At 67.7% G+C, this 453612-nt stretch carries 394 protein-coding genes, 3 tRNA genes and 7 pseudogenes; 188 read left to right on the top strand and 216 right to left on the bottom strand.

All coding sequences use genetic code 11. The features are described from left to right. Positions 1–28 precede the first annotated feature (28 nt). Positions 29–760 carry a hypothetical protein gene (locus ACZ5PO_RS25060; RefSeq protein WP_464184670.1) on the bottom strand — a complete coding sequence of 244 codons (732 nt, stop codon included), beginning with the start codon at positions 758–760 and terminating at the stop codon, positions 29–31. 217 nt (positions 761–977) lie between these two features. Here ACZ5PO_RS25060 and ACZ5PO_RS25055 point away from each other — a divergent pair, with 217 nt between their 5' ends. Continuing rightward, positions 978–2078: an extensin-like domain-containing protein gene (locus ACZ5PO_RS25055; RefSeq protein ID WP_464184669.1), complete on the top strand. Its 1101-nt coding sequence runs from the start codon at positions 978–980 to the stop codon at positions 2076–2078. Between the two features lie 70 nt (positions 2079–2148). Here the strand turns inward: ACZ5PO_RS25055 and ACZ5PO_RS25050 are convergent, their stop codons facing one another. From ACZ5PO_RS25050 to ACZ5PO_RS25035, 4 genes are all read right to left on the bottom strand, one after another. Beyond that, positions 2149–3645 (bottom strand): arylsulfatase, encoded by a 1497-nt coding sequence (locus ACZ5PO_RS25050; RefSeq protein ID WP_464184668.1) that lies wholly within the window; start codon positions 3643–3645, stop codon positions 2149–2151. A 62-nt stretch (positions 3646–3707) separates the two neighbouring features. Continuing rightward, the gene (locus ACZ5PO_RS25045) at positions 3708–4169 is read right to left on the bottom strand and encodes a YidH family protein (protein WP_464184666.1); all 462 of its coding nucleotides are present in this window, start codon (positions 4167–4169) and stop codon (positions 3708–3710) included. Beyond that, positions 4166–4687 (bottom strand): hypothetical protein, encoded by a 522-nt coding sequence (locus tag ACZ5PO_RS25040; protein WP_464184665.1) that lies wholly within the window; start codon positions 4685–4687, stop codon positions 4166–4168. Before ACZ5PO_RS25040 ends, ACZ5PO_RS25045 begins: the two co-directional genes overlap by 4 nt. A 109-nt stretch (positions 4688–4796) precedes the next feature. Continuing rightward, complete coding sequence (locus tag ACZ5PO_RS25035) at positions 4797–5777, bottom strand: IS481 family transposase (RefSeq protein WP_464197032.1); 981 nt, start codon at positions 5775–5777, stop codon at positions 4797–4799. A gap of 685 nt (positions 5778–6462) precedes the next feature. On the opposite strand from ACZ5PO_RS25035, the gene ACZ5PO_RS25030 reads away from it, so the two are divergent. The 5 genes from ACZ5PO_RS25030 (at position 6463) to ACZ5PO_RS25010 (ending at position 12927) form a co-directional block, all read left to right on the top strand. Then, on the top strand, positions 6463–7626 hold the full coding sequence (locus ACZ5PO_RS25030; RefSeq protein WP_464184663.1) for an acyl-CoA dehydrogenase family protein: 1164 nt from the start codon (positions 6463–6465) through the stop codon (positions 7624–7626). A gap of 111 nt (positions 7627–7737) precedes the next feature. After that, a complete protein-coding gene (locus ACZ5PO_RS25025; RefSeq protein WP_464184661.1) occupies positions 7738–9369 on the top strand; it encodes a long-chain fatty acid--CoA ligase in 1632 nt (543 codons plus the stop codon). Positions 9370–9381: 12 nt separating this feature from the next. After that, a complete protein-coding gene (locus tag ACZ5PO_RS25020; protein ID WP_464184659.1) occupies positions 9382–10590 on the top strand; it encodes an acyl-CoA dehydrogenase family protein in 1209 nt (402 codons plus the stop codon). Positions 10591–10597: 7 nt separating this feature from the next. Then, positions 10598–11380 (top strand): glucose 1-dehydrogenase, encoded by a 783-nt coding sequence (locus ACZ5PO_RS25015; RefSeq protein ID WP_464184656.1) that lies wholly within the window; start codon positions 10598–10600, stop codon positions 11378–11380. A gap of 92 nt (positions 11381–11472) precedes the next feature. Further along, positions 11473–12927, top strand: a complete 1455-nt coding sequence (locus tag ACZ5PO_RS25010; RefSeq protein WP_464184654.1) for an amidase — start codon at positions 11473–11475, stop codon at positions 12925–12927. Positions 12928–13006: 79 nt separating this feature from the next. On the opposite strand, the gene ybaL is transcribed toward ACZ5PO_RS25010, so the two are convergent. From ybaL to ACZ5PO_RS24970, 8 genes are all read right to left on the bottom strand, one after another. Beyond that, positions 13007–14734, bottom strand: a complete 1728-nt coding sequence (gene ybaL / locus ACZ5PO_RS25005; RefSeq protein ID WP_464197030.1) for a YbaL family putative K(+) efflux transporter — start codon at positions 14732–14734, stop codon at positions 13007–13009. 260 nt (positions 14735–14994) lie between these two features. Next, a complete protein-coding gene (locus tag ACZ5PO_RS25000) occupies positions 14995–16230 on the bottom strand; it encodes an acetyl-CoA C-acetyltransferase (RefSeq protein ID WP_464184653.1) in 1236 nt (411 codons plus the stop codon). Positions 16231–16333: 103 nt separating this feature from the next. Next, on the bottom strand, positions 16334–16999 hold the full coding sequence (locus tag ACZ5PO_RS24995) for a glutathione S-transferase family protein (protein ID WP_464184652.1): 666 nt from the start codon (positions 16997–16999) through the stop codon (positions 16334–16336). Positions 17000–17193: 194 nt separating this feature from the next. Then, on the bottom strand, positions 17194–19008 hold the full coding sequence (locus tag ACZ5PO_RS24990; protein ID WP_464184650.1) for an acyclic terpene utilization AtuA family protein: 1815 nt from the start codon (positions 19006–19008) through the stop codon (positions 17194–17196). 11 nt (positions 19009–19019) lie between these two features. Continuing rightward, entirely contained in the window at positions 19020–19841 is an 822-nt protein-coding gene (locus ACZ5PO_RS24985; protein WP_464184648.1) for an enoyl-CoA hydratase/isomerase family protein, read from the bottom strand. A gap of 7 nt (positions 19842–19848) precedes the next feature. After that, positions 19849–21000 (bottom strand): acyl-CoA dehydrogenase family protein, encoded by a 1152-nt coding sequence (locus tag ACZ5PO_RS24980; protein ID WP_464184646.1) that lies wholly within the window; start codon positions 20998–21000, stop codon positions 19849–19851. Positions 21001–21055: 55 nt separating this feature from the next. Continuing rightward, positions 21056–23053: an acetyl/propionyl/methylcrotonyl-CoA carboxylase subunit alpha gene (locus ACZ5PO_RS24975; RefSeq protein WP_464184645.1), complete on the bottom strand. Its 1998-nt coding sequence runs from the start codon at positions 23051–23053 to the stop codon at positions 21056–21058. A 53-nt stretch (positions 23054–23106) separates the two neighbouring features. Then, a complete protein-coding gene (locus ACZ5PO_RS24970; protein ID WP_464184643.1) occupies positions 23107–24720 on the bottom strand; it encodes an acyl-CoA carboxylase subunit beta in 1614 nt (537 codons plus the stop codon). Positions 24721–25005: 285 nt separating this feature from the next. Between ACZ5PO_RS24970 and ACZ5PO_RS24965 the strand changes: the two genes are divergently transcribed. Together ACZ5PO_RS24965 and ACZ5PO_RS24960 are read left to right on the top strand one after the other, a co-directional pair. After that, positions 25006–25605 (top strand): TetR/AcrR family transcriptional regulator, encoded by a 600-nt coding sequence (locus tag ACZ5PO_RS24965; RefSeq protein WP_464197028.1) that lies wholly within the window; start codon positions 25006–25008, stop codon positions 25603–25605. A gap of 158 nt (positions 25606–25763) precedes the next feature. Further along, positions 25764–27035 (top strand): acyl-CoA dehydrogenase family protein, encoded by a 1272-nt coding sequence (locus ACZ5PO_RS24960; protein WP_464184641.1) that lies wholly within the window; start codon positions 25764–25766, stop codon positions 27033–27035. A gap of 76 nt (positions 27036–27111) precedes the next feature. On the opposite strand, the gene ACZ5PO_RS24955 is transcribed toward ACZ5PO_RS24960, so the two are convergent. From ACZ5PO_RS24955 to ACZ5PO_RS24915, 9 genes are all read right to left on the bottom strand, one after another. After that, complete coding sequence (locus ACZ5PO_RS24955) at positions 27112–29013, bottom strand: c-type cytochrome (RefSeq protein ID WP_464184638.1); 1902 nt, start codon at positions 29011–29013, stop codon at positions 27112–27114. A 271-nt stretch (positions 29014–29284) separates the two neighbouring features. Then, positions 29285–30022 (bottom strand): proteasome-type protease, encoded by a 738-nt coding sequence (locus ACZ5PO_RS24950; protein ID WP_464197026.1) that lies wholly within the window; start codon positions 30020–30022, stop codon positions 29285–29287. A gap of 239 nt (positions 30023–30261) precedes the next feature. Beyond that, the gene (locus tag ACZ5PO_RS24945; RefSeq protein ID WP_464184637.1) at positions 30262–31080 is read right to left on the bottom strand and encodes a transglutaminase family protein; all 819 of its coding nucleotides are present in this window, start codon (positions 31078–31080) and stop codon (positions 30262–30264) included. A 2-nt stretch (positions 31081–31082) separates the two neighbouring features. Continuing rightward, the gene (locus ACZ5PO_RS24940) at positions 31083–32012 is read right to left on the bottom strand and encodes an alpha-E domain-containing protein (RefSeq protein WP_464197024.1); all 930 of its coding nucleotides are present in this window, start codon (positions 32010–32012) and stop codon (positions 31083–31085) included. Between the two features lie 13 nt (positions 32013–32025). After that, positions 32026–33444 carry a circularly permuted type 2 ATP-grasp protein gene (locus tag ACZ5PO_RS24935; protein ID WP_464184635.1) on the bottom strand — a complete coding sequence of 473 codons (1419 nt, stop codon included), beginning with the start codon at positions 33442–33444 and terminating at the stop codon, positions 32026–32028. A 206-nt stretch (positions 33445–33650) separates the two neighbouring features. After that, positions 33651–34394: an ABC transporter ATP-binding protein gene (locus ACZ5PO_RS24930; protein WP_464184634.1), complete on the bottom strand. Its 744-nt coding sequence runs from the start codon at positions 34392–34394 to the stop codon at positions 33651–33653. Further along, on the bottom strand, positions 34391–36166 hold the full coding sequence (locus tag ACZ5PO_RS24925) for a branched-chain amino acid ABC transporter ATP-binding protein/permease (protein WP_464184633.1): 1776 nt from the start codon (positions 36164–36166) through the stop codon (positions 34391–34393). The genes ACZ5PO_RS24930 and ACZ5PO_RS24925 overlap by 4 nt, the downstream gene beginning before the upstream one ends. Further along, positions 36166–37203 (bottom strand): branched-chain amino acid ABC transporter permease, encoded by a 1038-nt coding sequence (locus ACZ5PO_RS24920; RefSeq protein WP_464184632.1) that lies wholly within the window; start codon positions 37201–37203, stop codon positions 36166–36168. Before ACZ5PO_RS24920 ends, ACZ5PO_RS24925 begins: the two co-directional genes overlap by 1 nt. 248 nt (positions 37204–37451) lie before the next feature. Further along, entirely contained in the window at positions 37452–38621 is a 1170-nt protein-coding gene (locus ACZ5PO_RS24915; RefSeq protein WP_464184631.1) for an ABC transporter substrate-binding protein, read from the bottom strand. A 344-nt stretch (positions 38622–38965) separates the two neighbouring features. Here ACZ5PO_RS24915 and ACZ5PO_RS24910 point away from each other — a divergent pair, with 344 nt between their 5' ends. The 4 genes from ACZ5PO_RS24910 to ACZ5PO_RS24895 all read left to right on the top strand — a co-directional run bounded on the left by ACZ5PO_RS24910 (position 38966) and on the right by ACZ5PO_RS24895 (position 42580). Next, positions 38966–39682, top strand: coding sequence for a DUF7986 domain-containing protein (locus ACZ5PO_RS24910; RefSeq protein ID WP_464184630.1), 717 nt, complete (start codon positions 38966–38968; stop codon positions 39680–39682). A gap of 133 nt (positions 39683–39815) precedes the next feature. Further along, a tRNA-Phe gene (locus ACZ5PO_RS24905) sits at positions 39816–39891 on the top strand. 147 nt (positions 39892–40038) lie between these two features. Then, entirely contained in the window at positions 40039–40557 is a 519-nt protein-coding gene (locus ACZ5PO_RS24900; RefSeq protein WP_464184628.1) for a hypothetical protein, read from the top strand. A 469-nt stretch (positions 40558–41026) separates the two neighbouring features. Next, complete coding sequence (locus ACZ5PO_RS24895; protein WP_464184626.1) at positions 41027–42580, top strand: P-loop ATPase, Sll1717 family; 1554 nt, start codon at positions 41027–41029, stop codon at positions 42578–42580. On the opposite strand, the gene ACZ5PO_RS24890 is transcribed toward ACZ5PO_RS24895, so the two are convergent. Further along, on the bottom strand, positions 42577–42795 hold the full coding sequence (locus ACZ5PO_RS24890; protein WP_464197022.1) for a BrnA antitoxin family protein: 219 nt from the start codon (positions 42793–42795) through the stop codon (positions 42577–42579). The two genes, ACZ5PO_RS24895 and ACZ5PO_RS24890, sit on opposite strands and share 4 nt — an antisense overlap. 686 nt (positions 42796–43481) lie before the next feature. Between ACZ5PO_RS24890 and ACZ5PO_RS24885 the strand changes: the two genes are divergently transcribed. From ACZ5PO_RS24885 to ACZ5PO_RS24865, 5 genes are all read left to right on the top strand, one after another. After that, positions 43482–43991: a DUF4365 domain-containing protein gene (locus ACZ5PO_RS24885; protein ID WP_464184625.1), complete on the top strand. Its 510-nt coding sequence runs from the start codon at positions 43482–43484 to the stop codon at positions 43989–43991. Beyond that, positions 43988–45115, top strand: coding sequence for a hypothetical protein (locus tag ACZ5PO_RS24880; RefSeq protein WP_464184624.1), 1128 nt, complete (start codon positions 43988–43990; stop codon positions 45113–45115). The genes ACZ5PO_RS24885 and ACZ5PO_RS24880 overlap by 4 nt, the downstream gene beginning before the upstream one ends. 841 nt (positions 45116–45956) lie before the next feature. Beyond that, entirely contained in the window at positions 45957–46163 is a 207-nt protein-coding gene (locus tag ACZ5PO_RS24875) for a hypothetical protein (protein ID WP_464184621.1), read from the top strand. A gap of 499 nt (positions 46164–46662) precedes the next feature. Next, positions 46663–46854 carry a hypothetical protein gene (locus ACZ5PO_RS24870; RefSeq protein ID WP_464184620.1) on the top strand — a complete coding sequence of 64 codons (192 nt, stop codon included), beginning with the start codon at positions 46663–46665 and terminating at the stop codon, positions 46852–46854. Between the two features lie 147 nt (positions 46855–47001). Next, positions 47002–48039, top strand: coding sequence for an amidohydrolase family protein (locus tag ACZ5PO_RS24865; RefSeq protein WP_464184617.1), 1038 nt, complete (start codon positions 47002–47004; stop codon positions 48037–48039). Between the two features lie 112 nt (positions 48040–48151). Here ACZ5PO_RS24865 and ACZ5PO_RS24860 read toward each other — a convergent pair whose 3' ends face one another. Continuing rightward, on the bottom strand, positions 48152–48535 hold the full coding sequence (locus ACZ5PO_RS24860; RefSeq protein WP_464184616.1) for a nucleotidyltransferase family protein: 384 nt from the start codon (positions 48533–48535) through the stop codon (positions 48152–48154). 512 nt (positions 48536–49047) lie between these two features. Here ACZ5PO_RS24860 and ACZ5PO_RS24855 point away from each other — a divergent pair. Together ACZ5PO_RS24855 and ACZ5PO_RS24850 are read left to right on the top strand one after the other, a co-directional pair. Continuing rightward, on the top strand, positions 49048–51099 hold the full coding sequence (locus ACZ5PO_RS24855; protein ID WP_464184615.1) for a Hint domain-containing protein: 2052 nt from the start codon (positions 49048–49050) through the stop codon (positions 51097–51099). Between the two features lie 80 nt (positions 51100–51179). Further along, positions 51180–51773, top strand: a complete 594-nt coding sequence (locus tag ACZ5PO_RS24850; RefSeq protein WP_464184614.1) for a dioxygenase family protein — start codon at positions 51180–51182, stop codon at positions 51771–51773. 718 nt (positions 51774–52491) lie between these two features. Here the strand turns inward: ACZ5PO_RS24850 and ilvD are convergent. Beyond that, complete coding sequence (ilvD, locus tag ACZ5PO_RS24845; protein ID WP_464184613.1) at positions 52492–54330, bottom strand: dihydroxy-acid dehydratase; 1839 nt, start codon at positions 54328–54330, stop codon at positions 52492–52494. A gap of 776 nt (positions 54331–55106) precedes the next feature. On the opposite strand from ilvD, the gene ACZ5PO_RS24840 reads away from it, so the two are divergent. The 4 genes from ACZ5PO_RS24840 (at position 55107) to ACZ5PO_RS24825 (ending at position 59768) form a co-directional block, all read left to right on the top strand. Next, the gene (locus tag ACZ5PO_RS24840; RefSeq protein WP_464184612.1) at positions 55107–55760 is read left to right on the top strand and encodes a response regulator transcription factor; all 654 of its coding nucleotides are present in this window, start codon (positions 55107–55109) and stop codon (positions 55758–55760) included. 866 nt (positions 55761–56626) lie between these two features. Continuing rightward, the gene (locus tag ACZ5PO_RS24835; RefSeq protein ID WP_464184610.1) at positions 56627–56908 is read left to right on the top strand and encodes a hypothetical protein; all 282 of its coding nucleotides are present in this window, start codon (positions 56627–56629) and stop codon (positions 56906–56908) included. Positions 56909–57291: 383 nt separating this feature from the next. Beyond that, the gene (locus tag ACZ5PO_RS24830) at positions 57292–57714 is read left to right on the top strand and encodes a hypothetical protein (RefSeq protein ID WP_464184609.1); all 423 of its coding nucleotides are present in this window, start codon (positions 57292–57294) and stop codon (positions 57712–57714) included. 605 nt (positions 57715–58319) lie between these two features. Further along, positions 58320–59768, top strand: a complete 1449-nt coding sequence (locus ACZ5PO_RS24825) for a mannose-1-phosphate guanylyltransferase/mannose-6-phosphate isomerase (RefSeq protein WP_464197020.1) — start codon at positions 58320–58322, stop codon at positions 59766–59768. A gap of 289 nt (positions 59769–60057) precedes the next feature. Here ACZ5PO_RS24825 and ACZ5PO_RS24820 read toward each other — a convergent pair whose 3' ends face one another. After that, positions 60058–60810 (bottom strand): LuxR C-terminal-related transcriptional regulator, encoded by a 753-nt coding sequence (locus ACZ5PO_RS24820; RefSeq protein ID WP_464184607.1) that lies wholly within the window; start codon positions 60808–60810, stop codon positions 60058–60060. Between the two features lie 518 nt (positions 60811–61328). On the opposite strand from ACZ5PO_RS24820, the gene ACZ5PO_RS24815 reads away from it, so the two are divergent. The 3 genes from ACZ5PO_RS24815 (at position 61329) to ACZ5PO_RS24805 (ending at position 66839) form a co-directional block, all read left to right on the top strand. Next, positions 61329–63155 (top strand): AAA family ATPase, encoded by a 1827-nt coding sequence (locus ACZ5PO_RS24815; RefSeq protein ID WP_464184606.1) that lies wholly within the window; start codon positions 61329–61331, stop codon positions 63153–63155. Positions 63156–63792: 637 nt separating this feature from the next. Further along, positions 63793–65313, top strand: coding sequence for a phosphomannomutase/phosphoglucomutase (locus tag ACZ5PO_RS24810; RefSeq protein ID WP_464197018.1), 1521 nt, complete (start codon positions 63793–63795; stop codon positions 65311–65313). Beyond that, positions 65298–66839 (top strand): oligosaccharide flippase family protein, encoded by a 1542-nt coding sequence (locus tag ACZ5PO_RS24805; protein WP_464184605.1) that lies wholly within the window; start codon positions 65298–65300, stop codon positions 66837–66839. The genes ACZ5PO_RS24810 and ACZ5PO_RS24805 overlap by 16 nt, the downstream gene beginning before the upstream one ends. A 163-nt stretch (positions 66840–67002) precedes the next feature. Here the strand turns inward: ACZ5PO_RS24805 and ACZ5PO_RS24800 are convergent, their stop codons facing one another. From ACZ5PO_RS24800 to ACZ5PO_RS24785, 4 genes are read right to left on the bottom strand one after another with little or no spacing between them, the layout of a single operon-like run. Further along, complete coding sequence (locus ACZ5PO_RS24800) at positions 67003–67641, bottom strand: acetyltransferase (RefSeq protein ID WP_464184603.1); 639 nt, start codon at positions 67639–67641, stop codon at positions 67003–67005. Beyond that, positions 67638–68783: a DegT/DnrJ/EryC1/StrS family aminotransferase gene (locus ACZ5PO_RS24795; protein WP_464184602.1), complete on the bottom strand. Its 1146-nt coding sequence runs from the start codon at positions 68781–68783 to the stop codon at positions 67638–67640. The genes ACZ5PO_RS24800 and ACZ5PO_RS24795 overlap by 4 nt, the downstream gene beginning before the upstream one ends. Continuing rightward, a complete protein-coding gene (locus ACZ5PO_RS24790; RefSeq protein ID WP_464197016.1) occupies positions 68783–69769 on the bottom strand; it encodes an NAD-dependent epimerase/dehydratase family protein in 987 nt (328 codons plus the stop codon). Before ACZ5PO_RS24790 ends, ACZ5PO_RS24795 begins: the two co-directional genes overlap by 1 nt. 8 nt (positions 69770–69777) lie before the next feature. Continuing rightward, positions 69778–70830, bottom strand: a complete 1053-nt coding sequence (locus tag ACZ5PO_RS24785) for a Gfo/Idh/MocA family protein (protein WP_464184601.1) — start codon at positions 70828–70830, stop codon at positions 69778–69780. A 691-nt stretch (positions 70831–71521) separates the two neighbouring features. Here ACZ5PO_RS24785 and ACZ5PO_RS24780 point away from each other — a divergent pair. The 5 genes from ACZ5PO_RS24780 (at position 71522) to ACZ5PO_RS24760 (ending at position 76873) form a co-directional block, all read left to right on the top strand. Continuing rightward, the gene (locus ACZ5PO_RS24780) at positions 71522–72646 is read left to right on the top strand and encodes a DegT/DnrJ/EryC1/StrS family aminotransferase (RefSeq protein ID WP_464184599.1); all 1125 of its coding nucleotides are present in this window, start codon (positions 71522–71524) and stop codon (positions 72644–72646) included. A 29-nt stretch (positions 72647–72675) separates the two neighbouring features. Then, the gene (locus ACZ5PO_RS24775; RefSeq protein WP_464184597.1) at positions 72676–73176 is read left to right on the top strand and encodes an acyltransferase; all 501 of its coding nucleotides are present in this window, start codon (positions 72676–72678) and stop codon (positions 73174–73176) included. A 3-nt stretch (positions 73177–73179) separates the two neighbouring features. Next, positions 73180–74685, top strand: coding sequence for an O-antigen translocase (locus tag ACZ5PO_RS24770; RefSeq protein WP_464184596.1), 1506 nt, complete (start codon positions 73180–73182; stop codon positions 74683–74685). Between the two features lie 45 nt (positions 74686–74730). Further along, positions 74731–75738, top strand: coding sequence for a glycosyltransferase family 2 protein (locus ACZ5PO_RS24765; protein ID WP_464184593.1), 1008 nt, complete (start codon positions 74731–74733; stop codon positions 75736–75738). Positions 75739–75877: 139 nt separating this feature from the next. Then, complete coding sequence (locus ACZ5PO_RS24760; RefSeq protein WP_464184592.1) at positions 75878–76873, top strand: glycosyltransferase family 8 protein; 996 nt, start codon at positions 75878–75880, stop codon at positions 76871–76873. A gap of 553 nt (positions 76874–77426) precedes the next feature. On the opposite strand, the gene ACZ5PO_RS24755 is transcribed toward ACZ5PO_RS24760, so the two are convergent. After that, positions 77427–78383: a glycosyltransferase family 8 protein gene (locus ACZ5PO_RS24755; RefSeq protein ID WP_464184591.1), complete on the bottom strand. Its 957-nt coding sequence runs from the start codon at positions 78381–78383 to the stop codon at positions 77427–77429. 136 nt (positions 78384–78519) lie between these two features. After that, on the bottom strand, positions 78520–79533 hold the full coding sequence (locus ACZ5PO_RS24750) for a hypothetical protein (RefSeq protein WP_464184589.1): 1014 nt from the start codon (positions 79531–79533) through the stop codon (positions 78520–78522). Positions 79534–80914: 1381 nt separating this feature from the next. Between ACZ5PO_RS24750 and ACZ5PO_RS24745 the strand changes: the two genes are divergently transcribed. Next, entirely contained in the window at positions 80915–83458 is a 2544-nt protein-coding gene (locus ACZ5PO_RS24745) for a condensation domain-containing protein (protein ID WP_464184587.1), read from the top strand. Between the two features lie 95 nt (positions 83459–83553). After that, a complete protein-coding gene (locus ACZ5PO_RS24740) occupies positions 83554–84633 on the top strand; it encodes an alpha/beta hydrolase (protein WP_464184586.1) in 1080 nt (359 codons plus the stop codon). Here the strand turns inward: ACZ5PO_RS24740 and ACZ5PO_RS24735 are convergent. From ACZ5PO_RS24735 to ACZ5PO_RS24725, 3 genes are all read right to left on the bottom strand, one after another. Then, positions 84567–85250, bottom strand: a complete 684-nt coding sequence (locus tag ACZ5PO_RS24735; protein WP_464184585.1) for a 4'-phosphopantetheinyl transferase family protein — start codon at positions 85248–85250, stop codon at positions 84567–84569. The two genes, ACZ5PO_RS24740 and ACZ5PO_RS24735, sit on opposite strands and share 67 nt — an antisense overlap. 442 nt (positions 85251–85692) lie before the next feature. Beyond that, positions 85693–93795, bottom strand: coding sequence for an amino acid adenylation domain-containing protein (locus tag ACZ5PO_RS24730; protein ID WP_464184583.1), 8103 nt, complete (start codon positions 93793–93795; stop codon positions 85693–85695). Continuing rightward, entirely contained in the window at positions 93792–95648 is a 1857-nt protein-coding gene (locus tag ACZ5PO_RS24725) for an amino acid adenylation domain-containing protein (protein WP_464184582.1), read from the bottom strand. The genes ACZ5PO_RS24730 and ACZ5PO_RS24725 overlap by 4 nt, the downstream gene beginning before the upstream one ends. 451 nt (positions 95649–96099) lie before the next feature. Here ACZ5PO_RS24725 and ACZ5PO_RS24720 point away from each other — a divergent pair, with 451 nt between their 5' ends. From ACZ5PO_RS24720 to ACZ5PO_RS24695, 6 genes are all read left to right on the top strand, one after another. Beyond that, a complete protein-coding gene (locus tag ACZ5PO_RS24720) occupies positions 96100–97233 on the top strand; it encodes a hypothetical protein (RefSeq protein ID WP_464184580.1) in 1134 nt (377 codons plus the stop codon). 41 nt (positions 97234–97274) lie between these two features. Next, positions 97275–97811, top strand: a complete 537-nt coding sequence (locus tag ACZ5PO_RS24715; RefSeq protein ID WP_464184578.1) for a DUF6798 domain-containing protein — start codon at positions 97275–97277, stop codon at positions 97809–97811. A 70-nt stretch (positions 97812–97881) separates the two neighbouring features. Beyond that, complete coding sequence (locus ACZ5PO_RS24710) at positions 97882–99327, top strand: UbiA family prenyltransferase (RefSeq protein ID WP_464184576.1); 1446 nt, start codon at positions 97882–97884, stop codon at positions 99325–99327. Positions 99328–99365: 38 nt separating this feature from the next. Beyond that, on the top strand, positions 99366–99743 hold the full coding sequence (locus tag ACZ5PO_RS24705; protein ID WP_464184575.1) for an SMR family transporter: 378 nt from the start codon (positions 99366–99368) through the stop codon (positions 99741–99743). 220 nt (positions 99744–99963) lie between these two features. After that, positions 99964–100977 carry a hypothetical protein gene (locus ACZ5PO_RS24700; RefSeq protein WP_464184574.1) on the top strand — a complete coding sequence of 338 codons (1014 nt, stop codon included), beginning with the start codon at positions 99964–99966 and terminating at the stop codon, positions 100975–100977. 192 nt (positions 100978–101169) lie between these two features. Beyond that, entirely contained in the window at positions 101170–101841 is a 672-nt protein-coding gene (locus ACZ5PO_RS24695) for a sugar transferase (protein WP_464184571.1), read from the top strand. A gap of 465 nt (positions 101842–102306) precedes the next feature. Here the strand turns inward: ACZ5PO_RS24695 and ACZ5PO_RS24690 are convergent, their stop codons facing one another. Next, positions 102307–102543: a hypothetical protein gene (locus ACZ5PO_RS24690; RefSeq protein ID WP_464184570.1), complete on the bottom strand. Its 237-nt coding sequence runs from the start codon at positions 102541–102543 to the stop codon at positions 102307–102309. Positions 102544–102605: 62 nt separating this feature from the next. Here ACZ5PO_RS24690 and ACZ5PO_RS24685 point away from each other — a divergent pair, with 62 nt between their 5' ends. Beyond that, the gene (locus ACZ5PO_RS24685) at positions 102606–104069 is read left to right on the top strand and encodes a hypothetical protein (protein ID WP_464184568.1); all 1464 of its coding nucleotides are present in this window, start codon (positions 102606–102608) and stop codon (positions 104067–104069) included. A gap of 311 nt (positions 104070–104380) precedes the next feature. Here the strand turns inward: ACZ5PO_RS24685 and ACZ5PO_RS24680 are convergent, their stop codons facing one another. Together ACZ5PO_RS24680 and ACZ5PO_RS24675 are read right to left on the bottom strand one after the other, a co-directional pair. Then, complete coding sequence (locus ACZ5PO_RS24680) at positions 104381–105562, bottom strand: glycosyltransferase family 4 protein (protein WP_464184567.1); 1182 nt, start codon at positions 105560–105562, stop codon at positions 104381–104383. An 83-nt stretch (positions 105563–105645) separates the two neighbouring features. Next, complete coding sequence (locus tag ACZ5PO_RS24675) at positions 105646–106011, bottom strand: hypothetical protein (RefSeq protein ID WP_464184566.1); 366 nt, start codon at positions 106009–106011, stop codon at positions 105646–105648. Positions 106012–106026: 15 nt separating this feature from the next. Between ACZ5PO_RS24675 and ACZ5PO_RS24670 the strand changes: the two genes are divergently transcribed. Then, positions 106027–107007 carry a glycosyltransferase family 4 protein gene (locus tag ACZ5PO_RS24670; RefSeq protein ID WP_464197014.1) on the top strand — a complete coding sequence of 327 codons (981 nt, stop codon included), beginning with the start codon at positions 106027–106029 and terminating at the stop codon, positions 107005–107007. 116 nt (positions 107008–107123) lie between these two features. Here the strand turns inward: ACZ5PO_RS24670 and ACZ5PO_RS24665 are convergent, their stop codons facing one another. Further along, positions 107124–108344, bottom strand: coding sequence for a glycosyltransferase (locus ACZ5PO_RS24665; protein WP_464184563.1), 1221 nt, complete (start codon positions 108342–108344; stop codon positions 107124–107126). 257 nt (positions 108345–108601) lie between these two features. Between ACZ5PO_RS24665 and ACZ5PO_RS24660 the strand changes: the two genes are divergently transcribed. Both ACZ5PO_RS24660 and ACZ5PO_RS24655 read left to right on the top strand, forming a co-directional pair. Beyond that, positions 108602–109474, top strand: a complete 873-nt coding sequence (locus tag ACZ5PO_RS24660; RefSeq protein WP_464184562.1) for a glycosyltransferase family 2 protein — start codon at positions 108602–108604, stop codon at positions 109472–109474. A 10-nt stretch (positions 109475–109484) separates the two neighbouring features. Next, on the top strand, positions 109485–110786 hold the full coding sequence (locus ACZ5PO_RS24655) for a polysaccharide biosynthesis/export family protein (protein WP_464184561.1): 1302 nt from the start codon (positions 109485–109487) through the stop codon (positions 110784–110786). A gap of 237 nt (positions 110787–111023) precedes the next feature. Here the strand turns inward: ACZ5PO_RS24655 and ACZ5PO_RS24650 are convergent, their stop codons facing one another. From ACZ5PO_RS24650 to ACZ5PO_RS24615, 8 genes and pseudogenes are all read right to left on the bottom strand, one after another. After that, positions 111024–111644, bottom strand: coding sequence for a response regulator transcription factor (locus ACZ5PO_RS24650; protein WP_464184559.1), 621 nt, complete (start codon positions 111642–111644; stop codon positions 111024–111026). A gap of 1133 nt (positions 111645–112777) precedes the next feature. Next, entirely contained in the window at positions 112778–113140 is a 363-nt protein-coding gene (locus ACZ5PO_RS24645) for a nuclear transport factor 2 family protein (RefSeq protein WP_464184557.1), read from the bottom strand. Beyond that, entirely contained in the window at positions 113137–113769 is a 633-nt protein-coding gene (gene pncA / locus ACZ5PO_RS24640; protein WP_464184556.1) for a bifunctional nicotinamidase/pyrazinamidase, read from the bottom strand. The genes ACZ5PO_RS24645 and pncA overlap by 4 nt, the downstream gene beginning before the upstream one ends. Before the next feature lie 188 nt (positions 113770–113957). Next, the gene (locus ACZ5PO_RS24635; RefSeq protein WP_464184554.1) at positions 113958–115223 is read right to left on the bottom strand and encodes a DUF763 domain-containing protein; all 1266 of its coding nucleotides are present in this window, start codon (positions 115221–115223) and stop codon (positions 113958–113960) included. 90 nt (positions 115224–115313) lie between these two features. Beyond that, complete coding sequence (locus ACZ5PO_RS24630; protein WP_464184552.1) at positions 115314–115811, bottom strand: hypothetical protein; 498 nt, start codon at positions 115809–115811, stop codon at positions 115314–115316. Between the two features lie 77 nt (positions 115812–115888). Then, on the bottom strand, positions 115889–119062 hold the full coding sequence (locus ACZ5PO_RS24625; RefSeq protein ID WP_464184550.1) for a multidrug efflux RND transporter permease subunit: 3174 nt from the start codon (positions 119060–119062) through the stop codon (positions 115889–115891). Positions 119063–119215: 153 nt separating this feature from the next. After that, a pseudogene (locus tag ACZ5PO_RS24620) lies at positions 119216–120447 on the bottom strand (efflux RND transporter periplasmic adaptor subunit). A 154-nt stretch (positions 120448–120601) separates the two neighbouring features. Beyond that, positions 120602–120952, bottom strand: coding sequence for a hypothetical protein (locus ACZ5PO_RS24615; RefSeq protein ID WP_464184548.1), 351 nt, complete (start codon positions 120950–120952; stop codon positions 120602–120604). 324 nt (positions 120953–121276) lie between these two features. Between ACZ5PO_RS24615 and ACZ5PO_RS24610 the strand changes: the two genes are divergently transcribed. The 7 genes from ACZ5PO_RS24610 to ACZ5PO_RS24580 all read left to right on the top strand — a co-directional run bounded on the left by ACZ5PO_RS24610 (position 121277) and on the right by ACZ5PO_RS24580 (position 125679). Then, on the top strand, positions 121277–121612 hold the full coding sequence (locus ACZ5PO_RS24610) for a hypothetical protein (protein WP_464184547.1): 336 nt from the start codon (positions 121277–121279) through the stop codon (positions 121610–121612). A 164-nt stretch (positions 121613–121776) separates the two neighbouring features. Beyond that, a complete protein-coding gene (locus ACZ5PO_RS24605; protein WP_464184546.1) occupies positions 121777–122052 on the top strand; it encodes a hypothetical protein in 276 nt (91 codons plus the stop codon). A gap of 195 nt (positions 122053–122247) precedes the next feature. Beyond that, the gene (locus ACZ5PO_RS24600; RefSeq protein ID WP_464184545.1) at positions 122248–122583 is read left to right on the top strand and encodes an alpha/beta family hydrolase; all 336 of its coding nucleotides are present in this window, start codon (positions 122248–122250) and stop codon (positions 122581–122583) included. Next, the gene (locus ACZ5PO_RS24595; protein ID WP_464184544.1) at positions 122580–122921 is read left to right on the top strand and encodes an alpha/beta family hydrolase; all 342 of its coding nucleotides are present in this window, start codon (positions 122580–122582) and stop codon (positions 122919–122921) included. The genes ACZ5PO_RS24600 and ACZ5PO_RS24595 overlap by 4 nt, the downstream gene beginning before the upstream one ends. Before the next feature lie 81 nt (positions 122922–123002). Beyond that, entirely contained in the window at positions 123003–123284 is a 282-nt protein-coding gene (locus ACZ5PO_RS24590) for a hypothetical protein (protein WP_464184543.1), read from the top strand. Then, complete coding sequence (locus tag ACZ5PO_RS24585; RefSeq protein ID WP_464184542.1) at positions 123281–124465, top strand: acyl-CoA dehydrogenase family protein; 1185 nt, start codon at positions 123281–123283, stop codon at positions 124463–124465. The genes ACZ5PO_RS24590 and ACZ5PO_RS24585 overlap by 4 nt, the downstream gene beginning before the upstream one ends. Positions 124466–124542: 77 nt before the next feature. Continuing rightward, positions 124543–125679 carry an acyl-CoA dehydrogenase family protein gene (locus ACZ5PO_RS24580; protein WP_464184541.1) on the top strand — a complete coding sequence of 379 codons (1137 nt, stop codon included), beginning with the start codon at positions 124543–124545 and terminating at the stop codon, positions 125677–125679. Between the two features lie 38 nt (positions 125680–125717). On the opposite strand, the gene ACZ5PO_RS24575 is transcribed toward ACZ5PO_RS24580, so the two are convergent. Then, complete coding sequence (locus ACZ5PO_RS24575; protein WP_464184540.1) at positions 125718–126902, bottom strand: ABC transporter substrate-binding protein; 1185 nt, start codon at positions 126900–126902, stop codon at positions 125718–125720. 540 nt (positions 126903–127442) lie between these two features. Here ACZ5PO_RS24575 and ACZ5PO_RS24570 point away from each other — a divergent pair. Both ACZ5PO_RS24570 and ACZ5PO_RS24565 read left to right on the top strand, forming a co-directional pair. Then, positions 127443–128426, top strand: a complete 984-nt coding sequence (locus ACZ5PO_RS24570) for an NADP-dependent oxidoreductase (RefSeq protein WP_464184538.1) — start codon at positions 127443–127445, stop codon at positions 128424–128426. A 98-nt stretch (positions 128427–128524) separates the two neighbouring features. Continuing rightward, positions 128525–130189, top strand: coding sequence for a class I adenylate-forming enzyme family protein (locus tag ACZ5PO_RS24565; RefSeq protein WP_464197012.1), 1665 nt, complete (start codon positions 128525–128527; stop codon positions 130187–130189). Here ACZ5PO_RS24565 and ACZ5PO_RS24560 read toward each other — a convergent pair. Next, complete coding sequence (locus ACZ5PO_RS24560) at positions 130151–130717, bottom strand: metallophosphoesterase family protein (protein WP_464184537.1); 567 nt, start codon at positions 130715–130717, stop codon at positions 130151–130153. The genes ACZ5PO_RS24565 and ACZ5PO_RS24560 overlap by 39 nt on opposite strands. Positions 130718–130834: 117 nt before the next feature. Then, positions 130835–131188: an ArsC family reductase gene (locus ACZ5PO_RS24555; protein ID WP_464184536.1), complete on the bottom strand. Its 354-nt coding sequence runs from the start codon at positions 131186–131188 to the stop codon at positions 130835–130837. A gap of 20 nt (positions 131189–131208) precedes the next feature. Between ACZ5PO_RS24555 and ACZ5PO_RS24550 the strand changes: the two genes are divergently transcribed. Continuing rightward, positions 131209–131430, top strand: a complete 222-nt coding sequence (locus ACZ5PO_RS24550) for a hypothetical protein (RefSeq protein ID WP_464184535.1) — start codon at positions 131209–131211, stop codon at positions 131428–131430. 107 nt (positions 131431–131537) lie between these two features. Beyond that, positions 131538–132764 carry an LLM class flavin-dependent oxidoreductase gene (locus ACZ5PO_RS24545; protein ID WP_464184534.1) on the top strand — a complete coding sequence of 409 codons (1227 nt, stop codon included), beginning with the start codon at positions 131538–131540 and terminating at the stop codon, positions 132762–132764. A 170-nt stretch (positions 132765–132934) separates the two neighbouring features. Here ACZ5PO_RS24545 and ACZ5PO_RS24540 read toward each other — a convergent pair whose 3' ends face one another. The 9 genes and pseudogenes from ACZ5PO_RS24540 to ACZ5PO_RS24500 form a co-directional block, all read right to left on the bottom strand. After that, positions 132935–133762, bottom strand: coding sequence for a toll/interleukin-1 receptor domain-containing protein (locus ACZ5PO_RS24540; RefSeq protein ID WP_464184533.1), 828 nt, complete (start codon positions 133760–133762; stop codon positions 132935–132937). Positions 133763–133917: 155 nt separating this feature from the next. After that, positions 133918–134553, bottom strand: a complete 636-nt coding sequence (locus ACZ5PO_RS24535) for a glutathione S-transferase family protein (RefSeq protein WP_464184532.1) — start codon at positions 134551–134553, stop codon at positions 133918–133920. An 86-nt stretch (positions 134554–134639) separates the two neighbouring features. Next, positions 134640–135255 (bottom strand): annotated as a pseudogene (locus ACZ5PO_RS24530) (trimeric intracellular cation channel family protein). 152 nt (positions 135256–135407) lie between these two features. Beyond that, positions 135408–136406, bottom strand: a complete 999-nt coding sequence (locus ACZ5PO_RS24525; protein ID WP_464184530.1) for a hypothetical protein — start codon at positions 136404–136406, stop codon at positions 135408–135410. Beyond that, complete coding sequence (locus ACZ5PO_RS24520; RefSeq protein WP_464184529.1) at positions 136403–137377, bottom strand: antibiotic biosynthesis monooxygenase; 975 nt, start codon at positions 137375–137377, stop codon at positions 136403–136405. Before ACZ5PO_RS24520 ends, ACZ5PO_RS24525 begins: the two co-directional genes overlap by 4 nt. Continuing rightward, positions 137374–140109 carry a molybdopterin-dependent oxidoreductase gene (locus ACZ5PO_RS24515; protein ID WP_464184528.1) on the bottom strand — a complete coding sequence of 912 codons (2736 nt, stop codon included), beginning with the start codon at positions 140107–140109 and terminating at the stop codon, positions 137374–137376. The genes ACZ5PO_RS24520 and ACZ5PO_RS24515 overlap by 4 nt, the downstream gene beginning before the upstream one ends. Then, positions 140106–140936, bottom strand: coding sequence for an FAD binding domain-containing protein (locus ACZ5PO_RS24510; RefSeq protein WP_464184527.1), 831 nt, complete (start codon positions 140934–140936; stop codon positions 140106–140108). Before ACZ5PO_RS24510 ends, ACZ5PO_RS24515 begins: the two co-directional genes overlap by 4 nt. A gap of 419 nt (positions 140937–141355) precedes the next feature. Next, entirely contained in the window at positions 141356–142393 is a 1038-nt protein-coding gene (locus ACZ5PO_RS24505) for a helix-turn-helix domain-containing protein (RefSeq protein WP_464184526.1), read from the bottom strand. Between the two features lie 366 nt (positions 142394–142759). Next, positions 142760–143332, bottom strand: a complete 573-nt coding sequence (locus ACZ5PO_RS24500; protein WP_464184524.1) for a hypothetical protein — start codon at positions 143330–143332, stop codon at positions 142760–142762. Positions 143333–143691: 359 nt separating this feature from the next. Here ACZ5PO_RS24500 and ACZ5PO_RS24495 point away from each other — a divergent pair, with 359 nt between their 5' ends. Then, positions 143692–144759, top strand: coding sequence for a DMT family transporter (locus ACZ5PO_RS24495; RefSeq protein WP_464184522.1), 1068 nt, complete (start codon positions 143692–143694; stop codon positions 144757–144759). 103 nt (positions 144760–144862) lie between these two features. Here the strand turns inward: ACZ5PO_RS24495 and ACZ5PO_RS24490 are convergent, their stop codons facing one another. Next, positions 144863–146443 (bottom strand): class I adenylate-forming enzyme family protein, encoded by a 1581-nt coding sequence (locus ACZ5PO_RS24490; RefSeq protein ID WP_464184521.1) that lies wholly within the window; start codon positions 146441–146443, stop codon positions 144863–144865. Positions 146444–146749: 306 nt separating this feature from the next. On the opposite strand from ACZ5PO_RS24490, the gene ACZ5PO_RS24485 reads away from it, so the two are divergent. After that, positions 146750–147976, top strand: a complete 1227-nt coding sequence (locus ACZ5PO_RS24485) for an ABC transporter substrate-binding protein (RefSeq protein ID WP_464184520.1) — start codon at positions 146750–146752, stop codon at positions 147974–147976. Positions 147977–148070: 94 nt separating this feature from the next. Here the strand turns inward: ACZ5PO_RS24485 and ACZ5PO_RS24480 are convergent, their stop codons facing one another. Then, complete coding sequence (locus ACZ5PO_RS24480) at positions 148071–149078, bottom strand: NAD(P)H-quinone oxidoreductase (protein ID WP_464184519.1); 1008 nt, start codon at positions 149076–149078, stop codon at positions 148071–148073. A 209-nt stretch (positions 149079–149287) separates the two neighbouring features. Between ACZ5PO_RS24480 and ACZ5PO_RS24475 the strand changes: the two genes are divergently transcribed. Further along, entirely contained in the window at positions 149288–149500 is a 213-nt protein-coding gene (locus tag ACZ5PO_RS24475; protein WP_464184518.1) for a dodecin, read from the top strand. Between the two features lie 65 nt (positions 149501–149565). Here ACZ5PO_RS24475 and ACZ5PO_RS24470 read toward each other — a convergent pair whose 3' ends face one another. Then, positions 149566–150651: an SDR family oxidoreductase gene (locus ACZ5PO_RS24470; RefSeq protein ID WP_464184516.1), complete on the bottom strand. Its 1086-nt coding sequence runs from the start codon at positions 150649–150651 to the stop codon at positions 149566–149568. A 79-nt stretch (positions 150652–150730) separates the two neighbouring features. After that, complete coding sequence (locus ACZ5PO_RS24465; RefSeq protein ID WP_464184515.1) at positions 150731–151483, bottom strand: TetR/AcrR family transcriptional regulator; 753 nt, start codon at positions 151481–151483, stop codon at positions 150731–150733. A gap of 201 nt (positions 151484–151684) precedes the next feature. Here ACZ5PO_RS24465 and ACZ5PO_RS24460 point away from each other — a divergent pair, with 201 nt between their 5' ends. From ACZ5PO_RS24460 to ACZ5PO_RS24450, 3 genes are all read left to right on the top strand, one after another. After that, positions 151685–152293: an NADPH-dependent FMN reductase gene (locus ACZ5PO_RS24460; RefSeq protein WP_464184514.1), complete on the top strand. Its 609-nt coding sequence runs from the start codon at positions 151685–151687 to the stop codon at positions 152291–152293. A 43-nt stretch (positions 152294–152336) separates the two neighbouring features. After that, on the top strand, positions 152337–153785 hold the full coding sequence (locus ACZ5PO_RS24455; protein WP_464184512.1) for a 4-hydroxyphenylacetate 3-hydroxylase N-terminal domain-containing protein: 1449 nt from the start codon (positions 152337–152339) through the stop codon (positions 153783–153785). Between the two features lie 320 nt (positions 153786–154105). Further along, complete coding sequence (locus ACZ5PO_RS24450) at positions 154106–156424, top strand: acyl-CoA dehydrogenase family protein (protein WP_464184511.1); 2319 nt, start codon at positions 154106–154108, stop codon at positions 156422–156424. A 62-nt stretch (positions 156425–156486) separates the two neighbouring features. On the opposite strand, the gene ACZ5PO_RS24445 is transcribed toward ACZ5PO_RS24450, so the two are convergent. Further along, positions 156487–156867, bottom strand: a complete 381-nt coding sequence (locus ACZ5PO_RS24445) for a hypothetical protein (RefSeq protein WP_464184510.1) — start codon at positions 156865–156867, stop codon at positions 156487–156489. 175 nt (positions 156868–157042) lie between these two features. On the opposite strand from ACZ5PO_RS24445, the gene ACZ5PO_RS24440 reads away from it, so the two are divergent. Then, positions 157043–158038, top strand: coding sequence for an LLM class flavin-dependent oxidoreductase (locus ACZ5PO_RS24440; RefSeq protein WP_464184508.1), 996 nt, complete (start codon positions 157043–157045; stop codon positions 158036–158038). 53 nt (positions 158039–158091) lie between these two features. Here ACZ5PO_RS24440 and ACZ5PO_RS24435 read toward each other — a convergent pair whose 3' ends face one another. Together ACZ5PO_RS24435 and ACZ5PO_RS24430 are read right to left on the bottom strand one after the other, a co-directional pair. After that, positions 158092–159237, bottom strand: a complete 1146-nt coding sequence (locus tag ACZ5PO_RS24435) for an acyltransferase family protein (RefSeq protein ID WP_464184507.1) — start codon at positions 159235–159237, stop codon at positions 158092–158094. Between the two features lie 180 nt (positions 159238–159417). Then, a pseudogene (locus ACZ5PO_RS24430) lies at positions 159418–159513 on the bottom strand (3-hydroxyacyl-CoA dehydrogenase); the annotation flags it as partial. Between the two features lie 666 nt (positions 159514–160179). Here ACZ5PO_RS24430 and ACZ5PO_RS24425 point away from each other — a divergent pair. Together ACZ5PO_RS24425 and ACZ5PO_RS24420 are read left to right on the top strand one after the other, a co-directional pair. Then, positions 160180–160437 carry a DUF6157 family protein gene (locus ACZ5PO_RS24425; protein ID WP_464184506.1) on the top strand — a complete coding sequence of 86 codons (258 nt, stop codon included), beginning with the start codon at positions 160180–160182 and terminating at the stop codon, positions 160435–160437. Beyond that, positions 160374–160733 carry a DUF6157 family protein gene (locus ACZ5PO_RS24420; protein WP_464184505.1) on the top strand — a complete coding sequence of 120 codons (360 nt, stop codon included), beginning with the start codon at positions 160374–160376 and terminating at the stop codon, positions 160731–160733. The genes ACZ5PO_RS24425 and ACZ5PO_RS24420 overlap by 64 nt, the downstream gene beginning before the upstream one ends. Positions 160734–160784: 51 nt before the next feature. Here ACZ5PO_RS24420 and ACZ5PO_RS24415 read toward each other — a convergent pair whose 3' ends face one another. The 9 genes from ACZ5PO_RS24415 to ACZ5PO_RS24375 all read right to left on the bottom strand — a co-directional run bounded on the left by ACZ5PO_RS24415 (position 160785) and on the right by ACZ5PO_RS24375 (position 170242). Next, the gene (locus ACZ5PO_RS24415; RefSeq protein ID WP_464184504.1) at positions 160785–161549 is read right to left on the bottom strand and encodes an SDR family NAD(P)-dependent oxidoreductase; all 765 of its coding nucleotides are present in this window, start codon (positions 161547–161549) and stop codon (positions 160785–160787) included. Positions 161550–161721: 172 nt separating this feature from the next. Continuing rightward, entirely contained in the window at positions 161722–162534 is an 813-nt protein-coding gene (locus ACZ5PO_RS24410) for an SDR family NAD(P)-dependent oxidoreductase (protein ID WP_464184503.1), read from the bottom strand. A gap of 290 nt (positions 162535–162824) precedes the next feature. Continuing rightward, complete coding sequence (locus ACZ5PO_RS24405) at positions 162825–163844, bottom strand: glycoside hydrolase family 5 protein (protein WP_464184502.1); 1020 nt, start codon at positions 163842–163844, stop codon at positions 162825–162827. 194 nt (positions 163845–164038) lie between these two features. Beyond that, positions 164039–164266, bottom strand: coding sequence for a DNA gyrase inhibitor YacG (yacG, locus tag ACZ5PO_RS24400; protein ID WP_464184501.1), 228 nt, complete (start codon positions 164264–164266; stop codon positions 164039–164041). 33 nt (positions 164267–164299) lie between these two features. Further along, positions 164300–164959, bottom strand: coding sequence for a Maf-like protein (locus ACZ5PO_RS24395; protein ID WP_464197010.1), 660 nt, complete (start codon positions 164957–164959; stop codon positions 164300–164302). 133 nt (positions 164960–165092) lie between these two features. Next, positions 165093–166073 (bottom strand): CDP-diacylglycerol--serine O-phosphatidyltransferase, encoded by a 981-nt coding sequence (gene pssA / locus ACZ5PO_RS24390; RefSeq protein ID WP_464184499.1) that lies wholly within the window; start codon positions 166071–166073, stop codon positions 165093–165095. A 7-nt stretch (positions 166074–166080) separates the two neighbouring features. Beyond that, the gene (locus tag ACZ5PO_RS24385; RefSeq protein WP_464184498.1) at positions 166081–166848 is read right to left on the bottom strand and encodes a phosphatidylserine decarboxylase; all 768 of its coding nucleotides are present in this window, start codon (positions 166846–166848) and stop codon (positions 166081–166083) included. 154 nt (positions 166849–167002) lie between these two features. After that, a complete protein-coding gene (locus ACZ5PO_RS24380; RefSeq protein WP_464184496.1) occupies positions 167003–168973 on the bottom strand; it encodes an ABCB family ABC transporter ATP-binding protein/permease in 1971 nt (656 codons plus the stop codon). A gap of 120 nt (positions 168974–169093) precedes the next feature. Continuing rightward, the gene (locus tag ACZ5PO_RS24375; RefSeq protein ID WP_464184495.1) at positions 169094–170242 is read right to left on the bottom strand and encodes a LysM peptidoglycan-binding domain-containing protein; all 1149 of its coding nucleotides are present in this window, start codon (positions 170240–170242) and stop codon (positions 169094–169096) included. A gap of 474 nt (positions 170243–170716) precedes the next feature. Between ACZ5PO_RS24375 and ACZ5PO_RS24370 the strand changes: the two genes are divergently transcribed. After that, entirely contained in the window at positions 170717–171265 is a 549-nt protein-coding gene (locus ACZ5PO_RS24370) for an LOG family protein (RefSeq protein ID WP_464184494.1), read from the top strand. Between the two features lie 257 nt (positions 171266–171522). Further along, on the top strand, positions 171523–172779 hold the full coding sequence (locus ACZ5PO_RS24365; RefSeq protein WP_464184492.1) for an ABC transporter substrate-binding protein: 1257 nt from the start codon (positions 171523–171525) through the stop codon (positions 172777–172779). Between the two features lie 64 nt (positions 172780–172843). Here ACZ5PO_RS24365 and cimA read toward each other — a convergent pair whose 3' ends face one another. Genes cimA through cysS form a run of 3 tightly spaced genes read right to left on the bottom strand, consistent with a single transcriptional unit; the run spans position 172844 to position 176432 of the window. Continuing rightward, positions 172844–174439, bottom strand: a complete 1596-nt coding sequence (cimA, locus tag ACZ5PO_RS24360; protein WP_464184490.1) for a citramalate synthase — start codon at positions 174437–174439, stop codon at positions 172844–172846. Next, entirely contained in the window at positions 174436–174945 is a 510-nt protein-coding gene (locus ACZ5PO_RS24355) for a GNAT family N-acetyltransferase (RefSeq protein ID WP_464184489.1), read from the bottom strand. The genes cimA and ACZ5PO_RS24355 overlap by 4 nt, the downstream gene beginning before the upstream one ends. Beyond that, on the bottom strand, positions 174945–176432 hold the full coding sequence (cysS, locus tag ACZ5PO_RS24350) for a cysteine--tRNA ligase (protein ID WP_464184487.1): 1488 nt from the start codon (positions 176430–176432) through the stop codon (positions 174945–174947). The genes ACZ5PO_RS24355 and cysS overlap by 1 nt, the downstream gene beginning before the upstream one ends. Before the next feature lie 430 nt (positions 176433–176862). Between cysS and ACZ5PO_RS24345 the strand changes: the two genes are divergently transcribed. Then, a complete protein-coding gene (locus ACZ5PO_RS24345) occupies positions 176863–177183 on the top strand; it encodes a hypothetical protein (RefSeq protein WP_464184485.1) in 321 nt (106 codons plus the stop codon). 109 nt (positions 177184–177292) lie between these two features. On the opposite strand, the gene ACZ5PO_RS24340 is transcribed toward ACZ5PO_RS24345, so the two are convergent. After that, complete coding sequence (locus ACZ5PO_RS24340) at positions 177293–177808, bottom strand: CreA family protein (RefSeq protein WP_464184483.1); 516 nt, start codon at positions 177806–177808, stop codon at positions 177293–177295. Positions 177809–178090: 282 nt separating this feature from the next. Between ACZ5PO_RS24340 and ACZ5PO_RS24335 the strand changes: the two genes are divergently transcribed. Continuing rightward, entirely contained in the window at positions 178091–179275 is a 1185-nt protein-coding gene (locus ACZ5PO_RS24335) for a DUF2865 domain-containing protein (RefSeq protein ID WP_464184481.1), read from the top strand. Positions 179276–179293: 18 nt separating this feature from the next. Here ACZ5PO_RS24335 and gltX read toward each other — a convergent pair whose 3' ends face one another. The 5 genes from gltX to ACZ5PO_RS24310 form a co-directional block, all read right to left on the bottom strand. Continuing rightward, positions 179294–180634: a glutamate--tRNA ligase gene (gene gltX / locus ACZ5PO_RS24330; RefSeq protein ID WP_464184479.1), complete on the bottom strand. Its 1341-nt coding sequence runs from the start codon at positions 180632–180634 to the stop codon at positions 179294–179296. 281 nt (positions 180635–180915) lie between these two features. Beyond that, positions 180916–182301 carry a class II 3-deoxy-7-phosphoheptulonate synthase gene (locus ACZ5PO_RS24325; RefSeq protein ID WP_464184477.1) on the bottom strand — a complete coding sequence of 462 codons (1386 nt, stop codon included), beginning with the start codon at positions 182299–182301 and terminating at the stop codon, positions 180916–180918. Between the two features lie 291 nt (positions 182302–182592). After that, positions 182593–183714 (bottom strand): hypothetical protein, encoded by a 1122-nt coding sequence (locus tag ACZ5PO_RS24320; RefSeq protein ID WP_464184476.1) that lies wholly within the window; start codon positions 183712–183714, stop codon positions 182593–182595. After that, positions 183711–185087, bottom strand: a complete 1377-nt coding sequence (gene gor / locus ACZ5PO_RS24315) for a glutathione-disulfide reductase (RefSeq protein WP_464184475.1) — start codon at positions 185085–185087, stop codon at positions 183711–183713. The genes ACZ5PO_RS24320 and gor overlap by 4 nt, the downstream gene beginning before the upstream one ends. Then, the gene (locus ACZ5PO_RS24310; protein WP_464184474.1) at positions 185084–186265 is read right to left on the bottom strand and encodes an O-antigen ligase family protein; all 1182 of its coding nucleotides are present in this window, start codon (positions 186263–186265) and stop codon (positions 185084–185086) included. The genes gor and ACZ5PO_RS24310 overlap by 4 nt, the downstream gene beginning before the upstream one ends. A gap of 245 nt (positions 186266–186510) precedes the next feature. On the opposite strand from ACZ5PO_RS24310, the gene ACZ5PO_RS24305 reads away from it, so the two are divergent. From ACZ5PO_RS24305 to groL, 4 genes are all read left to right on the top strand, one after another. Next, on the top strand, positions 186511–187548 hold the full coding sequence (locus ACZ5PO_RS24305) for a Bug family tripartite tricarboxylate transporter substrate binding protein (protein ID WP_464184472.1): 1038 nt from the start codon (positions 186511–186513) through the stop codon (positions 187546–187548). Between the two features lie 288 nt (positions 187549–187836). Beyond that, positions 187837–188811, top strand: coding sequence for a quinone oxidoreductase family protein (locus ACZ5PO_RS24300; RefSeq protein ID WP_464184471.1), 975 nt, complete (start codon positions 187837–187839; stop codon positions 188809–188811). 219 nt (positions 188812–189030) lie between these two features. Continuing rightward, positions 189031–189318: a co-chaperone GroES gene (groES, locus tag ACZ5PO_RS24295; protein ID WP_464184470.1), complete on the top strand. Its 288-nt coding sequence runs from the start codon at positions 189031–189033 to the stop codon at positions 189316–189318. A 179-nt stretch (positions 189319–189497) separates the two neighbouring features. Continuing rightward, complete coding sequence (gene groL, locus ACZ5PO_RS24290) at positions 189498–191123, top strand: chaperonin GroEL (RefSeq protein WP_464184468.1); 1626 nt, start codon at positions 189498–189500, stop codon at positions 191121–191123. Positions 191124–191289: 166 nt separating this feature from the next. Here the strand turns inward: groL and ACZ5PO_RS24285 are convergent, their stop codons facing one another. The 5 genes from ACZ5PO_RS24285 to ACZ5PO_RS24265 all read right to left on the bottom strand — a co-directional run bounded on the left by ACZ5PO_RS24285 (position 191290) and on the right by ACZ5PO_RS24265 (position 195043). Beyond that, positions 191290–191790: a DUF2059 domain-containing protein gene (locus ACZ5PO_RS24285; protein WP_464184467.1), complete on the bottom strand. Its 501-nt coding sequence runs from the start codon at positions 191788–191790 to the stop codon at positions 191290–191292. A 72-nt stretch (positions 191791–191862) separates the two neighbouring features. Continuing rightward, positions 191863–192444: a GNAT family N-acetyltransferase gene (locus tag ACZ5PO_RS24280; protein ID WP_464184466.1), complete on the bottom strand. Its 582-nt coding sequence runs from the start codon at positions 192442–192444 to the stop codon at positions 191863–191865. A gap of 31 nt (positions 192445–192475) precedes the next feature. Further along, entirely contained in the window at positions 192476–193171 is a 696-nt protein-coding gene (gene rpiA, locus ACZ5PO_RS24275; RefSeq protein WP_464184465.1) for a ribose-5-phosphate isomerase RpiA, read from the bottom strand. Next, entirely contained in the window at positions 193168–194616 is a 1449-nt protein-coding gene (locus ACZ5PO_RS24270) for an NAD-dependent succinate-semialdehyde dehydrogenase (RefSeq protein WP_464184463.1), read from the bottom strand. The genes rpiA and ACZ5PO_RS24270 overlap by 4 nt, the downstream gene beginning before the upstream one ends. Positions 194617–194683: 67 nt before the next feature. After that, positions 194684–195043, bottom strand: coding sequence for a hypothetical protein (locus ACZ5PO_RS24265; RefSeq protein ID WP_464184462.1), 360 nt, complete (start codon positions 195041–195043; stop codon positions 194684–194686). A 126-nt stretch (positions 195044–195169) separates the two neighbouring features. Between ACZ5PO_RS24265 and gph the strand changes: the two genes are divergently transcribed. From gph to ACZ5PO_RS24240, 5 genes are all read left to right on the top strand, one after another. Beyond that, on the top strand, positions 195170–195868 hold the full coding sequence (gene gph / locus ACZ5PO_RS24260) for a phosphoglycolate phosphatase (protein WP_464184461.1): 699 nt from the start codon (positions 195170–195172) through the stop codon (positions 195866–195868). Between the two features lie 81 nt (positions 195869–195949). Beyond that, a complete protein-coding gene (locus ACZ5PO_RS24255) occupies positions 195950–196777 on the top strand; it encodes an enoyl-CoA hydratase/isomerase family protein (protein ID WP_464184460.1) in 828 nt (275 codons plus the stop codon). A 122-nt stretch (positions 196778–196899) separates the two neighbouring features. Beyond that, entirely contained in the window at positions 196900–198114 is a 1215-nt protein-coding gene (locus ACZ5PO_RS24250) for an ABC transporter substrate-binding protein (RefSeq protein ID WP_464184459.1), read from the top strand. A gap of 99 nt (positions 198115–198213) precedes the next feature. Continuing rightward, a complete protein-coding gene (locus tag ACZ5PO_RS24245; protein ID WP_464184457.1) occupies positions 198214–198891 on the top strand; it encodes a MarC family protein in 678 nt (225 codons plus the stop codon). A 120-nt stretch (positions 198892–199011) separates the two neighbouring features. After that, positions 199012–199911 (top strand): metallophosphoesterase family protein, encoded by a 900-nt coding sequence (locus tag ACZ5PO_RS24240; protein ID WP_464184456.1) that lies wholly within the window; start codon positions 199012–199014, stop codon positions 199909–199911. A 27-nt stretch (positions 199912–199938) separates the two neighbouring features. Here the strand turns inward: ACZ5PO_RS24240 and ACZ5PO_RS24235 are convergent. Continuing rightward, positions 199939–200013 (bottom strand) — tRNA-Val (locus ACZ5PO_RS24235). Positions 200014–200309: 296 nt separating this feature from the next. On the opposite strand from ACZ5PO_RS24235, the gene ACZ5PO_RS24230 reads away from it, so the two are divergent. Further along, the gene (locus tag ACZ5PO_RS24230) at positions 200310–200897 is read left to right on the top strand and encodes a L,D-transpeptidase (RefSeq protein ID WP_464184454.1); all 588 of its coding nucleotides are present in this window, start codon (positions 200310–200312) and stop codon (positions 200895–200897) included. A gap of 74 nt (positions 200898–200971) precedes the next feature. Here ACZ5PO_RS24230 and ACZ5PO_RS24225 read toward each other — a convergent pair whose 3' ends face one another. Beyond that, positions 200972–201343, bottom strand: a complete 372-nt coding sequence (locus ACZ5PO_RS24225; protein WP_464184453.1) for a gamma-butyrobetaine hydroxylase family protein — start codon at positions 201341–201343, stop codon at positions 200972–200974. Positions 201344–201491: 148 nt separating this feature from the next. Between ACZ5PO_RS24225 and moaA the strand changes: the two genes are divergently transcribed. Beyond that, on the top strand, positions 201492–202538 hold the full coding sequence (moaA, locus tag ACZ5PO_RS24220) for a GTP 3',8-cyclase MoaA (protein WP_464184451.1): 1047 nt from the start codon (positions 201492–201494) through the stop codon (positions 202536–202538). A 73-nt stretch (positions 202539–202611) separates the two neighbouring features. On the opposite strand, the gene ACZ5PO_RS24215 is transcribed toward moaA, so the two are convergent. Together ACZ5PO_RS24215 and apbC are read right to left on the bottom strand one after the other, a co-directional pair. Beyond that, entirely contained in the window at positions 202612–203700 is a 1089-nt protein-coding gene (locus ACZ5PO_RS24215) for a TRAP transporter substrate-binding protein (RefSeq protein ID WP_464184450.1), read from the bottom strand. Between the two features lie 161 nt (positions 203701–203861). After that, positions 203862–205004 (bottom strand): iron-sulfur cluster carrier protein ApbC, encoded by a 1143-nt coding sequence (gene apbC, locus ACZ5PO_RS24210; RefSeq protein ID WP_464184449.1) that lies wholly within the window; start codon positions 205002–205004, stop codon positions 203862–203864. A gap of 300 nt (positions 205005–205304) precedes the next feature. Here apbC and ACZ5PO_RS24205 point away from each other — a divergent pair, with 300 nt between their 5' ends. After that, complete coding sequence (locus ACZ5PO_RS24205) at positions 205305–206174, top strand: NAD(P)-dependent oxidoreductase (protein ID WP_464184448.1); 870 nt, start codon at positions 205305–205307, stop codon at positions 206172–206174. A 75-nt stretch (positions 206175–206249) separates the two neighbouring features. On the opposite strand, the gene ACZ5PO_RS24200 is transcribed toward ACZ5PO_RS24205, so the two are convergent. The 5 genes and pseudogenes from ACZ5PO_RS24200 to ACZ5PO_RS24180 form a co-directional block, all read right to left on the bottom strand. After that, positions 206250–206993 carry an MBL fold metallo-hydrolase gene (locus ACZ5PO_RS24200; protein ID WP_464184447.1) on the bottom strand — a complete coding sequence of 248 codons (744 nt, stop codon included), beginning with the start codon at positions 206991–206993 and terminating at the stop codon, positions 206250–206252. 221 nt (positions 206994–207214) lie between these two features. Then, complete coding sequence (locus ACZ5PO_RS24195; RefSeq protein WP_464184446.1) at positions 207215–207829, bottom strand: glutathione S-transferase family protein; 615 nt, start codon at positions 207827–207829, stop codon at positions 207215–207217. Between the two features lie 290 nt (positions 207830–208119). Further along, positions 208120–208692, bottom strand: a complete 573-nt coding sequence (locus ACZ5PO_RS24190; protein WP_464184445.1) for a thermonuclease family protein — start codon at positions 208690–208692, stop codon at positions 208120–208122. After that, positions 208689–209731: pseudogene (cobT, locus tag ACZ5PO_RS24185) on the bottom strand (nicotinate-nucleotide--dimethylbenzimidazole phosphoribosyltransferase). The gene ACZ5PO_RS24190 and the pseudogene cobT overlap by 4 nt, the downstream one beginning before the upstream one ends. Before the next feature lie 127 nt (positions 209732–209858). Continuing rightward, positions 209859–210437 carry a carboxymuconolactone decarboxylase family protein gene (locus ACZ5PO_RS24180; RefSeq protein ID WP_464184444.1) on the bottom strand — a complete coding sequence of 193 codons (579 nt, stop codon included), beginning with the start codon at positions 210435–210437 and terminating at the stop codon, positions 209859–209861. A 134-nt stretch (positions 210438–210571) separates the two neighbouring features. Here ACZ5PO_RS24180 and ACZ5PO_RS24175 point away from each other — a divergent pair, with 134 nt between their 5' ends. From ACZ5PO_RS24175 to ACZ5PO_RS24165, 3 genes are all read left to right on the top strand, one after another. Further along, entirely contained in the window at positions 210572–210970 is a 399-nt protein-coding gene (locus tag ACZ5PO_RS24175; protein WP_464184443.1) for a winged helix-turn-helix transcriptional regulator, read from the top strand. Positions 210971–211063: 93 nt separating this feature from the next. Then, positions 211064–211264, top strand: coding sequence for a DUF1289 domain-containing protein (locus ACZ5PO_RS24170; protein WP_464184442.1), 201 nt, complete (start codon positions 211064–211066; stop codon positions 211262–211264). Beyond that, the gene (locus tag ACZ5PO_RS24165) at positions 211264–211983 is read left to right on the top strand and encodes a retropepsin-like aspartic protease family protein (RefSeq protein WP_464184441.1); all 720 of its coding nucleotides are present in this window, start codon (positions 211264–211266) and stop codon (positions 211981–211983) included. Before ACZ5PO_RS24170 ends, ACZ5PO_RS24165 begins: the two co-directional genes overlap by 1 nt. A 12-nt stretch (positions 211984–211995) precedes the next feature. Here the strand turns inward: ACZ5PO_RS24165 and ACZ5PO_RS24160 are convergent, their stop codons facing one another. The 9 genes from ACZ5PO_RS24160 to ACZ5PO_RS24120 form a co-directional block, all read right to left on the bottom strand. Continuing rightward, a complete protein-coding gene (locus ACZ5PO_RS24160) occupies positions 211996–212487 on the bottom strand; it encodes a MaoC family dehydratase (protein ID WP_464184440.1) in 492 nt (163 codons plus the stop codon). Between the two features lie 199 nt (positions 212488–212686). Beyond that, entirely contained in the window at positions 212687–213085 is a 399-nt protein-coding gene (locus ACZ5PO_RS24155) for a Rid family hydrolase (RefSeq protein ID WP_464184439.1), read from the bottom strand. A gap of 84 nt (positions 213086–213169) precedes the next feature. Next, the gene (locus tag ACZ5PO_RS24150; protein ID WP_464184438.1) at positions 213170–214108 is read right to left on the bottom strand and encodes an ABC transporter permease; all 939 of its coding nucleotides are present in this window, start codon (positions 214106–214108) and stop codon (positions 213170–213172) included. Then, positions 214090–215193 carry an ABC transporter permease gene (locus ACZ5PO_RS24145; protein WP_464184437.1) on the bottom strand — a complete coding sequence of 368 codons (1104 nt, stop codon included), beginning with the start codon at positions 215191–215193 and terminating at the stop codon, positions 214090–214092. The genes ACZ5PO_RS24150 and ACZ5PO_RS24145 overlap by 19 nt, the downstream gene beginning before the upstream one ends. After that, positions 215190–216713, bottom strand: a complete 1524-nt coding sequence (locus ACZ5PO_RS24140; RefSeq protein ID WP_464184436.1) for an ABC transporter ATP-binding protein — start codon at positions 216711–216713, stop codon at positions 215190–215192. Before ACZ5PO_RS24140 ends, ACZ5PO_RS24145 begins: the two co-directional genes overlap by 4 nt. A 2-nt stretch (positions 216714–216715) precedes the next feature. Beyond that, positions 216716–217696 (bottom strand): BMP family protein, encoded by a 981-nt coding sequence (locus tag ACZ5PO_RS24135; RefSeq protein WP_464184435.1) that lies wholly within the window; start codon positions 217694–217696, stop codon positions 216716–216718. A gap of 169 nt (positions 217697–217865) precedes the next feature. Then, the gene (locus ACZ5PO_RS24130) at positions 217866–218252 is read right to left on the bottom strand and encodes a RidA family protein (RefSeq protein ID WP_464184434.1); all 387 of its coding nucleotides are present in this window, start codon (positions 218250–218252) and stop codon (positions 217866–217868) included. Then, the gene (locus ACZ5PO_RS24125; RefSeq protein WP_464184433.1) at positions 218225–219367 is read right to left on the bottom strand and encodes an LLM class flavin-dependent oxidoreductase; all 1143 of its coding nucleotides are present in this window, start codon (positions 219365–219367) and stop codon (positions 218225–218227) included. The genes ACZ5PO_RS24130 and ACZ5PO_RS24125 overlap by 28 nt, the downstream gene beginning before the upstream one ends. 158 nt (positions 219368–219525) lie before the next feature. Further along, entirely contained in the window at positions 219526–220434 is a 909-nt protein-coding gene (locus ACZ5PO_RS24120) for a LysR family transcriptional regulator (protein WP_464184432.1), read from the bottom strand. A gap of 385 nt (positions 220435–220819) precedes the next feature. Here ACZ5PO_RS24120 and ACZ5PO_RS24115 point away from each other — a divergent pair, with 385 nt between their 5' ends. Continuing rightward, the gene (locus ACZ5PO_RS24115) at positions 220820–221641 is read left to right on the top strand and encodes an alpha/beta fold hydrolase (protein ID WP_464184431.1); all 822 of its coding nucleotides are present in this window, start codon (positions 220820–220822) and stop codon (positions 221639–221641) included. Positions 221642–221771: 130 nt separating this feature from the next. Further along, positions 221772–222314 (top strand): amino acid synthesis family protein, encoded by a 543-nt coding sequence (locus tag ACZ5PO_RS24110; RefSeq protein WP_464184430.1) that lies wholly within the window; start codon positions 221772–221774, stop codon positions 222312–222314. Positions 222315–222373: 59 nt separating this feature from the next. On the opposite strand, the gene dusA is transcribed toward ACZ5PO_RS24110, so the two are convergent. Further along, entirely contained in the window at positions 222374–223363 is a 990-nt protein-coding gene (gene dusA, locus ACZ5PO_RS24105; protein ID WP_464184429.1) for a tRNA dihydrouridine(20/20a) synthase DusA, read from the bottom strand. Positions 223364–223450: 87 nt separating this feature from the next. Here dusA and ACZ5PO_RS24100 point away from each other — a divergent pair, with 87 nt between their 5' ends. Together ACZ5PO_RS24100 and ACZ5PO_RS24095 are read left to right on the top strand one after the other, a co-directional pair. Next, positions 223451–224695, top strand: coding sequence for an MFS transporter (locus ACZ5PO_RS24100; protein WP_464184428.1), 1245 nt, complete (start codon positions 223451–223453; stop codon positions 224693–224695). A 321-nt stretch (positions 224696–225016) separates the two neighbouring features. Further along, positions 225017–225265 (top strand): annotated as a pseudogene (locus tag ACZ5PO_RS24095) (con-10 family general stress protein); the annotation flags it as partial. Positions 225266–225354: 89 nt separating this feature from the next. Here ACZ5PO_RS24095 and ACZ5PO_RS24090 read toward each other — a convergent pair. After that, complete coding sequence (locus ACZ5PO_RS24090; protein WP_464184426.1) at positions 225355–225945, bottom strand: methylated-DNA--[protein]-cysteine S-methyltransferase; 591 nt, start codon at positions 225943–225945, stop codon at positions 225355–225357. A gap of 146 nt (positions 225946–226091) precedes the next feature. On the opposite strand from ACZ5PO_RS24090, the gene ACZ5PO_RS24085 reads away from it, so the two are divergent. Next, positions 226092–228140, top strand: a complete 2049-nt coding sequence (locus ACZ5PO_RS24085) for an NAD(+) synthase (protein WP_464184425.1) — start codon at positions 226092–226094, stop codon at positions 228138–228140. Between the two features lie 85 nt (positions 228141–228225). Beyond that, positions 228226–229338 carry an S-(hydroxymethyl)glutathione dehydrogenase/class III alcohol dehydrogenase gene (locus ACZ5PO_RS24080; protein ID WP_464184424.1) on the top strand — a complete coding sequence of 371 codons (1113 nt, stop codon included), beginning with the start codon at positions 228226–228228 and terminating at the stop codon, positions 229336–229338. A 217-nt stretch (positions 229339–229555) separates the two neighbouring features. Here ACZ5PO_RS24080 and folB read toward each other — a convergent pair whose 3' ends face one another. Further along, complete coding sequence (folB, locus tag ACZ5PO_RS24075; RefSeq protein WP_464184422.1) at positions 229556–229930, bottom strand: dihydroneopterin aldolase; 375 nt, start codon at positions 229928–229930, stop codon at positions 229556–229558. Between the two features lie 119 nt (positions 229931–230049). On the opposite strand from folB, the gene ACZ5PO_RS24070 reads away from it, so the two are divergent. Beyond that, on the top strand, positions 230050–230619 hold the full coding sequence (locus ACZ5PO_RS24070) for a hydrolase (RefSeq protein ID WP_464184421.1): 570 nt from the start codon (positions 230050–230052) through the stop codon (positions 230617–230619). Positions 230620–230635: 16 nt separating this feature from the next. After that, entirely contained in the window at positions 230636–231004 is a 369-nt protein-coding gene (locus tag ACZ5PO_RS24065) for a 4a-hydroxytetrahydrobiopterin dehydratase (protein ID WP_464184420.1), read from the top strand. A gap of 10 nt (positions 231005–231014) precedes the next feature. Here ACZ5PO_RS24065 and ACZ5PO_RS24060 read toward each other — a convergent pair whose 3' ends face one another. Next, entirely contained in the window at positions 231015–232070 is a 1056-nt protein-coding gene (locus tag ACZ5PO_RS24060) for a histone deacetylase family protein (protein ID WP_464184419.1), read from the bottom strand. 416 nt (positions 232071–232486) lie between these two features. On the opposite strand from ACZ5PO_RS24060, the gene ACZ5PO_RS24055 reads away from it, so the two are divergent. Continuing rightward, complete coding sequence (locus ACZ5PO_RS24055; RefSeq protein ID WP_464184418.1) at positions 232487–233572, top strand: glycosyltransferase family 4 protein; 1086 nt, start codon at positions 232487–232489, stop codon at positions 233570–233572. A gap of 67 nt (positions 233573–233639) precedes the next feature. Here the strand turns inward: ACZ5PO_RS24055 and ACZ5PO_RS24050 are convergent, their stop codons facing one another. Continuing rightward, positions 233640–235451, bottom strand: a complete 1812-nt coding sequence (locus ACZ5PO_RS24050; protein WP_464184417.1) for a hypothetical protein — start codon at positions 235449–235451, stop codon at positions 233640–233642. Positions 235452–235835: 384 nt separating this feature from the next. On the opposite strand from ACZ5PO_RS24050, the gene ACZ5PO_RS24045 reads away from it, so the two are divergent. Further along, positions 235836–237194, top strand: coding sequence for a malonyl-CoA decarboxylase (locus ACZ5PO_RS24045; RefSeq protein ID WP_464184416.1), 1359 nt, complete (start codon positions 235836–235838; stop codon positions 237192–237194). After that, entirely contained in the window at positions 237191–238702 is a 1512-nt protein-coding gene (locus tag ACZ5PO_RS24040) for a malonate--CoA ligase (RefSeq protein WP_464184414.1), read from the top strand. Before ACZ5PO_RS24045 ends, ACZ5PO_RS24040 begins: the two co-directional genes overlap by 4 nt. 130 nt (positions 238703–238832) lie before the next feature. On the opposite strand, the gene ACZ5PO_RS24035 is transcribed toward ACZ5PO_RS24040, so the two are convergent. Further along, entirely contained in the window at positions 238833–239189 is a 357-nt protein-coding gene (locus ACZ5PO_RS24035; RefSeq protein WP_464184413.1) for a ComEA family DNA-binding protein, read from the bottom strand. A 383-nt stretch (positions 239190–239572) separates the two neighbouring features. Here ACZ5PO_RS24035 and cysG point away from each other — a divergent pair, with 383 nt between their 5' ends. Beyond that, complete coding sequence (gene cysG / locus ACZ5PO_RS24030; RefSeq protein ID WP_464184412.1) at positions 239573–241033, top strand: siroheme synthase CysG; 1461 nt, start codon at positions 239573–239575, stop codon at positions 241031–241033. A 97-nt stretch (positions 241034–241130) separates the two neighbouring features. On the opposite strand, the gene ACZ5PO_RS24025 is transcribed toward cysG, so the two are convergent. From ACZ5PO_RS24025 to ACZ5PO_RS24010, 4 genes are all read right to left on the bottom strand, one after another. After that, on the bottom strand, positions 241131–242087 hold the full coding sequence (locus tag ACZ5PO_RS24025) for a PfkB family carbohydrate kinase (RefSeq protein ID WP_464184410.1): 957 nt from the start codon (positions 242085–242087) through the stop codon (positions 241131–241133). 4 nt (positions 242088–242091) lie between these two features. Further along, positions 242092–242532, bottom strand: coding sequence for a VOC family protein (locus ACZ5PO_RS24020; protein ID WP_464184409.1), 441 nt, complete (start codon positions 242530–242532; stop codon positions 242092–242094). Positions 242533–242674: 142 nt separating this feature from the next. After that, on the bottom strand, positions 242675–244666 hold the full coding sequence (locus ACZ5PO_RS24015; protein WP_464184408.1) for a glycosyltransferase: 1992 nt from the start codon (positions 244664–244666) through the stop codon (positions 242675–242677). A 125-nt stretch (positions 244667–244791) separates the two neighbouring features. Next, positions 244792–245373: a hypothetical protein gene (locus tag ACZ5PO_RS24010; protein WP_464184407.1), complete on the bottom strand. Its 582-nt coding sequence runs from the start codon at positions 245371–245373 to the stop codon at positions 244792–244794. Between the two features lie 1117 nt (positions 245374–246490). Between ACZ5PO_RS24010 and ACZ5PO_RS24005 the strand changes: the two genes are divergently transcribed. The 4 genes from ACZ5PO_RS24005 (at position 246491) to ACZ5PO_RS23990 (ending at position 253889) form a co-directional block, all read left to right on the top strand. Next, positions 246491–247789 (top strand): MFS transporter, encoded by a 1299-nt coding sequence (locus ACZ5PO_RS24005; protein WP_464184406.1) that lies wholly within the window; start codon positions 246491–246493, stop codon positions 247787–247789. Between the two features lie 125 nt (positions 247790–247914). Beyond that, positions 247915–250563, top strand: a complete 2649-nt coding sequence (gene pepN / locus ACZ5PO_RS24000; RefSeq protein WP_464184405.1) for an aminopeptidase N — start codon at positions 247915–247917, stop codon at positions 250561–250563. A gap of 238 nt (positions 250564–250801) precedes the next feature. Further along, on the top strand, positions 250802–253123 hold the full coding sequence (locus ACZ5PO_RS23995; protein WP_464184403.1) for a PAS domain-containing sensor histidine kinase: 2322 nt from the start codon (positions 250802–250804) through the stop codon (positions 253121–253123). A 163-nt stretch (positions 253124–253286) separates the two neighbouring features. Continuing rightward, a complete protein-coding gene (locus tag ACZ5PO_RS23990; RefSeq protein WP_464184401.1) occupies positions 253287–253889 on the top strand; it encodes an MSMEG_1061 family FMN-dependent PPOX-type flavoprotein in 603 nt (200 codons plus the stop codon). A 9-nt stretch (positions 253890–253898) separates the two neighbouring features. Here the strand turns inward: ACZ5PO_RS23990 and ACZ5PO_RS23985 are convergent, their stop codons facing one another. From ACZ5PO_RS23985 to ACZ5PO_RS23970, 4 genes are all read right to left on the bottom strand, one after another. Then, entirely contained in the window at positions 253899–256847 is a 2949-nt protein-coding gene (locus ACZ5PO_RS23985; RefSeq protein ID WP_464184399.1) for a bifunctional [glutamine synthetase] adenylyltransferase/[glutamine synthetase]-adenylyl-L-tyrosine phosphorylase, read from the bottom strand. Beyond that, complete coding sequence (locus tag ACZ5PO_RS23980) at positions 256844–258313, bottom strand: ATP-binding protein (protein ID WP_464184396.1); 1470 nt, start codon at positions 258311–258313, stop codon at positions 256844–256846. Before ACZ5PO_RS23980 ends, ACZ5PO_RS23985 begins: the two co-directional genes overlap by 4 nt. Next, positions 258297–258980 (bottom strand): response regulator transcription factor, encoded by a 684-nt coding sequence (locus tag ACZ5PO_RS23975; protein WP_464197008.1) that lies wholly within the window; start codon positions 258978–258980, stop codon positions 258297–258299. Before ACZ5PO_RS23975 ends, ACZ5PO_RS23980 begins: the two co-directional genes overlap by 17 nt. 144 nt (positions 258981–259124) lie before the next feature. Then, the gene (locus ACZ5PO_RS23970; RefSeq protein WP_464184395.1) at positions 259125–260753 is read right to left on the bottom strand and encodes a Do family serine endopeptidase; all 1629 of its coding nucleotides are present in this window, start codon (positions 260751–260753) and stop codon (positions 259125–259127) included. 569 nt (positions 260754–261322) lie between these two features. Between ACZ5PO_RS23970 and ACZ5PO_RS23965 the strand changes: the two genes are divergently transcribed. After that, a complete protein-coding gene (locus ACZ5PO_RS23965; protein ID WP_464184394.1) occupies positions 261323–262450 on the top strand; it encodes a hypothetical protein in 1128 nt (375 codons plus the stop codon). A gap of 307 nt (positions 262451–262757) precedes the next feature. Here ACZ5PO_RS23965 and ACZ5PO_RS23960 read toward each other — a convergent pair whose 3' ends face one another. The 7 genes from ACZ5PO_RS23960 to ACZ5PO_RS23930 form a co-directional block, all read right to left on the bottom strand. Next, positions 262758–263186: a cytochrome c-type biogenesis protein gene (locus ACZ5PO_RS23960; protein WP_464197006.1), complete on the bottom strand. Its 429-nt coding sequence runs from the start codon at positions 263184–263186 to the stop codon at positions 262758–262760. Positions 263187–263236: 50 nt separating this feature from the next. After that, a complete protein-coding gene (locus ACZ5PO_RS23955; RefSeq protein ID WP_464184393.1) occupies positions 263237–265231 on the bottom strand; it encodes a heme lyase CcmF/NrfE family subunit in 1995 nt (664 codons plus the stop codon). After that, positions 265228–265701, bottom strand: coding sequence for a cytochrome c maturation protein CcmE (ccmE, locus tag ACZ5PO_RS23950; protein ID WP_464184391.1), 474 nt, complete (start codon positions 265699–265701; stop codon positions 265228–265230). Before ccmE ends, ACZ5PO_RS23955 begins: the two co-directional genes overlap by 4 nt. Before the next feature lie 16 nt (positions 265702–265717). After that, entirely contained in the window at positions 265718–266827 is a 1110-nt protein-coding gene (gene ccmI / locus ACZ5PO_RS23945; protein ID WP_464184390.1) for a c-type cytochrome biogenesis protein CcmI, read from the bottom strand. A gap of 74 nt (positions 266828–266901) precedes the next feature. After that, positions 266902–268302 (bottom strand): sensor histidine kinase, encoded by a 1401-nt coding sequence (locus tag ACZ5PO_RS23940; protein ID WP_464184387.1) that lies wholly within the window; start codon positions 268300–268302, stop codon positions 266902–266904. A 1-nt stretch (position 268303) separates the two neighbouring features. Then, positions 268304–268975, bottom strand: coding sequence for a response regulator transcription factor (locus ACZ5PO_RS23935; RefSeq protein ID WP_464184386.1), 672 nt, complete (start codon positions 268973–268975; stop codon positions 268304–268306). A gap of 53 nt (positions 268976–269028) precedes the next feature. Further along, complete coding sequence (locus tag ACZ5PO_RS23930) at positions 269029–269364, bottom strand: PepSY domain-containing protein (protein ID WP_464184385.1); 336 nt, start codon at positions 269362–269364, stop codon at positions 269029–269031. 211 nt (positions 269365–269575) lie between these two features. Here ACZ5PO_RS23930 and ACZ5PO_RS23925 point away from each other — a divergent pair, with 211 nt between their 5' ends. Continuing rightward, positions 269576–270331: a trypsin-like serine protease gene (locus ACZ5PO_RS23925; protein WP_464184384.1), complete on the top strand. Its 756-nt coding sequence runs from the start codon at positions 269576–269578 to the stop codon at positions 270329–270331. 37 nt (positions 270332–270368) lie between these two features. On the opposite strand, the gene ACZ5PO_RS23920 is transcribed toward ACZ5PO_RS23925, so the two are convergent. Continuing rightward, on the bottom strand, positions 270369–271208 hold the full coding sequence (locus tag ACZ5PO_RS23920) for a lytic murein transglycosylase (RefSeq protein WP_464184383.1): 840 nt from the start codon (positions 271206–271208) through the stop codon (positions 270369–270371). A gap of 199 nt (positions 271209–271407) precedes the next feature. After that, positions 271408–272091 (bottom strand): transglutaminase-like domain-containing protein, encoded by a 684-nt coding sequence (locus tag ACZ5PO_RS23915; protein ID WP_464184381.1) that lies wholly within the window; start codon positions 272089–272091, stop codon positions 271408–271410. A gap of 241 nt (positions 272092–272332) precedes the next feature. On the opposite strand from ACZ5PO_RS23915, the gene ACZ5PO_RS23910 reads away from it, so the two are divergent. Next, positions 272333–272713 (top strand): tautomerase family protein, encoded by a 381-nt coding sequence (locus ACZ5PO_RS23910; protein ID WP_464184379.1) that lies wholly within the window; start codon positions 272333–272335, stop codon positions 272711–272713. Between the two features lie 176 nt (positions 272714–272889). Further along, a complete protein-coding gene (locus ACZ5PO_RS23905) occupies positions 272890–273672 on the top strand; it encodes a L,D-transpeptidase (protein ID WP_464184378.1) in 783 nt (260 codons plus the stop codon). A gap of 109 nt (positions 273673–273781) precedes the next feature. Here the strand turns inward: ACZ5PO_RS23905 and ACZ5PO_RS23900 are convergent, their stop codons facing one another. After that, positions 273782–274285, bottom strand: coding sequence for a YcgN family cysteine cluster protein (locus tag ACZ5PO_RS23900; RefSeq protein ID WP_464184376.1), 504 nt, complete (start codon positions 274283–274285; stop codon positions 273782–273784). Between the two features lie 215 nt (positions 274286–274500). On the opposite strand from ACZ5PO_RS23900, the gene ACZ5PO_RS23895 reads away from it, so the two are divergent. From ACZ5PO_RS23895 to ACZ5PO_RS23885, 3 genes are read left to right on the top strand one after another with little or no spacing between them, the layout of a single operon-like run. After that, the gene (locus ACZ5PO_RS23895) at positions 274501–276717 is read left to right on the top strand and encodes a transglycosylase domain-containing protein (protein WP_464184375.1); all 2217 of its coding nucleotides are present in this window, start codon (positions 274501–274503) and stop codon (positions 276715–276717) included. A gap of 21 nt (positions 276718–276738) precedes the next feature. Then, positions 276739–277317 carry a DUF1214 domain-containing protein gene (locus ACZ5PO_RS23890; protein ID WP_464184374.1) on the top strand — a complete coding sequence of 193 codons (579 nt, stop codon included), beginning with the start codon at positions 276739–276741 and terminating at the stop codon, positions 277315–277317. Positions 277318–277338: 21 nt separating this feature from the next. Then, positions 277339–277923, top strand: a complete 585-nt coding sequence (locus ACZ5PO_RS23885; RefSeq protein ID WP_464184373.1) for a DUF1254 domain-containing protein — start codon at positions 277339–277341, stop codon at positions 277921–277923. 10 nt (positions 277924–277933) lie between these two features. On the opposite strand, the gene ACZ5PO_RS23880 is transcribed toward ACZ5PO_RS23885, so the two are convergent. The 3 genes from ACZ5PO_RS23880 to ACZ5PO_RS23870 are packed head-to-tail and all read right to left on the bottom strand — an operon-like array spanning position 277934 to position 279824. After that, positions 277934–278281 (bottom strand): DUF1491 family protein, encoded by a 348-nt coding sequence (locus ACZ5PO_RS23880; protein WP_464184372.1) that lies wholly within the window; start codon positions 278279–278281, stop codon positions 277934–277936. 33 nt (positions 278282–278314) lie between these two features. After that, on the bottom strand, positions 278315–278980 hold the full coding sequence (locus tag ACZ5PO_RS23875) for a peptidoglycan-binding domain-containing protein (RefSeq protein ID WP_464184371.1): 666 nt from the start codon (positions 278978–278980) through the stop codon (positions 278315–278317). Beyond that, entirely contained in the window at positions 278973–279824 is an 852-nt protein-coding gene (locus ACZ5PO_RS23870; protein WP_464184369.1) for a sensor histidine kinase, read from the bottom strand. The genes ACZ5PO_RS23875 and ACZ5PO_RS23870 overlap by 8 nt, the downstream gene beginning before the upstream one ends. A 223-nt stretch (positions 279825–280047) precedes the next feature. Here ACZ5PO_RS23870 and ACZ5PO_RS23865 point away from each other — a divergent pair, with 223 nt between their 5' ends. The 3 genes from ACZ5PO_RS23865 (at position 280048) to ACZ5PO_RS23855 (ending at position 283118) form a co-directional block, all read left to right on the top strand. Further along, positions 280048–280401 carry a hypothetical protein gene (locus ACZ5PO_RS23865; protein ID WP_464184368.1) on the top strand — a complete coding sequence of 118 codons (354 nt, stop codon included), beginning with the start codon at positions 280048–280050 and terminating at the stop codon, positions 280399–280401. A gap of 61 nt (positions 280402–280462) precedes the next feature. Further along, positions 280463–280903: a SufE family protein gene (locus ACZ5PO_RS23860; RefSeq protein ID WP_464184367.1), complete on the top strand. Its 441-nt coding sequence runs from the start codon at positions 280463–280465 to the stop codon at positions 280901–280903. 106 nt (positions 280904–281009) lie between these two features. Further along, on the top strand, positions 281010–283118 hold the full coding sequence (locus tag ACZ5PO_RS23855) for a S9 family peptidase (RefSeq protein ID WP_464184366.1): 2109 nt from the start codon (positions 281010–281012) through the stop codon (positions 283116–283118). A gap of 43 nt (positions 283119–283161) precedes the next feature. On the opposite strand, the gene ACZ5PO_RS23850 is transcribed toward ACZ5PO_RS23855, so the two are convergent. Continuing rightward, positions 283162–284190 (bottom strand): hypothetical protein, encoded by a 1029-nt coding sequence (locus ACZ5PO_RS23850; protein ID WP_464184364.1) that lies wholly within the window; start codon positions 284188–284190, stop codon positions 283162–283164. Positions 284191–284400: 210 nt separating this feature from the next. Between ACZ5PO_RS23850 and ACZ5PO_RS23845 the strand changes: the two genes are divergently transcribed. Beyond that, on the top strand, positions 284401–284994 hold the full coding sequence (locus ACZ5PO_RS23845) for a superoxide dismutase (RefSeq protein WP_464184363.1): 594 nt from the start codon (positions 284401–284403) through the stop codon (positions 284992–284994). A gap of 15 nt (positions 284995–285009) precedes the next feature. Here the strand turns inward: ACZ5PO_RS23845 and ACZ5PO_RS23840 are convergent, their stop codons facing one another. Further along, on the bottom strand, positions 285010–285855 hold the full coding sequence (locus ACZ5PO_RS23840) for a ChbG/HpnK family deacetylase (RefSeq protein ID WP_464184361.1): 846 nt from the start codon (positions 285853–285855) through the stop codon (positions 285010–285012). Positions 285856–286133: 278 nt separating this feature from the next. On the opposite strand from ACZ5PO_RS23840, the gene ACZ5PO_RS23835 reads away from it, so the two are divergent. Then, the gene (locus ACZ5PO_RS23835; RefSeq protein ID WP_464184359.1) at positions 286134–287150 is read left to right on the top strand and encodes a glycosyltransferase family 2 protein; all 1017 of its coding nucleotides are present in this window, start codon (positions 286134–286136) and stop codon (positions 287148–287150) included. A gap of 97 nt (positions 287151–287247) precedes the next feature. After that, positions 287248–288777, top strand: coding sequence for a murein biosynthesis integral membrane protein MurJ (gene murJ / locus ACZ5PO_RS23830; protein ID WP_464184358.1), 1530 nt, complete (start codon positions 287248–287250; stop codon positions 288775–288777). 72 nt (positions 288778–288849) lie between these two features. Here the strand turns inward: murJ and ACZ5PO_RS23825 are convergent, their stop codons facing one another. The 3 genes from ACZ5PO_RS23825 to ACZ5PO_RS23815 all read right to left on the bottom strand — a co-directional run bounded on the left by ACZ5PO_RS23825 (position 288850) and on the right by ACZ5PO_RS23815 (position 292351). After that, complete coding sequence (locus ACZ5PO_RS23825) at positions 288850–289311, bottom strand: nuclear transport factor 2 family protein (RefSeq protein ID WP_464184355.1); 462 nt, start codon at positions 289309–289311, stop codon at positions 288850–288852. Between the two features lie 87 nt (positions 289312–289398). Next, on the bottom strand, positions 289399–290784 hold the full coding sequence (locus tag ACZ5PO_RS23820; RefSeq protein ID WP_464184354.1) for a M20/M25/M40 family metallo-hydrolase: 1386 nt from the start codon (positions 290782–290784) through the stop codon (positions 289399–289401). 43 nt (positions 290785–290827) lie between these two features. Continuing rightward, positions 290828–292351, bottom strand: coding sequence for a helicase HerA-like domain-containing protein (locus ACZ5PO_RS23815; protein ID WP_464184353.1), 1524 nt, complete (start codon positions 292349–292351; stop codon positions 290828–290830). Between the two features lie 395 nt (positions 292352–292746). On the opposite strand from ACZ5PO_RS23815, the gene ACZ5PO_RS23810 reads away from it, so the two are divergent. Continuing rightward, on the top strand, positions 292747–294687 hold the full coding sequence (locus ACZ5PO_RS23810) for a methylmalonyl-CoA mutase family protein (RefSeq protein ID WP_464184351.1): 1941 nt from the start codon (positions 292747–292749) through the stop codon (positions 294685–294687). Positions 294688–294786: 99 nt separating this feature from the next. After that, positions 294787–296949: a methylmalonyl-CoA mutase gene (gene scpA / locus ACZ5PO_RS23805; RefSeq protein ID WP_464184350.1), complete on the top strand. Its 2163-nt coding sequence runs from the start codon at positions 294787–294789 to the stop codon at positions 296947–296949. 6 nt (positions 296950–296955) lie between these two features. Here the strand turns inward: scpA and ACZ5PO_RS23800 are convergent, their stop codons facing one another. Together ACZ5PO_RS23800 and ACZ5PO_RS23795 are read right to left on the bottom strand one after the other, a co-directional pair. Continuing rightward, positions 296956–297384 (bottom strand): anthrone oxygenase family protein, encoded by a 429-nt coding sequence (locus ACZ5PO_RS23800; protein WP_464197004.1) that lies wholly within the window; start codon positions 297382–297384, stop codon positions 296956–296958. An 83-nt stretch (positions 297385–297467) separates the two neighbouring features. Then, a complete protein-coding gene (locus ACZ5PO_RS23795; RefSeq protein ID WP_464184349.1) occupies positions 297468–297641 on the bottom strand; it encodes a hypothetical protein in 174 nt (57 codons plus the stop codon). 84 nt (positions 297642–297725) lie between these two features. Here ACZ5PO_RS23795 and ACZ5PO_RS23790 point away from each other — a divergent pair, with 84 nt between their 5' ends. Further along, positions 297726–299102: a cytochrome P450 gene (locus tag ACZ5PO_RS23790; RefSeq protein WP_464184348.1), complete on the top strand. Its 1377-nt coding sequence runs from the start codon at positions 297726–297728 to the stop codon at positions 299100–299102. Positions 299103–299136: 34 nt separating this feature from the next. Here the strand turns inward: ACZ5PO_RS23790 and ACZ5PO_RS23785 are convergent, their stop codons facing one another. Beyond that, complete coding sequence (locus ACZ5PO_RS23785; RefSeq protein ID WP_464184346.1) at positions 299137–300153, bottom strand: alpha/beta hydrolase; 1017 nt, start codon at positions 300151–300153, stop codon at positions 299137–299139. 211 nt (positions 300154–300364) lie between these two features. On the opposite strand from ACZ5PO_RS23785, the gene meaB reads away from it, so the two are divergent. After that, the gene (gene meaB / locus ACZ5PO_RS23780) at positions 300365–301375 is read left to right on the top strand and encodes a methylmalonyl Co-A mutase-associated GTPase MeaB (RefSeq protein WP_464184345.1); all 1011 of its coding nucleotides are present in this window, start codon (positions 300365–300367) and stop codon (positions 301373–301375) included. Positions 301376–301388: 13 nt separating this feature from the next. Beyond that, complete coding sequence (locus tag ACZ5PO_RS23775; protein WP_464184344.1) at positions 301389–302087, top strand: pyroglutamyl-peptidase I; 699 nt, start codon at positions 301389–301391, stop codon at positions 302085–302087. On the opposite strand, the gene ACZ5PO_RS23770 is transcribed toward ACZ5PO_RS23775, so the two are convergent. Then, positions 302047–302817 carry an SDR family NAD(P)-dependent oxidoreductase gene (locus ACZ5PO_RS23770; protein WP_464184343.1) on the bottom strand — a complete coding sequence of 257 codons (771 nt, stop codon included), beginning with the start codon at positions 302815–302817 and terminating at the stop codon, positions 302047–302049. The two genes, ACZ5PO_RS23775 and ACZ5PO_RS23770, sit on opposite strands and share 41 nt — an antisense overlap. A gap of 119 nt (positions 302818–302936) precedes the next feature. Between ACZ5PO_RS23770 and ACZ5PO_RS23765 the strand changes: the two genes are divergently transcribed. Further along, the gene (locus ACZ5PO_RS23765) at positions 302937–303725 is read left to right on the top strand and encodes an FkbM family methyltransferase (protein WP_464184342.1); all 789 of its coding nucleotides are present in this window, start codon (positions 302937–302939) and stop codon (positions 303723–303725) included. Here ACZ5PO_RS23765 and ACZ5PO_RS23760 read toward each other — a convergent pair. The 9 genes and pseudogenes from ACZ5PO_RS23760 to ACZ5PO_RS23720 form a co-directional block, all read right to left on the bottom strand. Continuing rightward, complete coding sequence (locus ACZ5PO_RS23760; protein WP_464184341.1) at positions 303709–305043, bottom strand: adenylate/guanylate cyclase domain-containing protein; 1335 nt, start codon at positions 305041–305043, stop codon at positions 303709–303711. The two genes, ACZ5PO_RS23765 and ACZ5PO_RS23760, sit on opposite strands and share 17 nt — an antisense overlap. Positions 305044–306049: 1006 nt before the next feature. After that, positions 306050–306457, bottom strand: a pseudogene (locus ACZ5PO_RS23755) (Ros/MucR family transcriptional regulator); the annotation flags it as partial. A 1053-nt stretch (positions 306458–307510) separates the two neighbouring features. Continuing rightward, positions 307511–307588 (bottom strand) — tRNA-Pro (locus ACZ5PO_RS23750). 231 nt (positions 307589–307819) lie between these two features. Next, positions 307820–308596: a MerR family transcriptional regulator gene (locus ACZ5PO_RS23745; RefSeq protein WP_464184340.1), complete on the bottom strand. Its 777-nt coding sequence runs from the start codon at positions 308594–308596 to the stop codon at positions 307820–307822. Between the two features lie 346 nt (positions 308597–308942). Then, positions 308943–309254, bottom strand: coding sequence for an integration host factor subunit alpha (locus tag ACZ5PO_RS23740; RefSeq protein ID WP_464184339.1), 312 nt, complete (start codon positions 309252–309254; stop codon positions 308943–308945). Positions 309255–309354: 100 nt separating this feature from the next. Further along, positions 309355–310332 carry a beta-ketoacyl-ACP synthase III gene (locus tag ACZ5PO_RS23735; RefSeq protein ID WP_464184338.1) on the bottom strand — a complete coding sequence of 326 codons (978 nt, stop codon included), beginning with the start codon at positions 310330–310332 and terminating at the stop codon, positions 309355–309357. A gap of 13 nt (positions 310333–310345) precedes the next feature. After that, on the bottom strand, positions 310346–311392 hold the full coding sequence (gene plsX, locus ACZ5PO_RS23730; RefSeq protein ID WP_464184337.1) for a phosphate acyltransferase PlsX: 1047 nt from the start codon (positions 311390–311392) through the stop codon (positions 310346–310348). 291 nt (positions 311393–311683) lie between these two features. Next, entirely contained in the window at positions 311684–312226 is a 543-nt protein-coding gene (locus ACZ5PO_RS23725) for a YceD family protein (protein WP_464184335.1), read from the bottom strand. Beyond that, a complete protein-coding gene (locus ACZ5PO_RS23720) occupies positions 312223–312792 on the bottom strand; it encodes a ubiquinol-cytochrome C chaperone family protein (RefSeq protein ID WP_464184333.1) in 570 nt (189 codons plus the stop codon). Before ACZ5PO_RS23720 ends, ACZ5PO_RS23725 begins: the two co-directional genes overlap by 4 nt. Before the next feature lie 159 nt (positions 312793–312951). Here ACZ5PO_RS23720 and ACZ5PO_RS23715 point away from each other — a divergent pair, with 159 nt between their 5' ends. Next, positions 312952–313413, top strand: coding sequence for an outer membrane protein assembly factor BamE (locus tag ACZ5PO_RS23715; RefSeq protein ID WP_464184332.1), 462 nt, complete (start codon positions 312952–312954; stop codon positions 313411–313413). Positions 313414–313546: 133 nt separating this feature from the next. Here the strand turns inward: ACZ5PO_RS23715 and ACZ5PO_RS23710 are convergent, their stop codons facing one another. From ACZ5PO_RS23710 to ACZ5PO_RS23660, 11 genes are all read right to left on the bottom strand, one after another. Continuing rightward, positions 313547–315685, bottom strand: a complete 2139-nt coding sequence (locus tag ACZ5PO_RS23710; protein WP_464184331.1) for a sodium-translocating pyrophosphatase — start codon at positions 315683–315685, stop codon at positions 313547–313549. A gap of 247 nt (positions 315686–315932) precedes the next feature. Then, positions 315933–316937 (bottom strand): thiamine-phosphate kinase, encoded by a 1005-nt coding sequence (gene thiL / locus ACZ5PO_RS23705; protein ID WP_464184330.1) that lies wholly within the window; start codon positions 316935–316937, stop codon positions 315933–315935. Between the two features lie 57 nt (positions 316938–316994). Then, complete coding sequence (gene nusB / locus ACZ5PO_RS23700) at positions 316995–317459, bottom strand: transcription antitermination factor NusB (protein ID WP_464197002.1); 465 nt, start codon at positions 317457–317459, stop codon at positions 316995–316997. A 1-nt stretch (position 317460) separates the two neighbouring features. Further along, positions 317461–317949: a 6,7-dimethyl-8-ribityllumazine synthase gene (gene ribH, locus ACZ5PO_RS23695; RefSeq protein WP_464184329.1), complete on the bottom strand. Its 489-nt coding sequence runs from the start codon at positions 317947–317949 to the stop codon at positions 317461–317463. A gap of 214 nt (positions 317950–318163) precedes the next feature. Then, a complete protein-coding gene (locus tag ACZ5PO_RS23690) occupies positions 318164–318802 on the bottom strand; it encodes a riboflavin synthase (RefSeq protein ID WP_464184328.1) in 639 nt (212 codons plus the stop codon). Then, on the bottom strand, positions 318802–319977 hold the full coding sequence (gene ribD, locus ACZ5PO_RS23685; protein ID WP_464184326.1) for a bifunctional diaminohydroxyphosphoribosylaminopyrimidine deaminase/5-amino-6-(5-phosphoribosylamino)uracil reductase RibD: 1176 nt from the start codon (positions 319975–319977) through the stop codon (positions 318802–318804). Before ribD ends, ACZ5PO_RS23690 begins: the two co-directional genes overlap by 1 nt. Next, complete coding sequence (gene nrdR / locus ACZ5PO_RS23680; protein WP_464184324.1) at positions 319977–320459, bottom strand: transcriptional regulator NrdR; 483 nt, start codon at positions 320457–320459, stop codon at positions 319977–319979. The genes ribD and nrdR overlap by 1 nt, the downstream gene beginning before the upstream one ends. 27 nt (positions 320460–320486) lie before the next feature. Then, positions 320487–321788 (bottom strand): serine hydroxymethyltransferase, encoded by a 1302-nt coding sequence (gene glyA, locus ACZ5PO_RS23675; RefSeq protein ID WP_464184323.1) that lies wholly within the window; start codon positions 321786–321788, stop codon positions 320487–320489. Between the two features lie 306 nt (positions 321789–322094). Next, entirely contained in the window at positions 322095–323369 is a 1275-nt protein-coding gene (locus ACZ5PO_RS23670; protein WP_464197000.1) for a L,D-transpeptidase family protein, read from the bottom strand. A 279-nt stretch (positions 323370–323648) separates the two neighbouring features. Beyond that, the gene (locus ACZ5PO_RS23665; RefSeq protein WP_464184321.1) at positions 323649–324119 is read right to left on the bottom strand and encodes a DUF6163 family protein; all 471 of its coding nucleotides are present in this window, start codon (positions 324117–324119) and stop codon (positions 323649–323651) included. 36 nt (positions 324120–324155) lie between these two features. Then, entirely contained in the window at positions 324156–325262 is a 1107-nt protein-coding gene (locus ACZ5PO_RS23660; protein WP_464184319.1) for an enoyl-CoA hydratase/isomerase family protein, read from the bottom strand. Between the two features lie 258 nt (positions 325263–325520). Here ACZ5PO_RS23660 and hemB point away from each other — a divergent pair, with 258 nt between their 5' ends. From hemB to ACZ5PO_RS23635, 5 genes are all read left to right on the top strand, one after another. Next, positions 325521–326582, top strand: a complete 1062-nt coding sequence (hemB, locus tag ACZ5PO_RS23655; RefSeq protein WP_464184318.1) for a porphobilinogen synthase — start codon at positions 325521–325523, stop codon at positions 326580–326582. Next, a complete protein-coding gene (locus ACZ5PO_RS23650; RefSeq protein WP_464184317.1) occupies positions 326575–327069 on the top strand; it encodes a hypothetical protein in 495 nt (164 codons plus the stop codon). Before hemB ends, ACZ5PO_RS23650 begins: the two co-directional genes overlap by 8 nt. A gap of 77 nt (positions 327070–327146) precedes the next feature. After that, the gene (locus ACZ5PO_RS23645; protein WP_464184315.1) at positions 327147–327605 is read left to right on the top strand and encodes an RDD family protein; all 459 of its coding nucleotides are present in this window, start codon (positions 327147–327149) and stop codon (positions 327603–327605) included. 132 nt (positions 327606–327737) lie between these two features. Further along, positions 327738–328484 (top strand): arginyltransferase, encoded by a 747-nt coding sequence (locus tag ACZ5PO_RS23640; protein ID WP_464196998.1) that lies wholly within the window; start codon positions 327738–327740, stop codon positions 328482–328484. A 65-nt stretch (positions 328485–328549) separates the two neighbouring features. Further along, positions 328550–329533, top strand: a complete 984-nt coding sequence (locus ACZ5PO_RS23635) for a heparan-alpha-glucosaminide N-acetyltransferase (RefSeq protein ID WP_464184313.1) — start codon at positions 328550–328552, stop codon at positions 329531–329533. 99 nt (positions 329534–329632) lie between these two features. On the opposite strand, the gene ACZ5PO_RS23630 is transcribed toward ACZ5PO_RS23635, so the two are convergent. The 3 genes from ACZ5PO_RS23630 to ACZ5PO_RS23620 are packed head-to-tail and all read right to left on the bottom strand — an operon-like array spanning position 329633 to position 332851. Beyond that, positions 329633–330829 carry an acyl-CoA dehydrogenase family protein gene (locus tag ACZ5PO_RS23630; protein ID WP_464184311.1) on the bottom strand — a complete coding sequence of 399 codons (1197 nt, stop codon included), beginning with the start codon at positions 330827–330829 and terminating at the stop codon, positions 329633–329635. A 16-nt stretch (positions 330830–330845) separates the two neighbouring features. Beyond that, a complete protein-coding gene (locus tag ACZ5PO_RS23625; RefSeq protein WP_464184310.1) occupies positions 330846–332000 on the bottom strand; it encodes an acyl-CoA dehydrogenase family protein in 1155 nt (384 codons plus the stop codon). A 2-nt stretch (positions 332001–332002) separates the two neighbouring features. Then, positions 332003–332851 (bottom strand): enoyl-CoA hydratase, encoded by an 849-nt coding sequence (locus ACZ5PO_RS23620; protein ID WP_464184309.1) that lies wholly within the window; start codon positions 332849–332851, stop codon positions 332003–332005. Between the two features lie 349 nt (positions 332852–333200). Between ACZ5PO_RS23620 and ACZ5PO_RS23615 the strand changes: the two genes are divergently transcribed. After that, on the top strand, positions 333201–333641 hold the full coding sequence (locus ACZ5PO_RS23615; protein ID WP_464184307.1) for a hypothetical protein: 441 nt from the start codon (positions 333201–333203) through the stop codon (positions 333639–333641). Here the strand turns inward: ACZ5PO_RS23615 and ACZ5PO_RS23610 are convergent. From ACZ5PO_RS23610 to ACZ5PO_RS23555, 12 genes are all read right to left on the bottom strand, one after another. Beyond that, complete coding sequence (locus ACZ5PO_RS23610) at positions 333614–334207, bottom strand: GNAT family N-acetyltransferase (RefSeq protein WP_464184306.1); 594 nt, start codon at positions 334205–334207, stop codon at positions 333614–333616. The two genes, ACZ5PO_RS23615 and ACZ5PO_RS23610, sit on opposite strands and share 28 nt — an antisense overlap. Positions 334208–334306: 99 nt before the next feature. Further along, positions 334307–336550, bottom strand: coding sequence for a DNA topoisomerase IV subunit A (gene parC / locus ACZ5PO_RS23605; protein WP_464184305.1), 2244 nt, complete (start codon positions 336548–336550; stop codon positions 334307–334309). A gap of 62 nt (positions 336551–336612) precedes the next feature. Further along, the gene (locus tag ACZ5PO_RS23600) at positions 336613–337926 is read right to left on the bottom strand and encodes an MFS transporter (protein ID WP_464184304.1); all 1314 of its coding nucleotides are present in this window, start codon (positions 337924–337926) and stop codon (positions 336613–336615) included. A gap of 149 nt (positions 337927–338075) precedes the next feature. Beyond that, the gene (gene recO / locus ACZ5PO_RS23595; protein ID WP_464184303.1) at positions 338076–338864 is read right to left on the bottom strand and encodes a DNA repair protein RecO; all 789 of its coding nucleotides are present in this window, start codon (positions 338862–338864) and stop codon (positions 338076–338078) included. Between the two features lie 108 nt (positions 338865–338972). Continuing rightward, positions 338973–339728, bottom strand: coding sequence for an anti-sigma factor (locus ACZ5PO_RS23590; RefSeq protein ID WP_464184301.1), 756 nt, complete (start codon positions 339726–339728; stop codon positions 338973–338975). Continuing rightward, the gene (locus tag ACZ5PO_RS23585) at positions 339725–340348 is read right to left on the bottom strand and encodes a sigma-70 family RNA polymerase sigma factor (protein ID WP_464184300.1); all 624 of its coding nucleotides are present in this window, start codon (positions 340346–340348) and stop codon (positions 339725–339727) included. The genes ACZ5PO_RS23590 and ACZ5PO_RS23585 overlap by 4 nt, the downstream gene beginning before the upstream one ends. 182 nt (positions 340349–340530) lie before the next feature. Beyond that, a complete protein-coding gene (gene era, locus ACZ5PO_RS23580; RefSeq protein WP_464184299.1) occupies positions 340531–341463 on the bottom strand; it encodes a GTPase Era in 933 nt (310 codons plus the stop codon). Beyond that, a complete protein-coding gene (gene rnc, locus ACZ5PO_RS23575) occupies positions 341460–342170 on the bottom strand; it encodes a ribonuclease III (RefSeq protein ID WP_464184298.1) in 711 nt (236 codons plus the stop codon). The genes era and rnc overlap by 4 nt, the downstream gene beginning before the upstream one ends. Positions 342171–342180: 10 nt before the next feature. Beyond that, positions 342181–342951, bottom strand: a complete 771-nt coding sequence (gene lepB / locus ACZ5PO_RS23570; RefSeq protein WP_464184297.1) for a signal peptidase I — start codon at positions 342949–342951, stop codon at positions 342181–342183. Between the two features lie 257 nt (positions 342952–343208). Next, complete coding sequence (acpS, locus tag ACZ5PO_RS23565) at positions 343209–343625, bottom strand: holo-ACP synthase (protein WP_464184296.1); 417 nt, start codon at positions 343623–343625, stop codon at positions 343209–343211. Positions 343626–343798: 173 nt separating this feature from the next. Next, the gene (aqpZ, locus tag ACZ5PO_RS23560; RefSeq protein WP_464184295.1) at positions 343799–344509 is read right to left on the bottom strand and encodes an aquaporin Z; all 711 of its coding nucleotides are present in this window, start codon (positions 344507–344509) and stop codon (positions 343799–343801) included. Between the two features lie 558 nt (positions 344510–345067). After that, a complete protein-coding gene (locus ACZ5PO_RS23555) occupies positions 345068–345814 on the bottom strand; it encodes a pyridoxine 5'-phosphate synthase (protein ID WP_464184294.1) in 747 nt (248 codons plus the stop codon). 223 nt (positions 345815–346037) lie between these two features. Here ACZ5PO_RS23555 and ACZ5PO_RS23550 point away from each other — a divergent pair, with 223 nt between their 5' ends. After that, the gene (locus ACZ5PO_RS23550) at positions 346038–346724 is read left to right on the top strand and encodes a dienelactone hydrolase family protein (protein WP_464184293.1); all 687 of its coding nucleotides are present in this window, start codon (positions 346038–346040) and stop codon (positions 346722–346724) included. Positions 346725–346825: 101 nt separating this feature from the next. On the opposite strand, the gene ACZ5PO_RS23545 is transcribed toward ACZ5PO_RS23550, so the two are convergent. Together ACZ5PO_RS23545 and ACZ5PO_RS23540 are read right to left on the bottom strand one after the other, a co-directional pair. After that, positions 346826–348058, bottom strand: coding sequence for a GGDEF domain-containing protein (locus ACZ5PO_RS23545; RefSeq protein ID WP_464184292.1), 1233 nt, complete (start codon positions 348056–348058; stop codon positions 346826–346828). Between the two features lie 50 nt (positions 348059–348108). After that, entirely contained in the window at positions 348109–348378 is a 270-nt protein-coding gene (locus ACZ5PO_RS23540; protein WP_464184290.1) for a hypothetical protein, read from the bottom strand. A gap of 203 nt (positions 348379–348581) precedes the next feature. Here ACZ5PO_RS23540 and rpsF point away from each other — a divergent pair, with 203 nt between their 5' ends. The 6 genes from rpsF to alr all read left to right on the top strand — a co-directional run bounded on the left by rpsF (position 348582) and on the right by alr (position 354300). Next, entirely contained in the window at positions 348582–349073 is a 492-nt protein-coding gene (gene rpsF / locus ACZ5PO_RS23535; protein WP_464196996.1) for a 30S ribosomal protein S6, read from the top strand. Continuing rightward, on the top strand, positions 349070–349312 hold the full coding sequence (gene rpsR, locus ACZ5PO_RS23530) for a 30S ribosomal protein S18 (protein WP_188610746.1): 243 nt from the start codon (positions 349070–349072) through the stop codon (positions 349310–349312). The genes rpsF and rpsR overlap by 4 nt, the downstream gene beginning before the upstream one ends. 159 nt (positions 349313–349471) lie before the next feature. Next, complete coding sequence (locus ACZ5PO_RS23525) at positions 349472–350425, top strand: DUF2232 domain-containing protein (protein ID WP_464184289.1); 954 nt, start codon at positions 349472–349474, stop codon at positions 350423–350425. 28 nt (positions 350426–350453) lie between these two features. Continuing rightward, positions 350454–351020 (top strand): 50S ribosomal protein L9, encoded by a 567-nt coding sequence (gene rplI / locus ACZ5PO_RS23520; protein ID WP_464184288.1) that lies wholly within the window; start codon positions 350454–350456, stop codon positions 351018–351020. 383 nt (positions 351021–351403) lie between these two features. Then, a complete protein-coding gene (locus tag ACZ5PO_RS23515) occupies positions 351404–352897 on the top strand; it encodes a replicative DNA helicase (RefSeq protein WP_464184287.1) in 1494 nt (497 codons plus the stop codon). A 251-nt stretch (positions 352898–353148) separates the two neighbouring features. Further along, positions 353149–354300 (top strand): alanine racemase, encoded by a 1152-nt coding sequence (gene alr, locus ACZ5PO_RS23510; RefSeq protein ID WP_464184286.1) that lies wholly within the window; start codon positions 353149–353151, stop codon positions 354298–354300. 37 nt (positions 354301–354337) lie between these two features. Here alr and ACZ5PO_RS23505 read toward each other — a convergent pair whose 3' ends face one another. Together ACZ5PO_RS23505 and ACZ5PO_RS23500 are read right to left on the bottom strand one after the other, a co-directional pair. Further along, positions 354338–355552 carry a cytochrome P450 gene (locus ACZ5PO_RS23505; RefSeq protein WP_464184285.1) on the bottom strand — a complete coding sequence of 405 codons (1215 nt, stop codon included), beginning with the start codon at positions 355550–355552 and terminating at the stop codon, positions 354338–354340. Next, positions 355549–355770 carry a ferredoxin gene (locus tag ACZ5PO_RS23500; RefSeq protein ID WP_464184284.1) on the bottom strand — a complete coding sequence of 74 codons (222 nt, stop codon included), beginning with the start codon at positions 355768–355770 and terminating at the stop codon, positions 355549–355551. Before ACZ5PO_RS23500 ends, ACZ5PO_RS23505 begins: the two co-directional genes overlap by 4 nt. Positions 355771–355974: 204 nt before the next feature. Here ACZ5PO_RS23500 and radA point away from each other — a divergent pair, with 204 nt between their 5' ends. The 4 genes from radA (at position 355975) to ACZ5PO_RS23480 (ending at position 360742) form a co-directional block, all read left to right on the top strand. After that, complete coding sequence (radA, locus tag ACZ5PO_RS23495) at positions 355975–357381, top strand: DNA repair protein RadA (RefSeq protein WP_464184283.1); 1407 nt, start codon at positions 355975–355977, stop codon at positions 357379–357381. A 74-nt stretch (positions 357382–357455) separates the two neighbouring features. Further along, complete coding sequence (locus ACZ5PO_RS23490) at positions 357456–358070, top strand: CvpA family protein (RefSeq protein WP_464184282.1); 615 nt, start codon at positions 357456–357458, stop codon at positions 358068–358070. A 397-nt stretch (positions 358071–358467) separates the two neighbouring features. Continuing rightward, positions 358468–360000 (top strand): amidophosphoribosyltransferase, encoded by a 1533-nt coding sequence (purF, locus tag ACZ5PO_RS23485; RefSeq protein ID WP_464184281.1) that lies wholly within the window; start codon positions 358468–358470, stop codon positions 359998–360000. A gap of 1 nt (position 360001) precedes the next feature. Beyond that, positions 360002–360742, top strand: a complete 741-nt coding sequence (locus ACZ5PO_RS23480) for an SDR family NAD(P)-dependent oxidoreductase (RefSeq protein ID WP_464184279.1) — start codon at positions 360002–360004, stop codon at positions 360740–360742. A gap of 107 nt (positions 360743–360849) precedes the next feature. On the opposite strand, the gene ACZ5PO_RS23475 is transcribed toward ACZ5PO_RS23480, so the two are convergent. Further along, positions 360850–361425 (bottom strand): FMN-dependent NADH-azoreductase, encoded by a 576-nt coding sequence (locus ACZ5PO_RS23475; protein WP_464184278.1) that lies wholly within the window; start codon positions 361423–361425, stop codon positions 360850–360852. A 128-nt stretch (positions 361426–361553) separates the two neighbouring features. Between ACZ5PO_RS23475 and ACZ5PO_RS23470 the strand changes: the two genes are divergently transcribed. Beyond that, positions 361554–361904: a winged helix-turn-helix transcriptional regulator gene (locus ACZ5PO_RS23470; protein ID WP_464184277.1), complete on the top strand. Its 351-nt coding sequence runs from the start codon at positions 361554–361556 to the stop codon at positions 361902–361904. A gap of 76 nt (positions 361905–361980) precedes the next feature. Next, complete coding sequence (locus ACZ5PO_RS23465; RefSeq protein ID WP_464184275.1) at positions 361981–362820, top strand: PhzF family phenazine biosynthesis protein; 840 nt, start codon at positions 361981–361983, stop codon at positions 362818–362820. A 93-nt stretch (positions 362821–362913) separates the two neighbouring features. Here the strand turns inward: ACZ5PO_RS23465 and der are convergent, their stop codons facing one another. From der to ACZ5PO_RS23420, 9 genes are all read right to left on the bottom strand, one after another. After that, entirely contained in the window at positions 362914–364290 is a 1377-nt protein-coding gene (gene der / locus ACZ5PO_RS23460; protein ID WP_464184274.1) for a ribosome biogenesis GTPase Der, read from the bottom strand. A 7-nt stretch (positions 364291–364297) separates the two neighbouring features. Then, on the bottom strand, positions 364298–365089 hold the full coding sequence (locus tag ACZ5PO_RS23455) for a tetratricopeptide repeat protein (protein WP_464184273.1): 792 nt from the start codon (positions 365087–365089) through the stop codon (positions 364298–364300). 290 nt (positions 365090–365379) lie between these two features. Beyond that, on the bottom strand, positions 365380–366207 hold the full coding sequence (gene panB, locus ACZ5PO_RS23450; protein WP_464184272.1) for a 3-methyl-2-oxobutanoate hydroxymethyltransferase: 828 nt from the start codon (positions 366205–366207) through the stop codon (positions 365380–365382). 236 nt (positions 366208–366443) lie between these two features. Beyond that, entirely contained in the window at positions 366444–367016 is a 573-nt protein-coding gene (locus ACZ5PO_RS23445) for an NnrU family protein (protein ID WP_464184271.1), read from the bottom strand. A gap of 140 nt (positions 367017–367156) precedes the next feature. Beyond that, complete coding sequence (locus tag ACZ5PO_RS23440) at positions 367157–370330, bottom strand: efflux RND transporter permease subunit (RefSeq protein ID WP_464184270.1); 3174 nt, start codon at positions 370328–370330, stop codon at positions 367157–367159. A 32-nt stretch (positions 370331–370362) separates the two neighbouring features. Further along, positions 370363–371532, bottom strand: a complete 1170-nt coding sequence (locus ACZ5PO_RS23435; RefSeq protein ID WP_464184267.1) for an efflux RND transporter periplasmic adaptor subunit — start codon at positions 371530–371532, stop codon at positions 370363–370365. Positions 371533–371752: 220 nt separating this feature from the next. After that, positions 371753–373198: a UdgX family uracil-DNA binding protein gene (locus ACZ5PO_RS23430; RefSeq protein WP_464184266.1), complete on the bottom strand. Its 1446-nt coding sequence runs from the start codon at positions 373196–373198 to the stop codon at positions 371753–371755. Continuing rightward, positions 373198–374409: a putative DNA modification/repair radical SAM protein gene (locus ACZ5PO_RS23425; protein ID WP_464184265.1), complete on the bottom strand. Its 1212-nt coding sequence runs from the start codon at positions 374407–374409 to the stop codon at positions 373198–373200. The genes ACZ5PO_RS23430 and ACZ5PO_RS23425 overlap by 1 nt, the downstream gene beginning before the upstream one ends. A gap of 77 nt (positions 374410–374486) precedes the next feature. Next, entirely contained in the window at positions 374487–375161 is a 675-nt protein-coding gene (locus tag ACZ5PO_RS23420) for a GntR family transcriptional regulator (RefSeq protein ID WP_464184264.1), read from the bottom strand. 162 nt (positions 375162–375323) lie between these two features. Here ACZ5PO_RS23420 and ACZ5PO_RS23415 point away from each other — a divergent pair, with 162 nt between their 5' ends. The 10 genes from ACZ5PO_RS23415 to atzF all read left to right on the top strand — a co-directional run bounded on the left by ACZ5PO_RS23415 (position 375324) and on the right by atzF (position 386995). Then, entirely contained in the window at positions 375324–376949 is a 1626-nt protein-coding gene (locus ACZ5PO_RS23415; RefSeq protein ID WP_464184263.1) for an ABC transporter substrate-binding protein, read from the top strand. A gap of 236 nt (positions 376950–377185) precedes the next feature. Next, the gene (locus ACZ5PO_RS23410; protein WP_464184262.1) at positions 377186–378199 is read left to right on the top strand and encodes an ABC transporter permease; all 1014 of its coding nucleotides are present in this window, start codon (positions 377186–377188) and stop codon (positions 378197–378199) included. Next, positions 378196–379104 carry an ABC transporter permease gene (locus ACZ5PO_RS23405; protein WP_464184261.1) on the top strand — a complete coding sequence of 303 codons (909 nt, stop codon included), beginning with the start codon at positions 378196–378198 and terminating at the stop codon, positions 379102–379104. The genes ACZ5PO_RS23410 and ACZ5PO_RS23405 overlap by 4 nt, the downstream gene beginning before the upstream one ends. Before the next feature lie 10 nt (positions 379105–379114). Further along, positions 379115–380812, top strand: a complete 1698-nt coding sequence (locus ACZ5PO_RS23400) for a dipeptide ABC transporter ATP-binding protein (RefSeq protein WP_464184260.1) — start codon at positions 379115–379117, stop codon at positions 380810–380812. Next, entirely contained in the window at positions 380805–381020 is a 216-nt protein-coding gene (locus ACZ5PO_RS23395) for a DUF4089 domain-containing protein (RefSeq protein WP_464184259.1), read from the top strand. Before ACZ5PO_RS23400 ends, ACZ5PO_RS23395 begins: the two co-directional genes overlap by 8 nt. Positions 381021–381027: 7 nt before the next feature. Next, positions 381028–382395, top strand: a complete 1368-nt coding sequence (locus ACZ5PO_RS23390; RefSeq protein WP_464184258.1) for an AtzE family amidohydrolase — start codon at positions 381028–381030, stop codon at positions 382393–382395. A gap of 13 nt (positions 382396–382408) precedes the next feature. Further along, complete coding sequence (locus tag ACZ5PO_RS23385; protein ID WP_464184257.1) at positions 382409–383077, top strand: cysteine hydrolase family protein; 669 nt, start codon at positions 382409–382411, stop codon at positions 383075–383077. A 26-nt stretch (positions 383078–383103) separates the two neighbouring features. Further along, a complete protein-coding gene (locus tag ACZ5PO_RS23380; protein ID WP_464184255.1) occupies positions 383104–384714 on the top strand; it encodes a regulator in 1611 nt (536 codons plus the stop codon). 91 nt (positions 384715–384805) lie between these two features. Then, positions 384806–385189, top strand: coding sequence for an oxalurate catabolism protein HpxZ (hpxZ, locus tag ACZ5PO_RS23375; RefSeq protein WP_464184254.1), 384 nt, complete (start codon positions 384806–384808; stop codon positions 385187–385189). A 15-nt stretch (positions 385190–385204) separates the two neighbouring features. Further along, positions 385205–386995 carry an allophanate hydrolase gene (gene atzF / locus ACZ5PO_RS23370; protein WP_464184253.1) on the top strand — a complete coding sequence of 597 codons (1791 nt, stop codon included), beginning with the start codon at positions 385205–385207 and terminating at the stop codon, positions 386993–386995. A 30-nt stretch (positions 386996–387025) separates the two neighbouring features. Here the strand turns inward: atzF and ACZ5PO_RS23365 are convergent, their stop codons facing one another. After that, a complete protein-coding gene (locus ACZ5PO_RS23365; RefSeq protein ID WP_464184251.1) occupies positions 387026–387844 on the bottom strand; it encodes a hypothetical protein in 819 nt (272 codons plus the stop codon). Positions 387845–388157: 313 nt separating this feature from the next. On the opposite strand from ACZ5PO_RS23365, the gene ACZ5PO_RS23360 reads away from it, so the two are divergent. Then, entirely contained in the window at positions 388158–388970 is an 813-nt protein-coding gene (locus ACZ5PO_RS23360) for a hypothetical protein (RefSeq protein WP_464184250.1), read from the top strand. Positions 388971–389027: 57 nt separating this feature from the next. On the opposite strand, the gene ACZ5PO_RS23355 is transcribed toward ACZ5PO_RS23360, so the two are convergent. Both ACZ5PO_RS23355 and ACZ5PO_RS23350 read right to left on the bottom strand, forming a co-directional pair. Next, complete coding sequence (locus tag ACZ5PO_RS23355) at positions 389028–389531, bottom strand: flavin reductase family protein (RefSeq protein WP_464184249.1); 504 nt, start codon at positions 389529–389531, stop codon at positions 389028–389030. 19 nt (positions 389532–389550) lie between these two features. Next, positions 389551–391041: a 4-hydroxyphenylacetate 3-hydroxylase family protein gene (locus tag ACZ5PO_RS23350; protein WP_464184248.1), complete on the bottom strand. Its 1491-nt coding sequence runs from the start codon at positions 391039–391041 to the stop codon at positions 389551–389553. Positions 391042–391176: 135 nt separating this feature from the next. Between ACZ5PO_RS23350 and ACZ5PO_RS23345 the strand changes: the two genes are divergently transcribed. The 6 genes from ACZ5PO_RS23345 to ACZ5PO_RS23320 are packed head-to-tail and all read left to right on the top strand — an operon-like array spanning position 391177 to position 396678. Then, positions 391177–392115, top strand: coding sequence for an FAD binding domain-containing protein (locus tag ACZ5PO_RS23345; protein WP_464184247.1), 939 nt, complete (start codon positions 391177–391179; stop codon positions 392113–392115). After that, positions 392112–392615: a (2Fe-2S)-binding protein gene (locus ACZ5PO_RS23340; protein WP_464184246.1), complete on the top strand. Its 504-nt coding sequence runs from the start codon at positions 392112–392114 to the stop codon at positions 392613–392615. Before ACZ5PO_RS23345 ends, ACZ5PO_RS23340 begins: the two co-directional genes overlap by 4 nt. 11 nt (positions 392616–392626) lie before the next feature. After that, the gene (locus ACZ5PO_RS23335) at positions 392627–394987 is read left to right on the top strand and encodes a xanthine dehydrogenase family protein molybdopterin-binding subunit (RefSeq protein WP_464184245.1); all 2361 of its coding nucleotides are present in this window, start codon (positions 392627–392629) and stop codon (positions 394985–394987) included. Then, entirely contained in the window at positions 394965–395897 is a 933-nt protein-coding gene (locus ACZ5PO_RS23330) for a polysaccharide deacetylase family protein (RefSeq protein ID WP_464184244.1), read from the top strand. Before ACZ5PO_RS23335 ends, ACZ5PO_RS23330 begins: the two co-directional genes overlap by 23 nt. Before the next feature lie 53 nt (positions 395898–395950). Then, positions 395951–396304: a toxin-antitoxin system TumE family protein gene (locus ACZ5PO_RS23325; RefSeq protein ID WP_464184243.1), complete on the top strand. Its 354-nt coding sequence runs from the start codon at positions 395951–395953 to the stop codon at positions 396302–396304. Beyond that, the gene (locus ACZ5PO_RS23320) at positions 396301–396678 is read left to right on the top strand and encodes an HVO_A0114 family putative DNA-binding protein (RefSeq protein WP_464184242.1); all 378 of its coding nucleotides are present in this window, start codon (positions 396301–396303) and stop codon (positions 396676–396678) included. The genes ACZ5PO_RS23325 and ACZ5PO_RS23320 overlap by 4 nt, the downstream gene beginning before the upstream one ends. Here the strand turns inward: ACZ5PO_RS23320 and ACZ5PO_RS23315 are convergent. Beyond that, on the bottom strand, positions 396675–397406 hold the full coding sequence (locus tag ACZ5PO_RS23315; protein WP_464184241.1) for an ABC transporter ATP-binding protein: 732 nt from the start codon (positions 397404–397406) through the stop codon (positions 396675–396677). The two genes, ACZ5PO_RS23320 and ACZ5PO_RS23315, sit on opposite strands and share 4 nt — an antisense overlap. A gap of 99 nt (positions 397407–397505) precedes the next feature. Next, positions 397506–398111: a cupin domain-containing protein gene (locus tag ACZ5PO_RS23310; RefSeq protein WP_464184240.1), complete on the bottom strand. Its 606-nt coding sequence runs from the start codon at positions 398109–398111 to the stop codon at positions 397506–397508. A 204-nt stretch (positions 398112–398315) separates the two neighbouring features. Between ACZ5PO_RS23310 and ACZ5PO_RS23305 the strand changes: the two genes are divergently transcribed. From ACZ5PO_RS23305 to ACZ5PO_RS23290, 4 genes are read left to right on the top strand one after another with little or no spacing between them, the layout of a single operon-like run. After that, positions 398316–399512, top strand: a complete 1197-nt coding sequence (locus tag ACZ5PO_RS23305) for an ABC transporter substrate-binding protein (RefSeq protein ID WP_464184239.1) — start codon at positions 398316–398318, stop codon at positions 399510–399512. Beyond that, a complete protein-coding gene (locus tag ACZ5PO_RS23300) occupies positions 399509–400279 on the top strand; it encodes an ABC transporter ATP-binding protein (RefSeq protein ID WP_464184238.1) in 771 nt (256 codons plus the stop codon). The genes ACZ5PO_RS23305 and ACZ5PO_RS23300 overlap by 4 nt, the downstream gene beginning before the upstream one ends. A gap of 24 nt (positions 400280–400303) precedes the next feature. Next, positions 400304–401206, top strand: a complete 903-nt coding sequence (locus tag ACZ5PO_RS23295) for a branched-chain amino acid ABC transporter permease (RefSeq protein WP_464184237.1) — start codon at positions 400304–400306, stop codon at positions 401204–401206. A gap of 10 nt (positions 401207–401216) precedes the next feature. After that, a complete protein-coding gene (locus ACZ5PO_RS23290; RefSeq protein WP_464184236.1) occupies positions 401217–402314 on the top strand; it encodes a branched-chain amino acid ABC transporter permease in 1098 nt (365 codons plus the stop codon). A 9-nt stretch (positions 402315–402323) separates the two neighbouring features. On the opposite strand, the gene ACZ5PO_RS23285 is transcribed toward ACZ5PO_RS23290, so the two are convergent. The 5 genes from ACZ5PO_RS23285 to ACZ5PO_RS23265 form a co-directional block, all read right to left on the bottom strand. Further along, a complete protein-coding gene (locus tag ACZ5PO_RS23285; RefSeq protein WP_464184235.1) occupies positions 402324–403157 on the bottom strand; it encodes an enoyl-CoA hydratase/isomerase family protein in 834 nt (277 codons plus the stop codon). A gap of 11 nt (positions 403158–403168) precedes the next feature. Then, complete coding sequence (locus ACZ5PO_RS23280; protein ID WP_464184234.1) at positions 403169–403594, bottom strand: VOC family protein; 426 nt, start codon at positions 403592–403594, stop codon at positions 403169–403171. An 85-nt stretch (positions 403595–403679) separates the two neighbouring features. Further along, positions 403680–405287, bottom strand: coding sequence for an AMP-binding protein (locus ACZ5PO_RS23275; RefSeq protein ID WP_464184233.1), 1608 nt, complete (start codon positions 405285–405287; stop codon positions 403680–403682). 46 nt (positions 405288–405333) lie between these two features. Then, complete coding sequence (locus tag ACZ5PO_RS23270) at positions 405334–408621, bottom strand: acetyl-CoA carboxylase family protein (protein WP_464184232.1); 3288 nt, start codon at positions 408619–408621, stop codon at positions 405334–405336. Positions 408622–408693: 72 nt separating this feature from the next. Then, a complete protein-coding gene (locus tag ACZ5PO_RS23265) occupies positions 408694–409914 on the bottom strand; it encodes an ABC transporter substrate-binding protein (protein ID WP_464184231.1) in 1221 nt (406 codons plus the stop codon). Between the two features lie 179 nt (positions 409915–410093). Here ACZ5PO_RS23265 and ACZ5PO_RS23260 point away from each other — a divergent pair, with 179 nt between their 5' ends. The 11 genes from ACZ5PO_RS23260 to ACZ5PO_RS23210 all read left to right on the top strand — a co-directional run bounded on the left by ACZ5PO_RS23260 (position 410094) and on the right by ACZ5PO_RS23210 (position 421916). Beyond that, the gene (locus ACZ5PO_RS23260) at positions 410094–410789 is read left to right on the top strand and encodes a TetR/AcrR family transcriptional regulator (RefSeq protein WP_464184230.1); all 696 of its coding nucleotides are present in this window, start codon (positions 410094–410096) and stop codon (positions 410787–410789) included. A gap of 869 nt (positions 410790–411658) precedes the next feature. Next, positions 411659–412966 carry a transporter substrate-binding domain-containing protein gene (locus ACZ5PO_RS23255; protein ID WP_464184229.1) on the top strand — a complete coding sequence of 436 codons (1308 nt, stop codon included), beginning with the start codon at positions 411659–411661 and terminating at the stop codon, positions 412964–412966. 102 nt (positions 412967–413068) lie between these two features. Continuing rightward, the gene (gene urtB / locus ACZ5PO_RS23250) at positions 413069–413944 is read left to right on the top strand and encodes an urea ABC transporter permease subunit UrtB (protein ID WP_464184228.1); all 876 of its coding nucleotides are present in this window, start codon (positions 413069–413071) and stop codon (positions 413942–413944) included. Positions 413945–413961: 17 nt separating this feature from the next. After that, positions 413962–415065 carry an urea ABC transporter permease subunit UrtC gene (gene urtC, locus ACZ5PO_RS23245; protein ID WP_464184227.1) on the top strand — a complete coding sequence of 368 codons (1104 nt, stop codon included), beginning with the start codon at positions 413962–413964 and terminating at the stop codon, positions 415063–415065. A 1-nt stretch (position 415066) separates the two neighbouring features. Continuing rightward, on the top strand, positions 415067–415810 hold the full coding sequence (gene urtD, locus ACZ5PO_RS23240; RefSeq protein ID WP_464184226.1) for an urea ABC transporter ATP-binding protein UrtD: 744 nt from the start codon (positions 415067–415069) through the stop codon (positions 415808–415810). A 3-nt stretch (positions 415811–415813) separates the two neighbouring features. Next, positions 415814–416512 carry an urea ABC transporter ATP-binding subunit UrtE gene (gene urtE / locus ACZ5PO_RS23235; RefSeq protein WP_464184225.1) on the top strand — a complete coding sequence of 233 codons (699 nt, stop codon included), beginning with the start codon at positions 415814–415816 and terminating at the stop codon, positions 416510–416512. 59 nt (positions 416513–416571) lie between these two features. Continuing rightward, on the top strand, positions 416572–417012 hold the full coding sequence (locus ACZ5PO_RS23230; RefSeq protein ID WP_464184224.1) for a N,N-dimethylformamidase, small subunit: 441 nt from the start codon (positions 416572–416574) through the stop codon (positions 417010–417012). A gap of 244 nt (positions 417013–417256) precedes the next feature. After that, positions 417257–419641, top strand: coding sequence for a N,N-dimethylformamidase beta subunit family domain-containing protein (locus tag ACZ5PO_RS23225; RefSeq protein ID WP_464184223.1), 2385 nt, complete (start codon positions 417257–417259; stop codon positions 419639–419641). A 73-nt stretch (positions 419642–419714) separates the two neighbouring features. After that, positions 419715–420815: a ring-hydroxylating oxygenase subunit alpha gene (locus ACZ5PO_RS23220; RefSeq protein WP_464184222.1), complete on the top strand. Its 1101-nt coding sequence runs from the start codon at positions 419715–419717 to the stop codon at positions 420813–420815. After that, positions 420812–421519, top strand: coding sequence for a tetratricopeptide repeat protein (locus tag ACZ5PO_RS23215; protein ID WP_464184221.1), 708 nt, complete (start codon positions 420812–420814; stop codon positions 421517–421519). The genes ACZ5PO_RS23220 and ACZ5PO_RS23215 overlap by 4 nt, the downstream gene beginning before the upstream one ends. Before the next feature lie 4 nt (positions 421520–421523). Beyond that, positions 421524–421916: a hypothetical protein gene (locus ACZ5PO_RS23210; protein ID WP_464184220.1), complete on the top strand. Its 393-nt coding sequence runs from the start codon at positions 421524–421526 to the stop codon at positions 421914–421916. On the opposite strand, the gene ACZ5PO_RS23205 is transcribed toward ACZ5PO_RS23210, so the two are convergent. Continuing rightward, on the bottom strand, positions 421818–422024 hold the full coding sequence (locus ACZ5PO_RS23205; protein WP_464184219.1) for a LysR substrate-binding domain-containing protein: 207 nt from the start codon (positions 422022–422024) through the stop codon (positions 421818–421820). The two genes, ACZ5PO_RS23210 and ACZ5PO_RS23205, sit on opposite strands and share 99 nt — an antisense overlap. Positions 422025–422116: 92 nt before the next feature. Continuing rightward, positions 422117–422716: pseudogene (locus tag ACZ5PO_RS23200) on the bottom strand (LysR family transcriptional regulator); the annotation flags it as partial. Positions 422717–422840: 124 nt separating this feature from the next. Between ACZ5PO_RS23200 and ACZ5PO_RS23195 the strand changes: the two are divergent. Genes ACZ5PO_RS23195 through ACZ5PO_RS23175 form a run of 5 tightly spaced genes read left to right on the top strand, consistent with a single transcriptional unit; the run spans position 422841 to position 426076 of the window. After that, positions 422841–423866 carry an ABC transporter substrate-binding protein gene (locus tag ACZ5PO_RS23195; RefSeq protein ID WP_464184218.1) on the top strand — a complete coding sequence of 342 codons (1026 nt, stop codon included), beginning with the start codon at positions 422841–422843 and terminating at the stop codon, positions 423864–423866. Continuing rightward, positions 423863–424642, top strand: coding sequence for an ABC transporter permease (locus ACZ5PO_RS23190; RefSeq protein WP_464184217.1), 780 nt, complete (start codon positions 423863–423865; stop codon positions 424640–424642). The genes ACZ5PO_RS23195 and ACZ5PO_RS23190 overlap by 4 nt, the downstream gene beginning before the upstream one ends. Continuing rightward, positions 424639–425421 (top strand): ABC transporter ATP-binding protein, encoded by a 783-nt coding sequence (locus ACZ5PO_RS23185; protein ID WP_464184216.1) that lies wholly within the window; start codon positions 424639–424641, stop codon positions 425419–425421. Before ACZ5PO_RS23190 ends, ACZ5PO_RS23185 begins: the two co-directional genes overlap by 4 nt. Beyond that, positions 425418–425732 (top strand): DJ-1/PfpI family protein, encoded by a 315-nt coding sequence (locus ACZ5PO_RS23180; RefSeq protein WP_464184215.1) that lies wholly within the window; start codon positions 425418–425420, stop codon positions 425730–425732. The genes ACZ5PO_RS23185 and ACZ5PO_RS23180 overlap by 4 nt, the downstream gene beginning before the upstream one ends. 35 nt (positions 425733–425767) lie before the next feature. After that, on the top strand, positions 425768–426076 hold the full coding sequence (locus ACZ5PO_RS23175; protein WP_464184214.1) for a type 1 glutamine amidotransferase family protein: 309 nt from the start codon (positions 425768–425770) through the stop codon (positions 426074–426076). Positions 426077–426212: 136 nt separating this feature from the next. Here the strand turns inward: ACZ5PO_RS23175 and ACZ5PO_RS23170 are convergent, their stop codons facing one another. Together ACZ5PO_RS23170 and ACZ5PO_RS23165 are read right to left on the bottom strand one after the other, a co-directional pair. Beyond that, a complete protein-coding gene (locus ACZ5PO_RS23170; protein ID WP_464184213.1) occupies positions 426213–427112 on the bottom strand; it encodes a beta-keto acid cleavage family enzyme in 900 nt (299 codons plus the stop codon). Between the two features lie 35 nt (positions 427113–427147). After that, positions 427148–428080, bottom strand: coding sequence for a 3-hydroxyacyl-CoA dehydrogenase NAD-binding domain-containing protein (locus ACZ5PO_RS23165; RefSeq protein WP_464184212.1), 933 nt, complete (start codon positions 428078–428080; stop codon positions 427148–427150). A 132-nt stretch (positions 428081–428212) separates the two neighbouring features. Here ACZ5PO_RS23165 and ACZ5PO_RS23160 point away from each other — a divergent pair, with 132 nt between their 5' ends. The 4 genes from ACZ5PO_RS23160 (at position 428213) to ACZ5PO_RS23145 (ending at position 432619) form a co-directional block, all read left to right on the top strand. Continuing rightward, the gene (locus ACZ5PO_RS23160; RefSeq protein ID WP_464184211.1) at positions 428213–429004 is read left to right on the top strand and encodes a crotonase/enoyl-CoA hydratase family protein; all 792 of its coding nucleotides are present in this window, start codon (positions 428213–428215) and stop codon (positions 429002–429004) included. A 70-nt stretch (positions 429005–429074) separates the two neighbouring features. Continuing rightward, entirely contained in the window at positions 429075–430298 is a 1224-nt protein-coding gene (locus ACZ5PO_RS23155) for an ABC transporter substrate-binding protein (RefSeq protein ID WP_464184210.1), read from the top strand. Positions 430299–430301: 3 nt separating this feature from the next. Beyond that, entirely contained in the window at positions 430302–432218 is a 1917-nt protein-coding gene (locus ACZ5PO_RS23150; RefSeq protein WP_464184208.1) for a feruloyl-CoA synthase, read from the top strand. Further along, entirely contained in the window at positions 432185–432619 is a 435-nt protein-coding gene (locus tag ACZ5PO_RS23145; RefSeq protein ID WP_464184207.1) for an acyl-CoA thioesterase, read from the top strand. The genes ACZ5PO_RS23150 and ACZ5PO_RS23145 overlap by 34 nt, the downstream gene beginning before the upstream one ends. A 4-nt stretch (positions 432620–432623) precedes the next feature. Here ACZ5PO_RS23145 and ACZ5PO_RS23140 read toward each other — a convergent pair whose 3' ends face one another. The 8 genes from ACZ5PO_RS23140 to ACZ5PO_RS23105 form a co-directional block, all read right to left on the bottom strand. Next, the gene (locus ACZ5PO_RS23140; RefSeq protein ID WP_464184206.1) at positions 432624–433145 is read right to left on the bottom strand and encodes a MarR family winged helix-turn-helix transcriptional regulator; all 522 of its coding nucleotides are present in this window, start codon (positions 433143–433145) and stop codon (positions 432624–432626) included. 111 nt (positions 433146–433256) lie between these two features. Then, positions 433257–434321, bottom strand: coding sequence for an ABC transporter ATP-binding protein (locus tag ACZ5PO_RS23135; protein WP_464184205.1), 1065 nt, complete (start codon positions 434319–434321; stop codon positions 433257–433259). 1 nt (position 434322) lies between these two features. Continuing rightward, entirely contained in the window at positions 434323–435120 is a 798-nt protein-coding gene (locus ACZ5PO_RS23130) for an ABC transporter permease (RefSeq protein ID WP_464184204.1), read from the bottom strand. Then, positions 435117–436040, bottom strand: a complete 924-nt coding sequence (locus tag ACZ5PO_RS23125; RefSeq protein ID WP_464184203.1) for an ABC transporter permease — start codon at positions 436038–436040, stop codon at positions 435117–435119. The genes ACZ5PO_RS23130 and ACZ5PO_RS23125 overlap by 4 nt, the downstream gene beginning before the upstream one ends. Positions 436041–436083: 43 nt before the next feature. After that, positions 436084–437259 carry a cysteine hydrolase family protein gene (locus ACZ5PO_RS23120; RefSeq protein WP_464184202.1) on the bottom strand — a complete coding sequence of 392 codons (1176 nt, stop codon included), beginning with the start codon at positions 437257–437259 and terminating at the stop codon, positions 436084–436086. Positions 437260–437300: 41 nt separating this feature from the next. Next, positions 437301–438362 carry an ABC transporter substrate-binding protein gene (locus ACZ5PO_RS23115; RefSeq protein WP_464184201.1) on the bottom strand — a complete coding sequence of 354 codons (1062 nt, stop codon included), beginning with the start codon at positions 438360–438362 and terminating at the stop codon, positions 437301–437303. A 500-nt stretch (positions 438363–438862) separates the two neighbouring features. Continuing rightward, positions 438863–439447, bottom strand: a complete 585-nt coding sequence (gene ssuE, locus ACZ5PO_RS23110; protein WP_464184200.1) for an NADPH-dependent FMN reductase — start codon at positions 439445–439447, stop codon at positions 438863–438865. Between the two features lie 20 nt (positions 439448–439467). Beyond that, positions 439468–440793, bottom strand: coding sequence for an LLM class flavin-dependent oxidoreductase (locus ACZ5PO_RS23105; RefSeq protein WP_464184199.1), 1326 nt, complete (start codon positions 440791–440793; stop codon positions 439468–439470). Positions 440794–441106: 313 nt separating this feature from the next. Here ACZ5PO_RS23105 and ACZ5PO_RS23100 point away from each other — a divergent pair, with 313 nt between their 5' ends. The 4 genes from ACZ5PO_RS23100 to ACZ5PO_RS23085 are packed head-to-tail and all read left to right on the top strand — an operon-like array spanning position 441107 to position 447038. Then, complete coding sequence (locus tag ACZ5PO_RS23100) at positions 441107–441961, top strand: FAD binding domain-containing protein (RefSeq protein WP_464184197.1); 855 nt, start codon at positions 441107–441109, stop codon at positions 441959–441961. Next, positions 441958–444264: a xanthine dehydrogenase family protein molybdopterin-binding subunit gene (locus ACZ5PO_RS23095; protein WP_464184195.1), complete on the top strand. Its 2307-nt coding sequence runs from the start codon at positions 441958–441960 to the stop codon at positions 444262–444264. The genes ACZ5PO_RS23100 and ACZ5PO_RS23095 overlap by 4 nt, the downstream gene beginning before the upstream one ends. 3 nt (positions 444265–444267) lie before the next feature. Then, positions 444268–444744: a (2Fe-2S)-binding protein gene (locus tag ACZ5PO_RS23090; protein ID WP_464184193.1), complete on the top strand. Its 477-nt coding sequence runs from the start codon at positions 444268–444270 to the stop codon at positions 444742–444744. Continuing rightward, positions 444741–447038 (top strand): xanthine dehydrogenase family protein molybdopterin-binding subunit, encoded by a 2298-nt coding sequence (locus tag ACZ5PO_RS23085; RefSeq protein ID WP_464184191.1) that lies wholly within the window; start codon positions 444741–444743, stop codon positions 447036–447038. Before ACZ5PO_RS23090 ends, ACZ5PO_RS23085 begins: the two co-directional genes overlap by 4 nt. Here ACZ5PO_RS23085 and ACZ5PO_RS23080 read toward each other — a convergent pair. Beyond that, entirely contained in the window at positions 447026–447625 is a 600-nt protein-coding gene (locus ACZ5PO_RS23080; protein WP_464184190.1) for a cupin domain-containing protein, read from the bottom strand. The genes ACZ5PO_RS23085 and ACZ5PO_RS23080 overlap by 13 nt on opposite strands. Before the next feature lie 144 nt (positions 447626–447769). On the opposite strand from ACZ5PO_RS23080, the gene ACZ5PO_RS23075 reads away from it, so the two are divergent. The 6 genes from ACZ5PO_RS23075 (at position 447770) to ACZ5PO_RS23050 (ending at position 451725) form a co-directional block, all read left to right on the top strand. Then, on the top strand, positions 447770–448177 hold the full coding sequence (locus ACZ5PO_RS23075) for a hypothetical protein (protein ID WP_464184189.1): 408 nt from the start codon (positions 447770–447772) through the stop codon (positions 448175–448177). Between the two features lie 3 nt (positions 448178–448180). Next, on the top strand, positions 448181–448579 hold the full coding sequence (locus tag ACZ5PO_RS23070) for a cupin domain-containing protein (RefSeq protein WP_464184188.1): 399 nt from the start codon (positions 448181–448183) through the stop codon (positions 448577–448579). Beyond that, positions 448576–449424 (top strand): nitrilase-related carbon-nitrogen hydrolase, encoded by an 849-nt coding sequence (locus tag ACZ5PO_RS23065; RefSeq protein ID WP_464184187.1) that lies wholly within the window; start codon positions 448576–448578, stop codon positions 449422–449424. The genes ACZ5PO_RS23070 and ACZ5PO_RS23065 overlap by 4 nt, the downstream gene beginning before the upstream one ends. Positions 449425–449463: 39 nt before the next feature. After that, positions 449464–450069 (top strand): SRPBCC family protein, encoded by a 606-nt coding sequence (locus tag ACZ5PO_RS23060; protein WP_464184186.1) that lies wholly within the window; start codon positions 449464–449466, stop codon positions 450067–450069. A 34-nt stretch (positions 450070–450103) separates the two neighbouring features. Then, a complete protein-coding gene (locus ACZ5PO_RS23055) occupies positions 450104–450994 on the top strand; it encodes a cyclase family protein (RefSeq protein ID WP_464184185.1) in 891 nt (296 codons plus the stop codon). A gap of 194 nt (positions 450995–451188) precedes the next feature. Next, the gene (locus ACZ5PO_RS23050; protein WP_464184184.1) at positions 451189–451725 is read left to right on the top strand and encodes a carboxymuconolactone decarboxylase family protein; all 537 of its coding nucleotides are present in this window, start codon (positions 451189–451191) and stop codon (positions 451723–451725) included. A gap of 170 nt (positions 451726–451895) precedes the next feature. Here the strand turns inward: ACZ5PO_RS23050 and ACZ5PO_RS23045 are convergent, their stop codons facing one another. After that, positions 451896–452687, bottom strand: a complete 792-nt coding sequence (locus tag ACZ5PO_RS23045; protein ID WP_464184183.1) for a Crp/Fnr family transcriptional regulator — start codon at positions 452685–452687, stop codon at positions 451896–451898. Between the last annotated feature and the right edge of the window lie 925 nt (positions 452688–453612).

Raw genomic sequence — 453612 nt, 5'->3', positions numbered from 1 at the left:
GGGCGAAGCTGGCCGATCGGGACGCGCCTCAGGGCTTCGGGAGCGCGACCAGCGGCGCAGGCTGCTCCTCGGGCTTCGGCTCCACCGCCGTGCTCAGCACTTCACGCGTGAAGGTCTCGAGCGTCAAGGACATCGGATGGAGGCCCTCGTTCCGCAGCACCGTGCGATGCTCGAACACCCGCCAGGGGACCACCAGGGGCCGGAGGGTCGACCCGTGGCCCGCGACGGGGCCCGCGGCCGGCGGAGCAAGATGCTCGGCGGACCTGAACGGTGCCCAGAGCAGCGTGTTCTGCACGCCGATGCGCACCGGCCGCATCGGCTCCGCCGCCTGCTCGAACAGCACGTCGGCAGCCAGGCTCTCGCCGAGGCCCGCCGGCAGGCGACGGGGGACATACCAGGTGTTCGCCCAGCCGAGGAGCAGTTCTCCGCACCTCATCTCGACGCGGCGGTAGGAAGCGGACGCCTCGTCCTCCACCTCCAGGTGGCTCCGCACCTCCTCGGTGAACGGCTCGGTCGCCCCGGGAACGAGGTGCAACGCGAGCGTCGGATCGGCGGCGAGCTTGTGCTCGCGGCACCAAGTCTGCAGAGCCGCTGCGGTGCCGGAACGAACCATCGTGCCGCTCAACCGTTGCAGCGCCGAGAAGGCTTGCACCTTCCCCATCCACGTGTCGGGGAAGCGGCATGTGAAGAGGTGGTCCCCTTCCGGCTTGTAGCCGAAGCCGTGCGGAACCAATGCGTCCGACGGTGTGTCCACACTCATCGTCGATCTTCTCCTGCTGTTGACCGGAGCATTTTCGCAATCGGCTGAAATGCGCCGGGCGGCCGGCCGTCCTGCGACCCCGCCAGCAAGCTATGCACGCGGTGCGGCCAAACCAAGGGCGGCGTGGGTTGTCCAGCGGCCGAAGGCTGGTGTAAGTCGTCCGCTTATGACGTTTGTCAGCACGGCCCGCTACCCGGCCGGGTCGGCGCTGAGGCGCTTGTCCTGTACCGCTCTCGCCACCATTCTCGTTCTCGGCCCGCTCCCCGAATCACTCCGTACCGGAACAGCGCTCGCCGCTCAGACCAGGTTGCCTGGCACCGGGCCGTTGCCCCCGGCCCGCCCCGACCGGCTCGGCGGCGCGGCGGATGCCCCATCGCAGTACGAGTCGGCACCTCCGACGCAAGACCCTTCGACCGCCCAGCCCGGCGATGCCGGCGGCGCCCCCGGCGCCGCACCGGCCCGCAAGCTGGTGCCGGCGTGGGGGCCGTCGGAGGCTGACGAGGAGCCGGACCTGCCGGGCCGCGCGCCGCTGCCGCCGCCGCGCCCCGCCTTTCGCGGCGATCCGGCCGCCCCGCCCGGCCCCGAGGCGCTGCCGGAAACGACCCTGCCGCCGGACGCACAGCCTAAAAGCGAGCAGCCGCCCGGGCTGCCGTCATGGTGGCCGTTCGGCCGCCAGACTCCCCCCGCCCCGGGCCAGGAGGCGGAGCCGACCCCGAGCCCCGGCGAGCCGACGCCCCGCCGCCGCGGCAAGCGCCAGCGCATCATCCCCACTGACGCAGAGGTCAACCAATGCGTCGCCCGCCTCCGCGCCAAAGGCGCCGACGTGGAGCGGATCGCCCCCATCGTCAGCGGCGGCTGCGGCATACCGCTCGGCGTCCGGCTGTCACGCCTGCCAGGCGATCTGCCGCTCAGCATCCCCGCCAACATGACCTGCGCCCTGGCCGAGAAGGTGGAGGAATGGGTGGCGACCGTGGTGCGTCCGACGGCGAAAGCCAGGTTCGCCTCGCGGCCGACAAAGCTGCTGGTCGGCCCGACCTACCAGTGCCGGACCATGAATCATCAGCCGGGTGCCAAACTGAGCGAGCACGCCTTCGGCAACGCCATGGACGTCGCCGGTTTCGAATTCGACGCCCATGCCACGTTCAAGGTCGGCTTCAAGGCGGCTCGCTCCGAGGACGGCGCCTTCCAGGCCGAGATCCGCGGCCACGCCTGCGAGCTGTTCGACACCGTGCTGGGCCCCGGCGCCGACCCCTTCCACTCCACGCATCTGCACGTCGACCTGCGCAATCGTGGCCCGGGCCGCCACATCTGCCGATAGCCCGGGCGCGGCTCCACCGGACAACGCCGCTTTGCCAACGGATGGTTCATCCGATGGCAAAGCGCTTTAGCTAGCGGTTGCCGCTGCTCGATGCTTCCTGGATATGCCGGAGCACCGCGTCGAGGTTGAACGAGGCCGGCTTCTGACGCGGCGGAAATTTCTCGAACGCCTCGATCTGCTGCGCGACCACGGCCTGCATCCCATACAGCAAGTAGGCGTGTGAGATCACCCAGTCCCAGTACGTGTTGGAATTCTCGTCGGCGCGCTCGAACGGATCGCGGCGCAGATTGAACATCTTCGGCGCCCGCAGCTTCACGAACGGCTCGAACCAGCACATGAGCTGGTGCGCCCGCTGCTCCATCAGGACCATCTTCCAGTCGTTGACCCGGATGGCCAGAATGTCGCCGTCGTCGCTGATGTAGAAAAAGAACTTTCGCGGCCCCTCCTTCGCCTCGCCGGACAGGTAAGGGGTCATATTGTAGCCGTCGAGATGTACCTTATAGGTCCTGTCGCCGACCGTGTGGCCGGTGAGCAGCTTTTTACCGATATCCGCCTCGCCCGCGGCCGCAAGGAATGTCGGCAGCCAATCCTGATGGCTGACGATATCGTTGAACACCGAGCCTGGCTTGATCGTGCCCGGCCAGCGCACGAAGGTCGGGACCCGCCAGCCGCCTTCCCAGTTGGTGTTCTTCTCGCTGCGGTAGGGCGTGATCCCGGCATCCGGCCAGCTATTGTAGTGCGGGCCATTATCCGTCGAATACATCACGATGGTGTTGTCGGCGATGCCGAGCTCGTCGAGCTTGTCCAGCAGCGTGCCGATATGCTCGTCGTGCGCCACCATCACGTCATTGTAGTCGCCCTGGCCGCCGCTCTTGCCCTTGTGCTTTTCGGCGCAATGGGTGCGGAAATGCATGGCCGTCGTGTTGTACCAGACGAAGAACGGCTTGCCGGCCTTGTGACTCTCGTCGATGAACGCCAGGGTGCGCGCGGTGGTCTCGTCGTCGATGGTTTCCATCCGCTTCTTGGTCAGCGGACCGGTGTCCTCGATCGTCTGGCCACCCTTCCCATCGGACAGGCAGTGCAACACGCCGCGCGGTCCGAAGCGCTTCTTGAACTCGGGGTCCTTGGGATAGTCAGGGTCCTCGGGCTCCTCCTCGGCATTCAAGTGGTAGAGGTTGCCAAAGAATTCGTCGAACCCGTGCAGCGTCGGCAGGCACTCGTCCTTGTCGCCGAGATGGTTCTTGCCGAACTGGCCGGTGACGTAGCCCAGCGGTTTCAGCAGGCTGGCAATGGTCGGATCCTCCGCCTTGATGCCGACATCGGCGCCCGGCATGCCGACCTTTGTCAGGCCCGTGCGGATCGGGTTCTGGCCGGTGATGAAGGCGGCGCGGCCGGCGGTGCAGCTCTGCTGGCCATAGTAGTCCGTGAAGGCGGCGCCTTCATTGGCGATGCGGTCGATGTTGGGCGTGCGGTAGCCCATCTGGCCGCGGCTGTTGTAGCTGATGTTCCACCAGCCGATGTCGTCGCCCCACAGGATGAGAATGTTCGGCTTGTCGGTCTTGGCCATGTCAGTTTCCTTTCCCCGGCCCTACAGAACACTTTCGCGACTGTGCCTCGGTGAGAAACTCTTTAGATCAGACGGAATAGCACTGCGAAGAAAGCAAAGAGGCCGATGAGGATCAGCAGCACGCAAATCCCGACGACCGGCGTCTGCAAACCTTCCTTTGTCATTCCGGCAATCTGAGCGAAGTTGCCGCCCCACAAGTAGCGCAGCGTCCACCAGTACTGCCAGAGTGAGACGATCAGCCCCACGATACCGCAGAAGATCAGCGCCAGGCCCAGATAGCGAGGCGCCTCCGGCAGACGGGCCGGGTGAGCGCCGGGCAGATCTCGCAAACGCTCGAAGAACTGCACGATGGTGAAGCCAAACCCGATCAGCGACACCGCCGTCCGCACCCACGACATTAACGTTCGCTCGACGGACAGTCTTGTGCGGATCCAGCCAAAGTGAGTGTCCGCCGTGACTCGGACCGCGAAGCGGTCCGTGCCGGTTTCTGCGGCCTGGTCAACGGGCCTCGTCGGATCGCTCACTCCGGCCCCCCTGGCAATGGGCCGCGCCGTTGGCCCGCAATCCGCGCCACGGGGCCGCGCACCAGCACGTACGGAACAAAGGCGAGCAGCACCGCCACGACGACCGCTTCAGCCGGATAGAACGTTCTGAACACCAGAACCTGGTAGATCAGGTCCATCACAAGCCCGAGCAGGATGATCCTGGCGGTCGCCGTCAGTCCCTCGCGCAGCCGCTCGGTGCGCTCCCGCGGATGGTACAGCACGGCCGGCAGAAACGGCAGGCGGTTGCTCCGCGCGTCCTTCCGTCCGTCATGGATCGCGGCGAGGATCGCCATCGCCGGCTGCAGGATGAAGCGGAATTTCAGTGGTCCATCGGGCCTGATCAGCAATTCGTGCCACAGACGCTGAAGCACCTGCGTACTCAGTCCGTTGATGAAGATGCCGGCAAGAACCAGCAGAACGAGAAGTGTCAACACCAACCGGGGCAGCGCGCCGAGGCGGGGAGCTGCGTGGAGCTGCGGCGGGTCGGTGTTGATCATCGCAGTGCCTCACAACACCGGTACATGGGCGATCGCTCCATCGCGCACGTCGACGACGACAGCAGCATCCCGCATCGTGGCCGCGCCAACAAGCTCGACATTTGGATGGCTAGATGTGGAGCCTCAACAGGTTGTTCTCGGTCCAGCCGAGGCGGCTGATGGGTGTCTGAGATTTAATCCCGCCATGGGGTCGATGCCAGTTGTATCGGTGCAGCCACGGCGCCAGCGCGGCGGCGCGCTGATCTGAGGTCTGGTAGGGCTGGGCATAGGCCCACTCTCGCAAGGATGTCTGGACGAAGCGCTCGGCCTTGCCGTTGGTCTTGGGCGTGTAGGGTTTGGTGCGGATGTGCTTGAGGCCCAGGTCCCGGCACAGGTCGCGGAAGGCGTGGGATTTGTCGCAGGCGCCGTTGTCGGTCATGACGCCGGTCACGGCGACGCCGAGGCTGGCGTAGTAAGCGATTGCGGCCTTCAGGAAGGCCGTGGCGCTTTGTTTCTTCTCATCCGGCCGCACCTGGTTGAAGGCGATGCGCGAGGCGTCGTCTATGCAGACATGGACGTACTCCCAGCCTGCGCCCCAGCTCTTGCCGCTGCGCCGGCCCCGGGTGCTGCTCTGGCGCGTTCGATCACCGGTGATGCGGTGGCCGACCTGATCGAAGCGGCCGAGCTTCTTGATGTCGATGTGGATCAGCTCTCCGGGCGTCTGGCGCTCGTAGCGCACAATCGGCGCCGGCGGCTCCAGGTCCCTGATCCGGCTCAACCTGGCGCGCCGCAGGATGCGGCTGACCGTGGCGGGCGAGACCTTGGTCTGCTTGGCGATCTGCTGGCCCGTCCAGCGCTGACGACGCAGCGCGACAATCCAGTCAGCGATCTCAACGGGTGTTGGCTGACGCACCGCCTTGGGCCGCGAGGAGCGATCGACCAAGCCCGCCGCCCCTTGGGAGCGAAACCGCTCGACCCACTTCCTGACCGTCTTGGCGTCGACGCCGAACGCCGTGGCCACCGCCTTCGGCGTCTGGCCTTCATCCAACACGCGCCGCACCAACTCGGCTCGACTGAGCGGTGTCAGCCGGGCATTCTTATGCACGTTCATCCGGTCCTCCGGGGCTCTGAAGCTTCGCAACCTCAGCTTCCACGGACAGGACCGGATGGACAACCTATTGAGAGCTCACAGCTAGAGCGCTTCGCGCTTGGGCGGACTCGCCCAATCGCAAAAGAAGCGCTCCAGATGCATAAAGTTAGGAGCATTTCTTGCAGTTGGGTGATCCCATCCAATGGCGAAATGCTCTAGCACGAGCTAGGATTTGCCATTGTTCACTGATGGATATTTTGCAGCGCAAGGCGAGACACGCAGCACTGTTCGAGCAAGTTGCGTCGGAGATCGGCTTGCCTCACTCGATCGATCCTCGCAGGCGCCCTTGAACGCAAGATGACTGAGAACCGTCGTTGCGCGTTGGGGAGGTGGCCGCCGTTCGCCGCGACAGGCGATCTCCGCCAGGCCATCCCGAGCTGCGGCTGTGGTGCGGCCAAAAAAGAGCTTTTCCATCGCGTCGGCGGCGCTACAATGCGCTTCAGTACCGATGAGTACCGCCACGCGTCGTATCAGTACTGCCCGGTCCGCTCGGGCCAGGCTCGAAAGCGCGGCCGCCGGACGTCGTCCGATCGCGACGCGCCCCGACACTAAGAGTGCCTCCCCCAGCCGGTTCGCTGAGGGCGGCGCAGCGGAAGAGATCGGCAAGAGCATACCGCGACCATCTCGGGCGCGACCGGAGGAAACGATGATCTACACCGAGCAGCATCACGAGCTGATGCGCAGCGTCACCAAATTCGTCGAAACGGAGATCGATCCGCACGCCGAGGAGTGGGAGCGCGACGGCATCTTCCCGGCTCACGAGCTGTTCAAGAAGATGGGCCAGCAGGGGCTGCTCGGCATCGACAAGCCGGAGCAATTCGGCGGTCTCGGTCTCGACTACAGCTATGAGCTCGCCTTCTGCGAAGCCCTCGGCGCCACCAAGTGCGCCTCGATCGGCATGGCGGTCGGCGTGCAGACGGACATGGCGACGCCGGCGCTGGCCAAGCATGGCTCCGACGCGCTCAGGGCCGAGTTCCTCGCCCCGTCGATCGCCGGCGACTACGTCGCCTGCCTCGGCGTGTCCGAGGTCGGCGCGGGCTCCGACGTCGCATCCCTCAAGACCACGGCCCGCAAGGACGGCGACGACTACGTAATCAACGGCGGCAAGATGTGGACGACCAACGGCACCCAGGCCGACTGGATCTGCCTGCTCGCCAACACGTCGGACGGCCAGGTCCACCGCAACAAGAGCCTGATCTGCGTGCCGATGAAGACCAAGGGGGTCCAGATCGCGCGCAAGCTCGACAAGATGGGCATGCGGGCTTCCGACACGGCCCAGATCTATTTCGACGATGTGCGGGTGCCGCAGCGCAATCGCATCGGCGAGGAAGGCAAGGGCTTCACCTACCAGATGGAGCAGTTCCAGATCGAGCGGCTGTGGGGCGCCGCCGGCCACCTCGTCGGGATGGAACGAGCGATCGCCATGACCATCGAGTACACCGCCAACCGCCACGCCTTCGGCAAGTCGGTGCTCGACAACCAGGTGGTCCACTTCAAGATGGCCGAGCTGCAGACCAAGGTGGAGGCGCTGCGCTCGCTCGTCTACCGCGCCGCCGCCGGCTATGTCGCCGGCCAGGAGGTCACACAGCTCGCCTCCATGGCCAAGCTGACGGCCGGCCGGCTGGCCCGCGAGGTCACCGACAGCTGCCTGCAATACTGGGGCGGCATGGGATTCATGACCGAGAGCGAGATCTCGCGCATGTACCGCGACTCGCGGCTCACCTCGATCGGCGGCGGCGCCGACGAGGTCATGCTGACGATCATCTGCAAGGGCATGGGCATCCTGCCGGGCCAGCGCGCCAACCACTGACGGCGAGCGCGGCAGGGCCGGCCCGTCGGCCGGCCCTGCGCCATTTCTGAGCCAACAGATCGAAACGGACCGGTGCAGCAAACGCCGGCCGCCATCCGGAGGGTTACGACCATGCGCGGGCTGATGATGGACATGCCGCTGCTGCTGTCCGGCTTCGTCGAGTATGCCGGCAGGTATCACGGCGACGTCGAGGTCGTCGCCCGCGAGATCGAGGGCGACATCCACCGCTACACCTACGCGGACGCCCTGCAGCGCATCAAGCGTGTCGCCAAGGCGCTCAAGCGGCTGGGGGCCGATGAAGGCACCGTCGTCGGGACGCTCGCCTGGAACACCCACCGCCATTTCGAGATGTTCTACGCAGCGCCGGGCATCGGCGCCGTGCTGCACACGGTCAATCCGCGGCTGTTCGCCGACCAGATCGTCTACATCGTCAATCATGCGGAAGACCGCTTCCTCTTCGTCGACAAGCTGACCCTGCCGATCATCGAGGAGATCGCACCGCGGCTGACGACGGTCGAGGCGATCATCGTCATGGCCGCGGCCGACCGCATGCCGGAGACCAAGCTCACCAACGTGCACTGCTACGAGACGCTGATCGCCGGGGAGACCGACGACGATTTCCGCTGGCCGGTGTTCGACGAGAACACGGCGTCGACGATCTGCTACACCTCGGGCACGACGGGTGACCCCAAGGGCGTCGTCTATTCCCACCGCGCCGCGGTGCTGCAGACCCTGTCCGGGGCCAACTTCACCTTCCTGCCCGGCCACAGGAGCGGCCAGCTCGAGGTGATGATGCCGATGGCGCCCATGTTCCACGGCAACGCCTGGAACATGCCGTTCCTGGCCTGCTACACCGGCTCCAAGCTCGTCCTGCCAGGCCGCAACTATGAGCCGGACAAGCTCTATGAGCTGTTCGAAGGCGAGAAGGTGACGCTCACCGCCGGCGTGCCCAGCTTCTGGCTGATCCTGCTCGACTGGCTGAAACGCACCGGCAACAAGTTCTCGACGCTCCGGCTGTCGCTCTCTAGCGGCTCGGCGCCGCCGCGCAGCATGGTCGAGACGCTGGACCGCGACTACGGCGTCGAATACGTGCAGGCCTGGGGCATGACCGAAGCCCTCATGGCCACCATGCCGACGCCCAAGCCCCGCAAGGTCGAGCCCACGTTCAGCCAGCGCATCGACGATCGCATGAAGTCGGGCCGCGTCGCCTTCGGCGTGCAGGCGCGCATCGTCAACGACGACGGCGAGGAGCTGCCGCATGACGGCGTCACCTTCGGGCATCTGCGCGTGCGCGCGCCCTGGATCGCCTCCGCCTACCACAAGGGCATCCAGGCGTTGGACGACGACGGCTATCTGATGACCGGCGACATGGCCGTCATCGATGCGGACGGCTACATCACGCTGACCGACCGCTCCAAGGACGTGATCAAGTCGGGCGGCGAATGGATCAGCTCGATCCAGCTGGAGGACGCGGCGGCCAGCCACCCGGACGTGCTGCAATGCGCCGTCATCGCCATTCCCCACGAGAAATGGCAGGAGCGCCCGCTCCTGCTCGTGGTCCGGCGCCAGGGCGCGACGCTCGACGGCCCCACCCTGCTCGCGCACATGGCGCCGCGGGTGGCTAAATGGTGGCTGCCCGACGCGGTCGAGTTCCTCGACGCCTTCCCCATGACGGCGACGGGCAAGGTGCACAAACTCACCCTGCGCGGGCAGTTCAAGGACTACAAAGCCGTAGCCGGCTAAGGGAGGTCGACCATGAATCTCGAACCGAGCACCCGGGCGCGCGAGCTCGAAGCCAAGCTGTCCGCCTTCATGACCCGGCACGTCTATCCGGCGGAGCATCTCTACGACGAGCAGGTCGAGGCCGGCCATCGCGACCGTCGTCCGCCGATCCTGGAGGAGCTGAAGAAGCTGGCCCGGGCCGAGGGGCTGTGGAACCTGTTCCTGCCCGGCGACCACGGCGCCGGCCTCACCAACCTCGATTACGCGCCGCTGGCCGAGATCATGGGCCGCATCTCGTGGGCGTCCGAGATCTTCAACTGCTCGGCGCCGGACACCGGCAACATGGAGGTGCTGGCGCTCTACGGCACGCCCGCGCAGCAGAAGCAGTGGCTCGAGCCGCTGCTGGCCGGCGAGATCCGCTCGGCCTTCTCCATGACCGAGCCGGAAGTGGCCTCGAGCGATGCCACCAACATCCGCTGCAGCATCCTGCGCGACGGCGACCACTACGTCGTCAACGGCCGCAAATGGTTCACCTCCGGCGCCATGAGCGAAGACTGCAAGCTGCTCATCGTCATGGGAAAATCCGATCCGGACAATCCCAACAAGCACCAGCAGCAGTCGATGATCCTGGTGCCGCGCGACACGCCCGGCGTCCGCATCGTCCGCGACATGCGCGTGTTCGGCTACGACCACGCCCCCGTCGGCCATCCGGAGATCGTGTACGAGAACGTCCGCGTTCCGGCAGCCAACATGCTCCTCGGCGAGGGCCGCGGCTTCGAGATCGCGCAGGGGCGCCTTGGGCCGGGCCGCATCCACCATTGCATGCGGCTGATCGGCGTCGCGCAGCGGGCGCTGGAGCTGATGTGCAGGCGGGCGCAGAGCCGCATCGCCTTCGGCAAGGCGCTCGGCGACCAAGGCTCGGTGCGCGAGGACATCGCCAATTCGTGGTGCGAGATCGAGCAGGCGCGCCTGCTCACCCTGCGCGCCGCGGCGAAGATGGACCAGGACGGCAACAAGGCCGCCCGCGACCTCATCGCCGCCGCCAAGGTCGTGGTGCCGCGCATGGCCGTGGCGGTGATCGACCGCGCCATCCAGATCCACGGCGGGGCCGGCGTCTCCCAGGACACGTTCCTGGCCGAGGCCTACACCTACGCGCGCTTCATGCGCATCGGCGACGGGCCCGATCAGGTGCACCTCTCCCAGCTCGGGCGCACCCTGCTCAAGCGCTACGGCGAAGCGTGAGGCCGCGATGACCGCCGCGGCAAGCCGGCCAGCCGGGCCCTTCGACCTCACCGGCAAGGTCGCGCTGGTCACCGGGTCGACCATGGGCATCGGCGAGGGCATTGCACGGACGCTGGCTCGCGCCGGCGCCCACGTGGTCATCAGCAGCCGCAAGGCGGACGACTGCGCCCGCGTGGCGCAGGCGTTCCGCGACGAGGGGCTGAGCGCCGAGCCGCGGGCGTGCCACATCGGGCGCATGGAGGACATCGCCGCCATGGCCGCGCACCTGAGCGATAGCCACGGCGGCCTCGACATCCTCGTGAACAATGCGGTGCTCAGCCCGTGGCGGACGATCGACGACACCGATCCGCCGCTGTTCACCAAGGCGGTCGAGGTCAACCTGCGCGGCAACTGGTACCTCTCTGTGGAGGCGACCAAGCTGATGAAGCCGCGCGGCGGCGGCTCGATCGTCAACATCGCCTCGGTGGCAGCGCTGCACCCCGACAAGATGCTGGCCCTCTACTCGACGCTGAAGACCGCGATGATCGGCATGAGCCGCTCGTTTGCGCTCGAATACGGGCCGTTCGGCATCCGCGTGAACACGATCCTGCCCGGCGTGATCGAGACCAAGCTCTCGGCGGTGTTCGACGACGAGGCGCGTAAGAGCCTTCTCGCCGGCACCCCGCTCGGCCGGACGGGCCTGCCGGAGGAGATCGGCTACGCCGTCCTCTACCTCAGCGCCGCCAGCGGCGCCTTCGTCACAGGCGCAAGCCTCGTCATCGACGGCGGCCTGTCGATCACCTCGCACTGACGCGTCACGTCGGCAGCCGCGCGTCGAAACGCTGCAGCCGTCCGCTCCACCTGAGCCTGGACGCGGCGGCGAGGCTGCGCCCACAATGGCCCATGTCCATGCTACCCGCCTCGATCGTCGACCTCGACGCCACTGCCCTCGCCCAGGCCATCAGGGACAAGTCGGTCTCCTGCGTCGAAGCGATGGGCGCCTACCTCGATCAGATCGACCGCTACAATCCGGCGGTCAACGCCATCGTCGCCCTGGAGCCGCGCGACCGCCTGATGGCCGAGGCGCGGCGGGCCGATGCCGAGCTGGCCGCCGGCGCCATCCGCGGCCCGCTGCACGGCCTGCCCTGGGCGGTGAAGGACCTGGCCCATACCAAGGGGATCCGCACGACCTACGGCTCGCCCCTGTTCAAGGACTTCATCCCGGACGAGGACGGGCTGGCCGTGGCGCGGGTGCGCGCCGCCGGCGCCATCTTCATCGGCAAGACCAACGTGCCCGAGTTCGGCCTCGGCTCGCAGACCTACAACCCGGTCTACGGCACCACCGGCAACGCCTACGATCCAGCCAAGACCTCGGGCGGATCGAGCGGCGGCGCAGCCGTCGCTCTGGCCTTGCGCATGCTGCCGGCCGCCGACGGCAGCGACATGATGGGCTCGCTACGCAATCCGGCGGCCTTCAACAACGTCCTCGGCTTCCGGCCCTCCTTCGGCCGCGTGCCGTTCAGCCCGGCCGAGGACGTGTTCTTCGCGCAACTCGCCTACGAGGGGCCGATGGGGCGCAGCGTGCGCGACGTGGCGCTGCTGCTTTCGATCCAGGCGGGTTACGACCCGCGCTCGCCCCTGGCCATCCGTCAGGATCCGGCCGCCTTCGTCGGTCCGCCCACGCGAGACGTCTCGGGGACCCGCATCGGCTGGGTCGGCGACTTCGGCGGTTACCTCGCCGTGCAGCCGGGCATCCTCGATACCTGCGAAGCGTCCCTGCGCGCGTTCGAAACGCTCGGCTGTGCCGTCGAGAGGGTGGATATCCGTTACCCGCTGGAGGAGGTCTGGGACAGCTGGGTCAAGCTGCGCCACACCTGGGCCGGCGGGCGCAAGCTGGCCGCCTACCACGACCCGGCGCAGCGGGCCCAGATGAAGCCCGAGCTGATCTGGGAGATCGAGGGGGCCCTGACGCTGTCCGCCCTCGACATCTACCAGGCGAGCGTCGCGCGCTCGAGCTGGTATGCCCACCTCGCGACGCTGTTCACGCGCTACGACGTGCTGCTGGCGCCCACCGTCCAGGTCTTTCCCTTCGACAAGGAGGTGCATTGGCCGAGCAGCGTCGGCGGCCGGGCCATGGACACCTACCATCGATGGATGGAATCCACGAGCATCTGGTCGATCACCGGCCTTCCGGCGATGGCCATCCCCTCCGGCTTCGGGCCACAGGGGCTGCCGACAGGGGTGCAGATCATCGGCCCCAACCACGCCGACCTCGCCGTGCTGCAGCTCGCCGCCGCCTACGAGGCGGCGGTGCCGCTGGTCGCGCAGGCGCGGCCGCCGATGCTCGGCGGAGCCTGACCGGCGCCGTCAGCGCCGTTGACCAGAGGGCCGCTCGCGGCATGGCCGGCCGATAACGACCGGCCATGCCCCGCAAGGGCTACGCGGCAGCTTCGTCCGTCACCCGTGTGGTGTGGGCGCCGATCCGTCCCAGGATGTGGTCGCTGATGCCGCGCGCGATCTCCCGCTCGCCCATGATGATGAAGCTGGCGCCCATCCGGGTGAGATGTTCCACCTCCTCATCGGAGTGGGCGCGCGCGATGATCTCAAGGCCTGGGTTGGCCGCGCGCGCGAGCTCGATCAGGTTGCCGTTCTCGAACGGGTTCGGAATGGCGCTGATGAACCATTTCGCCGCCGGCAGGTTGGCGGCCGCCAGCACCGCCGGCTGGATGGCATTGCCGGTGATGGCCTCGATGCCTTCCTCGCGAAGCTTGTCGACGACCTCCTGCCGCTCCTCGATGACGAACAGCGGCTGGCGCTGCTCCTGCAGCGTGCGCGCGACGCCGCTGCCGACACGACCGAAGCCGACGAGCACCGCGTGGCCCGTCAGCGTCGTCGGCGTGATCTCGCCGGCGGCGGCGGCCTCGTCGTCGGTGCCCGCCGCCTCCAATGAATCGAGCCACGGCCCGAGGCGATCCAGCAGCTGGAACAGCAGCGGGTTGAGGATGATCGACAGCATGGCGCCGGCCAGGATGAAGTCGCGCCCGGTCGTCGGCAGAAGGCCGAGCTTGATGCCCAGCACCGCCAGGATGAATGAGAACTCGCCGATCTGAGCGAGACTGACCGAGATGGTGAAAGCCGTCCGCAGCGGGTAGCCGAAGGCGCGCACCATCGCCAGCGCGGCGATCGACTTGCCGACGATGATGATCAGGAACGTCGCCAGGGCCGCCAGCGGCTCGCTCCAGAGCACGGACGGGTCGAACAGCATCCCGACCGAGACGAAGAACAGCACTGCGAATGCATCGCGCAGCGGCAGGATCTCCTGCGCGGCCCGGTGGCTCAGCTCCGACTCGGCCAGGATCATGCCGGCGAAGAAGGCGCCCAGGGCGAAGGAGACGCCGAACAGCTCGGCCGAGCCGAAGGCCACGCCGAGCGCGATCGCCAGCACCGCCAGGCGGAACAGCTCGCGCGAGCCCGTGTGCGCCACGTAGTGCAGTGCCCACGGAATGACGCGGCGCCCGACCACCAGCATCACCACGACGAAGGCCGCCACCTTGGCGCAGGTAAGCGCCAGGGTGACCCACAGCGACTGCAGGCCGAACGAGCCGACGAGGCCGCCCCCCTGCTCGACCACCTTGCCGCCGAGCATCCCCGACAGCGCCGGCAGCAGCACCAGCGCCAGCACCATCGCCAGATCCTCGACGATGAGCCAGCCCACGGCGATGCGGCCACGCTCCGTCTCGATCAGACGGCGCTCCTGCAGCGCCCGCAGCAGCACGACCGTGCTGGCGACGGACAGCGCCAGGCCGAACACCAGGCCGGCGCCGAGCGACCAGCCCATGGTCCAGGCCAGCCCCATGCCGAGCAAGGTGGCGATGGCCATCTGGCCGATCGCGCCCGGAATGGCGATGCCTCTGACGGCGAGAAGATCCTTGACCGAGAAATGCAGGCCGACGCCGAACATGAGCAGGATCACACCGACCTCGGCCAGCTCGAGGGCCAAGCCCTGATCGGCGACGAAGCCCGGGGTGAACGGCCCGATCAGCACCCCCGCCAGCAGATAGCCGACCAGCGGCGACAGGCGCAGCCGCTGTGCCACGACGCCAAAGAGGAAGGCGACCCCAAGTCCGGCCACGAGGATGCTGATCAGGGGCGTGCTGTGCGACATGGGCTCCCGGCAATGGTTCGGCTCGATGGCGGGCGCCCGGCGCAGCTGCGCGAACGATCCGATCACCTGATGATGGGCATGATCTCCCTCAATTGACATCGAATGCCGCTCACGCAAGGCGCGAGCTGCACATCAGGGCAGAAAATGTCGGCAGATCGTGCCCAAACCCTGGCCGTGCGCGCAAACGACAAACGCCCGGCACTGGGCCGGGCGTCTGCTCGCAGGGCAAGGTCCGGGCCGCCGGGCCCGGCCGAAGCGGTTCAGATGCGCTCGATGATGATGGCCGGAGCCATGCCGCCCGCCGCGCAGAGCGTGGCAAGGCCGGTCGACAGGTTGCGGCGCTCCAGTTCGTCGAGCAGCGTGCCGATGATGATGGCGCCGGTCGCACCGATCGGGTGGCCGAGCGCGATGGCGCCTCCGTTGACGTTCACCTTCGCCGGGTCGATCTCGAGGTCACGCATGAACTTTAGCGGGACGACCGCGAAGGCCTCGTTGATCTCGATGAGATCGATGTCGGACAGGTTCATGCCGGCCTTCGCCAGCGCCTTCTTGGCGGCGGGCCCGGGGGCGTTGAGCATCAGCTCCGGCGAGTTGCCGGCCGTCGCGACGGCGCGGATGCGGGCGCGCGGCTTGAGGCCGTGGGCGCGCGCGTAGTCCGGCGAGGCGACGAGCACGGCGCCGGCACCGTCGACGACGCCCGACGAGTTGCCGGCGTGGTGGACGTGGTTGATCTTGACGCCCGGGTAGGTCTTCTCGACCAGCGCCTTGTAGGTCAGCCCTTCCTCGTTCAGGGGGGCCTGGTACATCACCTCGAAGGCCGGCTTCAGGCTGGCGAGGCCTTCCATCGTGGTGCCGGGGCGCGGAAACTCGTCACGATCGAGCGCCACCGAGCCGTCGTCCTTGTAGACGGTCACCAGGCTCTTGCCGAAATGGCCGTTGGCGATGGCATGGGCGGCGCGCTGCTGGCTCTCCAGGGCGAGCCTGTCGACGTCCTCACGGCTGAAGCCCTCAAGGGTGGCGATCAGGTCGCCGCAGACGCCCTGGTGCGGCTGCGGATGGATGGCGCGCAGATGCTCGTTGCGGCTGTCGATGACGCCGTCGTTGACCCTCGGCAAGGTGGAGGCATGCGACATGGACTCCACGCCGCCGGCGATGACGAGGTCCTGGGCGCCGGACATGACACCCATGGCGGCGAGGTTCACCGCGGTCATGGCCGAGCCGCAGAAGCGGTCGATCGACATGCCGGTCGCATTGTTGTCGAAGCCGGCGTCGAGGGCCGCCATGCGGGCGATGCACGAGCCCTGCTTGCCGTACTGCGTGCCGCAGCCGGCGATCACGTCGTCGATCTCGGCGGTGTTGAGGTTGTTGCGCTCGGCCAGTGCCTTGAGCACGGTCGACAGGATGCGCTGGGGATGCACGTCGGAGAGCGCCCCCTTGCCGAACTTGCCGACGCCGCGCGGCGTACGTGCCGCGTCGATGATCCAAGCCTCTGACATGGTTGATCCTTCCCTGAGCCTATCAAACGGCTGATAGATTGATTGATGGGCTATGGCCAGTGCTTTTTCAATACCCCCGGCATGGGCTGAACGACGTGCGAGATCAGCCTGCAGAGCGGGTCATCGGCGGCTCGACCAGCCCCTGCTCGGCCGCCGCCTTCTCCTGCGAGGCGAGCGCGCGCTTGTAGCCGTCGCGCTGGGTCAGCCGCTGCCAATAGGCGCGGACCGGGTCGGAGAAGACATGGTCGATCTGCAGGCGCTCGGCCAGCATCAGCGCGTAGCCGACGCAGATGTCGGCAATGGTGAAACGGCCGGAGCAGTAATACTCGTTGTCGGCGACCACGGCCGTGGCGGCGCGCAAGCGCGCGCCGAACCACTTGACGTAGTCGGTCGCGGCGCCGTCCAGCCCCCGGTCCGGCTCCTGCAAGGTGTAGCGGAGGAAGATGGTCTGCGGAAACGTCAGCGTCGCCTCACCATAGAGCAAGGCATTGAGGAACCTGCCGTAGTCCGGCTCGTCGACGCCGACGGCGAGCGGCGTCGGGCCGTACTTGCTGACCAGGTAAAGCGGGATGGCGCAGGACTCGGTCATGCGTGTCTCGCCGTCGACGAAGAACGGAATGGTGCCGAGCGGGTTGATGCCGAGGTAGTCCTTCTTGAAGACGCGCGGCGGGAACGGCAGCATCTTCAGCTCGTAGTCGAGCCCCATCTCCTCCATGGTCCACAGCGGCCTGAACGAGCGCGCGCTCGTGCAGTGATAGAGCGTGAACATAGATAAACCCTCCCAGCGTCATGGCCGGGCTTGACCCGGCCATCCATCCTCTAGGGAAATACTATAGACAGCCCTGTCGGGCTGAAGTCTCTCGAATCGATGGCTGGCCGGGTCAAGCCCGGCCATGACGCGGTTGGGGCGCCGCGTCATGCCTGCAACGGCATCGAAGGGCTCGCCTCGGCGAACCGCTTCCCCTAAGCCGCCGCGGCCGGAAAGCGCGCCGCGACGTCGGCGACGGTCGCGGCGATCTCCGGCGTCACCGGCACGGGATAATCCATCAGGATCTGCGCGTAGGCCTTGGCCTGCGGATCATTGCGCAGCGAGGCGATGCCGCCGCCGCCCAGCACGTCGTGTAGCAGGAAGTTGAGCGCGTGCGTGCCGGGCAGCTCGAAGCGCTCCACGCCCCCCTTCAGGTGGTGGCCGAAATAGGCCGCCACAGCGCGCTCGGTCAGCGCCGCACGGATGTAGGGCAGGTACTCCGGCTTACGGGCGATGATGCCGATGTTGGCCTTGTCGCCCTTGTCGCCGCTGCGGCCCCAGGCGAGCGCGATCAGCGGCACCACGGCACCGCCCGCCGGCGCCTGGGCCGCCGCGCCGGCCTTGTCGGCACCGAGGGACGCCGGGTCGAAGCCGCCGGCCAGGCTCTCGGGTGCATCGACCTCCTTGCCGGCGACCTCGACGGTCGTCTTCACCGCCGATTTGCCGACCAAGCAGGAGAACAGGCGCACCACCGGCATCACCTTGGGCCGGTTGCCGCCCATGCCGCTGATGCCCGGCGACATGGAGGTGCCCGACGAGGTGAGCTCCCGCACCAGGATCTCCAGCGCCTTGGCATCCGGATGCTTGGCCGCCAGCTTGAGGATGACCTCTCGCGCCGACCGGGCCCGCGAATGGGGGCCGTAGGACGCCTCCGCGCCGATCACCTCGACGCTGGTCTCGGTGAACGGCGCCAGGTTCATGGCCTTGTAGATCCCCTCGCAGCGGCGGATCACCGAGTCCGCCACCTTCTCGGCCTTGCGGGCCGCATCCAGGCCGCCGATGGTGATGTACATGCCGACGCGGAAGCCGTCCTGGTAGGTGGCCGACACCTTGTAGCTGTCGGTCGGCGGCAGGCCCTTGGCGTTGGACACCTTCACCAGGTCCGGCCCGACCTCCTCGATATGCACCTGCGTGAAGTCGCACGTCACGTCCGGCAGCAGATAGGCCCGCGGATCGCCGATCTCGTAGAGCATCTGCTCGGCGACGGTGGCGAAGCTGATGAGCCCGCCGGTGCCGGCCGGCTTGGAGACGACGAAGGAGCCGTCGGCCGCCACCTCGGCCACCGGATAGCCGATGTTCGACCAGTCGCCGGTCGCCTCCCAGTCCGTATGCAGGCCGCCGGTCGCCTGGGCGCCGCACTCGATGATGTGGCCGGCGAGCGAGGCGCCGGCCAGCTTGTCGAAGTCCCGCTCGGTCCAGCCGAAGGCATGGATGGCGGCGCCGAGCGTCACCGCGCTGTCGACGCAGCGGCCGGTGATGACGATGTCGGCGCCGGCGTCGAGGGCTGCGGCGATCGGCCGGCCGCCGAGGTAGGCGTTCATGCTCCACAGCTTGGCCGGCATCGCCTGGCCGGAGAACATCTCCTTGGTCGCCTTGAACTCGTCGGCCCGCCCGAGCAGGTCGTCGCCGCCGACGACGCCGACCTTCAGGTCGTAGCCGGCTTCAGCGATCTTCGCCTCCAGCGCGCGGGCGCAGGCGAGCGGATTGACGCCGCCGGCGTTGGCGATGACCTTGATCTTCTTCGCCGACAGCGTGCGCAGCTCGCGGGCGATGGCGCCGACGAAGTCGTGGGCATAGCCGGCGGACGGGTCCTTGGCCCGGGCGCGGGCCATGATCGACATGGTGATCTCGGCCAGGTAGTCGAAGACGAGATAGTCGAGGTTGCCGCCCTTCAGGAGTTGCGGCGTCGAGATGGCCGTGTCGCCCCAGAACCCCGAGGCGCCGCCGATGCGGATGGTCTTTGCGCTCATCTCGTCCTCCCTCAAATCTTTTCCACCCAGCGGGCCGGGCGCTTCTCGGCGAAGGCGCGCACGCCCTCCTGCCCCTCCTCGCCCCTGAGGCAGCCGGCAAAGGCGCGCGCCGCCTCGTCTCGATAGGCTGCCGGCGTGAGCGAGCCGACGCTGAGGAACAGCCGCTTGGTCACGGCGTTGGCGCCGGGCGCGCAGCGGCCGATGTCGTTCAGCACCTTTGTCAGCGTCGTCTCGAGACTGTCGGCCGTTTCGCAATAGAAGTCGACCAGGCCGATGTCGTGCGCCTGGGCGCCGTCGAGGCGCGCGCCGGTGAGCCCCAGGCGCCGCGCCATGCGCAGGCCAATGCGGCCGACGACATAGGGGGCGATCTGCGCCGGCGGAATGCCGAGACCGGTCTCCGACAGGGCAAAGCGCGCCCGCGGCGTCGCCAGCACGATATCGGCGCAGCAGGCCATGCCGAAGCCGCCGCCGAAGGCCGGGCCGTCGACCACGGCGATGACCGTCAACGGATGGTCGTTCAGCTTGGCGAACAGCTCACCGCCCGAGCGGTTCTGGGCCTCGAGCGGGTCGAGCTCGCCCGGCCCCGGCGCCGACGCCAGCGCCCTGTTGGTGCCCTTGAGATCGGCGCCGGCGCAGAAGGCGCCGTCGGCCCCTTGCAAGATCAGCGTGCGCAGGGAGCGGTCGTCCTCGGTGGCGTTCAGCACCGCCCACAGGTCCTCGACCAGAGCCGCGGTCATGGCGTTGCGGGTGGCCGGATCGGCGATGGTGGCGTAGAGGCGCGTGCCCTGGCGGTCGAGCTTCAGGACGGTCGTGGCCGGCAAAGGGGCGGTCATGGCTTCCTCAATATCCGAGCTGACGGGCGGCGAGATCGCGCATGATCTCCTCGGCGCCGCCGCCGATGGCGTTGACGCGCACCTCGCGATAGATGCGCTCGACCTTGGCGCCGCGCATGAAGCCGGCGCCGCCGAAGATCTGCACCGCCTCGCGGGCACAGAATTCCATGGTCAAGGTCGCCTGGTTCTTCAGCAGGCAGATGTCCGCCACCGGGCTGTCGCCGCGCATCACCTGCCAGGTGAGCGTATCCAGATAGGCCTGGGAGGCGTTTACCCGCATGGTCATGTCGGCCAGCTTGTGGCGGATGACCTGATGCTGGCTGAGCGGCTTGCCGAAGGTCTGCCGCTCCTGGGCGTAGTTCACCGCCTCCTCCAGGCACACCCGCGCCATGGCGATGCAGCCGGCCGCCATGCCCAGACGCTCGCGGTTGAAGTTCTTCATGATGATGGCGAAGCCCTTGTGCTCTTCGCCGAGCAGGTGGCCTGCCGGCACGCGGACGTCGTCGAAATGCAGCGTCGCGGTGTCGGAGGCCCACCAGCCCATCTTCTTGAGCGGGGTGCGGCTGAAGCCGGGCGTGTCCGTTTCCACCAGGATGAGCGAGACGCCGCCGCGGCCGCCCTCGCCCGTGCGCACGGCGACGGTGATGAAGTCGGCCCGCATGCCCGAGGTGATGAAGGTCTTCTCGCCGTTGATGACGTAGCTGTCGCCGTCGCGCCGCGCCGTGGTCTTGAGGTTGGCGACGTCGGAGCCGCCCGACGGCTCGGTGATGGCGAGCGCGGCGATCTTCTTGCCCGCCAGCACGTCGGGCAGCACCTTGGCCTTGAGCGCATCGGAACCGGCGATGGCGACCGGCGGGGCGCCGATGGTGTGGCTCATCAGCGAGGCGGAGATGCCGCCGGCGCCGGCCCGGGCCAGCTCCTGGCTGGCGATGTTGCCATAGAACGGATCGCACTCGACGCCGCCGTAGGCCTCGGGGAAGCCGAGCTGCAGCAGGCCGACCTCGGAGGCCTTGCGATAGAGTTCGCGCGGGAAGCCGCCCTCCTCGTCCCACTGGGTCGCGAAGGGCTCGATCTCATTGGCGACGAAGCGGCGCATGACGTCGCGAAACGCCAGGTGCTCCTCGGTGAGGTGCGGGTTGGGGCCCGGCTCGATGATCATGCGCACTCCCTGTCATTGAGCCGCTTCTGCGAGCGGCTTTCGTCGTGGCGTACGGTTAATCGACGATCTCGGCCATGATCTGGCCCGGCGTCACCTGATCGCCCACGGCGACCGTGACGCTGGCGAGCGTGCCGGCCCGCGGGGCGATGATGGCATGCTCCATCTTCATCGCCTCCAGCGCCAGGACCGTCTGCCCGCGCTCGACCGTGGCGCCGGCTTCGACGGCCACGCTGACCACGCGGCCGTTCATCGGCGCCCGCAGCACGCCGTCGGCGCCGGCGTCCGCCGCTCGCGCCGTGCTGACCCGGTTATTGGGGGCGAAGGCGAAGTCGCTGGAGCCGAGCTTGAGCCACAGCTCCTCCCCCACCCAGGCGAAGCGGTAGGCGACCGGCACGCCGTCGACGACGGCTTCGCCCTCGGCGGTTTCAGCCGCCGGCCGGCCGACGATGGCGACCGTCGCGCCGTCCACGGTGACGGCCGCGCCGTCCCGACCCGCCTCCACATGGCCGCGGCGCTCAGCCGGATCGTCCTCGACGGCGAGGTTGGCCGGCGCCTGCCAGGTGATGCGCCACGGCTGCGGCAGCGGCCTGACGTTGCTCCAGCCGCGCCATTCCGCCCCCCAGGCGGCCGCCCGCGGCGTCGCCGCCGCGCTCAGCCAGGCCGCCAGCGCCCAGGCCGTCCGATCCGGGCGGCTGGCGCGGCTGGCGTTGGTCGGGAAGTGCTCGGGAATGAAGGCGGTCGAGACCTTGTCGCCGGCGATGAAGGCCGGGTGGCTGAGCAGCCCGATCAGGAACTCGCGATTCGAGGTGATGCCGAGCAGCGCCGTCGCCTTCAGGCCGTGCACCAGCTTCTCGATGGCCTCGGTGCGCGTGGCGCCATGGGCGATCAGCTTGCCGAGCATGGAATCGTAATAGGGGCTGACGACGAGCCCGTCCGCGAGGCCGGCGTCGGTCCGGACCGCCCGGCTCGGATCCCACAGCGCCACCGTGCCGGTGCGCGGCAGGAAGTCGTCGGCCGGGTCCTCGGCGCACAGCCGCACCTCGATGGCGTGGCCGCGCAGCGGGATATCGGCCTGCGCCAGCGGCAGCTGCTCGCCATGGGCGACGCGCAGCTGCCATTCGACCAGGTCGAGACCGGTGACCATCTCGGTCACGGGATGCTCCACCTGGAGGCGGGTGTTCATCTCCATGAAGTAGAAGTGGCCGGCGCGGTCGAGCAGGAATTCCACCGTGCCGGCGCCGACATAGCCGATCTCCCGCGCCACGGCGGTCGCGGCATCACCCATGCGGCCGCGCAGGCGCTCGTCGAGGGCCGGCGACGGGGCCTCCTCCACCACCTTCTGGTGGCGGCGCTGCACCGAGCAGTCGCGCTCGCCCAGGTGCACGGCGTGGCCGTGCTCGTCGGCGAACACCTGGATCTCCACGTGGCGCGGCTCGATCACCGCCCGCTCGAGGATGAGGCGGCCGTCGCCGAACGCCTTCTGCGCCTCGGAGGCTGCCGCCTTCAGCGCCGCAGGCATGGCGGCGGCCTCGTCGATGCGCCGCATGCCGCGGCCGCCGCCGCCGGCCGACGCCTTGATCATGATCGGGAAGCCAATGCGCTCGGCCTCGGCCAGGAGCTTCGCCTCGGACTGGTCCTCCTCGTCGTAGCCGGGCACGACGGGAATGCCGGCGGCGGCCATGCGGCGCCGAGCGCGGGCCTTGTCGCCCATGGCCTCGATCGCCTTGGCCGGCGGGCCGACGAAGATCAGCCCCTCGCGCGCCACACGCTCGGCGAAGCCGGCGTTCTCGGAGAGGAAGCCGTAGCCCGGGTGGATCGCCTCGGCGCCGGCGCGCCGCGCGGCGGCGATGATCTTGTCGGCGACGAGATAGCTCTCGGCCGGCGTCAGGCCGCCGATGCCGATGGCCACGTCGCAGGCCTTCACGTGCGGCGCGCCGGCGTCCGCGTCCGAATAGACGGCGACCGTGCCGATGCCGAGGCGGCGGGCGGTACGGGCGACGCGGATGGCGATCTCGCCACGGTTGGCGATCAGCAGGGTGGAGATGGTTTTCATCGGTGCACTCGGAGCGGGTGAGAGCGGAGCAGCGGACGAAATCGGCGGCACGCTTACATGCGCCCGACACCGAAGCTCAGCGGCTTCACCTTGCGCTCGCGTCCGGACAGGCACACCGACAGCGCCATGGCGAGCACGTTGCGGGTGTCGCGCGGGTCGATGACGCCGTCGTCGAGCACGGCGCCCGAGGTGTAGAAGGCCGACATCTGGCTCTCGAAGGTCTGGATGATCTTCTCCTTCATGCTGTCGATGGCGGCGGTGTCGACGGGCAGGCCGCGCAGCTTGGCCCCATCCTCCATGACGATGGCCATGGTCAGCGCCGCCTGCTCGGCCCCCATCACCGCGGTACGCGCGGTGGGCCACGAGAAGGCGAAGTCCGGTGAGAAGCCGCGGCCGCACATGCCGTAGTTGCCGGCGCCGTAGGAGGCGCCGCACATCAGGGTGAGCTGCGGCACGCTGGCGTTGGCGACCGCCTGGATCATCTTGGAGCCGATCTTGATCATGCCGGCCCGCTCCGATTCCGTGCCGACGATGTAGCCGGTGGTGTTCTGGAGGTAGATCAGCGGCGTGTCGGTCTGGCAGCAGGCCTGGATGAACTGCGTCGCCTTGTTGGCGCCGGCGGGATCGAGCGGGCCGTTGTTGGTGATGATGCCGACCGGCATGCCGGCGAGCTTGGCGTGTGCGCACACCGTCTGCGGGCCGTACAGCGGCTTGTATTCCAGCATCTCGGAGCCGTCGACGATGCGGGCGATCACCTCGCGCATGTCGACCGGCTTCTTCCCGTCTTTCGGGAACAGGCCCAGCAGCTCCTCCGGGTCGAGACGCGGCGGCACCCCGCTCGACAGCTCGTTGCCCTGGCTCCAGCCCAGGCTGGCGACGAGATCGCGCAGGATGCGAATGCCGTCCACGTCGTCCTCGGCCAGGTATTCGGCAAGACCGGAGACGGTGGCGTGCATCAACGCGCCGCCCAGCTCCTCGTCGGTCGCGATCTCGCCGGTGGCGGCCTTCAGCAGCGGCGGGCCGGCCAGGAAGGCCTTGGCGCGGTCGCGCACCATGATGACGTAGTCGGCCAAGCCGGTCATGTAGGCGCCGCCCGCCGTCGACGAGCCGTGGGTGAGCGCGATCACCGGCAGGCCGGCGGCCGACAGGCGGGCGAGGCCGGCGAAGATGCCGCCGCCGACGACGAAATCCTCGACCTTGTAGCCGAGCAGGTTGGCGCCGGCCGACTCGACCAGATGGATGAACGGCAGCCTGTTCTTGAGCGCGATGGCCTCGAGCCGCAGGAACTTGTCGCCGCCCATGGGCTGGGCGGACCCGGCGGCGATGCCGGAATCGTCCGCCACGATCAGGCAGCGCACACCGGAGATGTAGCCGATACCGGCGATGCCCGAGCACCCCGGCACCGACTTCGCCGGATCCTTGGTGTCGCGGAGGTAGCCGGCGAGCGAGCAGAGCTCCAGGAACGGCGCACCCTCATCGAGCGCCAGCACCAGCCGCTCGCGCGGCAAGAGCTGGCCGCGCCGGGCGAAGCGCGCGCCCGAGGCGGCCGAGGCGTCGCGGGCGCGCCGCTGGAGCGCGTGCAACTCGTCGATCGCGGCGAGCAGATAGGTCCGGTTCTCCTCGTAGGCGGGACCGGCCGCAACGACTCGCGATTCGAAGGCGGGCATGGCGCTCTCCCAAGCGTGGTTCCGGCCTAGGGCGGCCGTCTCGTTTGAAGCGTCCGTGCGGTCAAAAGAGCCGAGACGGACCGTTCTGGTAATGGTACTATCCGGTACGCAGACGTCAAGGGCGCCGTGTGGCTTTGCCGGAGCTCCGTCGAGACCTGGAGTTTGCCGGACCTTGAGTTTGAGCGATGGCGTGCGCAGCATGGGCAGTTGCGCCCGTGTTGCGGGGCGGACGCCGAAGCGAGGGCGCCGGAGGGAGCGCACCTGGAGTTCGAGATAACCGTGTCGATGATGAAAGAGGATGTGGCGCAGTACAAGAAGGAGCTCATCCTGCGAGCGGCGGGCGAGCTGTTCTTCCAGCATGGCTACACCGCGACCACGACGGACGCGCTGACTGAGCGGCTGTCCATCTCGAAGACGATGATCTACCAGCACTTCCGCAGCAAGCTGGAGATGCTCAGCATCATCTGCGAGCGGGCGGTGAGCGAATCCGTCGCCGTCGCCGCCCAGGCGGCGATGCTGCCGGGCCCGGCCGATGAACGCCTCACGCGCCTGGTGCACGATTTCGCGCTGGTGGTGATCGAGCACCACCAGTGGATCGCCATCTCCTACCGCGAGCTCAACACGCCGCCCGACGACGTGCGCCGGCGCATCATCGCCAAGCAGGAGGAGTTCGACCGCATCGCCCGCACGCTGATCGAGGACGGCGTCCGCGACGGCATTTTCCGGGTGGCCGATCCCGCGGCGACGGCCCTGGCCATCGCCGGGATGATCATCTGGGTGCACACGTGGTACCGTGCCACCGGCCGGCTCGAGCCCGAGGAGATCGCCGCCACCCTGGCGGAATCGGCGCTTCGCATGGTCGGCGCCGATTCCGGGCATCGGTAGCTCGCCCCCATCCGACGCGGCTGCGGGCGCAAGCCGGATCAATTCGCCGAGCGCATGACCCGTCATGCGCTCTTTGGATTTCTCCGCCGGTTTGCGACGCCCTATGATCCGCCCGAACCAAGGATCTTGATGATGGGCAGCCAGGGAGGCAACCACCCATGAACATCGACGTCAAATCAAGCACTTCATTCGGGCTCAATCCAGGCGACGAGCTGAACGACCTGCGCATGTCCGACGCCGCGCGGCCGCTGCTCGATCACGTGCGGAAGTTCATCAAGGACACGGTCGAGCCGATGTCCGTGGAATTTCATCGGCTGGGCGAGGGGCACCGCGATCGCTGGAGCTTCGCGCCGGGCCAGCTCGAGGTGCTCGAAACGGCAAAGAACAAGGCCAAGGCCGAAGGCCTCTGGAACTTCTTCCTGCCCGACGCCGAGACCGGGGATGGGCTGAGCAACCTGGATTACGCCTACATCGCCGCCGAGCTGGGCAAGAGCCCGCTGGCCTCCGAGACGATGAACTGCTCGGCGCCGGACACCGGCAACATGGAGGTGCTGGAGCGCGTCGGCACGCCTGAGCAGAAGGAGCGCTGGCTGAAGCCGCTGCTCAACGGCGAGATCCGCTCGGCCTATGCCATGACGGAGCCGAACGTCGCCTCCTCCGACGCCAAGAACATCAGCACGCGCGCCGAGCTCGTCGGCGACGAATGGGTCATCAACGGCGAGAAGTACTACATTTCCGGCGCCGGCGATCCGCGCTGCAAGATCATGATCTGCATGGTCAAGACCAGCCCCGACGCGCCAGCCAGCCGCCAGCAGTCGCAGATCCTCGTGCCCATGGACACCCCCGGCGTCGAAGTCGTCGGCCCCATGCACGTGTTCGGGCACGACCATGCGCCGCGCGGCCACATGCACATCCGCTTCACCGACGTGCGCGTGCCCAAGGACAACATCCTGCTCGGCGAAGGGCGCGGCTTCGAGATCTCCCAGGTCCGCCTCGGCCCGGGCCGCATCCACCACTGCATGCGGACCATCGGCAAGGCCGAGCGCGCCCTCGATCTCATGGTCGAGCGCGGCATGTCGCGCGAGGCCTTCGGCAGGAAGCTCGCCATGCTCGGCGGCAACCTCGAGACCATCTCGCGCGCCCGCATCGAGATCGAAGCGATGCGCCTGATGGTGCTCAAGGCGGCCAAGGCCATGGACGTCCTCGGCAACCGCGAGGCGCGCGTCTGGGTCAGCATGGTCAAGGCGATGGTGCCGGAAAAGGCGGCCCAGATCATCGACCAGGCCATCCAGATCCACGGCGCCACCGGCATCTCCCAGTGGACGCCGCTGGCCGAGATGTACACCGACGTGCGCCACCTGCGCTTCGCCGACGGGCCCGACGAGGTCCACCACATGGTGGTCGGCCGCAACGAGGTGATGAATCGCTGAGGCGCTTGTCAAAGGTGTTCGCTGAATAGACGAATGGCCGGGCTCGACCCGGCCATTTACATTTTGGACCGAGGCGTTACTTCGCCTGCGCCACCGTCCTGGTCTGCAAGGTCTCGATGACCTGCTCGCCAAAGCCCTCCACCCAGTTGCGCTGCAGAGCGATGGTCGCCCCCGTCGCCGCCTTGGCGACCGGACAGAACGCTGCGATCAACGCGTTGGCCACGTCGGACGGACGCGCCTTGGGGTTCTTGGTCATGAGCTCGGCCGCCAGGCTCGCCGCCGTGTCACCGGGGACCGGCGTCGTCGGGGTGCCCAACAGCGTGGCCGCCTGATTGACCAGATCCATCGGGACCATCTTGCCGTCGTTGGTGGGGCAGTTCAGCCGCGCGGGATCTCCATCGGGCTCGCGCGCCACCAGGGAGCGGCCGGCCGGAGCCGCCCAGATGAAGTCGAGCGGCGGGAATTTGACCGCCGCCGTCTGCGGCGCCAGCGCCGCCGAGACCTTCAAGGCGAACTGCTTCAGCTCCGCATTCTTCTGCCAATCCGGGATCGTCTTGCCCGCCACGACAGGGCAATAGGCGGTGACCAGGGCGTTGACCGTATTGGAGATGTCGTCGTCGGAGGCGGTATTGCGGTAGAGCGTCGCCAGCTCATCGATGTGGTTGTTGCCGGCCGCCAGCATGTTGGAAAGGGCCGCGACCGCCGCTGGGTCCGGGCCGGCCTGCCCCGGGCCGCCGCCGACCTTGGGGCAGTTGAAGGCCGAGGCCGCCTGCGTGCCGTAGTCCGGCACCGCCGCCGTGGTGCGCCACGCCGCCACCATCTCCGCCGTGACGTTCGGCGCAGCCTCGTTGCCCCAGCTGGTGCGGATGTAGTTGGCGAGATCGGCGATCTGGCTGTCGCCGAGGCGGCCGGCGAAGCTCGGCATGGCGCCATAGGCGCCGTCGGCGGGCAAGCCCCCGAGGGTCGCCATCAGGATGTTGTAGGGCTCGGCCGCCGTCACCGCCGGGTTACCGGCCAGATTGGGGGCGACACTCGGCTTGCCGGCGCCGTGCGGCTGGTGGCACTCCATGCAATTGTCGACGTAGATCTGCCCGGCGCGCGCCACCACCTCGGGCGCCAGCGGCGAATCGGCCTGTGGCGCCGGCCGCTGCTGGGGCGACGGCGCGTCGAAGAGATAGGTCGCCATCGCCTTGAGGTCGGCGTCCGTCCAGCCCGACGTGCTGTTGCGGATGACCTCGGCCATGGGGCCGAACACGGCGGTCTTGCCCGGCGCGCTGCCGGTCTTGAAGAATTGCTGCAGTGTATCGGGCGTCCAGCCGGCCTTGGTCAGCGTGCCCGCATCGATCGCCGGCGCGTAGAAGCCGTCGATCTCGGTGCCGGTGAACTGCGCCTTGCCCTTGATCGCGCCCATGATGTTGCGCGGGGAATGGCAGTCGGAGCAGTGGCCGAGCGCCTCGACCAGATAGGCGCCGCGGTTCCATTCGTCGCTCTTGCCCGCCGTCGGCTTGAAGTAAGCCGGCGAGAAGAACAATTCGCGCCAGGCCAGCATGCCCATGCGCACGTTGAACGGGAACCCCAGCGTGTTGTCGGGCTTCGTCGCCTGGACGGCCGGGATGCGGCGGACATAGGCCCACAGCGCCTTGAGGTCGTCCTCGGTGATGGCCGCGTAGGCGTCGAAGGGCATGGCCGGGTAGAGGTAGGCGCCGTCCCTGCGGATACCGTCATGGACGGCATTCTTGAAGTCGGCGAACGTCCAGCTGCCGATGCCGGTGGCGGAATCAGAGGTGATGTTGGCCGAGTAGATGGTTCCGAACGGCGTCGCGAGCCCCAGGCCGCCAGCGTAGGGCTTCGCCTTGTCTCCCGTATGGCAGGGCATGCAATCGCCAAGACGCGCCACGTATTCACCGCGGGCGACGAGGGACGCGTCGTCGAGCGGCTCTGCCGCGCCACGGCTCGGCGCGCCAGGCGCGGGTGTCACCGGCGGGCTCGCGGAAGGCGCATTCTGGGCCGATGCCGGGCCCGCTGCCGCCAGGGCCGCTGCCAAGGCCAGAGCGGCGGTGCCGACAGCCCACGGACGAACGCTCGCTTGCTCGGACTGACCCGACCCCATGGTACCCCCCGCCGTTGTTCAGAACGTCTCTAAGCTCCCTTCCGGAAGGTTGCATGACAACGGCCATGTGCCCAGCCCGGGCGCCATGGCCGGCTAACCTTTTCCGATCAATTCAGGCGGAGCGGGGGATGGAGCGGAGCTATTCGAACCAGGGCGGCTGCGGAATGGCCAGGTGCGCCTGCCGCAGCGCCTGGGACCAGCGCTCGCGCAGGTCGGCAAAATAGGGCTCGCCGGGCTCGATGCGAAAGCGCGACGCCGCGGCCAAGGTGCCGGCCTTGTAGCTCATCAGGTCGATCGGCAGGCCGACGCTCAGGTTGGAGCGCAGCGTCGAATCCATGGAAATCAGCCCAAGCTTCAGGGCATCCGGCAGGCTGGTGCCGTAGGAGATCGAGCGATCCAGGATCGGCTTGCCGTACTTGTGCTCGCCGACCTGCAGGTACGGGGTGTCCGTGGTGGCCTCGATGAAATTGCCGGCGGAGTAGACCTGGAACAGCCGCACCGGCTTGGACCCGATCTGGCCGCCGAGCAGGAACATGGGATCGAAGCGCAGCTTGTGCTTCTCGAACGCTTCGCCGTCCGCATCGTAGACCATGCGAACGGCGCGGCCGACGAGCTGGGCCGCCTCGAACATGCTCGCCGCCGACATCAGCGTCTCGCGCTCGCCGCCGGGCGTCTCGATCCCCTCCGCCAGAATGGAGAGCACCGATTGGGAGATCGCCAGATTGCCCGACGTGGCGAGCCCGATGACCCGGTCGCCCTCCCGCTCGAACAGATACAGCTTGCGGAAGGTGGCGATGTTGTCGATCCCCGCGCTGGTGCGCGTGTCGGCGATCATCACCAGGCCGTCGCGCACCAGTATGCCGACGCAATAGGTCATGGGCTCTTCACTCTCTTCCCCGGCGCCACCGCGCGCCGGCCGCGCCGTGGCGTGCGGCAGCGCGCTCCGGCCCGGCGCATACATGCTCCAGGCCTCGGGGTCACCATCGTGGGGCATCTCGCCGCCGGCATGCGCAGCGCGCGGCGTGTGTGGAGCGGACGGATCCGGGCCCGGCGTCATGGTTCTACGGCGCTCCCCCGGCCTTCGGCGCTTCGCTGCGGCGCAATGGCCGCACCCGCTCAGCTCTGTGTCTGAGACATCGCCTCTGCCGCACGGACGGTGACATTGACCGTCTGGTCGCCGCCGGAGCGGGCCCCGACCACCGGAGCGGCCCCGTAGTAGTCGGCCGCCGCCGCGACCCGCACGTAGCGGTCGGTCGGGCAGAGGTCATAGGCCGAATCGAAGCCGATCCAGCCATAGCCGGTCACCATCACCTCCGCCCATTCGTGCATGGCGTGCGCCGCCTGGCCGTCGGCGTCGTCGAGCCGATAGCCGGAGACGAAGCGAGCCGGCCAGTCCAGGCTGCGGGCCGCGCCGACGAAGATGTGGGCATGGTCGCGGGCGGCCGCCGACTTCTCCTCGAACGCGGCCTGCGCCGTCGCCTTGGGTTCGGCCGCGGCCAGCGGCAGCCGCTGGTGCAGCGCGCGCATCAGCGCATGCAGCGCGCTCAGCTGGTCACCTGCGCCGGTCGCCGCGACGTCCAGTGCGAAGGCGCGGATGTCGGCATCAGGCTCCGTCGCGGGTGTCTGGCGCAGGAAGACCGCCGCCGGCAGACGCTCCGAGGCGTTACGCACCACGCCGGCCTGATCGAAGGTCTCGACCTCGCCGGAGACGCTGATCTGCGCTCGCTCCAGCGGCCCGTCGCCGCTGAAGATATGGACGTGATTGCCGAAGGCGTCCTCGGCGGCGCGGAGCCGGCCCGCATCGCCGCATTCGATGCGCCAACGGAGCACGTGCTGAGCATCGAACCGGCTGGGCATCAGGCGCAGCAGCAATAGCGGCGACCTGGCCGTCGGCTCGCACGGATAGGTCGCTTCGTGCGTGATCGAAATGTGCATCGTCAGCTCAGGTACTGCTCGGAGATCGCCGCTCCGAGCTGGTCGTTGGCACCAATGAACTCCTCGATGAACTCGTGCAAGCCCGACTGGAAGATGGACTCGATGCGGCCGTTGCGCAGCTTGCCGTACGAGGTGCGCGCCAGCTTCTGGCTCGGCCCCTGCCGGCCATAGGCCATCGACAGCCGGTCCAAGTAGTTGGTGATGTTGGAATAACAGCTGGCGAGCGAGCGCGGCATGTCCTCCTTCAGCACCAGGAGATCGGCGACCAGCCAGGGCTTGACGCTGTCACGATACACCCAGCGGTAGCTCGTCAGGGCCGAGACGGAGCGCAGGATCGAGGCCCATTGGTAATAGTCGAGCCCACCGCCGACCTCGGCATGCTTGGGCAGCAGGACATGGTACTTGACGTCGAGGATGCGCGCCGTGTTGTCGGCGCGCTCGATGAACAGGCCGAGCTGCGTGAACCAGAAGGCGTCGTTGCGCAGCATCGTCCGATAGGCGGTGCCGTCGAAGCGCAGCGACGCTTCCTTGACGAAGTTGATGAAGCGCTGGGTATCGCCCGCGGCTTCGATCTCGTGCATCTCCAGATAGGCGCCGTTGATCGTCGCCCACATTTCGGAGGTCAGCGCCGTGCGCTCGGCCCGCGCGTTGTGCCGGGCGCGCTCCAGGCAGTTGCGGATACTGGCGGGCGCCTCGCGCGAGAAGGCGAGATAGTGGATTACCGCTTCGGGCGTCACCTCCTGGTGGGTCGCCATGAAGTCGTCTTCGACGCCGGCGGTCTTGATGGCGGATTCCCATTCGGTGAGCCCGCCGCCGTAGGCCGTCGGCAGCGAGGAGAGCCGGTAGGCCGCATCCAGGATGCGCGCCAGGCTCTCGGCGCGCTCCATGTAGCGGGACATCCAGTAGAGGTTTTCGGCAGTCCGGGAGAGCAGCGTCATGGCTCGATCAATCTCCCAGAACCCAGGTGTCCTTGGTGCCGCCGCCCTGGCTCGAATTGACCACCAGCGATCCCTCCTTGAGCGCGACCCGCGTGAGGCCGCCAGGCACGATGCGCACGCGGTCGGCCCCGGTCAGGACGAAGGGCCTGAGGTCGACGTGGCGTGGCGCGATACCGCTTTCGACCAGCGTGGGCGACGTGGACAGCGCCAGTGTCGGCTGGGCAATGAAATGGTCGGGCGCATGCTTGAGCTTCTCGGCGAAGGCCTCACGCGTCGCCTTGTCGGCATGGGGGCCGATCAGCATGCCGTAGCCGCCGGAACCGTGCACCTCCTTGACCACCAGCTCGTCGAGGTGCTCGAGCACGTAGGCGAGCGCCTGCGGCTCCCGGCAGCGCCACGTCGGCACGTTCTTCAGCATCGGCTCTTCGCCGAGGTAGAACGTCAGGATCTCCGGCATGTAGCTGTAGATCGCCTTGTCGTCGGCGATGCCCGTGCCGACGGCGTTGGCCAGCGTCACGTTGCCAGCCTGGTAGGCCAGCATCAGGCCGGGCACGCCGAGCATCGAGTCCGGCCGGAAGGCGAGAGGATCGAGGAACTCGTCGTCGATGCGCCGGTAGATGACGTCGACGCGCTTCGGCCCCTCCGTCGTGCGCATATAGACGTAGTCGTCCTTGACGAAGAGGTCCCGCCCCTCGACGAGCTCGACGCCCAGCCGGTCGGCCAGGAAGGAATGCTCGTAATAGGCGCTGTTGTAGGGGCCCGGCGTCATCAGCACGACGGTCGGCTCGCCTGCCGCCCGCGGCGCCACCGAGCGCAGCGAGGCGAGCAGCTCGTCGGTGTAGCCGTCGACCGGGGCGACGCGGTGGCGGCCGAACAGCTCGGGGAAGAGGCGCATCATCGCCTCGCGGTTCTCCAGCATGTAGGATACGCCCGACGGCGCCCGGGCATTGTCCTCCAGCACGTAGAAGGTATCGGCGTCGACCCGCACCACGTCGATGCCGGCGATGTGGATATAGACGTCACCGGCCGGCCGGAACTGGGTCATCTCCGGCTTGAAGAAGGCGTTGCCCAGGATCATCGCCTCGGGCACCACGCCCGCCCGGATGATCTCGCGCGGGCCGTAGATGTCCTTCAGGAAGGCGTTGAGCGCCCGCACCCGCTGCTCGAGCCCGGCCGCCAGCTGGGTCCACTCCTCCGCGGCGAGGATGCGGGGAACGATGTCGAACGGAATGATCCGCTCTTCTGCTTCGGTGTCTCCATAGACGGCAAAGGTGATGCCCATGCGGCGGAACAGCAGCTCCGCTTCGGTCCGGCGTTGCGCGAGCAACTCCCTCGGGACCTGGCCGAGCCACGCTTGCAGTCTTTCGTAGGCGGGCCGACAGCTGTCGCCGAAGCTCGACATCTCGTCGAAGGCGCGCAACGCCATGTTTTCAGCCTCTTTTGCTCTGGTTCTTTGAGCCAACGAAGACACAAGTAACGTGCCAACGATTGTGGCACGCCGTTACCGCGGCGGTCGAGGCGCAGAGCGAGTACAGGCGCATTTTTAGGCGGCAAGGATGCACACTTGCTCGCCATCTGCCGCCGCTGGCGTCACATCACGGCGCGGCGGCGGACAACGACGTCTGCGGCGGGTCAGGCCGGCGTCGATTCGGCCGCCTGACTCAGGCCGAGATAGGTCTCGACGATGCGCGAATCCGCCTGCAGCCGAGCGCTCGGCCCCTCCAGCACCACGGTGCCGTTCTCCAGCACGTAGCCGTAGTCGGCGACCTTGAGCGCGGCGCGAGCATTCTGCTCGACCAGCAGGATGGCGACGCCGGCGCTGCGCAGCTCGACGACGATCCTGAAGATGTCGCGGACGATCAGCGGCGCGAGCCCGAGGCTCGGCTCGTCGAGCATCAGCAGTCGTGGCCGCCCCATCAGGGCACGCCCCATGGCCAGCATCTGCCGCTCGCCGCCGGAGAGCGTGCCCGCCAGCTGCCGCCGGCGCTCGGCGAGCCTGGGGAACAGCCCGTAGATCCGGTCCAACGATGCGGCGGCGGCGGCCCGTCCCTCGGCGCGCAGGCGGAAGCGGCCGAGCTGCAGGTTGTCCTCGACGCTCATGGAGGTGAACAGCTCACGCTTCTCGGGCACCAGGGCGATGCCACGGTCGAAGCGCCCCTCGACCGCCAGATGCTGCACCGGCTCGCCGGCGACCGATATGGCGCCGCGCGCCGGCAGGATGCCCATGACCGCGTTGAGCAGCGTCGACTTGCCGGCACCGTTGGCGCCGATGACGGTGACGATGGCGCCGGCCTCGACCGTGAGCGCCGTCGGGTGCACCGCGGGAACGCCGTTGTAGGCGACGGCGAGGTCGCGCACGGCCAGCAGCGCGCTCATACGACGCCGCCGAGATAGGCGTCGATCACCGCCGGGTTGGCGCGCACGGCGGCAGGATCGCCCTCCGCCAGCTTGGTGCCGAACTCCATGACGACGAGGCGGTCGGTGAGGCCCATGACGAAGTCCATGTCGTGCTCGACCAGCAGGATGGAGAGCCCCTCCCCCTTCAGTTGCCGCAGCAAGTCTGCCAGATCCGCCTTCTCGCGGTGGCGCAGGCCGGCCGCCGGCTCGTCGAGCAGCAGCAGCACCGGATCGAGGCAGAGCGCACGGGCGATCTCGACGATGCGCTGCTGGCCGAGCGCCAGGCTGGTCGCTGGCCTGTCCGCCATCCCGGCCAGGCCGACGCGGCCGAGCTGGCGCGCCGCCTCGGCGAAGATGCGGCGCTCCTCGGCCTGGTCGAGCCGCGCGATGCCGGCGAGCGCCCCGGCCCGGCCGCGCAGATGGGCGCCGAGCGCCACGTTCTCGATCACCGTCATCGACGGCACCAGCCTGACGTGCTGGAAGGTGCGGGCGATGCCGCGCCGGGCGGCAGCGCGGGAGCGCTGGCCGGCGATGGCCTCGCCGCCGAAGCGGACCTCGCCGGCGGTCGGCATGGTGATGCCGGTGATGAGATCGAAGGTGGTGCTCTTGCCGGCGCCGTTGGGGCCGATCAGGCCGACGATCTCACCCTTGCCCACGGCGAAGCTCACGTCGTTCACCGCGACCAATCCACCGAAGACCTTGCGCAGGCCGATCACCTCGAGCAGAGGCACGGCCGCCTTGGGCGGCGGGCGCTCGCACGTGGCCAGCTCGCCGGCGGCCGCATGGCTGCGGACGGCCGGCTTCACCCAGGTGGCCAGGCGCGCGATGTGCGGCCACAGCCCCTCGCGGGCCGTTTGCAGGATGGCCACGAGAATGATGCCGAAGGCGATGGTCTCGAAATTGCCCTGGGCGCCGATCAGCCGCGGCAGGACGTCCTGCAGCTGGTCGCGAATGACGGTGACCAGGCCGGCGCCGAGGATGGCGCCCCACACCGACCCGGCGCCGCCGACGACGGCCATCAGCAGGTATTCGATGCTGGCGCTCAGGTTGAACGGCGTCGGATTGACGGCTCGCTGGAGGTGCGCGTAGAGCCAGCCCGACACGGCGGCGAGCAGGGCGGCATAGACGAAGGCCAGCATCTTGGCCCGCGCGGTGTCGACGCCGAACGCCTCGGCCGCGATGACGCCGCCCCGCAGCGCCCGGATGGCCCGGCCGACGCGCGACGCCAGCAGGTTCTGGGTGGCCACGATCATCAGCGCCAGCGTCAGCCAGATCAGATAGTACATGGAGGCGCCGTCGGCGAAGACGACGCGGCCGATCGCCAGCGGCGGGATGCCCGAGATGCCGTCGTAGCGGGCGAAAAAGTCGAGATTGCCGAAGATGTAGAACAGGCTGACGTTCCAGGCGAGCGTGCCGAGCGGCAGGTAGTGACCGGACAGCCGCAGCGTGATGACGCCGATGATCCAGGCGCTCACCCCGGTCGTCAGCATGGCCAGCGGCAGGCTGAGCCAGGGGGAGAGCCCGAAGCGCGTCGTCGCGATGGCGGTGGTGTAGGCGCCGATGCCGACGAACATGGCCTGCCCGAACGAGGTCATGCCGCCGACGCCGGTGAGCACCACCAGCCCGAGCGCCACCATGGCGTAGAGGCCGATGTAGTTGAGCAGCGTGATCCAGAACGACGGCAGGCCGGGCACCAGCGGCACGGCAAGGCACAGCGCGAGCGCGGCCAGCTGGAGCAGGCGGGCGCTCATCACTCCTCCTCCTCGATCACCGGGGCCCGCCACGAGCGCCACAGCAGCACCGGGATGATCACCAGGAAGACGATCACCTCCTTGAAGGCCGAAGCCCAGTAGGACGACAGCGCCTCGACGATGCCGACGAGGATGGCCGCCGCTCCGGCGAGCGGATAGCTCGCCAGCCCGGCGATGATGGCGGCGACGAAGCCCTTGAGACCGACGATGAAGCCGGTGTCGTAGTAGATGGTGGTAATCGGCGAGACGAGGACGCCCGACAGCGCCCCGAGGAAGGCCGCCAGCGTGAAGGCGATGGCGCCGGAGAGCGCCGGCGCGATGCCGACGAGGCGCGCGCCGAGCCGGTTGACCGCCGTGGCGCGCAGCGCCTTGCCGAGCAGCGTCAGCTCGAAGAAGGCCGCGAGCGCGCCGATGAGGCCCAGCGTGATGCCGACGATCCACAGCGACTGGCCGCTGACCATCAGCTGGCCCACATCGAACGTGGCGCTCGAGAAGCCGTCGGTGCGCGAGCCCTCGGCGCCGAAGAACACCAGGCCGAGCCCGGTGAGCGCCAGATGCACGCCGATCGAGGCGATGAGCAGCACCAGCACCGACGCTCCGGCGAGCGGCTGATAGGCCACCCGGTAGAGGTAGGCGCCGATCGGCGTGATGATCGCCAGCGCCAGCAGGATCTGGACGACGACGCCGGGCTTCAGCGGCGCGAGCCACAGCGTCAGCGCGCCGATCAGGATCGGCAGCACGATGTCGATGCTGAGGATGCGCGCCACCAGCCGCGGGGACAGCTGCCGGCGCGCCTGCACGAGCTCGAAGATCGCGGCGGCGACGCCGAGGCCGAACAGCAGAAACAGCGTGCCGGGCGCCTGGCCCCGCTCCAGCGCCGCCAGCGTGAGCGCGCCGAAGCTCACGAACTCGCCCTGCGGGATGAAGATCACGCGCGTGACCGTGAACACCAGCACCAGCGACAGCGCCAGCAAGGCGTAGATGGCGCCGTTGATGATGCCGTCCTGAACGAGGATCAGGACAATCGACAGGTCCACGTCGAGCCTTTCGTCATCGCGCCTGGTAGCTCTGCACGGAGATCGTAACCGTTTGCGCCACGGCAGCCCGGTTGGGCTTCTAAGAGGATGGATGGTCGGGTCAAGCCCGACCATGACGTTGAAAATAAAGGGGTTGCCCCCTCAAACCGTCATGGTCGGGCTTGACCCGACCATCCATCCATTGAAAACGACAACGGGCGGCCCGCGCCGGGCCGCCCCCATTCATCTGTCCTACTGCCCGGCGGCGTTCAGTTGGTCGCCGGCAACAGCTTCCACTGGCCGCCTTCGATCACCACCATGACGCGGGCGCGCTCATCCTGGCCCACGTGATCCTGCGGCGTCATGTTGACCACGCCCTGGCTGTAGACCACCTCCTTGGCGCCTTCGATGGCGTCGCGCAGGGCGGCGCGGAACTCCGGCGTGCCCGGCTTGGCGGTCTTCAACGCGACGGGAAGAGCGGCGGCGAGCAAAATCCCGGCATCGTTCATGTGGGCGCCGAAGGTCGACACCGAGCCGGCGCCGTACTTGGCCTCGTAGTCCTTGACGTACTGGACGGCGACCTTCTTCACCGGATTGGCGTCGGGCAGCTGGCTCGCCACCAGCACCGGGCCGGCCGGCAGGATGGTGCCCTCCACGTCCTTGCCGCCGACGCGAAGGAAGTCGTTATTCGCGGCCCCGTGGGTCTGATAGATGGTGCCCTTGTAGCCGCGCTCCTTCAGGGCCTTGGCGGGCAGCGCCGCCGGCGTGCCGGCGCCGGCGACGAGGATGGCGTCCGGCTTGGCGCCGATCAGCTTCAGCGTCTGGCCGGTGACGCTGGTGTCGGTGCGGGCGTAGCGCTCGGTCGCCACCAGCTCGATGCCCTTGTCCTTCAGCGCAGGCGTGATCTCCGCCAGCCAGCCGTCGCCGTAGGCGTCGTTGAAGCCGATGAAGCCCACCTTCTTCACGCCGGCCTTGGCCATGGTGTCGGCGATCGCCTTGGCCATCAGCGTGTCGTTCTGCGGGGTCTTGAAGGCCCACCTGCGCTTGTCGTCGACGGGACCGACGATCTTGGCGGACGCGGCAAGCGAGACGAGCGGCACCTTGGCTTCGGCCGCCACTTCGACCATGGCCAGCGACACCGGCGTGATCGAGGAGCCGATGACGGCGTCGACCTTGTCGTCGCCGATCAGCTTGCGCATGTTGGCGACGCCCTTGGTGGTGTCGCTGCCGTCGTCGAGCACGACGTATTCGATCGGCGTGCCCGCCACCTCCTTGGGCAGCAGGGCCACCGTGTTGGCCTCCGGAATGCCGAGCGAGGCGGCCGGGCCGGTCGAGGATACGCTCACCCCCACCTTGATGGGATCGGCAGCCAGCGCCGGTATCGCCATAGCTGATGCGAGGGCCGCCGCGGCCGCGGCGAGCGTCAGGATGCGTCTCATCTCGTTCCCTCCCCGAGCGGTCGCGCCCGACACGGGCAAGCCGTGCCGGCAAACTGATCGCCGCTCTCTGTCGTTCGCCGGGCCTGCGGTGGCGGATGCGCCCGCCGCCGTTGCCCAATCGCGCACGAAACCCACGTGGAGCGGCCTTGAGACGCCGCTCCACACCTAGAATGGGGCTAGCGAGCGGCCGGAAGCGAGTCAAGAAACGGGAGCGCGGAACAGGCCCGTATCCGACCAAAGACCGAGATAGCGGCAGGCTGGCGCGCCCACGCATGTCGCTCGCTTGGGTTTGGTATTCTGGCAGGGTCCGCTGATTCCGCCGACGATTCCCAAGGAGCAAGACGATGATCCGCGACGAGGCGCTTGCCGCCTACCGGCCCATGCGGGCCGCCGTCCCCGGCGTGCTCGGGATCGCCACCGGCTCCTGCGGCCGCGCGGATATCATGAGGGCCGCCAAGCAGATCGGACTGTGGACCGAGGACGGGGCGATCACGGAGCTGCCCGGGGCCATCGAGATGCTGAGCGACGTTGTCCTGTTCGAGCCGAACCAGCGCGGCCAGCGCCGCTACGATCACTTCTTGTCAAAGCAGGTGCCCCAGCTCGGCGCGGCCGAGCGCGCGCTGGCGGAGCGCATGGGCGGCGCCTTCTTCTCGTTGTTCCGCCACGGGGGCCGGCATGATGCAGCGGGCATCTGGGTCGAGGATCTCCTGGCCGGGGACCGTCGCCTCTGGCTGATGGACGAGGCGATCGAGACCGCCCTGACGGGTGATGAGATCGTGGGCATGCGCGTGTTCGACGCGGGGCCGTTCCATGCCGGGTTCGGCATCGTCGTACGCCCCGACGAGGAAACCATCGACACGTGCAGGCACGTGAGAACCCGTGACGGGCGGCTGGCGTTTCGCCACTCGCTCGCGGCAACGCTGTACGGCGACGCGCTACGCCCCAGCCTGCCGCTGGGCGAGGAGCAGATGCAGATCATCGAAGCCCTGCTCCAAGGCGTCGACGCGGGCGGCGACAGCACACGCCACGGCGCCACCAGCCGCAAACGCGCTGCACGCTGAGACGATCGCGGCGGCCGCCGCCCACGGACGAAGCTGGATCGCAAAGTCCGCTGGCAAGCCTCTGGACACCCGGGGCCAGCGCCTCTATAAGGCGCCCTCGCTGTCCGCAGCCGGCCCGTCCGTAGCGCCAGCCGCCCAGGTAGCTCAGTTGGTAGAGCATGCGACTGAAAATCGCAGTGTCGGTGGTTCGATTCCGCCCCTGGGCACCATTTTCCTAAATCGCCGTTCATGTGTCTGGGCTTTTAGCGATTGTGTCCTGCCGAAATAGCGAGGTGGGACGTTGTTGCGTTCACCGGACCTGATCATCGAACTGCGAAACAGCTTCGTCCGGGCATATCCGCCTCGGAGATAATTTTATGGCTGATTCGGACGCGACAATGGACGCCAGGATCGAGGCTGTTCGTCAGATCCTGTGGCAGGCCTTCTCAATCAAACGGACCGACCCCACCATCAGTGTTTCCCCAATCGTCCGGCAAACGATCTTCTACATCTACGAGGGCGGCGAGCCGGGAAAATGGAGGGAACATCGTCCCCACTCGGCGGCGGCGCGTGATTGTCGACGGGCCGGCGCCGGCAGGTTTCCATCGAAGGATGAGCCTATGAGGTATGACCACGCGATCCCGCCGGTGCGGCTTCAGCGCGGCCTCGAGAAGGCGACGGCATCGTTGGAGGCCATGCGAAGCTTCTTGCACCGCTTCGTCCAGGGGGTCATCATCACCCGCGAAGAGAACGAGCGACTTGATAAAGCGCGGCTGACCACCGCCATGCCGGACGGTGCCTCGGCACACGACATGCTGGCGAGGTATCGCGCCGTTGGCATCGCGTTCGAACCTGCCGACGAGGAGATCCTGACGCGCGCCGGCTCGGCTCGGTGAAAGAAGAATTGCGAAGTTCGGTGACGGATTACGAGTCTCAGCCGCGCGCTTCTGCTCGGCAACCTTACGAACTTCGTACCCACGTTGGGTTTGACAGCTGAGCAGGCTTCCGAAGCCACGAAGGAAATCGTCGCCACTGTCTAGGAATTGATCAAGGCCGCGGACACGGGCAACGAGAAAGCTCACGAGGCCGGCCTGCCGCGTGGTTTCCCGACGCGATGAGGCGGGGAACCAGCCCACCGGCCGCAGCCGATGCCGCCGAGAGGCAGGAGCGCACTGGGCCGCAACAGCTGAAGCAGGGACTGCGGCCGGCCGCTGGAGCGAGATTCTGCCCGGCGCGGGGCACCTGCTGACGGCTGACAACGAGCGGAACTCCTCAATGGGTACGGCTACTGCGGACCCATCGGATGACTCTATCATGAAACGATGCTTTCATCGGCGCCGAGCGGCACGGCGAGGGGGCGTCGATATGGCTGTAACTGAGAAGACCGAAGTCTTGCGGCATCTGAGCTTCGGCAACCAAGTGGCGGAGGAGGAGCGCGACGCCCTGAAGGGATATTTCGTGCGAACGCAAGCATGGGAAAGAATTTATAAGGGCGAGATTGATGTTGTTTATGGCCCAAAAGGGTCTGGCAAGAGCGCAATTTATGTCCTTATTAATGACTACTCTGACGACCTCTTCGATGCAGGAATTCTGCTTATAGTTGCCGAAAATCCTCAGGGCGCGCCAGCCTTCAAAGATATTGAGAGAAACCCGCCGTCGACCGAACGCGAATTCATCGGAATTTGGAAACTGTATTTCGCTACCCTCCTGGGACGCCTAATAAAAGATTACGAAATAAAAGGAGAATATGCCGATTTACTTATAAATAATTTAGAAGACAACAATCTTCTTCCTCAAAGAAGTACCGCTCTTGGAGTTATATTGACAGCTGTTCGGCGATATGTTTCAAAGTTCTTCAATCCAAAATCGATCGAAGGCGGCATGTCGGTGGACCCAGTCACCCTTATCCCATCCGGAGTGACTGGTAAGATCGTCTTCGAAGACCCAGACATTGCAGCCCAAAAGAGAGGTGTCCTATCAGTCGACGACCTTCTCAAAGCCGCCGATGAAGCGCTGGAACAGGCCAATTTTGATGCCTGGATCATGCTCGATCGATTGGATGTTGCATTCGATGAATCGACTGATTTGGAGCGGAACGCATTAAGAGCCTTGTTTCGCGCCTATCGCGATATTCGAGCCTTCAGGAGAATTAAACCAAAGATATTCTTGAGAACGGATATCTGGAAGAGAATAACGGAGGGCGGCTTCCGGGAGGCTACTCACGTGTCAAGGGATTTTCAGTTGCGCTGGGATAAACCGGAGTTAAAGAACTTGATTGTTCGCAGGCTCGCCAGCAACAAGAGGGCAATTGAGTACTACGGTGTCGACTATGACAACTTGATGTCTTCGTCTGTTCTCCAGGATGGGTTCTTCCAGAGAGTGTTTCCGCCGCAGGTTGAAGTCGGCGAAAAGCAATCTCTGACAATAGATTGGATAATTCGGCGGACCGCGGATGGGACAAATAGCACTCAACCGAGAGATGTAATATTATTCTTGAACAAGCTTTGCGAAGTTCAGAACAGACGATTGGAAAGAGGCGAGGCAGAGCCTCCCAATGAGTGGCTGTTTGAGAGAACCGCATTCAAGGAAGCGATGCCTGCTCTGTCGGAATATCGGGTCACAAAGGTGTTATTTGCGGAGTATCCGCATCTTCGCCAATTCATCGAGGCGCTTAGAGAACAGAAGACAGAGCATAATATAAATTCATTGTCGGCTTTATGGAGTACGGCAGATGATATCACCGTTGCTACAGCTAGGCAGTTAAGAGACGTAGGGTTCTTCGAAGAACGAACATCAAAGGGAGAGACCACGTTCTGGGTGCCATTTGTGTACCGATCTTATCTCTCCATGTCCCAAGGCAAGGTCGCTGACCTTTCGTTGGGCGCCTCGGATGATGACGATTTTTTTGGCGATAGCTAACTAAGATTCGTCAGGTGCGGCGCACTTTCGTTGGCCGCCGCTGCGCGCCCTGCGTAACGGTTGTTGGCCGCGAGTGGGCGCGACGTTTTTTTAACGCAGCCGCTGCAGCCGGCACCGGCGGCGCGAAGCCACCCAAGCACGTCGGCGTCGAGCCGCAGCGTCGCTTCGCGCTTGGGCTCGTCGACCTTCGGCTGGCCACCCCGGTTCCTAGTCAGGGTGCCTTAGGCCCACCGGATAACCTCGTCGCCGCGGACGAACTCGGCCCGAGCGTCCTGCTCGTCGGTTTGCAAGGAGTAGTGCCTCAGGCGAGCATGGCACACACCATCAACCGGCGCTCTACCGTCGTTGGGCTAGTCACGGCGGTCCCGACGGGGCTGTTGTTCGGTGCCGCTGCACCCCTGCCGGGGACCGATCCTATCCTAGGCATCGCCGCCGCACTCGCCGCGCACCGCGGGACGATCGACGACATCTACTCCGAGGACGGCGATGCCGTTGGAGCCTTCACGGTCCGCGAGTACGGCTTGCACCTCTGGGCGGACCTCTCCGCGTTCAACGGCATCGAAGCGGACCAGAAGATCGGCTTCCTCAACGCCGTCGATGCCACCCGCGCGCTGCTGGGGTGATCTGACGCGGCCACTCTTCTATCGCGCCCTTCCCCGGGCCGCGCTAGGGGGTGACGCAGGCCGCACGCTCGCCCATCTAACGGGGGCACGACGCTGCCGGCCGTCGAGCGCTACGCCCCAGCCCTGCCGATGTCTGAGAACGATTGCCCCGGCGCCGCGAGGTAGCCTGGGCTTTCGAGGAGAGGTCGGCATCTAAACAAGTTTCACAGCTTTGGGCTGCATGCTAAGCGGAACTGTCAGCTGGTTGCACTGGAGGCCAGCACGCCGGGGCTTCGCAGTTGATCACTCGTGAGCACACTCAGGAGTGCCTCTCGCAGGCGTTCGTCCACGCGCTGGCGGGCGTGGCCGGCCTCAATCTCGCGATTCGCACGATCTACGACTACGGCATCGACGGTGCGTTTCATCCGATTCGCATCGTGAACGGGGCCAGGGTGCCATCGGCATTCCCGGTCGAATATCAAATGAAGGCCACCACGGACTGGCAGCACGAAGGCGAATTCGTCGTCTATGACCTTGAGGCGCGCGCGCACCGGACTCTGACAGACCGAGAGCCCCGCCAAGCAATGGCCATCCTCATCCTGCTGTGCCTCCCGAAGGACGAAACACATTGGATCGATGGTTGCGAAGAGCACCTTCGGCTAAGGAACTGCTGTTATTGGTTTCGCCCGGACGGGCCGCCGACGAGCAACGTGTCAACGGTCCGCATCCGGATTCCCCGAGCCCATGTGCTGACGCCTGACGCATTGAAGAGCATCATGGCGGACGCTCGCGCCGAGGGCATGCGATGACCGAACCGGCTGATCCAATCGCTGGCGTCCCACTTCACTCGCTAAAGCGATACCTCATCGCGACCGGTTGGAAGAGACGCGACTTGCCGAACGGCAACATACTCTTTTCGATCGTTCCGGACGGGGAGGATGTCGAGATACTTCTGCCGGAGACATCCCACGTCAAGCACCTCCGCGGCTCCGTCGAAGCCGCCGTGATGACGCTGTCGGCACTTGAGCGCAAGGCCGCGGTGGACGTTGTGGCTGCCGTCCGCGCTATAAGCTTCGACCTAGTGCGATCCCGGCTGCCGGTCACAGCGATCCGCCACGACACTATCACACTCGGGGCCGCCGAGGAGTTCATACGGCGGATGACGAAGATCTTGGCGGCGGCTGCGCATGCCGAGCTTCACATCGGGCCGTTCGCGCAGCGGCTCAGCAGTACGGCGACGGCCTATGCGGGCGAGTGCCGGTTCGGTCACACGTTCCGAGGTAGCTTCGGCTTCACTGTCGAGTCTCCAGTCGGCCCAAACACTTTGGGTCTCGGGGAGGTCTCGCCTGCCCCTCCGTTGGAACGACGGGTCATCCTGCGGCTCGCTCGCGGCTTGCGTATCGTCGAGGGGGCGATCGATCACGAGGATCCATCCGCAATCGTGAGGGCATATGACAAAGGTCTGAATGCGAATGCGTGCGAGGATCTCGCAGCGATGGTTGAGGCACCGCAGCTAGGAGAGATTAGGTTCGACATCGCCTTCTCGCCCGAGTGGGGCGTGCCCAACGACATCGGTGCGCACCCCTCGGCCGTCATCGGACGGCCTCGCGGTGCTGAGGTGATCCGCGAGGCTGTGAAGGAACTGCGGGCTGTCAACTATGAGAAGCGGCGAACTATTGTCGGAAGGGTGCGCACGCTGCATTCGATGGAGGACACCCCCTCGGACTTCTTCACCATCTCGGGGCTCCAGGACATCATGGTAGAATGGGACAGTGAGGAGTTCGGAAGACTGAAGGTCCGGGTATCACTAGGTCCCGAGGAGTATCTGTTGGCGGTGAAGGCACATGAGGCAGGGCGCTCTGTCTCAATGTTCGGGGAACTTGAGCAGCATCCTTGGCGCCTTGAGAACGCCCGGGACTTCAAGGTCATCTAGTCGTTCGCGGCCTTGACTTCGGCGACAGGCCGATGGGATCATCGGACGGGCATCGGCCGCCAGCGTGCGGGCGCTTCATCCCAAGGCGATTGCCCATCGCCGGAGGAGTGCGCCACGTGGCTGGCCGCGCCAGCGCCGGTCGCACCGGAACTCCACTGGCCGCCGGATGGCGTGCTTCGGATCGTGGCGCGGGGCGAGAAGCAGGACCCGCCGACGGCCGAGCTCGCCGTCATCCCACACCCCCTTGAACCCGCGGCTGCCATCGCGCGCCGCGGTGCTCGATCTCCAACCGCAGCTCCCGGCCGGGCCCAGATGATGCTTTGCCTTGATGCCGGCGACCGCCGGCCGATCAACCTTCAGGTCCTCCAGCTACCGCTTGAGGTCGGCCGCCGCGATGACGTCGAGCCCCGACCCAGCGCGGCCGACGGCGACGGGTTGGCCGTGGTGCTCTTCGGCGATCCGGAGACTGCCGAGCCGATTCGTGCCCGGCGTCAGTTTGTAGCCGTGCAGCGCTCGACGCACTTGGCCTTGACCCCGTCCGCGGCCGCCCAATCTCATAGGGACGCGTCGCGGTAGTGCGGCTGTGCGCTGTCTCGGCCGCTGGCGCGGCGCGCTGCGGGGGAGCGGGGCTTGTGGGGCGGAGCGGCCATGGCGAGAGCATCGCACCGACAGGTTAGGAATCGATTCGCACGGGTTGAGTGCGGCTTTCCCACTTCTCACTCGGATGCGGGAGGACTATAGGAGTGCGGCCCGCGGGTGCGCCACCCGGCCCCCGCTGACGGTTCTCCTCGTTGCAAAAGTCATGACAAGTTCATGCCGTTCAGCCCCTCCGCGCGAGCCGGTGGTCCGCTTCGCCGTCGACCCCAGCGATGTGCCGCCCGAGAAGGCGGCGCGGCGCCTCCACCTGACGGCAGGCGAATTCCGCGACGCGCTGCCGAAGCTGCTCGCCCGCGGCGTTCCGGCGCCCAACCTGACCACCGGCATGTTCGACCTCGCGGCAATTGACCGCTGGCGCCACGCGCGCCACGTCCGCCTTTTCCCGAGTTGACGGTGGACTGATGCGTGAGGCCCGGGAGCGCCGGGCGCTGGAGATGAAAGGCGGCGCACGGCGCTGGGTGGGCTAGGGGAAGCTAAGACGCAAGCCACAGCGCCGGATCACCTCTGCCAAATGACGCACACGCCCCGCCCGCCATCGGGCCTAAGCGGCGCCGCGTGTTGGTACCGGTGTTAGTATGCATTCCGCCCCTGGGCACCATTTGGCCGTTCGCCGACGGTCGCGGCTGTTCAAGCTCCCTGACAAATCAACGACGATCGCAGTGGCAGTGGCTGTTCGCGCCTGAACGTTGGTGTTCGCGAATTTGCCGGCGCCGGCTTATCCCGCGGCAAAGCGGCTCGCGGCAACGACTCGTTTAAAGACGCGCGAGCGCGCCGGCGATCGAGGATCCGCCAGCACGACCGCGCCCCCCTCACAATTGCGCGGGGCATGAACCAGGCGGGTCGTCATAGGCATCCCCACGACGCTATATGTCGTTGCGTAAGGGGGCCGCATGCATATCGAAGTCGACTTTCCTCCAGCGCTCGTCGAAGCCCTGGACAGGTTTATCGACGAGCAGTCCGTCTCGATCGGGAGGCCGGACGCCGTCGTGCTGATCGTCCGGGATTGGCTGGTCCACAACGCCGGCCAAGGCCGGGCGACCACCCGCGACGGCGATCAGGGGCCGACGCGAGCCGCCGGATAGTATCCCTGCACGCGCATCGAGATCGAGCTCGCACGCTACCCATCGAGGCGCCCACCGCCAACGTCATGGCTGCCAAGCTACCGGCCGTTGGCTCCCCCGCCCTGCCCCGGCGTATGCTGGCCGAAACGATAGGGATGGGAGACGCCAATGGCCGAACGCGATCATTTTTCCGGCACCGTCGACGAGGCCTGGCTCGCCGGTTACACGGAGGAGATCCTCGAGCCCGGCCTGCCGATCGTCGATCCGCACCATCACCTCTGGCAGCGGCCCGGCAGCAATTACATGTTCCCTGAGCTGCTCGCCGATCTCGCGTCCGGCCACAATGTGCGGGCGACAGTGTTCGAGGAGTGCAGCTCGATGTACCGGGCCGACGGGCCGCCGGAGCTGCGCTCACTCGGCGAGACGGAATTCGTGACCGGGGTCGCCGCGATGAGCGCCAGCGGCGAGTTCGGGCCGACGCGGACCTGCGCTGCCATGGTCGGCAACATCGACCTCATGCTCGGCGAGGCGGTGGACCGCCTGCTCGACCTGCACCTGGCGTCGAGCGGCGGCCGCTTCTCGGCCATCCGCTATTCGACCGCCTGGCATCCCAGCGACCTCGTGCCCAAGCCGGCGGCCGGGCCACACCTCCTCGCTGACGCGCGCGTGCGGGCCGGCATGGCTTGCCTGGCCCGCCGCGGCCTGAGCTTCGACGCCTGGGTCTACCACGATCAGATCGGCGAGGTCGGCGAGCTCGCGGCCGCATTCCCCGCGATGCCGATCGTGCTCTGCCACTTCGGTAGCCCGATCCTCGGCGGCCCGAACGCCCACCGCCAGCCCGAGGTGTTCGACGAGTGGCGCACGGCGATGGTGGCGCTCGCCCGCCACGACAACGTGCACGTCAAGCTCGGCGCTCTACCCGTGCGCCGCCGAGGCCCGGGGCGCGAGGGCGGCGGGCCGCCGCTCGCGTCCATCGACATCGCCGCCGCCTGGCGGCCGTTCGTCGACGTGTGCCTCGAGCGGTTCGGAGCCGGTCGCTGCATGTTCGAGAGCAACTTCCCGGTCCAGAAGCGCTGGTGCAGCTACGCCGTGTTGTGGAACGCTTGCAAGCGGCTGGCCGCCGGCGCTTCGGCCGACGAGAAGGCGGCCCTGTTCGCAGGCACGGCCGCCCGTGTCTACCGCCTGGCCGACGGGCTGCCTGACTAACGTTGCGATGGATCAAGATCGCACGGCCGACAGGGCGCGGTGCGGCCCCTCGCCCCGCTCGTCGGATCGGCGTGCAGCTTCGGCGCCTTGCCCAGCACGCCGGGATGGCGACTTACGGCTCCCCTTCGCGCTTCACGGCAGGGCACGCCGATGTGTCGTAGATCAGGATGTCGCCGCACTCGGCGCAGGACCGCCGGACGCGGCAGGGATGGGCGAGATCCGTGATCCGGAGGTCGGCGCGGAGCCCGAGCAGGGCCGTGAGCTCCGAGCGCCACTTCGGCACCTCGGTAAACCACACCGTCGCCCGGGTGATGCGCCGGTCGTCGGAGATCGTCAGAGCAATATCCAGATCGCTGTCGGGTCGGTGGGTGCCCTTGCAGCGGCTCCCGAACAACCGGACCTGCTCCACCCGACGCTTCGCGCGGGCCCAGGCGCGGATGGTCTCGATCTGCTTGTCGGAAACCGAAAAACCCGACGGGCGAGAGGTGCAATGCATGATCGGTACGAGCTTCTAGATCCGCGCCACCTGCCCCGCCCACGTCATCCGACGCAATCGACGCCGCGCCCATGGCGACCTCCGTGGCGCCCGTTGTCAAGCCGGCTTCGCACGTCAGACTCGGTTGCGCCAGGAGGCTCGGCATCCCATGCCGGCGCGCCGAGGGGTCCGCGTGTGCCGCCGGCGCCGCCTCACGACCCACGCCGCGGCGCGATTGCCCGCCAGCTCACCGTCATCGTCGCCGCCCTTGCGCCGCTCCCACAGTGGGCGCCAGCCACGGGCACGATTTCGTCAGCCCCGGCACGCCTAAACGGCGACGCGCCCCCAGCTCCCGACCCAACGAAGCCAAGTATAGCCGTCCGCACTGCCCCGGCGTCTTCTGTGCTCGTCACCGTGCATCGCCATAGGCCGGGCGGCCGAAGCCGGGTAACGCCATCATTGTCATTGGCCCTTCGCAGATCGACCGCGTTATAGCCGCGTCGGGGGGCGGCACGTGTGGGAGCTTGCCGGGAATGGCCAACAAATTTTGGGTGGGTGACGCCCACGGAAACGGCAATTGGGCCGATGCCGCCAACTGGAACCCGCCGGGGGTGCCGGGCGCGGACGACGCCGTATTCATCAACACCGGCGCGCCCGAGATCAGCGGCGACGTCGGATCCGTCGGCTCCATGGTCATCGCGTCGCCGTTGACGCTGGACGGCGGCGTCCTCCAGGTCTCCGGCCCGGTCGTCAACCTGACCCAACTGACCCTCAGCAACGGCTCGAACCTGGGCTGTGCCGTGTTGGGCAATAGCGGCAGCATCGTCATCGGCAACAGCTCGACGCTCTATTCGGCCAACGTGATCAACGATGGCAATACCCGTATCGACGATGGCGGCGTCCTCTATGCCGATGGAGGCTTCAGCAATAACGGCGGCATCGACGTGCAGACCGGCGGCCTGCTGCAGTTCGAAGACCTGACGCTCACCTGGCAGCAGCTCACAGCGGACAACATCGCCAACAACGGCACGGTCGCCATCGGCGTCGGCGCGCGGCTCGACCTGAGTGATCCGATACCCAACCAGATGCTCGATCTAGCGAGCGTCGGCGCCCTCACCGTCAACGGCGGCACCATTGCCAACGGCATCATCCTCGACAACGGCACCACGACGCTGACCCTGGCGGGCGCCACCTTCGAGTCCATCGACTACGAGGGTGATCTCGATATCAATTTCGGCAGCCTCACCGTCATCGGCGGCCTCTCCGTCTACGACCAGGCCGGCACGGGGCCGGGCACGATCAACGTCAACGGAGGCTCGATCGTCGTCGACGGCCAGACCCTCGACGACATGACCATCAACCTGTTCAACTCCGGTCTCTTCGCCCTCAATGATCCGGCGGTGCTCGCCTCCGGCGTGGCCCTCAGCATTCCGACCGGCTCCGGCTCCTTTCTCGCCGGCGATTTCGTCAACCAGGGCCAGATCGACGCTCTCAGCAGCAGCTTCTTCTCCTTTGAGACGCTCGACAACCAGGGCGACATCGTCGTCGGCTCGAGCGCCACCTTCACCGGCAACGCCCTGGACAACGACGGCACCATCGCCGTGCAGGGCGGCAGCCTCTCGGTGAGCGGCGACCTGAGCGGCACCGGCACCCTGACGCTCTCGGGCGCCGCGACCGTCACCCTCTATGCGGGAACCGACGCGGAGCAGACCGTAGCGCTGGTCAGCGGCGTGCTGCGGCTGCTGACGCCCACTGCGTTCGCCGGCGTGATCGACGACTTCAACGATGCGGGCGACACCATCGACCTGCTCGGCGTGCATTTCGACGCCGGCGACACGGTGACCCTGCTGTCCGGCAACCTGCTGCAGATCGTCCAGACCGCCGACGAGGGCGGCGGCGTCATCACGCTGCGGCTGGACCCGGCGGAAGACTACACCGGCGCCTCCTTCCACCTCGCCGACAATGGTGCCGGCGGCACCGACGTCACCGTCGCCGTCTGCTTCTGCGCCGGCACCTTGATCGCAACGCCTGACGGCGAGAGGCCGGTGGAGACGCTGAGCGCCGGCGATCCGGTCACCACCGCCGCCGGCGAGACGCGGCCTGTCCGCTGGATCGGCCGCCAGACGGTGGCAGCGGCCTTTGCGGATCCGCTCCGCCTGGCGCCCATCCGCATCTCGGCCGGCGCCTTCGACGAGAACGTGCCGGTGCGCGACCTTCAGGTTTCGCCTGACCATGCCCTGCTCGTCGACGGCGTGCTGGCGCAGGCCGGCGCGCTGGTCAACGGCACCACGGTCCGGCGCCTGCCGATGACTGCGGAGACCTTCGTCTACTACCACATCGAGCTCGACGACCATGCCCTGGTGCTGGCGGAGGGCGCGCCGGCCGAGACCTTCGTCGACAACGTCACCCGCCGCCGCTTCGACAATCACGCGGAGTACGAGGCGCTGTTCGGGCACCAGGCGCGTATTGCCGAGCTGGCGTTGCCCCGCGCCAAGTCACCCCGCCAATTGCCGCGGGCCGTGCGCGAGCGGCTCGGCCGGCGCGCCGCCGCGCTCGGCTTTGGGACCGCACGCACGGCTGTCTGAGGCGCCGGCCAGTTCGCCGCCTCGGGTCGCCGGCGGCGCAAGGCGTGGTACAATGCGTCCGTTCGAGGAAAGGGCGTCCGATGACTGCCACGCGCCGCGATCTCGTTTCCGGCTTCCTTGCGGCTCCGGCCTTTGCTGTCCTGTCGACGTCGCAGGCGCTCGCACAAGCAGCGGAACTTCAGCTGCGTCTCACCCCGTCTTGTGACGACGGCCATGAAGCCACGCCCGCCTCGACCGAGGGACCATTCTACACGCCGAACAGTCCGCTTCGCGAGGATGTGACGTCCGGCCATTCGGGCGGCACGCGCTTGAGCGTCGGCGGCCACGTGGTCGACCGCTCCTGCCGTCCCCTCCCCGGCGCGCTCGTTGAGCTCTGGCAGGCCGACGACCAGGGGCGGTACGACAACTCCGGCTACCGGCTGCGGGGCCATCGGATGACGGATGCGCAGGGAAGATGGTCATTCCGCACCATCGTTCCAGGCGCGTATCCCGGCCGCACCCGTCACCTTCACCTCAAGGTCCAGCGCGCCGGCGGCCCGATCCTCACGACGCAGCTCTTCTTTCCCGACGAGCCCGGCAATACGAGGGACGCCCTGTTCGACCGGCGGCTCGTGCTCGCCATCGACACGAATGGAACCGGGCGCGTTGGCCGGTACGACTTCGTGATCACGTAGCGCCAAACGTGTTTTTCGGCGCCATTGGATGAGCAGATCCCGGGCAAGATCCATGCGTGCCGCTCGGCAACGGGGGCCCTAGTCGGAGCGTGATATCCCGCCGCCCTGCACTGGAACGTTGCGCCCTTGACCGATGAATCTCACGCCGAGAGCCGATCCGGTCTGACTACAGGCCCAATCAGACCTTACGAGGTGTGCCTGCCCTTCGCGGGCGGTAGCGAAGGGCTAGAGCGCTTCGCGATTGGGTGGACTCACCCAATCGCAAAGGAAGCGCTCCAGATTCAAAAGGTTATGAGCATTTCCCTGTCATTGGATGATCCCATCCAATGACGAAATGCTCTAGCCAGAGCAAATAGAAAAGGCGCAGCATCAACGCATATTCGATTGGGGACGATCGCTGCCCCCTTAAGCCGCCCTCAGGACGAAATCGACATGTACGGCGTCGTAGGGAAAGCACGCACCTTTCAGCGACTACATAGGCAAGAGCGTACTTATACAAGAGCGTACTTGTAGGCGTGACGAGAACCACGAGCCGAATGCGGAATGCGCGATATCCGCAATTCGACGAACGAGTTGATTGTGAGCTGCTGGCGCTCGCGCAGCAGCTCGGCTTTCATGCTGGAGATTCTGCCAACACGTCTCGTGTTGGCAATAACCCCAACACGCGACAAGGACCAGAGCCGCGCGGCGCGCGGCCCAGCCCATTCAGACGAACCTCCTAATCCTCCGGCGCCGTCTGCACGGCGCCCTTGGCCGCGCTGGTGGCGAAGGCAGCGTAGCGGCGCAGCGCCTTGGTCACGTTGCGCTTGCGCGGCTCGGCCGGCTTCCAGCCATTGGCATCCTGCTCGGTCCGCCGTGCGGCGAGCTCGGCTTCGCCGACAGCCAGGCTGATCGTCCGGTTGGGGATGTCGATCTCGATGATGTCGCCTTCGCGCACCAGGCCGATGGCGCCGCCCTCGGCCGCCTCCGGCGAGACGTGGCCGATGGAGAGGCCCGAGGTGCCGCCCGAGAAGCGCCCGTCCGTCAGCAGCGCGCAGGCTTTGCCGAGCCCCCGCGACTTCAGGTAGCTGGTCGGATAGAGCATCTCCTGCATGCCCGGCCCGCCGCGCGGGCCTTCGTAGCGGATGACGACGACGTCGCCGGCCTTGACGCCCCCGCTCAGGATGCCCTTCACCGCGGCGTCCTGGCTCTCGAACACCTTGGCCGGGCCGGCGAACTTGAGGATGCTCTCGTCGACGCCGGCGGTCTTCACCACGCAGCCGTCGAGGGCGATATTGCCCTTCAGCACGGCGAGGCCGCCGTCCTTCGAGAACGGATGCCGGGCATCGCGAATGACGCCGGTCTCGCGGTCGAGATCGAGGTCGTCCCACCGCCGGTTCTGGCTGAACGCCACCTGGGTCGGCACGCCGCCCGGTGCGGCCAGGAAGAAATCACGCACCTTCGACGAGGTGGTGCGGCTGATGTCCCAATGCTCGATGGCCTGGCCGATGGTGGCCGTATGCACGGTCGGCTGCTCGCGGTGGATGAGGCCCGCGCTGTCCAGCTGGCCGAGGATGGCCATGATGCCGCCGGCGCGGTGCACATCCTCCATGTGCACGTCGCTCTTGGCCGGAGCCACCTTGCAGAGCACGGGCACGCGCCGCGACAGCGCGTCGATGTCGTCCATGGTGAAGTCGACGCCGCCCTCGTGCGCCGCCGCCAGGATGTGCAGCACGGTGTTGGTGGAGCCGCCCATGGCGATATCGAGCGCCATGGCATTCTCGAAGGCCGGCTTCGCCGCGATCGTGCGCGGCAGGACGGTCTCGTCGTCCTGCTCGTACCAGCGCCGGGCGAGATCGACGATCAGGTGGCCGGCCTCGACGAAGAGGCGCTGGCGATCGGCGTGGGTGGCGAGCGTCGAGCCGTTGCCGGGGAGTGACAGGCCCAGCGCCTCGGTCAGGCAGTTCATCGAATTGGCGGTGAACATGCCGGAGCACGAGCCGCAGGTCGGGCAGGCCGAGCGCTCGATGGCCTTGACGTCGTCGTCGGACACCTTGTCGTCGGCGGCGGCGACCATGGCATCGACGAGATCCATGGCGTGCGTCTTGCCGGCGAGCACCACCTTGCCGGCTTCCATGGGGCCGCCGGACACGAACACCGCAGGTATGTTGAGCCGCATCGCGGCCATCAGCATGCCCGGCGTGATCTTGTCGCAATTGGAGATGCACACCATGGCGTCGGCGCAGTGCGCGTTGACCATGTACTCCACGCTGTCCGCGATCAGCTCGCGCGAGGGCAGCGAGTAGAGCATGCCGTCGTGGCCCATGGCGATGCCGTCATCCACGGCGATGGTGTTGAACTCCTTGGCGACGCCGCCCGCCGCCTCGATCTCGCGCGCCACCAGCTGGCCCAGGTCCTTCAGGTGGACATGGCCTGGCACGAATTGCGTGAAGGAGTTGACCACAGCGATGATCGGCTTGCCAAAGTCGCTGTCCGTCATGCCCGTGGCGCGCCACAGGCCGCGGGCGCCGGCCATGTTGCGGCCGTGGGTGGTGGTCCGGGAGCGATAGGCTGGCATTCGTCCATCCCTGTCGGCGTACGCGATCGCCCCAGCGGCCGCGCCCACGAAGAGGCGCGCGCGTGCGGATCGCTTCATTTGCCGAGCTACTATCGAAAACTGGCGGTTCCGTCACTGCCCAAACGCGCGCGCTGGCTCGGCACACATTTTCGCGAGGGCACTCGCAAACCCATACATGGGGGTCGCGGAGCAAGACCGCGCGACCCGCAGCATGCGGCATGTCGACAGCGGCCGGGCACGGCCACGACGCGCACGTCGACCGGGAGAACCTCCCGGACTGCAAACGTCCTTGCGCATTCGGATCGTCCGCGAGAGCTGCTACTTTTCGCAGGGCCTTGACGCCGTCTTCGAGGCAGGAACGAAACGAAGGGCCGCCGGTTTAGCTTCGTCGCGCCGACGCTCGCCAAGGTGGTTCCGAGCCACACCGGCAGACTGCGTCATTCGACCGCACCCGCGTGAACATAGGAAATCCATTTGGCGACGTAGCTGACGGTAGGTAAGGCTGGAGGACGAGGCCGCGGCACCGGGGCGCAGCCGGCTCGAAGATGCGCGCTCGCGCTCACCCGTCGGGAACCAGTCCGGACGGGCGGCGTCGACCGGCGGGGGACGTCCGATCCGGATAGACAAGCAGGCTTTTGCGCGGCTCGTGCTGCGCATGGTCCAACAGGGGGGCTAAGTTGGATACCGCACCTTCGGCAAGCGGCCAGCACGGGAGATCGGGTCGTTCCGACCCGGGTGGTGGCGCGCCTCCGACGGTGCCCGGCCCACCTTGCACGGTGCTGATCGAAGACCGGACCTTCTTCCGCGAATGCGTGCTGGCGTCGCTGCGCACGACGGAGCCCGATCATGATTTCCAGGCCTTCGAAAGCGTAGCCGCCTGGGAGAAGAGCTCCGTGGCGGGCAGGACCTCGCTGCTCATCCTGTGGATGTCCGCGCCGTCCATGCGGCCGGAGGCCGACGGCGTCTTTGCCGACCGGCTAAGGCAGGTGCTGCGGTTGCCCGCGCCGCCGCCAGTCGTCGTGATGTCCGACCACGAGAGCGCCGATAGCATCGCCCAAGTCATGGGCAAGGGCGCGCGCGCCTTCCTGCCCACGAGCATGGGCGTGGAAGTGACGGCTAAGATTCTGGCCATCGTGCGCGCTGGCGGAACCTTCATTCCGGCGAGCACCCTCTCGGCGATGCCACGCGACGGCAGTGCCGCGCCGCGGGCGCCGGACCTGACGACGCTGCTGTCGCCGCGGCAGCTGGCCGTGGCCCGGGCCATGCGCAAGGGGTTGCCGAACAAGGTGATCGCCTACGAACTGGCCATGAGCGAGAGCACCGTCAAGGTTCACGTCCGAACCATCATGCGCAAGCTCAACGCCCGCAACCGAACGGAAGTCGCGGTCTTGACGCGGGAGCTCGATGCCGATCTGCTGCGACGACGGTGACGTGGGCGGCCTGTTTCGCTCCCGTCGCGCGGCATATGGAGCGAGCGCTGGCATCGTTCCCCCCGGCTCGCCAGGTCACACGCCACGCTCTATGGCTTGCGACTGAGGTGGCGGCGCGCTACGAAGGTATTAATGCGAAGATGCCGCCTGTGGTACTGGCCGGGTCCAGGCTCACGAGGCTGATTAGTTCGTAGGCGAGAGGGAGGCGAACGCCACCGGCGGTGTGCGGAGCGAGCGCCGCTGCGAGCTTGATCCCCGCTCCCGTGGATCGGCTGGTCGATGCCATCGAGCTTCAGGACGCTTTTGGGCGATCCGGCTCCGCCTAAATTGGTATGCTCGACGTGCGCTAGAACTACGCGCCGATATTCCGCGCGGCGGCGTCGGCGGTGCCGTCCGTTAAACCTGTGGATATCGCCGCCGATCGGCTTTATCTGAAGCAACGACAGTCGACCGTGGCGCCATTCCGTTCGAAGTTCAGCACGTTGTGGAGCGACGCTGGCGAGCGCCTAGAACCGGAAGCTGCGCCGAGGACGCGTTTGCGATTTTGGCAAATACCGGGCAAAACTTCGTACCGCCCGCGATTTACCGATTGAAGCGCATGAACGTCGATGTCATGAGAAGGACGGAACTTCAAGCTCACACACGTGTCCGGTCCTTTCCCCGTGCCTTCCGGCAGGGCAGTCTGGGTTTGGGCTCTCCGGCAATCGCCCGCGCGGGCGGCTGCCCGCGAGGCCTCTCTGCGGGACTGTTACGAAAAGGATACCGTTGGGATGTAGTTCAGACATGTGCCGGCAACGCGTCGGGACGACACGGTATGGTTCCCGCGATCCCTATCGAGCGGCTTGCCTCGTGCTTCGAATGAGACATTGGAAGGCGGACAGAACGTGAGTTCCATCTCGAAAAAGATCTACGAGACTCTGGCCCGCAGGCCTCACTATCTGCGGATAGCGGCCCGCGGCGGAGCGGAATTTGTCGTTCCCACGGACAATATGCGCCTCACCGGCGGCAAGGTGTTCTGGGAGGACGATATGGGGCTGTGGTGTCTGCCGATCGAGGCGATCACGCGTGTTGTCGGCGACTTCTGGAACGCCGGCCCTCCCGGTGCGCTCATGAACGCGCCCACGTATTGGGCCGCCGGCCGCGCCTGAGCGGCCGAGCTCAGGGAACGGATGCAGATGCCGGTGGCGATCCGGCCAACGAGCGTCCACCTCATCAAAGCGCTCGCCTCATCAAATTGAACAATTTGGATGAGATGCCGCTTACCACTTTTTGCTTATAGGCGGGCGCGCAGTATCTACATGTGATGGGAATTCGACGTAGCTCTAGCTCCAATGGCCCATGTTGAGCCTTTTCCGAGCGCGGCCTAGGCTCCTTCAGCCGCTGATTTCGACCCCCAAGTGAACAGCGGTGAGAGCCGGGCGACCGAACCCCCTTCGGTGCCCGGCTCGCCTATTTTTGGAGCGGATTGCTGTCCTCAGGCGCCATCCCGATCGTCTCGCTCCGTACACAAACACGGTGGCTGGCCGGATATATGGGTCTTGTCGAGCGCCAGGCTCAGCCGCAGCGCGATACCGCGGAGCAGATGAACACGAAAACTCTCGCGAGGCTGGCGGCCTGGCTGTTGTTGCTGGCAATCGTTTTCACCACCTTGGCGCCGATCGAACTACGGCCCATCGTCTCATCGTCACCCAACCTCGAGCGCCTTTGTGCCTTCGGCCTTGTCGGTCTGGCCTTCGGTCTCGCCTACCCCAAGCATCGCTTCATGCTGTTTCTGGCCATTGTGGTCGGGGCCGGCGCCCTGGAAGCCGCGCAGAATTTCACGCTCACCCGTCACGGCCGGCTTCCGGATTTCGAGATCAAAGGGATTGGCACCGCCCTAGGGGTCCTCGTCTCCTGCATTCCGGACAGATGGGTGCAGCAGCGCTCGGCGCGCGCGGACCATCGGCAGCTCTGAGCGCACCCACCTCGCGCCCGTCCCGATCGGCGCACTGATCGGGTCGCAACGCGCCCGAAACGCTGCCGATGCACCAGCCCTGCGCGCGCCGGGCTCGATCGCGGCGAGCACGAGAGCGCCGCGCGATCGACCGGCCTCGCCCAGTCACTGGGACGTAGCCCAAATTCAAAGAACTGGAGCATGTCGCTGCAATCGGGCGATGGCAGCCGATGGCCAAGCGCGCTCGTATCCGACCGGATAATCCACCCGATCGAAAAGCTCTCCCGTTGTTGCAGCCCCCGGACATCGGGCCGCCGCACGGCGCAGACCGGACCACCGATGCCCGCGCACGTCGCTTGAACAAGGTTGATGGTTGCCTTGCGCGAAAGGCGTAGATCGGCTGATCGGAAGGAGTGCGGGCTCACCGTTCTGGCACCTTGTTCGCACCCCACGAACTCATACGATGACCAACATGAACACCGCCGCATCTGGGTGCCGGCGTCGCATCGGCGTCGCCGAGGCTGGAGGATTCGGCAGCCTCCACCGGCTGCACCACCAAGTCTGAGGACGTCGTTCCAGCATCCGGTTGAAGCATCCCGCCCGGCAGGACGACGGATTTGGAAATCGTGCAACAAAATGCACAGGAGGGTACGAGTATAATGTCCAAAATTGTTCCAGTGATCTTGTGCGGCGGCGGCGGCAAGCGCCTTTGGCCGATTTCGCGAGGGTCCTTTCCGAAGCAGTTTCTGAAGTTCGACAACGAGCCGAGCCTGTTCCAGCAGACCGTGCTACGCGTCAGCGACGCCAGCCGCTTCGCCAGCCCCGTGGTCGTCGCCAACGAGGATTTCCGCTTCATCGTGGCGGAGCAGCTGGAGGAGATCCGGGTTTCGCCCCGCTCCATCCTGCTCGAGCCGGCCAACCGCAATACGGCCCCCGCTCTGGCCGTCGCCAGCATGCATATTGCCGATGAAGCGCCGGACGCAAGGATGCTCGTTCTGCCGTCCGATCACGTGATGGTGCAAACCGATGCGTTCGCCACCGCGATCGCCACCGCGCTCCTCGTCGGCAACGAGAAGCTCGTGGCCTTCGGCATCAAGCCGACGGCGCCCGACACCGGCTACGGCTATATTCAGGCCGGTGCGCCCCTGCCTGCGGCCGACGGCGTGCTGACCATCAGCTCGTTCGTCGAAAAGCCCGACCTGGCGACCGCCCAGAAATTTCTGGCGAGGCCGGAGTACAGCTGGAACTCCGGCATCTACCTCTTTCCGGTGCAGCGACTCATCGAAGAGCTCGAGCGCTTCGAACCCGAGCTGGTGGCCAAGACGCGAGCGGCGGTCCGGACCGGAGAGCAGGACTCCAACTTCCTGCATCTCGGCAAGAGCTTCAGCGAGGCGCCGACCATCTCCATCGATCATGCCGTCATGGAGCGCACCGAGCGCGCCGCGGTCGTCCCCACCGATATGAGCTGGGCCGATGTGGGATCGTGGAACGCGCTCTGGAACGTGACGCCCAAGGACGACAACGGCAATGCCGTTGCGGGCGACGCGATCCTCCTGGATTGCAAGAATAACTACGTTCGATCGACCGGCCCGATGGTTGCGCTTCTCAACCTGTCCGATCTTGTCGTCGTGGTCACCGACGATGCGGTCCTGGTGGCCCCGCGCGCCGACAGCCAGAGGGTGAAGGACGTCGTCGACAAACTGGGGGAGCTCAACCGGCCTCAGAAGGACTACTCGACCATCGTTTACCGGCCCTGGGGGCACTACGAAAGCGTGCAGGCCGGGGAGCGGTATCAGGTCAAGCGCATCATGGTGAAACCGGGTGCGCAGCTATCCCTGCAAAAGCACTTTCACAGGGCCGAGCACTGGGTCGTCGTCAACGGCACGGCCATCGTCACGCGCGATAACGAGGAGATCATCCTGCGCGAGAACGAGTCGACGTATCTCCCGCTCGGCTGTGTTCACCGCCTGGCCAATCCCGGCAAGATCCCGCTGACGCTGATCGAGGTACAGTCGGGCGCCTATCTCGGCGAAGACGACATCGTCAGGTTCGAAGACATCTACAACAGGGTTTGAGCGTGCTTTGCGCAGCTCTGCCGGCCCCGTGTCGGCAGAGCTGCGCCGACGCGCCGGGATCGGCGATCACAGCGGTCGCCCCAGAGCATTTCGTCATTGGATGGGATCATCCAATGACGGAGAAATGCTCATAACCTTTTGAATCTGGAGCGGGGCGATGCCGGGCAGATTTCCTGGTCCGCCTGCAGCTGAAACTGAAACGGCGACCGCTCCGATCTCGTGGAAGGCCGCCGTTTCAGTTTTCAGTTCTGGTAGAGGATCAGATAACGCGTCGATCGACCTAACTAATTCAATCTTGCGGAAACAGCCGTTGCGTAAGAAATGCGACCTCGGTGCGATTCTTGGCTTTGAGCTTCTTCATGATGTTGCGGACGTGCACCTTCACGGTGCTCTCGCACATGGCCAGCTCGTACGCGATGATCTTGTTGGGCATGCCCTTGCGCATGGCCCTGGCCACCGCCAGTTGCCGCGGCGAGAACAGCCCGGCGAGATCCGCCGGCGCCGGCACGCTGCGCGCGCCGTCGTTCGACATGGCGGCGAGGCAGGTTGCGGGGATGAACGTTCCGCCGGCCCGAACCAGGTGCAGCGCCTTGACGATCACGTCGAGACTCAGGCTCGTCGGCAGAAAGGCGCGGGCGCCCCCCGCCATCAGCTCGACGATCGCCTCGGGATTCTCCTGATCCGACATCACGGCGAAGGGGATCTCGAGAGACAGCGACTTCAGCTCCGACAGTTGCTGCTCGAGCTCGGACGTCGAGCTCAGCTGATTGGCCCAGAAGAGCAGCAGCGAGGTACGAGCGGACAATCCGCTCTTCTGCCATTCCTGGACGTTGTCGAACGTCAAACAGTCGCTCTCCGCATCGGCGGCCTGAAGCGACGACGACAGACAGTCGCGCACGAAGGTGCGGCTGTCGATCAGCACCGTGAGCGGCCTGGCAGTTGCGCCATATGCCGCGGGATCGTTGAGGAGCGTGGCGACAGGAGCGTCGCTCACCGGCCCCAGGTAGGCACCGCCTGCGCGTGGCTCGCTATGCACATCCATTCCGGACCTGACCTTTCGAATAGACAGAGCAATGATGCCTCCTTGAACCACGTTGTTTTGGTGTGGGACTAGACCCCTATTAGGGCACGATAACGCTCAAAGGGTGTAACAGACCGCGTCGGCGCTGAGCGTATTCGTGTTCCCTTCGCGCTCATTCATACCTCGTCCGACGTACGCGACCGGTCAGATCTCGACCGTTCGACGGATGGTGCATCGACCGGGACGGGTACGGCATCAGCCCAGACGCACGATGCCTGAGGCCATCCGGCCCGCTCGTCGCCCGCGCCGCCAACCGGCGGGCGCGCCCCATTGCGCCGGGCAGAGCCCGCGGCGGCGCCGGCCGCATGATAGGTCGGGCGCGCCATGGCAGATCCTTTAGGGTGTGAGACTTACCAATTTTGGGGACATTTTTGCGGTGCGAAACCCGGACTACAAAGAAGGGCGGCACACCTTGAGCACGTTTGCATGGTGCTGCCGGATACGCTGTTGTCCACGCCCGTGAGGTCACAGGTCAGATTATGAGCCTAACCAGGCGCGGCGCGCCACACGTTGTCCCCACGACGATTGGCGAATCGCATGCTGATTGGTCGAACGCCGACCTCCCGCCCGACCTCGTCGCGGTGCCGGAGCTGTCGGTCTTTGTTCTGCGCCACTTCCTGATCGTCCTCGCCGCCATCGCGATCGGCGTTGGCGGGGCCGCCGCCTATGTGAAGATGACGACGCCCACCTATACGGCGCGTGCGCAACTGCTCATCGATCCGAAGTCCTCCCAGCTCACGCGGGACGAGGTGCAATCGAGCACGGTCGATAGCGCCCAGATCGAAAGCCAGATGACGGTCCTTCGGTCCGACCGCATCGCCGTGGCGGTCATCCAGGAGCTGGGCCTGCTCAAGAATCCCATGTTCGCCAGGCCGAACGCGGGCGAGCTTCCCGAAGGAGCGGCGCTACAGCATGCCGTCGCCATATTCGGGAGCGGGCTCGACGTGCGCCGCTCCGGGCTCTCCTATGTGATCGACCTGGCGTTCACGGCGCCGGACCCGAAGCTGGCGGCGAAGGTGGCCAATGCCGCCGCGGATGCCTACATCCGCGACCAGCTCGAATCGCGCACCGCCTCCGCACGCGTCGGCTCCGAGTGGCTCGAGCGCCGCGTGGCGCAGCTGCGCGAACAGATGAACGCGGCCGCGCTATCGCTGCAAGAGTTCAAAGCCGGCCGCGACTATCGCATTTTCCGGGACCAGCAAAGGGCCGATACCAGCTCCGCCCCGGCCGAGTCGGGCCAGGGCACGGCGGCCAAGGACAGAAACACCCTCGAAGAGCTCGAGAGCACGGCCCAAGCATACAAGAAGATTTATGAGAGTGCCCTGCAAGGGTACGCGGAGGCGGTTCAGCGGCAGTCCAATCCGCTCGTCGAAACGCGTCTGCTTTCGAAGGCCACCACGCCGCTCAACAGAAGCCACCCGCGGACCTCCCTGATCCTGGCTTTCGGCATCCTGTTGGGCGGTTTGGTTGGCGTCGGCGCCGCCATCTTGAGGGAAAACCTCGACAGCAGCATCCGTTCGGTGCGCAGCGCCAAGCAGAGGCTTGGACTGGCCTGTCTCGGCGCCCTTCCGCTGATCCGCCGCACGTCCCGAGCCGGGTGGTCCGTCCGCCGCTCGGTCGGTCGGCGCATGGGAGCGTTTCTGGCTCGGCTCAAGCGCCGCTACGGCAAGCCGTCGCTCGAGTGCTTCACCGCGACCGACGAGCTCGGCAAGGATCCGTTCCTCCACGCTCTTGCCCAGGTGAGCACGACCCTCGCCGCCACCGAGCGGCGACGGTCGCTACGGGCCATCGGCATCACATCCGCCCTAAGCGGTGAAGGAAAGACCACCATCGCCGGGAACCTGGCGTGCCTGCTCGCCGCCTCCGGCGTCCGGGTGCTCGTCATCGACGCGGATCTTCAAGGCTGCGCCATGACGCAAGCCGTGACCACGGCGGGTCAGCCTGGGCTGGTGCAGATTCTGCTCGAGGACTGCCGCGTCAGCGAATGTTCGATTCCGGTGCCGCGCACCGACGTTGAACTGCTGCCGACCAAGAAGTTCGCGTCGGTCGTATCCGATGCGCTTCTCGGCTCCAGCTCGATGATGCGCTGCCTCAGCGAAGCGCTGTCGACGTACGATGTCGTCGTCGTCGACCTTCCGCCGCTGGACCAGAGCTCCGGCGCGATTGCCATGGGTCCGCTCCTGGATGGCCTTCTGATCGCGGTGGAATGGGGGCGTACCCCCGCCCCCCTCGTCATCGATGCCGTCGAACGGCTTCAGTCGACCGGCAGCCGCCTGCTGGGGACGATCCTGAACAAGGCGGCCTGACAAGCGACGGCCGGCGCCGAGATGCAGGGCTCATCCACGCAACGGCCATGCTGCGTCGGCCGCAGGCTTTTTGAATAAATCACTCGCTTCAAATACGCTATCTCGTAACGGAAGATCGGCGCGCCCCGGGGCATTGCTTGGCCGGCGTAAATTGCTTCCAGCCGATGGCCGACGCATCCTTTTCGCTTTCTAGAGCACTTGGCGATTGAATGATCTCGTCGAGTTTCGAAATGCTCTATACTGCAAGCGATAGCTGCTTCGGTGCCATTCCATCATGAATATTGGCCGATCGCGTAAGCCGAAGGGGGTATATTCTCGTTTCACGAGACGATGATAGGTTCGATTCGTCGGTTTCGTTCGCAAGTTCGGGACTGGCAAGGCTGAACGCTTAAGCGATCGCAAGCTGAACTCAACCACCAGATGGCGGTCAGGCGACCGGACGCGTTCGCTGCGACTAGTCCTTTCGGGAAGATGGGGTCTGCCGGCGAGGCGTCGGCCGGGCCGAGCGGCGAGAAGGTGCACCCTCCCGCTCGGCTTCTCTTTCATGGCTGCAATTCAGGATTAGGTCATCGGAATGCCCGTGTCTGCTCGCAATTGGAACCAGGCCTTCGAGCCCATCCGGGCTCAGCCTTCCTTTGTGCTTCCTCAGCCCGAGCCTGCGCTGTCGCGCAACAGCTATGCGTATGAGACGCGGCCGCTGGTGAAGCCGACGGGGTTCCGCGAGTACGACGCGCGCTGGCTGTTCGAGCGCGAGATCAACCTGATGGGCGTGCAGGCGCTGGGGCTGGGCCTCGGCACGCTGCTGGCCGAGCTCGGGGTCAAGCCCGAGATCGTCGTCGGCCACGATTTCCGCAGCTATTCGGCGGCGATCAAGTATGCCCTGGTCACCGGCCTGATGGCCGCCGGCGTGACGGTGCGCGACATCGGCCTGGCGACCACGCCGATGGCCTATTTCGGCCAGTTCGCCCTCGACACCGCGGCGGTGGCCATGGTCACCGCCTCCCACAACGACAACGGCTGGACCGGGGTCAAGATGGGGGCTCACCGCCCGGTCACCTTCGGGCCCGAGGAGATGGGCCGGCTCAAGGAGATCGTGCTCTCCGGCGCGGGCCGGACCGCGCCGGGCGGCGCCTACGCGTTCATCGCCGACTTTCCCGCCCGCTACATCGCCGAGCTGACCGACCGGCCGCGGCTCACCCGCAAGCTGCGGGTGGTCGCCGCCTGCGGCAACGGCACCGCCGGCGCCTTTGCCCAGCAGATCCTGGAGCGCATCGGCTGCGAGGTGATCCCGCTCGACACCGAGCTCGATTTCACCTTCCCCCGCTACAACCCCAACCCCGAGGACATGGAGATGCTCCATGCCATGGCGGCCAAGGTGCGGGAGAGCGGGGCCGACGTGGCGCTGGGCTTCGACGGCGACGGCGACCGCTGCGGCGTGGTCGACAACGACGGCCACGAGATCTTCGCCGACAAGATCGGGGTGATGCTGGCGCGCGACCTCAGCGCCCGCCACCCGGGCGCCCGCTTCGTCGTCGACGTCAAGTCGACCGGGCTGTTCGCCACCGACCCGGTGTTGAAGGCGAACGGTGTCGAGACGGACTACTGGAAGACCGGGCACAGCTACATCAAGCGGCGGGTGGCGGAGCTCGGGGCGCTGGCGGGGTTCGAGAAGTCGGGGCACTTCTTCTTCAACGCGCCGGTGGGGCGCGGCTACGATGACGGCTTCGTCACGGCGCTGGCCATCTGCGACATGCTCGACCGCAACCCGGGCCGGTCGCTGGCGGAGCTCTATGCGGCGCTGCCGCGGACCTGGGGCTCGCCGACCATGTCGCCGCACTGCGCCGACGAGGAGAAGTACGCGGTGGTGGAGCGGGTGATCGCGCGCTTTGCGGCGCTGAAGGCGGCGGGCACGCCGGTGGGCGGCCACGCCATCCGCGACCTGGTGACGGTGAACGGGGTGCGGGTGGTGACCGACGACGGCACCTGGGGGCTGGTGCGGGCCTCGTCCAACAAGCCCGAGCTGGTGGTGGTGGTGGAAAGCCCCGTATCCGAGGCACGCCTGCACGAGATGTTCCTGGCCGTCGACGCCGTCCTCCGCGAGAACCCCGAGGTCGGCCCCTACAACCAGACGCTCGACCAGGCGTGCTCCGCATCGTGATCGCCGGCGCTCGCTCACTGGAGAGCGTTTCGCTCCACAAGCCGGAGCGGACGCCCGAGCCGGCGGCCGCGCTGGCCACGCCCACCGCCGACGCCGGCGTGGCCAACGTGGTCATGCGCAGCATGCTCTGGCTCTTCGGCCAGACCGCCGCATCGCGGGCCGTGCAGGCCGCATCGCAGATCGCGCTCGCCTGGCTACTGCAGCCCGCCGATTTCGGACAGATCAGCCTGGCCCTGATGGTTTCCGGCATCGCTAGCACTGCCTTCCAGTTCGGCCTGGACGACGTCGTCGTTCAGCGCGGCCACAAAATGCCCTTGTGGTTCGGCACGCTCTTTTGGTTGAGCGTCGGGCCCGCCCTCCTGTGCGCTCTTGCGCTCGTCGCCGTGGCGCCTCTGGCGGCCCACATCTATCATCAGCCGCAGCTCGTCGGCATGCTGGCCGTTATCGCAGCGTCGATACCGCTGCGCGCGTTCAGCGCCATTCCCAGCGCCATCATCCGCTCACAGCTGAACTTCCGACTGCTGTCGATGCTCACGCTGGCGGAGGCGATTGGCGTCAGCGTAGCGACCCTCGCGCTGGCCGCTGCCGGTTTCGGCGCCTACAGCTTCGTCCTGCCGATCCCGATCTTCGCGGCAGCCTACAGCGCCGTGTCGTGGTGGCTGACCAAGGCAACGTTTCCAAGGCGCCGCAGCAACTTCCGCTGGACCGCCCTGCTGTCGAGCTCAACGGCCGTCAGCCTCTCGCGCCTGCTCAACGTCCTTGTCGGCCACGGCAACTACATGGTCCTCGGCCTCGTCGCCGGCGACGTGCGCGTCGGGCTTTACTTCTTTGCCTACCGCATCGCCGGTCAGCCGGTGCGGCTGCTGGCTGGCAGCATCACCAATGTCCTGTTCCCGGCGATCGTCCGCCTCGGCGACGACCCCCTCCGGCAACGGGACGCGGTCCTGCTCGCCTCCCACGTTCTGGCGATCGTCATCATGCCCATCTGCTTTCTTCAGGCGGCGCTGGCCCGACCGTTTCTGGAGTATTTCTTCCAGCCGCAATGGTCCGATGCCGCGTTCTATATCCAGCTGCTGAGCATCGGCTTTGCCTTCGACGCGGTCTCATGGACCGTTGGCGCGCTTCTTCCCGCCCGCGGCGAGTTCAACCGCGCCCTTCGTTATGTTTCGGTGACGACGGGGCTATTCTTCGTCTTCATCATCGTAGGGGCGCTGCTCGACGCCGACTACGGCGTTGCCATCGGCGCGACGGCCTTCTACGTAATCGTGCAGCCGATTTATTGCTACGTTGTGCTGAGTGCAATCGGCAACATCTCCATGGCTCAAGTGGCCGGCATCTATGTCGTGCCAGCGACGCTCGGCGCAATCACCGCGTTCGGGAGCGCGAGTCTGTTCACCCACTCCGGGCAGCTCGTCATCGCGCCCCTACTTGCCCTCGCCGTCTACGCGATCTGCGCCCGCTACCTGGCGCCGCGGCCGTCCAAGTATATCATCACGCGCCTGCGCGCCCTGCTCTCGCGCGCATGAGCAAAGTCGACCATGTCCGATGCTCTGCGGCAAAGAGGCATTGCCGACGGTCCGGCTCCGCCCGGTTCGCGTCCCATGTCGGACGCACCACCACAACCGTGTTCGCGTCATGCGGAATGAAGGACTGCGCCTCGCGGACGACTGCTGACGAGAAGCGGAACGTTCATTCACGAACCGTCAATCGCCGGGCGGGCACCCCGGCCCAGGTCTGGTGGTCGGGAATATCGTGCAGCACCACGGCGCCCATGCCGACAGTTGCGCCGGCGCCGACTGAGATGCCCGGCTTCACCGACGCGTTCATGCCGAGGTACGCGGCACGTCCCACCCGCACGCCACCTCCGAGGGAGACGCCAGCGGCGAAGGTCGCGTAGTCGGCGACCAGGCAGTCGTGCGTGATCGTGACCCGGGGCATGGCGACCACGTGGAGGCCGAGCCGTGCATCGGCGGTGATCGTCACGCCGGCGAGCAGGATCGAGCCGGCGCCCACCGGCGAGCCGCCGGGGTTGCGCACCGACGGGTCGATGAGCGTCGCGTAGCGAGAAACGTCGACACCGAGGCCCCGCAGCCGGCCGACCAGACGCTCGCGACCGAGCCCCGAGCCGACGCACACCAGCAGGTCTGCGCCGTCGTGCCGCCTGACGCTGTCGATACCGCCAAGCACCGGAACGTCGCCAATGGTCGGGGGTAGTTCCGCGCAGCGGTCGTCGAGCAGGCCGAGCACCTCACGGCCGGTCTCATGCAGCACCGGCAGCGCCTCGCGGGCGAGGCCGCTCGCGGCAATCAGCAGGACCGGTCGGATCACGCCGGCACGCACGCCAGGGCAAAGCGGACGACGTCGATGACGCGGTCCTGCTCAGACTCCTCGAGCTGGTGGTAGAGCGGCAGAATGAGGGTGTTGTCGGTCAGCCGCTCGGTCACCGGAAGTGGCGCGCGGCCGGTGTCGCGGCCTTGGTAGGCGGGCTGGCGGTGGGCGGCCATGATGCCTCGGCGTGCCGATATGTCCTCCTCGGCGAGGGCGACAAGCAGCCCCTCCCGATCGACTGGGGACTCTGGCAGCACTTCGACCCAGCAGGACTGGAAGTTGCTGGTGCCCCAGTCCGGGTCAGCGACGATGCGCAGCGGCAGGCCGCGGAACGCTTCGGCATAGCGGGCGGCAAGGCGGCGGCGGCGGGCGACGACCTGCGGCAGGCGGCCGAGCTGCACGATGCCGACTGCAGCCTGCAGGTCCGTCATCCGATAGTTGAAGCCGATTTCCGCGTATTCCTCGGCGGGAGGCAGCACCGAATGGTGTCGCTCCACCGCGGAAACACTCATGGCGTGCTCGCGCAGGCGCCGAGCGCGGGACGCATGCTCGGCGCTCACTGCCGTGAGCATCCCGCCCTCGCCGGTCGTGAGCACCTTGCGCGGGTGGAACGACCATGCGGTCAGCTCGGCTCCGGCGCCGACCGGCCGGCCGCGGTAGGTCGACCCGGCGCCGCAGGCCGCGTCTTCGATGACGGCAATACCCCGCGGATCGAGCAGCGCCCGGATCGGGGCGAGGTTGGCGGGGACACCGCCCTGATCCACGACGATGACCGCGCGGGTGCGGTCCGTGAGTGCCTGATCGATGGTTGCCTCCGTGACGTTGCCGTCCACGGGATCGACATCGGCGAACACCGGCCGCGCGCCGACGTAGGTCGGCGCGTTGGCGGTGGCGATGAAGGAGAAGGACGGCACGACGACGTCATCTCCGGGACCGACTCCGGCGACGATCAGGGCAAGGTGCAGCGCCGTCGTGCAGTTGGACGTCGCCACCGCGTGGGGCGCCTGCATCGCCTCGGCGAAACGTTCCTCGAATTCGGCGACCCGCGGCCCCTGGGCGACCCAGCCGGAGTCGATCGCCCGTGTGACGGCGGCGACTTCGTCAGCGCCCATCCACGGTTTCATGACGTTGATGCGTGCCATCACGCCGCCACCTTTGCGCGCCCGGCCCCGATCTCATCGCGTAGCGGTCGCCACCAGTCCACCAGCAGCTGGAGGCCCTCCTCGATGCCGATCCGCGCCTCGAAGCCGAAGTCGCGCTTCGCCGCCGACGTGTCGGCGAGCCGGCGCACCACGCCGTTCACGGCGCGCGCGGGGCCATGTTCGACACCGAGGTCGGAGCCCATCACCCGAAGCAGCGCCCGGGCGAGCTCGAGCAAGCTGGTCTCGGTGCCGCTCGCGATGTTGTACTCGCCCTCGACAACGTCGCTCGCCGCCGCCAGCACGTTGGCACGGGCGATGTCGGGCACGCACACGAAGTCCATGGTCTGACGGCCGTCGCCGAAGATAAGCGGCTGCCTGCCGTCGGCGATACGTTCCATCCAGCGCACCAGAACCTCGGTGTAGAGGCCGTGCACATCCATCCGCGGACCATAAACGTTGAAGTAGCGCAGGGACGCATAGTCGAGGCCCTTCATGGCGCGGAAGCTGCGAAGCAGCCCCTCGCCGAACGACTTCGCGGCGCCATACAGCGTGTCGTTGTTGCTGTGGTGGTGGCGCTCGGTGGTCGGGAACTGCTCTGCCATGCCGTATACGGACGCACTGGACGCCGAGATCAGCTTTGAGACCTTGTGCTCGGCGGCCGCCTCGACGACGTTGAAGGTGCCGTCGACCAGGACCTCGAGGGCGAGCCGCGGCTCCTCGGCGCACTGGGTGATGCGAATCGCCGCCTGGTGGAACACCAGGTCCTTGCCGTGGGTGACATCGTGCACCAGGTCGCGGTCGCGAATGTCGCCCTCCACCAGCCTCACCTTGCCGGTCGCGAGCGCGGCCTCCAGATTCGCGCGCCGGCCGCGCACCAGGTTGTCGAGCACATCGACGTGGGCGACGCCCGCCTCGACGAGCTGATCGACCAGCGTGGACGCAATCGTGCCGGCGCCGCCGGTGACCAGGACGCTTGCACCGTGCAGGGCGCTCATCATGCATACTCCAGGTTCTGCTCGACAGCTTTCGGGGCACCGGCTGCGGCGAGGCTGCGGCTCGTCGCCTCCAGCACGGAGAGCACCCGCACGCCCGCGTCGCCGTCGGTGCGCGGCGAGCGGCCCTCGCGGATGCTCGTGGCGAATTCGGCGACCATCGCACCGAGCGCCTCGCGCTCCGGCAGCGCCGGTGACCAGGTGTCGCCGATCCGGTAGGACACGCGCGCAGCCCGCACGTCCGGCGCCGTCTCGGCGCGCTGCTCGTTCAGATCGACGCCGCGGTCGTAGACGCTGACCCTCTGTTGCGGGTTGAGGTCATCCCACACCAGGGTTCGGCGGGTGCCGCCGATGACGAACTGCCGGATCTTGGTGGGGCTGAGCCAGTTGACGTGCACATGCGCGATGGCCCCGCCCGGCAACGGAATGGTGAGGTAGCCGACACACGCCTTGCCGGCGCCGAGAGGGTCAGCCCCCTGCGCCGCCACGGTTTGCGCCCGGAGCCCTCCGGGAAGCACGAAGTCGATGATCGAGAGGTCGTGCGGCGCGAGGTCCCAGAACACATCGACGTCCGGCTGGATGAGGCCGAGGTTGATGCGGACGGAGTCGACGAACAGGATCTCACCGAGCTCGCCCGCCGCGATCAGTTCCCTGATCTTCAGAACCGCCGGAGTATAGCAGAAGGTGTGATCGGTCATCAGCACGAGGCCGCGGCGGCGCGCCTCGTCTACCATTTCGGTTGCCTTCTCGCGGGTGTCGGCGATCGGCTTCTCGACGACCACGTGCTTGCCGGCGCGGAGCGCGGCGAGCGCGATCGGATGGTGGGCTCTCGCCGGGGTTGCTACCGCGACGGCGTCCACGGTCGGGTCCGCGAGGACATCGTAGAGGTCGGTGAAATGGGGAACCGCCAGGGCGTTCGCGAGCTTGCAGGCTCGCGCCTCATCGAGGTCGCAGATGCCTGCGAGCTCCCAATCAGGACTCGTCCGGAAGTTGCGGCCCAGATTGGGGCCCCAGTATCCAGCGCCAACGACGACGGCACGCAGCTTGTCACGCATGGCTTCTTGATCCCACTCCGCGGTGTCACCCGGCGGGGACGAGCAAGGTCTGCCGTCCGGCCGTGGGCGAACGTGTCGTTGTCGGGCATCTCGATGTCTCGCCCGGTCCGCTGTGCGTTCCGGGTTTGAGCAATAACCGTTGTCGAGCGTCCAGGCTCGATCAACAAGCTCACCAAACGGTCATACAGCAAGTGCACAGCTCCGCGTGCGGTACAACTTACCACCTGCTTGCCCGATAGGCGTAGCTATGCCGCCTTGGACGTGCTCGCATGGCCGAATGTGCGAGGGCACCATACCATCCGGCCACTTTGTGGTAGGCCCTATGCTTGGTATCAGTGGTTTGCTGACGGCGTATCCAATGCGCGGGAGAACCGTCCCGGTCGCCTATCGTCAGCAGTCCAGCTCCCGGGCGATGTCTTCACGTCAGAAGATGCTGGTTGGCGCGAGCGAGTGAGCGTATTCCTGCGCCAATCCGGCGCGCAATGCTGACGACTTTTCCGTTACGTCATCCTGTCGTTGAGATCTTACGCACGCGGGAGCGAACTGAATGCCGATCAAAGGCGATGCCGTACTGATTGCCATCCAATGTTCGCTCATCGCAACGACGGGCTCGCCGACAGCAAGTGGGCAATCACATGTCGATGCAACGTCGCGGGGCCCTGATGGAGCTCGGCGCCCGCAGGAGAGCGTTATGATCCCGTTTCTTGACCTGAAAGCTCAATATGAAGCCATCGGCGCAGACCTCGAGGAGGCCGCGGTCGGTGCGATGAGAAGCGGGGAGTTCGTTCTCGGCTCGAAGGTGACCGCATTTGAGGAGCACTTTGCTGCCTACTGCGGCGCGAAGGAGGCGGTTGCGGTCAATACGGGCACATCCGCCCTACACCTGGCCCTGCTTGCGCTCGACATCGGGCCCGGCGACGAGGTGATCACCGTCTCGATGACGTTCGTCGCGACCGTCGCTGCGATCCGGTATACCGGAGCCCGGCCCGTCCTGGTGGACATCGATCCCGCGACGTGGACCCTGGATCCTGCGCAACTGGAGCGGGCCATCACTGCGCGGACGAAGGCAATCATCCCCGTGCATCTGCACGGCAGGCTCGCCGACATGGCCGCGATCCTGGAGATCGCGAACCGACACCGCATCCCCGTCATCGAGGATGCAGCGCAGGCCCACGGTGCCGAACGCGATGGACGCCGGGCGGGCACTTTCGGCGCGATCGGCTGCTTCAGCTTCTACCCAGGCAAGAACCTCGGTGCCTGCGGCGAGGGCGGCGGCATCGTGACCGATCGGCCCGACATCGCCCAGCGGCTGCGCCAGATGCGGGACTGGGGGCAGTCGGCGCGGTACTACCACGACTATCCCGGCTTCAACTACCGCATGGACGGTATTCAGGGTGCCGTCCTCGACGTGAAGCTGCGCCACCTTCCGGAGTGGACGCGAAAGCGCCAGGCGATCGCCCGCCAATACGGGGAGCTGCTGGCCGGCGCTCGGATCGACACGCCCGCGCCCGCCGCGGACCGAGAGCATGTCTGGCATGTCTACGCCATCCGCCATGGCGCCCGCGACTGGCTGCAAGGCGAATTGAAGGCGGCGGGCATCATGACCAACATCCACTATCCGCGGCCGGTGCACCTCCAGAAGGTGCACGCCGACCTCGGCTACGGCATCAACAGCTTCCCCGTCACCGAGGCCTTCGCCGCCCAGACGCTGTCGCTGCCCATGTATCCGGAACTCGACCGCGCCCAGATCGAGCGTGTGGCGCACGCGGTATGCGAAATTGCGTCCAGGGAGCCCCTGCGGGCGTCGGCCGCGTAGGTGGCTGTTCCCGAGCGAATGAGGTAGCCATGCCGATCAACAACGTGCGTCAGGGCGCCGGCGTCCTCATCACGCACCCCGAGCTCGTCAATCTCTACGGCTGCACACTCGGCGATGGCACCCGGGTCGGTCCCTTCGTCGAAATCCAGCGGGACTGCATCATCGGCGCACGATGCAAGATCTCGTCGCACTCGTTTCTCTGTGAAGGCGTCACCATCGAGGACGAGGTCTTCGTCGGCCACGGGGTGATGTTCACGAACGACATCTTCCCGCAGGCGACGAACGAGGACGGCACCCTGCAGGGCGGAAGCGACTGGCCGTGCATGCCGACCCGCGTCAGGCGCCGCGCGTCGATCGGCTCCAATGCCACGATCGTTGCCGGTATCACCATCGGCGAGGGGGCGCTGATCGGCGCCGGCGCCGTGGTCACCGCGGACGTCCCCGACCACGCTCTCGTCGTCGGGGTTCCCGGTCGCGTCATCGGCGACGTCCGCGAACGGAAGAAATTGCGCGAGACGCAGAGCGAGTAGCGGATGCAAAAATCCTACGCGCAGATCCTCAAGTCGTCCGCCCTGATTGGCGGCACCTCGGTCGTCGTCATTCTCATCGGCATTGTGCGCACCAAGGTGATGGCGCTCCTGCTGGGCTCGGCGGGATTTGGATTGCTGGGGATCTTCAGCTCCATCGTCGATCTCGTCGCCTCCGTCGCCGGGATGGGGATCAACAGCAGCGGCGTGCGCCAGATCGCCGAGGCCGCGAGCTCCGGCGACGACCGCCGTATCGCTCGTACGGCGGCCATTTTGCGTCGCACCGCCATCGCGCTCGGGCTGCTGGGCGCAGTCTTTCTCGCGGTGTTCAGTCGCCAGGCCTCGGTCATCACCTTTGGAAACGACGACCACGCCTGGGCCATCGCCCTGCTGTCCCTTGCCGTCCTGTTTCAGCTCCTCGCAGGCGGACAGGGCGCGTTGATCCAGGGCACACGGCGCATAGCCGACCTTGCCCGGATGGGCATCCTCGGCGCGCTGCTGGGCACACTCGCCGGCATTCCGATCGCCTATGTCCTGCGGGAGGACGGCGTCGCGCCCTATCTCGTCTGCGTGGCCGCGATGTCGCTCATCGTATCGTGGTGGTATAGCCGCAAGGTCGAGATCGCCCCTCCGGTGATGACGGTGGCGGAGGCGAAGGGCGAGACGGCCGCGCTCCTGAAGCTCGGCTTTGCGTTCATGCTGAGCGGCTTCCTGACGATCGGCGCCGGATATGCCGTTCGCATGATGCTGGCACGCCAGATCGGTATGGATGCGGCAGGCCTCTATGCGGCCGCGTGGACACTCGGGGGCCTCTACGTCAACATGGTCGTGCAGGCCATGGGCGCCGATTTCTATCCGCGTCTGGTCGGGGTCGCCGACAACGATGCCCAATGCAATCGTCTGACCAACGAGCAGGCTCAGGTCAGCATGCTGCTTGCCGCGCCGGGTGTCTGTGCGACGATAGCCTTCGCGCCCCTCGTGATCGCCCTGTTCTATTCGTCCGAGTTCACCGGCGCCATCGACACCTTGCGCTGGATCTGCCTCGGCGTGGCGTTGCGCGTGATCGCGTGGCCGATGGGCTTTATCATTGTCGCCAAGGGGCGACGAAAGCTGTTCCTTGGCGTCGATATCGCCTGGACCGTGGTCAACGTCGGACTTACGTGGCTGTTCATCGATCTGTTTGGCTTGAGTGGTGCGGGAATGGCGTTCTTCGCGTCCTACCTCTTCCATGCCATGATCATCTACCCGACAGTTCTCCGGCTGAGCGGCTTCACCTGGTCTCGCGAAAGTACACGTATAGGATTGTTCTTCATTCTGTGCGTTGCCGCTGTCTTTGCGGCATGTTATCTTCTTCCCACGTTGTGGGCCGAAGCAGCCGGCGTTCCCATAACGATCGCCAGCGCCATGTATTCGCTCCATCGCTTGCTGAACACCATAGCCGGGGATCGTCTTCCATCGAAGGTGCAAAGGATCCTGGAGCGCCTCAGGATCTCGCGCTGGCATTCGGCCTAGGCACCTCGTCGCAGAACGTGGGCAAAAAAGGGAAGGAAAAGAAGGATGAGCTCAGTCGACGTCATCGTACCTTGCTATCGTTACGCCCATTTTCTGAGAGGATGCGTGGAAAGCGTCCTCAATCAGTCCGGCGTCGACGTTCGCGTTCTCATCCTGGACGACGCCTCACCCGACAATACGCCAGAAGTCGGGACCGCCCTGGCGCGAGAAGACAAGCGCGTCACCTTCTTGCGGCATAGCGAAAACAAAGGGCATATCGCGACGTACAACGAGGGGATCGACTGGGCGTCCGCAGACTATTTCCTGTTGCTGTCCGCGGACGACTACATCCTGCCCGGGGCGCTCGAGCGGGCAACGAAACTCCTTGATGCGCACGCCGAGGTCGGCTTCGTCTTTGGCCGCACAATTGATCTTTATGCGGACGGAACAGAGACGGAAACCCCACGGATTCTTCGTAGAGATGATGGCTCGCCGGAATCGGTTATCGAGGGAGGCGACTTCATCAAGCTTTGCTGGCCGATCAATGTCGTTCGGACACCCACGGCCGTTGTTCGCACCGCCCTGCAGAAGCAAGTTGGTGGGTATCGTGCCGACCTGCCGCACGCGGGCGACATGGAAATGTGGCTGCGCCTCGCCACCCGAGCGTCCGTGGGCATTCTCGAAACGACGCAGGCGGTCTATCGCAAACACGGAAGCAACATGTCGGAGGCGTACTTCAGCCAGGCGTGGTTGCCTGACGTGCAACAGCGCAAGCTCGTCATCGACTCCTTGATGGAATCCTGCGGCGACTTGTTCAGCGATCCAGACCGGGTCCGACGTCGGATGATCCGGCAGCTGAGCCACAATGCGATCGGGATCGCCAGCGCCGCTTTCAATCAAGGGGAAATCAGGGCTGCGAGGCGTCTCGAGGACTACGCTCTCAGTCTTTTCGGCGGCGTCAGGATGACCCCCGCCTGGTGGAAACTTGCCGGCAAGCGCAGCATCGGCCTGGCGGGATGGCGATCCATCAAGCCTGCGGTAGATGGCTTGCGACATTACCTAGCGCAAAGATAGCGATCGCCCCCTGGTCCCAAACGATCAGTTTGACGTAGTCGACGAGCACATGCGGGGGACGGCAAACGGTCCGCCATAGCCGGACCCACAGGGGAGATCGCAGGTCGCACATTCGAAGCAATCGGAGGTGAGAGCGGCCATGGGTGAGGAATTCAGCTCAAACAATGCGCCCGTGCTCGTCATGGCGTGCGACGGTGCATTCGCCATGCCTTTGGCCACCGCTCTTCGATCTCTCGTCGAAGCCAACCGCGATTATTGGCCTATCGAGGTTTACGTCATAACGAGTGACTTTCCCGAACAAGCGCGCTCCGATGTTCAGAAGTCGCTCCCCGACGGAGCTGCACGCATTAAATGGGAACCGGTTGATGTCGGTCTATTAAATAGATTTAGCTCTATAGAGCACAAATCGTCCGAGGCAAAGCATATTTCCATAATGGCTTGCGCCCGCTTGTTGATACCGGAGATTCTTCCAGAAGAAGTAGCGCGCGTGCTCTATCTGGACGCAGACATCCTCGTTCTCAAGAGCCTTCGGGCGTTGTGGGAGACAGACCTGCAGGATGCTGTCGTCGGGGCAGTCATGGATACATTTGCGGAAGACGCGCGACACGAAGCGGACCCGCGATGCGAGGGGGTGCCACCGGTGCAGCACTATTTCAACTCAGGCGTGCTGCTGATTGACCTCGATCGATGGCGGCGGGAGCGGGTCTCGGAGAACGCGATCGCATATTTGCTCGAACATCCGCGCACTCCGTATCCCGACCAGGACGCGCTCAATGTGGCGTGCGACGGCCGCTGGAAGCAGATCGAACCCGGCTGGAATTTTCAAAGCCATATGATATGCAATATAATGCAACTCAATGAAAGGGACAGGCCAGGTATTATTCATTTTATCACGGCAAAGAAGCCCTGGATTGCGCGAACGATCAACGACAACAGCAAGCTCTTTAATGCATACCGGGCCAGAACCGCCTTTGCGCGAACTCGTCCGCAGAAGATAAAAGATTACTGTATCGACAAGATCTTCCGCGCGAAGTGGGGCCTGATGCAGCACTCGTCTTTTCGCGCCACATACGCAAGGGTCAGACCCCTGCTGGTCACATTCGAGAACGCTTATCTTGGTGCCCCAAAGCGTTGACCCCCCGGCCTGGCGCAGGGCGCTCGACCGTTTGGCAATGCAAGACCGACGTCGAGATTCCTGCCCACCAACGCAGGTTGAGCGCTGCGCCATGGCTCGACCACGGCCCCGTCAGCCCTGGCTGAGGCCCGTCGCGCGCGTCGAGAGCCTCTCTCACCGAGACAAACGCCGCCGCGTGCGGTGGGAAGCTCGTCAGCTCGCCCTGGCACCGCAATTTGCAGGAAGTTGAAGCACTCGTTGGCAGGCTCCCGCAGCCCTCGCCAAGTTCGCTCGCCAAACTCGCTGCTCTGTGGCCGGCGCGCCCGGTAACGGACCATGCTTCCGTCAGACCCGACAGTTGGCGGCCCCTTTCACTCCGGCGAGGCACCGGACGGCTCCGCTGATGCGCTACGCCAGCGCGCGAGTGGCGAGGCCTCCGCCCGGCCCTCGCGCCTCTTCAGAACCCCGATGATCTGCCCTTCCGTGCGACACGATGGCTTCGCATTTCCCGCCTCCTGTCAACCCGGCTCTGGCTCCCGACGGGCGCGCTCGCAACGCGGCCCGGGGTAATCGACTAGGTCGCTCCCATTTCCTCGGCGTACATGCTCGCGATCCGGGCGAAGCCATCGTTAAGGCCGCGTGCGTTCAGACGATGGCGCATGACGTTCAACATCCGGACAAGCCGCGGCCATCCATAGCCGCCGATGGGCAGCAGCCCCAGCATACTTCGCGCCCGATTCAGGAGGCGCGTATCCTTGCCATCGTTTCGCCACGCCTTGTACGGAATAAATTTCGCTTTTCCCACATAGTGGCGCACGATAGCGCTGTTCCACTCCTTGGAAAACATGGCGGTAGACTGAAGATTCATGGAAAGCGGCAGCCTTTTCCATGAGCGCTCGAAAATAATATTCAGCGCGCATTGATCGACGGAGCTGCAATGGTCCCGGTAGCCGCAACCCTTGTCGTGTTCTTCGATGGCTCGCTCATAACGCCCCACGAAATCGTCCCGCCACTTAGCGTAATCGGCGACTATCATTCCGGAGTTGAAGTAATGGGGCGACCGCCCACTTTTCTTGCATATCTCGTAGAAATCCGCGGCGTCGTGCAAGGCGCCAACCATTCCAATATCATAGACCGCCGCGATGGGGTGACCTTCGAAATCGATCCCTTCAATCTTCACATCTTCCATCAGAAGGATGTCGCTGTCGATATACATAGCCCGACCAAACTCATCGCGCAGGGCTTCAAGCGCATGAAACTTCAGCAGGGCCGCGCTGGACACATGAGAATGATAGCCCTTGGAGACATCCACGCTGGCTGTGTCAGCGCCGGCAGTCAGGCTTCGAAACGTCAGTGAGAAGCCCTGCGCAACTGCGGCTGCAGCCAGTCGGCCCTCAGGCTCACCTGGAAACCCTACGCAGAATATGACGATGTTGCGGGTACCCTTTTGGGTCACCATCGCGACGGCAGCAGCATGCTCGGCCAGCGCGTAGCCGCGCTTGTCGGTGACAAGCACGAAGGCGGTGCTCATACGTGATCTCCATCCTGCGCGGGTGGCTCTACTTGGCGCGGTTCGCCTTGACGGCGTTTCATAGTCGGTATGGCGGAGCGGGCAAGAACAGATGATGTGCGCGGCAGGCGCCCTGTCCCTTTGCCGAGTGAGCCCTTCACTTGGGGGTGATCGCGTCGCGGTAGGCGTAGAATGCCGCCTTGGGGCGCCCCAATGCCCAGCTGACGCCGTTCGGTGCGCGCTCAAGGCGCACGAGGCCCATGAAGGCCTCGAAATCCGGGGCCCAATAGGTCTCGTCCAGCAGCTCATAGGCGTAGGCGGCCTCGACATTGTAGAGCGGAGCGAGCTTGCGCAACTGCGCGATCTTCTCCGCAAGGCCGCGGGCCTGGCCGTCTTCACCGTCGCGCTTGCTGCCGAACGGATGGCTCACTTCGGTGATCCAGATGGGCTTGCCGTATCGAACCAGATGCTTGAGGGCCCATTCCAGCTCGTCAGCCGACCAGTGCCAGACGGTGATCTCCCACGGCACCCCATCGCGCTGCAGCCGCTCGAAGATGCCGAGGTGACCCCAGCCTGCCGATCCGATGGCCCGCCGGGCCTCCGGGTTTGCCGCGCGGACGCCCTCCGCCAGTCCAGCGAGAACGGCTGCGACCTTGGCATAGCGGGGGCCATAGTAATCCAGTACGCCCACCCCGCCCGCCGGCCCCCACTCGCACGGATATTTCGTGCCGTCGTCCCGCATTTCGCAGGGCCGGATGATGGCGTAGTTCTCCAATTCGTTGCCGAGCTCCCACACCTCGATCTGGGGGAACCTGCGAGCGTAGGCTTCCGTGTACTGGGCGCTCTTCAGCCTCAATTCCGCCGGCGACTCGCGGTCGAGGCTGAGCGGGGGGATCAACACGGGAAGAATCGTGATCCCCCGTGCTTTGGCCATGCGCACGAGCACCGCCAAGCTGGTCATCGATGCGGCTCTCGTGACGTCGACGCGGTAGGAGCTGGCGTTGAGCTTGGAGATGAGGCCGATCTGCTGCTCGAACATCACGCCCGGGTAGGAAACCAGCGGATGACCGTTGACGCCCCACAGCAGATCGCCGCCCCGCGCGGACGTTGCGAGCAAAGCTCCCGGGATCGCGCACATCGCGACGAGCGTTCGGAGCCAATGAAGGCGCATGTGTCTCTCCCGGGGCCGCCAGGTCGGCCCTCAGGCCTCTCCTTGGCCTCGCGCCAGTGGTGTCGTCCCCGAGATTTCGGCCCGGCTCGGGCGCGGAGGCAAGTGCTTACAAGGGGTAAGCGGTCGGGCGGATAGGTGGAGATCCCTCAGCAGGAAGTGGTAAGGCGTTGGATGGCTGCCTGCCCCTCCTGCCGTGGGCGCTTCTCGAGGGAGCGCGTGCAATCCGGGGCGCCCTCCAGGAGCACATGCACCCCCTGTCTGTTCCGACCTTTCGCTCAGTCAGCCTAGATTGACTGCTGCCGACGTTGGGAGGCCACACGACCTGCTCGTCTCTCAGAGCACTTCCCGACCGGCTTGGCTCAGCTGTTGGGTAAGTACACTGCAAGCCCCGGCCGACTGCACCCGTGAGCGAGTGCTTCGATTCGATCTCACCGTCATCTACACTATAGATATGTTAAGCTTCAGCAGCATTTTATCGTGAGTATTTTCACCCCGCTAAGCCGAATGGGGTATATTTTCTTTCCGCGGGACAGTGGTACGTTCGACCTCCAGGCTTCGCTCGCACGTTCGAAGCCGGCACGGCTGAACACTCGAGCGGTCGCCATTGACGGAAGCAAACCTATCGGGACCTCGAAGGTCAGCGACGCGACGGTCCTCCGCGTCGTCGTCCATGCCCGAATAATGCCGAGGGCAGAGGCTTGGTCACGTCGGGCAAAATGCCCCTCCCCGCGGGCGCGGATTTACCTCGCCAAGCGTGGCGCGTCGCGCCAGCGGATCACACGCGCCATGATCGCGCCATGCTCTCGGATGCATGCTGGCCTGCCGACGGCCCGCCACGGCCGGGCAGCGCGCGGCAACACAAGCGGGCCTGTTTGCGTGCCTGTTCGGAGCGTAGGCAAGTCATGATTGGTCGTTGCGTCGGTGCAGCAATCCTCACGAGCAGCTACTGGGCTCCGGCCACCAAAACGTTGGCAGCTCCGCTCGCCATCGCGTTGCCCTCCTATCTCGTCGCCCCTTGCCGGCCCCGGCTCTCATTGCACAGATGGCGTCCGTTCGCCGACCTCCCGGGCCAGGCAAGCGCTGCACAACTCGCGACGGCGATTAACTGGCAGTGCGACCGGTTGCTCCTCGGCCGCTTGTCACGGCAATGCAACTCCGCCGGTTCTCGATGCTCATCCCCCGGCGTCGTGGCCCTCGCGCAGGTCGCATCCTTCTTTGGATTGCGGCTGGCAGCGGGACATCCGTCAGGGACTGAATCCAGCAGCGTGAGGGTTTTCCAACATTAGATCCACATGATGAAGCTATCCTATGACAGCACTTCTGCGCGGCCGCGGCGAAGCGACGTCTATATGCGCAGTTCGATCGAGTTTTGGAGGGTCAGATGACCACTTCGGCAATCAATATCTTTCCGATCGAGCCGGAAGCCCAACCAGATATCCTTCATTTCCCTTGCTCCTCGTCTCAGCAGCGCTGCTGGTTCATCGATGCGCTCGATCCCGGCAGCGCGGCGCTCAACGTGGCGCTGCGCTGGGAGCTGACCGGCCTCATCAACGAATCTGTCGTCGAGCGGGCGTTCAACACCATCGTCGAACGTCATGAGGCGCTGCGGACCAGGTTCGTCGAGGTCGACGGCGCGCCGATGCAGGAGGTGGTGCCCAAGCTGCGGTTGAAGCTGTCGATCATCGACCTGCGCCATCTGGCCGAGGAGAGCCGGGACGGCGAGGCGCGGAAGCTGGCCGAGGGGGAGGCACACACCCCGTTCGACATCCACGAATTGCCGTTGATCCGGGTGACCTTGCTGCGGCTGGCAGCCGATCGCGCCAACCTTCTGCTCACCGTGCATCAGATCGCCTTCGACGGCTGGTCGATCCGCATCATCGCCGGGGAGTTCGGCGAGATCGCCGCGGCCTACGAGCAGGGCCGCCCCAACCCGCTGCCGGAGCTGCCGCTGCAGTACGGTGACTATGCGCGCTGGCAGACGGAGTATCTGGCGACCCAGGCCAAGCGCTACGAGCGGTACTGGTACGACCAGTTGATCCACGCGCCCTATTTCGAGGTGCCCGGCGATTTCGAGAAGCCGGCACGCCCGACCCACCGCGGCGTCATCCTCGCCGAGGTGCTGAGCCCGGACATGGGTGAGCGCATGGAGGCCGCAGCCAAGCGCCTCGGCGTCACGCCGTTCGCGCTGGGCTGCACCGCGACCGTGGCGCTGCTCAAGCGCCTGACCGGCCGGACCGACATCATCCTGGGCACTCAGATCGCCGGCCGCGACGAGACCGATCTCGAGCCCTTGATCGGCGTCTTCATCAACAACCTCGTGCTGCGTGTCGACACGCGCCATGCGCACACCTTCGACGAGCTGCTGGCGCGAACCAACGACACGGTGCGCGACGCCCTCATTCATCAGAGGATGCCGTTCCATCGGCTGGTCGAGCTCATCAATCCGCCGCGCGATCCGGCGAGGACGCCGCTGATTTCAGTCAACTTCACGATGCTGAAGGAGGTCCTGGACGACAAGCAATACGGGCGCCTGTTCCTGCGCGGCTTGCCGTCCGTATCGGCGGGGTCGCTCTATGATCTGAATTTCTTCGTGGTCAAGTGGCCCGAAGGCTGGCGCATGGCCATGGAGTACAATCCCGACATCTTCCGCGAGGACACTGCGCGCGCCTTCGTCAAGCTCTGGCGCGGAGCGCTGGAGCGCGCGGTCGCGGACTCCACCTTCCAGCTCGACACCCTCGTGGCGCCCATCCGGGACACGCCCGTGCCTGCGGCGCCACGCCGGCCGCTCCCGGCAGCCGGCGTCGCTGCGGCGGCCGACCCGTCGAATGTCGAGCCGGACGCAGCCACGGAGCTGGCACTTGCGGACATCTGGCGCGACGTCCTCGGCGTCGAGACGCTGACTGCCGAATCCGATTTCTTTGCGCTCGGCGGGCATTCGTTGCTGGCGGTGCGCATGCTGGCGCGCGTTCAGGCCAAGTTCGGGCGGCGCATCGATCCGCTCACGCTGTTCGAGGCCCCCACCCTGCGCCAGCTCGCGCTTCGCCTGAGTGACGGCGAGGAGAAGAAGACCGCGGCGTGGAGCCTCGTGCCGATCCAGCCGCACGGCACGGCGACCCCCATCATCGCGATCAACAATACCCTCGCCTACTACAATGTGGCGCGGGCGATCGGCGCCGACCGCCCGTTCATCGGCATTCAATTGTTCGATCCGAACGAACCGCGCGAGCTGGCGGATCGTCCGCTCGTCGACATCGCACGCGACTATGTCAAGCTGATCCGCCGGGCCCGGCCGCAGGGCCCTTACGTTCTGATCGGGCTCTGCGTGGCCGGCGCCATCGCCTACGAAGCGGCCTGCCAGCTCGAGGAGGCCGGCGAGGAGGTGCCGCTCGTCATCCTTGCCGATCTATGGCTTCCGGGCTACCTCGCCAACCTGCCGAAGCGGCAGAGGTCGAGGTTTCAGCGGGCCTACCGCTGGCACGTGATCAAGCACCACCGGGCGCAGCTGGCGGCCGGGAAGACAACGCTGCCGGACGTGCTGGCCACGTACTCGATCGTGCGCCGGACACGGCTGATCGAAGCGGCTGCCGCCCTCCGGCTGATCGAGAACCGGCCCTACAACCACGACGACTGGGGCAACCGATGGTTCGTGCCGATGCTCCAGCGCGCGCGAGAGACCTATCGGGCACGCCCGTTCGGCGGCCGCGTCGTGCTGCTGCGCAGCGACGAGATGATCACCGCCGGGCTGGGCGAGGACATGGGGTGGGGGACGATCCAGCGTGAGCCGCCGGCATCCTTCGACGTTCCCGGCTGGCATGCGGACATGTTCCAGGACGAAGGCGCGCAGGTCATCGCCGACCGCCTCCGGCCCTTCCTCGACGAGGTCGATGCGGGGGAGCAGCCGGCACGGCGAACGGCCGGCACGTAATGGCTACCGGCCGGACGGCGCGCAAGGCTCTGATTGGCGCCGGCGCGGCAGCGATCGCGATCGTCGGGGCGGCGCAGCTGGGGAGCGGCTCCGACATGTCGACGCAGGCCTTGCACCAGGGCACCGTGATCCTCTCGTCGCTCGCGTCCCGCGCCCGCATGCTCGCCTCGCCGCGGCACGATGATGTCATCCACGTGACACAGGTTCTGACCGCGGAGGACGGACGAAGCGGCGATCGCCGCCCTCTCACCGTCGATGTGTGGTCCGGCAAGGTCCGGCCACCCGACCTGGCGACGCCGGCGGGCGCAGCGCCGCCACCTCGGCGAACACTGCTGCTGTATACGCCCGGCTCAGCGCACGCGCGGACGGACAACGCGGCGACGGCGGCAGCCCTTGCACGGCAAGGCTATACCGTGGTGGCGCTCGACGATGTCGAACTGGCGCCGGAACTGAAGACCGCGGGAATCGAGCCGCTGCAATTCGATTTCAGCTCGGCGGCGGCCTACGATCACACCTTGCAGAGTGGCGACGAAAAGATCCATCGCCAAGCGCTACGGCTCGTCGAGGCGCTCGACCGGCTCACCTCGCTCGCACGGCGTCCGGATGCGCCGGCCTGGCTGCAAGGGCTTCGCCTCGACACCGTCGGAGCCTTCGGCTGGTCGCTCGGCGGCTCGACGGCGGCCGAGGCCAGCATCCTCGACAGCCGCATCAAGGCGTCCGTCAACCTGGACGGCTGGCTGTTCGGCAAGGCTGCGCGCGGCGGCGTCGTCGCGCCCTACATGGTCATGCTCAGCGACTTTCCGTTCCCGAGCGACGCTGACCTCGACGATCCGCTCGCCACCCGGCGCTACGAGGCGCGGTTGACACGTCGCGACCTGCTCGAGGAGCGGCGCCTCATCGCCCGTCCCGGGAGCTTGGGCCTCCGCTTCCCACATGCGGTTCACGAGAACCTGTCGGACATCGCCCTCGGCGCCTCGTTCTGGCGCACCTGGTTCCGTGTGGATCCGGTCAGGACCAAAGCGCTGGTCAATTCATGCCTCGCGGCGTTCTTCGACCACCACCTCAGGGGCGCGCCGCCGCAAGGATGCCTGGATCCGGCCTATGCGGCTCAGGGAGTCCAGCGCCTGACCACGATCGAGTGGCCGGGCGCCGGCACGGCCACGGCGCCCATGTAGTCGTCGGCAGGCGAAAAATGGAAAAGCTGCCACTGGGACGGCGCGTCGGGCGAACCGGCCAAGCGTAGCAGCCGGGGCTCCTCACGCGGCCCCAACGTGACGTCGAACGCATCGAGCGGCTGCGCAAGGCCGAGCCCGAGCGCTTTGATGACCGCCTCCTTCCGCGTCCAGCAACGATAGAAGCCCGCCAGCCATTCGGCGCCGCCATACGTGGCGAGTGCGGACAGCTCCGCCGGCGAAAAGGATATCTCGGCGACGCCTGGCTCCACGGGCGCGATCTGCTCGATGTCGAGACCGAACGGCACGGTCCGCCCGACGCCCAAGGCGCCAAGGGCGCCGGAATGGCTCAGATTGAAGAACGGCCGTTCGTCTTCGGCCAGGGCGGGCTTGCCGTGCGCGTTGTAGACGAAGCCGAGTGAAGCGGGATCCCGACCGACCTCGGCGCCGACGATGCGCCTCAGCATTCCCCGCGCCACCGTGAAACGATGCCGGTCGCGCTCGCGGACGAAGCGGGCCGCCTTGTCGCGCTCGTCCGGTGACAGCCATCGTTCGAGATTGCGCAGCTCATCGGCCGTTCGGTCCAGGCCGAAGAGCCACACGTCGATCTGGCTGGTCAATCCACAATGCCTCGTGCTGGCGGGTCACGGCCGGTTCGATACTGTGCACCGGGCGAGGTCCGTTGCCCAGCCGGCGTCCCTCAGGCCGCGAAGAGGGCGGGGCTTGTCTCAGCGCGGCCGGTGGGGATGGCGGGGCCGGCGCGCGGGATCGGCCGCTCCTGGCCCGTGATGCATCCGCCCGTGTGCCGTCCATCTGCCCGGCGGCCGCCCAGCGGACCAAAGCGCCGACGAGAGGCGGCGGTGGGGCCGCCGTCGCGACGCGTTACGACATCGATGGCTTCGTGCGTTGCCGGGCGCTTCCTTGGCGATCAGGCCGACACACCCCATCGCCAGGGAAGCGCCCCGGATACAAATGGTCTGACTGTTTGTCCCGATCAGACGGCCGCGTCTGATCGGGACATGCTCGTCGCGGGGACCGATGCCGGGCCTCCGCAGAGGCCGCCTATCCGGCCCTCGCCGCGGCCCGCACATGATTGCGACGGAAGCTGCTGAGCGAAGGCGGAGCCGGGAAGGCCTCGCCGCTCTCGGCAATTTCGTCGGCGACACGCGCGAGCTCGGATACCGTCGGATGTCGGATCAGATGCTTGGCCTCGAGCCCGAGGCCCTTGTCCAGCATGCGCGCCGCGATTCTGAAGACGTGAATGGAATCGGCGCCGAGCGAGAACAAATTGTCGTCCACGCCCACCTCGTCGATTTGCAGAACATCGCTCCAGATGCCGGTCAGCATCCGTTCCGTGGCATTGCGAGGCGCGACCGGAGAACGGATGTCGCGCGAGCGCGACGCCTCCGACTTGGGCAGGGCCTTGCGATCCAGCTTGCCGTTGGGCGTCAGCGGCAGGGCATCGAGACATACCCACTGCGCCGGCACCATGTAGTCCGGAAGACGGCCGCTCATATGGGCCTGCAACTGGCCCGCCTCCACCATCTGTCCCGGCTGCCGGACGTAATAGCCGACAAGTCTGCTGGACGTGCCCTGGCCGACCAGGCCGACAGCGGCCGCTGCGACGCCGGGGCAGTCGCGCGCAACGGACTCGATGTCCTCCAGCTCGATGCGGAAGCCGCGCAGCTTGATCTGCAGGTCGTGGCGGCCAAGGTGCTGGATGCGCCCGTCGGGCAGCCGGCGCGCCAGGTCACCCGTATGGTAGAGGGTGCGTGGCGAGCCGCCGTCGACCGTCTCCTCGCGGAACGCCGCCGCGGTCAGCTCCGGCTGCCCGAAGTAGCCTCTCGCCAGCCCCTTGCCGCCGATGACCAGCTCACCGGCGACCCCGATCGGCGCGATCCGCCCGCTCACGTCCAGCACGTGCAGCTCGGTGTTCAGCACGGGCTCGCCGATGGTGATCGGGCCGTCGTCGAGCATCACGCGTCCGGCGCTGGACCAGATCGTCGTCTCGGTCGGGCCATAGACGTTCCATAGCTCCCCTGCCCCGGCACCGAGCTGCTCGGCCAGGTCGCGCGGCAGCGGTTCGCCGCCGCAGAGCATGCAGAGGCCGTCGTACGGCTTGAAGCCGGCCTCCAGGAGCATGCGCCAGAGCGACGGAGTCGCCTGGATGTGCGTCGGCCGGACCTTGTCGATGGACGCGACCAGCCCGAAGCCGCCGCGCACGTCCTCCCGATCCGCGATCACGACGGTGCCCCCCGTGATCAGCGGCAGGAACAGCTCGAGCATGGCGATGTCGAACGTGACCGTGGTCACGGCCAGGAGGGTGTCGCCCGCAGCGAACCCCGGACGCTCGGCGAACGACCACAGCAGGTTGGCGACGGCGAGGTGGCTGATCTCCACCCCCTTCGGCGTTCCCGTCGACCCCGAGGTGAACATGACGTAGGCGGAGTCGTCGGGGCTCACCGCCGGCAGCTCGATCGCGCGCGGTTGCATATGGCTGCCCGTCGCCATGGCGAGATCGACCACCGGCAGCCCCGGCGCCAGGGTGCCGTAGCGGACGTCGTCGGTCACGATGGCGGCCAGGCGCGCATTGTCGGCGACCAGGCGCAGCCTGGCTTCCGGGTGATCGGGATCGAGCGGCACGAAGGCATGTCCGGCCTTCATGATGCCGACCAGGCCGACCACGAGGTCGAGCGAGCGCTTTGCCAGAATGGCGACCCGGCTGCCCGGTTCCGGCACGAGCTCGCGCAGGCGCCGCGCCAGCGAGTCGGCCGCCCGGTTGAGCTCCCAATAGGTGAGCGCCCGGTCCCGCCACTGCACGGCCTTCGCATCGGGCGTGCGCTCGGCTTGCGCGTGGACGAGCTCCGGCAGGGCGCGCAGGTCGAGATCCTCGCGCACCGTGGCGTTGAGCGCCCGGCTCAGCCAGTCGAGCTCGGCGGCGTTGACGACGGCGACGTCGCGCACGGGCCGCCCGGCATCTTCGGCCAGGGAGCGGAGCGCCTGTTCGAAATGCCCGAGCCAGCGCCCAATCGTTTCCGCGTCGAACAGATCGGTGTTGTAGTCGCAGTCGAGCCGCAGCCCGTCGGGTCCCTCGATCACGTTCAGGAACAGGTCGAAGTTGGTGAACGCCTTGGCGTTCGGCGTGACCTGGGCGGTCGCCTCGCCGAACTTGAGCACGTCGCCGAGCCGCTCCAGGTTGAACTGCACCTGGGTCAGGGGCAGCCGCGAGGGATTGCGCGGCAGGTTGAGGTTCCGCACCAGGGTGCCGAAGGTGAAATCCTGATGCTCGTTGAGGTCCACCATGGCCTGCTGAACCGACTTCAGCAGGGTGCCGGCGGGTGCATCCGGGTCGATCTGGGTCCGGAGCGGCAGGAAGTTGACGCAGTGGCCGACCAGCGGACCGCCGTCCACCAGGCTCTGGCCCGCGGTCGGGATCGCGACGACCTGGTCGGTCTCGCCGGTCAGGCGCCACATGACGATCTGGAAGGCGCTGGCGAGCGTCGTGAACAGCGTCGCTCCCTGCCGGGCCCCCGCCTTCTTCACCGCGCGGTAGAGCTCGACATCGATCGCAGCCCGGTAGGTGTCCCCGGCGTACGTCTTCATCTCCTGCCTGGGCCGGTCCGACGGCAGCTCGGTGTCCGGCGGCAAGAGCTCGAAGCGCTTCAGCCAGTAGCCTTCGCTCGCCGTGGCCGCCCCACCCCGCGCCGCCTGATCGAGCGCATAGCGGCGGAACGGCAGCGGCTGCTCCAGCGCCGGCAACTGCGCGCCAAGCCGCGCCTCATAGAGATGCCCCAGCTCCTGCAGGACGATGTTCATCGACCAGCCGTCGCAGACGATGTGGTGCGCCGTCAGCACCAGCAGGTGGCTCGCCGGGCCAAGCGCCACGAGCGTCGCCCTGACCAGCGGTCCGCCGACCAGGTCGAACGGCGTCGCCGCGTCCTCCCGCAGGAAGGCCGTCAGCTCGGCCTCCGGGTCACCAGCCGCGCCCACGTCCAGCAGCTGTATCGGGATGGTGACGTCCGGATCGACCTCGAACATCTCGCCGCTGCGGTCGAAGCGACCGCGCAAGGCGTCGTGCCGCACCACCACCTGGTCCAACGCGTGCTGCAAGGCAGCGGTGTCGAGGGGCCCCTCGAACCAGACGCTGACCGATTCATTGAACGCGCAGGAGATCTCGTTGCCCCCTTGGGCGGCCAGCCAGATCTCGAGTTGCGGCTCCGTCGGCGCGACCTTGTCCGGCAGCGGCGGCACGGGCGTTGCCGCCGCTGCCACCACCTTGGCCGGGATCGGGCCATCGGCAAGGATGCCGACCTCCTGAAGCGCATCGAGGCTCTGGGAGAAGATGCGCGCGACAGTCTCGACCTCCGCGTCGCCGTGGGCCGTCGTCAGGAACGCCGGGAAGCCGTCCTGAATGTGCAGGCCGAGCGAACGGGCCTGCTGGAAGAACAGGCCGCCGAGCCGATCCTCCTCGGTGAAGTTCAGGTAGAACCAGCTGCTGTAGGTCTCGGCCCGGGTAGCGATGCCGCGCCGCTCCAGGTCCGCGTTGATGCGGCCGACGAGCTCGGCGGTACGTCCCGCAAGCCCCTGCTGGAGCGCCGGGCCGGCCTCGCGCAGGTGCAGCAGGACGGCGCGAGCCGCCGCGAGCGCCAGCGGATGGCGAACGAAGGTGCCGGCGAAAAACGTCGGTGCGACCTCCGGCACGGAATCGTCGCCGTAGCGCCACTGGCCGCCGTCGAGCGCGTCCATGAAGCGAGCCGAGCCGGCCAGGACACCGATCGGCAGGCCGCCGCCGACGACCTTGCCGTAGGTCGCAAGATCGGCCTTCAGGCCGAGCACGGCCTGCATGCCGCCCGGATGGGTCCGAAAGCCCGTCACCACCTCGTCCAGGACGAAGGCGGTGCCGGACTGCTCGGTGACGGCGCGCAGCTCGCGCAGGAACTCGATCGGCAGGAAGCCGGGGTGGCGGCTCTGCACCGGCTCCGTGATGACCGCGGCGATGGAGTCCGCATTGGCCTTGATCCACGCCAGGCTGTCCGGCGCGCCGTACGGCAGCACGACCATGTTGCCGACCGAGCCGCGCGGAATGCCCGGCGCCACCGGCAGGGCGCGCGGCGGCGCGGTGCGGCTGCCGCCCTTGACCAGCACCTCGTCGAACTGGCCATGATAGCCGCCGCCGAACAGCACGACCCGGTCACGCCCCGTGACCGTGCGGGCGACGCGCATCGCCGCCATCACGGCCTCGGAGCCGGTGTTGCAGAACGTCACCCGTTCGTTGCCGGTGAGCTCGCTGATCAGATCGGCGACCTCGCCGGCCAGCGGCGACTGCGGACCGATCGCGAAGCCTTCCGCCATCTGGGCCTGGACGGCTTCCATGACGAAATCGGGGGCGTGGCCGAAAGCGGTCTGGCCATAGCCGTTGACCAGATCGACGTATTCGTTCCCATCCAGGTCCCAGATGCGCGCTCCCTTGGAGCGGGCGCAGACGACGGGAAAGACGATCTCCTTCCACTCGGCCCGGAATCCAGCGGCGGCGCGCGGATCGGCCAGCGTCGTACGATGCGTCTGGGTGTAGGCCTTGGAGCCGGGCGCACGCGCGCTCAGCCGCCGCGCCAGATCGTCGATGAAGCCCTGCTGTGCCGCAGTCAAGGCCGCCGCAGCTGCCTTGGCGGGCCGATAGACCTGGAAGCGGGAGCCGGCGTCGGCGGCGGCCAGCGGCACCTCGACGGGAGCCGGCTCGGTCGCCGCAGGCGCAGGAGCGGCTGCCGGAACGATCGCCGGCTGCGTCGGAACGACCACGGCGGACGGCCGGGCGTCAACGACGGCGGCACTGTCGAGCCCTGCACCAGCCCCTTGCAGCATGCCGATCTGCTGACTGATGACCTGCTGCATCACGCCAAGCTGCTGGCGGAACAGATCGGCGATGCCGCCGGCCGGCGCCGCAAGGGGCATCATCACAGGCGCGGGCGGCGGCGCAACGGGCTGAGCCTGCACAGTGGCGACAACTTGAGATTGCACCGGAGCAGGGGCCGGCACGGGCGCAGCCGTGGGAACTGCGGCGGCGGCGGGGGCCGCCGGAGCGCGTGGCGCGACGTGCGGCGCCAGGTACGCACCAAGGGCGGCGACCGTCGGCAGATCACCGAGGAGCTGCCGGAACGTGAGCGGCACCTTGAAGGTCTGCTGCACGCGTGTCGCCACCTGGGCGAGGAACAGGGAATCGAAGCCGAGCTCCAGAAACGACGTCTGGCGATCGCCGTCGGCGATCGTCTCGCCCGAGAGATCTTCGAGAATGGCGACGATCTCGGTCTCGACACCCGTGTCGGCATGAACGGCATGCGCGGGCGCCGGCTCGAGCTGATCGGGCATGGAGAGCATTCCTTCTGTGTTGTTCACGCTGATTTCGGCAGGCCGCTGGTCCGCCGGCGTCGGCGACTCACGGACGGCCCCGGGGTGGTCGGACGCCGGTGCGCCGGTGACGGGCACGGGCGGCTCGACCCAATGTCGCTGGCGCTGAAACCGGTAGGTGGGCAGGGAAACCCGGCGCCGGCCGGGCCCGGTCAGCGCCGTCCAGTCGGGCTGGACGCCATGGGCCCAGAGGGCACCGACCGCATCGCGCAGGGCGACGACGTCGTCCCCATCCGACGGCAGCGTGCCGTAGATGCCGGCATACTGCTCCTTCCGGAGTGACTGCCGCGCCAAGGTCGTCAGCGTCTGTCCGGGGCCAACCTCGAGCACAATGGGCCGGTCGAGCTCGCCCAGCGTCGCCATGGCCTGGCTGAAGGCCACCGTCGACCGGCATTGACGCCCCCAATAGTCGGGCGCTCCGGCCTCGGCGTCGGTGACCCAGGTGCCGCTGACGCTGGATACGTAAGGAATCGCGGGGCGGTCCGCCCGCATGCCAGCGAACCGCTGCCTGAGCGGCTCGACCACGGGCTCCATCATCGCCGAGTGGAAGGCGTGCGTCGTCCGCAGCCGCCGACAGGCGATCGAGCCCGCGGCCAGCACCGCCTCCAGTGCCGCGATCGCCTCGCTGCTGCCGGCCGCCACGCTGTTCTTCGGGCCGTTGACCGCGGCAATGTCGACGCCGGCCGGCAGTTGCGGCGCGAGCTCCTCGGCCGCCAGCCTGACCGACAGCATGACGCCGCCGGGCAGAGCCTGCATGAGGCGGCCGCGATCGGCGATCGCCCGTGCCGCGTCCTCGTAGCTGAACACCCCGGCGATCACGGCGGCGGCGAGCTCGCCGATGCTGTGGCCCACCATCGCGTCCGGCTTGATGCCCCAGCTCATGAGCAAGCGCGCGGTGGCATGCTCGATCAGGAACAGCGCCGGCTGGGTGTTCACCGTCGCATCGAGCGGATCATCTCCCTCCGGCGCCGCATCCGAAAACAGAAGCTCGCGCACGTCGGTCCCGGTCACCTCCGCGACGCACGCGGCCCCCTGGTCGACCAGGGTGCGGAACAGCGGCTCGCACGCGTACAGCCCCCGTCCCATGTTCCTCGCCTGCGCGCCCTGGCCGGGAAACATGAAGACGACCGGACGTCCCGGCTCGGCCTTGGCCGAGACCGCCTGAGCGCGCAGCCTGGCCACCAGCTCCGCGGATGAGCGGGCCGCCACGGCGGTGCGCCAGTCGAAGTTGCGACGGCCGACCTGCAGGGTATGGGCGATATCGCCGAGCGGCACGGCGGCGTGACGTTCGACATGATCGGCCAGCGCCGCCCTGGCCTCCGCCAGCGCCTGCTCGCTCCTGGCGGAAAGCGGGAAGACGAACGCCGTTTCGTCCGGATCGGGCGCCCGCGACGGCCCGACCGGTGCCTCCTCCATCACCACGTGCACGTTGGTCCCGCCCACGCCCAGGGCGCTGGTGCCGGTCCGCCGCGGCGCGCCTCCGGCCGGCCAGGCCCGGAGCTCGCGATTGAAGTAGAATGGGCTCGCGGTCAGATCGATGCCCGGGTTCGGCTGTTCGAAGTGGAGCAGCGGCGGGATCTCGCCGTGGCGCAGCACCAGCGCCGTCTTGATCAGACCGGTCACGCCGGCCGCGGCGTCGAGATGGCCGACGTTTCCCTTGACCGAGCCAAGGGCGCAGAAGTCGCTCTTGTCGGTCGTTGCGCGGAAGGCCTTGCCGAGCCCCGCGAACTCGATGGGGTCGCCCAGCGGCGTGGCGGTGCCGTGAGCTTCGACGAAGCCGATCGTATCGGCCGTGACGCCAGCCTGCTGATGCGCCAGCGCGATCACGCGCGCCTGCCAGTCCACGCTCGGCGAGGTGAAGCCGACCTTGCCGGAGCCGTCGTTATTGACGGCGCAGCCGCGAATGACGGCGTAGATCTGATCGCCGTCGGCGATCGCGTCCTCGAGCCGTCGCAGAACCACGAGCGCGGCGCCGCTGCCGAACACCGTTCCGCCGGCGGCAGCGTCGAAGGGCCGGCAGCGCCCGTCGGGCGACACCATGCCGCCATCCTGGTGCAGATAGCCGCGCTGCTGCGGAAATGAGATCGATACGCCGCCGGCGAGCGCCATGTCGCATTGATAGGTTTGCAGGCTCTGCGCGGCCTGGGCCACGGCGAGCAGCGACGTGGAGCAGGCGCTCGCGATGGTCATGGCCGGGCCATGCAGGTCGAGCTTGTAGGCGACGCGCGTCGCGATGAAATCATGCCCGGCGCCGACCAGCAGCGGATACTGGCCGACCTGAAACTCGTTGGTGAACTCTTCGATGATCCGGCGGTCGGCACAGACGTTGCGGAGAAAGTACGTGTTGAGCGAGCAGCCGGCGAATACGCCGATGGCGCCTGCGAACGTCGCGGGGTCATGACCTGCGTCCTCGAGCCCTTGCCACGCGCACTCCAGGAAGACGCGGTGCTGGGGATCGGTCAGCGCGGCCTCTCGAGCGTGCATGCCGAAGAACGATGCGTCGAACTTGTCCACGTCCGTGAGGACCGGGCGCGCGGCGACGTAGCTCGCATCGGCGCGAACCTGCTGGTCAAAGCTATCGTCGATGTCGGCAGGGTCGAAGTGCGAGATCGACTCCACGCCCCCGCGCAGATTGCGCCAGAACGCCTCGACCGAATTCGCACCCGGAAAGCGCCCGGCGACTCCGACGATGGCCACGGCGCCAACGTCAAGGAGCTCGCGCACGGCGTCGCCGGTGGGCTCCACATCGGTCAAGGTGTTCATGGCGTCCGCTCCAGGCTGCGCTGACGAAAGCGCTGCAATGCCGCCTGGCGGGAGGCGCCGCGCGCCGCCGCATCGTCGGCGAGCCGATGGAGCACCGGCCCATCGCCGCTGAGACGCGCCGCCAGAGTTGCTACGGTGGGGTTCTCGAACAGGGCGACCAGCGGCAGGCTCGGCAGGCCGAGCGCCTTCAGACGCGCGTGCACGTTCATCAGCAGCAGCGACGTGCCGCCCAGATCGAAGAAGTTGGCGTCGCGCGGCACCTGGGCCACCCCCAGCACGGCCGCCCATACGCCCCCGACGGTGGCCTCCATGCCGGCCGCGGGGGTCGCGCCGATGGGGCGGCCGAGCGCCGCGGGCACCCCGGCGACGAGTTGCGCGCGGTCGATCTTGCCGTTCGTCGTCAGCGGAAACGCGTCGATCGCCACGAAGGCCGAAGGCACCATGTAGGCCGGCAGTGTGCGGCGCAGCCGCTCTCCCATGCCCGCGACGATGTCGTTGCGGGGGACGCTCACGGCCGGCTTGAGGAAAGCGACGAGGCGGCGGCTGCCGACCGGCCCCTCGCACACCACGACGGCGGCATCGACTACCCCGGCCTCGTTGCGGAGCGCCGTCTCGATCTCGTCGACCTCGACGCGCTTGCCGTCGAGCTTGATCTGGCGATCGATCCGGCCGAGGAACTCATAGGCTCCGTCCGGCCGGCGGCGCGCCAGGTCTCCGGTGAGGTAGAGCCGCTCGCCGACAGCCGGCACGTCGACGAACTTGCCTGCGGTGAGCTCGGGCGCGTTCAGGTAGCCGAGCGCAAGGCCGTCGCCGCCGACGCACAGCTGTCCGGGCTGGTCGGCGGTGACGGGGCGCAAATCGTCGTCCAGCAGGTATGCGGTGCCATGGGCGATCGGCCGCCCGATCGGGATCGGCCCGCCATCGTCGGCCTCGATCGGATGGCAGCACGAGAAGGTGGTGTTCTCGGTGGGCCCGTAGCCGTTGACGAAGCGGCAGTGGGGCAGCGCCTGCCGTGCGCGCTGCATATGGGACGGCGAAAGGACATCGCCGCCGGCGAGGATCTGGCGGAGCGGACGCAGGCCATCCAGGCGCTGCTCCACGAGCAGATGAAACAGCCCTGCCGTGAACCACGCCGTCGTCGCACCGTATGCGGCGATCGCCGCGACGATATCGTCAAGGGACGGCTGCGTTTCAGACACGACGGCGAGCTTCGCGCCATTCAGCAGCGCCCCCCAGATCTCGAACGTGCTGGCATCGAAGGCCAGCGGCGCCAGATGAAGGAAGGTCTCGTCGGCCTCGAAGCGTGCGTAGGTCTGATCGGAGACCAGCCGGACGATGGCGCGATGCGGCACGACCACGCCCTTCGGGCGGCCCGTCGAGCCCGACGTATACATAATGTAGGCCGCGTCCTCGGGCCCCGCGATCGCCGGCAGGCTCTCGGCCGCCTGCGGCTCCGCCTCGGCCATCGCCTGGTCAAGGTCGACGAAACGGCCGACGCCGGGCGGCGCCAACGCTGCGCGCCCCAGCACGAGGGCGGGCGCCGCGTCGTCCAGCATCGTCGCAAGGCGGGCCTGCGGATAGGCCGGATCGAGCGGAACGAAGGCGGCCCCGGTCTTGAGGACCGCAAGCATGGCCACGATGGTGCTGGCCGACCTTTCCGCCAGCAGCACAACCCGGTCGCCATGGCCGACGTTCACGCTGACCAAGTAGCGGGCCAGCTTGTTCGAGCGCCTCTCGATGTCCTGGTAGCCGTACGCGCGCGTCTGCTCGATCACCGCCATCGCCGACGGCGTTTCCGAAGCTTGCCGAGCGAACACACCGTGGACGGTCGCCGCTCGATCGAAATCTCGCATGTCTGATCTTTCAGCAGTCTTGGCTCATCAGGGAACGTCGCCGGGGACGGACGCGCTCCGTTCTGGTTGCGCCCACTGTGACTTCAATCGTGACACTGCGCAGACGATGAAAATGGCGGATCGACGATCTCCTTTCGGAGTAGGCCACTCCGTCTTAGAGGCGCGCGGTTTCGTCCTTTGGAGACGGCCCGGCGAGACCGCGCTCCGGGCATTGTAGGGCGCACAACCGGGGGACGACCCGCCGTGCGCAGGCGTCGGCGTCGCGATGCTGCATCATGCAGACGCAGCCCCGGTTGTTGTCGGTGCCCGAGCTCCCGTTGTGGCTGGGTCTGCGGTTTGACGGCGTGGCGCATGCTTGCGGCATTCCCGGGAGCGCGCGGCTCACCTATGCCCGGCATCGGCACAGCACCTGCCGTGCCGTTGGAGGCGACAGCACCAGGAGGCCAGGCGTATGACGAGCATCTATCCAGGATCGCTGCCTCGCTCGCTACAGCAGTCGTCCGGATCGGGTATCGGCGATCTGGTCGCGATTTCGACACTAAGCCTTGCCGGCGCCGTCGTGTCCGTATCGATCCAGGGATTCGTCTTCGGAGCGTCGAACAATATCTTCCACCTGCCCTTCTTGCTGGGGCTCTACAACGATAGCCAATTCCAAGACGATACATACATTCAATCGCTCAGATATTTCGTCTCGTCATTCTGGATATTGATCAAGCCGCTCGTCACGGACAGCAACGCCTACACGATCTTCCTGACCCTGCAGGTGTTGTCGCGCGCCCTGACCTTCGCTGGATTCCTTGCCTGCGCCCAACTTCTGGGCGTCAGCTCTCTCCCCGAACGCCTCATTTTCGGTGCAGGACTGATCCTCGTCTCGACCATGCAGGGCTGGTCGGCCGCGGGCGCGGGCGGCCTGTTCATCAATCATTTCACCCACTCGGAGGTCGTGAATGGCCTGACGCTGCTGATCCTGTTCATGCTCCTGAAAGGCCGCACGGCGTCCGCATTGACGCTCAACGGCGTCGCCTTCTCCGTCAATGCCTTCATGGGGGCATGGAACCTCGTGCCCATGGCGCTGCTCCTCGGGCTGCGCTGGTGGACGGAGCCTGCCGCGAGGCGCGATCTCATGTGGCGGACGGCGATCGGCGTCGCCGGCTTCCTCCTGCTGGCCCTGCCGACGGTGCTCTGGATCAGCGCGGCGTCCACCGGACAGCCTGCCTACCAGCCCTTCGAATACATCCAGTACTTGCGCGACTTCGGCGCCCCGCATTTCCTGCTGGACGGCATCCGAGACGTGAACAAGGCCTACCTTGTCGTCGTCGTCCTTCTTGCACTGGTGTCGCTGAGTTTTTTCGGCGGGACGGGGCAGCAATTCACGATCGCGCTGTTCGGCTTCGCTCTCGTGTATCTGGTCGGCATCGCCGCTCCATATCTCACCGGCAGCCGCCTCATCCTGAATCTCCACCTTCTCCGCGTCAGCTACGCCGCCCATCTGCTGGCCACACTCGGCATTCTGGCATTGCTCGCCCGCTGGCTGACGAGCTCGCAACCCGTCGAGCGCGTCATCCTCGGCCCGCGCTGGCTCTGACCTCCTGTACAAGTCACTGGCTCGCACCGCTCACCCTTCTCGTGCTCGTCGCGGCAAAGCATGCCGACCGCCTTCCTCTTGCCGCCGCCGCCGGCAGGCTGCGCCGGCCGGCAGCCCTTGCCGCCATCGCAATGATCTGTGGCGCTGGGATTCTCGGCTTCCACGTCGCCAAGACGCGCGCCAACCTGCTTGAGGCGCGGCAGAGCAACGCCATCATCGAGGAGTGGCGCGAGATCGGGGACTGGGCCCAACGCGCCACCCCAGCCAACGCCATGTTCCTGTTGCCCTTTCACGACTTGGGCGAGGTCTCCGTCCCCTTCGAGGCGCTGGCCCGCCGCAGGCAGTGGGTCTGCGAGCGCTGCGGCGCCGCCGTGATGTGGGCTCCCTGGTACTACGCGACGTGGAGCCGACGAATCGACGAGACGAGCGCTCTCGACTCGCTGAACGCGATGATGGCTTACGCACGCAAGCACGGCATCGACTACGTCGTCGCAGCACGCGGGGAGTTGAGGGGCCAGGATCAGGCAGCGGTGTTCCAGACACCCCAATTCGCTGTATTCGCGGTGAGTGCTCGGTAAATGATCTCATGAACTGTCGCTGGCACAGGTTACGCTAAACTTGATCTCCTCGTGTACTTGGAGGTGACGTATGACGTCCAGGACCAGAATTCAGGACGTGCTTCAAGTCAGGACCCCGTTGGTCGTTGACCTCGACGGCACGTTGGTTCGCTCCGACCTCCTCGTCGAATCGGCATTCGCCTACCTAGGGGCAAATCCATGGCGAGTGTTTCATCTGTTCGCGCTGCTCTCGCAGGGAAAGGCCGCCCTCAAGGCTGGCATCGCCGCAGAAACGCCCATCGACCCGTGCAGCCTGCCCTACGATGAACGCGTGCTGGCGCTGATGGACGAGGCGCGGCTGCAAGGGCGGAAAGTTTACGTCGCCTCGGCCAGCAATGCACGCTACGTGTCGGCGGTCGCCGCTCATGTCGGTGCAGACGGCTGGTTCGCCTCCGACGACACAGAAAATCTGTCGTCCCACGCGAAGGCGCGCCGTCTCGTCGAGGCTTTCGGCGAAAGGGACTTCGACTATATCGGCAACGACCGGGCCGACGTGCCGGTGTGGGCAGCCTGCCGCAGATGCGTTGCCGTTCAGCCCTCGGCATCGGTTCGTCGCGAATTGGCCGCGAGCGGCCTCGACGTGCGGACCATCGAGCCGATCGCCGGCGCGGCAAAAGCATGGATCAAGCTGATCCGAGTTCACCAGTGGGCGAAGAACGCGCTGGTCTTCGTGCCGATGCTGACATCGCATAAATTGGACGCGGATTCATTGATCGCGACGGTCATGGCGTTCTTTGCGTTCTCCTTCGCCGCGTCGGCGGTCTACATCTGCAACGACCTCGTCGACATCGAAGCCGATCGGAAGCACCCCTCGAAGAAGAACCGCCCGCTTGCAGCGGGCACGGTGCCGATCCTGGCCTCGATCCCGGCGGCGGCAGGACTGGTGGCGGCCGCCATGGCGCTGGCGCTGGCGACAGGGCCGCGCTTCGCCGCAATGCTCCTGGCCTATCTGGCGCTCACGACCGCCTACACTTTCTTCCTCAAGCGCAAGATGCTCGTCGACATCGTTGCGTTGGCCGCTCTCTACACCATCCGCATCATCGGCGGAGCGGTGGCGATCTCCGTGCCGGTGTCGGAGTGGCTGCTCGGTTTCTCGATGTTCATCTTCACGGCGCTGGCGTTGATCAAACGCTATATCGAGCTGGCGGCGCGCATGGACGCCGATCTCCCCGATCCGAACAACCGCAACTACCGCAAGTCCGATCTCGGCATCATCGCGGCGCTGGCGGCCGCGGCCGGCTACAACGCCATCACGCTCTTTGCGCTCTACGTCTCCTCCGACAGCGTCCGTCAGCTCTATGTGCACCCCAAGCTGCTCTGGTTGATCTGTCCGATCCTGATGTACTGGCTCGGACGAGCGTTGCTGATGGCACATCGCCGGCAAATGCACGACGATCCGATCGTTTTTGCCATCCGCGACTGGAACAGTCTGCTCGCCTTCGGCCTCACCTGCACCATCCTGATAGCGGCGACCTGAACGTTCCGAGTTATATTTGACGATCCGAAGGACGCAGCATGAGACTTCTCGACGCCCTGTTCGTTCTCCTGAGCGTGTCGCTGTCCTCGTTATCCCAGATCGTCTTGAAGGGTGGAATGACCAGCTCGGCCATCCAGGCGGCGATCCGCGACGGCGGCATGGCCGAGGTGGCGCTGGCGGTCGCGAAGTCGCCGCTGGTGCTCACTGGATTGACCTGCTTCGGCCTGAGCGCGATCGTCTGGCTCTTCGTGCTCTCGCGCATGCCCCTATCGCTCGCGTATCCCTTCGTGGCACTCGGCATCGTGGCCACTGTGCTCGCCGGCACTGTCTTGTTCGGCGAGGCAGCAACGTGGCAGTCGCTGACCGGCGTCACTCTCATTGTTGCGGGGGTTGTGATTGTCGGATTGACGGCGTGAGCCCCTCTGCAAAAGAGCCACTACGCCAAGCGCGACATCGCTTTTGAATTGCACGGCCGATGCAAACGGCGGATCGGCCCCCTCCTTTCGGAGTAGGCACTCCACCATAGAGGCGCGCCGGTTCGTCGTTTGGAGACGGCTCGGAAAGGCGGCGCCGCGGCCATTCTGCGGCGCCTCAACCGGGCAACGGCCCGGCCATTCGCCGTGCCCAGGAGATACGATGCGCCGCAACTTCCTCCGCACGCTGCTCGCGCTGTGTGCGATGACAGCGCCGCTGCTGGCAACCCCGTCCCGCGCGGGTGATCTTCTGTGGGGCGTCAACGGCCATCCGTTCGTTGCCTATCCGGGCGTCACGTTCGACCAGCAGATCGGGCTGCTCAAGGCGCTCAACGCCAAATCCTACCGGGTGGACGTTCCGCGGCTCGACGCGATGGAAAGCCTGACGAAGCTGGTGGACAGCGCTGCCACGCACGGTATCGCCGTGCTTCCAGTGCTCCTTCCGCCAGTCGATCTTGAGCGCGACTCGCCCGAGGAGCTGAAGCGAAAGAGCTCGCAATTCGCCGAAGCCTTCGTGCGCCGGTTTCCCCAGATCGAGGTGTGGGAGCTCGGCAACGAACTGGAGAACTACGCCATCATCCAGCCCTGCGAGATGCGCGACGACGGCACGAAGTACCCCTGCGAATGGGGCGCCGCCGGCGGGGTCGGCGCACTGGACTACTACGGTCCGCGCTACGTCAAGGTCGCGGCCGTCCTCGGCGGCTTGGCGGAAGGCGTACGTGCCGCCAGCCCCACGGCAAGGCGGGCCATGGGATCGGCCGGCTGGGGCCATGTCGGCATCTTCGAGCGGCTGAAGCAGGACGGCATCCCCTGGGAGATCACCGTCTGGCACTGGTACAACGAAGATCCGGAGTGGGCCTTCAAGTATCTGGTAAAGTACGGCAAGCCTATCTGGGTCACCGAATTCAATCACCCGTTCGGCAGCCAGCGCGACGGAGAAGATGAGCAGGCCCGCGGCCTCACGGAGAAGGTCGCGCTGCTGCGCAAGCTGGCCCCGACCTACGACGTCCAGGCAGCACACGTCTACGAGCTGCTCGACGAGACCTATTGGAGACCGAGCTTCGAGGCCTACATGGGGCTGGTCCATCTCGACCGCGCGCCGGACGGCAACGGCTGGGTGCTCGGAGGCCCTAAGGCGGCCTTCGACAGCTATCGCAGCGCCATTACGCCGCAGTAATCGGCGGCCCAGAGCACGGAGGGTGGTAGATGGAAGCCGTCCGCCTTACCTCTTCCTCCTTATCGGCGTACACGTTCGCTCCATCGGCTACCTCTTCTAAGCGCTTGGTTACGTGACTGTCTCGGGCAGAAACTCCGCCGCACGCTCGGAGGAGACAAGCTTCAAGTGTTGGACGATCAGCCTTTCCCTGCCATGTCAGCACCGCCTTTCGCGAAACAGCGAAACCGCAACTCTTCGGTCGCGACACGCGCGCCCGGCGGGCTCGCCAAGCGCACCTTCGACGTGTGTATCGCCACGACGGCGCTCCTGTTGCTGCTGCCGCTCATGATCATCGTCGCGCTCATGATCAAGGCATCGATGGGCGGCCCGATTTTCTTCGGCCATCAGCGCGTCGGGCTGGGTGGCAAGGCCTTCCGCTGTTACAAGTTTCGGACCATGGTGCAGGATGGCGATCGCGTGCTCCAAGAGCATCTGCGCACCAATCCCGAGGCGGCCGAGGAGTGGCGGCGCACCCGCAAGCTCACCGACGACCCTCGCATCACCTTCATCGGCCGGATGCTTCGCAGCTCCAGCCTGGACGAGCTGCCGCAGCTCCTGAACGTCCTGCGAGGCGACATGAGCTGCGTCGGCCCGCGCCCGGTCGTCCAGGACGAAATCGCCCTCTACGGCCCGATGGCCGAGGATTACCTGAGAACACGGCCCGGCATTACCGGCGCCTGGCAGGTGAGCGGCCGCAGCAGCCTGACCTATGCGGAACGCGTCGCCATCGACTCGCAGTACGTACGCAGTTGGTCGTTCTGGACGGACCTGTCCATCATGGTGCGGACGATTCCGGCGCTCGTACGCACCCACCAGACATCGTGATCACGGCCGCCCACATCTGCCGGAGCGCACCCGGCCAGCCGCGCCGCGCGTGGACGATGAGGGCCTCGAGTCGACCGATCCCCCGGTCTCCGCGCCGCGCATACAGCAGGCTTCGAGCAGGGCCGCCGGCCGCCCCGGCCGCCCCGGCGGCGATGGGCGGGCCTGTCGGAACACCGTCCATAGCTCCGAGAGCGCCTCGCGATTGCGTGGGCTCCCCCAATCGCAAGAGAAGCGCTCCAGATTCAAAAAGTCATGGGTATTTCTCTGTCATTGGATGGTCCCATCCAATGACGAAATGCTCTAGTGTGGTGGACCTGAAGGTCCTACCCCCCACATGGCATCAATGTTCAGGACCTTCTGATCCATTAAACCACACTCGAATCATAAAGTTGCTAGTGTGGATTGAGAACCCGCAATTCGCTCCGAGCGCAGCCCCGAGGTGGCGCGAATTTCGGATTCGCCACACTAGCGCCGCGTCGGCCGTTGTGTGTAGCGCCGCCAGCCCGTCGAGATGAGCAGGCCCACGATGTATCCTGCCTGGAGGCAGACGATGGCGCCGACCGATCGAACCACCGTCATCCCGAGCGATTCGCCGGCCATCACGCTGGCGCCGATGGCAACCGCAGCGACAACGACCGTCGCCGCAAGGGCGGCGTACACCCTGAACCACAGCCCGATCGCAATGCCAAGCAGTCCGGACACCGCCCACCATCCGCTCACCGAGGCGCTCCGCGGACGTGACGCCGAACCGGCTGGGCCGTAACATGATCCCGTCCGTTCCAGGGTTCCTGGTCTGCGGTGCGCTGCTGCTCGTCGGACACGCTCTGGGCTCCCCCGTCATCGTCGCGCTCATGGCGTCCTTGGCATTCGGCTCGACTGCATTCGCCGTTCTGCCGAGCCTGGGCGGCTCATCGCCGCTGATCTATACACTGTTCGCCCTGATTCTCATTGCTCGCCTTGCGATCCGCCGGGACGGCCTGCACGAGATCGCCGCCGAGCTGTCCCGGCATCCCATCAGCCTTCTCGTTCTGATGCTTGTCGTCTACACCTCCGGAACGGCCCTGATCCTGCCGAGGCTGTTCCAGGGGGACGTGAGCGCGTTCGTCCCGAACCAGGGAGCGGTCCAAGAGGTCCCCCTCTCGCCGGTCTCCGGCAACATCACGCAGCCGAGCTATTTCGCGCTCGGGGCCCTGACATGCCTGACGCTCTGTATCGCCTTGCGCCAGCCGGCGGTGCTCGCGGCGGTCAAGCGCGGCTTTTTCGCGTGGCTCATCCTGAACGCCGGCCTCGGTCTCGTCGATCTGCTCGGCAAGTCAGCCGGCGGCGGCGACCTCCTCCTGCCCATTCGCACCGCGAGCTACGCTCTACTGACGGATGTGGAGCAGGCAGGATTCTCCCGGATCGCCGGCGGCCACCCCGAGGCATCGGCATTCGCAGCGGCCATGTTCTCCGGCCTCGTCTTCGTCGCGACCTACTGGCGGGTCACGCAGCGCCGCATGGTGTTCGCCCTCACGCTGCTCGCCATGCTTCTGCTGCTGCTGTCGACGTCGACCACGGCGTATGCATGCATCGGCGCGTATGCGGCGTGGCTGGGGATCTCCGCCGGCCTGTCCCTGCTCAGGGGCAGGATCCGCCGCTCCGATCTCATCCTGGTCGGCGTCGTGCTCGTCACCACCACGATTTGCCTGGGGATCTATCTGGTCAACGACAGGGCGTTCTCAGACGTGCAAAGCCTGATCGAGATCACCGTCCTCACCAAATCCCAGTCCGCTTCCGCGCTCGAGCGCGGCTATTGGAATGCACGCAGCCTGCAGACGTTTTTCGACACCAGCGGCCTCGGCGTCGGGATGGGGAGTTCGCGCGCGTCGAACTGGCTGGTCGCCGTGCTGAGCCAGACCGGCCTCATCGGCACACTGCTGCAGCTCTCTCTCGCCGCGGTGTTCCTTCGCCCGCCGCCGCGTCACCGTCACCCCGACCTCGACCTGCTCGCTTTGCATGAGGCGGCGCGCGCGTGCGGCCTGGCGACGCTTTTTGCCAACTTCGTCTCCGCCGGGAGCGCGGACCCCGGCATTCTGTTTTTCATCTGCCTGGCCACGGTCCTGTCGTGCCGGGACGCCCTGGTCGCCACGCCCGCCGTGCCGCCGCAACTTGCCCAGCCACGTTTCTCGGCGGCGGGCAACGCTCTTGCGGCCGGCGCGCGGAGCAGCTCGGCGACGCGAATGACCTGAGTACCCGCACGGGGCCGCCCATGACCGCGACCTCATCAGCGCCGCATGCTTGCGCCGGGCCACTCGGAGCGAGCTTGGCAGACGCCGGCTCCCACTTCTCCCATCGACGTGCAGCGGCTCGTCGCGGCATCCACCGTGCTGATCCGGCAGGTGTTCGAGCAATCGTCGCAGCACGTCCTCAGCCGGGCCGTCCACCTCAGCCCGGCTTGCCAACCTATTCCTCGTTCATGATCTGGTCGGCGCGCTTCTTTTGCGATTGCGTGAATTCACCCAATCGCAAAGCGCTCCAGGCAGCGCCCGCTGCGGGCTGCTCAGCCGAACCGTGCCGATCCGCCTAAGGAAGCCTCCGACGACGCCCCGGCCGTTCCGACTAGGTCACTGCGGCCGTCGACCTGGGCCATCAGCTCGAGGTAGGTCTCCGCCACCCGTCGCCAAGTGAAGCGCCGCGAACGCTGATAGCCGGCCCGGCGCATCGACGCCCGCAGGGCAGGGTCTTGATACAGCGACGCGATGGCACGAACCCAGCCCTGCACATCGTCCGGATCGGCGTAGAGCGCCGCATCGCCGCAGACTTCGGGAATCGCCGGGGCGGTCGAGGCCACCACGGCGCAGCCTCTCGCCATCGCTTCGGCGGCGGGCAGGCCGAAGCCTTCGATCCGGGACGGAAAAAGGAAGCAGACAGCGTTCGACATGGCGGCCGCGAGTTCGTCATCATCGACGCGCCCGATCAGGTGCACATTGTCCGACAGCTGGGGCACGTCCGTCGCGGCGACGTTTCCGGCCACCAGGACATCGAGCCCGAGCTGCTTCAGCGCCGGAGCGATCCGCCAGATGAGCGACATGTTCTTGTAGGGCTGGTCCCGCCCGATGCAGAGCACGAAGGGCTTGCGGTCGATATAGCTGCGCGCCGAGCGCGCCGGCCGCCAGCGATCCGCATGATCGCTGCCGTTGTAGGCGACGACGACCTTGCTGCGCGGCGCGATGCCGAGCTCGTCGAGATGATCGCGTGATAATCCGGACACCGTCGTCACGAGCTGCGCGCGCCGCCCCAGCGCCGGCAGAATGAGGCGGTGAGCCAGCCTGAACAGCAGGCCGTAGCTCTCCGGCATGATGAACGTATGGGCGTCGTGGATGCAGACCACGTGCCGGCGGATGGCGATCGGCGCCAGATTGCAGAAACTGAGCAGGCCGCCCTCGACGTGCCGCGGCAGCTGCAACTGCGCCCAGACCTGGGGCAGGCGCGGCGTGCGGAACTCCGGAACCACCGTCACGCCGATGCGCCGCAGGGGCAGATCCACCGGCTCGCGCGGCGCGACGAGGTTGAGCTCGAGATCGTGCGCCAGCGGATGGCGCTCAGCCACGAGATCGTCGAGCGCCGACGTCACCTCCCTGGCGTAGCGGGCGACGCCGGTCGGCTTGAGGGTCACGAAGTCGCCGTTGACGGTCCAGACGCGGCGCGCGGACGTCCTCGACCACTGGGCATCGGCATTCACCTTCAAAACCTCCGTGCTCGCATCAGCTTTGATCAGGGCGCCGGCGAATGCGGTCAACACGGCAATCCGAGGGTGGCGTTACGCTATGGAGCGAAGCCATCGTGCGGAAGGGGTATGCCCTCCCCACGTCCTACGCCCATTGCTAGCTGGCGCTGAAATCGGGGGTGAAAGACATTCACCGAGCGCGATTTCCACATGCTACGCGCCGGTGAACAAGGCCCCTTAAAAGAATGACCCGATGCTGGACGATCAATGGACGTTTCCTGACCCAACCGCTCACCGGCGTTCAGCGCTATGCCCACGAGATCGTCGCCAGCCTGGATCGGCTGATCCGCGATGGCCACCCGCTCGCGCAGGGATTGGAAGTCGAGCTCGTCACGCCGAAGCATGGCCGCCAGCTCGCCACGGAGCAGATCGCCGTCCGCCGCGCGGGTGATTTCGGTGGTCACCCGTGGGAGCAGTTGGTGCTGCCGGGCCAGGTGCGCGATGGGCTGCTCAGCCTGTGCAACACCGGCCCCATCCTGGCCGCCAAACAGATCCTGTGCATTCACGACGTCAACACGCGCGCGTTTCCGCAGAGCTATTCGCGGCAATTTCGCCTGCTGCACAGGCTGCTCATTCCGCTCATCGCCAGACGCGCAGTGCGCGTGACCACGGTTTCGTCGTTCTCGGCGGCCGAACTGGTCAGGGAAGGGATTTGCTCGTCTGACGCGATCACCGTCATTCCCAACGGGCACGAGCACGCTCTGGCCTGGTCGCCAAAGCACTCCGACGAGACGCGCCGGGTGGCGGGCCCCAACACGATCGTCGTGATCGGCAGCCCGGCACCGCACAAGAACGTCGGCATGCTGTTGGCGCTCGCGCCGCGCCTGGCTGCGTCCGGATTCCGCCTGGCGCTCGTCGGCGGACTGGACGCCAGGGTGTTTCAGTCCGGCGCCGGGCCGAGCGAGGACGCCAACGTCGCCGTTCTCGGCCGGCTCTCCGACAACGAGCTCGCGGCACTGCTGTCGAGTTCGCTCTGCCTTGCTTTTCCGTCCTTCGTGGAAGGCTTCGGCTTGCCTCCGCTGGAGGCCATGGTGCTGGGCTGCCCCGTCGTCGTATCCGACCGCGCGAGCCTGCCGGAACTCTGCGCCGACGCAGCGATCTACGCACCGCCGGATCAGCCCGATGCCTGGATCGACGCGTTCAAGCGGCTACGCGCCGACCCCACGTTGCGCTTCAGAATGGCAGCCACCGGCAAGGCCCGCGCACAGGAGTTCCGATGGTCCGCCTCGGCCGAGGCCTACCTCAAGGAAATGGCCGTGGCCGACGGCCTGATGACGGCGGCGGAGGCGGCCAGCCTGGCCAGTCGCAGATCGGCGTCCTCGTGGGGTGGAGGCTCCGAGTTCAAGGCCACGCGCGTCGACGCGCGCCGCCTGGCGGTACGCGGCCTCCAGGGCGCTTGAGCGCGTCCGATCGGATATGATCATCCGATCGGGTCGAACTGCTGCAAATCTCTGAATCCGGCCGCGCCGCGACGGAGCGCTGGAGGTGCGGACGCCCTGCGTCCGCCTGGCCTGCGTCAACGGAAGTTGGCGCGATGAACCTCCAGCGCCATGCCGAAGGCCCGGTTGATGCCCTGGTGGAACCGCTCGGTCGAGAACCGGCCGGCACGCTGCCGGCAGGCGTCGGCCGAGAAGTCGGCCCGGCACGCCTCGAACGCGGCAACCGCATCGATCAACGTCGTCTCGTCCTGACGGTCGAAGAGGATCCCGGTGGGCTCGTGCCCTCCCCCGAACGGGACGACGATGTCGCGCGCGCCGCCCCGGCCGAAGGCGACGAGCGGCGTGCCCAGCGCCTGGGCCTCGGCCAACGCGATGCCGAAATCCTCGCAGCCCGCGAACACCAACGCCCGTGCGCGGGCGACGGTGCGAAGATAGGCCGCCCGCGACAGAAACCCGGTGAACTCGACGTTGGGCCCGGCGATGGAGCGCAGCGCCCGCGACTGCTGGCCGTCCCCGACCACGAGCAGGCGCCTGTTGGGCATCGCGTTGAAGGCGCGGATGACGAGGTCGGTCCGCTTGTACGGCGCCAGGAAGGATGCCGTCACGTAGTAATCGTCCTTGTCGCGGCAAAAGGCCTCGGGCGGGACGTCGACGGGCGGAAAGACGACCTCCGCATCGCGACCGTAGATGCGTCTGATGCGGGCCCTGACGAAGTTCGAGTTCGCCACCATCACGTCCGGCGCATGGGCCGTGCGGGTGTCCCACGTCCTCATCTGGTGCAAGAACATCCTGAAGAGGAGGCCCCGGATTTTCCCCATGCGCATCTGATCGATGTAGGAGAACTGCTCGTCCCACGCATACCGCATGGGACTGTGCACGTAGCACAGATGCGGCTGATCGGGCCGCGTGATGATTCCCCGGGCGAACGCCGCCGACGAGCTCACGACGGCGTCGAAGCCGGTGACGTCGAACTGCTCGATGAGGAAGGGGCAGATCGGGAAGAGGTGGCGATAGAACCTGCGCACGCCGGGCCAGCTGTTGGCAGCCGACGTGTGAAACTGCGCCCCACGGAAGTGGGCATCCAGGACGTCGTCGTCCAGAAAATGGAACAGCGTGAAGATATGATCGGCGTCGAATACCTTCCTCAGCTCCGCCAGGACGCGCTCGCCGCCGCGGAACGACGGGCACCAGTCGTGGACCAGGGCGACCGAGCCGTAGGTATTCTGCGACGTCGTGGGGGGAGCGGAACCGACCTCATTGCTTCGCATCGCCGCGTCCGCCGCCACAAACTGGTACATTGCTTGTCTCCAACCGGGCACCGCGATGCCCCCGTCCGCGCATCATCCGACGATACGCTCCTGCTCCCAATCCACTCTTTCGGAACCGGGCTGCGCCATGCGTGCCTCGCCCCGGCCGCGTCCGTACCGATTTCGGAGTAGAGTCCGCCGGGCCTAAGACCTCGGGCATCGGATTTGGTACTCGGGCCTGCAGGCGTCCGCACATACAGTCCTCGCAATCCGTAGTCGTAAGTTCCTGGGGAGTTGCGGGGAAAGGCATGCACATCACGCTGATCGTCCCGACAAGCGGTCGACCATCGCTGGTATCGAGGCTGTTGTCGCACTTGGAGCGCCAGACCCTGCACCCCGACCATGTGATCGTCTCGGCCCCATCGCCGAACGACATCGAGGTGCGTCCCGACATCACCTTCAGGGTGTCGTACGTCTTCGGCGACCCGGGACTTTGCGCCCAACGCAATCGCGCGCTGTCGCTCTGCGAAGCCGACACCGACATCATCAGCTTCTTCGACGATGATTTCATTCCTTCCGATTCATACTTGGAGACCCTGTCCCGGGTCTTTCGCGAGCACGGCGACTATGCCGTGGTCACGGGCAGCCTGCTGGCCGACGGAGCGCACGGACCCGGCGTCGGCTTCGATGAGGCCGTCGCCCTACTCGACGCCTATCGCCCCTCCTTTTCTTCGCCCCCACAAGTCAAGGACCATCCCGGCGCGTATGGCTGCAACATGTCGATACGCGCGAGCACGATCGGCGGCCTGCGCTTTGACGAGCGCCTCCCCCTCTACGGATGGCAGGAGGACATCGACTTCACCAGTCAGTTGCGGGCGCACGGGCGCATCGTCAGCATCGAGCAGCTCTGGGGCGTGCATCTCGGCGCGAAGGGTGGCCGGGTCAACGGCGTCCGGCTGGGCTACTCGCAGATCGTCAATCCCATCTACCTCATCGGCAAGGGCACGATGCAGCGTTGGTTCGGCATTCGCCTGATTTGCCGGAACCTCGTTGCAAACGTCCTGAAGAGCCTGAGGCCCGAGCCCTATATCGATCGCCGGGGCAGGCTGAAGGGGAACCTGATCGGCTTTGCCCATGTCCTTACCCGGCGCGCCGACCCGGAATACATCCTGAAACTGTGACGGCCTGGCCATGGGGATCCCCTTGAAAAAACCGCTTCTCGCGATCGCAGTCCTCGCGGCGCTGAACATCACGGCTGCCGCGCACGCGGCTGAGAGCTATGCGCTGGGCCCGCAGGATAAGTTGCGCGTCAAAGTCTACGAGTGGCGCGCTTCGCAGGACAAGATCGTCGAGTGGGAGGGCCTCAACGACGAGTTTACGGTCGCGGCAAACGGCACCATCGCCTTGCCCCTGGTCGGCGAGGTGGGTGCCGCCGGCAAGACGCCAACGGACGTCGCGGCGGCCATCGGCCAGAGACTGCAAAGGCGGATGAACCTGATCCAGCCGCCGGACACCAGCGTCGAGGTGATCCAGTACCGGCCTATCTATGTCGTCGGCGATGTCATGAAGCCCGGCGACTTTCCCTTCCGGCCGGGCCTGACCGTCCTGCAAGCCGTCTCCCTGGCGGGCGGCGCCCTGCGGACCAACGATCTGGCCCGCGACGCGCTGACCGCGCAGGGCGATCTGGCGAGCGTCGCGCTTCAGCGAGATGCGCTGATCGCCCGACAGGCGCGCCTGAAGTCCGAGGCAGCCGGCAGCGACTCGATCAGCTTTCCCCAGACATTGCTGGAACGTAAGTCGGCACCACAAGTTGCCGCGTTGATCGACCAGGAGATCTCGATCTTCAAGACACGGGCGGACGCGTATCGCACCCAGACCAATGCTCTGCGCGATCTCAAATCCTATCTTGAAAAGGAAGCCATCTCGCTATCCGCACAGATGGAAACCGAGGCCACTCAGGCGGCGCTCATCAACAAGGAGCTCGACGGCATCTCGTCGCTCGTGACCAGGGGCCTCGCCGCCGCACCGCGGCAATACGCCCTGGAAAGGTCCAAGGCCGAAATGCAGGGGAGCCGGTTGCGGCTCGAGTCCAGCATGCTTCGCGCTCGCCAGGAGATCAGCAGGGCCGACATCAGCCTTCTCGACCTCAAGAACAAGCGTGAAGGCGACATCGCCATCGATATCCGCGACACGGACCAGAAGCTCCAGGAGCTCAGGAACAGGAGCAAGGTCACGGAGGGCATCCTCAATCAGATGGGGCTGATCGTCGCTGGAGCCGGCCAGCGGCGGCCCGAGCCGACGTTCACGATCCTGCGCGCTGGGCAGTCCGACGCGACGCCGATGGTGGCGAGCGACGCCGCCGCGGTGCAGCCGGGAGACACGATCAAAGTGTTGTTGCCGGTGGCCGACATCAGGCAGACGAGCGAATCCGGCGGCTCGGCCGAGATCGCCGACACGCCGGTTGCTTCGGCAAAGTCGAGCGCTTCGAACTGAGGAACGCATAGGGCGAGCCGGCGCCTTGGCGCCAAGTAATCTCGTCTGATCCGACCGCGTCGGATCGGGAGATGCCGTAGACGGATCCGCGCAATGATTGTGGATCCGTCGAAAATGCGATGGTTACGCCGGGGGGTGCGGCGGCCGCCCTCGCGTCGCCGGCTTGCCGGGGGCGCGGGGGCGGCAACTCCGTTCGTCCGGAATCAATGTCGCCGTGGCGCCCTCATCGTGGCGCCCTCATCCCGCGATGCCGCCCCGCAGATCCGTGTCGAGGTCCCGGGTGAGGAAGGCGACCTCCGTCCGGTTGCGGGCGTTGAGCTTGCGCATGATGGTTCGGACGTGGACCTTGACGGTGCTCTCACACATGGCCAGTTCGTCGGCGATCACCTTGTTCGGCAGCCCCTTGCGCATGGCCCGGGCCACCGCCAGCTGCCGCGGCGACAGCAGCGTCGTCAGTTCCGAGGCCCGCAGCACGGAGTCGTCGGCGCTTGTCATCGCCGACAAGGTGCTCGCCGGGATGAAGCTGCCGCCGGCGCGCACGAGATCCAGGACCTTGACCGCCATCTCGACGCCCATGCTCGTGGGCAGGAAGGCGCTCGCGCCGCAGTTCATGACGTAGGCGACGCAATCGGCGCTCTCGTGGTCGGACATCACGACGACCGGCGGTGGTTCAGGCAGCTGCAGCACTTGCCTCAGCCGATCGGCAAAGACGCCGTCGGGCTCCGGCTGCATGGACGGCGCTGACATCCACAGGATGAGCAGCGAGGTCCTGCCCGCCGCAGAGCTCTGCTCCCAGGCGGCTACGCTCTCGAAGGCCTGGAACTCGTGACTGGCCTCCATCGCTCGCAGCGACGCCAAGACGCATTCGCGGAAGAAGGTCCGATCCTCGATCAGAACGGTGCACGGGAGGATATCACCCGCTCCGCCGCTAGGGTCGGAGCTGAGCGGTCTCCTGAGATCGTCGCTTTCGGAAGCCGTGGTACCCAACTTAGCCCCCCCTGTTGAACCGCAAAGCCAATTCGACTGCGTCTTTTGCGTATATCGGTCGAACGTCCCCAGCGGTTGTCGTGCAATCCCCACCACCCAGCGCCGTCGCTCTTCAAGCCGACGTCGGCCCGCCTAGCTTTCGGCTTGCTGAAATCACCCACGAACTCTCGTCTCCCACCCAGCCCGTCGGCCGAGAGGACTCCTCATCTTTCGCTTCAGTGAAACTCTCGAACCGAAAAGGCGATGTTCGACGCCCGGTTCCAGCCGTGACGCAGGCAATGACACCTTACGTCCTCCGGATAGGAACTTGGCGTCGTTGTTCCATCTCGATTGCGAGAACCGCGCCGGGCCCCTCCCGAATAGCCCCGGCGCCAACCAGGCGTCATATTCCCGAATACATCGTCGAACTGATGGCAGCGGCAGGTCGCCGGCTCGTTGTCGCGGCAAGCAGCGAGCGAGCCGGTCTCACCGAAGCTCACGGAACAACGCTTCTCGATATGCCGGGCCCGAGCCGAAGGCAAAATTGGCGCGCAAGCGCCTGCCGCTATCCGCCCAGACCGATCAATGACCATCATCAAAATTCCCTTGAATTTTGACTCGGCCGCCCAGTTCCCATCCAGTGAGCCAACCGGCGAAATATGGCAAATCAAATTTTGTTGCTCACCAAAAGATGAATCCACGCCCGCCGGTTCTTGTTTGCTTGGAAGCCTACGGAGACGCGACGGCGGCGAAGTGGCCCCGTCGTCGCCAACGCTAGGGCATGGCCCGAGATCATCTGCTCGAGGACAGGTTCCGACTCCTTGAACCAAGTGTCCTTCTCTCCCGCTCGCGAGCTGCCCGGACCGCAGCGCTCAGGGCCCTCGCGCAGAACCGGCACAGAAGGTAGCGTGTCCAATGACAGATTTACCGCGTCTCCGCATCACCCGTTTGGGTGTACCTTCAAGATAGCGTAGACGAGCGGGCGGTGGGCGGCCCTCAATAAGTCGAACCGCGAGCAGATCCAGCTAAAACCGCGCGACGTGCGCGGAAACGCATCGCCAATGTCCGTCGATCAGATGCCAGTCGTCGGTGTAGCGGCCGGCGCCTTGCGAGCCGTCAGGATTCAGAAAGCTGGTGCGCGCGTGGATGATGGCGTGCTGCCCGAAGATGCGGATCACTACGTCGTGCTCGCGAATGCTCTTGACCGTCGAGCCGCGGCTGATCTGCTCCAGGAACGCGGCGCGGTCGATCAGGCTGCCGTCGGGATTGCTGTTGAGGAAATCGCCGGCCAGATGGGCGTCGAACCAAGCCACATCCGCCTCGTCGACGGCGCGGACGTAGTTGCGGTTGAGATCTGCGAGAATGGACAGGTGCTCGGCGTTCGTCATCTGCCGACCTCCATACTCGTCACGACAGGGATCTCGAGCGCCTGCAGCCGCCGCCGCGCGGCGGCATCCGAACCGTCGAGGTCGAGGGACCGGCAGGCATCGTCGATCATGACGGCGGCAAAGCCCAGACGGCAGGCGTCCTCGGCCGACCAGAGCACGCAGAAATCGAACGCCAGCCCGGTCAGGAATACGCGCTCGAAGCCGCGCTCGCGCATGTAGCCGGCAAGGCCGGTCGGCGTCGTGCGGTCGTTCTCCATGAATGCCGAATAGGAGTCGATGGCCTTGTCACATCCCTTGCGCAGCACGAGCTCCGCCCCGGTCAAGTCGAGCTCCGGGTGGAACTCGGCACCGGGCGAGCCTTGCACGCAGTGATCCGGCCAGAGGATCTGCGGGCCGTAGGGCAGCGCTATGGTCTCGTACGGCTGGCGGCCGCGATGCGCCGACGCGAACGACTGATGGTCCGGCGGATGCCAGTCCTGCGTCAGGACGACGTGCGCGAACCGTCCCATGAGCGCGTTGATCGGCGCGGCGACCTCCGCTCCGCCGGGCACGGCGAGCAGGCCGCCCGGGCAGAAGTCATTCTGCACATCCACGACCAGCAGCAGATCCGTATCGCGCTTCAACCGCATCGGGCATCCGTCCATGGCAACAGCGGTACAATATACAGTATGGAGCGCGCGGTGGGCGGGCGCCACGTCCAGCGGCTAGAGCATTTCGCAATTGGATGAGATCATCCAATTGCAGATAAATTCTCATAACCTTTTGAATCTGGAGCGCTTTTCTGCGATTGGGCGACTCCACCCAATCGCAAAGCACTCTAGCGCTCGTGGGACGCTTCGCCGCGATCGGTGGCCGGCGCCGGCTCCCAGCCGAAGACGCTGCGGCCGCCGTAGTCGTGCGAGCGCCGCCGCTCGTCGGCCACGAAGGCCGGCAGCGACGGCCCGCCGACGTGGCGCTCCAGCCGCCGCGCCTCGGCGTCCAGGCGGCGAATGGCGTCGAGCCGCTCGTCGTTGCCGAGCTTGGCGCTGGCAATCGCCGATTTCAGCACCTCGATCGTCCTGTCGTAGACGAACGTCGGCACCGCGTAGGGCTGCCGGTCTTTGCCGCCGTGCGCCAGCGAGTAGCGGGCGGGGTCGGCGAAGCGGCATGGCGCGCCGTGGATTACCTCCGCCACCATGGCCAGGGAATGGATGGTGCGGGCGCCGACGCCGGGCACCAGCAGCAGCTCGGCGAAGTCGGCGGGGCCGCGGTCGGCGGCGGCCGCCAGCGCGCCGTGCAGGCGTCGGCTCATTACGTCTTTCGGCCGCACGTCGTGGTGCGCCGGCATGATCAGATGCGGCAGCAGCGGCTGCCGCGCGGCGGCGGCCGGCGCAACCTCCCCCGAGGCGTCCGCCAGGAGCCGCAGAACGCGGTCAGGCCCCTCTCGCACCAGATCCAGCTGCCGGTTGCGTGAGGCTGCGGCGCGGCGGTCGGTGAGGTTGACGATCTGACCACCACCCCTGCCGTCGATCGCTGCGTGCGGCACCTCCACGAAGCTCGTCAAACCCTCCGAGAGCCAGTGGTAGCGCCGCGCGACGCCGCTGGCGCCGTTCATGCCCTGCTGCACCACCACCCAGTGGCCGTCGTCAGCGACGATGAAGCCGTGCAGGTAGAGCTCGAAGCCGTCCTGCACGGCGGCACTGTCCACTTTGGCGACGAGGCGGCTGGCCCGCGCCAGGGCGGCGCCGTCGAAGCCGATGCGCTCGCCGATGGCGACGAGCTCGTGCGGTGTCTGGCGCGAATGGCTGCCGCGCCCGCCGCAGACATGCAGGCCGAGCTCGCCGGATAGCGGGCCGAGGCCACGCTTCAGGGCGCCGATGACACTCGTCGTGATCCCGGACGAATGCCAGTCCATGCCCATGACGGCGCCAAACGACTGGAACCAGAACGGATGCGACAGCCGGCGGAGAAATTCGTCGCGACCATAGTGGTGGACGATCGCTTGCGCGATCACGGCGCCGAGGCGCGCCATGCGCTGGCCGAGCCAGGCCGGCACGCGGCCGTTGTGCAGGGGCAGATCGGCGCTGCCGGCCCGTCGAGCCATGGCGTCCCCGGAAACGAAACAGGAACATCCTTGTAGCATGCGCCTCGGCGGTGTGCGAGCCCCGTGCCTTCGCGGTGCCGTAAGGGCTGGTCAGCCGCTGCCGGGGATGCCGTTGATCGGCGGCCTCTCGCTGCCGAGCGCCCGCAGCAGGTGCTCGAGCCGTTTCAGGTTGACCAGGAAGAGCCGTCCCGTCTGCTGGCAGCGATCGATATACTTGGCCGTGTCCTGCTTGATGCCGCTGCCCACCATCTCCGCAGCCCACGACGCCTCCGACCACGCCTGCTCGACATCGACACCGACCTCGCGGGCGGCCGCGGCGGCCGCTTCGAGGGATTTCTCGACCTCGTCCAGCGGATAGCCGGTCAGGAATTCCGGGCTGGATCGCAGCTGGCTGGCCTCGGTGCAACTGCGTGTCGCCGACCGCATCACGTAGAGGAACTTCAATCTCTCCTTGGCCGCCAGACGGGTGAGATGCTCGCTGTCGTCGTCCCGTTCGCCGGGACGCGAAGGACCCGGCTGGTTCGCGGCAAGGGTCGACGACGCGGCGACGAGACAGAGTCCGAGGGTTGAAGCGGCCAGGCGGTTCATGGCGTCGATCCCGTGGTTGCGAATGCCTCTCGATCAGGTCGCCCGGCGCATGGCGGGGCAGGCATCGGCCGTCCCCGTCAGTGCCCGACACCGGGCAGGGGCGCGGCGGACGGCGCGCCGGCGTCGGCCTGCCGCTCGGCGGAGGGGGCGGCGGCCGCTTGCCGGCGCTGGAACAGGCGCATCACCACGACGAAGAAGACGGGCACGAAGAACACGGCGAGCACGGTCGCAGCGATCATGCCGCCCATCACGCCGGTGCCGATCTCCTGCTGGCTCTTCGAGGCCGCCCCGGTGGCGATGGCCAGCGGCACCACGCCGAAGATGAAGGCCAGCGAGGTCATGACGATCGGCCGGAACCGCAGCGTTGCCGCCCGCACGGTCGCGTCCACCAGCGAGGTCCCCGGCTTCCAAAGCTCCTTCGCGAACTCGACGATGAGGATCGCGTTCTTGGCGGAGAGGCCGATGATGGTGATCAGGCCGATCTTGAAATAGACGTCGTTGGGCATGCCGCGCAGGTAGACGGCCGCGACGGCGCCGATGACGCCGAGCGGAATGACCAGCAGCACCGAGAACGGGATCGACCAGCTCTCGTAGAGCGCGGCCAGGCAGAGGAAGACGATCAGGATCGACAGCGCGAGCAGCAGGGAGGCCTGCGAGCCCGCCTCCTTTTCCTGCAGCGACTGCCCGGTCCAGGTGTAGCCGAACCCCTTGGGCAGCTGCTGCATCAGCCGCTCCATCTCGGCGATCGCCTGGCCGGTGGTGTAGCCGGGCGCCGGCTCGCCGGTGACGCGGACGGACTGGTAGCCGTTGAAGCCGACGATCTGCGCGGGCCCGACGCTCCACTTCAGGCTGGCGAAGGACGACATCGGCACCATGGTGCCACTGACGTTCCTGACGCCGTAATTGAGGAGATCCGATGCGTTCAGGCGCTGCAGGTCCTCCGACTGCACGATCACGCGCTGCATCTTGCCGCGGTTGGGGAAGTCGTTGGTGTAGACCGAGCCCAGGTTCACCTGGATGGTGTTGTTGATGTCCCGGAAGTCGACGCCGAGCGCCGCCGCCTTCTCACGGTCGATGACCAGCTCGGCCTGCGGCGCCGGCGGCAGGCCCTCCACGTAGACGTTGCGCAGCATGGGGCTGCGTTTGGCGAGCCCGAGCAGCTGCTGCTCGGCCGCCATCAAAGCGGAATAGCCCTTCTGCGCCCGGTCCTGCAGGCGCAGGCTGAAGCCCGAGGCATTGCCGAGGTTGTCGATGGGCGGCGGCTCCAGCGCCTGGATCACGGCATCGCGATACCCCGCCAGCGCCTTGTTGGTGCCGTTCACCAGGTTCGCCGCCGAATTGGCCCCGTCGCGCTCGTGCCACGGCTTCAGCGTCACGAAGGCCTGCGAGGTCATCTGCCCCTGGCCGGAATAGGAGAAGCCGTTGACGACGGTCACGGTGGCGACACCCGGCTGAGCCAGCAGATGCTCCTCGACCTTCTTCACCGCCGCCAAGGTGCGGTTGAAGGACGACCCCGGAGGCGTCTGGATGTCGACGGTGAAGAAGCCCTGGTCCTCCAGCGGCAGGAAGCCTTCGGGCATGCGCACGAAGGCGTAGCCGAGCCCGCCGAGCAGGATCAGGTAGATCACCATGACGCGCCCGCTACGCGCCAGCAGCCGCGAGACGCCGCGCCCGTAGCGCGACGTCTCGCGGTCGACGAGGCGGTTGAACCAGCCGAAGACGCCGCGCTTGGCGTGGCCGTGGCCCTTGGCGATCGGCTTCAGCAGCGTGGCGCAGAGCGCCGGCGTCAGCGATAGGGCAAGGAGCGCCGAGAAGGCGATCGACGTCACCATGGCGATCGAGAACTGCCGGTAGATGATGCCGACCGATCCCGGGAAGAACGCCATCGGGATGAACACGGCGACGAGCACGAGCGTGATGCCGATGATCGCGCCGGTGATCTGGTCCATGGCCTTGCGGGTCGCCTCCTTGGGCGACAGGCCCTCCTCGTTCATGATGCGCTCGACGTTCTCGACCACGACGATGGCGTCGTCGACGAGGATGCCGATGGCCAGCACCATGCCGAACATGGTGAGCACATTGATCGAGAAGCCGGCGAGCATCATCACCGTGCAGGTGCCGAGCAGCGCGATCGGCACGACGATGGTGGGGATGAGGGTGTAGCGGATGTTCTGGAGGAACAGGAACATCACGAGGAAGACCAGCACCACCGCTTCGATCAGGGTGTGGATGACCTTCTCGATCGAGGCCTCGACGGCCGGCGTGATGTCGTAGGGAATGTCCCACTTCAGATTGCCGGGGAAGAACTGGGACAGCTCCTCCATCTTGGCGCGGATGGCCTTGGCGGTCTCCATCGCGTTGCCGTCCGGCGCCAAGGTGACGGAGATGCCGGCCGCCTCGCCGCCGTTCAGCCGCGTGGTGAACTTGTAATCCTCGCCGCCGAGCTCGATGCGCGCCACGTCGCGCAGCCGCACGGTCGAGCCGTCGGGATTGGCTCTCAGCACGACCGCGCCGAACTCCTCGGGCGCCCGCATCTGGCCTTTGACGATGATGGGAAAATTGACGCCGTGGGTCGACGGGCTCGGCTGGGCGCCGACGGCGCCCGAGGCGACCTGGACGTTCTGGTTCTGGATGGCCGTCGAGACGTCGGAGGCGCTGAGCGAGAAACCGCGCAGCTTGTCCGGGTCGACCCAGACGCGAAGGCTGCGCTCGGTCGAGTAGAGCGTCGCCCGCCCGACGCCTGGAATACGGCGGATCTCGTTGATGACGTTGCGGATCAGGAAGTCGCCGAGCCCGACCTCGTCCATGGAGCCGTCGGTGGAGACCAGGGTGATGATCACCAGCGTGGCGGCGGAGGCCTCCTCGACGAGGATGCCCTGCTGGCGGACTTCCGCGGGCAGGCGCGCCTCGACCCGCTTCAGGCGGTTCTGCACCTCGACCGAGGCATAGCCCGGATCCGTGCCCGGCTTGAACGAGGCCGTGATCTCGATGACGCCGAAGGAGTCGCTGGCCGATTCGAAGCTCTGGATATTGGCCGCGCCGTTAAGCTCATCCTCGATGAGGCGCGTCGTGCCCGTATAGAGGTCTTCGACGGACGCGCCCGGAAACGCGGTGGAGAGCGCGATCGAGGGCGGTGCGATGATCGGATATTGCGCGACCGGCAGGTTCGGGATGGCGATCAGGCCTCCCAGGCAGATGAACAGCGCGATGACCCACGCAAAGATCGGCCGGTCGATGAAGAAACGAGCCATGGAGACCGCGGTTTCAAGATGGGTTGTGGATGCCGGGCCGACGAGGGCACGGTGCGGTATCGAGCCACGCGAATACGCACGCCCGCCGTGCCGCGGTCGCGGCCGGCGGAACTTGGCGCTGTCTTGGCGCAGCCCTTGGCGCGAGGCCGCGCGCTAGCGGAGCCGGACGGCGTTGACGGCGGCGTGCTCGCCGCCCTCCGCCACGCTCGCCTGGCGCGTCGACGCAGGCAGGCTGGTCGGCCTGACCTGCATGCCGACGGAAATCCGCTGGAAGCCTTCGACCACCACCCGCTCGCCCGGCTTGAGGCCTTGCCGCACGAGCCAGCTCGAGCCCACGACGGGGCCCAGCTCGACCGGCTGCAGCACCACCTTGTCGTCCGCCTTGACGACCCAGACCTCGGCCTTGCCGTCGTTCGAGCGCTGCACCGCCTGCTGCGGCAGGGCGATGGCATCGACATCCACGGCCTGCTTCAGGCGGGCGCGGACGTACATGCCGGGCAGCAGCTCGTCCTGCGGGTTGGGGAACTGCACGCGGAGCGTGACCTGACCGGTGCTCGGGTCGGCGGTGACGTCGGAGAAGAGCAGCTTGCCCGGCTGCGGATAGAGTGATCCGTCATCCATGATCAGCTGCACGTCGGCCGCGCCCTTATCCAGGGGGCCAGTTCGCCGCTGGCCAGGTCGCGCCGCAGCTTGTTGAGCTCGCCGACCGACTGGGTGATGTCCACGTAGATCGGGTCGAGCTGCTGGACGGTGGCGAGCACCCCACTGCCCGTCGCGTCGAGCAGCGTGCCCTCGGTCAGCAGGGCGCGGCCGATGCGCCCGGAAATCGGCGCCCGCACGTTGGTGTAGTCGAGATTGAGCCGCGCGCGGTCCCGCGTCGCCTTGGCCGCAGCCACATCGGCCTCGGCCTGCTTCAGCGTGGCGACGGCAACGTCGTGCTGGGCCGGGCTCGCGGCTTGCCGGACCAGTAGCGCCTTGAGGCGTTCCGCCTGCTGGCGCGTCAGCACCACGTTCGCCTCGGCCCGGTCGAGAGCCGCCTCGGCGCTCGCCAGCTCGACGCGGTAAGGGGCCGGATCGACCGCGTACAGGACGCTGCCCTCGCTGACCCGGCCGCCCTGCTCGAACGTGCGCTTGACGACGAGGCCGCCGACCCGGGCGCGCACCTCGGCGATCCGCATCGGCGCCACCCGGCCCGGCAGATCGCGCAGGTGGGGGATCGGCTCCGGCGTCACCGTGACCACCGCCACCTCGGGCGGGGGAGCCTGCGCGGGCGCCTCGGCCTTGGCCGTAGGCTCGGTGCAGGCGGACAGCGCCAGCGGCACGATCAAGAGCAAAGGACGCGCGCCGCGTTTCACGCGCGCAGCACGGCACGGAAGTTCAAGCATGATGATTATCGCCCGGTTCACGGCGACGGAGAACGCGCGGCATCATTCCGCGGTCGCCTCGACGGTCGCCAGAAAAGGAAAACTAGTGATTTACTGAGTCTTCAGGCGGAATGACCTGGCTGATCGGCAACGGCGGCCGTCAGATCGGCAATTCCTAGGCGATATCGTGCTTAGGCGGACGCTCGTGGGGAGGAAGGTAGCGGGACTGCACGCGGTCTGCCGTCACGACGAAGCTCGACCAGAACGATACGTCGGTCGCCACCACCGGACACAGTGCAAGCGTCATGTCCGACAAGTCGGCGTCGGCAGAGCAGCTGGGGCTGCCAATATAGTGCTTCGAGGGCGCGACCGGCAGTTGGCCATCGGGAACAGACGCCGCGCGAAACACGGACTCGATGCTCGACGTATCCTCGATATCCGGCAGGGGCTGCTGCGCGGAGGGGAGCACGATCCCGATCCAGAGCAGCAAGGCGATGCCGAGATATGAAATCGAGCTTCGACTCATGCGGGAAACTTAAGGGCACGCCTGTTGCGCCGCAATATAGCTGCGACATTCTGTCCTGAAGTAAAGGGATCATTTAGAATTGTGGCGACAAGATGATAGCCTGCAACGGCGCACCGTCGGCACACCGCCGCGAACGGTTCTCAGTTTAGCGCCCGCATTGACCGGCGATGCGGGCCGTCCTATTTTTGTTCACCCGTCTAAATTTTCGGCAGGGCGAATTTCAGCATGCCTGTTTCTGGGGCCATGGAAACAGGAGCTGCCTTATACTAAGTATAGCCCATGGATAACGCCTGGAGCGTGAGAGCGGGGTCGGAGAGCCGCGGCATGACGCTGTGGCGCGCCCGGCTCTGCCGCCTTCTCCTCCTGCTCGCCGCTGCCCTGTCCATCGCTGTGCAATCGGACCGGAATCCGCCGCCGGCGGACCGGTACGCCGACGCCGCCGCCGAACAGCGCTTGTCGGCTGCCGGCGGCGCGCCGCACGTGCAGGTCGTGTCGACGACCTCGCCGACATGCGTCGACGTCGAATGCCACCGCCTCATGCCGCTCGATTACTGCGTCGTCGGGGTCCGCACCTGGCATTTGGTCTCGTATCCGCGAGACGGCGCGCAGCACTGCCCACGCCAGGGCACAGAGCCGCCCCTGCGCCCGCCGCGCGCCTGATCCTTCGCCCCTGAATAGCTGGCAGATCAGCCGCTTCCGACGTCTCGTCCGAGGACGGGGACGTGCGCGGGCAAGCGATCCGCCGCCATCACCCAACCCATTCGGCTGCCCGACAGCTGGCCGCATTCGGCCGGAGGCAGCGCGCGTTCCGCCTCGGAGCCCCCATGTCGTTCGCTCACTCGCTTTTCCTTGCCGTTCATCTCCTCGACCCCGCCATCGACCAGGGCGTCCCCCGCGCCGAGCCGGCCTTCACGTCCGAGGGCAGGCTCGTGCGGTCGTCGCGTGGAACCGTCTGCATCGACGGCCCGCATCGCCCCCACCGCGTCCACAAGCTGCCGGGCACGGCAGCGATGCCGACGCGAAGCCACGACCCCCTGCACGATGGCTATGTCCACTGCTCCGCGGAAACGCTCAAGCGGGAGCGGCACGGCGGCAGGTGAGCTAGCCGAAGCGTCGCGCAGGCTCAGGATCGCGCGGGCCCAAGCCCCGGCACCGGTCGGTTTCGTCCCGACCGGCGCTTGAGGGGCGGCGCCTGTCCGTCGTGACGCCAGCCGGGCCGCGGAGTTGCCAGGCGGGTGCCGGCGGCGAGAGAATGCCGGCATAGATTGCTGCAAGCCCGCGCCGAGTGCCGCCCGATGACCGCCGCACAGACCATAACCATCGCGATCGATGCCGACACCAGCGTCAGCGGCCTTTGGCAGCAGCCCGCATCGGCACGGGCCTGCCTGGCGCTGGCGCACGGCGCCGGCGTCGGCATGGCCCACAAGTCGATGGCAGCGCTGGCCGACGGGCTCGCGGCGCGAGACATCGCAACGCTTCGCTACCAGTTCCCCTACATGGAGCGCGGCACGCGGCGTCCCGATGTGCCGGCCGTGGCCCATGCCACGGTGCGCGCGGCGGTCGCCGAGGCAGGCCGGCGGGGCGGCATCCTGCCGCTGTTTGCGGGGGCCGCTCGTTCGGCGGCCGCATGACCTCGCAGGCGCAGGCCGCCGCACCGCTTCCCGGTGTCCGTGGCCTGGTATTCTTCGCGTTTCCGCTCCACCCGGCCGGCAAGCCGTCCGCCAGCCGGGCGGAGCACCTCGGCGCCATCACCGTGCCCATGCTGTTCCTCCAGGGCAGCCGCGACGCGCTGGCGGAGCTCGATCTGCTGAAGCCGGTGGTTGCCGGGCTCGGCGCGCCGGCGACGCTCACGCTCGCACCCGACGCCAACCACTCGTTCCATGTCCCCGCCAAGACCGGACGCAAGGACGAGGAGGTGCTCGCCACCTTGCTCGACGCCGCAGCGGCATGGATGGCCGCGTCTGCCTGAGACGGCCGATTGACAGTTTTTTATAAAAAATGCACGATCTGCCTCAGCCGACGCTGAGCGGACAATGAATTGGGAGGAAGCATGTCGCTCGAAGTGGCGGCGCCGCGCGTGCTTGCGGAAGCGGCGTCGGGCGCCTCGCCGCGCCCGGTGTCGTCGCTGCTGAAGATCCGCGACGCCGAGGTGGCGCAACGCATCGGCGAGCTCGGCATGGAGGCGACCGCCTATGACGCCCTGCCCTGCCGGCCCGGACTGATCGCCAGCCAATCGAACGAACCGCCGCCGGCGCCCGACGACGCGGTCACTGCCGCCGATAACGACGTCTGGCGCCGCCGCATGTCGACCGCACACAGGGGAAACGCATGACCATCGGATGGAGCGCCGACGACATCGCCTTCCGCGACGAGGTGCGCGCCTTCGTCGAGGCCAATCTGCCCGCCGACATGCGGGCGCGGACGCGCCAGGGCTTTCATCCGACGAAGGCGGACATGCAGGGCTGGACCAAGATCCTGCACGAGCGCGGCTGGTCGATGCCGAACTGGCCGACGGAGTACGGCGGCACCGGATGGTCGCCGCTGCGGCGGATGATCTTTGACGGCGTGCTCACCGAGCTCGACGCGCCGCCCGGAACACCCTTCGGGCCGCACCTGATCGGGCCGGTGATCATCGCCTTCGGCACGGAGCAGCAGAAGCAGCGCTACCTGCCCCGCATCGCCGACGGCTCGGAGTTCTGGTGCCAGGGCTATTCGGAGCCGAACTCCGGCTCGGACCTGGCGTCCCTCAAGACCCGGGCCGTCCGCGACGGCGACCACTACGTGGTCAACGGCCAGAAGATCTGGACCAGCGAGGCCCATTACGCCGACATGATGTTCTGCCTGGTGCGGACCGATACGACCGGCCCCAAGCAGGGCGGCATCTCCATGCTCTTGATCGACGTGAAGAGCCCGGGCGTCACCATCAAGCCGATCATCAGCCAGGACATGGCGCACTACCTGAACGAGGTGTTCTTCGACGACGTCCGGGTGCCCGTCGAGAACCGCATCGGCGAGGAGAACAAGGGCTGGACCTACGCCAAGTTCCTGCTCGACAACGAGCGCACCAGCAGCGCCTACCTGGCTGACAGCAAGCGCGACCTCAAGCGGCTGAAGGAGCTCGCCGCCGAGATGACGCAAGACGGGCGGCCGCTCGCCGCCGATCCGGGCTTCGACGAGGAGATCGCCAAGACCGAGATCGACCTCGCGGCGCACGAGATGATGATCTACCGGCTGCTCAGCGGCGCGCCCGGCCTCGATCCGGCGGTGGGCGCCTCCATGGTCAAGATCAAGGGCGCGGAGCTGCGCCAGCGCATCTCCAATCTCTGGCTCGATGCGTTGGGCCCGCACGCCCCGCCGCTCTACGGGCCGAAGGCGCAGAGCAACTTCGACTACGGCATCGAGGCCGCACCGGGCCTCATGTCCCAGTTCCTGATCCGCCGTGCCGTGTCGATCTACGGCGGCACCAACGAGATCCAGCACGGCATCATCGCCAAGCGCGGGCTGCGGCTCTAGCGCGGCCACGGCGCGGCCGGCGCCGGGCCAGGCCCCGCCGGGACAGTCACACGCACGCCTCAACAAGGTTGACCCCGATGGATCTCATCCCCTCCGAAGAGCTCGGCCAGTTCCGCGCCAGCGTCGAACGGCTCGTAGCCTCGGACTACACGTTCGAGCACTACCGCCGCACCGTCGACAAGGGCGGCAGCTTCGATGCGTCCTTCTGGAAGCGCATCGGGGACCTCGGCTGGCTCGGCGCCTGCCTGCCGGAGAGCGCCGGCGGCTACGCCTCGTCACCGGACGAGGCCCTCGTCCTGCTGGAGGCCACCGCCCGCGGCCTGGTGGTCGAGCCCATCCTGGCGGGGCTCGTCGTGCCGAGCCAGGCGGTGCTGGCGGCGGCGCCGGAGCGGGCGGGACAGCTGCTGGCGGCCGCGGCGGCGGGCGACGCCGTGCTGGCGCTCGCCTGGGCGGAGGCGGAACGGCGCTATGACCTCGAGCCGGCCGCCACGCGGGCGCGCCGCACCGGCGCCGGCTGGCGGCTCTCCGGCCGCAAGTTCACCGTGCTCGGCGCGCCGGTGGCCTCCCATCTCGTCGTGTCGGCGGCCAGCGAGGACGGGCCGGTGCTGCTCTGGGTGCCCGTGAGCCAGCCCGGCGTGGCGCTCGCCGCGTTCGCGACGGTCGACGGCCAGCGCGCCGCGGACGTGGTGTTCGACGGCGTGGAGCTTTCGGCCGACGCCCTGCTCGGCTCGCCCCAGGGAGCCCTCGCCGCCATCGAGGCGGCCTTCGACTGGGGCGCGGCCGGTGCGGCGGCGGAAGCCATCGGCGCCATGGATGCGATCCTCGCCATCACCCTGGACTACGCCAAGACGCGGCAGCAGTTCGGCCAGACGATCGGCAGCTTCCAGGTGGTGCAGCACCGCCTCGCGGCCATGGCCGTGCAGATCGAGTATGCCCGTTCGCTGCTGCCGCTGCTGTCGGCCGCGCTTGCCGGCGACGCGGCCCGCCGCGGCGAGCGCGTCTCTGCCGTCAAATGGAAGATCGGCACGGCGGCGCGCCACGTGGCGGCGGACGGCATCCAGCTGCACGGCGGCATCGGCATGACCAACGAGGCCGCCATCAGCCACTACTTCCGCAAGGCGCAGGTGCTGGAATATGCCTATGGGGACAACCGCTATCACCTCGCCCGTTACCGCACCCGCCGCTCGCCCGAGGGTGACCTGCTAGCCGCGTGAGCGACCGCGGATCGGTCGCTATTAGCCCGACGCTGACCTCACTCCGGCGTCACCCCGATGATGTCGCCGAGCGGTTCCCACGTCGCGCCGTTAAAGCGTTGAAGCTGGAGTTGCGTGAATGCCTGACTGTTGGTTTCACTCGTGCTGACAACGATGCCCGAGACAGTCATCGGAAGCCTGAGACCGCTTATCCGTCTCGACTGCTTGAGGATATTGTCTCGAGAGAGATCACTTCCGGCCTGCCGCAACACCTGCTCCAAGATGACTCCGTGGTTGACGCCGGTGATATAATTGACGTCGGATGCATCTGACCCCGGTTCGTACTTGCTTAGCAGCTCGCGGTACCATTTCACGTCGGCATCGTCGGCGTAACGCGGGTCGGTGGGATCCTTGACGTATGCCGCCGAGATCACGCCGGCCGATATGTCCAGACCAGCCGGTCTCAGTGTGGAAGCGATCTGGCTCGCCACAAGGTTCACAAACCGCACCGGATGCCAATCGAGCTCATGCGCCTTCCGAATGGCCTGCGCCGCGAACTTCGGGGTGCCTCCAAAGACAAGAATCCCAGCACCCGAGCTCTTTAGGGTGGCAATCTGCGAATCGATCGTCGCGTCGGTTGTCTCGTAGGAGAGCGCCGTTACTTTGCTGCCAAATTCGCCGCCGAACTGGGATTTCAACGCATTCAGAAAATCTCGGCCCAGGTCGTCGTTCTGATACAGCAGCGCGATCCTGGAGCCAGGATACTTTTCCGCGATGTATTTGGCATAGATGCGCCCCTCAACCGCATAGCTCGGTATTCCGGTCGTGGTGTACGGGTACTCCTTATAGTTGGTGAAGCGAGAACCGCCCGAAATAATAAACAGATCCGGCACCTTTCTCGCATTCAGGTATTTTATGGTTGCGGCATTTGTCGCCGTGCCGAGCTGGCCGAACATGAATGAGACATTCTCGCTCTCGACCAGCTTCCGTGTTTGCTCGACCGCCTTGGGCGGACTGTATCCGTCATCCAGAGCGATGAAATCGATTCTCCGACCGTTCACCCCACCCTTGTCATTCAGATATTTAATGTAGGCGATCAGACCCTTGCCGGTGTTGCCGTAGGCGGACGCTGGCCCGCTGAAGGGATAGGTCGCGCCGATCTTCACCTCTGTCGGCGTCACGCCTGGCGTGACCTCCGCAGCCTGCGCCGCAGCCGGGGCCACCAGGACTGCGGCGATTACCATTCGTCGGACAACTATGCGCACTGTAGCGAGCTCCTCATTCTAACTGATCGCGAGTTGGGCGAGCGCAACCGGCGCCTTCGTGCCGCCGAGACACGGGGGACGCCATGAGCTCCCAGCTAAGACAGGTCCTTCATTGGAGTCGCAGGCCGGCCTGCGGGGGCGCGGTTGAAGACGCCACCCGCGAAGCTCGTCGCGTTTGCTGCTTGTGACTCTCTGCGATGGACCTGCGTCATCGGAGACCCCGGCCCTCCTCCGCGAAAGCGGCGCTCCGACCGGCGTCGGCTCTCATAGCATCGAATCTCGGGCTTGCCAAAATTGTTATATGTTATTTTATATGAAATATGGACCTCTCTTCTGGAGAGACCTGGCCCTGGCCGGACTCGAGGCGTCACATGCGATGAAGGAACACCGGCTGACCCGAACCGACCGCCGAACGGGTGCACGGGAGGAAATGCCATGCCGACACTATTTGACTTGAAGCGTCGATGACGAGCCGACGGCGCCGAACGACATCAACCGCTTCCAACCAAAGGCGACATCATGAGCGAGAGCCGCGAAATACATTTGGTGCGACGTCCGAACGGCATGCCGGTCGAGGAAGACTTCGCCATCGTGAATGGTCCAACCCGGGAGCCGGCCGAGGGTGAGGTCCTGCTTCAGGCGGTCTTCGTCTCCGTCGACCCCTACATGCGCCCACGCCTCGACGCCGACCAGCCCCTCAACGCCCCGATGCTCGGCGGCGGCATCGCACGCGTTATCAAGTCACGTCATCCAAGGCTCCGGGACGGACAGCTTGTGCGTCATACGCTGGGGATGAGGGAGCGGTTCGTTTCGAACGGCGAGGGCCTCACCCCGCTGGACCCTGATCCTTCCTTGCCTCTGAGCCTCTACATGCATGCGCTCGGCATGACGGGCCTGACCGCTTACGCCGGTTTGCTCGAAGTCGGCGCCCTGAAGAACGGCGAACAGGTATTCGTCTCGACTGCCGCTGGCGCCGTCGGCTCGGTGGCAGCGCAGATTGCCAAGATCAAAGACTGCTATGTCGTGGGATCGACGGGATCGGAGGACAAGGCGGAGTGGCTTCGCACCACGGTCGGGCTGGACGCTGTCATCAACTACAAGGCAACTCCCATCAAAGCCGCCTTGCGCGCAGTGACGCCCAACGGGATCGACGTCTATTACGAGAATGTTGGGGGCGAGCATCTCGATGCTGCGCTGGCGCGCATGAATCTTCGCGGCCGGATTCCCGTCTGCGGCATGATTTCCACCTACAATGGCGAACGGGGCGGAGTCCGGAACCTCTTCAACATGATCTACACGCGCGTCCGAATCGAAGGTTTCCTGGTCAGTGACTTCGGCCACTTGAACGATCGCTTCCTCGACGACATGACGGCATGGATCAAGTCGGGCCGCATCAAGTATCAGGAGACCATCCTTGATGGTTTCGAGCGCGCACCCGAGGGGCTGATCGGCCTGTTCCAGGGACACAATAGCGGCAAAATGCTGATCCGGGCGGCCGATTGACCGAAGGCGCGGAGCCTGGGGCAAACGTGCTCCATGAGGCTCGCCTGCCACGTGCTCCCAATCTCGGGGTCGTAGAGATGACTAGAAGCGAAGCCTTGGTGAACCTCACGGCCGTGGGCCAGCCCTTCGAGCTCGTTGAGCTCGAGGTCTTGGGCCAGCGGATCCGCGCCTTCCGCAATGCCCCGCGCAACTTGCGGGAGCTCTTTGAGTCGGCGCGGAGCGAGATGACATTCCTCGTGTACGAGGATGAGCGCATGTCGTTCTCCGAGTTCTGGCAAAGCGTCCATCGGTTCGCCGGCGTGCTTCGCCACCAATGCGGCGTGCGTCGCGGCGATCGCGTCGCGATCTCGCTTCGGAACTACCCCGAGTGGATGATCGCCTTCGCGGCAGCCATCTCCGCCGGCGCGATCGCCGTGGCCATGAATGCGCTGTGGACACCCGACGAGATGGCTCACGCTATCGACGACTGCGAACCGAAGGTTCTCGTGGTCGACGCCGAACGGCTGGAGCGGCTCCCGGCTGACGGACCGCTCTCAGGACCCACCGTGTTCGCCGTGCGCACCCGATCGGCCCTGCCGGCCTGGGCGATGCCGTTCCCCACGCTCTCCGGCAACGCACCCGACGATACCGCAGCGCCGCTGGGCGACATCGCACCCGACGACGATGCGATCATGCTCTACACGTCCGGATCGACAGGCCGTCCGAAGGGCGTGCTGTCGACGCATCGCGCTGTGCTGAGCGCTCTCCTCTCCTGGGAGCTCGACGGCGAGGTCGCTATCCTCGAGGGCATCGCGGAACGTCCACCAGCCGGCGCGCCGCAAGGCGCGGGCCTCCTCGCAATCCCCCTGTTTCATGTCACCGGCCTGCACGCCGTGTTCCTGTCGGCGTTCCGTGCGCAGCGACGCGTCGTATCGATGTACAAGTGGGATCCGGCCGTGGCGGCCATTCTGATCGAGCGGGAGCGGGTCACCAGCCTGATTGCGCCGGCCGCGGTGACCGGCGACCTCGTGACGTATGCGCAGCGCACGGACCGCGACCTGAGCTCGCTTCAGATCATCGGTGGCGGAGGCGCGCCTCGCGCGCCCGAGCAGGTCCGCGCCATCGATGCGGTATTTGCAAACGCGGCCCCAGCCACGGGCTGGGGGATGACGGAAACCAACGCCATTGGCGCCGGCCTAGGCGGCCCGGACTACCTGTCGCATCCCGAGAGCTCAGGTCGTAGCTCCGCCGTCCTCGATCTGCGAATCGTCGCGCCCGATGGCCAGGTGGTCGGCCCTGGCATCAGCGGCGAGCTGCTGGTGAGGGGCGCCTCCATCATGCGGGGCTACTGGCGTCGTCCGGAGGCCAACCGCGACGTGTTCCAAGACGGCTGGATGAGGACCGGCGACGTCGCGACATTGGATGACGACGGCTTCCTCTACATCGTGGATCGCATCAAGGACTTGGTGATTCGCGGCGGCGAGAACATCGGCTGCGGCGGTGTCGAAGCCGCCCTGCTCGAGCATCCGGACGTTCTCGAGGTCAGCGTTTACGGCGTCCCGGACGACCGACTGGGCGAGGAGGTGGGGGCGACCGTCTTTGTCAGGACCGACGTCGGCCCATCGCATCTGCAGCGGTTCCTCGAAGGCCGGCTTCCCAGGCACGAGCGGCCTCGCTACATGCACGTGGTCCTGGCACCGTTGCCACGCACGGCTTCGGGAAAGATCGCCAAGCGGCAGCTGCGGTCAGAGGCGCTCACCCGGCTCGGCCTTGCCGCTTCGTAGGCCGCGTGGCTGTGCATCCCCACCGCGGCGGCGGACTCGCGACGCCAGAATTGTGGCGAGGCCCACCGGGCGGAAGCCGAACACGTCGACGCCGACGTCGTACTGCCGCGGCATGGGCTTCAGCTTGCCATGGGAGTGGCCGTGCAGGTCCAGGACGCCGCGGCCCATGTGGTTCCAGGTGCGAAAGGGGTAGTGGCAGAGGACAAGTTGCCGTCCCTCGACATTGAGCTCCGCGTAATGCTGCACGCTGGTCCAGCCGCGGGCCCCGAGGGTGATCGGCCCATCGTTGTTGCCGATGACCAGGTGCTTGGTGCCGTTCAGGCCATCGAGGATGGCCTCGACCCGCTCCGACGGTCGCGCCAGGGCGAAGTCGCCCAGGTGCCAGACATCGTCATCGGGCTGAACGGCGGCGTTCCAGCGGGCGATGAGGTCGGCATCGTGCTCCGAGAGCGAGTCATACGGGCGGCGGTCGATGCGCAGAACGCGCGGGTCCCCGAAGTGGGTATCGCTTGTGAAGAAGATGGCCATGACCTGTCACTCTGCGGCTGCGGCCCTCACGCGCCAGCCACGACGCTCTCTCGGGTCGTCCACCATGCCCCGAAGCCATTCGGCCCCTTGCGCCGTTCGCGAGCCGAGCTTGCACGGTCAGAGCAGCGCCGCCTCATAGTCCGCCGGCCGGAAGCCGACGAGGAGGCGCCCGTCGACGTCGAGCACCGGCCGCTTGATCATGGACGGCTGGGCCAGCATCAACGCCACGGCCTTGGTCTCGGTCACGCCCTCCCGGTCCGCGTCCGGCAGCTTGCGGAACGTCGTGCCGGCGCGGTTGAGCAGCGTCTCCCAGCCGACGTGGCGGGCCCAGCCCTCGAGCCGGCCGCGGTCGAGGCCGGATGCCTTGTAGTCGTGGAACGCGTAGGCGATGCCGTGCCCATCGAGCCAGGCACGCGCCTTCTTCATCGTGTCGCAGTTCTTGATGCCGTAGATCGTCACAGCCTTGGCCATCGTCGTCCCGCAGTCAGCACATGGTCGGGCAGCTTGGTGGCACAATCGCCGCGCCGACACACGCGCAAATCGCCGTGCTCGCGGCCGCCGGCTCCGCAAGCAACGGGGATGAGCCGACCGCGTGCCCGAGCGGCGGCCTCACCGACGCCGAGCTCGACCGGCTGGCGCGGGAGCGCATCATCGGCACCGAGATGCTCGCCGAGACTCAGACCGGCAGCCGGCGCATTGAATCAGCCGGCTAATCCAAAACCACATAGGAGCATCGGCGGCGGCCGGCTGGCTACATTCCGCAGAACATGTTCTAAGTTTTCGTGATCGAAATCCATAAGAGTCCAATTGGGAAACGCACATGGCACGCATGCGATTTGGAGCCTTCCTCGCCCCCCACCACCCCATCGGCGAGCACCCGATGCTGGTGTTCCGCAGCGATCTCGACCTTGCCGCCCATCTCGACCGCCTCGGCTTCGACGAATTCTGGTGCGGCGAGCACCACTCCTCCGGCTGGGAGATGATCGCCTCGCCCGAGATGTTCCTGGCCGCAGCCGGCGAGCGGACCCATCGCATCCGGTTGGGCACCGGGGTGGTCTCGCTGCCCTACCATCACCCCTTCAACGTGGCGCAGCGCATGGTGCAGCTGGACTGGATGACCGGCGGGCGCGCCATCTTCGGCTCGGGCCCCGGCGCGCTGGCGTCCGACGCCCATACCTTCGGCATCGACCCTATGGTGCTACGCGATCGCCAGGACGAGGCCCTCGGCATCATCCTGCGCCTGTTCCGGGGCGAGCGCGTGACCTACCAGGGTGACTGGTTCACCCTGCAGAACGCCAAGCTGCAGCTGCTGCCGCAGCAGGAGGAGATGGAGTGCGCCGTGGCGAGCCAGGTCAGCCCGTCGGGCATGACGCTCTCCGGCAAGCACGGGGTCGGCATCATCTCGCTGGGCTCCATGTCGACCGAGGGGCTGCTGGCTCTGCCGACGCAATGGGGCTTCGCCGAGGACGCGGCAAAGGTCTCCGGCAAGACCATCGACCGCAAGAACTGGCGCGTGCTGATGACGTGGCACATCGCCGAGACACGCGAGCAGGCGCGCGACGAGGCAGCCAAAGGCCTGATGCGCTGGCACAACGAGTACACCGTGGGGACGCTGATGCGTCCCGGCATGACCGCCTACAAGAGCCCCGAGGACGCGGTGGAGCAATACGCCTGGGCGGAAGGGACGAGTGCCGTCATCGGCACACCGGACGATCTCGTGGCGGGCATCAAGAAGCTCATCGACCTCTCCGGTGGCTTCGGCACGGTGATCGGCTTCGCCCATGACTGGGCCAACCGCCAGAACACGCTGAAGAGCTGGGACATGGTGGCCCGCTACGTCGTCCCGGAGATTAACCGCTACTGCGAGGGCCTGCGCACCTCGCGGCAATACGTCATCGACCATCGCGAGGCGTTCGAGCGCGCCGGCGCGGCGGTGCTGTCGAAGATCATGGCCAACGAGAAGGCGGCAGCCGCCTTCGAGGTGACGCAGACGATGAACGCGCCGATCCCGACGCCCAGCGCGCCGGACCTGCGGCGCAAGGCGTGAGCGGCTTGAGCATTTCGCAATCGCGGGAGGATCACCTGACTGCGTAGAGATGCTCCAGCTCGTTGAATATCTGGCGCTTTTGCGATTGGGTGAGCCTACTCGGTCGCGAAGCGCTCTGTAGGCTGTTGACGAACATCGCTCCCTTTAGAACCCCTTGGTCAAGCCTTAGCTTATACATCTTCACCATTCTCCCAGGCTTCGAATTGGGCCACCGTGATGGCTTGGTGAACGCAACCGCAGGAGATACTTTGACCGCCACAACGCGGACATTCTTCCATGTCGCAACCTTCAACGTGCAGCTGGCCAACCAACACGCCGCAATCATGACAATTTGCGGGCAATTTTCGGCGCATTCCTTTCCACAGGCGCTTCTCAGAGCCATATCGGATACGCTCATAGGCGGCGGTTACAAGCCCAATTGGTTGATGCTGCGCCCTTTCAATTTGCTCTGGCCAACCTTTCGCAACCATATTGCCATTATACTCCACAAGCTCGACACCGGCTTCGGTATATAGCTTCTGGCGCGTTTCGGGGAACTGTTGGTGCCCAAGCTTCTCAAGCAATAGCTGTGCGACCTCTTCTACTGGAACCGTGCGGAGGTCGAGGTAGCCGATAGTCTCGTTCAGGCCAGGCAACGCCGAGTCATCAAGCCTAATCGGAAGAATATATTCTCTATCATTTATGAATGATCTTGCATGTGCTTGCTTTATTTCATGCTTAGTCCATGCTTTTTTGAGATAACTCTCAGACACAAAAACCACGCAATATTCGGCCTGATCGCGATATATCGACTGAAAATGTTGATATAGATCCTTCCCCCAAAGCGTCGACCTCAAAAAATGATCATAAAATACCTTTATTCCCCGCAATCTCAGCATCTTCGCGAGTTTATCGGCGTGTTCTCTATCCTCGCCCGCAAAGGAGAGGCATACCTCGTAAGGTCTGATCGAGCCGGCGGTCAGGCCGAGCGGACTCTCGGCATCAGATTCATCAGTCAAGGGCGCGGCGTTCCAGAGTAGGGCTATAGGGCATCGTACTCCATCTCGATACCCGTTGCCGAGCGTGGCGCATGGAATTTGTCCGGATCAGTTCGTGCGGCGGCAAAGAACGCATCCCCACCGCGGCTCGGGCTGCTTTAGGAAGGCCGTAGGGGTTAGGCCGGATAGGCCGATGCCAAGGCGCTGGGCCGCCGCCGGATGCGGTCGAACCAAGCATGCAGATGGGTGGCGGCGGACGGCAGGTTGGAGCCGCCCTCCGGCGCGCGGAAGGCCATGAAGCAGTACAGCACGATATCGGCGAGCGTATAGCGGTCGCCGCAGATGTAGGTGCGCCCGGCCATCTGCTGGTCGAGCCAGAGAATGCGGTCGGTGACTATGGCGTTCAGCTCCTTGGCGGCGGGCACCGAGAGGAGCTTGATCTTGTCGATGTAGAAATCCCGGCCCATGGTGGCGCGGCCGGCGCGGGAACGGCCCTCGAGGATGTTGAGGTCGATGCGGCGCATCCACATGCGCGTCTCCGCCCGCTCGCCGGGCGTGCGGCCGATCAGCGCCGGCTCGGGCTTAATCTCCTCCAGGTACTCGCAGATCGCGGTGATCTCGCAGATCACCTGGCCGTCGTCGGTCTCGAAAGCCGGCGTCTGCATGATCACGTTGATGCGGTCGCTGTAGGGGCTGCGGCGATGCTCCGAGCCCATGACGTCGATCTCGACCAGGTCGAGCGCGATCCCCTTCTCGGCGGCGAACATCCTGACCGCGTGCGGGTTGGGTCCGAGCGAATTGTAGAGCTTCAAGCGTTCCTCCATGGCTTTTGGTGAACCGCCATAGCCCGGGACGCCGATGTCAGGCAAACCGGATCGTCCGCCGCCCCGCTGCCCGATCAGTGCCAGTCCTGCGTGTAGACGAACTTCGGCATGTTCCAGCCGTAGCGAATGGCGAGCAGCCGCAGCGCCAGGCCAATGGCCATGGCCGTGACCATCACCGGATCGTGCGGCCATCCCGCCGCGAGGCCGCCGACATAGATGCTCCCCGCCACGACCGATACGCTGGCGTAGAGCTCGCTGCGAAACAGCAATGGAACGTCGTTGCAGAGAACATCGCGCAGGACACCGCCGACACAGCCGGTGATCATCCCCGACATGATGACGATGAGAACCGGCAGATGCAGGTCGAGCGCAATGTTGCAGCCGATGACGGTGAAGACGACGAGGCCGATGGCGTCGAGGACGAGAAAGACATGGCGCAGATGATGCACGACGCGGGCGATGGCGATCGTCAGCAGCGCGGCACCCGCGGTCACCGCCAGATAGTAGGGATGCTGGACCCACGACAGCGGATAGTGGCAGCAGCACATCGCGCACCGATCCGCCGCCGAGCGCCGTGATGCAGCCAAGCAGGCAGACCCCGACCCAGTCCATGCTGCGGCGACCCGCCGCCAGGGCGGCCGTCATCGCCTCGGCAACGATCGCGATCAGATAGAGAACGTGGAACAGCATGGCCCTTCGTCCGCTCGCCGAACCGCCCTCGGCGGCACACGGCACGGACCGCCCCATAGCCCAGAGCGTCGGGTCGCGGCAAATCGGCCTTGAGCGCTTCGCGATTGGCTGGAAGCGCCCAACCGCCGGAGAAGCGCTCCAGCTTGGTGGCTTCAGAAGACGAGGCTGACGCCGGCGACCCAGGACTGCTCCGTGCAGGAGCCCCGTGCGTAGGGATCGACGGCCGCGGTGCACGTGTTCGATTTCTCGTGGATGAGACCGAATTTGTTCTGCCAATACCGGTACGCCCCCCACGCCTCGATGCGGTGGGCCTGGGACGCCCCCCAGATCGACCGGCTCACGTCCCAGGTCAGCCGCTGCTCGCTGTTGAACTCGGTCTTGGTGTTGAGGTTGCCCGGAATGAGGATGCTGGTGCCCGAGCCCTTCGGCCCGACCAGGGCCGCCCGGCCGCTCAGCGAGAGCGGCAAGTATTCGGGCAAGAAGCCCAGGTCCATGTGATAGTTGGCCTCGACGCTCCAGGTCGGGCGGAAGTTCGTGTCGCCGCTCCAGACGCCGATGCCGTTGTTGAACACCGGCTTCAGGAACTCGTTGTGGTTGATTTCCTTGTAAGCGAGCCCCGCGATGTTGAGAAAGCCGTTGTAAGGCAAGCCGAAATTGAACTGTACGCCAACCACGCCGCTCCGCTTCTGGCCCGAGGCTGAGTTGTTGTCGAAGTTGGCGTCGCCGCCGATCTCCAGCGAGACGTTGCGCAACGGCCCGACGCTGAAGGCCCGGGTGTTGAACAGCTCGTTCAAGCCCAGCGTGCTACGGAAGAACCCATAGATCTCGGTCGCACCCGGACAGGTGTCGTCCTCGCATTTCCGGATCGGATCGCGGCGGTCCGACTTCAGCACGTCCACGTTGACGAGGTTGGTGCCGTAAGCCCAGGCGTCGAGGTGCGTGAAGCTGAAGACGCTCTTGGCCGTATTGCCTGACCCGGGATTGGTCGCCGTAAAAATATACGAATAGCTGAAGCGGTTCTGGTTGAACGAGAAGAGCGGCGTCGGATCGACGGCCTTGCCGTCGCCCGCGGGGGCATCGGTCGCCGCGGCGGTGCCGGTGGACGCCGCCAGCATCAGCGCCAGAGCAGCGACGGTGCGGCGGAGCGTCATGGCCAGTGGATCAACGTGAAGGCGGCGATCATGGCGAGGTAAAGCACGGCCAGGATGGCAGCGCCGCGCCCGTCCACCAGCGCCGAGGGCCGCGCCGGGCTGAGCCACCAGCCGAAACGGCCGCTGATCCAGGGCACCAGGTAATTCAGCAGCAGCACGCTCACGACGTTGCCGATGAACAGGGCGATCGGGAAGGCCAGGCCCATCCACCCGGTCAGCAGCGGACTCTGGACAGCGATGCCGAACAGGTAAACCACCGGATAGAGCATGAGCAGAACCAGCATGTTCTGCTTCCAGACCGCCTGCGCGGGCTGGCCCTTGCCAGGCTCGGGGAACCATTGGTCGAAGCCGGCACGGGCGACGCGGGCGTGGAACTCCTCGGTGAAGGCGTCCGCCTCGGCGAGCAGCGCCTTGCGCTGCGGCGACTCGAGCCAGGCGTCGAGATGGGCCTCGGAATCGAAGCGCAGGATCGACAGCCAGTCGTCCTGCACGCCGGGGATCGGCGGCTCGAAGCGATAGCCCTGGAAGCCCGGCGCCTTGCACTGTGCTGCAGCGATGCGCTGCTCCCAGGCGCGGTAGGCCGTCTCATGGCCGGGCTTGATACGGGTCGAGATCACCGCCGATACCGGCGCCGGCAGCACCCCGCTGCTGCCGTCCGGCACCACATGGACGTCGTCGCGGCCGACCAGCATCGACTGGGCGCCGTTGATGCGGGCCATGCGCTCGGGCGAGTTGAGCCAGCCGATCGCGGCCGCGCTGGTCGCGAAGCGCTGCAGGATCACCCAATCGACCTGCGCCGGCGGGCTCGGGCGCATCACCGTCTGGCCGAGGAAGCCGGGCAGCTGGGCGATCATGGCGCTGGTCTGCTCCTGCCACACCGCGAAGGCGTCGTCGAAGCCGGGCTGGACCCGCGTCTGGGTGACGATGGTGACCGCGCCAGGCGTGGGAATGGGGGGCGACGGCGCGTTCACGGCCGGCCCGGCGCCGCTGCCGCGGCGTCCTGCGGGCGGCCACCCGGCAGCCGGTCGAAGATGCGATCAGGCGTGAAGGGCAGAGTCGCAAAGCGCACGCCCGTCGCGTCGAGGAGCGCGTTGGAGATTGCCGGCGCGATCGGGTTGATGGCGCTCTCGCCCTGGGCCTTGGCCCCGAGCGGCCCGATGCTGTCGTAGGTATCGGCGAACAGGATCTGCGTGCGCGGCACGTCGGCGAAGCTCGGGATGCGATAGTTGCGCAGCGCCGCATTCTTCATGTGGCCGCTGTCGTCGTAGTCCATGTGCTCGGTCAGGGCCCAGCCGATGCCCATGGCGATGGAGCCATCGATCTGCCCGCGGCATTGCTGCGGATTGATCAGGCGGCCGATGTCGGCGGCGTGCACGCTCTGCAGGATCTCGATGTCGCCGGTGACGCGATGCACGGCAAGGCGAATGCCCTGCACGTTGAAGGCCACCGTGCGCGGCGACAGGTAGGCCTTGCGCCGGGCCTCGAAGCGATGGCCCTGGGCGACGCCCTGGGCGTAGAGCTCGGCCAGGCTGATACGCTTGTTGCCGGCGACGACGGCGCCGTCCTCCATGCTCCAATCGTCCGCCGCAGTCCCCGTGCTGCGGGCGGCGTAAGAGACGATGTTGTGGTGCAGCGCCTTGGCAGTCAGCATGACGGCCTGGCCGGCCACGACCGTGCCGGTGCTGGCGAACGTGCCGGTATCGTAAGGCGTCTTGTCGGTGTCGGCGTTGATGATGTCGATCGAGTCGGCACGCGAACCGAGCACGCCGGCCGCGAGCTGGCGGTGCGACGTCGTCGAGCCATTGCCCATCTCGGTCGAGCCCACGGCGAGGTGGAAGCGCCCGTCCGGCAGCAGCTCCATCGTGGCGCCCGAGCGATGTTCGGTGGGCGGGCCGGATTCCAGCATCGTCAGCGCCACGCCGCGCCCTTCCAGCCAGTCGTCGCCGGCCGGCTTCGGCTTGCCGTCGCCGGAGGCCATGGCCTCCTCGACCAGATCGAGGCATTGGTCGAGGCCGTAACTGCCGAAATCGACGTCGGACGCCTCGTCCCAGATCGACTCGATCCAGTCGTCCGGGCCAACCATGTTGAGCCGCCGAATGGCGAACGGATCGAGCTTCAGCAGCTTGGCCAGGTCGTCGATGGCGCATTCCATGGCGAAGGTCGTCTGCGACGAGCCGTAGCCGCGGAAGCCGCCGCCGGGGATCATGTTGGTGTAGACGGCGAAGCCATCCGCCTTCTTATTGGCGCAGCGGTACATGGCGATCGGGCTGGCGAGCGCCGCCGCCAGCGTCTCGCCGGAGTGCCCACCATAGGCGCCGGTGTTGGAGACGACCCGCACCTCGATGGCGGTCAACGTGCCGTCCTTCCTGGCGCCGAGCTTCACGTGCGTCGTCATCTGGTGGCGGGTGGTCGCCGCGATGAACTGTTCTTCGCGCGTGTACTCCCATTTCACCGGGCGGCCGATCTTCAGCGTGGCCAGGACGCAGAGGTCCTCGGTAATCACCTCCTGCTTGCCGCCGAAGCCGCCGCCGACCCGTTCGGTAAACACGTGCAGGTTGCGTGCGGGGATATCGAACAGATAACTGAGCTTCTGCTGCGCGATGAAGGGGGCCTGCGAGCTGGTGCGGACGTGGATGCGCCCGTCGCTGCTCTTCCAGGCGATGGTGCCGTGCGTCTCCAGGTGGACATGCTGGACGCGCGAGGTGGAATAGGTGTGCTCGTGCACGGCTTCGGCTTCGGCGAAGCCCTTGGCGACGCTGCCCACCTCGCCATGGATCTCGGCGTAGATGTTGCCGCGGGATTCGCCGCCCTTGTTGTGCAGCTTCGGCGCTCCCGGCGCCATGGCCAGTTCCGGGTCGAATACGGCAGGGAGCGGCTCGTAGGCGACGACGAGCGCCCGGCAGCCGGCTTCGGCCGCAGCCTCCGTGTCGGCGACGACCGCCGCCACGCGCTGGCCGACGAAGCGCACGATGTTGTCGAGCATGTAGGTGTCGTCGGGATCGACCAGATGGTCCTCGTGGGTCGCCGTACTGTAGAGCTTGCGCGGCACGTCCTCCCAGGTGAACACCGCGAGCACCCCCGGCACGGCCTTGGCAGCGGCGGTGTCGATGCTGAGGATGCGGGCGTGCGCGTGCGGGGAGCGCAGCACTTTGAGGTGGGCGAGGTCGGCGACCGCCAGGTCCATCGTATAGCGGGCGTGACCGGTGACGATACCCGGGCCGAACGGGTTGGGCAGACTGGCGCCGCAGGCGCTGCCGGCGATGTCGTCGCCGACGTTGACGACGCCGTGGATGGCGTCATCGATCGAGCGATAGCCGGTGCAGCGGCACAGATTGCCCTTGAGGTTGCGCGGCAGGTCGGCCCGTTGCTCGTCGTCGAGGGAGGCGACGGTCATGATCATGCCGGCGGCGCAGAAGCCGCACTGGAAGGCGGCCGCGTCGAGGAACGCCTGCTGGACCGGATGCAGCTCGTTGCCCTTGGCCAGGCCCTGGACGGTGGTGACCTCACGCCCGGCGGCGCGAAAGGCCGGCATCAGGCAGGAATGGATGGGCTCGCCGTCCACCCACACGGTGCAGGCGCCGCAATCCCCCTGGTCACAGCCCTTCTTGACGCCGAAGTCGCCACGCTCGCGCAGGAAGGTGCGCAGGCACTGGCCGGCCCGGGGCTCGGCGGAGAAGGAGCGGCCGTCGACGGAGTAGTTCATGCGCGATGTCCCAGGGCAGCGAGCTCCGCGCGAATCTCTTCGGCGAAATGATAGGTCAGGTGGCGCCGGTAGGCGGGCGTGCCGTTCACGTCGTCGAAGAAGCCGTCCGGCGCGACTGCCGCGTCGATCGCGCGGCGCAGGACGGCCGCATCGGGCATATGGTCGAAGCGGAGTTGCAGCGGCTTGGGCGTCGACGCGGTGATGGTCAGGAGCAGATCCTCGCCGCCGTTCGACGTGCCGATCACCAATGTCGCCGAGCGTCCCTGATGGACTAGCGACGAGCGCCGGAAGGCGAAGTTCTTGGCAAGGGCCGCCGCCGGCAGGTGGATGCTGCGCAGCAGCTCGCCCGGCCCCAGGACGTTGGCGTGGTTGCCGGTGACGAAATCGATGGCGGGCAGGGCCCGCTCCTCGCTGTCCCGCGGCCACAGGGCGTAGACGCCTTCCAGCGCGACCGTGAGCGAGATCATGGCGCCGGCCGGCAGCGACATGCAGATGTTGCCGCCGACGCTCGCCTCGTTGGCGATCTTGAACGACATCAGCAGCGCGCGGCAGCAGAGCGACAGCAGCGGCCCGGCCCTCCATTCGGGCGGCGGCACGAAGCGGTCGAGCTCGCGAATTCGCGCGGTCGCCGCGATGTCGAGCCCATCCGGTGTCACCGCCAGGGAAGGCCAGTCGAACGCTCTGAGGTCGATCAGCGTGTCGACGCTCGGTTGCGGCTCCGAAAACAGCCAGGTCCCGCCGGACAACCACGCCAGGCCCGCGCGCCAGCGGGTGATGTCCCCCGCTTGGCGCGGACGCTCGATCGATTGAATCGTGTTGATGTCCATGCCGGTTTCTTCTTCGAGCCGTTAATGATGAGGCGTGGTGGTCGGTCGTCGGCGCACATCGGGCGCAGCGCCCGGCCGGCCCGGCGTGCGAAGCGGACTACTCAAGGGAATCGGAGTTCTGGATCGCGCACAGCGTCCCCCGCGGCGGGCGGCACATGCCATCCGCCGCAGGGGAGCTGCCTGCCGCTGTCCCTGCATCACAGAAGCGCTGCCGGGCGCGCCGGTTGCTCGCGCCACGGCGCGGCTCCAGGCTTTCGCCCGCCCCCCAACGGCAGTCTTCACCGGTTTGCCCCCACCCCCTTGGCACCGTTGCGACACCATAGTCGCTTCGGGAAAAAAGCAATTAGGCCCGCCGTCTCATTCCCTTACGGCAATCGTTGATCCAGCGTCTCAGCCGCGCCGGCGACGACGGCGGACGGTCACGCCGACGCCATCCCGCCTGCCAAATGCTCGCGCGCTTCGCTTGGCGTCATGCCGAAGCGACGTTTGAACATGCGGTTGAACGTCGGCGGGTCGAGAAAGCCGCAACGGAACGCGATCTCCGCCATCTTGAGCTCCCGGTGCGGGCGGGCGGCGAGCAGTTGCCAGGCCCGTGTGAGCCGACAGTCCCAGATCACCGCGGCAACCGTCTCGCCCCGCCGCGCGAAGACGCGATAGAGCGAGGCGCGCGAACAGCCGATCGCCCGTGCAACCGCCTCCGGAGTCAGGGCCGCGTCCGTGCACCGGCGCTCGATCAGCTGGCGCGCCGCGGCATGGTGGCCGATCTCGAAGCTGACGGGATCGACCTCGCCCACCGCCTCGGCCTGCAATTGCGACAGCGCCATGTCGGCGGCAGCGGTGAGCGCGACGACGCGCTGCCGGTCGGTCAGCTCGGCGTCGTGAGCCATCGTCGCGATCATGTGCGAGCGCAGGAGCGCCCCTATGCCCGTCGCCGGCAGCTTGAGCCCGGCCAGACAGTCCGGATCGCGGCCAAGGGCCTGCGCGACCAGCGCCCTCGGCAGGATCAGTGCCACGGCCCGGTGACGTGATCGCATCAGCGAGCTGGGCTGGGCCTGGTCGATGATGTAGAGGTCGCCGGCCCGATGCGGCAGCGACCGCCCCCTGTGATCGAGCACGCCGTGCCGCGTGCCGACCATCAGGTCGAAGACGATGTCGTCGACGCCGTCGGCCGCACAGCGGGCCGCGCTTCTCACGCCCGCGATGCTGCTCGAGGCATGCGAGAGCAGCTGGATGCCGTCAGCCTGGATGACGCGCATGTGCGCATCGAACGGCCTGTCGCTGTCGAGCTGGGCGACCGGCTCGTTGCGGCGCATGACCTCTTCGCGCCAGTAGGCGAAGCGATGCCGGGCCGCGACGTCGGCCGTCGTCCATTGCAGCGTGCGTGGCGAGCTGGCGAGCTCGCCCGTCGCTCGCGCCGCCGCGACAAGCGCTTCGGTATCCTCGACCCGCTTGACCATCGGAAACCACAACCCAGGTTGCAAATGTGCTCCAGTGTAGAGCATTTCGCAACTGGATGAGCATCATCCAACGGCGGAGAAATGCTCCAACTCTTTGAATCTGGAGCGCTTCTCACCGATGAAGTGGTTGCACCCGATCTGCGATCGCTCTAGCAGACCCGCGGTTAAACCGGCTATTCCTTCATTTGAGGGAATGGCGTCGGTCCCGGCCGAGACGTGGCGCAGGAAGCCGCCGCAGCGGCCTCCGCGCTAACCCGCCAGCCGCCAAGGCGGGTCGCCTCCCGCCGGCATCGGTAGGCTATGGACGACGGCCGCTCAGCTCTAGGACCGTTCCGCTCGGGCGTCGATACGATCGATGGCGGTGCGTTATACGGTGCGGACGCTGGGCGTCGTTACAAAGCGGGTATCGAGCTGGACCGGCGGTTGATCGGCGCCCCAGCGCGCCGAGCGCTCGGGCGTGTCGTGCTCCTGATAGAGGTGAGCAAGGGCCTGGTCGATGCGCACAATCGCCTCGTCGATCGCCGTCATCACCTCGGCGGTCGGGGTTTCGCCTTCGAGGATGCGGAACGCCGCGCCGCTCGGCTTCGTCGTCGCGCCGATGAAATGTTCCGTCTGCTCGCTCGCCGCATAGGCGGCGATGACCGGCTGGATCTCCACGTCCGGCAGCATGAGCAGCCTGCCCATGTTGCCCCGGTAGACGCCGATGCACGCCTTCGACGTCAGCAGGAAGGCCTTGCCCTGATCGAGCCGGGCGCGGTTGTCGTCGTGCAGCGCGCGCAACTCCAGCAGCTCGGCGCGCAGCGCGTGGCGGAAGCGGCGGCAATCGCGCGATCGCGTCGACGTCTGACGGTACTGGGCGATGCTCACATTCATCGTCCAGATGACCAGGGCGATGCCGACATGCGCAATTCCCAGTACAATCATAAGATGAGATTCCATTTGAAAATCCCCATGTGGATTCGTCCAAATTGGAAGTGTTGATAGCTTAAAGGTGTCCAGACTTTGGCGTCCGGACGTCTGTCGACCGCAAGCACTGTCACATTCCCGCACGCTAAAATATTCGCGCCGAAACCAATGCTTTAGGCAAACGTTAGGACGGCCGTCCACAGCCGCGACATCTCCGACGAATCCATTCCCCGATCCGCCCAGCGGTCGCCCATGCACGAGCCGTGCCTGCGCAGCCCGCCGACGGCGACGACGCCGAGTCGACCGGCCCCGCGTTCGCGCACGAGCATGCCCGGGCGGATGATCTCATTGGATCGGGAATGCTTTATGATCGCGCCGGAGGAACTGCACGGATGGCGCGCTTGCAATCGTATTCGGGGCCGGTGACGGCGATCGCTTCTGCCGCGCTATTCGGCGCAAGCACGCCGCTTGCGAAGCTCCTGCTCGGCGGCGGCCTCGATCCGTGGCTGCTGGCCGCCCTGCTCTACCTCGGTTCAGGCATCGGCCTGGGGATCCTTCAGCTCGTCCGGACGGCGCACGGCCGTCCGCCGGCCGAAGCCCCGCTGGAGCGGCGCGACCTGCCGTGGCTGGCACTGGTGGTGCTGGCGGGAGGCATCGTCGGGCCGCTGCTGCTGATGGTTGGCCTGGCGCATACGCCAGCCTCCTCGGCAGCGCTGCTGCTCAACGTCGAGGGCCTCGCGACCATGGGCATCGCCTGGCTCGTCTTCAAGGAATACGTCGATCGCCGCCTGCTCGCGGGCGCCTTCGCCATCCTCGCCGGTGCCGTTCTGCTGTCGTGGCAGGGCGGACCGGTGGGCATCGGGCCGGGCGCCATGGCCATCATCGGCGCCTGTATCGCCTGGGGCATCGACAACAACCTGACACGCAAGCTCTCCTCCGCCGATCCGGTGCAGATCGCCATGATCAAGGGATTGGTGGCCGGGACGGTGAACCTGATCCTTGCCGGGGCCGGCGGTGCCCACGTGCCGGCTCCGCCTCAGATCGCAGTGGCGGGCGTGATCGGCTTCCTCGGCTACGGCGTGAGCCTCGTGCTCTTCGTGCTTGCGCTACGCCACCTGGGCGCGGCGCGCGCCGGCGCCTATTTCTCGGCGGCGCCCTTCATCGGCGCAGCCCTGGCGGTGGCACTCTTCAATGAGCCGGTGACCGCCCAGCTCGTTTTCGCCGCCATCTTGATGGGCGGCGGCCTCTATCTGCACCTGGCGGAGCGGCATGCCCATGAGCATGCCCACGAGGCGATGGAGCACGCCCACCGCCATGTGCATGACGAGCATCACCAGCATCGGCACGGGCCGGATGACCCGGCCGGGGAGCCGCACACGCACGCTCACCACCATCCGCCCATCATGCATCGGCATCCGCATTATCCCGATCTGCATCATCGGCACGGCCACGCCCACTGAAGCTCACCAGCGGCGAGCCCCAGCTGTCTCCGTGCAAGGGCCGCTGCGTCGCCGGTCGGGCCGAGAATCCGCCGACGGAGCCCCCGGCTCGAGCCCCCTGACGTCAGGCATCGGCCTTGAGATAGGGCGCCCGCAGCTCGCGCTTCAGCACCTTGCCGATAGGGCTGCGCGGCAGGCTTTCCATGAACACGACCTCGGAGATGCGCTGCGGCTTGCCCAGGCGCGCGTTGGCCCACGCCCGCAGCTCCTCAGCCCCGTGATCGGCGCTGTCGCGGAGCACGACGAAGGCGAGCGGCGTCTCGCCCCATTGCTCGCTGGGCACCGCGACCACCGCGGCATCGGTCACGTCGGGATGCGATAGCAGCACCTTCTCCAGATCGGTCGCATAGACGTTGAAGCCGCCGGAGATGATCATGTCCTTCTTGCGGTCGGACAGATGCAGGAAGCCGTCTTCGTCGAAGTAGCCCATGTCGCCCGACTTGAAGAACTTGTTGCCTGCCGCGTCGTACCAGATCATGGCGTCCGTCGCCGATGGCCGGTTGTGATAGCCCTTCATCATGATGCCGCTGCGGCCGGCGATCTCGCCGATCTCGCCCTGCGGCAGCTCGCGGCCCTCATCATCGAGGATCTTGAACTCGGCGCCGAAAGCGGGCTGGCCGACCGTGTCCAGCTTGTCCGGGTGAGCGGTCGCATCGAGGATGCAGGCGCCGCCGCCCTCCGTCATGCCGTAGATCTCGAGCAACTGGCCCGGCCAGCGCTCCACGATGTCGCGCTTCAGGGCGGCACGCAGCGGCGCCGACGTGCACATCTTGTGCTGGAAGGCGGAGAGATCGCGGCTCGCGAAGCTCGGATCGGCCAGCAGGCGCTGATACTGCACGGGCACCAGCATCGTATGGGTGACCCGCTCGCGCTCGGCCATGTCGAGGTAGCCCGCGACATCGAACTTGCGCATCACCAGGGTGGTGCCGCCGAGCCCGATGGTCGGCAGGAACGAGGCGATGGTCGTGTTGGAATAGAGCGGCGTCGCCAACAGGGTGCGGCATCCCGGGCCGTAGCCCAGGGCCCCCATGTTGTCGAGCGTCAGGGTGCGCGTCGCATGGTCGTGCACGATGCCCTTGGGCACGCCCGTCGTTCCGGACGAATAGATGATGTTGAAGTCGAGCTCGGGCGTGATCGGAATGCCCGGATCCTCGCTTGAGGCCCGCTCCATCAGGTCGCGGTAGGAAGCCCAGCCCTCGGCCGCGAAATCGATGGCGATGGCGTTGCCGGAGGCGAGCGGCACGAGATCCGAGGGGAAGCCCGCGGCAAGCTCGCGCATCCCCTCGGACAGGAACAGCACCTTGGCCCCGCTGTCGGCGATCATGCCGGCCAGTTGCTCACTCGACGCCATGGGCGACAGCGGCACCAGGCAGGCACCGGCGCGGAGCGTGCCGACGAACACTTCTACGTATTCGGCACTGGGCGAGGCGAGGATCGCCACCTTGTCGTTCGGCCGCACGCCGCGGGCGACGAGCAGGCTGGCGAGGCGGTTGATGCGCTCGTTCAGCGTCTGCCAGTCGACTCGCTGCTCTTCGAAAACCAGCGCCTCGCTCGCCGGCTGTTGCCGCGCATGCGCGGCCACACGGCTGCTCAGATCGAAGAAGACCGGTTCGGTGGGCGCGATCGTCGCTGCAGCAGATGTCATGCCGCTCCTCCTCCACGTGGCCGCGCCGGCGCGCATGCGGCACCCGCCACTTTGCATGTTGCTCGGTCCAGCACGGACCTCTTGTCCTGGCCTATCGGCCCATGGGCCTTCTTGGCGACGGCGCCGAACGTAACGCCGGCTCGACGCGATATCCATAAGATAATATATGTTACCGACGAGACGGCGCCACCCACGGTCCAGCTTGCGAGCAGGGCCGCGGGCCGGCGCGTGGTCGCGAGCGTTTCCATAGGACGAACTTCGGAGCGGCGCACGCCTGAGGCAGCCGCCCGACAACGGGGGAACACCATGGTTGAGCTTACCCGCCGCATGATTCTGGCTGCCGGCACCGTTGCCCTGGCAGCGCCCTACGTGTCGCGCGCCCGCGCGGCGACACCGATCCGAATCGGCGTCCTCGCCGATATGAACGGCCCCTATTCGAACCTCTCCGGCATCAGCGCCGTCACCGCGGCGCGCCTCGCCGCCGAGGACTTCAAGAAGGAGAAGCCCGACCTGCCGGTCGAGATCGTCTTCGCCGACTTCCAGCTCAAGCCCGACATCGGGCTGGGCGTGGCGCGCAACTGGTTCGACACGCAGGACGTCGATGCCGTGCTCGACATCCCCATGTCGGCGCTGGCGCTCGGGCTGACGGAGCTGGTCAAGTCGAAGAACAAGGTGGGCTTGTTCTCGGGCACGGCGACCGAGGACCTGACCGGCAAGTTCTGCGGCCCCAACCACGTGCACTGGAGCTACGACAGCTATGCGATGGCGAGCACCATCGCCAATGCCTGCATGCAGCGCGGGCTCGACACCTGGTTCTTCATCGCCGCCGACTATGCCATGGGCGCGTCCGTGGTGCGCGACGCGACCAAGCTGATCAATGCCGCCGGCGGCAAGGTGCTCGGCGGCGTGAAGCATCCCTTCCCGGGGCCCGGCGACTTCTCCAGCCTGCTGCTGCAGGCCCAGGGCAGCGGCGCCAAGGTGATCTGCTTCGCCAACGCCGGCGACGATCTGGTCAACTGCATCAAGCAGTCGAAGGAGTTCGGCATCACCTCGAAGGGCGCCGTGCTCACGGCGACCCTGATGGACGTGCCTCAGGTCAAATCGATCGGCCTCAGCGATGCCGAGGGCATCCTGTATTCCAATGGCTTCTACTGGGATCGGGACGACGGCACCCGCGCCTTCACCAAGCGGCTGCTGCCCTTCGTCAACGACCTGCACCCGTCGCAGAACATCGCCGGCGCCTATTCCGCGGCGCTGCACTACCTGCGCGCCGTAGGCGCGGTCGGCCAGGACAAAGCGAAGACCGACGGCGCCGCCGTCGTGGCGCAGATGAAGGCGATGACCGTCACCGATCCGCTCTACGGGCCGGCCAAGATCACGCCCAACGGACGGCTGCAGAACAACATGTTCCTGCTCAAGATCAAGTCGCCGTCCGAGTCGAAGGAGCCATGGGACGTGGCCTCGATCGTGGAGACGGTGCCGCCGGAAAAGGCCTTCCGGCCGCAGTCGGAGGGGGCCTGCAAGGCAGCCTGACGCGACGGCCCAGCCGGTCGGGTGGCATCTCACCCGACCGGCGAGGATCGGCCCGGCAGCCGGCGCGCATGCAACGTGCCGGCGCCGGCGGCGATCATACTGACAAGACGATCTTTCCGGTGTGGCCGCCGGCCTCCATGGCGCGGTGCGCGGCGGCGGCCTCCGCCAGCGGGAACACGCTGTCGACCACGCACTTGAGGCGCCCGCTCTCCAGCAGCGGCCACACGCGGTCCCGGACGACCTTGGCCAGGGCGGCCTTCTCGGCGATGCTGCGGCCGCGCAGCGTCGACCCGGTCAGCGTCAGCCGCTTCAACATCAAGGGCATGAAGTTGACCTCGGCCTTGGCCCCCTCGAGGAAGGCGATCCAGACGATGCGGCCCTCCAATGCGGCGGCGGCCATATTGCGCTCGATATAGCGGCCGCCGACCATGTCGAGGATCACGTCGATGCCGCGTCCTCCGCTCAGCCGACTGACCTCCTCCACGAAATCCTGCGTCCGGTAGTTGATCGCCGCATCGGCGCCCAGCTGCACGCAGGCAGCACACTTCTCGTCGCTGCCGGCCGTCACGAAGACGGGGGAGCCGAAGGCCTTGGCCAATTGGATCGCGGTCGTTCCGATGCCGCTCGCGCCACCGTGCACCAGCAGGCTTTCGCCCGGCTTCAGATGCGCCCGCTCGAACACGTTGGTCCACACCGTGAAGATCGTTTCCGGCGCTCCGGCGGCTTCGATCATCGACAGCCCCGACGGTATGGGAAGCGCGTGGCTCTCATGGGCGAGGCAATATTCCGCATAGCCTCCGCCGCCCACGAGCGCGCAAACCCCGCGGCCGATCGGCCACGCCGTCGATCCCTCGCCGACGGCGACGACCTCGCCGGCGATCTCGAGGCCGGGTGTATCGGGGGCGCCTGGCGGTGGCGGATACAGCCCGCGCCGCTGCACCGTGTCGCCCCGATTGATGCCGGCCGCATGGACCTTGACGAGTATCTCCTCCCGCCCCGGGGTTGGGATCGGGAGCCGTTGCGGCTCGAGAACCTCCGGGCCACCGGGCTCGCGGATCCGGATCGCAGTCATCGTCTGGGGCAAAACGCCGTCATGGGGCATCGCTGGTCTCCATCTCCAAGCTCTTGAATCTCGCGCGCTTCTTTGGCGAGCTGGTGATTTCCCCGGTCGCAACGCGCTCCAGTCCGCCTCCGCGTCGACGGCGGGCTCGATCACGCTTGGCAGGGCCCTACATCATAGGGACGGCGGCCGATTGCGCGCTCGATCAGAAGCGCCGCCGGCGAACGAGCGTTCGAACGGGAGGACAGAGCATGTCGGACCACACCTATCGCGTCACCGAGATCATCGGCTCCTCGCCCAACAGCATCGACGAGGCCATCCGCAACGCCGTCACGGACGCCTCCAAGACACTGCGGCACATCGGCTGGTTCGAGGTCACGGAGACCCGCGGCCATGTGGAGGACGGCAAGTTGGGGCATTTTCAGGTCACCCTGAAGCTGGGCTTCAGGCTCGACGACCGCTAGAGCGGGGTGACTTATCTTCGCATCATCGGCGCGGCCGGGGGCACGATTTCGTCGCGCCCCGGGCCTCACGGTGGCAGCAGCTTGCTCGCCCGAAACAAGTCGAACCACTTGCGGAACATGGCTTCCGTGTCCATCGCCTCGCCGAAGCCGGCCTGACGGATCTTGATGGTGGAGACGATCGAGATCTTGTCGCCCGACTTGGCGCCATAGGCCATCAGGTAGTCGGCGTACTGGAACGAGGCGCCGACGTAGTCGGCGAGCGGCGGGGCGCGAAGGCCGTGCTTGGCGCGGATCTCGTCCCAGAGCGGCGCGTCTGCATCCATCGTCTCGGCCAGCGCGCGCGGCCGCGCGGGACCGGGCTGCATCCCGAGCGCAGCCGCGATCGCCGGCCAAACCCCGTTCCACATGAACACGTCGCCGTTGGTGACGTTGAACGCTTCGTTGCGCGCGGCTTCGGCTTCGCCGCCCCAGGCAATGGCGCGCGCCAGCAAGTCCGCGTCGACCGCCTGCAGCACATTCGAGGGACCACCCGGATAGTAGAGCGGCTCGCCCTTCTCCTTGAGCACGGCCGCGTACACGCCGAGCGCCGGGATCGGGTTCATCGCGCTGCCGAAGGACTGGCCGAAGATGATCTGAGGGCGGAAGATGGTCCACGCCCACGCTTGTCCCTGCTGGCGCTCGGCCAGATAATCCTGCTGGTTCCAGTAGAAATTCGGGATGTCGCGCGCCTCCGACCGCCCTTCCCGCGCCGGCGTATCGATGCGGCGGACATGGGCCCCGTAGGCCTTGGTGCCCTGCAGCAGCGCCACGTGACGCAGGCCCTTGGCGGCCTTCAGCAGCGGCTCCAGCAGGTTGCGAAGCATGCGATCGTTGGTGTCGATCTGCTCGCGGTCCTGCCAGCCGGCGATGAGGGTCGGGCGTTCGTAGAGGGCCGCATAGACGACATGGGTGACGTCGCCCATGCCCCCGAACAGCGCGGCGCATTGGCCCGCGTCGGTGAGATCGGCGGCGACGAACCGCGCTCCGAAGGTCTCGAGCGGCGCCCGCCGCGACACCGCGGTGACCTCGACTCCCTCCCGCGCGAACTGCTTCATGGCCGCGTAGCCGACGAGGCCCGACGCCCCGGCGACGAGCACGTGCTTGCGTGCCATCTCCTCCCTCCCCTTCGTTCGTCCGTCGGCACGCGTCTCCGATCCCTCGGGACGCAGCGGCGGCAGCTTGGGAGGAGACCTAGCCTTTTCTGCCTCCCGACGAAACCTCGTCCGTCGCGGCCCTGGAGGTGCAGGGGCCGCGGGTCGCTCCCGCGCCCTCGCTGGCCGAGGCCGGCTCGTCGAGGTTCTGGCGGCCGGAGAGCAGGCGCAGGCAATCCTTGAAGAAGGCGCGCCGCTCCTCGCCGTTGGGCAGGCCGAGAGGTGCTACGTTGCACGACAGCAGCATGCGCGCCCTCAGCATGGAATCGGCGGGGCTGAAACCCAGCTCGCCGAAGGCATCCGCCAGGAAGGCGAGCACCTGGGACTCGGCCTGACGCACCGTCCGCTCGGCGCGCGGATCCATCGTCGCCCAGATGCGCATCGCGTGGTCGAGCTCGAACGTGCGCTGCCGGATGCTCAGGCGGGCGAGCCGGCGCATGCGCGCCAGGGGCCCGGGGCCGCCGGCAAGCGTCGTATCGAGCTCGCCCTTGACGCGCTCGAGGCTGTAGTGATCGGCCAGGGCGCCGAGGTAATCGTCGAAGTCATTGAAATGATGGTAGAAACTTCCGGTGGAGACGCCGAGCCGCTTGGTCAGCTGAGCGAGCTTCAGCCCGGAAATGCCAGCGTCGCGCAGCACGTCCTGGCCGGCGTTGATCCAGTCGAGCCGTGTCAAACGACGCTCGCCCTGCGACTTGCCGGCGGCCCGCTTCGATGCCTTGCCGGGCCCCGCCTCGACCGGCCTGGAGCCGTCCTCGGCCTTGCGGCGTCTCGCCAGCGAGCGGCCCCTCGGCATGATCGTGTCCATCCGTCCTAGCCCCTCTTTCTCAGTCACGCGCCGCAATTTGCATACCAGCGCCGACGCCGAATCCAGGCTCGTGCCTCTTGCACGCCAGCACCATAACATAATATATGTTACATAGCGACGGGCATCGCACAGCCTGGACCGAACGGCCTGCTCATCACGAGGTGCGCGCCCATGTCAACGGAGGATCGAATGATCGAACGCCCGTTCATTGTTGGTCTTGGGGGCACGATCCGCGAGAACTCCTCCACCGAGCTCGCCCTCAAGCATTGCCTGAAGACCGCCGAGGCTCTCGGGGCGGAGACCGAAATCTTCCTGGCGAAGGACCTCGACCTGCCCATGTACGGCCATGGCGGCAGCATCCGCACCCCGGCCGCAGCCCACCTGGTGCGGGCGCTGCGACGGGCCGACGGCGTCGTGCTCGCCTCCCCCGGCTACCACGGCTCCATCTCCGGGCTGCTGAAGAACGCGCTCGACTACGTCGAGGATCTGCGCACGGACGCGGCCCCCTATCTGGACGGCCGCGCCGTCGGCTGCATCACCTCGGCCTACGGCGCCCAGGCCATCGGCACCACCATCGTTGCCATGCGCACCATCATTCACGCCCTGCGCGGCTGGCCGACGCCGATGGCCGCGGGCATCAACTCCGCCGACAAGATCTTCGATGACGAGGGACGCTGCATCGACGGCAGTGTCCGCAACCAGATCGAGATCGTTGCGAACCAGGTTTTCGACTTCGCCACGATGCGCCGCGCCCACTTGGCGCGGTCGCGCCAGGAGCCCGCTTCGGCCGTCGCCTGAGGGCGACGAGGACCGTTTTTTCGAGGACGCAAGGGAGGACAGAATGGCCTTGAAGACGCCTGAGCAATACATCGAATCGCTGCGGGACGGCCGCGTCACGTACTGGGATGGGGAGAACATTCCGGACATCACCAAGAATGCCCGTTTCAAGGTCCCGCTGGCGCTGGTCGCCAACGACTACAGGTATGATGACCCCGATCTCGGCCAGTTGCGCCGCTACACCACCGAGGACGGCAGCGAGGCGCACCGCATCTACGAGGTGCCGCGCACGGCCGAGGACCTGAACAAGCGCGTCGAGCTGCTCCAGCACACCTCGATCGGCACCGCCGTCTCCGGCGTCTTCATGGCTCTGATGCAGGTCAAGGACGCTATTGCCGAGATCAACCCGATGTACGCCGAGAACATCGAGCGTATGTACAAGTATTGCCGCGACAACGACCTGCGCGGCGCCGAGGTGATCACCGACCCGAAGGGCGACCGCAAGCGCCGCGCCCACGAGCAGGACGACCCCGATCTCTACGTCCGCATCGTCGAGCGCCGCAAGGACGGCATCGTCGTGCGCGGCGCCAAGCTGCACATCACCGCCGCCTCCGTGATCCACGAGCTGGTGGTGATGCCGACCAAGGGCATGCGGCAGGACGAAACGGACTATGCCGTGTCGTTCTCGATCCCGGTCAACGCCCCCGGCGTCAAGATCATCAACCGCAGCTTCGCGCCGGCCGAGCTCAACGCCTTCGACTATCCGGCCAGCGCCCACCACAGCATGCCTGAAGGCCTCGTCGTCTTCGACGACGTGTTCGTGCCGTGGGACCGGGTGTTCCTGGCCGGTGAGGTGCAGCTCGCCAGCCGCCTGGCCCAGTCGCTGGGGCTGTGGGAGCGCACCGGCGGCGTCATCGAAGCCGTGCGCATGTCGGAGCTGTTCGTCGGCCTCGCCCAGTTGGTGACGGAGATGCAGGGCAAGGAGAACGATCCGGTCGCGCAGAACTCCATCGCCGAGCTGATCACCTACGCCGAGATGCTGCGCATGTCGCTCGACTACGCCACCCGGCACTACGAGACGACGCCGTCCGGCATGGTCCACCCGAACACGCTCGGCATCAATGCGGCCAAGTACTACTACGCCGCCAACTACCATCAGACCGTGCGCTACCTGCACGACCTGGGCGGCGGCCTGGTGCTGACCTTGCCGTTGGAGAGCGACCTGCGCAACGAAGAGTCCGGTAAGTACATCCGCAAGTACCTGGCGACCAAGAAGAGCGTGGACGTCGAGACGCGCATGCGCGTCTACAACCTGATCCGCGACCTCACCGCCGACGCCTATGGCGGCTGGCAGTTCGTCGTGGCGCTGCAGGCGGGCGGCGGCCTGCCGGCCCAGCGGCTGATGATGAACCGGCTCTATCCGATGCAGCAGGCGCGCGAGCGCGCCCTGGCCGCGGCCGGCGCCACCCGGCGCCCCGGCGACGGCTCGCACGCCAAGCTCGCCGCCGAGTGAGCCTTGCGGCCGGCCGCGCCTCGGCGCGACCGGCCCCACCGATGGGCCGGAGATGGCCGGGCAGCAGCCCGGCCATCACTGTTTCCACAGCCCGCCGCATCGATGGCACCTGATCGAGTGGAACCACCCGATCAGGGAGAAATGCTTCAATTTCAAAGACTTGAAGAATGCCTACCCGGTCAGATGAGTCGATGTGATCGGGACATGCTCCCGGGGGCTGTCCCCCTTCCGCAACGTGCTCTAATCATCAGCCCGCAAGACGAATGGATGCGAAATCCGTCAATGGTTCGGCTGGCCCACGGCCGAACGAGGAGGATGCAATGAACGCCAACGTGGCCAAGGCCAACGACATGTTTCGTGAAGAGGTGCGCGCCTTCCTGCGCGACAACCTGCCCAAGGACCTGGTCGAACGAACCAAGACGGCCGTGCATCCGACCCGCGACGACATCCTCGGCTTCACGCAGATCCTCGCCAGGCAGGGCTGGTCGGTGCCCCACTGGCCGCGCGAGTACGGCGGCCCCGGCTGGACGGCCATGCAGCGTTACATCTTCGACGCCGAGCTGGTGGCCGCGGGCACGCCCGGCACCAACATCCAGGGCGTCGGCCTCGTCGGCCCGGTGGTCTACACTTTCGGCAACGACGCCCAGAAGCAGCGCTTCCTGGGACCAATCCGCGAAGGCAAGGTGTTCTGGTCGCAGGGCTTCTCCGAGCCCAACTCCGGCTCCGACCTGGCCTCGCTGCGCACCCGCGCGGTGCGCAAGAGCGACCACTACGTGGTCGACGGCCAGAAGATCTGGAACTCGCAGTCGATGATGGCCGACTGGATCTTCTGCCTGGTCCGCACCAATCCGGACGTCAAGCCGCAGCTCGGCATCTCGTTCCTGCTCGTCAAGATCGACCTGCCCGGCATCACCGTGCGGCCGATCCAGTCGATCGACGGCGGCGAGAGCCTCTGCGAGGTGTTCTTCGACAACGTCGTCGTGCCGGCGGACTGCCTGATCGGCCAGGAGGGCAAGGGCTGGGACTACGCCAAGTTCCTGCTCGGCAACGAGCGCGTCGCCACCGCCGCCGTGCCGACGAACAAGCGCAACCTGGCGATGCTGAAGGACATGGCCCAGGCCGAGCGCAAGTGGGGCCGGCCGCTGGCCGACAGCACCGATCTCAAGAGCCGCATCGCCCGGGCCGAGGTCGACCTGCTGGCGCTGGAGGCCGGCGTGCTGCGCGCCATCGAGAGCGACAACGGCGACCCCGCCTTGCCCTCCGTGCTCAAGCTCGAAGGCACGCGCCTGCAGCAGGAGATCCTCGGGCTGCAGGTCGAGGCGCTGGGTTCCTACGGCGCAGCCTATTATCCCGAGCCGCACGAGCGCGCCGGTGCCTATCTGCCGGGTCTGCCGCACGGCGTCGACACCACCGCCGAGTTCCTGTTCATGCGTGCCGCCACCATCTACGGCGGCTCCAGCGAGGTGCAGCGCAATATCCTGTCGCGCCTGCTGCTGCGCGGCGAGACCAACGGGCAGCGGGCCCTGGACGACGACCGGCGCCTGCTGGCGGAGAGCGTGGAGCGCTTCGTGGAGAAGCATGACGCCTTCGGCCACCGCAAGACGCGGCCGCCGACGGCAGAGACCGTCCGCGCCGCCTGGGCCACCTTCGCGGAGATGGGCTGGCTCGGCGCCGCCCTGCCCGAGGAGGCCGGCGGCCTCGGCGGTGGCCCCGCGGACCTCGCCATCATCGCCGAAGCTTTTGGCCGCGGCCTCGTCGCCGAGCCGTTCCTGGGTTCGGCGGTGCTGGCCGGCACCGTCATCGACCAGGCCGGCGGCCCGCGCAAGGACGAGTTGCTCGGGACACTGATCACCGGCGAGACGATCCTCGCCTTCGCCCACGACGAACCGGAGGCGCGCGGCAACCCGGCCTGGGTCACCAGCGCCGCCCACGCCGACGGCGACGGCTTCGTGCTCGACGGCTTCAAGTGCCTGGTGCTCGGCGGCACCGTCGCCGACCGCTTCGTCGTGTCGGCGCGGACCGGCGGCGCCCCCGGCGACGAGAGCGGGCTCACCCTGTTCCTCGTGGAGCGGAATGCCCCGGGCGTCACGGTCAAGAGCTACCGCACCATCGACCATCAGCAGGTGGCCGACATCGAGCTCAAGGGTGTTCGGGTGGCGGGCGACGCGGTGCTGGGCAGCGTCGGCGACGGCTTCGCCGCCATCGACACGGCCTGGGCGACCGGTTCGGTCATCGCCTGCGCAGATGCGGTGGGAGCCATGGACAAGGCGCTCTGGATCACGCGCGACTATCTCAAGACGCGCAAGCAGTTCGGCGCGCCGCTGGCCGACTTCCAGGCGCTGCAGCACCGCCTCGCGGACATGTACGTCGAGCTGGAGCTGGCGCGGGCGAGCCTCGGCCGCGGCCTCGAGGCGCTGGCGCTGACCGACGCCCAGGCACGCCGCGCCGCCGTCTCGGCCACCAAGGCCCGCGTCGGCCGCGCCGGCTTCTTCGTCGGCGGCCAGGGCGTCCAACTGCACGGCGGCATCGGCATGACCGAGGAGTACATCATCGGCCACTACTTCAAGCGGCTGAAGGTGCTCGACACGCTGTTCGGCGACAGCCACCACCACGTCCAGGCCTACGCCGCCGTCGCTTAGGGGACTGCCAACCTCGCCCACGTGCAGGGCAAGGCTCCTCTGGAGCGCTTCCCTGCTGCTCGCTACGGCTTGCCGGCCTGGGCCAGGCGCTCGGCAGTGAGCTCGTCGGCGATGCTGATGCCGGTGTTGGGGATGACCTGGATCGCCCGGTCATCCCACATCTCCTTCATCCATAAGTCCTTGATGCAGGTGACCTCGAGCGGCGGCAGCCCGTGCCTGACGAGCCAGGCGTGGATATGCATGATCACATCGCTGCGCAGCGGCTCGTCGACCGAGGCGCGCGCCGTGAAGATCTTCACCACGGCTCCGCGCTCCAGCCAGTCGCGCACCCGTGCCATCATCGGCTCGATCGGCTCGCCCACATGCTCGATGCCGTGCCACTTGTCGAAATAAGCGAGCGTTCCGTCCAGGTCCACGCCGATCCACGGCTTCTTCTTCTCCATCTCGCCTCCCGCCTCCGGCGCCTCGCGTCCGTCGCGCCCATGGCCCCGCCCGGCGCATAAGGTGTATGTGCAAGGACGGCCTTGCGCCAGCCGCCGGGCGCCCTGATCTCTCGTAGCAATGGCCGCCGTACGGCCGGACGGGCCGCATCGGCCGCCAACAAGGGATGTCGAACGCGTGGTACCTTTCTCCATCCTCGACCTTGCCTTCGTGCCGGAAGGCCAGACGCCTGCCGATGCGCTGCACAATACCCGCGATCTGGCGCAGCATGCGGAACGCTGGGGCTACAAGCGCTATTGGCTGGCCGAGCACCACAACATGGTCGGCATCGCCAGCGCCGCCACCTCGGTGGTGATCGGCTACGTGGCATCGGCGACGTCGACGATCCGCGTCGGCTCCGGCGGCATCATGCTGCCCAACCACTCGCCGATGGTGATCGCCGAGCAGTTCGGCACCCTCGAGACGCTCTATCCGGGACGCATCGACCTGGGGCTCGGCCGCGCGCCCGGCACGGACCAGCGCACGTTGCGGGCGCTTCGGCGCGACGCCATGGCCGCCGATCATTTCCCCCAGGACGTGCTCGAGCTCCAGGCCCTGCTGGGGCCGGTGCAGCCCGATCAGGTCATCCAGGCGGTGCCGGGCACCGACACGCGCGTTCCCCTGTGGATCCTCGGTTCCAGCCTGTTCGGGGCGCAGCTCGCCGCCATGCTGGGGCTTCCCTATGCCTTTGCCTCGCATTTCGCGCCCGACGCGCTGATGCAGGCGCTGGAGGTTTATCGCGAGCGCTTCGAGCCGTCGGCGCAGCTCGACAGGCCCTACGCCATGGTCGGCGTGAACGTCGTCGCGGCGGACACCGACGCGGAGGCCAAGCGGCTGTTCACCACGCCGCAACAGCAGTTCACCAATCTGATCCGGGGCACCCGCGGCCGCATGCGGCCGCCGATAGACGACATCGAAAGCTACTGGACCCCGCCGGAGAAGGCCCACGTGTCGAGCATGCTGAGCTGCTCGATCTTCGGCTCGGCCGAGACGGTGCAGGCCGGCCTCGACGACTTCATCGCCCGGACGGGGGCCGACGAGTTGATGGTCGCCGGCGCGATCTACGATCACAAGGCCCGGCTCAGGTCCTACGAGATCCTGGCCGGCCTCGGCGCAAACCGCGTGGCCAAGTAGAGCAGAGCGTCGCTTCGGGATCCGACAGCGCCGGGCGCGTCTGACCCGATAGGTCATGCGGAATCGAGCACGGCGTGCGCCGCGGCCGGCGCGCGCTCCCCGATGACCACGACCGGGCCGGAGGCGACCACGGCAACCACCGGCTGGGTCGCGCCGAGCGGCCGTCCATCGGGCAGTGCGGCGTTGCGGCGCCTGTCGAACGCCCTCCCGATCAGGCGGCGCGCCCGACGATTGAGCGGCGCCTCGACCAGCAGATGGAACGCGCTCGACACCACCACCAAGGTGGCCACGAACGCCGCCAACAGGAGAGGCCAGCCGCCGATCAGCAGGGCGCGATCGAAACTGCCCGTCGTCTGCATGACGTAGATGACGGGGATATGGAGCAGATAAATGGCATAGGAGGCATCACCCAGATGCTTGCCGAACCGCGACTTCCACAGCTTTCCATTCAACTCCAGATAAACCAGCACATAGTAGAGAAAGAAGAAGCCGATACCGAACCAGGCGATGCGCCAAGCGGTCTGGCCGGTGACGCAGCCCAAGGCGAGAAGGCAGATCGCAAGCGGCGCCGCGAGCGCCGCTTGGACTGGCGAGAGCCGGCCGTTCAGGATGATGCTTCCGAGCGCCATCCCGATGATGAACTCCGCATTGACCGGATTGAGCAACGCAGCCGATTGTATCGGGCCCAGAACGCCGGTCCAGCCGACCACCGCATACGCCGTAACCGCGACCAACACTGCGAAGATGAAGCCGGAGCGCCCCGCGGCGAGGATACCGCCGAACGCGATATAGAATATCAATTCGTAATACAGAGACCACGCCGGATAAATGATTGAGGTATAGGCGTCTGGATTTAGCAGCAACAGCGATGCCCATATCTCAACCGGCTGGTGCACCTGATGCTGAATGCCCAACGTAAAATACTTGTATAGAAGCAGCAACAGGACGATCGGGAGATAGCCTATGTACAGACGCGCCATCCGCCGGAGAATGAACGGTGCCGGCGCCTCCTCGAGCCTGGACGTCCAGACCATCAGGAAGCCGGACAGCACGAAGAATGCGTCGACGCCGGCATAACCGGCATCGACAAGGCCCGCGAGCCCCGCCGGCCCGCCATAGCCGACGAACGTGGGCTTGAAATGGTAGAGGGCAACGCCGAGCGCGGCGAGCGCGCGAACGTATTGCAGGCCATAGAGCACGCCCGGGACATCGGCCCCGGGCTGGAGAGGGAGTGGCGGGTCCGGGTCTGCGCTGGTCGTCGCGCCGACGACCATACAATCCCTTTGCGCGATCGTCTGGAGCGACGGCACGTCGGCGCGCCTACAGCGGCGCCGAGCGCGGTGGGCGGCCCACGGCTGTCGAGAGTCCGGAGCGCGTCATTACCGTGGCGCCATGCGCAGCGCGCCGTCGAGCCGGATGGTCTCGCCGTTCAGCATCGGGTTCTCGATGATGTGGACGACGAGCTTGGCGTATTCTTCCGGCGCACCGCGGCCGGCGCAGTGAACCACGGCGCGCAGCGGGCCGTTGGCTTCGGCGGCTGCGAACACCCGAGTTGGCCATGAACGGTATGCGGAAATGATAGAGTGCGACCAAGAGCGCCGCGACGCCGCGAACGTATTGAAGACTGAAAAGGACGTTTGACCTGCCCATAAGCGAATCTGCGCGCATTGCCCCATCACACGCTCGCCAGCCGACAGCGCCCACGCGACGAGCGCCATACGGAGGACTCGCGTGCAGCGACTTGCCATTTCAACTTTGAACTTTTGATACATCGAACTTTTGATACGCGGCCGCAGATGACCAAAAACGACCTTCGCCGAACATAAAGATCGGCAATATTCGATCTCGACCTGCGGAAAACTCGGAACAACATACCGAAAGCACTCTGATACAATCGCAAGCAAACGACCTTCAGTCATGTGAAATTGTCACACCCGCCCCTCATTCGCGAAGGATGTTGCAAACACGTCACAACAGCCGGAGAGCGCGCGGCGACGAAGGAAGACCCGGCTTGTCCAAGACCGCATATGTGAACACCCTTCGTTCGACATAGCCTTGCAGGCGGAGGTCCCGTTCTCGGGAACGAAACCGTCGGCACGATCACCCATTCCGTTCGGCTTCCACGGAGCCGAGGAGCCGCCGTGACGACGAGCTACGTCCGCACCTTCATCACCGCCTCCCCCGACTGTCCGGCAACCGAGGGAACCGAGCCGGCCAGATCGGGATCGGTCGCGCAGCTTCAGCTCGCGCTGCTCTCTGCGCGCCCATATCACTTCACGAGCGACGAGTTGCTGTTCGAGGTTCCCGGGCTTCGTTGCAGGGCCGAGGTGATCGTGTGCGAGAACGAGACGCGTTTCTTGCAAAGTCTCGCGCATGCCTCAGGGCCTCCCCGCTCGTGAAGCAGTTCAGCTGGGGCCTTCACCATGACGAGAATGCGCGGGTCGCCGCTTATGGCGTCGAAGCCGACGCCTATCGCGAACTCAGCGCACGACCTGGTCTGAGAATCGTGGCCGGCATGCGGAGCCGTCGCGATGTCCGCGATTGGGCACCGCCCGGCGCCTCCCTCACAGGCCCCGCAAGCCGCTGTCCTACGGCCGCGGCATTCCCCGATCAGATGCGCTCATTCGATCGCGAACATGCTGCAGGTGCATTTCGCAGTTGGATCCAACTGCAAAGAAATGCTCCACCTCTTTGAATCTGGAGCGCTTCTCCTGCGATTGGGGAGTCCACCCAATCGCGAAGCGCTCTACCGCGGCGCCATGCGCAGCGCGCCGTCGAGCCGGATGGTCTCGCCGTTCAACATCGGGTTCTCGATGATGTGAATGGCAAGCCCGGCGTATTCCTCGGCGGCGCCGAGGCGCGGCGGGAACGGCACGCTGGCGCCGAGCGCGTCGCGGATCGGCTGTGCCAGGCGGCCAAGCAGCGGCGTGTCGAAGATGCCCGGCGCGATGGTGTTGACGCGGATGCCGCGGCTCGCCAGGTCACGCGCCGCCACGAGCGTCATGCCGATGATGCCGGCCTTGGCCGAGGCGTAGGGGATCTGGCCGATCTGCCCCTCGTAGCCGGCGATCGAGGCGGTGTTGACGACGACGCCGCGCTCCTCACCCACCGGCTCGGCCTTGGCCATGGCGGCGGCGGCCAGGCGCAGCACGTTGAAGGTGCCGATCAGGTTGATGCGGACGACCATCTCGTAATGGTCGAGGGCACCGGGGTTGCCGTTCTTGTCGAGGATGCGCAGCGCGCCGCCACGGCCGGCGCAGTGAACCACGGCGCGCAGCGGGCCATTGGCTTCGGCGGCCGCGAACACGGCCTGCATGTCGGCTTCACTGGTCACATCGCCCGGCACGAAGCGCGCTGCGGCCCCCAGCTCCTTGGCGGTTTCGGCGCCCTGGGAGGTCGGCAGGTCGGCGATCACGACCTTGGCGCCCTTGGCGATCAGCTGCTCCGCGGTCGCCCGTCCGAGGCCCGACGCCCCACCTGTCACGACGGCGGAAATTCCATCGATCTTCATTCTTGATCCTACTCACTTCTGAACGAGACGAAGGGCCCGATGGGCCGAACACCGGGCGCTGGCAGCAGGCGTCGCCGATGGAGGTGACCGTCCGGCCGCCCATCGTGCGGCCGTTCGACGATCTCGGTACCGCCGATGACGAGCAAGGCCACGCCCTCCCCGCCGGTCGCCGTCAGGCGTTACGGCCGCGCCGCGGCCCCGGCCCCACCAGCCGCGCGCCGGCATCGTAGGGCACGATCTCCCCCGTCATGTAGCGGGAGCCCGTGCCGACGAGGAAGACGATGCCCTCGGCCACGTCCTCGGGCTTGGGCGCCGCCTGCAGCGGCATGGAGGCGCGAACGCCTTCCCGTAGTTGGTCCGCCGCCTGCTGGCCCGTGCCCTTCACGAACCACGGCGTGTCCATGTAGCCCGGGCACAGGGCGTTGACCCGGATCAGCGGCGCGAGCGCTCGCGCCAGCGACAGCGTGATGCCGTTGAGCGCCGCCTTGCTCCCCACATAGGCGATCGACGAGCCGATGCCGGAGATGCCGGCGATCGACGAGACGTTGACCACGCCGGCCGGATAGCCCAGACGCCGGCCGCCCTCTTCGAGCAGGCTGCGGGCCGCCCGGATCATCTGGTAGGGGCCGATGGTGTTGACTGCATAGATGCGCTGGAAATCGGCCGCCGACAGCCCGTCGAGATCGCCGTGGGCGACGTGCTGCGTGGTGCCGGCGTTGTTGACGAGGCCGTCGAGATGGCCCCAGCCCGCCGCCTCGGCCACGATGCGGCGGCAGTCCGCGTCGTCGGCGACATCGCCCTGCACGACCCGGACCTCCGCACCGGCCTTGCGGCAGGTCTCGGCGGTTGCCTCCGCCGCGTCGCGACTGGAGGCGTAATTGAGGATCAGGCGCGCCGCGCCTCGTTCCGCCAGCATCACGGCGCTGGCGGCCCCCAGGCCCGACGCCGCGCCGGTGACCAGAACGGTCAGCCCTTCCACCCCCATCCGCGCACTCCCTGCACCGCCTACGTTTGACCGAGTGGTAGAGCATTTTGGGGAAATGTGAATGCGATTTTCGCGCCGCCTGCGATCGGCCCACGGGTGCGCCACCGCACCGCGACCTTGGCCCTCGATCCTTACGACAGCAACACGGGCGACGAAACGAGCCGCCGCCGATCGAGGAACCCGCCATGAACGTCCGCAACGCCTTCTTCGCCGTCGTCGCAGCCGTCACCTCCGCCCTGGTGCTGATCCCCTCCTTGACGCCCGCGATCGCCGGCTGAAGCTCAACGGCCTCAACGGCTTTGCCCCACCGCCCGCGACGGTTGCAGATAGGGCTGCAAGAAGGCGAGTTGGGCGCTGTCACTGCCATTCCTGGGTTCGAGCGAGAACATGTAGGTGTCCCACCAGGCGCCCGCCGCCCACCAGGTAAAGCCCGCCCACACGTCCCAATCGCGCTCCATGCCGTCGAGCATGTCCTTGACCGCCGCCCGTCCGACGGGCGTGGCCGGCACGGCAAACTCACCCAGGAACGCGCGCAAGCCATGCTCGCGGCACCACCGGGTGAAGTGGCGCAGGCGTTCGCTGCCGATGGTGGCGCTGACGACGGTGTCGGACTTTCCCGAACCGTCCTTGTCGAAGTAGAGATGCGTCTCGATCAGGAAGTTCTTGCGCGGGTCGGCGACACGCAGCATCGCCTCGCTGTTGGGGGTCCCATACCAGTCGTCGTGCCAGCTGGCAGCGTTGCTCCAGCCGTTGCCCGGCACGAGCACGACGTTGGGGGCACCGATCGCTCGGATGGCGGCGATGGCGCCGTTGGCGGCTGCCACCCACTGTTCCGTCGGCATGTCGTGCGGCTCGTTCATGAGCCCGAACCATACGCGGCGCTCGCCTGAGAACTCGGCCGCCAGCTTGCCCCAGAAATCGGCCAGAAGCCCCTCGGGAAGCTCCTTGCCGCCGATGACGCGGCCGCGGAAGCGCGCGTAATTGTGAGGATCCAGGATCACCGTGAGGCCGCGCGTGGTCGCCTCCCGCACGACCTGCCGCAGCCGCTCGATCTCATGGCCGTCCAGCGCCTCCTTCGGAGCCGGCTGAAGCGTTTCCCAGCGGAACGGCAGCCGGATGATGTTCACACCCTTGCCGACGAAATAATCGAGCTGCTCCGGCGATGGGTAGATGAAGTCGCGCCCGTAGATCGGACGGAGCTGCCGCGCCGGCTCGAAAAATTCGCCCCCGGCGATATTGACGCCGGTGAACGGCAGCCGCTCGAGCGAGCTCGCGTAGGCGAGAGACTGCGACGCGAAGGATGCGGTCACGGCAGCAAGGCTCCCGCATGTCAGACGCCGCATGAGCTCACGACGTCCGATCGTGCCCATCCCCGCCTCCTCGCGCGCTGATGCCGTTCATCGACGGCGACGTTCCGATGCCCGTGACCCCGATCCGTCTCCTTCCGCATCCGCCCGGGGCGCTCGCTGTGCTTGCCGCAGGGCCGGACCAAGGCGCGCGCGGATCAGTCGGCATCCTCGTCCGGCTGCGACGTCGCCGGAATGACATAGGCGCCGCCTAGCCAACGATTGAGGTCGACGTCGGCGCAGCGGGCCGAACAGAACGGCCGATGCTCCTCCCGGGCGGGGTTGCCGCAGATTGGACAGGGATGACCGCTGCGCGACGGCGCGGCGGGCCGGGCCGGCTTCGGCTGGGCAGCGCGGCCGGCGCCCGACACAGGACCTTGCTTCATCGTTTTTGGCCCTTTTCTGGGGCTGCCGCCCATCTAGGCCGCGTCGAGCCAGGTGAAGCGGACGGGATAGCCCGCGCCGGCGAGCAGGTTCACGGTCTCGTAGAGTGGCAGGCCCACCACGTTCGTGTAGGAGCCGACGAGCCTGACCACGAACGTGCCTGCCAGCCCCTGGATGGCGTAGCCGCCAGCCTTGCCGCGCCATTCGCCGGACCCGAGATAGCTCTCCAGCTCGTCGCGCGACAGGTTCTTCAGCCGCACCTTCGTCTCGATGATACGCTCCCGGACGGCTCCGCCGGGGCCGATGACGCAGACCGCGGTATGGACGTGATGTGTCCGCCCGGAGAGCAAGCGCAGGCAGGCGGCGGCCTCGTCGAGTAGGTCCGGCTTGGGCAGGATGCGGCGGCCGACCGAGACCACCGTATCGGCAGCGAGCGTGATGACCCGGTCCAGTTCGGGCTGCTCGTGCGCGACCTCGCTCGCCACCCGCCCCTTCTCCCGCGCGATCCGCCAGGCATAATCGCGCGGCCTCTCGCCGCGCTTGGCGGTCTCGTCGATGTCCGCCGGCAGCAGCGCGTCCGGCTGGATGCCCGCCTGCTCGAGCAGCGCCAGGCGCCGGGGCGATGCCGAGGCGAGCACCAGCTTGGGGCGCCCTGCATCCTCGGTGGTCTGCTCCGTCACGGTCCGATCCCCCATCGTCGCGGCCGGCGCGGACAGCGGCTGGCCGGAAAAACCCTTGCTTGCATCATCCGCGCCTCGTCCGGTGGCAGGCGTGCCGCCGGGAAGCCAGCGCAGAAGCCAGGGCGCCGATGGCGTGGACTTGACGCTCCTATCCATGTCGCCTGGCATCCGCTCCTGGGGCGGTCCGGTCACCGTCCGCCTCGCCGCGCTGCGGCTCCTGTCGCGCCGCAGCCTCTCGGCCCGCGACAGCTTCTTGACCCGCGGCCGGCTCTTGACCCGCGGCCGACTCTTGGCCCACCGCCGACTCTTGGCCCGCGACCGTCTGTTGGCCAACCGCCGCCTCGCGCCGCTCGCGCGCCCGGTAAGTGGCGACCCCGAACGGGAAATAGGCGAGATACGCGACCGTCAGCACGGCCAGCACCTCGAAGGTGAAGCTCGCGAGCAGCGCCACGAACAGCACACAGGCGACGAACAGCGGCAACACCCATTCGCGCGGGATGCGCCGGCCGAACGTCTTGGCTGCATAGGTCGGCAGATTGCTCACCATCAGGAAGGCGATGGCGAGCACATAGACCATGATGACCGGGGCCATGTGCTGCGTCGGCAGGCCGAGCAGGTGCAGGTAGACCGGCAGCAGGGCGGAGATGGCGCCGGCCGGCGCCGCGAGCCCGACGAAATAGTCCTTCTTCCACTCGGGCCGGCCCGGGTCGTCCAGCGTGACGTTGAATCGCGCCAGCCGGAGCGCCGCAGCCACCGTGTAGACCAGCGCCACGATCCAGCCGATCGAGCGCAACTCGTCCAGGGCGAAGGTGTAGAGCAGCAGCGCTGGCGCCACGCCGAAATTGACGAAGTCGGCCAACGAATCGAGCTCGGCGCCAAAGCGTGACGTGCCCTTCAGAAAGCGCGCGACGCGTCCGTCGACGCCGTCGAGCACGGCGGCGATGACGATGGCGATGACCGCAGTGTCAAGCTTGCCCTCGATGCCGAGGCGGATGGCGCTGAGCCCCAGGCAGAGCGCAAACAGGGTGATGACATTGGGCACCAGCACGCGCAGCGGCACCGGCTGGAAGCCACGCCGCCGCGGCTCCTCGCTGCCGTCCGGGGCAAAAGGCGGAAACAGATCGCTCATCGTGGCGTCACTCGGCGTGGAAGGCGCGCGGCGGCTCGGTGCCGCGCAGGTCCGCCAGCACCGTCTCGCCGGCGACCGATCGCTGGTTCAGCCCGACGATCGGATGCACGGCCGCCGGCAGGTAGACGTCGACCCGCGAGCCGAAGCGGATCAGGCCGAAGCGCTCCCCGGCCGACACCGTATCACCTTGACGGACAAAGCCGACGATACGCCGCGCCACCAGTCCGGCAATCTGGACGACGCCGACCGACACCTCGCCGGCATCGATGACCATGCCGCTGCGTTCGTTGTCCTCGCTCGCCTTGTCCAGATCGGCGTTGAGGAACAGCCCGGGCGTGTAGACGATGCGGGCGATGCGGCCGGCAACCGGCGCTCGGTTCACGTGAACGTCGAACACGTTCATGAAGATCGAGATGCGCAGCATGGGCTCGTGCCCCAGCTCGAGCTCCGGCGGCGGCAGGACCTCGGCAATGCTGCTGATGCGGCCGTCGGCAGGCGCGACGACGAGGCCGTCGCGCAGCGGCGTAACCCGCGTTGGATCGCGAAAAAAGTAGCAGATCCACAGGGTGATGAGCGCGCCGAGCCAGCCGAGGGGACCCCAGAGCTGGCTGAGCACCACCGCGACGGCAGCCGCGATGGCGATGAAGGGGTACCCTTCCTTATGGATCGGGACGAGCGTCTCCCGGATCGACGTGACGACAGACATACGAGATCCTTGCCGTGCGGGCGACGGTCGAGAGGGCGCCGCTCCCCGTGCGAATTTCGGATTCGCCACACCAGAGCGCACGATATGTAGCCAACGATGGCGACAATGTCCCCATCTGCATCACCTCATGGCGAACGACCGTGACGTCAAGGCGCCGCCGCCGTCCGACGAACGCAAGAGGGCGGACGGATGCGGGCGGGCCGATGCGGGCGTCGGGCTGCGGTCAGACCGTGGCGCTCGCCATGCGCTCCAATTGTGACGACGGCGAGCCGTCGGCGCCGGCGCGGGCGTCCGCGACCACCTCGTCGAGCTCGGCCTCGGTCTGCTTGAGCGTCTCGCGCGCCGCCTCCGCCTGGCGCTGCCGGTTCCACAGCGCAGCGTAGACCCCGTGCCTCGCGATCAGCGCCGGGTGGCTGCCGCGCTCCACCACCCGCCCCTTGTCGAGCACGAGGATCTCGTCGGCATTGACGACGGTGGACAGCCGATGGGCGATGACCAGCGTCGTGCGGCCGCGGCTGATGCGCTCGAGCGCGTCCTGGATTTCCCGTTCGGTGAAGCTGTCGAGCGCCGACGTCGCTTCGTCGAGGATCAGGATGGGCGGAGCCTTGAGAATGGTGCGGGCGATCGCGACGCGCTGCTTCTCGCCGCCCGACAGCTTCAGGCCCCGCTCGCCCACCGGCGTATCGTAGCCGAGCGGCAGCGACGCGATGATGCGGTCGATCTGGGCGAGCCGGGCCGCTGCCTCGATCTCGTCCTTCGTCGCATCCCAGCGGCCGTAGCGGATGTTGTAGGCGATGGTGTCGTTGAACAGCACCGTATCCTGCGGCACCATGCCGATCGCCGCGCGCAGGCTCGCCTGGGACACGGCCGTGAGGTCCTGGCCGTCGATGGTGATGCGCCCGGCGCTCGGCTCGTAGAAGCGGTAGAGCAGCCGCGAGATGGTCGACTTGCCGGCGCCCGAGGGGCCGACAATGGCCACGGTACGGCCCGCCGGCACCTCGAAGCTCACGCCCTTGAGGATCTCGCGGCCGGGACCATAGGCGAAGCGCACGTCCTCGAAACGGACGGTGCCGCTCGCCACCGCAAGCGCCGGCGCACCCGGGCGGTCCTCGATCTCCGGGTGCTGCGCCAGCACCGTGAACATCTGCTCGATGTCGATCAGCGCCTGCTTGATCTCGCGATAGATCATGCCGAGGAAGTTGAGCGGGATCGACAGCTGGATCAGCATCGCGTTGATCATGACGAAGCCGCCGACCGTCGTGCGCCCCGCCATCACGTCCGAGGCCGCCAACGCCATGGCCGCGGCCAGCCCGAGCGTGAAGATCACCACCTGGCCGGCGTTGAGCACCGCGAGCGAGGTGTAGGTCTGAACGCTGGCCCGCTCGTAGCGCGCCATCGAGCGGTCGTAGCGCTCGGTCTCGCGCGCTTCGGCGCCGAAATATTTGACCGTCTCGAAGTTGAGCAGGGAATCGACCGCCTTGCTCTGCGCCTCCGTATCGGAATCGTTCATGCGGCGGCGGATGCTGATCCGCCATTCGGTGGCGCGATAGGTGAAGCCCAGATAGGCGACGATCATCACGATCACGATCACCGCGTAGCGCCAGTCGAACTGCAGGTAGAGAACCGCCATGACCAGCGCGAACTCCACGATGGTCGGCAGCAATTGCAGCACGAACAGGCGCGTCAGCTCCTCGATGCCGGTGCGGCCGCGCTCCAGCACGCGCGTCAGCCCCCCGGTCTTGCGCTCCAGGTGGAAGCGCAGGGAGAGCTGGTGCATGTGCGCAAAGGTCTGCATCGCCAGCCGCCGGACGGCGGCCATCGCCACCTTGGCGAACACCGCGTCGCGGAGCTGGGTGAGCACCGCCATCAGGACACGCGTCGCGCCGTAGATGAGCGTCAGCGCGATGGGTGCTTGCCACAGCCAGGCATGATCGCCGGACGTGAGCGGCGCATCGCCCGCCAGCGCATCGGTCGCCCACTTGAAGGTATAGGGCATGCCGACGGTGACGAGCTTCGCCACCAGGATGAGCACGGTCGCCAGGTAGATGCGGAGCTTGAGGTCGCGCCGGTCCGCCGGCGGCCAGATGAAGGGCCAGAGCTGCCGACCGGTGGAGATCAGATCGCCGCGCGGCCCGCGCCCAGCGGCACCCGCCGGCGTGCCCTGGTCCAGCACGCCGTTTGTCGTCAATGACATCAGAACGATTCCAGGGGGAAAAATCGTCTCTTATATAGGCGCGAAGCAGCTGTCATGCACCCCGCCGCGGTCGCAGGGGCCGCATGCGCCTGCTGGTATCGACACCGCGACGCGGAGAGCTCAGGGCTGGCCTTCGCTCGGCAGCACGAACACCTGGCCGGGATAGATGCGGTTCGGATTGGCGATCTGGTCGCGATTGGCCTTGTAGATCGTCGTGTAGCGTTGGCCGATGCGGTAGACTTCGCGGCTGATCCGCCAGAGGCTGTCGCCGCGGGCCACCGTGCGCGTGCTGACGCCGGGGACCACCGTGCTGCTGCCGGGCTCGCGCTCGGCGACGACGGGCGTGTCCGGCCCCGGTGTGCCGATGGCCGTCGTCGCGGCCGCCCTGCTCTCGGTCTGGTCGCCGGAGCCCTCCCGCCCCGTCGGCCGGGTGCCGGCCACGACGGCCGGCATCGTGAACGGCACTTCGGCACGCGACCTGACCTTGCCGGTGCCGCGCGCGACGTCGTCCAGACGCACGCGGTAGGTGCCGGGCTTCACGCCCCGCTTCACCGAGAAACTCACCTGGCCATCGCTCCCCGCGACCGCGGACGCGAGATAGCTGTCGTTGAGGTAGAGCCGCACCGACGCCCCGGGAGGCGCTCTGCCCACCACGAACAGGCGGCCGCTATCGTCCGTCTCCGCCAGCTCGATGGTGATCGGCGCCCCGGCGCCGCCCTTCGAGGCGTCGGCCAGCGGATTGGACAGCAGCGTCGTCGGCTTGTCCGGATTCACCAGTGCGACCAGCGGCGGGCCGCTCGGCTTGATGGTCACGCCGACGATCTGGGAGGAGGCCCGCCGTCGGCCGCTGCTCATTCTCGCCCGCAAGGTGAACTCGTACTGCCCGACGGGCAGCGCCGGCGTGGTCACGGCGAAAGCACCGGTGGCATCCGCGACCTCGCGCTGGACGACGACGCCGTTGCGCAGCAGCTCCACCGTCGCCCTGGGCGCGGCGCGCCCGGCGATGACCGCTTCGCCATTGGGCTCGACGCGGACGATGTCGAAGACCGGCTGCGAGGGGTCGGGCTTGCTATCGCCGGAGGGCGACGGCGGCGGGACGGTCAGGGTGCCCGTACCGGCCGCGGGCTGAGCGGGGGCCGCCGGAAGCGACATGGCCGGCGGCTGCGGGCGCGCCTTGTCGACCCCGAGATACGGCTGGAGCGCCGCCGGCCACGGCACGTGTAGCCGCAGCGGCCCCAAGACCAGGGCCATGGCGGCGAATGCCGCCATCGCCAAAATCACCAGGGCTGCCCTATCCCACCGTACAGCTGTCATCGAGAAGCGCTCTGATCATTCGTGCGTTGAGTCTGGCTTCGAAGCTCCGGACAGATACATTCTACATTCCAGTTCAAGGCGGCACGATCAAGTTTCTGATTTTAGTGTTGTTTCCGGGTTTGTAGCGCTTGCGGGCGGATGCTATGAACCGGATAGGACCATCAAATCGGCCCCGCCGGAAGCCCAGCCGAGGATCGGCATGCGCGGCATCGTCGTCCATGCCGATCCCCGGACGGGCTCTTCCGCCCAATTTTAGAACATGATCTCATGCATGGATTGTGAATGAGGTTCATAGACAATACGCCCACAGCAGCGCTGCCTGTCCCGTCGTCGCCCCAGTCGGGAGCGCTGACTGGACCGACCGCCAAGCCCTCGATCAAGTCCATTTGCGTCTATTGCGGCTCCGGCACGGGCCTCGACCCGGCTTTCATGGACGCGGCCCGCACCCTCGGACGCCACATCGCCGAACAGGGGCTTTCCCTTGTCTACGGCGGTGGCAACATCGGTCTGATGGGGGAGATCGCCCGCACGGTGATCAACTACGGCGGCCATGTCACCGGCATCATTCCAGAGTTCCTGCGCGCCCGCGAAGTCATGCTGCAGGAGGCGCAGGAAACCGTCGTCGTCCCCGACATGCACACCCGTAAGCGCATGATGTACGAGCGAGCGGACGCCTTCGTCGCGCTGCCGGGCGGCATCGGCACGCTGGAAGAGCTCATCGAGCAGCTCACCTGGTCGCAGCTCGGCCAGCACAGCAAACCAATCCTCGTGCTCAACATCCAGGGCTTCTGGAAACCGCTGCTCGTCCTCCTCGAGCACATGCGCGACAACGGTTTCATCCGGCCGGGGCTGGAGGTCAGCTATATCGTCGTCGATGAGGTCGACGATGTCATCCCCGCCCTCAAGGCACGGGCCAACGGCACCGCCTACACGGGCCGGGAGGCGCATGCCGACCCCCTGATCGGGCAGCATTTCTGAGGCGCGGGGCGCGGCCGGGCTGCTGCGCCGCATCGCCCTTCGAATTGGTATCGCGTCAGGACCAGGAGCGCGGGCGGCCAGCCGCTTCACAACTCTTGCCGGACCACATTATAGCACTACCCGCTCCGGGGCGGCTCGTCCAAGCCCGCCGGACGCCAAGCCCTGCCCCAGCCATATTGCGCGTTCCGACCACTGAGCCGGTGGTCAGACGCGCGGAATATGCGCTAAATGCGAAATTCGTTTTCGGGAGTACGCTCATGAAATCCCTGCTGACGCGCTGCCTGGCGCTCGGCCTCGCCGGCCTGGCGGCCACCGCCGCCGCGCAGGCCCAGGACGCGGCCAAGCCCATCGCCATCGCCGTCTTGAACGACAAGAGCTCGGTCTTCTCCGACGCCGGCGGCGTCGGCTCCGTCATCGCCGCTCAGCTCGCTATCGACGATCTCGGCGGCAAGGTGCTCGGCCAGCCGGTGAAGCTGCTCGCCCCCGACCACCAGAACAAGACCGACCTGGGCGCCTCGCTGGCGCGCCAGCTCTACGACCAGGAGGGTGTCGACGCGCTGTTCGACATCGGCAATTCGGCCATATCGCTCGCCGTGCAGGATATCGCGCGCGAGCGCGGCAAGATCGTCGTGCATTCGGGCTCGGCAACCGCCGATATCTTCGGCAAGGCGTGCTCGCCGACCGGAGCCATGTGGCTCTACGACACCTACTCGCTGGCCCAGGGCCTCGCCCGTTCGATCGTCGAGCAGGGCGGCAAGACCTGGTACTTCATCACGGCCGACTACGCCTTCGGCCACGCCATGCAGAACGAAGTGACCAAGATCGTCACCTCGCTCGGTGGCAAGGTCCTGGGCTCGGTGCGGCACCCGGTCGGCACCATGGATTTCTCGTCGTTCCTGCTGCAGGCCCAGGGCTCGGGCGCCCAGATCGTGGCGCTCGCCAACGCCTCCGGCGATACCGTCACCAGCCTGAAGCAGGCTCGCGAATTCCAGGTCGGCGAAGGCGACCAGAAGCTTGCCGTGCTGATCTTCTACCTGACCTCCGTCCACTCGCTCGGCGCCAAGGCGACCCAGGGCGTGCAGTACCTGACCGGCTATTACTGGGACAACGACGACGCGAGCCGTGCCTTCGGCAAGCGTTTCGCCGAGAAGCACGGCGGGCGCATGCCGACCCAGGCGCAGGCAGCCGTCTACAGTGCGGTGCGCCACTATCTGCAGGCGGTCGAGGCGGCCAAGACCAACGACGGCCTGACGGTGATGCGCAAGATGAAGGAGATGCCGGTCGACGACTTCTTCGCCCCCGGCGCCAAGGTCCGCGCCGACGGCCGGCTGATGAACGACATGCTGCTCGCCGAAGTGAAGGCGCCCGAGGACGTGAAGCAGGGCTGGGATCTGCTGAAGATCAAGCAGAAGGTGAAGGCGGCCGACATCATGCGCCCGATTGCGGACGGCGGCTGCACCAAGCTCGATCCGCCCCAAGCCGCGGATGCGGCGCCCGCAGCGCCGGCGAAGTAGGCGCCCGACGCACGCCCCCTGTCCCGCCGGCGCGCCGGCGGGACAGGGGCGATACCGATTCCTATCAGGCCGTCGCGCCGCTTTTCACCAGCTTGTAGGTGATGCTGTCGGTCAGCGCCTGGAACGAGGCGTCGATGATGTTGGGGCTGACCCCCACCGTGACCCAGCGGTCGCCGGTCTCGTCGCCGCTCTCGATCAGCACGCGCGTCACCGCATCGCTGCCGCCCTGGAAGACGCGGACCTTGAAATCGACGAGACCCAGCCCCTTGATCAGCGGCTGATACTTGCCGAGGTCCTTGCGCAGGGCGACGTCGAGGGCGTTGACCGGGCCGTTGCCCTCGCCCACCGAGATCAGCTCCTCGTCGCCGACCTTCACCTTGACCACCGCCTGGGCCACGGTCACCAGCTCGCCCAACGCATTGTAGCGACGCTCGACATTGACGCTGAAGCGCTCGACGTCGAAATAGCCCGGCACCTCGCCCAGGACGCGCTTGGCCAGCAGGAAGAAGGATGCGTCGGCGCCTTCGTAGGCATAGCCTTGCGCCTCCTTGTCCTTGACCTCGTCGAGCAGCCGACCGATGCGGCGGTCGTCCTTGTCGAGCGGGATCCCGATCCGCTCCAGCTCGGCCAGGATGTTGGACTTGCCCGCCTGGTCGGACACGAGCAAACGGCGCCCGTTGCCGACGCTTGCTGGATCCACGTGCTCGTACGTCCGCGGGTCCTTCAGAACTGCGGAGGCATGGATGCCGGCCTTGGTGGCGAAGGCGCTGGCGCCCACATAGGGCGCGTGGCGGTCCGGCGAGCGGTTGAGGATCTCGTCCAGCGCGCGGGACACATGCGTCAGCTGCTGCAACCCTTCGTCCGTGACGCCGATCTCATAGCGCTCCCCATAGTCGCGCTTGAGCTTCAAGGTCGGGATCAGGCTCACCAGATTGGCATTGCCGCAGCGCTCGCCGAGACCGTTGAGCGTGCCCTGGATCTGACGCACGCCGGCGCGGACCGCGGCCAGGGAGTTGGCCACGGCGCAGCCGGTGTCGTCGTGCGCGTGGATGCCGAGGTGATCGCCGGGCACGTGCCGGCAGGCCTCGGCGACGATGCGCTCCACCTCCTCCGGTAGCGTGCCGCCGTTGGTGTCGCACAGGACGACCCAGCGCGCCCCGGCCTCGTACGCAGCCTTGGCGCACGCCAACGCATAGGCCGGGTTGGCCTTGTAGCCGTCGAAGAAATGCTCGCAGTCGAGCAATGCCTCGCGCCCCCGCGCCACGGCGAGGCCGACGCTGTCGCGGATGCCCTCCAGATTGTCCTCGAGCGAGATCTCGAGGGCGACGTGCACCTGATAGTCCCAGCTCTTGGCGACGAAGCAGATCGCGTCGGCGCTGCTGTCGAGCAAAGCCGCGACGCCCGGGTCGTTGGCGGCGGAGCGCCCGGCCCGTTTGGTCATGCCGAAGGCGGTGAAGCGGGCGGCGACGGTGCGGCGATCGCCGAAGAACTCGGTGTCCAGCGGATTGGCGCCGGGATAGCCACCCTCGACATAGTCGATGCCGAGCTTGTCCAGCATGGCGGCGATGACGCGCTTGTCGTCGAGCGAGAAATCGACGCCCGTCGTCTGCGCACCGTCGCGGAGGGTGGTGTCGAACAGGTAAAGGCGGTCGCGCGTCATGGGTGCTTCGTCCCGGTTTCGTTCGCCGGCAGCTTCTTGCGCATGGCCGTCCGACCCAGCCATTCGCCCCCGCGCTGCACGGTTTCGCGGTGGAGATCCTGGTAGCCGTGCTTCTGGAAGAAGCCGCGGGCGGTATCGCTGGCATCGGTCGTCAGGCTCGTGGCGCCGCGGGCGCCGGCGAGCTTCTCCAAGGCTTCGAGCAGTTGGCTCGCCACCCCCTGGCCCGCGACAGCCGGATGCACGAAAAGGTACTCGATGTGGTCGCTCCCCTTGAGGGCGGCGAACGCGGTCGGCGTGCCGCCGATCACGCCCACCAGCGTCAGCATGCCGGCCAGACGCTCGCCGAAGGCGGCTTCGTCGTCCGCGGCCGAGGCCCACGCTTCGCGCTGGGCCTCGTCGTAATCGTCCGCCGCGAGCTCCTCGATGGCGGCGCGGAAGATCGATGCCAGCACGGGCGTGTCGGCGGGCAGGAAGGGCCTGAGGCCGGCCTTGAACGCCTGTCCCATCAGCTGCGCCCTCCGCGGACGATCTCCCACGTCGTGCTGCCGTCCTTGTTGTCCTTGAGCACGATGCCGGCGGCCGCAAGCTCGTCGCGGATGCGGTCGGACTCCGCCCAGTTCTTGGCGGCCCGGGCCTCTGCGCGTTTTTCGATCCACCCTTCGATCTTGCGGCGGTTCTCCGGCGTCAGATCGGCCTTGGGGTCGGCGCCGCGGCTCGGCGCGAAGCGGGACGCGTTGTAGACGCCGAGAAACAGCAGGCCGGCCTTCAGGGCGGCGAGCTGCCCCGCCTTGCGCAAGCCGTGCAGCGCCGCGATCGCCTCGGCCGTGTTCAGGTCGTCCGTCAGCGCGAGCAGCACCGGCTCCGGCGGCTGCGCGGCCGCGACGACCTCCTCGAAGTCCGCCGCGTCATGCCACGCCGTCAGCGTTGCCTCGGCCTCCTCCAGCGCCCGCACCGTCCAGTCGATCGGCTGGCGATAGTGCGTGCGCAGCATGGCCAGCCGCAGCACTTCGCCCGGCCAGGAGCGGCCGCCGAACGCGTCGGTCGTCAGCAGTTGCCGGATGGTGACGAAATTGCCGAGCGACTTCGACATCTTCTGGCTTTCCACCTGCAGGAAGCCGTTGTGCAGCCAGTAGTTGGCCATGCGCGGCGTCTCGAGCGCGCAACAGGTCTGGGCAATCTCGTCCTCATGATGGGGAAAGACGAGGTCGATGCCGCCGCCGTGGATGTCGAACACCGCGGCCTCCGCAGGCTCGCAGCGCAGACGGCCGGCGAAGGCGGCGATCAAATGCTTCCAGGCCATGGCCGAGCACTCGATGTGCCAGCCCGGGCGCCCCTCCACCGCGATGCCGCTCGGCGACGGCCAGCCCGGCTCGCCCGGCTTGGACGGCTTCCACAGCACGAAATCCATCGGGTCGCGCTTGTAGGGCGCCACCTCGACGCGGGCGCCGGCGAGCATCTCGTCGAGCGTTCGGTTGGACAGGGCGCCATAGCGTGGTGCGCAAGCGAGCCGGCCCATGGCCGCCACGCTGAACAGCACGTGATCTTCGGCCACGTAGGCGACATCGCGGGCGACGAGCCGCTCGATCAGCATGACCATCTCGGCGATGTGGTCGGTGGCCCGCGGCTCCACCGTCGGCGGCAGCACGCCGAGCGCAGCGATATCCTCGTGGAAGCGCGCCGCCGTGACCTCGGTCAGTTCGCGGATGGTGATGCCGCGTTCGCCGGCGCGCGCGTTGATCTTGTCGTCCACGTCCGTGATGTTGCGGACATAGGTGACGTGATCCGCGCCGTAGACCTGACGCAGCAGCCGGAACAGGACGTCGAAGACGATGATCGGCCGGGCGTTGCCGATATGCGCATCGTCGTAGACGGTCGGACCGCAGACGTACATGCGCACGTTCCCTGCGTCGACCGGACGAAACACGTCCTTCGCCCGCGTCAGCGTGTTGTGCAGGCGGATGGCCTGGAGATCAGGGCTCGAATGAGCAGACATGGCGTCTTCCTGGCCGCCGGCCGGGAGAACGTTCCGGTTTCAGATAATTGAAACGAAGACGGCTCCAGCCAGCGGTGTCGCTAGCGGATGATAATCGAGATCGCGCAAATGATGCGGGCCGTCGTCATGCCGGTCTTTTGCGCCCGCGACCGCCGTCCGTCAAGGGCCTCTGCGCAGCTCCCGCATGGGCGCGGAACCGCGCCACCATGGCAGAAATAGCACGCCCTGTCGGACATTGATCAAAACGTTCGCTTTAGATGGTCGCGCCGCTTGCGCCGAGCCCCTCCCAGTGAGAAAGAGCCCACGTTGCAGCGCGATTTTGGGGCGGCGACTCTCAGAGGCTGCGGCAACATTTCGGGAGTTGAGCGTTCGTGCGGCACCGCCGCTTGCGGTGATGATTGGCGTTTGCCTGTGCGACTGGGGACTATCGATGCGTCGGATTGCGTTCGCCGTGATGCTGCTGGCTGTTCTCGCGGTGCCGGTTCTCATCAGTCCACGGCTGTCCCGGGCCGGCGGCATCGGTCCGTCGCAAGCCACGTTCGTGATCCCGCCGTCGGACGGCTACGGCATCGGCGAATGCCTGCAGGGGGGCGGTGACTGCGGCCGCATCGTCGCCGACGGCTGGTGCGAAGCCAACGGCTTCGCCCGCGCCATGGCCTTCGGCCCGGTCACCTCGGATACCATTGCCACCGGCTCGGTCGCGTCCGACAGCAGCACCGGCGCCTCGCTCGCGATCCAGTGCGTGCGCTGATTGAGCTGAAGCGTCGATCCGAGGGCGGGAACCGGGCCCTCGGTTCATCCCGACGCGAGATCTAACGAGATCGCGCGCCAGGTCCACATCCATCCAAGCGGCCGCCGCTTTAGCGGAGCCAGTCTCCGCACTTGGGCGGGTCGCCCGCGCCCCACGGTGCGATCGGCACGGTGGACGTCGAGTTCTTCGGCGAGCCGTCGATCAGCTTATCCGAATAGACGAGATAAACGAGCGTGTTGCGCTTGATGTCGCAACCACGGACGATCTGCATTCGCTTGAAGATGAGCGATCGCCGTTCCGAGAAGAGCACATCGCCCTGCTCGAACTTCTCCTTGAACGAGATCGGCCCGATCTGCCGGCAGGCGAGTGATATGTCCGACAGTTCTTCGGCGACGCCGAACATGCCCCTGACGCCACCCTTCTCCGGCACCGTGTAGTGACAGGCGACGCCGGCCACGACCGGATCGTCGATGCCGTAGACCACGAGCTTGTCGTCCGGCGTCAGGAATTTCCATACGGTGGATTTCTTGAAAATGACGTCGGGTCCGTCGGCCCATGCGGGCGCGGCGAGACAGACGGCCAACGCAGCAACGGCTGCGCCAACGCTGATCGGAATACGAAGCATGGCCCCTCCTCGGCCCTATATGGGCTGCCGCGTGCCCAATGCACTGCGGCACGGGGGGCCGCCGTTGAACGCTGGCCGCGAGCGTGCGATTCTGCTGCCCGCGAATCGCGTCCGCTGCGGCGCTTGACCGAAGCACGCCGGTGAACGATGACCATACTTTAGTCAACGTCGCCGTCTTGGATGGCGCGAACGAGCGATGTGGCGTCACCGCGCAGCCCCATCAAGGTTGGCTCAAACAACCGTCGGCCCGTGGCCTTGCCATGGTCGTCTCGAGAAGGATTCATGGCTCGCCGCTTTGCGCTGAGATCAGCCCTCATTGCCTCGGCCCTGCTGGCAGGGCCCGCTGCTGCCATCGCCCAATCCCCCACCTGCGATCGCTTCCGGGCGGAGCTCGCCTCGCTCGGTCGCGGCGGCGATGCACGGGCGGCCGCGTCGGCGCGGAACCTACGCGGCGAGATCGGCCGCCTGCAGAGCTACTCGGCCAGCCTGGGCTGCGACCGGGTCAACTTCCTGTTCTTCGGGCAACCGAAGCCGCCACAGTGCGGGGCGATCGAGGCGCAGCTGCGGCACGTCAGCTCCGAGTACAATCGTGCCATGGCGCAATCCCAGGGCGACGAGCCCCGCCGCCGGCAATTGATGGCCGCCATCCGCCAGAACTGCGAGCCGGGTGCGACGGAAGCTTCCCGGCAGCCGAACTTCTTCGAGCGTCTGTTCGGCGTCCGACCGGCCGAGCCCATGCAGGAGGCTGATCGTCCGCTGGAGGATCAACTGCAGAGGGAGCCTGGCGATCCGTCCGAACCTCGGCAGACGCGCTACGGCGGATCGCGCACGGTCTGCGTGCGCTCCTGCGACGGCTACTTCTTCCCGTTGCCGGCCGGCGGTCGCGACGGCGCCCCCGAGATGTGCCAAGCGCTGTGCCCTGCCACGGAGACGCTCGTCTACTACATGCCGGCGGACGGTGCCATCGAGCGGGCCGGCAATCGCGAGGGCAAGCCCTACACGGAGCTTCCCAACGCCTCGAAGTACAAGCGCTCGCTCGACCCGGCGTGCTCGTGCCGCAAGCCCGGCGAGAGCTGGGCGATCGCCTTGCAGCATGGCGAGGAATTGCTCGGCCCGCGGCGCAACGACATCATCGTGACCGCGGAGAAGGCGGAGGAGTTGTCGCGCATCAAGCCCGTCGCCAAACCGGCGGACGTCAAGCCCACCAGCGCCAAGGACAAGCAGGCCAAGGCACCCGCGCCGGCCGAGCCCGACGAAGAGCCGCTGCCCGATCCGGAGGCGGTGCCGACGGCCAGCCACGAATCATCGGGGATCGGGCCGCAGACCATCGACGCCCAGCAGCGTGCCGTCGGCACCCGGGAGGGGCAGGTGCGCGAGGTGATCGGCGCCGACGGCCAGAAGCAGAGCGTGCGGGTCGTCGCGCCCAACATCTTCGCTTCGCCCAACACCCCCAACCAGGCCCAGTGACGGCGAAGCTGATCGCCGTCAGCGGCCGAGCCGTTCCAGCACCCGCTCCCGTCCGATCAGCGGCAGCAGCGCCGCCAGCTCAGGCCCATGATCGAGACCCGTGAGGGCCTGCCGCAGCGGCATGAACAGGGCCCGGCCCTTCGCCCCCGTCCGCGCCTTGACCGCATCGGTCCAGGCCTTCCACGTCGCCGCGTCCCACGGCTCGACGGGCAGCGTTTCGCGGGCGGCCGCCCAGAATGCGGCGTCGGCCTCGGCCGAGACGGCCATGGCGGCCGCCGGCGCGCGGACGATGCGCCACCATAGTTCGACGTCGTCGAAGCGCTCCAGGTTGCCGCGGACGGCGAGCCAGAACGCCTCGTCATCCATGCCCAGCCGCTGCAGCCGCTCCTTGGCGGCGTCGTAGGGCATCTCGTGCAGCAGGCGGGCGTTGAGATGCGTCAGCTCGGCCTCGTCGAACTTGGCCGGCGCGCGCGAGATGTGGGCAAGGTCGACGAGGTCGGCCAACTCGACCATCGATCCCACCGGCCGGACCGCCTCCGCCGAGCCGACGAGAACGGCCAATGATGCAACGGCCATGGGCTCCATGCCGCCCTCGCGCAGGCCCTTCAATGAGAGGTGGCCCAGGCGCTTCGACAAGCCCTCGCCGCTCATGGTGGTGAGCAGGTTGTGATGGCCGAACGCCGGCGGCGTCCCGCCCAGGGCGGCAATGATCTCGATCTGGACCGCCGTGTTGGTGACGTGGTCCTCGCCGCGGATGACGTGGGTTACCCTCATGGTGAGATCGTCGACCACGGACGGCAGCGTGTAGAGGAACGTGCCGTCGGCACGCACCAGCACGGGATCGGACAGCGACGCGGTTTCCACCTGGCTCGGGCCGCGCACTAGGTCCGTCCATGCCACCGTGCGGTGGTCGAGCTTGAAGCGCCAATGCGGCGTCCGCCCCTCCGCCGCGAACGCTGCCTTCTCATCATCGGTCAGCGCCAGCGCGGCACGGTCGTAGATCGGCGGCTGGCCACGGGCGAGCTGGCGCTTGCGCCGCCGCTCCAGTTCGTCCGGTGTCTCGTAGCAGGCGTAAAGGCGCCCCTGGGCGCGCAACCGCGCGGCAGCGTCCTCATAGGTGGCAATCCGGTCCGACTGCCGCTCCATCTGGTCCGAGACGATGCCGAGCCAGGCCAGATCGTCGACGATGGCCGCGGCGAAGGCCGGCGTCGACCGCTCCCGGTCGGTGTCGTCCAGCCGCAGGATGAAGCGCCCCCCCGCCTTGCGGGCGAAGAGCCAATTCAGCAAGGCCGTGCGCGCGTTGCCGATATGCAGATAGCCCGTCGGCGACGGAGCGAAGCGAACGGTAATGGTCGACATGGCCGCCGTTATGGCTGAGCGATACGGCCGTCGCAATCCGCCAGCGCGGCGGCCATCACAACACGCATGATCGCACTCCGCCAGGTTTTACCTCGCGCCAATGCAACCCATGCTTTCGGGCAGCGCCTTGATCAAGACATGGCCGGGCCGAGACAGATAAGGCTTTACCGTGACCTTGGCCGCAAAGGCGCCCTATTCCATCGCCGCGAAACGACATCTCGCACAGACGCGGTGCGGGTTGGCCCAAGGGCCGATGAGCCGAGCTCACCGGCCCTTGGTTCTTATTCGGCGGCTTCCGCCCGCAGCTCGCGGAGCTTGCCGGCGCGCTCCTGCTTCAGCAGCTCGGCCACCATGAAGGCGAGCTCGAGCGCCTGCTCCGCGTTGAGGCGCGGATCACAATAGGTGTGATAGCGGTCGGACAGATCGGCATCGCTGATGGCCCGCGCCCCGCCCGTGCACTCGGTGACGTTCTTGCCGGTCATCTCCAGGTGGATGCCGCCGGCATAGGTGCCCTCAGCCTGGTGGACGGCAAAGAACTGCTTCACCTCGCCGAGGATCAGGTCGAACGGCCGGGTCTTGTAGTTGCCGGCCTTCACCGTGTTGCCGTGCATGGGATCGCACGACCACACCACCTGGCGCCCCTCGCGCTGCACGGCGCGGACGAGGCCCGGCAGGTTGTCCGCCACCTTGTCGGCGCCGAAGCGGCAGATCAGCGTGAGACGGCCGGCCTCGTTCTGCGGGTTCAGGGCGTCGCTCAGGCGCAGCAGCTCGTCCGGCTTCAGCGACGGGCCGCACTTCAGGCCGATCGGGTTGTTGATGCCCCGGAAGAACTCCACGTGGCCATGGTCGAGCTGGCGCGTGCGGTCACCGATCCACAGCATGTGGCCGGAGGTGGCGTACCAGTCGCCGGTCGTCGAATCGACGCGGGTGAAGGCCTGCTCGTAGCCGAGCAGCAGCGCTTCGTGGCTCGTATAGAAGTCGGTCGAGCGCATCTCCGGATGGGTCTCCGGATCGATGCCGATGGCGCGCATGAAATCGAGCGCCTCGGTGATGCGGCCCGCCAGCTCCTGGTACCGTCCCGACTGCGGGCTGTCCTTGACGAAGCCCAGCATCCAGCGGTGGGCGTTGTCCAGGTTGGCGTAGCCACCGCCAGCGAAGGCACGCAACAGGTTGAGCGTCGCGGCCGACTGGCGGTAGGCCATCAGCTGGCGGCGCGGGTCCGGAATGCGTGACTCCGCCTCGAAGGCGATGTCGTTGACGATGTCGCCGCGGTAGCTCGGCAGCTCGACGCCGTCCACCTCCTCCATCGGCGCCGAGCGCGGCTTGGCGAACTGGCCCGCCACGCGGCCGACCTTCACCACGGGCGAAGCGCCGGCGAAGGTCAGCACGACGGCCATCTGCAGGAACAGACGGAAGAAATCGCGGATGTTGTCGGCGGAGTGCTCGGCGAAGGACTCGGCGCAGTCGCCACCCTGCAAAAGGAAAGCCTCGCCGGCCGCAACCTTGGCCAGCGTCCGCTTCAGCTTGCGCGCCTCACCTGCAAAAACCAGCGGCGGAAAGCCTGCGAGCTGATCTTCCACGGCCCTCAGGGCGACCGCGTCGGGATAGATCGGCATTTGCTGCACGGGCTTCTGGCGCCACGTGGAGGGCGACCACCGCTCACTCATTGTCTCTACTCCTGCGGCGGCCATCTCGCTGCCGCCCCTCGTCAGGTCATCGGTGTCGAAATCTCGTGGAGACGATACCCGAGCACCGCCTCGGGCACCGTGTGCGCGAGCATGTTCCGCGGACGCGCCGCAGCGAGGAGCATGCTCCCCCAAATCGCTGTGCGGAAGCGCCATCGCTTCGCCCGAACGAATCCGTTCGAGCCGATCGCGCGCTCGCGCACCGATGTGGGCGAAGCGCGCCTTATAGCGACTTCGTCAGGCCGGGTGAAGAGCTTCGGATTGCGACGGGGATCACGGCACGGCGGCCCCGGCCGATGCCGGCAGCCGGCCGGTCCAGCGGTAGCCGACGTAGCCGGCGTCGGCATCGAACAGATAGTCGAATCCGTTGAGCAAGTGCACGCTGGTGTTGACGAAGGGGCTGCGATCGTGCCCGCCGACGAGGATCACGCGCTGCGGCGCCATGGCGTTGCCGCCATCGCCGACGCTGAAGCCATAGCCGATCCGGCCGCTCGGCGCTCCCAGCGTGAAGCGCAGGGCTGTCCCATCGGCCAGCGTGCGGGCGGGCGAGCCATCGCCGGCATCGCCATCGTCCACATGGCCCGCGAGCGCGGCGTCGGGAACGGTGAGGAACATGTCCGCCACGCCGGTGTCGACGAGCACGGTACCGCATGCCGGCTCCGAGCCGGACACGCTGGCGCACATCGGTGCGGCCCGCCAGTCCCCCAGGGCGTCGTCTCGGACGAGCTTGACGAAGGCGAAGCGCGTCGCAGCTTCCGCGCTCAGGCCGAGCTGGATGCCGTCGCGGTTCACGATATAGCCGCGGTGCCGATCGCTGTCCGGCCCGGCGTCGGCAAGGTTCAGGACGGGATTCTTGTCCGGAGTGCCGCGGCGCTGATGGTCGTGCTCGCGGGCAAAGCCGATGCCGACCATGGCGACGTGAGCCGGATCGTCACTCGGCACGCAACGGCGTGCACGGTCCGTGCACTCGATGCGCCGCACGGCGATGACCGGGATCGGCCGCGTCGTCACGCTGGTGCCATCGGCGCCGCTGATGGTCACCGGAGTGACGATCCAGTCGCCGCGCATGATCCGTCCGGAGCTGGAATAGGTCAGGCTGGCCGGGCCGAGATTGGGCAGGCTGTCGATATGGGCGATGGCGGACGCCGACACGACTACGCCCGTCGATCCCGTGTCGATCACCGCCGCGCGTGGGCGCCCGCCCAGGGATATGCGCAGCTTGGGCGGTGACGCGATGTCGGAGCCCGGGCGCCGGTTGACGAAGGGCAGGTAGACGTGCCGGCCGCTGCCGTAGACCGGCACCTGGTCGGCCAGTCCCGGCTGCGAGCCGATCAGCAAGGCGACGGTGACCACGGAGGCCGACGCAAGACCGGTGCGGGCCGGCCCGGCCCTCACGCGACGCCCGGCTCCGTCCAGGGCGTGCGCATGGTGACCAACTCCTCGCCGGCCGTCGGATGCACCGCCATGGTGCGATCGAAGTCAGCCTTGGTGGCGCCCATGGTGACGGCGATGCCGATGGCCTGGATGATCTCGCCGGCGCTCTCCCCCAGGATGTGCACGCCCACCACCCGATCGGTCTCGCCGTCGACGAGGATCTTCATGAACATGCGCTCGTCGCGCCCGGACAGCGTCGCCTTCATCGGCTTGAACGACGACTTGAACACGACGAGGTTGCCGTAGGCTTCGCGCGCCTTTGCCTCGGTCAACCCCACCGTGCCCAGCTCCGGCGTCGAGAACACCGCGGTCGGGATGACGCTGTAGTCGACCCGGGTCGGCATGCCGCCGAACACCGTATCGGCGAACGCGTGCCCCTCGCGGATCGCGACGGGTGTCAGGTTGGCCCGGTTGGTCACGTCGCCGACGGCATAGATGGAGGCGACGCTCGACTGCGAGAACGGGTCGACCTCGATCGCCCCGTGATGGTCGAGCGCCACCCCGGCCTCCTCCAGGCCCAGGCTGCGGGTGTTCGGACGCCGGCCGGTGGCGATCATCACCGCATCCACGTCGAGGACCGAGCCGTCGGAGATGTGCGCGGCCAGGCCGCCATCCACCTTGTCGATGCGCTCCAGCCGGCAGCCGTTGCGCACACGGATGCCGTTGTGCTCGTACGCCGTTTCGACGCCGACGCGGAGGTCGTCGTCGAAGCCGCGCAGGATGTGGTCGCCGCGGTTGAGCAGCACGGTGCGGCTGCCGAGGCCGGCGAAGACACCGGCGAACTCGACGCCGATATAGCCGCCGCCGATGACGAGGACCCGCTCGGGCAAGCTCTCCAGGTGGAAGGCTTCGTTGGACGAGATGGCGTATTCGAAGCCCGGCACCATGGGCTCGACGCTCGGATGCCCCCCCGTCGCCACCAGGATCGTCCGGGCGCGGACGCGCTCGCCGGTGGCGACGACGCGCACCGTGTGCGGATCCTCGATCACGGCGCGGCTGTCGACGATGGTCACGCCGGCGCGCTCGAGATTGGCGCGATAGATGCGCTCCAGCCGGGCGATCTCGACGTCCTTGTTCTTGATCAGCGTCGCCCAGTTGAACGACGCCTCCGGCACGCTCCAGCCGAAGCCCGCGGCATCCTCGAATTCGTGGGCGAAGCGGCTGGCGTAGACGAGCAGCTTCTTGGGCACGCAGCCGCGGATGACGCAGGTGCCGCCCATGCGGAACTCCTCCGCAACCATCACCTTGGCGCCGTGGGTCGCCGCGACCCGCCCGGCGCGGACCCCGCCGGAGCCGCCGCCGATCACGAAGAGGTCGACGTCGTGAACGCTCATCGGGCGCCCTCCTCATGGGCAGATGGAGCCTGGGCGGGCGGCGTGGCCCAGAGCCACAGCACCGCCGCGGCGGCGACGGCAATCCACCAGCCCTGCCAGGCGCCGTGCCCCACCAGCGAAATCATCAGCGCCGCCGCCGTCAGCGCCAAGGCGGCGGCATGCTGCGCCGGACCGAGCCGGGCCAACGTGCGCCAGAGCACGACCAGCGCCGCCGCCACCAGTGCTGCGCCGAGCACGCCGAGCTCGGACCAGACCTGGAGGAACATGTCGTGGGGATGGCCCACGTCCAGGAGCGTGCGGCGATCGGCAGCGACCTCGCGGGCCACCGGATCGCGCGCCACCACGGCGCTCGACCCGAAGCCGGTGCCCGTCAACGGCCGCTGCGCCACCACCTCGCCGAAGCTGAGCCAGATGTGCACGCGGTCACGCGCATGCAGGGACTGGAGCGCGTCGAGCGCCCTGTCGGGGATGAAGCGCGCCGCCAGCTCGCCCTTGATCGGCGCCACGAGCAGGGAGGCGGCGACCGCCAGCATGACGCTCCAGCGCGCCGTGCGCGGCGCCACAACCGCGAGCCCGAACGCGGCGGCGGCGCAGATCAGCGCGCACATAGCCGTGCCGGACACTGAGCTGAACACCGTCATGATGATCATGATCGCGAGCCCGGCGAGCAGCAGCCGCCGGCGTGCCATGCCCTCGGTCAGCGGCACCATCGGCCAATACAGCAACACCAGGGCGAGCACCGGCTTGTTGGTGATGAAATACACGGCGCGCAACCCGAGCGCCTCGCGCCAGGCGAGCCGGGTGACGAGCTCGATGAAGACCTCGACGGCGGTCAGCGCCAGGCACAGGGCCAGCAGCAGCACGGCCCGGCGCTCTGGCCGACGCGGCAGAGTGGCCCCCAGGGCCACGGCCGCCAGGGCAGGAATGAACGCCTCGGCCAGCGAGAAGACGCCCCTCGCCCGGTCCTGCGTCCAGAGCAGCGACGCCACAGCCAGCACCAGGAAGGCCAGAAAGATCAGGCCGAACGGGCTGTGGACAATCCGCTGGAGGTGTTGGAGGACGGCGGGCAGCGCCTCGCGCTTGGCGGCGCCCACGAGCGCGACGAGCGCCGCCAGCACCAGCATCAGCACCGAGGAGCGATTGGCGAAGGCGAGCACCAGCGGCATCGCTGCCAGCACCAGCCAAGCGATCTGGGCCAGGGAGGTTGAAGGCTCCGCAACGCTTCGACCCTCGCGCCCCATTCCGCCGTCCGCTCCAATTTCTACGCGACCGTGCACCGGAGCCGCCCATCGACCCAGGGTCTTCGGGAGGCCACAACGCCGGACAAAAATGGCATATGCCCGACTTTCGCCGACCGGAGGCTCTACGCCATCGGGCGCGACGGATAAAGTGGGCTAGCGGTTCGATGGCGAGGGCTGGCGACATGGCGGAGAACCGACGAGGTCCGATTGGTGTACGCATCCGGCGCCGCGTCTGCCGGCAGGCGGTCATCGCGTCCCTTGCGGTTCTGGCTGCGGCAACCGCGAGCCTCGCCGCCGGCGATCGGCTCGGACAAGTCTCCATCGTCGCCCCGACGACGCCGGGCAGCAGCTTCGATCAGCTCGCGCGGGCGGTCGGCAGCGGCCTCAGCACCGCGGGACTCGTCGCGGACGTCGAGGTGATCAACGTGCCCGGTGCGGGCGGTACCGTCGCGCTCGACCGTTTCGTCGCCGTGGCCTCGCCCGGGTCGGAGCCGCCCAACACGACCCGCTTCATGATCGTCGGGCTGCCCACTTTGACCAAGGCCCTGCAAAGCGGAAAGGCCGATGCCCTGGCCCAGATCGCTCCGGTGGCGCAGCTGACGGCCGAGCCCCTGGCGCTCGTGGTGCCGGCTCAGTCATCGATCAGGACGGCGGGAGATCTGGTCCGCCTGCTGAAAGAGGATTCGGTTGCCGTCGTCTGGGCCGGCGGCACGGTGGGCGGCGTCGATCATCTGACCGCGGCGCTGTTTGCCCAGGCGATCGGCGTCGAGCCGCAGCAGATCAACTATGTCCCCTTCCTCAATGGAACGGAGGCCCTGGCCGCCTTGCTGCGGTCGCAGGCCCACGTGGGCATCGGCGCCGTCGCCGAGTTCGAGGGCCAGATCGCCTCCGGCCGGCTTCGTCTCATCGCCTTGACCGGGCCCGAGCGGGCCGCGGGGATCGAGGCACCGACCCTGAAGGAGCAGGGCATCGATCTCACCGTCACCGATTGGCGCGGCATCGTCGCGGCCCCGGCCGCAGCGGCCGACCGCTTGCGGCCCATCCGCGTTGTCGGCGATCTCGCCCATTCCGAGGCCTGGGGGGAACGACTGCGAGCCCGGCGCTGGAGCCCGGCCTATCTGGACGGCGATGCCTTCGCCGGCTTCCTCAAGAGCGAGGAAGCCCGATTCGCGGCGATGCTCGTGACGCTCGGCCTCGCAGCGCCGCAACCCGCCCGCTGACGATCTAGCCAGCCAGCTGATCGAGCTTTGCCTTGGCCCCGACCAGCACCGCCGCCTCTTGCGGCAGGACGTCGGCGATCCACAGCAGGCCGCTCCCACCTGACTGGCCATGCCGCTCGGGGAGATCATGCGTCTCAGGCCCGGCTGGTGCGCCGACGGCGGCTTCCGTCTCGGCCCGATCTTTGAAAAAACCATCCGGCGGCAGCGTCGTACCATGGCTGTGGCGTGCATTTGCGGCGAGGCCCAGAGCATTTCGCCATGGGACGGAGCCCTTCGAGGAGACAATCGATGACCCATGCCATTCGCTTCCACAAAACCGGCGGGCCCGAGGTCCTGGTCTGGGAAGAGGTCGAGGTCGGCAAGCCCGGCGCCGGCGAGGCGCGCATCCGCCACACCGCCGTCGGCCTCAACTTCGTCGATATCTACAACCGCTCCGGGCTCTACCCGGTGACGCTGCCGAGCGGCCTGGGCAGCGAGGGCGTCGGCATCGTCGAGGAGGTCGGGCCAGGCGTCACCGACCTGGCGCCCGGCGACCGCGTCGGCTACGGCAGCGCGCCGCTCGGCGCCTACGCCGAAGCGCGGCTGATTCCGGCCGACCGGCTACTCAAGCTGCCCGACGGCATCGACGACCAGACCGCCGCGGCAGCGCTGCTCAAGGGCCTGACGGCGCAATACCTCATCCGCCAGACCTACCGGGTCAAGAGCGGCGACACCATCCTGCTGCACGCGGCGGCCGGCGGCGTCGGCCTGATCCTCGCCCAATGGGCCAAGCATCTGGGTGCCACCGTCATCGGCACGGTAGGCAACGACGAGAAGGCGGCGCTGGCCCGCCGCTACGGCTCCGCCCACACCATCATCTACACGCGCGAGGACATCGTGGCGCGGGTCAAGGAGATCACCAACGGCAAAGGGGTGCCGGTGGTCTACGATTCCGTGGGCAAGGACACCTTCCTGAAATCGCTCGACAGCCTGGCGCCGCTGGGCCTGCTCGCGCTGTTCGGACAATCCTCGGGCCCGGTCGCGCCCCTGGACCTCGGCTTGCTGGCACAGAAGGGCTCGCTCTTCGTCACGCGGCCGACCCTCAACACCTATGGCGCCAAGCGTGAAAACCTGGTCGCAATGGCCAACGAGCTGTTCGAGGTCATCCAGTCCGGCGCCGTCAAGATCGAGGTCAACCAGACCTACGCCCTGAAGGACGCGGCGCGTGCCCATGCCGATCTCGCGGCGCGTAAGACCACCGGCTCGACCGTGCTGCTGGTGTGAAATCAGAGGAGATGATGCGGCCACGACAGCCGCATCATTCTCCCGTCCCAAGTATTTTCAGAAGTCATTACCTATATATGCCACCCTATTTGGCATGGACAGCAAACGTCCGCCGAAATAATTTTCTTGCCTCAGCCCACCCGAGCAGGACCGCGACCGGGATCATTCGTCGATAATCGTCGATGTACCGGAGCGGATGCGCGTCGCAAGAGAGTATCTATGAGTTTTCGTCCCCTGCATGATCGCGTCCTCATCCGTCGCATTGAAGAAAGCAATACGACCAAAGGCGGAATCATCATTCCCGATACGGCGAAGGAAAAGCCTCAGGAAGGAGAAATCGTGGCCGTCGGCAGCGGCGCCCGCGATGACAGCGGCAAGATTATTCCGCTCGACGTCAAGACGGGAGACCGCGTGTTGTTCGGAAAGTGGTCCGGCACCGAGGTCAAGGTCGACGGTGAAGACCTGTTGATCGCGAAGGAAGCGGACATACTCGGCGTGATTTCCTAGAGCGTTCTACGATTGGGTGGACTCACCCAATCGTAGAAAAGCGCTCCAGATTCAAAAAATTATGAGCCTTTCTCTGCAATTGGATGAGCTCATCCAATTGCGAAATGCTCTAGAGCACTTCGCCAAGACATCTCCACCCGATCGATTGTGGTTCAATTCTCTCGAAGGAAAAGCCGAGCATGGCTGCAAAGGATGTGAAGTTTTCCGCGGACGCGCGCGAGCGGCTGCTGCGCGGCGTCGACATACTCGCCAACACGGTCAAGGTGACGCTTGGGCCCAAGGGCCGCAACGTCGTCATCGAGAAATCTTTCGGCGCGCCGCGCATCACCAAGGACGGCGTCACCGTCGCCAAGGAGATCGAGCTCGAGGATCGCTACGAGAACCTCGGCGCCCAGCTCCTGCGCGAGGTGGCCTCGAAGACCAACGATCTTGCCGGCGACGGCACCACGACAGCCACGGTGCTGGCCCAGGCGATCGTCCGCGAAGGCGCCAAGGCGGTGGCCGCCGGCCTCAATCCGCTCGATCTCAAGCGCGGCATCGATCTGGCCGTCCGCACCGTGGTCAGCGACATCGAACAGCGGGCCAAGAAGGTCCAGTCGTCCGATGAGGTGGCGCAGGTCGGCACGATTTCCGCCAACGGCGATGCCTCCGTCGGCAAGATCATCGCCACCGCGGTCGAGAAGGTCGGCAACGACGGGGTCATCACCGTCGAGGAGGCCAAGAGCCTGGAGACCGAGCTCGACGTCGTCGAGGGGCTGCAGTTCGACCGCGGTTACCTGTCGCCCTACTTCGTGACCAACGCCGAAAAGCTGGTGACCGAGTTCGAGGACCCGTTGATCCTCATTCACGAGCAGAAGCTGACATCGCTGCAGCCCCTCCTGCCGATCCTCGAAGCCATCGTCCAGACCGGCAAGCCGCTGCTGATCATCGCCGAGGACGTCGAGGGCGAGGCGCTGGCGACCCTGGTCGTCAACAAGCTTCGCGGCGGCCTCAAGGTCGCCGCGGTCAAGGCGCCCGGCTTCGGCGACCGCCGCAAGGCGCTGCTGGAGGACATCGCCATCCTGACCGCCGGGCAGACGATCTCCGCGGATCTCGGCATCAAGCTGGAGAACGTGACGCTGTCGCAGCTGGGGCGCGCCAAGCGAGTCCGCATCGACAAGGAGAACACCACGATCGTCGCCGGTGCTGGCGACAAGACGGCCATCGCCGCCCGGGTGGCGCAGATCAAGGCGCAGATCGAGGAGACGACGTCGGACTACGACCGCGAGAAGCTGCAGGAGCGCCTCGGCAAGATCTCGGGCGGCGTCGCCGTCATTCGCGTCGGCGGTGCGACCGAGGTCGAGGTCAAGGAGAAGAAGGACCGCGTCGACGATGCGCTCAACGCCACGCGCGCGGCCATCGCCGAAGGCATCGTGCCCGGCGGCGGCGTCGCCTTGCTGCGCGCCAAGGCGGCCGTCGCCAAGCTCTCCGAGGCCAATGCGGACGTGCAGGCCGGCATTCAGATCGTTCTGAAGGCCCTCGAATCCCCCATCCGCCAGATCGCCGACAACGCCGGCGTCGAAGGCTCGATCATCGTCGGCAAGATCCTGGACAACGCCTCGCAGACCTTCGGCTTCGACGCCCAGGCGGAGACGTATGTCGATCTGATCGAAGCCGGCATCGTCGATCCGGCGAAGGTGGTGCGCACCGCGCTACAGGACGCGGCATCCGTCGCTTCGCTGATCGTCACCACCGAAGCGCTGGTGACCGAACTGCCCAAGGACAAGCCCGCGTTCCCGGCGCCCGGCCCCGGCGCGGACTTCTAAAGACCAGCTGCCTGGAGCACTTCGCCAATGGCTGGGATCAGCCAATTGGAGCAATGATCCAGCTCTTTGCATCCGCAGCGCGTCTTTGCGATTGGGTAAGCTCCGCGATCGCAAGAAACGCTACGGAGGGACGGCGCCGGCAGCCTCGCGGTTGCCGGCGCAGTTCTTAGAACTCCTTGCCGCGGGCGCGCATCTCGGCACGGATACGCTCGACCACCGCCGCCGAGAGTGACTGCTGCCAGTCCTGCATCTTCAGGAAGAGCTCCTGGAGGATCGCCGGTTGGCTGCTCACATAGCGCTTGCCAGCGGCCGAGGAGAAGAATGCGCCGATCTCCTTGAGATCGGCCTCCGAGATCTGGCTGGCATAGACGCGGGCAGCCTGGTCGACCATCTCGCTCTTGCGGGCCTCAAGCTCGGGCGAGATCTTCGCGATGATCTCCTCCATGTCCTTGGTCAGCTCCGGACGCGTCACCAACTGCTCGCGCACCTGACTGAACAGGCTCGGCACCACCGCGTCGAACGACCGCTCGATGCCTGAGCTGACCACGACAGCCCGCGCGGCCTCCAGGTGCGACGGCGTGATCTGCTGGCTTTGCGCCAGAGCCGGGACCAGGGGCTGGGCCAGCAGCAGCATGGCCGCGACCAGCTGTGGGGCAAGACGCTTCATGTGGATCTCCGTGACGTTTGTCGTTCGGCATGGCTGATGCGGGCCATGCCGCCGCTTCGCCGGCGCGAACGTTTAGAGCATGACGCCGGAAGAAGGAAACGGTGTTGTATCGGGTGCGGGCCCTGCAAAGGGGCGCTCGAGCCCGCGCTCCATATAGAGCGCCCCACCGCCGTAGCTGTCGAGCTTGCCGCCGGCAAGGGCTTCGGGCCGCGATATGAACCCCTGTCGCTGCCAGAAGGGCGCTGAGCCGTTGACCGCGATCAGCGAGGCGCGGGCAAAACCCGCCGCCCGGGCGTGTCCGACGAGCTTCGCCACGAGGTCCGCCGCAGCACCGCGACCCCGCGCCTCGGGGAGGATGGCGAGATCGTGGATGTAGTAGGTCGTCGGGGCCGCCGGCAGCGCCCCGAGCAGGGCGTTCAGCGCCGGCGGCTCGCCCAGGCGCCCGGGATGGCTGATCGCATAGGCGACGATGGTCTCGCGCCCGCCGTCATCGACCCGGCCGAGGGCGAGGCAGCCGGCCGGATAGAGCGCCAGCCGCTCGGCAAATACCGCCGGATCTTCCGGGAAATCCGGGTGCACGACCCGGGCAACCGCATCCACCTCCGGCAGATCCGACGGGCGCATGGCCCGCCACGTGGCGATCGCTCGGGTCACCAGGGCCGCCGGGCGCAGCCGCGCCGCAACGTCACACCGCCCCCATCTCGATCAGGCCGGAGGCGCCAGCCAGGATGGCGCCCGTCGCCAGGCCGATGAACAGCCCGTGCTCGACCACGCCGGGCACCCCCGACAGGGCCGATGCGAGCGCCGGCGGATCGGGAATGCGCCCGAACGAGACGTCGAGGATGAAGTGGCCGCCATCGGTGACGAAGGGCTTGTCGCCCGCTTGGCGCTGGTTGAGCGGCCCCTCGCACCCGGCGGCGGCCGCTGCCCGCGCGATGGCACGGCGCGTCGCGCCGAGCCCGAAGGGCACCACCTCGATGGGCAGGGGGAAGCGGCCGAGCACCGCAACGTGCTTGCTGTCGTCGGCGATGACCACCATGCGGCCGCTCGCCGCCGCCACGATTTTCTCGCGCAGCAGCGCCCCGCCGCCGCCTTTGATGAGATTGAGGGCGCCGTCGAGCTCGTCCGCGCCGTCGACGGTCAAGTCGAGCTCCGGCATGTCGTCCAGGGTGGTCATGGCGATGCCGGCGGCGAGCGCTTGCGCCTGCGTCGCTTCAGACGTCGCCACGCAGGTCACGGCGAGGCCCGCGCGCACCCGCTCGCCGAGCAGCTCGACGAAATGCCTGGCCGTGGAACCGGTACCGAGGCCGAGGCGCATCCCGGGCCTGACCAGTTCCAGCGCCCGCGCCGCCGCCCGGCGCTTCAGCTCGTCCGCGCTCACGTGTCGAGGCCGCCCATCAGCACGTACTTCATCTCGACGAACTCCTCGATGCCGTGGTGCGATCCCTCGCGCCCGAGGCCCGATTCCTTGACGCCGCCGAAGGGCGCCATCTCCGTCGAGATGGCGCCGGAGTTGACGCCGACCATGCCGTACTCGAGCGCCTCGGCGACGCGGAAGACGCGGCCCAGGTCGCGCGCGAAGAAATAGGCGGCGAGGCCGTACTGGGTCGCATTAGCCTGGGCGATAACGTCCGCCTCGTCCTTGAAGCGGAACACCGGCGCCAGCGGCCCGAAGGTCTCCTCCTTGGTGACGAGCATCTTGGTGGTGACGTTGGCGAGCACCGTCGGCTCGAAGAAGCTGCGGCCGAGCGGGTGGCGCTTGCCGCCGACCACGACGCGGGCGCCGTGCTCCACGGCGTCGGCGATATGGCGCTCGACCTTATCCACCGCCTCCATGGTGATCAGCGGCCCCTGCATGACGCCCACCTCGGTGCCATCACCGACCTTCAGGTCCGTAACGCGCTTGGCGAGCTTGGAGACGAAGTCATCGTAGATGCCGTCCTGGGCGTAGATGCGGTTGGCGCACACGCAGGTCTGGCCCATGTTGCGGAACTTGGAGACGATGGCGCCCTCGACCGCCGCATCGACGTCGGCGTCGTCGAAGACGATGAAGGGCGCATTGCCGCCGAGCTCGAGGCCCACCTTCTTCACCGTCGACGCGGCCTGCCGCATCAGGATCTTGCCGACCTCGGTCGACCCGGTGAAGCCGACGAACTTGACCGCCGGGTGCTCGGTCAGCACCTTGCCGATGGCCGGCGCGTCGCCGGTGATCAGGTTGAAGACGCCGGCCGGGATGCCGGCCCGCTCGGCGAGCACGGCCAGCGCCAGGGCCGTCAGCGGCGTCTCGGGCGCGGGCTTGACCACCGCGGTGCAGCCTGCGGCCAGGGCCGGCGCCACTTTGCGGGTGATCATCGCCGCCGGGAAGTTCCAGGGCGTGATCGCCGCGATGACGCCGACCGGCTGCTTCAGCACGACGATCCGCGCATTGGCCCACGGCGACGGGATGGTCTCGCCGTAGATGCGCTTGGCCTCCTCGGCATAGAACTCGACGAACGAAGCGGCGTATTCCACCTCGCCCTTCGCCTCGGCCAGGGGCTTGCCCTGCTCGCTGGTCATGAGCAGCGCCAGATCGTCGCGGTTTGCCATGATGAGCTCGAACCACTTGCGCAGCGTGGCCGACCGCTCCTTGGCGGAACGCTTGGCCCAGCCGGCGAAGGCACGCTCGGCCGCTTCGACGGCCGCGGTGGCCTCGGCGGCCCCCAGATGGGGAACGCGCGCCAGCACCTCACCGGTGGCGGGATTGTCGACGGCGTCGGCCGGCTCGCCGATCCATTGCCCGCCCACATAGCAACGCTCGACGAGAAGGGTGGGATCGTTCAGCCGCATGGGACGCTCCGATGATTGCCGTAGCGCCTATATGCATCCGCGCCCGCGCGAAAGCGAGGCCCGCCCGTTACTTGGCGGGCGGCGTGCACACCACCTTCTCGTTGAACACGTAGCAGATGCTCATCTCCCCGGTCCGGTCGTTGACGCGGAACACGCCACCTTCGCGATCGTGCTTGGAGGCGACGAGACGATAATCGCCCGGCAGCTGCGGACCGCCGCCCTCGCCGGCGGGATAGCAGAGCGTCACGCCGATCGTGGCCTCCTTCAGGCCGTATTGGCAGGCGCCCATCTCGCCGGTGACGCGCTCGACCCGGTAGATGCGGTTGAGGTCGACCTGCGGCGCCGGCACGAAATCATAGTTGTCGGCGCGGGCCGCAGTCGCGACCAGCGCGAACGCGGCCATGGCCGCCGGAAGCAAACGCAGCATGAGATCAAGCCCGATGAGGGAGCGCCGAATCGATGCGGTGATTGTAGAGAGACAGCGCGCCCGTGCCAGACGTCTCGGGCGCATCGGCGGCGCGCACACCTCCGTCCACGGTTCAGGAGCGTTCGAATGTCCCCCTCCCCCGTCCTCGTTCTCGATCTCGACGGCACGCTGATCGATACCGCGCCGGACCTGGTCCTGACGCTGAACGCCGTCCTCGCCCAGGAAGGCAAAGGGCCGTTGTCGCTGGCGCAGGTGCGCGCGATGGTGGGCGCCGGTGCCAAGGCGTTGCTGGTACGCGGCCTCGTGGCGGCGGGCGACCAGGTGCCGCCGGACCGGCTCGAGGCGCTCTACCAGGATTTCCTGGCCCACTACCGCGCCCATATCGCCGACGCCTCTGTCCCCTTTCCCGGGGCGCTGGCCTCGCTCGACCGGTTCACCGACGCCGGCTGGCGGCTGGCGGTCTGCACCAACAAGCTCGAGGGGCTCGCCCGCAGCCTGCTCGGGACGCTCGGCCTCGCCGACCGCTTCGCGGCGATCTGCGGCGGCGACACCTTCGCCCAGCACAAGCCCGACCCGCGTCACCTCATGGGCACGATCGAGCGCGCCGGCGGTGCCGTCACGCGCGCGGTGATGGTCGGCGACTCCTCGGCGGACATCGTGGCGGCGCAGGCGGCCGGCGTGCCGGTGGTCGGCATGACCTTCGGCTATACGGACACGCCGGTGGCCGAGCTCGGGCCGGATGCGGTCCTCGACCACTTCGACGATCTGTTCGAGACGGCGCATCGCCTGCTGGCGCGCCAGGAGCGGGAGCCGACGAGGCCCTGACCGTCGTCGGCGGGTCGACAGCGTCCGGCCGCCATGATCAGGTGCCTGCACATCGCTGACAATCAGGGAGGAGACGCGACCATGGCCGAACCGGCGCAGCAGCGGACCATCGACGACAACCCGGCCAGCGAAGTGCTCTACGACGTCTCGAGCCACATCGCCACGATCACGCTCAACGCGCCGCAGCGCATGAACACCATCTCCGGCCCGATGCTGAACGAGCTGACGCAGCGGCTGGTCGACGCCAACCAGGACCCGGATGTGCGTTGCGTGATCCTGACCGGGCGCGGCCGCGCCTTCTGCGCCGGCCTCGACCTCAAGGCCGAGCGCAGCGGCGACTCGCTCTTGTCCAGCGCCTCCTCGCCGACCAACCTCGACCTGCGCAACACGCCGCCGACGGTCATGCACGCCATGGACAAGCCCATCGTCTGCGCCGTCAACGGCGGTGCGGCGGGCTACGGCTTCGACCTGACGCTGGGCGCCGACGTCAGGCTGCTGGCACGCTCGGCCAAGCTGGCGGTCGCCTTCTGCAAGCGTGGCGTGGTGCCTGAATCGGGCGGCACCTGGTACCTGCCGCGGCTGCTGGGCTGGTCCAAGGCGGCCGAGCTGATCCTGACCGGCCGCACGCTGGCGGCCGACGAAGCGTTCACCATAGGCCTGGCGTCCGAGGTCGTCGATGACGAGGCGCTGGCGGACCGCGCCCGCGCGCTCGCGGCCGAGATCGCCGGCAATGCGCCGCTCGCCGTCCAGGCCGCCAAGCGCATGATGCGCATGGGCCTGAACGAACCGTTCAACGAGCACGTCCACCACGTCTTCCTGCAGCTGCTGCCGCTCATGCGCACGCAGGATTTCCAGGAAGGCGTGCGCTCGTTCATGGAAAAGCGGCCGCCCAGCTTCCAGGGCCGCTGAGGCGCAGGCAGGCGGTCTGGTCACCGCCCAGATCGGCGCGGCCCAAGCCGCGCCGACGGTTGTTCCAGGTGCGCCGAACTGCCAAGATAACGTGCGGAATAATAAGATCTTTCGGAGGAAACATGCGCCGCTGGAGCGTTGCTCTTGCGTCGGCTGCGGCCGTCGCGACCCTTCATTGCAGCTCGCCGGGCCTTGCCCAATCCCCGCAGGGGCCCGTCAAGATCGGCGTGCTGGCCGATCTGTCGTCGGTCTATTCCGACATCGGCGGCACCGGGGCGATCGAGGCGGTCAAGATGGCCATTGAGGACTTCGGCGGCGAAGTGCTCGGCCAGCGCATCGAGATGATCAGCGCCGACAGCCTCAACAAACCGGATACGGCATCTGCCATCGCGCGCCGCTGGTATGATTCCGAAGGCGTCGACATGATCATCGATCTGCCGACGTCGGCCATCGCGCTGGCGGTGATGGAGCTGTCGAAGGAGCGGGAAAAGATCGTCATGGTCACCCAGGCGGCGAGCTCGGACATCACCGGCAAGCGCTGCTCGCCCTATACGGCACACTGGACCTACGACACCTACGCCAATGCCCACACGGTCGGCAGCGCCATCGTCAAGCAGGGCGGCGACACCTGGTTCTTCATCACCGCCGACTACATCTTCGGCCACTCGGTCGAGCGCGATACCGCCGACGTCGTGCGGGCCAACGGCGGCCGGGTGCTCGGCAGCGCCAAGGCGCCGCTCAACACCCAGGACTTCTCCTCGTTCCTGCTGCAGGCGCAGACCTCCAAGGCCAAGATCGTCGGCCTCGCCAACGGCGGTGCCGACACCATCAACTCGATCAAGCAGGCAGCCGAGTTCGGCATCGTCGCCGGCGGACAGAGGCTGGCAGCGCTGGTGATGTTCATCTCGGACGTGCACAGCCTCGGGCTGAAGACCGCGCAGGGCCTCGTCGTCACCGAGGCGTTCTACTGGGACAAGGACGACAAATCGCGCGCCTTCGGGAAGCGCTTCCACGAACGCACCAAGCGCATGCCGACGATGAACCAGGCCGCCAACTACAGCGCGACGCTGCACTACCTCAACGCGGTCAAGGCGGCGGGGACCAAGGACGCCAAGACGGTGATGGACAAGATGCGCGCGACGCCCGTCAGGGACATGTTCACCGACAACGGTGTGCTGCGCGAGGACGGCCGCATGGTGCACAGCATGCTGCTGCTCGAGGTGAAGAAGCCCGAGGAGTCGAAAGGTGAGTGGGACCTCTACAAGGTGCTGGCGGAGGTGCCGGGCGATCAGGCCTTCCGGCCGTTGAAGGATGGCGGCTGCCCCCTGGTGAAGTGATGTTGCCTTAAGCTCCCCTTCACCGCATGCGCCGCGTTGCCATCGGGCGCGCGGCGAGCCACAAGCTCCCGTCGTCGAGCCGACGGGAGCAGAGCAGGCGTGATCTCCGACCAGGACCTTCTCATCACCCAGTTCATCACGCTGTGGGCGGTGCTCGATCCGATCGGCCACCTCACGCTGTTCCTGGGGGCGACCCAGAGCCTGGACACGCGCCAGCGGCGCGCGGCGGCGCTGCTGTCGGTCGCCATGGCCTTCACGATTCTCGTCGTGTTCGGCTTCGCCGGACAATATCTGCTGCACGGCATGGGCGTATCGCTCCTGTCGTTCCAGATCGCCGGCGGCATCATCCTGTTGCTGTTCGCCATTCACATGGTGCTGGGTGAGAAGAGCCAGTCCGAGGCCATCGCCGCGCCGGCCGGGCCGCAGCCGGAGGCCGCGCGTCAAGCGCCCGCGGCGGGCTCCAGCTCGGTCGTCGATATCGCGGTCTATCCGCTGGCCATGCCGATCATCGCCGGGCCAGGCGCGATCCTCACCGTCATCGTGCTGATGGACAACAACCGCGACTCGTTCGCGCACCAGTTCGAGACCATCGGGGTGCTCGCGGCCGTCATGGTGGTGCTGCTCACGACATTCGCGCTCGGCGGCCCGATCTCCCGCCTGATTGGCAACAGCGGCGCCAACCTGCTGCGCCGGATCATGGGCCTGATCCTCTCGGCCGTCGCCGTGAACCTCATCCTGAACGCGCTGGCGCAGTGGCTGAAGCTGCCGGAAATCTAGACGCTGCGGCCCGACCTGGACGCCACCGCCGACCAAGGTGGCGGCCGTCACCAAGCTGTTGTGGAGGTCGCGCATTGTGCCGCACTGCTATGAATCCCGTAGCGCAGCACGGAGGCTCGGATGTCGGTCGGAGCGCTCACCATCATTCAGCTGACGGACCTGCACCTCAGTCCGAGTCACCCCTTCTTCCTCTCCAACTGGCGAGCGGCGGCCCGCGATACGCTGGCGGCGCAAGCGGATCTCGTCGTCGTCAGCGGTGACCTGACGGTCAACGGCGCCGATTGGGAGGCGGATCTCACGCACGCGATGGAGGAGCTGCGGCCGCTCGAGCCGCTGTGCCTGCCCGGCAACCATGACATCGGCGAGTGCCGGCCGGACCACGATCAGGCCGTCGACGCCATCAGGCTGGCGCGCTACCGCAGCATCGTCGGGCCCGACTATTGGTATCGTGATCACGGCGCCTGGCGCATCGTCGGCCTGAACACCCAGCTCATGGCCAGCGGTCTCGCCGACGAGGCGGCTCAACGCACCTGGGCCGAAACGGTCATCCCGGCGGCCGACGGCCGTTTCGTCGCAGTGTTCCTGCACAAGCCGCTCTATCTGGAATCCCTCGACGAGGGCGACGAGCCCGACCACGCCGTGCCGGGCGAAGCCCGCCGCTGGCTGGCCGACCTGCTGAGGCACGACTCGGTCCGTCTGGTCAGCTGCGGCCACGTCCACCAATATCGGGTGCGCACCATGGACGGCGCCGCTCACGTCTGGGCGCCGGCGACCTCGTTCCTCACCCATGCCGCGTATGGGGGCGAGCACATCGCCGGCTTGCTCACCTGGCGCCTGGACGCCGACGGCGGGGCTCACCACGAGCTGTCGGTTCCGGCCGGGCTCCAGCGGCTACAGTTGGAGGAGATCCGCGGCGACTTCCCCAACCTGCGCTCGATGACATCGGCCGCCGTCTCGGCGGCGATGCGCACGCAGGGTCCGGCGGCGGCGTTGCGACCGGAACCGGCTTCGACCGACTGATGGACTACAATGTGCGTCGGATGGGAGTGGTGGGCGGTACAGGGATTGAACCTGTGACCCCACGCGTGTGAAGCGTGTGCTCTCCCGCTGAGCTAACCGCCCTCGGCCGCGGCGACGGTACGCCTCGCCGGGAAGGCGCACTTCATATGGAAGTGCGCCTCGAAGGTCAAGGACGATCGCCGTGGGCGGCGCGCGATGCGGCCACGCGCCGCTCCGGAGAGCCAGGTGTTGCGTGCTGGTCACGACCGCCGACGATCCGCATCGAGGTCGATCGATTGAATTGCGTCCGCATCCTTTGTTGACCATTTTGGCTCGCGAAGACAGCCGAGGCGCCGGTCCGAATCCATCGGACGCGGAGGTTTCGTGCGTAACGACCGACAGCATCCTACGAGGCAACAATGCGTCGCTTGACACTCGCGGTGGCGAGCATCTTTGTGGGCTTGGCGACTTGGGCCACGACCGCCGAAGCCTACCAGATCGAGATCGACCCGCTGACGCGGCAGCCGCTGAACTACAGCCCGCCCGGTTATCGGCCGCAAGCGACCGCCATTCCCCGTGAGTTGGTGACTTACCCCGGCCCGTACAAGCCCGGCACCATCGTCGTGTCGACGTCCGAACGGCGCCTCTACTATGTCCTCCCCGGCGGCCGGGCCATTCGCTACGGCGTCGGCGTCGGTCGGCAGGGCTTCTCCTGGGGTGGCGTGCAGCGCATCACGCTGAAGCGCGAATGGCCGTCGTGGACGCCGCCGGCGCAGATGCTGAAGCGCCGTCCCGATCTGCCGCGCTTCATGCCCGGCGGCCCTGAAAACCCGCTCGGCGCCCGCGCGCTCTACCTCGGCAGCACCCTGTTCCGTATCCACGGCTCGAACGAGCCGGAGACGATCGGCCAGGCGGTCTCGTCGGGATGCATCCGCATGATCAATGAGGATGTGATCGATCTCTACTCGCGCGTCTCCGTCGGCACCCAGGTGGTCGTGCTGCGCTGACCGCAGGCCCTTGCATCAAGGTCAGAGGTCAAAGGCCGGCTCTGCCGGCCTTTTCTTTTTGCGCCGTCGCGTCGTCAGGGCGTACGGGACAGGCCGCGATGCGCCAGTTCGGCGAGATAGCGCGGCCAGGCCTCGTCGTGGGTCGTCCCGAGCTCATACAGGTAACGCCACGTGTAGAGGCCGGTGTCGTGGCCGTCGTCGAAGACGATGCGCACGGCGTAGCGGCCGACCGGCTCCAGCGCCGCCATGACGACATCGATCTTGCCCGCCTGAATGCGCTTGTCGTGCGGCCCGTGCCCCTGCACCTCGGCGGACGGGCTCATGACGCGCAGATATTCCGCGCTCAGCTCGAAGCGGGCGCCGTCCTCGAAGCTGACGGTCAGCTGGCGCTTGTCGGGAGACAGGCGCAGCTCGCTCGGCCAGATGTCGTCGGCCTGTGCGGTCATATGAGTGCAGCTCCTCGATATCGTCGGCGCTCGGGCGCGACGCGGCGGCCTGTCCACCTAACCGACGGTATAGGTTGACCACCTCGCGAGCGCTTACGATATATTCAGCACACGGGGCCGCCTATGTCGCGCGCCCGAGGAGATGCGTTTGAAGACGCCCGCCCTGACGCCGATCGGTTTCAACGTTCACGGCCAGTCCCATCCGCTCGTCGATCCCTTCGGTCGTGCCATCAGCTATCTGCGCGTGTCGGTGACCGATCGCTGCGATCTGCGCTGTGTCTACTGCATGGCCGAGGAGATGACGTTCCTGCCGAAGCGGGATCTGCTGACCTTGGAGGAGCTGGATCGGCTGTGCAGCGCGTTCGTGGAGCGGGGCGTGCGCAAGCTGCGCATCACCGGCGGCGAGCCGCTGGTGCGGCGGGGCATCATGGGCCTCTTCCGCTCGCTCAGCCGGCATCTCGATTCGGGCCGCCTCAGCGAGCTGACGCTGACGACCAACGGCACGCAGCTGGAGAAGTATGCGGCCGAGCTCGCCGACTGCGGCGTGCGGCGCATCAACGTCTCCCTCGACACGCTCGACCCGGATCGCTTCCGCACCATCACGCGCTGGGGCGACCTCAACCGGGTTCTGGCGGGGATCGACGCGGCGGACGACGCCGGTATCCGCGTCAAGATCAATGCGGTGGCGCTGAAGGGTGTCAACGAGGATGAAATCGACACCCTGCTGCGCTTTGCCCATTGGCGCGGTTTCGATCTGACGCTGATCGAAGTGATGCCGCTCGGCGAGATCGAGCCGATGCGCATCGATCAGTTCCTGTCGCTCGGCGATGTCCGCAGCCGCCTGGAGCGCCAGTTCACGCTCACTGATTTGCCCGACAACACGGGAGGGCCGGCGCGCTACGTCCGGGTCGAGGAAACCGGCGGCCGGCTGGGCTTCATCACGCCGCTCACCCACAACTTCTGCGAGAGCTGCAACCGCGTGCGGGTCACCTGCACCGGCACCCTGTACATGTGCCTCGGCCAGGAGGATGCCGTCGATCTGCGCGCACCGCTGCGCGCCTCGGAGGGCAACGAGCAGCTCGAGCGGGCCGTGGAGACGGCGATTGCCCGCAAGCCCAAGGGCCATGACTTCATCATCGAGCGTCGCCGCGAGCATGGCGTCGCGAGCCGCCACATGAGCACGACCGGCGGTTAGCGCCCTACCGCCTTGGCAGCGACCCGATCGGATGAGGCCATCTGACCGGGTCTGCCGATCCGGAGCGGCCCGTTCAGCCGCGGACGCGGGCGCGGATCATGAAGTTGTCGTAGGTGTATTCGGCCACCTGCCACCACAGATACTCGTCGTTGCGGAAGGCCTTGACGACGTCGTAGATCTTCTTGAAATCCGGGTTCTTGCCGGAGAGCTCGTCATAGAATTCATTTGCGGTCTTGTAGCAGGCTTCCATGACATCCTGCGGGAAGGCCTTGAGCTGGGCGCCGCTCGCCACCAGCCGCTTGATCGCCGCGGGGTTCTTGGCGTCGTAGCTTGCCTGCATCTCCCCGTTCATCAGCCCGGAGGCGGCACGCACCGCTGCCTGGTACGGCTTCGGCAGGGCGTTCCACTTGTCCTGGTTGACGAAGAAGTTGAGCGCCGCGCAGCCTTCCCACCAGCCGGGATAGTAATAGTATTGGGCCACCTTGGCGAAGCCGAGCTTCTCGTCGTCGTAGGGCCCGACCCATTCCGCCGCGTCGATCGTGCCCTTTTCGAGCGCCGGGTAGATGTCGCCGCCGGCGATCTGCTGCGGCACGACGCCGAGCTTGGTCAGGATCTGGCCGGCGATGCCGGCGATGCGCATCTTGAGCCCCGACAGGTCGCCGACGGACTTGATCTCCTTGCGGAACCAGCCGCCCATCTGCGTGCCGGTGTTGCCGCCGGGCAGCATCAGCACGTTGTACTTCTTATAGAACTCGTTCAGCAGATCCAGGCCGCCGGCCGCATAAAACCATGCATTCATCATGCGGGAATTGAGGCCGAAAGGAATAGCGGTCCCCAACGCAAATGTCGGATCCTTGCCCACATAGTAGTACGAGGCGCTGTGGCACATCTCGACAGTGTTGTTCTGCACGGAATCGAGCGCCTGCAAGCCGGGGACGATCTCACCCGCTGCAAACACCTGGATCTGGAACTTGCCGTCGGTAATATCGGAAACCGTCCTGGCAAACAGCTCGCTCGAGCCGAAGATGGTGTCGAGCGACTTCGGGAAGCTCGACGTGCAGCGCCACCGCACCTCCGGCGCGGATTGCGCGATCGCCGGCGATGCAACGGCTCCGGCGACGGCGCCGACACCAGCGGTCTGCAAGAATTGGCGGCGCTTCATGCTTCGAATCCTCCCACGTCCCGGCGCGCTCCTGGCGCGTGTCCGATTGGCGGCGAGAGAACCAGCGCGAGCGGCCCAGTGCAACAGAAAACACGCCGAATCGGCCTAAACCTTCGTTCAAAGGTACGGCAGCGCCGGCGCGCAGCGGCTCCCGCCGGCATCTATTCGATGACGATCCGCGGCGGTGCGCGACGCCCGGCGGCCTCGCCGGCCAACCCCGCCGCGACCTGGCGGGCGATGGCGTCGTAGGCCCGCGCGTGGGGCCCGTCGGGCTCGGCGACCACCACCGGCTCGCCGCTGTCCGACAGTTCGCGGATGCGGATGTGCAGCGGCACCTCGCCGAGGAACGGCACGCCGATCCGCTCCGCCTCGTGGCGCGCGCCGCCGTGCCCGAAGATGTCCGACCGGGTTCCGCAGGCGGGGCAGATGAAGGTCGACATGTTCTCGACGATGCCGAGCACCGGGACGTCGACCTTACGGAACATGGCGATGCCCCGCCGCGCGTCGATGAGCGCCAGATCCTGCGGCGTGGAGACGATGACGGCGCCGGCGAGCGGCACGTTCTGAGCCATGGTGAGCTGCGCATCGCCCGTGCCCGGCGGCATGTCGACGACCAGCACGTCGAGCGCCCCCCAGGCCACCTCGCGCAGCAATTGCTGCAAGGCGGACATCACCATCGGGCCGCGCCAGATGATCGCCGCCTCGTCCTCGACGAGGAAGCCGATCGACATGACCTTGAGGCCGAAGCGCTCGGGCGGCCGCAGCATGCGGTCATCGCCGAGCTCGGGCTTGCCGGAAATACCGAACAGCCGGGGCATCGACGGGCCGTAGACGTCCGCGTCCAGCACGCCGACGCGGAGGCCGGTGCGGGCCAGCGCCAACGCCAGGTTGCAGGCGGTGGTCGACTTGCCGACGCCGCCCTTGCCGCTGGCAACGGCGATGATCTGCTTGACGCCGGGCACCTCCGAGCGCGCCCGCGCCGCCGTGGCGCGCGGCCCCGGCTGCGGCTGGCCAGGACGGCCGGGCGCCGCGCCGGAACGAGCGCCACCACCGCCCGTCGGCGCCTCGGCGGTCAGCGTCGCGACGACGCCGTCTACGCCACCCAGCGCCTTGACCGCCCGTTCGGCTGCAACGCGCATCGGTTCCAGTTCGCCGGCGCGCGCCGGATCGATGCCGATCGAGAAATAGACCTTGCCGTTGTTGACCACGATATCGGACAGCACGCCGCTTCGCGGCAGCGGCGTCGCCCCATCGGGCCCAGCGACTTGGGCAAGTGCTGCGAGGACGTGTTCCTTGGTGATCATCAAGGATGATATGAGCGGCCGTCCCGAGGGGGTCAATGGAGGATTCGCCGGACGCGGCGAATCCGAAATTCGCGCCACCTCAGAGCAGGGCTGGGCGTGAATTTCGAATTCCTGGGCCACACTGGCAGCTCCGCAATTCTAGTGTGATTCAACAGATTTGAAATTCATCAACGCGAATGCCATACAAAGACGAAGACCTTCAGATCCACCACGCTAAAGTGCCGGCCGCCAGGGCCCAGGGGTGTCGGCTCCGCCAAGCCTCCTCGGGACAGGCCGAACAACCAAAGGCAGGAGCAAGACATGGCCAAGGTCGCTTTCCTCGGGCTGGGCGTGATGGGCTATCCGATGGCCGGACACCTCAAGGCGAAAGGGCACGAGGTCACCGTCTACAACCGCAACGGTGACAAGGCCCGGCGATGGGTCGCCGAGCATGGTGGCGAGGCGCTGCCCACGCCGGCCCAGGCAGCCGCGGGCTGCGAGCTGGTCTTCGCCTGCGTCGGCAACGACGACGACCTGAGGCAGGTGACGCTGGGGCCGGACGGCGCCTTCTCCGGCATGGCCAAGGGCAGCCTGTTCATCGATCACACCACCGCGTCGGCCGACGTGGCGCGCGAGCTCGATGCCGAGGCGCGGCAGCGCGGCTTCGGCTTCATCGATGGCCCCGTCTCCGGCGGCCAGGCCGGCGCGCAGAACGGCCAGCTCACCGTGATGTGCGGGGGGGGCGCGGCCGACTACGAGCGGGCCGAGCCGGTCATCATGAGCTACGCCCGGGCCTGCCGGCTCATGGGCCCCGCCGGCTCGGGCCAGCTTACCAAGATGGTCAACCAGATCTGCATCGCCGGCCTGGTGCAGGCGTTGGCCGAGGGGATCCACTTCGCCAAGCAGGCGGGTCTCGACGTGGAGGCCGTCATCTCCACCATTTCCAAGGGCGCCGCTCAATCCTGGCAGATGGAGAACCGCTTCAAGACCATGGCGGCCGGTGAGTTCGATTTCGGCTTCGCCGTCGACTGGATGCGCAAGGATTTGTCCATCTGCCTCGACGAGGCGCGGCGCAACGGCGCCTCGCTGCCGATCACGGCCATCGTCGATCAGCTCTACGGCGAGGTGCAGGCGATGGGCGGGAAGCGCTGGGACACCTCCAGCCTGATCGCCAGGCTGGAGAGGAAATAGCCTCCCGTCGCCCTAGAGCATTTTATCTGGAGCGCTTCTCTTGCGATTGGGTGAGTTCACACCGGTCGCCTTGCCCTACAGGTCGACGATCAGCCCGTCGTCGGCGAGGCGATAGCCCTTGGCGGCCGCCACATGCCGATGGGCAAGCATGTCCTCGCCCATATGGGTCAGCATGATCGTCCGGGCGCCGAGACGCGCCCGGTTGGCCTCGATCATCTCGAACGAGAGATGGTACGGCGGGCTGCCGTCGAACATGTAGCATTCGCAGATGAACAGATCGGCGTCGCGGGCCACGTCGACCAGCGCCTCGGTCCAGGCGGTATCGCCGGAATAGGCGAAGAGCTTGCCGCCGCTGGACAGGCGCAGGGCGGTTGCCGGAGCGCCGGAGGGATGAATGACCTCGATGCGCTCGACGGCAAGCGCGCCGAGTGAAAAGGGCGTGCCGCAGGCCTGCTCTTCCACCGCGACGGGATAGTGCCACGCGTTGCCCGATGAGCCGGGGAAGAACGCCTCCATGGTCAGCTTCAGGCGCTGAGCGGTGCCCACCGGCCCGGCGATGGTCAGCGGCGCGCGGCGGCGACAGACGAACTGGCTGTCGAGAAACAGGAACGGCAACCCGCCGAAGTGGTCGCCGTGCAAATGGCTCAGCACGACCGCATCGATCCGGTTGGGGTCGATGCCGCGCTGCTTCAGCGCGACCATCGACGAGGCGCCGAAATCGACCGCGATCGTCCGGCCGCCCGTCTCCACGAGGAAGCAGGTGTTGAAGCGCCCCCCGGAGCCGAAGGCGTCGCCGCAGCCGAGAATAGTGACGCGCATGTCAGGAGCCCGTCTGTGAGTAGCGGTTGCACTGCATTGAACGCTGAAGAGGCAAGGACCGATCGACCACGAACGAGGCCGCCGCCGGGCTGCCGCGCGGCATTCCGCCACCCGACCCCTGACCGAGCGCAGCGACACATGCGACTATACCTGCCGACCGGCTCCTGGCGGAGAAACGCCAACGGGCTGCCGCGCACCTCATCTGAGCCTCGGGCAGGCGCCTAAGTCGCGCTGGCGCTGGGGCGGGCCGAGACGGAGGCGTGCCAGCGCTTCAGATGCGCGAGCTCCTCCGGCATCCTCACCTTGGCGACCTTGCCGAAATCGATAACGCACAGCGCCGTGATGTCGGCAATGCTGAAATCGTCGCCCGCAATGAACTCGCGGCTCTTGAGCTCGCCGTCCAGGATCGCCATGAACTCGGCGGCCTTGCTCTTGTTGGCCTCGCCCCAGTCCGCAAGTTGAGGCGTTTCCAGCAGCGCCATGCTCGGATGGATGTGGCGGAAGGCGAAGAAGATCGGCTGGGCCAGATAGAACTCCACGTGCCGGTGCCACATCTCGACCAGCGCCCTGCCCTTGGGGCCGCGGCCGAACAGCGCCGGCTCCGGGTGCAGCTCCTCGAAATAGCGGCAGATGGCAGTCGATTCCGCGATCACCGTGCCGTCGTCGAGCTGCAGCGCGGGCAATCGCTGGACGGCCGTCAACGCACCGAACTGCGGCGACTTGTGTTCCATCTTGCCGATGTCGACCGGGACGCGCTCGAGCTCCACATTCTTCTCGGCCAGGAAGATATGCACCCGTCGTGGATTGGGTGCGCGCGGTGCGTCGAAGAGCTTCATCCATGTTCCTCCTCCCAAGAAGGACCATCGGCTCGGCGCCAGGTCAACGCGGAAAAGGATCAGCTCGCGCTTGATTGAACACCTTTCGCACGATTTGCGACAGCGGCACGCCTCAGAAAAAAGGCGCTGCCCGAAGGCAGCGCCAAGGATGAGGGGTCTGGGAGATCTAACGCTGGTGAGACTACCCTCTCCTGCCGCAGCGCGATGTGCGGCACCGCACACCGCAAATCACTCGGCGGTGCGCAAGCCAGGGGCGGTAGCCGTGCGACCACTGACGATCCGGCGCTCGGTCATCGCGCCCCGGTGGGGGGCATCGGGCCTCCGCCAGACCGCGGATGTCGATGACGCCAGTCGGCGGGCTTCTCGAAGGTGCCGGCCCAGATACCGCGCCTCGCCGTCCTGGCCGCCTGCTCCTCGCTCTCGTAGCGGCCGTAGCTCGTCGCCGCGCCGCCGCGCACGAGCGCCGCGTTCACGTCCTCGCCGGCGATCTGGCAGACCGCCAGCATCCGCCCGTACGTGTCGGTGCCCTCGCTGCGGCAGCTCGCCGGGCCGCGGGCCAGCAGCGTCGCCAGCTCCGACCGGGCAAAGCGGCCACACTCGTATGTCTCGCCGAAGCGCTCGCAGCTCTGATGGAGCTCGGGCGCGTCGATCCCGATCAGCCGGATCTCCTGTTCTCCGAGCCGCAAGGAATCGCCGTCGATGGCATAGGCCCGCCCATTCAGCGGCGGTTCGAGTGTCCGGCGGGGCAGGATGGCGACCAGCGCTGCGCAGGCGACGAACAGCGCGCCGACCAGCAAGATGTCCGCCGGGCTGAAGCGGCGCAGCCGGCGCGCGCCTCCACCGCGAGCGCGGGGGCGCCTCACGGACCGCCGGTGCTGCGCTCTCTCGACGAGACGCCCGCAGCCTCGAACGTCGCCATGCCGTTGTGGCAGGCGGCAGCGGCCCGCACGATGCCGGCGGCGAGCGCGGCGCCCGTCCCCTCCCCTAGCCGCATGGCGAGATCAAGGACCGGCTTCTTGCCGAGCCGCTCCAGAACGTCTCGATGGGCGCCTTCCGCCGAGCAGTGGCCGGCCAGGCAATGGCCGACGGCATCGGCATCGACCGCGTGCAGGACGGCGGCGGCGGCGGTGATCACATAGCCGTCGAGGATCACCGGGATGCGCTGCATGCGGGCGGCGAGGATGGCGCCGGCGGCGGCGGCGATCTCGCGGCCGCCAAGCCGGCGCAGCACCTCGAGCGGGTCCCTCAGATGGCCGCGATGGGTGGCGAGGGCGGCCTCGACCGCCGCGATCTTCCGGTCGAGGCCCGCATCGTCGATCCCCGTGCCGCGGCCGACCCAATGGGCCGCGTCGCCACCGTAGAGCGCCGCATAGATCGCCGCGGCGATCGTCGTGTTGCCGATGCCCATCTCGCCGAGGCAGAGCAGGTCGGCTCCGCCGGCGATCGCCTCCATGCCGAAGGCCATGGTGGCAACGCAGGCCTTCTCGTCGAGCGCCGCCGTCTGCGTGATGTCGCCCGTCGGCAGATCGAGCGCCAGATCGAAGACCTTGAAGCCGAGATCGTAGGCTGCGCAGATCTGGTTGATCGCCGCGCCGCCGGCGGCGAAATTCTCCAGCATCTGCTGCGTCACCGCCTGCGGGTAGGCCGAGACGCCCTGCTCCACCACGCCGTGGTTGCCGGCGAAGACGCAGACGACCGGCCGGTTGACGGCGGGGACCGACCGCCCCTGCCAGGCCGCGAGCCACTCGACGATGCTCTCCAGGCGCCCGAGCGATCCGGGGGCTTGGTCAGTTGCCCGTCTCGCGCCCGCACCTCCTCGACTGCATGCATGTCGGGCCCAGGCAGGTCCTGGATCAGGCGGCGGATGTCATCGAACGGCAGTCCGGTGAAGGTGGCGGGCATCGGATCCCCGGGCGGACGGAGCTGGGCGCGGCGGGACGTGACCGCCGATCGAATCGTGCCACAGCTATAGACCTGGCTGGGAAAGGGGTGAAGCGCCGCGCCGGTCCGAAAGGTCGCCTGCCCCAGCTCATCCCGGTGGAAACTCGTCGAAGCGCCGCCCCCAGCGCTCGCCCGGCAGGGCAAGGCCGTTCACGAGCAGCGACACCGTCCTGTAGAATCCGCACAGCATCAGCAGCTCCAACACCGCGAGCTCGCCGAGGCAGGCCTCGAGCCGCCGCCACAGATCAGGCGAGATCGTCGCTGCGCGGCTGGTTGCATCGCACAGCTCGATCAGCAGGGCCTCGTCCGCGGTCCAGCAGGCACTGGTCGCATCGCCGTGGATGGTGGCCGCCAGCTCGGCCGGGCCAAGCCCCACCCGCTCGGCGAAGATCGCGGCGTGCACGCCCCATTCGTATTCCGCCCGGTTCAAGGCGCAGATGCGATGGATGACGATCTCGCGCTGGCGCAGGCTGAGGTGCCCCTTGTCGAGCAGCCCGCCGCCGAAGAACCGAGAGAACAGGCGCTCGTCGCGCGCCATCACCCGGAACAGCAGCAACGCCTCGCGGCCAGGCTGCGTCACCGGCGCCAACGCCCGTCCGATCGCTTCGCTCCACGGCGGCGCGGCCGGCGCGATGCGCGGAACGGCTTGCGATGCAACGGCGTCCATGGCGAGTCTCCCTGCAAGGGCGCGGATCCGGAGGAGGCGGGATCGCTACATTTTTTGTAGCGCATCCGTGCCACAGGTCAACGGCACGTCCGTCTGCTATGACGACTCGATTGCGACGGTTCGGGATGGAGCGAATGACATCGGACAGTGCCGCCCCGGGTCGCAAGATCATGCCCGGCCAGCCCGTTCGCGGCTCGTCCACCGGCCGCCCCATCATGGCGGCGCTCGACCTGCTCGGGCGCCGCGGCGCGTTGCGGCTGCTGTGGGAGCTGCGGGGCGGCCGCGCGCTGAGCTTTCGGGCCCTGCGCCAGGCGACCGAGTTGCCACCGGCGACTCTCAACGTGCGCCTGCGCGAGATGCGCGAGGCCGGTCTCATCGAGTTGAACGGCGGCTACCGGCTCACCAGCACGGGCGCGGCCCTGGCAACGGCGCTGGCGCCGCTGAGCGCCTGGGCGACGGCCTGGGCCGAGACCGTCGCCGGCGATGGCCACATGGGCGCCGAGCCGATCGCTTCCCCGCCGCCGCCATCTTGATCGGGCGCCGCCGATGCCGACATTGATAGCCATGCATACGCACGACGGCGCCGGTTCGGCCGCCCCATCTCTCGTCTGGGTCGGACGCCGCCGATGAACGTCTCCACGCCCTGCATCAACGTCTGCACGATCGACCCGGTCACCCGGCTGTGCGTGGGCTGCGGCCGCACGCTGGACGAGATCGCCCGCTGGTCGACGACGACGGAGGCCGAGCGCCGGGCTATCATGGCGGTGCTTCCCGACCGGCTGACGCGCATCGATCAGCCGGAGCTCGGACGCGTGAGGACACGCTGATGCGCAGCTCGATCGGGCTCGGCATCATCATCGCCGCCATCGCCGCGCTGATGCTGTTTAGCGACCACGAGTCGATCGCCGGCCTCCGTCCCGATCAATTCGCGTCGGTGGCCTGGCTCGTCGCCGTCGGCCTCGTCGTCATCGGCACGGTCATTCCACACTATCGCGGCCGCTGGCTCCGCGCGGTCGAAGCCCTGGCTTTCTGGGCCGCGATGCTGCTCATGCTGGTGGCGCTCTATTCCTACCGCGACGCCGTCACCGCCATCGGCGGGCGCCTCTTCAGCGAACTGGCGCCGGGCACCACGGACACCGCCGAAGGCGGCGAAGTCTCGGTCACCCGCCGGATGAACGGGGAGTTCGTCGTCAAGGGCCAGATCAACGGCGCCGACGCTCGCTTCGTCTTCGACACCGGGGCGAGCGCCGTGGTGCTGACGCCGGAGACGGCCGCGGCGGCGGGCATCGATCCCGCCAAGCTCATCTATTCGGAGGTGATCATCACCGCCAACGGCCGCACCATGGCGGCCGGCGCCACCATCGACAGCCTGGCGATCGGCGGGCTGGTGGAGCGGCGCGTGCGGGCGCTCGTGGCCAAGCCTGGAACACTGTTCGAGAACCTGCTCGGGATGAGCTTCCTCAACCGCCTCGCCTCCTACGAAGTGCGGCGCGACCGGCTGATCATGCGCGGCCGCCAAGCGGGAAAGGCCGAGGCGGCGCGATAACCCGCCGCTGCATCACAGCCGCATGAGGTAGGTGTGCCTGCCCTCCAGCACGACCTCGCTGCGTTGGTTCTCCACCGTCGCGCGCATGTGCACGAGCCCCGTCGTGCGCTGCCTGACCAGCTCGGTGATCTCCAGCAGCGGATAGAGCGTGTCGTCGGGAAAGACGCCCTTGAGAAACTTGGCCTGCACCTCGACGAAGCCGATCAGCTTCGGGCCGATGACGTGCGGAAACAGGCCGGCGCCGGCGGCCGTGGCGCTCAGCACCTGCAGCCCGTGCGCCAGCAGGTCGGGATGGCCGGTCGCCCGGCAATAGTCGCGATCGTAGTGGATCGGGTGGTTGTCGCCGCTCAGCGCCTGGAAGGCAGAGAAGTGAGCGAGCGTCACGGTCCGCGCCGGGGCCGGGAAGCGTTCGCCGACGACGAGCTCGTCGAAGCCGCGCAACGGCACCAGCGGCCGGCTCAGCGGATCGAATGGATTGCCCTCTGGCGATGCTGCTGCCGTCACGGCACCCTCCCCGACTGTTCATAAGGTCGGGCTACCCGATAGCGCAGGCGGCCGTCGGCGCCAAATGCCGATGGCGCGGGGTTGGTCACGCGGCTCGCTGCCATGTGACCCTTCATCGCCACCAGGATGGCCACCGCCGCCGTGATGGCGGTGGCGCATGCATCAGAGGGAGGACCCAGCTCGTTTTCGGCCGACCGGCTCAGGAGATGACGGCGGTGGTGGCGATTTCGACGAGAAACTCGGGCTTCACCATCTCCAGCTTCACGCAGAAGCGGGCAGGAAGTATATTCGGGAAGTATTCGACGTAGACGGCATTCATCCTGTCGTAGTCGGCGAGGTCCCTCAAGAAGATCTGGTTGAAGACCACGTCGTCCATCGTTCCGCCGGCGGTTTCGATGACCTCCTTGATGCTGTCCAGCACACGGCGGGTCTGCACCTCGATGTCGTCGACGCCGACGATGCGGCCGTCGTAGGGGTCGGTCGCCAGCATCCCCGCCACATAAATATGGCTTCCGGCCCGGATCCCCCAGTTGAGGTGGTGCGTGCCGGCCGACGTGCGGCCGGGAAGCCAGCCTTCGGGATTGATCGCAACGTTCATGGTGACCTCCGTTTTCGAGGGATGTGCAGCCGCGCGCATCGATGGGCGCGGACGGCGAAGGGAACGGATACGGATCGCTTGCGGCTAACGGGCGCCGCGAATGAAGGGAAGGCCGAGATCACCGGGGGCCGCCCCGCTGCGGCCCATGACGGCCCAGGCCGCGAGCGCGAGCACGAACGGGAACATGAGGAGCAGCGGCGCCGGCAGCGCCAGGCCGATCGCCTGCCCCTGGTATTGCAGGGCGTCGGCGCACCCGAACAGGATGGACACCAACATGATCCAGAGCGGATTCCAGCGGCCGAAGATCACCACCGCGACGGCGAGATAGCCGCGCCCGGCGGTGATGTTGTCGGCGAAGACCCCGCCCGAGGCGATCAGGGCCAGGTAGGCGCCGGCGATGCCGGCCAGCAGGCCGCAGAACGTCATGGCGGCGAACCGCACGGCGGTGACCGGAATGCCGGCCGCGTCTGCGGCGCCCGCCCCCTCGCCCACCGCGCGAAGCACGAGGCCGAGGCGGCCGTAGCGGATCAGCGCCCACAGCACGACGGCGAGGATGACTCCGCCATAAAGAAGCGAGCTCTGGCCGAAGAAGGCGCGTCCGACGACCGGCAGCTCCCACAAGCCCGGGATCCGCCAACTGGCGATGGCCCGCAGCGACGGCACCGTGAAGGACGGCGACAGCAGCAGCTCGCGTGCGAGCGAGGTGCAGCCTAGCGCAAGGATGTTGAAGCCGATGCCGACGACCACGCTGTCGCCGCGGAAGACAGCGACGGCGACGGCCAGCGCGGTGGCGGCAACACCGCCGGCCAGCATGCCGGAGACGACACCGAGCATCGGCTCGCCGCTCCATTGCAAGCCCAGCACCGCACCGAAGGCGCCGAACAGCATCAGTCCCTCGAGCCCGATATTGAGCACGCCCGCCCGCTCGGCAACGAGCTCGCCGAGGGAAGCCAGCAGGATCGGCGCGGCGAGCCGCACCGCCGAGGCCAGCAGGAGGCCGAAGGTTACCGCGTCGAAGACCACAGCGGACGTCCCTTCAGCAGTTTGTAGCCGTTGAGGCAGGCCAGCGCGATGATGGGCAGGCCAGCCATGATCTGGGCCAGCGCCGCCGGGACGCTGAGGGCGCTCTGCAAGGCGAGCGTGCCACTGTCGATGGCGCCGAAATAGACCGCCACGATGGTCGCGCCGATCGGATCGAGGCCGCCGAGCAGGGCAATGGCGAGGCCGTCGAAGCCCATGTCGGTGCTGAAGCCGTCGATCAGCCGATACTGCACGCCGAGCACCTCGATGGCGCCCCCGATACCTGCCAGCGCGCCCGACAGCAGCATCGACGACACCACGAGCCGGCGCGTCGGCAGGTGCAGGAGCCGCGCGGTCCCCGGCGCCATGCCGGCCGCGCGCAGATGCGCCCCGTACGCAGTGTGGTAGAGCAGCGCCCACACCGCCGCGGCGGCGGCCACGGCGAGCAGCACGCCCGCATGCAGCCGGCTGCCGGGCACGAGGATCGGCAGCATGGCGCCGTCCGGCACCTTGGCGGACATGTTGAAGTCCGACCCGGGCGGCTGCAGGGGTCCCTGCACCAGGTACTTGACCAGATAGATGCCGACGAAGTTCAGCATCAGGGTGGTGATGATCTCGTTCGCGCCGCGCCAGAGCTTCAGGACAGCCGGGATGAGGCCCCAGAGCGCCCCGAACAGGGCGGCGCTCAGGATCGAGAGCGGCAACAGCAGCGGGCCGAGCTCGCGCGGCAGGACGGTCGAGGGCAGGATCGCGCCGACGGCGCCGAGCTGGAGCTGACCTTCACCGCCGAGATTGAAGAAGCCGCAGCGCAGCGCCAGCAGGGCGGCCAGTGCGGTGAGCAGGCGTGGCGCCATGAAGACCAGGGTGTCGGCCACCGCGCGCGGCGAGCCGAAAGCGCCGTCGAGCATCACCGCCAAGGCACGCACCGGATCCGTGCCCAGCAGCGCCAGGAGCGCGAGACCAATGGCAATGCTCGAGGCGAAGGCGGTCAGCACCAGCATCGCGCCGGACCGTCCGATCCGGCCGACGAAGAGGTGCAAGCGGCGCGGCAAGGTGCCGGCCGGTTGAGCGGAGACGAGGGTCTTCATGCCGAAAGCGCCTCGATCCGGCCGCCGGTCATCAGCTCGCCGAGCCGCTCCCGATCGACCGGCCGCGACAGGGCGCCGACGATCCGGCCGCCATAAAGGACGATGATGCGGTCGCTGATGCGCAGCAGCTCGTCGAGATTGCTGGAGATGACGAGCACCGGGCGGCCCGCCTCGGCCGCCGCGCGCAGGCGATGGAGCACCTCCTCGCTCGCCGCGAAATCGAGGCCGCGCGTGGGCTGATGCGCGATCACCGCCGACGGATCGCCGGCGAGCGCGCGCGCCAGCACGATCTTCTGCTGGTTGCCGCCCGAGAGCGTGCGCGGCGTCTGCTCGACCGAACGCGTGCGCACGTCGGCCTCGGCACACATCGCCGAGGCGCGGCTATCGATCGCGTCGCGCCGCAACCAGCCCGCCGCGGTCGCATAGGGAGGCTCGCCGATCCGGTCGAGCAGCAGGTTCAAGGCGATCGGGAGGTCGAGCACCAGACCTTCCTGCTGGCGGTCCTCGGGCACGAGGCCCGGAGCGGCGCCGCGGGCCGGCGTCGACGGAGCTGGGGACGGGTGCGTCCAGGTGACCGCGCCGCGCTCAGGCCTCGCCAGCCCGGCGAGGACATCGAACAGCTCGCGCTGGCCGTTGCCTTCCACGCCCGCGACACCGACCACCTCGCCCTGCCGCAGCTCCAGCGACACCTCGTGGAGGCCGGCCGACGAGGCCCGCTGGGCCACGCTCACCCCCTCCAGCCGGGCGGCGACAGCTCCCGGAGGACGTCCCGTGGCGGACCCGAGCGGCTCCAATTCCAGCGCCCGGCCGATGATGTCGCGGACGAGATCGGCCCGCTGCTTGCCGGCGACGGGCCCCGAGCTGACGACGCGCCCGCGGCGGATCACGGTGACGCCGTCGGCGTGTTCGAGCACCTCGGCGAGGTGGTGCGTCACCACCACGATTGCCCGGCCTTCGGCGGCGAGGCGGCGCAGCACCGCATAGAACGCCGTGATCTCGGCCGGGCCGAGGATGGTCGTGGGCTCGTCGAACAGGATGAGAGAGGCCTCGTTGACGAGGGCCTTCAGGATCTCGACGCGCTGCTGCAGGGCGAGCGGCAGCCGCGAGACGAGGACCTCGGGCGGGATCGGCAGCCCGTAGCTCGCGGCAAGCCGGACGATGTCGGCATCGCGCGCCACCCGCCGGCGGGCCGCAGGCGTGGCGGCGAGGCGCAGATTGTCGCCGGCCGTGAAGCTCGGCACCAGCTTGAAGTGCTGATGCACCATGCCGATGCCGTGGGCGATCGCATCCGAGGGTGTGCGGTGGACGACTTGCCGCCCGTCGAGCAGGAGGCCTCCCTCGTCCGGCTGCTGCAGGCCGAAGACGATGTTGAGCAGCGTGCTCTTGCCGGCCCCGTTCTCGCCGAGCACCGCGTGCACGTCGCCCCGCCGAAAGGAGACGGACACGTTCTCGAGCACCGGATGGCCGGGCACGAAACTCTTCGAGACGCCGGTCAGGCGAAGGAGCGCGTCCGGCCCCATGGTCAGTTCTCGAGCTTGATCTCGCCCTTGGCGAGCTTGCCCATCAGGCCGACGACGTTGGTCTCCACCTCGGGCGCCACATGGCGGAAGGGCTTGGTCAGCGTCCATCCCTCGCTGGCGAGGTCCATCTGGACGATCTGGCCGCCGAGCGTGCCGGCCTTCATCATCTGGCCCATCTGGTCATAGGCCTTGTCGAAGTTGAGCACGGTGCTGGTGATGATGGCGCCGGGGAACGACTTGCTCTGGTCCATGTAGGCGCCGATGGTGAGCGCCTTCTCCTCTTCCGCCGCCTGCTGGATGCCGGCATCGGCGAGATCGGCGGACGGCAACAGCACGTCGGCGCCGCGCAGGATGACGCCGGTGGCGATCTCCTTGGCCTTGGCGATGTCGGTGAAGGAGCCGGTGAAGACCTTGTCGACCTGGATGGCCGGCACCAGTGCCTTGGCGCCGCGGGAGGTGAATTCGTGGGCGCGCTTGGCCGACGGGATCTCCTCCCCGGAGATGATGGCGATGTGCTTGTTCTTGCTCGACGCGGCCGCGACGGCGCCGGTCACATAGCCGTATTCGTCCCAGTTCACGGACCATGCACTGTAGTTCTTCAGCGCGCCGGTCGTCGCGGCATAGCTGTAGAGCACGAATTGCGTATTGGGGAATTCCTTCGCGACTTCGAGAATCGCGGCCGAATAGCCCGAGCTCTGGCAGATGATCATCTTGACGCCGCGCGACGCCAGCTGCCGGAGAATGGCCGGCGCCTTCTCGTAGGTCGCGTGCTCGACATAGGAGGACTTGAAGCCGTAGGTCTTTGCCATCTTCTCGAAGGCCGCGAAGCCCGGCGGATCCCAGTTACCTTGCGTGACGGCACCGGTGAACAGGCCTGCCACCTCGACCGGCCCATCCGCCGACGCGGGAACCGGCGACAGCAGCGACGCTGCGGCAAGGCCAAGAAGGACGCGACGCGACACGGAGCGAAACGGCTGAGCCATCGTGTTTCCCCTGTTGGATCTGAGGTGTCGGATGCTAGGCAGGATTTCCGAGCCCGCCCAACCGGCGGGCTGAGAAATACTGCGGCATTTACAAAGTCTTAGCTGAAATTCGCGGACCGGAACCGTGCTCCGGTCCGCGAATGTCTGCTTAGGCGCCGCCCGGTCGGGTTCAATCGGCGACCATCACCACAAGCTCGATCTCGACCAGAAGCCTCGGGTCGGCGAGTGCGGCGACCTGCACCAGCGTGCTGGCGGGCAGGTCACACCCTTCGAAGAACGTGAGCCGGCCGCGGTGAATGGCGGCGGCAAAACCCGTGTCCGTGACGTAGGTGACGGTCTTGACGATGTCGTCCGGCACCGCGCCGAGGCCGTCGAGGAGAAGCTCGATGTTGCGATAGACCTGGGCCACCTGGGCATCGATGTCGCCTGCGCCGACGACCTCGCCATCCGCATCCCAGGCCACCTGCCCGGTTGCGAAAACAGGGCGTCCCGGCCGGAGCTTGGCGTGGTTGTAGTAGGGTTGCCGCTTCAGCCCGCGCGGATTGATCGCCGCCATGCGTCGCTCCTATGCTGATGGGTGTAGGCGTTGCAGACCACACCCGCCTCGTGGAGCCCCGCCACCACGGTGGTCCCGATGGTGCGGAGATCGTCGATGAAGTCGGGAACGATGACGGTGATGCCGTCGAGCTCGGCGTTGTGAACGATGTCGGCGAGCTTGCGCGCGATGGTCTCGGGCGAGCCGACGATCGCCGCCGGGCTCATCGAGTTGCGCTGTTCGCCCTGGGCGATGAACCGATTGGCCATCGTGTTCTGCTTCAGGCTCGGATCGGAGGCATATTCCCGGCTCTGGTTGTCGAGAGCGACCGCGTCCACGCCCGAATTGTAGTAATCGACCCGCTCCTGCGCCTCCCTGTCGGTCGCGCCAGGGACGATGGTGAACAATCCATAGGTCTTGAAGCCGCTGCGGCCGATCTCGGCAGCGAGCTCCTTGGCACGGCGCCCCGTCTTCACGAAGTCGTCGCGGTTGCTGCCGAGCAGAAAGCTGCCCGTGCAGTGGCGGGCGGTGAAGCGGAAGCCTGTATCCGAGGCCCCGGCGCAGATGATCGGCGGCGCGCGCTCCGGCTTGGGATTGGACATGCAGTCGTCGAGCTTGAAGAACTCGCCGGCATGGTCGACCCGCTCCTCGCTCCAAAGCCGGCGGATGACGGTGAGCCACTCCTCGGCCAGCCGATAGCGCCCCCCATGGTCGAGATCCCGCCAGAGGCCCATCTGCCCCTGGTCCACCGGGTTCGAGCCGGCGACCAGATTGAGACCGAAGCGTCCGCTCGAGATCTGGTCGACCACCGCGGCCATCTTCGCGACCACGGCCGGATGGAAGATCATGGTGTGAACGGTGCCCCACACGCCGATCCGGCTGGTGGCCTCCGCCAGGCCGGCCATCGTGGTCATCGACTCCAGCGTGACATCCCAGTGCCGGCTCGGACCGCCATAGCCGCGCCATTTCGCCATGCTGAGCGTGAAATCGAAACCCAACCCTTCCGCGAGGATCGCCACCTCCTTGTTGTAGGCATAGGTGGCCGGCAACTGCGGGCTGGTCGTCGAGGTAATCCAGCCGCCATTTCCTACGGGGAGAAATACACCGAGTTCGATATGTCGCTCGGAAGCGTTCATTTTACTTGTGTCCTCAAGTTGCGCGGGAGCGAGAACTGGAGACTGACGATCACGCTACCAGCAACGACCGCACGGCGATAACAGAGATGTTGCGATGTCGTGTTGCGCAAAGGGCAACACGAAACGCGCAGGAACGGGCCGCGGGCGGGGCCTTCCGTTCAGCATCCCGTCCGGCCGGCGCTGGGAAACTCCTTGATCAGCATCTTCAGGAATTCGTTGGCCGCGTAGCTGAGGCGCCGATCCCGGTGCACGCAGATGGCGGAGGTCGCGGCCGCGAATTCCTCTTCCCCGATCGGGATCGCCTTGAGCGCCCCCTCGTCGATCTCCTTGGCCGCGGCCAGGGCCGGGCCGATCGTCACGGCGCGGCCGGTGAGCGCCATTGCACGTGTCAGTTCGAGACTGTTTGCGGACACGATCGCATTGGCCGTGAGATTGCGCCGTGACACGGCCTTGTCGAACAGCTGACGCAGGCCGAAGCTGGCCACGGGAAGCGCGACCTGCTGCGTGCAGATCTCCGAAAGCGACAGGACGTCTCGGTCGGCGAAGGTATGATCGGCCGCGACCAGGCACATGACAGGCTCGGTATGATCCGCCACGGTCTCGATGCCCGGCCGCGGCTTGGCATTGAAGACAATGCCGATATCGGCCTCGTCCCGGATCATCGCCTCGAGGATGCGGTCGGTGGAGTCCGTGTAGACCGTGAAGCGGATTGCCGGATAGATGTCGTTGAACTTGTTGATGGCCCGCGGCAGGAAGCCGAAGAGCAGGCCCTCCATCGCCCAGAGCTTGACCTCACCTTGCCGCAAACCTTTCAGCGTGCGGATCGAATCCTGGACGCGCTCCAGATCCCGGAACATCGTTCGCGTGTAGCGCTCCAGCAGCAGCCCGGCCGATGTCAGCTGGATTCCGGTGTTCGAGCGCTCCAGCAGGAGGGTTCCGAGCTGATGCTCCAGCAGGGCGAGCTGGCGGCTGATCGCCGAGGGCGCCACGTGCAGTCGGTCGGCGGCCCGGCGGATTGACCGCGTCTCCGCCACCTCGTTGAAATAACGGTACATATTGAAGTTCATGGTGCGCTCTCAGGGGCTGCCGACCGGCGCCACGTCGAAGCAAGCCATGTGCCACGGGCCGAACGCGGCGTTCAGCATTGGGCAACACGGCGACCACGATTCTGGTTTACGCATCGCGGCCGAGCCTTGTTAGGCTCTGTGCGCTCGTTGCCGAGCGGCCCATGCATAAGCCAAGAGTTTTTCATGCGCTTCTGAACGACTTCAAGACTATCCCTCGTCGTCGCGTGTCATCCGCAAGATGCGGATCGCACCACCAGATGCCACCTCCGCAGGCTCGCCGGGCAGCCCGCCCTCCGCTTGTCGCCTCGGCGCCGCGCCCCGTGTCGCCGGGCGGTCGACGCGGCGCGGCACCGCGGAGCGTTGCAGCCCTGTCAGGAGTTCACCGATGCCCACCGCATCGCTCGACGATATCGACCTGTTCTACGAGATCCGCGGCGAGGGACCTCTTCTCGTCCTCGTCACGGGCCTCGCCGGCGTCGCGTCCTATTGGCAGCCGAACCTCGACGCGCTGGCCCGGCATTTCACCGTCCTGCGCTATGACCAGCGCGGCACCGGGCGCAGCACGCGCGCGGAAGGCGCCTACTCGGTCGAGCTGCTCGCCGACGATCTCGTCCGGCTGATGCGGCACCTCGGGCTGTCGCGGGCGAGCCTGCTCGGACATTCGACCGGGGGAGCCATCGGCCAGGTTCTGGCGTCCCGACATCCCGACTTGGTCGAGCGCCTCGTGCTGTACGCCAGCTGGGCGAGCCTCTGTCCGCAGATGCGCATGTGCATGGAGATGAGGCAGCTTCTGCTCGCCACCGCCGGGCCGGCCGCCTATCATCGGGCTTCGCCGCTGTTTCTCTATCCACCGCGCTATGTCTGCGAAGCCTGGCCCCGGATCGCCGCGGAGCTCGATGCCAATGTCGCGCACTCGACGACGCCCGCGATCCTCGCGGCACGGGTCGAGGCCGTCCTGGCGTTCGACGGTCGCTCCTACCTGCCGTCGATCGCCGTGCCGACACTGGTGCTGGTGGCAGACGACGACATTCTGACGCCGCGCTTTGCCGCGAACGAGCTGGCGGCGGGTATCGGCGATGCGCAGCTGAAGACGATGACCTATGGAGGTCATGCCGCATCCGCCTGCGAGCCCGAGGCGTTCCATGCCGCCGTGCTGCCGTTTCTGCGGCAAGCGACGGCGGGCGCCGCCGAGCGCCGCTCGGCCTGACCGAGGTGCTGGTGCATCCGCTGCCCTGCGTCGGCCGCCGACGCACGCCGCGACGCAGCGCGCCCGGGCCTGCATCCCCCATCCGCATCCTGCCCATAATGCCATCCGACTCCATGCCATGAGGCGCCCGATGATCCGCAAGCTCGTTGTCCATCTCGAAGAGACGCTTGGTGCCGCAGGGCGCGCGGTGCATCCTCCCGTGCGCAAGGCGATCGCCGCCGCCGTGATCTCCAATCCGTTCGCAGGGCGTTACGAGGAGGATCTGACGCCACTCTACGATGTCGGTCGCGACTTGGCGGCGCTGCTGGTGCAGCGGGCGATGAGGGCGCTCGAAGCCGAGCCCGCCGACATCGAGGCGTACGGCAAGGCGGCGATCGTCGGCCTCGACGGGGAGCTCGAGCACGCGGCGGCCCTGCTGCATCCGAAATTCGGGGCCCCGGTGCGGTCGGCCACAGGCGGCACGGAGATCATACCGTCGACCAAGACGATCGGCGCGGCCGGCGCGGCGATCGCGTTGCCGCTGACAGGCAAGACTTCCATCTGGAGCTTCGACCACATGGACGCCGCGGAGATCCGCATCGCCGATGCGCCGCATCCAAACGAAGTGATGGTCATTCTCGCGCTCGCGGCCGGTGGCCGGCCGCTGCATCGCATCGCGGCGCCCTCGGCGTGAGACATCGCGCGTTCCGGAGCAACTTCGGGCCTACGCGCCAGCCGCGCTCATAGCGCTGCTTAGGCCGCAGCCTGCGCCACATGCCCCTCGCGAGCGACCAGCCCGACGGCCTCGGCCAGCACCTCCGGGCCGGCGCCCGGCGCGGTCGCCCGCGTCGCCAGATGCCGGCGGAACGCGCGGGCGCCGGGCCGGCCGGGAAACAGGCCGAGCAGGTGACGGGTGATCTGATGGAGCCGCACGCCGCCGGCGCGCTGCACCTCGATGTAGGGCAGCAGCCGTTCCACCGCCTCGATCGGCCCGGCGACGGGCGCAACTTCGCCGTAAAGCGCGGGATCGACCTGCAGCAAAAGCTCCGGATTCTGATAGGCGGCGCGGCCGAGCATCACCCCGTCCGTATGGGCGAGGTGAACCTCGATCTGGGCGAGCGAGGTGATGCCGCCGTTGATGACGACCGGTAGGGCCGGCCACGCCCGCCGCAGGCGATAGACGCGATCGTAGTCGAGCGGCGGGATCTCGCGGTTCTCCCGCGGGCTCAGGCCCTTCAGCCACGCCTTGCGGGCGTGCACGATCAGCCCGTCCACGCCGGCGTCGACGACGCGGCGGGTGAGCTCGTCGAGGGCGGCCTCCGGATCCTGATCATCGACGCCGATGCGGCATTTCACGGTGACCGGCACCGACACCACCGCCTTCATGGCCGCGACGCAATCGGCGACGAGCCCCGGCTCCCGCATCAGGCAGGCGCCGAACGATCCGCCCTGGACACGATCGGAGGGGCAGCCGACGTTGAGGTTCACCTCATCGTAGCCGAAGTCGGCGCAGATGCGGGCGGCCTCAGCGAGCTGCGAAGGATCATTGCCGCCGAGCTGGACGGCGACCGGGTGCTCCTCGGGACTGAAGCCGAGCAGCCGCTGCCGATCGCCGTGGATGACGGCGCCGGTAGTGATCATCTCCGTATAGAGCCGCGCCCGGCGGGACAGCAGCCGGTGGAAGTAGCGGCAATGGCGGTCGGTGCAGTCCATTAGGGGCGCGACCGCGAACGTCTTCTGCATACCTCTCCTGCCAGTCAGATCGATTTGCGCGGCGGACCTGCGCCAGGCGTCATTGCCCCGTATACCAGCGCGCGGGTAGATCGATCCATGGCAGACAGCACCACCGATCTCCCCGGCGAGGCCGCGGACACGTCCCGCGACCACGCGGCGCACTGGCGCCGCAACCTGGTCGTCTGCTTCTTCGGCTCGTTCACCACCATCGTCGCGATGACGCTGATGCTGCCCTTCCTGCCGCTCTACGTAGAGCAGCTCGGGGTCAGCGGGCACGCGGCCATCGTGCAATGGTCCGGCATCGCCTTCAGCGCGACGTTCCTGTCGGCCGCGCTGGTGGCCCCGCTGTGGGGGCGCCTCGGCGACCGCTACGGGCGCAAGCCCATGCTGGTCCGGGCGAGCCTCGGCATGGCGGTCACCATGTCGCTGATCGGATTCTCGCGCAACATCTGGGAGCTCGTCGGCCTGCGGCTCATCGTCGGGCTCGCCGGGGGCTATTCATCCGGCTCCATGATCCTGGTCGCCGAGCAGACGCCCAAGGCCCGCTCCGCCTGGGCCCTCGGCGTGCTCTCGTCCGGCATCATGGCCGGCAACCTGATCGGACCGCTGATCGGGGGGCTGCTGCCTCCCCTCATCGGCATCCGCGCCACCTTCTGCCTGGCTGGCGGCATGATCTTCATCGCCTTCCTGGCGACCTGCTTCCTGCTGAAGGAAGCGCCTCGGCAGGCTCAGCCTCGGGCGGCGGCCGCCCACGGCCGCTGGGCGGAGCTGCCCCACAAGGACGTGGTCTTTGCCATGCTGGCAACCGGGCTGCTGCTCGCCTTCGCCAACATGTCGATCGAGCCGATCATCACCGTCTACGTGGCCACGATCGTCGACAACCCGCAGAGCGTGACCTTCGTCGCCGGCCTCGTCATGTCCGCGGCCGCCCTGGGCAGCATCCTGTCCGCCTCCCCGCTCGGCAAGCTCGCCGACCGCATCGGGCATACGGGCGTGATCGTCCTGGCCATGGCCGCCGCGGCGCTGCTCCTCATCCCGCAGGCGTTCGTGACGGACGGCTGGCAATTGATCGCGCTGCGCTTCCTCATGGGGCTGGCGCTCGGCGGCCTGCTTCCCTGCGTCGCCGCCGTGATCCGCCACAACGTTCCCGATCGCATCGTCGGCACCGTCCTCGGCTTCTCGATCTCGTCGCAGTTCGCCGGACAGGTCGCCGGCCCGCTGGTCGGTGGCTTCATCGGCGGGCATATCGGCATGCGTGCCGTGTTTCTCGGCACCAGCGTCCTGCTGCTCCTGGGCGCCGTCTACGTCTGGCGCGCCACGGGCCGGCCGGCGAAGGCATAGCCGCCCAGGGCCTGTCCCGTTCGGATCGCACCACGGCGGAACGGGCCGCAGCAGCCCCCGGACCGACGGCCTCCGCGCACAGGCCATCGCCGTCGACGGAGGCTGCGGCAGCCGGCCACGGCTGAGCAGACGACGATACAGCCACGTTTACTTATTTGCTCCGCTACAGATCGCTTAATAGAAGCATATTATACGTATTAACTTTATCTCGACCATATAAATCATGTAATCGCGCGAACGATCGGGAACCATGCCGACGGCTCGTTGGTTCGAATCACAGCGGTCTTATTCAAGATCGCTAAATTCAAAACGGAGACAATCATGGCCAATACGTCAAATCGTGGTTTTGCATCTATGGATGATCACAAGCAACGCGAGATCGCGAGCAAGGGCGGCCAGAGCGTTCCCGACGAAAAGCGCAGTTTCTCGCAAGATCATGACCTTGCCGCCAGAGCCGGCCACAAGGGTGGGCAGAGCGTGCCGGACGAGAAGCGCAGTTTCTCGCAGGATCGGGAACTGGCGGCAGAGGCCGGCCGCAAGGGGGGCGAGAACAGCCATGGCGGTCAGCGCCGTTGGCCTGTCGTGAGGGGGGCTTGGGCTTCCGGCCCCCCTTTCTCCGCGGTCTCTGCGCCCCGCAGCGACCCACCGGCTGAACGCCGTCAGAGCTGCCGCCGCCGTTGCGGCTTCGCCGCATAGGGCAGATCACCAAACAGGTTGGGTCCGCCGTCGATCGGCGCGCCTTCGATGGCGAGCATCCGCGCCTTGGTCGCGACGCCTCCATGGGCGGAAAAGCCGTTGGCCTTGCCGCCCCGCGCCAGCACGCGATGGCACGGCACGACGATGGGAAATGGGTTGGAGCCGAGCGCGCGGCCGACGGCCTGGGCCGCCCCGGGCTCGCCGATCCGGGCCGCGACCTCGCCATAGGTCAGTGTCTCACCCGGTCTGATGGTGCGCGTCACGGCGTAGACGCGGGCGTTGAACTCGGAAATGCCTTCGAGCTCGAGGACGGCGTCGGCGAGATCCCTGGGCTCCCCGGCGAGCAGCGCCACGATGTCGGCGACAACGCCGGCCACGGCGGCCGGCGGCTCGTGCTCCCGCAAATCGGGATGAAGACGGCGCAAGCGCGCCCGGGTGTCGGCTTCACTGCGCTCCGGCAGCGAGACGCGGACGAGGCCGACCTCGCCCCAGGCGACGCCGCAACGCCCGATCGCCGTGTCGAACAGATGGTAGCCGCTGGTGGCCGTTGCCATACCGTTTCACTCGTCCGCATCGACGCCGCCGCGCTTGGCCTGCGCCTCGTGCATAAATAAGTGTAGCGGCGACGCGAAAAAGGGTAGGCGGTGCCCACAGCGCTCGGGCACCGCCCGCACATCGGACGAGAAAGGCATGCTGGCCCATGGGCGGGTTCCATTCGCTCTACACCCACGGCTTCTTCCGGTTGGGGGCCTGCGTGCCGAAGACCGGGATCGCCGACCCTGCCTTCAATCTGGCGCAGACGCTGGAGCTGGCCCGGCGGGGCGATGCCGCCGCCGTCGGCGCCCTGGTGTTCCCCGAGCTCGGCATCTCCGGCTACGCCATCGATGATCTGCTGTTGCAGCAGCCGCTGCTCGACCGGGTCGAGCAGGCGCTGGACGAGTTGGTCGAGGCCTCGCGCACACTGTTTCCGGTGCTGATTGTCGGCGCGCCGCTACGTTGGCGCGGCCGGCTCTACAACGCGGCCGTGGTCGTCCACGCCGGCCGCATCCTCGGCGTCGTGCCCAAGTCCTACCTGCCCAACTACCGCGAGTTCTACGAGGCGCGCTACTTCACCCCGGGCACCGAGGTGCGGGGACAAACGATCACGGTTGCGGGCCGGGAGGCTCCGTTCGGCGTCGATCTGTTGTTCCGCTCGGCCGGCACCCTGCCGGTCACCTTCCACGTGGAGATTTGCGAGGACGTGTGGACGCCGGTGCCGCCGTCGGGCTTTGCCGCCCTCGCCGGAGCGGAGGTGCTGATAAACCTCTCCGCCAGCAACATCACCATCGGCAAGGCCGAGACGCGACGCCTGCTCTGCGCCAGCCAGTCGGCGCGGGCGGTGGCGGCCTATGTCTATTCCGCCGCCGGCCCCGGCGAGTCGACGACAGATCTGGCCTGGGACGGCCACGCCGCCATCTTCGAGTACGGCGAACGACTGGCGGAGAGCGAGCGCTTCCCGGCCGAGCCCGTGCTCATCGCGGCTGACATCGACCTGGACCGCATCCGCCAGGAGCGCCTACGGCTCACCAGCTTCGGCGAGGCCATCCGCGCGGAAGCCGACCGCGTCGCGCGCTTCCAGGCGGTGACGTTCACGCTCGACCAGCCGGCGCACGATGTGCCGCTTGCGCGCGACATCGAGCGCTATCCCTATGTGCCGTCGGACCCGAGCCGGCTGCGCGAGGATTGCTACGAGGCCTACAACATCCAGGTCCAGGGCCTGGCGACGCGCCTCAAGGCCAGTGGCACCGAAAAGGTGGTGATCGGTGTCTCCGGCGGCCTCGATTCGACCCACGCGCTGCTCGTCTGCGTGCGCGCCATGGACAGCCTCGGGCTACCGCGCACCAGCGTGCTGGCCTACACCCTGCCCGGCTTCGCCACCTCGCAGGGCACCAAGGCCAACGCTCTGGCGCTGATGACGTCGCTCGGCGTCTCCTCCGGCGAGATCGACATCCGCCCGGCGGCGCGCCAGATGCTCGGCGACCTCGGGCATCCGTTCGGTCGCGGCGAACCGGTCTACGACGTGACGTTCGAGAACGTGCAGGCGGGGCTACGCACCGACTATCTGTTCCGCCTCGCCAATCACCACCGCGGCATCGTCGTCGGCACCGGTGACCTGTCGGAGCTCGGGCTCGGCTGGTGCACCTACGGCGTCGGCGATCAGATGTCCCACTACAACGTCAACGCATCGGTCTCGAAGACGCTGATCCAGCATCTGATCCGCTTCGTCGCCTATTCCGGTGACGTGAGCGCCGACACCAGCGCGCTCCTGGAGGCCATCCTGGCGACCGAGATCTCGCCGGAGCTGGTGCCGGCCGATGCGACGGGCGCCATCCAGTCGACCGAGGCGGTGATCGGCCCCTACGCGCTCCAGGACTTCAATCTGTTCTACGTCACGCGTTACGGCTACGCGCCGTCGAAGATCGCCTTCATGGCGCTCAACGCCTGGGGTGACGTCAAGCGCGGCCGCTGGCCGGCCAACATCGCCGAGAAGGACCACAGGGCCTACGGCCTGGCCGAGATCAGGCGCTGGCTGGAGGTGTTTCTGTTCCGCTTCTTCACCATCAGCCAGTTCAAGCGCTCGGCCCTGCCGAACGGGCCCAAGATCTCGTCCGGCGGCTCGCTGTCGCCGCGCGGCGACTGGCGCGCCCCGTCGGACGGCAATGCCCATGTCTGGCTCGCCGAGCTGAAGGCCAACGTGCCCGACGCTTGACGGAGGCTTGCTCCCCCGCTCGGGGCTTGCAATCGGGCATCGCTTGCCGTTCCCATCCTGCTCCCAACCGCTGGAGACCTCCCCCATGAAAACGCGTGCCGCCGTCGCGATCGCCGCTGGAAAGCCCCTGGAGATCATGGACGTGGAGCTCGCGGGGCCGCGGGCCGGCGAGGTGCTGGTGGAGATCAAGGCAACCGGTATCTGCCACACCGACGCCTACACGCTCTCCGGTGCAGACCCGGAGGGCTTGTTTCCGGCCATCCTGGGCCACGAGGGAGCCGGCATCGTGGTCGATGTCGGGCCGGGTGTGACCAGCGTGGCGCGCGGCGACCATGTGATCCCGCTGTACACGCCCGAATGCCGCCAGTGTAAGACCTGCCTGTCGCGGCGCTCCAACCTGTGCACGTCGATCCGCGCCACCCAGGGCAAGGGCCTGATGCCCGACGGCACCAGCCGCTTCTCGTGCGATGGCGACCCGGTGCTGCACTACATGGGCTGCTCCACCTTCTCCAACTACACGGTGCTGCCCGAGATCGCGCTGGCCAAGATCCGCAAGGACGCGCCGTTCGACAAGGTCTGCTACATCGGCTGCGGCGTGACCACCGGCATCGGCGCCGTGATCTACACCGCCAAGGTCTGGCCTGGCGCCAACATCGTGGTGTTCGGCCTGGGCGGCATCGGCCTCAATGTGGTGCAGGGCGCCCGCATGGTCGGCGCCGACAAGATCATCGGCGTCGACGTCAATCCGGCCAAGCGCGCCATGGCCGAAAAATTCGGCATGACCGATTTCGTCAATCCCAGGGAGATCGGCAACGACAAGGTCGTGCAGGCGATCGTCGACCTGACCGGGGGCGGCGCCGACTTCTCCTTCGACGCCACCGGCAACGTCGACGTGATGCGTCAGGCGCTGGAGTGCTGCCACCGCGGCTGGGGCGAATCCATCATCATCGGCGTCGCCGAAGCCGGCCGGGAGATCGCCACCCGCCCGTTCCAGCTCGTCACCGGCCGCGTCTGGAAGGGCACCGCCTTCGGCGGCGCCAGGGGGCGGACCGACGTGCCCAAGATCGTCGACTGGTACATGGAGGGCAAGATCAACATCGACGACCTGATCACCCACAAGCTCACCCTCGACCGCATCAACGAGGGCTTCGACCTGATGCACGAGGGCAAATCAATCCGCGCCGTCGTGGAGTACTGACCCGGTCCATCGATTCAAGATCGTCGGCTAACCGATTGGATTAGCCGACGATTCACCAGCTGCTTCATGTGCTGATTCAAGTTCTTGCGGCTCGCGCATTTCGCCATTGGATGAGATCATCCAATGGCAGAGAAATGCTCATAACCTTTTGAATCTGGAGCGCTTCTCCTGCGATTGGGCGTGTCCACCCGATCGCCAGGCGCTGCAGAGCCCCGGTTCATCTCGATGACGGCCGGCGTCGCGTGATTTCGACCGTCACTCCGTCGAGGATTGCCGGCACCGGCGCGCCGGGCTTCTCCACCTCGACGGTCACCTCGTCCACCCGCGGGAAGGCGCGGAGCACATCGGCGGCGATGGCCTCGGCCAGGCCCTCGATGGTGCGGAACCGGCGGCCGGTCACCACCTCGCTGGCGCGCTGGGTCAGCACGCCGTAGTCGACGGTGCTCTTCCAATCGTCCTTGGTGCCCGCCTGCGTCAGGTCGAGCGTGCAGACGATGGTGATGTAGAAGCGCTGCCCGAGGCGCTCCTCCTCCGGATGCAAGCCGTGGTGGGCATAGAGGGCGAGACGGCTCACCTTGATCTTGTCGCTCAATTCCCGTTGCTCCACGCGCATACCGCTGCCGGCCGGAACGGCGGCGGCGAGCTCTGGCCGGCGTGCTACCCTACTTTGGGCACCCTCTACAATGCGCTGCACCATGAATGAGGTCTCCCATGTCCGCATGCGATCCGCGCACGACGGCGCTCGTCCTGATCGACCTCCAGAACGGCATCGTGTCCCGTCCTTTGGCGCCGCGGTCCGGTGAAGCCGTCGTGGCGACAGCCACGACGCTGGCCGGGCGGTTCCGGAGAGCGGGGGCGCTGGTCGTGCTGGTCCACGTCGGCTTCGCGGCCGACTATGCGGACGTTCCGCCGCAGGCCGTCGACGAGCCCATGCCGCTGCCGGCCGGCGGCATGCCGGCCTCCTGGAGCGCCCTGGTGCCCGGCCTCGCGCAAGCCGGCGACGTCGTGGTGCTGAAGCGCCAATGGGGCGCGTTCACCGGCACCGATCTCGACCTGCAGCTGCGGCGCCGCGGTATCAAGACCGTGGTGCTCGGCGGCATCGCCACCAATTTCGGCGTCGAGTCCACATGCCGCCATGCCTGGGAGCTCGGCTACGACACGATCGTCGTAGAAGACGCATGCGCCGGTCCGTCCGCGGAGCTGCACGAGATGGCGATCCGCTCTATCTTTCCCCGCATAGCGCGGGTGGTGACGGCCGACCGCATCGTCCTCGGTCCATGAGGTGAGGAGCATTCCGATGGCGCGACCCCAGGCGCTCGCCGCCGCTGATATCGAAATCCGGCTTCGCGCCGAGCTGCCCCGCTGGAGCCTCGTCGACGGCACGCTGCGCCGCACGTTCAAGACCGCCGGCTGGAAGGGGACGCTGATGGTGGTCAACACCATCGGCCACCTGGCGGAGGCGGCCTGGCACCATCCCGACCTGGTGGTCAGCTATGCTACGGTCGAGGTCAGGCTCTCCACCCATTCGGCCAAGGGGATCACCGACTTCGACTTCGCCCTTGCCCGCAAGATCGACGAGGTCGTCCTGTGGCAGCCGGCGCGCGAGGGCAGCCCCCTCGAAGGCACGCCGGCCGACCCACGCCACGCCTACATCGTCTACGACTGACAGCAGCAGGCTACAGGCCGGCGCCGCTGCGGAAGGCGGCGGTGAAGGCCGGCGCCGCCTCGGCGATGGCTGAGAGCGAATAGCCGCCCTCCTGCACGATCAAGGTCGGCAGGCCGAGCTTGCCCCACAGCTCGCCGATGTGCCGATAGGCGTCGGTGGTCACCTTGAGCTTCGACAGCGGATCGGCCTCGTGCGCGTCCCAGCCGGCGGAGATGACCAGCGCGTCGGCGCCAAATCCCTGCACGGCCACGGCCAGGCGCGCGTTGGCGTCGATGAAGGCCTCGTCGCCGGAGCCCTGCGCCAGGGGCAAGTTCAGGTTGGCCCCCTCGCCCGCGCCGATGCCGATTTCGTCGGCGTAGCCGTAGAAGTGCGGGTAGTAGGCGGAAGGATCCGTATGGGTGGACCCGAAGAACACGTCACCCCGGTTGTAGAAGATGGCCTGCGTGCCGTCGCCATGGTGCGTGTCGAAGTCGACGATGGCGACCCTGGCATAGAGGCGGCGCAGCGTCTCGGCGGCGATGGCCGCATTGTTGAGGAAGCAGAAGCCGCTGGCCCGGTCCCGATAGGCATGATGGCCTGGCGGCCGGCACAGCGCGAAGGCGGCGGGACTGCCGGCGAGCAGCGTCTCGGCGCCGCTGCTCGCGGCCTGCGCCGACGCCAGCGCGGCGCTCCAGGTGCCTGCCATGATTACGCTCGAAAGGTCACCCAGGTACCAGCCCATGCGGCCGATGATTCCCGTCGGCCGCGGCGGTCCGCGCCGGTTCAGGTCCCCGTCGGCGCTATGGTAGGACCATACGTTGGTCAGCACCTCCGGCCCATGGTTGGGCAGCGTGATGAACTCGGCATAAGCGCTTTGAAGGAAGTTGATATAGTGGTCGGGGTGAACCGACAGGATGGCATCCAATCCGCTGTCGACAGGTTCATGGAGCACCAGGCCGAGCTCGGTCAGCGCCCGCACGAGCGCCTTCGGCCGCTCCGGCGTCTCGAACGGATCGACGATACGGCCGTGCACCATGTATTGCGTGGGTCGATGGGCGAACTGCGCGTCGGAAAAAAAGAGCTTCATGTGCCTGTTCACTCGGGGATCGGTTCATGGCCGCCGGCCGCGGCCCTGCAAAGCGCGGGTCACGTTCCGGCAAAATCGGGCCGCGAACAAGCCCCGCCGCCCACGTCGAGGCCTCGGCATATCCCGATCAGACGGGCTCATCCGATCGGGTAGAAAGGCTCCAACTCTTTGAATCCTGAGCGCTTCTCTTGTGATCGGATGGTCCGCCCGATCGCCGGAGACGCACTCCGGTCGTGGGGCCTCGCCACCCCTGCAACGCTCGACAGCGCACAAGCGCCTTTACGTATGGGCACGCCGGGATGATGATCACCCTGCACTTGCGCGCAGGTGGCGGCCAGGACCTCGGCACGGTCCCAGATCCCGTCCGGCCGCACCGCGCTTCCGTGCCAGCCTGAAGACATGAGAAAGGATCTGGGTTGCGTATCGTTATGAGCGTCGACACCGTGGGGGGCGGCTGGACCCGTAGCCTGGATCTGGCTCGGGCCCTTGCGCCCCAGGGTGTCGAGACGACACTCGCTATTCTCGGCCCCGAACCGACGGCGGCACAGGACGCTGCGATGCAGGCCGTGCCCGGCCTCAAGTCGATGGTGACCAACGCTCCGATCGACTGGCTGGCCGCCGACGAAAGCGAGGTCGAAGCGGCAAGCCACGCCGTCGCCCGCTTCGCCAACATCATCGACGCCGACATCGTGCACCTGGGCAACCCGCTCATGGCCGGCTTCGGCCATTTCCGCGCGCCCATGGTGGTGGCTTGCGACCCTTGCGCCATCGTCGACTGGGCTGGCCGCAGCGGCTCCGAGCCGCCGCTCCCCCTCTGGCGGCACGAGCTCACCGTGCGCGGCTACGACGCGGCCACGGCCCTGGTTGCCCCCACCGCGGCGCTGGCCGAACGGACGGCCGAGGCCTTCGAGCTGGCGCGCCTGCCAGCCGTGGTCCCGAGCGGCGGCCGTCCGCCGCTGCCGGGCGGGCCGCCCCATCCGGTGCGCGATTTCGCGCTGGCGGCCGCCCACATCAGGGACCTCGCCGAAAACGCGTCGGTGCTGAACCAAGCCGCCGGCCGCACGCAGGTTCCCGTCATGGTCGCCGGCCCACGCGAGCAGATCGACGGATCGGCGGTCGATTTCGGCAATCTCTGGTCGCTCGGCCCGATGCCGGAGGGCGAGTTGGCCCGCTGGCTCGAGGCCGCACCAGTGTTCGTATCGTCGGCGCTGTGCGAGAGCGAGTGCACGCCGGTGCTGGAAGCGGCCCACATGAGTTGCGCGCTCGTGCTGTCGGACGTGCCGACATTTCGCGAGACCTGGAACGACGCGGCCGTCTTCGTGCATCCCGGAGACGATGCCGGGTTCGCCCACGCCATCGACGCCTTGATCGGCGATCCCGGCCAGGGCCTGCGCATGGCGGAGCTGGCGTGCCGCCGCGCCCGGTCCTACACCGCCGAAACCCGGGCGGACGCCCTGCTGAACCTCTACCGCTCGCTTGGCCGGCAGATGGAAGCGGCGTGATCCCATGTTGCTTCGCCCGATCGTGAAGCGCTCTCGAGCCGAAAGGCGCGCAGCACGATGGGCGGAATCATGAGCCGGATGCCGGCACCAACCGTTGCAGTCGCCGCGCATAGCGCAGCGACAGCGCCCGCATCCGTACGCTCTCGTCCTCGGAACCAGCCACCGCGGTGGCGCCCATGACCGACCTGCCGAGCTGGTAGGCTGCATAGCAGGGCAGCAGGAACGCCGTCAGGGCCTGCGACACGTCGATCTGCGCCGTCAGCGCCAGCACCTCGACCAGGCGCGCCTGCTCCGGCCCCGTCAGGTCGAACTCGCAAATCGCTCCAGCAACGTCCCAGGCGATATCCTGCCCGCTGACGAGATCGCGGCCCGCATGGTGATCCACCGCATCCGTCTTGAGCAGGCCGCCGTCCGGCAGCACCAGCCATTCCCAGGACTGCAAGCGGCCGTCGATCACCGCCGGCCGCACCGCTCGCTCGAGCTTCTCCACCTGGCGGCGCAGCCCCGCCGACAACGCCTCGCCGGCCGCCTCGCCAAGGCCGCTCGCGGTGTTCCGGCGCGCCATCACCAGCAGTTCGTCCAGCGGCGTGCAGACGAAGCCCTCGGGAAGCCGCAGGTGGCGGGCGCGAAACCCCAGGTAACGGCCGAGGTGCTCGATGAAGGCGGGGCGCGCGCTCGCCGGCAGCTCCAAGGCGCTCGCCTGCTCGACCCACCGCTCGACCAGGAAACCGTGCCGGAAGCCCGCGACGGCCGGCGTGAAGCCTGCCTCCGCCAACGCTTCGGCTAAGGCGGCCTTGCGCGGGCCTTCGCTGCCGAGGCCGACGAACTTGATGAGCCAAGGCCCGGTCGCGCTCTCGGCAAGAAACTTGAGCTGCTCATGGCCGGGATTGGCCGGCGGCCAGTCGGCCGGGATATGGAATCGGCGCTCCCGCCAGCGGCCGTAGGAAAGGTCCTCGAGCGGAGCCGTAAGCGGGCCGGTCAGGTCGGTGACCCAGGCCGACAGCCGGCGGCGTGGGTCCGGCGCATGCAGCAGCAGCCGTTCCGTCTCGACGGCGTGGCACGGCAGGGCCTCGCACAATCGACTACGGCCCGTCTCGTCGGGGTTGCCGTCGGCGCCCTGCGGCCGGGACGAGCGGCCGGACGGGAATTCCGTCGGGAACAGGTGGACGCGGTCGACGCCGACGCCCGCCTCGATCAAGGCTGCGGCGACGCGGCGCAGCGCCGTGTCGTCGAAGGGCCGGCCACCGTCGACGATGGCGACGGCGCGGCGGTCCACGGTCGCCGCTCGAACGAGGCTGGACGGCAGCACCGGATCCAGGTCCGACGGTGCGGGTGCGACCACGAACGGCGGCGGCGCGCCGAGCGCCGCGGCTACGATGGCGGCGAGCCCCGTGCCGACCCCGCCGATGCCGACGACGACGACCTGCTCCGGTTCGATACGGCCCCGCAGCGAAGCGGCAAAATCGGCAGCCGCCTGCCAATGGGCCTCCGGATAGATGCGATGATGGGAAAATCCATCCGCATCCCAGCTCACCAGCGCGCCGGGCAGATGGAGCGCCCGCAGTCGGCGAAGCTCGGGCGTCACGTCCAGGTCGATGTCCGTGAAGCAGCTCGCCCAGGAGCGGCAGACGGCACGGGCCAGCCGCATCAGCAGCGCCATCGCCGCATCCTGCTGCGCGGATCGTTCGATCGCGGGCTGCCGCCAATGGCCGGCGTCGGCCAGCCCCCGCGCCAGGGCCGCCGCCTCGATGAAGGCCGCCACCAGGCGTCCGTGACGGCTGATGCCCTGCACGGTCTCCGCCTGGACGAGCTCGTGGGAGATGCCGTCGAGCATGGCGTCGCCGCCTTCGACCCACGCCCGATCGCTGTTCACGATCATGGCCGGCCCTCGGCGGTGCAGCCCGGCGACAGGAGGCTTGTCGAGGCGAATCGATTCGAGGCGAATACGGTCATCGCTCCGGTCACATAGGAAGGGGCTGCCGGGCGGGTCAACCACCCGCCGGCTGTGGCGCGACATTCAGCTCCGCCGCAGCGCCGGATGAGCCCCGACGGGAGCCTCGGCCGTAGCCAAAAGGTGCGGCGGACCTTAGATCCAGGGAGCACGGACAATCCGATGCTGAAACAGGGCGCTGGAGCGGCAGCTCCTTGTCCGTCGCAGCTGCCGCTCCAGCGCGCGGCTGCGGCTCTTGCCTGCGGGCCAGACGTTGTACTGAATAGCCCATGGTCACGCATCGGGCTTTTGCAGCTCACCAACGGAGACACGATGGCGACGTCATTTCTGAACGAGCTGCTCGCGACGCTCTCCGAGCGGGGGCGCTCGCTGCTCGGCCGTCAGCGCGAGAGCATCCGGGGCGGCGACCTGGTCGAGCTCGGCCAGCATCTGCTGTCGCGCCGTGGCGAAGCCTCGGGCGTGGCGCTCGCCGGCGCCATCGTCGAAAATTTCACCTCGGCCAAGCTGTCGGCGCGGCTGTCGTTCCTGACGGCGCTCGCGGACCGCTTCGGCCCCGACCTGGAGCGCGTCGACCGGGCGCTGAAGGCCGTGCAGTCCGACCCGAGCCCGGCCGCCGTGCAGGAGCTGCACAGCGCCACCGAGGCCCGGCGCCAAGAGCTGATGCGCCGGCTCAACCTGGCGCCGGGAGGCACCGCCGCGCTCGTCCGCATGCGCGAGGAACTGCTCGACCATCTGCCGGCGCGGCCGGACCTCAAGGCCGTCGACCTGGATTTCGTTCAGCTGTTCTCCTCCTGGTTCAATCGGGGGTTCCTCGTGTTGCGCCATATCGACTGGACCACGCCGGCCAACATTCTCGAGAAGATCATCAAGTACGAGGCTGTCCACGAGATCCGCGACTGGAACGACCTGCGCAACCGGCTGGAGCCGCCGGACCGCCGCTGTTTCGGCTTTTTCCATCCGCAGCTGGTCGATGAGCCTCTGATCTTCGTCGAGGTGGCGCTCACGACGCAGATCCCGGACGCCATCGCGCCGCTGCTCGACCTCGGCCGCACACCTATTCCGGCGGACGAGGCGACCACCGCCGTGTTCTATTCCATCTCGAACACGCAGCGCGGCCTCGGCGGCGTCTCGTTCGGCAACTTCCTGATCAAGCAGGTGGTGGAAGACCTGAAGCGCGAGCTGCCGAACCTGAAGACGTTCGTGACGCTCTCGCCGGTGCCCGGCTTCGCCGCCTGGCTCAACCGCGAGCGCAAGGCGGACGCTTCGGTCTGCCTCGACGATGCCGCCAAGGGCGCCCTCGAGGGGCTCGACGTGGAGGGATGGCAGACGGACCCGGCGCGCACGGAGGCGGTGAAGAAGGTGCTGCAGCAGGCGGCGGCCTACTATTTCCTGCGCGCCAAGACCTCGAGCGGCCGTCCGGTCGACCCCGTCGCCCGCTTCCACCTGGGCAACGGCGCGCGGCTCGAAAGCATCAATTTCCTCGGCGACACATCCCCCAAAGGCATGAAACAAGCTTACGGATTCATGGTGAACTATCTCTACGCGCTCGACGAGATCGAGAAGAACCACGAGGCTTTCGCCGAAAAAAGCGAGGTGGCGGCCTCCAGCTCCGTGCGGAAGCTGCTGCGCGGCAATCTGGCCGCGGCACGCGAGCTCGTGCCCGCCAAATGAGCAGGAACCTTTATGACCGGCTGATGGCCGGCGTCGCCGACCCGGCACGCCGCGCCATCGAGACCGCCGACGGGCGGACTTTCAGCTATGCGGATCTCGGCCGCCTGTCGGCGCGCCTGGCCCACGTGCTGAACGCCCGCGGCGTCGCCGTCGGCGACCGCGTGGCGGTGCAGGTGGACAAATCGATCCCGGCGCTCGTCCTCTACCTCGCCTGCGTGCGGGCCGGCGCCATCTATCTGCCGCTCAACACCGCCTACACCCTGGCCGAGCTCGGCTATTTCATCGGCGACGCCGAGCCCAAGCTCGTCGTCTGCGATCCAGCCAAGCGCGACGGCGTGGCGGAGATCGCGCGGGCGGTCGGCGCCGGCGTCGAGACGCTCGACGCTGGCGGCAACGGCTCCCTCGTGGAGGCCGCCGCCGGCATGGCCGAGACGTTCGACACTGTCGCGCGGGACGACGACGACCTGGCCGCGATCCTCTACACCTCCGGCACCACCGGCCGCTCCAAGGGGGCGATGCTGTCGCACGACAATCTGGCGTCCAACTCGCTGACGCTCAGGGACTATTGGCGCTTCACGGCCGACGACGTGCTGATCCACGCACTGCCCATCTACCACACGCATGGGCTGTTCGTGGCCACCAACGTCACGCTGTTCGCCGGCGGCGCGATGATCTTCCTCCCCCGCTTCGACGCCGACGAGGTCATGCGCGTCATGCCGCGCGCCACCACAATGATGGGGGTGCCCACGTTCTATACGCGCCTGCTTCAGCATCCCGCGCTCGACCGCAGCACCACTGCGCGCATGCGCCTGTTCGTGTCGGGCTCGGCGCCGCTGCTGGCGGACACCCACCGCGCCTGGCAGGAGCGCACCGGCCACGCCATCCTCGAGCGCTACGGCATGACCGAAACCAACATGAACACCTCAAACCCTTACGACGGCGCCCGCATCGCCGGAACCGTGGGCTTCCCGCTCCCGGGCGTCGCGCTGCGCGTCGTCGAGCCCGACAGCGGCAAGGAGGTGCCCCAGGGGGACATCGGCGTGATCGAGGTCAAGGGCCCCAACGTGTTCAAGGGCTACTGGCGCATGCCGGAGAAGACGGCGGCCGAATTCCGCCCGAACGGCTTCTTCATCACCGGCGACCTCGGCGTGATCGATGCCGACGGCTACGTCAGCATCGTCGGCCGCGGCAAGGATCTGATCATCAGCGGCGGCTTCAACGTCTATCCCAAGGAGATCGAGGGCGAGATCGACGCCATCCCGGGCGTCGTCGAAAGCGCCGTCATCGGCGTGCCGCACCCCGACTTCGGCGAGGGCGTGGTCGCCGTGGTGGTCGCTCGCGATCCGGCCCTCGACGAAGCGGCCGTGCTGGCCGCTATCGGCGACCGGCTGGCCAAGTTCAAGCTGCCTAAGCGCATCCTGTTCGTCGACGACCTGCCGCGCAACACCATGGGCAAGGTGCAGAAGAACCTGCTGCGTGACGCCCACAAGGCGCTGCTCGCCGGATGAACCCAGGGCTGCTCTCGCCAGGCGCACGCTGGTCGTCGTCCGCAGCACGTCGTGCATCGCGCGGCGCGCTGCTGGCAGCAGGCGGCCGCGTCTCGCCGTGGCGCGGGCAGCCCAGCGAGGCCGCCGCCGGTCAGGACTGTTTGGCGATGATCTTGTCCTTGATGTCGTCGTAGACGTTCTGAGGGATGATCTTCTTGCGCACCAGATCGTCCTTGCCCTTGTAGGGCCGGCCCTTGATGATCGCTTCGGCACGCGCTTCGCCGATGCCCTTGAGCTTGTCGAGCTCGTCCTTGGACGCCGAGTTGATATCGAGCAAAGCGGCAGCCGGGGCAGCAGCCGGCGTCGTGGACGCTGCGGCGGGCTTCGCCGGAGCCGCGGTCGAGACCGCGGGCTTGGCGGGCGCCGGAGTCGTCTGAGGGGCCTGGGCCAGCGCCGTCGTCCCGAACAGCGCGATGGCGGCAATGCCTGCCCACATCGATATACGCATGACGCTATCTCCGTAGCCGATGCGTTTGCGGCTCGAATCCTGCACTTCGAATCCTGGACGCAGAATCCTGCAAACGACGAACCCTGTAGACGTACCCGGTCGCAACGGGCAGGGAAACCGCAAAGCAAGTGGCCCTGGAGCGTCTCGCGATCGGGCAGGCTCACCCTATCGCAAAAGAAGCGCCCCAGATTCAGAAACTTGGAGCATTCTCGATGCGATCGGATGATCTCGGCCGATCGGGACATGCCCTGGAGCATTTCGCCATTGGATGGGACCATCCAATGGCAGAGAAATGCTCATAACCTTTTGAAACTGGAGTGCTTCGCGATTGGGTGAGTCCACCCGCGAAGCGCTCCAGCCGCCGGAGTGAAGTTCGCACCACGATGAGCGTACCGACACCATCATCCCGCAAGCCGGAGGAGCGTCCCCGCGAACGGCTCGAGCCCCTGGCGACGCTGCCTGCGTTCTTCAAGCTGCGCGGGCGCCCGGTCGTGCTGGCCGGCGCTAACGCCGGCACGGCGTGGAAGGCGGAGCTCCTGTCTGCCGCTGGCGCGACGACCCATCTCTTCGCCCCCTCCCCCAGCCGCGAGCTGCGGGATGTCGTCGCCCGTCCCGCGGACGGGCCCATCCTCCTGCATGAGCGCCCATGGCAGCCGGCCGATTTGCGCGGCGCCGCCCTGGCGGTCGGCGACTTCGAGCATGAGGAGGATGCCCAAGCCTTTTGGGCGGCGGCGCGGGACGCAGGTGTTCCCGTCAATTGCGTCGATCGGCCGGCGCTCTGCGACTTCCAGTTCGGCTCGATCGTCAACCGCTCGCCGCTCGTCGTCGGCATTTCGACCGACGGGGCGGCGCCGGTGTTCGGGCAAGCCATCCGCGCCCGCATCGAGACCCAGCTGCCGCAGGGCTTCAAGCGATGGGCCGAGGCGGCGCGCGCCTGGCGCCCGGCCGTCCAGGCGCGCGAGCTGCCGTTCCGCGCCCGCCGGCTGTTCTGGGAGCGCTTTACCGCCCATGCGCTGGCCAACCCCACGCTGGAGCCCAGCGATGCGGAGCGGCAGCGCCTGTTCGCCGGTCTCGAACAGAGCGACGACGCCCAGCGGAGCGGCCGCACCGGCTCGGTGGCGCTGATCGGCGCCGGCCCGGGCGATCCGGAACTCCTGACGCTCAAGGCCGTGCGCTATCTCCAGTCGGCGGACGTCGTGCTCTTCGACGACCTGATCCAACGCGGCGTCCTGGATTTCGCGCGGCGGGAGGCGCGGCTCGTGCACGTCGGCAAGCGCGGCCACAAGCCGTCGTGCACCCAGGACGACATCAACGGCATGCTCGTCACGCTGGCGAGCGACGGGCTCAGGGTGGTGCGGCTCAAGGGCGGCGATCCGATGATCTTCGGGCGAGCCGGCGAGGAAATGGCGACCCTGCGGGCCGCGGGCATTCCGGTCGAGGTGGTTCCAGGCGTGACTGCGGCCAGCGGCGCCGCCGCGAGCCTCAGCGCCTCGCTGACCCACCGCGACGCCGCCCGACGAGTCCAGTTCGTGACCAGCCATGCGCGCAACGGACAGCTGCCGGAGGACCTCGACTGGCGGGCCATCGCCGATGCGGCGGCGACGACGGCGGTCTACATGGGGGTAAAGACGCTGCCCGAATTTGTCGCCCGCGTTCTCGGCGCCGGCCTGGCGCCGACGACGCCGGTGGCGGTCGTGGAGCGGGCCACCTGGCCGGACGAGCGCATCCTGCGCGGGCGTCTCGACACCATCGTCGGCCTCGTCGCCGCGGCACAGCCGCGCGGCCCGTGCCTGGTGCTGATCGGCGCGGCGATCGGCATCGACGCGCCCGCCGCGCCGAGCTAGAGCGGGATGATTTCTCTTCGAGCCATCATCTCGCTCTAAGTCATTATTTGAGCATGATCTTTTCCAAAAACCGGCATCCACTTTTTGGGATCATGCGCTAGGACGCGATGGCGGCGGACAGAAAGTCCTCCACTTGGCGGCGGCGAGGGGCGCCCTTGTGTCCGCCGAAGGTCAGGCATTTGATGGCCGACGCCGCCGATGCGAAGCGGATCGCCTGGCGCTCGCTTTGGCGCTCGGCCAACGCCAGCGCGAAGGCGCCGTGCCACACGTCGCCAGCCGCCAGCGTATCCACCGCCTCGACGGGAAATGCGGGCGTGTGTGCGACCTTGCCGTCCTCGAGGAAGAAAACGCCGTCGGCGCCGACGGTCACCGCAAACCAGGTCCGCTCGCGCCCGCGCAGGCTGGCGAGACCGGCCTGGGGATCGGCGGTGCCGGTGAACTCGCGCAAGCCCTGCTCGCTGAAGGCGACATGCGTCGCCAGATCGACGATCTCCGGGTGGCGCGGGGCGCGATCGCCATCGAGCACCGCCGGCTTGCCGGCTCGGCGTGCCGCGGCAAACAGCTTGACGGCTGCGTCCTCCCAGCGGGTATCGCCCAGGACGGCGTCGACCCCGTCGGGCAGCTCGTCCGGCAGCCAGCTTGGATCGGTCGGATAACGATCGTCGCGGTAGCTCACCAGCAGCCGCTCGCCACGGCGGTCGACCAGGATGGTGGAGACCGGCGACCGCGCACCCGGAAAGCCGCGCACATAGCCGCAATCGACGTCCTCCGCGTGCAGCGCATCGAGGATCTCGACGGCCGTCGCGTCGTCGCCCAGACGGCTCGCCAGGATCGCCTGTCCGCCCAGCCGCGCGATGGCGACCGCCGCATTGGCGGCAACGCCGCCGCTGGCGATCACCAGATCGCGGGCGCGGTGCTTCTCGGCCAGGGTCGGCAGTTCGTCGAGGGCGTAGATGAAATCGAGAGTCGTGATGCCGACGCACAGAACCGAGGCGGCGGCGCCACCGCCGTCGGCCCGGTATGGCGCGGCCGGACGACCACGGCCCGCCTTCATAGGCTCACCAGGTGCCGGTGTTCGGCATCGACACCCACGGCTCCGCCGGCGCCTTCGGCTCCCCCTCCTGCAGCAGCTCGATGGAGATGCCGTCGGGAGAGCGGACGAACGCCATGTTGCCGTCGCGCGGCGGCCGATTGATCGTCACCCCTGCTTTCATCAGGCGATCGCAGACCGCGTAGATATCGTCGACCCGGTAGGCAAGATGGCCGAAGTTGCGCCCGCCGGTATAGGCCTCCGGGTCCCAGTTGTACGTCAGCTCGAGCTCCGGCGACCGCTCATGCTCGGCGCGCCCCTCGTCCTTGGGAGCGGCCAGGAAGATCAGGGTGAAGCGGCCCTTGTCGTTGTCGATCCGTCGGGTCTCGACCAGGCCCAGCTTTCGGCAATAGAAATCCAGCGAGGCCTCGACGTCCGTCACCCGCACCATCGTGTGAAGATATCGCATCGTGCCGTTGTCCTTCGATGATGGCCTCGCGAGCACCGACGGCCGGATGGCCGCCGCTCGCGCGGCCTCGCCCGTAGGCGACCCGTTCAGCACGACCGGTATAAGCCACCGCCGGCCGCCCGGACAAATCGCGGCCCGGGCCTCACACGTAGCGGTGCGACACGAGGAATTCGAGGACCAGCGTCCGCGCCGTTTCCGCGGCGACGCCCGTGGGCATCTGGTCGAGGCGGGACAGCAGGTTGCTGCGGTTCTCATATTCGCGGATCTGCTGATGCAGGCGGCCCCGCCCATCCGCCGTGTAGTAGAACAGCGGATCGGGATGGACGAGATGCCGGAAGCCGGCCGCAGTGGCGCGCAAGAAGAAGTCCCAATCCTCCAGGCTCTCGCGCTGCTCGACGAAACCTCCCAGCGCGTCGAACACGTTCCGCCGCACGAGCGCGCAGGTATCTGCCAGGATGTTGTCGATCAAGCCGAGCATGACCGGCCCGCCCTGTGGCTGATAGCGCGCCAGAGTCGCGTCGGCGAGCGTCGGGCGCCGGGCCATCGGCTCCATGGCGACGAACGGTGCCGCGACGATATCGGCGCGGCTGTGCTCCATGGCCCCCCACAAGCGCTCGACCATGTCGCTAAAGGGGACATTGTCGGCGTCGAAGTTGAGCAGCAGATCGTTGCGAGCGAGCGAGGTGGCAGTGTTGCGGGCGACGCCGGCGCCGCCATTGGACTGGCTGTGGAAGACGTGGCCATAAGGCTCGAGCTCGGCCTTGAGCCGATCGAAATGTGGCCGCTCGGCCGCCGGCGTGCCGTCGTTGACGACCACGAGCTGGAGCTGAGGCAGGCCCATGCGCAGGAAGCTTCCGATCACCCGCTCGATATAGCGGTCATGGCGGTAGAAGGGCATGCAGACGGAGATGGGTGGGAGTGCCTCCCGCAGCACCTGGACGGGCGCCGGCGGGCGGGAGCGCGCCTGCGCGACGCGCTCCTCCACGTGCGCCAGCCAGGCGGCACGGGCCGCCGCCGGGTCGTAGCCATGGCGGAGCTGCCCGAAATCGATCGCATCCAGCTGGGACAGCTTGCGCTCCAGCCCCTGGACGGTTGCGGGAAAGCAGACACGCGGGTCCACCATCTCCGGGATGCCGCCCGCCTCCGCGGCGATGAAGCACGCGCCGCCGGTGATGGCGTCGATGACCGCCAGCGGACAGTTTTCGAAGGCGGATGGAATGACGACGACGCCGTTGGCGCGGCGGATGTAGTCCGCTGCGCGGTCGCGGTCCACGTCGGTATCGATGTGGAACTCGACAGGCGCCAGGGCTGCCTTGAGCGCGTCGAGATCCTCAAGCGAAGGCCCGGCCGCAGCGGGGCGAGCGAGCACGGAGACCTTGGCCGGCAGCCAGACCCCCGTCTCCTTGAGCCGGCGCAGCGCGCCGCCCAGAAGATGCAGCCCCCCTCTCGCGTCCAGGCGGCCGTAGTAGATCAGATGGCTGCGGTCGACGGCCTCCGGCCGGCCGGACGACACCTGCCCCTCGAACGTGTACGGGCAGATCGCAACCGCGGCGGGCAGCGCATAACCGCGCTCGCGCAACCACTGCACCATGTATCGGCTGGGGCCGATCAGGCAGTCGGCGTCGGCGATCTGCTGCTTCTCCGCCCAATTGAGGCCGCCCTCCTCGAGCGGGCTCGAGCCGAACGTGCGCAAAGCGGCATTTTGCCACTGGTTGGGCGCATGCGCGATGACGGCGACAGGCGTGCGGCCGAACGCCACGCCCATGGCGCGGGCGCGGACCGACCAGAATCCGTTGGCCTGCCAATCCTGAAAGATGATGTAGTCGTAGTCCCTGGTCCGCAGCAGCTCAAGAACGCCCAGCGCACGCTCGGTGTACCACCGCGCTCCCTGGATCGGCACGGCGGACGGCTCAAGACCACCCGGATTGACCAGTGTGATCGAGCGCCCGGCACAGCAGGCGGCCCAATAGTCCTGCTTCTGCCGGCCGATCTCCGTCGCGAACACGATCTCCACACGATGCCCGGCGTCGGCCAAGGTGCGGGCGTAGTGGGAGCAGGCGATGTCGATGTCGTCGCCCTCCGCCGTGTCGACGACAGCCGGCGTAACAATGGCAATGCGGCCGTCAGCACCCATGGATATCCTCGCTCGCCGCTCCGCAGGAGCGCTGGCCGACCGGTGGAATCACCCGATCGGACACACGCGCTCCAGATCCAAAAAGTCGGAGCATGTCCATCCGATCGGATGGCATTCGGCGCACCTTACCGGATCGCACCGCGCAGGCGAGCGATCGTCAAGTCAGCCTCCAGCAGCGCCTTTTCATCGGCGAGCTTGGCCTCCTCCAGGGCCGTGAAGCGTGTCTGCAGTGCGGCGAGCTGTCTCGTGAGCCCGTCGATCGTGGCGCGCTGCTCCGCGCATAGAGCCGCGTCCTTGGCTGTCGTGCCTCCCTTGTGCGAACGCTCGTCGACCGTGTCCGCCGCGACGCCCAGCTGCGGCGCCGTGCCCGGGCCGGTGGCGGCATCGGGCGTTCGAAGCGAGCGCTCCAGCGCGATGACGACATACCCCTCCGTCGCCTGCCTCCCCGCGAGCGTCACCCGGCGGGCCAGCCCGAGCACCGCCCTCGGTTTGCCGAGCCATATGGCGGAGGCGACGAGGTGGTCGGCTAGGCCGTGCTGGCGCAACGCGTCCTCCACGAGGCGGGTGGCCTCGTCCGGCCGGCCGGCGAGCACACGCCGCGTGAGCCCGATCAACACGCGCGGGTCCGACATCCAGGCCGCGGCGCCGCGGATCGCCCGGTGCAGGCTTTCGTCCCGCACCGGAGCTGCGCCAAGCGAATAGGTCATGTGCATCGTTTCGGTCGCATCCAAATGTCGGACCAGCGGACGAGCTCCGTCGCTCTGCGCGTTGCTGCCCGTGGGCCGGGGGCCGGCTTCGCTCGAGCTCTCGTGCATCTCCAGAACCCCGATTACCGCATCCGCGACGCCTCCCGATCGGAAAAGTTACGGATCCAAGTTCGTGGCGGCCAGCATGCCCAAGGCTACGGCCGGATCAATCGGGTGCAATATCACCTCTGCATGCGAAGGCTAGACGACGCAAAAAAGGGCAGCCCGAGCTGCCCTTTTCGCCTTGCGGCCGACCGCCGTCCACCCTATGTTTTCGCAGTCGCAGCAGCGATGCTGCGCCGCCCTCCTTGGGCGTTTCCTCCCTAGACTTGGGCTGCGCTATGCGCGGCCTTTTTTGTTTGCCGGGCACCGTAGCCCAGATGGATGCGGCCGCAACAACTTTTTCTCACGCTCCGGCGCTTTTCGACTCGCGCACGAGGTGGGAGATGCCGCCGCCAAGCCCACGCCTCCCACTGGCTTGACTCATTCGCCGATATGGCTGGCGACGACGCGCCGAGCGGCCTCACCATGGCCACCATCGGCTACGTCTGCGCCATATTCGCATACGCTAGGCACGGTCGACGCGATACCGTGCGGAAACACCAATATGCAGGGCATAAAAAAAGGCAACCAGTGTTGCCGTCTTGCTATTGCGGCGCTCGGCCAACTGCACTAGATTTTGCAGTGCAGCAGAGATGCTGCATGCCCTCCTTGGGCGTTTCCTCCCTAGACTTGGGCTGCGTGTGAACGCGGCCCTTTTTCTTGGGACGAACCCTAGCCTCGGGATGGTCCCGGGCGCAACAGAAATTCCGTCGTTCACTGCATTTTTTTGACACTTTCCATCCACAGCGCCGAACGACCTTGAAATAATTAACTTTTTTTGCGGCGGAACCGGAGCCTGGCGGGGCCGGACCGCGCACGTGTCGGCCGGCTCGAGGCCGCCCGGGGCCGCGCCGCGTGCTATCGCCGCCACCGCATGATGCTATGTTGGCCGCATCGGCCGGGCCTTCGCCGCTCGCCGTGCGCTGCGGACGAATCAGCGCCAGCACGCCTATCCGATCCCTCCAACGGGTCTCACATGTTCGCGAGCCTCATGCTGGCCAGGCGTTTCGCGCCGCTGTTCTGGTGCCAGTTCTTCAGCGCCTTCAATGACAATTTCGTCAAGAACATCCTGGTCATCCTGGTGCTGTTCAAGCTCGGAGGCGCCCAGGCCGGCACCCTGGTTACGCTCGCCAACGCCTTCCTGGTGGTGCCGTTCTTCCTGTTCTCGGGCGTGGCCGGCGAGATGGCCGACCGCTTCGACAAGTCGTTCGTCGCCCGGCGCGTGAAGGCCGTCGAGATCGCCGTCGCGGCGATCGCCGCAGCCGGGCTCTACGCCCATTCCCTGCCGGTCATGTATGGGGCGCTGTTCGGGCTCGGGGTCATCGCCGCCCTGTTCGGGCCGATCAAATACGGCATCCTGCCCGATCACCTGCGCTCCGAGGAACTGCCGGCCGCCAACGCGTTGATCGAGGGCGCCACGTTCCTTGCCATCCTCGGGGGCACGATCGCCGGCGGACTGGCGGTCAGCAGCAGCGACGAAGGCACCGTGGCGCTGCTGATGGTGGTGATCGCCCTGCTCTGCTGGGGCTCGTCGCTCCTCATCCCGCGCACGGGGGAAGCGGCGCCGACACTTGCCGTCCGGCTCAACATCCTGAGATCGACCACGGCCTTGATGCGCGGTCTCTCGGAGGAGCGACGGCTGCTGGGGGCAGCCCTGGGCGTGAGCTGGTTCTGGCTCACAGGCGCGGTGACGCTCTCGCTGGCGCCCACCCTCGTCAAGCAGAATCTCGGCGGCAGCGAGGACGTGGTGACGCTGGTGCTGGCCCTGTTCTCGATCGGCATCGGCGTAGGCTCCGCGGCCGCCGCCCTGCTGGCGCGGGGCCGCATCATCCTGTGGCCGGTTCCGGTTGCCGCCGCGCTCATCGCAGGGTTCGCGCTCGATCTCGGCCTGGCGACGAACGGCTTCGGCACGCCCTCGCGCACCGTGGGCGTGACCGAGCTGCTTGGCGAACTCTGGGGCCTGCGCCTCGCCGTCGATTTCGTCGGCCTCGCCGTCGCCGCCGGCCTCTTCGTCGTGCCGCTGTTCGCCGCGCTGCAGGCTTGGTCGCCGAGCGCGCGGCGGGCGCGTATCGTCGCCGGCACGAACGTGCTCAACGCCTTGTTCATGACCGTCGCGGCGCTCGTCACTGCGACGCTGCAGGCGGTCGGCGTCCAGGCGCCGGCACTCGTCGTGCTGCTCGGCCTATTGAACGCGGCCGTGGCCGGCCTCATTTTCTTCGCCTTCCCGGGCTTCAAGCGGGTTAGTGTGCCGTCGGACCATGCCAGCTCACCGTGACGACCGTCCCGATCTTCGCCGCCGGGCGCCAAGCCCCGGCGCACGCCTCGCGCGGGGCGTGAGGGACGCCTCGATGCACCGAAGCCGCCGGCGCCGCTTTTCCTTCCCCTAATCCAGGACACTCGATGCGCACCGATTCCACGCCCGTCATCCGCCTCGAGGACTACCGTCCGACCGACTACCTCATCGACGCCGTCGACCTCGATTTCAATCTCGACCCGGACGCGACGAAGGTCACCGCGCTGCTGTCGTTGCGGCCGAATCCGGCCGGACAGCCGAACGCGCCGCTGCTGCTCGACGGGGACGAACTGCGCCTCGACGACCTTCGCCTCGACGGCGCGCCCCTCGACGCGGGCGCCTACGCGGTCTCGCCGCAAGGGTTGACGCTGCACGCGCCGCCGCAGCGGCCGTTCGAGCTGCGCATCGAAACGCAGATCAATCCGACGGCCAACACCAAGCTGATGGGCCTGTTCCGGTCCAACGGCGTCTATTGCACCCAATGCGAAGCCGAGGGCTTCCGCCGGATCACCTACTTTCTCGACCGGCCCGACGTGCTGTCGGTGTACACGACGCGGATCGAAGCCGCGGTCGACGAGGCCCCGCTGCTGCTCGGCAACGGCAATCGCGCCGACGCCGGCGTGGTGCCGGGCACCGGCCGCCATTTCGTGACGTGGCACGACCCGCACCCCAAGCCGGCGTACCTCTTCGCCATCGTCGGCGGGCGCCTGGACACCGTATCGCAGACCTACACGACCCGGTCAGGACGCCGCGTCGACATCGCCATCCACGTCGAGGAGGGCAAGCGCGAGCGCGCCACCTATGCGCTCGACGCCCTGGCGCGCTCGATGCGCTGGGACGAACGGGTGTTCGGCCGCGAATACGATCTCGACGTGTTCAATGTCGTCGCGGTCTCCGACTTCAACATGGGGGCCATGGAGAACAAGGGCCTCAACATCTTCAACGACAAGTACGTTCTGGCAAGCCCGGATACTGCGACGGACAGCGACTATGCCAATATCGAAGCAGTTATCGCCCACGAATACTTCCACAATTGGACGGGCAACCGCATCACCTGCCGTGACTGGTTCCAGCTCTGCCTCAAGGAAGGGCTGACCGTCTTCCGCGACCATGAATTCTCGGCCGACGAACGCTCGCGGCCGGTCAAGCGCATCGCCGACGTGCGGACGCTGCGAGCGGCCCAGTTCGTCGAGGATGCCGGCCCCCTGGCCCATCCGGTGCGGCCCACCCGTTACCGCGAGATCAACAACTTCTATACGGCCACGGTCTACGAGAAAGGCGCCGAAGTCGTCCGCATGCTCAAGACCATGCTGGGCGACGACGTCTTCCGTAAGGGCATGGATCTGTATTTCGAGCGCTTCGACGGCACGGCCGCGACCATCGAGGATTTCCTGTCCTGCTTCGCCGAGGCCAGCGGACGTTCGCTCGACCACTTCGCCGAGTGGTATGGGCAGGCCGGCACCCCCATACTCACCGCCTCCGGGTTCTACGACGAGGCCAGCCACACCTACCGGCTGGACCTGCGCCAATCCACGCCGCCCACGCCCGGGCAGGCCGAGAAGAAGCCGCTCGTCATCCCCATCGCCATGGGCCTGGTGGGCGAAAGCGGCCAGGATCTGCCGCTGGTGGCAGACAACGACGTGGCCCTTCGCGACGGGGTGCTGATCTTCGACGAGGCGGCAGCCAGCGTCACCTTCCACAACGTCACGGAGCGGCCCGTGCCGTCGCTGCTGCGCGGCTTCTCCGCGCCGGTTCGCTACGATATCGATCTCTCCGACGACGAGCTCCTGGTCCTGTTCTCCGCCGACAGCGATCCGTTCAACCAATGGCAGGCGGTGCAGACGGTGCTGATCCGCCAGTTGATCAAGGGCACCGAGGCGGAGAAGGGCGGCCGCAGCCTGCCGCCGAGCGACCGCCTGGTGCGCGCGCTCGCGGACTTCGCGGCGGCGGCGGCGGAGCGCGACCCGGCGTTCGCCGCCCAGGTGCTGACGCTGCCGACGGAGAGCGACATTGCCCGGGAGATCGGCCGCGACGTCGATCCGGACGCGATCCTGAGTGCCCGGCGGAGCGTGAAGCGGCAGGTGAGCGAGGCCCTGCTTCCCACCCTCGAGCATCTCCACGCCAAGCTGTCGTCGGCCGCGGCGTTCAGCCCGGACGCGGCCAACGCCGGACGGCGGGCGCTGCGTAACACGGCCCTGGACCTGATCGCCGCCGCCGACCCGGCGCGCGGCGAGCGCCTGGCCGCCGAGCGCTACGCGGCAGCCGACAACATGACCGACCGCATGGCCGCCCTGGCCACATTGTCCCTGCTCCCCGGTCCCAGCCGGGAGGACGCCCTCGACGCCTTCGCCGCCAAGTTCGAGCACGACCCGCTGATCATGGACAAGTGGCTCGCCCTGCAGGCCATGATCCCGGAGCCGCAGACGCTGGACCGCATCAAGCGCCTGATGGAACACCCGATCTTCACGCTGACCAACCCCAACCGGGCCCGGGCGCTGATCGGGTCGTTCGCCATGGGCAACCCGACGCAGTTCAACCGGACGGATGGCGCGGGCTTCGATCTGCTGGCCGCGGTGGTGCTGAAGCTCGATCCGCTCAACCCGCAGGTGGCCGCCCGGCTGCTCACCGCCTTCCGCACCTGGCGCATGCTGGAACCCGGCCGGCGCCTGAAGGCCGAGGCGGCGCTCAAGCGGGTCGCCGGCGCCGACAAGTTATCCCCAGACGTCGCGGATATCGCCTCGCGCTCGCTCGGTTAGGTCGCGCACTCACCAGGCTAGATATAGACTATCAACCGTAACGATCACCCACATCTAGCTCGCCCTACGGGGCCCCGTGTTGCCGGGCGGATTCGTCGTTAACTTTAATCGAATCTTGTCCGGTAACCATTCCGCAACACTCTGGACAAAAAGGGCGAACACGACTCTGATGGCCTCGATTCGGGAAGATGCGGCACATCGACCTGTATCTGGTTGAGGATTCCGAAGGGGGCCACCGATGGCGCGCGGCCAAGCCGCGACGGCGTGCGACCCTGCACGCGCGGCGACGATTCTAGGCGTAGCCAGATCTATCACTCACCCGGCCTTCGGGCGACTGGTCGCGGCCGAGCCCTGGCTCAAGCTGGCAGTCCCGACACTGCTCGGGGTCTTTCTGGCGACACTGGTTGCAAGCGCAACAATTCAGGCCCTGGACACGCGGGCCGAAACCATCGACGACAGCATCACCGCCGTCGACCTTGTGGCGTCCACCGTCGCCGCTCAGGCGACGGCGCGTGCGGCCGAGGCTCCCCTGGACGCCGCTGGCGCCCGGGCGCTCCTGGACAAGAGCCTTCCGAGCTCCGCCTTCGTCAGCGGCCGCTTCGCCGCCGTTTCCGACAGCAGCGGCACCATTGTCGCCGTCACCCCACACGGGATCATTCCGCCGGCGGGTACGCTGAGCGACCTTCTCGGCAACGCCCAGCCCCTGACCACATTTGCCGACCGGGCCGGCGTCATGCTGATTTCGCTGGCCAACGGCGACTGGGCCGTCGCCACCGTCCGCAACCTGCCCGCTCCGCTCGGCCAGGTCGCCGTCGTGCATCCGCTGTCGGGAGCGCTCGGCTCGTGGAAGGCCCGCACCTGGAACCACGGCACGCTGCTGATCACCGTGAGCCTGGTGCTGATCGCCATTGCGATCGCCTACTTCATGCAGTCGGCGCGCGCCCGGACCGCGGATGAAATCTGCGAGCGCGTCAAGGAGCGGGTCGACACCGCGCTCAACCGCGGCCGCTGCGGCCTGTGGGACTGGGACATCGCCCGCGGCCGGATCTACTGGTCCGACAGCATGTACGCGCTGCTCGGCTACCATCGCCACGACGAGTTCCTGTCCTTCGGCGAGATCAACGCCCTGGTGCATCCGGACGACGGCGATCTGTACGCGCTCGCCGACATGCTGGTGTCGTCGCAGGCGACGACGGTCGACTACGAGTTCCGCATCCGCAACGCCGAAGGCACCTGGGTCTGGCTGCGCCATCGCAGCGAGCTGGTCGAGAGCGACGACGGCGACGGGCCGCATCTGATCGGCATCTCGGTCGACGTCACCGAGCAGCGCCGCATGGCGAGCCTCAAGCAGACGTCCGACAACCGCTTGCGCGACGCCATCGAGAGCATTTCGGAAGCGTTCGTGCTGTGGGATCGCGAGAACCGGCTCGTCACCTGCAATTCCAAGTTCCAGAGCCTGCACCGGCTGCCGCCGGACATGGCGCTGTCGGGCCGCAGCTACGACGAGGTGATGGAAGCCGGCAGCCTGTCCGTAGTGCACACGCACAAGCTGCCGAGCCAGACCAAGGCCCAGGGCGGCAACACCTTCGAGGCCCAGCTGACCGATGGCCGCTGGCTGCAGGTCAACGAGCGGCCGACGAAGGACGGCGGCCACGTGTCCGTCGGCACCGATATCACCGCCCTCAAGCGCCACGAGGAGCAACTGGTCGATTCCGAGCGGCGGCTGCTGCAGACGGTCTCCGACCTGCGCCGCTCGCGCCAGACGCTGGAGGCCCAGGCCCAGCAACTCGCCGATCTCGCCGAGCGCTATCTGGAGGAGAAGGGTAAGGCCGAGGCGGCGAACCAGGCGAAGTCGGAGTTCCTGGCCAACATGAGCCACGAGCTGCGCACACCGCTGAACGCCATCATCGGCTTCTCCGAGCTCATGGAGTCCGGCATCTTCGGCGCCCTGGGCAGCTCCAAATACGAGGAATACTGCCAGGACATCCGCACCAGCGGCGAGTATCTGCTGCGGCTGGTCAACGACATCCTCGACATGTCGCGGATCGAGGCGGGCCAGATGCGGCTGGACAAGCAGCAGGTCGCCGTCGAGCAGGTGGTGTCCATGGCGCTCGATACGGTGCGGGAGGCGGCTGCCGCCAAGTCGCTCGAGGTGAGCCTCGAGGTGCCCAGCGAGCTGCGCATCCACGCCGACCCGCGGGCGCTCAACCAGATTCTGGTCCATCTGCTGCGCAACTCGGTCAAGTTCACGCCGGAGGGCGGCCGCGTCTGCATCCGCGCCCGCGCGATCGCCGGCTCCGCCAACATCTACGTGGAGGACAGCGGCATCGGCATCCCCGCCGACGCGCTCGCCAAGCTGGGCCGCCCCTTCGAGCAGGCGGAAGGCCAGTTCGACAAGACCTACAAGGGCGCGGGCCTGGGGCTTGCCATCACCAAGTCGCTCGCAGAGATGCACGGCGGCTCGCTCAAGATCCGCTCCAGCGTCGGCACCGGAACGGTGGTGCTGGTGCATCTGCCGGTGAACGGCGCCGTCGACGGCGGGCTGCCCGCAGCCGCCTGAGCGGCAGCCGCCCGGCCGCTCTCCGGTGCTCCGGCCGGGGCGACCACGAGGCGCCAGCGGCTTCCGGCGCTCGACCTTTCCCCCACCCTCGGGCAGTCTCGCCGCGACGGGTCGCGCGGTCGACGCGCGCACCGGAGCGAGAGAGCTCTGACGGAGGACGCCAATGGCAACGATCACGACGGTGGAGGAGCTGCGCCGGGTCATCCCCGCGACGGGCAGGACCACGAAGATCCGTGATCATATCGACGGTCAGGGGCGCGACTTCATCGCCGCCTCGCCATTCCTGGTCATGGCGACGACCAGCGCCGAAGGCGTGCTCGAGGTCAGCCCCAAAGGTGACGCGCCGGGCTTCGTCCACATGCAGGACGACCGCACGCTGCTCATCCCCGACCGCATCGGCAACAACCTCGCCTTCGGACTGGAGAACCTCATCGCCAATCCGGCGATCGCGCTGATCTTCATGGTGCCCAACACGGGCGAGACCCTGCGCGTCACCGGCACGGGAGAGATCATCGACGATGCCGACGTCTGCGAGCGCCTGAGCGCACGGGGCAAGCCAGCCAAGCTGGTGACCCGGGTCCACGTCGAGCGCGCTTACTTCCACTGCGCCCGCTCGGTCCTGCGATCCAGCCTGTGGGATCCGGCGACGTGGCCGCCGCCGGGCAAGATCTCCTTCGGCCGCGTCATCGCCGAGGCGACCGCCGACGCCGGGACGGATGTCGCGACCTTCGACCGCAACATCGCGGAAGCCTACAAGTACCTGTAGCTCTCCCGCTCAGCTGAGCAGACGCTCGAACACGCGGCGGACCCCCTTGCGCGTCTCGGCCAGGTGCGCTTCGAGCCTGCGCACGTCCGGCAACCCGGCGGCGGCTGCGATGCGCGCCAGCACCGTCGGCGCGACGCGCTTCGCGTCGAAGGCCCCCTCCACCGCCAGCCGCTGCCATTGCAGCACCGTGGTGAACAGCTCGTGGGCGTCACGCAGGAGGGTCGCGTCGTCCGCTTCGACGACGCCATGACGCTCGGCCGCCGCCAGCACGGCCATCGGCTCCGGCACGATCAGCGACGGGACGTCCGCGGCGTGGGCCAGCACCAGGAACTGGGCGATGAACTCGATGTCCATCAGCCCACCGGCGTTCAGCTTCAGATCCCACGGGTCGGCGCTGCCCTTCTCCTTGGCGACGAGGGCACGCATCTCGCTCACATCCTTGGCCACGGCGCGCGCGCCGCCGCCGCGGCGCAGGATCGGCGCAAGCTCGGCCATGAACGCATCGGCCAGCCCGGCGTCGCCGGCGACGACGCGGGCGCGTGTGAGCGCCATGCGCTCCCAGGTTTCGGCTCCCTCCCGGTGATAGGCGAGAAAGCCTTTGAACTGGGTGGCGACGGGACCGGTCCGACCCTCCGGCCGCAGACGCATATCGACGTCGTAGAGGCGGCCACGCCGCGTCGGCACGGTGAGCGCGCTCAGCAGCCGCTGCGTCAGCCTGTTGTAGTAGACGGAGGCGTGCAGCGGCCGCGCCCCGTCGCTTTCGCTCGCGGACGCGTCGTAGTCGTAGAGCAGCACGAGGTCGAGGTCCGACGACGCGGTCATCTCGCGCGATCCGAGCCGGCCGAGACCCAGGACGATGGCGCGGCCGCCGGGCACGACGCCGTGCTCGGCCGCAAAGGCCCGCGATACCGCCTCGAACGACGTGGCGACCGCCGCCTCCGCAATGATCGTGAAGGCTTCCCCCGCCCGCCGGGCCGCGTAGAGGCCGGAGAGCATCCGCGCCCCCACCATGAAGGTGACGAGGCGGATCGCGTCGCGCGATCGGTCGAGGAACTCCTCGAAGCCCGCCGGCTCACCGATCAGGGCGCGCACGCGATCGGACAGATGCGAGAGGTCGGCGACGTCCTCGGTGAAGGCCGGATCGATCACCACGTCGAGCACATGCGGGCGCTCGGACACGATCTCCGCAAGCCGCGGTGCCGAGCCGAGCAGGTCGGCGAAGAGGTTCAGCAGCCGCTCGTTGGAGCGCAGCATCGACAGCAGCTCGACCGCCGCCGGCATGCGGGCGAAAGCTGCGTCGAGGGCGGCAAGGGCCCCGTCCGGATCGGCGGTGCGGCCGAGCGCCGCCAACAGCGCCGGCGTCAGCTCGGTCAGCACCTCGCGGGCGCGCGCGCTCGTCACCGCGGCCCGGCGGCCGAAATGCCAGCCGCGGATGGTCTCGGCCGTGCGCGCCGGGTCGCGGAAGCCGATGCGCGTCAGCGTCTCCAGGGTATCGGGATCGTCGCTCGTTCCGGTGAACACCAGGCTGCCGGCTTCCGTCGCCAGCGCCGGCCCCTCCTCGAAGAGCAGCGCATAGTGATGCTGAACGGTGCGGGCGACCCCGGTCAGCGCCTCGCCCAGCGCCTTGGTGGAGGCGAAGCTCGAGAACCGGGCGATGTCGGTGAGCTCGGCCGCTTCGGTCGGCAGACGCTGCGTCTGCTGGTCGGCCACCATCTGCAGCCGGTGCTCCAGGCGGCGCAGGAAACGATAGGCCTGGCTCAGATCGTCGCGCGCTTGCGGCGTGATCCAGCCGTCGGCCGCCAGGACGCCCAGCATGTCGAGCGTGCGCATGCCGCGCAGCGCCGCCCGGCGCCCACCGAAGACGAGTTGCTGCGTCTGGACGAAGAACTCGATCTCGCGGATGCCTCCGCGGCCGAGCTTGATGTCGTGGCCCGCCAGCGCGATGACGTCGTGGCCCTTCACCACGTGGATCTGCCGCTTCATCGCGTGGATGTCGGCGATCGTGGCGAAGTCGAAGTACTTGCGCCAGATGAACGGGCCGAGGTCCGACAGGAAGCCGGCGCCGAGCGGAAGATCGCCGGCGACCGGCCGCGCCTTGATGAAGGCCGCCCGTTCCCAGTTCTGCCCTACGGTCTCGTAATAGGTGAAAGCAGCCGGCAGCGAGATCGCCGCCGAGGTCGAGCCGGGATCCGGACGCAGGCGCAGGTCGACGCGGAAGACATAGCCGTCCGCGGTACGCTCCTGGAGCAGCTTCACCAACCCCTGCGTCAGCCGGAGGAAGACGGGCGCCGGCTCCAGGCCTTCCCGCAGCGGGGCAGCCGGGTCGTAGAAGACGACCAGGTCGATGTCGCTGGAGTAGTTCAGCTCGCCCGCGCCGTGCTTGCCGAGCGCCAGCACCACCAGGCCGCAGCCGGCCTCCGGATCGGCCGGATCGGGCAACACGATGCGCCCGAGCCGGCCCTGCTCCGCCAGCAGGAAGCGTATGGCCGAGCCGACGCAGGCGTCCGCAAAGGCGGTGAGCGCCGCCGTCACCTGTTCGACCGACCAGAGGCCGCCGAGATCCGCCAGCGCCACGAGCAGGGCGGCCTCGGCGCGCAGCAGGCGCAACTGCCGCATCAGCTCGTCGGCGTCGGCCGCATGCCTCCAGCCGGCGGCCGCCGCATCCACCAGCCCGGCATGAGCGGCTTCCGGCACGGCCTTGACCAGGCGTAGCAGGCGCGAGCGATCGGCGACCGCCAGCCGGGAGAGGAACGGCGAATGATCGAGGACGCCGAGCAGCAGATCGCGCAGCCTCGGTGCCGCATCGACGACCGCCGCCAGGCCGCTGCCGTCGGCGCCGTCGAGCAGTTCCGCCAGCGCCGCTTCGGCCTTGCGGCGGTGGCTGAGCTGCGGCGCCGCGACGATGCGATCGCACAGCGCGGCCATGGCGGACGGCGGCTCTCCGGTGCGCGCGCTCATGCTGCGGCCTTCAGCGGCAGCTCGATCACCGCCCGCAGGCCGGGCTGGTTGTCCTCCAGCCGCAACGTGCCGCCGTGCAGGCGCGCCACCGCCGACGCCAGGCTCAGCCCGAGGCCGAAGCCCGGCCGGCTGCGGGCCCCTTCCAGGCGCACGAAGCGTTCCAGCACATGCTGCCGCTCATTGTCGGGGATCCCCGTCCCGTGATCCGCGACCACCAGCTCGACACGATCGCCCTGCCGGCTGGCGGTCACCGACAGCCGGGCCCTGGTGTCGGGCGCCGGCGGCGCCGGTGCGCCACCGGGGCTCGCCGCCGTGGCGTCCGCGTCGGCAAGCGCGGACGCGGTCTCAGGCGCCGCGTATTTCAAGGCGTTGTCGACCAGGTTCGCCATGGCCTGGCTCAGCAGCTCACGGCTGCCGTGCACGGGCAGATGGTCCTGCACGTCGATGGTCATGGGCATGCCCGCTTCCTCCGCCAGCGGTTCATAGAGGTCGGCCACGCTCCGCGCGACCTCGGCGGCGTCGAAATCCGTCATGGTTTCGCGCGTGCCGCCGCCGGCCTCCAGACGGGCGATCATCAACAGCGCGTTGAAGATCCGGATCAGATTATCCGATTCCTCGATCGTGCCTTCCAGCGCCTGGGCATATTGCTCCGGCGTCTTGGCGGTGCGCAGGGCCTCCTCGGCGCGGTTGCGCAGGCGCGTCAGCGGCGTCTTGAGGTCGTGGGCGATATTGTCGGACACCTCCTTCAAGCCGCTCATCAGCTCGCCGATGCGGTCGAGCATGGCGTTGAGGTTCTGCGCCAGACGGTCGAGCTCGTCGCCCGTGCCGACGACCGGCAACCGGCCGGCGATATCGCCGGCCATGATCGTCTGCGCCGACGCGGTCATGTCGTCGACGCGCTTCAGCACGCGGCGGGTGATGAACCAGCCGCCCACCACGGCAAGCAGCGTGATCAGCGCGAGCGACAGCCCCACCGCCCGCCGCATGACTTCGCGCAGCCGGTCCTGCTCCTCCAGGTCGCGGCCGACGAGCAGCCGAAAGCCACCCGGCAGCACATAGACCTGGACCAGGGCCCGGCCGGCGACGCGACGCTCCTCGCTCTCGGTGGCGAGCGAATATTCGATGACGCGCGTTCCGGCATCGTCCAGGGCTTCGGCTGGCAGATCGCCGACGTTGCCGGCCAGGCGTTCGCCGGCGAAGGTGGTCACCAGATAGAGCGAGGCACCGGGACGGCGGATGCGTCGGTCGACGATGAGGATCAGCCTGCGGATACCCCCCAGCCGGTACTGCTCCGCCAGACCGCTGGTCTCGGCCGCAATGGTCGAACGAACCTGATCGAGCAGCAGCTCGCGCGCGTTGAAGGCGACGTAGCCGAGCACGAAACCGGCAAACAGCACGAAGACGATGAGGTAGATCAGCGACAGCTTGAACGCAGTCGTCCGGAAAAGCTTACCGAGCGCTGTCACGGACCATGTATCCCGCCCCACGAATGGTGTGGATCAGTGCCGTATCGTAACCCTTGTCGACCTTGGCGCGCAGGCGCGACACGTGCACGTCGATCACGTTGGTCTGCGGGTCGAAGTGGTAGTCCCAGACGTTCTCGAGCAGCATCGTCCGCGTCACCACCTGGCCGGCGTGCTTCATCAGGTATTCGAGCAGGCGGAACTCGCGCGGCTGAAGCACGATCTCGTTGCCGGCGCGGGTGACGCGATGGGACAGGCGATCGAGCTCCAGGGCACCCACCCGATAGGTGGTCTGCTCGGCCGACGGCACATGCCGGCGGCGGGACAGCACCTCGACCCGCGCCAGCAGCTCGGAAAAGGCATAGGGCTTGGCGAGGTAGTCGTCGCCACCGGCGCGCAGACCCTTGACGCGGTCGTCGACCTGGCCGAGCGCCGACAGGATGACCACCGGCGTCTCCACCTCCTGCTCCCTGAGCGAGCGAATGAGCGACAGGCCGTCGAGCTTGGGCAGCATGCGGTCGACGACGAGCACGTCGTAGAGTCCCTCGCGGGCGAGCGTATAGCCCTCGATGCCGTCCGGCGCGTGGTCGGCGACGTGGCCCGACTCCTGGAAGGCCTTCACCATGTAGGCGGCGGCCTCCGGGTCATCCTCAACGACGAGAATCCTCATGTCGGGCATGATAGCCGCTCCCAAAGGTAAACGGCAGGCCGGGCACGAAGCCCGACCTGCCGCCCCCTCCCGGAATGCCGGACCCAGCGGGGCGACTGGAGAGCCGGGGCCGGATTCCGAAGCTGGTTGAAGCGCTGCCGGCCGTTAGGCGGTCGGTACCTGGATGGCGAGGAAGCGCGAGCCCTGCCGCGATTCCAGCCGCAGCAGCACCGCCTTCTTGCCGTCCTTGCGGCTCTGGGCGATGGCGTTCTTGACGTCCTGAGGCGTCTCGACGGCCTTGCCCGCCACCTCGGCAATCACGTCGCCGGGCTTGAGCCCCTTCTCCTCGGCGGGCGAGCCGGGCTCGACACCCACCACGACCACGCCCTTGGCGGCGGCGCCGCCGACGCTGTCGGCCGGAGCGAGCGACAGGCCGAGCTTGCCGACGTCGGGGCCCTTGTCATCCGACAGGGAGGCCATCTTCTCGCCGGGCAGCGTGCCGAGCTTGACGCTCAGATCCTGGCTCTTGCCGTCACGCCAGACGCTCAGCGTCACGGTCGAGCCGGGCTCCAGGCCAGCGACCTCGCGGCTCAGCTCGCGCGCATCCTTCACGCTCTTGCCGTTCAGCGCCGTGATGGCGTCGCCGGTCTTGACGCCAGCGCGGCCGGCCGGGGTGTCAGGGTCGACCTTGGCCACCAGCGCGCCTTCCGGCTTGCTCAGGCCGATGCCGTCGGCGATGTCGGCCGTCACCGGCTGGATCTGGACCCCCAGGAAGCCGCGGTGCACGCCACCGTGGTCGCGGATATCGGCAACCACCTTCTGCGCCGTTTCCGACGGGATGGCGAAGGCGATGCCGACGCTGCCGCCGGACGGCGAGGCGATGGCCGTGTTGATGCCGACCACTTCGCCGGCCAGGTTGAACGTCGGGCCGCCTGAGTTGCCGCGGTTCACCGGCGCGTCGATCTGGATGAAGTCGTCGTAGGGACCGGCGCCGATGTCACGGCCGCGAGCCGAGACGATGCCGGCGGTCACGGTGCCGCCAAGGCCGAACGGATTGCCGACGGCGATCACCCAGTCGCCGATGCGCGGCGTCGCGGGGGCGAAGGAGACGGTCGGATACGGGCCGTTCTCCACCGTCTTCAGCAGCGCCAGGTCGGTCTTCGGATCGGTGCCGACGACCTTGGCCTTGAGGGTGCGGCCGTCGTCGGTGATCACCTCCACGTTCATGCCCTTCTCGACGACGTGGTTGTTGGTGACGATGTAGCCGTCCTTGGAGATAAAGAAGCCGGAGCCCTGGGCCTCACCGAAGCGACGCGGGCCGGGCCGGCCGCGAGGACCCTGGTCCTGATCCTGATCCATGCCCTGGCGCTGGCGCTGACGCTGGCCACCCATGCCCTCGTCCTGCTGGAAGCGGCGGAAGAAGCGCTCCATCGGGCTGCCGGGCTCGAGGCCGAACTCCTCCATCGACATGCCGCCGGCACCGGTCGGCTGATCCTCGGCGACCTTGACGCGCACCGAGACGACGGCCGGCTTCACCTTGGCGACGATGTCGGCAAACGAGGGCTGCACCGCGGTCTGGCTGGGTGCTGCGGCAGTCTGGGCGATCGCCTGATTGTAGGGCGGGATCACCAGGCCTTCCATCACGCCCGCGGCCGCAATTGCGCTCAGCGCGGCGGCTCCGAGCAGCACGGACATGCGCGAGCGACGGCGGCGGGCGAGCGACGGGCGGATCTCGGTTGCCGGCGCGGACTCCTGTCCGGACTGCGGCTGCGCGGGAGGAAGAGTATTCTGCATGGTCCACTCCATGGCCGTTCGGCCCGGTTGCTATGGCGTGGACAATGACGGCGCGCGGCTTACGGCACTCTCTCCGGCGCATGAAACTTTCGTAATGGCTAGAGCGCTTTGCGATTGGGTGGAAACACCCAATCGCGAGAAAGCGCTCCAGATTCAAAACACTATGAGCATTTCTCTGCCATTGGATGGATCCATCCAATGGCGAAATGCGCTAGTCGCGGGCCAGAAAAAGAAGCGCGCCGGATTGATCGTCGAGAATGGCGTCGAGCCCGCCGGCGGTGTCTGCCGCGACCGCCGGCCGAGGAGGATGGCCGCGGGCCACAGTCCGCGCTGCCGCCACTCCGGTGCTGGTGGCTACGGGACGGCGCATGATGGGCGAAGCCTGGCACGACAACGCGGGCTATGCGGGTCATGACGATCACTCCACATCAGCATAGTAAAATGTCATCGTAATTTTGGTAATTTTGGTATTTTTTCTTTTTAATTTTTGGTGACGCGTGATCTATAGTTTGATACTATTGTTATAATATATAAATTTATAAGAAAATCATATCGTCGGCGCGTTGCCGATGTTCGTTCCTCTCCGAATTCGCGGAAAAGGTGTCTTCATGCCGCAAACAGAGGTCTACCGAGGCGTTTACCTGACCGGCAGCCTGCCATTCGAGACAGCGGAAGAGGTCTTTGAGTTTATCGGCTCTGAGCTGCAACCATCGGTCCGTCGGGTTCCAGACGGGGAAACCGGCGAGCGGGCAAACTGGGTCCTCACCCAGGCAGGCCGGTTTTTCGATAATCCTGCGTTCGAAGCCGCTCCGCCGCGATCAGGGGTCTCGCGGCGGTTGGTCCGGCTCAAGGAGGGAATAGCGACGGATGAAGTGTCCTTCACTCCGTTCCAGTACGCTGATTTCGCAGGCGACTCTTATCCGCTGTTCCGGCAGGCGAAGGACCGGGGCGTTCTCGCCCCGGACACCAAGTTCCTGATCTCGCTGCCGACGCCCTTCAACGCCGTGTCGTTTTTCGTGGACCTGGAGCATCAAGCAGCGGTCTTGCCCGCCTACACCACTCAGGCGCGGGCAACCTTCGACGAGATTCTCGACCGTATCCCGCACGAGGAACTCGCCATCCAGTGGGATCTTCCGATTGAGCTTGCAACGGTGCAGGGGTGGTTTCCCAATCCGCTCGGCTCTGAGCAGGCAATCTACGATACCGTCGCGGAACTCAGCGGCTGGGCCCCGGACGACGTCGAGATCGGCTACCACCTCTGCTACGGCGATCCCAAGTTCGGTCCCTCGCCCTTTATGGGCGAGAAGCAGGAAGGCCAGGTCCATCACCACGATCATGGTCGGCATATTCTTCCTCCCGACATTTCGACCGTCGTGAAGGTTTCGAACGCACTCGCAGAGGCGGTGCAACGCCCGATCAACTTCATCCACGCAGCGACCATGCGCACCTGGACGGAGCAAAAGCACTGGGAAGCTCTCTCGGAGCTGAAGGTTCGTCCGGAAACGGATGTCTACCTGGGTCTCGTGCACGCGAGCGATGGGATCGAGGCGGCCCGCCGTCGCCGTGACATTGCTGCGCGATACCTTCCAGCGTTTGGTGTTTCGACCGAATGCGGCCTTGGACGCCATTCGAAGGACCAGCTTGCCGCCGTCCTGGCCGTGTTCAAAGACCTGTCGAACGAGCCGGTTCGCGTCTGACCGCAGATAGTCGCATGAACCGGCGGGCGTCTGCGCGGGCCGACGGATCCATTGGTCCGCGCGTCAGGGCCGTATCGAGCCGGTTTCGAGCAAGCGCTGGTGCCTGCTCAGCGCGACCCAAGCTCGGCGCCTTGCCGAGCCGCGCGGGGCAGCTCGCGCCTGTCGCGCGATGATTTAGGAATAGCCGAAGCAGCCGGCTAGAGCATTTCGCAATTGGATGAGATCATCCAATTGCGAAATGCTCATAACTTTCTGAATCTGGGGCGCTTTTCTGCGATTGAGTGATTCCACCCAATCGCAAAGCGCTCTAGCCGTCGTCCCTCAGGATCGAGTCGAGCCTGGCCTGCTCGGCCGGGCTCAGGCCGGGCGACGGAGCTCGCGGCGGCCGCCGCCGGCCCAGGGCGATGGCCACGGCGCCGGCCAGCAGCACCAGGAACGGGCTCGCCCACAGGATCACCGTGTCCAGCTTGAACGGCGGCTTGAGCAGCACGAAGTCGCCATAGCGGCTGACGACGAAGTCGCGGACGGCCGTGTCGCTGTCGCCCGCCTGCAGCCGCTCGCGCACCAGCAGACGCAGGTCGCGCGCCAACGGCGCATCGGAATCGTCGATCGACTGGTTCTGGCAGACGAGGCAGCGCAGCCCACCGGAGATGGCGCGGGCCCGCGCCTCCAGCTGCTTGTCGGCCAGCACCTCGTCCGGCTGCACGGCGCCGGCCGGCTGAGCGACGACGGCCATCGTGACCAGCAGCAGGGCCGGGATCGACCGGAGCCAGCAACGCACCGGAGCTACTCCGCCGCGGCCGGGGCCGCCGCTGCCACCGGCGGCGGGGCCCGCCGGGAGCGCACCGGCACCCCGAGGCGCAGGCGGCGGTCGCTCAGCGACAACGCCCCACCGCACGCCATGACCACGGCGCCAAGCCAGATGAGCAGTACGAACGGCTTCCAGTAGATACGCACGCCGATCGCGCCGTCGCGGCCGTCGCCGAGGCTGACATAGATCTGGCTGAGGCCCAGGGTGCGGATGCCGGCCTCCGTGGTCGTCATCGCCCGCGCCGCGTAGAAGCGCTTCGAGGCCTCGACCGATGTCACCTCCGCCCCTCCCTTGAGCACTCGGAAGCGCGCGATGTCGGCATGGAAGTTGGGGCCCGTGCGCGGGAAGGCTCCCTCCAAGACCACCGTGAAGGGACCGGCCTGCGCCGACTGTCCCGGCTTCAGCGTGGCCAGCGTCTCCACGCTCCACGCCTGGGCGGCCAGCCCGAGCACGACGACGCCGATGCCGGCATGGGCCACCGCCGCTCCCCAGGCGGAGCGGGGCAAGCCGAAGGCCCGGCGCAGCGCGTTCGACAGTGGCATGCCGCGCGACCAGCTGCGGCTGACGATCTCGTTGGCCCCGGCCGCGACCAGGAACAGCCCGAGGCCGACGCCGAACACGGCGAGCACCGGCCCGCCCCGCGTCACGGCAACGGTGATGGCACCACCCACGATGGCGACGGCGAGCGCCGCGACGACGCGTTGCGCGGCGCCGAGCAGGCTGCCGCGTTTCCAGGCCAGCGCCTGGCCGAAGGGGACCAGCAGCAGCAGCACGAGCGCGAGCGGCAGGAACGTCAGCTCGAAGAACGGCGCGCCGACCGAGATCTTGTCGCCGCTCAGCGCTTCCAGGGCGAGCGGATAGAGCGTGCCGATCAGCACCGTCGCGCACGCCGAGGCGAGCAGCAGGTTGTTGAGCACCAGGGCGCCCTCGCGCGAGACCGGCGCGAACAGCCCACCCTGCTTGAGCACCGGCGCACGCCAGGCGAACAGCGCGAAGCCGCCGCCGATGAAGGCGACGAGAATGCACAGGATGAAGAAGCCGCGGCCCGGATCGGTGGCGAAAGTGTGCACGGAGGTCAGCACGCCGGAGCGGACGAGGAACGTCCCGAGCAGCGACAGCGAGAAGGTCAGGATGGCGAGCAGCAGCGTCCAGACCTTGAGCGCGTCGCGCTTTTCCATCACCAGGGTCGAATGCACCAGCGCCGTGCCGGCGAGCCACGGCATCAGCGAGGCGTTCTCGACCGGATCCCAGAACCAGAAGCCGCCCCAGCCGAGCTCGTAGTAGGCCCAGTAGGACCCCATGGCGATGCCGAGCGTGAGGAAGATCCAGGCGATCAACGACCAGGGCCGCACGGCGCGCGCCCACACCGCGTCGATGCGTCCCTCGATCAGCGCGGCCGCGGCGAACGCAAAGACGATGGAGAAGCCGACGTAGCCCACGTAGAGCAGCGGCGGATGGATGGCGAGGCCGATGTCCTGGAGGATCGGATTGAGGTCCTGGCCTTCGGCAGGTGCCGGAAACACCCGCACGAACGGGTCCGACGTGGCGAGCACGAAGGCCAGGAAGGCGATGGTGATCACGCCCTGCACGGCGAGGGTGTCGGTGCGCAGCGGCTCGGGCAGCGTGCGGCGCGAGGCGGCGACGAGCGCGCCGAACAGGGCGAGCACGAAGACCCATAGCAGCATGGAGCCTTCGTGGTTCCCCCAGACGCCCGTGACCTTGTAGAGCAGCGGCTTGAGCGAGTGCGAATTCTCGACCACGTTGAGGACCGAGAAGTCGGACACGACATGCGCGTTGACGAGCGCGGCAAAGGCGATCAGGACGCAGATGAAGACGGCCATGGCCGCCGCTGGCGCAATGCTCATCAGCGCCGCATCGCCGGTCCGGGCCCCCCAGAACGGCAGCACCACCTGGATCACGGCAAGCGCCAGGGCAAGCGCAAGAGCGTAGTGGCCGATCTCGACGCTCATTGCGTCACCGCTTTCGCGTCGGTGGCGGCCGGTGGCTGCCCGCCCTGCCAGACGCCCTGCTTCTTGAGCGCGGCCGCGACCTCGCGCGGCATGTAGCGTTCGTCGTGCTTGGCGAGCACGCTGGCGGCGCGGAACGTACCGTCGGACTGCAACATGCCTTCAGCGACGACACCCTGCCCCTCGCGGAACAGATCGGGCAGCAGCCCGGTGTAGGTGACGGGCACATCGGTGGTCGTGTCGGTGATGGCGAAGCGCACCGTCTGGCCGGGCTCCCGCACCAGCGACCCGGGCTTCACCAGCCCGCCGATGCGCACCCGGGCTCCAGGGCCGATGCCCTTCTGCGCAATCTCGGTCGGGCCGTAGAAGAACACGATGGTGTCGCGCATGGCGAACAGGACGAGCCCGAGCGCCACGGCGAGGACGCCCAGAGCGGATCCGATAAGCGCCAGTCGACGCTGCTTGCGGGTCATGCGACGGCCCTCGAGCTCACGGTTTGGCCGCAGGCTCGACGAGCCCGAGCTCGCGCGCCAGACTGTCGAGGCTGGCGACGTCCGCCGGACGCGCGGCAAGCGCCTGTTTGCCGGCCTGCAACGCTGCGACCGCCTTCGCCTGATCACCCAGGACGACGTAGGATCGCACCAGGCGCAACCACCCCTCCGGGTCGTTGCCGTCCTGCGCCAGCCGCTGGGCGAGCCCCTCGACCATTCCGGCGATCGCAGTTTTCTGCTCGTTTGCGGGCAAGTTCGCAATGGCTGCCGACGCCGCAGGCGCCGACAGCGCCGCGAGCTTGGCCTCGACCAGGGGCAGCCAGGGCGCGCCCGGCGGTGCCGACGCGACGAGCTCGGACAGGCGTCTGGCCGCCTCGTCGCGGCGACCGTCCTGTTCGGCGGCGAGCGCCAGGTAGTAGCGAGCCTTGGGCGACGTCGGATCACCGGTCAGGACGCGCTCGAACACGCGGCGGGCTCCCTGCTCGACTACGCCGTTGGCGGCGCCGACCAGCGCTTCGCCGTAGGCTGCGAGCCGCTCGGGCGTCTCGCCGAGCAGGCGGATCGCATTTTCGTAGGCGCGCACGGCGTCACCGGCGCGGCCGCTCTTGAGATAGACCGGCGCCAGGACGTCCCAGCCGCGCCCGTCGGCGGGATCCTGCGCAAGATGGGCCTCCACGCGCGCCACCGCCTCGGCCATCCCCATGCGCCCCGCGTTCGGCGTCTCCCGTGAGGCCAGGGGCCGGGCCGGCAACCCGGGCGAGCCGACGGCGCCGTAGACGGCGATGGCCATGAGCGGGATGGTCGACAGCGCGATCGCCGACGCGGCGCGGCGGCGGCGCAGGGCAGGCTCGCTGTCGCCGCCGGTGGCCCGTTCGGCACCGGCGCTGGCGCGGATCAGGCGCCTGGCCGCTTCCGCCCGGGCAGCCTCCGCCTCCGCCGGCTCCAGCAGGCTACGGGCGAGATCCCGATCGATCTCGGCCAGTTGTGCAGTATAGAAAGCGGTCTGATCGACGGCGCGCCCGCGCATCGGCAACCGCCGCGACAACGGCCACAGCACGGCGAGCACGGCGATGCCGGTCATGACCGCGAAAGCGAGCCAGATCGTCATATGCTCTCCTACAGCAACGCCGGCGCATAAATGAGGGTGACGCGCGGCGACATAAGGTCACGCGCGCAACGAGTCTAGACGCCGGGAAGCTTGAGCACCGCTCTCAGGCCGCCGAGTGGTGATGTTCCAAGTTCCAGTGATCCTCCATAAAGCTCTGCAAGCTCGGCGACGATAGACAAGCCAAGACCAGATCCAGGCTTGCTCTCGTCTAGCCTGCGTCCTCGCGCCATCGCCTCGGCGCGAACATTTTCTGGTAGACCAGGCCCGTCGTCGTCGACTGTCAGCACGACCATGGGTGTATCGCCCGCCGACACGACTTCAGCGTGCAACGACAGCTCGGTCGCCGCCCACTTGAAGGCATTGTCCGCCAGGTTCCCGGCCATATCCTGGAAATCATGGATCTCGCCGCGAAAACGCAGGCCCTCGGGCACGCGCACGTCGATGGCGAGCGCGCGGTCGCCGTAGATCTTGCCCAGCGTGCGCACCAGCGCCTCGATCACCGGGCTGATGTCCGTCACCGCGCCCAGGGTCCCGGCGAGCGCCGCGGCGCGGGCCCGATCGAGGTAGTAGTTGATCTGGTCGCGCATCAGGTTCGCCTGATCGCGCATCTTGGCAGCCAGATCGCCTTCGACCCCGTCAGCCTCGTTGACGATCACGCTGAGCGGCGTTTTCAGGGCGTGCGCCAGGTTGCCGACCTGCGTGCGGGCGCGCCCGAGGATCTCCCGGTTGGCTTCGATCAGCAGATTGAGCTCGACGGCAAGCGGCGCCACATCGACCGGATACTCGCCGGCGATCTTGTCCGTGTCGCCGTGGCGGACCTCCTCGATGGCGCGTCGCAAGCGGCTGAGCGGCTCCAGGCCGAACTTCACCTGCAGCATCGTGGTCAGCACCAGCGCACACCCCAGCAGGATGAATGTGATCGTCAGCCAGAAGGTGAACTGGGCGATCGCCGTCTCGATCTCGTCCGCCGGTCCCGCGACCAGGACATCGAACCGGCCGTCCTCGGCCAGGTCGATGCGGCGGCCGACCACGCGCAGGCGCCGGTCATCCGGCCCGTTCTCGTAGCCCGTCACCACCTCGCCCTGGCCCTTGGCCGGGCTCTCGGCGGCCGAGCGCAGTTGCGCGCCGAACAGGGAACGGGACGCACGGATGTCCCGAGGCCCTCCGTCCAGGCGGCTCACCTGCCAGTACCAGCCCGAGAGCGGCAGCTCGAACCGAGGCTCGCCCACGGTGCCGAGCTCCTTGGTCTCGAACGCGCCGGGTGCCGCCAGGTCGGAGACGATATCGGTCAGGTAGACCTGCAGGCGCTCGTCGAAGGCGCGTTCCGAGGTCCGGCGATAGAGCGCCGACAGGATCAGACCGGCGATCACCAGGATGAACAGGCACCAGAACACCGCCGAGGCGAACAGGCGGGTGGCGATGGATCGCCGCCCCAATGCGAGCCATGAGGATGAGGGGGCAGCTCGTGTCGGCATGTCAGCTGGAGGCGTCGGGCGCCTCGACGCGATAGCCCAGGCCGCGCACCGTCTGGATGATGTCGATCCCGAGCTTGCGGCGCAGCCGTCCGACGAACACTTCTATGGTGTTGGAGTCGCGGTCGAAATCCTGGTCGTACAGGTGCTCGATCAGTTCCACGCGTGAGATGACGCGCCCGGTGTGGTGCATGAGGTAGGACAACAGCCGGTACTCATGCGAGGTCAGCTTGACGGGGTTGCCGTCGACCACGACGCGGCCGCCGCGCGTGTCGAGCCTGACCGGACCGCACACGATCTCGTTGGTGGCGTGCCCGGCGGCGCGGCGCAGCAAGGCCCGCAACCGGGCCAGCACCTCCTCCATATGGAAGGGCTTGGCGACGTAGTCGTCGGCGCCGGCATCGAAACCCTGCACCTTGTCGCTCCACCGGTCGCGAGCCGTCAGGATGAGCACTGGCATGTTGCGCTCGGCGCGGCGCCAAGCCAGGAGAACGGCGATGCCGTCGACGCGCGGCAAGCCCATGTCGAGCACGACCGCGTCATAGGGTTCGGTCTCACCCAGGAATTGTCCTTCCTCACCGTCGAACGCCTTGTCGACGACGTATCCCGCCTCGGTCAGGGCGGTGACGATCTGACGGTTCAGGTCCTTGTCGTCCTCAACGACCAGCAATCGCACGGGGCTTCTCTCCCATCATGTTCGCGCCCGGCAGCCCCGTCCGGACAAGCGACTCAATTCGGCGGACGGCCAGTTTCCACCTTGCCGGAACGGCCGTCGACCGTCACGCGGACAACCCGGCCATCGCGACGCAGCACGGACAATCTATAATAATATTCGCCGCCGCGGCGGCACAGCACGGCGCGCACGACCTTGCCGCTGCCCGCGGCGTTGCGCGCCGCGCGAACCGCAGCCACGGATGCGATGATCGTCTTCTGGGCTTCGAGCTCGCGCATCTCACCCTGCGAGAAGCAGACCTCGCGATCGCTGTCGTCGGCGGCGGCAGGCTGGCTGCCGAGCAGGAGAGCGGCGATAGCCAAGCGTGCGATCAGGCTCACGAGCACGAACATCCGCCCTCCATGCCGCGAGTTCCTTGAACGATCTATGAACAATTGGCCGCCGCCGGCGGTCCGTCAACCTGAACGCGGCCATGCACGGCGCCGCAGCCATGCCGCGCAGAGCGGCGGCGAGCGCCGCGAACAGCCTCCCCGGCGGTGACGGTTCGGGATTGCAGACCGGCCTCCGGCCCAGCTACAGCAGGCGCTCACGGAGCACGCCGGCATGCCACGCCTCTCGACGCGATTGATACCTGCCGCGCTGGCGGCGCTGCTGTCGGCGTCCTCCGCGGCCCGCGCGGTCGTCGGCGGCAGCGAGGAGGACGGGGCGCTCAAGGCGTCGGCGGTGATGGTGCTGGGGTCGGCCGGCAATGTGTGCACCGGCATCGTGGTGGCGCCGACGGCGGTGCTGACGGCCGGCCATTGCGCCACCAACGCCGCCGAGCATCGAATCCACTACATGGATGGATCCGGCCAGCCGGTGCTGCTGCCCATCGCCGGCGTCGCCGTGCATCCGGACTACGATGCCGGAGCGATCAAGGGCCGCCGCCGGTCCGTCGACCTGGCCCTGGTGCGCCTCGCCAGCCCCCTGCCCGCCCGGTTCGTCCCGGCTGGGCTGGCCGCAGCTGCCGCGCCGCGGGCCGGCACCACGGTCGTGCTCGGCGGCTATGGAGCTGCTGGCAACGGCCGCTCCGACGGCAAGTTCCGGAGCGCGGACCTGACCGTGGCCGAGCCCTACGGTCCTAGCACCATCCTGCTCTGGCTGGCGCCCGGCGCCGGAGCCAAGGTCGCCGGCGGTTGCGAGGGTGATTCCGGCGGCCCGATCACGCGCGGAACGACCGTCGTCGCGGTGACCACATGGTCCAAGGGCAGCGGCCGCGCCGCCTGCGGCGCCATGACCCAGGGCGTGCTGATCGGCCCGCATCGGAGCTGGATCGACCGCACGCTCGCAGCCTGGGGCGCCAGCTCGCGCTGGCAGTGAGGCGCTGTGGCGCCTCACCGCAGGGCTGCGACCGCCGCTATTGCCCGACGCTTTCCTGCAGCTTGGAGGCGAAGAGCGCGATCGTGCGGGCGTAGACGTCCGCCTTGTTCCACTCCTTGATCGCAGCGAAGTTCGGTTGGCCCGGGTTCCAGCCGGCGCCCGGCTGCCACCCGTGGCCGCGCAGGTAGTTGGCAACCGATGCCAAGGTGTCGGTGCTGCTGCGGATCAGGTCGGCCCGGCCGTCGCCGTCGAAGTCGACCGCGTAATTGTAGTAGGCCGAGGGCATGAACTGCGCCTGGCCCACTTCGCCAGCCCAAGCACCGCGCATTTCACCCGGGGTCAAATCACCGCGCTGGATGACCCGCAGTGCGTCCAGCAGGTGCTTGGTGAAGAATGCGGTGCGGCGGCAATCGTAGGCGAGCGTGGCAAGCGCCCTGATGGACGGCGTGTTGCCCCGGACGACGCCGTAGTCCGTCTCCAGGCCCCAGATGGCGATGACGACAGCGCCCGGGACACCGAAGCGGCTCTGGATCGCCTGCAGCGTCCTGGCGTGAGACCGCATGTAAGCCTTGCCCTTGGCGAGCCGGGCGCCGCTGATCATGCGCGCCGAGAATTCCTCGAACGACTGGCGAAAGACGTGCTGACCACGGTCCTTGTTGATGACGCTCTGATCATAGCTGACATTGGCGAAGGCGGCATTGATCACGGCCGGCGAGATCCCTGCCGCCGCGGCTTCACGCTTGAAGGTCGGCAGCCAGGCGGCAAAACCCGACGCATCCGAGCCGCATTGCGCGGCATAGGCGCCGCCCGACATCACCGCGCATCCTACGGCCACGGCCGCCGCCGCAACGACGCCTCGCACTGTCTTGGAGCCCATCTGCGCCATCCCGTCCTTATGCCGGGAGACGTCGAGGCCCCCCGGACGCGCCGCTCCATGCAGCCGGCGCGACACCACGATAGCTATGGTTAACGCAGAGGTTACAGCGGAACAGCAACAAAAAAATGCGCTCGACGCACCGCGCCGGTGCAGGCCGCCGAGGGACGTTGCATCGCCGACACGCTTTTCGCACGGCGCCTCAGCTCGCTGCGCGCAGGCGTTCCGCCTCCGCCTCCATGTCCGCCTTGGGAGCGCCCTCGCCTCGGCTGAGCGGGCGCGGATACTGGCGGCGCATCTCGTCGCGGAGGAACTTTGCCGGCACATCATGAAACGCGCCATGCTGGCGTTCGTACTTCATGAACGCGCGCCCGTCGCCGTCGAACGGCTGAAGCAACGCATCCGTGCGGCCATCGAAATCGAGCGGCGCCACACCGAGCTTCTGACACAGCGTCGTATTGAACGTGGGGCTCGCCTTGACCCAGCGGCCGTCGAGAAAAACCTCGGTGAAGCCGTGCCAGGCGAACAGATCGGTCCCCATCCGCTCGCGGAGCTGGGGTGTCGAGAGGTGGTTGGTCACGTCGGCGAAGGCGACCCGGGCCGGCACGCCCACCGCCCGGCAAGCCGCCGCGTAGAGCGACGCCTTGCCGACGCAGTAGCCGCGTCCGGCGGCCAGCACGCTCGAGGCGCGGAAGGTCTCCGGGTTCGAGGTGTCGACGTAGGGGTCGTAATAGAGGTCCCGGACCTCCCGGTAGAGCGCCCGCGCCTTGTCCTGATCCGTGCTCGTCCCGGCCGTCACGCGCTCGGCAAAGGTGATGACGTCGGGATGATCGCTGTCGATGTATTCGGCCGGGCTCAGATAAACCCGAGGGGTGTCCTCGCTCACGCGTCGCTCCCGTCGTCCGCAGCTACCCGTCGCCATGCGGCCGGCAGCCAGGTGGATAACCAATGTGGATAACCAATGTTATGGGCTCGATCCTCCCCGGGCCTCGTCGTCGCGTCAAGGCGCGTGGGGCCCCATCCATTTCATATTAAAATCACTGATATCATCAGACATCGCATATTCGAATGACGGTGCCAGGCCTACATCCGCTGTGGTCGCGCTCGACCCCACCGGAGGACAGACCATGCCGCTCGTTCGCATCTCCCTGCGCAAGGGCAAGCCCGAGGCCCAGGTGGCCGCCATTGCGGATGGCGTCTACGAGGCGCTACGCGAGAGCTTCGACGTGCCGGACGATGACCGTTTCATCCTGATCGACCAGCACGAGGCGAACGAGTTCATCTACGGCGCCCGCTACCTGGGCTTTGCACGCAGCGATGATCTGGTGATCGTCCAGCTGACCGTGACCAACCGCCGCACGCGCGAGCAGAAGCAAGCGCTCTATCGGGCGATCGCGCAGCGGCTCGCTGCGGCGTCCGGCCTGCGCCCCGACGACATCTTCATCAATCTCGTGGAGGTTGCGGCGGAGAACTGGTCGTTCGGCAACGGCGTTGCGCAATATGCGTGAGCGCCGCCGCCGCGGCGGCGCGGATGCCGATATGCAACACTCGGCGCAAATCGTTGCCGCCGTTGCGGTTCATAGTTGCAACGGAGCCGCACCGGACGGCACTAGAGGGCAAGAATGAGCTGCGAATCGACCGATGCCCGGCCGTCGCGGCTGTCGCGTGCCAGGGGTCAGTCTCGGTGCTCAATCGTCGCATCTTCCTCGCTGCGTCGGCTACGGCCGCGCTTGCGGCCTGCCAGAGCCGCAATCCCGGTCCGATCATCCAGACATCCGCGCCCGCGGCGCCGGCCGCCCCACCTCCGCAAGCTCTGGCGCTGGCCCCGGCCGAAGAGGGCAACCTCGCCTCGATGTACGGGGCGATCCCTAACGACCGGTTTCCGATCCCGGCGGTGCCGCTCTCCGAGATCAACCCCGGCTTCACCCGCAGAGCCGTCGAATACACCGGGACGGAGCCGCCCGGGACCATCGTCATCGACCCCAACCGGCGCTACCTCTATCTCGTCCAGTCCAACGGCAGGGCCATGCGCTACGGCGTCGGCGTCGGCCGCGAGGGCTTCGGCTGGTCGGGCCAGGCGATCATCAACAGCAAGCAGGAATGGCCGGACTGGTATCCGCCCAAGGAGATGATCGAGCGTCAGCCCGAGCTCAAGAAGGTGGCCGTCAAGCTGCAAAGCGGCATCGGCGTCGCCGGAGGGCCGCGCAATCCGCTGGGCGCCCGCGCCATGTACCTCTACCAGAACGGCAAGGACACGCTGTTCCGTATCCATGGCACGAACGAGCCCCACACGATCGGCACGCGGGTGTCGTCAGGCTGCATTCGCCTCATCAATCAGGACGTCATCGATCTCTATTCGCGCGTGCCCATCGGCACCAAGGTGGTCGTGCTCGGCGGCGCCGGCTTCGTTCCGATCGCCAATGTGCTCCCCACACCCGAGCCGAAGCGGAAGCGGTCGCGCAGCTAGAGCATTTCGCCATTGGATGGGATCATCCAATGGCAGGAAATGCTCATAAGTCTTTGAATATGAAGAGCTTATCTTACGGTTGGGTGTGTCCGCCCAACCGCGAATTGCTCTAACGTCTCGCCTTGGCGCGGCCAGGCATGCGCATCGGCCAGCGCACGATGCGCTCCGGCAGCTCGTCGATGCTCAGTTCGTCCTCGGTCCCGCTCAGGCGGCCGCGTACGGACACGCCTGCCGCGTGGACCGTGCCGACGTCGCCCGAGACGAGCGGGTGCCACCAGTACAGGTCCCGCCCTTCGCGCACGAGGCGGTAGGCGCAAGTGGGCGGCAGCCAGGTGAGCTCGCGCACGGTCGACGGCGTCAGCCGCACGCAATCCGGCACCCTGTCCTGGCGCGCCTGATAGTCGCGGCAGCTGCAGGCTTCGCCGTCGAGCAGCACGCAACCCACGTCGGTGTAGTGAACCCGGCCGGTTTCCTCGTCCTCGAGCTTGATGAGGCAGCAGCGGCCGCAGCCGTCGCAGAGGCTTTCCCACTCCACGTCGGTCATGGCGTCGAGCGTCTTCGTGCGCCAGAACGGCTCCGCCGCCGGTGCCGGATCACGCAAGGGTACGTTCATCGGATGGGCCTCAGCATGGCATCAGCCGCGATTGCGGTCTTGGAGTTAAGGTCTTGGAGTCGGCACAAAGACGAAACATTTACCTAACGAGGCTGTTTGCGTTATCCCATCTGACGTCGCCGGGCGAGCATCGATAATCTGCGAGCGTGGCGGCCAAAGGGCCGCGACTGGAACGGATCAGGATTTTGAGCGCTGACGGTGGTGAATCCAGGTCGATGCGAATGCGCCGCTGGGCGCTCGCGGTCGATTCGTGGATCGATTCCAGCCTGTACAGCGCCGGTGCCCGGCTTGCCGGGATGTGGCGCAGCTACTCCGACTTTGCCGATCGCTTCACCGCACGCGGGGCCGCGAGGGTCGCGGCCGAGCTCGCCTGCGAAGGCTTGACGCTCTCGGTCGGTATCGGCGTCGTCATGCTGGCGCTCGCCATTCCGGCCTTCAATGAGACCAGCCGCGAAGACTGGCTGAAGCAGCCCGATCTCGCCATCACGTTCCTCGATCGCTATGGCGAGGAGATCGGCCGGCGCGGCGTGCGCCAGGACGACAGCCTGAAGCTCGACGATTATCCGGACTACTTCCTGCAGGCGGTGCTCGCCACCGAGGACCGGCGCTTCTTCGAGCACTGGGGCGTCGACCCGATCGGAACCGCACGCGCCCTGTTCGTCAACGCGCAGGCGTCAGGCGTCGTGCAGGGCGGCTCGACGATCACCCAGCAGCTCGCCAAGAACCTGTTCCTCAGCAACGAGCGGTCGATCGAGCGTAAGATCAAGGAGGCTTTCCTCGCCCTGTTCCTGGAGGCGAGGCTGACCAAGAGCCAGATCCTCAAGCTCTACCTCGACCGCGTCTACATGGGCGGCGGCAACTTCGGCGCCGCAGCCGCGGCCGAGTTCTACTTCGGCAAGTCCGCCCGCGACCTGACGCTAGCGGAAGCCGCCATGCTGGCGGGCCTGTTCAAGGCGCCGACCAAGTTCGCTCCCCACGTCAATCTGCCGGCCGCCCGCAGCCGTGCCAACGACGTGCTCTCCAACATGGTCGAGGCGGGCTTCCTCACCGATGGCCAGGTGGCTTCCGCCCGGCGCAACCCGGCCGTCCCGCTCGACCGCAAGCGCGACTTCAGCCCCGACTATTTTCTCGACTGGGCGTTCGACGAGATTCGCCGCATGGCGGACGAGAACAAGCTCGGCAACGACCGCGTGCTGACCGTCAAGACCACGCTCGACGTCGGTATCGAGAAGAGCGCCGAGACGGCGATCGAGAACGCGTTGCGCCAGTACGGCGAGCAATGGGGCGCATCGCAGGCCGGCACCGTGATCATGGAGCCGGATGGTGCCGTGCGTGCCATGGTCGGCGGCCGCGACTACGGCGCCAGCCAGTTCAACCGCGCCACCGACGCCCTGCGCCAGCCCGGCTCCTCGTTCAAGCCCTACGTCTACACGACGGCGCTGCTGTCGGGAAAATTCAAGCCGACCAGCATCGTCGTCGACGGGCCGGTCTGTATCGGCAATTGGTGCCCGGCCAACTATGGCCACTCCTTCGCCGGCTCGGTGACGCTGACGTCGGCGCTGGTGAGATCGATCAACACCATTCCGGTGCGGTTGTCGAAGGACCTCGGCAATGGCAACGCAAGGATCGGCCGCGCCAAGATCATCGAGGTGGCGCACCGCATGGGCATCGTGCACGAGCTGAAGCTCTCGAATACATCGCTGCCGATCGGCTCGGCCGAGGTCAACATCCTCGAGCACACCTCGGGCTTTGCCGTGTTCGCCAATGGCGGCAAGCGGGCGGTGCCCTACGCCGCCTTCGAGATCCGCAACAGCCGCGGCGACGTGATCTGGCGCCACGATCGCGACGCCCCCAAGCCTGAGCAGGTCATCCCCCTCAACGTCATTCAGGACATGAATGGCATGCTGAACAAGGTCGTCGAGGAAGGCACGGGCAAGCGCGCCCGCATCGACGGGGTCAAGGTGGGCGGCAAGACCGGCACCACCAACGCCTATCGCGACGCCTGGTTCGTCGGCTTCACCGGCAATTACGTCGCCGCCGTCTGGATGGGCAACGACGACTACTCGTCCACCAACCGCATGACCGGCGGCACGCTCCCGGCCCAGACCTGGTACGACATGATGGAGCCGATCCACCGCGGCATCGACATCAAGCCGATTCCCGGTGTCGAGCCATTCCCGGCCGCCACCACAGCCAGGGAGGCAGCGGGCGCGCCCGCCGGCCTGGAAGGCGCGGGCAACGCCGGCGCCCTGTCGCGCAAGAGCTACGAGGCGGTCGACCGCATCGGCGAGCTGTTCCGCAGCGTCGAGCCGGATCACGGCTCGGTCGGGACGGCCAACAAGCCCGACGCCGGGACGACCGGCAGCATCGGCCCGACAGAGCTGTCGTCGGCATCCGGCCAGCAGGCGGCCCCGGCGACGGCCGTCCCATAGACAGCGGCGGAGGCGAACGCCGTGCGACTCGTTGCCATGACCTTCATCGTATTGGCGGTGGCGGTGCCCGTCGGCTTCGGCTCGGCCTTGTGGGCCCTGCGAGGCGAGCCTCCCGTCGGAAGGGTGCAGGTCGGTCCGTGGAAGAGCTGGCCCAACATGGGCTCCCGGCCGATCGATCCTTATGCGCGAGCCATCGTTGCGCGCAGCGGAACTCTGCCGCTCGGCTCGGGTGAGGGCCATGTCTTCGTCGCCGACCGCGACGATTCGGGAGCGACGCTGGTGGCGACATGCACCTATTCCGTCTCCGGCGACTCGCCGGCGGCGCGCATATGGACGCTGACGCTCGCCGACCTCGCCGACGCGCCCCTCGTCGACGAGCTCGGCATCACCCATCTGACCGGCGCCGACGTGCTGCGCGGCGCCGACGGGCGCCCCAGGATCACGCTGTCGCGGGGCGCGACACCGGGCAATTGGCTACGCATGCCGGCCGCGGGCCCGGTGCGGCTGATCCTGCGCCTTTACGACAGCCCGGTCTCGATCAGCTCGCGCACCCTGGACGTCAAATCGCTGCCCTCGATCAAGAAGGTCGGATGCCCATGATCGCGAGCAGGTGAGCCGGCCATGCGTATCCGTCTGTCCGACGTCGTTCTGGCTGCCGCCGCCGGGCTCGTCCTCGGGGCCATCGTGCACATCCTCGTCGTCCTGCGCGTGCCCTCGCTCGCCCACCGGGACGCCTTCTCGCGCTATGCCCTGACCGGTCGCAACGGTCACGCCGAGCTGGTGGCTGCGTCGGAGCCGTCCGGCGGCCCCGGACTGGCCCTTCCCAATGCCGATCCGGCTGCGGCGACCGCGGTCTGCGCCTTCGATCTGACCGACGGGCCCGTTCATGTCGCCGCGCCCGCGTCGGGCCTGCTCGAAACCCTGTCGCTGCACGCCCGCGGCGGCGGCGTCTTCTACGGCCTGACCGATCGTGCGTCGGTACGCGGCCAGATCGACCTGGCCATCATGACTCAGGCGCAGCTCGACGAAGCCCAGGCGGACGAGGGCGACGACACGGCCGCCGGCGAGATCCGCGTGGTTTCCCCGTCCATCAAGGGCTTGCTCGTCGTCCGCGCGGTCGCAGCCCGTCCGAGCCTGCTCAGGCAGGCGCAGGCCGCCGTTACCAGCGTGACCTGCGCCCGCGAAGGCGAGTCCGACCAGGAATAAGGGGTGCGCCTCAGGCGGGCGGCGCGGCCAGGTCCAGAAAGCAACGGCCGTCGCGGTCCTCGACCTCGACGATCCAGAGATCCGGATCGAATGCTCGTTCCTTCGCCAGCTTTTCCTCCGCGGCAAGCGCCGTCGGCTCGCCGAGCGGCACCGGAGCGAACAGCCGCTCCTCCGGACGATCCATCGTCCAGCTCTGCGGCGCCGGGCCGAACAGCGCCACGGTTCCGTCGAGCCTGTCCAGCTTGACGAAAATCGCGCCCGCCTCCTCGGCACCACGCTTGCGCAGCACCGCGGTCGCCCCCTCCAGGAAGCAGCGGCGGATATAGGCGGCGACCCAGAAGTCGGCGCGGAGCCTCATGGCCGATCGTTACCCCCTGCGGACCCGACCGCTCTACTCGATCGCGATGCCCGATGCCGCGGCAAGCGCCTTGACGGTCCGCGGCCCGAATTCTCCCGTTACCGGCAGTCCCTTGTCTTTCTCGAAACGCTCGAGCGCCGCGCGCGTGCCCTGCCCGGCGACGCCGTCGGCCTTGAGCGGACCGTAGCCCAGCTTGGTCAGGGCGCGTTGACCGGACGCGACGGTGCCCGAGGCCGCCGGTCGAGCCGCTTCGACGGCCGGCGCTGCCGCCTTCGGTGCGCCGGCACCGCGGATCAGGTCGCCGATGGCGTCCTTCGCCCGGACCGGAGCCGGCGGCGCGGCGGCCGTCGCCTCGGCGGCCAGCGGCGCGAGGCTTGCGGGCTGGGTCTGTTGAGCTGGCGCCGCCCGTGCGTCGCGAGAAGCGGGTCTGGCCACCTCCGGGCCTCGGGCCGTGCTGGCCGGCGCCGCGCCCGGCGCGGCGAACAAGGGAGACGGATGCTGCCCGGTCTGCAGCAGAAGCGCGTTGCCGATCACGCCGCCGGCGAGGCCCACGGCGCAGAGGCCGAACAGCAGGCGGCCCAGGCGACGGGAACCGCGCGCGGCAGTCGCTTTACGCTTGCCGGCCGGCTTGCGTCCGCGAGACGCGGGGCGGTCGTAGATGGCGACATCATGATGGGATCGGGCGAGGGCTTCACGCACAAGAAAGGGCCATTCTGTAGGAGTTGGACGAGGACGGGGCCGGAACCGCGGCGTCGGTTCCGGGAGAATGGTTCACCGAGGTCTCCTCCGCGCTCAGCTGCCGCGGCAGCGTAATGCGCACGAGCGTCCCCGTCGGGGCAACCGGACGAATCGAGAGCTCGCCGCCGTGCAGCCGCGCAAGGCTGCGCACGAGGCTGAGGCCCAAGCCACGCCCATGCCCCGGATGCGCCACGGCGGCGTCGCCCGAGCCGGCCATGCCTACTCCGGTGTCGACGATGGTCAGCACGGCCAGAGCGCCTTCGCTCCTCGTCGCGGCCCTGATGTCGCCTCCCGGCGGCGTGAACTTGATGGCGTTGCCGAGCAGATTGAGGACGATCTGCCGAATCGCCCGCGCGTTGCAGATGGCGTCGATGGCCGGCGCATCGGTCGGGGCGTGCAGCGTTACCCCACGCCTCTCGGCATCGAACCGCACCAGCTCGCAGCATTCGACCAGCACCGTCGACAGGTCGACCGGCTGGCGGTCGAGCCCGGGGCTGGCCAGCCCTCGGGCGCCTTCGTCGACCACGGCCCTGACCAGTTCGTCCAGGTGCTTGGCGGCCACGTAGCAGGCGGCGGCGTAGGCGCGCCGTTGCGTCTGGTCCATGTCGCCGTCGGCCTGAAGCAGCTCGGCATATCCGAGCAGGGCCGCAAGTGGTGTTCGCAACTCATGGCCGAGGGTCGCGATCACGTCCGACGGAAGCGTCGACGCCACCGCAACGGGCTCTTGCGGCGCAGCGACGGCGGTCGGCCGCACGCGCGGCATCAGACGACCGAATGCACGGCCGAGCGCTCCAGCTGTCTTCATGAGCGTCGTTCGTCCCGGCAAGGATCGCTCCCCATACACGCAGCCTCATGGGCTCCGCCGCCCGTCGCGGGGACATTGGCAGAAGCGCCTTTACGCAATGCTAAAGCCTTAGCGCGACACTGCCTCATCCCGCACAGGCCGGGCCGGCGGCGCAGGACGTCGGCAATGCTCTGCTCACGCCGGATGCGGCACCTCTTTCACGCGCCGAGCGAAGGACGCGGCCATGCGCCATCTCGTCAAGTGTCTGATCTGCATCGCGGTCGTCTATATGCTGTCGCCTCTGCACGTCGACGAGCGTGGGACACCGAATGCCTCCGAGCCGCACAGCGCGCACGGTGCGGCCGACCCAACGGCGACGGCCGCCAGGCAGATGAAGGATCTGGCCGCCGCGGCGGCCAGCGCCGATGCCGCCGCCCGGAAGATCGACTGGTCGCAGCTCGCCAGCATTGGCGAAGCCGGCGCGACCGAGCTGTCGCGGCTCGCGGCGTCCCTGGTTGGGCACCTGCTGTCGTCGAAGAAGGAGGCTCGCCCTGAGGGTGAGCCGCCTGCTGCGCTTGCTGCCAGCGGCAACCGCTGATCTCGAAAACCCGATCGAGAGGGCTTAGGTTGATGACAAGCCCGTTGGACCGATGGTTTTCATGCCCGCTTCGATCGACACGATTCTCGACGACTTCGCCTTCCTGGACGAGTGGGAGGACCGCTACCGCTATCTGATCGAGCTCGGCCGCGCGCTGGAGCCGCTGCCCGACGAGGCGCGCACGGATGCCAACAAGGTACGCGGGTGCGCCAGCCAGGTGTGGCTCGACAGCAAAGTCGCGGCGAGCCCGGACGGTCCACGCCTCACCTTCCGGGGCGACAGCGACGCCCATATCGTGCGCGGTCTCATCGCGGTCACGCTCGCGTTCCTGTCCGGCCGCCCGGCGCGCGAGATCGTGGCGGCCGATACGCGGGGCCTGTTCGCCAAGCTGGGCCTGGCGGACCATCTGACCCCGCAGCGTTCCAACGGGTTGCGTTCAATGGTCGAACGGATCAAGAGCGACGCCGCCACGGCGCTGTCGCGCGCCACCGCCTCGGTTTGAGGGCGGGCCGCAGCCGCCGGCAGCCGGTCGCCTCCGCAGCATCCGGCTTGACCTGAGGCGCCGGCCGTTCGATTCCGCTCCGCCCCTCCTGCCATCAGGATACGCCATGACAGCGCCATCGCCCGAGCCGGCCGTCGCCATCCCGCCCAAGGCCTCGCCGCAGCCGACCACGCGTCTCGTGCACGGCGAACCGCTCGTTGACGATTTCGCCTGGCTGCGGGCGGACAACTGGGCCGAGGTGCTGAAGGATCCGGGCGCGCTGCCGGCCTCGATCCGCGTCCACCTGGAAGCCGAGAACGCCTATTGCGAGGCCATCATGGCGCCCGCCAAGGCGCTGCGTGCCAAACTCGTCAAGGAAATGCGCGGCCGGATGAAGGAGGACGAGTCCTCCGTGCCGGCGCCCGACGGCCCGTTTGCCTATTACGAGCGCTACGACGCCGGCGCCGAGCATCCGCTGGTCTGCCGCACCCCGCGCGACGGAGGGGCCGAGGAGATCCTGCTCGATGCCGAAGCCCTGTCCAAGGGCAAGGCATTCTTCGATCTGGGCGGGGTCGTCCATACCCATGATCATGCCCGCATCGCCTACAGCGTCGACGAGCGCGGGTCGGAGTACTACCGCATCCGGGTCCGCGACCTGCGTGACCGGGATCTGGCCGACGCCGTCGAGGACACGACCGGCGATATGATCTGGGCTGCGGCGGGCGATGCCTTCTACTACGTCATGAACGACGAGAACCATCGCCCGAGCCGTGTGTTCCGCCACCGCGTGGGCACGCCGCAGGCGGACGACGAGCTGATCTATGAGGAGGCGGATCCAGGCTGGTTCGTGAACATCGATTCGACCCAGTCGAGCCGTTTCCTGGTCATTGCCGCGGGCGATCACGAGACCTCGGAGTCGTGGCTCGTGGAGCTCGACGACCCGCAGGCCAGGCCGGTGCTGGTGGCGGCGCGTCAGCGTGAGCTGATGTACGACGTGGAGCACCACGGCGACCGCCTGATCATCTCGACCAACGCCGACGGCGCCGAGGACTTCAAGCTCGTCGAGGCCCCCGTGTCGGCCCCCGGGCGCGACAGCTGGCGCGATCTGGTGCCCCATCGCGCCGGCGTGATGATTCTCTCCCACATCGCCTTCGCCCGGCATCTGGTGCGCATGGAGCGGCAGGACGCCCGCCCTCGCATCATCGTGCGCACCTTCGCGACCGGTGACGAGCACGCCATCGCCTTCGACGAAGAGGCCTATGCGCTCGGCCTCGACGCCGGCTTCGAATTCGATACCGACGTGGTCCGCTTCATCTATGCGTCGCTGACGACGCCGGCCACCACCTACGCCTACGACATGGCCACGCGGACGCGGACGCTGCTGAAGCAGCAGGAGGTGCCGTCGGGGCACGACCCGGCCGCCTATGTGACGCGGCGCCTCATGGCTCCGGCCCCCGACGGGGCGCTGGTACCGATCTCCGTGCTCTATCGGCGTGGCACGGCGCTCGACGGCACCGCGCCGGCGCTGGTCTACGGCTACGGCGCCTACGGAAGCGCCATGTCGGCCTCATTCCGCACCAATCCGTTGTCGCTCGTCGACCGCGGCTTCATCTATGCCATCGCCCACATTCGCGGCGGCACCGAGAAGGGCTGGGCCTGGTACCGCGACGGCAAGCGGCACAAGAAGCCCAACACCTTCACAGACTTCATCGCGGTGTGCGAGCATCTGGCGGCCGAAGGCCTCACCGGCCGCGGGCGCATCGTGGCGCAAGGCGGCAGCGCCGGCGGCATGCTGATGGGAGCGATCGCCAACATGGCGCCGGGGCTCTTCGCCGGCATCGTCGCCGACGTGCCCTTCGTCGACGTGCTCAACACCATGCTCGACGGCGAACTGCCATTGACGCCTCCCGAGTGGCCCGAATGGGGCAATCCGGGCGAGAGCCGCGCCGACTTCGACTTCATCCGTTCCTATTCGCCCTACGATTGCGTCCGTCCCCAGGCCTATCCCCCGATCCTGGCGCTCGCTGGCCTCACCGATCCGCGGGTGACCTATTGGGAGCCGGCGAAATGGGTGGCCAAGCTGCGCGCCACCATGACCGGCGGCGGCCCGATTCTCCTCCACACCAACATGGATGCGGGTCATGGCGGCGCCGCCGGCCGTTTCGACAGTCTGAAGGAAACGGCGCTGATCTACGCCTTCGCCCTGCAGGCCGTGGCCGGCTTCAAGCCCGCGTGAGCGCCCGGCCGGCGGCAGGACGGCCCTTTGGCGGCCGTTGCGCTCAGTTCAGCTCGCCTCGCGATACGTGCTCCTTCAACGCGTCGAGCGAGGCGAAGCGCAGGACGCCGGTCGCGGTCTCCGCCTCGATCGAGCCGTCCGAGTACATCACGTAGAGCGTGCTGCCCGCCGTATAGGTGCCGACCACCGTCGGCGGCGGCGCCTCCTCGGCAGCCTCGGGCACGGGCGGCTCGGCCGGTTCCTCGATAGTCTCCGGGGCGGGCGGCTCGGGCCGCTCGGCACGAATCGGCGCCTCGGGCCTGACCTCGGCCGATTCGGCGGGCTCGGGCGGCACTGGCGCCGGCGCCCGCTCACGCGTGCGGCCGAACAGGGAGCCGAGGCGGCTCGTCCTGTCGGTGTCGTCCGGCTGAGCCGGCAGCGGCTCGACCGGCAGGGGTGGCATCTGCGGCCGTCGCGGGGGCTCCGGGGCGGCGATCGGGACGCTGCGCTCGGCCGGCGGCGCGGCAGGCGCCGGCGTCACATCGCGGCCGCGGCCGAACAGGGAGCCGATGCGGCTCGTCCTCTCCTTCTCGTCCGGTTGAGCCGGGCGGGGCTCGATCGGCAGGGGCGGCCGCGGCGGCGGCGCGGTGATCGCCGGAGCGGCGATCGTCGGGGCGGCGCGTTCGGCCGGCGCGACGAGCGCTGGCTCCGGCGCCTTTTCAGCCGGCAGCTTGGCCCCGCCGTCGGTCACGATGTCGGTGACAGGCGTGAGGGGCGGCACCGGGGGAGCCTTGGGGGCTCGCCCGGGCATCTCGGGAGGCGCCGGCCGGAACGTCGTCCGCGGCGCCGCGGACGGCGCCTCGAGCTCCGGCTGCAGATCCGGATGAGCAGCCTCAAGATAATCGGGAAGCCGGTGCAGCGCCCGCACAATCAGCGCGAGCGCGAAGATGATGAAGCCGGACGAGGCGAACATGCTGCCCGCGATGACCCAGGTCCAGCCGCGCTCCATCACGATCAGGGGGAGACCCCAATAGATCGAGTAAAACCCGCCGCCGACCAGAGCGAGGGCGAGGGCAAACAGAACGATCACCATAGCGGGGCCTCAGAGAGTTTTGAGGCGCGAATGCGCACGCAACATAGGTCCGAGACACTTTGATATATGCCAATGCGTCACGTGACCAGTTGTACCGAGCGCCTGCGCTCCAGCTACGGCTTGCCGCCATGGCGGGCGGGCCTTAACTAGCCAGGCATCCGCGTGTCGCGTCGGCGCCACCGGACCCCGCGGAACCGAAGGAAGGAAGCCATGACCTTCACGCTGCCCGACCTGCCCTACGCCTATGATGCCTTGCAGCCGTATATGTCGAAGGAGACGCTGGAGTACCACCACGACAAGCACCACAAGGCCTACGTGGATACCGGCAACAAGCTGCTCGCCGGTACCGATCTGGAGGGGAAGAGCGTCGAGGAGGTCGTCAAGGCCGCCTTCGGCAAGAATCAGCCGCTCTTCAACAACGCCGGCCAGCACTACAACCACATCCATTTCTGGCAATGGATGAAGCCGAACGGCGGCGGTGCCGTCCCGGGCGCCCTGGAGAAGAAGATCGTCGCCGATCTCGGCTCGGTCGATAAATTCAAGGAAGACTTCATTCAGGCCGGCGTCGGCCAGTTCGGTTCCGGCTGGGCCTGGCTCGCGGTCAAGAACGGCAAGCTCGAAATCATCAAGACGCCTAACGGCGAGAACCCGCTGGTCCACGGGGCCAAGCCGATCCTCGGCGTCGACGTCTGGGAGCACTCCTACTACATCGACTACCGCAATCGCCGTGCCGACTACCTGAAGGCCTTCGTCGACCACCTGGTCAACTGGGAGCACGTGGAGAAGCTGTTCAACGAGGCCTGAGCCAGGCGCCGCTGGTCAGCTCCAATCCCGCGCGAGGCGCATCCGAGCCGCCTCGCACGCATCGTCGAGGCCGCGAGAGGCCAGGAACGCGAGTTCGCGCGGCCGCGACTCGATCGCCGGGTCGAGGCCGCGCAGTTCGTCATCGGCATGACCGGGATGGCACATGACCAGGTGCCGCCGTCCCGGCGCAACGAGGAACGTCGCAAACTCCCGAGCGTAGTCGCCGCTCGGCCCAAAGCTGCTGTAGCCCGCAAAGCCGCTGTTGACGGCGAATCCGCATCGCTGCGCCGCGGCCGCAAAACCGCGGGCGAGCAGCCCAAGCAGGAGCGCCTTGCGCGCGCAATGGCGCCGGGCGAGAATCGCCGTCGGCGCGTCGCCGGGATCACGGATCCACAGACGGCCCGCAAGGCCGCGGCCAGCCAGGACGGCGAGCACCTGTTGGCGCACGCCGGGCAGCACATGCACGTGCTGATGCCCGTCCACATAGTCCGGCATGCGCCCCAGTCCGTCGGCGAAGGCATCCAGTTGCGCCGCGATCTCGGCCTGGAGCTCCGCCGCTGCGAGCTGGCCGGCATGGGCCCGTCGCACGATCTGGCCGAGCGGCAGGAACCGTCCCGCCGCAGCGAGGCTCGCCGCCCGCGTCAGCGGCTCGCCCAGCGTCAGGTTGAGGTGCAGGCCCACGGCGATCGGCCGGCCGAGGGCGTCGAGCTCCGGCGCCAGACGCCGCCATTGCGGACGATTGGTCATCGCGCTGGTCGCTCCGAGGCGTCCCGATCCGGCCAGGTCCAGGATGCCGCGGCTGACGCCTTCGGTCAGCGCGTAGTCGTCCGCGCAGAGGATGAACGGTTTGAGAGCAGGCATACTTCGTCCCGACGTCCCGCAGAACGGTGCGGGCGCGACCGCCGCGGCGGCAGGCCCCCTTATCTTGACATTTGCGGGCCGGCGGAACCATGGCGCGGATCCAAGGTCATATTCGAAGCGGCCTCTCTGCGATAAACTCCCACCCGACGGGTGAACTGCAAGCCGGCTTCCGTTGCGGCCGACAGCAGGCACCCAAGAGCGGACCCGACATGTCGGAATTTATTCCAGCGCTTCCCTCGAAATCGACCGCCCGTGGCGTGACCGCAAGCGGCGAGACCGTGCCCCGGCCAGACATCGAGCTCTCGGTCGTCGTTCCCGTTTACAACGAGCAGACCAACATCGGGCCGTTGGTGGCGCGCCTGCGGCCGGTACTCGATCGTCTGGCCGCGCGTTACGAGGTCATCTTCGTCAACGATGGCAGCCGCGACGAGACGGTGGCGCGCATCAAGGCGGAGCGCGCCGCCGATCCGCGCATCGGGCTGCTGTCCTTCAGCCGCAACTTCGGCAAGGAGATCGCCATCGCCGCCGGCCTGGAGAACGCCCGCGGCAGCGCCGTCGTGCTGATGGATGCAGACCTCCAGCATCCGCCCGAGCTGATTGCGGACTTCGTCGCCAAATGGCGAGAGGGCTACCAGATGGTCTACGCCGAGCGGACCGACCGCGCGGCAGATGCGCCCGCGCGCCGCTGGTTGGCGCGCGCCTTCTATCGCCTGTTCAGCGCGCTCGGCGAAGTGACGCTTCCGGTCGGCGCCGGAGACTTCCGCCTGGTCGACCGCGCCGCCGCCGATGCCCTGCGGACCATGGGCGAGCGCGCCCGCTTCTCCAAGGGCCTCTATGCGTGGGTCGGCTTCTCGTCCATCGGCGTGCCCTACGCCGTCGCCGAGCGGGAGAGCGGAACGTCGAAGTTCAACCTGAAGCGGCTCGTGCACTTCGCCCTCGACGGCATCACCTCGTTCTCGACGGCGCCACTGCGCATGTCGACCTATGTCGGCCTGCTGATCTCGACCGCGTCGATCGCGTCGGCCGCCTTCTTCCTGATCAGGACGATGCTGGTGGGCACCGATCTGCCCGGCTATCCATCGCTCATCGTGTCGATCATGTTCTTCTCGGGCATTCAGCTGCTATCCCTCGGCGTGATCGGCGAGTACATCGGACGCATCTTCGCCGAGGTGAAAGGCCGCCCCCTGTACATCCTGGCCGAATCACTGGTACCGCGGATCGAAACCGGTGCCGGCTCGGCCGACGCGCCGGCGCCTCCCCGCCCCGCCGACCGCCCCCTGTCCAGCAGCCGCTAGAGCGGGATGATTTTTCTTCGCATCATCCCCCTCTAACTCTTTGTTTGAGCATGATCTTGTCCAAAAGCCGGCGTCCACTTTTTGGGATCATGCTCTGATGTTCCGTAAGATCCTGTCGGTCGGCGGCTTCACGCTGCTCTCCCGGCTCACCGGCTTCGTGCGCGATGTCGTCATGGCCGCGGTGATGGGTGCCGGCCCGGTGGCCGACGCCTTCGTGGTCGCCTTCAAGCTGCCCAACCACTTCCGCGCCATCTTCGGCGAGGGCGCGCTCAACGTCGCCTTCGTCCCGGCCTATTCGCGCATCCACGAGACCAGGGGCAGCGAAGCCGCCCGCCTGTTCTCCGACCGGCTGTGGACGGCGATGGTGGCGGTGCAGGCCGTGCTCCTCGTGCTGGCCTGGATCTTCATGCCGCAGCTGGTCGAGCTGCTGGCACCCGGTTTCGCCAGCGAGCCGCAGAAGTTCGAGCTGGCCGTCACCCTCACCCGCATCACCTTCCCCTACCTGCTGTTCATCACCCTGGTCACGCTGATCTCGGGCGAGCTGAACGCCGTCGACCGCTTCGCGGCGGCAGCGGCGGCGCCGATCCTGCTCAACGTGGCCATGGTGGCGGCGCTCGCGGCGGCGTTCCTGTTTCCGACCGCCGGCCACGCGGTGGCCTGGGGCGTGACCATCTCCGGCGTCCTGCAGCTTGCGCTGGTGGTCGCCGACGCGCGACGGGCCGGCATCGGCCCGCGCTGGCGCCGGCTGGCGTGGGACGGGGACATGCGCCGCTTCTTCAAGGCGCTGGGTCCCGCGGTCGTCGGCTCGGCCGGCGTGCAGATCGCCATGTTCGCCGACACCATCATCGCCTCGCTGCTGCCGACCGGCGCGGTGTCGTCGATCTACTACGCCGACCGGCTCTACCAGCTGCCCGTGGGCGTGGTCGGCATCGCAGCCGGCACGGTGCTGCTGCCGGAGATGAGCCGCAAGCTGGCGCTCGACGACGTCGCCGGCGCCCATGGTGCCCAGAACCGCTCGATGGCGCTGACGCTGTTGCTCGCCGCGCCGTTCGCGGCCGCATTTCTGACCGTACCGACGCTGATCATGCAGGCCTTGTTCGGCCGGGGCGCCTTCACCGCCGCGGACGCAGCCGCCTCCGGCGCCGTGCTCGCCGCCTACGCCATCGGCCTGCCGGCGATCGTGCTGATCCGCTCGGCCGTGGCGAGTTTCTATGCCCGCCACGACACCACCACGCCGCTCATCGCCTCGCTCACCGCGGTCGCGGTCAATGTCGCGCTGAAGATCGTGCTGGCGCAGGACTGGGGCGCGCCCGGCCTCGCGACGGCGACCGCCATCGGCGCCTGGGTCAACATCCTGCTGCTGATCGCATTGGCCACGCGCCGCGACTGGATGAGCGCGAGCCCCGTCTTCCTCAAGACGGCCGCCTGCATCGTCGTTGCCGCGGCGGCTCTCGTCGCGACCACACTGCTGCTCGATCCGATCGCCGCACGCTGGGTGACGGCGCTCCCGGCCTCGCGGGCGGAGGCGCATCTGGCGTTGCTGGCACTGGCCGGGCTGGTGGTCTACGCCGGCCTGAGCGTCGCCGGATTGAAGCTTACCGGCGTCGGTTGGCGCGGCCTGCGCTGAGGCGCTCGCCGCCATCCCTCCCCTGCCGGCGCGCCTCCTGATCGGGTGAACCCACCCGATCAGAGAGAAGTCTTAGCGCGATTTGGGTACGCGATTGGCCTGGCTGACGGCCACCTTCCAGGCGCCGTTGAGCCGCACGTACACCGCGAGCCACTGAAAGTCCGCCGACTTGCCGCTCCTGCGATCCTTGATCGGGCTCACGCCGCTCAGCACCACCGTGTCCGGCCCATAGGCCTGGATCAGCATCTGGTCGTCGGGCGCGATCTCGATCGCGTCCTGGCCCGAGAGCAGCAGGTCGATACGCTCGCGCTTCAGGTCCGTGCGGCCGTTCTCGCGGATATGGCTGAAGCGGTCATCGTAGACCGCCTCCAGCGCAGCGCGATCCTTGCGGGCGATGGAGGTGCGGATCTTGTCGCGCAGCGCCATGATCTGCTGCGTGACCGGATCGTCCTGCACGTTCGTCGCCTGCGCCCAGGCCGCAACGGGCGCCCAGAGCAGCATCGCTCCGACCCACATGATCCGCCAACTTCGCATCGGCCCTGCCCCCAGCACCTCGATCGAACGAGCATTAGATCGATTCGCCGGCGCCGTGCAGGACCGGCGCGGCGGAATGAGCGCCTTCTAGGGGCGCTCCAACGCCGCCAGGATGCGCGCCCAGCTGCGCGTGCCCTTGTGGAAGCTCGTCAGATCGTACTTTTCGTTGGGCGAGTGGATACGGTCGTCGTCCAGGCCGAACCCCACCAGGAGCGTGTCGAGACCCAGCGTTCGCTTGAAATCGCCGACGATCGGGATCGAGCCGCCCGAGCCGATGGCGAGCGCCTCCCGTCCCCACTCCTCGGTGAGCGCCTGCTGCGCCCGCTTGAGGGCGGGCATGGTGTAGGGCAGCGACACCGCCGGCGAGGAGGAGAAGGCGCCGAACTCGGCCTCGCAGTCGGCCGGCAGGCGGTCGCGCACGAAGGTGCGGAAGGCGGCGCGGATACGGTCGGGATCCTGGTTGCCGACCAACCGGAACGACAGCTTGGCCGTCGCCTGCGCCGCGATCACCGTCTTGGCGCCGGGGCCGGTGTAGCCGCCGAAGATGCCGTTGACGTCGCAGGTCGGGCGCGACTGAATCTGCTCGATGACCATGCGGTCGCGCTCGCCGGCCGGCACCGACAGCCCGACGGGTCCGAGAAACGTCTCCGCCGTGAGGCCGAGCCCGCGCCATTGCTCCACCACGTCGGCCGGAGGCTCGGGGACGCCGTCGTAGAACCCCGGCAGCGTCACCCGGCCCTGCAGGTCGTGCAAGGCAGCGATGATGCGGGCCAGCACGTGGATCGGGTTCTGCGCCGCGCCGCCGAACAGCCCGGAGTGCAGATCCCGGTCGGCCGCCTTGATGGTGACCTCCTCGTAGACCAGGCCCCTGAGCGACACCGTGATCGCCGGGGTCCGCGGGTCCCACATGCTGGTGTCGCAGACCAGCGCCACGTCGGCCCCGAGCGCGTCGCGGCGGCTCTCGACGAAGTCCGGCATGTGGCGCGAGCCGACCTCCTCCTCGCCCTCGACCAGCAACGTCACGTCGACCGGCAGCGAACCGGTGACGGCCTTGTAGGCGCGGCACGCCTCGACGAAGGTCATCACCTGGCCTTTGTCGTCGCAGGCGCCGCGTGCGACGATCGCCTTGCGTCCGTCGGCCAGCGTCGTCACCCGGGGCTCGAAGGCCGGCGTCTCCCACAGCTCCACCGGATCCGCCGGCTGCACGTCGTAGTGGCCGTAGAACAGCACGCGCGGCTTGCCGGCGGCCCGGGCGCGGCCGAGCACGATCGGATGGCCCGGCGTCTCCTCCAGCCCGGCCTCGAAACCCAGGCCGGCGATGTCGCGGGAGAGCCATTCCGCTGCACGGCGGCAGTCCTCCGCATGGGCCGGATCCGCCGAGACCGACGGGATCCGCAGCCAGTCGAACAGCCGTTCGAGCGAGCCGTCGAGATCCGCGTCGATCCGGGCGAGGACGGCGTCGAGCTCAGACATGGAAACCTCGTTGACGGACTCTGGGGAATGGGGGCGCGCGGCGCTATTGCCGCGACATCGATCCGAGGACGCCGCGCAGGATCGACCGGCCGATCTGGGCGCCGATGGTGCGTGCCGCCGACGACGCCACGTTGCCGATGACGCGCTCGGACAGGGACTGCGCGCCGCGGCGCTTGCCCTTGCCCGATCCGCCGCCGAGGAGGTCGTCGACGACGGTGCCGAGGATGCCGCCGAGGCCGGATTGTGCGGGCGGCGCATCCTGGGGCACGTTGGCTTCGGACCGCTTCTGCAGGATCTCGAACGCGGACTCCCGGTCGATGACGTTGGCATACTTGTTCTTGAAGGGACACGCGTCGATGAGCGCCTGGCGCTCCTGTGCGGTAATCGGCCCGACCCGCGCCGCCGGCGGCGCGATCAGCGTGCGCTGGACGACAGAGGGCGTGCCCTTGTCCTCGAGCACCGACACCAGCGCTTCGCCGACGCCGAGCTCAGTGATCACCTGGGCGGCGTTGAAGGCAGGATTCTGGCGGAACGTATCGGCGGCGGCCCGCACCGCCTTCTGATCGCGCGGGGTGAAGGCGCGCAGCGCATGCTGCACCCGGTTGCCGAGCTGCGCCAGCACGGAATCCGGCACGTCGAGCGGGTTCTGCGTCACGAAATAGACGCCGACACCCTTGGAACGGATCAGCCGCACGACCCGCTCGACGGAATCGAGCAGCGCCTTGGGCGCGTCGTCGAAAAGCAGGTGGGCCTCGTCGAAGAAAAAGACGAGCTTGGGCTTCTCGGGATCGCCCACCTCCGGCAGCGCCTCGAACAGCGACGACAGCAGCCACAGCAGGAACGTCGCGTAGAGACGCGGACTGTTCATCAGCTTATCGGCGGCGAGGATGTTGACGACGCCCTTGCCGCTGGCGGGATCGACGTGCAGCAGGTCGGCGATCTCGAGGGCCGGCTCGCCGAAGAACTCATCCCCCTTCTGGTTCTCGAGCACGAGCAGCCGGCGCTGGATGGTGCCGATCGACAGCTTGGACACGTTGCCGTACTTGGCGGTGATGTCCTTGGCGTTGTCGGACACGTAGGTGAGGATGGCGCGCAGGTCCTTGAGATCGAGCAGCAGCAGGCCCTGCTCGTCGGCCACCCGGAAGGCGATGTTGAGCACGCCCTCCTGGGTGTCGTTGAGCTCGAGCAGGCGCGCCAGCAGCAGCGGCCCCATCTCCGAGATGGTGGCGCGCACGCGGTGCCCCTGCTCGCCGAACAGATCCCAGAAGACGACGGGAAAGCGCTCGGCCTTGTAGTCGAAGCCGAGCTCCTTGGCGCGATTGACGAAGGCCGGCTTGGCGTCGCCGAGCTGCGATATGCCCGACAGGTCGCCCTTGATGTCGGCTGCGAAGACGCTGACGCCAGCCGCCGAAAGCCCCTCCGCCAGCACCTGCAAGGTCACCGTCTTGCCGGTGCCGGTGGCGCCGGCGACCAGCCCATGGCGGTTGGCGAGCCGCAGCGTCAGCTCCTGGGGCTCCGGATCCTCACCCTTGCTCACGCCGATCAGAACGAAGGCGTCGTTCGCCATATGACTGATTCCCCGGTTCGAATCGCGAGGTGCACAACGGGCCGAAGCGCCGCTTCGCAGCAGGTCCGGCATCCGTCCGATGAGCCGAACCCGCTGCCGTCCTTATAAGCGATGGCGAGGAGCGCCACCAGACGAGCGGGCGTCCGCCGGCGCAGCGGCGCTGCGGCCGCCGCCACGACCGGCCAGCACAAGCGGAGCGTCAGACTGTCAAGCAAGCGTTTGAAGCATGTGGAGACCGTGGGATCTCCGCAGATCGGCAAGCAATCCTGCGTGCAGCACTTGCGACGACGCTTCGTTGCAGCGAAATTGACGGTCGCGCGGCACATGCTCTAAGAGCCGCGAAGGAGGGCTCGGCACCCCGCAGGCAGCCCCACCGGTGAAAGTCGCGCCGCGTCATGGACGATACCAGCCTCGCCCCCGCATTCCCTGCCTATTCGGACGCCGATTGGCACCAGCTGGTCGACAAGGTTCTGAAGGGTGGCGATTTCACCAAGAAGCTAGTGGCCCAGACCTACGAGGGCATCGCCGTCCAGCCTCTTTATCCGAAGGCCGGCGGCGATACGGCGCGGGCGATCCGCGGGGCAGAAGGCCCCTGGACGGTCGTCCAGCGCGTCGACCATCCCGAGCCGGCGGAAGCCAATCGCTTTGCCCTTGCCGACCTCGAGGGCGGAGCGAGCGGCCTGGCCCTGATCCTGGCCGGGGCGCCGGCGGCACATAGCGGCGGCGTGCGCATCGAGACGCTCGCCGACCTCGCCACCACGCTCGACGGCGTCATGCTCGACCTGGTGCGCCTCAGGGTCGAAACCGCGCCGTTCATGGGCCGCCACGTCGCCGCCCTGCTCGCGGCCCTCGTCGACACGCGCAAGCTGGCCCCCGACGCCGTGTCCATCGATTTCGGTCTCGATCCGGTGGGCGACATGGTGCGCACCGGGGTGAGCCCGCTGCCCGTGGACGGGCTGCACGACCGGCTGGGCGAGACGGTGCGGGATCTGATCGCCCGCGGCTTCAAGCGCTCGCTGGTGCGCGTCGATGCGCGCGCCGTGCACGAGGCCGGAGGCTCGCAGGTCCAGGAGCTGGCCTTCGCGCTGGCGACCGGCGTCCACTATCTGCGCGCGCTGGAGGCGCGCGGTCAGCCGCTCGAGGCCGCCCGCGATGCACTCTCCGTGCTGCTGGCCGCCGACGACGACCAGTTCATGACGATGGCCAAGTTCCGCGCCATGCGCCTGCTGTGGGCGCGCGTCGAGGAGGCGTGCGGGCTGGCGCCGCAGCCGCTCAGCCTCGCGGCCGAGACCTCCTGGCGGATGACGACGCGGCGCGACCCATGGGTCAACATGCTGCGCGTGACGGTCGCGGCCTTCGCCGCCGGCCTCGGCGGCGCGGATTCGGTCACCGTGCTGCCGCTCACCGCGGCGCTCGGCCTCGCCGATGGCTTCGCGCGCCGCATGGCCCGCAACACGCAGCTCATCCTGCTGGAGGAAGCCAATCTGTGGCGGGTGGCCGACCCGGCCGCGGGCGCCGGCGGCATCGAGACCCTCACGGATGAGCTCGCCCACCGCGCCTGGAGTGCGTTCCAGGCGATCGAGACGGCCGGCGGCATCGTTGCAGCGCTGAGCTCCGGACGGTTCCAGGCGGACGTCGCCGGCGTGCGCACCGCCCGGGACAAGGCGATCGCGCAGCGCAAGGTACAGATCACCGGCACCAGCGAATTCCCCAACATCCACGAGGCGCCGGTCGATGTGCTGACGCCGGCGCCGGCAAATGCCGCGTCGCACGCGGAACGCATCGCCCCCTCCAGCCCATTTCCCGATCTCATCGCCCAGGCCCGCGCGGGTGCGGCGATGCCGGAAGGGTTCGCCCGCGTCGCCACCCCGGTGTTCGCGGCGCTGGCCGGTCACCGCGACGGCGAGATGTTCGAGACGCTGCGCGACACCGCCGACGCCAAGCTCGCCGCCAGCGGCAGCCGCCCGAAGGTGTTCCTGGCCAATCTCGGCCCAATCGCCGCCTTCACCGCCCGCGCCACCTTTGCCAAGAACTTCTTCGAGGCGGGCGGCATCGAGGCCCTGTCCAACGACGGCTTCCCGTCGAACGAGGCGATGGCCGAGGCCTTCAAGGCATCCGGTGCCCGGATCGCCTGCCTGTGCTCGTCGGACGACGTCTACGCCACGTCCGCTGTCGCGGCGGCGGGGGCCTTGAAGGCGGCGGGGGCTGGCGAGATCTATCTGGCAGGGCGGCCGGGCGAGCTGGAGGCCGCGCTCAAGGACGCGAGCGTGACGCGCTTCGTCTACGTCGGCGCCGACCTGATCGCGACGCTGAGCGAGGCCATGGAGCACGCTTGAGATCAGCGGGCTTCCGCAGCCGCCCTTTTTGCCGTGACGCATTGAAGGCGGCCTGAGATCAGCGCTAAATTGAATGAATACAAGAGTGGTGGCCGGCCGATGACCCGCATCCCTGACTTCTCCGCGCTGGCCTACGAGGCGCCGCATCTGCCCGCGCCGGCGGCCTCGGGCGAGGCCTGGACGACGCCGGAGGGCATCGACGTCAAGTCGGTGTACACCGCCGCCGACCGCGACGGCCTCGCCTTCGTCGACACCTGGCCCGGCCTGCCGCCCTACGTGCGCGGCCCCTACCCCACCATGTACGTCAACCAGCCGTGGACCGTGCGCCAATACGCCGGCTTCTCAACGGCGGAGGACTCAAACGCCTTCTACCGGCGCAACCTGGCGGCCGGCCAGAAGGGCCTGTCGGTCGCCTTCGACCTCGCCACCCACCGCGGCTACGACAGCGATCATCCGCGCGTCTCCGGCGACGTCGGCATGGCCGGGGTGGCGATCGATTCCATCTACGACATGCGCACCCTGTTCAGCGGCATCCCGCTCGACCAGATGAGCGTGTCGATGACCATGAACGGCGCCGTGCTGCCGGTGCTGGCGCTCTATGTCGCCGCCGCCGAGGAGCAGGGCGTGCCGCCCGAGAAGCTGGCCGGCACGATCCAGAACGACATCCTCAAAGAGTTCATGGTGCGGAACACCTATATCTATCCGCCCACGCCCTCGATGCGGATCATCGGCGACATCTTCGCCTTCACCTCCGGCCACATGCCGAAGTACAACTCGATCTCGATCTCCGGCTATCACATGCAGGAGGCCGGGGCGACGCAGGACCTCGAGCTCGCCTACACGCTGGCCGACGGCGTCGAGTACATCCGCGCGGGCCTCGCCGCCGGACTGACCATCGACCAGTTCGCCCCGCGCCTGTCGTTCTTCTGGGCGATCGGCATGAACTTCTTCATGGAAGTCGCCAAGATGCGGGCCGCTCGCCTGCTGTGGGCGCGCCTAGTGAAGGACTTCAACCCCAAGAGCGACAAGTCCCTGCCGCTGCGCACGCACTCGCAGACCTCGGGCTGGTCGCTGACCGCGCAGGACGTGTTCAACAACGTCGCCCGCACCTGCCTGGAGGCCATGGCGGCGACCCAGGGCCATACGCAATCGCTGCACACCAACGCCCTCGACGAGGCGCTGGCGCTGCCGACCGACTTCTCCGCCCGCATCGCCCGCAACACCCAGCTGTTCCTGCAGCAGGAGAGCGGCACCACCCGCATCATCGATCCGTGGGGCGGCTCCTACTACGTCGAGCGGCTCACCGCCGAGCTCGCCAAGAAGGCCTGGGCCCACATCGAGGAAGTCGAAAAGCTCGGCGGCATGGCCAAGGCCATCGAGGCCGGCATCCCCAAGCTGCGCATCGAGGAGGCCGCAGCCAAGACCCAGGCGCGCATCGATTCCGGCGCCCAGTCGGTGATCGGCGTCAACAAGTTCAAGCCGAACGGCGAGACCCCCATCGACGTGCTCAAGGTCGACAATTCGGCCGTGCGCACGCGCCAGATCGAGAAGCTCCAGCGCCTGCGCGCCGAGCGCGATCCCAAGGCCGTGGAGCAGTCGCTGGCGGCGCTGACGAAGTCGGCCGAGACCGGCGAGGGCAATCTGCTCGGCCTCGCCATCGATGCCGCTCGCCACAAGGCGACGGTGGGCGAGATCTCGGCCGCGCTGGAGCAGGTCTGGGGTCGACACCAGGCGGAGATCCGTTCGATCTCCGGCGTCTACAAGAGGGAGGCAGGCGGCATGAGCGACACGGTGAAGCGCGTCCTTGCGCTGGTCGACACCTTCGCCGAGGAGGACGGCCGCCGCCCGCGCATCCTGGTCGCCAAGATGGGCCAGGACGGCCACGACCGCGGCCAGAAGGTGATCGCCTCGGCCTTCGCCGACCTCGGCTTCGACGTCGACATCGGGCCGCTGTTCGCCACCCCTGCGGAGGCCGCCCGCCAGGCCATCGAGAACGACGTGCACATCGTCGGCGTGTCCTCGCTCGCCGCCGGCCACCTGACGTTGGTGCCAGAGCTCAAGGCGGCGCTCGCCGAACAGGGCGGCCCCGACATCATGATCGTCGTCGGCGGCGTGATCCCTCCGCAGGATTTCGATGCGCTCTACAAGGCTGGCGCCGCAGCGATCTTCCCGCCCGGCACAGTCATCGCCGATGCAGCCGAGAAGCTGATCCAGGACCTGCGCCGGCGCCTGGGTTATGCGCCGAAGCAGGCGGCCGAATAGGACCCCTCAGGCGGCCACGGCCCACAGCAGAATGGCGGTCGCAGCGAGCCCGAGCGCGCTGCGCCCTGCGTGGAGCCGCCCCCATGTCTCGATCAACGACCGGCTCTCCGCTCCGGCGTGCGATGGATCCGTCGCCTTCAGGCGCCGGTTCGTCGGCATGATGGCGAGCAGCGTGTAGGGCCAGTTGGCGAGCAGGACGAGCCCGCCGATGAGAAGGGCCAGGCGTCCGGTCTGCCACCACGCCAGCGCGCCGAGCACGAAGCCCAGGATCGCCAGGCTCGCCTGCATGACGGCGGCGGTCCTGTAGGAGCGCTGCCATTGGGCGAGCGCCGCGGAATCGTCCAAGATCAGCCGGGCGGGCTGTTCGGCCACGTTGACGTAAAGGGCGGCGCCCGCAAACAGCGCCGCCCCGACGAGCGCCAGATGCCCCGCGATCATTTTCACCACCCTCCCCCACCCCGGCCGCCGCAAATGCGCACGGCTCTCAGATAGGGCGGTCAGCGCGCTCGGGCATCGAGTCAGGCCAGCACGGTGCTCTTGCCGATGCCATCCAGCTTGGCCAGGTCGAGTTCGACGAACGGCTGCGTCGACGCTTCGATCGGCAGGATCGCGCCGGCCCGCGCTCCGCCGCATGCCCCTGGCAATTTTTGGTAGCAATCGTGCGGTCGATTGCCCTTGAGGCCGTTCCGCACGACACTTGGGCGCCGGGACCGCATCGACGCCAGCTTGCAACGAGCATCGATCGCGCCAGATACGTAGCCGTCGACGGAACTCCGATGAACGCGCCGCCGCCTCACTCGACGATCAAGGCCGTCTTCCCGGCCGAGCGACGCAGCAACCTCACCACCCTGCGCTACGTCCTGCGCAACCCGCTGGAGGGTTGGCCGCAGGAGGTCTACCGAGCGCCCATGGTACGGACGCGCACGATGGGCCACCCGACCCTCTTCGTGATGGATCCGGACCTGATCCGGGAAGTGATGGTCGAGAAGGCCGACGCCTTCCACAAGGACCCTGCCACCAAGCGCGCCCTCGGGCCGGCGCTGGGCCGGGGCATCCTGACGGCCGACGGCGCGCATTGGCGCTGGCAGCGCCGGCTGGCCTCGCCCGTCTTCCGCCACGAGAACGTGCTGACGTTCCTGCCGGCCATCATCGCCGCCGCCGGGCGCACGCGCGACGAATGGGCCACGGCGGATGGACGCCAGATCGACGTCCTGCACGCGATGATGCGCACCACCTTCGACATCATCATCCAGACCATGCTGGCAGGCGCGCCGGATATGGACGTCGACCGTGTCGCCGAGAGCATCACGGCCTATCTGCGGACCAGCGGCTGGGCGGTCGCCATGGCGTTGCTGAGGGCTCCCAGATGGATGCCCTATCCCGGACGCGGCCGGGCACGCCGGTCCGGCGGCTATCTGCGTGATGCGCTAGGGCGCGCCATCGCGGCACGGCGCGCGAGCGGCACCCTGGGCAACGACCTGACCGGCCTGCTCCTCGCCGCCTCCGATCCGGAGACCGGGCAGCAGATGGAAGACCGCGATATCATCGACAACCTCCTCACCTTCATCGCCGCCGGCCACGAGACCACGTCGCTCGCCCTCAGCTGGAGCTTCTACCTGCTGAGCCAGCATCCGGAGATCGAGGCCAAGGTGCTGGCCGAGATCTCCGCAGTGGCGCCGGACGGCGTGAGCCCGGAGCATATCGAGCATCTCGTCTATACCCGGCAGGTGGTGCAGGAGGCGATGCGCCTCTATCCGCCCGCTTCGGTGCTCGTCCGCCTGGCGGTCGCGGACCTGACCATCGGTGCGGAGGTGGTGCCGGCCGGCACGACGGTGATCGTGCCGGTTTTCGCCATTCATCATCACCAGGCGCTGTGGGCCGAGCCCGATCGCTTCGATCCGGACCGGTTCAGCCCGGAAGCGGTGAAAGCGCGCCATCGCTACGCCTACATCCCCTTCGGGGCCGGGCCGCGCATCTGCATCGGCATGGGTTTCGCCCTGCTGGAAGCGACCGCGATCCTGGCGACGCTGATCGCGCGCTATCGCCTGAGCGCGGTGCGCGACGCCCCGCCTCGGCCGCTGCTGCGCGTCACCCTACGGCCGGAGGGAGGCATGCCGATGCGGATCGAGCGCCGCGCCCTTCGAGCGAGCTGAACCGGGCTGATCGCCGGCATGCGCCGGCGACGCATCAGGCCTGGGCGCCGCGCTCGACCGCGCGCTTGAGCGCGGCGCGCACGTCGCTGTTGGATATGAACACGTCGTGGCCGATCAGGCCCCAGCCGTAGCCTGACGCGTCGACGACGCGCACGCCGAGCGGCTCCAGCCGGTCCCGCTCGGCCGAGCCAACCCGCGAGACGCCGCCCGCCAGCCGCTTTGAGACGGCGAGCGCCCGATCGTCGGTGGAGGTGAAGACCGTGAGATGCCGCGCCAGCGGGCCGATCCGCGGCAGGCTCGTCGCGAACAGGTCGATGTCGATATCGGGCGCCGCGAAGACGATGGCGCCGATACGGGCGGCCACGTCGGCCGTGCCATTGCTCGCCCAGAACAGGCGCAGCGTCTCGAGCGTCAGCAGCGTCCCCATGCTGTGCGCGATGATGTGCACCTTGCCGCCGGACGGGCTCTTGGTCAGCGCCTCCAGCATGTCCTGCAGGGCGTCGCGCGACCATAGCGCGCTCTCGCGGTCGTAGCCGTAGTCGAGCAGTTCGGCTTTCGACGGCCAGCTGAAGGCCACGGGCGTGCCGCGAAAGCCGATACCTTCGGCAATTTCGGCAACGCCGATGACCGAGGTCTCGAACGACGTGTTGTAGCCGTGCACGTAGACCAGCACGTCGGTGTTCGCCGTCTGCTCGGTCAGCGCCGCGATCGGATCGTTCTCGCCCAACGCCTCGACGCGATCGATGCGCCAGCGGCCGGTGACGCTCGCCGCCACCCGGCCGATCAGCGAGCTGCCGAGCGGCTCGAACACGACGCGCACGGCGCGGGTCGCGCCCGACCGGGACGCGCCGAACCACGGCGACTCCGCCGCCCCGTCGATCGGCTTGCGGGTGGTGACGGCAACGACCGACGGCTCGCGTCCCTTGGACGACGCCGGTGGGGTCAGGCTCGCGAGCGAGCCGGTCGTCTCGGTCGAGTTGCAGCCGGCGAGGGCAAAGGTGGCGCCGGTCGCCAGAAATGCACGACGTGAAAGAATGGTCCTGTCTCGCATGGTCGGCTTCGCCCCCTACCTAAGAGCGGCACCGGTGAATGCGCCCCTAACGGCGAGGGAAGAAGGCGAGGTTATGACGCAACTGCGACGGCCCGCGTTGCATCCGTCGCCGATTCATGGCGAAGACACGGGCATGGCAGAATCCGAAATCGTTTTGGCGCAAGGAGTACGAAGCCGTGGCCCCGAACCGACAAGCGATGCTGGGCAAGTGATGGGCGGCGTAGCTTCGGCCGGCCCGCGGCCGCTCGACGTGGAGGGCCTGGCCCGCCGCCTGGTGGCCGGCGAACGGGGCGCCTTGGCGCGCGCCATCACCCTGGTCGAATCGCGGCGAGCCGATCATCGGGCCGCTGCGCTCACGCTGCTGCAGCACATCATGCCGCAGACCGGCGGCTCGATCCGCGTCGGCGTGACCGGTGTGCCGGGGGTCGGCAAATCGACGCTGATCGACATGCTCGGCTCCAACCTGACGGCGGCGGGACACAAGGTCGCGGTGCTCGCCGTCGACCCCTCGTCCGCCCGCACCGGCGGCTCGATCCTCGGCGACAAGACGCGCATGCAGCGGCTGGCCGTCGCGCCCAACGCCTTCATCCGCCCCTCCCCCAGCTCCGGCACGCTCGGCGGCGTCGCCGCGAAGACTCGCGAGACGACGCTGCTCTGCGAGGCGGCAGGCTTCGACGTGGTCATCGTCGAGACCGTCGGCGTGGGCCAGTCGGAAACGACCGTCGCCGAGCTCACCGACTTCTTCCTGGTCCTGATGCTTCCGGGCGCCGGTGACGAGCTGCAGGGCATCAAGAAGGGCATCATCGAGCTGGCCGACATGATCGCGGTCAACAAGGCGGAGGGCGAGGGCCTGAGGCGCGCCCAGGCGGCGGCGGCCGAATACCTGGCCGCCCTCCACATCCTGGCGCCCGCCTCGAAGGTGTGGTCGCCGCCCGTCATCACCGTGTCGGGGCTCGCCAACGAGGGCCTGGACGTCCTCTGGAGCCGCATCCTCGACCATCGCCGCCGCCTGGAGGCGGCGGGCGAGCTCACCGCCAAACGCCGAGCGCAGGAGGTTCGTTGGATGTGGACACTGGTCGACGAGCGCCTGCAAGCCCGCCTGCGCAACGATCCGGCCGTGCGCGAACGTGTGCCACAGATCGAGGCCGACGTCGCCGCCGGCAAGATGGCCGCGACGGTGGCCGCCGCGGCGATCACCGAGCTGGCGGGCCTCGGCGATTGAAGCGCGGCGCCCCGTGCCCCGCTCGAAGCCGCGCCCGCTCCGGATCACCGTCACCGGCTTTGGCCCGTTCCCCGGCATGCCGGCCAATCCGACGGCCCGCCTGGCGCCGGCGCTGGCCCGATCGCGCCGTCTGGCGCGCAACGGCCTCGATGTCACCGCGGTCGTCCTCGATACCAGCTACGCCCGCCTAGGGACACGGATCGGCGCCTTGCTCGCCGCACCGGCCCCCGATGTCCTGCTGATGCTGGGCGTTGCCGGCCGGGCGAGAGCGCTGCAGGTCGAGGGGCGCGGCGTCGGCCATGCCAGCGCCACGAGCGCCGACGCCAGCGGACGCACGCCGCGCTGGCGGGCGAGCGGACCGCTGATCCGCCGCAGCCGCGCGCCGCTCATCCCCGCCGCCGTCGCACTCGGCCGCCGGCGTCTGCCCGCGCGCGGGTCGATCGACGCCGGCCGCTATCTCTGCAACGCCTCCTACTACGAGGCGCTCGCACGGGCTGCCGACACGCTGGTTCTGTTCGTGCACGTGCCCAAGCCGCAGCCGCCTGCCGGCACCCGGCGCAAGGGCAGCGGGCCGCCGCGGCCGCCGCTACAGCGCATGGAGCAGGGGCTCACCGACCTCGTGCTGCTGCTCGCGCGCACGGCGAGGCGCGCGCAAGCGGAGAAGCGCGGTGCTACAGCGTCGAGACGCGATGGCCGCCGTCGACGGAAATGACCTCGCCAGTCATCCAGCTCGACGCGTCGGTGGACAGCAGCAGGAGCGCGCCATCGAGTTCCTCGGGCCGCCCGAGGCGGCGCATGGGAATGCGTTTCACCATGGCCTCGCCGGTTTCCGAGTGGAAGAAGTCGCTGTTGAGATCGGTCTCGATATAGCCGGGCGCCAGGGCGTTGACCCGAATGCCGTAGCGCGCCCATTCCAGGGCGAGCGCCTTGGTCATCTGCACGACCGCCGCCTTCGACGCCGCATAGGGCACGAGCGCGCCGGCGACGCGCTCCGCCAGGATCGATGCGATGTTGACGATGACGCCGGACCGCCCCGCCTTCTGCCAGCGGCGGCCGAGGTCGGCGCAGACCAGCCAGACGCCGCGCAGATTGGTGGCGATGACGTCGTCGAAATCGGCAGCGGTCAGCTGCAGCGCCGGGAAGGGCCGCGAGATGCCCGCATTGTTGACGACGACGTCGACCGGCCCGAGCGCCGTCTCGGCGGCCGTCACGGCGGCGGCAACGGAGGCTTCGTCGGCCACGTCGAGATTGACGGCCACGGCGTTGGCGGCGCCGAGCGCCCGCAAGTCGTCCACGAGGCTCGCCAGCCGATCGGCCCGGCGGGCGCCGACGGAGACGGCGGCGCCGTGCGACGCATAGAGGCGGGCGAAGTGCGCCCCCAGGCCTCCCGACGCCCCGGTGACGAAAACGTGCTTGCCCTTGATCAGTGCTCCGAGATCCATAATTCCTCCCAGCTGCCTTTGGCGCGATCGGGATCGACTTCGATGAGTTGGCACACCATGCCGTCCACACCGACAACCCACCACGGCGGCCGCCGGGCTGCCGTAGCCGGCATCGAACCGTGAGCGGACCCTTTGCCATGCCGGGCGGCGAGGTCAAGTCCGGGCGGACGCTGCGTCTGGCCGGCCATGTGATCGCGGTCGACGACGATCAGCCGACGTTCTGGGACAAAGTGGAGCAGGAGCGCTGGGAGCCCGGCACCATCGCCGTCCTTGCGGGCCGCGTCGGGCTGGGCACGACCTTCGTCGATCTCGGCGCCTGGGTCGGCCCGACCACCCTGCTCGCGGCCGCGGCCGGCGCCCGGTGCATTGCCGTCGAAGCCGATCCGCGCGCCCTGGAGCAGCTTCACCGCAATCTGGCAGCCAATCCCGAGCTGTCCAGCCGTGTGACGGTGATCGCGCGGGCGGTGGACCGTGCACCCGGCGTCGTCCGCCTGGGCGCCCGCCGCAAGCCCGGCGACTCGATGTCGAGCGTGCTGTTGAAGGATGCGGCCACGACATGGGACTGCGAGACGATCACGCCGGCCGATCTCGCCGCCCTGATCGGAACGGCGCCGGCGCTCTTCATCAAGATCGACATCGAGGGCGGTGAATTTGCCCTGGCGCCGGCGCTGGCGCCTTTGCTGACGGGGCGGCAGGTCAGCGTTCTGCTGTCGTTCCACCCGTCGATCCTGCGAGATGGCGTAGCTACCGACGCGGCCCTTGCCCAGATGACCAGCGCGCTCGCGCCCTTCGCCGGCTGGACCGCCCAGCCCGTCGGCAACGCGCTGGGCGCGCCGGATACGCCGCACCCGGACGCCATCATCGACGGTCGGCAGAGCGATGAATGGCTGTTTACCAAGGCGTCCTGACGCGCAGCGGCTCGTCGTTGCCTGGCGCCGGAATGTAGAGCAGATCGATCGGGGCCGCGACGCCCTCCACGCTCTCTCCGGCGCGGCTCAGAAACCGATCGCTCGCGAAGCCCTGGACTCGGGCGCGCTCGAACGTGGCCCTGTCGACGATCGCCCGTGAGCCGATGCTCTTATTGTGCTTCTCCAGCTTGGCGGCGAGGTTGGCGGCTTCGCCGATCACCGTGAACTCCAACCGGTCGCGATCGCCGACGGTGCCGAAGAGCACCCGCCCCGCCACCACCGACAGGCCGATGTCGAGCGCCGGACGCCCCTGCTCGACGAGCTCCTGCTTGAAGCGCTCCGCGGCATCGACCAATGCCGCGAGCGCCCGCAGCGCGTCCGCCGACTCCGTCTCGCTGACGCGGGTGCAGCCGAAGGTCGCCAGGATGCCGTCGCCCAGGTACTTGTCGATCGAACCGCCGTGGCCGGCGATGACCAGGCCCATGGCGCGCTGGTAGTCGACGACCAGCTTCAGCACGTCATTGGGATCGAGCTCCTGCACCAGCCGTGAGAAACCGCGGATGTCGGTCACCAACACGGCGCAATCGCGCGCCTCCCCTCGCCCGGGCTCGAGCAGATCCGAGTTCGTGATGCGGTCGGCGACCTCCGGATCGAAGAAGCGGGACAGATCCTCGGTCGCCGACGTTTCCACCGCCGCCGTCACCAATTGCTGGCGCCCGCGCAGAATTGCGATCGTCAATACGCCCGTCACCAGAAGGATCGCGACGATCTTCTCCAATTCCGCGCCGACGAGCAGACGGTTCGAGGTCAGATAGACGACGAAGTCATGCGTCACCTCCACGTTGGGAGCGGACAGCGCATTGCACACCACGATAATCCAGCCGACGGACGCCACCAGGCCCGCGATGATCACGGACCATGGCTCGAACCTGAGGGCTCGCACGGCGATGAACAGAAACACGAAGAGGAATGTCGGCGACTTCAGTGAAAACGACGCCGGTTGACCATACTGCCAGTTGAAGCTCCAGATCAGGCCGTAGAGCACGGCGAAATCGGCAATAGTGACGATGAGAACGGCCACGCCATTCATCTTGCGCGCATAGGCGAGCATCAAGCGGATGATCGCAATGGTCAGGCCCAGCGCCACGGCGACGGGAACCGGCCGCATCTCCGTCATGGAGGCGAACATCTTGGGCGAAACCAAATAGAGCCCGCCCAGAAACAGCGTACTGGCGAAGACGAGCCAGCCGGCCATGATCTCGGCCGCGGCCATTTCATGGTCGACGATCGCCTGCGCCCGCGGCGGCAGTCGCCCCAATCCACGGCCGACGTTCCGGCGGATCCATCCCGGCCGCTCAACGTTTGCTTCAGGGCGATCGGACCGGGCGCCGTCCGCCGCCCCGCCCGACGCCAACAGCGCCATCGGGCCGGCCAACAGCCCGCACCTCTCGGTCTGAGATGAGTTGCCAACAGGCTGCGCTGACCTGGTGGACTGAAGCATGCGTAGAGCCCTGCCTTCGTTGAGGCATCCGTCCCCGCTCGGATGCGTCAGCAACCGCGTGCCCCAGAACCGTGTCAATTCTGGGAGCTGCGCCTGACATGGCGTCGGACTTGCGGATTTTGGATATGCGCAATCAGAAAAATCGTAGGATCGTTGGATTCTGTTTGCTCGCGGCACCATGTCGCGGACACGCCAACGTGGTCCGCCCGGCCGCGTCGGCGAAGCGCCGCCTCGACGGGCGCAGACTATCCAACGTCCTCGCCCAAGTCCTCGCTTGGAGCGCTTCTAACCGATCTGCTGAAATCATTCGATCGGAAAGGAATATCTAGGGCCGGAGCATCTGCATCCGTTCGGAGAGCACATCCGGTCAGGCAATGGCCCTGCTCGACCCGGCCGCCCATCCAACGATGGACAGCAACAGCAGCATCCCGCGCACAATGGCAGGATGAAGACATAAGCTTATCCGTAAGAGAAGCCTCGCGCCGGTCTATCCGCGCTCACCAGGCCGAGCCTGTTGGCGAGCGCCTCCGGTTCACGCCGTCGACGCCGCCATGCAGCTGAACGACGGCGCTGCCCGCATACAACGCAGAACGCCGACGAGAACTGCCCCACCGCTGCGGATGGGGCATGTCCTCACCACCGGCGCTGCCTCCGTGCGCGCTCAGACGTCCGCTTGAGCCCGCTTGCGCGGCCCCGGAGCCGTCCGCTTGGCAACCGCCCCGCTGCTCTTCGCGGCGGCCTTGGCGGGAGCTGACTTGGTGCTGCTGGCTCTCGTCTTGGCCGGCTTTTCCGGAACCACCGGAGCTACGGCTTCAGGCTCAGCCCGCTCGCGACGTTGCTGGCCGAGCCCCATGGTCTTCGCCAGGTGCGAGCGCGCCGCCGCATAGTTCGGCGCCACCATAGGATAGTCCGGCGGCAGCGCCCACTTTGCGCGGTACTCCTCCGGCGTCATCCCGTAGGCGGTCCGCAGATGGCGCTTGAGCGACTTGAACTTCTTGCCGTCTTCCAGGCACACGATGTAATCGGGCGTGATCGACTTCTTGATCAGGACAGCAGGCCGCTGTTGCGGCGGGGGCTCCTCCGCGACCCCTGACGACAGCTTGGTCAGCGACGCATGCACAGAGTTGATGATCGAGGCCAGCCCCGTAGCGTCCATCTGATTGTTCGCCACGTAGGCCGCGACGATGTCGGCGGTCAGCTCGATGAGCTGTTGATCGGTTTCCTGGGCCATGATTCCCCTTCCATGTTAAGCAACATCATAGTCTCGATAGCAGGAAGAACAAACCTTTATCTTCCCACTCGTCGGCTTTCCGTACGGCATGCTGCCAAACGCACGCCGCTGTCAAGTTCTCTTCGCACACCCAAGTTCGCGATAAGATGCTTTGAAGACGTCTTGCGGCGTCAAAAAGCAATACCGTGCCCCGAGCTAATGACTCAACCGTGCCCGCACACGGCTCGCCGCGCTTCAACCGGCTTTCACGAACTTGGGCGCCACGGTCGTTAATCGCGCGCTCGATACAGGACATATGGCGAGGTGGCAAGAGAAAGGCAATTGTAAAGCTATCCGACGCGGCCTCCTGCCCTTCGCCGATAATATTCAGGCGAGCCCTGCCGCTGCACCGAACTCCATAACTCGCACCGAAGGAACGAAGCGTCGCAATCGCTCTGTCCTCGTCGCGAGCGCACGTCCCGGTGTGGTTGCGTAAACGTGAGGCCAGCCCTGCAAGAAAGTCCCGCCGAAACAATCTGAAACAATTCGATAGATGCGGTCACAAATCCCATGAGCCATCCCGACATCGCGCGCTCGATCGACCGTGGATCACGGAAGAGAGATCTCACCTAAGTCTCGACAGTTGAGCGCGGCCTGCTTGCCGAGAACTGCATGTCGTCCTTCACGGCGAGTCTTCTCGCGGCCAAGCAAGACGAGGGCAACTCGGACGCCCGGCACGGCGCGACGTCGCCCAAGTCGTCCTGTGTTCAGCGGGACGATCGTCGACGATCAATTCTACAAGCAACAGTAGACGACACGTGAGACGGGCGACCTAGGATTGCCGCCAATCCGCACCGTCGAGCGCCGCACGCGCTGCCGAGATCACATTCCCGGAGGGAACCGCGCTGGCATCGAGTAGTCGGCGCAGCGCCGATCGGACGAGCCGTCTGATCGGGCGCCGCTCCGGATGCATGCGGAGACGCTACGGGCCGCGAGCCCAAGGGACTGCGGGCCGCAGCGAGGCGCCCGCTCCCGTATCGCTCTTTGGGAAAAGTCTTGCGCCGAAGACTTGAATGGTCGGGCAGGCGGGATTCGAACCCACGACCCCTAGTCCCCCAGACTAGTGCGCTAACCGGGCTGCGCTACTGCCCGCCACGGACCGTCCCGCAACGCGGAACATCCTGACAGCTTGGGCCGAACGCCAACGCAATCGCTGGAAAGCGGACGCTGACGCCCAGCGGTGACTGCCGCCTGACGGTTCGGGCCTTATAGAGGCTGGGCGCGCGCTCCGCAACGGCCCATTTCACATCCGTCGGATCCATCCGACGCGAGATCAAAGGTCGGACCAAGCCTGTCGAAACACCGCGCGGGCCGGCACATGCTCTAATCGGCGGCTTCGGCGCCACCGGTGCGCGCCGCCGCCAGAAGACGTCGGCATTCGATCAGCTCGGCAAGCGCCTCCTCCAGGCGTCGGCGGCCCTCCAGCGACAACCGCTGCACGGGTCTCGCCGGTGATTCGGCCTGCGCCGGCACGCGCTCGCCTCGCGACGGAGCAGGCGGACCGGCGCCGGCGGCGCGTCCGGCTTCGGCGGACCAGAGCGATTCGAGGCCTGGCTCGGCTGGAGCGGCCGGGCGCTGCGGGGGCTCAACGGGCGGGTGCCGAGTCTGAGGATGTAGCTCCGTCTCGGCTTGGCCCATCCCTCCACGCTCGCTCGTGCGCTGATCCTCGCTGCCTGACATGAAATAGGGCTCTCGCCGCGGCGTGGTGGCCGCCAGTGCGACCGACAGGCGCTCCGCGGTGGGGGGGGTGGCGGGGACATCGCCCACGTGATCCGGTTCCAGGTCGTCCTCGAACGCCTGCGCGCTGGCCCCCGCCGGCGGCGACCAGCCCTCCCGCCACGCCGCCTGCACGAAGCGCACGCCCTCTTCCTTGAGGATGCGTTGGACACCTCGGATCGTATAGCCCTCGCCATAGAGGAGGTGGCGAATGCCGCGAATCAGGTCGACGTCGTCCGGCCGGTAGAAACGGCGGCCGCCGCCGCGCTTCAGCGGCTTGATCTGCGCAAACCGGGTCTCCCAGAAGCGCAGGACGTGCTGGGGAACATTGAGCTCGTCGGCCACCTCGCTGATGGTGCGAAAGGCGTCCGCGCTCTTCTCCACCGACGCTTTATCCGTCACGACCCTGGTCCGGTTGCCGTTGCTCGCTCCCCTCGCCGACCGTGCGTCGGCCCGAGGGTTGGAGTGCTTCTCTCCGATCGGGCGATTCCACCCGACCGGGAAGCGCTCCAGCGCGGAGCATGGTCGCATCCGCGGAGGGAGTCCATCCGAACAACGGCGCAGCCGTCCGACAGGACAGGTCGCAGCAGCGACAACCGGCTGCGCACAAGCCCGCCGTCTCGCAGGGAACGTACCCGTCTCCGGCGCACGGATGGCCGCAGAGCAGACCCCAGCCGCCCCTCGACGCCAGGGAAGGCACGATCGCAGCAGCTGTGATCGAGAGGCCGATCTAGTCCTCGCCGACGGGCTCCACCCCGTTGATCCTGGCCTTCAACACATTCGACGGCTTGAACACCATGACGCGACGAGGCTCGATCGGCACCTCGATACCGGTCTTGGGATTGCGGCCGATGCGCTGGCCCTTTTCGCGCACGACGAAGGAGCCGAAGGACGACAGCTTGACGGTCTCGCCCTGTGCCAGGCAGTCACAAATCTCCTTGATGACCCGTTCGACAAGCTCGGCCGATTCGGTCCGCGACAGCCCCACCTTCTGGTAGACCGCCTCGCAAAGGTCCGCGCGCGTGACCGTGCGTCCCGTCATGTCGCCCCACCTCTCGCCTATCCCCCGGAAAAAACAGGCTAATCGCCCGGCGCGAGCGGGTCAATCGCTACCGCGGCTTTGGCCACATTGTGAGCCGGCTTCACCACCGTATGAGCGCACTGCCCCAGGTGAAGCCTCCGCCCATGGCCTCGATCATCACCAGGTCGCCCGGCTTGATCCGGCCATCCGCGGTCGCCTCCGCGAGGGCCAGCGGGATCGATGCGGCAGATGTATTGCCGTGGTGGTCGACGGTGACGACGACCTTGTCGCGGGCAATGCCGAGCTTGTCGGCGCTGGCATTGATGATACGCCGGTTGGCCTGGTGCGGCACAAACCAATCGAGATCGTCGGCACTGGTGCCGGTCGCGGCAAAGGCATCCTCGATCACGTCGGTGATCATGCCCACAGCGTGGCGGAACACCTCCCGCCCTTCCATGCGCAAATGTCCGACGGTCTTCGTGGAGCCCGGGCCGCCATCGACGTAGAGCTTGCTGCGATGACGTCCGTCCGAGCGCAAATGCGAAGTCAGGACGCCGCGGTCGGTGGGAGCGCCTTCCGCCTTCTGGGCCTCGAGCACCACGGCGCCCGCCCCATCGCCGAACAGAACGCAGGTGGTGCGGTCGGACCAATCGAGGATGCGCGAGAACGTTTCCGCACCGATGACCAGCGCCCGCTTGTGGGAGCCCGAGGTCAGGAACTTGTCGGCCGTCGCGACGGCGAAGACGAAGCCCGAACACACCGCCTGCACGTCGAAGGCGACGCCGGCGGTGATGCCGAGCCCCGCCTGGATCTGAGTCGCCGTCGCGGGAAAGGTGAAGTCGGGCGTCGAGGTGGCGCAGATGATGAGGTCGATGTCCTGCGGCTCGAGCCCGGCGTTGTCGAGCGCCGCCCTGGCCGCCTTGATGCCGAGGACAGAGGTCGTTTCATCATCGGTGGCGATGCGCCGCTGGCTGATCCCGCTGCGCTGGACGATCCACTCGTCGGACGTGTCGACGCTCTCGGCCAATTCAGCATTGGTGACGATGCGCGCGGGCAGAAACGAGCCACAGCCCCGCACGACGGAACGCAAACAGGTCACGGACGATCTCTCCTCAGGCACGAGCCGGCACCGCCGGCGGCTCGGCCTTGCGCATGACCATGTCGCGGATGTTGGCGAGCAGGTCGAAACGGGCCATGTCGTAGGCGAGCTCGATCGCGCTGGCGAAGCCGACCGCATCGGTCCCGCCATGGCTCTTGATCACCACGCCTTCGAGGCCCAGGAAGACGCCGCCGTTGGAGCGGCGCGGGTCCATCTTCTCGCGCAGCGCCTCGAAGGCGCCCCGGGCGAACAGATAGCCGATGCGGGCCGCCAGTGTCCGGCTCATGGCGCGCCGCAGGTATTCTGCGAACTGCTTGGCCGTGCCCTCCGCGGTCTTCAGGGCGATGTTGCCGGTGAAGCCTTCGGTCACGACCACGTCGACCGTGCCTTTGCCGATGTCGTTGCCTTCGACGAAGCCGACATAGTCCAGGCCGGGCAGGTTGGAGTCCCGCAGGATCTTGCCGGCCTCCTTGACCGCTTCGTTGCCCTTGATCTCTTCGACCCCGACATTCAGCAGACCGACCGTGGGCCGCTCGATGTCGTAAACGACCCGCGCCATGGCGGCGCCCATGATGGCGAGATCGACCAGGTGCCGGGCATCCGCGCCGATGCTGGCGCCCACGTCGAGCACGATGCTCTCACCGCGAACCGTCGGCCAGATGCCCGCGATTGCCGGTCGCTCGATCTCGCCCATGGGCTTCAGGCAGAAGCGGGCCATGGCCATGAGCGCGCCCGTGTTGCCGGCGGATACGGCGATCTCGGCATCGCCCTTCTTGACCGCCTCGAGCGCCATCCACATGGACGAATGATATCGGCCCGCGCGGAGCGCCTGGCTCGGCTTGGCGTCCATGGCCACGGCAATCTCGCTGTGGCGCAGGGTCGAGACGGCCTTCAGCTTGGGATGCTCGACCAGCAACGGACCGACAATCCGCTCGTTGCCCGTGATGATGAAGCTCAGATCGGGTCGGCGCTCCAGGGCGATCGCGGCACCTCGGATCGTGACCGACGCTCCATTGTCACCACCCATGGCGTCGATCGCAATGCGGACGGAACGGGACATGTGTCGTTAAAAGGATCCCTGGCCCTACGGCTCAACATCCGCCCTGCGAAACGCGCGGCGCGGGCGGACAATAGCGTCTCGTCGGCCCGTCGCAAGCGCTTTTGCTGAGACAGAGAGCATAGAAACGGCAACTCCGAATTCCACCGGCGCGTGCGCCGCTCCCGAGCATTTTCGCAGCGGCGATGAGATCAGCCGATTGCGACATGCTCCAACTCTTTGAATCTGGAGCGCTTCGTTGCGATTGGGTGAGTCCGCCCGATCGCCAAGCGCACCAGCGCCTATCCCGGCCGGTCAGCTCTCCCCGTCGGCCCGCGGGCCTTTGAGCCGCGCCAGGCCGGAGAACGGCGACACGCCGGACTCGTCGGGGGAGTAGGTGAACTCCGCGCCAGGCTTGCGCGGATAGGGATCGATGCCGAGCGCCAGGAACTCCGCCGCGAGCGCACCCAGGTCGATCTGCCCATCGATGATGGGATCGGGCACCTCGCGCCGGCTGCTGCCGTCGTCCTCCGTTTCCGGAATGCCGCCTTCCGCCGGAATGTCCTCCGAGAAGGTCACGTCCACGTCCTCGCGCACCTGATCGTCGAACGCGTCGAGCGTCACCACGCACGTCTGGCGAACATCGGCCTCGACGTGGCCGCGGATCTTGAGGCGCCTCGCCGTGCCCGCAAGATCGAAGGAGGCGACGAAGCGCGGCAGCGCAACCAGATCGAACGCGGCGGCCATGGCCTCCCGCTCGGCGCTGGTAGCCTCGATGGCGATGTGAAGGCCTTCCGGCGGAATATCCGCCACGTCGACCATGCGCGACAGCGGAGGCTTCGATAATGGGCCGGTCATGACGCCCTCCTCGCAAATGATGCCGGGTCCGGCGCCAAAGGCGGCAGCGCCCCCTGCGACGCGCGCGCGCCGGCGCCGAGCAGGTCGTCGAGGTCGAAGCGCGCCAGTGCGGCCTCGGCCGCCCGCGCATAGGCGGCGAGCCCCGGCGCCGGCTCGCCCGAATCCAAGATATTGCGCGCCAGCGCCTCCGCCAGTGCGCCATCGGTCTCGTCGTCGAGCCCGGCGTCATAGCGCTCGGCCCGGCCATAGAACGACTTGGCGATCGTCTTCATGCGCTTGGGGACAGTCGTGTCGCCGATACCGATCTCGCGGAAGGCATGCTCGATCTGCTCGAACGTCGTATCGACCAGCTCCTGCGCCACCTCGGCCGCCGGCGGCGGCAGCTGCCGGAGACGGCGCAGCACAAGCACGACGTGCAGCGCCAAGCTCTCGAACCGCCCCTGGGTGGTATCGGGAACGCCGTGCAGGCGGTACAGCGCCGGCTGCCGCGATGTCTCGACGATGCGCCCATAGAGGGCATCGATCGCAGCCTGCCGCGGATTGCCTTTGAACAGCTTGAAGACCATGGGATCGGGCTTTTACCAAACGTCAGGAAGACCGGGCGATATTATACCGAGGTGAGGCGCCGCCTTGCCATCGCCACGGACGCGCGCTAACCCCAACGCCCGATCAGGCGCAAGCTCGACGCTCCTACACCGCGCCGCTCGACCAGAAAAGGTGAATAGATGGCTTTGGCTTCGATGAGAGGCGTCCTCACCGCGGCAGCGCTGGCCACGTCGGCGCTGGCGCTCGGCGGGTGCGCCAGCGAAGTGATCGTACACGGCTACATGTTCGACGAGAAGGCGCTGTCGGCCGTGAAGGCGGGGACCAGCGTCGATACCGTGTTGCAGACGATGGGCACGCCGTCGACCGTGTCGACGGTCGGCAACAAGACATTCTATTACATTACTCAGGTGCGCACGCGTCGGGTCAACTTCCTCGAGCCGTCGTTGACCGACCAGCGTGTCGCCGCGATATATTTCGACAAGAATTTCAAGGTTGAGCGGGTCGCTCTATACGGCGTCCAGGACGGCGAGGTGTTCGACTTCATCAGCCGCTCCACGCCCACCAGCGGCCAGGAGCGGTCGTTCATCCGTCAGATGTTCAAGGGCATGGGCGCGGGCAACCTCAACCCGTTCGGCGTCTGACGGCCCGCGAGCCGCACCCGCTCGGATGGGCTCATCCGGGCGGCGGAAAGCGCTCCGGCCTCCCTTACGAAAAAGCCCGCGGCATCGCCGCGGGCTTTGTTGCATGGATAGCGCGGCGCCCCCGCGCGCCGGTTCAGCCCATATGGGACAGCACGGCGAGCAGCAGCAGCGCCACGATGTTGGTGATCTTGATCGCAGGATTGACCGCGGGACCCGCGGTGTCCTTGTAGGGGTCACCGACCGTGTCACCGGTGACCGAGGCCTTGTGCGCCTCCGAGCCCTTGTGGTGCACGACGCCGGAGGCGTCGGTGAAGCCGTCCTCGAACGACTTCTTGGCGTTGTCCCAGGCGCCGCCGCCCGAGGTCATCGAAATGGCGACGAAGAGACCGGTGACGATGACGCCGAGCAGCATGGCGCCCACTGCGGCGAACGCCTGGCTCTTGCCCGCCACCGCATTGATCACGACGTAGAGCACGATCGGCGCCAGCACGGGCAGCAGGGACGGTACGATCATCTCGCGGATCGCCGCCTTGGTCAGCATGTCGACCGCGCGTGCATAGTCGGGCCGGTCACGCCCTTCCATGATGCCCGGCTTCTCGCGGAACTGGCGCCGCACCTCTTCGACGACGGACCCGGCCGCGCGCCCCACCGCGGTCATGGCGATGCCGCCGAACAGGAACGGGATCAGGCCGCCGAGCAGCAGGCCGACCACGACGTAGGGATTGGCCAGCGAGAAGTCGACGTTGACGCCCTGGAAGTACGGGAAGCGGGCCGCGTTGGCGGTGAAGAACTTGAGGTCCTCGTTATAAGCCGCGAACAGCACCAAAGCACCGAGGCCGGCCGAGCCGATGGCGTAGCCTTTGGTCACCGCCTTGGTGGTGTTGCCGACCGCGTCGAGGGCGTCGGTCGACTTGCGGACCTCCTTGGGGAGGCCGGCCATCTCGGCGATGCCGCCGGCGTTGTCAGTCACCGGGCCGAAGGCGTCGAGCGCCACGATCATGCCGGCGAGGCTGAGCATCGTCGTTACGGCGATGGCGATGCCGAACAGACCGGCGAGCTTGTAGGCCACGATGATGCCGGCGACGATGACGATCGTCGGCAACGCCGTTGCTTCCAGCGACACCGCCAGCCCCTGGATGACGTTGGTGCCATGACCGGTCACGGACGACTGGGCGATGGACCGCACCGGGCGGAAATTGGTGCCGGTGTAGTATTCGGTGATCCAGACGATCAGCCCCGTCACCACGAGCCCGACCAGGCCGCAGATGAACAGGTGGAAGCCGTTGAACACGGCGCCGTTGGCGGCGGCCAGATCGCCCCAGCCGGTCACGAACTGGGTCGCCAGCGCCAGCCCGACGACGGAGAGCAAGGCGGTGGCGATCAGCCCCTTGTAGAGGGCGCCCATGATCGACTGGTTGGCACCCAGCTTGACGAAATAGCTGCCGGCGATCGAGGTCACGATGCAGGTTGCGCAGATCGCCAGGGGATAGAGCATCGCCGAGCCGAGCAGCGGCGTGCCGGCGAAGAAGATGGCGGCCAGCACCATGGTTGCGACCACGGTGACTGCATAGGTCTCGAACAGGTCGGCGGCCATGCCGGCGCAGTCGCCGACGTTGTCGCCCACGTTGTCGGCGATGGTCGCCGGGTTGCGCGGATCGTCTTCCGGGATGCCGGCTTCCACCTTGCCGACGAGGTCGCCGCCGACGTCCGCACCCTTGGTGAAGATGCCGCCGCCGAGACGGGCGAAGATCGAGATGAGCGATGCGCCGAAGCCCAGCGCCACCAGGGCGTCGACGACGATGCGCTCGCCCGGTTGATGGCCGAGGCCGACCGTCAGCACCGCGTAGTAGACCGCCACGCCGAGCAGCGCGAGGCCGGCCACCAGCATGCCCGTGACGGCGCCCGACTTGAAGGCGATGTCCAGACCGGCCCCGAGCGAGCCGGCCGCCGCCTGCGCAGTTCTGACGTTGGCGCGGACCGACACGTTCATGCCGATGAAGCCGGCGGCGCCGGACAGGATCGCACCGACGGCGAAGCCGACGGCGACGAGGATACCGAGCAGCCAGGCAAGGAGAGCAAAGAGCACGATGCCGACCAGGCCGATCGTGAGGTATTGCCGCTTGAGATAGGCCTGCGCGCCTTCGCTGATGGCGCCGGCGATCTCCTGCATGCGCGCGCTGCCGGCGTCCGCGGCCATCACGGATCGGATGGTCACGACGCCGTAGACGATGGATAGCGCCCCTAAAGCGATAATGATCAGCAGTGCGGTCATGCTTTTTTCTTCCCTGACATTGTTGGTCACCGGCGACCGCCCTGTCTGGGGTGCGGCACGACCGATCCCACCCCACTCTGAGGGGCGGTCCATGACTGCCAAAGTTTCGCCATCAAGGCAAACGGCATAAGCCGGGTTGTGGCGCAAATACTGGATCGCTGCGCAAGCGATGTCGCGTTGCAACACGTTTGAAGTTCGAGCAACGCGAAGGAGCGCCGCCGCGGCGATCGGCGGCCGGGCGCGATGTTCAGAAGTGGCTGTAGGAGCCCCGCGCGAAGGCGACCGCGCGCCCGGCGGAGGTGAAGGTCGGGGGGACGGTTCCGGCAACCACGTCGCCGATCACGGACAAGCCCAGCCCAGCCGCCTTCGCCACCTGCCGCAGCGCCCCGAACTCGGCGGGGTCGGCGGTGACGAGCAACTCGTAGTCATCGCCGCCGGCAAAGATGGTCATGGCCAGCGATGCATCCGCCGACAGCGCGCGGTGTGCCGCGGGCGACAGCGGGACGCGGTCGAGATCGACGCGGGCGGAGACCCCGGACACGCGCAGCATCTTGCGCAGATCGCCGACCAGCCCGTCGGAAATATCCATGGCGCAGCGGGCATGTGCCCGCATGGCCGGCGCCAGCGTCAGACGCGGCTGCGGGTGCAGGTAGCGGTCGAGGAGGTGCGTCCGCTCGGCCTCGCTCAGGGCGTCGGCCCAAGCCGGTGCGGCCCCCGCGCCTGCGCCGAGGCGCAAGCCGAGGCCCAGCGCCGCGTCGCCGACCGTGCCGGTCACGGCCAGGATGTCACCGGCCCGGGCAGCCGTCCGCTTCACCATCGTGCCGCGCGGCAGATGGCCGAGGGCGGTGATCGACACGGAGAGAGGCCCGGGCGTGCGGACGGTGTCGCCGCCGACGAGCGGGCACCTGTAGGCCGCCGCGTCGCCGCCGAGCCCACGGGCGAACGCCTCCAGCCACGGCAATTCCCACCCCTCCTGCAGGGCCAGGGTCAGCAGGAAGCCCAGCGGCTCCGCGCCCTTGGCGGCCAGGTCGGACAAATTGACGCGTAGGGCCTTGCGGGCAATCGACTCGGGGGGATCGTCGGCGAAGAAATGCACGCCTGCCACGACCCCGTCCGTGGTCGCGACCAGCTCATGCCCGTCGGGCAACGAGAGCAGCGCGACGTCGTCCGCCAGCCCCAGGCTGCCTGGCCCGGCCAGCGGAGCGAAGATGATGGCGATCAGGTCGTCTTCCGACAGCGGGCCGCTCCCCATGGCGGGCCTCCCTCGCCGCCGATCGCGGCTGAATGCGCCGGACGCCGCGGCGGCCGGTCAGGCGCGCTTGCCGAGCTCGTCGGCCCGGGTCTGGCGGGCAAGCTGGTCGAGGACGGCGTTGACGAGCCCCACCTCTTCGCCGTCGTAGAAGGCGCGCGTGACGTCGACGTACTCGGATATGGCGGCCCGCGCCGGCACGTCGCGACGGTGCAGCAGCTCGTAGGCGCCCGCTCGCAGCACGGCACGCAGCACCGGCTCGATGCGCTTCAACGGCCATTTGGCCACGAGCGCCTCGTCCACACGGCGGTCGATGGCGCTCTGCTCGCGCACGACGCCACGCAGGATGTCACGGAAGAAGGCGGCCTCGGCGGGCTGGAACTCGACCCCCTCCACTTCGCGGCCGATCCAATGGGCCTCGAACTCGGCCATGGCCTCCAGCACGCCCTTGCCGGACACCTCCATCTCGTAAAGCGCCTGCACCGCCGCCAGGCGGGCCGCACTCCGCATCTGCCCGCGCGCCATCTCAGCCATGCACAGCCGCCCGTTTGATACGCAGCACGGCAAGCGCCGCCTCGGCCGCGCCACCGCCCTTGTTCATGTCCGAGACCCGCGCCCGGGCCCAGGCCTGCTCGTCGGTCTCGACGGTGAGGATGCCGTTGCCGAGCGGCAGCCGGCGATCGACGGACAGGTCCATCAGGGCGCGTGCGCTCTCGCCCGCGACGATATCGAAATGAGCCGTCTCGCCACGGATGACGCAACCCAGCGCCACCGCCGCCTCGAACGGCTCGGCCGTAGCCGCCGCCCCATCCACGGCGATAGCGATGGCCGACGGAATCTCCAGCGCGCCGGGAACCGTCACCACCTCATAGCGTGCGCCGGCCGCCTCGATCGCCGCCACGGCCCCGGCGAGCAATTCGTCGGCGAGATCCTCGTAATAGCGCGCCTCGACGACGAGGACGCGGGCGCCCGCGAGCGAAACGGACGCGGATGCCGAGCGGCGCGGTGCGACCATACGTCGAGACCTTCCAATTGCGGCACCGGAGATGCCTCAAAGCTGAAATTTGCGGACCGGAACACGGTTCCGGTCCGCAAATTTCACCTAGGACTTTTTTAAATGATGCAGGCTTTCCAAGCCCGCCCGTTGGACGGCCTTGGAAATCCTACTTAGGCAAACCCTCGGACCAGCGGCCGGCGGCCTCACGTCGATGTGAGATGAGCAGGAGGCGTCAGTACCCGCTCGCCTGCGCCTCGGCAAGCCGCGCCGCGTAGCGCGCCATCAAATCGACTTCGAGGTTGACCTCGTCGCCGGCCCGGCGGAGGCCCCACGTGGTGACGTCGAGCGTGTGCGGAATGATCAGGACGCTGAAGAGATCGCGCTCGACGCTGTTGACGGTGAGCGATGTCCCGTCCAGGGCCACCGATCCCTTCTCGGCGATGAAGCGCGCCAGGTTCGCCGGAGCGCGGATGGTGAAGCGCGCGGTGGCGCCCCAGGGCCCGTCCGCATCGGTGATCTCGTCACGGCCGACCAGTTGCGCCAGGCCGTCGATGTGGCCGGTGACGATGTGGCCGCCCAGCTCGTCGCCGATCTTCAGCGAACGCTCCAGGTTGAGGCGGGTGCCGACCTGCCATCGGCCGGCGTTGGTGCGGTCGAGCGTCTCGGCCGCCACATCCGCCTCGAACCATGCGCCCTTCCCATGCGGCCCGACGGCCACGACGGTCAGGCAAGGCCCCGAACAGGCGATCGAGGCCCCGATGGCAATGCCCGCAGGGTCGTAGCTCGACGCGATGCGCAACCGGCGCAGCTTGCCGGCGTGGTCCTCGGCGGCGATGACCTCGCCCAAATCGGTGACGATCCCGGTAAACATCAGGGCAGCCTCTCGTAGAATGCGAAGCGATCGCGTCCGGCCGGCAGGGGCTCCAAGGCCCGCATGCCCGCCACGACGCGGGCGAGCGCCGGGCCGATGGCGGCGAGGCCCGCCCCGCCCAGACGGGTGTCGCCGGTGACGATGACGGCTTCGTCGATGAGATCGGCCGTCGCCAGCGCGTCCGCCAGTCCGGGCCCTCCCTCGCAGAACACGCGGGTCAGGCCCCGGGTTGCGAGCAGGCGTAGCGCCGCGGCCGGATCGAGCCGGCCGGCAGAGCCGGCGGCCTCGACGCGCAGGACCTCCGCCCCCGCGGCCAGCAGCGCCGCCTCCCGCGCCACCGGGGCGCTCTCAGCGGCGACGATCCAGGTCGGCACATCGCGGGCAGTCGCGACGATGCGGGCCGTGGGAGGGATATTCAGCTGGCTGTCGAAGACGACGCGGACCGGCGAGCTGTCGGCCATTCCCGGCAGCCTGACGGTCAGGGCGGGATCGTCCGCGAGCACGGTGCCCAGGCCGACGAGGATGCCGTCGGCGTGGGCGCGCATGAGGTGCACGCGCGCATTGGCGGCCGCTCCGGTGATCGTCAGGCGGGGGCCGCCGGCGCGGGCGGCGAAGCCGTCGAGGGTCTGGGCAAGCTTCAGCGTGACGGAGGGCCTGCCGTGGCGGATGCGGGTGAAATGACCGAGGTGGGCCCGGCGCGCCGCTTCGGCGTCGACCCCGACGACCACCTCCACCCCAGCCGCCATCAGCCGTGCATGGCCGTGCCCGGCAACCAGCGGATTGGGATCCTCGATCGCCGAAACGACCCGGGTGACGCCGGCTGCGATCATGGCGTCGGCGCATGGCCCCGTCCGGCCCACGTGCGAGCAGGGCTCCAGGGTCACGTACAGGGTGGCGCCGCGCGCCGCATCGCCGGCCTGCGCGCGCGCCACGACCTCGGCGTGGGGCCGGCCGCCCGGCTGCGTGGCGCCGCGGCCGACCACGACAGGGCCACGCGCGGAGGGCTGCACCAGGATCGCGCCGACGGACGGATTGGGCCACGTGTGGCCGAGATTGCGATGCCCGAGCGCCAGCGCCTGGCGCATGAACCGCGCGTCGTCGTCAGCCTCCCGGCGGGCGCTCCCCGCACCGGCGGTAGCTGCCGCCGTCGCAATGCCGTCGACCGTGGCGATCATCACACCAGCTTATCATCCGCAGGCGCGCCGTCCTCGCCCGCGAGCTCGCCGATGATGTCGCCGAAATCCTTGGCTTCACGGAAGTTGCGGTAAACCGACGCGAAGCGCACGTAAGCCACGTCGTCCAGGCTCTTCAGCCCGGCCATGACGAGCTCGCCGACCTTCTCGCTGGGGATCTCGCTATCGCCCATGCTCTCGAGCTGACGCACGATGCCGTTGATGAGCCGCTCGATGCGATCCGCGTCGACCGGCCGCTTGCGCAGCGCCACCTCGACGGAGCGCTGCAGCTTGTCGCGGTCGAACGGCACGCGGCGGCCGGAGCGCTTGATCAGGATGAGCTCGCGCAGCTGCACACGCTCGAACGTCGTGAAGCGGCCGCCGCAGTCGGGGCATATGCGTCGCCGGCGGATGGCGGACGAATCGTCCGTCGGCCGCGAATCCTTCACCTGCGTATCCAGGCTGCCGCAATACGGACAACGCATCGCCGACCCTCGTGCCGCGCCGACGGCTCAGGCGTAGATGGGGAAACGGCGCGTCAGGTCCTTCACCTCGGCGACGATTTCCTGCTCGAGCTCGGCATTGCCGTCCTCGCCCGTCTTGGCAAGACCATCCAGCACCCGCACGATCATATCGCCGGCATGCTTGAACTCGGCGACGCCGAAGCCGCGCGACGTCGCCGCCGGCGTGCCGAGGCGGATGCCGGAGGTGATCATCGGCTTCTCCGGGTCGAAGGGAACGCCGTTCTTGTTGCAGGTGATGTGGGCCCGCCCCAGCGCCGCCTCCGCCGCCTTGCCGGTCAGGCCCTTCGAGCGCAGGTCGACCAGCATCAGATGGTTGTCGGTGCCCCCGGCGACGAGCGCATAGCCGCCCGCGGCGAGCGTCGCGGCCAAGGCTTTCGCGTTCTCCACCACCCCATGCGAGTAGATCTTGAAATCCGGCCGCAGCGCCTCGCCGAAAGCCACAGCCTTGGCGGCGATGACATGCATCAACGGGCCCCCCTGCAGGCCCGGGAAGATCGCCGAGTTGATCTTCTTGGCCATCTCCTCGTCGTCACTGAGGATCATGCCGCCGCGGGGACCGCGCAACGTCTTGTGGGTGGTGGTGGTCACCACATGGGCGTGCGGGAACGGGGACGGATGGGAGCCGCCGGCCACGAGGCCGGCGAAGTGCGCCATGTCGACCATGAAATAGGCGCCGACTTCGTCGGCGATCTCGCGGAAGCGGGCGAAGTCCCAATGCCGCGAATAGGCGGAGCCACCGGCGATGATGAGCCTGGGCTTGTGCTCGCGGGCGAGGCGGGCGACGTCGTCCATGTCGATGCGCTGATCGTCGCGCCGGACGGTGTAGTGCACCGGCTTGAACCACTTGCCGGACATGTTCGGCGGCGCCCCGTGGGTGAGGTGCCCACCGGCTGCGAGATCGAGCCCCATGAAGGTGTCGCCGGGCTTGAGCAGGGCGAGAAACACCGCCTGGTTCGCCTGGGAGCCCGAATTGGGCTGGACGTTGGCGAAGCCGCAGCCGAACAGCCGGCGCGCGCGCTCGATGGCCAGGTCCTCGGCGATGTCGACGAACTGGCAGCCGCCGTAGTAGCGGCGACGCGGATAGCCCTCGGCATATTTGTTGGTGAGGACCGAGCCCTGCGCTTCCAGCACGGCGCGCGAGACGATGTTCTCCGAGGCGATCAGCTCGACCTCGTCGCGCTGACGGCCAAGCTCAAGGTCAACGGCGCGCGCGATCTCCGGGTCGCTGTCGGCCAGTGACGCCGAAAAGAAACTGTTGGAGAGGTGTGGTTTCGTCTCGCTCGCGGTCATGGGGCACCTCGCCATTGCTACCGCCGGCTCGACCGACGTGATCCAATGCCTCGCCATATGGGGTCGGGTGTCGGCGGATGCTCGATCGCGATGCCCCCGCGATTCAGGCTTCGGCGGACGGCGGTCCTTAGCACGCCCCTCCCGGCCAGCCAACCGCGACGGCAAGGGAGCTAGGAGCCGGTTGTGACCGTGGGGCGGTCGGACGGGCGACGGCGAAGCTGGCGGAAGCCGCGCGGCGTTCAAAAACAGTATGGCCGGGTCAAAACCCGGCCATGACGTTCGAACAGGCGTTGAGCAGAGGCGTGCTCAGTGGGCCGCGGGGACCTGGTCGGCGGCGGCAGCCGCCATGGCCGCTGCCGGGCCGAGGCCATCGCGGTTGTAGATGTCGTCGCGGAACTGCACCATGCCGTCGGGCGTCGCCCAGGCCGTGACGTAGATCCAGTAGGCCGGCACCGCCTCGCTCAGGCGCGCGTCGATCCGGTTGCCGGACGCGATCGCCTGGGCGATCCGCTCCGAATCCCAGCCGGGCGTGTCCTTCAGCAGGAAGGCGACGTAGTCGCGAACGTTCTGCACGCGCACGCAGCCGGACGACACGAAGCGGAAATCGTCGCCGAAGATGCCCTTGGCGGGCGTGTCGTGCATGTAGACGCCGTGCGGGTTCGGGATGTTGATGCGCACGAAGCCCATGGAATTGAGGTCCGCGCCGGGATCCTGCCGGAACATGTAGTTCGTGGCCTCGTTCGAGCGCCAGTTGATCTGGCTCGGCTGAACCTCGTTGCCGTCCTTGCTGTAGATGCGGATCTTGTTGTCGGTCAGGTAATTCGAGTCGGCCTGCATCTTGGGGATGAGGTCCTTGCGGATGATCGACGCCGGCACCGTCCAGAATGGATTGAAATTGATCTCTGTGATCTTGGCATTCATGATCGGCGACTGGCGGTCGATCTTGCCGACGCCGGCGGCATGGCGGGTCACGACCTGGCCGTTCTCGACCGTCTCGACCAGGGCCGCCGGGATGTTGACGATGACGTAGCGCTGCCCGAGGTTGCCCGAGAACGAACGCAGCCGGACCAGATTGGTCTCGAGCTGCTTCAGGCGCGTGCTGGCCGGGACGTTGAGTGCGACGACGGTCGCGTTGTTGAGGACGCCGGTGGCGTTGAGGCCATGGCGCGCCTGGAAGCGCTTCACCCCGGCTTCGACGTACGAATCGTACACCTCGGAGGCGCCGCCGGTCGGCTGCATATCGCCGGACTGGATCAGCCGCTGGCGCAGCGCCGTCACCGCCGGGCCGCGGGAACCCAGCTTGAGCCTGCCCGCCGGCGACACCGGCTGCCACCCGCCGGAGGCGGCGATCTCGCGGTAGCGCGCGATCGCCTGCTCCGTGCCCTCGAACGTTCCCGGCGACAGGATCGGCGTAGAGGAGCGCTGCACGCGGCTGCGAGCCGCGGAATCATAGGGCTGGCTCCACTCCGCCTGCTCACCGCCCAGCGCCAGTTGCTGCGCGGAGGCGGGCGCGGCCGCCACCAGAGTGGCGAGCGGAGCAGCGACCATCGCGCTCAGGGCGAGCGCCCGAGACGCATACATCGAGAGTTTGGGCTGGAGGAGATCGGGCATGCGGAGCTTCAAGAGTATTGTCCTCGAACTGCGCGATTGCGACGCTTGGAAGAGAGCTGGGCGAATTTCCGGCTTTGGCACGGCGCCGTCGGCGTCTTCCTTAGCCTTGCGGGGTTACCAAACGATGAGCAGTCCGGCCTTTTTGTGGCACCGCAAGCTTTGACGGCGCCCGGCGCGGCGGGGACACGCGATCGTGTCGATTCAGCAACAGCGCCCCGTCCGGCAGCAGGGCCCGGCCATCCCAGTCTCTCACTCCTGATCGTGGGCGGCGAGCCATGAGATCGTCAGATAGATCGCGATCAGCAGGCTGAACATGACGATGGTGAAGCCGCCGCTGGCGACCGCACGCGGCACGAAAATGGCCAGGATCAACTGGCTCATGACCGCGAGCAGCCACATGATGCCGCCCCACGTGCTGGTCAGCCACAGGCCGACGGCCGCGACGAGGTTGAGCACCGCGAAATAGACCAATGTCGCCTGCGCGCCGAACGTCCGGTCCTCGAACGGCGCCACCGCCGGCAGGATGCCCAGGATGTCGGCCCAGGTGCTGAGCCCGAGGACCATCCACACCACCGCCATCAGGCGCAGGAACCAGACGAGGATGCGGCTCCAGCGGATGTGCGCGACGCCCGTGCTTTCGCGCAGCGCCTCGATCACGCCGCGCTCCGCGCGGTCGGAAGCCTGATCGCGCTTCGCCAGGAGGCCCTTCAGTATCGTCATCTATCTCAAGACCGATGGTCGCCCGGATCCGATGCTCTAGAACGACAGCTCGTCCGTGCCGAGCGGCGCGAAATAGGCCTCGATGTCGGCCTTGCTCACCTGCTCCAGCCGCTCGGGCCGCCATTGCGGCGACTGGTCCTTGTCGACGATGACGGCGCGTACGCCTTCATAGAAATCGTGGCCCTGGGCGATGCGTGAGACGACCCGGTATTCGAGCTGCATCGCGTCACGGAAGCCGATGCCGCGACCGCGGCGCATCTGCTCCAAGGTCAGCGCCAGGCTCGTCGGCGATTTCGTCCTGATCGTAGCGGCCGTCTTGGCGGCGAACGGCGAACGGGCCGCCGCCTCGTCGAGGCGGGCCAGGATCTCCAACACCGTCGATGCCCCGAAGCAGTGATCGATGAGATCCTGCTCGGCCATCAGCGGCGAGTTCTTCGGTTCCGCGTCGAGCCCCTCCAGCACGCTCGCCACCGGCTCGCCGGCGATGAGCTTGTCCCGAAGCAGCGCAAGATCGCCCGAGGGGGCCGCGTGGGTGGCGAGCCCGAGCGCCAGCGCCTCGGCCTGGCCGACGCGGTCGCCGGTCAGCGCCAGGCAGGTGCCGATCTCGCCCGGCAGGCGCGGCAGCGTGTAGGTCGCGCCGACGTCGGGGAAGAAGCCGATACCCACCTCGGGCATGGCAAAGGTAAAGCGCTCACCCGCCACCCGGTGGCTGCCATGGACGGACACACCGAAACCGCCGCCCATGACGATGCCTTCGGCCAGCGCCACGTAGGGCTTGGCGTACTCCTTGATGCGGACGTTGAGCTGATACTCTTCCCGCCAGAACGTCAGCGCGTCGGCGGCCCGGCCGCTGCGGCCCTGTTCGTAGAGGGTGCGAATATCGCCGCCCGCGCAGAAGGCGCGATCGCCGGCGCCGGTCACGACCACGTGCTTGACCTGGTCGTCGTGCTCCCAGGCGTCGAGGGCCGCACGCAGGCCGCGGACCATGCCGAGCGTCAGCGCATTCAGCGCCTTGGGCCGGTTCAGCACGACGACGCCGGCGGCTCCGCGGCGCTCGCAAAGAATCTCGTCCTCTTGGCGGACCTGGTTATCTTGGCGGATCTGATTGTCTTGGCGAATCTGGTTGTCTTGGCCGTTCTGCACGCCACTCGTCCCTATCGTTTCGCCGCTGGTCCGCGGTTGCGGGCGGACTCTGGTGGCTCGCGACGACCACGTCAACGGCGCAGGCTTGCACGTCCCGCATGCAGTTCCGCGCGCAATCGGCCGCATGTTCAAGGGGTCCGAGGACGTGTAGCCGACGGCTGCCGGGCTTGCGCCGGGCCGGCGGCCGCGCGAAATCTTCGGCGCGATGCTCCTATTCGCGCTACATTCCACATGTAGCGCTCGTGACGAGACCGATCGATGACCGCATCACCTATCCGCCCGCTGAGCCGCAAAGCCGACACGCCGTCCGAAGCGCGCAAGGTACAGGCTCACGACCTCGGGCTGGTCCACCGCCCGCGCCGCAATCGCAAGTCCGAATGGGCGCGGCGGCTCGTCCGCGAGAACGTGCTGACGACCGACGATCTGATCTGGCCGCTGTTCGTGGCCGACGGCAGCGGCGTGCGGACGCCGGTCGCGTCCATGCCGGGCGTCGACCGGCTGTCCGTGGACGGGGTCGTGCGTGAAGCCGAGCGTGCAGCGAAGCTCGGCATCCCGGCGATCGCCTTGTTTCCCTACACCGACACCGCACTCAAGGACGCACGCGGCAGCGAAGCCCTGAACGCCAACAACCTGGTCTGCCGCGCCGCGCGCGCGGTCAAGGCTGCCTTTCCGGACCTGGGCATCGTCACCGACGTGGCGCTCGATCCCTATACGGATCATGGCCACGACGGCATCATCGCCGACGGCCGCATCCTCAATGACGAGACCGTCGCCATCCTGGTCGAGCAAGCGCTCGTGCAGGTCGAGGCAGGCGCCGACGTCATTGCGCCATCCGACATGATGGACGGCCGCGTGGCGGCCATCCGCGCCGGTCTCGACCGCGCAGGTTTCATCGACGTGCAGATCATGGCCTATGCGGCCAAGTATGCGTCCGCCTTCTATGGTCCGTTTCGTGACGCGGTCGGCTCGGGCGCGCTGCTGGTCGGCGACAAGCGGACCTACCAGATGGACCCGGCCAATGGCGACGAGGCCCTGCGCGAGGTGGCGCTCGACATTGAGGAGGGTGCCGACATGGTCATGGTGAAACCGGGACTGCCCTATCTCGACATCATCTGGCGGGTCAAGGAGAGCTTCGGCGTGCCCACGTTCGCCTATCAGGTGTCCGGCGAGTACGCGATGATCGAAGGCGCCGCGCGGGCCGGCTGGCTCGACGGCGACAAGGCCATGGTCGAGAGCCTGGTCGCCTTCAAGCGCGCCGGCGCCGACGGCGTTCTCACCTATTTCGCGCCCCGCGTCGCCGAGCGCCTCGCACGTGCCTGAAACATCCCCACAACCGCGCGAGCGCGGGCCGACACGCTTCGCCCTGCTCATCGCGGCGACGGCGGGGGCGCTCGCTGCCTGCATCATCCTCGTGGTCTTGACCAGCCTGCAGCCGGAGCTGGACGCGGCGGCGGCGCGCCTGTGCCAGGCCGCCATTCCCGCCTTGAACGACGACGGCGTCACGCTGGATCTCGGCCGCACGTCGCCCGGACCGATGCACGACAGCCTGCGCATCGACTACATCGCCACGGCCGCCGGCGGCGCGGCGCGCCGGCGCGAGATCATCTGCCGGTTCGAACGCGGCGAGCGCCATCAGGGCGCCCGGCTGTCCGGCATCGCGACGGAAGGCGGCCCGCTGTCCGACACCTCGTTCTACTTTCTCAACCGCTTCTATCTGGAGCAGACGGGAGAGGCCTCGGCCATGTCTCCGTCGGCGGTGCCGGAAACGACATCCAAGGGCGGCCAGGGGCGGGATGTGGAAAAGTAACCGGCGTGCCACGTGCCGCCGTTGGCCTGAACCGCCGCATCCCCATATTGCGTCGATCGTGAACTGAAGGGCCCGTCATGTCCAACACCATGCCGCAGACCATGCCAGGGCGGCCCTATCGCACCGACGGCGTTCTGGTGTCGCGTTTCTTCGCCTACCTGATCGACCTGATCCTGATCGGTGTCTGGTGCTTGTTCCTGGGTTTCATCATCGCGGTGATCGGCCTGGTCACCTTCGGCCTGGGGTGGGCACTGTATGCCATCCTGATCCCGGCGGCAGGCATCCTGTACAGCATGGTCACCGTGGGGGGCCCCAGGCAATCGACCATCGGCATGCGCATGCTGGGGCTGCAGGTGATCCGCCAGGACGGGGCGCGCGTCGATCCGATCACCGCCGGCGCCCACGCGCTGTTCTTTTACGTCGCTGGAATTACCGGCCTGATCTGGCTGATCGACATCGTGGTCGGGCTGGTCGACAGCGATCGGCGCATGCTGCACGACCAGCTCGCCAGCGTAACCGTCGTCCGCTCCGACTGACGACCTGCACAAGGGACTTGAGGGCGGTTCGCGCGATGCTATCGTTGCTGACGGCGAGCGGCGAGCGTGAGCGAATCCGCTTCGTCGACCGAGGCCGCCTCGGGCGGCTGCGCAACAGGACTTGATCCGGGATTGACGACCCAACCGCGCGACGCACCGCAGTTCTATCTCACCGCGCCTTCCGCGTGTCCGTACCTCCCCAATCGCGAGGAACGCAAGGTGTTCACGCACCTGGTCGGCAAGCGCGCTCCGGAGATCAACGACATCCTCAGCCAGGGCGGCTTCCGCCGCTCGCAGACCATCGCCTACCGGCCCGCCTGCGAAGGCTGCCGCGCCTGCGTCTCCGTGCGCGTGATGGCGCGGGAGTTCAACGAAAGCGTGAGCTCGCGGCGCGTCGTGCGCAACAACGCCGATCTCATCGGCGCCATGGGCCAGCCGACGCCCACGGGCGAGCAGTACTCGCTGTTCCGCCGCTATCTCGACGCGCGCCACGCCGAGGGCGGCATGGCCGACATGACGGTGCTCGACTATGCGATGATGGTGGAGGACACCCACGTCACCACGCGCCTCATCGAGTACCGCCGACGCGGCCCGGATTCGGCGATCAACGGGCGTGGCCAGGGCGATCTCGTCGCCGTCGCCCTCACCGACGTGCTGGGCGACGGGCTATCGATGGTCTATTCCTTCTACGATCCGGACGAGGAGCGCCGCAGCCTCGGCACGTTCCTGATCCTCGACCACATCCGGCGCGCCCGCGCTCTCGACCTGCCTTATGTCTATCTCGGCTACTGGGTCGAAGGCTCCCGGAAGATGGCCTATAAGGCGCGCTTCACGCCGCAGGAACGGCTGACGCCGGACGGCTGGGAGAGGTTCGGTTGACGGCCATCGCCGAACTGTCGCCAGTCGCCTCGTCCCCTGCCCGATCCACCGCGAGATTGCCGATCGTGGACGCCGCGCGCGGCGTCGCCATCGCGGCCATGGTCGTCTACCACGCGGCGTGGGACGTCACGTTCTTCGACCTGGCGCCGGTCGACGCAGTCGGATCGCCGTTCTGGCGCAACTTCGCCCACGCGATCGCCGCGAGCTTCCTGCTGCTCGTCGGCGTCAGCCTGGTTCTCGCCTGGCGCCCCGCTTCTTCGCGGCCAGGACCGGGGCAGTCGGCCGACCCGCAGCATGCGCAGAGCTGGCGCCGCTATCTCCGGCGGCTCGCGGTCATCCTCGCCGCGGCCGGCGCGGTGACGCTCGCCACCTGGATCGCGACGCCCGAGCGCTTCATCTACTTCGGCATCCTGCACTGCATCGCCGCGGGCAGCGTCCTGGCGCTGCCGTTCCTGCAGGCGCCGGCCGCCGTGGCCGCGATCATCGGCGCTGCCGTCGTCGCCCTGCCGTTCTGGTTCAGCTCGCCGCTGCTCGATCCGCCCTGGCTGGCATGGCTCGGGCTCGGCGCCTCGGTGCCGAACACCAGCGACTACGTTCCGATCTTTCCCTGGTTCGGAGCAGTGCTGATCGGCGTCGCCGCCGGACAGATCGGCCTACCTGCGCTCGCGGCGGGAGCGGCGGGCCGCTGGACGCCGACCGGCCCCCTCGGCCGTGTCCTGACGTGGAGCGGCCGCCACAGCCTGATCATCTACCTCACCCACCAGCTCGTGCTGATGGGCCTCTTCTGGACGCTCTTTCAGGTCGTTGGTCCGAATGGGACGGCCCAGGCCATGCGCATGCGCGATTCCTGCATCTCGGGCTGCGTCGAGACCGAGGCGGACGCCGGCCAATGCCGGCTGACCTGCGCCTGCACCATGCGGACGCTCAGGCGCGAGGGCCTGCTCAGGACATTGGCCGACGGCCAGATCGGCGACGAGCAGCGGCCGCGGCTGTCGGCCATCATCCGGCAGTGCCGGACGGTGACCCCGCCGGTACCCGACTTGCGGTGAGCGGGACCCACGGCGGAATGATGCCTTGAGTCATCGCCCCGCCGTAACCCATTGATTTATTTAAATTTACGATCCGAGGCTCAGGCGTCGGATGAGGCTTTAGAGCCCCAGCATCAGCTTGGCCATGATGTCGCGCTGCACCTCGGAGGTGCCGCCGAAGATCGTGTAGGCGCGCCCGTCGAGATACTCGGGCACGATTGGCAGCTCGTCCTCGGCGATGGGTGTCGGCTCGTTCAGCGCGTAGAGCGGCCGGGCCGGTTGCCATACGAGCGCGTCGTAGCCGATCACGTCGACACCCAGCTTGGTGATGGCCTGCTTGATCTCGCTGTTGCGCAGCTTGAGCATCGACGAGACGGCGCCGGGGTTCTGGCCCGTCTGCAAGGCCGACATGATGCGCAGCTCGGTCATCTCCAGCGCATCGATATCGACCTCGATCTCGGAGATCCGGGTCGCGATCGACGCCTCCTCGATCGGCCGCCCGACCTCCTCGGAGCCCGCCAGCGCCACCACCTGGCCCAGCGCCTTGCGCAGGCGCGCCGACGTGATGCCGCCGCCGCGCTCGAACTCGAGCAGGTACTTGCCGTAGGTCCAGCCCATGCCCTCTTCGCCGATGCGGTTGGCGGCCGGCACGCGCACGTCGTCGAAGAAGACCTGGTTCACCTCATGGTCGCCGCCGATGGTGATGATCGGGCGGATGGTGATGCCCGGCGACTTCATGTCGATCAGGATGAAGCTGATGCCGTCCTGCTTGCGACCGCTGTCGCCCGTGCGCACCAGCGCGAACATGCGGTTGGCGTAGTGGGCGTGCGTGGTCCAGATCTTGGTGCCGTTGACGACGTAGTCATCGCCGTCGCGCACCGCCCGCGTCTTGAGCGAGGCCAGGTCCGAGCCGGAGCCGGGCTCCGAATAGCCCTGGCACCAATAGTCCTCGCCGGAGAGGATGCGCGGCAGATAGAACGCCTTCTGCTCCGGCGTCCCGTACTTGATGATCACGGGGCCGACCATGCGCACCCCCATGGGCGACACGCCCGGCGTTCCCGCGATGGCGCACTCGGTCTCGAAGATCCAGCGCTGGGCCGGCGTCCAGCTCGGTCCGCCGGCCTCCACCGGCCAGCCCGGCGCCACCCAGCCTTTGGCGGCCAGCGCCCGGTGCCAGGGGCCGGAAATGTCCGGCTCCGAAAAGACCGACGGCGTCAGCGCCATGGCCCGCTTCATGTGCGGGGTCAGATTGGCGGCGATGAAGTCGCGGACCTCCTGCTGGAAGGCGCGCTCCTCGGCGTTGAACGAAAAGTCCATGAGCTCCTCCCGGTGATCAGGCTGCTCGCGACGACAGCCGCCCGCTCGCCATGGCGTGCCGCCGCAGATGGTGATCGACGTCTCCGAACAAGGCTTCGAAGGCGACGACGCGCTTGAGGTAGGCGCCGATCTCCAGCTCCTCCGTCACGCCCATACCGCCATGCAGTTGCACCGCCTGCTCGGCCACGAAGCGCGCACCGCGGCCGATCTTGATCTTGGCGCCCGAAACCGCGCGGATGCGCTCGGCCGCCGGCGCATCGGCGAGCAGCGCCGCCCTCAGCGCCATGGAACGGCCCTCCTCCAGCGCGCTCGCCATATCGGCCAGGCGATGGCGGACGGCCTGGTTGAAAGCCAGCGGCTTGCCGAACTGCTCCCGCGTCTTGGTGTAGGCCGCCGTCGCGTCCAGCAGCGCAGCCATCATGCCGACTGCCTCGCTGCAGAGCGCCGCGAGCGCGCGGTCGACCGTCCGCTCGATGGCCGGCAGCGCATCGTCCGAGCCGCCGAGCCGCACGACGTCGGGCACGCGGACCCCGGCCAGTTTCACGGTCGCCGCCTTGCCGCCGCCGAGCCGGTCGTAAGCGGTGAAGCTCAGTCCGGGCGCCTGGCGCGGCACGACGAACAGGGCGAGGCCCTCACGCGCCATGCGGTCGCCGGCAACCCGCGCCGATACGATCAGATGATCAGCGCTCGGCGCGTCCAGGACGGCGATCTTGGTGCCGTCGAGCACCCAGTCGGCGCCGTCGCGGGCCGCACGGGTGGCGACGTCGGCCAGGTCGAAGCGGGCCTGGCGCTCGCTGTGGGCAAAGGCGAGCAGCGAGCGCCCGGCCGCGACTTCCGGCAGGACGGCGCCGCGCTGCTGCTCGGTGCCGAGGTCCGCGACCAGGCCGGCGCCGAGGACGACGGTGGACAGATAGGGCTCGGTGACCAGGCCGCTGCCGAACGCCTCGGCGAGGATTCCCACCTCGACAGCGCCGCCGCCGAGGCCGCCGTGGGCCTCCGGCAGGGGCAGCGCGAGCCAGCCTAGGTCTGCGAACTCCGCCCAGACGGTGCGGCTGAAGCCCTCCGGCTGGCCCGCCGCCTTGCGGCGGGCGTCCGGGCTGTAGGCCGTCCGCACGAAACGCTCGGCGCTCTCGCGCAGCAGGCGCTGCTCTTCGGTCGCGTTCAGATCCATGGTCAGACGCTTGCCTTCTGCTTGACCGACGGGTGAAGACCGGCGGGATCGACGATCATCTTGAATTCCTGCAGGTTGTGGGCGTGGCAGAGGTGATGCAGCGCGAACGCCTGGTCGATGGCGCTCTGCTGGCCCATGATGTCGAGGGTGTGGTTCACCGCCTCCTTGCTGAGCTTCAGGGCGAAGCTGGGCTTGGCGGCGATGCGGGCCGCGAGGGCCAGCGTGAAGGCGGGAAGCTCGCCGCGCGGCACGACGTGGTTCACCATGCCGAGCCGGTGCGCCTCCTCCGCGCTCCACGCATCGGCGGTGTACAGGAACTCCTTGGCCTTGCGCGCCCCGACCTCCCAGGGATGGACGAACCACTCGACACCGCAGACGCCCATGGTCACGACAGGGTCGCAGAACTGGGCGTCGTCGCTCGCCACGATGATGTCCATGGCCCAGGCGAGCATCAGTCCGCCGGCGATGCAGCGCCCCTGCACCTCGGCGATGGTCGGCTTGGGGAGATTGCGCCAACGGCGCGTCATCTGCAGGTAGATCTCCTGCTCGCGCGCGAAGCGGCCGTGGGCATTGGGCTCGGCGAAGCCGCCCCAGCCGAACACGGGCGGGAAGTCGACCCCCGCGCGGTCCTTCTCCTTGGCCCGCAGGTCGTGGCCGGCGGAGAAATGCGGATCGGCACCGGCGAGGATGATGACCTTGACGCTGTCGTCGTAGGACGCCTCGTCGAACGCGGCGTTCAGGTCATAGGTCATCTGAAGGTTCTGGGCGTTGCGCGCCTCCGGCCGGTTCATCACGATGCGCGCGACGTGCTCCGCCGGCCGCTCGACGAGAATGGTTTCGTAGGTGCCCATCAGCTTTTCCTCACCCGTTCGGACCATGGCTCGTCTTGCGCGAGCCGCACCAAACAATCGTTAGATCGTCGCTCCGCGGGCGTCTAGAGCGCTTCCTGATCGGGTGGAACCGCCCGACGAGAGAGAAGCGCTCCAAATTCAAAGGCTTGGAGCATTTCTCCGCAGTTGGATGACCTCATCCAATTGCGAGATGCGAGCGTCCATTTGCCGAAGTCCTGCTCGGCCCGGCGCCGAGACGCGCTCGCGCCCGCCGCGACGGCGGCAAGCTGGTTTCGCCCGCGCTCGTCGGCTACAAGCGTCCCGCTGCCGGCATCCGCAGGCGGCGTCCCTGTCCTTCCCGGCCGACCCCATGGCGTTCGACACCGAGATTTCGCGGCGTGCCTGCTCGGCCGCCGCCCTTCTGACGCTAGCCGCCCTGACCGCCTGCCAGAGCGCGCCTCGGAGCACCTTCGGCTATGTCCAGGAGGTGAAGTCGGGCCGGCTGGAGGTCGCCGGCGACTACAACACCGTGTCCGGCGATGGCGGGCGAGCCTGTCATCAGCAGCCCCTGCCGGCGATCACCATCGTCGCGCCGCCGCGCCACGGCACGCTGAGCGTCACCACCGCCCCGAAGCCGCTGCGCGCCGCGCCCCGCTCGCCGTTCGCCGGCTGCCGCGGACAGCCCTTCCTCAGCCAGGTCGTGCATTACCGCTCGGAGCCCGGATATCGCGGCGACGATCGCGCCATCTACCGGGTCCGCTACGTCGACGGGCAGAGCGATACCTACGAGAAGCTGTTCCGGGTCCGCTGAGCCGGGCGGCGCGCCTGCCATTCGCTGCGCGTGATCTCCCAGATCTCGGCCGGGAGCCGGCCACAGACGAAGCCCCGCTCCTCCCGTCCGACGACGCGCATGCCGGCACGCTCGGAGATGCGCCGTGACGCGGTGTTGGCGATCGCCTTGGGCACGCGCAGAGCGTCCTTGCCCAGGACGACGAACCAGAACTCGGTGACGGCCGCGGCCGCCTCCGACATCAGCCCCCTGCCCTGCCATGCGGGATCGAGCCAGAAGCCGCGGTTATCGTCGCGGCTTTCGTCCATGAGGCCGATGATGCCGATCAATCGCTCTGGCGCCGCCGCGGGCCTGATAGACCAATGCCATTGCCTCCCATCCTCGATCGCCGGCAGCAGCGTGTCGCGAATGAAGACCAGAGCCCCGTCGGACGGATATGGCCATGGCACCCGCGCGGCGAGATAGCGGACGATCTCCCACTGCGGAAAGACGGCCTGCACCGCATCGGCATCGGCCAACTCGAGCGGGCGCAGGATGAGGCGCTCGGTCGTGAGCAGCGGCGTGGGCACGGCGGACGGCGGCGGCATCGGCCAAACATGCCCGTTCCGGACGCGTTTGGCACCTGCCGTCGACCGGACGCCCCTCCGCCACGCCGTGCTGGGGCGTCGCCCCGCCTTGCGATCGCGTCAGCCGAACCTGTTGTTGCGGGGAAAGCCCTTCGGCGGCAGCCGGCCGGCTTCGGCCCGATTGCCGATCCACTCGGTCAGGTCAGTCCCGATCACCGTCCAGGTGCGGCCGGACGTGTCCTTCCAGGTCAGCCCATCGGCGAGGTTGAAGACCTTGGCATCGCTGACCCCTCCGTCCCGATACCGCTGCAGCCGCACCCCCTTGCCGCGCGTCATCTCCGGCATCTGGACCGCTGGGAAGATCAGCAGCTTGCGGTTCTGCCCGACGATGGCCACGTGGTCGCCCTCCGCCGCCACGCACAGCGCGAGCTTGGCCGGCGGGTCGACCACCAGCACCTGCTTGCCCTTGCGGGTGTTGGCGACGACGTCGTCCGCCGGGGCGACGAAGCCGCGCCCATCGGATGTGGACAACAGCAGCTTCTCGGCCGGGCGATACGGGAACGTGGCGACGACGTCGGCCCCCTCGTCGATATCGACCATGATGCGGATCGGATCGCCGACGCCGCGTCCGCCGGGCAGCTTGGCGGCGTCGAGGGTGAAGATCTTGCCGTTGCTGGCGACGACGAGGATCTTCGCGGTGGTCTCGGTGGGAAAAGCGGTGGCGAGCCGATCGTCGCCCTTGAACTGGAGGCTGGTGGTGTCGGCGACGTGCCCCTTGAGCGCCCGGATCCAGCCCTTCTCGGACACGACGACGGTGATGGGCTCGCGTTCGACCATGGCTTCGGCGAGGTCGATGGCGGCCGCTTCCGGAGCCTCGGCGTAGTCGGTGCGCCGCTTGCCGAGGGCCGTCGCCGGCCCGAACGTCTTGCGCAGCTCGCGGATCTCGGCCGAGACCTTGCCCCACTGGGCACGATCCGACGCGATCAGCGCCAGCAGGTCGTCCTTCTCCGCCGTGAGTTCGCTCTGCTCGCGCTTGAGCTCCATTTCCTCCAGCTTGCGTAGGGCACGCAGGCGGGTGTCGAGGATGGCATTGGCCTGGATCTCGGTGAGCTCGAAGACGCGCATCAGCTCCTGCTTCGGCTCGTCCTCCTCCCGGATGATGCGGATCACCCGGTCGAGATCGAGATAGACGATGAGCAGGCCGCCGAGGATCTCCAGGCGCCGCTCGATGACGCCGAGCCGATGGCGGGTGCCGCGCTGGAGCACATCGCGGCGGTGCTCGACCCATTCGCGCAGCGCTTCGGCGAGCCCCAGCACGCGCGGAATGCGGCCGGCGGTGAGGACGTTGAGATTGAGCGGAATGCGGCTTTCCAGCTCGGTCAGCCGGAACAGCGTCTCCATCATCACCGCATCGTCGACGGTGCGGGACCGGGGCTCGAACACGATGCGCACGTCGGCCGCCGATTCGTCGCGGACATCAGCCACCAGGGGCAGCTTCTTCTCGTTCAGCAGGTCGGCGATCTTTTCGATCAGCCGGCCCTTTGGCACGAGGTAGGGAATCTCGGTGACCACGGCGACCCAGCCGCCGCGGCCGGTGTCCTCGCGATGCCACCGCGCCCGCACCCGAAAGCCGCCGCGCCCGGTCCGATAGGCCTCACCGATGATCGCCGGTGGATCGACGATGATGCCACCGGTCGGAAAATCCGGCCCCTTGACGAAATTGAGCAGTTGCTCGGAGGTCGCCTTGGGATGGGTGATCAGATAGAGCGCCGCGTCGCAGAGCTCGGCTACGTTGTGCGGCGGGATCGAGGTCGCCATGCCCACGGCGATGCCCTGCGCGCCGTTGGCGAGCAGATTGGGGAAAGCCGCCGGCAGCACCACCGGCTCCTCGTCCGAGCCGTCGTAGGTCGGCCTGAAGTCGACCGTGTCGTTGTCGATGTCCTGCAGCAGCAGGCGGGCGACATCGGTCAGCCGCGCCTCGGTGTAGCGATGCGCGGCGGGGCCGTCGCCGTCGATGTTGCCGAAATTGCCCTGTCCCTCGACCAGAGGGTAACGGGAGGAGAAATCCTGCGCCAGGCGCACCAGCGCGTCGTAGATCGCCTGGTCGCCGTGGGGATGGAACGAGCCCATCACGTCGCCGACGACCTTGGCGGATTTCTTGAAGGGAGAGCCGGGCTCCAGCCGCAGCAGCCGCATGCCGTAGAGAATGCGGCGATGCACCGGCTTCAGGCCGTCGCGGGCATCGGGCAGTGCCCGATGCATGATCGTCGACAGGGCATAGTCGAGGTAGCGCCGCTCCAGCGCGTCCTTCAGCTCGACATTCTCGATACCGTTCTCGGACGGCGGGTCGATCACCTTAACCATGCAGAACAACTAGCGAACGCACCGAGTCGGAGCAAGAACGCACCGCGCCCTGTCAACCATTTTCAGGGCGTGCCGGTGCCACGCGAGCGGCCACGCCACAGAATGCCCAGCGCGCCGGCAAGCTGGAGCCCGATGCAGAGCCCCAGGGCAGCGCCATAGCCGCCGAAAAGATCGTGCACATAGCCCAGCGCCGCCGGCGCGAACGCATAGACCATCTGGCCGACGGCCGTGGACAAGCCGACGATCGGCGCGAACGCCGCAGGCGCAAACTCGTGCTGCACGATCAGTGCCGGCAGGGTGATGATGTTGCCGACCGACAGCCCGAACAGGATGACTGCGCCGTAGAGCACCGTCGGCGTCTGCGGCCACAGGACGATGGCGCCGAGCGCCGCCGCCTGGCTGGCCAACGACACCGCCGTGACCCGGCGCTGATCCAGCCGGTCGATCACCAGGCCGAGCCCCAGGCGGCCGCAGATGGCCGCCGTGCTGCCCATGATCAGGGCCAGGCTCGTGCCGGCCGGCTCCAGCGTCGGCAGCAGCACCGCGACCTGGTGCATCAGGTAGCCGGCCTGGGCCGCCAGGCCCAACGCGAAGGGCGCGGCAAGCGACCAGAAATGCGTGGAACGGAGCGCCTGCGCCGTCGTCATGCCCGGATCCGCCCGAGATGCATCTGCCCGGCCGGGACAATCCTCAGTCTTCGCCTCAGTCTTCGCCTCAGCCTTCGCCTCAGCCTTCGCCTCAGCCCTCGCCTTGGTTGTCGGCGCGGTCGGCCGCCGCAGCACCACCAGCAGCAACGGCGCCAGAACAGCGAACAGCGCGACCGAAAGCGCCGCGACGGCGACCTCGAGGCCGGTGCGTGCGCTGAGAAACACCAGCGCCGGCGCGATGCTCAGGCCGGAAAAGCTGGCGCCGTTGAGCGCCAGGCTGATGGCGAGCCCCCGCTTGCGATCGAACCAGCGCGCCAGGGTGGTGGCGATAGCCGTCGAGCTGGTGCACGCCCAGCCGAAGCCCAGGAGCACGCTGGCGGCGAACAGCTGCCACGGCCGCGTCGCCGCCGACATGGCGATAGCACCGGCGCCGAGAGAGAAGGCGCCCCCGCCCAGCACCAGCCGGAGATCGAAACGCTCAAACAGCTTCGGGACGACGGTGAGCCAGACGGCGCCGAAGAGGTAGTAGGCCGTCGTCGCCGTCGCCACGAGCGAAGTGGACCAGTCGTTGACCCGCTGCAGCTCGGCCAGATAGACGGCCTGACCATAGAAGCCGAAGCCCCAGCTGAAGACGGCCAGGACGAAGCAGGCGACGACAACGGGCCAGCCATGGCGAAGCTCGCTCGGTGCCGCGTGCGCTGCCGGTCTCGCCGCAAAGGGCGCATTCATGGGCTCGTCTCCTCCGGGGCGTGTCCCGAGCGGATGAGGTCATCTCATCGGGACATGCCCAAAATCTTGAAGCGCTTCTCTTGCTGAGTCGGCCCGACCGCGAACGCTTTGGGCCGGTCGCCGCATCTGGCCCGCGGGCGGCCGGCCGATCACTCCGATTGTTGCTCCTTCGCCGGCCGTGCGGGCTCGACAGGCGGCAGCGCAGGTCCGGCTGCCTGGCGGCGCACGATCTCGACCACGCGCGCCCGCCCGTCCGGCGGTGCGACGCCGCGCGGCTCATAGACGTGGCGTGTCAGGAAATGACCGGTCAGGACAAATCCCGCCAGCACCTGGGCGGCGCCGGGCGCGCCCTGGGCGAAGCCGGTCCGCAGGAACCCCGGCAGCGCCAGCAGCCTGTCGTGGTAGGGTGCGCCCGCGCCTGCGGAGACGGCCCGGCCGGATCTGGGCGACACGTAGACCAGCTCGTCGGCAGCGCCTGTGGCGGCGCACCGATCGAGATCGAGGCCGAAGCCCAGCTCGGCCAGCATGGCGAGCTCGAGCCGGACCATGAGCGCCGGCCCCAGCTCGGCATCGTCCATGTGCTCGGCCAGCACCATGAGCTGCTCGAACACGGCGGGATGGGGATCGCGTTCGGGCAGCAGCCGGGCCAGCGCGGCGACGCTGCCCAGCACGTTGAGAGCCAGTGCCGACGGCATGTAGCGGGCGGCGCGGAGCACGAGGCCTTCCACGTGGAACGTGCCCATGTGCTCGTCGAGACGCGCGCGCCAGCTGAGCGCCACGGAATTTCCGGGTTGCAGCAGGGGCTGATTGCGGCTGGAGCGGCCGCCGCGGACCAGCCCCAGATGGCGCCCATGGGCGCGCGTCATCGCCTCGAGGATGACGCTCCCTTCGCCGTGGCGCCTGACGCCCAGGACGATGCCTTCGTCCGACCAGTGCATGGCACGACAATGCCGAGGCGGCGCGACTTGTCAAAACCCGCCGCGGGCGACGCTCGGAACGGACGGCCCGCAGGTGCCGGGGCAGCCCCCCACGGCTGAATCCCGGGATCAGTGCGAGAGTTTTTCGAACTTCCCTTTGGCGACGACGGGTCCGCTCGGCTGGTTGCCGGGCGCGCCATTGGGGGGCTCGAGCGTGATGGCGAGATGCGACTGCTCAACAAGCTGGTGCCGGATATCCCTGGGGATCGCGATCCTCGTGGGGTGTGAGGCATCCAGCATGCCGAGCGAGCGCGGCAGCTCGCCCGGGGCGATCAGCCAGAGCTGCGGCACGCGATGATCCGTAGCCGCTCCGGCCGCGGGCGAGATCAGCAGCTGACCTTTCTGCGTGTGCGCGGCGGCGATCACCGATGGGCCACCTCCCAAGGGGACCAGCGTGGCGAACAACGGCTCGACCGCGTTCTCGACGATGAACGTCGCGGCCACGATGCTGGCAAATGCGACGCCGACCGAGCCGAAACTCAGCCAGCGCCAGAAGGGCAGGCTGGACCAGAGCGTGTTCGGGCGGGCCGGCACGTCCGCCAGAGCAGCGATGCGCAGCAACGGTGCGCTCGTCGCCGCGGTGGGGTCGACCGGCAGCGCCGCCTCGATCCGAGACCACACGCGGGTCGGCGGCTCGACGGACGGAATGGCGAGCGCCAGCGGCGCGAGCCGCGCGGTCCACGCCTCGACGTCGCGGGCAAAGGCCGCATCCGTCGACGCCCTGGCCTCCGCCCGACGGCGGTCGAAGATGTCGAGCACACCGAGGGCATATTCCGCAGCGAGCAGCTCGCCGTCGTCCGGCGGAGGGTCCTTGTCGCTGGTCATCGTTCCAGGCACGATCTCAGTTTGAGCAGGCCACGCCGCACCCAGCTCTTCACGGTTCCGAGCGGGACCCCGGTCCGTTCGGCCAGGGCCTCGTAGGTGACGCCTTCGAAGAAGGCTATGCGAATGGTCTCGGCCTGCTTGTTATCCAATTCCTCCAGGCACTTCATCAGCTGCCTATGGTCGTCCGCCGCTTCGATGCCCGACAGGGCGCCGGGAGCAGGATCACGCAGGTCCGCCGCCTCCTCGATCGGCTCGGATCGGGCTCGGCCGGAGGAGACGCGCAGCCGATCGATGGCCCGGTTGCGCGCGATCGTCACCAGCCAGGTGATGGGGCTTGCGCGGCCCGGATCAAAGGAGCCAGCCTTGCGCCAGACGGTCAGATAAACATCCTGCAGGACATCCTCGGCCTCTGCCGGCTCGCCCAAGATACGGACGCAGACGCCAAATAGTTTCGCGGCGGTCATATGATAGACGTCGCCGAGAGCCGCTCGATCGCCCGCCGCGACGGCCGCAAGGCGCTCCACAAGGCGATCGCGCTGCGCCGACTGGGACTGGCCGCCCGCCCCCGCCTTCAGCGGCGGCCGCTCGTCGAGCGCCGAATCGGGCGCGTCGGCGCTCATCGGCCGCCTCGCCCTGACGCGAAAGGGTCGCCCTGCTCGGATATCGAAGTCACGGCGACCATCCTAGAGCATGCCGGCCGAAAGTCATATTACCGGATTCGCGCGGGGTATAGGCGCCAAGCTGTTGAGTCGGCGCACATTCTTCCCGGACGACCGATTTGGTGCGGCAATGGGCACGGCCGCTATCCGCGCGGAAATTCCAGCCCCATCTCGCGGTATCGGGCCGGATCGTCTGCCCAGTTCTCGCGGACCTTGACGAACAGGAACAAGTGGACCTTCGCCTCGGCCGCCTCGGCGATGTCCACGCGGGCCGCCGCGCCGATCATCTTGATCGTCTGGCCGGCCTTGCCGAGCACGATCTTGCGCTGCGACTCCCGCTCCACGAAGATCGTCTGCTCGACGCGCACCGAGCCGTCCTTCTGCTCCTTCCAAAGGTCGGTCTCGACCGTGGAGGCATAGGGCAATTCGTCGTGCAGGCGCTCGAACATCTTCTCGCGCGTGATCTCGGCGGCGAGCTGCCGTAGCGGCGCGTCCGACACCTGGTCTTCCGGATAGTGCCACGGCCCCGGGGGCATGCGCTCGGCCAGCGCCGCCTTCAGATCGTCGACGCCGTCGCCATTGATCGCCGCGATCATGAAGGTCCGCTCGAACGCGGCCCGCTCATTCGCCGCGCCGGCAAGCGCCAGCAGGCTCGTTCGCGCCACCGTGTCGATCTTGTTGAGCAGCAAGAACTTGGGCTGCCGCAGCTCGCCGAGCCGGTCGAGGATGGTGCACGTCTCATCGTCGATGCCCTTACGGGCATCGACCAGCAGGCAGACCAGATCGGCGTCGGTGGCACCGCCCCAGGCGGACGCGACCATGGCTCGATCGAGCCGGCGCTTGGGCAAGAATATCCCCGGCGTGTCGATGAAGACGATCTGGGTCGCACCCGTGAGCGCGATGCCACGCACCAGCGCGCGGGTCGTCTGAACCTTGCGCGAGACGATCGATACCTTCGCGCCGACCAGCGCGTTGAGGAGCGTCGACTTGCCGGCGTTGGGGGCGCCGACCAGGGCGACGAAGCCGCAGCGCGTGGCCTCGGCAGGCTCCGGCGCAGGCACCTCGGTCTCATTCATGCCGACGCCTCCTGCTCGGACCGCACCCCTTCGCGCACCAGGAAGCATTCGGCCGCCGCCTGCTCCGCCTGGCGCTTCGACGGCCCTTCCCCCTCCCCCGGCGCGAAGCCGTCGACCACGGCCGCGATGCGGAAGACCGGCGCGTGGTCGGGGCCGGAACTCGCCAGCAGCTCGTAGCTGGGATTGGGCAGCCCCTGCGCGTGCGCCCACTCCTGCAAGGCGGTCTTGGCGTCCTGCAGCGGGCCGCGGGGAGCCCTCATCCGTTCGGCATAGGCCCGCTCGATCACCTGTCTGGCCTCCGGGTAACCCGCATCAACGAACACCGCACCCACGATCGCCTCGCAAACGTCCGCCAGCAGCGAAACGTTCTGGCGCGCCCTGGGAAAGGCGCCGCCGGACGCCAGCCGCAGATACGGCGGCACGCCCCAATCCCGCGCCACCTCGGCGCATGTCTCCCGCCGCACCAGCTCGGCGAGGCGGCGCGAGAGCTCGCCTTCCTCGGCCCCCGGGAACGTCCGGAACAGCATGTCGCAGATGGCGAGGCCAAGCACGCGGTCGCCCAGGAATTCCAGCCGCTGGTAGGAGCCGATCCGCTCGCCGCTCACCGCGCTGACATGGGTCAGCGCCCGCTCCAACAGCGCTCGATCAACAAATCGATGGCCAATCGCGCCTTCCAGCGCAGCTAGATCGAGTTTGCGAGGCGCCACTGTGCATGCTCTACTTCACGCGCGTGAAGATGCGGTCCCAACGGACCGTCCACGGCCATTCCCACACCTTCCAGGCAGACGCGTTCTCGTCGATCGAGAAGAAGACGATCTCGGCCCGGCCGACGAAATTTTCGAACGGCACGTAGCCGACGGACGCCTCGTCGCGACTGTCGGTCGAGTTGTCGCGGTTGTCGCCCATCATGAAATAATGGTTCGGCGGCACCTGGTAGACATAGGTGTTGTCCCAATAGCCCTTGTCGCCGTCGCGCTCGATGATGACGTGGCGAACGCCGTTGGGCAGCGTCTCCATATATTGGGGTACCTGGACCTGACGACCCCATGAATCAGCGGTCTGATAGTCCTGGATCCGCTCTCGCTTGACCGGTTGGTCGTTGATGTAGAGCAGGCCGTCGCGCATCTGGATGCGGTCGCCCGGCAGGCCGATCACGCGCTTGATGTAGTCGGTCGAATTGTCCTTGGGCAGCTTGAACACGGCGATGTCGCCGCGCTTGGGCGGCGAGGCGAGGATGCGGCCGTTGAACAGCGGCGGGCTGAACGGAATCGAATGCTTCGAGTAGCCGTAGGCGTATTTCGAAACGAAGAGATAGTCGCCGATCAAGAGCGTCGGAATAAGGGAGCCGGACGGGATATTGAACGGCTGGAACAGCAGCGTGCGCACGACGAGCGCGATGAGCAGCGCCTGTACGATGACCTTGATGGTCTCGTAGATGCTGCCTTCCGAAGTATCCTTGCGCTTCCCGTCAGCCTCGATGCGTGCCATGGCGTCGGCCTTCCATCGCCGGCCATGGGCCGGCTCGTCGGTCAGGTGGGGTGCAGCTCATCGTGACAGCGCCGCGCAACGAGAAAACCGCCCCGAACCAATGACTTGATACCCCGCCCGCGGCCGCGGGCGGGGGCTCCCGATCCGATTGCTGTATCGTATGGTTCGAAGGCCCGCAATGCTCGCCTCGGACACGGCAGCGTCGCACCGGCCGAGCCGCCGCCACGTCGCAGGCTGTCTCCACGGCAAATGCGGCGTCACCGCGGCGGGCTCGGGGCGATCGGGAGCGCCTCGATAATCACGAATGCTTGCGCCATCGGTGGATCGTCGGTCAGCGACACATGGATGACCGGCGCGTGGCCCGCCGGCACCATGTCGTTCAGGCGCGCCAGGGCGCCGCCGGTCAGCCGCATCGTCGGTCGGCCGCCGGGCATGTTGACGACCTCCATGTCGCGCCAGAAGACGCCGAGACGGAGCCCGGTACCGAGGGCCTTGGCGCAGGCCTCCTTGGCGGCGAAGCGACGCGCATAGGACGCGGCCCGCGCGGCCCGCCTGTCGCTGCGCGCTCGCTCACCCGCCGTGTAGATGCGGTGGGTGAAGCGATCCCCGAAGCGCGCCAGGGAGCGCTCGATGCGAGTGATGTCGCAGAGATCGGAGCCGATGCCGACGATCATGCAGACCCCGCGTGCGAGCCGGGCCCGGCTGCGATCGCGATCGGCGGCGAGGACCGGCGGATAAAAAAGACGCCCGGCCGCCGAGCGGCCGGGCGCCGATATTCTCTCCATACAGGTGCGGGCGGCGTACGCCCAGCCCCTCGACGGCGCCGGCCTGAGGTCGGCGCCCGCGCTCAGGCGCGCGGGTCGACCGGCTCGTAGAGCCAGCGGGCCAGGAGACCGGCGATGACCGCGCCGAGGATCGGCGCGAGCCAGAACAGCCAGAGCTGCGAGACGAACTCGCCGCCGGCGAACAGGGCCGGCCCCGTGCTGCGCGCCGGGTTGACCGAGGTGTTGGTGACCGGGATCGAGATCAGGTGGATGAGCACCAGCGCAAGCCCGATCGGGATGCCGGCAAAGCCGACCGCGGCGCCCTTCGACGTGGTGCCGATGATGATGAACAGGAAGAAGAAGGTCAGCAGGACCTCGATCAGGAAGCAGGCCGCAAGGCCGTACTTGCCGGGGCTGAGCTCACCAAAGCCGTTCGAGGCGAAGCCGCCCGGCACCCACCCCGCCTTGCCCGACGCGATGGTATAGAGGACGGCGGCAGCGGCGATGGCCGCGATGACCTGGGCGATGATGTAGGGGATGACGTTCTTGGTGGGGCAACGGCCGGCCGTCCACAGGCCCACCGTGACCGCCGGGTTGAAATGGCCGCCGGAGATGTGGCCCACCGCATAGGCCATGGTGAGGACCGTCAGGCCGAAGGCGAAGGCGACGCCCAAGAAGCCGATGCCGAGCTGTGGGAACGCCGCGGAGAGGACGGCGGCGCCACAGCCGCCGAACACCAGCCAGAATGTGCCGAAGAATTCGGCAACGGCGCCACGCATAGTACTGTTATCCATCCTAAGCCCCCTTCGTTGGCCATCCGTCCGGTGGACTCGACGAATCACCGCACGATCCGTCTAGTCACCATATGGCATTGAGCTAAAGCAACCGACGATCATAGAGAATTGTAGCCCGGCCCCGTCTGGAATTGATCCAGTCTGCGGACGACGTCCAGCCAGCAAACCTTGTCAATCGAGCGACCTTCAACAAGCCTGGCCTTGCAGACCTACCCTCGCGGCACCGACGAAAGCGCCCGACAACATGGCCGCGCCGCGGCCTAGGACGATGAAGACAGCCGGACCGAACAGCTCCGCGATCTACCGTTCGCGCTACCACTCATGCTCGCCCCCACCGACAGCAAAGCCATCGCACCAGGATGCCGCCGAACCGATTCGACGCAAACTCGCCCGCGCCATTCAGCGCGAAAACAGCGAAGCCAAGCATCAAAGCGGATGCTTACTTGCCGATTCGTACCTTTTGATTTTCAATTTATGCCACGGGTGAGGCCAGGGGAAGCGCGATTGCGCGTTTTGGCGGCTCCTCGACTGAATCATCGGCAGTGTTGCACGGATGAGTCACACGCTTCGCGCCCTGACCATGGCCTGCCGCATGTCGGCGATCGCCCGGGGTAACCCCAATGTGATCGCCTCGCCGATGAGGAAATGGCCGATGTTCAGCTCGGCAACGGCGTCAATGGCGGCAATGGGGCCGACCGACGCCGTGGTCAGGCCGTGGCCAGCATGTATTTCGAGCCCGAGACGGTGGCCGTGGGCAGCGGCATCGCTCAGCTTCGCCAGGGCTTGTCGCGTAGCGTCGTGTGAGCCCTCGTTGAAGCGCTCGCAGTAGGTGCCGGTGTGAAGCTCGACCACGGGCGCCCCCAGGTCGGCCGCCATGTCCATCACCCGCCGATCAGCTTCGACGAACAAGGACACACGAATTCCCGCCGCCTTGAGCTCGGCCACGACCGGCTTCAGCTGGGGCGCCGCGGCGATGATGTCCAACCCACCCTCCGTGGTCCGCTCCTCGCGCCGCTCGGGAACCAGGCAGACCGCGTGCGGCTTGAGCCGCACGGCGATCGCGACCATCTCGGCGGTGGCCGCCGCCTCGAGGTTGAGTGGAACGGTCAACTCCGCCATGAGGCGGTCGACATCGTCATCGCGAATATGGCGCCGGTCCTCGCGCAGGTGCGCCGTAATGCCGTCCGCCCCGGCGGCGACGGCCACATGCGCGGCGTGCACCGGATCGGGATGGGCACCGCCGCGTGCATTCCGCACGGTGGCGACGTGATCGATGTTGACACCAAGGCGCAGCGCTGACGGCATGCGATCGTCCTTAGCGCAGGATCCGCGAAAGGGAAACCGGGCGCACAGGAAGATTGCGCTGAAACAAAGAGATAGAGCGCAGCGGCAGGGGCGACGCCGCCCGTCGGCCAGCGCTCCTCTGCGCCCCCCACAGGGGTGGTCGCAGCTTCGGCCCCAGGCGGCGGGCGCCGGCCTATGCCATTATCGGTTCCAGGCGGCAACACCAGATCATGAGGTGCGCAGGATGAACCAAGCCATCACGAGCGAGACCATCACGTTGACCGCGTCCGACGGAGCGACCCTCTCCGCCTACAAGGCGGCGCCGGCGGCGCCTCGGGGCGGCATCGTCGTCGTACAGGAGATCTTCGGGGTCAATCACCACATCCGCAACGTGGCGGAGCGCTTCGCCCGCGACGGCTACCTGGTGGTCGCGCCCGCCCTGTACGATCGCCTGGCACCCGGGACCGAGCTCGGCTACACCGCCGACGACATGAAGCCTGCGCTGGAGCTGCGCGCCAACAGCGATCCGGCCAAGGCGCTGCTCGACATCGGCGCTGCCGTGCAGGCGGCATCCGCCGCCGGGCCCGTCGGCGTCGTAGGCTATTGCTGGGGCGGGTACCTGAGCTGGCTCTCGGCGGCCAAGGTCGCGGGCGTCGGCGCTGCGGTGGTCTACTATGGCGGCGGGATCGGCTCGGCCGCGCACGAGGAGCCGCGTTGCCCGGTCCTCGGTCATTTCGGCGAACGCGACAAGCATATCCCCGTCGCGGATGCGCAAGGCCTCGCCGAGCGATACCCGGGGCGCGCGGAGATTCACATCTATCCCGCCGATCACGGCTTCAATTGCGACGAGCGGGCAAGCTACGACGCGAGCAGCGCTGCACTCGCCCTCGACCGAACGCTCGCCTTCTTCGGCGCCCATCTGCGCGGCTGACCCGCCGCCCCTCTCTCGAGCGCTGCCGCGGCGGAATCCCGGGAGCGCTGCGAAGTCCATATCGGATCAGACGATCACATCCGATCGGATCGGGATGCATCTCACCTGGGGAAATCCCCGGGCGGCACCGGCAGCGGCACCGGCGCCGTTTCGGGCCACCGGCTCACGGGCTTGCGCACGCTGGTCGCGGCGACGGGCGATCTGTAGAGGCAAACGCTGCCCGGCCCCGTCTCTTTCGCCTCCTCGACCGCCGCATCGGCAGCGAGGATCAATGAGCGCAAGTCGTACCCCACCTGCGACGAGCAAACGGCGCCGACGGTCACCGTCAGCGGGCTCGGATCGCTCGCGGCCGCCCATTCCTGCGCCATCCTGACGGTGCGCTCGCCGATCTCACGGGCCTGCGCGGGGCCGGCGTTGGGCACGACGAGAGCAAAGTTCTGGGCACCGACACGGGCCAGCAGATCCGTCGGCCGCAGCCGGGTCACCGCCTGATCGTAGAAGGCGCGGAGATCATCGTCCTCGATCTTGCGATGCAGGCCGCCGCGCGTGGATTCGTCGCCCAGATGCATGAGCAACAGCGACACCGGCTTGCGGTCCTTCATCTGCCCGGCCACCAGGCGCGCGGCATGGCTGAGGAAGGAGCCCAGATTGAGCGCACCGGTGGTCGGGTCGAGATAGATATGGGCGAACTCCATCTGCTGCATGCGCTCCTTGGCGAGGGCCAGGGCGAGCGCAGCGGCGGCCGACATCGACACCATGGTGAGCAAGGTCAGCCAAGGCGACCAATCCGGCGGCGCGGACAGGCGGTTCGGGCCGGGCTCGACCGACTGGAGCCGCAGGACGAAACTCAACGCGGCCGCCCCCAACGCCAAGGCCAGCGGCAGCCGCGAGGCCAGCCGGTCCGACCGGCCGCGCCAGATCTCGACGACAGCAAGGACGAGATAGCCGATGATCGCGATCACCAGCAGCTGTCGGCGGGAAATGGCCAAGTACACGACGTTGGGGTCGAGGGCGCTCTGCGCGAGCCATAACAGCGCCGGGCCGACCAGCAGCAACGGATTGGCCGCGCGGCCGTCGAAGGACCTCGTCGCCTGCCAGATCAACGCGTAGGCCATGATCATCAAGGGCCCGGAGACGTAGACCGACAACGCGACAGGAATGACGCCGTGCGCGCTCACCAGAGCAAGCCCACATCCCATAGCCACGAAAGCCGCTGCCCACCACCGCAGCGCGCGCGAGCGTCGGTCCAAGCCCCATAGCAGCAGCAGAAAGACGCCCTGCGTCACGGCGATTGCCGCGCTGACGCTCAGAACCGTGATATAGTGCAAACTCATGAATGGGCCTCCAGCCGCCGAGCCCATGCGCCATCTTCCCGCGTAGACTATCATCGTTTCCAGAAATAAAAAGTTGCGCCTGTCACCCATTGTCTTTTGCCAAACAGGGTGAATACAACTTCCGGATAGCAGCGCCTTCCCCGGGCGTCCGCCACAAACGTGGTAATTGCAATCGCTACAGGCCGGCCTCTCTCGGCCGGACGAACTAGCTCCGCCTCAACGGCGGATGGCGCGTTCAAAGCGACACGCACCGCGCCGGATGCTTCAAATTCACCCATGGCGGCCTGCGCCCGGGTCAATCGCTCGACCAGCCCTTGCATTCGGTCACGCTTTCCGCTAACGACCGCGCCTTCGCGTTCGCTCCGGCCGGGAGCTGAACGGACGGCAGCCGTGCTTTGCGGCTGCAGGGCCCAGAGGCTCGTCGTCCCGTGTTCCCGCCTTCGATCCCATGCTCGGGCCTTGTCACAGAGGCTCGGAGGGCTTGGCGCCGGGGGAGCGCACGATTGAGAAAGGCCCTTTACCCATGCCGCTTTACGAGCATGTGTTTCTGGCGCGTCAGGATGTGACCGCCCAGCAAGTCGAAGCCCTTGTCGAGCAATACCGGGGCGTGATCGAGACCGGCGGCGGCTCGTTCAAGAAGGTCGAGCCGTGGGGCGTCAAGTCCCTCGCCTACCGCATCAAGAAGAACCGCAAGGCACATTTCACGCTGCTCAACATCGATGCCCCGCCGGCCGCGATCGCGGAGATGGAGCGTCAGATGGGCATCAGCGAAGATGTCCTGCGCTTCATGACCATTCGTGTCGACGTCCTCGAAGAGGGCCCGTCCGCCATGATGCAGAAGCGTGACCGCGACGAGCGCCGCGACCGCGACGGCTTCGAGCGCGGCGGCGGCTTCGGCGGCGGCGGTCGCTTCGGCGGCGACCGTGGTGGCGATCGCTTCGGCGACCGTGGCCCGCGGCGCGAGCGCCCGCGTGAGGCGGAAGCGGCCGGCGAGACCGCTACGGAGGAGAACTGATCATGGCCGCTGCGCCCCGTCGCCCCTTCTTCCGTCGTCGCAAGACCTGCCCCTTCTCCGGCCCGAACGCGCCGAAGATCGACTACAAGGACACGCGCCTGCTCTCGCGCTACATCTCCGAGCGCGGCAAGATCGTGCCGTCCCGGATCACGGCCGTCTCGGCCAAGAAGCAACGCGAGCTGGCTCAGGCGATCAAGCGCGCCCGCTTCCTGGGCCTGCTGCCCTACGTGATCGGCTGACCACGCACACGCCGTAGCCGACCGCCCGCACGCGGGCGGTCCTTTCTCTACCTGTCGCCGGCGGCGGCTTGTGCCGTCGGTATTGCTGGGGCCCTCCCCGCCCACGACATAGCGGGCGTGGGGCCCCTAACCCTGCATCGGCAGCGGGACAGCAGGACGATGATCGTATCGCTCGGTGTGGGTATCGGCGCAGGCCTGGTATCCGCCCTCCTCTTCGCAGTGGCCGTCACGGGAACCCCGCTAGGGCTCCTGCTGTCCTATTTTGCGCCGCTGCCCATTTTCATCGCCACCATCGGCTGGCCGCATCGCACCGGACTGGTCGCGGCGTGCGTCGGCATCGCCACCAGCGTGATCGCCATCCGCTGGTCCGCCGGGCTGGTCTATGGCGCCAGCCTGGGGCTGCCCGCCTGGTGGCTCGGCTATCTGGCCCTGCTCGGCCGGCCGGCCGCCGACGGCAAGAGCGAGTGGTACCCCACCGGACGGCTGCTGCTGTGGATCGTCGGCATCGCGACGCTGGTGACCTTCCTCGGCCCGCTCGCGCTGGGCGGCTCGCTCGCGACCTACCGTGAGACCATGCGCCGCATTCTCGACGCCGCGCTGCGTGGCGACGGTCCCGGGAGCGACGTCACGCTCAACCTGCCCGACGGCGTCAGCCAGGACGACGTCGTGGCGATCATCGTCGCCGCCGTCCCCATCATCAGCGCCATGTGCTTCGTGCCGATCCAGGCGTTCAACCTGTGGCTGGCGGGCAAGGTGGTCGCGGTCTCCGGCCGCCTGGCTCGGCCGTGGCCGCAGATCGCCGACACGATGATGCCGCGCCTGGCGCTGACGCTGCTCGGCGCAGGACTGGTCCTGGCGGTGGTCGGCGACGGCCTCGTGGCCTTCGCCGCGCAGGCCCTCTCCGGCTCGCTCGCCGCCGCCTTCGCCCTGCAAGGCCTCGGCGCCATCCACGCACTGACGCGAGACAGGCCGGCCCGCCCCGCCATCCTGGGCGGGGTCTATCTGCTGCTCGCCATCCTCAACGTCTGGATGCTGCCGCTGCTCGTGCTGGGCGGCATCTTCGACACGCTGTTGTGGCGCAGGCGAACCGCTCCGCCCGTGCTCCACCCCTAACCCAAATCAGATCGATCGGAGAAAGACCATGGAAGTCATACTGCTGGAACGCGTGGCCAAGCTTGGCCAGATGGGTGAGACCGTCCGCGTCAAGGACGGCTACGCCCGCAATTTCCTGCTGCCGCGCGGCAAGGCCCTGCGCGCCACCAAGGACAACAAGGCCAAGTTCGAGACGCAGCGGGCCCAGCTGGAGGCCCGGAACCTGGAGCGTCGCGCCGAGGCCGAGAAGGTCGCCGAGAAGCTCGACGGACAGAGCTTCGTCATGATCCGGCAGGCCGGCGAGACCGGGGTGCTCTACGGCTCGGTGGCGCCGCGCGACATCGCCGAGGCGCTGACCGGCGGCGGCTTCAGCGTCTCCCGCCACCAGGTCTGGCTGAGCGTGCCGATCAAGACCCTGGGCCTGCATCGCGTGCCGGTGAGCCTGCACCCGGAGGTCGAGGTGCACGTCACCATCAATATCGCGCGTAGCGCCGAGGAAGCCGAGCGCCAGGCGCGCGGCGAGGAGGTGACCGTCCGCGAGGAAACCAACCTCGACGATCTCGGCCTCGAGGTCGGCGCGGCGCTGGCGGAAGCTGGCGACGGCGTCGAGCTCTGATCGCGAGCACAGGACGACGATGCGGGCGGGCGCTGCAGCAACGCGGCGCCCGTTTTGCGTCGAGGTCATCCGCCCTGGCGCTGTGAATCGCTGTGGACGGAGCCGTCGTTCCCAAGCGGCGGCTGTGGATCGCGCACAGACCCGTCGGGTTGCGGCGCGCCGGTCACATCCAGCGCTGGCAAGCATGATAGCGTCCGCCGCTCGACCGAAGCGCTTCCCGGGTGGGACCATCCGAACGGGACGCGCTCCGGGGGCACGCTGGGATCGATTGCTCATCCGATCGCTCTGGTATGCTCTACCTCTTTGATTCGGTGGGCTTATCCTAAGCTGGGCGCAAGCCGCGGCCCGGGAGCGGCGCCTCCCGTACGCACCGGTGGGATCCGATGGTTTCGGCACATGCGCTTGCAACCCGTCTCGACGCCCCGGTCGAATCCGAATACCGCCTCGCGCCGCACAACCTGGATGCCGAGATGGCCCTGCTCGGGGCTATCCTCGTCAACAACGACGCGTTCTACCGGGTCTCGGACTTCCTCGAGCCCGTGCACTTCTACGAGGAGCTCCACCGGCGCATCTTCGAGATTGCGTCGAGCCTGATCCGTGCCGGTAAGGTGGCGACGCCGATCACGATGAAGACGTTCATCGGCGAGACCGACCTCGGCGGCCTCACCGCGTCGCAATACCTGGCGCGGCTGGCGGCCGAGGCGACCACGATCATCAATGCCGAGGACTACGGCCGCACCATCTATGACCTGGCGCTGCGTCGAAACCTCATCGGCATCGGTGAGGACATGGTCAACCTCGCCTATGACGCGCCGGTCGAGGCCTCTCCGCGCGACCAGATCGAGGAGGCCGAGCGCAAGCTCTATGCGCTCGCGGAAACCGGGCGCTACGAGGGCGGCTTCCTGCCGTTCTCCGGCGCCCTCACCGCTGCCATCGACATGGCGGCCGCGGCCTACAAGCGCGACGGCCAGCTCTCGGGCATCGCCACGGGCCTCTCCGACCTCGATCAGAAGATGGGTGGCTTGCAGCGCTCCGACCTGGTGATCCTCGCCGGCCGCCCGGGCATGGGCAAGACCGCGCTGGCGACCAACATCGCCTTCAACGTCGCCCGCGCCTACGCCAGCGAACGCCGGCAGGACGGCTCGCTCGAGACCGTCAACGGCGGCATCGTCGGCTTCTTCTCGCTGGAAATGTCGGCCGAGCAGCTGGCGAGCCGCATCATCGCCGAACAGTCGGGCGTCCCCTCGTACAAGATCCGCCGCGGCGACATGCACGAGGACGAGTTCGTCAAGATCACCGAAGCCGCCCGCGAGATGCAGACGCTGCCGCTCTACATCGACCAGACCGGTGGCATTTCCATCGCCCAGCTCACGGCGCGCGCCCGCCGGCTCAAGCGCCAGAAGGGGCTCGACGTGCTCGTCGTCGACTACCTGCAGCTGCTGTCGGGCTCCAGCAAGAAGGGCGACAACCGCGTGCAGGAGATGACCGAGATCACCACCGGCATGAAAGCCCTGGCCAAGGAGCTGCAGGTGCCGATCATCGCATTGTCGCAGCTCTCCCGGCAGGTCGAGCAGCGCGACGACAAGCGGCCGCAACTGTCGGATCTACGCGAATCCGGCTCGATCGAGCAGGACGCCGACGTCGTGATGTTCGTCTTCCGCGAGGAATACTACCTGAAGAACAAGGAGCCCAAGATGGGCACCGAAGAGTACTTCAAGTGGCAATCCGACATGGAAGCGGCCCACAACAAGGCGGAGGTCATCATCGGCAAGCAGCGCCACGGACCGACCGGCACGGTTCCGCTCGCCTTCCACGCTGAAGTCACCCGCTTCTCCAACCTGGCGCAGGACGACCGTCTGCCGGAGCGCATGTCTTAAGGCATGATCCCAAAAGTGGACGCCGGCTTTTGGGAAAGATCAGGAGAATGACCTCTAGCGGCGTGGCGGCTCGACGACAGATCATCCCGCACTGCAGCGCGACACGATGCCCCGAGCTGTCACGCCGCCGCGGCCATGGGCTATATCAGCCGGACGCGCTTGCGCGACGGGCGGGGACAACCGGCAACCGCCGCGGCGGACAGGGGGCGCCCCATGCCGCAACGCATTGCGGATCGGATCGAGGCGGAATCATGCACCAGGACGGCCGCAGCGGATCAGGCGCCGAGGAGCTCGCGGGCGGGATCCTGACCATCGATCTCGGCGCCCTCGCCGGCAACTGGCGCATGCTGGCGGCGAGGGCCGGCGGCGCCGAATGCGCCGCGGTGGTCAAGGCGGACGCCTACGGCATCGGCATCGAGCCGGCGGTTCCGGCGCTCGCCAAAGCCGGCTGCCGGACATTCTTCGTCGCTCATCCGAGCGAAGGGCTTCGGGTGCGCGCCATCGCCCCCGAAGCGACGGTCTACGTGCTCAACGGCCTGCCGCCGGGGGCGGCAGGAGCCTTCGCCGCGATGGGCCTGCGGCCGGTGCTCGGCTCCTCGGGGGAGGTCGACGAATGGCATTCATTCACCGCTGCCCGGGGCGAGCCTCTGCCGGCGGCCATCCATGTCGATACCGGCATGAACAGGCTCGGGCTGACGCCCGCGGAGGCCATTGCCCTGGCGGCACGGCACGCCGAGACACCGATCTTTCCGATCGCGCTGCTGATGAGCCATCTGGTTGCCGCCGAGGAGCCGAACAAGCCGGTCAACCGGTGCCAGATCGAGCGGTTCGACGCGGTTCGAACGCTGTTTCCGCACGTGCCGGCCTCGCTCGCCAACTCGTCCGGCCTGTTTCTGCCGGAGGCTCCGCTGCTCGATCTGGTCCGGCCCGGCTACGCGCTCTACGGCGGCAATCCGACGCCCGGCCGGCCCAATCCGATGCGCCCGGTCGTGGGCCTCACCGCACGGGTGATCCAGGTGCGCGAGGCTGCCGCCGGCGACACGGTGGGCTACAACGGCCGCTGGACGGCGCACGACGGGTGCCGCATCGCGACGCTCTCGTGCGGCTATGCTGACGGCATTCCGCGCGCGGCCGGCCGGGCCGACGACGGGCAACCGGGAGCCGGAGGCCTCGCCTTGGTCAGCGGCCGCCTCTGCCCCTTCGCCGGCGTCATCTCCATGGACCTGATCACGGTCGACATCACCGACGTCCCGACCGACGAGGTGAAGGCCGGCGATTCAGTCACGCTGATCGGCGGCCCGCTCGACCTGGAGGCCGTGGGCGCGCGCTCCGGCACCATCGGCTACGAGATCCTCACGGGTCTCGGTCGGCGCTACGCCCGCCGCTATATCGGCGGCGCCTGAAGCGCCACGGCGGTGCGTCCGCCGTTCCCAACAGGCTCTAGAACGGCCGCTCGAAGCGGATCGGCAAGGACCGGGGCCCCCGCACCGTGCCCTCCGACCAGGCGATCGGCCTGCCCGCGTCGAGCCGGAATTCCGGGATGCGCCTCAGCCATTCCTCGATCGCGACGGTCATCTCCATGCGGGCCAGGTTCGACCCGACGCAGCGGTGGATGCCGAGGCCGAAGGCGGCGTGCGGGTTGATCTTGCGGTCGATGAGAACCTCGTCCGCCCGCGCAAACATGGCGGGGTCGCGGTTGGCCGCCGGAAACGACAGCAGCACCATGTTGCCCGCCCGAAACGGACAGCCGTTGATCTCGGTGTCCTGCATCACCTCGCGCGCCATGGTGACGGGCGCGTAGGCACGCAGGAACTCCTCGATCGCCGTCGGCATCAGCTCCGGCTCGGCGATCAGCCGCTGGGCGTCGGACGGCGTCCTGGCGAGGTGCCACAGGGAGGCGCCGATGGCGCTCCAGGTGGTGTCGATGCCGGCGATGAGCAGGAGCCGCAGCATGCCCAGGGCCAGATCGTCGGGGATCGGCTCGCCATCGATCCGCGCCTCCATCACCCGGGTGATCAGGTCGTCGCGCGGCGCGCCGCGGCGCTTGTCGATCTCCGCCGTGAAGTACTGGGTCATCTCGCCCAGGCCTTTCCACAGCATGTCGTCGTCGGTGATGCCGAGCTCCAGGATCTCGTGAATCCACCGGATATAGAGATCGCCATCGTCCTCGGGCACACCGAGCATCGCGGCGATGACCCGCACCGGGATATGGCGGCTGTACCGCTGGGCGGCATCGCACTGCCCGTCGGCGATGAACTCGTCGATGAGCTCGTTGCAGATCCGCCGGGCCTTCGGTTCGATCTTGGCGATCTCGTCGGGCGTGAACGGCGGCAGCAGCACCTGCTTCAGCGCCTTGTGGCGCGGCGGGTCGGTGGTGATCGGCGGCGCGGGCATCGCCTTGTCGGGACGGTGCTCGCGCACGACGACGCGCCGCGACGAGAAGTGCGCGGTGTCGTAGGCGATCGCCTTCACATCCGAGTAACGCGTCGGCAGGTAGGCGCCGAGGAAGCGGTCGGTGTGGGCGACGGGGCAGCTGGCGCGCAGCTCATCCCAGATCGGATAAGGGTCGACCTGCCAGCTCGGGTCGAGGTGGTCCCAGTCGCTCGCCCAGTCGCGGACCGGCGGGCGGCCGGGGTGGGAGTGTTCGCCCGTCATCGCCGGTCCTCCCCGGCCAGCTCGACCGCGAACTCCGGGCAATTGGCCCTGGCCAGCGCCGCCTTCTTTTCCAGGCCGGGCGGCACGGAGCCGTCGCCGACCTCCCGGGCGTTGCCGAACTCGTCGAGCTCGAACAGCTCCGGCGCCAAGGCCTTGCAGCGATTGTGACCCTGGCACTTGTCCGGATTGACGTGGATCCTTCGCGTGCTCTCAGGCATCGATGTTCCTCCCGCCTATCTTTTGGGGGCACGGTAGCCCAAGCCCGGGCTCACATCTATTCGCCTTCAGTCCATCCGGCGCCACGACCGCCGGCGCCTCCGCCGGCCCTGCGGAAGCCCGCTTTGTGCGCTCGGCAGAGTATGCAAGGACGCAGAGCGCGCGATGGCGAATCGGGCGCGCTGGACCTCTGACACAGGCGTGTGATGGCCCGCTCCGCCCCAACCTTCGTCTGCCAGAGCTGCGGCAGCGTCTACAATCGCTGGCAGGGCAAATGCGATGCCTGCGGCGCGTGGAACAGCATCGTCGAGGAGGGCGCGGCGGCACCGGTCGCGGGCGCCGCGGCCCCGGCGGCGCGGCGGCGCGGACGAACCTTTCCGTTGGAGAGCCTGAAGGGGGAGAGCGCCGAGCCGCCGCGGCTGCCGACCGGCATCGACGAGCTCGATCGCGTCACCGGTGGCGGCTTCGTGCGCGGCTCCGTCGTGCTGATCGGCGGCGATCCGGGCATCGGCAAGTCGACGCTGCTGATCCAGGCCTGCGCGGCGCTCGCCCGTGCCGGCCACCGGGTCGCCTACATCTCCGGCGAGGAGGCGGTGGCGCAGGTGCGCCTGCGCGCCGAGCGCCTCGGCCTGGCCGACGCCCCGGTCGAGCTTGCGGCAGAGACCAACGTCGAAGACATCGTGGCGACGCTGAGCCGCGGGACGCCGCCCCGGCTCACCGTCATCGATTCGATTCAGACCATGTGGACCGGCGCGATCGATTCGGCCCCCGGCACGGTCACCCAGGTGCGCGGCAGCGCCCAGGGCCTCATCCGCTTCGCCAAGACCACCGGCGCCGCCCTCATCCTCGTCGGCCACGTGACGAAGGACGGACAGATCGCCGGCCCGCGCGTGGTCGAGCACATGGTCGACGCGGTGGTATCGTTCGAAGGCGAGAGCGGCCACCATTTCCGCATCCTGCGGGCGGTGAAGAACCGCTTCGGGCCGACCGACGAGATCGGCGTGTTCGAGATGACCGGCCGCGGCCTGTCGGAGGTCGCCAACCCGTCCGCCCTTTTCCTTGCGGGACGCGACACCGGCGCCGCCGGCACGGCGGTGCTCGCCGCCATCGAAGGCACGCGGCCGCTGCTGGTCGAAGTGCAGGCGCTGGTCGCCCCGAGCGCGCTGGGGACGCCACGGCGCGCCGTCGTCGGCTTCGATTCCAACCGCCTGTCGATGATCCTGGCGGTGCTCGACGCCCACGGCGGCGTCAAGCTGGGCCAGCACGACGTCTACCTGAACGTGGCCGGCGGCCTGAAGATCGGCGAGCCTGCCGCCGACCTGGCGGCGGCAGCGGCGCTGGTCTCGTCGCTCTCCGGCCGGCCGGTGCCCGCCGATACCGTGTTCTTCGGCGAGATCGGGCTATCCGGCTCGATTCGGCCGGTGATGCAGGCGCCGGCGCGGGCCAAGGAGGCGGCGAAGCTCGGTTTCGCCCGCGCGCTGGCGCCGCCGATGCCACGCGACGCGGCCGAAGCCGGCCTGAGTGTCGAAGCTTTGTCACACATCGGTGAACTTGTTGCCCAGATCGCCTCGGGCGGCGGGAAACCACGCGCGGCCGGGCGCACTGACGGATGACGGCCGGACCAACGTTCGATATAGAGCAGCACACGCCCGCCCGGTGGCCGGGGTGACGACAGCCGGTGCTGCACATGCCTTTTGCTCTTCTGGATTTGATCGTTCTCGGTGTCGTCGTGATTTCCGCCCTGCTTGCGGCGGTGCGCGGCCTGACCCGTGAGGTCCTCGCCATCGCTTCCTGGGCGATCGCCGCCATCGCGGCGCTCATGTTTCACCCCCAGCTCCTGCCCATCGTTCAGCAGCACGTGTCCAATGCCACCGTCGCGCTGGCCATTTCGATCGCCGCCATCTTCCTCGTGACGCTGGTGGTCGTATCGTTCATCACGGTGCGGCTGTCGGACCTCGTGCTGGATTCCCGCATCGGCGCCATCGACCGGACGCTCGGCTTCCTCTTCGGCGCGGCGCGCGGACTGCTCGTCTGCGTCATCGCCTTCATCTTCTTCACTTGGCTCGTCCCCGAGAAGATGCAGCCCGACTGGGCCAAGAACGCGCGCATGAAGCCGTTCCTGCAGAACAGCGGCGACAAGCTGATGGCGATGCTGCCGGAGGATCCCGAGGGGCTGATATCCAAGTACCGCAACCGGCAGAAGCAGAACGAGGGCAGCGAGCCGCCGGCGGAAGGCGACACCACGGCCAAGCCGCCCGCGTCACCGGCGGCACCGGCCCCGGCGACGCCCGGACGGACGTAACGCCGGGGTAGCGCAATCGAGCCGGCGCGTATCGGCGGGTCCGCTCCCTGGGGAGCCCCGTCGAGGTTCGGGCCGAGCCGGACCAGACATGGGCCCTACCAGACATGGGCCCTTTCGGGGCCCTTTTGGGCGAGGTGGATCTTCGGATCCGCGGCGGCGTGCGCTGACTGGCGGGGCATAGCCGCACCCATGCTGTAGGATACTGCCGCGCGCGCCAGGCGCTCGCGGCATTGCCGTATGTTCCGCGGTTGCTTGCGCTGCCTTCGTTGCGCCGAACTTGCGGCCCAGATGCGGTCTTTCCCCGGAGGCTTAGAGCCCCCATGTGACGGTCGGACGACGGCCGCGATCGGATATTTCGAATGCACGCGACGCACCGCACGCGCTGGAGTGGTTGACGATGATTCCCGACCCGATGCATGGACGAGACGAGACCGGAAGGTCCGACACGTGGGATATCAGCGCCGGCCGGTCCGCCACGTCGGCGCACGATATCGATCTCGACGGCGACACCCTGCGCGAAGAGTGCGGCGTGTTCGGCATCTTCGACCACCCGGAAGCAGCGGCGATCACGGCACTCGGGCTGCATGCGCTTCAGCATCGCGGCCAGGAGGCGACCGGCATCGTCACCTATGACGGCGCCCGCTTCCACTCGGAGCGACGGCTCGGGCTCGTCGGCGACAACTTCTCCGACGCGGCGACCATCGAACGGCTCAGAGGCAGCTCCGCCGTCGGCCACGTGCGCTATTCGACCACGGGCGAAACCATCCTGCGCAACGTGCAGCCGCTGTTCGCGGAGCTCGACGGCGGCGGCTTCGCCGTCGCCCACAACGGCAACCTCACCAACGGCATGAGCTTGCGCCGCCAATTGGTGCGCGCCGGTGCCCTCTGCCAATCCACCAGCGACACCGAGGTGATCCTGCATCTGGTGGCGCACAGCCGCCGCAACCGCTTCATCGACCGCTTCATCGAAGCCTTGCGGCAGCTGGAGGGGGCCTATGCGTTCGTCTGCCTGACCAACAAGAAGCTGATCGGCGCCCGGGACCCGCTGGGCATCCGGCCGCTGGTGCTGGGAGAGCTCGACGGACGCTATATCCTGGCATCCGAGACCTGCGCGCTCGACATCATCGGCGCCCGCTTCGTCCGCGACGTCGAGAACGGCGAGATCGTCGTCATTTCCGAGGACGGTATCGAGTCGCTCAAGCCGTTCCCGCCGCAGCCGGCCCGCCCGTGCGTCTTCGAGTACATCTACTTCGCCCGTCCCGATTCGGTCGTGCATGGCCGCAACGTCTACGAGGTGCGCAAGCGCTGCGGCGCCGAGCTCGCGCGTGAGGCGCCCGCCGAGGTCGACGTGATCGTGCCGGTGCCCGATTCGGGCGTGCCGGCGGCGATCGGCTTTGCCCAGGCCTGCGGCGTGCCCTACGAGCTCGGCATCATCCGCAACCACTACGTCGGCCGCACCTTCATCCAGCCCACCCAATCCATCCGGGAGCTGGGGGTGCGCATGAAGCACTCGGCCAACCGCGGCGCCGTCGCCGGCAAGCGGATCGTGCTGGTGGACGATTCCATCGTGCGCGGCACCACGTCGGTGAAGATCGTGCAGATGATGCGCGATGCGGGCGCTCGCGAGGTTCACTTCCGCATCGCCAGCCCGCCGATCATGTTCCCCGACTACTACGGGATCGACACGCCCGAGCGCGAGAAGCTGCTGGCCGCCACCCATTCCCTGGACGAGATGCGCCGCTACATCGGCGCCGACAGCGTGGCGTTCCTCTCGGTCGACGGCATCTACCGCGCCATCGGCGAGGAGAAGCGCGACCCCGTCCGCCCGCAGTTCACCGACCATTGCTTCACGGGCGAGTATCCGACGCCGCTGACCGACATCGTCGGCGAGGCCCCCAAGCAGCTCTCGTTGCTGGCGGAAGCAGGCTGACATGGCGGCAACGATGGTCGACCGCGTCGTCCTGGTCACCGGCGCCTCGCGCGGCATCGGTCGCGCGCTGGCGCTGGCGCTCGCCCGCGAAGGGGCCCACGTCGTTGCGCTCGCCCGCACGGTGGGCGCGCTGGAAGAGCTGGACGACGAGATCCGCGCCGCAGGCGGCGCGGCGACGCTCGTGCCCGTGGACATGACGGACTATGCAGGGCTCGACCGGCTCGGCCTCGCCATCCACGAGCGCTGGGGCAAGCTCGACGCCATGGTGGCCAATGCCGGGGCCCTCGGCCCGATCACGCCGCTGGGCCACGTCGAGCCCAAGGCCTTCGACGACATCATGGCCGTCAACGTCACGGCGACGTACCGCCTGATCCGCTCGATGGACCCGCTGCTCCAGGCGTCCGACGCCGGCCGGGCCATGTTCATGTCCTCAGGGGCGACGCACAATTGCAGGGCCTATTGGGGGCCCTATTCGGCGTCCAAGGCGGCGGTCGAAGCGCTGGCCCGCACCTACGCGGCCGAGACGGCGACCACCCCGATCCGCGTGAGCATCGTCAACCCGGGCCCGTTGCGCACGCGCATGCGCGCGGCCGCCATGCCGGGCGAGGATCCGATGACGCTGCGCACGCCCGAGGACCTGGCGCCCAAGCTGCTGCCCATGCTGGCGCCGGCCTGGGCCGAGAGCGGCCTGATCTACGACTTCCCGCAGGACAAGCTGCTCAGGCCGCAGAAGCCGGCCTGAGCAGCTCCGCATCCCCCGGGGCTGCGCAGGCTAGAGCATTTCGCAATTGGAGCGCTCCTCCTGCGATTGAGTGTTTCCACCCAATCGCGAAGCGCTCCAGCCGCGCCTCACGCCGCCTTCAGGCGGGAGACTGCATCGGTGGCTGCCGCGAGGGCCGACTGGCGCTGCTCGGGCCCGACCTGCACGCCCTCGGCGATGATGATCTCGGGCGTGATGCCGATGAAGCCGAAGACGCCGCGCAGGTAGGTCTCGACGTGCTCCAGGCCGGCCGCCGGGGCGCCGGCGCCGTAGAAGCCGCCGCGCGACAGCGCGATGATCACGCGCTTGCCGCCGGCAAGGCCCTCGACCCCATTGGCGCCGTAGCGAAAGGTCTCGCCTGCGATCGCGATGCGGTCGATCCAGGCCTTCAGCTGGCTCGGGATGGTGAAGTTGTACATGGGCGAGCCGATGACGACGATGTCGGCGCCGAGAAACTCGTCCAGCACGGCCCGGTTCGCGCCCTCAGGCCCGGCTTGCGGCAGGTGCGCCAGCGTAAGGTGGTCGAGCGGCTCGGCCGCCAGATCCCGGTAGGTGATGGCGAGGCCCGGATCCGCCTGCCGCAATTGCCCGACGATGCCCGCCGTGAGCTGCCGGCTGACCGAATTGGCGCCGAGAATGCTGGAATCGATGTGCAGGAGTTTCATGTCTGGTGCTTCCCGGTATAAATCAGTTACCGAGGCTGACTATGTGACTACCAGCGAAAGCGGCGCAAGGAGGCACATTCTTGTTACCTAAGCACACGGATGTAATCGTCGAACCACACCAGTTGCATATGCCCAGCTGCCGAAAGATCAGCCCTGTCCTCGCTCGCGTCGGCGACAAATGGAGCATTCTGATCGTCATGCTGCTCTCGAGCGGTCCGCGCCGCTTCAATGAGATCAAGCGCATGGTCGACGGCATATCGCAGCGGATGCTTACGCTCGCCTTGCGAGGACTTGAGCGCGACGGTCTTCTGACGCGGACCGTCTATCCGACGATTCCGCCCCGTGTCGACTACGAGCTGACGGACCTCGGCCGCTCGCTGTGCGCCCCGGTGATCGAGCTCGGCCACTGGGCGTCGGCGCACATCGACGAGATCGAGGCCGCCCAGTCGGCGTTCGACGCGAGAAGCGACGCCGGCTGAGGGCGATACGACCGCGGCCATGACCACGGGAGCTTCCGGCTCCTCCTGCCGCAGCAGGACATCACGGAGCAGATCAATGGCGGTTCTTTCGTTTCAGCAGCTCGACGTGTTTGCCGAGCAGCCCTTCAAGGGCAATCCCCTTGCCGTCGTGCTCGGCGCCGACGATCTCGCCGACGAGGCGATGGCGGCCATCGCGACGTGGACCAACCTCAGCGAGACCGCTTTCCTGCTGAAGCCGACAACGCCGGGCGCCGACTATCGCGTGCGCATCTTCACCCCCGAGCGCGAGCTGCCGTTCGCCGGCCATCCAACCCTGGGAAGCTGCCAGGCCTGGCTGAATGCGGGCCATGGACCCAGGCAGGAGCTCATCGTGCAGGAATGCGGCGCCGGCCTCGTCCCGATCAAGCGCGACGGGCGCCGTCTCGCCTTCGCAGCCCCGCCGCTTCGGCGCACCGGCGACGTCGACGCGGCGACGCTGGCGACGATCGCGCGAGGCCTGCGCATCGGCGCGAACGCCATCAGGGCGTCGCAGTGGGTCGACAACGGGCCGGGCTGGGTTGCGGTGATGCTGGCTACGCGGAGCGAGGTCCTGGCCTTGCGGCCCGATTATCCAGCCTTGGGAGACATCAAGCTCGGCGTGGTCGCGCCGTGGGATGCGGCCACTGACGGCACCGACGCCGGCTTCGAGGTGCGCGCCTTCATCCCCAGCCTGGCGGCGGAAGATCCCGTCACCGGCAGCCTCAACGCCGGCCTGGCTCAGTGGCTCATCGCAGCGGAGCTCGCGCCGCGCCAATATATCGCCAGCCAGGGAACTGCGCTCGGACGCCGGGGTCGCGTCCACATCGCGAGCGTGGCGGACGACGTGTGGGTCGGGGGAGAGACCATCACCTGCATCGAAGGCCAGATCCGCGTCTGACGGCCGCTATCGCTCCAGCTCTCTGTCGTCCTGAAGCGCGGGCAAGTCTCTTGCGATCGGGCAAGTCCTCGCGAAGCGCCGCAGGTACAGGCGCTATTCGCGGGTGCGCTTCTTCTTCTCGTACGGATTGGCGCCGGTCCTGAGCGACAGGCGGATCGGCACGCCCGGCAGGTCGAAGACCTCGCGCAGGCCGTTGACCAGATAGCGCGTGTAGGACTTGGGCAGGCTCTCCAGCTGATTGCCGAACAAAGCGAAGTGCGGCGGTCGCGCCTTCACCTGGGTCATGTAGCGGATCTTGATGCGCCGACCGGAGACGGCGGGTGGCGGATGCCCGTCCAGCACCTCGCCCAGCCATTGATTGAGCCTGGCTGTGGCAATGCGCCGGTTCCAGACGGCGTAGGTGGCGACCACCGCCTCCATCAGCCGGTCGATGCCCTGCCCCGCCAGCCCGGACAGCGGCACGACGGCGGCGCCCTTGACCTGGGGGAGCAGGCGCGCTGCATCCTCGCGCAGCTCCTTGAGCAGACCCGGCTTGTCGGCGACGAGGTCCCACTTGTTGAGGCCGATCACCAGCGCCCGGCCCTCCTGCTCGATCAGATCGACGATGGTGAGGTCCTGCTTCTCGAACGGGATGGTGGCGTCGAGCAGGGCCACGACGACGTCGGCGAAGCGGACGGCGCGCAAGCCGTCGGCAACCGACAGCTTCTCCAGCTTGTCGTCGATACGGGCGCGCTTGCGCAGGCCCGCGGTGTCGAACAGCTTGAACGCCTGGCCGCGCCAGTCCCAGTCGAGCGAGATCGAATCGCGGGTGATGCCGGCTTCTGGCCCGGTAAGCAGCCGCTCGCTGCCCACCATGCGGTTGATGAGCGTCGACTTGCCGGCGTTGGGGCGGCCGACGATGGCCACGCGGATCGGCTTGGCCGGCCCCTCCGGCTCGTCATCCTCGTCGTCGGCCGCCTGGGCCGCGGCCGCCTCCGGCAGTGCCTCGAGCAGCGCTTCGAGCAGCGTGCCCATGCCTTCGCCATGCTCGGCCGACAGCGGCACGGGATCGCCGAGGCCGAGCGCGAAGGCTTCATAGGCGCCGGACAGTCCCTGGCCGCCTTCGGCCTTGTTGGCGACCAGCACGACGGGCTTGCCGGACCGTCGCACCGTTTCGGCGAACTGCCGGTCGGCACCGGTCAGCCCCGCCCGCGCATCGATCAGGAACAGGACGGCGTCGGCGTCGGCGAGGGCCTGCTCGGTCTGGCCGCGCATGCGCCCGGCGAGCGTGGACGCATGGGCGTCCTCGAGGCCGGCGGTATCGACGATTCGAAAGTTGAAGTGGCCGATACGCGCCTCGCCCTCGCGGCGGTCCCGGGTGACTCCGGGCCGATCGTCGACAAGGGCCAGCTTCTTGCCGACCAGCCTGTTGAACAGGGTCGATTTGCCGACGTTCGGACGCCCGATGATGGCGACCGTGGGAATAATCACTGGCGTCTCACTTGCCAGCGTCGGGGCCGGGCGCCGCTGGGGCGGCTGGCGCAGCCCCCGGCACGGGCGCTGTCGACGACGCCGGCGGCGCGGCCGGCGTGGTACCAGCCGCCGGCCACGCCGTCGGCGCGGGAACCGGAGCGGCAATCGTCACCGGTCCGCTGCGAACCAGCTCGAGATAGATCTGGGTGCGCGACCTCAATGCCGACGGCGTCTCCGGATCAACGACAATCTGATCGAACCAGCGGCCGGCGGCCTCGAAGTCACCGGCCCTCAGGTCGGCCAGGCCCAGCAACTCGCGGGCCGAGTGGCGCCACGGGCTGGTCGGGCTGGTCAGGCCCTCGATCTTGGCCGCGAGCTCCTTGGGCCCGACCCGATCGACCTGCAGCATGGCGGCCCGGATACGGGCCAGGTTCTGCAGCAGCTCGCCGACAGACGCATCCTGGGAGATGGCTTCGAACCGCGCAATGCCGGCGGCCGGATCGGCCTTGGCCTCCTGGGTTGCCAGGCGGAACCGCGACAGCATGGCATAGCCCTTCGGCCCGTCGGCCAGGAGCTTCTGGAGAGCCTGTTCACCGTCCGCCGCCTTGCCGTCGCGCACGAGCTGCAACGCGTCCTCGAAGCGGGCTCCTGCCTCGGCGGCGCGCGCGCTCTGGACATGCTGCCAGTAGCGCCAGCCGGCGACGGCGGCCACGAGCGCAACCGCGAGGACGATCAGCAGGACGCCGTAGCGTTGCAGCAGCTGAGCCGCGCGGTCCCGCCTCAGATCCTCCTCGACTTCACGAAAAATGTCGGTCATCGCTCACTCGTCCGCCATGCCCGCAGCGCCTGCCGGGCGAAAGGTCGGCACGCCTGGAGCATTCGGATGCTCCAACTCTTTGAATCTGGGGCGCTTCTCTCCAGCCGGAGGTTTTCCATCCGACCCGTGAGAAGCGCTCTAGCACAGCGCCGCGGCGGAAGCGACCCTCGCCCACCGCCAAGACGCATTTCCAGGCCGTATGTACGCATCCGGCCGGATCGAAAGGCTCCAAGGTCTTGAATTTGGGGTGCTTCTTTCGCGACCGGCGGGTCCGCCCGATCGTCAGAGGCTCAGGCCTTGGGGACCTTCTTGGGGTAGGTGTGCTCCTTGGCCGGGAAGCTGCGCGCGCGGACATCCTCGGCGTAGGCTTCGACAGCCCGGGCTATGGACGGGCCGAGGTCGGCGTAGCGTTTCACGAACTTGGGCACCCACGGGCTCAGGCCCAGCATGTCCTCCAGCACCAGGACCTGCCCGTCGCAGGCCGCCGAGGCGCCAATGCCGATGGTCGGAACCGAGACCTGCGCGGTGATCTTTGCGGCCAGCGGCTCGGCGACGGCCTCGATGACCATGGCGCAGGCGCCGGCGTCGGAAATCGCCTGCGCGTCGGCCTCGATCGCCGGCCAATCGGCCTCGTCGCGGCCGCGCGCCTTGAACGAGCCGAAGGTGTTGATCGATTGCGGCGTCATGCCGATGTGGCCGACCACCGGAATGCCGCGCTGCACGAGGAAGCGCACCGTGGGCGCCATCAACACGCCCCCCTCGAGCTTGACCGCGCCGCAGCCCGTCTCCTTCAGGACCCGGGAGGCACTGCGGAAGGCCACTTCCGGGCTTTCCTCATAGGAGCCGAACGGCAGGTCGACGACGACGAGGGCGCGCTCGGAGCCGCGCATGACGGCGAGGCCCTGCAGGATCATCATGTCGAGCGTGACGGGAACCGTGGTCTCCAGCCCATGCATGACCATGCCGAGCGAATCGCCGACCAGGATCACGTCGCAGAACCGGTCCACCAGGCGAGCGGTGTGGGCGTGGTACGAGGTGAGGACGACGATCGGCTCGCCGCCCTTGCGGGCGTGAATATCCGGCGCCGTCAGACGCTTGATCTCGGATTGCGCGGACATCGAGACTCCTCCCAGGACCATCGGCGGGGGGTGCCCGAGCAGGGCTCGGCACCAGCCTTCATCGTCAGATTTTGCGCCGCAATGGAGCGAACGGGCGCCCCTGTCAACCGCGGCACGCGCCCCTGGCGACCGGGCACGATCATCCGCTCACACGCGAAGTGCTCCGGATTCAAATGAGTTGGGGCGTTTCTCCCCGACCAGATAAGCACATCTGGCCGGCGCGAAATGCGCGAGCGTCAGGACAGCACCGGCACGCCGATCAGCAGCGGGTGCAGGTAGCCGACGACCAGCGCGTACGCGACGAGGCCACCGATGACGGCGGCGACGTCGGCCTTCCACGAGACCGGCTTGGCCGGAACCCCCAGATCGCCGCGCCGCTTGGCGGCGATGCGGGCGACCACCGCCCAGACCAGGAAGGAGCCGAACAGCAGGATGGAGCCGAGATCACCGTTGGCGAGCAGATGGGCCGTGGCCCAGATCTTCACGGCCAGCAACATGGGGTGCTTCACCCGGAGCTTGATGAAGCCCGGCGCATAGGCGGCGATGAGCAGGATGAAGACCGGCAGGTTGAGGAGCAACGCCAGGTGCCGGGTCCATACCGGCGGATCCCAGACCTGGACGTAGCCCGTCGCCCGGTAGGCGCCGAAGCCGAGCACGATCAGGATCAGACCGATCGCCGAGACGATGGAATAGGCGAGCTTGTAGGGGCCCTCCCCGACGAGGCCGATGAACTGCGCCCGAGGCCCACGCAACATCGTGAACACGTGGACGGCGAAGAATAGAATGAGACCCAGGACGAGGATGGGCAACGAGCAGCCTCCCGCGCGGTCCAAGCCTCCGGCCGCGGATCTGCTTTAGAACGGTTCCAGCAGGGGGTCCAGCGCGAGCTGTCCCGGAGGATCGCCGGCGCGAGGCCACGATCGTGACGCAACCACAATCGATGGTCAGGTCACGCCGGGTTGCCTTCGTTGGAAGGCGCCGGTGCGCCGTGGCCGATCTTGGGCTTCTTGGCCTTGCCCTCCTCGAAGCGTTCCAGCACGGCGAAGAACGACGGCACGAACAGCACCGCAAGGCAGGTCGAGGCCAGCATGCCGCTGACCACGGCGATACCGATGGACGCCCGGGATGCGGCTCCCGCCCCGCTGGCGAAGATCAACGGCACCATGCCCAGGATGAAGGCGAAGGACGTCATCAGGATCGGGCGGAAGCGCAGCCGCGCCGCCTCCGTCGCCGCGGCATCGATCTCCATGCCCTCGGCGCGCTTCTCGCGCGCGTATTCGACGATGAGGATGGCGTTCTTGGCGGCGAGCGAGATCAACAGCACGATGCCGATCTGGGTGTAGAGGTTGTTGGGCAGCCCCAGCGCATTGAGGGCGACGACCGTGCCGAGCAGCGCGAGCGGCACCGCGAGGATCACCGACAGCGGCTGGATCCAGCTCTCGTACTGTCCGGCGAGCACGAAGTAGACCAGCACCAGCGCCAGCGCGAAGACCATGTAGATCTGGTTGCCGACGATCTGCTCCTGGTAGGACATGGCGGTCCACGCCGTGTCGGTGCCGGGCGGCAGCGTCTGCTTGGCGATCTGGGTCATCAGGTCCATGGCCTGGCCGGAGCTGAAGCCCGGCGCCGGCCCCCCCGCCAGCGTGACCGAGGGATAGAGGTTGTAGAGCGTGATGAGCGGCGGCCCGACCTCGTCCTTGAGCTCGGCAAGGGTGCCGATCGGCACCATGGTCCCGTTGCCGGCCTTCACCTTGAGCTGCAGGATGTCGTTCGGGCGCAGCCGGAACGACGCGTCCGCCTGCACGTAGACCTGGAAGACGTTGTTGAACTTGGTGAACTGGTTGACGTAGGTCGAGCCGAGGAAGGCCTCCAGCGTCGAGAACACCTGGCCGACGGTGACGCCCAGCGTCTCGGCCTTGATGCGGTCGACCTCGAGCCGATACTGCTTGACGCTGCCCTTGAAGGTCGTGTTCACACGCTGCAAGGCCGATTGCGTCGCCGCATTCTGGATCAGCTGATCCACGACATTCTGCATCTTCGTGAAATCGGAGCTGCCGTCCTTGGTCTCCACCATCATGGTGAAGCCGCCGGTGTTGCCGATGCCCTGGATCGGCGGCGGCACCAGCACGAACGCCGTCGCATCCTGAAGGCTGCCCAGCCCCTCGTTCAGGCGGCCATAGATGCTGCGCAGGCTGAGCTCCGGCGTCGTGCGCACCGACCAATCCTTGAGGATGACGTAGAGCATGCCGGCGTTGAACATGGTGGCGTTGTTGTCGAGCGGAGAGACGCCGCTGACGCCGATGACGTCCTCCACGCCGGGTGTTTCCCGCGCGATCTTGCTGGCCTGGGCCACGACCCGGCCGGTGCGCTCGATCGACGCCGCGTCCGGCAGGTTCAGGCTGACGACGAGGTAACCCTGGTCTTCGTTGGGCAGGAAGGCCGTGGGAACCTTGGTCATGCCCCAGAAGGCGACGCCGATCAGAGCGAGGCCGACCAGGACGGTCACCGCGCTGAAGCGGACGAGGTGGTGCACGAGGCCGGCGTACCAGTGCTCCGCCTTGTCGTAGACCCAGTTGAAGCCGCGATAGACGAAATTGCGCTGCTCCGGCGGCGTCGGCGCCTTGAGCCACAAGGCGCACTGGGTCGGCTTCAGCGTCGCGGCGTTGATGGCGGAGATGAAGGCGGTGGCGGCGATGACCAGGGCGAACTGCTGATACATCTGCCCGGTCAGGCCCGGCAGCGACGCCGCCGGCAGGAACACCGCCATCAGCACCAGCGTGATGCCGATGATCGGCCCGAACAGCTCGGACATGGCCTTGATCGCCGCGTCGTGGCTGCTCATCCCCGCCTCGAGGTGGCGCGATACGCCCTCGACGATGACGATGGCATCGTCGACGACGATGCCGATGGCGAGCACGATGGCGAACAGGGTGGTCGTGTTGACCGAGAAGCCCATCGCCGCCATGCCCGCGAAGGCGCCGATGATGGTGACCGGCACGGTGGTGGCCGGCACCAGCATGGCACGCCAATCCTGCAGGAACATCAAGATGACGATGAGCACCAGCACCGCGGCGATGATCAGGGTGACGTACACCTCGTGGATCGACGCGGTCACGAACTTGGTGCTGTCGAAAGCGATCTTGTAGGCGAGGCCCGGCGGAAAGGCCTTGGACAGCTCCGCCATCTTCGCCGTGACCTCGTCGGCGACCGCAAGGGCATTGGCGTCCGGCAGCAGGAAGATGCCGATGGCGGACGATGGCGAGCCGTTGAAGATCGCCTGATGGCTGTAGGACTGGGAGCCCAGCTCGACGCGGCCGATGTCGCGCACGCGCACGATCTGGCCGCCGTTGTCGTTGTTGACCTTGACGATGATGTTTTCGAAATCGGTCGGGTTGTCGAAGCGGCCGTTGATGTTGATCGTGTACTGGAAGTTGAGCTCGGGCGGCGCCGGCGGCATGCCGGTCATGCCGGCCGTCACCTCGGTGCTTTGCTGCTGGATGGCGTTGACGACGTCGTTGGGCACCAGCCCGAATGCCTGCAGCTTCTGCGGGTCCATCCACACCCGCATGGCGTAGGGGCCCGAGCCGAAGATCGTCACGTTGCCGACGCCCGGCAGGCGCGCCAGCTCGTTCTGCAGGTTGATGACCGCGTAGTTCGACAGGAACAGATTGTCGTACTTGTTCTCGGGCGAATAGAGGCTGATGAACTGGAGGACCGAGGTCGATTTCTTCTGGACGTTCAGCCCCTGCACGGCCACCGCCTGGGGCAACTGCGCGGTCGCCAGCGAGACCCGGTTCTGCACCAGCACCTGCGCCATGTTGGGATCGGTGCCGATGTCGAAGGTGACGATGAGGCTGTAGCTGCCGTCGCTCGCACTCGTCGACTGCATGTAGATCATGCCCTGGACGCCGTTGACCTGCTGCTCGATGGGCAGGGCTACGGTGTCCATGACGGTGCGGGCGCTGGCGCCCGGATAGGAAGCCGTTACCGCGACCGTGGGCGGCACGACATTGGGATACTGCGCGACCGGCAGCCGAAACAACGACACCGCGCCGAGCAGCACGATGACGAGCGCCAGCGTGTTCGACAGAACCGGCCGCTCGATGAAGAATTTCGAGAACATTCAGGCCGCCCCGTTAGCGTTGCCGGTCCGGATCAGTTCTTGGCCGGTGCCGCCGCGGGTGCGGCCGCCTCGACCCCGGCCATCTGCCCCTGCTGGGGCGCGACCTTGTTGCCGGGGATGGCGCGCTGGACACCCCCGACCACCACCTGATCGCCGGGCTTGAGGCCGTCGCTGATCACGCGCAGCTGGCCGTCGAGCTGCCCAGGCGTCACCTGGCGCTGCTCGACCACGTTGTCCTTGTTGACGACCATGACGTAGCTGCCGACCTGGTTGGACCCAATCGCGGCGTCGTCGACCAGCAACGCGTCGGGAATCGTGCTGATCGGCACGCGCACGCGCACGAAGAGGCCAGGCAGCAGCTCGAAGTTGGGGTTGTTGAAGATACCCCGGATCTGCAGCGTGCCGGTGTTCGGGTCGATCTGCGGCGCGATGTAGTCGATCTTGCCCTTGTGCTTGAACTCGGTCTCGGTCTGGAGAGCGATTTCGACTGCCAAGGTCTTGTCGTCCTGGCGCAGCTCCTTGAGGCCGATGCCCTGCTTGGCGAGGCCCTCGCGCAGCTTGAGCACCTGCTGCTCGCTGACGTTGAAGTAGACATAGATCGGATCGATCTGCACGATCGTCGCGAGCTTCGTCGGCCCGGAATAGCCGACCAGCGCCCCCACATCGACGAGGTGGCGCGTCACGACGCCGTCGAACGGCGCCGTCACCGCGGTGTACCCGAGGTTGATGGTGGCAACCTGGATGTTGGCCTTGTCCGCCGCGATCTGGGCCACCGCCGCATCGAGGTTGGTCTTGGCGTCGTCGACCGCCTTCTGCGACGCGAAATCCTGCCGGCCCAATTGAGCCTGGCGGTTGTATTCGAGCTGCGCGTTGGTCTGCTTGGCCTGGGAGCTCGCCAGCTGGGCCTTCTGGAGATCGAGCTGAGCCTGATATTGGTCCTTCTCGATGCCGAAGAGCAACTGGCCCTTCTTCACCGGCTGGCCGTCCTTATAATTGATCGACACAAGGAAACCCTGCACGCGGGCTTCCAGGTCGACAGAATTCACGGCGGCCGTATTGCCGGTGAACTCGGCGTAGACCGTCACGGGTCTCTGAAGCGGCGGAGCGATCGTGACCTTGGCCGGCGGTGGCGGCACATAGGCGTTCTTCTCATTGCAGCCGACGAGCGCCGCAACGGCGGCCCCGGCGAGCGCGATGCGCATGCGGCGATGCAAGCGGCCCAAGCGTCTGAACTCTGCCCCCATGAAAACCGTCGCCCCCTGTCGCGCTTCGCCCCTCGATTACCCGCCCGCGAGCGAGCACGCCCACGGCGATCGCTCACCTGTAACCGAAGGCCGCGGCCGAAGCTATGGCCGCCGGCACACACGGCGGTGAGGATTCGATGCATGACGCGGCCGTCGCTTCGCGGGGCCCAGCGTGCCGCTATTTCACTACGCTCAGCGCTCCCGGCCTGTTGCTATTTGCCGCAAGCTCCCGAATGCGCGCGAGGTCCGTTACGAACGCCGCATAGGCCTGCCGCTTCGCCGCCTCGTCCGGCAGGCGCAGCAGATAGGATGGGTGGACCGTGATGAAGCCGGCAAAGCTGTCGACGAACCGGGCCGGGCCGCGCGAGCGCGAGATCGGCAGGGCCTTGCCGGCGAGCGCCAGGACGGCGGTCGCCCCGAGTGCCACGACCAGGCCCGGCTGGACGAACTCCAGCTCGCGGATCAGCCACCAGCGATAGTGCTTCACCTCGCCGGCGGTGGGGGTCTGGTGCAGGCGCCGCTTGCCGCGCTGCTCGAACTTGAAATGCTTCACTGCGTTGGTGACGTAGACTCGGCTGCGGTCGATGCCCGCCTCCACCATGGCCCGATCGAGCAACTGACCGGCCGGGCCGACGAACGGCCGACCCTGCTGGTCCTCCTGATCGCCCGGCTGCTCGCCAACGAAGGCGATGGGCGCCCCGATCGGCCCCTCCCCCAGCACCGCTCGGGTGCCACCGCATACGAACGGCTCCGACGCGGCGATGATGCGGTTGAGATCATCGAGCGTTTTGGGATTCTGGTCCGCCATGGCGACGACGGCCTTGTGCGGATCGCGTTTGCTGGGCATGGCGGCTTCCCGTTGCAGCATCTCCTCAACGCGCACCGGCGCCGATCGGACGAGAGCCGCGATGGCGGCCGTCTCCGGCATGTTGCGCCAGTATTTGCGCGGCATCTCGGCGCGCATCGCCGCGGGATTGACGCGGGCCGGATTGAACGTGCTCTCGTAGTAGCCGCGCCAGTCGGCCTCGAAGGCGTCGGTCGGAGGCGCGTCGGCGCGCACGCCGGGCGGCCCGAAGGCGAGCTGTGCGCCGTCCCAGTGGGCCGAGCCGAGCGGTGTCAGGATCGACCAGGCCATGCCACGGAAGCGCTCCACGAAGAACGGTGCGGCCACCTCCAGGATGAAATGATCCGGCTCGAACCAGGCGACGAAGCGCTCCCCGCCATCGTCGCCGCCTACGCGGCGAAAGCGCAGAAAGGCGTGCATCTTGTGCACATCGCGGCGCACCGCCTTGTCCATCAGGGCGAGGCGGTGGACCAGCGGGTCGCTCGCCACTTCCAGCAGCCCACGCTCGCCTGTCCGGACGCGCCAGACGAGCCCGTAGAGCAGCGCGTAGCGCTCCGGATCGGCGTGGCGGACGACGTGCTCGATCATCTGGCCGACGGCCCGTGGCAAGGCGACGGGCGGCCCGTCGGGCAACGCGTCGCGGTCGAACAGGCCGGGTGCCCCATCCGTCGACCACACGACCGCGGCTGGGGCGGCATCGATCGCGACGAGGCCGCGGACGGCGCGACGGAACCCGGCGAGATCGGCGCCACGGGAGAGGACGACGTGGTGCAAGGACATCAGAACAGGCTCAACTGGCGGGCCGGCGCGACGAGCCGAGCCCGCAGGTCGAGCCGGTCGGTCAGGCCGAGCGGACGGTGGTCGGCCGCGACGAGGAACGGACGCGCCCGCTTGAGGCCGGCGGTGAGCCGCGCCACGTCGGCGAGCCGCAGCCTCGTCCAGCGCCGCGCCGCCACGATCCGGTCGACGGCGCGCTTGCCCAGGCCGGGGACGCGCAGCAGCATCTCCCGCTCGGCGCTGTTGACGTCGACGGGAAAGCGCTCGCGGTGCTTCAGCGCCCAGGCGAGCTTGGGGTCGATCTCCAGATCGAGCATCCCCGCCTCGCCGCCGGCCATGATCTCCGGCACGGTGAAGCCGTAGTGCCGGAGCAGCCAGTCGGCCTGGTAGAGGCGGTTCTCGCGGACGAGCTGCGGCGGCTTGACCGGCAGCACCGGGCTCGCCTCCGGAATGGGGCTGAAGGCCGAATAATAGACGCGGCTGAGCTTGAACGCGTCGTAGAGGCCGGCGGTGGTGGCGAGCAGGCCCGCATCGGTGGTGTCGTCGGCGCCGACGATGATCTGCGTGCTCTGGCCCGCCGGCGCGAAGCGCCGCCGTTCGGCCTTGGCCTCGCTGATGCGCTCCGACATCTGTCCCATCGCGCCGCGGATCGAGGCTCCGTCCTTCTCCGGCGCCAGCCGCCGCAGGCTCTGTTGCGACGGCAGCTCGACATTGATGGACAGCCGGTCGGCCCACAGACCGGCCTGTTCGATCAACCAGGGGCTCGCCTCGGGAATAGTCTTGAGATGGATGTAGCCGGCAAAGCCCTCGTCCCGGCGCAGCCGTTTCGCCACGAGCATCATCTGCTCCATCGTATAGTCGGGCGAGCGAATGATGCCGGACGACAGAAACAGCCCCTCGATGTAGTTCCGCTTGTAGAATTCGACCGTGACCGTGACGATCTCGTCGACGGAGAAGCGCGCCCGCCGCACGTTCGACGAGCGTCGATTGACGCAATAGGCGCAATCGAACAGGCAGACGTTGGTCAGGAGGATCTTGAGCAGCGACACGCAGCGCCCGTCGGGCGTGTAGGCGTGACAGATGCCGGCGCCGGTGGTGGAGCCGAGACCTCCCGCGCCGGCCGCGCGCCCGGGCGCACCGGACGATGCGCACGAGGCGTCGTACTTGGCGGCGTCTGCCAGGATCCGGAGCTTGGCCGAGAGCGATGTATCCAACGCACCATCCCTTTTGTTCACTATATGTTCTTTAGCGAACGGATGGCAAGCGCGGCCGCCGCGACCCGGTGCCCGGGCTAGCGCCCGGCGCGACGACCCGAGGCCGAGGCCAGTTGATCGAAGGCATCCTCGACCAGGCTGACATGGTGCAGCATCGTGGCGTGGGCCTGGGCGGCATCGCCCCGCCCGATCGCCGCTACGACGGCATCGTGCTCGGCATAGGAGAGGCGCAGGCGGCCCTCGGCGCGAAACTGCGCGCGGCGAAAGGGCGCCAGACGGCGGCGCAGGCCCGAGGCGATCTCGGCGACGATGCCGTTGTGGGAGCCTTTGTAGATGGCGGTGTGGAAGCGGACGTTGGCTTCGGCATAGGCCACCTCGTCGCCGCTTTCGACGATCTCGGCCATGGACTGATGCAGGCTGACGAGGCGCCGGCGCTCGATCGGCGTCATGCTCATGGCAGCCAGGCGCGCGCAGGTCGCCTCGATCTCGCCCATGGCGACGAACAGCTCCTCGAGCTGGGCGGAGGTGACGTGGGTGACCGTCGCGCCCCGCCGCGGCCTGGCATCGATGAGGCCGGTCGTGGCGAGCTGGCGCAGAGCCTCGCGGACCGGGGTGCGCGAGACGCCGTAGCGCGCGGCGAGCCCGGTTTCGTCGAGCCGTGATCCGGGCTCAAGCTCGCCCGCGAGGATCGCGTCGGCGATCTCGCCGGCGAGCCACTCGGCCCGGGTCTGCGCTGGTGAATCGCTTTGCATCGTCCCTGCCTGTCTTAGCGGCTCGCCGCCGCTCCGCGCTGCTCAAATTCTACGCTCGGGCGGTTCCAAATTTAAGCATGCAGCCACAACATTTGGGCATGCAGATTCATGTTTTTGTATGCAGAATTTTCCTCGCAGCATGCAATCGATGCGGAGGACCAGATGGATCGTCGGCAGTTCCTGAAGACATCAGTGGCGGGAGCTGCGGCATCTATGGCCGGCGTGGCGGCGCCGGCGGTGTGGTCGCCGGCCAGGGCGCAGTCGCGCGCCGAGACGCTGCTCATCGTCTCCGAGAGCGGCCCCAACAACCTCGACATCCATGGCGTCGGCACCAACGTGCCCGGCTACGAGGCATCGTGGAACTGCTATGACCGCCTGATCACGCACGGCATGAAGACGCTGCCCAACGGCGTCGCCTATTACGACCGCGACAAGATCATCCCCGAGCTCGCCGAGGACATGAACCCTGGCGACATGTCGGTCACGTTCAAGCTGCGCAAGGACGCAGTGTTCCAGGACGGCACGCCGGTCACCGCCAAGGACGTCAAGTGGTCGCTCGACCGCGCCGTCTCGGTCGGCGGCTTCCCCACCTTCCAGATGAAGGCCGGCTCGCTGGAGAAGCCCGACCAGTTCGTCATCGTCGACGACCGCACCGTGCGGGTCGACTTCCTGCGCAAGGACAGGCTGACGATCCCCGACCTCGCCGTCATCGTGCCCTGCATCGTCAATTCCGAGCTGGTCAAGAAGAACGCCGGCGCGAACGATCCCTGGGGCCTGGACTACACCAAGCAGAACACGGCTGGCTCCGGCGCCTTCAAGGTCACCAAATGGACCCCGGGCACGGAGGTCGTCTTCGAGCGCAACGAGCTGTGGAAGAGCGGCCCGCTGCCGAAAATCAAGCGCGTCATCTGGCGCATGGTGCCGTCCGCCGGCAACCGGCGCGCGCTGCTGGAGCGCGGCGACGCCGACGTGTCCTACGACCTGCCGAACAAGGACTTCGCCGAGCTGAAGAGCTCGCCCAAGCTCAACATCTTCTCGACGCCCTATTCCAACGGCGTCCAGTACATCGGCATGAACGTCACCAAGCCGCCCTTCGACAATCCGAAGGTGCGCCAGGCGGTGGCTTACGCCCTGCCCTACCAGAAGATCATGGACGCGGTGCTGTTCGGCCTGGCCAAGCCCATGTTCGGCGCGCCGGCCGATGCGCCGACCCAGGTCGCCTGGCCACAGCCGCACAAGTACAACACCGACATCGACAAGGCCAAGCAGTTGCTCGGCGAGGCCGGCTACGCCAACGGCTTCGAGACGACGATCTCCTTCGACCTGGGCTTCGCCGTCGTCAACGAGCCCTTGTGCGTGCTGGTCCAGGAAAGCCTGCAGCAGATCGGCATCAAGACGACGATCAACAAGATCCCGGGCGCCAACTGGCGCACCGAGCTCAACAAGAAAGAGATGCCGCTCTTCACCAACGTCTTCTCCGGTTGGCTCGACTATCCAGAATACTTTTTCTTCTGGTGCTACGACGGACAGAATTCCGTCTTCAACACCATGAGCTACAAGAGCGCCGAGATGGACAAGCTGATCGCCGGCGCCCGGACCGCCGCCGCTGATGGCGACACGGCGACCTATGACAAGGACGTCAAGGGCTTCGTCGACCTCGCCTTCCGCGATGTGCCGCGCATCCCGCTGTTCCAGCCCTTCGTCAACGTGGCGATGCAGAAGAATATCTCCGGCTACGAATACTGGTTCCACCGTCGGCTCGACTACCGCGCTCTGGTCAAGTCCTAGAGCACAGTCATTTGAGCCGCCGCGGCCGGGTTTGATCCGGCCATCCGTCGAAGTAACCGGCGCCAGCCCGGGAGGGCTGACCTTCTACGTTGTTTTCAATCAATGGGACGGATGACCGGCTCCCGGCCATGACGTCCTCCCGATCGGGCAGCTCCGTCGATCACAGAACGCTCTCGCCGGCCCGTCCGGCCCAAATTTCGCATGGTCCCGTCACGCCGCGTCCCGCGAGGCCGCACATGCTCAAGACGCTCGTCGATCGCCTGTTGACGACCATTCCCGCGCTGATCGGCGTGGTGGTCATCAGCTTCCTGCTCACCCGCGTGCTGCCGGGCGACACCGCCTCGTATTTCGCCGGCCCCGCCGCCACGCCCCAGGCGATCGCCGAGGTGCGCAAGCAGCTCGGTCTCGACAAGTCGCTGCCCGAGCAGTTCGTCCGCTACGTCGGCGACCTCGCCCACGGGCACCTCGGCCAGTCGCTGACGACCGGCCAGTCGGTCGTCTCCGACCTCGCCAGCCGCCTGCCGGCATCGGCCGAGCTCACCCTGTTCGGCCTGGTCCTGGCGCTGGTCATCGCCATCCCGCTCGGGGTGGCGGCCGCGGTCAGGCAGGGCTCGTGGATCGACCACGTCTGCCGCATCGTCGCGACCGCAGGCGTATCGCTGCCCGTGTTCTTCACGGGCCTGATCCTCGTCTACGTCTTCTATTTCGTGCTGCAATGGGCGCCGGCACCGCTCGGCCGGCTCGACGTCTTCGCCAGCGCCCCGCCGACGGTGACCGGCTTCTACCTGATCGACAGCCTGATCGCCGGCGACCTGGAGACCTTCCGGGCCGCCTTGGCGCAGATCCTGGTGCCGGGGATCACGCTCGCCATCTTCTCGCTCGCACCGATCGCCCGCATCACACGCGCCTCGATGCTGTCGGTGCTGTCGTCGGAATTCGTGCGCACCGCCCGGGCCTCGGGGCTGGGCCCACGCACGGTCATCGTCACCTACGCGCTGCGCAACGCGCTACTGCCGGTCGTCACCACGCTCGGCATGGTGTTCTCGTTCCTGCTCGGCGCCAACGTGCTGGTGGAGAAGGTATTCGCGTGGCCGGGCGTCGGCTCCTACGCGGTGGAGGCGCTGATCGCCTCGGACTTCGCCCCCGTGCAGGGCTTCGTGCTCGCCATGGCGGTCCTCTACGTCGCGCTCAACCTGATCATCGACCTCGCCTACGGGCTCATCGATCCGCGCGTGAGGGCCAGCGCATGACCGTGGCCAACGACCGGACGGCGGCCGCGGCCATCCCGGCCTCGGCGCCGAGCTCCCGCTTCGGCGAGACCTTCGCCCACGCCCGCTACGTCATCAGCGACAACCCGGTCACCGGCATCTCGTTCGCACTGCTGCTGATCCTGGTGATCTGCGCCCTCATCGGCCCGGCGATCGTTCCCTATGACCCGCTGGCCAGTGACACCGCCGCGGCGCTCAAGCCGCCGTCGGCCCTGCACTGGTTCGGCACCGACCAGCTCGGCCGCGACATCTTCAGCCGCGTGGTGGTGGCGACGCGGCTCGACCTCGCCATCTCGGTGTTCTCGGTCGCCCTGGTGTTCGCGCTGGGCGGCCTGGCCGGGGTGGCGGCGGGCTTCTTCGGCGGCTGGACCGACCGCATCGTCGGCCGCATCGCCGACACCATCATGGCCTTCCCGCTGTTCGTGCTCGCCATGGGCATCGTCGCGGCGCTCGGCAACACGGTGACGAACATCGTCATCGCCACCGCCATCATCAACTTCCCGCTCTATGCCCGCATCGCCCGGGCCGAAGCGAGCGTACGGCGCAACGCCGGCTACGTGCTCGCCGCAAGGCTCACCGGCAACAGCGACGCGCGCATCGTGCTGACGACGATCCTGCCCAACATCATGCCGATCATGGTGGTGCAGATGTCGCTCACCATGGGCTACGCCATACTCAACGCGGCCGGCCTGTCCTTCATCGGCCTCGGGGTACGCCCGCCCATGCCCGAGTGGGGGATCATGGTGGCCGAGGGCGCGGCATTCATCGTCTCCGGCGAATGGTGGATCGCCCTGTTTCCGGGCCTGGCGCTCATGCTCGCGGTGTTCTGCTTCAACCTGATCGGCGACGGCCTGCGCGACATCGTCGATCCGCAGCGGCGAACCTGAGGAGCATCCGATGACCGCCGTGCCGCTGCTCGACGTCCGCGATCTCACCGTCGAATTCGCCACCCGCCGCGGCACCGTCAAGGCGGTCAGGAAGGTCGACCTCAGCGTCGCCAAGGGCGAGACCGTCGGCGTCGTCGGCGAGTCCGGGTCCGGCAAGTCGGTGACGTCCTATGCGGTGATGCGCATCCTCGACCGGGCCGGCCATATCGCCCAGGGCAGCGTCGCCTTCGCCGGGGTCGACCTCAAGGCGGCGTCGGAACGCGAGATGCGCGACCTGCGCGGCCGCGAGATGTCGATGATCTTCCAGAATCCGCGCGCGGCGCTCAACCCGATCCGCACCGTGGGCCGGCAGATCGAGGACGTGCTGCGCCAGCACGCGCTGGCGGGCTCCGACGACATGCGCCGGAAGGCCATCGAGGCGCTGGAGCAGGTTCGCATCGCCCGGCCGGAGGAACGCTACAACGCTTATCCCTTCGAGCTGTCGGGCGGCATGTGCCAACGTATCGTCATCGCGCTGGCGCTGGCCTGCCGACCGCAGTTGCTGATCGCCGACGAGCCGACCACCGGCCTCGACGTGACGACCCAGAAGGCGGTGATGGACCTCGTGGTCGAGCTCACGCGCGAGCGCGGCATGTCGACCATCCTCATCACCCACGACCTGGGTCTCGCTGCCGCCTATTGCGACCGCGTCGTCGTCATGGAGAAGGGCGAGGTGGTGGAAACCGCCGCATCGAGCGCCATCTTCCGCGCCCCCGCGCACGCCTATACCCGCAAGCTGATGCGCGCCACGCCGCGCCCGGGCATCACCCTCAAGGATCTGCTGCCCGAAGATGCGGAGCGCCCGCCTGCGCCGGAGGCGATGGCTGCGACCGGGACGCTGCTCAGCGTCGAGCACCTGCTGAAGGAGTACCCGCGCAACGGCGCCGGCATGCTCGCCCGCCTGACGCGGAAGGGCACGGACGAGGCGCCGTTCCGCGCCGTCGACGACCTCTCCTTCGAGGTCAGGCGCGGCGAGAGCGTCGGCCTCGTGGGCGAATCCGGCTGCGGCAAGTCGACGACGTCCACCCTGGTGATGCGCCTCGCCGATCCGACCGCCGGCCGCATCGTCTTCAAGGGCGTGGACATCGGCGCCGTCCCGGCCAGCGCCTTCTCCCACCATCCGCTGCGGTCGAAGATCCAGATGGTGTTCCAAGATCCGACGGACAGCCTCAACCCGCGCTACACCGCCGCGCGCGCCATCGCCGACCCGATCCTGCGTTTCGGCGCCGCCAAGGGCGCGGCTGCGGTCCGCGCCCGCTGCGAGGAGCTGGCGCGGCTGGTCGGGCTGCCCGGCGAGTTGCTCGACCGCTTCCCGCACCAGCTCTCGGGCGGGCAGAAGGCCCGCATCGGCATCGCCCGCGCCATCGCGCTGGACCCGGACCTCGTCATCCTCGACGAGCCCACCGCTGCGCTCGACGTTTCGGTGCAGGCGATCGTGCTCAACCTCCTGGCCGACCTCAAGGCCGAGCTGGGCATGAGCTACCTGTTCGTCAGCCACGACCTCCACGTGGTGCGGCTGCTGTGCGACCGGGTCATCGTCATGCGCCAGGGACGGATCGTCGAGCAGGGCACCGCGGCCCAGGTCATCGACGATCCCCAGGCCGACTACACCCGCGAGCTGATCGCCGCGATCCCGCATCCGCCCACGCAAGAGGTGGCCCATGCCTGACGTACAGCTCGAGCCCCTGGCGGCGCTCGACGACACCAGCGCCCGCACCCTGGCCAGGCTCATGGCGCCGATGCTGGGCATCTGCCTCGACCCGGGCTGGATCGAGACGGTGGTGCAGAACCTGACGACCAACGCGCAGGTGGCGCAGCTCATCCTCGATTTTCCGCTCGAGGACGAGCTCGAGCCGGCAGCCGTGTTCAGGCCTTGAGGAACCGATGATGGCGAGCAGCGTACCGCTCACCCCGGACCAGATCGACCGCCGCAGCCAGTCGGCGGTAGCGGAGACCTTGCGCCGCATCGACCGCCTCAATCCATTGGTCAATGCCTTCACCGACGTGACCGCGGAGCGAGCCCGCGCGACAGCCGACGCGGTCGACGCGAGCCCCGAGGCCGGGCCACTCGCCGGCATCCCGTTCGCCGTCAAGAACCTGTTCGACATCGCCGGCCTGCCGACCCGCGCCGGCTCCAAGATCAACCGCGACCGGCCGCCGGCGGAACGCGACAGCCCGCTGATCAGCCGCCTGGAAGCGGCGGGTGCCGTCCTCGTCGGCGCCCTGAACATGGGCGAATACGCCTACGACTTCACCGGCGAGAACGTGCACGACGGCAATTGTCGCAACCCGCACGCCCTCGACCACATGGCCGGCGGCTCGTCGAGCGGCTCGGGAGCGGCGGTCGCGGCCGGCCTCGTCCCGCTGGCGCTCGGTTCCGACACCAACGGCTCGATCCGCGTCCCTTCCGCCTTCTGCGGCGTGTTCGGCCTGAAGCCGACCTTCGGCCGCCTGTCGCGGGCGGCGAGCTTTCCGTTCGTGACGAGCCTGGACCACCTGGGGCCGTTTGCGAATTCCGTCCGCCTCCTCGCCATGGCCTACGACGCCATGCAGGGTCCCGATCCGGATGATCCGGCCTGCGCCGAGCGGCCGGCCGAGCCGACCGTGGCGCAGCTCGACGACGGCCCGGGCAAGCTGCGTGTCGCCGTCGCCGGCGGCTACTTTGCCCGGGGCGGTGATCCCGATGCCTATCGCGCCGTGGCCGCCGTCGCCGCGGCGCTGGGCGCCAGCCGCACCATCGAGGTGCCCGAGGCCGCCCGCGCCCGCGCTGCCGCATATCTGATCACGGCGAGCGAGGGCGCCGCGCTGCACCTCGACCGGTTGCGCGCCCGGCCGGCGGACTTCGATCCCGCGGTGCGCGACCGGCTGATCGCCGGAGCCATGATGCCCGCCTCCTGGGTCAACCGCGCCCATCGCTTCCGGCGCTGGTACGGGGCGCGGCTGGCCGGGCTCTTCCGCGACGTCGACATCGTCCTGGCGCCCTCGACGCCCTGCCGGGCACCCAAGCTCGGCCAGAAGACGCTGGTCTTCGGCGGCCAGGAGCTGCCGCTCAGGCCCAGCATCGGCGTCTACACCCAGCCGATCTCGTTTGCCGGACTGCCGGTCGCGGCCGTGCCGGTGTTCCTCGACGGCGGTTTGCCGCTCGGCGTCCAGGTCATCGGCGCGCCCTGGCGCGAGGACAGCGTCCTGCGCGTCGCCGCCTTCCTGGAGCGCGAGGGTGTCGCGAGCGCGCCCGTGGCCAAGCTCGGTTAATCGGAGACAACCCATGCAGATCGTCGTCGACGCAGAACCCGCCCCGATCAGCATCGATCCGGCCCGCACCGCTCTGGTCATCATCGACATGCAGCGCGACTTCCTGGAGCCCGGCGGCTTCGGCGAGACGCTCGGCAACGACGTGTCGCGGCTGACCCCGGCCATCGCGCCCTGCCGACGCGTGCTCGACGCGGCACGCGCCCATGGCGTCCTGGTCATCCACACCCGCGAGGGCCATCGTCCGGACCTGTCCGACGCGCCCGTCGCCAAGGTGGAGCGCGGCCTGCCATCCCTGCGCATCGGCGACCCCGGCCCGATGGGCCGCATCCTCATCCGCGGCGAAGCCGGGCACGACATCATCGACGAACTGGCGCCAGCGCCCGGCGAGCCGGTGATCGATAAGCCCGGCAAGGGCGCCTTCTACCAGACCGACCTGGAGCTGATGCTGCGCAACCGCGGCATCGACACGCTGCTCGTCTGCGGCGTGACCACCGAGGTCTGCGTCAACACCACCGTGCGCGAAGCCAACGACCGCGGTTACCGCTGCGTCGTGCTCGGCGACTGCTGCGGCTCCTACTTCCCGGAATTCCACGAGGCCGGGCTCGCGATGATCAAGGCTCAGGGCGGCATCTTCGGTTGGGTGTCGTCATCGCAGGCGGTGCTGCAGGCCATCGGGGCCTGACGGCCGGTTGATGAGGAGGGGCTGACATGATGACGACGACGACATCGCACCGGCCGGCGCTGTGGAGCCCCGGCGATTGGAATGCCTTCTTCGGCTTCGGCACCAACATCCTCGTCAACATGCTGACACTGACGGTGCTGCTGCGCTTCGTGCTCAAGATGCCCGACGCCATCACCTTCGGCCGCATCCTGCCGGCGGTCGGGCTGATGATGTTCCTGAGCACCTGCTATTACGCCTGGCTCGCCTACCGCCTGGCGCAGCGGACCGGGCGCTCGGACGTGTGCGCCCTGCCCTCCGGCATCAGCGTGCCGCACATGTTCATCGTCGTCTTCGTCATCATGCTGCCGATCGCGCTCTCGACGGGCGATCCGATCAAGGGCTGGGAGGCCGGCCTCGCCTGGGTGTTCGTGCAGAGCTTCATCCTGATGGCGGGCGGCTTCCTCGCCCCGTACGTGCGACGCATCACGCCGCGCGCCGCCCTGCTCGGCACGCTCGCCGGCGTCTCGGTGACCTTCATCTCCATGCGGCCGGCGCTCGACATGTTCATGACGCCGCTGCTCGGCATCCTCTGCTTCGGCGTCATCCTGGTGAGCTGGTTCGGCGGCATGCGCTATCCGCGCGGCGTCCCCGCAGGCCTGGTCGCCATCCTGGTCGGGCTGGCCATCTCCTGGGTCGCGGCGGCGCTGGGCTTCAGCGTCGGCGGCGTCAGCGGCGGCGGCTTGCTGAGCGCCTTCGCCAATCTGGGCTTCTCGATCCCGATCCCGGCCATCGGCCACGTGTTCTCGGGCTTCCAGTTCCTGGGCATCATCCTGGTGACGGCGATTCCCTTCGGCATCTACGATCTCGTCGAAGCCATGGACAACGTGGAAAGCGCGGAAGCGGCGGGCGACGCCTTCCCGACCACGCGCGTCCTGTCCGCCGACGGCGTCGTCAGCCTCATCGGCTGCCTGATGGGCAACCCGTTCATCAACGCCGTCTACATCGGCCACCCCGGCTGGAAATCCATGGGCGGGCGCTTCGGCTATTCCGCCGCCACGGGCCTGATGGTGCTGGTGCTGTCGTGGCTGGGCATCGTCTCGGTGCTGGTCAACCTGATCCCGGTCGTCGCCATCTCGCCGATCCTGCTCTACATCGGCATGCTGATCGGGGCGCAGGCGTTCCAGGAGACGCCGAAGTCGCACGCGCCGGCGATCGTGCTCGCCTTCACGCCGCACCTCGCCGCCTGGGCCAAGACGCTTATCGATGGCGCGCTCGGCGCGGCCGGCACCAACGCCCACGCCGTCGGCATCGACAAGCTCGGCACCAACGGCGTGGTCTACCCGGGCCTGGAGGTGCTGGGCGCGGGCTCGATCCTCGGCGGGCTGATCCTCGCCGCCGTCGCCGTGTTCATCATCGAGAAGGACTTCCTCAAGGCCGCCATGTTCGCACTGGCCGGTGCTTTGCTCACCTTCTTCGGCTTCATGCACGGCGAGCGCATCGGCTTTGCCATGTCGCCGATGGTGGCCGTGGGCTACGCGGTGCTCGCGGCCTTCCTCGCCGGCTGCTGGCACTACGCCCGTGGGGTGGACAGCCCGGCGGTGCGGCCCGAGCCGCCGCACTCTGCGGAGACCGAGCCGCTGCCCGCTCCGGCCCAGTAAGGTCCGGCGAGGTTTGAACGATCGACGCGACGGCGCCTGCTCTGCGAGAGTGGCGTTCCACGGGGCCAGGGCCGTCGCGCAGGAGACACGAGTGGATATCGACATTCCCGAGATCGTCGCCGAGGTCGAGGCGGCCTTCGCCACCTACGAGCGGGCGCTGGTGACGAACGACGTACCGATGCTGGAGGCGCTCTTTCGCGACGCACCGACGACGATCCGCTACGGCATCGGCGAGAACCTCTACGGCATCGACGAGATCCGCGCCTTCCGTCGCGGACGTTCGCCGCTCAACCTGGCGCGCACGCTGGAGCGGACCGTGATCACCACGTACGGCCGCGACTTCGCCACGGCGTCGACCCTGTTCAGGCGCAGCCCGGGCTCCACCGGGCGGCAGATGCAGACCTGGGTGCGGTTTCCCGACGGCTGGAAGGTGGTCGCCGCGCACGTCAGCGTTGTCCCGGATGCGGTCGGCTAAGGAGAGACGAGGCCAGTGCTCACGATTCAGGACTACCGCAACGCCTACACCAGCCGCGCGGCGACGCCTTCGTCGGCGATCGCGGACCTCTATGCACGCATTGCGGCTTATGGCGATCCGGCCGTCTTCATCGCGCTGCGCCCGCGCGAGGAGGCCCTCGCGGAGGCCCGCGCGCTGGAGGCGCTGGGCGCCGAGGGGCGGCCGCTGTTCGGCATCCCGGTTGCGGTGAAGGACAACATCGACGTCGCCGGGCTGCCGACGACGGCCGGGTGCGCCGCCTTCGCCTACATGCCGCAGGCCGACGCGACGGCGGTCGCGCGCCTCAAGGCGGCCGGCGCCATCGTCATCGGCAAGACCAACCTCGACCAGTTTGCCACCGGCCTCGTCGGCGTGCGCTCACCCTACGGCGTGCCGCGCAACACCATCGACCCCGCCCTGGTGCCGGGCGGCTCCAGCTCCGGGTCGGGCGTGGCAGTGGCGGCAGGCCTCGTGCCGGCGGCGCTCGGCACCGACACGGCGGGCTCCGGCCGCGTGCCGGCCGGGCTCAACGCCATCGTCGGCCTGAAGCCCAGCCTGGGCGCGGTGCCCGCCACGGGCGTCGTGCCGGCCTGCCGCAGCCTCGACTGCATCTCCGTCTTCGCCCGCAGCATCGCCGACGCCTGGGAGGTGTTCACCGCCATGGCCGGGCCGGATGCGGACGATCCGTTCTCACGCCCGATGCCGACGATCGCGGCTCGCCCCGCGGCCGCATCGCTGCGCATCGGCGTACCCGACGCGGCCGGCCGCCGGTTCGGCGGCGATGCCTTGTCGGAAGCGGCGTTCGACGCCGCCCTGGTCTTGGCGCGTGCTGCCGGCGCCGAGCTCGTCCCGGTCGACCTGGAGCCGTTCTTCGCCACCGCCCGCCTGCTCTATGACGGCCCATGGGTGGCCGAGCGCTACGCCGCGATCCGCGCCTTCATCGAGACGCAGCCCGAGGCACTGCTGCCGGTCACGCGCGGCATCATCGCCGGCGCCACGCGATTCTCGGCCGCAGATGCCTTCGCCGGCCTCTACCGCCTGGCGGAGCTCAAAGCGGCGACGGCGTCCGTGTGGGCAGGCATCGACGCCCTGATGGTGCCGACGTTCCCGCGGCCGCGGACGCTCGCCGACCTGGACGCCGACCCGCTCGGCCCCAACGCGGAGCTCGGCACCTATACCAATTTCGTCAACCTGCTCGACCTCTGCGCCCTGGCGGTCCCCGGCCCCGTGCGCAGCGACGGCTGGCCCGCCGGCGTGACCTTCATCGCGCCGGCCGGCCGTGACGCCGATATCGCCGGCATCGCCGGCCGGCTGTTCGGCGCGCCAAGCTCGGCTCCCGGCCCGCACCCCGCGACCTCGGCCGCCGCGCCCCAGGCCACGGATGCGCCGATCGAACTGGCCGTCGTCGGCGCCCACCTGTCCGGGCTCGCCCTCAACCACGAGCTCACCTCCCGCGGCGGCAAGCTACTGCGCGCCGTTCACACCACCAGCGACTACCGCCTGTTTGCACTCGCCGGCGGCCCACCCTACCGCCCCGGCCTGCTGCGCGTGCCGGAAGGTGCCGGTCGCCGGATCGAGACGGAGGTGTGGGCGCTGGAGCCGTCGGCCTTCGCGAGCTTCGTCGCCGCCGTGCCTGCGCCGCTCTCCATCGGCACGGTGAGGCTGGCCGACGGCACACGCCCCAAGGGCTTCCTGGTGGAGGCCGAAGCCACCCACGACGCCGACGACATCTCCCATTTCGGCGGCTGGCGTAGCTTCTGCGCCGGCCCGCAGCAGGTGAAGGCGTGAGGTGGCCCGGAGACCCGCACGCCGGCGGGCTTATTGGGGCGGCCTCGTCGCGCCTCGGCCGAACAACGCAAGCGAGGCCCTGAGCTCAGCTTCCGTAAAATGCTCGTAGCCCTTGATGGCCGCCTCCAGGATCTCAAGATAAACGATATACCTCGGGTCGAAGAACGCTCTCATCTCCTGCCAAGCCGATGTCCGGGAAAACTCGGCATAGAGCTTCCTATATACTTGGTTCCGCACGCCCCATTGGTTATAGGGCCAGCCGTGGTGGGACATGTGAAATCCGTGCGTCGGCCTGCCGATGGTGCCGGTGCGCGGCTCGGTCTTCGCCGAGATGATGCGGTAGAGCAGATCCTCGTCGGCGTTCCACTTGAGCGCACCGACATCGATATCGTCCGGTATATGGACAGGATAGTAGAAATCGTACTCGGAAAAATGAAGACCGGTCATCTTGTTCAACCCGAGCTTTAGAAAGCTGGATCTGACCTCATTCGAGTAGCGGATATTTTCCCGCTTCATAATCGCTCTATGCTTGACTGCAATTTCCTCCAGCACCAGTATATCAATGTCGCCGATATAGACGTAGGCTGCCCTGGTCGACGGTTGCTTGATGAACCGGACGATCGACCCCGGCGCGTCGAACTCCACCTGCGTCACCACAAAACGGTCGGCGAACAACTGCCGGAGCTTGGCCACTCCCGCCGCATAGGTCTGCTCGAAGTGCTGCCGATCGGGAACGAAGAGCTCGACGACACAGTCCTCGTTGTGATGCAGCACCGAGGCCGCGTAGGGTAAGGCGAAGGGCTGATAGGGGCCGTCGGCGGCCGTCACCACGAGCAATTCCCGCATCATGGCGTCCCCCCATGGCATCGAAAGGCTGCCGCGTTAAGCCCTCTTGCCTCTCGAGGCAAGTCGGTCCCTCACGGCAAGTCGACGCCGGTCATCGCCGTTGGCCCCGCGGTGCGGGCTTCGACGCGGGCACCCTGGTCCGAGAGCGCCTGGACGCCGCCAGACCGTTCAATGCGGTCGCTTCACAAAAGAGAGAGCCCCCGTGCGCTAAGCCGTTGCGCCAGCTCAGTTCAAGCCGGCCGGCTTGATGCTCGGTTCGTTCCAGGCTAAGGACCTGACGCAATTGAGGGTTGAGATCACATATCGAATAGCGTCCATGCTTGAACTGCTCGTCTTGACCGCGGCCGACGGTCTATACCTTCCCTATGCTCTTCCTTACGCGACGTCCGTCCTGCATCATAACGATGATTGCGCGGTCGAGATATTTGTGCCGGACAGAGCCGACTTCTGCCGCAGGTACGAACAAGGCATCGACAAATTATCCGCCCTATTCGGCCAGAGGCTGATCATAACCGAAGTCGAATTCGATACGCGCGGATCGATCGTCCGATTCATCAGAGAACCCACGACGAAGGCGAAGTATGTCTATATCGGCGACATCGACATACTCGTTCTGGAGCCGATCGCGCCTCAGCACCTTGCGATCATGCGAAAGCAGGGGACGAAGCATTCAAATGCGGTAAAAGCTAGCAAGAACAATGAAGACGCCAGAATGTCGGGGCTGCATTTTTCCGAATACGACTTCTACTATCCGGTCCAGATTCCCGATGACATAGATCTCAGCTCCCTCAGCTGGGATGCGGACGAGCGGCTGCTCTATCGGATTGTCTCCGCCAAGACAGAACCGCGCGCCGGCACCATCCGCAGGCCCCTGCACGGCTTCCATCTGTCTCAATATGGCTGGCCCCTCAACCAATGGGGCGTCCGCAATCGCTCGTATCGGGAAAAATACGACGCATTCCGGGAGACCGCGGCCTGGCGGGACATGAGGGAGCGGTTCGACCCGAGATACACGGTATATCTCGATATTCTCGAGGCAGCGATCAAAGGTTGCGACTTCTTTTCCGAAAGCGAGATCAAGGAGTCGAGCATTCTTTATGGCCGTGGCGCGCAGACACATCTGAGGTAGGTCGGCGGCACAGGGGCCATTGCCATGGCCGTCGCCAGCCTCGGCGCCATTCGACTATCATAGCTGGATAATTTCTCCAGCTCTCGCGAATCGCCCAAAGGAGAAAATAAGGGGATCACCTGATGCGGCTGCGAAGCGAACGACGCGGCCGACAAAGATGACGTGGTCGCCGCCGTCATGCTCGGCGTGGTGGACGCATTCGAAATGGGCGAGCGTGTCCTTCAATATGGGAGCGCCGCTGGCTGCCAGAGACCATTCGCCGCCGCCGTATGGCGACGATCCGCCGCCTCGGGCAAACGTCATCGCCAGATCGGCCTGCTTGGCCGACAGCACGTTCACGACGAAGCCCGCGGCGCTGCGGACGGCCGAGAGACTGCCCGACCCGCGCGAGAGGCTCCACAAGATGAGCGGCGGCTCGAGCGAGACCGCGTTGAAGGAGCTGATCGTCAATCCGACCAACGTGTCGGCGGCGCTTCGCGCGGTGACCACGGTGACGCCGGTGGCGAAGCGGCCGAGCGCCGAGCGAAACGCCGTCCGATGGGCCAACCGCGCTTCGGTCATGGCTTCTCCGGTCACCGCTTCAGGTCCCGGCCGCGGCCCGGCGCCCGCGGGCGCCGTCGGTCAGATGCTCGGCCTGAAGCGCCTCCAGTTCGTCCACCATGCCGAGCGCAATCTTCCAGTCGAAGGTCCTAAACGCGTTGGCCGTCGTCACATGGCTCGCACCGGAATAGAACATCTCGTACTGGACGTGCCGCGAGGCGAACTCGGAGCCGATCGCGTCCCAGGCCAGGCGGAACAACCGCACGCGCTCGGCGGCGTCGCGCACCGGCGACACCTGAGTCGCTTCGATGACCCGCCGCAGCAGCGGGCTGTCGAAGTCCTCGATGGAGGACGGCAACATGATGACGCCGCCGCCGGCGAGGTCACGCAGCCGGCCGATCGCCCTCGGATACATGTCCTGGGTCTGCACCTGCGCGGCGTAGAGCAGCGACGCCGAGGGCACGAAATAATCGCCGTACCATGAGCCGCCGGCTTCCATCGCCAGGACGAAGGCCTCGACCATCGAAGCCTCGGCCGACAGCTCACCGAGCTTGACGCGCACCTGGGGCATGTCGACGAGGCCGCTGGCCTCGGCCATGCGACGGCCGATCCCGGCGAGACAGCGCATCTTGACCATCAGCCGCACCTGCGACTGGTAGTTCTGGTAGACGTGCACCGGTGTGTCGTGCCACTGGGCCCGCGCCATGTCGATATCGCGATAGACGAAGACCCGATCCCAGGGCACCTTCACGTCGTCGAAATAGACGATGGCGTCGTTTTCATCGTAGCGGGCCGACAACGGGTAGTCGAAGACCGAGCGGGCCGCCGCCTCGTAGGACTTGCGGGACATCAGCGTCACGCCCTTGCCCGCGATGGGCAGGGCGAAGCTGAGCGCGTAAGCCTCTTCCCCCTTCGCCAGCGGCTGGATGTTGGCGACGAAAATTTCGTCCGACATGATCGCGGATGTGCCCAACATTTTGGCGCCGCGCACGGTGATGCCGGCCGCGTCCTCGTCGACCACGGCCGCGACCAAATGCTTGTTCTTCTGCTCGCCGGCCGTCCTGGCACGATCCGCCTGCGGGTTTTGGATAACGTAACTCACGAACAGGTCGTTCTCGCGCGCGTAATGATAGTAGTCGACGACCGCCCGGGCGCGCGCGGGCCCATGGCGTTCGAAGACGTCCTTTGCCATCACCATGGCGCTCAGCGTCGACGCGACATGATCGGGAGAGCGGCCGAGCCAACCGTAATTCTGGCTTGACCACGCCTCGAGCGCGCGGCGGCGCTCGACCAGCTCCGCATAGCTCTTCGGCAGTTGCCACGCACGATTGGCGCGCCGGCCTCCCCCGATATCGAACGTCATCAGGTCGAGGTTTTCGGGTTTCGCCTGGAAATCATAGAGCCCGGCGAACGACGTGACGGTGTTGCGGAAGGCAGGATGCGTCCGGACGTCGAGCACGCGCTGGCCGTCTATGTAGACCGCCCGGTCGTCGCCGAGGGCGTCCAGATAAGCCTGACCGTTGCGAACCATCGTCGAACCCCTTGCAGCCTCTTGGCGACGCGTGACGGCAGGTGGCTTCAAATTTGCGTCGCCAGCTTGCGCATTTTGCATGTACAGGAATTTTATTCAAGAACTTGAATATAAGAAAAGTGCAGGATATTGGTCGTGACCGATGCGATCGTCCGCCCCTCTCCAAGCGCGGATGGCCCGCTGAGCCTAGAGAAGGAACACCCGGTGCATCTCGATCAGCCGAGGACCTTGTCGGACGCCTTGTCCTCGCTCGCCGCCGATCCGCAGGCGCGCTGCCTCGCCGGCGGGGCGACCCTCGTCGGCTTCATCAACAGCGGGAAACTGCGGCCGACCCGCCTCGTGAGCTTGCGCCGCATCGGCGGGCTGAACGGGCTGACGGCGGAGGCTGACGGCAGCGTCGTCATCGCCGCCATGACGCCGCATCGCGCGGTGGCGCAAGCGGCGGCTCTCGCCCACGGCCATGAGATCGTGCGGGAGGCGGCGGCGCAGACCGCGCATCCCACGATCCGCAACATGGCGACCATCGGCGGCTCGATCGCCATCGGCGATCCGACCGCCGACTACCCTTGCGCGCTCGTCGCCGCCGGTGGAGCCATCCTGGTCGCGGGCGCCGAGGGCAGGAGAGCGATCCCCGTCGATGACTTCTTTCTCGATCGCTACATGACCGCCCTCGCCTCCGGCGAGATCGTCACGGGCGCCCGTCTGGCGCCGACGCACGCCGGGGAAACGAGTGCCTTCGTCAAATTCTCCCGGGTCGACGGCGACTACGCGACTCTCACCATCGGCGTGCGCGTCGCCTGGTCGGGTGCGGTCTGCCAATCGCTGCGCATCGCCATCGGCTCGTTCGGAACCGTTCCGATCCGGTCGCCGCAGGTCGAGGCGACGTTGGCGGGCACCGAGCTCTCGGACGGTCAGCTCAAGGCGGCCGCGAGCGCCTACATCGGCCTCGGCGCCCCGCGCGACGACATCAAGGCCTCTGCCGACTATCGGCGCCTGATCCTCCCCGGCCTTCTGCTGCGCGCCGTCGAGCGGGCACGCGAGCGGCACGCGGCCCAGTCCGGAGCGCTGGCATGACATCCGATGTCGTTATGGTTTCCTTGCGTATCAACGGCGAGACACGTCACGCCGCCGTCCCGGCGAGCCGTACCCTGCTCGATGTTCTGCGCGAGGATTTGAGGCTCACGGGCGCCAAGCGGGCCTGCGAAGCCGGCGCCTGCGGCGCCTGCAACGTGCTCGTCGACGGGCACACCGTGCGCTCCTGCCTCAGCCTCGCGGCCGACCTCGCAGGCTGCGAGATCACCACGATCGAGGGCCTCGCCGAGGGCGACGTGCCGAGCCTGGTGCAGCAGGCCTTCCTCGACGCCGGTGCGATCCAGTGCGGCTTCTGCATGCCCGGCATGATCCTGTCGGCGACGGAACTGCTGGCCGCCAATCCCTCGCCGAGCGTCGAGGAGATCCGCGTCGGCATATCGGGAAATCTGTGCCGATGCTCGGGCTACGTGAAGGTCATCGAGGCGATCGCGCTGGCGGCACGCCGTCTCGCGCCCCAGCAGGCCGCCCTCGCCGCACGCTGAGAGGAGCCCATATGCTGCTGAAATCGCAGAAGACCGATCATGCGGTCGGCCTCACCATGTCGCGTCTCGAAGCCTGGGAAAAGGCCCGGGGCGCGGCCGCCTTCACGGAGGATCTGGCGCTGCCGGGCATGCTGCACGGTGCCCTTGCCTTCAGCCCCCATGCCCACGCCCGCATTCGCGGCTACGACGTGTCGCGGGCGCTGGCGCTGCCCGGCGTGAAGGCCGTGGTCACCGGCGCGGACATCGGGCGCCACCTGATGGGTCTCGTCGTCAAGGACGAGACGGCGCTCGCCGTCGACAAGGTCCGCTATATCGGCGAGCCGGTTGCCGCCGTTGCCGCGACCGATGCGGCCATCGCCCGTGCCGCTGCGGCGCTCGTCGAGGTCGACTACGAGCCGCTGCCGGCCGTGTTCACCATCGAGGAGGCAATTGCCGAGAGTGCCCCGATCCTGCACGAGGATTTCGAGTCCTACTTCAAGATCTACGACGCCTCGACCTGCCGGCTGCCGAACGAGCTCTGCCGGTCCGAGATGAAACTCGGCGACGTCGCCAAGGGCTTCGCGGAGTGCGACGTCATCGTGGAGCGCGTCTACGAGACCGCGGCCCAGAACCACCTCTACATGGAGCCCTGCGCCGCGCTGGCCGCCGTGGACGGACGCGGCAAGGTCACGGTCTGGTCGTCGACGCAGAGCGTGTTCCGTACACAGGCGAACCTGCACGAGGCGCTCGGCATCCCGATGGCGAGAATCCGTGCCGTGGCGCCTCGCATCGGCGGCGGCTTCGGCGGCAAGTCGGAAGCGACGGTGCAGCCGGTCGCGGCGGCGCTTGCCCTGAAGACCGGGCGGCCGGTGCGCATCATCCTGTCGCGCGAAGAGGACATGATCTCCATGCGCGCCCGCCACCCCGCGCGCATGCGGGTCAAGACCGGCGCCAAGCGTGACGGCACCCTCGTCGCGCGCGAGTTCGAAGCCTGGTTCGACGGCGGTGCCTATGCCGACGACAGCCCGGCGGTACTGAACTTCGCCATGTTCTTCGCCGGCGGTCCCTACCGGTTCGAGCATGTGCACGTGCGGGGCCACGCGATCTACACCAACAAGCTGCGCGCCGGTGCCTTCCGCGGCTTCGGCAACCCGCAGGCGACCTTTGCCAGCGAGAGCCAGATCGACGAGATCGCCGGCGAACTGGGCATGGATCCGCTCGATCTGCGGCTGAAGAACATCATGAAGCCCGGGGACCGCTGGCTCGGCGGGCAGACGCTGGCAACGAGCGGCCTGGAGGCCTGCATCGATAAGGTCGTTGCCGCCTCGCACTGGCGCGAGCGCCGCGGGGCACCGCTCGGCGCGCCGGGCGGCAAGCGCCGCGGCCTCGGGCTCGCCCTGACCGCCCATGTCTGCGGCTTCCTGTCCACCAGCGCCATCGTGCGCCTGGCCGAGGACGGGTCGGTCACGCTCAACACCGGGGCAGTCGATCTCGGCCAGGGCAGCGACACGGTACTCGCGCAGATGTGCGCCGCCGGCCTCGGCCTCACCGTGGACGACGTCAACTTCGTCGCGCCCGACACCGATGCCTCGCCCTACAACTCCGGCACCAATTGCAGCCGCGTCACCTATATGGTCGGGCGCGCCGTCGGCGAGGCGACAGCCGCCGTCCAGGAGAAGATGGCGACGATCGCGGCCAGGCTGCTGGATTGCCCGGAGGAGGAGGTCGAGCTGCTGCCAGGTGGCCTCATGGGGGCTGCCGGGACCAACCGCACCGTCTCGTTCAAGGAGATCGCCGGCCGGTCGATCTGGTTCGCCGACGGCGGCGGACCGGTGATCGGGTCGGGCTCGGTGATGCACAACGAGCCGCTCGACCCCAAGCATACGCTGCTATCCGGCATGGTCTCCTTCGACAATGTCGGCGCCTTCATCTTCGGCGCCCAGGTGGTCGAGGCCGAGATCGACGCGGTGACCGGCAAGGTCGACATCGTCGAGGCCTGGTGCGCGCACGACGTCGGGCGCGCCGTCAATCCGGGCGCCGTCGAAGGCCAGATCCAGGGCGGCTTCGTGCAGGGCGCGGGCTATGCGCTGACCGAGGAGATGGTCTGGGACGGTGGACGACTGAGCAACCCCTCGATCATGGACTACAAGATCCCGAGCGCGCTCGACGTGCCGTACGCGATCCGGTCTTTCGTCGTCGAAGTGCCCGATCCCACCCATCCCTTCGGCGCAAAGGGGGTCGGCGAACCGCCGCTGGTCGGCGCGGGCGCAGCGATCGCCAATGCCGTCGCCCAGGCCGGCGTTCGCGTTCGCCGGCTGCCGATCACACCGGAACGCATGGTGCGGGCAATGGTCGAGAAAGGAAACGGCGATGGCCCTCGAGATGCATCCTGACCCCATGGAAGCCCGCGATCTCGTCGGCTACGGCGGCCGGCCGCCGCATCCGCGCTGGCCCGGTGGCGCGCGCATCGCGGTCAACCTCAACCTCAACTACGAGGGCGGCGGCGAGGCCACGCTCGCCAATGGCGACGACCGTTCCGAGGGCATGCTGAACGACATCGGCGTGCCCGAGAAGCGCGGCGTGCGCGTGCCCCTGGTCGAATCGGCTTTCGAGTACGGATCGCGCTGCGGCGTCTGGCGTGTGCTCGACGTGCTCAGGCGCTTCGATGTGAAGGCGAGCGTGCTCGGCGTGGTGCGGGCACTCGAACAGAATCCTCAGGTGGTCGAGGCCTTCCTCGCGGACGGCCACGAGATCGTCAGCCACGGCTGGCGCTGGATCGACTATTGCGACGTGCCCGAAGCGCTGGAGCGCGAGCATATTCGCCTGGCCGTGGACGGCATCGCCCGGATCACCGGCGGCCGCCCGTCGGGCTGGATGACCGGGCGCCCGGGACCGAACACCCGACGCCTGCTCGTCGAGGACGGCGGCTTCCTCTACGACCGCGATTCGCTGGCCGACGAGCTGCCCTACTGGGTCACGGTGGGCGGCCGCCCCCATCTCGTCATCCCGTACTCCTACGAGACCAACGACAACCGCTTCAATGAGAACGTCGGCTTCGCCACCTCCGAGCACTTCTTCATCTACATGCGGGATGCGTTCGATCGCCTCTACGAGGAGGGCGAGACTGCGCCGAAGCTCCTGTCGATCGGCCTGCACGACCGGCTGATCGGCCGGCCGGCGCGCATCGGCGGCCTCATCCGCTTCCTCGATCACGTCCGCAGGCATGACGGCGTGTGGATCTGCCGCGGCATCGACGTGGCCCGCCATTGGCGGCAGCATTTCCCGGCACAGCAGGCGCCGTGAGGCGGCCGGCCTTTCTTGCTCGAGTTGCTTCAGTATGATAACCATGTATCTTGATGGCGTCGCGTGACCCTGTGCTCGATGTGCTTCTCGACCTCGACGGGCAAGTCCTCGTCGTGGACCCCAAGGGCGGCCATTGGGTTCGGTTTGTGGTGACGCGAGTGCCGGCGTCGCTGGAAAAGCCCCACGGCATCGACTACTCGCTCACTCTGCATGGGCCCGATGGCGAGCGGCTGGTCGGGTTCGACAACGCCCATCCGGTCGCGCGGCAGAAGCGCGGCCAACCCCAGGACCACCACCACCGGCTGCGGAGCATCCGGCCCTATGAGTACCGGGATGCGGCGACCTTGCTTGCCGACTTCTGGCAGAGTGTGGATGCGGTGTTGCGCGAGAGAGGAGTAATCCCATGACCACCTTGAAGGTTGGCATCGCGAGCTACGAGGAGATGAAGGCACGCACGATAGCGGTGGCGCGTGGTGAGCGCCGCGTCTCGCCCAACGAGCCGAAGGTCTGGTTCACCTCGACGGAATCGTTCGCCAAGGTTCTGTCGGCCGGTAACCGCGAGCTGCTGTACGTCATCGCCGAGCGGGCGCCCGGTTCACTCGACGAACTGGCGCGGATCACCGGTAAGGCCAAATCCAACCTCTCCCGTACACTGCGGACCATGGAAGGCTACGGCCTCGTCCGCCTCGAACGCGGCGAGCGCGGCCGTGTCATGCCCAAGGTGATGCACGACCGCGTGGAACTGGACCTGCCGCTCAAGCTTTCGCGCAAGGCAAGCTAGACCATGGCCGCGTGCCCCGCCTCGAAGCCGAAATAGGCTGCGTCGAGGGCGGCATCGGAGGTGATGTCCTCCCCGGCCAGGACGGCGACAAACCGTCCGTTGCGCAGGACATGCGCCCGCGTGGCGATGTCGGCGATCCGGGCGGTGCTCTGCTCGACGACGATCATCGCCAGCTCTCCCTGATCCCGCAGTTCGCGCAGCACCTCGTAGACCCGATCGACCACGAGCGGGGCGAGGCCCAGCGAGGGCTCGTCGATCATGATCAGCTTGGGGCGGGACATCAGTGCGCGGGCGATCGCCAGCATCTGCTGCTCCCCGCCCGACAGCTTGCCGGCGGGCGAGCGGAAGCGCTCGCGCAAGATCGGAAAGCGGTCCAGCGCGGCCTCGAGGTCAGCCGCGACGCTGCCGTCGTCTCGCCGGACCGTCGCTCCGAGCCGAAGATTTTCGTCCACCGTGAGCGAGCCGAAGATCCGGCGTCCCTCCGGCACCAGCGAAACGCCGAGGCGCGAAACCTTCTCCGGGCCGAGCCCGGCCACGTCGCGGCCGTCCCACAGGATGCGCCCGCGGCGGGGCTTGAACAGGCCCGCGATATTGCTGACCAGCGTCGTCTTGCCGGCACCGTTCGGTCCCACCACGCAGATGCATTCGCCCGGCGCGACGGACAGGCATGCCTCTCTCACGACGGTGAACGGCCCATAGCCGCATTCAAGATCGTCGACGCGTAGCATGGTCGCGCCCCTCATCGCTTCAGGCGGACGGCGCCCACGCCCCGACCGGATTGCGAGCATGGTCGCGACTTGCACAAAATTCAAGTACTTTCACGCGCGTCACAGCGACGGCGGCGTGTTCACCCATATGACTTCCGCCGGCACGCTGCCGGGATTGGTGAAGCCGTGCGGCTGGTTGGACGGGAAGAAGAACGAATCGCCCTCTTTCAGCCGGTAGGTGGTGCCGGAGACGGTCAGCAGAAGCTCGCCCTTGCGTATGAACCCGACCTCTTCGCCCTCGTGCTGGCGCAGCCCGTCGCTGCTGCCGCCCGGCTGGACCCGGATCAGGAAGGCCTCGAGCAGGGTGCTGGCGCCAAGCGGGATCATCACCTCGGCTTCGGTGCCGTCCGAACGCACGCCGCCGAAGGCGATCTCCTGGATGACCGGCCGCTGATGAGGCTCCATGACGATATCGGGCCGGCCGGGATTCTCGTTCATCAGCGCTGCGACCGAGGTGCCGAGGACCTTGGCGATGCGGTGCAGCGTGTTCAGGGACGGCGTCGCCTTGTTGGTCTCGATCTTGGAGATCAGGCTTTCCGAATAGCCCGACCGTTCGGCAACGTCCTTCAATCTCAGGTTCTTGACCCGACGCGCGTGACGCAGCTGCGTCCCCAAGCGGATCGGAGCCTCGTCGATCGCACGCACCTCGTCACCCGACGTCGTCACGTCTCTGCCTCTCTCGCCGCCGCGCCAACCAGAGATGGAACTATACCAGATCAAGCGGCAGCGCACTTTCCTCGTGATCGATTCATAGTCACATTGATCACTATCTGTACACTAATTCAAGTTGTTGACTAATGTGAATTTGCTGTAGCTTCCTCGCCGGCGGCTCGGCTCGTTTCGGCCGGCTCAATAGCGGGGAATGTGCAGATGAGGACATTGAAGTCAGGATTGCTGGCCGTCGCCGCCGTGGCCGCATGGGCCGGCGCGCCCCGCGCCGAGGAGCCGATCCGCATCGGGTTTGCGATCGCCCAAAGCGGTTGGATGAACGCCTATGACGGCCCGCCCCTGAAGGCCGCGCTGCTGAAGATCGAGGAAATCAACGCCGCCGGCGGCCTGCTCGGCCGCAAGATCGAATACACCATCGCCGATACCAAGACCGAGCGTGAGCAGTCGGCGAAGGCCGGCGCCGAGCTCGTGCAGAAGGGCGTCGACCTGCTCGTCATTTCCGCCGACTACGACTTCGGCGCTCCCGCCGGCCTCGCCGCCCAGCGTGCCGGCGTCCCGGCCATCAGCCTCGGCGCCGCCGATCCCAAGATGGGCGTCCAGGGCGTCGGCAACCTCGTCTTCACGGCGAACGGCGCCGCCCAGGTCGAGGGCATCGACATGGCCGAATGGGGCTTCAGGAAGAAGGGCATCCGCCGCCCCTACGTGCTGGAGGACCAGTCGATCGAATACTCGAAGTCGGGTTGCGCCGGCTTCCGCTCCGCCTGGAAGAAGCTCTCGCCCGACCAGCCGATCGCCGGCTCCGACGTCTTCAAGAACGACGATCCGTCGATCGCCGCGCAGATCACCCGCATCAAGGCGACCTCGCCCGCGCCCGACGCCATCTACATGTGCAGCTTCACCCCGGGCGGCGCCAGCGTCATCCGCCAGCTGCGCGCGGCGGGGATCGAGGCGCCGATCCTCGCCAATGTCGGCATGACTGACGATTACTGGCTCGGCGCCGTGCCGAACCTCAACAATTTCTACGTGCCGACGTTCATGTCGATCTTCGGTGACGATCCCCGGCCGGAGCTCAAGGCGTTCCTCGACACCTTCACCAGGAAGTACGGCGCGCGGCCTGAATCCGCCTATGCGGTGCTCGGCTACAGCCTTATCGAGCAGTGGTCGACGGCAGTCGCACGCGCCAAGACGACCAAGGCGGCAGCCGTCGTCGCCGAGCTCGAAAAATTCAAGGACGAGCCCCTGACCGTCGGCCCGACCTCGTATTCGAAAGACCTGCACATCCAGGTCAACCGCCCTCTGCTGGTGATGGAGGTGCAGAACGGCAAGCACAAGTCGCTCGAGGTGTGGCGCAACGAGATCATCCCCTCCCCGCAGCTCCTGTTCCGCGTCGGCGAATGACCGCGGCATTGTCGCTGATCGGCGCCTCGGAGGGCGAAGATGCGCTCGAAGCCCGCGATGTCGTCGTCAAGTTCGGCGGCGTCGTCGCGCTGCGCAACGTCAACCTCGCCATCAGGCGGCGAGAGGTATTCGGGCTGATCGGTCCGAACGGCGCCGGCAAGAGCACGCTGGTCAACGTGCTGAGCGGCTTCCAGCCGCCGAGCGACGGCGAGGCCCTGGTCAACGGCCGCAGCCTCCGGGGCTGGAGGCCGCATCAGGTGGCGCGCGCCGGCGTCACGCGCACCTTTCAGGCCGCGCGCGTCTTCCCCTCGCTCACGGCACTCGATAACGTCTGCGTCGCCGCGCTGAGCGCCGGCCTGTCGCTGCCCGAAGCGCGTCGGCGCGCCGTCGAGGCGCTCGCCTGGATCGGCTGCGCGGAGGCGGCCGACAAGCCCGGCAGCGCGATCAGCTACGGCGACCAGCGTCGCGTCGCCATGGCGCGGGCCCTCGTGTCGAGGCCGGCGTTCGTGCTGCTCGACGAACCGGCGGCCGGCATGAACGCCGACGAGTGCGAGGCCTTGGTCCGGCTGATTGCCGGGATGCCGGAGCGCTGGGGCTGCGGCGTGCTGCTCATCGAGCACAACATGACCGTGGTGATGCGCGCCTGCACCCGCATCCTGGTGCTCGATGGCGGCCGCCCGATCGCCGAGGGCACTCCCAAGGCCATCCAGGCCAACGCAGACGTCCGCCGCGCCTATCTCGGCACCCGCGCCGCCGTGGCCGCGTGAGGCGGCGACGGAGATCCCGGAGCCATGCAGGTCTTCATCGACGCCGCCAGCACCGGCAGCCTCTATGCGCTGGTGGCCCTCGCCATCGGTCTCGTCTTCGGCGTCATGCGCCTCATCAACTTCGCGCAGGGCGACTACATCACGATCGGCGCCTATGCGCTCATCGTGCCCTCTGCCGCCGCGACGCCGACCCTGTTCATCGGCGCCTGGCCGGTGGCCCTGGCGGTGGCCTCGGTGGGGCTCATCGTCGTGCTGGTGGCGCTGGCGACCGAGCGCGTCGCCTTCCGCCCGCTGCGCCAGGCCGATCCATCGACCTTGATGATCTCGTCCTTCGCGCTGAGCTTCCTGTTCCAGCAGACCACCATGCTCGTCTACAACAGCCGGCCGAAGTCGGTGGATTTCGGCTCGGGCCTGGCGGCCGCCATCGCCGTCGGCGACCTGCGGGTGCCCGGCATCCAGCTGGTCACCATGGCGACCGCGATCGTCTGCGGCCTGGCGCTCGTCCTGTTCCTGCGGCGCACCTCGCTCGGCGTCGAGATGCGGGCCGCCGCCGAGGACTTCGGCATGGCTCAGCTGCTCGGCGTGCGGGCGAACCGGGTGATCGCGCTCGCCTTCGCGATCAGCGGCGCGTTGGGGGCCGCCGCCGCGCTGCTGCTCGTCGTGCAGACCGGCGTCCTCGACTATCGCATGGGCATGATGCCGGTGATCTACGGCTTCTTCGCCACGGTGATCGGCGGCATGGGCAGCCTCGCCGGCGCGGCGCTCGGCGGCTTCCTCGTCGGTGCCGCGAGCCAGCTCCTCCAGGCCTGGCTGCCGGCCGACCTCCGGCCGTTCCGCGACGCCTTCGTGTTCGGCCTCGTCATCCTGATCCTGGTGGTGCGGCCGGAGGGCATCGCGCGCTCCCGCGCGGCCCGCGAGCGCGTGTGAGGTTGCGTCGATGTCCCTGCGTCCCGTGCTGCCCGCCATCGCCGCCGCCGGCCCGGCCGTCAGCCTGATGCTCATGCTGGGCCTGGCGACCTTCGCCCTGTCGCTCACCGGCTCACTGGCGCTCGAACGGACGGTCGTGGAGGCGCTGATCAAGATCGTCGCAGTGGTGGGGCTCTACATCTTTATCGGCAACTCCGGGATCATGTCCTTCGGGCACGTCGCCTTCATGGCCATCGGCGCCTATGCCGCGGCCTGGCAGACCTGCTGCCCCATGCTGAAGCCCATCGTGATGTCCGGCCTTCCCGACCTGCTGCTGCAGAACACCGTGCCGGACTTTCCGGCGAGCCTCGCCTCGGGCGCGCTCGCCGCCGCCGTGGCGCTGGTCGCCGGCCTGGTCATCCTGCGGCTCAACGGCATTGCCGCCAGCATCGCGAGCTTCGCGCTGCTGTTCATCGTCAACGTCGTCTATTCGAACGCCGACCGCTACACCCAGGGCGTCGGCTCGATCGTCGGCCTGCCGAGCTATGTGACGCCGGTGATCGGCTACGCCTGGGCCTGCGCTACGATCGCCGTCGCCTTCCTCTACCAGACCTCGCGCTTCGGCCTCGCCTTGCGCGCCAGCCGGGAGGACGAACCGGCGGCGAAGGCGGCCGGCGTCAACGTCTACCTCCAGCGGCTCATCGCCTTCGTGCTCAGCGCCGCCTTCCTCGGCATCGCCGGCGCGCTGCATGGCAGCCTGCTCGGCACCATCTCCGTCGATACCTTCTTCCTCGACATGACGTTCATGCTGATCGCCATGCTGGTGATCGGCGGGATGCGCTCGCTCTCCGGCGCGATGCTTGGAGTGGTGGTGATATCGGCGGTGGTCGAGATCTTCCGGCGGCTGCAGGGTGGCGTCACCCTCGGCGGCGTCGAGCTCGGCCTGCCCGCCGGCGCGCAGGGGGTGGCGCTGGCCTTGTTCATGCTGAGCATGCTCATCTTCCGCCGCGGTGGCCTGGTCGGCGACCGCGAAGTCGACTGGATCGGGCCGGCGCTACGGCGGCTCCGTTCGTTGCGCCGGGCGCGCGCCGTCGCTCCGCCCATGGGCCACGAGACCACACACCGTTGAGCGCCCGCCCTACCGCCCTTTGAACCGCGGCGGCCGTTTCTCTCGGAAGGCTTGCGTCGCCTCGCGCACGTCCTCGGCCGGATTCGCGATCATCACGGCCATCTGCGCGTCGCCCAGCGAAGCCTGGTAGGTTTGATCCAGCGCGCGCATCATCATCATCTTGGTGAGGCGCATGGCGAGCGGCGCCTTGCCGGCCAGGGCCTCGCAGAACGCGAGCGTCCGCCCCTCCAGGTCGTCGGGCACGATCTCGGTGACGAGGCCCAGGCGATAGGCCGTCTCCACGTCGTAGATCTCGTGCAGCAGCGACATCTTGAGGGCCTTGTCGTAGCCCATGACGTGCGGGAACAGCCAGGCTCCGCCCTCGTCGGGCAGCAGGCCGAAGCGGTTGCTCGTGTCGCCCAGCTTGGCGCCGGGGCCAGCGAATCGAAAGTCGCAGCCGAGCGCCAGCGCCAGGCCGCCGGCCACGGCGTAGCCCTGGATCATGGCGACGGACGGCTTGTCGATGCGGCGCAGCTCGGCCACCACCGGCTGCATGCCGTCGCGCATCTCGCGCCCCATGCCCATTGGTGCGCTCGCGACGCGTTGACGGTGCTCGGGCTCGCTGTCGCCGATGTCGCCGCCGGTGCAGAAGGCACGGTCGCCGGCGCCGGCAAGGACGAGCGCGCGCAGGTCGTCGTCGTCGCGGTAGAGCGTCACGGCGCGCTGCAGCTCCTGGGTCATCTCGAAGGTGTAGGCGTTCATCGCCTTGGGGCGGTTCAGCGTGATGCGCGCCACATGCGGACGCGGCACGTCGCAGATCAGCGTCTTGAATACGGTGTTCCCGAACGCGGTCGAAACGGACATGGCTGGCCCCCTCAGCGCCGGATCGACAGGAGCTCGATCTCGCGCCCTTCCGGGTCGAGCACGAAGGCGGCCCGCATGGGCCCGGTGTCGAACGGCGTCCGGTGCGCCTTCGCCCCCGCAGCAACTGCATGGGCGTAGGCCGCATCGACGTCGCGCACGTAGAGGCCGAGCGGCCCGTGCGCATCGCCCACGGTGACGGGCTTGCGGTCGTGCGGGCCGTAGAGGATGAGCGAGAAGCCGTTGTCGTCGCCGGCCCGGCGCAGCACGAGCTCGGTCGCATCGGCGAGCTCGATGGTCTGCGCCACTTCGAAGCCGAAGATGCGCTGGTAGAAGGCGGCCATGGCCGCCAAGTCCTCGACGACGAACTTGACGAAGCCGAAACGGAATGACGGACCCTTGGCCGTCTCCTGGCGCGCTGACGCAACGGCATCGGTCATCGGCGGTCCTCCCTGATCGCGTTGTTCTACCGCGATCAGAGTAACCGCCGCGCCCGGCCTCGCAAGCCGCGGCGCCGGAGGGCCGCTATGCGCTCGTCAGCCGCTCGCGCTTGATGACGATGCCCGCCTTGTCTCGGTCCCAGGTGTCGTCGGTCACACCGGCGGTGCGGATCAGATGCTTCTGCACCTTCTGGGTCGGCGTCTTGGGCAGGTCCTCGAGGACGCGGACGAAGCGCGGCACCATGAAGTGGGCCATGCGCGGCTGCAGGAAGGCGATCAGCTCGGTGGGATCGAGCGCGGCGCCCTCCGCCAGCGACACGGCGACGAGCACCTCGTCTTCCGAAACCTCGCTCTTGACGGCGACCGCGGCCGCCTCGCGCACCGCCGGGTGGGCGCACACCTCCGCCTCGACCTCGAAGGAGGAGATGTTCTCGCCACGCCGCCGGATGGCGTCCTTCATGCGGTCGACGAAGAAGAAGTTGCCCGCCTCGTCGCGCCTGAAGCCGTCCCCGGTGTGGAACCAGCCGTTGCGCCAGGCCTCGGCCGTGGCCGCGGGGTTCTTGTAGTAGCCGTGATTCATGGCCCACGGGCGGTCGGTGCGGACGATCAGCTCGCCGACCTCGCCCGGCGCCACCTCGCAGTCGTTGGCGTCGACGACGCGGGCTTCCACGCCCGGTCGCGGACGGCCGCACGAGCCGACCAGCGTCGGCCCCACCTCCGAAACGAGCGGGCAGGACACCTCGGTCATGTTGAAGACGGTGATGACGTCGACACCGAATCTGTGGCCGAAGCCGATGGCGTCTTCGTCGAGGGGCAGCGCCGTGACCCAGCGCAGCGACCGCGTCTGCTCGGCCGGCGGATCGGGCCGCTTCATCAGGAAGCCGCCCATCACCCCGAGCAGGATGACGGTGGTGGTTTCGGTGCGCTGCACGACCTCCCAGAAGCGGTCGGTACTGAAGCTCTCGACCAGGGCAATGGAGCCGCCGCGGGCCAGCATGAGATAGATCGGGATGGTGCCGCCGGCGTGGAACAGCGGCAGCGTCACCATGTGCCGGTCGTTGACGGTGGCCAGCGGGAAGCCTTCGCCCGAGGAATAGAGGTGCAGGTAGGACGACAGCACGGCCTTCGACGGGCCGGTGGTGCCCGACGTGTAGATGATGCAGCCGGAGTCCCATGGCTCGATCGGCCGCTCCGGCTCGGCCACGTCGCCGGCCGCCTCATCGAGCATGGTGGCCGCGTGCAGGCGCACCCCGTCGAGCCGCTGGCCCTTGTCGTGCAGCAGGATGACGTCGGCGAGACGCGCCCGGTCCACGTCGGCGAGGCGCCCCACCAGGTCGCCGTGCACGATGCCGAAGGCGGCGTCCGACAGCGCCACCACGTGCTCCAGCACCCGGCCGCGATAGGCCGTGTTCAGGGGCACGTAGACGGCGCCGATATAGTTGATGGCGAACCAGATCTTGAGGCAGTCCGGGCCGTTGGGCAGCCAGACCAGCACATGGTCGCCCTGCTTCACGCCGAGATCCTGAAGCGCCCGGGCGGCCGTGCGCACGCGCTGACGCAGCTCCGCATAGGTCCAGGCCGCACCGTCCTCGAACACGACGAACGGCTTGTCGGGGGCCTGGCCGGCACGCGCGTCCAGCAGGTAGCGCAGCACGCAGTCGTCCCTTGGCGGCACGCGCGGATCGAGCGGCATTCGTTGTCCTCCCCTTGGCTCAGCGGGTTTGCCCGCGCTCGTGCGATCAGATCGGCGAGATCGGCCGGAACCGGGCCGGCACGCCATTGTCCCGGCGGGCCGGCACGCGGTCCAGCGTCTCGATCAGACGGGCTCGCGTGGTGCGCGGATCGATGATGTCGTCGATGCCGAAACCTTGCGCGGCTTGCAGCGGCCCGATGCGGCTGCGGATATCGTCGATGATCTCCTGCCGGCGGGCGGCCGGATCCGGCGCCGCCTCGTAGGCGCGGCGGTAGGCGACGTCGACCGAACCCTCCACCGACATGGCGCAGATCTCCGCCGTCGGCCAGGCCAGCGCGGCATCGGCATCGAAGCTGCGGCCGCCGCCCATGGCGACATAGCCCAGGCCATAGCCCTTGCGCAGCACCACCGACAGGCGCGGCACCGTGGCCTGCCCGAGTTCGAAGATCAGCTTGGCGCTGCGCTTGCCCAGTGTCGTGCGCTCCGCGTCGGAGCCGATCGAGAAGCCGGGCACGTCGATCAGGTAGATGAGCGGCAGGCCGAAGGCGTCGCACATGCCGACGAAGTGCGCGGCCTTCTCGCAGGCGGGCGAGTCGAGCATGCCGCCCAGCACCGCCGCCTGGTTGGCGATGAAGCCCACCGGCCGGCCGCGCAGCCGCCCCAGCGCCGTGACGATGTTGCCGGCGAAGGTCGGCTTCAGCTCCATCACGCTGTCGGCGTCGGCGAGCCGCTCGACGATGCGGCGCACGTCGTAGCTGCGCCGCGAGTTGGCGGGGATGATGCCGAGCAGATCCTCCGCTCGCGCTTGCTCCGCGGCCGGATCGTCCACGTACGGCACGGTGGGCGCTGCGCCCCGGGCGTTGTCCGGCAGATAGGAGAGGAAGCGCCGCAGCGCGGCGATGGCCTCCTCTTCGCTGGCGACGCCGAGATCGGCGAGGCCGTGGCGATCGACCTGGGCCTCGGCGCCGCCGAGGGCCTGGACCGCGATGTCTTCGCCGGTGCCGGCCTTGACCAGGGCGGGGCCGGCGAGGCCCATGGTCGACTTGCCGCGCACCATGACGATCAGGTCCGCCAGCCCGGAAAAGTTGGTGTTGGCGGCGAAGCCCGCGCCGAGCACGGCGGAGACCACCGGCACCCAGCCGGACAGGCGGGCGAGATCGTGGAAGGTGGGCGAGCCGTGGGCGTAGTGGCGCGAGCTCTGGCCGTCCTGAATGCGATGGCCGCCGCCGTCGAGCAGCATGACGAGAGGGCGGCCGCTTTTCAGGGCGACGGCGATGCCCCGGTCCATCTTGGCGGTGCCGAGATGGCCGGCGCTGCCGCCGAGCACGCTGAAATCCTGGGCGACGACGACCACCGGACGGCCGGCGACGCGGGCGGTGCCGACCACGACACCGTCGCCGGGCGCCTCCTCGCCGAGCCCCTCGGCCAGCGCCAGGCCGCCGATCTCGGTGAACGAGCCGGCGTCGGCGAGCAGAGCGACGCGCTGTCGCGCCGATAGGGAATCGCGCTTGCCGAGCCGCGCCATCGCATCGGGACGCTGCTCGTCGAGCGTCCGGGCCCGCGCCGTCTCGATCTCGGCGAGGGCGTCGCTGGCGGCGGCCAGCGCCTCCGCCCCGACGACCGCCGCGGTCGCCGCCGCCTCGCCCGGCCGGATGAGCAGCAGCGCGGCCTGGCTTTGAACCGTGTCGCCCGGCGCGACCAGGATGCGCTCGACGGTGCCGGAGCAGCCCGCCACGATCGCATGCTCCATCTTCATGGCCTCGACCACGGCGACCGTCTGGCCGGCGCCGACGCCGTCGCCCTCCGCCACCTCGACGGCGACGACGCGCCCGCGCATGGGCGACCGCGCGGCGTCCGCTCCATCGACGCCGAGCTGCTCCTCGGCCGCCCGCGGCCCCTGCCCTGCCGCGGCCCGCGGCGCATGGAAGGACGGATGGGCGGACGAGCCCTCGATCAGCTCGGCGGCAGTCCGCTCGACGAAGCGGGTGTCGGCCCGGCCGGCCCGGAAGTCGTCGTGGCGCAGGATCGCCTGTAGCAGCGGGATCGAGGTGGCGATGCCGGTCACCTCGAACTCGCACAGGGCGCGATAGGCCTTGGCCACCGCCTGGTCGAAGCCGCCGCTACGGGCGTGGACGACGAGCTTGGCCAGCAGCGCGTCGAAGCCCGGGTGAATCTCGTAGCCTGGATAGCCAAACGTCTCGACGCGCACGCCCGCGCCACCCGGCGGAGCGAAGGCGGCGAGAATGCCGCCCGACGGCAGCGTCGTGCCGTCGGCACGCAGAGTCTCCATGTTGATGCGTAGCTGCATGGCATGGCCGCGCACGGGCGGCGGCTCGGCGAGGCCGAGCTCCGCCAGCGTCGTCCCTGCGGCGAGCGCCATTTGCAGGTGCACCAGGTCGACACCGGTGACCTCCTCGGTCACCGTGTGCTCCACCTGCAGCCGCGGATTCATCTCGATGAACACGTGGCGCCCGGTGGCGCGCCCCTCGCCGTCCACCTCGACCAGGAACTCGACGGTGCCGATGCCGACGTAGCCGGCGGCCTTGGCCAGGCGAACCGCGTCCCGACACAGGGCGGCGCGCAGGGCCGGCTCCAGCCAGGGGCTCGGCGCGAGCTCGACCAGCTTCTGGTGCCGGCGCTGCACGCTGCACTCGCGCTCATGCAGGTGGATGACGTAGCCGGAGGCATCGCCGGCGACCTGCACCTCGATGTGGCGAGCCCGGCCGATCAGCTCCTCGGCGTAGACGTCGGCGCGGCCGAAGGCGGCCTGCGCCTCGGAGGCGCAACGCTCCCAGGCAGCCGCCAGCTCGGCGGGGTCGTGGACGACGCGCATGCCGCGGCCGCCGCCGCCGGCGACCGCCTTGATCATGATCGGCGTCCCCGCCGGCAGCGCCGCCATGAACGACCGGATGGCCTCGCGGCTCGCCGGCGCGTCGGTGCTGCGCGCCACCGGCACGTCGCTGCGCCGGGCGAGGGCCAGCGCCTGCGCCTTGTCGCCGAAGAGCTCGAGCGCCTCCGGCGACGGGCCGATGAAGGTCAGTCCGGCCGCCGCGCAGGCGCGCGCGAAATCGGCGCTCTCGCTGAGGAAGCCGTAGCCGGGATGAACGGCGTCGCAGCCGGCCGCAACCGCGGCGGCCACCAGAGCCGGCCCATCCAGGTAGGCCGCAGCGCCGGCGCCCGGCAGGGTCACCGCCGCGTCGGCCTTCGCCATGTGCAGGGACGCGCGGTCGTCCTCGGGCGCCACGGCGACGGCGCCGATGCCGAGCTCACCGCAGGCCCGCGCGACGCGGATCGCCACCTCACCCCGGTTGGCGATGAGAACCTTCTTCAGCATGGGCCCACTCTTGATGACTGTCCTGCCGGCCCCCCCTCGGCGACCGACGCATTGCCCGCGACGCGGATGGGGTCAGCGCTTGGCGAGACGCGGGCACTCGCTCTCCGCGGCCGGCCGGAATCCGTCCTTGCCCGGGATCGTGGCGACGACGGTCAGGTAGTCGGAATCGTACTTGGACTGGTCCGGCGCCTTCACCTCGGCGAAATACATGTCGCGGAGCAGCCGGCCGTCGTCGCGAATGGCGGCGTCCTTGGTCATGAAGTCGTTGACCGGCAACGCCTTCAGCGCCGCGATGACCGCCTTGGTGTCCTTGCTGCCGGCCTTCTGCACCGCCTTGAGGTAGTGCAGCACGCTGGAATAGACGGTGGCCTGCACGTCGGTCGGCTTGCGCTTGTGGATGGCCTCGAAGCGCTTGGCGAAAGCACGGGTCTCGTCGGACTGATCCCAGTAATAGTCGAGGACCACGGGCGCCCCCTGCACCATGTCGAGGCCCATGCCCTTGATGTCCATGGTGGTGAGGAACAGCGGCGCCACCTTCTGAGTCAGGCCGAACTCGCGCGACTGCTTCAGGATGTTCTGCATGTCGGCGCCGCCGGTCGCCAGGGCGATCACCTGGGCGCCGGACGCCTGCGCCTGCAGCAGGATCGAGGCGAAGTCCTTGGTACCGAGCGGATAGCGGATCTTGCCGACGACCTTGCCGCCGTTCTTGGCGACGACCTTCATGGCGTCCTGCTCGAGGTTATGGCCCGAGGCATAATCGATGGTGATGAAGTACCAGCTCTCCGCGCCCGGCTTGCGCATGATGCCGGTGATGTTGGAATTGGCCAGCGAGTAGCTGTCGTAGCCCCAGACGAAGCCGTGCTCGGAGCAGCGCTTGCCGGTCAGGTCGATGTTGTTGGCGCCGGAGAAGAAGACGAGCTTGTTCTTCTCCTCGGCCAGGATCTGTATGGGCAGCGCCAGGCCGGAGTTCAGCACGTCGAAGATCGCGTCGACGCCCTCCGCATCGAACCATTGGCGCGCGATGCCCAGGCCGATGTCGGGCTTGTTCTGATGGTCCGCCGACACCAGCTCGATCGGACGGCCGAGGAGCGAGCCGCCCACATCGTCGATGGCCATCTGGGCGGCGACGACCGACCCCTGGCCGCCGAAGTCGGCGAAGATCGAGGCCTTGTCGGTGATGACGCCGACCTTGACCGGGCCCGCCGCGGCGCTCTGAGCGTACGCCAGGTCGCTGCCCACGGCCGCAAGCAACAGCGCCACGCCCCCTGCCATCATTGCCCCGAACCGCCTCATGTCGTTCCTCCCACTGGCTTTTTTCACGCTCACCGCGGCCATCGCCAAGCGGTCGTGGACATAATTGCGTGATCTAATAATTTTTTCAAGCCAATCTATTAATTTGACACCGACGGCGCGCACAGGCTTCTTGTGACGCGGAGAGCGATGTGTCGGGCGACCGCAACAGCAGATCGACAATGCGTGGTGCGCAGCTGGGGGAGCCCAAGACGGCCAAGCCGGCGGGGCGGCCGCGCGGGCGGCCGCCGAAGGACCTGGGCGCGGTCGACAGCTCGCGCGACAAGTTGCTCGATGTCGCCATCGATCTCTTCGCCGCCTACGGCTACGATCCGGTGAGCACCGTCGCCGTCGCCGACGCCGCCGGCCTGACGCAATCCATGGTGCACTATCATTTCGGCACCAAGGAGCAGCTCTGGAAATCCGCCATCGAACGGCTGATGCGCCGGCGTGGGCGTTTCTTCCCCGTGTCGCGGCTGGAGTTCGCCGATATCGGCCCGGTCGACCGGCTGCGCATCCTCATTCGCCGCCTGGTCGAGGCCAACGCGGCCGAGCCCAACTACGCCCGCATCCTCATGCACGAGGCGATGGCGGGCACGCCGCGGCTCGACTGGCTGATGGAGCGCTTCGTCGGCCCGGGCTTCGCCGCCTTCGACGAAGCCGTGCGCGACGCCCTGGCGGCCCGCCTGATCCGCCCCCTGCCGGCCCACGACATCACCAACATCGTGACCTCGGCCGCCTCGCTCACGTTGAGCATCGGCGCCGTCACTCAATGGGTCTACGGCCTCGATGTGGCGGACGAGGCGCAGGTGCGCTCGTTCAGCGACAGTATCGTCACCATCCTGCTGAACGGCCTGTTGCCGCCGCCTCAAGACTAAAGCCTATCACGGCCGACGCGCACCGCCGCTGCGGACGGAGCGCCGCGCCTGCTCCTCACGGCGGGCCTTCGTTCGGCGCCGACCCATTGGGCACTTCCGACCCCGCGAGGCGGAACCAGGAAACACAAAAGCAGGAATAGCGGAGCGGCCTCAAGACAGTGGGACCGCATGAGGCAGACGAGCCTCGCTCGAAAGCATCCCGCCCAAAGCCGTTGCGTATTTAACCACTCGGTGGGCCGGAAAATCGTGACCGACACATGGCGGAATCGACCAAGTGCTTAAAATCGGGTCTTTCTCCCAAATCGTGAGCATCTGGATCAAATTACTTACAAGTGTCGCGCCCTTAGGCATCGCGGCGGCTGTTTAAAATTTCGCCTTGACCCTAAAGTGTACATAGGAAAGGTTATTTCCTGACGGGAAACGAAACGGTCCCTGCCGCTCCCGGGGTAGCGGTCCTTATCAAGGTGTCATCCGTCGACACCCGGATAGGGGCCCGGCGCACCGAGCACCTAGACCGCGGAACAGCGATCGATGCCTCGTCGGGAGCACGCGCTCGAGCAGGCTGCACATAGAGTTGGGCGAATACCCGCGCGAGAGCTTGGCCGCTGTCGAGCCGAATGCAGCTCGGGCGGCTGCGCGGTCATGGCACGACGGTCGGCGAGCCGAATGCTCGCCGACTGAGGGGAATGTTGCGCGGGTAGACACAAGAATGCGCGCTGATCCGTCATGCTCTGCTGCTCGACAGAGACTATCGTGGATCAGGCAGCAGTTTCTCGCCGATGCAGGACAATGAACATCCATTGCGGCCGCTGTCGATGTTCGACATCGGCCGCACGCCGACCGGACAATAGCTCATCGGAGTCACATACATGAAGGTTTCACGTCGCGGGTTCATCAAGTCGACTGTGGTTGCCGCAGGCGCCGTCGCGGCTCCGCACGTCTGGCTGCCGGTCTCTTCGGAAGCCTGGGGCGCCACCCTGAAGAAGGGGGAGCCGATCAAGGTCGGCCTGCTGTTCTCGCTGACGGGCTCCCTGGCTGTGCCCGAAGAAGATTCCACCCTGGTCATGCAGTACGCCATCGACGAGATCAACAAGGCGGGCGGCGTCGCCGGCAGCCCGATCGTGCCGATCATCGTCGATGCGAAGTCTGATTTCGCGGTCTACTCCGAGAAGGCGAAGGAGCTGATCCTGCGCGACAAGGTCATCGCGCTGTTCGGCTGCTACACCTCGGCGAGCCGCAAGGCCATCCTGCCGACGGTCATGGCCAACAACCACCTGCTGTACTATCCGACCTGCTACGAGGGGGCGGAATGCACGCAGAACACGATCTGCACCGGCCCGCTCGCCAACCAGCACTCGAAGGACCTCATTCCCTTCATGGTGCAGAACTTCGGCAAGAAGGTCTTCTTCGTCGGCTCCAACTACGTCTGGCCGAAGGAGTCGAACAAGAACGCCAAAGTCTGGCTGCAACAGGCCGGCGGCGAGCTGCTCGGCGAGGAGTACATCCCGCTCGGCAGCTCGGAGTTCGGGCCCGTGCTCAACAAGATCCGCGACGCCAAGCCGAACTTCATCTTCTCCACCGTCGTCGGCGCCTCCGATATCGCCTTCCACAAGCAGTTCAAGCAGGAGGGCTTCAAGGTCGACTCCATGCCGATCGCCTCGCTGACCACCGGCGAGATCGAGACCCGCGCCATGGGCAACGAGTTCGGCGCCGGCCACTTCCTGTCGGCTCCCTACTTCCAGGGCCTCGACAACCCCACCAACAAGAAGTTCGTGGAGAGCTTCCTGGCCAGCAAGTACGGCAAGAACGGCGTCACCCACTACAACATGGAGGAGACCTACACCTCCGCCTACGTCTTCAAGTACGGCCTCGAAGCGGCAGCGGCCAAGGTCGGCATCGAGAACGTGACGCCCCGCGCCATCCGCGACAACAGCGGCGGCATCAAGGTGGGTCCCGACGTCTCGCCGGAAGGGCTCATCTGGATCGACGAGCAGAACTTCAACTGCTGGCTGGTGCCCAAGATCGGCCAGTGCCAGGCGGACGGCAGCTTCAAGATCGTCAAGCAGGCGGCCGAGCACGTGGCGCCGGACCCCTACTCGATCTACCCCAATCTGGGCAAGTGCACGAAGGACGGCCTGCAGGCCGCCGACGGCAAGATCCGCAAGAACGTGATCTGACCGCGTCGGACAACAGACGATGCGCCCGTCGCGGGCGCATCGTTCGACCAACGAGATAGAATTATACTATTTTAACTTGAGGGCGGCTCGGCCGTGGGCAGCTTGGATTTCAATTCCCTTATCAACGCACTCGTGCTCGGCCTGAGCATCGCGAGCATCTGGCTCCTCGCCGCCATCGGGCTCACCATCATCTACGGTGTCGTCGGGGTCATCAACATGGCCCACGGCGAGTTCATCATGCTCGGCGCCTATAGCTCCTACCTGCTGCAAAGCTATTTCGGGCTGCCGTTCCTGCTGTGCATCCCCGCCTCGTTCGTCGTGGTCGCCGTGGTCGGGCTGGTGATCGAGCGCGGGCTGATCCGCTATCTCTACAACCGGCCGCTCGATACGCTGCTGGCGACCTGGGGCGTCTCCATCGTGCTGATGCAGGCCGTCCGCCTCATCTTCGGCAGCGATCCCAAGTATCTGGCCGTGCCGGCCATCTTCAGCAGCAACCTGCAAATCGGCTTCATCAACCTGTCGGTGTTCCGCATCGTCGTGATGCTGGTCACCGCGCTGGTCGTGGCTGCCACCTGGTTCCTGTTCTACCGCACCCGCTTCGGCATGCAGGTCAGGGCCGTGACGCAGAACAAGGAGATGGCGGCGTCGTTCGGCATCAACGCGTCCCGCGTCTACATGCTGACCTTCGCGCTGGGCGCCGGGCTCGCCGGCGTCGCCGGCTCGCTGTTCGGCGTGCTCAACATCGTGCTGCCGACGATGGGCACCGCCTACGTGGTGCAAGCCTTCCTCGTCGTGGTGACGGGCGGCGGCACGCTCCTCGGCAGCGTCTTCGCCGGCGGCCTGACGGGTGAGCTGCAATCGATCTTCGCCGCCCTGACCAACGACACCTTCGCCCGCTTCCTGCTGTTCATGCTGATCGTCGTCTTCCTCTGGTTCCGCCCGCAAGGCCTGTTTGCGCCGCGCTCGGTTCGACGTTGAGCGGGAGAGCATCGGAGATGAACCTCTATCACAACAAGCTGGCTCAGTGGGCTGCCTACGGCGTCTTCTTCCTGATCATCGCCGCGGTCCCTCTGTTCGTCAGCGACGGCTTCCTGCTGAACCAGCTCGGAACCTACGGCGTCTATGGTCTGCTCGCCCTGTCCATCAGCCTGTGCTGGGGCTTCGGCGGCATCCTCAACCTGGGACAGGGCATCGCTTTCGGCCTGGCGGCCTACGGCATGGCCATGACCATGCAGATGCAGGCGCAGGATCCGGAGTCCAACCCGATCCCGCCGTTCATGCTCAACAACAGCCTCGAGCATCTGCCGGCGCTCTGGGAGCCGTTCTGGAACACCGGCCTCGGGATCACCCTCGCCCTGGTCGTGCCGACGCTGTTCTACGTGATCTTCGGCAACCTGATGTTCCGGGCGCGGGTGTCCGGTCCGTTCTTCGCCATCATGTCGCTCGCCATGCTGAGCGCGCTCTTCACCATCATCCTCGACATGCAGCCCTACACCAACGGCGCCAACGGCATCACGCCGCCGCAGCCGCTGACGGTGCTGGGCACGGCGCTCGATCCCTACGGCCCGACGACGTACTGGCTGGTGTGCGGCCTGCTCATCGCGCTGACCATCGGCGCCAAGCTGCTGACCCAGAGCAAATTCGGCCTGCTGGTCCAGGCGGTGCGTGGCGACGCCGAGCGGGTGCGCTTCCTGGGCTACAACGTGGCGGCCTACGAGACGGCGATCTACGCCCTCTCCGGCTTCATCGCGGCGGTCGCCGGCTGCTGCTGGGTGATCCTGGTGCAGTACGTCTCCCCGGCCCAGCTCGACGTCAGCTTCAGTGTCACCATGGTCATCTGGGCCGGCATCGGCGGCCGGCTGTCGCTGCTCGGCTCCATGCTCGGTGCCTTCATCATCCAGGGCGGCCAGAGCTATCTCGGCGACGCCCTGCTCAGCACCTGGCTGCTCGGCCTTGGCGCCTTCTTCATCATCGTCGTCCGCTTCCTGCCCAAGGGCCTGGCGGGACTGCTCGAGATGGGCCTGGGCGCGCTGTCGTCCGGCCGCCGGGCCAAGCAGCTCGAGCCCGCGGATCGGGCCAACGCAATGGCGGGAGAGTGACGTGGCAGGCCTGCTGGAGATCAAAGACCTGCACAAGAGCTTCGACGGCACGCCGGTGATCAACGGCTTCAGCCTGGAGGTCACGGAGATGACCGTCTGCTGCGTCGTCGGCCCGAACGGCGCCGGCAAGACCACCACCATGGACCTCATCACCGGCCGCCAGAAGCCCACCTCCGGCACCATCCGCTTCGCCGAGGAGGACATCACCGGCCTCGGCGAGCACGAGATCGCGCGGCGCGGCATCGGCCGCAAGTTCCAGGTGCCCGCGGTGTTCCGCGAGCTCTCGGTGCGGCAAAATCTGGAGGTCGCCTACAGCAAGCGAACGAACGCGCTCAAGAACATGTTCGTGTTCGGCGATGCTGCCATGAGGCGCAAGCTCGACGAGATCGCCGCCCTCGCCAACCTGTCCGACCGGCTGGAGGTCGAGGCCGGCACGCTGTCGCACGGCGAGACCCAGTGGCTGGAGATCAGCATGGTGCTGATGCAGAACCCGCGGGTGCTGCTGCTCGACGAGCCGGTGGCCGGCCTGACGGAGGGCGAGATCATGAAGACCGCCCGGCTGATCAAGCAGCTCAAGGAAACCAACACTCTGATCGTGGTCGAGCACGACATGGGCTTCGTGCGCGAGATCGCCGACGTCGTCACGGTCATGCATATGGGCACCCTGCTGGCGCAGGGCTCGATCAGCGAGATCGAGGCCAACGAGCGCGTCCGCGAAGTCTATCTCGGCAGTGAGGAGCACTGAGACATGGTGCTCGCCCTCGACAACATCGCCTCCTACTACGGCAAGACGCCGATCCTGTGGAACATCTCGTTCGACGTGCCCAAGGGCGCCTGCCTCGCGGTGCTCGGCCGCAACGGCGTCGGCAAGACGACGCTGATGCGGACGATCATGGGGCTGACCGACCGCTCCACCGGCTCGATCCGCATCGACGACGCGGATCTGAGCGGGGCGCCCACCCACATCCGGGCGACCTACGGCATCGGCTACATCCCGCAGGGCCGGCAGATCCTCGGCAAGTTCACGGTGCGCGAGAACATCCTGCTCGGCACCTTCGCCAGGAAGGACGGCAAGGAGGACATCCCAGAGCTCTGCCTCAAGCTGTTTCCATATCTGGCGGAGAACCTGAACCGGCGGGCCGGTCTCCTGTCCGGCGGCCAGCAACAGCAGCTCGCCATCGCGCGCGCCCTCGCCACCGGCCCCCAGATCCTGCTGCTGGACGAGCCCACCGAAGGCATCCAGCCCAATATCGTGCACGAGATCGGGCAGACCCTGCGCATGCTCAACAAGGAGCTCGGCATCACGCTGATCCTCACCGAGCAGCACATCAAGGTGGCCCGTGCCCTGAGCGACTTCTTCATCATTCTCGACAACGGCCGCATCGTTGCCCGCGGACCGATCGCCGACATGAGCGACGAGCTGATCGAGAAGCACCTGACGATCTGACGACCGCAGGCGGCCGGCCGCGGCCGCCGCGGTGCCGCAACCCAAAGGAGGAAAGGCAGATGATCTCGATTCCCAAGCCCGGCACGCCGGAGCGACAGCGCCTGATCGACGCGCACAAGCGGTGCGTGGAATCGATGAAGGGCGTCGCCGGCTTCTCCGTGCTCGAATGCCAGACGCCCGGCGACACCACGGTCGTCACCGGCGGCGTGCACGAGGACTACCTGCTGCGCCGGGTGCTGCTGCGCATGCGCGGCGAGTCGCCCGCCGGCAAGCTCATCGTGATCTGCGTCAAGCCGGATGCGGAATGGCGGATCGGGCGCCTGTCGGGCATCCGCGGCGTGCCGCCGGAATTCGTGGGCGACAAGATCTACACGGACGAACAGGAGATCCAGCACGACATCTTCCTGATGCGTCTCGACGAGCTGCCGGAGACCGCCGGTAATCCGGAAGACTACAACATGGGCTGGAAGCGCCGGAGCGACAACTGGCCCGTCACTTAGTCCAAGAAGCAAGACAACTTGCGTAACTATTATTCCGCGCCAAGTCGTTGTGTCGATATGATCGGACAATGACGTAGAGCACGATCGCAATTCGCGACAGACGCAGGTGTCCGCAGACCACGGAGCCTGATCGCGCAACGAACTATTTCGAATACCTTCGACTGCGGGAGCCCTCGAACCCGGAGAACGGGACCGGCTGCCCGCCGACCTGACAACACCCTGGAGGGGAAAGGCCATGTGCGCCATGCGCTTGACCGGATATGCCGACAAGTTCGGAGTACATCCCGGCGACACTATCAAGTTCTACGTCAACACCGACGGCCCGAGCGAGTACAAGGCCGAGCTGGTGCAGATGATCAACGGCGACACCAATCCGCGCGGCCCGGGGCTCATCGAGAAGCCGCTCGCCGCCGACATCAACAAGACCTATCCCGGGCGCAAGCAGGTCGTGCACGGCGGCTCCTACGGCTATGTGCCGAGCTCAAAGGCGCTCAACGTCGACAGCTTCACGCTGCAATGCTGGATCTGGCCGACGACGCCCAAGACCCACCCGCGCTACTGGAAGCACGGGGCGCAGGGCCTCGTCACCAAATGGTGCGACGGCAAGGGCTACGGCCTCTTCATCAACGAGGAGGGCTGCGTCGAGGCCCGCATCAACGAGCACAAGATCACCATGGCGCTGCCGCTGCGCGACCATGCCTGGCACTTCCTGGCGGTGACCTTCGACGCCGCCACCGGCGACGTCGTGCTCTACCATGAGCCGCAGATCCAGTATGCGCTGGATCCGGTGATCGAGCCCATCACGACCAACATCCAGACCGTGCTCAAGCCGGAGCCGATCCCGCTCGCCATTGCCGCCTACGTCGACACCCTGGACGGCGGGCCACTGGCCAAATCCTCGCGGCCGGCGGGCATCGTCTTCACCGGCAAGTACAACGGCAAGATCGACAGCCCGCGCCTGTGCAAGAAGGCGCTGTCGCGCTTCGAGATCGAGACGATGAAGCTCGGCGCTCAGCCCGGCCTGACCGAACGGCGCAACTGCGGCCCGACGGATGCCCTCTCCGAGGTCATCGTCGGCTCCTGGGACTTCTCGGCCGGCATCAACACCGTCGTGGCGAAGGACCTGGGGCCCTACGGGCTCGATGCGCCGTTGGTCAACTGCCCGACCCGGGGCATGACCGGCTACAACTGGAGCGGCCAGAACTTCGACTGGAAGCACGCGCCCAAGGAATACGGCGCCATCCATTTCCACGACGACGACGTGGACGACGCGCGCTGGGACGTGGATTTCGCCTGGACCGTTCCGGCCGACTTCAAGAGCAAGTTCTACGCGATCAAGCTGACCACCACGGAGGGTGACGAGGACTACATCCCGTTCTGGGTGGTGCCTCGCGTCGGCGAGGAGCAGTCCAAGATCGCCTTCATGGTGCCGACGATCAGCTACATGGCCTATGCCAACGAGCACGTGGCCTGCAATGCCGGCGGCGCCGAGCTGTTCGTCTACCGCGTGCCGATCATGCAGCAGCAGAACATGTTCCTGGCCGAGCACCGGGAGTACGGCGGCTCCATCTACGACACCCACACGGACGGCAGCGGCATCTGCCTGTCGTCGCGGCTGCGCCCGATCCTCAGCATCCGGCCCAAGTACGACCACTTCCTGGCGCAGGCGCCATGGCAATACCCGGCCGACCTGCACCTGATCTACTGGCTCGAGACCATGGGCTACGACTACGACGTCATCACCGACGAGGACGTCACCTACGACGGCGTCGCCCGCCTCGAGAACTACAACGTCATCATCACCGGCTCGCATCCCGAGCACAATTCGGGCCCGCAGCTCGACGCCCTGCACAACTACACCCAGCGCGGCGGCCGGCTCATGTATATGGGCGCCGACGGCTGGTACTGGGTGCACTCCTACCATCCGGCCTACGACGGCTCCGGCCGCGGCGTCATCACCGAGATGCGCCGCTGCGAGTCCGGCATCCGCACCTGGCGTGCCGACCCAGGCGAGTACTACCACCAGGGCACCGGCGAGCTCGGCGGCATGTGGCGCTACCGGGGCCGCTACCTGCACTCGGTGGCCGGCGTCGGCATGTCGTCGGAAGGGTTCGACATTTCGAGCTACTTCACGCGCACGGCGGAGAGCAACAACCCGCGCGTCAGCTGGGCCTTCGAGGGCATCGGCTACGACGAGAAGCTCGGCAACTTCGGGCTCGTCGGCGGCGGTGCCGCGGGCCTCGAGCTCGACATCGTCGACACCATGCTGGGCTCCCCGCCCCACACGCTGGCGGTGGCGACCTCGGCCGGGCGGCACACCGAGGCCTACCTCCTGGTCATGGAGGACTTCGGCTTCAACCAGCAGGGCCTCGACGGCACCGTGCATCCGCGCGTGCGCGGCGACATCGCCTACCACGAGACCCCCAACGGCGGCGCCTGCTTCTCGTTCAGCTCCATCGCCTATTGCGGGTCGCTGCCCTGGAACAACTGCGACAACAACATCTCGCGCCTGACCAAGAACGTGCTCGACCGTTTCGCCAAGGACGGACCGCTGCCGCCGCCGCCGGCGAGCGCGATTCACTACCGGGGCCGCGCCGACTACGAGTCGCCCGCGCTCGAAACCGCCTGAGGCTGGAAAGGGCCATGGCCGCCTCGGCCATGGCCCACGGCCCCTGCCCCGAGACACGAACACGGTGAGTTGCATGGCACCTGAAGCTGCGCCGCGCGGTGCGCCGCCGACGCCACCCGACTTTTCGGCGGCGGCCTTCTATGCCGAGGCAATCGAGCCGCCGGGCAGCGCCCGCGTGCTGCCGCCGGCCGCCTTCCGCTCCCTGGCCTTCTCGCGCCGGGAGGACATCGCCGTGTGGGCCTGCGACTGGATCTGCGTCGGCAGCCACGCGGAGATCCCCGAGGTGGGGGACCTGCTGCCGTTCACCGTGGGTGATCATGGCCTTCATATCCAGCGCACCGCGGACGGCATCGTGGCGCGCTTCAACAAGGCGCAGCATGGCGGCTGCCGCGTCGTGCCGCTGCAATGCCAGCAGGGCAGCAAGACCCGCTGCTCGTTCACCTCCTGCGGCCACAGCCGCGACCGCGGGCCGATCGCCGCCGGCGAACTGGGCGACGGCACTCCGGAGATGCATCAATACCTCGGGCTGAGGCCGGAGCGGCTGCTCACCGCCAAGGTGCGCAGCTGGGGACCGCTGATCTTCGTGAACCTCGACATCGCTCCGCCGCCCTTCGCGGACGCCGTCAGCAGCGTCGGCGCGGTGTCCGGGTTCTTCGGCAATACCCGCGGCGATCGCCTCGCGACCAACTGGCGCGAGTACCGGGCCAATTGGAAGCTGCTGGCCCAGAGCTTGACCGGCGGTGTCGCAACACTTGCGGCGAGCACCGCGCACTGGCTCGCCGGCCGCGCCGACGGCTCGGAGCTCGAGGTCGCCTGGCTGTTCCCCAACCTCGTCCTGCTTGCCGATGCGGCGCAGACCTGCGCGCTGGTGCTGCAGCCGACCGCGCTGGGACAGACGCTCGCCCGCATCAGTATCTTCGGCCATGCCGAGGCGCCGCACGACGGAGCCGAAGAGCGCTGGCTCGCGCTGATCGACCGGCTGGCGCAGGCAGCCGAGGCGGATCACGCCGCCGCGCTGAAATGGGGCACCGCATCCAGGCCGGACACGATCGGCGCGCCGCTGCCGCTGCAGGCGAGCGCCAGCGGCCGCTGGATGCAGCACGCCTTGTCCCAACGCATGACGGCGGCGCGCGTCGACGCAGCCCCGCTCTACCAGCCAACGAGGGCCAGATGACCGCCACAGCTCCCGCCGAGGCCGTCTCCGCCGGCGCGCCGCCCCTGGCAGCCGGAGTCGCCGCCTATCGCAACGGCGACTTCGAGCGGGCCTTCGCCGCGTTCTCGGACAGCGCCCGGGACGGCGACGTCGAAGCGGAGGTCTGGCTCGGCTCGCTCTATGCCAACGGCGAGGGGGTCGCGACGTCGCTGCCGGCGGCCTTCGCCCACTACCTGGCGGCCGCCGAGCGCGGCCACGCCCAGGCCCGCACCAACGTCGGCGCCATGCTGATCATGGGGCAAGGGGTCGAGCGCGACGAGGCAGGCGGAGCGGGCTGGCTGGCCCGTGCCGCGGAACAGGGCGACGCCTACGCCCAGTTCAACTACGCCGTGCTGCTCGGCAAGGGCCAGGGCGTCGCCAAGGACGAGGCCCAGGCGACGCTGTGGTACCGGCGCGCCGCCGAGGCTGGCCACTACCCGTCCCAGGCGCGCCTCGGCTTCCACTATGCCAACGGCATCGGCGTCGACCAGGACCTGGTGGAGGCCTTCCTGTGGCTGTCGCTCGCCGCCCAGCACGGTGTCGGCAGCGCCCTCAAGGCGCTCGAGGGTGTCATCGGCGAGATGTCCGCCAACGACAAGCGCAAGGGTCTGGCGCTGGTGGCGCAGTGGCGCGGCCGCACCGCCGCCGTCTCCGAGCTCGCGCGCCTCAATCCCCTGCCCGGCTGAGCCCATGATCTTCAGCCCGCAGCAGATCAAGTTCGAGTTCCTGTCGTACCTCAAGGAGTTCGGCAGCCGGCCGGAGGAGTGGTGCATCGGCGTGGCCGACGACGCCGAACGGGCGCTGTTCAGCGACAACGAGGTCGACCGCGAGCACGACATCTGGCTGTGGAAGCCGGCGCTCAGCGCAGCGGCGGCGCGTATCGTGCTCTCCTACTTTGCCGACCGGCACGGCATGGCGCCGGCGCGTTACGAGACGGGGCCTGCGGCGCGCCAAGTCTTCATGTTCAAGCGCGGAATGGCTCACTCACACCTGGAAAATGTCTTCCCTCAGCCAACTGGCGAACAGGTCGACGAGTTGGTCCTTCTTGCCCGCGGGCTGGACGAGCCAATAGGAGAACGGTGAAAGCACCTTGTCGTGCGGCAGCCGAACCAGGCGGCCGGCCGCGACTTCGGGCGCCACGAGATGGGCGCGCCCGACGGCCACACCCAGGCCCTCGACCGCCGCGCGCACGGCAATGGAGCTGTCGGCGAAGCTCGATCCGCTCTGCGGCAGTTCCCCAGGCCCAGCCGATCCGCCATTTCCAGCCACCCCATCGGCATCAGGTCATGCACCAGGGGTAGCCTGAAGACATCGGCGAGGTGTCGGATGGCGAATTGCTCGATGAGCTTGGGCGCACACACCAGAAAGACTTCTTCCTGCGCCAGCAGCTCCGCCTGGACGCCGGGCCAGCTACCCGGGCCGTAGCGCACGCAGCAGTCGAAGCCTTCCCTGGCCGGATCGGAGACCGCGAGGCCTGTGGAGAGCCGCAGCGACACGCCGGGAAAGCGCTCCGCAAAGGCGGGCAGCTTGGGCGCGAGGCGCAAGGCCGCGAGGGCCGGCAACATGTCCACGGACAACTGACGACTGCGGCCGGCTGAACGCCAGGATTGCTTGCTGGCGGCCCGCGCCGACGCTGCCCTGATCCGGCCGAGCGCCGGGCTCACCTCGAGCAGGTAGAGCCGTCCGGCCTCCGTCGGCTCCAGACCATGCGCCCCGCGCTCGAACAGGGTCACGCCCAGCGCTCCTTCCACCGATTTGATCCGCTGGCTGACCGCCGAGGCACTGACGTTCAGCTCCTGGGCGGCGCCAGCGAAGCTCATGTGGCGCATGGCGGCTTCAAAGAAGGTGAGCGCGTCCAGCGGCACTGGAAAGCGACTGAGCATAAGGACAGCTTGGCCTCAGCATGAGAATTCGATGTTTGTCCGCACTCTCGCACCTGCCTAATAGATGCTGTCAAGCCACTGAACCAAAAGGAGAAATTTTCTCCTGAGAAGAGCGGGAACGCAAATGAAAAAATCTCTGACCGCCGCCCTCCTTATGGCCTCTCTCCTATCCGGGGCGGGAGCAGCCGGTGCGGAGCCGACCAGGGTCGAGGTCGCCATCCTGCCGCTGTTGGGCGTGGCGCCGCTTTATGTGTTCGAAGCCGAAGGGTGGGCGCGCGCAGAGGGGCTCGACCTGCGGCTGACGCGCTTCAACTCGGGACCGGCGATCGTCCAGGCGCTGGGCTCGGGCAAATTCGATGCGGCCTACATGGCGGTCTCGCCCGTGCTTGTCGCCAAGGCGGCCGGAGCCGATCTCAAAGCCGTCGCCGCAAGCGGCGTCGCCCAGCAGACGCTGATCGCCGGCCCGGCGCTGGCCGCTGCGTTCGACGCGGCGCCGTCCCCTAGCGCCGCTTTCGCAGCCTTCGCCAAGGCCAATGGCCGCGCCGCCAAGATCGGCACACTGCCGAAGGGCAGCATGCCGGACACCGCGTTGCGCCATTACATCGACAAGAACGGTGTCGGGCCGGACACTGTTCAGATCGTCAGCCAGAGCGAGGAGGCCGTACGCCAGTCGGCCCTGACGGGCGCCGTTGACGGTGCGGTGATCCCCGAGCCGCTGGTGACGATCATCAAGGAAAAGCTCGCCGGATCGAAAGTCGTCGCCAACGGTGACGCGCTCTTTCCCAACCATCCCGGCTTCGTGCTCGCCGTCCGCTCCGGCTTCATCGAGAAGCACCCGGAAGCGGTGGCAAAGCTTGCCGCGCTCAACGAGCGGGCGATCCACTTTCTGGTGGCCAACCCGGATAAGGCGGCCGAGGACGTCCTGCAGTTCTTCGGCAAGGGCCTGATCGACAAAGATACGCTCAAGGCCGCGCTGACCTCGCCCTACAACAGGCAGATCGATGGCCTATCCGCCATCGCGGACAGCACCCGCGCGCTGCAAGACTATCAAGTCAAGATCGGCGTCCAGGCGGCTCCGGTCGATCTCAGCCAGTTGTTCTGGACCCCCACCGTAAAGACCGACGTACGGACATCGTCCGACAGCAAATGAGCCAACCCGTCACCGCCCAGGAAGCGTCGCGACGGATGCATGGCCTGATCCAGTTCGGCAGCGTCATGGTGTTCCTGCTGCTGTGGGAGTGGATCGTTCGCCAGAAGCTGGTCTCGTCGGCGATGATCCCACCACCGAGCAGCATCGTCGGCGCTTTCCGGCGCGAGCACGGAGACGGCGTCTGGGTCGCCAACGTGGTGGCGACACTCAAGCACTACGTGCTGGGCGCGGGCGTCGGCACCGTGGGCGGTATCCTGCTCGGCTACGCGGCGGCCCTGTCCCCGACCGTGCATGCCGTTCAGGAGGGTATCGCCCGTCTGTTTCGGCCGATTCCGCCGCTGGCCTGGATTCCGTTCGCCGTGATCTGGTTCGGCATCACCGAAGCGGCGGCGACCTTCATCATCGCCATCGGTGTTTTCTGGGTGAACTACTTCGCGGCCTACGCGGGTGCTCGATCGATCGACCAGCGCCTTTACATGGTCTCGCGCGTGTTCGGCCACGGCCGCCTTTTCGGCCGCATCGTCAAGGTGGTCGCTCCCGGCTCGCTGCCGTCCGTGCTCGCCGGCATCCGCTCTGGTCTCGGCATCGGCTGGTTTGCGGTTCTTGCTGCCGAACTGTTCGGCATTCCGGGCATCGGCCAGCGGATGATGGAGGCCTCCGGCATGCTGGTGACCGACATCGTGCTGCTCTACATGGCGACCATCGCACTGCTCTACACGCTGTGCGACGCGGGCATGGCGGCGCTGTCCCGCCACCTGCTGCGGTGGCAGGCATGAACGCCCTGCCTCAGCCCGGCGCCGTCGACGCGACCGGCATTGCGATCGCCCTGGGCGGCACCCTCATCCTGAGCGAGGTCACCTTTACGATCCCGCCGGGCACCCTGACGGTGTTGATCGGCGGCTCCGGCGCCGGCAAGTCGACGCTGCTTCAGGCCATCGCCGGCCTGCTCAAGCCGGTGCGCGGCACCATCCGCATCGGCGGCAAGGATATCGGCGCAGGCGGCCATGGGGCGCGGCGCGATATCGGCTTCGTGTTTCAGGATCCGTTGTTGCTGCCGTGGCGAGACGTCCGGCGCAATGTGGAATTCGGCCTCGAAGGCCTCGTCGCCGGCCGCGACGGGCGCCGGCGCCGCGCCGAAGCCAGTCTCGCCCTCGTCGGGCTCGCCGATCACGCGGACAGGTGGCCGCACGAGCTGTCAGGCGGACAGCGCCAGCGCGTCGGGCTGGCGCGCGCACTCGCCGTCGAGCCGACGCTGCTGCTGATGGACGAGCCCTTCGCGGCGCTCGACCCGAAGACGCGGACCGCGCTCCAGGACGAGCTGCTGGCGATCGTCGCCCGAACCCGGGTGTCCGTGATCTTCGTGACGCACGACATGAGCGAGGCGGTCTACCTCGCCGACCGCATCCTGATCCTTGGCGAAACGCCCGCCCGCATCGTCGCCGACATGCCGGTGGAGAAGCCGCGCGACCGCGACCAACGAGCCCGCAGTCCACTCGTCGCCCATCTTCACAGGACATTCCATTTGCCGGATTCGGCGACGCAGGAGACCTCATGAGCATTGCAACCAACGGCTTTCGGGTCGGCATCTATGTCTGCCGGGATGCAGAGGTGGTGGATTTCGCCTCGCCGTACGGCGTGCTGTCGATTGCCCGCCGCACGCATCCACACATCGACGTGTTCCTGGTGTCCGAGACCCTCGGCCCGGTTCAGGGAGCCTCGGGCTTCACCGTGCTTCCCCATTACGGCTTTGCGGACAGCCCGCATCTCGATGCATTCGTGATACCGGGGGGCCGGGACTGCGGACGGCACAATACAATCCGAACCTGCACGACTACATCCGACGTCTGCCGCGGTCTTGCCTGCTGACCAGCGTCTGCACCGGCTCGTGGGTCTATGCCCGCATGGGCCTGCTCGACGGTATCGCCGCGACCAATCGCAAGAATCCCGATGCGCTGGAGCGAAGAGGCGTCGGCAAGGTTCCGCTCGACCAGCTCGCCGAGATAGCCCCGGGCTGCCGCATCAGCCGGGCTCGCATCGTCGACGCTGGTCGGATCATCACTGCCGGCGGCATCGCCTCCGGCATGGAGCTCGGCTTTCATCTGCTGCGGCGCGCCGGCTTCTCCGAAGAGCTCGTTTCGGACGTGGCCTACCTGATGGAATACGAAGCGGGATATGCTGCATATCGGGACGACATCGAATATGCGACCTGATGTTCGCCACGGCTTGCGAGGGATCTGGCCAAGCCTCCGTGCTCGACCCGAGGTGCGCATCGGGTCGAGCCGCCGGGACGGATGCACGGGCCTTCCTGCGCTCACCCATCAGCCTTCGATCGGAAAGAGCGCGCCCTCAGGCCGCGGCCCTGCGAACCGGGGCCAGGCCGAGCATCTCGCGCGCCTCGCCGGCCGAGGCATGCTCCAGGTTGAGCTCGTGGATGATGCGCACCGTGCGCTCCACCAGCATCTCGTTGGTCGCCAGCTGCCCGCGTGAATAATAGTTGTTGTCCTCCAGCCCGACGCGCACGTGGCCGCCGAGCAGGATCGCCTGGGTCGTCGCCGGCAGCTGGGCGGGCCCGATGCCCGACACGCAGAAGATCGATTGCGGCGGCAGCAGCCGGATCATCGCGGCCAGGATGTCGTGGCTGTAGGGCATGGCGCCCTGAAAGCCCTTGTCGGCGCCGAGCACCATGTTGATGTAGTAGGGCGGCTTGTCGTAGCCCTTCTCGATCAGGCGCGTGACGTCCTGAAGGATATGCTGGGGGCCGAACACCTCCCATTCCGGCTTGACGCCACGCTCCTGAAAACGCTTGGCCAGCGCCTCGCAGCGCGACGGCGTCGTGACCACGAGGATCTCGCGGCCGCCGTGGACGTCGGCGAAGGTCATGCCGTCGAAGGTGCCCATCTCGGCGCCGGCGTCGAGCCCCTTCAGCCGTTCCTCGAAGCTCGATTCGAACAGCCCGTCCGGGCGCGGCACCAGCATGTCGCCGCTCGAGCCGCCACCCGTCGAATTGTTGATGATGACGTCGGTGCGCTCGCGGATGCGGGTGTTGATGTCGCGGTAGATGGCGGCGTTGCAGGTCGCCTCGTCGTCCGGCCGGCGGGCGTGCAGGGCGGCGATAGCGGCCCCCGCCTTCCACGACTTGTGGACGGAGTCGGCGATCTCCGCCGGCTGCGTCGGAAGGTTGGGATTCTGCGCCTTGGAGGCCATGCCGCCGGTGGGCGCCACGGTCACGATGACTTTGCCCGTCATGGGTCGTCTCCTCGCTTGGACTGGAAATTGAGCCTTCACGGCAGGTTGGACTGGACCTTGTCGCGCACCAGCCCGGTCAACAGCCGGTCGCGGTCCGCCATCATCGCGTCGACGCGGACCGGCGCGAGCTCCTCGGCCAGGCCGGCGACGAGGCGCTGGATGAGCTCAGGCGTCAGCCGCGGCGTGCCCAAGTCGGCCCACATGGCCTCCATCAGCGGGCCGAGATGGGCGAGCGTATGGGCCAGGCCGCCCTCCCCGCCCGACAGATGATTGAGCAGGCAAGGGCCCATCAGGGCCCAGCGCAGGCCAGGGCCATGGCTGATGGCGGCGTCGACCTCGGCCACGGTCACGGCGCCGATATCCACCAGGTGGAACGCCTCGCGCCACAGCGCCGCCTGCAAGCGGTTGGCCACGTGGCCGACGAGCTCGCGGCGGATGCGGATGGGCCGTTTGCCGAGCGCGGCATAGAACGCCATCGCCTCGGCGATCGCCGCCTCGGACGTGCGCTCGCCACCGACCACCTCGACCAGCGGCACCAGGTGCGGCGGGTTGAACGGATGGCCGACCAGGACGCGCTCCGGGTGGGCGCAAGCGTCCTGGATCAGGCTGGGGCGCAGGCCCGACGAGCTCGACGCCAGGATCACGTCGGCGGCGGCCACCGCGTCCATGCGGCGGAACGTGTCGCGCTTGAGCCCCTCCTGCTCGGGGCCGTTCTCCTGCACGAAATCGGCGTCGGAGACGACCGCCTCCAGCTCGGCATCGATACGCAGACGCTCGGGCGCCGACGCGGCGGTGGCCGCGCCCAGCATCGGAAGGAGCCTGCCGACAGCCTGCCGCAGACGCTCGGCGGCCCCCGGCGTTGGATCGAAGGCGGAGACATGGAAGCCGCGGGCCAGGAACAGTGCCACCCAGCTCGTGCCGATCACGCCGGTGCCGACCACCGCCACACGTCTGATCTCTGCGGGCATGCTCGCTCCCTACGTCACGCCAATTGGTGATTGACCTGGCTAATTTGTAATGCAACATTACAAATATCGCACGGCAATGCAACCGGGATATCGCGCCGGCGCCGCTTGCACGGGAGTTGCGGAGGAGAGGGCATGGACGAGGCAGTGGGCGCGGCAGGACCGACGGTCCGCGTCGAGCATGACGGCGACATCGCAGTCGTGCGCCTCACGCGAGCGCGCAAACGCAACGCCCTCGACGACGCGACGGTGCTGGACCTGGAGGCCGCCTTCGCAGGCCTGCCCGCGAGCACCAGGGCGGTCGTGCTGACCGGGGACGGTGAGCATTTCTGCGCCGGGCTCGACCTTGCCGAGCTGACGGTCCGCGATGCGGCCGCGGGCTTCGCCCACTCGCGCATGTGGCATCGCGTGTTCCAGCAGATCGAGTTCGGCACCGTGCCGGTGGTGGCAGCGCTCAAGGGCGCTGTGATCGGCGGCGGGCTCGAGCTGGCGGCGGCGGCGCACATCCGTGTCGCCGAGCCGTCGACGTTCTACGCCCTCCCCGAGGGGCAGCGGGGCATCTTCGTCGGTGGCGGCGCCTCGGTACGGCTGCCGCGCCTCATCGGCGTCGCCCGCATGCGCGACATGATGATGACCGGACGGGTCTACGGCGCGGCCGATGGACAGGCGATCGGATTGTCGGAATACCTGGTCGACGCCGACCAAGGGCTTGCGACGGCGCTCGACCTGGCGCGCAAGGCCGCCGCCAACGCGCCGCTCACCAATCTCGCCCTCATCCAGGCGCTGCCGCGCATTGCCGACAGCGATCCGTCCATCGGCCTCCTGACGGAGTCCCTCATGGCGGCGGTGGCGCAGAGCGACGCCGAAGCCAAGCGGCGTCTCGCCGATTTTCTGGAGAAGCGCGCAGCGAAGGTGGCGCCGGGCTGATCAGAAGCAAACCACCCCGGCCACAAGCCGCAGCAAGCGGCACGCCGGCATCGGAGAGGAGGAAACGATCATGAAGGCATATCGGATATTAGCGGCCATCGGCCCGGTGGCCGCATTGGCCATGGCGCTCGGGACGCCGGCGGCGCGCGCCGCCGACAAGCCGGTGCGCATCGGCGTCCTCAACGACCAGTCGGGCGTCTACGCCGACTACCAGGGCGTCGGCTCGGTGCTCGCCGCGCGCATGGCGGTGGAAGACTTCACCAAGACGTCCAGCCTGCCGGTCGAAGTGGTCTCCGCCGACCACCAGAACAAGACGGACATCGGCATCGCCATCGCCCGGCAGTGGTTCGACGAGGGCGGCGTCGACATGATCGTCGACGTGCCGAACTCGGCCATCGCGCTCGGCGTCGCCGGCCTCGCGCGCGACAAGAACAAGGTCTTCATCGGCTCCGGCGCCGGCACCGCGGACCTCACCGGCAAGGCCTGCTCGCCCAACACCATCCACTGGACCTACGACACCTGGGCGCTCGGCCACAGCCTGGCCAAGGCGCTGGTCGACCAGGGCGGCAAGAGCTGGTTCTTCATCACGGCGGACTACGCCTTCGGCAAGGACCTGGAGAAGAACGCCGCCGAAGAGGTTGCGGCCCGCGGCGGCAAGGTGCTCGGCAGCGCCCGCCACCCGATCGGCACGGCCGACTTCTCGTCCTTCGTGCTGCAGGCCCAGCAATCGGGAGCCGACGTCATCGGCATCGCCAATGCCGGCGACGACACCACCAACACCATCAAGCAGGCGACCGAGTTCGGCGTCGCCAAGAAGCAGCGGCTGGCCGGCCTGATCCTCAACATCAACAGCGTGCCGGCCATCGGCCTGCCGGCGATGCAGGGCGCCTACCTGGTGACGGGCTACTACTGGGACCTGAACGACGGCACCCGCGCCTTCGCCAAGCGCTTCGAGGAACGCCACCCCCGCCACAACGCCCCCAACGACATGCAGGCCGGCGTCTACTCCGCCGTCACCCACTACCTGAAAGCGGTCGACAAGTTGAAGAGCGCCGCGGACGGTCGTGCCGTCGTGGCGGAGATGAAGGCGCTGCCCACCGACGATCCGATCTTCGGCAAGGGCTCGATCCGCGAGGACGGCCGCAAGCTGCACCCCATGTATCTGTTCGTGACCAAGGCGCCGGCGGAGTCGACGGGCAAGTGGGACTACCTCAAGGTCGTGGCCACCATCCCCGCCGACCAGGCCTGGCGCCCCCTGGCGGAGGGCGGCTGCCCCCTGGTCAAGGGCCAATAGGCCATGCGCTCACCGGCAGAGCAGCGCGAGGGGATCGGCCGGGCGCCGCTGCGCCCGGTCCGGCTCGGAGCAACGCGCCACCGCTTCACGCACCGCGGCGACGGGTCGGTGGTGATCGAAGCCTGCGAGCCGCTCGCCCCCTACCCCGAGCGGCTCACGGATCACCTCGTGCGCTGGGCCGAGGCCACGCCCGACCGCACGTTCCTGGCGGAGCGCGACGGGGCGGGCCGATGGCGGCACCTCTCGTACGGCCAGGCCTTGGAGCAGGCGACGCGTATCGGCGCGGGCCTGCTGGCGCGTGGCCTGTCGGCGGAGCGCCCCCTGGTCATCCTGTCAGGCAAGGGGCTCGACCATGCGGTGCTGGCGCTGGCCGCCCTGCATGTCGGGGTGCCCTACGCACCCGTCTCGCCAACCTATGCGCGTCTGGCACCGGATTTCGCACGGCTGAAGGACATCGTCGGCTTGCTCACGCCGGGGCTCGTCTATGCGCGCGACGGCTCGTTCGCCGCCGCACTGGCGGCGGCCGTGCCGGCGGCCACCGAAATCGCGACGCTGGACGGCGCGGCGGCAGGCCGCAGAACGACGGCGCTCGGCGCGCTCGCCGGCGATCCGACGGCGGCCGCGGTGGCGCACCGCCAGGTGGGCGGCGACACCATCGCCAAATTCCTGTTCACCTCGGGCTCGACCGGACTGCCGAAGGCGGTGATCAACACCCATGCCATGCTGTGCGCCAACCAGGCGCAGCTGGCCGCGAGCCTGGCGTTCCTGGTCGATACGCCGCCAGTGCTCGTCGACTGGCTGCCCTGGCACCACACCTTCGGCGGCAACCACAACTTCAACCTGGCGCTCGCCAACGGCGGCACGCTCTATCTCGACGACGGCCAGCCGACGCCCGCCGGCATCGCCGAGACCGTGCGCAATCTCAAGGAGATCGCGCCGACGATCTATTTCTCCGTGCCCAAGGGCTATGAGGCGCTGATCCCCCACGTGGCCAGGGACGGCGAGCTCCGGCGGCGCCTTCTCAGCCGCCTCGAGCTGACCTTCTTCGCCGCGGCCGGGCTGCCGCAGCCGGTGTGGGATGCGTTCGACCGGCTGGCGATCGACGAGTGCGGCCACCGTATCCCGATGCTCACCGGGCTCGGCGCCACCGAGACCGCGCCGTTCGCCCTCACCTGCGACCTCGGCCAGGCCCAGGCCGGCAATGTCGGCCTGCCGGCGCGCGGCCTGACGCTGAAGCTCGCGCCGGTGGGCGAGAAGCTGGAGGCCCGGGTCAAAGGCCCCAACATCACGCCCGGATACTGGCGCAACGCGGCCCTGACCGCTGCCGCCTTCGACGCGGAAGGCTACTACCGGCTCGGCGATGCGCTACGCTTCGTCGAGCCGGCGGAGCCGCGTCGCGGCCTCAAGTTCGACGGGCGCCTGCACGAGGATTTCAAGCTGACGAGCGGCGTCTGGGTCAGCGTGGGGGCGCTGCGGGCCGCCTTCTTGGACGCCGCGGCGCCCTATGCCCGCGACATCGCGCTGGCGGGCGAGAACCTGGACGAGGTCGCCGGCCTGATCGTGCCGGATATCGACACGTGCCGTCAGCTATGCCCGGATCTCGCGGAAACCTGTGAGCCGCAGACGGTGCTGGACGACGGGCGTGTGCGCGACGCCTTCCGGCTCATCCTGGGCAGGCTGGCCGCCCGGGCCACCGGTTCGTCGACGCGCCTTGCACGTGCCCTGCTTCTGGCCGAGCCACCGTCCATCGACCGCAACGAGATGACCGACAAGGGGTCGATCAATCAGCGCGCCCTGTTGCGCAACCGCGCGGAGCTGGTCGCGTTGCTCTACCGAACCCCTTACGCCGAGCGCATCATCATCACACCGGAAGGATCTGCATCATCGTGCCTGGCTTCAGCAACACGCGACGGCTCGTGATCGAATGGGGCCACTGCGACCCGGCGGGGATCGTCTTCAATCCGCGCTTCTTCGAGTTCTTCGACTGGTCCACGGCGCTGCTGGTGGAAGCGGCGCTCGCCATGCCCAAGCTCGGGATGATCGACGCCTACGGCCTGATCGGCATCCCGCTGGTCGACACACGCGCCCGCTTCGAGGCGCCCTGCCGCTTCGGCGACTCGGTCGAGATCGTGTCCACGGTGGTCGAGGTCAGGCGGACGAGCTTCGCCGTGCGCCACCGCCTCCTGAAGGGCGACGTCCTGTCGGTCGAGGGCCAGGAGGTTCGCGTCTGGGCCGGGCGCGACGACGCCGATCCGACACGGCTCAAGGGCAAGCCCATTCCTGACGAGGTGCGCGCCAGGCTGATGCCGGCACCGGCTTAAAGGGTCAGTCCGTCTCCGCCTCGTCGTCGTCAGCCGGCTCCTGGCAGGTGGCGGCGACCTCGCCGAGCAGCCGCAGCAGATCGCGCCGCCCGTCCTCGCCGATCGCCGCGCTGATCTGCCGCTCGAAATCTGCCTCGCGCGCCTGCAGCTCGGCCACGAGGGCCCTGCCCCCGCGGCTCAGATAGAGCCCGAGCGCCCTGCGATCGGACTCCAGCCGCCGGCGCTCGATCAGATCCCGCGCCATGAGGCCCTCGAGAAGCGGCCCGAAATTGGTGCGCTTGATGCCCAGGGCAGCGCTGACCTCAGTCTGCTTCAGACCCGGGTTGTTGAGGACGACGGTGAGCACGCCGAGCTGCGCCGGCCGGATGTCGTAGTCGGCGAACGCCTCGCGGAAGCGTCTGAACACCGCCATGTGGGTGCGCCGCAGCGCATAGCCCACCAGATCGGGCATGGGACTGAGATTGGGCGCGGCGGCGGACTCGTCGGTCGGCGGGTGGGCGGTGACGCTGGCTTGTTCTGGCTTCAAAATCCGACTTCCACCTCGACGCTCCCGAGCCGCCACGGCAGCCTCTGCCAGAGGGTACCGCGCCCAGGAACGGAGCTCAACGAAGCGCGTCGGCGGATCGGCGGCGCCTCCTCAATCCACGAAGATGTGTGTGTCCTCGGGCCGCCACTGCGCCCACACCGGCGCCTCGGGGGCGAGATGGTCGGGCCGGCCGGTCGTCTCGATGGCGACGAGGGCGGCCTCCGACGGCAGGTCGATGACGTAGCGGGAGGCGTTGCCGTGATAGGTGATCTGGCGGATGCGGCCGCCCACCGCCCCCTCCGGCGCGGCCCCGGTGGACAGCAGCACCTTCTCCGGCCTGACCGCCAGCGTGACGTCGCTTCCCGCGGCCAGCCCCTGGGAGGCCGGCGCCGTCACCACGGTGTCGGCGATGCGGACGCGCGTGCTGCCGGCCTCGGTGGCCAGCACCTTGCCCGGCAGGAAGTTCACCATGCCCATGAAGTCGGCGACGAACCGCGTCCGCGGCGCCCGGTAGATCTCCTGCGGCGGGCCGAACTGCTCGACGGTGCCGTTGTTCATGACGGCGATGGCGTCGCTGAGCATCAGCGCCTCTTCCTGGTCGTGGGTCACGAACAGCGCGGTCATGCCGAGCCGCCGCGTCAGCCCATGCAGCTCCACCTGCATCGCCTCGCGCAGCTTGCGGTCGAGCGCGCCGAACGGCTCGTCCAGGATGAGGATGCTCGGCTCGATGGCGAGCGCCCTGGCGAGCGCCACGCGCTGCTGCTGGCCGCCGGACATCTGCGCCGGAAAGCGGTCGGCCAGATGATCGAGGCGGACGATCTCGAGCATGCGCTTGACCTGCCGGTCGATGTCGGAGGCCGCCGCCTTCTTCATCCTCAGGCCGAAGGCCACGTTCTCGGCAACGGTCATGTGCGGAAACAGCGCCAGGCTCTGGAACACCATGCCGATGTTGCGCTTGGCGGCGGACAGATAGGTCACGTCGCGGCCGTCGAACACCACGCGGCCGGAGCTGGGCTGCAGCAGGCCGGCGACGATGCGCAGCGTGCTGCTCTTGCCGCAGCCGCTCGGCCCGAGCAGCGTCAGGAACTCGCCGGAGCGGATGGTCAGCGAGACATGGTTGACGGCCAGGAAGTCGCCGTAGCGGCCCACGATGTTCTGAAGCTCGACCTGAGCCATGTCAGTTCCCTGCAAACAGGCGTTTGAGACCGAACCAGCGCTCCAGCACCACGGCGAGCGTGAACGTGATCGCGATGAGCAAAGACGAGATGGCGGCGACCGACGGATCGAAGCTGTACTGGAGGTAGGACATGATGGAGATGGGGAGCGTCGCCGTCCGCGCGTCGACCAGGAACAGGGACACGTTGACGTCGTCGAACGAGAGGATGAAGCCGAACAGCATGCCGGCGATCACCCCCGGACGGATGAGCGGCAGGATGACCTCGGCGAAGACGCGCCAGGGCGAAGCGCCGAGGGTCTCGGCCGCCTCCTTCAGCGACGGGTTGATCTGCGCGAGGCTGGCGAGGGTGGTGCGGATCACGTAGGGCATCACGATCAGGATATGGCCGAACAGCAGCCGCGTCGGGGCATCCCTGACATCGGCGGCGGCCAGGGCGACCAGCAGCGAGATGCCCGTGACCAGCCCCGGCACGATCATCGGGGCGACGAAGAAGGCCTCCAGGGCCGGCTTCGCCCGCCAGTTGCTGCTCCACAGCGCGATCGCGGCCAGGACGGCGATCGGCGTCGCGATGACCGTCGCGGCCGCGGCGAGCAGCGCGCTGGTCGCCGCGCTGCCCATGAAGCCAGCGTTCTGCAGCGCCGCCGCATACCAGCGCAGCGACCATCCCGTCGGCGGGAAGCTCTGCACGGCCTCATTGTTGAACGAGACGATGACGACGCAGACCAGTGGCGCCAGCAGGAAGGCGTAGAGCAGCCAGACGAGGGCGCGGAAGGTGCCCGCCTGTAGGGTGTCGATCATGTCCGCACCATCCATCGGCGCGTACGCCGGCTGAACTCGAACAGGATGAAGCCGATGACCGCGAGCGAGGTCGCCAGCAGCATGGCGACGATGGCGGAGCCGAACTGCCAATTGAAGGTCACGACGAACTGCTGATAGATCAGCGTGGTGATCATGCCGGAGTTCGGCCCGCCCATGAGCGCCGGCGTGATGTACGACGACATGGCGAGGCTGAAGATGATGGTGGCGCCGGTGACGATGCCGGGGCTCGCCATCGGCACGATGATCCGGAACGCCGTGGTCAGACGGCCGGCGCCGAGGGTCTGGGCGGCCTGGGGAACGGCCGGGTCGATGCGGTCCAGGGCGGTGACGACGGGCAGCACCATCATCGGCAGGAAGACGTGGACGAGGCCCACGATGACGGCCCCGTCGGTGAACATCAGGTGCAGCGGCTGCGAGATCAGGCCGACGGCGGACAGTGCCGCATTGATCAGCCCATTGTCACCCAGAACGATCATCCACCCGAAGGTGCGCGTGACGATGCTGATCAGCAGCGGCGACAGCACCACGATGACGATCAGCCCACGGTAAGCCGCCTTGGCACGCCAGATGGACATGGCCAGCACGGTGCCAAAGATGGCGCAGAGCACGGTCGTGACGGTGGCGATGTAGACCGTCTTCCCCAGTATCTTCCAGTAGAACGCCGACGACAGGAACCGCGTGAAGTTGACGAGCGTCATATTGCTGTTGAGCTCGACCACGCCGGGCCGCGGCAGGTTCAGGCTCATCGCCAGGATATACGCCAGCGGAACAACGAGGAACGCGCCCACGACGATGCAGGCGGGCAGCACCAGCAGATAGGCGCCGCTCCCTCGCAGTGCCGGCGCTGCAGCGACCGGGCCGACGGCGACATGTGATGGCTGGTTCATCTCGAGGGTCATCAGAACAACTTCTTGCCCAAAGCGTCCATGAGCGCACGGTCCCTTACGTTGCCGGGGCTCGTGGCCGCTCGTCCGCGAGCCTGGACCATTGGGCGATGATGTCCGCGGACGGCCGCACCAGGCCGAAATAGAGGCCGAGCGAGGTCAAGGTGGCGTCGTGCAGATCGCGCAGATGGTCCTTCACCGCGACGCAATCCTCGGCGACGACCAGATGGAAGTCACGCATGACCGCCTCCCTGGCGCTGGTCTCGACGCAGCAGTTCGTGGTCACGCCGGCGAGGATGACGCTCGATATGCCGTTCGCGCGCAGCAGCAGGTCGAGGCCCGTGTCGGCGAAGGCGCTGAACCGATGCTTGGTGACGACGGCCTCGTGCGGCAACGGATCGATGCCGTCGACGAATTGTCCGCCCCAGCTCCCGGACAGGCAGACTTCGACCATGCCCCCGGGAAACCGCTCACCCTCCGCCAGATCGGCCGCCGACGCGGTCCAGACCGCAGGCTCGGGGCCGCCCTTGGCGGGAAAGCGGTAGGGGGAGCCGACGGAGCGGTAGAGCTCGCCGTACTCGGCCCGCACGTGGACGACGAACAGCCCGGTGGCCCTCGCCGCCCGCAGCAACGCCTTGATGCGGTCGACGGCGCCGTGGATCATCGTCATCGGCTGGCCGGTGCGGCCGGTCGCCCCGGCCGCGGCACAGAAATCGTTCTGCACGTCGATCAGCACGAGGGCCGCATGGGCTGGCGATACACGAGCGGCGAAGTCCGGCAACACGGCCTGTTCGCCGGCGCGTGCATGCGTCAGTGCCGTCGGCAGCACCGGGCCGAGAGGGACGAGCTGGTAGCCACGCAGGCGCGCGAATTGCCTGAGCGCGCCGAGCAGTTCCTCCGGCGCCTCGCCGCTCTGGTACAGGCACGTGACGCCGTTCGAGCGCAGCAGGAGATCGAGCCGCGCGACGAGGAAGAGGCCTCCGGCGTCCGAGCGGATGTGCACCTGGCGCGCGCTGCGGCCCGGCTGCACGAGGCAGCCACCGGCCTGGCCGGGCAACGCCCCCGGATCCCATGGCCCGGCCACGCCGTCGGTCAGCTCGACATCGAAGGCGAGCCATCCGGCCGCGTCCGCTGCGGCCAGCGCCGCCTCGTCCGCGGCCGTCGCCGGCCCGCGCACGAGGATGAGCGCCGCGGCGCCCGCGGACGCCTGAGAGTGCAAGTCAGCTAGGGACATTCAGCCGCCATCCGGTCTCCACGCGAAGCTGGCGCCTCGGGTCAGAAGGCAATCTCCTGGTTCCACCGATCGGCGAGCTCCGGCATCTGCGGGATGATCTTCGACCAGTCGAACAGCTGCAGGCGGTCGCGCGCGGGCACGCGCTGGCGCGTGCGCTCGTTGACCACCGCGTTGATGTTGGTGGGGGCGGCGACGACGCCGTTGCAGAAGTTCTCCTGGATCGTCTTGTCCAGCGCGAAATTGATGAACTTCTTGCAGAGCTCGGCGTTCTTGGAGTTCTTGGCGATGTGGTAGGACACCGCGCCGACCATGGCGCCGTCCTCGGGATAGATGAACTTCACCGGCTTGCCCGCGTCGATCAGGCCATAGGCGGCGATGTTGGTGGTCATGCCGCAGACCCAGGCCTCGCCGCTACCGAGCAGGTTGACGATGTCGACGCCGCTCTTGAAGAACTGCTTGATGTTCGGCTTCAGCTCGCGCAGCGCGGCGAAGGCAGGATCCATGTTGGTCTCGCTGCCGCCACGCTGCCTGGCCGCCACGACCAGGATCTCCCAGGAACCCCACTGCCCGATCTCTGGAATGATGAGCTTACCCTTGTAGGCGGGGTTCCAAAGATCCTTCCAGGTCTTCGGCGCGGTCGCGACCAGATCCTCGCGGTAGGCGATGCCGTAGCCGATGTAGTCGAGGCCGATGCCAGCCTTGTCGAACTGGGTGTACCAGACCGGATCGACCTGGGCGATGTTGGGGACGTCGGCCGTGGTAAGGGGCAAGCCGAGCCCTTCCATGGTCGCGCGGACGTTGTCGGGATAGGGCAGCAGCAGCAGATCGATCTCGGGCGCGCGGCGGTTGATGACCGAGTTGGTCAGCCATTCGCTCGACAGCCCGAGCTTCATCAGCAGCTTGACGCCCGTCTCCTTCTCGAACGGCTCGACGATGTGCTTGCGGTACTCGCGCTCGTAGACGCCGCCGAAGACCGTCGACACGAAGCCCGACTGCTGCGCATGGCCCGGGGTGGCGAAGCCGATGGTCAGTGTCGCGGCGCCGGACGCCAGCAGTCCGCGCCGGGTGAGGCCGCCGCTGCTGCGATCGAGGTCTCGGTCCATCTCGGTCTCCCCGCCTGCGGTCTTAGGTTGGACCACGCTGCCATTGTGCCGGGGCGCTCCACCTCGGAAGCGCGGACAATGATCATCTTGAGTCAGCGTATGGGAGATTTTAATTTCATTCAATAGGGCTCGAGGTTCAAATCAAGGCATTCGCGCGAAAGAGATCAAAATTTGACGCGTATGCCTACGTTGAAACTGCCGGTCTGGAGAAATTGCACAGTCTGTGAGCAGTTAAAAATTGAATCTTATAAAAATACTCGTCCTGGGCGTCGACGAGCGGAGGGCCGCGACGTGAGGCCGCCGCGATAGCCTAAAGCAATGCGCTCGCGGGTTCGCGCAGGCCGTGTCCCCTTGAACGGGCAGCCGGGGCGGCGCCCCCTTCGATCGATCAGCCCTTCGCCCGAAGCGGCCGACGTTCCCACGGACCCGGAGCTGCCGCTTTGGCTCTTGGTGCCGGCATCGGATTGCCCCCGAGCCGGTATCCGCTTGGCTCCGATGCTCTACGCATCGGTCCGTTGCGGCCGGGGATGGCCCAGCAGGTCATGCGGCGGCGCGTGGCCGAGCGCGCAGCGAAAGTGGTAGATGGCCTCATCGAGGATCACGCCCGTCGCGTCGTCGACGCTCAAGCTGTCGCCCTCGATCTTGAGGTGCGGCTCCAGCACGAACTGGCTCTGGACGATGTGCCGCGCGCCCATGGACTGCAGGACGGGCCGCAGGCCGTAGTCGAGCGCCAGCACATGGGCCAGGCTGCCGCCCGTGGCGCACGGCAGCACGATCTTGCCGGCGAGCGCGAACTGCGGCAGCAGATCGAGAAACACCTTGAGCAGGCCCGAATAGGCCGCCTTGTAGATCGGCGTGGCGATGACGATGCCGCTCGCCCGCTCGACCGCTGCCACCGCCTCGGCGACCTGCGGATCCGACGTATCGGCGCGCAGCAGCGCCTCCGCCGGCAAGTCCCTCAACCTGATATGGCGGACGGTGGCGAGCGGCCCTTCGAGCTGGCGCAAGATGTGCTCGGCGACGCGCGCCGTCTTCGACGTCGAGGATGGGCTGCTCGACAACACCAGGATCGAAGGTTGGGCCATCATCATGCTTTCAAGAGGACTCAATCGGTCCTTCGGAAGGTGGCCGGATGCGGCGGCCGCGGCAACCCCAAATGATCGCGCAACGTGGTCCCGGTGTACTCGGTGCGGAACAGCCCGCGCTTTTGCAGGATCGGCACCACGTGGTCGACGAAGTCGTCGAAGGCCTTGGGGAACCAGGGCGGCATGATGTTGAAGCCGTCGGCGCCGCCGGCGACGAACCACTCCTCCAGCGCGTCCGCGACCATCTCGGGCGTGCCGACGGCCAGGCGGTGCCCCATGGCCGCGCCGGTGAAGTCGCGCAGCTCCCGCAGGGTCAGGCTCTTGTCCTTGGCCAGCTTGGCGAGCGTGACCGCATGCCCCTGCATGATGCCCGACGGCGGCAGCTCCGGCACCGGCCCGTCGAGCGGATAGGACGAGAGATCGTGGCCCATGCGCTCCGACAGCACCTTGAGCGCCGCGACCGGCTCCATGAAGGATCCGAGCTCGGCAAGCTTGGCGCGGGCCTCCGCCTCGGTGGCGCCCACGATCGGACAGACACCGGGCATGATCTTGATGTGGCTGGGGTCGCGGCCGACCTTGCGCGCACGCTCGCGGATATCGCGCGCGAAGGCGATCGCCCCGTCCAGGTCCTGCTGCACCGAGTAGATGATCTCGGCGATCGAGGCGGCCAGATCACGCCCCTCCTCCGAGGCCCCGGCCTGGATGATGACGGGATACCCCTGCGGCGGCCGCGAGATGTTCAGCGGCCCTTTGACCGAGTGGTATGTCCCCTCATAGTTCAGGACATGCATCTTGCCGGCATCGACGAAATCGCCGCTCGCCCGGTCCATGATGACCGCGCCGTCCTCCCAGCTGTCCCAAAGCCCCTTGGCGATGGTCACGAACTCTGCGGCCGATGCATAGCGTTCCGCATGGGGCGGATGGCGGTCACGGCTGAAATTGGCCGCCGCTTCGGCAAAGGCGCCGGTGACGACGTTCCAGGCCGCGCGGCCGCCGCTGAGATGGTCGATCGACGCGAAGTAGCGGGCCAGATTGTAGGGCTCCGTGTAGGTCGTCGACGCCGTCGCAGCCAGCCCGATGTGCGAGGTCGTCATGGCCAGGGCGCCGAGCAAGGTCAGCGGCTCGAGGCGCACGACCATCGAGGGGTGCATCTTGGGGCTGGTGTTCACGGCGTCGGCCAGGAACAGCAGGTCGAACTTGCCGCGCTCCGCCGTCCGGGCAATGTGCTGGAGCAGCGGCAGGTTCTCGGACCCGGCCTGGGCTTCGGGAAGCCGCCAGCCCGAGACGTGATGACCCGCGCCGAGGACGAAGATACCGAGGTGCATGTGTGGGCTTGCGTTGGCCATGCTGCCGTCTCCCATTGATATCGGCGAAACGATCGTCCCGGCACCGGTGAGCCCGTCCTCACCGCCCCGATGGCGCCGCCCGTCGCGACACGAGACCCGGAACGCGCCGGTCTATGGCGGGCCCGAGCAGGTGCCAGATTATTTGAATAATATTTCAATTGATATGAGTGACGATAAAAATTTTTCGGATGATGGCGGGCCCTCCGCAAGGCGCCCGAGCACCGGCCCGCCGGTCCGCGAACCGCGACGAATAGATGGACAACGCCGCGCGCCATCGTTAATCTGGATTAAATTTATTCAATCAGGCTCAAATATGAAACCCGCTGCGTTTGCCTATGTGAGACCGTCGTCGCGGGCGGAGGCGGTCGCTCAGCTCGCCGCCCACGCGGACGACGGCAAGCTCCTGGCGGGCGGACAAAGCCTTGTCGCCGCGATGAACTTCCGCCTGGCCCGGCCGGGCGTGCTGATCGACCTCAACACGGCCGGCGACCTCGACTATCTCCACGCGGCGGAGGATGCGTTACGCATCGGCGCGCTGACCCGTCATGCGGCCTTTCACAAGCCCGTCATCGACGAGCCTCTCGGCCTGCTGCTGTCGAAGGTCGTCAAGCACATCGCCCACTATCCTATCCGCCAGCGCGGCACCTTCTGCGGCAGCCTCTCCCATGCCGATCCCGCCTCGGAGTGGTGCCTGGTGGCAGCGACTTTGGGCGCGACGATGCTGATCGTCAGCCACGAGGGCGAGCGCACACTCGACGCGGCCGACTTCTTCCGCGGCACCTTCACCACGGCGCTCGGCAGCGCCGACCTGCTCGCCGAGGTCCGCCTGCCGCGGCTCGGCCCGGGCTGGCGCAGCGGCTTCTACGAGTTCTCGCGACGCGCCGGCGATTTCGCGCTGGCGATGGCGCTGGCGGCAGTCGAGACCCGCGGCGGCGTGATCACCGCGGCGCGCCTCGGCGTCGGCGGCGTCGCCGACCGACCGCTGCGCCTGAGCCAGCTGGAGCAGGAGCTGGTCGGCAAGCCCCCCTCGCCGGCCCTCGTCGACGCGGTCGCTAACGCGGCGCGCGATCTGGTGCGGACCAGCGCGGATATTCATGCCTCCGCCGAATACCGGCGCGACCTCGTACGCACCGCCGTGAAGCGCGCGCTCACCGAGGCGATCGCATGAACTGGATCGGCCGCAGCCTCCCACGGACTGAAGACCCGCCGTTGCTGATGGGCCGCGGCCGCTTCACGGCGGACCTCGCGGCGGCGGCATCCTTCGTGCGCTTCGTGCGCAGCCCCGTCGCGGCGGGCCGCATCGTCGGCATCGAGGCGCCCGACGAAGCGCAGGTGTTCACCGCTGCCGATCTCACCGGCGTGAAACCCATCCGCCCGCTTCTGCACCGGCCGGACTACGTGCCGGTCGAGCAGCCCGTGCTGGCCACGGACCGCGTCCTGTTCTGCGGCCAGGCCGTGGCCGTCGTCGTCGCCGCCGATGCCGCGGCGGCCGAGGACGCAGCCGAGCAGGTGTTCGTCGACATCGATGCGGAGGATGCGGTCGTCGATATCGACAGCGCGCTGGCGCCCGGCGCGACGGCCGTCCACGCCCACGCGCCGGGCAACGTGCTCGTCGAAGGCCAGATGCGCACCGGCGGGCTCGACGGCGCCTTCGCCCAGGCGGCCGAGATCGTCACCATCGATCTCAAGTCCGGGCGCCAGTCGGCGATGCCGCTGGAAGCGCGCGGCGGCGTCGCCCGCTACGACGCGGTCTCCGGCCACGTGACGCTCTACGCCTCCGTGCAGATGCCGCACATGCTGCGCACGGGCCTCGCCGATACGCTCGGCCTGCCGGAATCGGACATCCGCGTCGTGGCGCCGGACGTGGGCGGCGGCTTCGGCCAGAAGATGTCGCTCTTCCCCGAGTACGTCGCCCTGGTCTGGCTGGCGCGGCATCTCAGGCGCGACCTTGCCTGGATCGAGGACCGCCGCGAGAACCTGCTCGCCTCGGCCCACAGCCGCGACCAGGCGTTCACGCTGCGCGGCGCGTTCGCCGGCGACGGCACCCTGCTCGGGCTGGAGGCCGACCTCCGGAGCAACGTCGGCGCCTTCTCCTGCTACCCGGTGACGTGCGGCGTCGAGCCCTTGATGGCGATGGCGGAGCTGCCTGGGCCCTACAAGTTCATCGAGTACGGCGTGCGGTCGCGCGGAGTGACGACGAACACCTGCATGATGGCGCCCTACCGCGGCGTCGCCCGGCCGACGCTGACCTTCGCCATGGAGCGGATGATGGACGTGGCGGCCAGGTGCCTGGGCCTCGACCCCGTCGATATCCGTCGCCGCAATCTCATCGATGCGTTTCCGCACCGGTCCCCAACCGGACTGGTCTACGACGAAGGCTCGTACGTCGAATCGCTGGAGGCCGCGGCGCATGCCATGGCGTTGCCCGCCTTCCGCAAGCGCCAGGCCGAGGCCCGCGCCCTGGGGCGCCATGTCGGCGTCGGCTTCTCGGTCTTCAGCGAGCGCACGGGCTACGGCACGCCGGCCTACGCCGCCCGCGGCATGGACATCGTGCCGGGCTACGAGCTCGTGTCGTGCACGATGGATCCGTCGGGCTTCGTCGAAGCGCGCATCGGCGCCTCGCCGCACGGCCAGGGCCTGAAGACCACGCTGGCCCAGCTCATCGCCGACGAGATCGGCGTGGAGCCCGACCGGATCCGCATCATCGCCGGCGACACGGACGCGACCCCCTACGGCTGGGGGACCTTCGCCAGCCGGTCGATGGTGATCGCCGGCGGCGCCTGCAAGCTGGCGGCCGGAAAGGTGGCGACGAAGCTCAGGACGGTGGCGGCGGCGGTCATGAACGTCGAGCCCGAGGCCATCGATCTCGCCGACGGCCTGGCCAAGGCGCGCACCACCAACGAGTCCATGCCGATCGCCGACATCGCCCGCCTCGCCTACCACCAGAGCCACCGCTTTCCGCAGGTCGGCCCGGGCCTGGTCGAGAATGCCGTCTACGATCCGCCCGGCACCTTCTCCAACGCCTGTCATGCCTGCATCGTCGAGGTCGACGTCGATACCGGCGGGGTCACCATCGAACGCTACGTCGTGGTGGAGGACGCCGGCATCCTCATCAACCCGATGATCGTCGACGGACAGATCCACGGCGGCGTGGCGCAGGGCATCGCCAACGCTCTGTTCGAGGAGATCGTCTACGACGAGACCGGCAACCTGCTCACCGCGTCGCTGGCCGACTACCTGCCGCCGACCATGGCCGAGATCCCGCCGATCGAGATCGAGCACATGGTCACCATCTCTGACGCGTCCATCACCAAGGCCAAGGGCGTCGGCGAAGGCGGAGCGATCGGCGCGCCGGCGGCCGTCGTCAACGCCATCGTCGATGCGCTGGCTCCTTTCGGCATCGACATCTTTCAGATCCCGGCCACGCCCCAGCGCATCCGCGATCTGATCAGAAGCGCAAGCGGAACTTGAAGCATGTCAGACAGGCACGCCGTGACCTTGACCGTGAACGGTCGCAACTACGCCATGACCGTCGAGGCGCGGCGAACACTCGCCGACGCCCTGCGCGAAAACTGTGGCCTGACCGGCACGCACCTGGGATGCGAGCACGGCGTGTGCGGCGCCTGCACGGTGCTGTTCGATGGCAAGCCCGTCCGTTCGTGCCTGATGTTCGCGGTGCAGGCGGAAGGGCATGCTCTGCGCACCGTCGAGGGCCTGGCCGACGGCGATACCCTGCATCCGATGCAGAAGGCGTTCTGGGACAATCACGGCCTGCAGTGCGGCTTCTGCACCCCGGGCTTCCTCATGCTGGCCGTCGGCGCGCTGGAGGCGGACCCCGATCTCAGCGACGAGGACCTGCGCGACATCCTGTCATCGAACCTGTGCCGGTGCACCGGCTACCAGAACATCATCAAGGCGGTCCGCGCCGCTGCGATCGACATGCGCGCATGAGCACCATCGGCCGCCCGCTGAAGAGGCTCGAGGATCGGCCGCTGCTGCTCGGCGCCGGGCGCTTCGCCGCCGACTGCCGCGTCGACGGCCAGCTCTACATGCGCGTGGTCCGCTCGCCGGTGGCGCTGGGGCGCATCGGCGCCGTCGAGACCGACGACGCCAGGGCGCTGGCCGGCGTGCGCGCAGTCTGGACCGCCGCCGACATCGCCGACATCCCGCCGATCGACTTCCGCATGACCCGGATCCAGGGCTTCGAGCCCTACCGGCAGCACGTGCTGGCGCGGGACTACGTGCGTTACGTGGGCGATCCGGTCGCCGTCGTCTTCGCCGACGACCCCTACCTCGCCGAGGATGCCGCCGAGCTGGTGTTCTGCGACATCGACGAAGAGGACCCGTGCCTCGATGCGACGGCCGAGCCGGTCGCCTTCATGCCCGCGGTCGATCCGGGGCTGCTGAGCGAGCCGGCCGTGATCGTCAAGGAATACGGCGACCTGGCGCGGGCGTTCGATGGCGCGGCCGACGTCGTCGAGCTCACCATCGCCGTCGGGCGCCACAGCGGCGTGCCCCTGGAAACGCGCGGCGCGCTGGCGGTCCACGACCCGGCGACCGGCGTCCTCATCCTCTACGGCGCCGCCAAGGTGCCGCACTACAACCGCGATGCGATCGCCCGCATGCTCGGGCTCGACCGCGACCGCGTGCAGCTGAGTGAGGGCCACGTCGGCGGCGGCTTCGGCGTGCGAGGCGAGCTCTATCCCGAGGATGTGCTGGTCTGCGCTGCGGCGCTCAGGCTCGGCGCGCCCATCAAGTGGGTCGAGGATCGCCGGGAGAACCTGCTGGCGACCAACCATTCGCGCGACCAGGTGCACCGGCTGCGCGCGGCGGTGGACAGCAACGGCTTCATCCGCGGCCTGACCGATATTTTCTATACTGATCAGGGCGGCTACGTGCGGACCCATGGCGGCACGGTCACCGACCTCGCCGCCGCGCTGCTGCCGGGCCCCTACCTGGTTCCGGCCTATCGGGCGGAAGGGCACATCCGGCTCACCAACAAAACCCCCGCGGGCACCTACCGGGCGCCGGGCCGCTACGAGACCACCTTTGCCCGTGAGCGGCTGATCGACGCCATCGCCCACCGCCTGGGCCTCGATCCGATCGACGTGCGGCGGGTCAACCTGATCCCGGAGGAGCGCATGCCCTTCGCCCGGGGCGTCGATGCGCTGGGAACCCATGTGGTCCACGATTCCGGCAGGTACCACGATCTCTTGGAGCGCACCCTGGCCCAGATCGAATACCCGTCGCTGCGGGCCGATCTGGCGGCACGCCGGGCCGCCGGCGAGGCGGTCGGCCTGGGCCTCGCCTTCTTCATCGAGAAGAGCGGCCTCGGCCCGCACGACCTCGTCACCCTCTCCGCCCGGGACGACGACACGGTGGAAGTGGTGACCGGAGCGGCGTCCGTCGGCCAGGGCGTCGAGACCGCCATGGCGCAGATCTGTGGCGATGTCCTGGGGATCCCGATCGAGCGCATCACCGTCGTGCACGGCCAAACCGATCGCATCCGGATCGGGTTCGGCGCCTTTGCCTCGCGCGTGACCGTCATGACCGGCTCCGCCGTCAAGATTGCCGCGGAAGCGCTGCGCGACAAGGCGATCGCCGCAGCCGCCCCGCTGCTGCAATGCGACGCCAACGAGCTGGAGTTCGCCGCCGGCCGCGTGGTGTCGCGGCGCAACGGCGCCGACATCGCGCTGGCGGACATCGTCGCGCAGCTGGGCAGGCCGCTCGAGGCCGAAGGGTTGTTCGAGGCGAGCCACATGAACTACCCCTACGGCGTTCACGTGGCCCAGGTGCGCGTCGACCGGGAGACCTGGGGCGTCCACATCGAGCGCTATCTCGTCGCCTACGACGTGGGGCGGGCCATCAACCCCATGCTGATCGACGGGCAGATCGTCGGCGCCGCCGCGCAAGGCATCGGCGGCGCGCTGCTCGAAGAGTTCCGCTACGACGAAGCCGGCCAGCCGCTCGCCGCCAGCTTCGCCGACTACCTGATGCCGACGTGCCGCGAGGTGCCGCAGGTCGACGTGCTGCTCCGGGAGGATGCGCCGAGCCCGCAGAACCCGCTGGGCGTGAAGGGCGCCGGGGAAGGCGGCATCACCGCGGTGGGCGCAGCCATCGCGTCGGCCGTCGACGACGCGCTCGGCCGGCCCGGCCTGATCACGCGGCTGCCGATCTCCCCCGACATGCTGCACGCCACGACAGGATCGGCGCGCAGCGGCAGCGGCACGCCTCAATCATTTTGAAGGTTGATCCACAGGGTGCGCACGCGGACGTTGCCGTGGTTCCAGATCCGGTGCGGCCGGCGCGAGCTGTATGAAATGAGGTCGCCGCTGTTCAACACGTGCTGTGTGCCGTCGACGTCGACCGTCAGATCGCCCTCGAGCACGAAACCGAACTCGAAGCCGTCGTGCGTGATCGGCTTCTCGGTCGCGCCGGTGTGAGGCGCGTACTCGTTCAGCGCGATCGAGATGCCGCGCGAGCGGTCTTCCTTGATCAGCCGGCGGATGACGTGGGACGCGGTCTCGATCGCCCGCTGCTCGGACGCACGCACGACGATGTTCTTATCGTCGACCACCTGATCGACGATCAGCTCGGACATAGGCACGCCGAGCGAGCTGGCGATGACGATCAACGACCCGATCGAGGGAGAGGCGCGGCCGCGCTCGACGAGGCTGAGCATCGAGGGGCTCAGCCCGCAGGCGCCGGCCAATGCCTGGAGCGTCATCTCACGGGCGAGCCGCACCTCGCGTATGCGCAACCCGATCGCCGCCAGCGCTGCCGTCGTGATCCCGGATTGGTCGACAGGGGTATTCGGTATCGAGTCGCTCACAATCGATCTTTCATGATGAGCCGCACTGACGAAGCATAACGGATATGCGGCAAATATGGTCCCGCTCAAGCGCTTCACGCTTGCCATAGTCGCATTTTTTTGACAGAACTAAAATATCATAAGCCACACTCAAAGAGCGACATTGTGACGAGCGCTTCAGACCCCAAGACCGTTCGCGTTGTCGACAGCCGCATTGACTGCCCAGCCTTACCTCTGGTTGTCGGAACCGGGAGCGCCAAGGCCGTCATGTGGCCGGGCAACGGCGCCTTGTATCGCACCTTCCAGGTTATCGAGCTGGAGGCCGGCGACACCACGGTCGATCTCTCCCATGCGGCCGACAGCGTCTACTATATCGCCGCGGGTGAAGGCGACGTGGTCGATATCCGCGCCGGCGAGCGCTCACCCGTGATCGAAGGCTCGATGGTCCACATCGACCGGGGCGACTCCTATCGTTTCGAGGCCGCCAGAGGCGCCTCCATGACCCTTCTCGGCGGGCCCTGCCCGGCCGACATGTCGCTTTACGCCACACTCTCCTCCGACAAAGGTCGCTGAGCGATGTCCATACGGATCTTTCATCGGGACACGCCGTCTCTCAAGCTGCCTCTGATCTCGAAGGATGCCCGCTTCATCGTGTGGCCCGGCGTTGGCGCCTGGATGGCCAACATGAACTACGTGCTGCTCGAGCCGGGCGAGAAGAACAAGCCGCACATCCATAGCCTGTCCGAGGACACCATCTTCATCCTGGAGGGCAAGGGAACCATCCACGACTATACCAACGGCGTCAGCCTGCCGTTCGAGGCGGGCTGCGTGGTGCACGTGCCCGTCGGCATCGAGCATGCCGTCGAGGCCGACCGCGGCGTCGGCATCGTCAGCGTCGGCGGCCCCAGCCCCGCCGACGTGCCGCTGCTCAAGGCTGTCGGCGCCCTGCCCGCCGACGCGGCTCCGCCTGCATGAGCTTTGCGATCGCCTGCGTCCAGTTCAGCCCACGCCTGGCGCAAGCTCAGCAAAACCGCGAGCGGACCGTTCGCCTGGTGGAGACGGCCGCACAACGGGGAGCGCGCCTCGTCGTCCTCCCCGAGCTGGCCGTGCCCGGCTACACCACGGACGGACCGATCCTCGCCGAGGCGGCCGAGCCGATCGACGGCGCCACGTTCGCGGCCTGGAGCGACGCGGCGCGACGCCTCGGCGTGCTGATCGCGGGCGGCTTCTGCGAGCGAGCCGGCGAGCACCTGTACAACGTGGCCATGCTCGTCGGCCCCGACGGCCTCCTGCTGCACTACCGCAAGCTCCACTTGTTCGACCGGGAAAAGCTGGTCTTTGCGCCGGGCGACCGCGGGCTCGACGTGGTCGACACGCCCTGCGGCCGGATCGGCCTGTGCGTGTGCTACGACCTTCGCTTCGTCGAGGTGATGCGGGCGCTGGCGCTTCAGGGGGCCGACATCGCCGCCGTGCCGACCGCCTGGGTCGGCGGGTTCGACAGGCGCGCCGCGGACGCCGACCCGATCATCGGGCAGGCCAGGGGGGCCATGGTCCAGGCCAACTTGAACCAGATCTACGTCGCCTGCGCCTCCCAGTGCGGCGAGGCCGGGGGCACCCGCTTCCTGGGATCCTCGCTGATCGTCGATCCCTACGGCCAGCCCCTCGCCGGGCCGCTGGATGACCGGGAAGAGGCGATCGCCGTGGCTTGCGTCGATCCGGCGCACGTGCGCGCCGCGCAGGAGCGCTCGGCGCTGGTCAGGCCCCGGCAGGACCGTCGCACCGACGTCTATGGGATCGCTCTGGGCGGCCGCCTATTCTGACGACGGATGCGGACGAACGACAAACCGTAAGGCCGAAGAATGAAGATTTCGCAGGAATTCACGGTGGCCCGTCCGATCGACGCGACCTGGGCCTTCTTCAAGGACATCCCGGACGTCGCCAAATGCCTGCCGGGCGCCGAGTATCTGGGATCGAAGGACGAGGGCAAGCATCTCGGCAAGATCTCCTCGAAGATCGGCCCCTTCCAGGCAAGCTTCGAGGGTGAGGCGGACGTCGCCTTCGACGATCAGGCCAAGACGGTGCATGTCGAGGGCAAGGGCGTCGACAAGAAAGGCGCCAGTCGCGGCAAGATGACCCTGGACTGCGCGCTGACGCCGGTCGGCGACACCACCAGGGTGAACGTCGACGCCGACATCCAGCTCGCCGGGGCCATCGCTCAATTCGGGCGCACCAACATCATCAGCGAAGTGGCCAACGTGCTGATCGCCGACTTCGTGCGCAACGTCGAGGCGAAGCTCGACGCGCCGGCGGCGGCCTCCGCCTCCGGCGCAGGGAGCGACACGGCGACACCTGCACCGTCAGCGTCGCCACAGCCCGCAGCCGCGACGCCGATCAGCGCCACCAGCCTGCTCATCGCCGCGCTCAAGGGCTGGTTCCGCTCGCTGTTCGGCAAGCGCGCCGCCTGATCCGAACGATCCTGTCCATCCCGGGAGTAGCCACATGCGAATCGTCGACCTGTCCCATCTGATGAACGTGCACACGCCGGGCTGGGTCGGCTACGCCGGCAACCAGATGTATTATGCGCAGAACCTGCAGACGAAGATGATCGTCGCCCAGCGCATCGACACCGCCCTTCACGTCGGCACCCACATCGACGGCGCCATGCACGGCACCGACGGCATGGGCGACATGGCCTCCTACCCGCTCGACTTCCTGGTGGGCCCGGGCGCCGTCGTCGACGTGTCGGCGCACATGGACGACTGGGCCGTCATCACCCCCGACATGATCGAAAGCGCCCCGGTCGAGGTGAAGGAGGGCGATATCCTCATCCTCCACACCGGCTGGCACCGCTTCTGGGAAGGCCAGCCGCAGCAGGACCTGGTGCGCTACTTCTGCATGCATCCGGGCGGCGGCATCGCGCTGCTCGAATGGATGATCGCCAAGAAGATCAAGTGGTTCGGCATCGACTGCGGCTCCGGCGACCACTCCATGAACACCTCGATCCGCCACATGCGGCCGGACCTCGCCAAGCGCTTCGAGGCGAAGGTGGGCAAGACCTGCGAGGAGTTCTTCGGAGAATACAACTACACGCACAAGAAGTCGGGCCGCAAGGTCAGCGAGAACATCTTCCCGTTCCACTCCTATGCCTTCCAGGAGGGCCTGATTCACGCCGAGAACGTCGGCGGCGACATCGAGAAGATGCTCAACCAGCGGGCTGTGATCGGGGCGTTCCCCTGGCGCTACGAGGGCCTGGAGGCCTGCCCCTGCCGCATCGTCTGCTTCCAGGGCATGGACGAGCAGGTGGAAGCCGTCGGCGACGTCGCCAAGGCCATCCTCGGCCCCCGGCGCATCGCCTCCGGCGTGACCACCGGCGGCCCCGACGGACGCTGACATCGGCGCATCATCCATACGGCCTATTGCGTCCCGATCAGATGAGCGCATCCGGTCGGGACACGCACTGAGCCGAAATCCGCAGACCGGAACACAGTTTCGGTCTGCGGATTTCAGCTAAGACATTTGGACGCTGCCGAATTTCGGGGGCCGCCCGTTGGGCAGGCTCAGAAATTCTGCTTAGGAGCATAACCATGCAGATCGGGGCCCGCTCCATCGCCGACATGACGGACGCGCAACGGCGCGTCCACGACGCCATCGCCTCCGGGCCGCGGGGCGGCGTGCCGCTGCCGTTCCTGGCCATGCTCGATGCGCCGCACCTCGCCGACGCGGTGCAGGCGGTCGGCGCCGCCATCCGCTTCTCGGGCGCCATGCCTGCCGACGTGCGCGAGCTCGCCATCCTGGCGACCGCCGGTGCCTTCGGCTCGGGCTATGAGTGGGACTACCATCTCCCCATCGCGCGCGACGCCGGGGTCGGAGAAACGGCCATCGCCATGGCCGCCGGACGATCGGGCTCTGACGGCGTGTCGCCGCGCGATGCGGCCATCGTCCAGCTCTGCCGTGCCGCCGTGCTCAATCGCCGCGTCGAGCGGGACCGCCTGGCCGAGCTCGTGCGCCTCACCGACAGGCAGGTGGCGAGCGAGGTGGTGGCGATCAGCGGCTACTACCAGCTGTTGGCCCTGTTCCTGAGCGCGGGCGAACTGGACCACCCGGTCGCCCACGAGCGGTAGCCGGGCTCGACAACGGCCGACCCGCCGATCCCGTCAGAGCCCGGCCGATCGCGACGTGCTCTCTAGCATTTCGCCATTGGATGGACCCATCCAATGGCGAAATGCTCATAGTCTTTTGAATCTGGAGCGCTTTTTCGCGATTGGGTGAGTCCACCCAACCGCAAAGCGCTCTAGCCGGGCTCTCCCTTGACCGGCCGCCGGCCTGGGCGCTTCGCGTCACGCTTGCCGTCTGCTCCGCCCATTACCCGAGCGTAGTTCAGCTTCAGTGACTTGTAGCAGCTGCACGCCGCCTCCTCCAAGGCGCCGCGATCGTGAACGGTGATCCGCCCGCGAACATAGGAGATGATGCCCTCCTGCGCGAACTCGCCTGCTGCCACGGAAATCGTCTGCCGGCGGACGCCGAGCAGCTCGGCCAGCGACTCCTGCTTCAGCACGAACGACGACGTTCCGACGGACTCCTGCGCCGTCAGCAGCCATCGCGCGTAGCGCTGCTCGATCGAGTGCACGCGATGGCAGGCGCTGTTCTGCGCGATCTGAGCCATCAGCGCCACCACGTAGCGCATCATGGTCGCGCGAAGGACGGGACAGCTGTCGAGCACCACCCGCAGCGCCGCCGCCCTGATCCGGACCCCCCGTCCGGAGATCTGCATGACGGTCGCGTCCGTCAGCTGTTCCTCGCCCAATATGAGCAGAGCGCCGATCATGCCTTCCGGCCCGATCGTCGCGATCTCGACGGCAGGCCCGTCCGACGGCTCGCGCAGGATGGACGCCATGCCCGCATGCAGGAAATGGACGTACTCGATCGGCGCGTGCGCCTTTTGCAGGATCGATTGCGCCTGAATATCGACCGGCTCGGCATGCTGCTCGAGCACGATCAACTCGTTCGTGGGGAGGCTTGCAAGTATCAGATTGGGCGTGAAGTCCGACGCCCCGCTCATTACGCCGCGCCTGGCCTTCCGCATGCTTCCCATCGTCGGGTTGACCACCCAGGGAAACGCCCGCGGCTGCCGCGAAGAGTTTGTCCGGTTCTCGGGATCCACTTTGCTTGACGACATCGATCGTTACGTCCGCAGTTTGCCGACGCCCCCGCGGACCTGCAGGGCGGCCGACTGACTATGCCCCGAATGCGCTGCCCTTGGTTGACTGAGGGCAACGCCCGGCTTCGAGAAGCGCGTTCCAGCCGCAAGGGAGGCGCCGTCGATCCGCCCGGCGGACTCCGCCCTGCGGCCCAGATGAGCGCCCCTCACCGGCCGGTGGCGGTGTGCAAACACCTCTAGCGCCCGGAATCCGCCGGGCATGCCCCGGTAGCCGCATCGAGAGCCGCGCGCTCCTCGAACGACGCGCCCCATTCCCGCGAATGGCGCAAACCTGCACGCGCCACGTCCCGTTCATTGAGGACAAGAGTCGGAGCAAGTATTTCCGAGCCCTCGACGGCAGCTAGACTAGGCAACGAAGCGCCGCAATCCCTGCCCGCAAATCTCATGATTGAATATACTTCCCTCGCGCAACCACGGCCGAACTCAACCGCACAATCTCTCTATCCCGATCATACACTTATACAGGAGCCGGCGCACGAAGCAAATCGGCTGTTCTGTGTCCGATTTCAGACATATACTTCACCGCAGGCGGCTCGAGCGACTCGCTATATGCCCGCCATCGTACACAATAATCGACATAGGAACGCCACCAACAACCGCAGTTCCGTCGGCATCACCGACTATCCGATAAAGTATGTACCCATAATTTTAACCGCTACCAATAACATAAATTGAAAATAGATGCGGATAACATCTCAATTAACGACATTATTCTTGCTGAATCTCATCGTTTAAACATACAACTTGTAATTTATGATAAAAACTAATTATTTTATGACAAATTTTTACA

The sequence above is a fragment of the Chelatococcus sp. KU-N122 genome, from assembly GCF_055391085.1.
This window is presented reverse-complemented; position numbering and strand designations above follow the sequence as displayed.

What these genes read in the sequence shown, in the direction of transcription:
- ACZ5PO_RS25060 (WP_464184670.1), bottom strand. Translation starts at nt 760, where the DNA reads ATGAGTGTGGACACACCGTCGGACGCATTGGTTCCGCACGGCTTCGGC.
- ACZ5PO_RS25050 (WP_464184668.1), bottom strand. Translation starts at nt 3,645, where the DNA reads ATGGCCAAGACCGACAAGCCGAACATTCTCATCCTGTGGGGCGACGAC.
- ACZ5PO_RS25040 (WP_464184665.1), bottom strand. Translation starts at nt 4,687, where the DNA reads ATGATCAACACCGACCCGCCGCAGCTCCACGCAGCTCCCCGCCTCGGC.
- ACZ5PO_RS25035 (WP_464197032.1), bottom strand. Translation starts at nt 5,777, where the DNA reads ATGAACGTGCATAAGAATGCCCGGCTGACACCGCTCAGTCGAGCCGAG.
- ACZ5PO_RS25030 (WP_464184663.1), top strand. Translation starts at nt 6,463, where the DNA reads ATGATCTACACCGAGCAGCATCACGAGCTGATGCGCAGCGTCACCAAA.
- ACZ5PO_RS25025 (WP_464184661.1), top strand. Translation starts at nt 7,738, where the DNA reads ATGCGCGGGCTGATGATGGACATGCCGCTGCTGCTGTCCGGCTTCGTC.
- ACZ5PO_RS25020 (WP_464184659.1), top strand. Translation starts at nt 9,382, where the DNA reads ATGAATCTCGAACCGAGCACCCGGGCGCGCGAGCTCGAAGCCAAGCTG.
- ACZ5PO_RS25015 (WP_464184656.1), top strand. Translation starts at nt 10,598, where the DNA reads ATGACCGCCGCGGCAAGCCGGCCAGCCGGGCCCTTCGACCTCACCGGC.
- ACZ5PO_RS25010 (WP_464184654.1), top strand. Translation starts at nt 11,473, where the DNA reads ATGTCCATGCTACCCGCCTCGATCGTCGACCTCGACGCCACTGCCCTC.
- ybaL (WP_464197030.1), bottom strand. Translation starts at nt 14,734, where the DNA reads ATGTCGCACAGCACGCCCCTGATCAGCATCCTCGTGGCCGGACTTGGG.
- ACZ5PO_RS25000 (WP_464184653.1), bottom strand. Translation starts at nt 16,230, where the DNA reads ATGTCAGAGGCTTGGATCATCGACGCGGCACGTACGCCGCGCGGCGTC.
- ACZ5PO_RS24995 (WP_464184652.1), bottom strand. Translation starts at nt 16,999, where the DNA reads ATGTTCACGCTCTATCACTGCACGAGCGCGCGCTCGTTCAGGCCGCTG.
- ACZ5PO_RS24990 (WP_464184650.1), bottom strand. Translation starts at nt 19,008, where the DNA reads ATGAGCGCAAAGACCATCCGCATCGGCGGCGCCTCGGGGTTCTGGGGC.
- ACZ5PO_RS24985 (WP_464184648.1), bottom strand. Translation starts at nt 19,841, where the DNA reads ATGACCGCCCCTTTGCCGGCCACGACCGTCCTGAAGCTCGACCGCCAG.
- ACZ5PO_RS24980 (WP_464184646.1), bottom strand. Translation starts at nt 21,000, where the DNA reads ATGATCATCGAGCCGGGCCCCAACCCGCACCTCACCGAGGAGCACCTG.
- ACZ5PO_RS24975 (WP_464184645.1), bottom strand. Translation starts at nt 23,053, where the DNA reads ATGAAAACCATCTCCACCCTGCTGATCGCCAACCGTGGCGAGATCGCC.
- ACZ5PO_RS24970 (WP_464184643.1), bottom strand. Translation starts at nt 24,720, where the DNA reads ATGCCCGCCTTCGAATCGCGAGTCGTTGCGGCCGGTCCCGCCTACGAG.
- ACZ5PO_RS24965 (WP_464197028.1), top strand. Translation starts at nt 25,006, where the DNA reads ATGATGAAAGAGGATGTGGCGCAGTACAAGAAGGAGCTCATCCTGCGA.
- ACZ5PO_RS24960 (WP_464184641.1), top strand. Translation starts at nt 25,764, where the DNA reads ATGAACATCGACGTCAAATCAAGCACTTCATTCGGGCTCAATCCAGGC.
- ACZ5PO_RS24950 (WP_464197026.1), bottom strand. Translation starts at nt 30,022, where the DNA reads ATGACCTATTGCGTCGGCATACTGGTGCGCGACGGCCTGGTGATGATC.
- ACZ5PO_RS24945 (WP_464184637.1), bottom strand. Translation starts at nt 31,080, where the DNA reads ATGCACATTTCGATCACGCACGAAGCGACCTATCCGTGCGAGCCGACG.
- ACZ5PO_RS24935 (WP_464184635.1), bottom strand. Translation starts at nt 33,444, where the DNA reads ATGGCGTTGCGCGCCTTCGACGAGATGTCGAGCTTCGGCGACAGCTGT.
- ACZ5PO_RS24930 (WP_464184634.1), bottom strand. Translation starts at nt 34,394, where the DNA reads ATGAGCGCGCTGCTGGCCGTGCGCGACCTCGCCGTCGCCTACAACGGC.
- ACZ5PO_RS24925 (WP_464184633.1), bottom strand. Translation starts at nt 36,166, where the DNA reads ATGAGCGCCCGCCTGCTCCAGCTGGCCGCGCTCGCGCTGTGCCTTGCC.
- ACZ5PO_RS24915 (WP_464184631.1), bottom strand. Translation starts at nt 38,621, where the DNA reads ATGAGACGCATCCTGACGCTCGCCGCGGCCGCGGCGGCCCTCGCATCA.
- ACZ5PO_RS24910 (WP_464184630.1), top strand. Translation starts at nt 38,966, where the DNA reads ATGATCCGCGACGAGGCGCTTGCCGCCTACCGGCCCATGCGGGCCGCC.
- ACZ5PO_RS24900 (WP_464184628.1), top strand. Translation starts at nt 40,039, where the DNA reads ATGGCTGATTCGGACGCGACAATGGACGCCAGGATCGAGGCTGTTCGT.
- ACZ5PO_RS24895 (WP_464184626.1), top strand. Translation starts at nt 41,027, where the DNA reads ATGGCTGTAACTGAGAAGACCGAAGTCTTGCGGCATCTGAGCTTCGGC.
- ACZ5PO_RS24880 (WP_464184624.1), top strand. Translation starts at nt 43,988, where the DNA reads ATGACCGAACCGGCTGATCCAATCGCTGGCGTCCCACTTCACTCGCTA.
- ACZ5PO_RS24870 (WP_464184620.1), top strand. Translation starts at nt 46,663, where the DNA reads ATGCATATCGAAGTCGACTTTCCTCCAGCGCTCGTCGAAGCCCTGGAC.
- ACZ5PO_RS24865 (WP_464184617.1), top strand. Translation starts at nt 47,002, where the DNA reads ATGGCCGAACGCGATCATTTTTCCGGCACCGTCGACGAGGCCTGGCTC.
- ACZ5PO_RS24860 (WP_464184616.1), bottom strand. Translation starts at nt 48,535, where the DNA reads ATGCATTGCACCTCTCGCCCGTCGGGTTTTTCGGTTTCCGACAAGCAG.
- ACZ5PO_RS24855 (WP_464184615.1), top strand. Translation starts at nt 49,048, where the DNA reads ATGGCCAACAAATTTTGGGTGGGTGACGCCCACGGAAACGGCAATTGG.
- ACZ5PO_RS24850 (WP_464184614.1), top strand. Translation starts at nt 51,180, where the DNA reads ATGACTGCCACGCGCCGCGATCTCGTTTCCGGCTTCCTTGCGGCTCCG.
- ilvD (WP_464184613.1), bottom strand. Translation starts at nt 54,330, where the DNA reads ATGCCAGCCTATCGCTCCCGGACCACCACCCACGGCCGCAACATGGCC.
- ACZ5PO_RS24830 (WP_464184609.1), top strand. Translation starts at nt 57,292, where the DNA reads ATGGGTCTTGTCGAGCGCCAGGCTCAGCCGCAGCGCGATACCGCGGAG.
- ACZ5PO_RS24820 (WP_464184607.1), bottom strand. Translation starts at nt 60,810, where the DNA reads ATGGATGTGCATAGCGAGCCACGCGCAGGCGGTGCCTACCTGGGGCCG.
- ACZ5PO_RS24815 (WP_464184606.1), top strand. Translation starts at nt 61,329, where the DNA reads ATGAGCCTAACCAGGCGCGGCGCGCCACACGTTGTCCCCACGACGATT.
- ACZ5PO_RS24795 (WP_464184602.1), bottom strand. Translation starts at nt 68,783, where the DNA reads ATGGCACGCATCAACGTCATGAAACCGTGGATGGGCGCTGACGAAGTC.
- ACZ5PO_RS24785 (WP_464184601.1), bottom strand. Translation starts at nt 70,830, where the DNA reads ATGCGTGACAAGCTGCGTGCCGTCGTCGTTGGCGCTGGATACTGGGGC.
- ACZ5PO_RS24780 (WP_464184599.1), top strand. Translation starts at nt 71,522, where the DNA reads ATGATCCCGTTTCTTGACCTGAAAGCTCAATATGAAGCCATCGGCGCA.
- ACZ5PO_RS24775 (WP_464184597.1), top strand. Translation starts at nt 72,676, where the DNA reads ATGCCGATCAACAACGTGCGTCAGGGCGCCGGCGTCCTCATCACGCAC.
- ACZ5PO_RS24770 (WP_464184596.1), top strand. Translation starts at nt 73,180, where the DNA reads ATGCAAAAATCCTACGCGCAGATCCTCAAGTCGTCCGCCCTGATTGGC.
- ACZ5PO_RS24765 (WP_464184593.1), top strand. Translation starts at nt 74,731, where the DNA reads ATGAGCTCAGTCGACGTCATCGTACCTTGCTATCGTTACGCCCATTTT.
- ACZ5PO_RS24760 (WP_464184592.1), top strand. Translation starts at nt 75,878, where the DNA reads ATGGGTGAGGAATTCAGCTCAAACAATGCGCCCGTGCTCGTCATGGCG.
- ACZ5PO_RS24755 (WP_464184591.1), bottom strand. Translation starts at nt 78,383, where the DNA reads ATGAGCACCGCCTTCGTGCTTGTCACCGACAAGCGCGGCTACGCGCTG.
- ACZ5PO_RS24750 (WP_464184589.1), bottom strand. Translation starts at nt 79,533, where the DNA reads ATGCGCCTTCATTGGCTCCGAACGCTCGTCGCGATGTGCGCGATCCCG.
- ACZ5PO_RS24745 (WP_464184587.1), top strand. Translation starts at nt 80,915, where the DNA reads ATGACCACTTCGGCAATCAATATCTTTCCGATCGAGCCGGAAGCCCAA.
- ACZ5PO_RS24740 (WP_464184586.1), top strand. Translation starts at nt 83,554, where the DNA reads ATGTCGACGCAGGCCTTGCACCAGGGCACCGTGATCCTCTCGTCGCTC.
- ACZ5PO_RS24730 (WP_464184583.1), bottom strand. Translation starts at nt 93,795, where the DNA reads ATGAACACCTTGACCGATGTGGAGCCCACCGGCGACGCCGTGCGCGAG.
- ACZ5PO_RS24725 (WP_464184582.1), bottom strand. Translation starts at nt 95,648, where the DNA reads ATGCGAGATTTCGATCGAGCGGCGACCGTCCACGGTGTGTTCGCTCGG.
- ACZ5PO_RS24720 (WP_464184580.1), top strand. Translation starts at nt 96,100, where the DNA reads ATGACGAGCATCTATCCAGGATCGCTGCCTCGCTCGCTACAGCAGTCG.
- ACZ5PO_RS24710 (WP_464184576.1), top strand. Translation starts at nt 97,882, where the DNA reads ATGACGTCCAGGACCAGAATTCAGGACGTGCTTCAAGTCAGGACCCCG.
- ACZ5PO_RS24705 (WP_464184575.1), top strand. Translation starts at nt 99,366, where the DNA reads ATGAGACTTCTCGACGCCCTGTTCGTTCTCCTGAGCGTGTCGCTGTCC.
- ACZ5PO_RS24700 (WP_464184574.1), top strand. Translation starts at nt 99,964, where the DNA reads ATGCGCCGCAACTTCCTCCGCACGCTGCTCGCGCTGTGTGCGATGACA.
- ACZ5PO_RS24695 (WP_464184571.1), top strand. Translation starts at nt 101,170, where the DNA reads ATGTCAGCACCGCCTTTCGCGAAACAGCGAAACCGCAACTCTTCGGTC.
- ACZ5PO_RS24685 (WP_464184568.1), top strand. Translation starts at nt 102,606, where the DNA reads ATGATCCCGTCCGTTCCAGGGTTCCTGGTCTGCGGTGCGCTGCTGCTC.
- ACZ5PO_RS24665 (WP_464184563.1), bottom strand. Translation starts at nt 108,344, where the DNA reads ATGTACCAGTTTGTGGCGGCGGACGCGGCGATGCGAAGCAATGAGGTC.
- ACZ5PO_RS24660 (WP_464184562.1), top strand. Translation starts at nt 108,602, where the DNA reads ATGCACATCACGCTGATCGTCCCGACAAGCGGTCGACCATCGCTGGTA.
- ACZ5PO_RS24655 (WP_464184561.1), top strand. Translation starts at nt 109,485, where the DNA reads ATGGGGATCCCCTTGAAAAAACCGCTTCTCGCGATCGCAGTCCTCGCG.
- ACZ5PO_RS24645 (WP_464184557.1), bottom strand. Translation starts at nt 113,140, where the DNA reads ATGACGAACGCCGAGCACCTGTCCATTCTCGCAGATCTCAACCGCAAC.
- pncA (WP_464184556.1), bottom strand. Translation starts at nt 113,769, where the DNA reads ATGCGGTTGAAGCGCGATACGGATCTGCTGCTGGTCGTGGATGTGCAG.
- ACZ5PO_RS24635 (WP_464184554.1), bottom strand. Translation starts at nt 115,223, where the DNA reads ATGGCTCGACGGGCCGGCAGCGCCGATCTGCCCCTGCACAACGGCCGC.
- ACZ5PO_RS24630 (WP_464184552.1), bottom strand. Translation starts at nt 115,811, where the DNA reads ATGAACCGCCTGGCCGCTTCAACCCTCGGACTCTGTCTCGTCGCCGCG.
- ACZ5PO_RS24625 (WP_464184550.1), bottom strand. Translation starts at nt 119,062, where the DNA reads ATGGCTCGTTTCTTCATCGACCGGCCGATCTTTGCGTGGGTCATCGCG.
- ACZ5PO_RS24615 (WP_464184548.1), bottom strand. Translation starts at nt 120,952, where the DNA reads ATGAGTCGAAGCTCGATTTCATATCTCGGCATCGCCTTGCTGCTCTGG.
- ACZ5PO_RS24610 (WP_464184547.1), top strand. Translation starts at nt 121,277, where the DNA reads ATGACGCTGTGGCGCGCCCGGCTCTGCCGCCTTCTCCTCCTGCTCGCC.
- ACZ5PO_RS24605 (WP_464184546.1), top strand. Translation starts at nt 121,777, where the DNA reads ATGTCGTTCGCTCACTCGCTTTTCCTTGCCGTTCATCTCCTCGACCCC.
- ACZ5PO_RS24600 (WP_464184545.1), top strand. Translation starts at nt 122,248, where the DNA reads ATGACCGCCGCACAGACCATAACCATCGCGATCGATGCCGACACCAGC.
- ACZ5PO_RS24595 (WP_464184544.1), top strand. Translation starts at nt 122,580, where the DNA reads ATGACCTCGCAGGCGCAGGCCGCCGCACCGCTTCCCGGTGTCCGTGGC.
- ACZ5PO_RS24590 (WP_464184543.1), top strand. Translation starts at nt 123,003, where the DNA reads ATGTCGCTCGAAGTGGCGGCGCCGCGCGTGCTTGCGGAAGCGGCGTCG.
- ACZ5PO_RS24585 (WP_464184542.1), top strand. Translation starts at nt 123,281, where the DNA reads ATGACCATCGGATGGAGCGCCGACGACATCGCCTTCCGCGACGAGGTG.
- ACZ5PO_RS24580 (WP_464184541.1), top strand. Translation starts at nt 124,543, where the DNA reads ATGGATCTCATCCCCTCCGAAGAGCTCGGCCAGTTCCGCGCCAGCGTC.
- ACZ5PO_RS24575 (WP_464184540.1), bottom strand. Translation starts at nt 126,902, where the DNA reads ATGGTAATCGCCGCAGTCCTGGTGGCCCCGGCTGCGGCGCAGGCTGCG.
- ACZ5PO_RS24570 (WP_464184538.1), top strand. Translation starts at nt 127,443, where the DNA reads ATGAGCGAGAGCCGCGAAATACATTTGGTGCGACGTCCGAACGGCATG.
- ACZ5PO_RS24560 (WP_464184537.1), bottom strand. Translation starts at nt 130,717, where the DNA reads ATGGCCATCTTCTTCACAAGCGATACCCACTTCGGGGACCCGCGCGTT.
- ACZ5PO_RS24555 (WP_464184536.1), bottom strand. Translation starts at nt 131,188, where the DNA reads ATGGCCAAGGCTGTGACGATCTACGGCATCAAGAACTGCGACACGATG.
- ACZ5PO_RS24550 (WP_464184535.1), top strand. Translation starts at nt 131,209, where the DNA reads ATGGTCGGGCAGCTTGGTGGCACAATCGCCGCGCCGACACACGCGCAA.
- ACZ5PO_RS24545 (WP_464184534.1), top strand. Translation starts at nt 131,538, where the DNA reads ATGGCACGCATGCGATTTGGAGCCTTCCTCGCCCCCCACCACCCCATC.
- ACZ5PO_RS24525 (WP_464184530.1), bottom strand. Translation starts at nt 136,406, where the DNA reads ATGACGCTCCGCCGCACCGTCGCTGCTCTGGCGCTGATGCTGGCGGCG.
- ACZ5PO_RS24515 (WP_464184528.1), bottom strand. Translation starts at nt 140,109, where the DNA reads ATGAACTACTCCGTCGACGGCCGCTCCTTCTCCGCCGAGCCCCGGGCC.
- ACZ5PO_RS24510 (WP_464184527.1), bottom strand. Translation starts at nt 140,936, where the DNA reads ATGGACATCAACACGATTCAATCGATCGAGCGTCCGCGCCAAGCGGGG.
- ACZ5PO_RS24505 (WP_464184526.1), bottom strand. Translation starts at nt 142,393, where the DNA reads ATGGTCAAGCGGGTCGAGGATACCGAAGCGCTTGTCGCGGCGGCGCGA.
- ACZ5PO_RS24500 (WP_464184524.1), bottom strand. Translation starts at nt 143,332, where the DNA reads ATGGAATCTCATCTTATGATTGTACTGGGAATTGCGCATGTCGGCATC.
- ACZ5PO_RS24495 (WP_464184522.1), top strand. Translation starts at nt 143,692, where the DNA reads ATGGCGCGCTTGCAATCGTATTCGGGGCCGGTGACGGCGATCGCTTCT.
- ACZ5PO_RS24490 (WP_464184521.1), bottom strand. Translation starts at nt 146,443, where the DNA reads ATGACATCTGCTGCAGCGACGATCGCGCCCACCGAACCGGTCTTCTTC.
- ACZ5PO_RS24485 (WP_464184520.1), top strand. Translation starts at nt 146,750, where the DNA reads ATGGTTGAGCTTACCCGCCGCATGATTCTGGCTGCCGGCACCGTTGCC.
- ACZ5PO_RS24480 (WP_464184519.1), bottom strand. Translation starts at nt 149,078, where the DNA reads ATGCCCCATGACGGCGTTTTGCCCCAGACGATGACTGCGATCCGGATC.
- ACZ5PO_RS24475 (WP_464184518.1), top strand. Translation starts at nt 149,288, where the DNA reads ATGTCGGACCACACCTATCGCGTCACCGAGATCATCGGCTCCTCGCCC.
- ACZ5PO_RS24470 (WP_464184516.1), bottom strand. Translation starts at nt 150,651, where the DNA reads ATGGCACGCAAGCACGTGCTCGTCGCCGGGGCGTCGGGCCTCGTCGGC.
- ACZ5PO_RS24465 (WP_464184515.1), bottom strand. Translation starts at nt 151,483, where the DNA reads ATGCCGAGGGGCCGCTCGCTGGCGAGACGCCGCAAGGCCGAGGACGGC.
- ACZ5PO_RS24460 (WP_464184514.1), top strand. Translation starts at nt 151,685, where the DNA reads ATGATCGAACGCCCGTTCATTGTTGGTCTTGGGGGCACGATCCGCGAG.
- ACZ5PO_RS24455 (WP_464184512.1), top strand. Translation starts at nt 152,337, where the DNA reads ATGGCCTTGAAGACGCCTGAGCAATACATCGAATCGCTGCGGGACGGC.
- ACZ5PO_RS24450 (WP_464184511.1), top strand. Translation starts at nt 154,106, where the DNA reads ATGAACGCCAACGTGGCCAAGGCCAACGACATGTTTCGTGAAGAGGTG.
- ACZ5PO_RS24445 (WP_464184510.1), bottom strand. Translation starts at nt 156,867, where the DNA reads ATGGAGAAGAAGAAGCCGTGGATCGGCGTGGACCTGGACGGAACGCTC.
- ACZ5PO_RS24415 (WP_464184504.1), bottom strand. Translation starts at nt 161,549, where the DNA reads ATGAAGATCGATGGAATTTCCGCCGTCGTGACAGGTGGGGCGTCGGGC.
- ACZ5PO_RS24410 (WP_464184503.1), bottom strand. Translation starts at nt 162,534, where the DNA reads ATGGGGGTGGAAGGGCTGACCGTTCTGGTCACCGGCGCGGCGTCGGGC.
- yacG (WP_464184501.1), bottom strand. Translation starts at nt 164,266, where the DNA reads ATGAAGCAAGGTCCTGTGTCGGGCGCCGGCCGCGCTGCCCAGCCGAAG.
- ACZ5PO_RS24395 (WP_464197010.1), bottom strand. Translation starts at nt 164,959, where the DNA reads ATGGGGGATCGGACCGTGACGGAGCAGACCACCGAGGATGCAGGGCGC.
- pssA (WP_464184499.1), bottom strand. Translation starts at nt 166,073, where the DNA reads ATGAGCGATCTGTTTCCGCCTTTTGCCCCGGACGGCAGCGAGGAGCCG.
- ACZ5PO_RS24380 (WP_464184496.1), bottom strand. Translation starts at nt 168,973, where the DNA reads ATGTCATTGACGACAAACGGCGTGCTGGACCAGGGCACGCCGGCGGGT.
- ACZ5PO_RS24375 (WP_464184495.1), bottom strand. Translation starts at nt 170,242, where the DNA reads ATGGCGGCATTCGCCGCCATGGCCCTGGTCTTGGGGCCGCTGCGGCTA.
- ACZ5PO_RS24370 (WP_464184494.1), top strand. Translation starts at nt 170,717, where the DNA reads ATGGACGCGGCCCGCACCCTCGGACGCCACATCGCCGAACAGGGGCTT.
- ACZ5PO_RS24365 (WP_464184492.1), top strand. Translation starts at nt 171,523, where the DNA reads ATGAAATCCCTGCTGACGCGCTGCCTGGCGCTCGGCCTCGCCGGCCTG.
- cimA (WP_464184490.1), bottom strand. Translation starts at nt 174,439, where the DNA reads ATGACGCGCGACCGCCTTTACCTGTTCGACACCACCCTCCGCGACGGT.
- ACZ5PO_RS24355 (WP_464184489.1), bottom strand. Translation starts at nt 174,945, where the DNA reads ATGGGACAGGCGTTCAAGGCCGGCCTCAGGCCCTTCCTGCCCGCCGAC.
- cysS (WP_464184487.1), bottom strand. Translation starts at nt 176,432, where the DNA reads ATGTCTGCTCATTCGAGCCCTGATCTCCAGGCCATCCGCCTGCACAAC.
- ACZ5PO_RS24345 (WP_464184485.1), top strand. Translation starts at nt 176,863, where the DNA reads ATGCGTCGGATTGCGTTCGCCGTGATGCTGCTGGCTGTTCTCGCGGTG.
- ACZ5PO_RS24340 (WP_464184483.1), bottom strand. Translation starts at nt 177,808, where the DNA reads ATGCTTCGTATTCCGATCAGCGTTGGCGCAGCCGTTGCTGCGTTGGCC.
- ACZ5PO_RS24335 (WP_464184481.1), top strand. Translation starts at nt 178,091, where the DNA reads ATGGCTCGCCGCTTTGCGCTGAGATCAGCCCTCATTGCCTCGGCCCTG.
- gltX (WP_464184479.1), bottom strand. Translation starts at nt 180,634, where the DNA reads ATGTCGACCATTACCGTTCGCTTCGCTCCGTCGCCGACGGGCTATCTG.
- ACZ5PO_RS24325 (WP_464184477.1), bottom strand. Translation starts at nt 182,301, where the DNA reads ATGAGTGAGCGGTGGTCGCCCTCCACGTGGCGCCAGAAGCCCGTGCAG.
- gor (WP_464184475.1), bottom strand. Translation starts at nt 185,087, where the DNA reads ATGAGCGTTCACGACGTCGACCTCTTCGTGATCGGCGGCGGCTCCGGC.
- ACZ5PO_RS24305 (WP_464184472.1), top strand. Translation starts at nt 186,511, where the DNA reads ATGGCGGAGAACCGACGAGGTCCGATTGGTGTACGCATCCGGCGCCGC.
- ACZ5PO_RS24300 (WP_464184471.1), top strand. Translation starts at nt 187,837, where the DNA reads ATGACCCATGCCATTCGCTTCCACAAAACCGGCGGGCCCGAGGTCCTG.
- groES (WP_464184470.1), top strand. Translation starts at nt 189,031, where the DNA reads ATGAGTTTTCGTCCCCTGCATGATCGCGTCCTCATCCGTCGCATTGAA.
- groL (WP_464184468.1), top strand. Translation starts at nt 189,498, where the DNA reads ATGGCTGCAAAGGATGTGAAGTTTTCCGCGGACGCGCGCGAGCGGCTG.
- ACZ5PO_RS24285 (WP_464184467.1), bottom strand. Translation starts at nt 191,790, where the DNA reads ATGAAGCGTCTTGCCCCACAGCTGGTCGCGGCCATGCTGCTGCTGGCC.
- ACZ5PO_RS24270 (WP_464184463.1), bottom strand. Translation starts at nt 194,616, where the DNA reads ATGCGGCTGAACGATCCCACCCTTCTCGTCGAGCGTTGCTATGTGGGC.
- ACZ5PO_RS24265 (WP_464184462.1), bottom strand. Translation starts at nt 195,043, where the DNA reads ATGCTGCGTTTGCTTCCGGCGGCCATGGCCGCGTTCGCGCTGGTCGCG.
- gph (WP_464184461.1), top strand. Translation starts at nt 195,170, where the DNA reads ATGTCCCCCTCCCCCGTCCTCGTTCTCGATCTCGACGGCACGCTGATC.
- ACZ5PO_RS24255 (WP_464184460.1), top strand. Translation starts at nt 195,950, where the DNA reads ATGGCCGAACCGGCGCAGCAGCGGACCATCGACGACAACCCGGCCAGC.
- ACZ5PO_RS24250 (WP_464184459.1), top strand. Translation starts at nt 196,900, where the DNA reads ATGCGCCGCTGGAGCGTTGCTCTTGCGTCGGCTGCGGCCGTCGCGACC.
- ACZ5PO_RS24240 (WP_464184456.1), top strand. Translation starts at nt 199,012, where the DNA reads ATGTCGGTCGGAGCGCTCACCATCATTCAGCTGACGGACCTGCACCTC.
- ACZ5PO_RS24230 (WP_464184454.1), top strand. Translation starts at nt 200,310, where the DNA reads ATGCGTCGCTTGACACTCGCGGTGGCGAGCATCTTTGTGGGCTTGGCG.
- ACZ5PO_RS24225 (WP_464184453.1), bottom strand. Translation starts at nt 201,343, where the DNA reads ATGACCGCACAGGCCGACGACATCTGGCCGAGCGAGCTGCGCCTGTCT.
- ACZ5PO_RS24215 (WP_464184450.1), bottom strand. Translation starts at nt 203,700, where the DNA reads ATGAAGCGCCGCCAATTCTTGCAGACCGCTGGTGTCGGCGCCGTCGCC.
- apbC (WP_464184449.1), bottom strand. Translation starts at nt 205,004, where the DNA reads ATGATCACCAAGGAACACGTCCTCGCAGCACTTGCCCAAGTCGCTGGG.
- ACZ5PO_RS24205 (WP_464184448.1), top strand. Translation starts at nt 205,305, where the DNA reads ATGGCCAAGGTCGCTTTCCTCGGGCTGGGCGTGATGGGCTATCCGATG.
- ACZ5PO_RS24200 (WP_464184447.1), bottom strand. Translation starts at nt 206,993, where the DNA reads ATGCGCGTCACTATTCTCGGCTGCGGCGACGCCTTCGGCTCCGGGGGG.
- ACZ5PO_RS24195 (WP_464184446.1), bottom strand. Translation starts at nt 207,829, where the DNA reads ATGAAGCTCTTCGACGCACCGCGCGCACCCAATCCACGACGGGTGCAT.
- ACZ5PO_RS24180 (WP_464184444.1), bottom strand. Translation starts at nt 210,437, where the DNA reads ATGGACGCCGTTGCATCGCAAGCCGTTCCGCGCATCGCGCCGGCCGCG.
- ACZ5PO_RS24175 (WP_464184443.1), top strand. Translation starts at nt 210,572, where the DNA reads ATGACATCGGACAGTGCCGCCCCGGGTCGCAAGATCATGCCCGGCCAG.
- ACZ5PO_RS24170 (WP_464184442.1), top strand. Translation starts at nt 211,064, where the DNA reads ATGAACGTCTCCACGCCCTGCATCAACGTCTGCACGATCGACCCGGTC.
- ACZ5PO_RS24165 (WP_464184441.1), top strand. Translation starts at nt 211,264, where the DNA reads ATGCGCAGCTCGATCGGGCTCGGCATCATCATCGCCGCCATCGCCGCG.
- ACZ5PO_RS24155 (WP_464184439.1), bottom strand. Translation starts at nt 213,085, where the DNA reads ATGAACGTTGCGATCAATCCCGAAGGCTGGCTTCCCGGCCGCACGTCG.
- ACZ5PO_RS24145 (WP_464184437.1), bottom strand. Translation starts at nt 215,193, where the DNA reads ATGAAGACCCTCGTCTCCGCTCAACCGGCCGGCACCTTGCCGCGCCGC.
- ACZ5PO_RS24140 (WP_464184436.1), bottom strand. Translation starts at nt 216,713, where the DNA reads ATGGGGCCGGACGCGCTCCTTCGCCTGACCGGCGTCTCGAAGAGTTTC.
- ACZ5PO_RS24135 (WP_464184435.1), bottom strand. Translation starts at nt 217,696, where the DNA reads ATGGCTCAGCCGTTTCGCTCCGTGTCGCGTCGCGTCCTTCTTGGCCTT.
- ACZ5PO_RS24130 (WP_464184434.1), bottom strand. Translation starts at nt 218,252, where the DNA reads ATGGCGGCGATCAATCCGCGCGGGCTGAAGCGGCAACCCTACTACAAC.
- ACZ5PO_RS24125 (WP_464184433.1), bottom strand. Translation starts at nt 219,367, where the DNA reads ATGAACGCTTCCGAGCGACATATCGAACTCGGTGTATTTCTCCCCGTA.
- ACZ5PO_RS24120 (WP_464184432.1), bottom strand. Translation starts at nt 220,434, where the DNA reads ATGAACTTCAATATGTACCGTTATTTCAACGAGGTGGCGGAGACGCGG.
- ACZ5PO_RS24115 (WP_464184431.1), top strand. Translation starts at nt 220,820, where the DNA reads ATGCCCACCGCATCGCTCGACGATATCGACCTGTTCTACGAGATCCGC.
- ACZ5PO_RS24110 (WP_464184430.1), top strand. Translation starts at nt 221,772, where the DNA reads ATGATCCGCAAGCTCGTTGTCCATCTCGAAGAGACGCTTGGTGCCGCA.
- dusA (WP_464184429.1), bottom strand. Translation starts at nt 223,363, where the DNA reads ATGCAGAAGACGTTCGCGGTCGCGCCCCTAATGGACTGCACCGACCGC.
- ACZ5PO_RS24100 (WP_464184428.1), top strand. Translation starts at nt 223,451, where the DNA reads ATGGCAGACAGCACCACCGATCTCCCCGGCGAGGCCGCGGACACGTCC.
- ACZ5PO_RS24090 (WP_464184426.1), bottom strand. Translation starts at nt 225,945, where the DNA reads ATGGCAACGGCCACCAGCGGCTACCATCTGTTCGACACGGCGATCGGG.
- ACZ5PO_RS24085 (WP_464184425.1), top strand. Translation starts at nt 226,092, where the DNA reads ATGGGCGGGTTCCATTCGCTCTACACCCACGGCTTCTTCCGGTTGGGG.
- ACZ5PO_RS24080 (WP_464184424.1), top strand. Translation starts at nt 228,226, where the DNA reads ATGAAAACGCGTGCCGCCGTCGCGATCGCCGCTGGAAAGCCCCTGGAG.
- ACZ5PO_RS24070 (WP_464184421.1), top strand. Translation starts at nt 230,050, where the DNA reads ATGTCCGCATGCGATCCGCGCACGACGGCGCTCGTCCTGATCGACCTC.
- ACZ5PO_RS24065 (WP_464184420.1), top strand. Translation starts at nt 230,636, where the DNA reads ATGGCGCGACCCCAGGCGCTCGCCGCCGCTGATATCGAAATCCGGCTT.
- ACZ5PO_RS24060 (WP_464184419.1), bottom strand. Translation starts at nt 232,070, where the DNA reads ATGAAGCTCTTTTTTTCCGACGCGCAGTTCGCCCATCGACCCACGCAA.
- ACZ5PO_RS24050 (WP_464184417.1), bottom strand. Translation starts at nt 235,451, where the DNA reads ATGATCGTGAACAGCGATCGGGCGTGGGTCGAAGGCGGCGACGCCATG.
- ACZ5PO_RS24045 (WP_464184416.1), top strand. Translation starts at nt 235,836, where the DNA reads ATGGCGACGTCATTTCTGAACGAGCTGCTCGCGACGCTCTCCGAGCGG.
- ACZ5PO_RS24040 (WP_464184414.1), top strand. Translation starts at nt 237,191, where the DNA reads ATGAGCAGGAACCTTTATGACCGGCTGATGGCCGGCGTCGCCGACCCG.
- ACZ5PO_RS24035 (WP_464184413.1), bottom strand. Translation starts at nt 239,189, where the DNA reads ATGCGTATATCGATGTGGGCAGGCATTGCCGCCATCGCGCTGTTCGGG.
- cysG (WP_464184412.1), top strand. Translation starts at nt 239,573, where the DNA reads ATGAGCGTACCGACACCATCATCCCGCAAGCCGGAGGAGCGTCCCCGC.
- ACZ5PO_RS24025 (WP_464184410.1), bottom strand. Translation starts at nt 242,087, where the DNA reads ATGAAGGCGGGCCGTGGTCGTCCGGCCGCGCCATACCGGGCCGACGGC.
- ACZ5PO_RS24020 (WP_464184409.1), bottom strand. Translation starts at nt 242,532, where the DNA reads ATGCGATATCTTCACACGATGGTGCGGGTGACGGACGTCGAGGCCTCG.
- ACZ5PO_RS24015 (WP_464184408.1), bottom strand. Translation starts at nt 244,666, where the DNA reads ATGGGTGCTGACGGCCGCATTGCCATTGTTACGCCGGCTGTCGTCGAC.
- ACZ5PO_RS24010 (WP_464184407.1), bottom strand. Translation starts at nt 245,373, where the DNA reads ATGACCTATTCGCTTGGCGCAGCTCCGGTGCGGGACGAAAGCCTGCAC.
- ACZ5PO_RS24005 (WP_464184406.1), top strand. Translation starts at nt 246,491, where the DNA reads ATGTTCGCGAGCCTCATGCTGGCCAGGCGTTTCGCGCCGCTGTTCTGG.
- pepN (WP_464184405.1), top strand. Translation starts at nt 247,915, where the DNA reads ATGCGCACCGATTCCACGCCCGTCATCCGCCTCGAGGACTACCGTCCG.
- ACZ5PO_RS23995 (WP_464184403.1), top strand. Translation starts at nt 250,802, where the DNA reads ATGGCGCGCGGCCAAGCCGCGACGGCGTGCGACCCTGCACGCGCGGCG.
- ACZ5PO_RS23990 (WP_464184401.1), top strand. Translation starts at nt 253,287, where the DNA reads ATGGCAACGATCACGACGGTGGAGGAGCTGCGCCGGGTCATCCCCGCG.
- ACZ5PO_RS23985 (WP_464184399.1), bottom strand. Translation starts at nt 256,847, where the DNA reads ATGAGCGCGCGCACCGGAGAGCCGCCGTCCGCCATGGCCGCGCTGTGC.
- ACZ5PO_RS23975 (WP_464197008.1), bottom strand. Translation starts at nt 258,980, where the DNA reads ATGAGGATTCTCGTCGTTGAGGATGACCCGGAGGCCGCCGCCTACATG.
- ACZ5PO_RS23970 (WP_464184395.1), bottom strand. Translation starts at nt 260,753, where the DNA reads ATGCAGAATACTCTTCCTCCCGCGCAGCCGCAGTCCGGACAGGAGTCC.
- ACZ5PO_RS23965 (WP_464184394.1), top strand. Translation starts at nt 261,323, where the DNA reads ATGTTCGTTCCTCTCCGAATTCGCGGAAAAGGTGTCTTCATGCCGCAA.
- ACZ5PO_RS23960 (WP_464197006.1), bottom strand. Translation starts at nt 263,186, where the DNA reads ATGGCCGTCGTCGCTCAGCCGGCCGGCGCCGTGCAGCCGGACGAGGTG.
- ACZ5PO_RS23955 (WP_464184393.1), bottom strand. Translation starts at nt 265,231, where the DNA reads ATGAGCGTCGAGATCGGCCACTACGCTCTTGCGCTTGCCCTGGCGCTT.
- ccmE (WP_464184391.1), bottom strand. Translation starts at nt 265,701, where the DNA reads ATGACCCGCAAGCAGCGTCGACTGGCGCTTATCGGATCCGCTCTGGGC.
- ccmI (WP_464184390.1), bottom strand. Translation starts at nt 266,827, where the DNA reads ATGACGATCTGGCTCGCTTTCGCGGTCATGACCGGCATCGCCGTGCTC.
- ACZ5PO_RS23940 (WP_464184387.1), bottom strand. Translation starts at nt 268,302, where the DNA reads ATGCCGACACGAGCTGCCCCCTCATCCTCATGGCTCGCATTGGGGCGG.
- ACZ5PO_RS23930 (WP_464184385.1), bottom strand. Translation starts at nt 269,364, where the DNA reads ATGTTCGTGCTCGTGAGCCTGATCGCACGCTTGGCTATCGCCGCTCTC.
- ACZ5PO_RS23925 (WP_464184384.1), top strand. Translation starts at nt 269,576, where the DNA reads ATGCCACGCCTCTCGACGCGATTGATACCTGCCGCGCTGGCGGCGCTG.
- ACZ5PO_RS23920 (WP_464184383.1), bottom strand. Translation starts at nt 271,208, where the DNA reads ATGGGCTCCAAGACAGTGCGAGGCGTCGTTGCGGCGGCGGCCGTGGCC.
- ACZ5PO_RS23910 (WP_464184379.1), top strand. Translation starts at nt 272,333, where the DNA reads ATGCCGCTCGTTCGCATCTCCCTGCGCAAGGGCAAGCCCGAGGCCCAG.
- ACZ5PO_RS23900 (WP_464184376.1), bottom strand. Translation starts at nt 274,285, where the DNA reads ATGAACGTACCCTTGCGTGATCCGGCACCGGCGGCGGAGCCGTTCTGG.
- ACZ5PO_RS23895 (WP_464184375.1), top strand. Translation starts at nt 274,501, where the DNA reads ATGCGAATGCGCCGCTGGGCGCTCGCGGTCGATTCGTGGATCGATTCC.
- ACZ5PO_RS23885 (WP_464184373.1), top strand. Translation starts at nt 277,339, where the DNA reads ATGCGTATCCGTCTGTCCGACGTCGTTCTGGCTGCCGCCGCCGGGCTC.
- ACZ5PO_RS23880 (WP_464184372.1), bottom strand. Translation starts at nt 278,281, where the DNA reads ATGAGGCTCCGCGCCGACTTCTGGGTCGCCGCCTATATCCGCCGCTGC.
- ACZ5PO_RS23870 (WP_464184369.1), bottom strand. Translation starts at nt 279,824, where the DNA reads ATGAAGACAGCTGGAGCGCTCGGCCGTGCATTCGGTCGTCTGATGCCG.
- ACZ5PO_RS23865 (WP_464184368.1), top strand. Translation starts at nt 280,048, where the DNA reads ATGCGCCATCTCGTCAAGTGTCTGATCTGCATCGCGGTCGTCTATATG.
- ACZ5PO_RS23860 (WP_464184367.1), top strand. Translation starts at nt 280,463, where the DNA reads ATGCCCGCTTCGATCGACACGATTCTCGACGACTTCGCCTTCCTGGAC.
- ACZ5PO_RS23855 (WP_464184366.1), top strand. Translation starts at nt 281,010, where the DNA reads ATGACAGCGCCATCGCCCGAGCCGGCCGTCGCCATCCCGCCCAAGGCC.
- ACZ5PO_RS23850 (WP_464184364.1), bottom strand. Translation starts at nt 284,190, where the DNA reads ATGGTGATCGTTCTGTTTGCCCTCGCCCTCGCTCTGGTCGGCGGCGGG.
- ACZ5PO_RS23845 (WP_464184363.1), top strand. Translation starts at nt 284,401, where the DNA reads ATGACCTTCACGCTGCCCGACCTGCCCTACGCCTATGATGCCTTGCAG.
- ACZ5PO_RS23840 (WP_464184361.1), bottom strand. Translation starts at nt 285,855, where the DNA reads ATGCCTGCTCTCAAACCGTTCATCCTCTGCGCGGACGACTACGCGCTG.
- murJ (WP_464184358.1), top strand. Translation starts at nt 287,248, where the DNA reads ATGTTCCGTAAGATCCTGTCGGTCGGCGGCTTCACGCTGCTCTCCCGG.
- ACZ5PO_RS23825 (WP_464184355.1), bottom strand. Translation starts at nt 289,311, where the DNA reads ATGCGAAGTTGGCGGATCATGTGGGTCGGAGCGATGCTGCTCTGGGCG.
- ACZ5PO_RS23820 (WP_464184354.1), bottom strand. Translation starts at nt 290,784, where the DNA reads ATGTCTGAGCTCGACGCCGTCCTCGCCCGGATCGACGCGGATCTCGAC.
- ACZ5PO_RS23815 (WP_464184353.1), bottom strand. Translation starts at nt 292,351, where the DNA reads ATGGCGAACGACGCCTTCGTTCTGATCGGCGTGAGCAAGGGTGAGGAT.
- ACZ5PO_RS23810 (WP_464184351.1), top strand. Translation starts at nt 292,747, where the DNA reads ATGGACGATACCAGCCTCGCCCCCGCATTCCCTGCCTATTCGGACGCC.
- scpA (WP_464184350.1), top strand. Translation starts at nt 294,787, where the DNA reads ATGACCCGCATCCCTGACTTCTCCGCGCTGGCCTACGAGGCGCCGCAT.
- ACZ5PO_RS23790 (WP_464184348.1), top strand. Translation starts at nt 297,726, where the DNA reads ATGAACGCGCCGCCGCCTCACTCGACGATCAAGGCCGTCTTCCCGGCC.
- ACZ5PO_RS23785 (WP_464184346.1), bottom strand. Translation starts at nt 300,153, where the DNA reads ATGCGAGACAGGACCATTCTTTCACGTCGTGCATTTCTGGCGACCGGC.
- meaB (WP_464184345.1), top strand. Translation starts at nt 300,365, where the DNA reads ATGGGCGGCGTAGCTTCGGCCGGCCCGCGGCCGCTCGACGTGGAGGGC.
- ACZ5PO_RS23770 (WP_464184343.1), bottom strand. Translation starts at nt 302,817, where the DNA reads ATGGATCTCGGAGCACTGATCAAGGGCAAGCACGTTTTCGTCACCGGG.
- ACZ5PO_RS23740 (WP_464184339.1), bottom strand. Translation starts at nt 309,254, where the DNA reads ATGACGGGACGCACGGTCACGCGCGCGGACCTTTGCGAGGCGGTCTAC.
- plsX (WP_464184337.1), bottom strand. Translation starts at nt 311,392, where the DNA reads ATGTCCCGTTCCGTCCGCATTGCGATCGACGCCATGGGTGGTGACAAT.
- ACZ5PO_RS23725 (WP_464184335.1), bottom strand. Translation starts at nt 312,226, where the DNA reads ATGACCGGCCCATTATCGAAGCCTCCGCTGTCGCGCATGGTCGACGTG.
- ACZ5PO_RS23720 (WP_464184333.1), bottom strand. Translation starts at nt 312,792, where the DNA reads ATGGTCTTCAAGCTGTTCAAAGGCAATCCGCGGCAGGCTGCGATCGAT.
- ACZ5PO_RS23715 (WP_464184332.1), top strand. Translation starts at nt 312,952, where the DNA reads ATGGCTTTGGCTTCGATGAGAGGCGTCCTCACCGCGGCAGCGCTGGCC.
- ACZ5PO_RS23710 (WP_464184331.1), bottom strand. Translation starts at nt 315,685, where the DNA reads ATGACCGCACTGCTGATCATTATCGCTTTAGGGGCGCTATCCATCGTC.
- thiL (WP_464184330.1), bottom strand. Translation starts at nt 316,937, where the DNA reads ATGGGGAGCGGCCCGCTGTCGGAAGACGACCTGATCGCCATCATCTTC.
- nusB (WP_464197002.1), bottom strand. Translation starts at nt 317,459, where the DNA reads ATGGCGCGCGGGCAGATGCGGAGTGCGGCCCGCCTGGCGGCGGTGCAG.
- ribH (WP_464184329.1), bottom strand. Translation starts at nt 317,949, where the DNA reads ATGGTCGCACCGCGCCGCTCGGCATCCGCGTCCGTTTCGCTCGCGGGC.
- ACZ5PO_RS23690 (WP_464184328.1), bottom strand. Translation starts at nt 318,802, where the DNA reads ATGTTTACCGGGATCGTCACCGATTTGGGCGAGGTCATCGCCGCCGAG.
- ribD (WP_464184326.1), bottom strand. Translation starts at nt 319,977, where the DNA reads ATGATCGCCACGGTCGACGGCATTGCGACGGCGGCAGCTACCGCCGGT.
- nrdR (WP_464184324.1), bottom strand. Translation starts at nt 320,459, where the DNA reads ATGCGTTGTCCGTATTGCGGCAGCCTGGATACGCAGGTGAAGGATTCG.
- glyA (WP_464184323.1), bottom strand. Translation starts at nt 321,788, where the DNA reads ATGACCGCGAGCGAGACGAAACCACACCTCTCCAACAGTTTCTTTTCG.
- ACZ5PO_RS23670 (WP_464197000.1), bottom strand. Translation starts at nt 323,369, where the DNA reads ATGTATGCGTCTCGGGCGCTCGCCCTGAGCGCGATGGTCGCTGCTCCG.
- ACZ5PO_RS23665 (WP_464184321.1), bottom strand. Translation starts at nt 324,119, where the DNA reads ATGACGATACTGAAGGGCCTCCTGGCGAAGCGCGATCAGGCTTCCGAC.
- hemB (WP_464184318.1), top strand. Translation starts at nt 325,521, where the DNA reads ATGACCGCATCACCTATCCGCCCGCTGAGCCGCAAAGCCGACACGCCG.
- ACZ5PO_RS23645 (WP_464184315.1), top strand. Translation starts at nt 327,147, where the DNA reads ATGTCCAACACCATGCCGCAGACCATGCCAGGGCGGCCCTATCGCACC.
- ACZ5PO_RS23630 (WP_464184311.1), bottom strand. Translation starts at nt 330,829, where the DNA reads ATGGACTTTTCGTTCAACGCCGAGGAGCGCGCCTTCCAGCAGGAGGTC.
- ACZ5PO_RS23625 (WP_464184310.1), bottom strand. Translation starts at nt 332,000, where the DNA reads ATGGATCTGAACGCGACCGAAGAGCAGCGCCTGCTGCGCGAGAGCGCC.
- ACZ5PO_RS23620 (WP_464184309.1), bottom strand. Translation starts at nt 332,851, where the DNA reads ATGGGCACCTACGAAACCATTCTCGTCGAGCGGCCGGCGGAGCACGTC.
- ACZ5PO_RS23615 (WP_464184307.1), top strand. Translation starts at nt 333,201, where the DNA reads ATGGCGTTCGACACCGAGATTTCGCGGCGTGCCTGCTCGGCCGCCGCC.
- ACZ5PO_RS23610 (WP_464184306.1), bottom strand. Translation starts at nt 334,207, where the DNA reads ATGCCGCCGCCGTCCGCCGTGCCCACGCCGCTGCTCACGACCGAGCGC.
- parC (WP_464184305.1), bottom strand. Translation starts at nt 336,550, where the DNA reads ATGGTTAAGGTGATCGACCCGCCGTCCGAGAACGGTATCGAGAATGTC.
- ACZ5PO_RS23600 (WP_464184304.1), bottom strand. Translation starts at nt 337,926, where the DNA reads ATGAATGCGCCCTTTGCGGCGAGACCGGCAGCGCACGCGGCACCGAGC.
- recO (WP_464184303.1), bottom strand. Translation starts at nt 338,864, where the DNA reads ATGCACTGGTCGGACGAAGGCATCGTCCTGGGCGTCAGGCGCCACGGC.
- ACZ5PO_RS23590 (WP_464184301.1), bottom strand. Translation starts at nt 339,728, where the DNA reads ATGACCAGCGACAAGGACCCTCCGCCGGACGACGGCGAGCTGCTCGCT.
- ACZ5PO_RS23585 (WP_464184300.1), bottom strand. Translation starts at nt 340,348, where the DNA reads ATGAGCGCCGACGCGCCCGATTCGGCGCTCGACGAGCGGCCGCCGCTG.
- era (WP_464184299.1), bottom strand. Translation starts at nt 341,463, where the DNA reads ATGAATGAGACCGAGGTGCCTGCGCCGGAGCCTGCCGAGGCCACGCGC.
- lepB (WP_464184297.1), bottom strand. Translation starts at nt 342,951, where the DNA reads ATGGCACGCATCGAGGCTGACGGGAAGCGCAAGGATACTTCGGAAGGC.
- acpS (WP_464184296.1), bottom strand. Translation starts at nt 343,625, where the DNA reads ATGATCGTCGGCATCGGCTCCGATCTCTGCGACATCACTCGCATCGAG.
- aqpZ (WP_464184295.1), bottom strand. Translation starts at nt 344,509, where the DNA reads ATGGATAACAGTACTATGCGTGGCGCCGTTGCCGAATTCTTCGGCACA.
- ACZ5PO_RS23555 (WP_464184294.1), bottom strand. Translation starts at nt 345,814, where the DNA reads ATGCCGTCAGCGCTGCGCCTTGGTGTCAACATCGATCACGTCGCCACC.
- ACZ5PO_RS23550 (WP_464184293.1), top strand. Translation starts at nt 346,038, where the DNA reads ATGAACCAAGCCATCACGAGCGAGACCATCACGTTGACCGCGTCCGAC.
- ACZ5PO_RS23545 (WP_464184292.1), bottom strand. Translation starts at nt 348,058, where the DNA reads ATGAGTTTGCACTATATCACGGTTCTGAGCGTCAGCGCGGCAATCGCC.
- ACZ5PO_RS23540 (WP_464184290.1), bottom strand. Translation starts at nt 348,378, where the DNA reads ATGCAAGGGCTGGTCGAGCGATTGACCCGGGCGCAGGCCGCCATGGGT.
- rpsF (WP_464196996.1), top strand. Translation starts at nt 348,582, where the DNA reads ATGCCGCTTTACGAGCATGTGTTTCTGGCGCGTCAGGATGTGACCGCC.
- ACZ5PO_RS23525 (WP_464184289.1), top strand. Translation starts at nt 349,472, where the DNA reads ATGATCGTATCGCTCGGTGTGGGTATCGGCGCAGGCCTGGTATCCGCC.
- rplI (WP_464184288.1), top strand. Translation starts at nt 350,454, where the DNA reads ATGGAAGTCATACTGCTGGAACGCGTGGCCAAGCTTGGCCAGATGGGT.
- ACZ5PO_RS23515 (WP_464184287.1), top strand. Translation starts at nt 351,404, where the DNA reads ATGGTTTCGGCACATGCGCTTGCAACCCGTCTCGACGCCCCGGTCGAA.
- alr (WP_464184286.1), top strand. Translation starts at nt 353,149, where the DNA reads ATGCACCAGGACGGCCGCAGCGGATCAGGCGCCGAGGAGCTCGCGGGC.
- ACZ5PO_RS23505 (WP_464184285.1), bottom strand. Translation starts at nt 355,552, where the DNA reads ATGACGGGCGAACACTCCCACCCCGGCCGCCCGCCGGTCCGCGACTGG.
- ACZ5PO_RS23500 (WP_464184284.1), bottom strand. Translation starts at nt 355,770, where the DNA reads ATGCCTGAGAGCACGCGAAGGATCCACGTCAATCCGGACAAGTGCCAG.
- radA (WP_464184283.1), top strand. Translation starts at nt 355,975, where the DNA reads ATGGCCCGCTCCGCCCCAACCTTCGTCTGCCAGAGCTGCGGCAGCGTC.
- ACZ5PO_RS23490 (WP_464184282.1), top strand. Translation starts at nt 357,456, where the DNA reads ATGCCTTTTGCTCTTCTGGATTTGATCGTTCTCGGTGTCGTCGTGATT.
- purF (WP_464184281.1), top strand. Translation starts at nt 358,468, where the DNA reads ATGATTCCCGACCCGATGCATGGACGAGACGAGACCGGAAGGTCCGAC.
- ACZ5PO_RS23480 (WP_464184279.1), top strand. Translation starts at nt 360,002, where the DNA reads ATGGCGGCAACGATGGTCGACCGCGTCGTCCTGGTCACCGGCGCCTCG.
- ACZ5PO_RS23475 (WP_464184278.1), bottom strand. Translation starts at nt 361,425, where the DNA reads ATGAAACTCCTGCACATCGATTCCAGCATTCTCGGCGCCAATTCGGTC.
- ACZ5PO_RS23470 (WP_464184277.1), top strand. Translation starts at nt 361,554, where the DNA reads ATGCCCAGCTGCCGAAAGATCAGCCCTGTCCTCGCTCGCGTCGGCGAC.
- ACZ5PO_RS23465 (WP_464184275.1), top strand. Translation starts at nt 361,981, where the DNA reads ATGGCGGTTCTTTCGTTTCAGCAGCTCGACGTGTTTGCCGAGCAGCCC.
- ACZ5PO_RS23455 (WP_464184273.1), bottom strand. Translation starts at nt 365,089, where the DNA reads ATGACCGACATTTTTCGTGAAGTCGAGGAGGATCTGAGGCGGGACCGC.
- panB (WP_464184272.1), bottom strand. Translation starts at nt 366,207, where the DNA reads ATGTCCGCGCAATCCGAGATCAAGCGTCTGACGGCGCCGGATATTCAC.
- ACZ5PO_RS23440 (WP_464184270.1), bottom strand. Translation starts at nt 370,330, where the DNA reads ATGTTCTCGAAATTCTTCATCGAGCGGCCGGTTCTGTCGAACACGCTG.
- ACZ5PO_RS23435 (WP_464184267.1), bottom strand. Translation starts at nt 371,532, where the DNA reads ATGCGCATCGCGCTCGCCGGGGCCGCCGTTGCGGCGCTCGTCGGCTGC.
- ACZ5PO_RS23430 (WP_464184266.1), bottom strand. Translation starts at nt 373,198, where the DNA reads ATGTCCTTGCACCACGTCGTCCTCTCCCGTGGCGCCGATCTCGCCGGG.
- ACZ5PO_RS23420 (WP_464184264.1), bottom strand. Translation starts at nt 375,161, where the DNA reads ATGCAAAGCGATTCACCAGCGCAGACCCGGGCCGAGTGGCTCGCCGGC.
- ACZ5PO_RS23415 (WP_464184263.1), top strand. Translation starts at nt 375,324, where the DNA reads ATGGATCGTCGGCAGTTCCTGAAGACATCAGTGGCGGGAGCTGCGGCA.
- ACZ5PO_RS23410 (WP_464184262.1), top strand. Translation starts at nt 377,186, where the DNA reads ATGCTCAAGACGCTCGTCGATCGCCTGTTGACGACCATTCCCGCGCTG.
- ACZ5PO_RS23405 (WP_464184261.1), top strand. Translation starts at nt 378,196, where the DNA reads ATGACCGTGGCCAACGACCGGACGGCGGCCGCGGCCATCCCGGCCTCG.
- ACZ5PO_RS23400 (WP_464184260.1), top strand. Translation starts at nt 379,115, where the DNA reads ATGACCGCCGTGCCGCTGCTCGACGTCCGCGATCTCACCGTCGAATTC.
- ACZ5PO_RS23395 (WP_464184259.1), top strand. Translation starts at nt 380,805, where the DNA reads ATGCCTGACGTACAGCTCGAGCCCCTGGCGGCGCTCGACGACACCAGC.
- ACZ5PO_RS23390 (WP_464184258.1), top strand. Translation starts at nt 381,028, where the DNA reads ATGATGGCGAGCAGCGTACCGCTCACCCCGGACCAGATCGACCGCCGC.
- ACZ5PO_RS23385 (WP_464184257.1), top strand. Translation starts at nt 382,409, where the DNA reads ATGCAGATCGTCGTCGACGCAGAACCCGCCCCGATCAGCATCGATCCG.
- ACZ5PO_RS23380 (WP_464184255.1), top strand. Translation starts at nt 383,104, where the DNA reads ATGATGACGACGACGACATCGCACCGGCCGGCGCTGTGGAGCCCCGGC.
- ACZ5PO_RS23365 (WP_464184251.1), bottom strand. Translation starts at nt 387,844, where the DNA reads ATGATGCGGGAATTGCTCGTGGTGACGGCCGCCGACGGCCCCTATCAG.
- ACZ5PO_RS23360 (WP_464184250.1), top strand. Translation starts at nt 388,158, where the DNA reads ATGCTTGAACTGCTCGTCTTGACCGCGGCCGACGGTCTATACCTTCCC.
- ACZ5PO_RS23355 (WP_464184249.1), bottom strand. Translation starts at nt 389,531, where the DNA reads ATGACCGAAGCGCGGTTGGCCCATCGGACGGCGTTTCGCTCGGCGCTC.
- ACZ5PO_RS23350 (WP_464184248.1), bottom strand. Translation starts at nt 391,041, where the DNA reads ATGGTTCGCAACGGTCAGGCTTATCTGGACGCCCTCGGCGACGACCGG.
- ACZ5PO_RS23340 (WP_464184246.1), top strand. Translation starts at nt 392,112, where the DNA reads ATGACATCCGATGTCGTTATGGTTTCCTTGCGTATCAACGGCGAGACA.
- ACZ5PO_RS23335 (WP_464184245.1), top strand. Translation starts at nt 392,627, where the DNA reads ATGCTGCTGAAATCGCAGAAGACCGATCATGCGGTCGGCCTCACCATG.
- ACZ5PO_RS23330 (WP_464184244.1), top strand. Translation starts at nt 394,965, where the DNA reads ATGGCCCTCGAGATGCATCCTGACCCCATGGAAGCCCGCGATCTCGTC.
- ACZ5PO_RS23325 (WP_464184243.1), top strand. Translation starts at nt 395,951, where the DNA reads ATGGCGTCGCGTGACCCTGTGCTCGATGTGCTTCTCGACCTCGACGGG.
- ACZ5PO_RS23320 (WP_464184242.1), top strand. Translation starts at nt 396,301, where the DNA reads ATGACCACCTTGAAGGTTGGCATCGCGAGCTACGAGGAGATGAAGGCA.
- ACZ5PO_RS23315 (WP_464184241.1), bottom strand. Translation starts at nt 397,406, where the DNA reads ATGCTACGCGTCGACGATCTTGAATGCGGCTATGGGCCGTTCACCGTC.
- ACZ5PO_RS23305 (WP_464184239.1), top strand. Translation starts at nt 398,316, where the DNA reads ATGAGGACATTGAAGTCAGGATTGCTGGCCGTCGCCGCCGTGGCCGCA.
- ACZ5PO_RS23300 (WP_464184238.1), top strand. Translation starts at nt 399,509, where the DNA reads ATGACCGCGGCATTGTCGCTGATCGGCGCCTCGGAGGGCGAAGATGCG.
- ACZ5PO_RS23295 (WP_464184237.1), top strand. Translation starts at nt 400,304, where the DNA reads ATGCAGGTCTTCATCGACGCCGCCAGCACCGGCAGCCTCTATGCGCTG.
- ACZ5PO_RS23290 (WP_464184236.1), top strand. Translation starts at nt 401,217, where the DNA reads ATGTCCCTGCGTCCCGTGCTGCCCGCCATCGCCGCCGCCGGCCCGGCC.
- ACZ5PO_RS23285 (WP_464184235.1), bottom strand. Translation starts at nt 403,157, where the DNA reads ATGTCCGTTTCGACCGCGTTCGGGAACACCGTATTCAAGACGCTGATC.
- ACZ5PO_RS23280 (WP_464184234.1), bottom strand. Translation starts at nt 403,594, where the DNA reads ATGACCGATGCCGTTGCGTCAGCGCGCCAGGAGACGGCCAAGGGTCCG.
- ACZ5PO_RS23275 (WP_464184233.1), bottom strand. Translation starts at nt 405,287, where the DNA reads ATGCCGCTCGATCCGCGCGTGCCGCCAAGGGACGACTGCGTGCTGCGC.
- ACZ5PO_RS23270 (WP_464184232.1), bottom strand. Translation starts at nt 408,621, where the DNA reads ATGCTGAAGAAGGTTCTCATCGCCAACCGGGGTGAGGTGGCGATCCGC.
- ACZ5PO_RS23265 (WP_464184231.1), bottom strand. Translation starts at nt 409,914, where the DNA reads ATGAGGCGGTTCGGGGCAATGATGGCAGGGGGCGTGGCGCTGTTGCTT.
- ACZ5PO_RS23260 (WP_464184230.1), top strand. Translation starts at nt 410,094, where the DNA reads ATGCGTGGTGCGCAGCTGGGGGAGCCCAAGACGGCCAAGCCGGCGGGG.
- ACZ5PO_RS23255 (WP_464184229.1), top strand. Translation starts at nt 411,659, where the DNA reads ATGAAGGTTTCACGTCGCGGGTTCATCAAGTCGACTGTGGTTGCCGCA.
- urtC (WP_464184227.1), top strand. Translation starts at nt 413,962, where the DNA reads ATGAACCTCTATCACAACAAGCTGGCTCAGTGGGCTGCCTACGGCGTC.
- urtE (WP_464184225.1), top strand. Translation starts at nt 415,814, where the DNA reads ATGGTGCTCGCCCTCGACAACATCGCCTCCTACTACGGCAAGACGCCG.
- ACZ5PO_RS23230 (WP_464184224.1), top strand. Translation starts at nt 416,572, where the DNA reads ATGATCTCGATTCCCAAGCCCGGCACGCCGGAGCGACAGCGCCTGATC.
- ACZ5PO_RS23225 (WP_464184223.1), top strand. Translation starts at nt 417,257, where the DNA reads ATGCGCTTGACCGGATATGCCGACAAGTTCGGAGTACATCCCGGCGAC.
- ACZ5PO_RS23220 (WP_464184222.1), top strand. Translation starts at nt 419,715, where the DNA reads ATGGCACCTGAAGCTGCGCCGCGCGGTGCGCCGCCGACGCCACCCGAC.
- ACZ5PO_RS23215 (WP_464184221.1), top strand. Translation starts at nt 420,812, where the DNA reads ATGACCGCCACAGCTCCCGCCGAGGCCGTCTCCGCCGGCGCGCCGCCC.
- ACZ5PO_RS23210 (WP_464184220.1), top strand. Translation starts at nt 421,524, where the DNA reads ATGATCTTCAGCCCGCAGCAGATCAAGTTCGAGTTCCTGTCGTACCTC.
- ACZ5PO_RS23195 (WP_464184218.1), top strand. Translation starts at nt 422,841, where the DNA reads ATGAAAAAATCTCTGACCGCCGCCCTCCTTATGGCCTCTCTCCTATCC.
- ACZ5PO_RS23190 (WP_464184217.1), top strand. Translation starts at nt 423,863, where the DNA reads ATGAGCCAACCCGTCACCGCCCAGGAAGCGTCGCGACGGATGCATGGC.
- ACZ5PO_RS23185 (WP_464184216.1), top strand. Translation starts at nt 424,639, where the DNA reads ATGAACGCCCTGCCTCAGCCCGGCGCCGTCGACGCGACCGGCATTGCG.
- ACZ5PO_RS23180 (WP_464184215.1), top strand. Translation starts at nt 425,418, where the DNA reads ATGAGCATTGCAACCAACGGCTTTCGGGTCGGCATCTATGTCTGCCGG.
- ACZ5PO_RS23175 (WP_464184214.1), top strand. Translation starts at nt 425,768, where the DNA reads ATGGGCCTGCTCGACGGTATCGCCGCGACCAATCGCAAGAATCCCGAT.
- ACZ5PO_RS23170 (WP_464184213.1), bottom strand. Translation starts at nt 427,112, where the DNA reads ATGACGGGCAAAGTCATCGTGACCGTGGCGCCCACCGGCGGCATGGCC.
- ACZ5PO_RS23165 (WP_464184212.1), bottom strand. Translation starts at nt 428,080, where the DNA reads ATGCCCGCAGAGATCAGACGTGTGGCGGTGGTCGGCACCGGCGTGATC.
- ACZ5PO_RS23160 (WP_464184211.1), top strand. Translation starts at nt 428,213, where the DNA reads ATGGACGAGGCAGTGGGCGCGGCAGGACCGACGGTCCGCGTCGAGCAT.
- ACZ5PO_RS23155 (WP_464184210.1), top strand. Translation starts at nt 429,075, where the DNA reads ATGAAGGCATATCGGATATTAGCGGCCATCGGCCCGGTGGCCGCATTG.
- ACZ5PO_RS23150 (WP_464184208.1), top strand. Translation starts at nt 430,302, where the DNA reads ATGCGCTCACCGGCAGAGCAGCGCGAGGGGATCGGCCGGGCGCCGCTG.
- ACZ5PO_RS23135 (WP_464184205.1), bottom strand. Translation starts at nt 434,321, where the DNA reads ATGGCTCAGGTCGAGCTTCAGAACATCGTGGGCCGCTACGGCGACTTC.
- ACZ5PO_RS23130 (WP_464184204.1), bottom strand. Translation starts at nt 435,120, where the DNA reads ATGATCGACACCCTACAGGCGGGCACCTTCCGCGCCCTCGTCTGGCTG.
- ACZ5PO_RS23125 (WP_464184203.1), bottom strand. Translation starts at nt 436,040, where the DNA reads ATGACCCTCGAGATGAACCAGCCATCACATGTCGCCGTCGGCCCGGTC.
- ACZ5PO_RS23120 (WP_464184202.1), bottom strand. Translation starts at nt 437,259, where the DNA reads ATGTCCCTAGCTGACTTGCACTCTCAGGCGTCCGCGGGCGCCGCGGCG.
- ACZ5PO_RS23115 (WP_464184201.1), bottom strand. Translation starts at nt 438,362, where the DNA reads ATGGACCGAGACCTCGATCGCAGCAGCGGCGGCCTCACCCGGCGCGGA.
- ssuE (WP_464184200.1), bottom strand. Translation starts at nt 439,447, where the DNA reads ATGGCCCAACCTTCGATCCTGGTGTTGTCGAGCAGCCCATCCTCGACG.
- ACZ5PO_RS23105 (WP_464184199.1), bottom strand. Translation starts at nt 440,793, where the DNA reads ATGGCCAACGCAAGCCCACACATGCACCTCGGTATCTTCGTCCTCGGC.
- ACZ5PO_RS23100 (WP_464184197.1), top strand. Translation starts at nt 441,107, where the DNA reads ATGAAACCCGCTGCGTTTGCCTATGTGAGACCGTCGTCGCGGGCGGAG.
- ACZ5PO_RS23095 (WP_464184195.1), top strand. Translation starts at nt 441,958, where the DNA reads ATGAACTGGATCGGCCGCAGCCTCCCACGGACTGAAGACCCGCCGTTG.
- ACZ5PO_RS23090 (WP_464184193.1), top strand. Translation starts at nt 444,268, where the DNA reads ATGTCAGACAGGCACGCCGTGACCTTGACCGTGAACGGTCGCAACTAC.
- ACZ5PO_RS23085 (WP_464184191.1), top strand. Translation starts at nt 444,741, where the DNA reads ATGAGCACCATCGGCCGCCCGCTGAAGAGGCTCGAGGATCGGCCGCTG.
- ACZ5PO_RS23070 (WP_464184188.1), top strand. Translation starts at nt 448,181, where the DNA reads ATGTCCATACGGATCTTTCATCGGGACACGCCGTCTCTCAAGCTGCCT.
- ACZ5PO_RS23065 (WP_464184187.1), top strand. Translation starts at nt 448,576, where the DNA reads ATGAGCTTTGCGATCGCCTGCGTCCAGTTCAGCCCACGCCTGGCGCAA.
- ACZ5PO_RS23060 (WP_464184186.1), top strand. Translation starts at nt 449,464, where the DNA reads ATGAAGATTTCGCAGGAATTCACGGTGGCCCGTCCGATCGACGCGACC.
- ACZ5PO_RS23055 (WP_464184185.1), top strand. Translation starts at nt 450,104, where the DNA reads ATGCGAATCGTCGACCTGTCCCATCTGATGAACGTGCACACGCCGGGC.
- ACZ5PO_RS23050 (WP_464184184.1), top strand. Translation starts at nt 451,189, where the DNA reads ATGCAGATCGGGGCCCGCTCCATCGCCGACATGACGGACGCGCAACGG.
- ACZ5PO_RS23045 (WP_464184183.1), bottom strand. Translation starts at nt 452,687, where the DNA reads ATGCGGAAGGCCAGGCGCGGCGTAATGAGCGGGGCGTCGGACTTCACG.